Genomic DNA, 455235 nt, shown 5'->3' with positions numbered 1-455235 from the left:
TATCATTTCATGGGGTGTGCCGTCCTCGCGCCGGATATCGAGAATCAACCGGCCTTCCTCAACGCTTAGGTTCAGCGCATAGGGTCCGGCATAACCATCCTCCACAGGCCGCAGGGGCTTGAACATATTATCTTCGATCAAATCGAAAATCGCCACGCGCCGTTCCTGCTCAATATCGGCATTGCGCCACAATATTGTGGCCTCGTCCAATTCGACTTTGATGATCCGCGGGTCGCCCATATCCTTTTGTTAGCCGTTCAAATATTTGGGACAAGAGTTTATCTGGATTTTGTCCACAGAACTGCCCCCAGTTTATTTGAGATGAAGCTTGCGCCGGTGCGTTGATATGGGTGATAAGAGTTCATGGCCGAACCAATAAGACTTGCCGCCGCGAATGAAGGCGAACCTGTAAAATTGCCCCGTAACGTAGAGGCTGAAGCCGCCTTTTTGGGGGCAATCATGATCGACAACCGGATTATCGAGGATATTTCGATCAAGCTGCAACCGGAACATTTTTTCGAACCGCTGCATGGCCGGATTTATGATCAGATATTGCGTTTGATTGATCGCAATATGCTTGTGTCGCCGGTTACGCTCAAACCATTTTTTGAAAATGATGAGACGATGCAGGAGCTGGGCGGGCCGAGCTATTTGGTGAAGTTGACCGCCGACGGCGCCGGATTGTTAGGCGCGCGTGATTTCGCGCAGCAGATTTACGACTTGGCGTTGCTGCGCGAGCTTGTCTCTGTTGGCCGGACCTTGGTGGAAAATGCGCTCGATACAAGCGAAGCGGTGGATCCCAAGGGTCAAATTGAACAAGCCGAATCAGCGCTTTATAAAGTTGCCGAAGGCGAAGGGGAGAGCGGCGGCACCAAAAGCTTCCTCACTGCCTCTGCCGAAGCCATACGTAATGTTGAAAAAGCGTTGCAGTCGGGCGGGCATTTATCGGGCGTTACCACCGGTTTGAATAGTGTGAATAGCAAGGTTGGCGGCCTACATAACAGCGATCTTGTTATATTGGCCGGACGCCCGGGCATGGGCAAAACCTCATTGGTAACCAACATAGCTTTTAACGCGGCGCAGCGCTGGGTGCGTGAGGAGCAGGATCAAATACCCGAGGATAAACGCGTCGGAGCAAAGGTTGCTTTTTTCAGTCTGGAAATGTCCGCCGATCAGCTCGCTACCCGTATTTTGGCCGAGCAATCGGGGATCAGCAGCGAATTGCTGCGCATGGGTAAAATAAGCCGGGAGGATTTTCGCGAACTAAGCCGCGCCAGCCGGGAATTGCAGGAATTGCCGTTGTTCATCGACGATACGCCTGCGCTGTCGATCGCCGCATTACGGACCCGCGCCCGCCGGTTGCAACGCCAACGCGGCATCGGCCTTATCATCGTCGATTATCTGCAGCTATTGCAAGGCTCGGCGCGGGCCAATGATAACCGCGTGAACGAAATTTCGGAGATTAGCCGGGGTTTGAAAACACTGGCAAAAGAATTGGCCGTGCCGGTGATCGCGCTGTCGCAATTGTCGCGCGCGGTGGAGCAGCGCGATGACAAGCGGCCGATGTTATCGGATTTGCGCGAATCTGGATCGATCGAGCAGGATGCCGATATGGTTTGGTTCATTTATCGCGGCGATTATTATGAAGCGGCCAAAGAACCTGATCATAATGATGAAGCCGCCTATGCCGCTTGGCAGGAAACCATGTCGCGCATTCACGGTATATCGGAGCTGATCGTGGCCAAGCAGCGCCACGGTTCAACGGGTAAAGTCCGAATGAAATTCGAAGCAAAAATCACGCGGTTCAGTGACTTGGCAGAGGATCAATATTCCGATTATGAAGATTAAGGGCTGCCCCTAGGTCAGAACCAATCGTTGCGCGGTTACATAATATTGACACACGCGGCTTATAGACACTGGTAAATTTTCTCATTTACACCTATGTAAGTGACTAACCCCCGGTGATTATAGATTATGACAAACGCGCTTCCCCATTTCCATACGATCGGTATCAAGGCCGACGACATCGATTTTATGGGTCATGTCAACAATGCCCGCTATCTGACCTGGGTGCAGGAAGCGGTGTTGGCGCATTGGAATAAGCTCGCCCCGCCGGAGACTGCGGCCAAATATCTGTGGGTCGCGTTGAAGCATGAGATCACTTACCGCAAACCGGCGTTTCTCGATGATGATGTGATCGCCACCGTGGTGCTCGAAAAAGTGCAAGGCGCGCGCTCTTTCTATGAAACGGTTATCAAACGCGGCGAAGAAGTGCTCGCCGAGGTAAAGTCCAGCTGGTGCTGCATTGATGCAGAGACACTGCGCCCGGCACGCATTGCCAAAGATGTGCAGGATTATTTTTTCGGCAAATCGTCCTAAGCGCTTAACCCTAAAACACCGGATCGTTCGCGCCATTGTCGTCGGCGTCTGGCACTGATGTGTGGATACCGCATTCGGTTTTGTCCCAACCTTTCCAGCGGCCTGAACGCGGATCTTCGCCCGGTGCAACTTTGCTGGTGCACGGGCTGCAGCCGATGGAGGGAAAGCCCTCTACAACTAACGGATGGGGCGGCAGGTTATGTTCGGCGATATAGGCCTCAATATCGTCCTTACTCCAATCGATCAGCGGATTGACCTTTAACCGGCCTTCGGCAATTTCAAAGCGCGGCAGGTTGGACCGTGTTTCCGCCTGAAACGCCTTTCGTCCGCTAAATTGAGCATCAAAGGGTGCAAGCGCTGTTTTGAGCGGCAATACCTTGCGGATATCGCAGCAGCCATCGGGGTCATAGGACCAGCGTAGACCGCTTTCATCCTTTTCGGCCAATAACGCCGGGTCAGGCCGGATATTGCGCATATCGGTCAAGCCAATGCGTTCGACCAGCAAATCACGATAGGCCAGCGTTTCGGGAAAATGTTTTCCGGTATCCAAAAATATCACAGGAATAGACGGATTGATGCTGCCGATCAGGTGCAGCAATACCGCACTCTCGGCGCCAAAGCTGGATACAATGGCGCTATCGCCCAGCATATCATCGGCAAAAAGCGCGGCCAGCATCTCGGACGTATCACGCCCGCGAAACATATGGTTCAGCCGCACGGCATCGGACGGCACATAGCGAGGGCCGGTATCAATCCGGTCTTTTGCCCGCAATGCTTCACCCATGCCGCAATTTCCAGATTGCGGTGACATCATCGGCTGCGCCTTGATACGCATGGTCATAATTGGCCAGCGCCCGTTCGACGGCGGCAGGGTCCAGCGATCCTTCGGGCGCGAAACTGTCAAAGCCGCAGCGGCGCATGAATGCGATTTGATCGACCAGCACGTCGCCTTGCGCGCGTAGCTCGCCTGTATATCCTGCCTCTCGCAATATCCGTCCGCTGCTATAACCGCGCCCGTCGCGGAAACTGGGGAAAGCGACTTCGATAAGCGACAGCCGTTCCAAATGCGGAATCAACTTGCGGGCATCATCATCGGGTTCAAGTCGCACCGCGGTCGCATTGCTTTGATCCAGAAAGGCATCAAGCGTGACCGATGGCTGTTCGGTGACTTCATCATCGCGGTAACGAAACTCAACCATAAATTGCCTCCTTAAATGGATCGAGGCCCACGCGGCGATAGGTATCGAGGAAGCGTTCATCGCCTTCTCGCAGGGCCCGGTATACTTCGGTAGCTTTTTCAACAGCATCGACAATGCCGTCTTCGTCAAATCCGGGGCCAATGATCTTACCAATCGACACGTCTTCTGCGCCTGACCCGCCAAATGTCAGCTGATAATTTTCCACGCCTTTGCGGTCGACGCCCAATATCCCGATATGTCCGGCATGATGGTGTCCGCACGCGTTGATACAGCCAGAAATTTTCAGCTTCAATTCACCAAGGTCACGTTGCCGGTCCATATCGGCAAAGCGAGTGGCGATTTTCTGAGCCACAGGGATCGAACGGGCGTTGGCCAAGCTGCAATAATCGAGGCCCGGGCAGGCGATAATGTCGCTGATTAAATCCAAATTGGCATCGGCCAATTCTGCATCGCGCAAAGCAGTCCACACCGCATATAGGTCGCGTTTGGCGACATGGGGCAGGACGATATTCTGGGCGTGCGTCACGCGCAGCTCGTCAAAGCTATATTGCTTGGCCAATTGTGCCATCACATCAATCTGGTCCGCGCTGGCATCACCCGGAATGCCGCCAATCGGCTTCAAGCTGATATTGACGATCGCATAGCCAGCTTGTTTGTGCGGCTTTACATTCTGATCGAGCCAGAGGGCAAAATCAGGATCGCTGCGGTCTAGCTCAGCACCGGCATCACCTGCATAAGGCGGCGGCGCGAAATAGGCGCTAATCCGGTCAAATTCTGCAAGCGGCGGGTCAATGCCCAAAGTTTTAACATGAGCAAATTCCTCTTCCACCTGCGCGCGATAGGCATCTTCGCCAATTTCATGGACCAGGATTTTGATGCGGGCTTTGTACATATTGTCGCGGCGGCCATAGCGGTTATAGACGCGCAAGCAGGCCTCAATATAGCTCAGCAGGTCTTCGGCTTTCACAAAGGGATTGATCTCTGGCGCGATCATCGGTGTGCGGCCCATGCCGCCGCCCACGAATACGCGCGCGCCCAATTCGCCGTCCTTTTTGACCAGTTCCAATCCAATATCATGCAACCGCATAGCGGCGCGGTCCTCGGGGCTGGCGATCACCGCGATTTTGAACTTGCGCGGCAGATAGCTGAATTCCGGATGGAATGTGGACCATTGCCGCAATAGCTCCGCCCATGGACGCGGGTCGGCCACTTCATCGGCAGCAGCGCCTGCATATTGGTCGGACGAAATATTACGGATGCAATTGCCGCTGGTCTGGATGGCGTGCATTTCGACGCTGGCCAATTCTTCCAAAAGGTCCGGGCATTCTTCCAGTTTTATCCAGTTATATTGGATATTCTGCCGCGTTGTAAAATGGCCATAGCCGCGGTCATATTTGCGCGCGATATGCGCCAGCATATGCATTTGGCGGCTGTCCATCGTGCCATAAGGAATGGCAACGCGCAGCATATAGGCGTGCAGTTGCAGATATAAGCCATTCATAAGTCGTAGCGGCTTAAACTGATCTTCGGTGATTTCGCCGGCCAAGCGCCGTTTCACCTGATCGCGAAACTCGGTGACGCGGGCATCAACCATCGCTTGGTCATAATTATCATATTTATACATATTATATCACCCAGTCTCCGGCGAGCGGATCGGCCGGTTTTAATGTAAGGTCGGGACGCACCGTGGGACCAAGGGCGCGAACGCGGTCCTTGATATGGGCGGGGCGGGGGCCCTCATCTGTTTCAACGGCATCGATGATATAGGGGGCATTAACGCGGCGCGCGCCCTCCTCGGCATGTAAAACAGCCTCGCCATGTTCGCCGACATCGACGGCATCCTCGACATGGACCGACCAACCATTACCGGTCCACCATGTCACAGCGCCCGATTTCAAATCATTTCCGGTCAGCAGCTTCATTGCATCAACTCCGTTTCCTGGGCGAGCGCGAATAATCTGTCTTGCGCGTCCGATTTCAATACGACATCGCCGACAATGATAATCGCCGGGCTGCCCACTTTTTCCCTTACAATCATGTCGCCAAGGTCGGTAAGAAGGGTGCGGATCGCCCTTGCGCCCTGACGCGTGCCGCGCTCCAGTACGGCGACCGGCATATCGGGGGAAACTCCATCAGCGATCAATTTTTCGGTAATATCAGTTGCAGTCGCGACCCCCATGTAAATAACCAGCGTGCGGCCTTTTCCAGCAAGCCCGGACCAGTCCTGATCGGTCAGGCCTTTGCACTGGCCCGCGACAAAGCTCACTGCGCTAGCGGCATCACGGTGGGTAAGCGGCAGCATGGCTTCAGCGGCGCAGCCAAGCGCGGCTGACACGCCTGGAATGACTTCGACGGCAATATAAGCTTCGCGGCAGGCCTCTGCCTCTTCACCGCCACGGCCAAAGATGAACGGATCGCCGCCTTTTAAGCGAACGACAATGTTGCCCGCTTTTGCCTCTCGCACCAAAATGTCATTAATTCCCTCTTGCGGGACACTATGCTTGCTGCGTTGTTTGGCGACCGAGATAAAACGCGCGTCGGCATTGCACATGGCAATAACCGCATCATCGACCAGCCCATCATGCACAATGACGTCGGCGGCGGCGATTAACCTAGCGGCTTTTAATGTCAGCAATTCGGGATCACCGGGGCCAGCGCCCACTAAATAAACTTTACCCTTTTCCATCACCGGTATATGCACCAGCCCGCACGTTTGCTCAATTCAGGAATATTTGGGCAAGGGCAAGAATTGCTTTATCGCTGCGGTGTAACCATGCGAAACGGTAAGGTTCGTGACCCTAGTTATAGTCCACGGTTACGGAAAATGTGCCCGTGTAAATCCCGCCCGGTTGATTGGCGCCGACGCTCAAACGTCCGCCCACCACAAAGCCGAATGTCCGATCTGGCCGAGTGAGGCGGATATTTTGGCTATTCCCATTTTGGATGATGGTCGTGCCGAGCGTGGTATCCGGTCCAAACGTAAAGTTATTCAGCCGCATTTGCGGCCCCGGTCCGGTCAAGAAAATTTGATTGGGCAGGGTGATGCGCGCGCGGCCAAACCCGCCCGTCGCCGGACCGTTGGGATCACCTTCACCAGCAAAGCGGGCCGGGTGGTAATCGGTCCCCACCAGCACGACCGGCCCCGTCGAGCTGCGCGTTCCGTTAACATTGATCGTAACTGTCCCAGCGGTCGGGCCCGGTAATATCCGTCCCAAGTCTAAATCAGCCAGCTTCACCAATGTCAAAGGACGGACAATCGCGGTTTTGGTGGTTCCAGGCGCATTTGCAGCAATAGCATTTGCCGGGCATAGCAATAGCACGCCAGCAATCATGCTGGCCGCTATGCCGTTTCGGCGAAACCGGGCTGGATCAAATATGTGCACCAAACAGCCATGCACCCGCAGCCATAAAGGAGGCGTGAATGCGCGTGGTTAACAGATATTAGAATATCCGCCCGAAAGGTGGCTACAGATAGTCGGCGGTGACGGTAAATGTGCCGCTATAAGTGCCGCCCGGCTGACCAGCGCCCACCGCCAAATCAGCACCGACGACAAAGCCGTATACGCCGCTGGGATCCAGCAAAACGATATTGCCGCCGACGCCCAATGGCAAATAGGTCCCCGGGACGCTATTATCGGGCCCAAATTGGAAATTGTTCATCAACATATTGGGGCCAGGCCCGGTTAAATTGGTGCTGGGATCAATGCTGATTATAACCAGCTGTCCCAGGCTCCCTTGACCAGCAAAACGTGCGACCTGATGATTGGCACCGATCAGGCTGACATTGCCCCCGCTTGACCGGGAACCGTTTACATTCAAGGTAACAACATCTGCCGACACACCGGGAATAATCGTACCCATGTTCAGATCATCACGCTTAATCAGCGTCAATGGTTGCACTATGGCAGCTTCGCCATTGGCAGATTCGGTTGCAGCATAGGCTGCATTGGTTGGTCCGAGCATGGCGGCGTAAGCGGCGATGCTTGCGATAGCGAGCTTTGAGCTCTTTAAGTTTATTGTCCCCATAACGGAGCAAATGAAGTTAAACTTGTAACTTCATGTGAACGGCAATGGTTAAATACGCATTTGCCATATTTGCCCCTCTACCGTTACTTGCCTGATTGCGCACCGCTGTATGCTTCGCTATCGCGGTGGGATGACCGAACAGCACGCTATATCCATCCAAAATGTTTCCAAAATCTATCAAGGCGGTAAGCAAGCTTTGGATGATGTGAGCTTTGATGTTCCACAAGGGTCGATATTTGGCCTGCTTGGTCCCAATGGCGCGGGCAAATCAACCTTGATCAATATATTGTCGGGCATGGTGATGAAAAGCAGCGGCAGCGCCAGCATTTGGGGCTTTGACCTTGATGCCGATATCCGCAACGCAAAGGCAAATATCGGCATTGTCCCGCAGGAAATTATGTTCGATCCGTTTTTCACCCCTTTTGAAGCGTTGGAATTGCAAGCGGGATTATACGGCGTGCCAAAATCGAAAAGGCGGTCAATGGAGTTGCTGCGCGCGATGCGTTTGGAGGATAAGGCGGATGCTTATGCGCGGACACTATCGGGGGGTATGAAGCGGCGGCTCCTGATTGCAAAAGCGATGGTCCATTCACCGCCGGTTATTGTTCTCGATGAACCCACGGCTGGCGTCGATATTGAATTGCGTCAGCAGCTTTGGGAATATGTGGTTCAGTTGAACAAGAACGGCACCACGGTCGTGTTGACCACCCATTATCTGGAGGAGGCGGAGCAGCTTTGTGATGAGATTGCGATTATCAATCATGGCAAGTTGATCGCGAAAAAGCCCACAAAAGAGCTGATCGGCATGGCACGGGAAAAAGCAGTGGTGCTCACGGTTGATAAGGAATTGACCGCCGCGCCAATGCATGAAGCCTTTGAAAAATCGGAACTGATTTCTGATCATGTCGTGGCGATCACTTATAACAAAGACCGGATGAATGCGGGCGAAGTGCTCGCCGCCGTGCAGGCCATGGGCCTTGCGATTGTCGATGTCACGACGAAAGAGGCTGATTTGGAAGATGTGTTCCTGACCTTAACGAGTGGAGCGTCGGAATGATTTATGACGTCATCATCGTCGGCTCCGGCGCGGCAGGGCTGACCGCAGCAATTAGCCTTGCCGAAAAGCATAAGGTGCTGGTGCTGGCTAAGGGCGATTTGCGCTCCGGCTCCACCGCTTGGGCGCAGGGCGGCATTGCGGCCGTACTCGATGCCGGTGACACATTCGACAACCATATTGATGATACGATGGTCGCAGGCGCAGGGTTGAACCGGCGCGAGACGGTGGAGTTTGTGGTTGAGAATGCCCCCGCCGCGATTGAACGGCTGGTGAAAATGGGTGTGCCCTTCAACAAGGATAAGGACGCGCTGCACCTGACGCGCGAAGGCGGGCATAGCCACCGGCGCATCGTCCATGTCGACGATGCCACAGGATGGGCGGTGCAGGCCGCGCTGCTCAAAACGGCGGAGGAAAACCCGAACATCACGCTGATGCCGCGCCGCGCCGCGGTTGACCTGATAACGGGACGGCATGAGCAGCGTTTTTCGGGGTCAGGCCGCGTTTGGGGCGTATATGCTCTTGATGAAGATAGCGGCAAGGTGGAGGCCTATACCGGCCGCGCGACGATCCTAGCCACCGGCGGTGCCGGGCGGGTTTACCTGTTCAGCACCGCGCCGCGCGGGGCGACCGGCGACGGCATTGCCATGGCATGGCGGGCAGGCGCGCGGGTTTCCAATATGGAAATGATGCAGTTTCATCCCACTTGCCTGTATAATCTGGAAGTCAAAAATTTCCTGATTACCGAAGCGGTGCGCGGAGAGGGCGGCCATTTGAAGCTGCCGCCGGGGGTGCCGGGCGGCGGAGAGCGGTATATGCCCCGCTTTGACCCGCGAGAGGAACTTGCCCCGCGTGATATTGTCGCCCGCGCCAATGACCATGAGATTAAGCGGCTTGGCCTGGATTATGTCCATCTGGATATCAGCCACAAAGACCCCGATTTTGTGAAGGGGCATTTCCCCAACATTTACGAAAAGCTGATGGGCTTAGGCATCGACATGACCAAAGAGCCCATTCCGGTTGTCCCGGCGCAGCATTATACCTGCGGCGGGGTGCTGATTGACTTGGCGGGGCGCACCGACCTTCCCGGGCTATATGCGGCGGGCGAAGTGAGCGAAAGCGGCCTGCATGGCGCGAACCGGCTGGCATCGAACAGCTTGCTGGAATGTTTTGTGTTCGGCGATGCGGCTGCGCGCGACATCATGGCGCGCTGGGATGAATTTGACGCGCCGCCCGCCATCCGCCCGTGGGATGAAAGCCGCGTGACCGACAGCGATGAAGAGGTGGTGATTAAGCAAAATTGGACGGAAATCCGCCGCTTCATGTGGAATTATGTTGGTATTGTTCGCACGACGAAAAGGTTGGAACGGGCCGCCCACCGCATTCGGTTGCTGAATGAAGAGGTCGCCGATTATTACGGCCATTTCCGCGTCACTACTGATTTAATTGAGCTGCGCAACTTGCTGCAAACATCGGAGCTGATCGTGCGCAGCGCGCTTGCTCGTCATGAAAGCCGAGGATTGCATTATAATACTGACTATCCGGATTTGGCCGCAGAAGCGGTAGATACCGTGTTGGTGCCCTAGTTACCCTAATTCCAGCCGTCCAATATCTGATCTGGCGGGCGATGCCCATCGGCCCAGATGCGGATATTTGCAATGACCCGTTCCCCCGACGCCTCGCGCCCTTCAAATGTTGCGCTGCCCATATGCGGCAGCAGGATGACATTGCTGAGTTCCAACAGGCGGGGGTCGACGGCTGGTTCATGGGTATAGACGTCCAGCCCCGCTCCCGCAATGCGCCCGTGCTGCAATGCTGCGATCAATGCCGCTTCATCGACCAATTCGCCGCGCGAGCTGTTGATCAAATAGGCTTCTGGTTTCATCATCGCGATCCGCTCTGCGCTGATCAATCCATCGGTTTCGGCGGTTAGCGGACAGTGGAGCGACAAAAAGTCGCATTTTGCCACAAGCCGGTCCAGATCGGGTTCGAATACGACGCCAAGCTGATCCTCAACGCTTTGCGGTAGGCGCTTTCGTTTGGTGTAGATAATATCCATGCCGAATGCGCGTGCCCGCGCCGCCACAGCCTCCCCAATCCTGCCAAAGCCGACAATGCCCAATGTCTTGCCGCCGATCCGGTGGCCCAGCATCCCCGATGGCTTCCATCCATCCCATTGGCCGCTGCGCATTAACTTCTCACCTTCGCCCAAACGGCGCGGGACCGATAGGATCAGCGCCATGGTCAAATCGGCGGTGTCGTCGGTGAAGACCCCGGGCGTATTGGTCACCATGATGCCCTTTGCCTTCGCCGCATGCAGGTCGATATGATTCACGCCCGCACCATAATTGGCGATCAGTTTCAGCCTGTCGGGCGCGGCGGCGATCAATGCTGCATCGATCTGATCGGTAACGGTAGGGACCAGAACATCACAATCCGCCATCGCTGCCAATAATTGCGCGCGGTCCATTGGGCGGTCATCAACATTCAGCCGCGCATCAAATAATTCCGTCATGCGCTTTTCCACGGCAGGCAACAGTTTTCGCGTGACAATAATATGCGGGCGTTCAATGCGGTGATTTGGGCTCATACCCATGGGTTAAGGCGCTTCCCACTGCGCCGTCAAGTCATGACACTTGAACTGTCGGTAAAGCTTACACTATAAGAAGGCGGAACGGGGTAAAAATGGCTTTCAATATGATGAAAAACAATGTGAAATTGTCGGTATATTTGGCGGCATTTTGCGCTGCGGCAATGTCGCCTTTATCGGCGCAATCCAATAATAAGCTTCCTTACTGGGCGTCGCTCGACGAACCGGAGGCGCGGATGCGAACCGGGCCTAGCACCGAATTTCCCGTCAAATGGGTCTATAAGCGTAAGGATTTGCCGCTTAAGGTGGTAGACCGTCACAGCGTTTGGCGCAAAGTAGAGGATCCCGACGGCGATCAAGGCTGGATGCATGTCCGCTTATTAAGCCCGACCCGGACAGCGATTGTGATCGGCAGCAGTAATGGCGCTCTGCGTGATGCCCCGTCGCCCACTGCGCGTATTGCATGGCGCGTTGAACCCGGCGTGGTGGGCCGGATTGATGATTGCCAAAAAGGATGGTGCCGCTTTGATACTTCTGGACGGGCAGGCTATATTGAGGCCGAACAAATTTATGGCGACGAAACACCATAAACCGCCATTTTGTAAAAAATCACCTGTGCACAGATGCTTACGGATTGATCGGTAAAATCGATCATTGATACCATGGTAAGTCATTGGGCGCTTTCGTTTCGCTAAGCTATCCATCGCGATGTCGCTGGAGCGGCGTTGACTATCCCTATCCCCCGATAAAGGCCTGCTCCGGCGATATAGGCAAAACCCCATCTTTTTCGGGGATAATGCAAATTGTAACCTTCACATTTGTTCGGCCGAATGATCATATGATCGGCAAAGCGCAAAATGCGCTGCGGCCGGCAGAGCCCGTGAGTGGGTCGCGGGTGGGCCGCGAGGTGTTTGCGCCTCGCGGCCTTTCCTGTATTCCCCAATAATGTCAGAAGCCGGACCGATCATTATTACCGCCGCCATGGGCGATGCCGATCAAGGCTGGGCCAACGGTCTGCGCAAAAAATATTTCCCCCCGGAACGCAATTTTTTGGATGCACATATTACGCTTTTCCATCATTTGCCGCCCGGACATTTGCGCGAGATAAAGTCGCGCCTGTCAGTTATGGCGGCGCATTATCCGCCGCCAACGTCTTGGTTGTCGGATGTGATGCTTCTTGGCCGCGGCGTCGCTTACCGGGTGGAAAGCGATGAATTAATGGCGATGCGTGAGGAGCTTGCCGACGGATTTCGCGGGCTGTTAATCCCTCAGGATCAGGGCAGGCCGCGGTTTCATATTACCGTGCAAAATAAGGTGGAGCCCGCAGAGGCAAAGCGGCTACACCAACAATTGCTGCACGAATTTGAACCGAGACAAATATATATAAAGGGCCTTTCGGCATTTCATTATCGCGGCGGACCATGGGAAGCGATTGGCAGTTGGTCTTTTCGCGGATGATGCTCTTGACCGCAGCATAAGGGCCGCTTATAGGCCCGCTTGCTTCGGGGCATTGTTCTCGATTCCGATTTGGTATGGCGAAGTAGCTCAGCTGGTTAGAGCGGTGGAATCATAATCCATAGGTCGGGGGTTCAAGTCCCTCCTTCGCTACCAATTTCTTCCAATATTTTCGATAATAGCAATTTTTTGTCGGCATCGCTCGCAAAGCTGTGTGACGTGCTGTCGGTGGCGGACAGGCGGATATTTTCTTTCCCGCGCGCGGCGTTGAACACATCGCTGTTCCATGCGCCCATAAATGCCATGGCGGTTGTATCGCGTTTGGCGATCAACAGGTGCACTGGCACATCGCTTTGCGAAAATTGCGCCGCAATCTGTATAGCTAGGCCGGTTGGCTGATCCTTTTTCGCCGCCTTCATCAGGCCGCCAACCAATTTTTTCAGGTCTATTTTTCCGGTGAACAGGTCAATCAGGCTGCGCGGATTTTTGATCCTGTCCCAATAACGCGCGCGGATTGCAGCGGCGCTGGGTTTGGTCGGCGTGTCGGCCGCTTCGCCATCGTCTTGTTGTTCTTCTTCGATCACCCATGGATTTGCTAGGATTAATCCGTCTAGCTGGCCGTCATGGAATAGCGCCAATGCGCTGGCTGCGTCGCAATTGCCAAAGGCGATGATCCGGTCCAGTGCGGGCGCTTCGCGGCGAAAGGCGGCGATGGCGGCGGCGATATCGGCCCTGCTGTCCATGAACCCACTATTGCTGCCTTCGCTATCGCCAATGCCGCGCCGGTCATAGCGCAGCACCGGATGGCCCAATGCCGCGACTTGTGCCGCCAACTGCGCCTGTCCGCCATGCGCGCCGCAGCGTATTTCATTGCCGCCGCTGACGATCAGCAGCCCAATATCGCCGGGGGCCTCGTCCAGCGTGCCGGTCAGCAGATGACCTTCACACATAAAGCCGATCATCCGGCGCATGATGCGCTCCATAAATTCAGATTTTGGGCCAGTGATTCTGCCATTTGCGGATCATCCTGCGGCTCCGCGCGCAGCCAAAGCGCGCTTCCGGTAACGCCGCCGCCGCCTAAATTACACAATGCCAGATGGGGCAGGGCTCTGGCCTCTGCCGCCTCCAATGACTGCAGCATGGCCGCGCCAAACCGGTGCCCAGCCAGCTCAATCGGCGCCCCGCGTGCCGCCGCCAATAATTGCTCAGCGCTGGTCACGATCCCCGCTTCTTTATCGCCGGCGATGCGCGCACGGATCATGGTTTTCAGCAGCGATGCACCTTTGGCCGGGGATAGCCGCCAATGGGGCAAGTCTTGTGCGCCATCGTCGATCAAGCATCCACCGCGCAGCGATGCGATATGGGTAATGGCAAGCTGTTCGGCAGCGGACAGCATCGCGCGGCGCCATGTGGACAGGTCTTGATTCGATAGATCAGCCTGACTTTCATTACATCCCGGCAGATCGGGCAGAAAAACCTGTAAGTCGTCATTGCCAAGGCGGCGCATTGCCGACACGATAACGCGCCGCATACGGTTCATTTCGTCAAACAATGGCGGGATGATCAATATGCGGCGGGCTGCATCCTGATCGCCTATCGCAAGGCAATATTCGCCGCAGCCGCCGAAGTCATAGCTGATATGGCGCAGCGTTGCCGTCAAGCCGCCCGCTTTGCCTCGGCAAATTGGGTCAAGCTGCCAAAGGTTTCAAATAGCTCGGCATCGACATCTTCGTCAGCAATCAAGATACCCAGCCGGTCTTCCATTTCGGTAAGCAAGCCCGCGACGGCCATCGAATCGAGCTCCGGCAATGCACCGAACAATTCGGTTTCAGCGGTCATCTCGCCCACTTGTTCAGCAGACAGCCCGAGCAGGTCAGACAATATGGACCGTAATATCTGATCGGTTGACTGATCACCTACGCCCGCCTCATCGGCGCCGGTAATGCCGATAGGATCACCTTGTTCGGTTACGGCCTTTGTCATGTTCATCCCTGATTCGTTATTCTTTGCGCAGCTTATGGCGGATGATATGCGGCCAATTCAATATATGATTGGGCCAAAAAATTTCTAAAGCATAACGGGAACGCATTTCTTCCATCCATTCCTGCTTATACGGATCGGTGCCTGTGCCGAAATCAATTTCGGAAACATGATCGATATCAATGCTATATTGAAACAATGCCGCCGACAATAATGTCCCCGGCGATGCAGATAGATAGCGTTCGTCATGCGCAAGCTTATGAATCAATGCAGTGCCATTTTCGCTCGTCCAAAATTGCGCAGCGGCAGGTTTGCCGTCAATGTAAGCAAGACCAAGCCGCAAACAGCCCGCCGCCGCCTCTTGCCGTGCTAACGCGCGCAGGAAATCGGGACTGCCTTCACTCGGTTTCCAGCTGCGCGCATAAACTTTTTCATAATCGGCCCAGCTTTGTTCGTCGAAATCTTTCTCAATGCGAATGGAAACTACGCCCTTATTTCCCTTGCGCTTGACGGTGCTGCGCAATTGTCCGGGGCGGCCCTGCCAATATTCATCAAAACTGCGGCCCTTGATTTGCAGATAGTGATTTTCATCACATTGGCGCTTTGCAACGATCCATCCGGCCTGTTCAAACGCCGTGGCGAGCAAGCTGGCCGACCCATCCTCATCCGGCATGGGGGAAAGGGTGATACGCCGCGCATGGCTTTGCGCGAGCATCGCTATTTGGCGCAGCAGAGCAAGTTTTGTCACCTCATCATACGGGCCCGCAAATATCGGGCGGAACGTAAAATTATACCAGTTGGCAAGTGCGTCATAGCGCCCCGGTGCCGATTGCATCAGGGGCAGCCATAGATCATGCTCCCCATCATGTGCGCGCAGGAGCAATGGCTTGTGGTCCCGCAATGCCATACGGTGCAAGGCATCAAGCCAGTCGAGCCGGTCAAATAATGATTTTTGCCGGTCGCGGTCCAAATTTCCGCGCGCAGCGGCTTGCGCATCGAGGAAATTATCGTGATATTCACCTTTAACTGGCAATTGAAAATGTCCTGCTACGCCCATGTTAACGCCCAAAAAAGATATGCCCCAATGACAGATAATGTGCCAGACTTTCCGCTCGACCATTTGGCCCTAATGGGTCAAGCGGATGCGGCTGCGCTCATTATCCAGAAACAGGTATATAGTTTTAAGGAGTTAAATCTCCGTATCGGCCGGCTCGCTTTTTTGCTGAAGGCGGCGGGGCTGCAAAAAGGCGACAGGGTAGCAGCTTGGACAGCCAAGGGGTTAATCGCCTGCATCATGCCCTTGGCGGCGGTGCGTGCAGGTTATATCTATGTGCCCATAAACCCGTTGTTAAAAACGCCGCAGCTGGCTCATATCATGGCCGATAGCGGGGCCAAGCTGCTCATTACCAACGCCGCCCGCGCCAAATCCTTGGGCGAAGGCGATCTGAGCGCAGATGTCAGGATATGGGATGAAGCGAACATAACGGCGCAGCTCGATCCCGATGATGCGCCTTATTTGGACCCGTTGGACACAGATTTCGATACGCAGCAGCTTGCCGCTATCCTCTATACATCGGGCAGCACGGGCCGTCCCAAGGGCGTTATGCTGTCGCACCGGAACCTAACGCTCGGTGCGGTGAGCGTTGCCAGCTATTTGAAGCTGCAGCCTGATGACCGTTTGCTCGCTGTGTTGCCGTTGTCTTTTGACTATGGGCAAAATCAATTGCTTTCGGCCTGGCGCGCTGGTGCCTGCGCGGTCCCGCTTGATTATCTGACGCCGCGCGACGTGATAAAGGCCTGTGCCCGGCATCAGATTACAACCTTGGCTGCCGTGCCGCCTTTATGGGTGCAATTGACCGAAATGGTTTGGCCATCCGAAGCAACCGCGGCTATGCGCCGCCTGACCAATAGCGGCGGGGCGTTGACGCCTGTTTTGGTGCGTGAGCTGCGCCGCATCTTTGGAGGCAAGACAGATATTTACGCCATGTACGGCCTGACCGAGGCATTTCGTTCGACTTATCTTGATCCCGCATTGATTGACGATAATCCGGTCAGCATGGGCCGCGCGATCCCCTTTGCAGAGATAATGGTGGTGCGCGCCGATGGCAGTGCGGCTGGACCGGATGAACAGGGCGAGCTCGTTCATGCCGGCCCTTTGGTTGCGCAGGGTTACTGGCAAGATGCCGAACGGACGGCGGAGCGGTTCAAACCAGCCCCTGATTTTAGTGTCCATGGCGGCATGGCCGTTTATAGCGGCGATACCGTGCGGCGCGACCGCGACGGTCTGCTCTATTTCGTCGGCCGCGATGATGCGATGATTAAAACGAGCGGTAACCGCGTGTCCCCGACGGAGATTGAGGAGGCCGCAGTGCAAAGCGGCATTATTGCAGAAGCCTGTGCGCTTGGCCGTAAGGATGTTCGGCTCGGCGAAGCAATCATCCTATTCGTGCGCGCTGTGAATGGACAAGCGGGCGAAGCGGCGCTGCGTAGCCATATGAAGGCTGTCCTGCCAAATTTTATGCAGCCTGCCGAAATTATCTGGCTGGACGTATTTCCAAAAAATGCCAATGGCAAATTGGACCGCACAGCGTTGCAGTCGCGTCTTTAACCAATCGCTGCTAAAGGCCGTAGGATGAGCGACGACACAAGTATGAAAGCAAAACCCTTCGGCCCCATTCCCGCGGGCTATGAGGCGCAGCACGGACAGCTTGTTATCGGCGGGCTGACAGCCGAAGAGCTTGCGACGAAAGCTGGTGACACGCCGGTATTTGTATATTCTCGGGCCCATCTGACTGCGCGGGTGGCGGCTTTGCGTGCCGCGATGCCGGACAGGCTGGCCATCCATTATGCGATGAAGGGCAATCCCTTTCCGCCGTTGCTGACCTTTATGAATGACCTTGTGGATGGATTTGATCTGGCATCCGGCGGGGAAATGGCGTTGGCACTCGCCGCTGGCGTGGCGGCGGATCGGATGAGCTTTGCTGGACCGGGCAAGCGCGACCGCGAATTGGAAGCGGCGATAACGCAGGGCGTGACGATCAACCTGGAAAGCGAAGGCGAGGCAGCTCGTGCGATCTCTATCGCCGATAGGCTGGGGATCAGGCCAAAGCTCGCCGTCCGGGTCAATCCCAGTTTTGACCTGAAAGGTTCCGGCATGAAAATGGGCGGCGGCGCAAAGCAATTTGGCGTCGATGCCGAGCGGGTGCCCGCACTGGTCAAGCATATCATCGCAGCCGGGGCCGATTGGCGGGGCTTTCATATTTATGCCGGATCACAGGCGCTGAATGCAGAAGCGATTATTGAAATGCAGGCGGCAACATTGGCGCTGGTGTCGGAATTAACCGCGATAATCGGGACAGCGCCGCCGCATGTCAATTTGGGCGGCGGATATGGTATTCCCTATTTTGCAGGGGATGCGCCGCTTGATATCTGCGCGGTGGGTGCGGCCCTCGGTAAGGCGCTAGACAGCTTACCTGAGGACATGGCCGAAACAGAGTATAACATCGAACTTGGCCGCTATTTGGTGGGCGAAGCGGGGGTGTATCTGACCCGCGTTGTTGACCGTAAAGTCAGCCACGGCGAGACATTCCTGATCACTGATGGCGGGCTGCATCATCAACTTGCGGCGAGCGGTAATTTTGGCACGGTCATCCGCCGCAACTATCCGATTGCCATTGCGTCACGCTTTGACGCGGGTGCAGAAGAAGTGGTGTCAGTGACGGGCTGCTTGTGCACACCGCTCGATATGCTAGGGAACCAAGTTCATTTACCGCGCGCTGACGTCGGAGATTTGATCGCTATATTCTGCGCTGGTGCCTATGGCGCGTCCGCCAGCCCCGCGAATTTCTTAGGACAAGGCGCGGCGGAGGAAATTTTGGTCTAAAGATTGGTGAAATGCTCGATTTGGCGCTCCCGCATCTGATGATCTCGATCACCTTGCCGAATGGCGACCGGTTACCGACAAAAGCGGGTTAGCAAAAAGGTTAGGCTACTTTGGCTTCTTCACCCAGAATCAGCGGATCATTTTTGCCAATGTCGATAGTGGATTTACCGATATTCGGCGACTTTGCCGTGCGTTGTTTGAATTTGCCATCCACCTGCGCGCCTGGGGCAATGGACAGATTTTGGTAGGTAACGTCGCCCATGATCCGCGCACTGGCTTCAATCACCAATTCCAATGCTTCAATGGAACCTTCGACTTTACCGGACAGGCGCGCATTTTCGGCGCTCACCTTACCCTTGATCACGCTGCTTTCGCCTTGGACGAGCGAACCGCAGGACACATCACCCTGCACCGCGCCATCAATATGAAGGTCAACCTTTGCTGTCAGGTTGCCGGTAATTTCAACATCCGATGCAATCATCGAAAATGTATGTCCTGAACCGCTCATGCTGCTACGACTTCTTGCCTGAGGCGCGCTGGGCGCGGGTGCTTCCGGCGAGGGCTTGGACTTCGAGAACATCGTTATTGGCCTCCAAAAATTTAAGCGGGTTGACGGCTTGACCATTAAGCCGGACCTCAAAATGTAAATGTGAACCAGTTGACCGGCCCGTGCTACCCATTTTTCCCACCTGTACACCACGGGCGACCTTTTGGCCATGTGTAACTGTGAAACCCGACAAGTGAGCGTAGCGAGTGACTAAACCGTTGGCATGGGTGATTTCTATCGTGTTGCCATAGCCCGATTGCTGTCCGGCAAAGCTGATCACTCCGTCGGCCGCAGCAAGAATAGGCGTTCCAATGGGGCCTTTGAAATCAAGGCCGCTATGCATTGCGCCCGCGCCGGTAAAGGGATCGCGGCGGTAGCCATAGCTGCTGGATACCATACCAACCCGGGCGGGCATTGCTGTCGGAACGCTCGCCAACGCACCTTCCATCGCAGCCATACGCTCCACAGCCGCAGCTAATTTGTCGAAACGAGGGTCGCCAAAAGATTGTTTTTTATCATTGCCGAAAAACGGGATAAACGGACCGCCTTGTGCGCTATTGATTTGTGATTTGGCCATTGCCTCTGGGTTGAGGCCGAATTGGCGAATTGCATTTGCCGCACGCTGTGCCCGCAGCTGTGCCACTTTCGTCATTTTTTCCGCAAAGCGGACTTGCCGTGCTTCGAGCTGGGCCAGACCAGCTGCCTCAGGAATAGCAGCGCTAATTTTCTTAAATGCTTCATTTTGTTTCACTGGCACGTCAGCGTCTGTCGGTGCGCTTACTTCGCCTGCCAGCGGGGCCGTCATCGTCTCCAGCATATCCTGACGCTTTTCGATGTCTTTTGTCGCATCGCTAATAAACTTGCGATAATTTGCGACGCTTTCTGATTTCGATTGTACCGCAGCAGCTTTTTCGACGAGCGACATGCGTTCATAGGATATGCTCGCCTGATTGATCGCCATGCCCAATGTGATCAGAGTCCATAAGCCGACCACGGCGGCAACGCTGCCCGCGACGCGCTTTTGCAATTTTGCTGAAATTTTTACAAACCGGACCTGCCCATTTGATCGCATAAAAAACTCACGATCAACGAACCAACCCGCAATCCGGTTTTTCCAACCGGCTGCTTTTACAGAAAGTGACACGACCCACCCCTTTTTTTATTTGCCGGGCGCTTAACAGATGGGCGTTGCCGTGGCGAATCGTGAAAAGGGGAGTCGTGACGAGTCGAGCGAGGGGCAGGATGAATTGCATGAAATCGGTAATTTCGGTCAATTGGCATTTGCAAAATTGCGTAACCGAATCGCTATATATCATCTCGCTGATCATATTTTCTGGTCCGAAAAGTCGAATAAATCATCAGGCCCCTTTTCCTATCGTGCGATAGACCCTAACAGGGGATAATGAGTGAAATTGATAAATTGGTGGCGGAGCTTACCGCCCGGGCAAAGACTGCTTCGCGTCAATTGGCGCAAGCCAGTGATACGGATAAATCAGCAGCGTTAAAGGCCGCGGCTTCGGCGCTTTTGTCGGCCAAAGACGAAATATTAGCCGCCAATGATCAGGATATGGCAAATGGCGCAGAGCGGGGGCTTTCCGCTGCTATGCTCGACCGGTTGAAGCTGGACGCGGACCGATTGGCTTCGATAGCCGCCGCAATCGAACAGGTCGCCATTTTGGAAGATCCAGTGGGGCAAGTGATTGATAGCAACACGCAGCCCAATGGTTTGGTGATGAAGCGGGTTCGGGTGCCGATCGGCGTGCTCGGGATAATATACGAAAGCCGCCCCAACGTGACTGCCGACGCGGCGGCGCTAGGCCTGCGATCGGGTAACGCCGTCATCTTGCGCGGCGGGAGTGAGGCGGTGCATAGCAACCAAGCTATCCACAAGGCCATGGTGGCAGGCGTAGAGGCGGCCGGACTGCCCGGAGACGCGATCATCCTGATGCCAACGCAGGACCGTGCTGCTGTAGGGGCGATGCTGCGGGCGCAGGGGCAGATTGATATGATTATTCCGCGCGGCGGAAAGTCACTGGTGGCCCGGGTGCAGGATGAGGCGCGGGTGCCGGTCCTCGCCCATCTGGATGGCATATGTCATGTTTATGTCCATGCAGACGCCGATCCCGATATGGCAAAGGCAATCGTGGTCAATGCTAAAATGCGGCGCACCGGCATTTGCGGTGCAATGGAAAGCCTTCTGATCGATCAGGATTATCCCGCAGCATCCGAATTGGTCGGCGCGCTGATCGACGCTGGTTGTGAGGTGCGCGCCGATGATGTGTTGATGGAGCTGGATGCGCGCACGGTATCGGCCAATGCAGAGGATTGGGACACAGAATATCTGGAGCCCGTCGTTTCGGCCCGTGCAGTGCGCGGTGTGGATGAAGCCGTGGCGCACATCGCCCGCCATAGTTCGGGGCATACCGAATCGATCATCACCAACGATCAATCCGTGGCGGATCAATTTCAGATGCAGGTGGATAGCGCGATTGTGATGCATAATGCCTCCACCCAATTTGCCGATGGCGGCGAATTTGGCTTAGGCGCAGAAATCGGTATCGCAACGGGCCGCCTTCACGCGCGCGGCCCCGTCGCGCTCGAAGGGCTAACCACCTATAAATGGCTTGTGCATGGGCAGGGGCAAGTGCGTCCTTGAGGCAAGGTCGGGGATCGCCGCAGGGGAAGCCTACTGGGCTGCTGGGCGGATCGTTTAACCCGGCACATGGCGGGCACCGGTCGATCAGCTTATTTGCCATTGATGCGCTGGAGCTGGACGAATTATGGTGGCTGGTATCACCCGGCAATCCGTTAAAGCCCAACAAGGATATGGCGCCGCTGCCCGCACGATTGGCCTCTGCGCGCTTTTCGGCACGGCGCAGCCGGATCAGGCCGACGGCCATTGAGCGCGAATTGGGCACGCGTTACACGGTCGATACGCTCCGCCGGATCAAGATGCGCTATCCCAAACGGCAATTTATCTGGATCATGGGTGCGGATAATCTGGCGCAATTTGTCAAATGGAGGCGCTGGCGCGACATAGCGGCGATGATGCCGATTGCAGTTATTGCTAGACCGGGCTATGATGCAGATGCAATGGCGGGTCCCGCTATGGCTTGGTTCAGGCGTTTTGTCCGCCGCTCGGATCAACGGAAAAACTGGACAAAATGGAGTACGCCAGCGCTTGTATATTTGCGCTTTCGTCCTGACCCCCGTTCGGCAACCGCTGTTCGCAGCGCCGATCCCCATTGGTTCAAGCGATATGAAGGACGCGGCATTCGCGATGCCGTCACCCGAACGCTTGTTTATTAAGGAACAAACTTGATCGATCCCGTACACGCCCCGGCCAGCAAAAAGGCCAAACCCCATCCCGACGATGAATCGGTAAAGGCGCTTTATGCGCTGGTCATGCAGTCGCTTGATGATGATCAGGCGCAGGAAGTCGTTAGCATCCCGTTGGAAGGGAAAAGCAACATTGCCGATTATATGGTCGTCGCCAGTGGCCGGTCGAGCCGTCAGGTCGCCTCGATGGCGCAAAAAATGGCCGAACGTATCAAAAAGTCTGGCCGCAACGCGCGGATCGAAGGCTTGCCTGCCGCCGATTGGGTGTTGATTGATGCCGAAGACGTGATTGTCCACCTTTTCCGTCCCGAAGTGCGCAGCTTCTATAATCTGGAACGCATGTGGGCTTTTGGCGATGAAGGCGAAGCTTAACCGCTGATTGTTGTGACAGTCAGGCCACGGGACAGATAAGCGGGACAGATACTATGCGGCTTCATATCATTGCCCGCGGCAAGATAGGCCGCAGCGCCGAAGCGGATTTGGTCGACCGCTATATGAAGCGAATTAAATGGGACACCCATATCACCGAACTGCCCGATAGCGGCGGTGAGGTGCCGCCCGCTAAATGGACGCCCGTCCGCACCGTGATGCTGGATGAAAAAGGCAAACAGATGGCCAGCGTCGAATTTGCCAAAATGCTGGAAAAATGGCGCGATGCGGGTGTCCGCGAAACCCGTTTCTTGATCGGCGCAGCAGATGGCTTTGGTGATGACGAACGCAGCGGCGCGGATCAGCTTATCGCTTTTGGTAAGGCAACCTGGCCGCATATGATGGCGCGGGCCATGCTTGCCGAGCAATTATTTCGGGCAACATCTATACTTGCCAACCACCCCTATCATAGAGAAGGATAGGGTTATGCGTTTCTGGCTCTCTCTTATCCTTATGGCTTCTATCCCCTTGATATTCGCTGCCGCCTTGTCCGCGCAAAGCAGCGAGGATCAGCGTCAGGCGCTGCGCGATGCAAAGGCAAAGGCAGCGATGGCCGAACAGCGCAGCGAAACCCTACGCCAAGAAGCGGCAAATGCAGAACGGGCGGCCGACCGGTTGGTGGCACAGCGCGCGGTGCTATCGGCGGATATCGATACCGCACAAGCACAAATAGAAGCGGCCAATGCGCGGATCGCCATTATCAGCCGCAAGCAGCTTGAGCAGCGGTCGAGTCTCGGGAAGGCAAGCGAACCCATGTTGCGGCTGAACGCGGCGCTTCAGCAAATGACTGGACGGCCCACCGTGCTGATGATGGCGCAGCCGGGGCAGCGCAGTGATTATGTCCATCTGCGCGCGGTCATGGCGACAGTGGAGCCGCAAATACGGCGGCGCACTGCCGCATTGCGTCAACAAATCGTTATCCAAAAGGATTTGAAATCGCAGGAGCTTGTCGCGCTTAAATCCTTGGGCGATGCGAAGCAACGCTTGGCGGTGCAGAGGGAGGCTTTAGCGCGGTTAGAAGGCAGCAGCCGGAACCGCGCCGATAGCTTGTCCGCCGATGCCGCCGTGGAATTTGAACAAGCGATTGCGCAGGGCGAACGGGCTCGCGATCTGGTGGAAAATATTGATACATTGCGGCTTGGCACGGAAAAAGCGTCGGAACTGGCGGCGCTTGCCGGGCCAGTCATGCGGACGAAGGACGCGCAGCCGATCGGTAAAAATACAGCGCCGGTTTACGTTCTTCCCAAAAATGCGAAGCTGATATCGGGATTTTACGAGTTGAACGATACGGGATACCGGGAACGCGGTATCCGCCTCGCGCTGCCTCCCACATCGGCAATTGGTGCACCGGCGGCGGGCAAGGTTAGTTTTGCGGGTAATTATCGCAGTTATGGCAGGATCGTCATTATCGAACATGGCAGCGGATGGAGCACGTTAATCACCAATTTTGACAGCCTATCCGTAAGCGAGGGCATGACCGTCGAACAGGGGCAGGAGCTCGGTTTTGCACCGGCCGAAAAGGCGCAAATCACGATCGAGTTGCGCCGCAACGGTCGGACCATGGACATTGCCGCATTGGTCAGTTGACCGCAGATAATCACTCACTATGGCTGCGGCGTTAAGCGCCGATACAGGCTTATTATCGCAACACTGCGCTTTCGTGGTAAACGTGCTTTCACCATAGACTTGGCTGGCCTATAAGCTTGAGTCGATAACTGTCAGCGGAAACGGAAGATTATGTTCAAAACCAAATGGATCGCAACATCGCTTATTTTGAGCGCAATGACCGGGACCTTGCTCATGCAATCTGCGGTCAGCTCTGCACAAACTGCGGAGCAGGAGGACCGTTTCCGTGAAATGGAAGAATTTCTAGCTGTCTATCAACGGGTAAAGGCCCGCTATGTCGACAAGGTTGATGATAAGCAGCTGATGGAAGGCGCGATCCAGGGGATGCTGCAAAGCCTTGATCCGCACAGCGCCTTTTTGGACAAAAGTGATTTTGAAAATCTCAATACACAGATTGAAGGTGAATATGGCGGCCTTGGCCTTTCGGTTACGATGGAACAGGGTGCGGTCAAAGTAATTGCGCCGACCGCCGATACACCCGCCGATAAGGCTGGGATTAAAGCGGGCGATTATATAACCCATCTGGATGACAAGTTGATCGTCGGTGGTACTTTGGATGAGGCGGTTGATGCGATGCGCGGCACACCCGGCACATCGATCAAGCTGCGCGTCGTGCGGCTGGGCCGGGATGAGCCGTTTGACGTAACGGTCACCCGGGCCGTGATCGACCTGCAACCGGTCAAGTGGAAGGTTGATAAAGATATCGGCCTGATCACCATTTCGGGCTTTTCACAGGATACCGGCAAAGATGTGGTTGATGCCATTCGCGGCGTGGAACGCTCGCTTGGCAAAAAACCTTTGGGTTATATTGTTGATCTGCGGTCAAATCCGGGCGGGCTTCTGGATGAAGCGGTGGCTGTGTCTGACGCCTTTTTGGATAGCGGAGAAATTGTGTCGGAACGCGGCCGCGAGCGCGGCGATGTGCAACGCTGGTTTGCCGAACGCAATTTCCCGGGCGATGCAACGCAGGGCGCCCCTGTGATCGTGCTTGTTGACGCAGGATCAGCCTCGGCATCCGAAATCGTTGCCGGCGCGTTGCAGGATCATCACCGCGCATTGGTGATGGGTGAGCAAAGCTTTGGCAAGGGATCGGTGCAGACCGTCCTGCCGCTGTCGCGCGACACGGGCCTGCGCCTGACCATCGCGCGGTATCATTTGCCGTCAGGACGCAGCGTGCAAGAAGGCGGGATCAAACCCGATATCCAAGTGCCGCAGCTGTCCGACCCCGACTATGCCAAACGGATTTCGGTGCGCGAAACCGATTTACGCCGTCATTTGGTCAACGAACTTGCCGCCACGGACAAGGAATTGGAAGAGGATGTCAGCAAGGATCCCCGCTTCGCCAAAAGCGCCGAGGAATTAAAGGCAGAAGGCATTGAAGATTTTCAGCTTTATTATGCCATGGAGACACTGCAGCGTTTGGGTAAAAACACCATGCGGCTGGCCAAGAAAGATGATAAGACGCCCGCTCGTAATTAACTTGGGGCGTTTATCATGAATTTCCGTGCGATACGCATCGCAAGCTTAGCCCTGCCGCTGTTCCTGCTCGGCGGGGCTTATGTGTCGCAATATATCGGCGGCCTCTATCCATGCGAAATGTGTTGGTGGCAACGTTATCCGCATATGGCGGCGATACCGATCGCACTGCTCGCTTTTTTTGTCGCTAACCCGTTGGCGCAGCGCGTGTCTGTTGCTTTGGCGGCATTTGCCGTTTTTACCAGTGGTGTCATTGGCGGTTTTCACGCCGGGGTGGAATATGGATGGTGGCAGGGGATGACCGGCTGCACCAGCGCGATAACCGGCAGTGGTGAGGATTATATGAAGGCAATATTGAATGCGCCCCTGCTGCGCTGCGACGTTGCGCCGTGGCAGATGTTCGGTATTTCGCTTGCCGGATATAATTTCCTCTTGTCCTGCGGCGGTGCAGTCGCCATCTTATGGGCATTATGGAAAAACCCGAAATAGCTCAAAACCGCCGTGAACGGCCCGCCCCGATCAGCAAGGCAGACATCGCGCGCATGATCCGGGTCAATCAAGCGGGGGAATATGGGGCGAAACGTATCTATGCCGGGCAATTGGCGGTGATGGGAGATCGTACCGCCGCGTCACGTTCAATCGCGCATATGGCCGAACAAGAACAACGGCATTTGTCGGCATTTGACCAAATGATTGCAGAGCGCGGAGTGCGGCCCACTGCGCTGCAGCCGATATGGGACGTTGCCGGATTTGCGCTGGGCGCTGTGACCGCTGCCATTGGGCCAGAGGCGGCTATGGCCTGCACCGTAGCCGTGGAAACCGAAATTGACAAACATTATGCCGAACAGCTGGAGCAATTGGGCGACAGTGAACCCGAATTATCCGCAATGATAGCGGAATTTCAAGCCGAAGAATTGGAACATAAAGCAACTGCTTTGGCCGAAGGCGCAGAACGCGCACCTGCTTATCCAGTGATGAGCGCGGTAATCCGGGCCGGTTGCCGGGCGGCTATTTCTCTTTCTAAACGAATTTGAGCGTTTAGCGTTTAAGCTTGGGTTCACCTGCGTCAGTGGATAAAGTCGCAAAGACTTTTGGAGATTAAAAGTGAAAAAAAATGCAGCCCTGATCATTTCTATTTTCGCCATGGCGGCGGCAACCCCCGCTTTTGCTCAAACGGAAAACAATAATCTTGCAGGGCCGCAGGATGAGGATGTCAAAGTCAATCAATTGATTGTTTACGGCGATGACCCTTGCCCCGAAAGCACGGACAGTGAAATCGTTGTATGCGTTCGGCAGGCGGAACCTTATCGTATTCCAAAAAATTTGCGCAGCGACCCCAATGATCGGAGCAAGGAGGCGTGGACCAACAGGGTTCTGGCCTATGAATATGTCGCGGCCAACGGCATCGGCAGCTGTTCAAGCATTGGAGCGGGCGGGTTCACCGGTTGCGGTATCAAGGCGATTGATCAGGCCTATGCCGAACGCGCCGAGGATCCGGCGCTCACATTCGGGTTGCTGATCGCCGAGGCACGCCGCAACCGGCTGGCCGGGATTGATGCAGAGGCCGAGGATATTGAACAGACTGTGCTGGCCGAAGAACGCGCCGCTGCGCTCAAAAAACTACAGGCGCAGGCCGATAATGTTGAAGCCGATCCCGAATCCGTTGGTGAAGATGATACGCCCGGTGCGCAGCCATTGCCCGACCCGCGGTAAAGCTTATTTCTTCTGGCTTGCGACCCAATCCTTTACTTGCGTCTCTAATACGTCCAGCGGGACAGCACCCTGACCCAAAACTATGTCGTGAAACGCCGCCAATTTGAATTGGGCGCCCAGTTCCTTGCTGGCAAATTCGCGTAGTTCCCGGATTTTAAGCTCACCCAATTTATAGGCCAGCGCTTGGCCCGGCCAGCTGATATATCGGTTCACTTCGGCTTCGATATTCGCCGCAGATAAGGCGGTATTATCGGTCATGAAATCGATGGCCTTTTGCTTGCTCCAGCCTTTGGAATGAATTCCGGTATCGACAACCAGCCTGCATGCGCGCCACATTTCATAGGATAACCGCCCCATATCCTTTGCAGGGGTATCATATAGCCCCATCTCGATGCCCAACCGTTCCGAATATAGCCCCCATCCTTCGACAAATGCGGTAAAAAAAGCGCCATTTTTGCGAAAGTCGGATAACGGCAATTCCTGTTGCAGCGCAATTTGGTGATGATGGCCGGGCACGCCTTCATGGACGCTGAGCGCAGGTATTTCCCACAAGGGGCGCTGATCCAGCTTGGACGTGTTGACAAAATAATATCCCGCAATGCCAATTTCGGGCGAGCCTGGATTGTAATAGGCCGTGGTAGTACCCTCGGCTATTTCGGACGGAATTTCCTTTATGCCATACGGTAGCCGCGGCATTTTGCCAAAGAGCGAGGGCATTTGCCCGTCGATAATCTTTGTCACCCGCGCGACTTTTTCCATCAACTCCTCAGGCGTTTTGGCATAATATTGGGGGTCGGTGCGCAAATGGTCTATGAATGCCTCGCGGCTGTCATAACCAGCTTTCTTTGCAACCTCGACCATTTCCGCGCGGATGCGGGCGACCTCGTTCAGGCCGATTGAGTGAATTTCATCAGCGGTCAGGTTGGTCGTTGTTTGATTGCGGATCCGGTAATCATAATAAACCGCGCCGCCGGGCTGGGCCGACACGCCAGGGCCTTTGGCACAAGCGGGCTTATATTGCTGCACATACCAGTCATAATGTTTCTGCACCGCAGGGTTAATGAGCGCCGTGATTGTCGTCGCCGCTTGCAGGGCCAAGGCCTCAAATTCTTCGGCATCCATATTATCCGGTTTTTTGCGCGTATAAGGCGCATAGAAACGAGACTGTTTCACATCTTCGGCAATCAGGCCGGATATCGTTTTTTCATAACCGTCAAGCGCATCGCAGGGCAGGGTATATTTGCCCTTTATCGCGACATTGGCAACCGCGATGCTTTCATCATTCACCCGGGCATATTGTTTCAACCGGTTATTATAGCTTTGATAATCGGCGGCGCTGCGAAAGGGTAAGTTATCTGCCATGCCCGCAACCGTTTGATGCCATCCGGACCGGTTGGTGAAGTTGATCGCCCGTTGCCCCATGCCATTGGCTTCAATTGTCTCGCTCAGTGTGCGTTCCAAGATCGCATAGTCAACCTGGGCAGCGGCGCTTAACCCATCTTTGCCGATTGCACGTAACTTTGCGAGGACGGTCGCCGCCGATTTTGCCTGCCGGTCCAGTCCCGCTAAACTATAGTCGCCAAGCTCATTGGCATAATCATCAACGCCAAGCGAGCTTGCAAAAACCGGCGATTCCTTGAGGGCATCAGCCCAATATTCTTCAACCAATTGCGCCAGCGCGGTGTCGGCGGAGGATGCCTGCGCGGCCTGTTCAGCTTGGACTGGCGCTGGCGTAACAATCGAAATAATCGCGAGTGCGGCGGCGGCAGTCAAAAACGAGTTACGCATTTTTAGGTTCTCCCGAGAATATTGTTATTCTATGGTCTATGCAAAGGGGAAGCATATGGCCAGCAAGATTGAAGATTTTTTGGCAAATAACCGAAAACCCTATAGGAAATCTCTGAAACCTGACGCGATAGAAAAAGGCATGGCCGGTTTATCGATCCTGCTGATTTTGGCGGCGGGAACCGCGCTCGCAAAGGGATATAACCAATGGCATTCACTGCCGTGGCAGGTTTGGGCACATTTAGGCACAATATTGACAGCGCTGCTGATTACACCTGTGATGATGCTGCGCAAACGGGGAGACAAACTGCACCGAATTTTGGGTTGGATATGGTCGGTTGCTATGTTCGCGACTGCGTTGATCAGCTTTGACATTCGCCTTATTGGGCGCGGCGAGTTCAGTTACATTCACCTGTTATCGGCGCTGACGATAGTGACTGTGCCGTTGCTGATTTTGTCTGCGCGCAAACATAACGTAGGATCGCATCGCAGACAGGTTCGAATACTTGTGTTCGGCGCTTTGTTGATTGCGGGATTTTTTACCTTTCCCTTTGGCCGGTTGATGGGGAATTGGTTATTCGGTTAACGATTTCGTTCGCTTCATTGTAATCCAGATGACATTTTTTGGGTGCAACACGCCTACGTCAGTTAACAGCCAAAAGGACTTAGGATGCGGCAGAAGATTGTTTGGGTGCTTGCGCTTTCGATGCTGTCCCTATCGGGATGCGCGACATATATCGGATCCACAGGCAGCGCCGCTGCGCCCACAGTTTCTAAGGCATCCGCTCCGCAAACTGCATTGGAGGCGTTGCGGCCATATTATGCGGGGCTGAATGAAGCCCTGCCAGTTGCGCCTGCTGGCGTGTCCTTGCCCTTGGACAGCGTCATAACGCGGTTTGCCTTTGGTTCTTGCGTGAATGAGAATCGCGACATGGATTTTTGGAATGTTATCGCCGCTGAAAAACCGCAGGCATTTTTTCTGATTGGCGATAATGTCTACGGTGACACAGAAACCAATCACGCAGCAACCATTCCGTCGCTTCAGGCGAGTTATCGCAAACTTTCCAGTCGGCAACAATTTGCCGATTTCCGAAAAAATGTGCCGATGATGGCCACTTGGGACGACCATGATTACGGGGCCAATGATGCCGGCGGTAGTTTCACGTTTAAGGAATATGCCGAAAAGATATTTGAAAACTATTGGGGTTCTGCTGACCAGGTTCGCTCGCGCCCCGGCGTATATGAAAGCCGGATCGTTGGACCAGAGGGCAAACGGGTTCAGTTCATCCTGCTGGATACGCGATTTTTCCGGTCGGACCTGGCCCGTATGCGCTATCAAAAGGAACGCCCGCCGCTGGGTCCATACATCCCGAATGTGGACCCTGCTGCCACGATGCTGGGCGATGCGCAGTGGCAATGGTTGGAGGCGGAGCTGGCGCGGCCGGCGGACCTGCGGTTCATTATTTCGTCGGTGCAGGTAATCACCAGCGCGCATGGGTATGAAAGCTGGTATAATTTCCCAAAACAGCGGGAAAAACTATATGCGCTGTTGGCGGCGAAAAATGTCAATAACGCGGTATTATTGAGCGGCGACCGCCATGCAGCTGCGATGTACCGCGAAAATGTGCCCGGCCTATCGCGGCCATTATATGAATTCACTTCAAGCTCGCTTAACTTTGCTTTTGGTGACGGTGACAATGGCGCACGCGAACCCGATCCTGCACGGCTGGGCGGCTTTTGGGCGAGTGAAAATTTTGGTCAGGTGGATATTGACTGGACCGCACGCACGGTGACCATGACCCTGAAAAAAAGCGATGGCAGCCGGATAGAGCAGCAAAAGATAGGGACATTTTAGGGGCTAGACCCTGATATTGCGGCTGGAAACTAATTTCTGTTGTAACTTGTTTGACCCGCGCTTTTTTGGCAGGGCAAGGCGCTATTATCGCTAGCTGAAGCATTTTTGCGTGTGCCCGACCCCGATACCGCCGACTTGTTGATTAGTGACAAGCTGACCGGTGCCGATTGGCGCGCGCATAAGAGTAATCGGCGAGCATATTGGTGAACAGCGCCACATGGGGCCTTGTCCTTGGCAAAGCGATGCTGGGCGACAGCGAAGGCACGAAGCTGCTATTCGCCCCTGCACGCATAAATAGCTGCGGGGGTCAGTGGATAGTGCCCAGAGTGGTTTCGACCGACAGCATGATGATTAGCCGTTCAATCTGCCGCCAGCGGCAAAATTGGATATGATTGCCGACATTGCGGCTTGCTTCTGCCCGTTCGGCGGCTTCCAATCCAGCTTGTTTGCCGTAATCGGAAATCAGCGTCTCCGCCTCTGCCACATCATGCGGTTGAACATATAAAGGCAGATACATGGGCGGTTGCGACCTATTTATTGTTATTCGAGGGTGCAGGCAGCGCCGGGGTGCGACGTGCCTGCTGAACCCCATATGCCAAACAGGCATGGATTAACCGTCAAAGCGCTTGGTTACCCGGATATTTACTATTCACCCGAATAAGGCGCTTGCCAGTTTCGGGGCAAAGGTGGCAAAGAGAAAACATGAATGAAATGAAACCAAAAGATAATAAAATGGCTGGCGGGATTTTTGTTGCTGCGGGGTTAATGGGCGGCGCGATTATCGGCATTGCTTATGGTCAGCCGTCGATTGGTATGGTCGCAGGACTTGCCGTAGGTGCGGCCGCCGCGCTGCTGGTCTGGTTTTGGGACGTGGCGAGAAAATAAGGGGCGCAACAACCATGGCACATCATGTTCGTAATATTTCAATCCTATGCGCTATTGCCGCTGCGGGCGGTATATATTGGGCGACACGACCCGATGTCGCGCAGGTGCCGATTGAGCAGCTGACGGGACCGAATGTTCAATTAAAGTCGGTGGAAACGCGGGTTCAGAAAATTCCGACGGTTAACGTTGCGGACGTCAAACGCTGGTCCAAAGATGGAAAGCCCAATGCAGCGGAAGGTTTGCAAGTTGCCGCCTTTGCCGAAGGGCTCGATCATCCGCGCAACATGTATGTTTTGCCCAATGGCGATGTTCTGGTTGCCGAAGCCAATAAACAGCCAAGCAAAGGCGGCGGCATTACCGATTGGGTTGCCGGATGGTTGATGGATAAAGCAGGTGCGGGCGTGCCCTCTGCCGACCGTATCACCTTACTGCGCGACGCCGATGGCGATGGTAAGGCGGAGATGAAGACGGTGTTTCTGGAGGGGTTAACCTCTCCCTTTGGTATGGCATTGGTGGACGGGCGCCTGTTCATTGCCAATACGACCGGCATTGTCGCCGTGCCCTATAAGGATGGAGATACCAAGGCGGCCGAGAAACCGGCCAATATCTTCAATATGAATGCCAAAGCGCCCAATATGCATTGGACCAAAAACCTGATCGCCAGCGCCGATGGCAAAAAGCTTTATGTGGCCGTCGGATCGAACAGCAATATCGGCGAAGGCGGGATGGAGATTGAACGCGGGCGTGCGATGATTATCGAATTTGACCTGCAAACGCGGAAGGGCGTGCCATGGGGTGTGGGGCTGCGCAATCCGGTTGGTATGGATTTTGACGATCAGGGGCAGCTGTGGACCGTAGTGAATGAACGCGATATGCTGGGTTCTGATATGGTTCCCGATTATCTGACCATGGTTCCCGAAGGATCCGATTTCGGCTGGCCCTATCATTATTGGGGCGGCTTTACCGACGAACGGATTGAAGACGTCCGGCCCGAAATGCGGCAATATGAACGCCGCCCGGACTATGGTTTAGGCCCGCATACCGCGCCGCTCGGCCTCGTATTTTCGCGGGGGACAAAGCTAGGCGACAAATATGCGTCGGGTGCTTTTATCGCTCGGCACGGTTCATGGAACCGCGTGCCCGCTTCGGGCTATGACGTTATTTTCGTCAAATTCCGCAATGGCCGCCCGGTGGAACAACCCTTGCCTGTGCTCGACGGGTTTTTGGACAAAGACGGAAATGCGCAAGGCCGCCCGACTATGGTCGCGGTTGATAAGGCGGGCGGATTGCTGGTCAGCGACGATGTTGGCAACCGTATCTGGCGGGTGACAGCGGGATAGTATCCAGCGTCAGCCCGCCATCTCTTCGGCGCTTAACGCATAGAGCAAATCCGCCCCTGCCATCGCACTGTTTTTCAGCGATAATGCCTCTGCCACCATTACATCCAGATAATAGCGGCAAGTCACAGTCTTTGCTTTCAGGAATGCATTATCTGGATCACCATCCAGTCCCGCCTGCGCTGCTCGCAATTGCGTAGCCATTAACCAGCCGCAGGTTGCAACAGATACCATGGTGGTAAAGGCGTAGCTGCCGCTCAACCGGTCATCAATCGACGCTTGGTTCAGCATCCAGCTGGCAACCTCGGTGCAGGCCCCCGCCAACTCTTTGAGTGTGGGTGCATCGCCTGCCTCAGCGCCAATTCGCGCTAGGTGGTCCATCAGCACCGATCCGCCGCCTATGCCCAATTTGCGGCCAACAAGGTCAGCGGCTTGGATACCGTTTGTGCCCTCGTAAATTTGTGCGATCCGGGCGTCGCGGTAATATTGCGCAGCGCCAGTTTCCTCAACATAGCCCATGCCGCCATGCACCTGTATGCCAAGCGAGGCAATTTCGCTGCCCATGTCGGTGCCATAAAGCTTTGCCAGCGGGGTCATCAAATCGGCCATCTCGCGCGCGCCGTCAATATCGAGCGCAGCGCGGTCCACCTGTCCGGCGGCATAATAAAGCAAAGCGCGAATGGCCTGCGTTCCGGCTTTCATGCGCAGCAGCATCCGGCGCACATCGGGATGTTCGATAATCGCGACAGGATCGCGGCTATCACCGCCAGCGCGGGCCGATTGGGTGCGTTCTTGTGCAAACCATATCGCCTTTTGCGTTGCCGCCTCGCCAATTTGTACGCCCTGTAGCCCGACATTGATCCGTGCATTATTCATCATCGTGAACATCGCCCGCATGCCGCCAAATTCCGGCCCAATCAGCTCGCCAACACATTCGCCCTCTTCCCCATAGGCAAGCACGCAGGTTGGTGACGCATTGATCCCCATTTTATGTTCGATTGAAACGACTTTAATGTCATTTTGCGCGCCGATACTGCCGTCCGACCCGACCTGATATTTGGGCACCAGAAATAACGATATACCCTTGGTTCCAGCGGGAGCATCCGGCGTGCGCGCAAGCACCAGGTGGACGATATTGTCGGCCATGTCATGGTCGCCAAAGCTGATATAGATTTTCTGCCCGCGAATTTGATATTTGCCATCACCCAGCGGCGTTGCAGTTGCTTTTAACGCGCCCACGTCGCTGCCCGCTTGTGGTTCGGTCAGGTTCATCGTGCCGGTCCATTCGCCGGTCGATAATTTCGGCAAGAACAGAGCTTTCTGCGCGTCGCTGCCATGGTGATAGATGGATTCAATCGAACCCACCGACAATATCGGGCATAATGCAAAGGCCATATTCGCCGCGCCCAAACTGTCGAGCGCCATTAAGGCGAGCGAGAAGGGCAGGCCCTGTCCGCCAAATTCGGCAGGGGCGTTGATCGACCCCCAGCCATTGGCAACATAATTTTTATACGCCTGCACATATCCATCGGGCATGACGACCCGGCCATCCTGAACCCGCGCACCCACGGTATCGCCAATGCGGTTAAGCGGGGCAAATTCGTTCGCCGCAAATTCGCCCACGCCTTCGACAATAGCCTGCACCATATCAGGAGTCGCATCGGCGAACCTTTCATGCGCGGCCAATTCCTCAATGCCGGTTATATGATTGAGAACAAATATCTGCTCAGTTGTGGGCGCGGTGAAGCTCATGGATAAAATTTTTCCTGTGTTGATATATTTTGCACGTTATAGCGTGTCCTTATGCCAGCCCCAAACACCCTAGGGAATAGCGGGATTTTCCCCGTAACCGATTCGGCCATTCTCGCCGCATCCGACCTGCTGCGCGCTGGCGCTATTGTCGCTGTACCGACTGAAACCGTCTACGGGCTTGCTGCCGATGCCAGCAATGCAGACGCGGTTGCGGCGATATATCGGACCAAGGGACGACCCGATTTTAACCCCTTGATTGTTCACGTTCCCGATATGGCGGCGGCCCAATCATTGGCGCAGTTTGACGATCGCGCCAAAGCGCTGGCCTCGGCATTTTGGCCGGGACCATTGACGTTGGTACTGCCACTGGCGCAGCAAGCAAATGTTGCCGCAGCGGTGACCGCAGGGCTGCCGACGATTGCGCTGCGCTGTCCGGCCCATGCGGCGATGCAGCAATTGCTGCGCGTTAGCGGCCTGTGCCTTGCCGCACCATCGGCCAATCGCAGCGGCGGGATCAGCCCGACCAGAGCCGCCCATGTTGCCGCCAGTTTGGGCGGCGCTGCGCCTATGATATTGGACGGCGGTCCGTGCAGTGCGGGCCTCGAATCCACGATCATCGCGCTGCGCCCAAGTGGCTGGCAAATGCTGCGCCAGGGACCGGTGACCGAAATGGAGGCGCAGCGAATCTTGGGATGTCCGTCGATGCCGGTGACCAGCGCAAAAATCGAAGCGCCGGGTCAATTGGCCGGCCATTATGCGCCGAATAAACCGCTCAGGCTGAATGCAGAAACGGCGCAGGCGGGGGAATGGCATATTGGCTTTGGCGCGATAGAGGGCGACGATAATTTATCGGCGCCCGGCGATTTAGCGCAGGCGGCAGCGCGGCTTTTTGACGCTTTGCATATTGCCGATGCATCGTCATCTGAACGGATCGCTGTTGCGCCCATTCCGCAATCGGGCATAGGCGCTGCAATTCACGACCGGTTAAAACGGGCTGCATCAAGTTAAGGCTATGGTGCGTTTTTTATTCCTTTTTTTGGTGTTGCTCTTACCCGCTGCGGCCGGTGCCGTGCCGCAGCAGCCCGATATTGACGCCTATCGCGCTCTTGTTGCTCTTGATAAACGGATCATCACGACAGGCTACCGGCTGGCCGGTGCCAATGCGCCTTTTTGTAAGAATAGACAGCATAATCCCGGATGGGCACTCCATAGTTACCGCCAATATCCCGACCGGGATACTGCACGGGCCGCCTTTGCCTTTCCGATGCCCGTGGCGATTGCCGCGCTGGTCGATGGCGGGCCAGCAGATAAAGCCGGTTTGCGTGAAGGCGACAGCTTCACCGATTTGCCCGGCGGCATTTGGTGGGGGGGAGAGCTGATTAAACATGAACCCAGCTTTGAACTGACCGATATGATCGGCACTCGCCTTGCGGAATTATTGGACGGCGGGGAGGCGGTGAACTTACCGATCAAAACTGCGGCGGATAATCGGGAGCGCACGGTGGCGCTTCGTCCGCCCGCCATTTGCGCCTCGACATTTATCATTTCCTCCGATGGGAAGGATGATGCAGGGGCGGACGGCCAATATGTGCGGATCAGCGCTGCCCTTGCCGAATATACTCCCGATCCGGAAGAATTTGCCGCAATCGTCGCGCATGAGCTTGCCCATAATATATTGGAACATCGCAAGCGGCTGGACGGAATGAAGGTGAAGCGCGGCATTGGCAGGATGTTCGGCAAAAGCAAAAAGGCGATTTTGCAAACGGAGGTAGAGGCCGACCAGTTATCGGTCTGGTTGATGGTAAATGCGGGCTACGACCCCAGCGCAGCCGTCCGTTTTTGGCAGCGGCGCGGCCCGGAAAAAGGCCTTGGCCTATTGAGTGATGGCACGCATCCGGGCTGGCGTGACCGAGTGAAAATGTTGGAAGCAGAAATCAAACTTATCGAAGCATTGGACCGGCGCAGCTTACCGTATCAACCACCATTATTGGCCAAAATGTAACAATCGTTGGAAAAACGGCTATTGCTCCTCATTTCTTTGTTATCGGCTGTTCCCAATGCCGTTTTCTTCGAATAGAAGACGAAACAACGGTCGGAGGGGCAGTGCGTACATATAAATATCACAAATTATCAGTGGCATTGGCGCTTGCGCCTGCGCTCTTGCTCGGTGCCTGCAATGATAAAAAGGCGGCGGCACCGACCGCAAATGCGCAGGCGGATGAAATCCTGCCGGTGAAGGTTGCGATTGTGCAGCCATCCAATTTGCTGCGGACAATAGAAGCGGCCGGGTCCGTTCGGCATCGCCGCGAAACGCCGCTTGGTTTCACAACCGCCGGCAAGGTTTCTGTGGTGCGATATGATGTCGGCGACTATATTAAACGCGGGGCATTGGTCGCGGCGCTTGATACCACCAATGTAGAGGGTGATTTGAACGTCGCCCGCGCCGAACAGGAACGAGCCAACGCCGAATTTGGCCGGGTCGCGCAGCTATATAAGGACGGATGGATCACCAAAGGCAGATATGAAGCCGCCGATGCCACGCGCAAAGCCGCCGAAGCCCGCGTCGCACAGGCTGGTTTTGCGACCGGAACATCGCGCATTTATGCCCCCTCCAGCGGCGTTGTGCTATCCCGCTTTGCGCAGCCGGGACAAGTGATCGCAGCAGGCAGCCCGGCAATTTTAATGGGGCAGGATGATGAGGGTTTTGACTTTCGGGTGGCAGTTGTAAATAGCGACGCCGCCAAATTGCGCCCCGGCATAGCGGCCATGATCAGCTTGGACGGGCAAGATGCCGATCCGTTTCAAGCGACGATTAGCGAGATTGAAGGCCGCGCCGATGCGGCCACTGGCGCTTTTATCATTCACTTTCGCTTGCCTGCAAAATCCGGGATCAGATCGGGCCAAATTGGCAAGGCAGCGATTAAATTGCCTGCCGCCGATGATGGTTCCCTGCAAATCCCGGCGAGCGCATTATTCGCGGTGCGGACGGGTGAGGGGCTGGTCTATGTGGTCGATCCCAAAAGCAATATTGTGCAAACCCGTAATGTCACCATTGGCGCATTAACGGACGGCTTTGTAATGGTGAAAGGCGGTATATCAGCGGGCGAAATGATCGTGGTGTCTGGCGGTGAGAAATTGTCACGCGGGATGAAAGTCCAACCGGTTCGGACAGCCGGATAAAAATGGGCCAATCTTAATGCATCTGGCCGAATTCGCTATCCGCCGCTGGCAGCTGACTTTGGTGCTGTTCATGTTGTTATGCGGCCTTGGCATATCGGCATTTCTGTCGATCCCGCGTGCGGTCGATCCGCATTTTTCCATGCCAGTTGTGTCGATTGTCGCCACCCTGCCAGGCGCAGATGCAGCAGAAATTGAACAAACTGTGGCGAAGCCCATTGAGGAGTTGGTGCAAGGATTGGAGGATGTCAAACAGGTGGCATCGACCAGCAATGACGGCAGCGCAGTCATCCGCGCCGAATTTGATTGGTCGGGTGATCCGGATGAATATTTCAATGATACGGTGCGTGAAGTATCCGCGCTGCGCAGTCAATTGCCCGCTGGTTTGGCGCGGCTCAGCTTTGAAAAAATTCGAACCACCAACACGTCCGTTTTGCAAATTGCGTTGGTGAGCGAAACCGCAAGCTGGTACCGGATGGAAAAATATGGCCGCGATGTTAGCGAGGCTTTGGGCCGTTATGCGGAGGTTCGTCAGGCCGAAATTCATGGTCTGCCTCAACCCGAAATTACGATAGCGATTAAGCCCGGAAAACTGGCCGAGTTGCAGCTTCCAGCCAGTGTTGTGGCCGATGCCGTAAAGCTTGCGGGCGCAGATGTGCCGAGCGGCTCTGTGGTCAGCGGCCAGCGCCGGTTTAATGTGGAGGCGGGCGGCGCATTTCGTGATTTAGATACGATCCGCGCTCTTCCGCTGCGCACCAACGACGGTGCGGCGCTGCGCCTGTCCGATATCGCCGATGTCAGCTTTGGCGCAGAGGAGCAGCGGGTTCGCGTGTCGCATAATGGCAAGCGGGCGATTTTTATCACCGCGAATCAGAAACAGGGAACCGACGCTACAAAGCTGCGCGATGTTTTGGTTGCGGAGCTGGAAAGGCAGAAAGAATTTTTGCCGCCCGATATTGAAGCGGTGGTGCAATTTGATCAAAGCAAGGACATTAAAAAACGCTTGCGCGAACTTGCCCGTGATTTTGCAATCGCGCTGTTCCTTGTCATCTTCACTCTGCTGCCTCTTGGGTTTCGGGCATCGGCGATTGTGATGATATCGATACCGTTATCCATCGCCTGCGGATTGCTTGCCGTATATGGCAATGGCTATAATCTAAGTCAGCTCGTGGTGGCGGGTTTCATATTGTCGCTCGGCCTGCTGGTGGATGACAGCATCGTCGTGGTCGAAAATATCGCGCGCCATCTGCGCATGGGTAAAGACCGGGCATTGGCTGCGATTGAAGGCACCAAAGAAATTACCAAGGCAGTATTGGGATCGACCGGCGTATTGATATTCGCCTTTCTCCCCTTGCTATTCTTGCCCGAGGGCGCGGGCAAATTCACCCAAAGTTTCATCCGCACCATCATCTATACCGTTGGTGCGTCGATGATCGTATCGCTCACCATTGTGCCTTTTTTAACCAGCCGGATGCTGCGCCGCGACGATGATCCGGAGGGCAACGCCGTTATGAAATGGATGATGCGCAACATTGACCGTTTCTATAAACCATTGCTCACCCGCGCGCTCGCCATGCCGCGCCGCTTTGTATGGGGGGCGCTTGCGATTACTTGCTCGGCATTTCTGCTGGTTCCGGTTATGGGTTTCAGCCTGTTTCCCAATGCCGACACATCCTATTTCCGCGTTCAGATAGAGGCCGAGCAAGGGGCGAGCCTCGATCAAACCGGCGATCTGGTCAAAGAAGCGTCGGCAATATTGGCCGCAGAACCAGCGATAAAATTGCGTGCCGAAACGGTGGGCGGGTTTAATCCATCGGTATTTTACAATGTGTTTGAGCGCGGCGAGAAAAATAACCAAGGCGAAATCCTGGCCGTCATGGATGAATGGGAGGGGCAGAAAAGCATCGATATGGTCAGCCGCCTGCGTGAAAAGCTGGATAAAATTGTCGGTGCGCGGGTGAAGGTCGTGTTGTTTCAAAATGGCGCGCCGCTCAATGCACCGGTGGAGTATAGAATAATCGGGCCGGATCAGGATGTGTTAAAACAATGGGCGGGCAAGGTTGCGGAGATAATCAAAAAAACGCCTGGTACGCGCGATGTTGTCAACCCTTTGGCGGTGGACCGGGTCGATTTGGATATTGGGCTTGATGACGCGAAAGCCGCGCTTCTTGATATTCCCTCAGGCGCACCGCGCCGCGCCATCCGGCTCGCACTCAGCGGAGAGCGGGCGGGCACATACAGGGATAGCGAGGGGGACAGCTATCCGGTAACCGTGCGCCTGCCGATCAATAATGCGCAGCCCATTTCGGCATTGGATCAAGTCTATGTCGCGACGCGCAGCGGACAGCCGGTGCAGCTGCGCGAAATCAGCAATCCGCAACTGGTATCGTCGCCTTCGTCGATCCGCCGGTATAATCTGGAACGGTTTGTCGCGGTTACCGCACAGGTGCGTCCGGGAACCGTGCTGTCAAAGGTAAACGGCAATGTCGAACGCGAATTGGCAAAGCTGCAACTGCCCAATGGATATTCGATCAGCGTCGGCGGGGAGGCCGAGAAAATCAACCAAACATTTGGCGGCTTTGGTCCGATTATCCTCACCGCCATTTTCTGTATCTTTGCCATATTGGTCGCGGAATTTGGACGGTTTAGGGAGGCGTTGGTGGTGGCGGGCGTCATACCGCTGGGCACGTTTGGCGGTTTAATTGCGTTATTGGTGACGGGCAATACACTCTCCTTCCTCGCGGTCATCGGCTTTGTCGCCTTGATCGGGATAGAGATTAAAAACTCCATCCTGCTCGTCGATTTCACCAGCCAGCTGCGGGCAGGGGGAATGAAGCTGATCCAGGCGATCGAAAAAGCAGGAGAGGTGCGCTTCCTTCCCGTCCTGCTGACATCGGTGACCGCGATCGGTGGATTGATGCCGCTCGCCCTATTTGGGGGCAGCCTATATGGGCCGTTGGCGATTGTGCTGATCGGCGGGTTAATCTCTTCCACCTTATTATCGCGTATCGTTACTCCGGCCATGTATTTACTCGTCGTGCGTAGCACGGTGAAGCATGAGGAGGAAACCGCCCCTGACGCCGTGCCTGCCTTGTAAGGCGGCAATCACGCCTTATGTAAGAAGCATCACAACAGGAGTTTGAAATGGCGCAGCAGCAGGCAATTTTGGCAGGCGGATGTTTTTGGTGCACAGAGGCCGTGTTCGGCCAATTGGCGGGCGTGACCCGCGTCCAAAGCGGATATATCGGCGGGCATCTGGCCGATCCCACCTATAAACAGGTATGCAGCGGATCAACCGGCCATGCAGAGGCCATTCGGATTGATTTCGACCCGGACGTCATCAGCTATGGCGATTTATTGGAAATATTCTTCGCAACACACGACCCCACGCAGCTGAACCGCCAAGGCAATGACATTGGCACCCAATATCGCAGCGCGATTTTCCCTGTCAGCGAGGAGCAGCGCGCTGCGGCCAAGGCAGGCATTGAAAAAGCGCAGGCCGATTGGCCAGCGCCGATTGTGACGACTATCGAAGAGGCCGATATCTGGTATCCGGCCGAAGATTATCATCAGGAATATTGGGATGGCGAAGGGCAACGCAACCCATATTGCCTTGCGGTGATCCCGCCCAAGTTGGCGAAGCTGAAAAAGGGTTACGCGGACCGGCTGGTAAAAGGCGAAAATTAACCTTACTGGGTTAGGCATTCTGACGTCAGAAAAAAGTAAGGCCGCATATATGACCCACAAACCCATCCGTAAGGCTGTGTTTCCCGTTGCCGGACTGGGAACTCGTTTCCTACCCGCGACAAAGGCTATTCCCAAAGAGATGTTGCCAGTGGTTGACCGCCCGCTGATCCAATATGCCGTCGATGAGGCGCGGGAGGCTGGTATCGAGCAGATGATATTTGTCACCGGGCGCGGCAAAAGCGCGATTGAGGATCATTTCGACATCGCTTTTGAACTGGAACGCACCATGGCGGAACGCGGCAAAAGCCTCGCGGTGCTTGAACCCACGCGGCTCGGCCCGGGCAATTGCGCCTATGTGCGGCAGCAGGAGCCGATGGGGCTGGGTCATGCCATTTGGTGTGCGCGGGACATTGTCGGCGATGAACCCTTTGCGATATTCCTGCCCGATGAATTTATGCACGGATCGCCCGGATGTATGGCGCAAATGGTGAAGGCGTATAATGAAGTCGGCGGCAATTTGATCAGCGTGCTGGAAGTACCGCAAGATAAGGTGTCGAGCTATGGCGTTATTGATCCTGGTGCCTCCCATGGAGCCCTTACCGAGGTTAAAGGCCTGGTTGAAAAGCCCGCTATTGCCGATGCACCTTCCAACTTAATCATCTCGGGCCGTTATATTTTACAGCCAGAAGTGATGCGGACTTTGGAAAATCAGGAAAAGGGTGCGGGCGGCGAAATTCAATTGACCGACGCAATGGCACGGATGATCGGTAATCAGCCTTTTCACGCTGTCACCTTTGACGGCAAACGCTATGATTGCGGATCAAAAGTCGGCTATATAGAAGCGAATTTGGCGATTGCGCTGCAACGGGACGATATGGCTGACGAAGTGCGGGCCATCGCACAGGCGTTGCTGGCATAGCTACCGTTCATCGCGGCGTAATCGGCAGCCGAATATTAAGCGCGAGTAAGGGAGAAATAATATGCGAATTCTTCTTCTATTATCTGCGCCTTTCCTGCTGTCCGGCTGTGTAACGTCGATTGTCAAAGATGTCGTCACCGCGCCCGTTAAGGTCGTTTCCAAAACCGCCGATGTCCTGACCACCAGCCAATCGGAGTCAGACGAAAAAAGAGGGCGGGCGCTGCGCCAAAAAGAAGAGAATTTGGGCAAATTGGCGCGAAAGAGAGATAAAGCGCAGGATAAATGCGAGAATGGCGACCAAGGCGCATGCGACGATCTGCGCGATATAGAGCGGGAAATTGATGCGGAGCAGGATCGTTCGATTTAGGGTCCGGACCCTAACTTAATCGTGCCGCGTTATTCGCTGCGCAATGCCTCAATAGGCGACAAGCGCGATGCACGGATGGCCGGGTAGCCGCCAAATGCCAGACCGATGAGCGCAGAGAAGATGATAGCGCCGATGGCAACCACGACACTGATCGGCGCAGGAAAGTCGGCATAGGCCTGAAATGCCATTGCCGCGCCCTTGGCAAGGATTAAGCCAATGCCGCCGCCAATGATGCACAACACTGCCGCTTCCACCAGAAACTGATTGCGGATATCGGTGCGCTTTGCCCCCAATGCCATGCGCAGGCCAATTTCGCGGGTGCGTTCGGTGACGCTGACCAGCATGATATTCATAATGCCGATCCCGCCAACCAATAGCGATATGGACGCGATGGCAACAAGGACGGCCTGAAATATGCCAGTGACCTCGCCTGTTACTTCCGCAATTTCGGTCGTGGTGCGGACCGTGAAGGGGCTAATCTTACCTTCAGGGATACGGTAGCGGTCGCGCAGCAGGCTCTTAATTTCCTTCTGCCCGGCGGTTAGCGCTTCTTCATCGTCAAAGCCAACGAAGGCCAGATGAATGTCATCGGGACCTTGCTGCGTATTTTCAATCAACCGTTGCCGCATGGTTTTCAATGGGACGAGTATCGTGTCGTCATTGTCATTGCCAAAGCTGCTGCCCTTGCTTTCCAGTAGGCCGATGATGGTGAAGGGCACGTTGTTGACGCGCACGGTTTCGCCGACCGGATCAAAACTGCCGAATAATTTTGTCGCCACGGTCTGGCCGATGACCATGACGCGTGAACCCGAATTGACGTCGCCATCATTGATGAAGCGGCCATCATCGACATTCAGGTTGGAAACGACCGCATAAGCCGGCGTCACACCGCTCGCCAATGTGGTCGCGTTACGCCCGCTGGCCACCAATTGCACGCTGGTGCGCAGCTGCGGCGCGGCGGCGATGATGCCAGGCACTTGTTTTTGGATCGCGCGAATATCTCTTTCGGTCAGGCGGCCCCGGTCGGTTTGCCGCCTTGGTCCGTCACTATCGGGTTCCGGCACAATAATCGCCATGTTGGAGCCCAGCGCGCTGATGGAATCGGTGACCGACACCTGCGCTCCTGCGCCGACGGCGACGGCCAGTATCACGGAGAACACACCTATCATCACGCCCAAAGTGGTCAGCACAGACCGCATTAAATTGGTGCCAAGCGCAGTGAAGGCAATCGCGACATTCACGCCCCAGCCCGCCAGATTTTGCCGAAGCTTAGCCATTGGCCAACGTCCTCTTGCGGTTTTTGACCAGCGCATCGTCGATGACTTTGCCATCGCGGAACAGGACGCGGCGCTGCGCATATTCGGCAATATCCGGCTCATGCGTGACCAATATCACGGTGATACCTTTTTCGTTGAGCGATTGAAACACCGCCATAATGTCGAGCGATGTTTGCGTGTCTAGCGCCCCGGTTGGCTCATCCGCGAGCAGCATGAGCGGTTTTGTCACGAGCGCCCGCGCGATCGCCACGCGCTGCTGCTGTCCGCCGGATAATTTGGCAGGGCTATTGAGCAGCCGGTCGCCAAGGCCCATCTCGACGAGCTTTTCTTCGGCCAGTCGGAGCCGTTCGGCGCGCGGCACACCGGCGTAAATCAGCGGCACAGCCACATTGTCCAATGCGCTGGTGCGGGCGAGCAGATTGAATTGTTGAAAAACGAAACCGATTTTCTGATTCCGGATTTCGGCGAGCTGGTCATTCGACAATGTCTTGGTATCCACACCGTCCAGCATCAATGTGCCCGATGTCGGAATATCAAGACATCCGATCATATTCATAAAGGTTGATTTGCCCGATCCGCTGGTTCCCATGATCGCGACAAATTCACCATTTTCGATGGTCAGGCTGACCCCGTTGACGGCGTGAACGATTTCGCCGCCAATGGTAAAGTCTTTGACCAGATCACGGGTTTCAAGAAGCGGAGTCATCTTCCCCCGTATCCGCATCAGCCTCAGCCTCGGTTTTTGGTTTCAATGATTTGGTGCGGGTCAGAACTTTTTCGCCTGGTTTCAAGCCGCTAATGACTTCGGTATATTCATCACCTTCGACGCCGATGGTAACGATCCGCGCTTTGGGTTTATAGGGATCATTGGTCGCAACATAGACGAGCGCCTGCCGTTTTTGCTTGTCGGGCTTTTTCTCGCCGCCATTGTCCTGTGTTTCGCGGTCGGCGGCGCGAGGACGAAACCGCAGGGCAGGGCTAGGCACGCGTGTCACATTGCTTTTCGACCCAGTGATGATTTCAATATTGGCGGTCATTCCGGGCAGCAGCTTACCCTCCAGATTATCGACGTCGATGATGACAAGATAGCTGACGACATTCTGACTTTCGACCGGCGCTTGGCGTACTTGGCGGACCTTGGCTTTGAATATATCGTCGGGGTAACTATCGACGGTGAAGGTAACATTCTGACCTTCTTTCACTTGCCCGATATCGGCTTCATCCACCGATGCTTCTACCTGCATTTTGGTGATGTCGGCCGCGATTTCAAACAGATTGGGGGTTTGGAAACTCGCCGCCACGGTGGTTCCCGGCTCTACCAGCTTGTTGATAATGACACCGCTGGCCGGCGCGACAATATTGGTCCGATTAAGATCGAGCCGAGATGACGATAGCTGCGCGCCTGCCTGACGGATTTGGGCCCGGCTGCTGTTAATCTGAGTCTGCGTGACCTGCACAGCATTGCGGGCGGCGATCAGCTGCGTTTCGGCCAAATCAAGATCGGCCTTGGACAGAAAACCTTTATCGGCCAGCGCCTTGCGCCGCGCAAAATTGCGCTGTTGCAGGGCAAGGTCGCTGCGGGCTTTTTCGGCATTGGCTTGCGCCTGTTGTAGTCCGGCCTGTGCCAATGCAACCTGTGCCTCACCCTGATTGACTTGGGCCCCGACGCGGGTGGGATCAATCACCGCTAGCACCTGTCCTTTAGTTACGGGCGAGTTATAATCGACATAGACTTTGGTGATTTGCCCCGAAACCTCTGCACCCACATTGATGGTGTTTAGCGCTCTCAGCTTACCGCTCGCCGATACATTGCGGACAATATCGCCCTTCACGACGGTGTCGGTCAGATATTCGTATTCTGGCTGTGCCGGCTTTAATATGTTGTACGCGATGAACACAGTAACCAGTCCAATGATTGCCGACCATATTGGATGCCGTTTAATCCAAGCCCCGATTTTCTTGATCATTCCATTACCCGCTGTTCATTCGCCATAGGTGACTTATACAGGCAACACACATAAAGGCCAGATATAATTGATTGCCGCCAGTCAAAAATCAAAAGCGGCTATTCACGGCGACCATGATGATTGCCGCACCGATCAGCACCGATCCGGCAATTTTATCAAAAGGAAATGCGACAAACCGGCGCGCGGCGGCCTTGCGGGCGGACGCGGTCAGGCCTGCATAGGTGAATAGGCCGATGCTTTCGGTGATGACCGTTATGCCAGCGAAAACCAATATTTGCTGTGTGACTGGCAATTTCGGATCAATGAATTGCGGTAAAAAGCTGGCGTAGAAAAGCAGCGCCTTTGGGTTCGACATATGGACGGCAAGCCCGCTGCCAAAGCCGGGCCAAAATCGCGTGTTGCGGGCTTTTGCTCCCGGGATGAACGGGTTGGAGCTATGCGCGATCATCCGGTAACCCATCCATAATAAATAGGCCGCCCCGCCCCATCTTAACGCGGTATATATATCAGGAGCCGAAGTGATAAGAGCGGTGAGGCCAAAAGCCGACAGGGTATACCATATGAAGTTGCCAACGTGGATGCCCGCTATTGGGCCCAATGCGCCTCTTATCCCGCCGCTCGCCGCATGACCGGCCGTGACGATGGTCGCAGGCCCCGGGGTCAGGCAGATTGCAAGGTCGGCAAAGAAGAATAGCAATATAGTTTCAAGGGGCGGCATGAACCCTTTAACGCCAAAAATGCCCAAAGAAAAACCCCGTTTAAGACACGCTTAAACGGGGTTTCAATTTTGTCAGATGATAGAGCGCTTATTCGGCGCTATCGCTCGTAGCGGCTTCCTCGGCAGGAGCTTCGGCAACGGCCACATCGGCGGCGGCTTCGGCCTTGGCAGCCAATTTGGCTGCTTGCTTTGCTGCCTCTTCTTCCATCATGCTGTCCTGCAGCTTTTTATAGCTGGCCCGCAATGCGGCATCGCGGCTAGTCGCTGCGATACGCACGCGGTTCATGGCAGCGCCCGTACCGGCTGGGATTAACCGGCCGACAATGACGTTTTCTTTCAAGCCGGTCAGGATATCCTTCTTACCTTCAACCGACGCCTGCGTAAGCACGCGGGTGGTTTCCTGGAAGGATGCCGCCGAAATGAAGCTGCGGGTTTGCAAAGATGCTTTCGTAATACCGAGCAATATCGGCTTGCCTTCTGCCTTTGCCTTACCCTTGGGCAGTTTCGCGTTATATTCGTCCATCTCTTCGCGGTCGACCTGCTCTGCGGGAAGCAATGTCGTGTCACCGCCATTGGTGATTTCCACTTTCTGCAGCATTTGACGGACGATCGTTTCGATATGCTTATCGTTGATCTTCACGCCCTGCAGACGGTACACTTCCTGAATTTCGGCAACCAGATATTCGGCCAGAGCTTCAATGCCCATAACTTCGAGAATATCATGCGGATCGGGCGAACCGGAAATCAAATTATCGCCTTTACGCACGAAATCGCCTTCCTGAACGTCCAATACCTTTACCTTAGGAATCAGATATTCGACGCGATCGCCTTCTTCTGGAACGATGGCGATTTTGCGTTTCGCCTTATAGTCGCGGACAAATTCGATACGGCCAGAAATCTTGGCGATAACCGCGCAATCTTTTGGCTTGCGTGCTTCGAACAATTCGGCAACGCGCGGCAAACCACCGGTAATGTCGCGGGTTTTCGCTGACTCGCGGGTCACACGGGCGATGACATCGCCTGCTTCAACCTCTTGCCCATCCTCAACCGACAGCATCGTTCCGATACCCAGCATATATTTCGCGGCTTCCCCGCTGTCGCCATCGAGCAAGGTCAGGCGCGGGCGAAGGTCTTGTGCTTTGGCTTTGCCTACCGCACGATCTTCGGTGACCACGCGCTGCGAAATGCCGGTGGCTTCGTCGGTTTGTTCGGCGAGCGTGCGTCCGTCGATCAAATCCTGGAACTTAACCACGCCGGGCTTTTCGGTGATCAGCGGCAAGGTGAATGGATCCCATTCGGCCATCCGCTCACCTGCTTTCACGCTATCGCCCTCGGCAAAGTGGATCAGCGCACCGTAAGGCAGACGGTGAATCTCAAGCTCACGCCCTTCCTTATCGAGGATGATGATCTCACCGCTGCGGGCCATCGCAAGGCGGCGACCGCGCTTGTCAACGATGACAGGCAAGTCGCGATATTTGATTTTACCGTCGGACGATGCTTCCAAATTGGATTGTTCATTCAGCGTCGCTGCGCCGCCAATGTGGAATGTACGCATGGTCAGCTGTGTACCCGGTTCACCGATCGACTGTGCCGCGATAACGCCAACAGCCTCCCCGATATTCACTGGCGTACCGCGTGCAAGGTCACGGCCATAGCAAGTGCCGCAAACGCCAACTTTGGATTCGCACACCAGTGGCGAGCGGATTTTCAAAGCCTGCAGACCGGTTTCTTCCATGGCGGCAACCATGGCTTCATCCAGCAGCGTGCCCGCTTTGAACATCACCTTGCCGTCATTGTCCATAATATCCTCGGCAGTGGTGCGGCCAAGGACACGTTCGGCGAGCGACGCAATGGTGCTGCCGCCCTGAACAATGGAGCGCATTTCAAGCGCCCGTTCGGTTTTGCAGTCTTCTTCAACGATCGTGCAATCCTGCGACACGTCAACCAGACGGCGGGTCAAATAACCGGAGTTCGCAGTCTTCAACGCCGTATCCGCAAGGCCCTTACGCGCCCCGTGGGTGGAGTTGAAATATTCCAAAACGGTCAAACCTTCTTTAAAGTTTGAGATGATCGGCGTTTCAATGATCTCACCCGACGGTTTCGCCATCAGACCGCGCATACCGGCCAGCTGCTTCATCTGCGCTGGGCTACCACGAGCGCCCGAATGGCTCATCATATAGATTGAGTTGGGCTGTGCCTGACGACCATTTTCATCAATCGGCGCAGCTTTAATCTTATCCATCATGGCCGCCGCAACGCGGTCACCACAACCCGACCAGGCGTCGATAACCTTGTTATATTTTTCCTGCTGCGTGATCAGGCCGTCCTGATATTGCTGTTCAAAATCGGCAACAACTGCCTTTGTCGCAGCAACCATGCCTTCTTTTTCTTCGGGGATAATCATATCATCCTTACCGAAGGAAATACCTGCTTTGAATGCATGGCGGAAACCAAGGCTCATGATCGCGTCGGCGAACAGGACGGTGTCCTTCTGGCCGGTGTGACGATAGACCTGGTCAATCACATCGCCGACTTCTTTCTTGGTCAGCAACCGGTTGACGACATCAAATGGTACCTTGAAGGATTTCGGCAGGCATTCCCCGATAAGCATCCGGCCCGGTGTGGTTTCGAACCGCACCATATGTTCATTGCCTTTGTCATCGGTTTGCGGCACGCGGGCGATAACTTTCGAATGCAGCGTTACGGCGCCTACTTCCAACGCCTGATGCACTTCGGCCATATCGGTCAGCATCATGCCTTCGCCCGGTTCACCCTGACGGTCCATCGACAGATAATAGAGGCCCAAAATCATATCCTGTGAAGGAACGATGATCGGCTTACCATTGGCCGGCGACAATATGTTGTTGGTGGACATCATCAATACGCGCGCTTCAAGCTGTGCTTCGAGCGAGAGCGGGACGTGGACAGCCATTTGGTCACCGTCAAAGTCGGCGTTAAAGGCCGAGCAAACCAGCGGGTGAAGCTGAATCGCTTTGCCTTCGATCAACACAGGCTCAAATGCCTGAATGCCCAAACGGTGCAGCGTGGGCGCACGGTTGAGCATTACGGGATGTTCGCGGATAACCTCATCCAGAATATCCCACACTTCCTTACGCTCTTTTTCGACCCATTTTTTCGCTTGCTTCAAGGTCATGGAAAGACCCTTTGCGTCGAGGCGGGAATAGATGAAGGGCTTAAACAGTTCGAGCGCCATTTTCTTTGGCAGGCCGCATTGATGCAGTTTCAATTCAGGACCGGTCACAATCACCGAACGACCCGAATAGTCAACGCGCTTACCGAGCAAGTTTTGACGGAAACGGCCCTGCTTACCCTTCAGCATGTCGGACAAAGATTTCAGCGGGCGTTTATTTGCGCCGGTAATCGTGCGGCCGCGGCGGCCATTGTCGAACAGTGCATCGACCGATTCCTGCAACATCCGCTTTTCATTGCGCACGATAATGTCGGGCGCACGCAGTTCGATCAGGCGCTTCAAACGGTTGTTCCGGTTGATCACGCGGCGATACAGATCGTTCAAGTCCGAGGTCGCAAAACGGCCACCGTCGAGCGGCACGAGCGGACGCAATTCTGGCGGAATGACGGGAATGACGTCAAGGATCATCCATTCGGGTTTGTTGCCGGAATCGATGAAGCTTTCGACGACTTTCAATCGCTTAATAATCTTCTTGGGCTTCAACGCCGATTTGGTTTCGGCAAGTTCGGTCAGCAGGTCATCACGCTCTTGTTCGAGGTCCAGGTCCATGAGCATTTGCTTGACCGCTTCTGCACCAATCGCAGCGGTGAACGCATCTTCGCCATACTCATCCTGCGCATCCAGCAATTCATCTTCGGTGAGCAGCTGGAATTTTTCCAGCGCGGTGAGGCCGGGTTCCGTGACGATGTAATTTTCGAAATAGAGCACGCGCTCCAGCTGCTTCAATTGCATATCAAGCAGCAGGCCGATACGCGAAGGCAGCGATTTCAGAAACCAGATATGCGCAACCGGCGCGGCCAGTTCAATATGACCCATCCGTTCGCGGCGGACTTTGGTTACGGTGACTTCAACGCCGCATTTTTCGCATACGACGCCTTTATATTTCATCCGCTTATATTTGCCGCACAGGCATTCATAATCCTTCACCGGACCAAAAATGCGCGCGCAGAACAGGCCGTCACGTTCCGGCTTAAAAGTACGGTAGTTGATGGTTTCTGGCTTTTTAATCTCACCGAAGGACCAGCTGCGGATTTTTTCCGGGCTCGCGATACCAATTTGAATCTGGTCGAAGGTTTCAATCTTGGCGACGGGATTGCTGAATTTTGAAAGTTCGTTCATTTTTATTTCCTCTTTCCCTTTTTCCTCTCCCGTTTGCGGAAGGGGTTAGGGGTGGGCTGTGTCAACTTTGGGCAGGTATCTCCCACCCCCGGCCCCTCCCGCAGGCGGGAGGGGTGAAGTAGATTTATTCCGCTGCCTCCGGCAATGCGTCGGGCTCGTCACCTTCTTCGTCATCAAATGACTTCAGGCCGATATTGAGGCCGAGTGACCGCATTTCCTTGACCAACACGTTAAAGCTTTCGGGAATGCCGGTTTCGAAGCTGTCATCGCCTTTGACGATGCTTTCATAAACCTTGGTCCGGCCAATAACGTCATCGGATTTGACCGTGAGCATTTCCTGAAGCGTGTAAGCCGCACCATAGGCTTGCAATGCCCAGACTTCCATTTCCCCGAAACGCTGTCCGCCAAATTGCGCCTTACCGCCCAGCGGCTGCTGCGTAACGAGGCTATAGGGACCGATCGACCGAGCGTGGATCTTGTCATCCACAAGGTGATGGAGTTTCAGCATATAGATATAACCGACGGTCACCTTGCGGTCGAACTGTTCACCGGTGCGGCCATCGAACAGGTCGCTTTGTCCCGATTTGTCGAGGCCCGCAAGCTCCAGCATGTCGGTCACATCGGCTTCGCGTGCGCCGTCAAACACTGGCGTGCCCATCGGAACACCATCGGTAAGATGCTGCGCCATTTCGATGATTTCCGCGTCGCTGCGCGCTTTCACATCTGCGGCATAGGCATCGCCATAAGCGCGGGTCATTTGTTCCCGGACGGCTTCGGGCGGTGCGCCTGCTTCGGGGTTCGGGTTGGCATGATGCCAATCTTCCAACGCTGCTTGGATATTCTTACCCAAACCGCGCGCGGCCCAGCCCAAATGGGTTTCGAAAATCTGACCGACATTCATACGGCTTGGCACGCCCAGTGGGTTGAGCACGATGTCAACCGGCGTACCATCCGCAAGGAAGGGCATATCTTCGGCGGGCAGGATGCGCGAAATCACACCCTTGTTACCGTGACGACCGGCCATCTTGTCCCCCGGTTGCAGCTTGCGCTTCACCGCCACGAATACCTTGACCATTTTCAGAACACCCGGTGCCATTTCGTCACCACGTTCCAGCTTTTCACGCCGATCTTCGAATTTCTCAACGATCAGCTTCACAGCATCATCATATTGCGTTTTGACGGCTTCCAAATCGCCTTGGACCTTGTCGTCAGCAACGGCGATTTTCCACCATTCATAGCGGTCAAGCTGCTCCAGGCTCTCTTCGGTGATGACATCACCTTTTTTCAGGGGCTTGGGAGCAGACGCAATGGTTTGACCCACGGCCATATCGCGCAGACGGTTGAAGGTTGCCCGGTTCAAAATGGCCCGTTCATCTTCACGGTCCTTGGCGAGCCGTTCGATCTCTTCGCGTTCAATCGCCATCGCACGTTCGTCTTTGTCGATGCCGTGACGGTTAAACACGCGGACCTCAACAACTGTACCTGCAACGCCCGGCGGCAAACGCAGCGAGGTGTCGCGCACGTCAGATGCCTTCTCACCGAAAATGGCACGCAGAAGCTTTTCTTCCGGTGTCATCGGGCTTTCGCCCTTTGGTGTGATCTTGCCGACGAGAATGTCACCAGGATGCACTTCTGCGCCGATATAGACAATGCCTGCCTCGTCAAGGCTACGAAGCGCTTCTTCGCCCACATTGGGAATGTCGCGAGTGATGTCTTCTGGGCCCAGCTTGGTATCGCGGGCCATCACTTCGAATTCTTCGATATGGATCGAGGTAAAGACGTCATCCTTCACGATCCGCTCGCTGATCAAGATGGAGTCTTCATAGTTGTAGCCATTCCAAGGCATAAAAGCGACGAGGCTGTTTTTACCCAGTGCCAATTCGCCCAGCTGTGTCGATGGGCCGTCGGCGATAATGTCGCCAGCAACCACTTCTTCGCCCACCTTCACCAACGGTTTTTGGTTGATGCAGGTATTCTGGTTCGACCGTTGGAATTTTTGCAGCGTATAAATATCGACGCCCGACTGACCGGCTTCAACTTCGCCAGTGACACGGACCACGATACGCGTTGCGTCCACTTGGTCGACGATACCGCTGCGGCGGGCCGCAATGGCTGCACCGGAATCGCGGGCAACGGTTTCTTCCATACCGGTGCCGACAAACGGTGCCTCTGCACGCAGCAAAGGTACAGCCTGGCGTTGCATGTTCGATCCCATAAGCGCGCGGTTTGCGTCATCATTTTCCAGGAAGGGAATGAGCGACGCGGCAACCGACACCAGCTGTTTCGGGCTGACGTCCATCAAGGTGATCTGTTCGCGCGGCGCCATCAGGAATTCGCCGGCTTCGCGCGCCGAGATCAAATCTTCGGTCAACATGCCATTTTCGTCGATTTCGGCATTGGCCTGCGCAACCGTATGCTTCTGCTCTTCCATCGCGGACAGATAGAGCACTTCATCGGTGACCTTGCTGTCTTTGACGACGCGGTAAGGCGTTTCGATAAAGCCATATTTGTTGACGCGGCTGAATGACGACAGCGAGTTGATCAGGCCGATATTCGGACCTTCCGGTGTTTCAATCGGACAGATGCGGCCATAATGGGTCGGGTGAACGTCGCGGACTTCGAAACCAGCGCGTTCACGGGTCAAACCGCCTGGGCCAAGCGCCGAAACGCGGCGTTTATGGGTGACTTCCGACAGGGGATTGGTCTGATCCATAAATTGCGATAGCTGTGACGAGCCGAAAAATTCGCGGACCGCAGCTACCGCTGGCTTCGCGTTGATCAGGTCGTTGGGCATCACAGTCGATACGTCCACGCTCGACATCCGCTCTTTAACCGCACGCTCCATCCGCAGCAGGCCAACACGATATTGGTTTTCCAGCAATTCGCCGACCGAACGCACGCGGCGGTTACCGAGATTGTCGATATCGTCAATCTCACCCTTACCGTCTTTTAGGTTCACCAGCTCTTTGACAACCGCAAGGATGTCTTCGTTGCGCAACGTGGTCTTGTCATCGGGCGCGTCCAGTTCGAGGCGCATATTCAACTTCACTCGGCCAACAGCCGACAGATCATAACGCTCTGGATCGAAGAACAAGCCTTCAAACAAAGCCTCAGCGGTTTCGCGGGTTGGCGGCTCACCGGGGCGCATGACGCGGTAAATGGCATCAAGGCCCATATCGCGGTTTTCGGCTTTATCCGCTTTCAATGTGTTGCGCATCCATGCGCCTGTAATGACATGATCGATATCGAGCAGCTCTAAGCTGTCAATTCCGGCCTTATCCAGCATTTCCAGATTTTCGGCGGTAACTTCATCACCGGCTTCGATATAAATCTGACCGGTTTTTTCGTTGATCAGATCAAACGCGGAATAGCGGCCAAAAATCTCTTCGGTCGGGATCAGCAATTCGGTCAAGCCATCCTTGACGGCTTTATTTGCGCCGCGCGGCGTGATTTTCTGACCTGCGGGAAATACAACCTCGCCTGATTTCGCATCGACCAGATCAAATAGCGGTTTGGATGCACGCCATTGTTCGGCATTGAACGGAATTTTCCACCCGTCCTTCGCCCGTTCAAATGTCACGCGGTTATAAAATTGCGCCAAAATCTCTTCGCTGTTCAACCCAAGGGCATAGAGCAACGTCGTGACCGGCAATTTGCGCTTACGGTCGATGCGAACATTGACGATGTCCTTGGCGTCAAATTCGAAATCGAGCCAGCTGCCACGATAGGGAATAACGCGAGCGGCAAAAAGGAATTTGCCCGAAGCATGGGTTTTACCGCGATCATGGTCGAACAAAACGCCCGGCGAACGGTGCATTTGCGATACGATAACACGCTCGGTCCCGTTGATGAAGAACGTGCCGTTATGCGTCATCAAGGGCATATCGCCCATGTAAACGTCTTGCTCTTTAATATCGAGAACGCTGCGTGCTTCGGTGTCGGGGTCAACCTCAAACACGATCAGGCGCAAAGTTACTTTCATCTGCGCCGCATACGTGATCCCGCGCTGACGGCATTCCTCAACGTCATATTTGGGCTCTTCCAGCTCATAATGGACAAAGTCCAGTTCCGACGTGCCGGCAAAATCGCGCACAGGAAAAACGCTGCGCAGCGTTTTTTCAAGGCCGGACACATATCCGCGTGACGGATCGGAGCGCAGAAATTCATCATAGCTTTCGCGCTGAACCTCGATCAGGTTCGGCATATCGATTACTTCATGGATATTGCCGAAGATTTTACGGATGCGGCGCTTGCGCGCTGTAGGGGCGGTGTTTTTGGGAGCCACTTTGGATGCCATGGAAAATTTCTAAGCCTCGCTTACATTAAGTCGTTTGTTGAAACGCAAAATACCGACAGAAAAAGGCCGCATAACATCGGGCCCCAAAAAAGGGTCGAGTCATACAGCCTATCGCGTCGGTGAAACCATTCAAATTCAATGCGTAAACCCCGCTGCGCGACGGCAGGACTTGTTCCGAAAATGTCTGGTGTTGTTTGGGTATATAAGACCAGGCGGGCCGCTTGTCAACGCGCAGCGGTCTGCAACCCATCACGAAAAAAGGGGCCGTCATCGCGGACAGCCCCTTTCTTAATTTTTGCAATATTGGCGGAATTAAACGCCTTCTACATCACCCAAGTCAATTTTCAAACCGGGGCCCATGGAGCTGCTGACCGAGATTTTACGGACATATTTGCCCTTTGATCCCGACGGCTTGCTTTTGATTACGGCATTTACCAGAGCATCAAAATTCTTGCGCAGATCGGCGTCGGAAAAGCTTTTCTTACCGATACCGCTGTGGATGATGCCCATTTTTTCAACGCGATATTCCACCTGACCGGATTTCGCATCCTTAACGGCCTGCTCCACATTCGGAGTTACGGTGCCCAGCTTTGGATTTGGCATCAGGCCTTTTGGACCCAATACTTTACCCAAACGGCCCACAATACCCATCATGTCGGGGGTTGCGATAACGCGGTCATAATTCAGGTTACCGGCCTGCATATCTTCCATCAGGTCTTCGGCGCCAACCTTGTCTGCACCCGCAGCAGTGGCTTTGTCGGCATTGTCACCGCGTGCGAAAACCGCAACGCGCATATCTTTACCGGTTCCAGCAGGCAGCGAAACCATACCGCGCACCATTTGGTCGGCATGACGGGGATCAACGCCCAAATTCATCGCCACTTCGATTGTTTCATCGAATTTCGCGGATGCGAATTCTTTCAACGTCTTGATGGCTTCATCAACGCCGTATAATTTTTCGGCGTCCAATTTTTCAGCAATCATTTTTGCTTTTTTTGATGGTTTTGCCATAAGATCAATCCTCCACCGTCAGGCCCATGGCCACAGCCGAACCTGCAATAATTTTTACCGCTGCATCCATGTCATTGGCATTCAGGTCAGCCATTTTGATGGTCGCGATTTCTTCCAGCTGCTGACGGGTGATTTTACCCGCGCTGATTTTACCCGGCTCTTTCGAACCCGATTTCAGCTTCAGCGTTTTTTTGATCAAATAGCTGGCAGGCGGGGTTTTGGTGATGAAGGTAAAGCTTTTATCCGCAAAAACAGTGATCTTTGTTGGAATGGGCGCACCCTTTTCCAAGTCGCTGGTTGCTGCGTTAAACGCTTTACAAAATTCCATGATATTCACGCCGCGCTGACCCAATGCTGGGCCGATAGGGGGTGATGGTGTTGCAGATCCCGCAGGGACTTGCAGGCTGATATAGCCGTCAATCTTCTTGGCCATTATGGCCTCCTTTCATTCTGTTTCCGCGGCGATGATGTCATCACAGCGGATCAAATTAAGCGGTCAGACGGCTGATTATCGGTCAACCTCCCGCATGATGTATCCGATTCTGTTGAATGGGAAGCGCGGCCCTTAAGCGAAAATGGCAGCTAAGGGAAGCCATAAGTTTCCAAATGCGCTTCGCAAATATCCCCTTGGCATGATGCCGCGCCTGCTGATACAAGCAGCCGCAGAAAAATATCGGATCGCACCGGCCGGACTATCGGCACCCAAACTCGTTCCCAGGGGAAGATGATGCGCAATCCGTTTGACCAAATCCAATGCCGTTTTCTGGAAGCATTTGCCGAGGCGCTGTTTGACGGCGTGGACATGGCAATCACGCCCGCGCAGGTCGTGGACAATCTGCAAACGCAAATGCGCCTGATCGGCGGGACCAAGGAAAAAGAAATCAGCCTATCGGTCACCGCCGCGAGCCTTGCGCTGGCGCCTTTTTTCAACCAATCTTCGGTGGAAACGCGGCGTGAACGGATCAAAGACCGTCTGCAAAATTCGCAAATCGACATATTGCAGGACATCGCCCGGCTGCGCGGTTTGATCTACGCCGCCTATTTCGGCCATTGGCAGGGCGCGAGCGAGGAGGATAACGAGGATAACCCCGTGCTAAAGCAAATCGGCTTCACCTTGCCGAAATTCCGGCAGCGGGCCGGCGGCGAAATGCCCATCACCTTAATCGAGGGGCGTGATTTGACGCATCAGCATTTCGTCCATGAAGGCAACATCCCGGATGATATCGACATCATCATTGTGGGATCGGGATCAGGCGGCGGGGTGTCGGCAGCGAATATGGCGGCGCGCGGATATAAAGTGCTGGTGATAGAGGCGGGCCCGCATTTGCCATCGGCGCAAATCACCCATGAAGAACGGCAAATGGCCGCGCGGCTGTATAAGCATGGTTCGCTGCAAACCAGCAAGGATAACGACTTTGTCGTGTTTCAGGGGCGCAATGTCGGCGGGTCGTCCACGGTCAATAATGGCATTTGCCTGCGTATCAAAGACCCCGATATCCGGCATCCCATGGCAAAAGATGTGCTGGCGCAGTGGCACAGCCTGGGCGCGCCAATTGATGAAGGCGCCTTGACCCAAGCCTATGACACGGTGCAGCAGCGGCTGGGCATACGCAAGATCGAAGAGCGCAGCGGCCGGCGCAACGGCCCGCATCTGCTGCAGGCATGGGCGAAATATGCGGCGTCGTCGGATGATCCCATGGTGAAGGCCGCGGCCAAGGGTTGGTTCAACAAAAATTACGGACCGCCCGGCACCGATCAAGCCTGCGCCTATTGCGGATATTGCAACACCGGATGCCCCTATGGCCGGAAATTGGGCACAGGGCAAAGCTACCTTTTGGATGCCTGCCAATTGCATGACGCGCGGATATTGGCGGACACAAAGGTGGAATCGATCCTCTGGCATGATCAGCCGGGCGGCGGCAAACGCCGTGCCATCGGGGTGAAGGCAATATTGGAGGACGGATATGAACGGGACATTATGGCGCGGGTCGGCGTCATCGTTGCCGCCGGAACCATCGCGTCCAGCAAGCTTTTGCATCGCAGTCAGATTGGCGGCACGGGAACCGGCATATCGCTTAACGTCGCCTCACCGATTATCGCGTTGATGGGGGAGGGCGGAACGCCCTGCTGGGATGAAGATCAAATGGCCACCGTTGTCGATTGCGGCGAATATCTGCTGGAATCGCATTTCCAACCGCCCATGTCGATGGCGGCGATGATGCCGGGTTGGTTTGACGAACATCACCGCCGGATGCGCAATTATAATAATGTCGTATCGGCAGGCGTCCTGTTCCCCGCCGACCGGCGCGGGCGGATAGAGGATGGCAAGCTGCATTTCAAATTGGACAAGGACACCGACCTGCCGCTGCTGCGGCGGGCGATGGCAACGCTTGCCAAAGTGCATTTTGCCCATGGCGCAAAAGAGCTATACCCCGCCTTGCTGCGCGGTCAGACGCTGACCCCGGATATGGATGTGGACGCTTTTTTTGCCGAGGCGATACGCGAATCCGATGACGTAACCCTATCGAGCAGCCACCCGCAAGGCGGCAACCCGATCCATACCGACCCGGCCCAAGGCGTCGTCGATGAAAATCTGCGCGTCCACGGCACCGAAAATGTAATGGTCACCGACGCCAGCGTCTTCCCCAGCTGCATCCGCGTAAACGCCCATTTCACAACGATGGCAATAGCGGAATACGCGACGGGAAGGGGCGACCCGTTTGCGGTGGGGTGAGGGTGAGGGGGGGGGGGGGGGGTTAGTTGGGGTAGGAGGCGAGCAATTTGCCTATAGCAGCTTTGTTTGGGGGAGCTGACTGTCCGGATTTAACAAATGATTGGCGGTAAGCCGACATTCGGGCGTTCCGACAGAATCTCTAGAGCCATTTGGACCGACTATGTGAGCGTTTTGAGGCCGAGAAAGTGTTTTGCCGCGCTCATATTTGAAGCGAACTGCAGGTCAAGTTTACCAAAGTCGTCAACAATATCGCCTTTAAGTATACTGCCCTGCGTGCAATAATCCTTCGTATTTGATGAAAGAAACACCATTGGGGCGGCGCAATCTGCTGCGCGAATCGCGCATGCCTTTTCCAAAATGGTCTCATAAATAAGACAGTCTTTTGTCGATTCTTTGCCCTGAGTCGCTGGGGCTCTCTTTGCATTGACGCGTAAAAATGCCCTGCGGTGTACATCTTGACTTGGGATTATTGTTTGAAGCTTAGTTAGCCAGCGTTCAACGACGGACCGTGCTTGATCGACATAATCATCAAGATGGGTTAGGTCCACATTACTTGTCACGCCGAAAACGGTCGCCAGCTTGTTGGCTCGCTCAATCTGATCTCGGGCCATTTTCAATTTTTCTATTGTTTCTTTTTGTACCCGCAAATCGTGCTCTGTAAATTCTGTCTTAACCTGTTCCGCCATGAAGCAGTGAATGGTGCCCATCTCTGCCGCACGCACGACGTCAACGGCGGCCTGCATCTCATGTGGCTTTGCCGTTTTGCGAGTGGGATCCCGAAAGATATCCAGAATGGAGCATGTGTCGACGAACAACACTGGCAAATCAGCCAACAGTAATGCGTCGGTGATCAACTTCTGGCTCAGTTTTCGTCATAGTGAGTAAGCAGAGTGAGGGCGTTCTCGAAGTCACCCGCAAGATCGTGAGCTGTTTCTTCATCCCATCCTTCAATTTCGTGAAGCCAGCGCGCCAAGCGGTCGCTACCCAAATCTTCCCCGTTGCGATGAACGGCGATAATGAAGTCAAACCAACGACGTTTATCCATTGGGTGACTTGCACCAGTTGATTTATTGGCTGCACCTGAAAAGCGTCGCAGTTTGGTCGCAGCGTTTAACGATAGCCAGTCGTCGATATCCTGACTGGGCTTGGTGATGCTAACTTCAAAGCCAAATTTTTCCACGATAGGCTGAACCACACAAACCAAAAAGCTTTGCAAAACGGCATTATACTGAGAAAACGAAAGGCTGCCATTTTGCATCGGAACTATATTGGGAACATAATAACCTTCAGGGATGCCCCACAGCGTTAGCCCTGCCGCCGGGTGATTAGTACTAGCCTCACAACGAAACAGAAGCACGTCTTCTGAGGTTCCAGCATTGCGCGCAACTTGGTCTGACTTCTCTAGGTCAAATCGCCAAGGAGCGATCGCTGCTGCTATTAACGCCAAACGCAAATCAGACCGTTTTTCGAGTGGCCCTTGAATTCTCATATCTTGAAAAACTTCGATTTTTTTCGCCATCCCAAACTCTCAGCAGATTTCAAACCAAGTTAGCCTGAAACTTCGAAGTTAGCTATCATAAATTCCGACACAGCAGTGCGCCAAAAAATTATACAATTGATAAAAATTCAGTGCCGTCGGAACGGCAGCTATCATCGTATAATTATTGCTCCCCTAATGTCGCAAATGTCGTCGACAGCCGACAATCTCAATTTGCCACAATCTTCACTCATCGCACCCCATACCCAACCCCCGCCGCAAACTTCGCCATCTCCGCTTGCGCTTTGCGGCTTTCGGGGAAGAAGAAGATGGGCCAGTCATGCATCATATTGTCTAGCTCAATATAGCGGATATCGGGCAATTTCGCCTTTAACGCGCGGGCGTCGGTTAGGAGTATGTCCGCGCCGCCGGCGTAGCATAATATCGGCGGTAATCCGGTCCAGTTGCCGTGGATCGGGCTGACGCGCGGGTCGCTGGGCGCGGCGGGGCGGGCGTAGGCTTCGCCGGCTTGGCGGATGCCGCCGATGGTCAGGATGCAGTCGCGCCGCTCCAGCTGCGCCTGATCGGGATGGGAGGCCGACGCATCGAGCCAGGGGCAGATCAGCAATAGGCCCGATGCGCTGCGCAAGGCTTGATCGCGGGCTGCCTGCGCCACCATCGCCGTCATCCCCGCGCCCGCGCTATCCCCGCCCATGATGAAGGGGCCGTCATGGCTATCCAAAAACGCGCGGTAGGCATCAAGCGCAAAGGCGGCAATTTCATCCACATGATGATCGGGCGCGAGCGGATATAACGGCGCGGTGATCGCCATGCCATGCGTATGCGCCATATGGGCAAGGAAGCTCCAGTGAAAGGCGCTGGGCGGCATCACATAACCGCCGCCATGGAAAAACAGCATATGCGCGGTGGGCGCTTGGTCCTTTGGCGCAAAATGCCACACCGAACGGCCGGACAGCGTCGTCTCGCGAATATCCACGCGCCGCCGGTCCCGCGCACTCGGCAGGTCAGGCGGTCGGCGTTGCAGGGCGCGCAAGCGGTCCTCCATATCGGGTCCGCCGGTGAAATTCTTTTTCGCAAAGCCGGTGGTGTTTAACGCAAATGCGGTCAGCCTTGCCGAAATGCTTACCATGATATTCTCCCCCTTCTGGTAACCTGCCGCGATGCTGCCCGTTATTGCGCGGGGGTGCAATGGTTACGTTGCGGGGGAGCTGAATCTGCTTGGGGCTGGGTTAGGGGATGGAGTTTGTGCCAGCGATTTCGGTCCGGCGTTTGCGGACAAGGACAGAAGGGCAGAAGGACGGCATATTGGCCTGACGATGCGCTGCTACCCGGCTTCATGCACACCGTCATTCCCGCGCAGGCGGGAATCTATCTCCCGCGCTGTAATTTTCAGCAAGCTGGCTAACAATAGCCTGAGCAACAACGCGGCCTTGTTATCGATACAAGACCGGCCCAAAAAAACTGACCTTACTTAACCAGTTCAACTTCTTCAAAGTCGAGTTCAACCGGCGTCGCGCGGCCAAAGATGGACACCGAAACCTTGACGCGGTTTTTGTCGAAATCGAGTTCTTCGACTGCGCCGTTAAAGCTGGCAAACGGTCCGCCCAGCACTTTAACCTGATCGCCAATTTCATAATCGACGCTGACCCGTTTTTTGGGTGCCGATTCCAGCTCTTCCTTGGTATTCAGGATGCGAGCGGCTTCGGCTTCGCTGATCGCTTGCGGTTTGCCATTGTTGCCCAAAAAGCCTGTGACTTTGCCGGTATTTTTGACAAGGTGATAGACATCATCGGTCATGGTCAATTTCGCCAGCACATAACCGGGGAAAAATTTGCGTTCCGACTTTACTTTTTTACCGCGGCGCACTTCGGTAATTTCTTCGGTGGGCACTTCGACCGCTTCAACCAGCGGGGTCAGGTCCAAACGCTCTGCCTCGGCAAGGATCTGGTCACGGACCTTATTCTCAAATCCGGAATAGGCGTGAATGATGTACCAACGTGCCATTGTAAAAATTTCCCTATGCGTCTGTTTAGCGCGGATTAATTTGCGAGTGCGAGCAATTGTTTGACGACCCAAGCGAAAATGCCATCCACGCTTAGGAAGAAAAATGCCAATATGATCGTCATAATAAGCACCATGATGGCAGTCTGCACGGTTTCCTGACGCGTGGGCCAAACGACCTTATTCACTTCGTCCTTCACTTGACGCATGAAATTGCCGGGACTGACTTTTGCCATAATGATATTCCTCAAAATTCGATATTCCCATACCGGACCTGATTTGCAGATAAGCCTGCTCGCTCCGGCTTTAGGGGCCGAGAGCTATATAGGTTCCGATTTTGGAATGACCATCCCTCTAATCGCGGATTCGGGATATGGCAAGAATTATTGCCAACGCCCTTGCCGCGATTGGAACAGGCTTTGATGATAAAATGGCAGGAGTTGAGGGACTCGAACCCACGGCCCTCGGTTTTGGAGACCGATGCTCTACCAACTGAGCTAAACTCCTGCAGCCCGGCTCTTACGATGCCGAACGATAGGCCCCTTAACGCGACTTTTCAGGTGGAGCAAGGGGCAAAGCGGCGGGGAGGGATTTTAACCCGCCCCGCGCCTTATAACAAAATCAGCTTAAAATTTAAAGCCAGCCTCAACGCCCCATATGCGCGGTTCATTGACGAAGCCGGTTAGGTTGTTGAAATCAATACCGCCGACGGCTTCTTCTGCGTCGGTAATGTTGCGGACGTAGGCGGCAATGTCAAAAGCATCGGTGCGATAGCCGAGCCGCAATCCGCCTTCGAGTAAATTGTCGCTGCTAAATTCGGTGGATTCATACAGGAAGAATTGGATTTTCGACCGGTAAGCCCAATCGGTATAAGCATATAGCTCACCGCCGCCCACAGGCGCTGAATAGCCAGCGGTCCAGTTGGCGCTGAATTTTGGCGATTGCGGCAATTGGTTGCCATTGATTGAGAAAATACCCGGGCTGCCCGTACGTTGCGGATCAAGCACGGTACACGCCGATGCGCATCCCGCGACAAAGGCGTTGGGGTCCTTAATCTCATTTTTATTATAGGAAGCACCAACGGTAAATTCGAGGCCAGCGGCAGGGCGCAGCTCAAATTCGGCTTCCACGCCATAACCGGTTACCTTGTCCGCGTTCAGCAAGGTGGTGAAGTTGGATGCGCCGCCGACGGCGGTTAGCTGCAAATCTTCGGTGTCGGAATAATATCCAGTCAGGTTGAGCCGGGCGATGCCGCCAAATTCGCTTTTGACGCCCGCTTCATAAGACATGGTTTTTTCTTCACGTGCGACCGAGTTGGACCGGCCAAAGGCGAGCCGCCCTTGGATCGACGGCGCGCGGTAACCACGGGCCACACGGGCGAAGAGATTCACATCGTCATTGACAGGGTAAAGCGCGCTCACATCCCAAGTCAAAACTTGGCTATCCACCTTGCTAAACTGATTTGCAACGGGTCCGCCAAAGCCCAAAAAGCCGGGGCGAGTGTCGACGGGGCGCGATGCCACAAAGTCGCGTTTGTCGTCATTATACCGCGCACCTGCTTGCAGCGTCAGGCCGTTTTCGGTTTTATAATTCACCGATCCGAACAGTGCCCACGCTTTGCTGCGTTGATCCTGCAGCGCGATCGCATCGGCGCTCACATCCTGCGGTGAACCATAATCCAACGTTTCGATGCGCAGTTTTTCGTCAAAATAGAAAAATCCAGCCTGATAACCCAGGCCGCCATCATTATTGGATGCAATACGCAGTTCCTGAGTCAATTGACGCAGCGACGGAACGCGGTCTTCGGTTTGCGCGGAAAAGGGAATGAAGCCTGGGCCTTGTGACGGCGCGAACTGATTACCAAAGCCGCCGTCAATATCGCCGCGGCTGGCATAACGGCCGCCCCAATAAGAGGATACCGAGGTCAAGGTGACGGCGCCCAAATCCCATTCAATATTATTGGTCGCATTGTAGGTTTTCAATCGTTGAAAATTAATTCCATCTGCGCGGGTGACAAAGCGGTCAAAGTCGGTTGTCGCGCCGCCCAATCCGACCAGGTCGTTGCTGCCCGTTGCAAATAGATTCGCCCGGAAGACGCGTGCTGAGCCGTTGTAATCGCGAAACTGTCCGCTGAGCCGCCAAGACAGATTCTCGGTAGGGGTCGCCAGAAATTGAACGCGCAGCGCAAAGTCGCGATAGCCTTCCAAATCCTTGTCATCGGGTGTGTCGATATTGTCGACCCAATCATCACGGCGTTGATAAAGGCCGGATACGCGCACGGCAAATTGATCACCCATGTCGATGGTGGCCGCGCCTTCGCTATTGAACGAATTGAACCGGCCATAGCCGACTTTCAGATATCCGCCCTTTTTCTCCGGCGTGGCGCTGTCGAATTTGACAATGCCTGCAGGGGTGTTGCGGCCGAACAAGGTGCCTTGCGGTCCGCGCAATACCTCAACCCGTTCGACGTCGAAAACCGGAAAGCCTTTCAAGATGGGGTTTTCCAGAACGACATCATCATAAACCAGGCTCACCGGCTGTGATGCGTTCAAATCGAAATCGGTGTTGCCAAGACCGCGGATATAGAAACGCGGAAATGTGCGTCCAAAAGAGCTTTCGATATTCAGGCTGGGCACGCGGCCTGCAAGCGCGCGAATGTCGCCGCCGCCCGAATTGATCGCGCTCAGCTTATCGCCCGACACCACGTCAATCGACAAGGGCACATCTTGAAGGTTTTCGCTGCGACGCTGCGCTGTGACAACAATCTCATCAAGGCCTTCGGCATCGGCCGCCGCAGTATCGTCCTGCGCCTGAACCGCTGGCGCGATGGTCAACGTGGCCGCGATGGCAATGGCGGATGCAAAATAGGATATTGGTCTGCGCATAAGATATTCCTTGAAGCAGTTATTTTAGAGGAAAATTTCGAAGCTTAACGCTGTTCGAACGCGAATTGATACAAAGCCTGCCTTGCGTCAAGCAAAGCCAGCCTGCAGCAGAGCGATTCAGCAGATTTGTGGCGAATTTGTTACAGTGTGGCTGACCCGCAATCCGAGGCGTTAGAAACTCATCTCGTCATAAACTTTACTCACGTCGCCTTGCCATTTGCCATGATAATTTGCGAGCAACCGGTCGGCCATGGTCATTTTGCTGGTCACAATTTCGCGTAAAGGATCGAGAAAGCCGGTTTCATTATCGCCGCTTTTATTCAGGCGTGCCCGTGCCGCGAGGCCGGATGCGGATATGTCGAGTATCCGTCCGGCTATATCCTGAAGCGTCCTGCCGCCCGGAATAGGCGTCTTTAGTCCCAGCTTTGGCACCGCATTGCGCAGCGCCTCACGTTCTTCCATCGTCCACTGTTTGACCTCATCCCACGCGGCATCAAGCGCCGATTGATCATACAGCAAGCCGACCCAAAAGGCGGGCAGAGCGCATATCCGGTTCCATGGTCCGCCATCGGCCCCGCGCATTTCCAAAAAGCTTTTGAGCCGGACCTCTGGAAAGGCGGTCGACATATGATCTTCCCAATCGGAAACCATCGGCTTTTCACCGGGTAAGACCGACAATTCACCGTTTAGAAAATCCCGGAAGCTATGGCCCGCCGCATCAATATATTTGCCATCGCGATACACAAAATACATTGGCACATCGAGCATATAATCAGCATAGCGTTCATAGCCAAACCCGTCCTCAAACACGAAGGGCAACATACCGGTGCGGTGCGGATCGGTATCGGACCAGATATGGCTGCGATAAGACAGAAAACCGTTTGGCTTGCCCTCCAAAAAGGGCGAATTGGCAAATAACGCTGTCGCGAGCGGTTGCAATGCGAGGCTGGTCCTAAATTTCTTCACCATATCAGCTTCGCTGCTATAGTCGAGATTGACTTGGATGGTGCAGGTGCGCAGCATCATGTCGAGCCCCATGCTGCCCACGCGGGGCATATGGTTCAGCATGATCGCATAACGGCCCTTTGGCATGATCGGCAGGTCGCTACGCTTTTTATCCGGCCACAGTCCCAGCCCCAAAAAGCCTTTGCCGGTTAACGCGCCGATTTTTTTGACTTGTTCCAGATGCCGTCCGGTTTCCGCGCAGGTTTCATGGAGATTGTCGAGTGGCGCGCCGGATAATTCGAGCTGCCCGGCGGGCTCGAGACTAACTGTGCCGTCATCACCCTTCATCGCGATGACTTTGTCATTTTCGATGATCGGTTCCCACCCAAATTCGGTGAGTGCCATCAACAGATCACGTATTCCGCCTTTTTCGTCATAGGACGGCGCATGAAAATCTTTTGTGCAATAGACAAATTTTTCATGTTCCGTGCCAATGCGCCAACGCTCTTTGGGTTTTTCACCCTGCTGCATCGGCAAGATTAACTGGTCGCGACTTTCGATCACAGGATCGTTGCGATTTGATACGGTTCGCGTGCTCATGGCCCCCGCTTTAGGCAGCAATTTTGCCGCTGCATAGACCTTAATTGACGGTGACGTTAAAGGTCAGCGCCATGCTGGCTCCGGATGCCAGCGTCGTATTTGTCGCGGTAATTGCCGATCCGCTGAACGAAGCGCCAATGGGATCGCTTTCGTCAGTACCGGTGGCATTATCATCTTCCGCTGTGCTTGCCGCGCCGCAACTTGCGCCGCTGGCCATGGACCCCGCCACATACGTCAGATTCGCAGGAATGGCGTCGGTTAAGCTGATACTGGTTGCGGCTGATGGGCCGCTATTGAAAATGGTGATGCAATAACGCACCAATGCGCCCGGTACAGCTTTCGGGTTGGCGGCGCTCACGCCGTCGGACAGCACTTGGCTGATTTTCGTGGTCGATAGGCTGGCCCCTGCCACATCGAAATTGCGGTCGTCGATATTCCAGTAATTGGCCTCAGTCTGAGCTGTTGGCGCGCCATTGCGGCGGACCAGCCCGTTATTTGCGGCGCCCGATGTGCTGCTGCTCGCGTCCTTGGCAAATATTCGCAAGGTCCAACCGCTGCTGGCCGGCGTGGCGAGGGGGATCGTATAAGTGGGATTGGCCGGATCGGTGCCATTATTGGTCCATATGGCATCTCCCGCAACCGCATCACCATGCGTCCCGTCATTATACAAGCGAATGCCGGAGGCGACGACTGCGCCGCTATTGTTCAAAATGCTGGCGGTAACCGGCAATGTTGCCGCCGTGGGATTGGCATCGACACTGGCGCTGACCGACAATATTTCCCCCGGTGCAACCGAGGCTGCGATAGTTCCTGCCACGCCATAGGCTTCGGCGATGCCGAGCGTGCCGTTGACGACCGACCATTCAATATCGTCGACCAAAAACCAGCTGCGAAAAGTCGCAACATGCGTGGTGCGAAAACGAAGCGTCACCGTCTGCCCTTCAAATCCTGCCAAGGATTGGGAGTAGGTCCACCAAGGCTCGCTGCCTTGTGCAACCGTCATCCCCTGTGTGTGGGTTCCTGTGCTGGTATTGTCCCAGCCATTATAGGGGCCATAGCCAGATTGCGTTGCTGACTGCGCGCCTACCCGGAAATTGGGCGAAAAAGGCCGGGTCGCATAGTTGCCCGCCGTTGGGCCGACAAGCTCGCTGGTGGATGTGCCGACAATATCAATGCGGATGAAATCATATTGTGTGGCGCCATTGGCGGCGCTGTCCCACCCCTGCGGTTTCCAGCGGACGGTGATGTTGCCGGGGTTGGTTGCTGGCACGGTAAATGTGCGGGTCAATGTGGCGCGGTCCGCGCCGTTGCCATCCACAGCGGAACGCGCACCCAGCAGATAGGAAAAACTGCCGCTGTTCGCATTTCCATTTGTGGCCACCGTTGTCTGATCTGAGACTGTGACGGTTTCATTGGGCCGTGCCTGAGCATCATAGCCTGCCACCGCGCTCCCGGTCCATCCGGTCGGGCTTGCCTGACCAGTGGTAGCGCGTTCAAAGTTGGCGTTAATCGGGCTTTGCGGATTGACAGGCTTGGCACCATTTTGGGTGATGTCGAAATAGATATAATAGGTTTGCGCGCCGCCATCCTGAACGATCCACTTCACTTCGCCGCGATTATTGCCGGTGGCATCGGTAGCATCGTTGAACAGCGTATCGGTATATTCCTGCACCGTGACCAAGCTGCCCCCGGGGCGGACGACGCGCACGGAATTTACATCAAAGCTGCCCGATATGCCAAGCTGGGTCATCAACGATGCAAAATCGACATTTACCTTTGCCGTGCTGTTAACGGAGGCGTTAGCGGGCAGCGTAACGGGAACGCGGTAATGCCAATCGCTACCAGCCGCGATACCATCGGGATCCCACCATCCAGGCGCACGCAAATCGGCGCTTGCCGGAACGAAGGGCAAGGCAAAAAGCACGGTCAGCAATAAAACACAGACGGCCCGAAGGGGATGTCTCCTCAACATACCGTTCTACATATGGCATATAATAATTAACATGAATTGTTGAATTGACTGGTTTTTACATCTGATGCAATCGCTGGCGGCTGCTATCGATCCCAATTGGATTAATTAACCGTAGCATTGAAAACCAATGCGATAGTTCCATTGGGAGCGATCGAAGCCGTACGTCCAGTGACGATCGCGCCGCTAACGGACATCCCGATTGGGTCACTTTCATCCGCCCCGATATTATTGTCATCCTCGACAATATTGGCCGCCGCGCAGCTGGTGCCGCTACGCATCGTTCCGCTGATGAAGGAGAGGTTGGAAGGCACATTGTCGGTGGCCACAACATTCGTCGCCGTGCCGCTGCCGCTGTTGGTGACCAATATACAATACCGAACAGATGAATTCGGAATAGCCTTCGGATTTGCGGCGCTGATCCCGTCACTGACGATGCTGGATGTTTTAGTCGTTATCAGGTTGGTGGTGGGCATACACATGGTAATGTCGTGCAATGCCATACTCTGCGTACCTGGATTTAAAGGAGCGCCAGGACCGCTGCCATAGCGAATGGTTATACTATCCACCGGACTGCTGAACGTCACGGTCAGCGTGCCTAATGCCGTAGTATCGCCAGCAGCCGCAGACCCCGTGCCGACATTACCCGATACCGTATTGCTCGGCCCATTGGTCAGCGTGGGTAGCACTGTTGCGCCGTTAAACGTGCCGGTAACCGTAATTTGGTCTTCAAAAGTTGGCGATTTGTCGATGTCGAATAGGCTAAACTGCATCGCCGGCACGGCGGTCGGCAACGTCATAACGATGGTCGAAAAATCTGGTATCGTATCGTTATCCATGCGCAAGAACAGCCCCAGCTCCGCCGGTGTCAGACCGCCCGATGCGGCGGTGCTCAATTGCGGCGTGCCCGCCTGTAAGGGATCAGTCGAGGTTACCGTAAAGCTGTAACTACCCAGCCCAGACAAAGTGTAAGAATTGGACAACGCACCTGATACCCATGCCGGCGTTGCGGTGTCCCAGTCATGTTTCACAGTTGTTGAACAGGGCAGTGCTGGCGAACCAGGCGCTGTTTGAGCAAAGGATTGTGCAGGGATCATCATCGCTGGAAGCAGCACCAAAGCGATACGCAGCAAAGATTGGAATACGCACGTTGGCATAAATTATTCTGTCATGGATGATATCTTATGGTCCATTATGGACTGAATAAGTTTATTTTCGGTGAAGCGATGCGTTCAATTCACCGTCGCGTTGAACACCAGCGCCATATTTGTTGCCGGTGCCAAAGATGGCGCAACGCCGGTTAACGTCGATCCGCTGATGGACATACCCACCGCATCGGTATCGTCCGGGCCAGTGTTATTTTCATCCTCTACGGTCGTGGCTGATGCACAATTGCCGCCTGATCGCATGGAGCCTGTGACATAGGTAAGTGTGGCGGGAATATTGTCCGTAGCGGCAACATTGGTTGCGGTGGCTGTGCCTGCATTGGTGACGAGGATGCAATATTGCACCAGCGCCCCGGGAATAGCTTTCGGATTGCTCCCACTGACACCATCGCTCAAGACGCTGGAAATTTTCGTCACGCTCAAATTCGCAACCGGCCGGCAAAATGTAAAATCATGGATCGAAATGGCTTGGCCATCCGGGTCGGCGGGCGCGGTGGTGTGGTTGCCATAAACTAACGTGATGGTATCCACTGGCGTTGAAAAAGTAACCGTGACATTGCCGTCATTGCTCGTCCCGCCAGCGCCGCCGTCCCCTATCGCCGCATTGCCGGATATGAAATTCACCGCTCCGTTGGTGAGCGTCGCGTTCGATGGCAGGCCCCCGTTATAGCTGCCGGTTACGGTTAATTTGTCGGCAAAGTCATTGGCGGCAAAATCGACGTCGAAAACCGTGAATTGAACTCCGGGTACTGCGGTGGGCAAGGTGATGACGGTGGTCGTAACCTCATTGATGTTGGTATATTGGATAGACTGGAATAGCGATAATCCTGCGCTTCCAAGCCCGCCGGTATTATCAAGGGTGAGCGCGAGAGGTGCATCAAAGGTGCCTTGCGTTGTGATATTGAAATTCACCGTACCGATATTGGCAACATTGGCGCTGCCAGTGGTGCTACCCGGCGTCCAGCTTTGTGTATTCCAGTCCAGTATCGTGGTGCCGGGTGCACCCGCGAGGGAACAGATGCTGTTTATATTGGGCGCAATGCCCGGCAAACGCCCGCCAACGGTGAATGTGTTGCTGGCATAATCATCTTCACTCGTCACCCCGTTGCCGGGTGTGGAATCGGGGTCGGCGGTCGCTGAGGTCAATATCTCTGCAACATTGGTGATGCTGGTGCCCGATGCCGCCGTGATGTTAACGGATAAGTTGATCGACACGGTTTGCCCCGGCGCGATGCTGGTACCGATGGTCCAAATTCCCGTCCCGCTATTGTAGCTGCCGGTTCCCGAAGCGCTTGCGAAAGTGACTCCGGCTGGCAGGATATCGCGGACGGTAACGCCGCTGGTGCTTAGCTGGGATGAACTGGAATTGGTAACCGACAACGTATAAATAGCGCTGCTGGGCGAGCTGGAGGCGACGGTTTTCACCAGTGATAAATCGGCGCTGGGCGGCGGAGATGTCAGGAATAAATCGGCTTGGTAAAAAGTGCCGTTCACCCCGTTATTTTGGAAATCGCAAATGAATAATGTCCATGTTCCCAATGAATCCTGCCCCAAAAATGTCGCGTTTAATCCGTTCGTTGGTTGGAAACTGCGTTGATAAGGAGGAACCGTGGTCGTCGCTGTTGCGGTATCATTTGCCGTGTGAGTGCTGACATTGGCGGCCGCTTGATCGTCCAACAAAACATTAAAGTTATCGGCTGTCCCGCCGGAGGTACCCTTAACGGTAGCGATTGTTCCCGATGGCGAGCGTAAAAATAGGGCGAATTCTGACCGAGTATTGTGCGCCATCAAAACGCCGATATTCACGTCCGTGACAACAAAATCATTCGTGACCACAAAATCCCGGCGGAACGCAGTTCCAACGTTGCAAGCCACTGCTCCGCTAATCTCGCCAACGGCGCTATCGGTGGTGTTGGTATAACGTGTTGTCGACTGCGCATTTGCCGCGCTGGTCATCAAACATAGAAAAACAAACGCAAAAAATGCGGTCCAAAGCCATAGCCCCCTGTGCGGCTGGCGCGGAAGGTGTTTAGTCCAGATCAAAACCTACATCCAATTCGGATGCGTTATGGTCCAATTTGGTTGATTAAATATAAACGAAGGCGGATTTCCCGCGATAGCCAGGATAAAATGACGCTGGAAAAGTGAAAAATTAACCCCAGTCGCTGCCCGGCGCCTGCGCCATCCACGCGCTTATGGCGGTGACCGCTGCGGTATCGGCGCGCAGGATGCGCGGGCCAAGCGATACGGCGCGGGCATTGGGATGGGCGCGGATGGCGGCATTTTCCTGATCGGTAAAGCCGCCTTCGGGACCGATGATCAGGGCGGCTGGCCCCGCATTATCTTTCACCGATGCTGCAAAATTATCGCCGCCCCGTTCATCGCAGAAAAACAATATCCGTTCCGGCGGCCATGACGCCAGCAGCGCGTCCAGCTTGGTCAGCTGCGCAATTTCGGGCAGCGCGGTGCGTTCGCATTGCTCCGACGCCTCTATCATCTGACTGCGCAGCCGGTCATCTTTGGCTTTATCCACAACGCAGCGGTTGGTTAGCACCGGCACGAATCTCGCAATGCCGAGCTCGCATGATTTTTCTGCTATCCAATCCAGCCGGTCCTTTTTCACCAGCGCCTGCACCAGCCATAGGTCGGGCACCGCCTCTCGCTCTCGCAATTTTTCGGTAATGGCCAATGACACCTTGCGCTTTGCCGCAGATATGACGTGGGCGAGATATTCGCCGCTGCGATCATCGAACAGCTTGACCGGCGCGCCTTCTTTTAACCGCATCACATTGGCCAGATAATGGGCCGCATTGCCGTCAATTTCCGCCATCTGATCACACGACAAAGGCTGATCCACGAACAAGCGCGGTGTGGATTTAGGCGGGCCATTTTTGGATAAGCTGGCGGGCGTTGCGGGCATAATAAAGTCTCACGGCCGTCATGCTGAACTTGTTTCAACATCCATTTCACGGCAAGGAACAGTGTATGCGGTTTAATGCACCTTGAAACAAGTTTAGGGTGCGGAAAAAAATTCAGGATTGGCATGAAACAACCCGGCACCATCACCCCCGACAGCGAATATCGCGGCCTGATCGCCATGCTACCGCCAAAGCTGCGCGGTTTTGCCTTGTTGGCCCGATTTGACCGGCCGATTGGATGGTGGCTGCTATTCTGGCCGTGTGCTTTCGGCTTGCTGCTCTCGGGCGGTTTAGCGGCGCATTGGGATTTGCTGCTCTGGTTCCTGATCGGATCGATTGCGATGCGCGGGGCGGGCTGTGTCTATAATGATATTATCGACCGCGACCTCGATGCAAAGGTAGCACGCACCGCATCGCGTCCCTTACCAGCGGGGGTGGTGACCCTGCGCGCGGCGTGGATATGGCTTATCCTCCTATGCCTGACGGGCTTGGTCGTATTACTGCAATTGCGGTGGGAAGCGCAGCTATTAGCCTTGGGCAGCCTGGCCCTTGTTGCCGCCTATCCCTTTATGAAACGGATCACATGGTGGCCGCAGGCTTGGCTCGGCATGGTATTTAGCTGGGGCGCTTTGGTTGGCTGGATCGCGGTGCAGGGCGGGTGGGATCCGGCGATGGCGTGGCTTTATGCAGGCTCGATATTCTGGGTCATTGGTTATGACACCATTTACGCCATGCAGGATAGAGAGGATGATGCGCTGGTCGGTATCCGGTCCAGCGCGCTGCGCCTGGGCGGGCATTTGCGCACAGGAGTGGCGGTCTGTTACCTGCTTACGCTGACGGCATGGGGCATGGCGCTGTGGTCCGTGCGGCCACAGGCGATGGCGCTGATCGCCCTTGTTCCTGCGGCGTTGCACTTGATGTGGCAGGCGGGAAGTTTGAAAGCGGATGGCGATGACGCGCTTGCCAAATTCCGCTCGAACCGTTTTGCGGGCTTGCTAATGGCGCTCGCCTGCTTGACAATAGGTAGCTCAGCTTAAGGAGAGAGATTTTGCAGCACCGGCAATTGGGAAAAAGCGCTGTCCATGTATCGGACATCTGCATGGGCACGATGACATTTGGATCACAAACGGACGAAGCCGAGGCGTTCCGTATTCTTGACCGATGTTTGGAGGTTGGCATCAATTTCTTCGATACAGCCGAAGGTTATCCGGTGCCGCCGGATGTCAAATGGGTGGGCCGGACAGAGGAGATTGTCGGGCGCTGGATGAAAACGCAAAACCGCGATGCGATCATCATGGCGACGAAGGTTTCAGGGCCAAGCCATCACTGGTTCAAATCGCCCTGCCGCAGCGGCATGACGGCGCTGGACCGACATAATATTGTCACCGCAGTCGAAGGCAGTTTGCGGCGGTTGCAGACCGATTATATCGACTTATACCAAACCCACTGGCCCGACCATGGTACCGCTTATGACGAGACGATGGAGGTGCTGGACGAATTGGTCCGTGCGGGCAAATTGCGCGTCCTCGGTTGCTCCAACGAAACCAGCTATGGCCTGATGAAAAGCATCGCGGCGGCGGAAAAATTGGGCACGGCGCGCTATCATACGATCCAGAATAACTATTCGATCAACAACCGCCGGTTTGAAGATGAACTGAAACAAGTATGCCGGTTAGAGGGCGTGTCCTTGCTGCCCTATTCGCCGCTGGCAGGCGGGGTTTTGTCGGGCAAATATCAGGATGGAGCCCGCCCCGAAGGCGCGCGTTTCAGCAAATATATGGGCATGGAAGGACGCCAAGCGGCGATGGTGCAGCGTTTCGCAGGGGAACGGGCCTTGGCCTCGACCGCCCGCGTGCTCGACATTGCGAAGGAGGCAGGAATGTCGCCCGTCACGCTTGCGACCGCATGGTCCAAACAACATGATTTTGTCGCCTCAACGATTGTCGGCGTCAGCGCAGAAAACCAGCTGGATGAGATTTTCGCGGCGATTGATCTAACCTTATCCGATGAGGTGATGACCGCCATCCACAATGTGACCAAAGAGATATTATACCCAATGGGCTAACCCAGCCCTATCCCCCAATATATGGAGAGAAACATGACCCAATTCCCCGATGCAAAGCAATTATTCACCACCGTCACCGATGACGGCAAGCTGATCCTGTCGGTCGAACCCTATGCCGTGCCGGAACCGGGCGAACATGACATTGTTGTGGCGATGGAGGCGGTGCCAATCAATCCGTCCGATCTCGGCCTGCTCACCGCGCCTGCCAATATGGGGAGCGTGCGGCATGAAGTCATTGACGGCAATCCGGCGCTGGTCGCCGATGTCGATCCCATGATGCAGCGGGTATTTGCCGGGCGTAAGGGCAAGAAAATGCCCGCCGGTAACGAAGGCGCAGGCACCGTCGTCGCCGCAGGCAGCGACCCCGCGGCGCAGGCATTGATGGGCAAGAAAGTCAGCATCGTCGGCGGTGAAATGTACCGCACCCACCGCGTTATGAAAGCGATGATGGCCGTGCCGCTACCCGATGGCGCAGCAGCAAAGGAAGGCGCGTCGCTTTTCGTCAACCCGATGACCGCGCAAGGATTTGTCAACACCATGCGCGCCGAAGGGCATAGCGCGATGGTGCATACCGCCGCAGCCTCCAACCTGGGGCAGATGCTAGCGAAACTGTGCCTCAAAGAGGGCATTCCCCTCGTTGCCATTGTGCGCAGCGAGGAACAGGCCAAAATCCTGCGCGATATTGGCCTGACCCATGTGCTCGACAGCAGCATGGACAGCTTCTTTGCTGATCTCGTCACGGCGCTCGCCGAAACCGGCGCGACATTGGGCTTTGACGCGATTGGCGGCGGCAAAATGGCCAATTATATCCTGACCGCGATGGAACAGGCGGCGGCGCGGCGCGGCGCGGAATTCAGCGTCTATGGCTCGACGGTCAATAAACAGGTTTATATTTACGGCCGCCTCGACACGGGCGAGACGATATTGACCAGCGGCTATGGCCTCTATTGGGGGCTGGGCGGCTGGTTGCTCACCCCGCATCTCGAAAAGGTGGGGATGCAGCGTATGTTGGAAATGCGCGCCTATTCGGTCGAGGAGCGGAACGGCATTTTCGCCAGCGACTATACACGCGAAATTTCCCTCACCGACATGACCGACCCGGACATCGCCAAAGCTTATGAGAAAAAAGCAACCGGCGAAAAGTTTTTGGTCAACCCCGCTTTGGGATAATCGCGCTTAAGCTTCATCACCTGATACTGTGACCCGGGCGGTTTCGCGGCCGCTCCGGTCCTTTGCCTCTTGCGCTGCCAATTCGGCGGCTTCATCGGCGTCGGTATAGCTCCATGCCATATTCATCTGATAATATAGCACCAGAAAATGGATGAAAGCAGGGATGATATAAGCGATCAGGATGGAGCTGGCGGTGAGCGCGGCAATGCCCATTCCCAGCATATAATAAGCGAAAAACCCGGCAATCCCGACGCAAAAAAACCAGCTGGCAAGCGCGGTCAACGCCGCGCGGGGCAGGGGCCGAAACTCCCGAAAAGCGATCCCCTTTAGGAAAAAGCCCACCAGAAAATTCATCACAAAACCAAAAGCCAAGCTATAAAGCCAACTCATAAACACCCCCCCCATTTTTCACCATCTGCAATGCAGATAAGCGCTAAGCAGCGCCTGTGTCTAGGGCAAATAGCGGAAGCGGCGGGGCGGAATATTTCACGCGAAGGCGCAAAACGCGAAAGCATCTGGCGTAATGGGGTGAGAGAAGTTAAATCAAGATATTATCTTTGATGGTGTTCAACCGGAGCGCCCCTCATTTCAAAAGGACGGGAAAATTTGAAGCAAAGCCATCATATCCCGCATTTCGCACTCGCCTGTGCCGCGATATGTGCCGCTGCGTCCATTGACCATGCTAACGCGAAAGATAGGGGAGCCGCAAATCCATATTTTGAGGATTTATCGGAACAACCTGCGTCAAAATCGGTCGGTGATGCCGATGTCAATGCAAAGTCTGTTATCCGATGTACGGCGGATAAGCGATGGTGTGCTGAGCTATTAACCAACGCTGATACCATTGGCTTCACAATGAATCTTTTCGATGGCCGCAGCCGCGATGACGCGGATAGCATCAGGAAAAATATCGCCAGTTATACGGTTTCTGAAGATAGCGGCGATTCCGCATATGATCGTTCCTCGACCGAAATATGGCCGCAAATTATACGGCAGCCTGTGGGCGATCCGGTCGATGAAGGGACGGAACCGCGCGAGACGATTATAATCGGCCTGCTGTCTGGACAAAGCAGCATGTATTCCGGAGGCGGTGCACAAGTTACCACGCTCAATTTATACCGGGTTAACGGTGACCCATTCACAAATGCAGGATTGGAAAATGTGCTGAATGTGCCGTGGAACGGTTCGATTATGATCCGGGCCTGTTTCAGCGAAGAGGATTTGACATTGCGAAAGGGCGTCTGCCATGATCTTTACGACTTTACCGCCGAATTAACTCTGGCCAAATCCCACAATTCACCCCTCCTTCCGCAATTAATCTATCAAACCAAAGCAGTGGCAACGCCCGGAACCAGCCGCCGATCGAACGACAATAGCACAGGCGTTCAATTAACCGATAAAGACATATTACCGCAAACCGACCTTCGATGCAGCTACCGCCGGCTACTGACCTATAACCCGACGACACAGCGCTATGAATTCGACCGCCCCGGCCCGGATTGTTCAGATTATACAATGCCATGATGCGTTATTTTCGCAGAAAAATTGCGGCGACATAATAGGAGATAGTGAGCGCCCTGACCGATCTTGGATGTTACATTGGGGCGGGCCTGCCCTTCAAAATAAAGGCGATGTTGATATTTGAACGCCGTGAGGGATGGTAATGCAAGTTGCGGTTAGGATCTACTATTGCGCGCCGGAATTCGCTCTGTTCCGAGAATTCTACGACTGGGCTGGCGCGGCGGGGCAGAATATTTCACGCGAAGGCGCAAAGATTTTGAAGATGGCGGTGCAGAGCGGTGCCGGCGCGGGAAAACCGACCCCTTGATAATCTTCGCGCTCTTTGCGTGAAATTATGGGCGGGTAATGGAGCTATTCAGGAATTTGTCGCCGGAATATCCTCCCGCGATACATTGCCGTCGCTATCTTTTGCGGACAAATTCGGCGCGCAGCACCAATCCTTTGATGCCGGGATATTTGCAGTCAATTTCCTGCGCGTCGCCGGTTAAGCGGATGGACGGAATGACGGTGCCTTGTTTTAACGTTTGGCCCGCGCCTTTGACGGTCAAATCCTTGATTAACGTCACTGCGTCGCCGTCGGATAACAGGTTGCCCACCGCGTCGCGCACGGTAACCTGATTTTCGGCAGCCTGTTTTGCGGCTAGGTCCGATGCGGACATCCATTCGCCGCTATCTTCATCATAAACATAATCTTCGTCGCTGCTGTTCATACCTATACCCCTTTTGCGAGCGGTGTATCAGGCAAATGGGCGATATGGCAAGCGGGGAGGCAGGGCGGAGGTTAGCTTTGTTTCCGGCCAAATCCGGCGCTGGATGAAGGGTGCTCTGACGGCGCTCCCTGTTGCGCCTTAAATTGGCGGAGGTCTCTGCAATTAAGGCTGCTCATTGCTTTTCGGCTTTACAGATTGGGGCGTTCATTTGATCGGCCGGCATCACGGTCAAAAATGTCGTCGACTGCAAATTCCGCTTTTGAAGGCATTAACCCGATTACAAAAGCAAATGACGGCTGCGACCAAAGAAATAGTCCAAATATCCCCCAATCACTGTCCCAAAAATCTTGCCTGACGATTGAAAAAATTGCCGCTAAGGATGCCAACGATACCGCCAACGAAACCCAAGGTAACAATATCGGCCATCCAATATCACGGCACCGCAGCATCATGACAATATGGAAAGCTAAACCAAAGATTATGATCGCGGTCATACCGACGACCGCGACTTGAGAAGGGCCAATAATTGCACTTACACCCGCTCCGAACAGGATCACTGCTTGCAACATTATGCAAGCAAGTAAGGTCATCCAATAAGCAGTTCTGCTGATACGGGTATTACTCAATCCAAAAATTGACATGATGGGTTCGAGGGACAGCCACGATAATTTGTCAGCCCACTTCATCCTTGTTTCCGGCCAAATCCGGCGGATCGGGGGGGCGCTGATGCTGGCGAAGGTCCGGCAGATGGTGCGGAGTTGTCCGCCGATGCGCCGGCATTTTGCGCTTGATAGGCGGCGAGCGCTTCGGCAATTGCGGCGTCGTAGCGGGCGTTGCTTTCCGATGGCATATTATCCAGAGCATTGTCCCGCGCTTGTTGTTCCGCACGGATCCGGCGCAGCATCTCTGCCTCTTCGCTGGCCGATAAACTGGGACCTTGGCGAAAATCGGGGCCGGGGCCTGCGCCTGCGGATGGGCCATGATCAAAAGCGCCGCCGCCGGGAGTGGGGCCGCTATTGGGCGCAGGGACATAGCTTGGCCCCATCCCTTGCTGCGACGGAAGGATGCCGATCACAATCATCAGCAACAGGTCGAGCAGCACGACATAGTTGGCGATTCCAATTCCACTGCCGACAAAATTACCGCGGATTGCGGCGCCGAATGACGAAAAAGATAGCAATATGTTGAGGCCGAAAGATGCCCATGGCAGCCATGCGGGCCAACCAATATCGCGGCACCGGCGCATCATGATGACCCGGAAATATAACGACACCGACACGATCATCAAGAACAGGATAGGGCTCATGCCCCAACTGCCGGTAAATATCGCTGCCACTGCGCCCGCGATCAGGGCAATTATCGCACCAATACACATGATGAAAGAGAGCCAATATTGGCCAATGCCGACCCGCCCGCTTTGTACAACGCCAAATGACATATATTATCCCCAAAATATAGTATCTTGGGTATAGGCGCATTTGATTAAAATCGGGTTATCGGGCGCTGACGAGCTATGGTAACAGCTTCGTATTTACCGGCACCTTTCCGTTATCGGTCGAATATCCGCAAAAAGGGTGTCGCAGGCCGAGGCGCTAAAAAACGCTTTCCCACAGGCCCATTTTCATGCTTTTTGCGGCGGATGATCATTGACCGCCGTCCTGAAACCCTGGCCGTTTACCAGATAAGCCGGTGCCATGGTGCGCCGCCATTATGACCGCGCATTACCGGCTTGATGTCGATGCGCGGCAGGTGGCGGATATGTTCGGTGCGGATGCCGGGCGCGATCCGTGGGCGGGCGGTTACGTGACGCCGGGCAGGCCCGCCCCTTTGGTGCTGCGCGGTAAGGATGGTGGGCGCTATCTTGCCCCGCGCATCTGGGGCGTTCCGCCGCATCAAAGCTTTTCCAGCGGGATAACAGATAGCGGCCGGTATCGTCCCGTCACCACGGTGCGCAACACGCAAAGCCCGTTTTGGATCGGCAATTTGCGTCATACCGAATTTCGCTGTTTGGTGCCGGCCACTGCCTTTCAAATATGGTCAGCGGCGGCGGACCCGCGCACGGGGCGAAAACGGCCCTATTGGTTCTATGCGCCAGCACAGCCGGTAATGGCCTTTGCCGGTATATGGCGCGACAGCGAGGTTGCAAGCTTTGCGCTGCTCACCACCGAGCCGAATGACCGCATCGCAGCGATTAACCCAGCTGCGATGCCGGTTATCCTTGCACCGGAGGACCAAGAGCTATGGCTCACCGCCGATTGGAATAGCGCGGAGTCTTTGGTTCGGCCTTACCCCGCTTCGATGATGGAATGCCTAGACCAAGGCGGCGGATAAGCGCTGGTTAGTATCCCGTCGCAACCGAAATACCGGGATCAGGGGGCGTGCCGTAAAGCGCAAAACCCATCCAGCTTGCCGACAATATACCGATTGCCAGAAACAGCGATACCGCGAGTACATAACGCACACCGTGATTTTTGGTGCCGCCGCTGGCTTCGTCCTCGGTTAACTCGTCGTGATCGTCATAATGTATCATAGCCTTCTCTCCTCAACTATGGTTTACAAGATACTCCAACAGCATGGGCGGTGATAGACGGGCGGAATCCTAATAGCCGTTTTTATCCTCGGTTGAGCGCTACATCGAGCGACAAGCGGTCTTCATCCCGGAAAGCCCAAATGACCAAAGTCGCCGCCGCCATCCCGAGCGAAGGGAAAAACAGCACATTGCGGGTTTCCTCGGTCAGCAAATATAGGCCAAATGGATCAAGCAGATATTTCCAAATGGCCGCCGCGCCAAGGCAGAGGATAAACGCCTGCACCGGATAGACAAAGCGGCGCAGCAGGCCCAATATCGTGAGCAAGCCGATAGCCACTTGGAATAGTCCCCACGGCGTCTGGATCATCGCGACCGAAACAATGCCGCCGTAATATGTGTTGGATACGCCGATTGCGGCATCCGGGCTCATAATTTTGATTAGCCCCCAAATGACGATCAACAAGCCTGTTGATAGGCGCAGGAATAATAAGCTGGCAGCTTTCATTGGTGATCTCCCTTTCACTATTCTTCGTAAGGTCCAGCGTAAAGGTTACGCGCGAAAGCTATTTTTTCGGCGGCCAGGGGAAAAATGCGGAGGTCCGCTGGACATAATCCTGATATTTGGGGCGGGTTTTATGCAGGCCGCGTTCCAGCAGCGGTCCGCCCGACCATTTCATCAAGGTGAAGCTGAGAAATAACGGGCCAATAATAGTGATCAGCGCTGTGGTCAGGCCGCTATCGGCAGCGACCAGCCATATGCCCCACCATGTGGTGAAATCACCGAAATAATTGGGGTGACGGGTATAGCGCCACAGGCCGGTGTCGAGCACCTTGCCCTTATTTTCGGGATTTTCCTTAAATGCTTTTAACTGCGCATCGCCGATGGTTTCAAACGCGATACCGGCAATGGCGATAGCCGCGCCGATCCATGCCAGCGCGCCGATGCCCGTGTCGTCATGGCTGACAATAATTCCCATTTGCGCTGGCAGGCTGGTGATGAACAACAGCGGCATTTGCATCAACCAAGCCATAATCAGCGCCGCGACCGGCCAGCTCCAGCCGCGTTTTTCCATCGCATGGCCCAATATCTTTTTATACCGGTTATCCTCACCCTCTTTGCGCCAGCGGGTGAATAGATGGATCGACAGACGCAGCCCCCAGATGGTGGTCAGCGCCAGCAACAACGTCCCGCGCGGCGATTCTCCGGCATGGATCCAGCTTGCCCAAGCGAGGATGACCATGCCAAATGCCCAAAATGCATCAATGAAGGATACGTCGCGTATCCGCACCGATATGGCCCAGAGGATCAGGATCATCGCGAGTAATATGGCGAAATTCAGCGCCAACAAATATGCGGTCATCATTATAGCCCTTCTTTCCCGGTGATGCTTTTCACGGCGCGCTCTGGATGGCGAGGGACAATGTCGCGGTAAAATTCGATCACTTTGGCCATATCCGCTTCATAATCGCCGCTAGGGTAAATGGCGGGGCCAAGACCGCCGGTTTTTTTCCCATAATCCATCATGCCAATTACAAAAGGCACTTTGGCGGCGAGTGCGATTTGATAAAATCCGGTTTTCCATTTGCTATTGTTGCTGCGGCTGCCCTCTGGCGCAATGGTCAGCATAAATTCGTCGCGCTTCGCAAATTCGTCGGCCATTTGCTGCACATAATTTTGCGGGCTTTTCCGGTCGATGGATACTCCGCCCATATCAAACAGGAAATTGCGCACCGGCCATTTGAACAAACTGTCCTTGGCCATGAAATGCGGCATAATTCCAAGTTCTTCGGTCAGGCCGATAAAATAGATAAAATCCCAATTGCTGGTATGCGGCGCCGCGACAAGCACGAATTTGCGCGGCTGCGGAACGACACCGACCGCTATCCAGCCATTGCGTTTATAAATCCAGTAAATCGCCCGCCGTAACAGGCGGGACAGCAGGCTGGGTTTACGGTTGGTAACCGGCATGAATATAAAGGTCCTCTCTCTTTTGAAGCTTTAGCAGCAAGGGCCATGCTTGCAAATGACTTGTCACGTCATGGCCCTAGCGTTAATCGGTGGCTTCAAGCAAATCATAAACGCGGGAAAATAATGTCCATATCAGCGATACCGGTAATCTCCTCTACGGGTCTTTATACGCCGCCCGAAAGCATTAGTAATGCCGAGCTAGTCGCCAGCTATAATAGCTATGCTGACAGGTATAATGCCGCGCATCCCGATGCCGAGCCGCTGACCCATAGTTCGGTGGAGTTTATCGAGAAAGCCAGCGGGATCAAATCCCGGCACGTTATCGATAAAGCCAGCATATTGGACCCGGACATCATGTGCCCGCGTATGGAGGAACGTCCCAATGATCAAATTTCGGTTATGGCCGAAATTGGCGTTGCGGCGTGCAAAGATGCGCTGCAACGGGCGGGGCGGGATATTAAGGATGTCGATGCGATTTTATGCGCTGCATCCAATTTGCAGCGCGCCTATCCCGCAATGGCAATCGAGATCCAGATGGAATTGGGCATGGAGCATGGCTTTGCCTTTGACCTGAATGTCGCTTGTTCCTCTGCGACCTTTGGCATCCAAACTGCCGCCGATTATATTCGCAGCGGCAACGCGCGGTCGGTGCTGGTGGTGAATCCTGAAATAACCAGCGGCCATTTGAATTGGCGCGACCGTGACAGCCATTTCATCTTTGGCGATGTGGCAACCGCCATTTTGGTTGAAGCGAAAGATATAGCGCCAGCGCAGCATTGGGAGATTTTGGGCACGCGGCTCAAAACCCAATTTTCCAATAATATCCGCAATAATTTCGGCTTCCTCAATCGCGCCCATGGCGGGATCGAGCAGGATGGACCGAAATCGGACAAGCTGTTCATTCAAGAAGGGCGCAAGGTGTTTAAGGAAGTGGTTCCCATGGTGGCCGAAATGATCGTCGATCATGCGAGCACGTTGGGCTTAAACGGTGCCGACCTGCGGCGGCTTTGGCTGCATCAGGCCAATGCCGGCATGAACCGCCTGATTGCGCAGCGGGTGTTGGGGCATGAGGCGAATGCGGATGAAAGCCCAACGGTGCTCGACGTCTATGGCAATACATCGAGTGCAGGCTCAATCATCGCGTTTCATTTAAATAGCGATGATCTGACGGCTGGTGATACCGGCCTGATCTGCTCCTTTGGCGCGGGCTATTCGGCGGGCACGGTGTTTGTGCGCAAGGTAGGTTGAGCGCCGCGACCAGCGGCCTGACTAACCCTCATCCCCCATGCGAAGCGCCGCAATAAACGCTTCTTGCGGGATACTCACGCTGCCATATTCGCGCATCTTGGCCTTGCCCTTTTTCTGCTTTTCGAGCAGCTTTTTCTTCCGGCTAATGTCGCCGCCATAGCATTTGGCGGTCACGTCTTTGCGCATCGCGCTGATAGTTTCGCGGGCAATAACCTTCCCGCCAATCGCCGCTTGAATGGGGATTTTGAATAAATGGCGGGGGATCAAGTCTTTTAACCGTTCACACATATGGCGGCCCCGGCTTTCGGCCGCTTGCCGGTGGACGATCATCGACAAGGCATCGACGGGCTCTGCATTCACCATGATATTCATTTTGACCAGGTCGCCGGGGCGAAGGCCGATTTGTTCATAGTCAAAACTGGCATAGCCGCGTGAGATGCTTTTCAGCCGGTCGTAAAAATCAAACACCACTTCATTGAGCGGCAGTTCATATGTCACCTGCGCACGGTCACCGACATAGGTCAGATTTTTCTGAATCCCGCGCCGGTCCTGACATAGTTTCAATATGCCGCCCAGATATTCGTCCGGGCAATAGATCACGGCCTGTATCCACGGCTCTTCCATATCTTTGATCTTGACGACATCGGGCATATCGGCGGGATTGTGCAGAAATTGTTCGTCGCCATTGGTCATCACGACCTTATACACAACCGACGGCGCGGTGGTGATCAGGTCCAGATCATATTCACGGGTCAGGCGTTCCTGGATAATTTCCAGATGCAGCAACCCCAAAAAGCCGCAGCGAAAACCCTGTCCCAACGCCGCGCTGCTCTCCATTTCAAAGGTGAAGCTGGCATCGTTGAGGCGCAGTTTGGAAATGCTTTCCCGCAGCTTTTCAAAATCCGCTGCATCCACGGGGAATAATCCGCAGAAGACCACCGATTGCACTTCCTTAAATCCGGGCAGCGCCTCGGTCGCGCCATTTTTGACGGTGGTGATGGTGTCGCCCACGGCGGTCTGGCTGACCTCTTTAATCTGCGCCGTGATGAAGCCGATTTCGCCTGCGGCAAGCTGCTCCAGCTGTTCGATCTTTGGCCGCATACAACCAACGCGGTCGATCAAATGCTCGGTGCCCTGCGCCATAAACTTCACCCGCTGACCTTTTTTCAAGGTGCCGGAAATGACGCGGACGAGGATAACCACGCCCAGATATGGATCATACCAGCTATCGACCAGCATGGCTTTCAACGGAGCATCGCGGTCGCCTTGCGGCGGCGGAATGCGGGCAACAACGGCTTCCAATACCTCTTCGATACCGATCCCTGATTTCGCGCTGGTCAAAACCGCTTCATCGGCGGGCAGGCCGATAATGTCTTCAATTTCCATCTTCACCTTGTCAACATCGGCAGCGGGCAGGTCGATTTTGTTGAGCACGGGCACGATTTCATGATTATGTTCAATCGACTGATACACGTTGGCCAGCGTCTGTGCCTCTACGCCTTGCGCCGCATCGACAACCAGTAGCGCGCCTTCGCAGGCGGCAAGGCTGCGCGACACTTCATAGGCAAAGTCAACATGGCCGGGCGTGTCCATCAAATTCAGCTCATAGGTTTCGCCATTTTTGGCCGTATAATTCAGGCGGACGGTCTGCGCTTTGATGGTAATGCCGCGCTCTTTTTCAATATCCATATTGTCGAGCACTTGCTCGCTCATTTCGCGCTCAGTCAGCCCGCCGGTCACTTGGATCAACCGGTCGGCTAATGTCGATTTACCATGGTCGATATGGGCGATGATGGAAAAATTGCGGATATGGGAGAGAGGAGTAGACATGGCCGCGCCTGTATCAGCAGATGCCTCTTCACAAAAGAGAAAAACGCTTATCTGCCCGCTATTGCTGCGCTTCGGGATTACCGGCCGAGCGTTATAATCTGACCCAATGTCGTGCCATAATGGCGAAGGGGCGGCTGGCCAGTGATCCGGTCGTATAAAATATCGACCATGGCAAAATCAAAATCCAGAATATAGTCGCTATCTTCGCCGGGCCCGGCGGGCCGAATGAGGCAAGGGCGTTTGGCGTGAAACGTGCGGGCCAGATGCTTGGCGCGGTTGACCTGCCAGGAAAAGCGCGGATCGCGCAGCCGTACCGCTTCGCCTTCCAGTAACGCCAGATCGGCGGCGAGCGTGAAAATAATATCCTCCCCTGCGCGGTCGCTTTTTTGATAGTGGTAAAATGCTTCGGTCCCTTGCGCCGCGGGCAATATTTGGGCGAGCGATCCGCTTTCCTGCTTTAACCAGTCATCGATCCGGCCAGCTGCGGTAATAACAGCTGACACTGCTGCTTTAGGGTCAAGCATCGCCGCTGCGTCCACGCCATTGTGTTCCAGCAAGTCGGTGATAAGCCGCAAGCGTTCCTTTCGGCTGTCCAGCAGATGGGTCAAATTGGCGTCCTGTTTGGCAGGCGTCAGCGCGGATTGCGCACAAGCAAAAGGCGGTATATTGGGCGGATAGTTGCGCAATTGTTCGGCAAGCGGCGGCATGGGCGTCTTCGCTGGAGCCGCGCCTTCATTGCCGCTGAATAGATTTTTAAGCCAGCTCATATCCTGATGATAATCAACCCGGAGCGATTATGCTAGAGGCTGACCCCACCCCCAGCCTCATCTCCGGCCTCAACCGAACCAGCTGCTGACGGTATTGAAAACGCTTTTGCCGATCTCGCTGCCCGCGATGCCGCCAATCACCCCGCCGACGACGCCGCCAATAACTGTGCCGACGCCCGGAACCACGGAGCCAAGCGCGGCCCCTGTCGCAGCGCCAGCCCATGCACCGCCCGCACCGGCAACGATGCCCGATGCGGCGCGTCCGGTATTTTCGCCAATGCGTCCGCCATCGGCCTGCCATGCTGAACGCAATTCTAAACCGTCCATAACGAGACCAACGGGTTTTGCGACGCGGCCCAAAGTGCGCAGCGCCCGGCCGCTATTGCTCAGCGCCTCGCCGCTAGCCTCCAATGCTGCACCCGATGCGCGTGCGGCCCGGTTGTCGGCGACGCGGGCGATGTCATGGGTCGCCTCGCGTGCGGCTCTGCCGCTATCACGGGTGAAGCCAACCTTTGATTCCACCTCAAGCCTTTCGGCCATGCGCGGGTCGGCACCCGGGCGTTCTGCCACCACGTCAATCACCCGCGCGCCGCCTTGCACCACGTTATTGGGGTGCGATGCGCCGACAAACCTGTTGGCGCCTTGGGTGACGTTATAGCCTTGGTTGCGATAATTTTGTGCAATCATATTTTCCGCAAGGGCGCCGTTCGTGTTGTTGGCGCTTCCCACGCTGATGCCGGTTCCCTTGGCCACGCTGCCCGCGGGCGGGGCATGGATAGTGGATGCAACCTCAATGCCGCCAGCGCGAAGCCGGTTTGCCAGATCGCTGTGGAAACCGCCCAAATTGGTCCATGCGCTCGTGGTTGCCTCCCAGCGTACGGTTAAAATGGGATTTTGCGTCAATATCCGGGCGCCAGCGGTCGTCTGTTCTAGGCCGCGTGCAATGCGTTCTGCCCCGGCGTTGCTGACCACCGAACCGGCGGCGTAAATACCCATGCCTTGACCGGCGCTTGTGTTGGATGCTGGCGTGTTGGATGCTGGACTATTTGATGACGGCTGAATTGCGGCGGAGAAATCGCGGTCAAAGCGGCTAAGGTCGCCAATATTGCGTGCGGCCAGTTCGCTGCGGATGGCGGCATAGGCGCTGCTGGCGGCAGCGGGGTTGGTGCGGGCGGCATCGGCAACCATGGCCGCGAGCGCCCGGGTATCGACAGGACCCGTTGCACCCATGCGCGTGCTGTCGATTAAACCGCGCGCGGTCTGGGAATCACCTACGCGAAAATTGTCATTGCCGATGGGCGGCGCGGTCCGGTTATTATTTTGCACATTGTTGGCAGCAGCGGTGACACCCATTGATCGTCTCCAAAAAAATAATAGCCCCGCAAACGCTATGCCAGATTCGCTCACAACCGAAAATCAACGAAACGTTTAGGAACAAATCAGGATCATTCGATAAATGCTTGGCACGTATGAACAAGCCGATTGACCAATAACCTTTGTCTGTGCATTCTGAATATGAGAGGTTCAGGAGAGAGAAATGGCAAAAAACAAAAATATGTTCGGCGGATTTGAAGCGGCCAATGATGCAACCATGGCGCTGGGACCGCTGGCGGGAATAGCAAGAGAAGATTTTGCAGGTGCGGTCGCCCTGTTGCTGCGCGAAACAGCGGCCAACCCGCAAAAGGTTTTTAAGGCCACTGCCGATTTTAACGAAGATGTGGTGAAGATTATGACGGGGCAATCTGACTTGGCCCCCGACCGCCGCGACAAACGCTTCATGGATCCGGCATGGCAATTCAACCCGTTTTTTAAGGCGGGGGCGCAATATTATCTGGCGATCCAAAAAGGCATCAAAAGCTATATTGAGGATTTGGAGCTGGACGCATTGGAACGCGACCGGGCGAATTTTATCTCGCAAATTATTATCGACGCTTTGGCCCCTACCAACAGCTTAATTGGCAATCCCAGCGCGCAAAAACGGTTGGTCGACAGCGGCGGCTTGTCGCTGATTAAAGGTTTGAAAAACGCCTATAACGATATGGTCAACAATGACTTCATGGTCAGTCAGGTCAACAAAGAACCCTTCAAAATCGGTGAAAATCTGGCGACGTCCAAAGGATCGGTGGTGTTCCGGAACGAGATGATGGAATTGATCCAATATGCACCGACGACGGATCAGGTCTATGAAATCCCGATGCTGACCATCCCGCCGCAGATCAACAAAATGTATATTAACGATCTGACCCCTGAAAAAAGCGTGGTCAAATGGCAGCTCGACAACGGCATACAGCCTTTCATGATCAGCTGGCGCAATCCGGAGCATGAGCACGGCATTTGGGGGATGGCCGAATATATCGAATGCTGCCGAGAGGCGATTGATGTCGTCTGCGAAATAACTGGCAGCGACAAGATAAACGTGTCGGGCGGCTGTTCAGGGGGTCAGACGATGTCCGTCCTGCTGTCTAAATTGGCGTCGGAGGGCGACAAACGGGTCAATGCGACAACCATGATGGTCTGCGTATTGGAACCGCGGCAAGGCGATACAGAGGCAAGTTCCATGGTGTCGGAAAATGGCATCGCACTCGCCCGCCAACGCGCCGCAAAAAAAGGCGTGATAGAGGGCAGCTCGCTCGCAAGGGGCTTTGCATGGTTGCGGCCCAATGACCTGATCTGGAATTATGTGATCAACAATTATTTGATGGGCGATGATCCGCCCGCATTTGATATCTTATTCTGGAATGCCGACGCAACCAACCTGTCCTCCACATTGATGGGTGATTTTCTGGAGCTGTTTGAGGCCAATGCCTATGCCGATCCCGGTAAATATGAAATTGCCGGGCATAAGGTGGATTTGAAAAAGGTTGACACCGACCTGTTCATATTGGGCGGGACCACTGATCATATTACGCCTTGGCGTGCCTGCTACCGTTCGACCCAGCTGTTCGGCAGCAAAAATGTCGAATTTATCTTAAGCCAAGCGGGGCATATGCAGGCGATATTAAACCCGCCAGGCAACCCCAAAGCGAAATATTACAAACATAAAAAAGACCAGACACCCGCCGATGTGGATGAATGGATGGCGGGCGCGGAAGAGGTCGCTGGAAGCTGGTGGCCCTATTGGATGGAATGGTTGCATAAACGGTCGGGTAAAAAGATATCGGCGGCCAAAAGCACCGGCAGCAAAAAACACCCCGCGATGGAAGATGCGCCGGGGCTGTATGTGTTCGATTGACCTTTTGAACAGGGTGAGCTGAACGCCGGGAAAGGCTGGTTTTTGCGGTAACTGTCTGGGGTGATGTGAATGTCGTTCCGGCAAAATTCGGGATAGTATCTTGGACAGACGTAATTTTATCAAAACCGGCTCGATCCTCGGCGGTATCGGGGCATTGGGCGCCGCACCAGCAGCATTGGCAAAGCCGCAACGGTTTCGCTTTCCCAAGGATTTCCGCTGGGGATGCGCCACAGCCGCGTATCAGATTGAGGGCGGAGTGAACGAAGATGGGCGCGGCAAAAGCATATGGGACGTATTTTCCCACACGCCGGGCAAAGTCGCCAATGGCGATACCGGCGATGTCGCTTGCGATAGCTACCACCGTTATGAGGAAGACATTGCGCTGCTCAAAAACCTAGGGGTCAGCTGTTATCGTTTCTCGGTCGCCTGGCCCCGGATTTTCCCCGATGGCAAAGGTAAGCCCAATCAAAAAGGCGTGGATTATTATAACCGTTTAGTCGACGGACTTCTTGCCGCTGGGATCGAACCTTATGCCACGATGTTTCATTGGGATTTGCCCGCCGCAATCAAAGGCGGATGGCAAAACCGCGATGCCGCCCTGCAATTTGCCGATTATGCGGGCTATATGGCGGGGCAATTGTCGGACCGCGTGAAGAAATTTATGACCGTCAACGAAATGCGCACTTTCATTGATGTGGGTTACCGCGCGGGCGTTCATGCGCCTGGGTTAAAATTACCGCCGGATCAACTTAATCAGGCGCGGCATCATGCCGTGTTGGCTCATGGTTTGGGCGCACAGGCCATGCGCGCAGCTGCGCGTAAAGGAACGCAGATCGGTCTTGCCGAAAATCTTGATACACAGGTTCCAGTGATTGAAACAGCGGAGCATATAGAGGCTGCGCGGCGGGCAACGCGGATAGAAAATGCGATGTATTTAACCGCCGTGATGGAGGGCAAATATATTGACGAATATTTGGAAATAGAAGGCGCCAATGCCCCCAAACCACAGGCGGGCGACATGGAAGCCATCGGCACTCCGCTCGATTTCGTTGCGATCAATGTGTATCAACCGCAATGGGCGCGGGCCGATGATAGCAAATATGGCTATGCCAAAGTTCCGCATAATCCCAACGCGCCGCATATGGCTTCGCCTTGGCTCTATGTCGGGCCAGAGGTTGCCTATTGGGCGGTGCGCTATGCCAGCGAATTGTGGAAGCCGAAGAAAATCTACATTGCCGAAAATGGGGCGTCCGCCGACGATCCTGTGACAGACGGCAAAGTATATGATGCCGAGCGCGTCATGTTTTTGCGCAATTACCTGAAAAACTTTCAGCGTGCGGTGAATGAAGGCTATCCGCTCAAAGGCTATTTTTTGTGGAGCTTGATGGATAACTTCGAATGGGCGGATGGCTATACAAAGCGGTTTGGCGTGCATCATGTCGATTTTGAAACATTGAAACGCACGCCAAAGTTAAGCGCCGTTTGGTATAAAGAAGTCATCCGGCGAAATACCATCGTTTGACGGTTCTAAGCCGTTGCGACTTTTCCCTTGCAAAGCCGCAATGTGGCTATAGGTTGCGAATTGCGACCGGATAACAGGGACGATATATGACTAAGGGCAGCAAACAACCGCGTAAGGCGGAATTTTCGATGGAAAATTTTGACGGACGCACATTGCGCGTAGCGCGCTGGACTACGAAGAAAACGGGCGCCGCAGGGCCTTTACCCATTCTGTTTTTCAATGGCATTGGCGCGAATATAGAGGCAATGTCGCCATTGGCCGACCTTATGGATGACCGCGATATCATCACCTTTGATATGCCGGGTGTTGGCGGTTCGCCTGAACCTGTTATCCCCTATAATGCGATTATGATGGCCCGGATCGCGGCGCTGCTCCTCGATAAATTTGATATGCCTATGGTCGATGTCATGGGGGTCAGCTGGGGCGGGGCCATGGCGCAGCAATTTGCGCTGCAAAATCCGTCAAGGGTGGGCCGGCTAGTGCTCAAGGCAACCAGCGCAGGGATGCTGATGGTGCCGGGCAATCCCGCCGCCCTGATTAAGATGGCCGATCCGCGCCGCTATATCGATCCCAACTATATGGAAAAGCATTTTAAGACGCTGTATGGCGGCGATGACAGCGGTAAAGGCGGCCATATCGGCCGGATCACACCGCCGACCAAAACGGGTTATTTTTATCAGCTATTGGCGATGCTCGGTTGGACCAGCGCGCCATTCCTGCCCTTTATGAAAAAAGAGACGCTGATCATGATGGGTAGCGACGACCAAATCGTCCCGCTGGCCAATGGCAAATTCCTCAATATGCTGATCCCCAATAGCGAGCTGTATGTTGTGGAAGGCGGGGGGCATTTATTCATGCTGAGCCATGTCGATCAAGCGGTGGGTAAAATCCGGTCCTTCTTGGACGGCGGTTTGGAAGAGATCCGCGAGGCGGCCTGACCGTGTTTCGGCGCGGCGCCGCATGTATTTTTGCAGCAGCAGTGGTTTTGACCGCAGCATTATCGGCGCAGGATAACGCGGCCAACCCTCCGCAACGCCCAAAATCGTCCTCCATATCCACCAAAGCTCCCACCAAAACTCAGAGTATGCTTTTGGTGGGTAATAAGGGTGAAGACAGCGTTAGCTTCATCGATTTGGACACTGGCCGCGAGGTAAGGCGGGTTGGAACCAACGGTCCTGCACCCCATGAAATTGCTATCTCTCCCGACGGCAAACAAGCCGCTATAGTGCATTATGGCGCCAACGGAATTGAGCTGTTTGATATAGCCAGCCGCCAATCAGTGATGGTAATTGAGCTTCCCGAAAATGCGCGTCCGCACGGATTGGTTTGGTTACGGGACGGGCGGTTGATTGCGTCTGCCGAAGGGATTGATGCCATTGCCATTGCAAATGTCTGCAGCCCCAATGAAGACTGCGTGCAATCGGGCTATTATGTGAATATGATTTCGACCGGACAAAAAGGTAGCCACATGGTCGCCGTATCGCCCGATGCCGCGCGTGCTTATACCGCAAACCTGACCGATGGCAGCGTCACGATGATCGACCTAGCGGCGGGCAGAGCAATCCGTTCGGTTGCAGCAGGTGCGGGAGCAGAAGGCATTGCGATCACGGCGGATGGCACAGAAATTTGGGCATCGGCGCGCGAAACCAACAAGGCCTATGTCTACGACGCCGAAACGCTGGACAAAAAAGCGGAAGTGGATGTGGGTAAATTTCCGCTGCGAATTATCGCCAGCCCGGACGGCAAATATATGGTCACGTCCAATCTGGTTGATGGCAACCTGAGCGTTATTGATATTGCCGAACGCAAGGTCGTGCGTACGATCAAAGTCACAGGCGACGCCGGTGCGCGGCAGGTGACGATATTGTTCAATGCAGATGGCAGCCGCATCTATGCCGCGTTAACGGGCATGAATAAAATTGCGGAAATTGATTTTGCGAGCGGCGAATTGCTCGGCATGCTTTCGGGCGGTCAGGATGGCGACGGCCTCGCAATTGTGACGGCGGCTCCATAATCTTGCCCTTTCTGCGCTTTTCTTTTTGAGACAAGCCGCTAGCATCTCGAATCAAGGGAATAGGGTAGGGAGAGACGAAATGCACCATATCGCCATTGTGGGTTCGGGTCCCGCCGGATATTATACAGCCGAAGCGGCTCAGAAAAAATATGGCGATGATGTGCGCGTTGATATTATCGACCGTTTGCCGGTGCCATTTGGCCTGATCCGGTTTGGCGTTGCCCCTGACCATCAATCGATTAAGGCCGTGTCGAAACGGTATGAGAAGGTCGCATTGTCGGACAATGTGCGCTTTGTCGGCAACGTGACCGTGGGGCAGCATATATCGGTGGATGAACTGCGCGATTTATATGATGCGGTGGTGCTCGCCACCGGCGCGCCAAGGGACCGGGCGCTCGATATAACGGGCGCAGACTTGCCCGGTGTTTACGGCAGCGCCGCCTTTGTCGGCTGGTATAATGGCCATCCCGACTTTGCCGATCTGGATCCGCAATTGGACGGCGGCCACGTTGCGATTATCGGCAATGGGAATGTCGCGCTCGACGTGGCGCGCATATTGTCCAAAACGAAAGCGGAATTTGCGGGCAGCGATATTGTCGCCCACGCGCTGGACCGGTTGATGACAGCGAAAACGGAGCAGATCACGATATTGGGACGGCGCGGACCGCATCAAATTGCAATGACGCCCAAGGAATTGGGCGAACTTGGCCGGCTGGAAAAGGCGGCGCCGTATGTTGACCGTGATGATTTGCCAGAGGAAGGGGCCGACGCGCTGCTCGAACCCGGGATACGCAAATCGGTGACCCATTTGCGCGAATTTGCGGCCATTCCCGAAAGTTTTCGCGGCGATAAAGATGTCCGGATCGAGTTTGATTTTTATGCTTCCCCGGTTGCCGTTGAAGGCGACGGGAAAGCCGAACGGTTGGTTGTTGAGCGCACGATATTGGACAAGGACCTGCGCAGTCAGGGCACCGGCGAAACGTATACCATCGCGGCCAATATGGTGATCAGCTGCATCGGCTATCAAACCCCGCCCATCGAAGGCGTGCCGTTTGAACATGGCCGCGGACGCTTTGCCAATGATGAAGGGCGGATATTGCCGGGCCTATATTGCGCCGGTTGGGCGCGGCGCGGGCCCAGCGGAACCATTGGCACCAACCGGCCCGATGGTTATGCGATCGTGGACTTGATTGCGGAAGATATTGGCAGCGGCTCCGGCGGATCGGGCAAAGGCGGCCGGCCTGCGCTTGATGCTTTATTAGCAGGGCGCGGCGCGGACCCTGTTACCTTCAACGATTGGAAAAAGATCGAAGAAGCCGAAAAAGCGCGCGCCCGCGACGGCGCACCGCATGAGAAATTCGTGACAATCGAAGAAATGATCGGGGCCCGGGGTTAGGGCGCCGGTGTAGAGCGGGGGTAGGGGCGCTTATGCCGCCTTATCCCCACGCATTGATGTTCAGAGGGATGCTGGCCAATGTATCGCTGGCGGTTAAATAGAGCGTCCGGCCATCATCACCAAAACAGCAATTGGCACAGGCTTTACCCGGGTTGATCCGGCCCAGCAATTTGCCCTGTGGCGACAGGATCAGGACGCCGCCCGGTCCGGTTGCAAAAATATGCCCGCTTTGCGCTACGCACATGCCGTCGGGCAAGCCGGGCGCATCTGCGCCAGCCAATGGCTGTGCATCAAAGAACAGACCATTGTCACTCACGCTGCCATTTGCGCCAATGTTATAGCTTTTCAAAATCTGTTTGTCGGGGTCCGATTGGGCAACATAAAGTGTTTTTTGATCGGGAGACAAAGCCACACCGTTGGGACGGGTCAAGGACGCATCGATCAGGGTCACCGCGCCGTCCTTGGCAAGCCGGTAGACACCGTTATGCGCCTGTTCCTTATCGGGTGAGCTATCCTGCCCTTTCAGGCCATAGGGCGGGTCGGTGAAATAGATGCTGCCATCGGCGGCCTCAACCAAGTCATTGGGGCTGTTGTATTTTTTGCCGCTATATGCGCCGGTCAGGATTGTTTCGGCTTTGCGGTCAATGTCAATTTTGGTCACTGCGCGTTTGCCATGGCTGGCGGCGAGCAAGCTGCCATCGGCCATGATCCACATGCCGTTGATGCCTGCACTGTCAAAGGGCGCGGGGTCGGCCCCGTCGGGCAGGCCAGACGGTTTCAGCCATGTTTGTAGGCCGTCCCTTTTGTTCCAGGAAAAGACGGTGTTTTGCGGCACATCGGAAAAATACAGCCGCTGACGCACTCGGTCCCAAACCGGACCTTCGGACCACCAGAAACCATCAGCCAATTTCGCCAATTTTGAACGGGTATCGACAATTTGCGACAGGGCCGGATCAAATTGTTCGACCTTACCAAATAGAGGATAGTCGGTGGCAGGCGGCGCCATGGTTTTTTTGCCATCGGTGCAACCGTTGAGCATGGCCGATCCCATTGCGCCCAATGCGGTGATGACGGTGCGGCGGTTCATATTCATTTTCAGTCCCTATTATATTGTCAACATCGCCCGGCCAAAGGCGCTTAAAAACGGATCATCACTTTCCGGGCCAAAGCTGGCGAGATGGAATAAACCAACCGCAATATTTTCACCATGCCGATATTGGCTTCCGCCTTATTCGCGGCGATGGCATGCACAATTTCCGCTGCGCAGTCCTTAGCGGTCATTTTGCCGCCGTCACGATCAGCGGTCATCGCGGTTTCCACGACCGGGGGCAGGGCCTCGATCACATGAATATTGGTTTTGGCGAGATTATGGCGCAGCGCCTGAGTAAAGCTGCGCAGGCCCGCTTTACTGGCGCAATATACTGGGCCGCCCGCGCGCGGTGCCAGCGCCAGTCCCGATGTGACATTGACGATGGCCGCTTCGCTGCGTTCCAATAATCCGGGTAACATGCGTGCAATCAAATGCATCGGCGCGTTCAGGTTCAGGAATAGGGCCCGGTCGGTCAGGTCAAGGTCAACCGGTTCACCTGGGCCGAAATTTCCGCCCATCCCGGCATTGTTGATCAATATATCAATCGTCCTGCCTGACAGCTTCGCGGCAAATTCTTCGCATCCTTTGGCGTTCGACAGATCGGCGGATATCGCCTCGATACCCTGCGCTGCGGCTGCCTCCAGATAATCGGCGCGGCGGCCGCAGACGATAACCGAAGCACCCTTCGCCTGTAACTGCCGCGCTATTTCAATGCCGATACCATCTGTCCCGCCGGTGACTACCGCGCATTTCCCCGAAATTTCCATATGCCGCTCCCTTAACCCCAAATCAGTTTCGTTAACCTTCGTCATGCCCGCTGTCGCATTATGACACAGGGGGCACCGGCTTTATTGCTTAACCATCTTTCGCTCTGGCCATTATCCCTAACAAAAGATTAACAAGCGTCTATGGAAAAGAGAAAATTGGTCAGCCTCAACGAATCCGCCCGTCATCCGCTTCGCCGGATGCTGCCGCCGCCAACCGGCGGTCTGCTCGTGGTGCAGCCCGAACCATCCAGCTGGTGGAAAAAAGAAGATACGCATCTATTTCTGCTCAGCTTCACCGCATTTTTCATTACATTTTACAGCTTCATCGCCTAAATCGCTGTATCATTATCGGCTGGCAACAGGCTCAATCGCATCGCTCGCTTTATGCAGCAAATAGGCAAGCCATGCCGACACGATGCAGGCCGCTGCGATCATGAATAATGTGTCGGCGATGCTGACACCCCAATGCACCAACAACGCATAGAATAGAGCGCCTGCGACCATCGCGCCGCTGTTAACGATATTATTGGCGGCGATAGTGCGCGATGTTTCGGACTTCGCGACGGTTGTGGTCAAAAATGCGTATAGCGGCACGACGAACATTCCGCCCGCTATGGCAATGCCCAGCAGCGAGCCGAGGATGAAATCCCCCTGCGCAAGGCTTAAAAATGCCTTATAGTCCATCAACGTCGATGTGTCATGCGGCCATACCCGGACGTTCCACCATAGCAAAAGCACAAACAAGCCCATGGCAATGACGGAGGCCGGGGAATAACGCGCGGATACTTCGCCCTTTAGCAAGCGATTGACCGCCACCGACCCGATCGCCACGCCGACCGAAAATATGGCGGTGAACAAGGTCGCAACCGTATTGTCGCCGCCCAGCGCATTTTTGACCATCGGCGGGAATTGCGAAGCCAAAACCGCGCCAATCGCCCAGAAAAAACTGATGCAGATAATCGCCAGCCGCAGCCGCCGCCGCCGCAGCGTTTCTTTCAGCAAACGGTAGCTGCCCTTAAAAATATTCCATTCGAGCTTCACCGATTTGCCATTTTCTTCGGCAGGGGCGCTGGGCACATATTGCGCGCTGACCCGTCCGATGATGGCGCAGGCAATCACGCCGATTGCCGACCATTCATGCGGGATGATACCGCCTGCAATCGTGCCGCCCAAAATGGCCATATAGGTGCCAGCCTCCACAAGGCCGGTTCCGCCCAAAACCTCATTCTCTTCCAAATGTTGCGGCAAAATGCCATATTTGATCGGACCGAAAAATGTCGAATGCACACCCATCGCAAATAATGCGAGCAGCATCATCGGCACATTTTCCAGCATCATACCAGCAGCGCCGACAATCATTATCCCGATTTCCGCCGTTTTGATGGTGCGGATCACGTTAATCTTGTTAACGCTGTCGGCCAATTGTCCGGCCAGCGCAGAAAATAGGAAAAAGGGTAGGATAAAAATGGCCCCTGCCAAGGCATTGAAATTCGCCTCTACCTTAGGATCAGAATAGATTGCATAGGTGACCAATATCACCATCGCCATTTTGAAGAAATTGTCGTTAAACGCGTTCAAGAACTGCGTGACAAATAGGGGCAAAAAGCGGCGCTTGTTGAGCAAAGCCAATGACGACTGCATAAATTTGGATAATCCCTTGATTCCGTTGCGCCCGCTGTAGCGATTGCTGTCATTATCGCAAACAGCTTTATCATGCGGCAAAGTTACGGAAAGATGACGCGGCGAAAAATAGATGCGTGATTTCGCAATCAAATGCCGCTATCGCAGCGGTCTATGTTAAGTGTTCCCAATATCCTTACTTTGTCGCGCATATTGGCCGTGCCGATCCTCGTATTCCTGCTATGGCCTAGCATGACAGAGGCCGGGACGCAGCCGACGGTGATCGACTATGCGCTCGCCTTTGGCCTCTATGCGCTGATGGCGATAACCGATTATTTTGACGGCTATTTGGCCCGCACCCAAGGGACGGTGTCGAAACTCGGCATCTTTTTGGATCCGATTGCCGATAAAATCATGATCGCGGCGGTGATATTGTTGCTTGTCTTCACCAAGGATGTGGATGGATGGCACGTGATTGCGGCGCTCATCATCCTCCTGCGCGAAATAACCGTATCGGGCCTGCGCGAATTTTTGGCTGGGCTGCAGGTTTCTGTTCCCGTGTCTCAGCTGGCAAAATGGAAAACAACGGCGCAGCTTTTGGCCTTTGGCGGGATTATCTTGGCTGGCGCGGTTCCGGCTTGGGAATGGATCAAATTCACCTCGCTTGGCCTATTGTGGGTCGCCGCCATTTTGACTTTAATTACCGGATGGGATTATCTGCGCGTCGGTATCAAGCATATGGATTGACGGGCGATGCGGCTGGTATATTTTGCATCGGTGCGCGAAGCAATGGGCCGCGATGGTGAGGATTTTGACCCGCCTGCGCATGTGAATAGCATCGACGATTGCCTGACCTTTTTGGCGCAGCAAGGCGCCGAATATGCAGCCGCCTTTGCGCAGCGGGAAAAACTGCGCTTTGCCCTGGATCAACAAATGGCGAAACATGATGCCCCCATTGGCACGGCAACGGAATTGGCGATATTCCCGCCTGTCACCGGCGGATGATACAGGTTCATATTCAAACAGAACGCTTTGATACAGGGGCGCTGCTGAGGCCGCTACACCAATTGGGCGGCGGAGCGGTGGCAAGCTTTACCGGCATTGCGCGCAGCGACCATAACGAAGGCAGGCAGGTCAGCGCGATCCTATTGGAGCATTATCCAGCGATGACACAGGCCGCGCTCGAGGATTTGGCAACCGAAGCGCAGGCCCGTTGGTCCTTGCTGGGCGGGATAATCGTCCACCGCGTGGGCCGGATAATTGTGGGCGAGGAAATCGTCCTCACCGCCGCCGCCGCCCCCCACCGCGCCGCCGCATTGGAAGCCTGCGCCTTCCTGATCGACCGGTTGAAAACCGATGCGCCATTTTGGAAAAAGGAAATTTACAGCGACGGCACCGCCGCCTGGGTCAAGGCAAAAGACAGCGACACCGCCCGCGCCGACAAATGGGTTTAGGCCAACGGATTATGTCACGCAAAGGCGCAAAGATTTTTAAGAGGGAAGTGTATGCAGGATTTGGAGGATATAGCCTCAACCGTGATTGATACGGCAATGTCGATTCATGTGGATGTTGGACCGGGGCTTTTGGAATCTGTTTATGAGCAGCTTTTAGTAAACCGGCTGCGCTCAAGAGGACTACAATGCGACCGGCAATTGCCGGTCGGAGCAAAGATTGACGGTCTGGATTTCCCCGATGCATTCAGAGTAGATATTCTTGTCGACCAAAAGCTCTTGATTGAAGTAAAATCCGTCACCCTATTAGCGCCCATTCATGCGAAGCAAACGCTGACCTATCTCCGCCTCATGAAACTGCCGCTTGGGCTGCTAATCAATTTTGGCGGTATCACTTTACGTGAAGGATTGAAACGAGTGGCTAATAACTATCGTCAAGGTCACTGATAAGCTCTTAAAAATCTTTGCGCCTTTGCGTGAAACCATTACTCACTCCGCCTGTAACTCTCGCATCGCCGCGGCCAGCATTTCAAATTCCTCTCGGCGCGGGCTGTTGGTTCGCCAGATCAGGGCGATTTGGCGGCTCGCATGGTCGGCATTCAGCGGCCGTGCCACAACCTCGGTTCCTTTTAATAGGCCAGCATCGACCGCCATTTGCGGGATCAGCGTCAGGCCCAGTCCATTGTCCACCATTTGGATCAGCGTATAGAGCGACGTGCCCATCATGCTGGCATTGGCGCGCAGTTCGGGGCGGTTGCAGGCGGCGAGCGCATGGTCCTTCAGGCAATGACCATCAACCAACAGCAATAGCCGCGATTCGTCGATCAAATCTGGCGATATCGTGGCCGGCGGATTATCCGGCTCGCCCTTGGGCATGGCAACATATAGGCCATCTTCGCATATCGCCGCGCTTTCCACATCGCCCGCCGCAAAGGGCAGGGCCAGCAGCACACAGTCAACCTGCCCATGATGCAATGCCTCCACCGCTACTGCGCTGGTTTCTTCGCGCAGATAGAGTTTCAAATCGGGATATAGTTTGCGCAGCCGGGGCAGCAATTTGGGCAGCAAAAACGGCGCAATTGTGGGGATGACGCTCATGCGCAGATCATCGGCAAGCGGCGTGCCAGCCGAGCGCGCCATTTCGGCAAGCTCTTCGGCTTCGCGTAATATCCGGTGCGCTTTTTCGACAATCCTGTCGCCAAGCGCGGTAAAGCGAACGACCCGGCGCGTGCGTTCAACCAGCGTCAGGCCGAGCAGGGTCTCCAATTCGCGCACGCCCGCCGAAAGGGTGGATTGCGTAACGAAACTGGCTTCTGCTGCTTTGCCAAAATGGCCATGTTCTTTCAGCGCGACGAGATATTGCAATTGTTTCAAGGTGGGGAGATAGGTGCTCATTGATCGATTATTCCTTATATACCGACGAAAGTAATCGTTTCATGCGTTTAATGCGAGCTTTTTTGCCGCTATCTCTGGAATATTTTCACCGAAGCGCTTAACTGGAGGCAAGTTTGTTACGAATAGAGTCCCGGCACCATATCCATCATCCGCCGGGAGGAGATAATTTATGCTGTCCAGGCTGATCGAATATCTGGATTCCATCATCGCCCGCGACCCCGCGCCGCGATCGCGGTGGGAGGTGCTGCTTTATCCCGGCGTATGGGCGCTGGGCTATCACCGCATTGCCCATTGGCTGTTCGAAGGCGGGCTGTATTTCTTGGCGCGGCTGGTCAATCATTTTTCGCGGTCATTGACGGCGATTGATATCCATCCCGGCGCGAAAATTGGCAGGCATTTTTTCATCGATCATGGCTTTACGGTGATTGGCGAAACCGCGATTATTGGGGATAATGTCACAATTTACCAATGCGTTACACTGGGCGGAACCAATCCCACCAATGGCGAGGGCGGGAAAAGGCATCCGACCATCGCCGACAATGTGATCATTGGCGCAGGCGCGCAGGTTCTGGGACCGATTGTGGTTGGCGAACGCGCGCGGATCGGTGCCAATGCCGTCGTGACCAGCGACGTTCCAGCGGGCGCGACGATGATCGGGCCCAAATCGCGGCCCACCTTGGTCAAGGTCGAAACCTACGAACAGGAATTCATTCCCTACGGCACGCCTTGCAGCGAGAAATTTGACCCAGCAACGCAAGGTATGGAATTGCTCCGATGCGAGGTTGAGACGTTACAGCGTCAGGTTGCGGCCTTGCTCGCCGAAAGGGGCGAGAAGCCAGAGGTTAAGGCAAAAGCGCGCGTGTCTAAATTGAAACAGCCGCAAAAGGACGATGCGGCCCATTCGGATGATAAAGTAAAAGGGGCCAGCGAGGGTTGAGCGCCACCATCACTCCTTTCCCCATGCCGCCGTCCAAAGGCGGACAGGTCGGGTTTGAACGCGATGAATTGCAGCAGATACTCAACCTATATGGCCGGATGGTCGCGGCGGGCAAATGGAAAGACTATGCCATTGACATGGACAAGGACGCCGCCTGTTTCAGCGCCTTTCGCAGGGCCGCCGAACGCCCCGAATATCGCATCGAAAAACGCCCCGCGTTGCGCAGCAAGCAGGGCATGTGGGTCCTGATCGGCGAAGGCGGCGCGGTGCTGAAACGCGGCCATGAACTCGGCCCATTGCTCGCGCCCGTCGAACGCAAGCTTATGAAACTGGTCGGGGGGTGAAGCGGTTTATTGCTTATTTATTGCGATTAACATCCAACCGAAATTCTTGCCAAAGCGGCGTCCAATTCGTCATAATGATCGATCACGCTGTCCGCGCCCAATGCCCGCGCGCTGTCGGGGCGGAAGCCGAAGGTGACGGCGATGGATGGGATTTGTGCGGCCCGTGCGGCGTCAATATCGGGGGAGGCGTCGCCGACAAACGCCGCGCGTCCTCCGCCGCAGCGTTGTATCATTTCGTGGATGGGCATGGGCGATGGTTTGCATTCCGCAAGACTATCGCCGCCTATCACTGTTTCGAACTGGTCAAGCAGGCCAATATTGCGCAGCAGCTTCACCGCCAGATGTTCAAATTTATTGGTCACCACCGCAAGCGTTACGCCGTATAATTGCAATTTATCCAAAGCAGGCAGCAGGCCGGGAAATAGCGGACAATCGCTGCCCAAATTGGCTTCATAATGATCGACCAGGACGGTGGTCAGATGCTTGACCAAATCGCGGTCATGGCCGCCCGATTGGTCCAGCGCCATTTCCAGCATCGCCGGCGCACCCATACCAACCAGCGATTTGACCCGCGCCGGCGCAATCTCCGGTCGCCCCGCGCTGCGCAAGGCATGGTTGAGCGAGGCGGATAGTTCCAAGCTGCTGTCGACCAAAGTGCCGTCAAGGTCAAAGCCGATAATGTCAAACGCGAAGGCGGCGGCCATTATGGCGCGTTCTTGGGAAGTATGGATTTGAGATTTTCCTGACCTTGTTTTGCCCTTTGCTGGCTTTCGGCGATAATTTGATCCTGTTCGTCCAATAAACGGTTTATGGTTGCCGAGTGCCGGATGAATTCATTCATATCACGGTCATTGCTGAACAGGAAATCAGGGCCCTTTGCCTGCCAATTCCGGCGCGCCAGAGTGCGGCAGTTGTCGTATAAGGGCTGGGCCATTTCGGCATGAATATCCCATTTGCGCGAAATATCCCTGACACTGCGTTCTTTGGTGGATAATATGCCTTGGCGAAGGCCATCCTTCATTGCGGGGGATGTATCCAGCGTATCAATACCATCTATATATTCGTCCAGCATTTCCAATTGCCGCTGTTTGTAAAAAAGGGCGCTGTCTCTCAATTTCCGAATATCGGCGCATTTGCGCAATATGCCGGGATGCGCCGTCAACTGGTCTGCGGTCATCATTTTATCCAAACCCATTTTGACCAATTCTGCGTCATAATCGTCGGCAATTTGATTGGCTTTGGTTATCATATTGTTGGTGTGGGCTGAAATCGGCCCGGCATTGGCCATTTCATCACTGGGAATCGGTGCGCCATTTTGATCAAATTTATATTCGCTAATCGCGGTCAGATCCTCGTTCAATTTCTGGCTTTCCGATCCATATTTGGACATGCCAAATAGTATGCCAAAGACCAAAGTCGCGGCGAGCGTTGACCCCATCACCACCGGCGTTTGGTCACGCAGCCAGAATAGGTAGAGCGGCCCCCAAACCATGATGACGGTGATCATCGTCATGCCAAAGACCGAGCCAAGCATATAAGCCCCGCTAGTGCCGCCCAAGGAGGGAACCGTAGCGCTGCCGAGCACGCCGAGTAGCATTACAAACGGAAAAACACAGCCGCAGCCAAATTTCAAAGCCGGATTATCCAGCACCCCTTTGGGTTTATCTTCGCGCGCCATTTGCTGTTCGTAAACCGCGTCCCAATCGGTTTCGGGCGCTCCGCCGCTTTCGCTGCCCCCGCCGATAATCTTCACGGTCGTCCTATTTTCGTCTTCGGCCATGCTATCCCTGTTTTACGTGCGCCCAAACTGTCCCATCTTTATTGCCTATTCTATATGGAAACGGCAAGCATTTGGTGGCATGGCGTTTTCATGACACAGAATAGCGATATTGCCGCCATTATCCTTGCCGCTGGAAAAGGTACGCGGATGAAATCTGATCTGCATAAAGTGCTGCATCCCATTGCCGGGCGGCCGATGCTGTTTCACCTGATGGACGCGATCAACCGGTTAAAACCAGCGCATAAAATTGTGGTGGCGGGCGACCGGCGTGAACAATTGGAACAATCGCTATCGGGTTCGGGTACCACCATTGCCTTGCAAGAGGAACAATTGGGTACGGCCCATGCCGCGTTGCAGGCGAAATCCGCGCTATCCGCTTTTACTGGCAATATCCTCATTTGCTTTGGCGATGTGCCCTTTTTGCGGACCGAAACGGTGCAGCGTTTATGTGATTTGCTGCGCGATGCGGAAACCAAGGTCGCCGTGCTCGCATTCCGCCCCGCCGACGCCGGAGCCTATGGCCGGATCGTTACCGATGGCCGCGACCGGGTGATCAAAATGGTCGAATATAAAGATGCCGATGATGCCGAACGAAAACTCACGCTTTGCAATTCGGGCGTGATGGTGGTGCATAGCGATGATTTGTGGCGTTTGTTGGAATCGGTTGGCAATGACAATGCCGCCGGTGAATATTATCTGCCCGATGTCGTTACCAATGCGCTGGGCGAGGGTCATGTGGCGCGGATACTTGAAACCAGCGAAGAGGAAGTGGCCGGGGTCAACAGCCGCTTTGAACTCGCCGCGATGGAGGCCGCCTGGCAACAACGCCGCCGCAAATTGGCGATGGAAAGCGGCGTGTCGATGACAGCGCCGGAAACGGTATTCTTCTCCTACGATACATCCATTGGCCGCGATGTGATGATCGAACCGAATGTATTTTTCGGCCCCGGCGTATCCATCGCCAGCCATGTTTCGATCCACGCTTTTTCGCATATTGAGGGCGCAACCATCTGCGCAGGGGCAAGCGTCGGCCCCTTCGCCCGGCTGCGCCCCGGCGCGTTGCTGGAGGAAGACAGCAAGGTCGGTAACTTTGTTGAGATGAAAAAAGCAACGCTGGGCAAAGGGGCAAAGGCCAATCACCTGACCTATCTGGGCGATGCGATGGTGGGCGCAGGCGCGAATATTGGCGCGGGCACGATTACCTGCAACTATGACGGCTATTTCAAATATCAAACGGTGATTGGCGAAGGTGCATTTATCGGCAGCAACAGCGCATTGGTCGCGCCAGTGAAGATCGGCAAAGGCGCCATCGTCGGCGCAGGCAGCACCGTGACCAAAGATGTCGCAGCAGGCGACCTAGCCCTAACCCGCGCCGAGCAAAGCGCCAAAACCGGCTGGGCCGACAGGTTCAACGAGGCAAGCGCGAAGAAGAAGGCGGGTCGGTAGGTGTCTATTTTAATTGACATGCGCAATCTAGCTTTGTAACATAATGAAGTCGCCATATCGTATCGCCCGGACCGAAATTTTCGGAAAATGGCTGGACGGATTGAAAGACCGAAAGGGGCAAACGATCATTGCCCGGCGGATTGAGCGCGTGGCAGTCGGCAATCTGGGCGATGTTAAGGCGCTGGGCCAAGGCTTGCATGAATTGCGGATTGCATTTGGTCCCGGCTACCAGGTCTATTTCACCTTTGAAGGTGATAGGCTGATTATCCTGCTATCGGGCGGGGACAAGGGTAGCCAGAGCCGCGATATTGCCGCCGCTCGAAAAATGCTGGTTGAGGATGAATGACATGACAAAGGTAAAAGTGGAAACCAAGCGCTTCGATCCTGCGGACTATGTGCGCAGTGATGAGGAGGCAGCTTTGTATATCAGCGATGCGCTGGCGGGCGGTGATCCGTCGGAAGTGGCGGCGGCTATCGGCACGGTGGCGCGCGCGCGCGGGGCAAGCGGCCTTGCCCGCGCAACCGGCATCAGCCGAGCTGCGCTCTACAAAGGGTTATCGGCAGAGGGAAATCCGACATTGGCGACCGTTCTCGCGGTGCTGAAAGAACTGGGCATGACGCTTAAGGTTGAGCCGGAAGGTAGGGCGGCGTGATGGATTGGGGCCACGGGTTTGGTGAGGCTGGCGGGACGAAGAAGGGTGGCCGGTAGGTCGCTGAATAAACTATGGGGAAACGCAAAATCCTTTACGTTAAAGAAGGTTGGACGCCTAATTCTGGTTTCCAAGATGTGAACTTGCTACTAATCGAACAAGCTGAGGGCAGTTTTCGCAAGGCCAATGGGAATGAATTAGCAGTTATTATTGAGGATTACCCCCATTTGATCAACCATATCGAAGCGCGATATGGTGAAGATGAAGAATGGTAGCCGACAAACATTGTCGCATGGCACCATGCCCAAACACCCTCAAACCGCCCCGTCGCCCTCCAGCGTCCGTCTCGCGATATAGCCTGAGCGGGTTTCGCCGACTGCTTGCGCCAGGGCATCAAGCCGTTTCAGCACGCGGCGGGGCAGGGTGATATTCACGCGTTCGCTTGCGTCATCCAGCAGCGCAGGGTCAACCGTTATCACGCCAAAACTCCATCCGGCATAATCGGGATTATCGCGCAGCGCCGAAAGGCTGGAAGGCGCAGGCACAGCGCCGCCTGCATCCAGCGTTGCATCAATCCACGCCGCCGCTGCTTCCTCCGCATTGGTCAGTGCCTCATCCAGCGTATCACCTGCCGAAAAGCACCCGGGTAAATCGGGCACGACCACGCCGAATGCCGTGTCTGTATCTCCTATTTCAATCGCCACGGGATAACGCATAATCAAATTCCTATAATCCGGCCTGTTTGCGAATGGCGGCGATCAGCCCTTTGCCCAAATCCTTTTTAGGATGCGGCACGGTGACATGCCCGCCACGTTCCGGATGCTTGAACACATGATGCGAACCGCGTATCCGGTCGAGCGTCCATCCGGCTTTTTGCAGCTCCCGGATAAGATCGACGCTTTTCATTATGTGTATAATACACAGTTCTCCCTTAATGTCAAGAAAATGAATAAATCTGTTGACATGATATCATGATATGATATCAATATATCATTATGACCCGAATCCTTGCCGACCTGCCCGATGAAGACATCAAATGGCTCGACCAGCTCGCTGCAGAGCAGGGCAAGTCGCGGGCATCAGTGCTGCGAGAGGCTGTATCGGCCTATCGGGCGGAAGTGCCTGCCGCAGGTAATAAAGATTGGCTCGATATCGGCTTCGGTGCCTGGAAGGATCGCACGGATATTGGCGACTCTGTCGAATGGCAGCGCCGAGAGCGCGCGTCATGGACCCGGTACTGGGATGATGATTATGAAGAGGTGAAGGCTGAATATCCTGATCTGTTTGACGAAGAAGATGATCGTCAGCGGAAAATCTATCTCGATATGTTGAAGGGTAAATATCCCGAACCGAAAAGACCGAACACAAAGTGAGCGGTTTTACTTTCGATTCCAACATCATCATTGATGCACTGTCCGGGTTTCATCAAGCGCGTGCTGAAATTGACCGGGCTACGGATTTCGGCTCCCGTGCATGGATCAGCCGAGCCGTCTGGATTGAAGTTATGTCAAAGGGCGAAGGCGAGGGGCTGCGTCGCTCGGAAATCCTGCTGTCCGGCTTTAGCGTCGATGAAATCGATGCCGAGATTGGTGAGCGTGCAGCGGCTTTACGACGTGAGCGGGGCGGCCTTAAGGCTATGGACGCCATCATCCTCGCAACCGCTCAAACACGCGGGCGCGTACTTATTACACGAAATACAAAGGATTTCCCTGCTAACATGCCGGGGATTCGCGTTCCCTATATTTTATAACGAAAGCAAAAATCCATGTGCGGAATTATCGGAATTGTTGGCAAGGAAGCCGTTGCAGATCGCCTCGTCGATGGGCTGAAACGGATGGAATATCGCGGCTATGATTCGGCTGGCGTGTGCACGCTGCATGATGGGCAGATGGTCCGGCGGCGGGCGCAGGGTAAGCTTGCGAATCTTGTGACCGAGCTTGCCAGTAATCCCGCGCCCGGCAATATCGGTATCGCGCATACTCGCTGGGCCACCCACGGCGCGCCGACCACTAGCAACGCGCATCCGCACGCCACGCCGCATGTCGCGCTGGTGCATAATGGCATTATCGAAAATTTTAAGCAGCTGCGCGATGAGCTAACCGCGCGGGGGCGGAGTTTTGAAAGCGAAACCGATACGGAGGTCGTCGCCCATCTGGTCAGCGAACAGGTGGAGGCGGGGCACTCCCCCGCCGACGCGGTCAAAGCCGTGCTTCCCATTTTGCGCGGCGCATTTGCGCTGGCGATTGCCTTCCGTGAATTTCCCGACTTCCTGATTGGCGCCCGTCTCGGCTCGCCTTTGGTGGTGGGTTACGGCGATGGCGAAACCTATCTGGGCAGCGACGCGCTCGCGCTTGCCCCGCTGACGCAAAAAATTGCCTATCTGGAGGAAGGCGACTGGGTCGTCGTTGCTGCCGAAGGGGCGCAGATTTTCGACAAGGATAACCACCCCGTCACCCGCGAAGTGACGACATCGGGCGTATCGGCGGCGGCGATCGAAAAGGGCAATTACCGCCATTATATGCAAAAGGAAATTTTTGAGCAGCCCACCGTGGTCGCGCAAACCTTGTCCAGCTATATCCGCCCGCTGGAGCAGCAGGTGGCGCTGCCGCAGATGGATTTTGACCTCGCCGACGTAAAACGGATCACCATCGTCGCTTGCGGGACCAGCTTTTACGCGGGGCTGGTCGCCAAATATTGGTTCGAACAATTCGCCCGCGTGCCCGTTGACATCGATGTGGCGAGCGAATTCCGCTACCGCGACCCCGTATTGGAGGCGGGCGGGCTCGCCCTGTTTATCAGCCAGTCCGGCGAAACCGCCGACACGCTCGCCGCGCTGCGCCATGCCAAGGCAGAGGGGCAGAAAATTGCCGTGGTGGTCAATGTCCCCACATCGTCCATGGCGCGCGAGGCCGACCTGCTGCTCCCCACCCATGCCGGGCCGGAAATCGGCGTTGCCTCGACCAAAGCCTTCACCTGTCAGCTTGCCGTGCTCGCCGCCTTTGCCGCCAATCTGGCGGTGAAGAAGGGGCGCATGACCCGCGCGGAGGAGCAAGAGGTCGTTCAACATCTGACCGAAGCCCCCGCCGCGCTCAACGCCGCGCTCGCCCATGATGACGATATTGCCGCAATGGCGCATTTAATCGCGCCCGCGCGCGACGTGCTGTATCTGGGCCGCGGGCCCGATTTCCCGCTGGCCTTGGAAGGCGCGCTGAAGCTGAAAGAAATCAGCTATATCCATGCGGAGGGCTATGCCAGCGGCGAAATGAAGCACGGCCCGATCGCGCTGATCGATGAGGCCGTTCCCGTGATCGTCATCGCGCCATCGGGGCCATTGTTCGAAAAAACCGTCAGCAATATGCACGAAGTCATGGCGCGCGGCGGCAAAGTCGTGCTGATCTCCGACGCAGACGGCATCGCGGAGGCGGGCGAAGGCTGCATGGCGACCATCGAAATGCCCAAAGTGCATCCCCTGATCGCGCCTTTGGTCTATGCCGTGCCGGTACAGCTCCTCGCCTATCACGTCGCCTGCGCGAAGGGGACGGATGTGGACCAGCCGCGCAATCTGGCGAAGAGTGTGACGGTGGAGTGAGGGGGTTGGGGGTTATGGGCCTTCCAGCGGAGTTCAAAGATAGGACAGGCGGAGAAGGAAGGCATGGGTTTAGTATTGGGTCTTCGGAATTCGGAAGCACGATTGATACTAATTGTATTGACTCGAAATATATTTATCGGTTCTGGTTCTAAGCCTTGAATAACCGCCTTTGAGCTATATATTACACTCAGAAATATATTTTGGGGATAAATATTATGCAGATAATAGACCGAGTCGAGATAAATTATTTTCGGTCTGTTTACAGTATTTCTGTGAAAAAATTGAAAGAGCTTAATGTTTTTATAGGGCCAAATGATGCAGGAAAGTCAAACATTCTGCGCGCTTTGAATCTATTTTTCAATAATCAATCTGGATATGATGAAGACCTGCAATTTTTAATGGATGTGACTCATTTAAGGCAAGACGAGGCGAGGGATGCAAAAGGCAGGCTAACAATATGGATAAAAGTTCATTTCAATAACGTCGAAAAATGGAAAACACTTCCAGAAAAGTTTTTTATTAAAAAGACTTGGAATAGATACACAGATGATCCAGAAGTCACATCTGACGTTAAAAATAAGCAATCTCTAACACGCTTTCAGAATAAGTTAAATTTTCATTATATTCCAGCTGTCAAAGAAAGAGACATATTTTCAGATTATCTGAATTTGTTGTATGAAACTCTTTCGGAAAGAGATGATATAGGGTTTTCTGGTCCGGCTGATGCGCTTTCTGCTGCCGTCAATTCATCAATTCTGGATTTAACCGATAGAATTCAAGTTGCCCTTGCTGTCAAAAGTAATATTCAAATTCCGAACGACTTAGAGAGCATTTTTGAACGACTTGAGTTTTTTACCGATCAGGATTCCTTCCGAGTTCCGCTATCTCGCCGTGGTGATGGTCTACAGGTTCGTCATATTCCACACATTCTCCAATATATCAGTAATCACAACAAAAAATTGAACATATGGGCATATGAAGAACCAGAGAATTCTTTGGAACTTAGTAACGCTTATTTACTTGCTAACGAGTTTGAAAATGAATTTTCAACATCAAATCAAGTTTTTATTACAAGTCATTCTCCCGCATTCTATTCCCTTTCATCGCAAAGAACAAAGCACTTTCTTGTAAGAAAGGCTGTGACACAATCGGGTGACAGAGACAATTGGATCACAAGTTTGGAGGACTTAGAGAATTCCGAAGTAGCAGATGCCGAACTTGGCGTTGCACAATTAATTGCGGATAGAAGCAAAGAGGCATTCGCGGAGATCAAACGATTAAAACAAAAAAATGCAGAGTTGGCTAAAATAACTGCGCCTGTCGTTCTAACTGAAGGAAAAACGGATGCGTCTCTATTTTCCGCTGCATGGGACAAATTGTATCCAAACACCGCAATGCCTTTTCAAATAAAGTCATGTAGCTTAGGTGGATCGGAACATGGCTCCGAAAATGCCGGAGCTGATGAACTGAAAAAGATACTTGAATCTACAACGAAGGATCAAAATCCAACGCGGATTGGAATTTTTGACAGAGATGACAAGGGGCTGTTATGCTTCGATAACCTAAGAAAACACAATAGCTTTGGTGTAGAAAACGACGCGAAACTCAATCAAAACTTTCGTTCCGGCGCAGTGAGATTGCCGGAGCTAACGTGGGGCAGCCCTTACGACAAATTTGTCAAGGATTCGATGTGCATTGAAATGATGTTCCCTTATGATGTCTTTCCGAAGAAGCATCTTGAATTCGTTTTCATAATGGGTGGCAAGAAACTAGCCAAAGAAAAGGGGGAGACGTGGGTTGCAAAACTAACGGAATCACCGGACTTGTTCGATGATGTTCCTTTCCGAGTGGTGCCAAAATTCGGAGATAAAATAGCGTTGGCGAGCAGTCTCGCAAGCCTTGATAGAACGGCGTTCACGGAATTTAAGCCCGTTTTTGGGCTGATCACAAAGTTATTTCAGCAGATGTCTTGAGTACTCAGAGAATTCCGACGAGTTCCTAGGACACAATGCTAATTAGCGCGCGGGCGGCTGGCGGAGTGCCATTTATTTCGTAAAAAAGGAAAAAGGGAAAGAAGGCATGAAGAGGTTGCGCCCGGATGCGGCCGCCGCGTGCTTGCGCATCGCCGCAAATGACAATAGCAACAACGCATGGCGCGCAGCGCCATTATGCAAATGTGGATGGGGAGATGGCGGCGTGAGGATGGTTGTGGGTTTATGTGCTGCGGTTTTGGGGCTTTCGGCATGTGGAGAGAGGGAGGCATCGCCAGAAATCCCCGAGGCAATAGAAAGGATGATGTCTGCATCGTTTCCCGCGGACGGTCAGATTTATGTGCAAAGTCAAGAGCGGTTTTTGATAAACTCTTTTACAAATCTGTGCTTGCATCAAAGCTCTGGAGAATTGAAAGGCCAATATTATTCAACGCCATTTAATGATTATTTTCGGCAGGTTATGAATAAAGAGAGAAGCATAGACAGTAAGGGTCGGTTCTCAGATAGCAACTTAGATTGCAAAAAAGAGCGTAGTGTTTTCTTATTTTCAAAATCCTGGCCCAACCGCCAAGGCAAGCCTTACAAGCTGGTGCTAGCGGTGTGGCAAGGACCGATTGATGCGCAAGGTCAGCCAGAGGCCTATTGGGTCGGCGGGGTGGAGCGGGGAGAGGGCAATATGCCGCCTGTTATGATTACATCGCCTTTCGATATACCGGGAACCGGGCCTACAGATGAACAAAGCAAGAAACTGTCTCAAATGAGATTGAAGGAGCAGAAAGGTTTTGATGGCAGCAGATTATCTGAAAAATTTGCGTGGAGCGTTCAGGGGGACGAAGAATGAGTAAAGCAGCGATTGAGCGCTCGACAATAATAGCGAGGCAGAGCGGTTATAGGAAGCATAGTGAGCAGTCTCTATCTTTTTTAATTCCGGGGACATTGCGTAATTTAATTCCGGGGGCACAATACTAATTAGTGCTTGGCTCTCCGCGCAGCTGCCAGTTGTAAAAGTGGCGGGGAGGGAAAGAGGGGGCGGCGCTTGCCCCAACCTGCTTTTTCCTCTTCTGTCTTTTTTCTTCGATGAAACCACTGGCACTGCGCCAGCCGCCCGCGCTGCATTCTGGTTCGTGCAGAGACCGCCTTGTCCCCAAACCTTACCATAAATCGTCATGCTGAACTTGTTTCAGCATACATAGAGGGCAGGCCCATAGTTATCCCGAAACGAGTTCGGGATGACGCGTATGGTTGGGGGATTTGATAATGCCGCGAACACAATATCAAACAGGCCGCTGCCTTACCCGCCAATCGCTTCGACGATCCGTGCGCGGGCATCGGGGAAGTTGCGTTCGACTTCGGGTAGGTCGTTGATGCATAGGAATTTGATGTTGCGCCGTTCGGCTCCGGCCAGATAGGCGTTGACGTCTTCGGCGGTCCAGCTGTTAAATGCGCCGACGGCAACGTGGAGATAATCGCGCATCCCCAATATTGCCGCATTGCCCGCCGACAGGCAGGCGTGGTTATGCAACGCCTGCGCCAAAAATTGCTGCGTATCGCGGAAGCGGTGCCCGGCATTGCGGATAAATTCGGCGCGGTAGGAATCGAATAAACGCGCCATCACACGGCGCAGCATCGGGTGGACGACATGGGCGCTGCTGAAAACCTGATCGGCGCTATACCCGATCATCGCGGCGGCGTTTATCTGATTATAATGGTTCAGCAAACTGGGGTCGCTGCGGCTTTCATCGCTGACCTCCAGATGCGAATAATCGGCCCATCCGCCGCGCAGCACGGCGGCGTCGCCGTCAAAAAAATCGGCCGGCTCCACCGGCGCGGTCAGGAAAACGTCATCGTTGAAATACAGGAAATGGTCGGCCAAGCCAGGGATGCGCCACAGCATTGTTTCGATGGACAGCGAATTGAATGTCGGCAGCGCATCTTCATATCCTGCAAAAATTTCGCGGTGATCGACGACCGCGATCTTTGCGGCAAATGCGGGCGGCAAGGGTGCATATTGCGGGATTTGATTGTCGGTCACGATCCACACCCGCCGCACCCATGGTGCATTATTGGCAATCGAGCGCAGGCAGAAATTCAGCTCATCACTGCAAATCCACCGGTGCGGATTGGTGCCATTGCCATGCAGCGGCGCAGTCGCATGGGCGAGATGATGTTCTCGCTTTGCCCGCAGCGCGGGATCATCGCCATCAACCCAGGTAATCACTGCATCTATATCAAACATATTTTGTTCATATCAGATCAGTGGGTTAAGTATACTCCACAGATTGCAGCCATTTTTTGCCGCGTTACCCAAAAACTGCTTCCTTACACCTATGAGTTTCGCATAGATCATGGTGGTTCCTATAAGGACGACACAGGCGGGCGGATTATATGAAAATTGCGATCATTGGGGCAGGTATTGGCGGGCTGACCGCGGCAATTGCGCTGCGACGCGCAGGGCACGAGGTTGAGATTTTCGAACAAGCGGGTGAAATTGCGCCCATGGGAGCCGCGCTCAGCATTTGGCCCAATGCGTTGGCAGCATTGGATGAAATTGGTCTTGGCGAACCCCTTCGCGAAATCGCACAACCTTTTAATGATGCTGGCGTGGCCGATTGGCGTGGACGTGATATCAACCGCTTTGCGGTCAGCGACGTGGCCGATGGTCAACGTGCCTGTTTGCCCACCCGCACGCAGTTGCAGAAATTGCTGTTGGATCATTTGGGCGACATCCCGCTGCATCTGGGCTGTCATTTGGTGCGGCAGGTTGAGAGCAATGACGCCGTCACGCTCGTCTTTGAAAACCGAACAGAGGCCAGTTTCGATATGCTTGTGGCAGCAGATGGCATATGGTCAAAGACGGCGCTTTGCGTGGAAGATAACAAACCTGCCTATGCGGGCTATGGCGGTATTTTGGCCATAAGCGGCTCGGTCCCGGGTCATCCATCCGCCATGCGCTGCACCGAATATTGGGGAAAAGGGGAACGGATCGGGATATTTGATCTGAACGATGACCGGAAATATTGGTTCTATATGAAAACCGGTTGCCGGGACGAAGAGGCCCGGTCGCTGACAACCGCGATTCTGGCAAAGAATATACAGGGTTGGCCAAAAGAAATTGCTGCTACAGTGCAAGCGACGGATGATGCGGATCTTATCCCGTTTGTCATTCATGCAAAGCGGAAACCAAGCAGGCTTGCACAGGGACGCATTTTGCTGGTTGGCGATGCGGGTCATGCGATGGAACCCAATATGGGGCAGGGCGCGTGCCAAGCGATTGAGGATGGTGTGACATTGGGCGCGCTAAGCCGGCGGACCGAGGATGCGATCGCGCTGGGCGAAGCCTATCAGCAGCAAAGGCTGAGCCGGGTTCGCGAATTTGTGGCTATGTCCGCGCAAGGCAGCATCGCGGCGCATAAATTGCCGCATATGCTGATCACGCCGACCCATGCGGTGATGCGAGCCATTTTTCCCGCATTGGCGAAGCGGCAAATTGGTAAACTGTTTCAATGGCATAGTCCGGCTTAAAAAGGGATACCGCCGTTTTGACCGTTACATATCGGCATCGCGTAAAAAACACTTTCCTACAGATAGAGGCTTGGCTTAGGCATTGGTCGTCATTCGGGCGGGCGGTTCATGAACGCTGGCTGGAGTGGCGGGGATGCGGCGGGCGAAAAAGGCCTGCTCGCACGGTCGGCGCGAAAGGGAGGGCAGTGAACGCAGCCCATAGAGCCTGTTCGATCAAGCTCAAACCCAGCGCGCACATGGCCGGATGTGATGGACAGGCGGCGGCGCATTTGGCCGCTATATGCCCATCCCGCTTTTGCAGCGGCGTCTATGCGGGTTACGAACCGTTACCGCATAGCATGGCAGTCCGGCCCCTTATCAACGGCGGCTGCGGGACCGGAAGTCTGGTGACGCCCGGCAGCCTTAAACGACAATAGACGCCAGCCGGCACGCCCTCCATGCGCTTGCCGCGCCGACCGCCCCCTTTTTTAATGCTGATGAACCGCGCGCCGCATTTGTTGGAAATTTTACTGCAAATGTTGGAAATTTGGTTATGCTCCCTGGCAAAGGAGCCGCAATGACACTTACCAAAGCTTTGTTGATATTCGCGCTGCTGGTCATCGCGTTTAATCTGTTTTTCTATGCCCGGTTCAAACGGTTAATGGCGGAAGTGAGAGTCCGGGCAGAGCAGCAAGAGGCCGCAGCAAAGGCCGATAGAGAGCGCAGCGATATACCCGAAGGAGAGCAATAATGGCAGGCCAAGGCAACCCATCGGCGGTGGTGCAGAGTGATGACGGCACCTATGCCCAGGCCGCATCGGCGCGCACGCATATATGGAGCGCAGGCGAGCCAGCGGATATGGGCGGCACAGATAATGGCCCCACGCCCTATGAATTGCTGCTATCCGCGCTGGGCGCTTGCACCGCGATCACGCTGGAAATGTATGCCGCGCGGAAAGGTTGGCCGCTGACCAAGGTTCACGTGACGCTGGAACATAGTAAGGAAAAACGGGATGGCGAAAATAATGGGCAGCCCGTCGATATGATCGACCGCATCGTCCATCTGGAAGGCGAACTGGATGATGAACAGCGCGCGCGGTTGATTGAGATAGCCGAAAAATGCCCGGTGCACCGCACGCTCACCAATCAGATTATGATCTCGACATTGCCCGGATAGCGCGCGCCCTAATTTGAACGATTACAGCCATTGATTTGGGTAAAGCGTGGCGGTATATGATTGCCATGTTATAGCGGCCTTTTTTGGGGCCGCTTTCTTGCTTTTGGCGAAATGAAAAGGAACTATGCCATGACGATTACCCCGCTGATGCCCGTTTATCCCCGGTGCGGATTTCGTCCGGTGCGCGGTGAAGGATCGTGGCTGATTGCCGAAGATGGTGCGCGTGCGCTTGATTTTGCCAGCGGCATTGCGGTCAATCTTCTGGGTCATGGCCACCCGCATTTGACACAGGCGATTGCAGAGCAAGCCGCGACGTTGATGCATGTATCGAATCTCTATGGCAGCCCGCAGGGTGAGAAATTCGCCAAACGCCTGACCGACAGCACCTTTGCCGATACGGTATTCTTCACCAATAGCGGCGCAGAGGCCGTCGAATGCGCGATCAAAGCCGCGCGCGCCTATCATCAAAATGCGCCCGAAGAAAGCGAGCGAAGCGACCGGTTTGAAATCATCACTTTCAAAAATGCCTTTCATGGCCGGACCATGGCGACGATTAGCGCGAGCAATCAGGAAAAAATGCACCATGGCTTTGCGCCGTTATTGCCCGGGTTCAAATATGTCGAATTTGACGATCTGGACGGGGCAAAGGCCGCGATCACCGATAAGACTGCGGGCTTTTTGGTGGAGCCGGTGCAGGGCGAGGGCGGCATCCGCCCGGCGAGCGAGGCGTTTATGCACGGCCTGCGCGCGCTGGCCGATGAACATGATTTGATGCTGGTACTGGATGAGGTGCAATGCGGCGTGGCACGTACGGGCAAACTGTATGCCTATGAACATTATGGCATCATCCCCGATATTATGGCGAGCGCAAAAGGCATCGGCGGCGGTTTCCCATTCGGGGCCTGCCTCGCCACCGAAAAAGCCGCGCGGGGTATGACCTTTGGCACGCATGGCAGCACCTATGGCGGCAATCCGCTCGCCATGGCGGCGGGCAATGCGGTGTGGGACGTAGTCGCCAATGACGAATTTTTGGAACAAGTGCGCAGCACCGGTGAGAAATTGCGCAGCGCGATTGAACAATTTATCGGCAATTATCCCGAAATGTTCGACTTGGTACGGGGCAAAGGGCTGATGCTTGGGCTGCGGTTAAACGATCAAGTCGTCGCCCGCGATTTTGTGAGCCATTTGCGCGACAATCACGGTCTGCTGACGGTTGCGGCGGGGGATAACACGCTGCGTATTTTGCCGCCGCTCAATATTGGCGACGCCGAAATTTCGACATTCATCGAAAAACTATCCGCCGGTTCTGCTGATTTTGCGAAGCCGGAAGCGGCGTAGGCGGGGTAGGTGATAAGGCATTTCCTAAACCTTTCCGATGCCGGCGGCGATGCGATTGCCGCGATGATTGCGGATGCGATTGACCGCAAAGCGGCGCGGGCAGGCTGGCCCAAGGGCAGGGTGGATAGCGACGCGCCGCTGGCGGGCCACACGCTTGCCATGATTTTCGAAAAAAACTCGACCCGCACGCGCACGTCGTTTGAAATGGCGATGAAGCAATTGGGCGGCGACAGCATTTTCATGGCGGGAGACCAGATGCAGCTGGGCCGGGGCGAGAGCATCGCCGATACCGCCCGTGTGCTGTCGGGTTATGTCGATGCGATTATGATCCGCACCGATGACCATGCAAAGATTGAGGAAATGGCCCGCCATGCCGGTGTGCCGGTGATCAACGGCCTCACCGACCTGTCGCATCCGTGTCAGATTGCCGCTGACCTGCTGACCATCATCGAACATGGGAAAGCGTTGCCGGGGCTGGAACTGGCCTGGCTGGGCGATGGCAATAACGTGCTCAACTCGATCATTGAGGCGGCGGGTTTGATGAAATTCAACGTCCGCATGGCCGTGCCCGAGGGCTATGATCAGGATATCGCCTTTGTGGAGCAGGCCCGCGCGGCGGGAGCCACAATCACCTTGACCCGCGATGCAGCCGAAGCGGCGGCTGGCGCGGATATTGTCGTCACCGACACATGGGTCAGCATGGGGCAGGACCATGCCCATAATAAACTCGCCGCGATGATGCCCTATCAGGTGAATGACCGGTTGATGGCACAGGCAAAGGCGGATGCGAAATTCCTCCACTGCCTGCCTGCGCACCGGGGGGAGGAAGCAACCGACAGCGTCCTTGACGGGGCACAATCGCTGATCTGGGACGAGGCCGAAAACCGGCTTCATGCGCAAAAATCCATTTTGCTATGGTGCTTTGGAAAGCTGGGATAATGGCGGAGCAATCCGAAACCCTGTCCGATTTGCCGCTCGCATTTTCCATTCCGGCCCGCCATGCACGGGGACGGATCGTGCGGCTTGACGGGGTGCTGAATGAAATATTGTCGGCGCATAAATATCCGCCCTTGATCGAAAAGACTTTGGCCGAGGCATTGGTGCTGGCCGCGCTGCTCGGTTCGGCGATCAAAGATGATGAAGGGCAGCTGACCATTCAGGCGCAGACCGAAGAGGGCGCAATCGACCTTTTGGTATGCGATTATAAGGACGGCGCGTTGCGCGGTTATGTGAAGCATGACCCGGAAAAGCTCGCTGTGCTTCCCGCCAATGCGACATTATTCGGCCTGTTTGGGAAAGGCTATCTCGCGATCACTTTCGACCGCAAAGTGCCAGAGGAAAAAGGCAGCGGCCGGTATCAGGGCATCGTCCCATTGGAAGGCGACAGCCTGTGTAGCGCGGCAGAGCATTATTTTGTGCAATCGGAACAGATACCGACATTGATCCGCGTCGCCATCGACCATGTGGATGGCCCGGACGGGCCGCGCACCGTCGCGGGCGGCATCATGCTGCAGCATCTGGCCGATGGTGAGGAAGGACGCGAGCGGCTTCATGTGCGGCTCGATCATCCCGAATGGGAGCATGTGTCAATATTGGCGGGCAGCATAAAGCCGCAGGAGTTGACCGACAGCGCGCTCCCTCTTGAGGAAATAGTCTGGCGGTTATTTCACGAAGAAGATCAAGTGCGGATCAGCACGGCCAGCCGGATTAGCAAAGGGTGCCGATGTGATCCGGTGCATATTCGCGATGTCATCGCCCGTTTTGCCGCCGACGAACGGACGGAAATGGCGGAGGATGACGGCAACATCACCGTCAATTGCGAATTTTGTTCCCGCCAGTTTCCGATCAGCTTGGCCAGCTTTGATAACTAACCGCTGGCCGCATCGGCGGTTTGTCCATTTATCGAAAATAGATAGCGAATATGCCGTTCATCCTTCATAAACCACAAATTGTCGTAAATAATGTCATAATATCGCCTACATGCGGCGGTAAAAGAAGGACATGTTTCGGTGGGTCGCTGCTTTTATAATTGATGAGTGGCATAGGATTTTATGAAAAAAATCAACAAATACCTGATATTATCTGGGGTAATTTCATGCGGCGCGGCAAGCGCGGCTGCGGCTTTCGTACAGGGCGGCGGCTCCAACCTGCTTGGCACATTGGAACCGGGATTGTGGCAATTTAAGGCAGTGGGCGGCGGTGCTCCGGCAACGCCGGTGCGGCAGATGTGTGTTAAAAATCAGGAGCGGCTGGTGCAAATTCAGCATGGAGCGCGCGATTGTGAGCATTATGTTGTGCGCGGCAATGCCGCAACGATGACGGTCAGTTACAGCTGCAACGGAGCGGGGCAAGGGCTAACCTCTATCCGCAAGGAATCGGCGCGGCTGATCCATATTGATTCGCAAGGTATCCATAATAACGCGCCTTTTTCCTTTACGGTCGAAGCGCGCAGAGTCGCGGCTTGTTAGCCGCCTCGGCCTAGGGTCAGGACCTAGCATATAATTTTTCTCAAATCTGCTTAACGCAAAATTAACCATGACGCCGTAAACAGGTGTCAGTCTTTATGAAACTCTCTCTTCATCAAGGCTTTCCTCCCTTTGGGCCGAAACGCCCTAAAACTGGGCCGCCCGTCACTGACGAGCGGCCCGATTGTTTTTGGGGATGGCTTAGGGGCAGGACCCTAAAAGCCGATTTTCAACCCAAGCCGGTAAATACGGCCCAGCGGGTTGCCGATGAAAGGGTTATAGCCCAGCGGCAGACGTGCCTGCGATGCCTCTTCATTGGTGAAATTTTCAACGCCGAATTGCAATTGCGCGTCCAATGCCTTTATCGGCAGGTCATAAGCTGCCTGAAAATCATGTTGGATATAGCTTTCAATATCGCGGCCAAAATTGGTGGGTCCAAAATTGGTGGTGGCGCAAGGGGCAGGCAGATCGGGGCAGCGTTCATCGCGGACCCCGTCAATATATTTGACGCCGTAACGCAGGTTCAGTCCGGCAATATTGAAATTGGCAAAGGCGTTGCCCCGCCACGGCGAAATGGTGCCGGGAAGCCTGTCCAGATTGGCGAGGCCCACCGCATCAAAACCGCTGCGCAATAGCGCCCCATTGAGCATGAAGTCGCCTACCTTGTAAGTCAGGATATGCGCGGCATTTGCGCCCAGCGTCAATGTGCCAGAGCCGATGTCGGTTTTGAAATTAATCTCAAAATCAAGGCCGGTGGTCTTCGTCTTTGGACCATTGACCCATTGCGTAAATATCCGCGAAATATTCAACCCGGTTGTCGTCCCCTGCACACAGGCACCGCCGTCAAACGTGATTAGCGAGGCAAAGGGATTGGAACAATCGGCGAGGCCGCCCGCGACCGGCACAACATTGCTGGCGATCGCCTGTGCATCGGTGGTGGTGATTTCATCCTTGAAATCAAAGCTCCAATAATCGACCGAGAAAGTGAAGCCGCCAAATTTGGCAATCGCGCCGACATTATAGGTGAAGGCAGTTTCGGGGCCCAAATTATTGGGGTTGCCCGCAATATCGACGGCTTTGAAATTGGCCGATGCCGCGTTGATCGCGGCCAATGTGGTCACCGCGTTGCTGGAAACCTGGCTTGCCAAAGGTGCCCGGAATGTGGTGCCAACGGATCCCCGGAATACGAGAAAATCGGTGAGCTCCCAACGAATTGACGCTTTGGGGTTGAATGTCGATCCGATCGACCCACCATAGCTTTCGAAGCGGGCGGCGCCCGATATTTCCAATGTATCAGCGATGGGGACATTGACCTCGGCAAATGCGGCCCAAACATCCTGCTGCAATGCTTCTGGCCGCGTTCCGCCTAGGAAGATGAAGGAACCCGCCCCCTCGAGTGGTCCGCCGACACAGCTTCGGTCGCCCAATATAACACATGGGTTGATATCCAGATTTGATTCAGCGCGCAGCGGACGTGACAGTAGATCAGTCTTTCGATATTGTGCGCCCGCAGCCCAGCCAACCGGTCCGCCGCCCAAATCAAAACCGAGCTCGCCGGAAAAAACCAAGTCAGCGACGAAGGTTTCCTCGGTTTCTTCGACGCCATTTGCGACTTGTAGATATTCCACCAGTTCAACCGAATTTTCATTGCCCCGAACATAAAATGGGTTGGTCAAGCCGAGCGCCGGATTGCCAGGCCCCGCATTGATAAAGGGGTTGAACCACAAACATCCGCCGACCCCTGGAGTACCCGTTGCGGGATCGCAATTGGGTCCGCCGAGACCATTGAGAGCATCTTGCAAACGGCTGCCAACGATGCCGGGCGAGCTGCGCCGCCGTTCATAATTGGCCCATGTCAGATATAGCTGACCGCGCAATGTATCGGAAAATTCATTCTCAAACCCGCCGGACAGCCGGTAGGCCTTGTTATTCGCAGTTTGGCGCCCCGACCCGCGTTCGTCGCGCGGATTGCCCAAATTGCCAAAGGGCCGCCATAAAAAGATACCAATGGGCCCTGATGGCGGGGCCAGGCCAAGCTGATTGGCAAATACCAACGCACCGGGGTTATTGGGCGCAACGGTGAAACCACCGCCCAATCGCGCACCGCCCGGCCCTTGCAATGGCGGATAGCCGGGCGAAGTGCCAATGGCATCCAGATCAGTCTGAGCGTAAGTGGCCTCTCCGTGGAATTTCAAACTATCGCTCAGCTGCACATCACCTTGCAGATAACCTTGGTAAATATCGGTTTCTTCGATCAAATTGTCGAAGGGAATGAAGCTGAACCGGCATACTGCGCCATCGGGAGTTCCGCCTGTCTCTGCGCATCCACGGTCGGGTCGTGCGCCTACGCCGGGGATGATAAACAAGCCAGGGGTGGCAAGCGCGGACCATGCCGACGGGTTCACCGCATAGGGTTGGAAGCCATAATCACGTTCTGTCGTCGGTAATTCGGATCGGTGCTGCCACCCAAAACCAGCCATGATATTGGCATCGCCAAATTGGCCGCCTGCCAAAATGGATGCGGTATAATTTCCATCCGAACCATTGATAAATTCATAATCTGCTTTTGCTTCGACGCCTTCAAAGCCAGATTTGGTGACGAAGTTCGCCACGCCCGCGATCGCGTCCGACCCATAGGTCGCAGCGGCGCCGTCCTTCAATATTTCTATCCGGTCCAGCGCGAAGAGCGGAATGGAGTTGGTATCGCCAAATCCGCCGCCCACTGCGCCCGGCGCGGTCAGCGTTCGGCGGCCATTGAACAGCACCAGCGTCCGGGTAGGCCCAAGGCCGCGAAGGTTGATCGAACCCAAGCCCTGATTGGCCTGTGCATTGGTTGCAAATTGGTTGCTGTCGCCAAGGACGCTGCCCACTTGCGGCAGGTCTTTAATGAACTCCAGCGGCGATGACACGCCCGCTACGTCAAGGTCTTCCGACCGGAATGTATCAACCGGCTGCGCTGCATCTTCGGGGGTTCCCCGAATGAATGAACCAGTCACAACGATGATTTTTTCGTTTTGGGGCGTTTCCTCTGTGTCCTGAGCATGTGCCCAATTCGGGGTCAGGATCAGCCCAAGCGCCAAAGCGCCTAGGGCACAATTATTGCGTAAAATATGATGTTTCACAGCGTCTTCCTCCCAATTTTGTCCGCATGTTTTTGTCGGACATTCCAGTCCCGGATTATTTCCGGAATTCCTGATTTTGATTGTAATGTGCTACCGTTTGCACCGGTGAGTCAAGGGGGCGCCACAATCGCGGCCATCATTGCTACCTTATCAGCGACCGTATTTCCGCCGCTTAAAAGGCCGAAATCCCCGTCACCGCCCGGCCCAATATCAGCGCATGGACATCATGCGTGCCTTCATAGGTATTGACGGTTTCCAGATTGGCCGCATGGCGGATCACTTGATATTCCTCGCTGATCCCGTTGCCGCCATGCATATCGCGGGCGGCGCGGGCAATGTCGAGCGCTTTGCCGACATTATTGCGTTTGATGATCGAGATCATATCGGGTGCAAATTGCCCGTCATCCATTAACCGGCCAACGCGCAAGCTGGCTTGCAGGCCAAGCGCAATGTCGGTCATCATATCGGCCAGCTTTTTCTGAAACAGCTGCGTTGCCGCCAAAGGCCGCCCAAACTGATGCCGGTCGAGCCCATATTGCCGCGCGGCATGGAGGCAGAATTCCGCCGCGCCCATCGCCCCCCAACTGATCCCATATCGCGCCCGGTTTAAGCATCCAAACGGGCCTTTCAAACCCTGCACATCGGGCAGCAACGCGTCTTCACCAACCTCAACGCCGTCCATCATAATCATGCCGGTGGTCGATGCGCGCAGCGACAGTTTGCCCGCAATTTTCGGCGCAGATAGGCCCTTCATTCCTTTTTCCAAAATGAAGCCGCGAATGCCGCCGCCATGCGCCTCGCTTTTGGCCCAAACGACAAAAACATCGGCAAAGGGGGCGTTGGAAATCCATGTCTTGCTGCCGCTGATGACATAGCCGCCATCCACTTTTTTGGCGGTGGTTTTCATGCCCGCAGGGTCGCTGCCCGCGTCAGGTTCGGTCAGGCCAAAACAGCCAATCAGCGTCCCTGCCGCCAATCCGGGAAGATATTTGCGCCGCTGCTCCTCGCTGCCATAAGCGTGGATAGGATACATGACGAGCGAGCTTTGCACCGATGCCATGGACCGGTATCCCGAATCCACTCGCTCAATCTCCCGCGCGATCAGGCCATAGGCGACGTAGCTTGCGCCCGCGCCGCCATATTCTTCGGGGACCGTTGCACCCAGCAATCCCGCTTGACCCATCAGGGGGAATAGCTCCGGCGCGTCAATTTCTTCGCGGTAGGCATCAATGACGCGGGGTTGTAATTCGCCTTGTGCAAATCCATGTGCGGCATCGCGAATCATCCGCTCCTCTTCGGTCAGCTGCCCCTCCAGATTGAACGGGTCCGCCCAGTCAAATGATGCCATGCCAGCCATTGCACTATCCTTACACGCGTGTGGTAGAAATGAGAAAAACCGGTTAGGCTTTTCCGCGAGTGCGGGCAAGCTTAACCGGTTGCATTTCTGTCTGGCGCTATTGCGGGCAGGATTAACCCAGCGCTTGCAATGCTTTCATCACTGCCATGGATTGTTCGGCGCCCGATTGCGGCACGGTTTCACCAGCACGGTCGATAATCTGCGCAAATGCGGCGGCGACGCCTTCGGGATTGCGTTGATCTTCGGGCAGGGCAACGCCGGGTGTCATGGTGACATAGGCGGCATGATAAGCGCCTGCGCCTGCGCCAATGATCATATTGGTCGGCGCATCTTCGCTGACCAAATAAAGCGCGGCAGGGGCGACATTTTCGGGGGTGAATTTGTCAAACAATTCTGCAGGGAAAATATCTTCGGTCATCCGCGTACCGGCGACGGGCGCAATAGTATTGCATTTGATGTTATATTTCGCGCCTTCCAGATACAGCGTCTTGGTCAGTCCAGCGAGCCCCAGCTTTGCCGCGCCATAATTGGCCTGACCAAAATTGCCATATAGGCCGGTCGATGATGCGGTCATCAGGATGCGGCCATAGGCTTGTTCGCGCATGGTGTCCCAAACCGCCTTGGTGCAATTGGCCGATCCATTCAGATGCACGTCGACGACCAGTTTGAAATCCTCTGGCTCCATTTTCGCGAAGCTTTTGTCGCGCAAAATACCGGCATTGTTGATCAGGATGTGAACGCCGCCCCATTCTTCCTTTGCCTTTGCGACCATTTCGACCATTTGGTCATATTCGGTGACGCTGCCGCCGTTGGACATGGCCGTGCCGCCCGCGCTTTTTATCTCTTCAACGACTTTTAACGCAGCATCGGAGTGACCCGTCCCATCGCGGGCACCGCCCAAATCATTGACCACGACTTTTGCGCCGCGGCGTGCCAATTCTAATGCGTAAGCGCGGCCTAGGCCCCCGCCTGCGCCGGTAACGATAGCGACTCTGTCTTTGAAACTGATTGTCATGGGAGATCTCCTGCGATTGTCATGCGGGTACGAAACGCCCGCTATTTATAAGCTAACTATGTTTTGGCATGTAGTTTACGTTTACGCAAGCGTAAAGCATATATTGCGGCTCTACCGCATCGTCACAAAACAGAAATTTTTTGGTCATTAACGAGTCACAAAATTGCTCTCTAGGCGTCACCATCTACAAACAAATCGGGTTGGGAAGCCAAAATGAAGTTCAAAAAATCATTGTTAATCTGTTCGGCGCTGATCGCCATTCCTCACGCAGCACAGGCGCAGGATAGCGCCAGTGAAGTTGACGCCCTGCGCGCCGAGGTCGCCGCGCTCAAGGAACAACTTGCCGCTGTCGCAGCCAAGGTTGATGAAGCTGCCAAAGCGAAAGAGAAAAAAAGTTCCGCGCCAGAGGTCAAATGGAAAGGCGCGCCTGAATTGGAAGGCGAAGGCGGCTGGAGCTTTAAACCGCGCGGCCGTTTGCTGTATGATGTCGCCAACGTATCAGCACCATCGGCGATCAATGACCGGGGCCTTGGATTTTCAAACGAATTGCGCCGTGCCCGTCTGGGCGTGCAAGGCACCATCCCCGGCGGCTTTGGCTATAAATTCGAAGCTGACATTGCGACGGGCGATGCCGAAATTACCGATGCCTATCTGGATTACAACCACAAAGGCCTGACGGTCACCGTGGGTCAGCATAATAATTTCCAATCGCTGGAAGAATTATCGAGCAGTAACGACACCAGCTTTTTGGAACGCGCCGCTTTTACCGATGCATTTGGTTTTGAACGCCGCGTGGGTGTGTCGGTGCAATATGGCACGGGCGCATTTTTGGCAGAAGGCGGAGTTTTCACCGATAATATCAGCGATTTGGGCAGCGACGAAAATAACAGCATCGGGGTAGATGGCCGCCTGGTCTTCATGCCGAAACTGGGCAAGACGCAGCTGCATTTTGGCGGCAGTGTCCATCTGCGTGAATTAAACGACGCGGCGACCTCGGTGCGCTACCGCCAGCGGCCATTGGTCCATTCGACCGATACCCGCTTCATCGACACCGGTAGCGTTACCGCAACGTCGGAAACCAGCTATGGCCTCGAAACCGCGATCATTGCGGGCCGCTTCCATGCCGCAGCCGAAGGTCATTGGGTAAATGTGGCGCGTCCCGGCGTAAATGTGCAGGATGCCAATTTCTTTGGCGGATCATTGGAAGGCGGCGTTTTCCTGACCAACGACACGCGCGGATATAAGGCGGGTATGTTCCGCGGCGTGAAGGTGAAAAACCCGGTTGGCCAAGGCGGATTTGGCGCGTTGCAATTCAACGTTCGTTATGACTATCTCGACCTGAATGACGGTCCGATCGTGGGCGGTAAACAGGATAGCTATCAGGCGTCGTTGATTTGGACCCCGATTGATTATCTTCGATTTATGATCAACTATGCCAAGATGGATTATAGCGATGCCGCGATTGCCGCCGGCACCGACCGCGATTATTCGGTCGATGTCGTGGGCGCCCGCGCGCAGGTTACATTCTAACAACAGCAGGTATATGATCCACAAAAAAGGGCCGGAGTTTTATGCTCTGGCCCTTTTTTAATGTGGTATGTGACCGGGCGTCAGGCGCTGTCTTGGTCGAGCGAATAACCGGCGGACCGAACGGTGCGGATAATGTCCCGGCCGCTTTGCGATCCTTCGTTCAGCGCTTTACGCAGGCGCCGGATATGCACATCGACAGTGCGGATTTCGATATCGCTATCATGGCCCCATACCGCATCAAGCAGGCGCTCGCGTGAAAAGACGTGACTGGGATATTCGAGGAAATGTTTCAGCAAACGGTATTCGGTGGGCCCGAGTATAACGGTTTTGCCCTCGCGCTTTACCTTATGCGCCACGGTATCCATTTCGACATCGGCAAAGCGCAAGGTTTCTCCGACCAGCGCCGGACGCACACGGCGCAGAACGGCATTGGCGCGCGCCACCAATTCGCGCGGAGAAAAGGGCTTTGTTACATAATCATCGGCCCCAATTTCCAATCCTCGGATACGGTCATCTTCCTCACCGCGCGCGGTCAGCATGATGATCGGCACATTCGCGGTGGTGTCGGCTTTGCGCAATTGGCGGCAAACCTCGATGCCGGAAAGATTCTCAATCATCCAATCGAGCAGGACAATATCAGGTGTCCGTTCGCGAGCGAGCAGGAGAGCTTCTTCGCCGTCGCTCGTCTGGCGAACGTCAAATCCCTCACGCTCAAAATGCCATTGGACCAGCTCGGCCAGTGCCGCATCATCCTCGACTAGCAATAATTGCGCGTTGGGCATGGGTTTTCCTTGTTAGGCGTCGGGCAGATTTTGCCCGGTTTCTGTGAAAAATATCATTTGAGCACAATTGGTGCTGTGATCGCCAATCCGTTCCAGATTTTTGGAAATGAACAGTAGATGCGCTATTTCCGTGGCGGATGACGGATTTTTTGCAACAAAGCCAATAAAGTCGACGAAGAGATCCTTGTATAGTTGATCCACTGCATCGTCGCGGGCTGTCACGGCCCGGGCCAGATCAATGTCGCGCTTGGCATAGGCGTCCATCGCGCTGCGCACCATTTCGGCGGCGATTTCGCCCATTGTTTCCAACTGTTTGTTGCTGTTCAGAAAATCCTTACTTTCCAGCTGCCCCACCCGTTTGGCGATATTTTTGGCATAATCGCCAATGCGTTCAATAACCGCCGATAATTTCAACGCCGCGACCAATTCGCGCAAGTCATCGGCCAACGGCGCACGAAGCGCGATGGTTTGGACCACCAGTTTTTCGACTTCGGTCTCCAGCCTGTCGATAATCTTGTCATCGGCATGGGTGGATTTTGCCAAATCCTGATCATTACCAATCAACGCCTTCATCGAATTGGTAACGGCGGCTTCCGCGCGGGCTCCCATTTCCGCGATCAGTCCGCGAATCTGGTCCATATCCTGATCAAATGCCTTGGCAGTATGCGGTGTGCCTGTGCTCATTATCTTATCCTTTAACCGTATCGGCCGGTAATATAGTCTTTGGTGCGGTCGGCCTTTGGATTGGTGAAGATATCCGAAGTCTGTCCAAATTCGACCAGCTCGCCCAAATGGAAGAATGCCGTACGCTGCGACACGCGCGCGGCCTGCTGCATATTATGGGTCACGATGATGATAGCATATTTTCCGCGCAGATCGTGAATTAACTCTTCGATCCGCGCCGTGGCGATCGGATCGAGCGCGGAGCAGGGTTCGTCCATCAATATCACTTCGGGATCAACCGCAATGGCACGGGCGATACATAGGCGCTGCTGCTGACCGCCCGACAGCGCAGTGCCGCTGTCGGCTAGGCGGTCCTTCACCTCGGTCCATAGGCCCGCACGGGTCAATGACGTTTCGACAATCTGGTCGAGCTCCGCCTTACCCTTTGCAAGCCCGTGAATACGCGGGCCATAGGCGACATTGTCATAAATGGATTTGGGAAAGGGATTGGGTTTTTGAAACACCATACCGACCCGCGCACGCAATTGCACCACATCCATTTTGGGATCGTAAATATCCTGCCCATCCAGCTCAATCCGGCCTTCGACCCGGGCGCCGATGATGGTGTCATTCATCCGGTTCAGTGAGCGCAAAAATGTGGATTTGCCGCAACCGGACGGGCCGATAAAGGCGGTCACATTTTCCATGTCGACGTCAATCGATACATTTTTGATCGCTTGATTATCGCCATAAAAAACATCGACATTGCGCGTAGACATTTTCGGGGTTGTTACCGGCGTCTCTGATACTGTTGCTGCCTCGGTCAAACCGAAACTCCTCTTTTTCTAAATAGCGTTTACCAGCGGGTTTCAAATTTATTGCGCAGGTAAATGGCGAGTGCGTTCATTCCCAACAGGAATATCAGCAAGATGATAATGGCGGCGCTGGTTTTTTCAACAAATCCCCGGTTGACTTCATCCGACCATAGGAAAATCTGTACCGGTAAAGCGGTCGCGGCATCGCCAAATCCGCCGGGCGGGGAGGAGATGAAGGCGACCATGCCGATCATCAATAACGGCGCTGTTTCGCCCAATGCGCGGGCCATGCCAATGATGGTGCCGGTCAGGATACCGGGCAAAGCGAGCGGCAGGACATGGTGAAACACCACCTGCACCGGGGATGCGCCAATACCCATTGCGGCCTCACGGATCGATGGTGGAACCGACTTAATCGCGTTACGCCCGGCAATGACAATCACCGGCATGGTCATCAGCGCGAGGGTCAACCCGCCAACCAGCGAGGAGGATCGCGGCATCCCAAACCAGGTCAGGAATACCACGAGGCCAAGCAAGCCGAATATGATCGATGGAACCGCGGCCAAATTGTTAATCGACACCTCAATCAAATCGGTGAATTTGTTTTTGGGCGCATATTCTTCGAGATATAGCGCCGCCAATACGCCGACCGGGAAAGCCATCGAAAGCGTCACGATCAGCGTCAGCAACGATCCTTTCAGCGCCCCCCATATCCCGACATCAGCAGGATCGGTGGCGTCCGACGCGGATAAGAAATTCCAGTTAAAGCCGGATTTCAAATTGCCCTGTGCGCTCAACTCCCGAGCCGCTTTTTCCATCTCCGCGCTGCCCGTTCCCTTATAAGCAATGTCAAGCGGCGATGCGGCAGGTAGCCAGATTTTGGTCTTTTGCGTAATCAGATCAGGATTATCGAGCAATTGTTCACGCAAAGTCACCGCCGCATTGGCGGAGACATAATTGATACCTTTTTCGCCATAACCCCGGGTCACGGCCAGATTGACTATCCCGGGCAAATCCATCGATTGCAGCGTGGCATTTGCATTGGGACCACGCAGCGATTCTGGGTTGGCCCCTGCGCTCAGTGCGGGCAGGTCAACCGACAGGGCTATCTGTGTTTGCCGAAAGCCATTCAGCCCTTTGCCGACCATGGTGAACAGGAGGAATGCAAGAAATAATACCGACAGGCCGATGGCAAAATAACCCATAAATTTGAAACGGGTTTCGGCGGCATAGCGTTTGGCGATCCGCCGCTGCATTTCATCGCTTTGCCAATTGGTGGGCGCTTTTTTGGGGGCGGCGGCTGTATCAGTCATAAGCTTCACGATATTTCTTCACAACGCGCAGCGCCATGATGTTGAGCAGGAACGTGACCAGAAACAGCGTCAGGCCAAGGGCAAACGCGGCCAGCACTTGCGGTCCGTTGAAGTTAATATCTCCGGTGAGCAGCGCTTTAATCTGCACCGTGATGGTTGAGATGCTGGCAAACGGATTTGCGGTCAGGTTGGCGGTATAACCCGCCGCCATGACCACGATCATCGTTTCGCCAATCGCTCGGCTGACGGCCAGCAATATGCCGCCAACCACGCCCGGCAATGCAGCGGGCAGCAGGACTTTTTTGATCGTTTCGCTTTTCGTTGCGCCCATGGCGAGCGACCCGTCGCGCATTGCGCTGGGCACGGCGGCGATGCTGTCATCGGCCATCGACGATACGAGCGGGATGATCATAATGCCCATCACCACGCCAGCGGCCAGCGCATTGTCCGACGCCGCATTGCTGAACCCGATCAACACCGCAAAGTCGCGCACCGCAGGCGCCACGGTCAATGCGGCGAAATAGCCATAAACAACGGTGGGCACGCCAGCCAAAATCTCCAATATCGGTTTCATCCAACTGCGCATCCGGGCGCTGGCATATTGGGTCAGGTAAATTGCGCTCATCAGGCCCAATGGTATGGCGACAATCATGGCAATGACCGCGCCGACAAATATTGTGCCCCAAAATAACGGTATCGCGCCATAGCCATTGTCATAGCCTTCACCAACGGTCGCGCGTGGGCTCCAGCTTGTGCCGAAAAGAAATTCGATTGGCGAGACCATTTGGAAAAACCGGACGGTTTCAAAAATCAACGAGGCGAAAATGCCGATGGTGGTGATGGTCGCGATCAAGGATGCGATCAGCAGCAACGCCATGACGAGCCGCTCCACCTTCGTGCGGGCGCGCAAATCAGGTTTCAACCGCGTATAGGCGAATAAAGCGCCCACGAGAAAAAGCGCCATTGCTACGGCAAAACCGATCCAGCGATAATGCGACAATGCCTCTTTATAGGCCGGAACCAATGCTTCGGATTGCGCTTGAAACGCGCTATCTTGCAGGCCCTGAGCAATCGCGCGCGCTTCGGATAATATTGCCGCCCGGCCAAAATCACCGGCTGGCAAATCGGCGGCGGCAGGTGACAGCAAGACCATATTGGTCACCAGCCCGGGGGAAATGAAATCCCACGTAATTGAAAAAATAATCGCAGGGATAACCGCCCACAGCGCCAGATACCAGCCATGATAGGACGGCAGGCTGTTGACATAGCCGCGTTGTTTGCCCGCACCATCGCGCACAAACATGGCGGCCCGGGTCCGGCCAGTGATCCAGGCGATTAAGCCAAGACCCAAAATTAGGAACAATAAAGCGGTTCCAGCCATGATGTTCCATTAACCCCTGTTATAACCGGATGCGCCCAAAAAAAGGGCACGGAAGCGATTCTTATACCCGAATCTTTCCGTGCCCATAGACGCTATCATTGTTGCAGTTTTATTTCAGCTTTGAACCATCAAGGGTGGTCAGGTTTGTCGCCGCATCGGTTGCCGCTTTGCGAACATCATCGGGAGCCGCGATCAGGCCCAGTTTCGCAAGATAGCTGCCCTTAACGCCAGCTGACACAAATTCAGCCAAAAATTCTTTGATGCCGGGAATTTTGTCGACATGGGCTTTTTTGACATAGATGAACAAGGGGCGGGCGCCGGGATAGCTGCCGTCCGCAATCGCATCAAAGGTTGGCGTTACGCCGTCGATCGCAATACCGCGAACCGTTGCGGCATTTTCTTCCATATAGCTATAGCCAAATACGCCGAGCATATTCGGGTTGGCGGCCAGCTTCTGAACGATCAAATTGTCGTTTTCGCCTTGCTCTTTATACATTCCGTCGGTGCGGATGTCATGGCAGATGGCTTCATATTTGTCTTTGTCGGTGTCTTTCAACGCCTTGGTCGGAGCGTCGGTTTTGCAGCCTGCTTCCAAAATCAGCTCAGCAAACGCATCGCGTGTACCAGAGGTTTTGGGTGGGCCAAAAACAGCGATTGGCAAATTGGGGAGCGACGGATTGACATCCGACCAGTTTTTGCTGGTGTTCGGCTTGCCAAAAGGATTTGCGGCCAACGCTTTATAAACATCGACAGCGGTTAACTTCATTTCAGGGCCTTTGACCGATTCCGCAATTGCGATACCATCGATACCAACTTGGATTTCGACAATGTCGGTAACGCCATTTTTCGTGCAAGTTTCAAACTCGCTTTTTTTCATGCGGCGCGAAGCGTTTGCGATGTCAGGCGTTTGTGCGCCTACGCCGGCACAAAATGCTTCGATCCCGCCGCCGGTTCCGGTCGATTCAACAACCGGATTTTTGCGCGAAGGATCGGCTTTCTGGAAAGCTTCGGCAACAGCTTTCGAAAAAGGAAATACAGTTGACGAACCGACAATACGGATTTCCTGACGAGCACCAGCCGAGCCGCCGGAGCTGGCTTGGTCATTACAGGCGGCCAGCGCCAGAGTGCTGATGGCAATAAGCGATAATTTTTTTAACATTGAAATTTTATCCCCATAAAAATAAAATCGGAGCTGGCCGGGAGAGGCTTTTGTTGCTCCGCTGGGGACGCCATTAGGCGGGTTAGATGGCGCGAATGTGACTCTTATATTTCAAATAAATGACAGCGGTAATCGCCGCCGAGATGAGGCTACTCCGGCTTATCCTCACTGCTTACCCGCAATGGGTATCAACACGCGGATTGTCGTGCCTTTGCCTTGTTCGCTTTTGATTTCCAAATGCCCGCGGTGGCCATCGACAATATGTTTGACCAGCGACAGTCCCAGCCCAGTGCCGCCAATGGCGCGGCTTCGCCCCGAATCGACGCGGTAAAATCTCTCGGTCAATCGCGGCAGATGTTCGGGCGCTATGCCTTCCCCTTCATCCGCAACCGATAGCGCCAACATTGATCCTGACCGGGACTGTTCCAATGCGACGATAATGGGCGTAGCTGCCCGGCCATATTTCATGGCATTGGCCACGATATTGCTGACCAATTGGCGCAGCCGTCCCTCATCACCCATAACAGGCGGCAAATCAGCGGCCAGATTCAACACAATATCATGTCCGCGCGGATCCGCGCCCTCAATCAATGGCTGTACCGTGTCGGTGATTATCCGGTCCATATGCAGGACGGCGGAGGGCAAGTGATATTTTTCCGCCTCAATGCGTGAAAGCGACATTAAGTCGCGGATCAGCGCCTGCATCCGGCTGGCTTCATCTTCCATGATCTTGAGAAATCTTTTTCGGGTTTTCTTCTCCGCCCCGGCTTCGGTCTCGGTCAGCGCTTCGATAAAGCCTTTTATTGCGGCCAGCGGCGTCAGCAATTCGTGGCTGGCATTGGCGACAAAATCTACACGCATTTTTTCGGCGGCTTGCGGTCCGGTTTTATCGGACAGATGGACCAGCTTTTCATTATCGCCCAATGCCGCGATCCGCATTTCCCAAATCTGGTCGCGAAGACCGATACCTATCAACCGTATCGGCCGGCCATCATGCTTGACATCGGGATCGGACAGCCGTTCGATCGCGCCTGCATGGCGAAAGGCTATTTGCACGGATTTCCCGATTATTTCTCCGCCTAACAGCTGTAGCGCCAATTTGTTGGCATGGGTAACGCGGGCGTTTTTGACAACGACCACGGCGTCTGCGCTGGCATCGAGCAGCAATTGAAATTGTTCATGACTGCTAATTTGGGGACTATGCTGCTGTTCGCGGAGCCTGCGTTCTTCGGCCTCTTTTCGGTCATCATAATCCGTGCCGATGAATAACGCGATCAAGGCGGCGATAAACATGATCACCATGCGTTCAAATTGGCCGTTATCAAGGCTGGCCATATATGCACCGACCAGGATAATCAGCACTGCAAACGCCGTCTTGACTGATATTAACGTCCGCAACATGGTTAATAACTCCCAAGCCTCGCATTAGGCTTTTGTCGATATTTGTCCCACATATAGACGCCGCAGAACAAGACAAGAGCCGCCTATGGCTTTTCCGCGATTTTATGATAGGCCACCGTCCGACGATAGGATTGATCAACGATGACCGATAAACCGAATGATACACAGCACAGCAAGGGCGAGGGTGCAGCAAGCGTGGACCCGGCAGATGCAGCGGGCCGTGACTGGCAGCCCACACGCCGCCGGGCATTGATGCTGGGTGCGGTGGGTGCAGCGGCAGTGGTTTCGGTTCGTCCGGCCTTGGCACAGGCGGCAGGTTCGGTGCTCAACTGCGAAATTCCGGTTACAGGCCCCCATGCTGCGGGTCAGAATATCGCCGCCGATGGGCGTTTGGTTACCCCCGATACGCCGGGTTCCTTTGCACCGACGGGGCGTAAATTTACGGGCGAGCAGGTAAAAGCCGCGCTGCGCGGGCGCAGCTTGCCGGGCACGAGCTATGAAGAAAGCCAGGCCTATGTGAATTATATCCGCCGCCTGCAACATGGGCAGAGCGGATTTACCTGTTACGCCTCGCTGCAAATGCCGCGATGAGGCGCTTCATCACTATTATTGATTATTAAGGGGTTTTTGATAGGCCGTCTGCATGACTGGCCCAACGCCTCTTGACCAAAAATATCGCGCCGAAAAAAGCGAGGATATTATTATCCATCCGCTCGACGTGATGACGCTTATCTATCAACGGCGCAGCGGCATCACGCATATTGTCGCCGACCCTGTGCCGCAAATATTGGAAGCGATGGCAGGCGAGGCGATGACCGCGTCTGAACTCATGGCAAAGCTGTCAGGCAGTTTCGATATGGACGGCGGCGATGACGTGCAGATAATACTGTCGGAAAGGCTGGAAGAACTGGCCTCTCTGGGCCTGGTGGAGCCTGTCCATGCGCCATGAATTTCGCGTCCGTGTCGGGCCAGCCGCTTTTCGTATTGGCAGCGACTGGCCCGCGCCGGTGGAGCAGATGCGCTCGCTCTATGCCGATTATCCCGCCGCTGATTTCACCGACTTCACCGTCCGGTTGGAGGCGACCAGCGCGCTGCGCCGTTTCATTCGGCCATCGGTTGCGATCAATGGCGACTATATGCTGCCCGATGCTGCGCCCTTACCCCTGGACCAAGGATTATTGGCCGCAGAAATGGGTATGAATTTGCAAATGGCGCTGGGTTGGCGGCGGCAATTGATTTTGCACGCGAGCGCAGTCGAGCGGGGCGGCAAGGCATTGATTATGACAGGCGCGTCGGGGTCGGGCAAATCAACCTTGTCGGCAATGCTGGGGCATAAGGGATGGCGCTTCATGGGCGATGAATTTGCGCTGATCGATCCGGTCACCGGCAACGCCATACCCTATCCGCGTATGATCAGCCTGAAAAATGAAGCGATAGCCGCGATGCAGGCGGCAGCGGCAAGTGCCCGTTTCGGGCCGTTGATGCGCGGGACGCCAAAAGGTGACATATGCCATATGGCCCCGCCAGCGGGTGCGATTGAGCGCATGGGCGAAGCGGCCAAGCCTGCTTTGCTGCTATTTCCGCGATTTGGCTATGCTCCTGCGATCCGCGACATGGGCGCGGGCGAGGTGTTCATGCGTTTGACGCAGGCATCGACCAATTATGTCGCGCTGAGCGAGGCAGGCTTTACCGCGCTGACCCGTTTTGTAGAGGAGGTCCCCGCCCGCGCCATCGACTATCAAAGCGGCGAGGAAGCCGAAGCTTTGGTCGAGCAATTATGGGCTGAACTGGCATGAGCAGTGCAAGGCAACTTGTCGCCGCGCTGCGCGATCCGGCGTCCGTGCAATCGCTCAGCGGTGAGGGCTGGACCGCGCTGATTACCATCGCGCGGGCCGAACAGCTTTTGGGCACGCTGGCCTGCAAGCTTCAGGGCATGGATATGCCGCCGCCTATTGCCGCAGCGCTGGCCGACGCGCGGCTGAATGTGGAATATCAGCATCGCAGCGCACTGTGGGAGGCCGATTGTGCGCGGCGGGCGCTCTCCGAATATCCGGGGGCGGTGGTGCTCCTGAAAGGAACCGCTTATGTTGCCGCCGGTCTGCGCGCGGGCGAGGGGCGGCATATTGGCGATCTCGACATATTGGTCGCGGCAGATGGCCTGCCCGAGGCGGAAGCGGCGCTGACCGGTAATGGCGGATGGGAATGGGTGAAGGAAGATGCCTATGACGATGCCTATTACCGCGACCATATGCACGAATTGCCGCCGCTGATCCATAAAGAGCGCGACCGGATGATCGATGTGCATCATACGATTTTGCCGCTCACCGCAAGGCCAAAGCCTGATGCGGCGGCTATGTTGCAGGATGCTATCCCCCTCCCGCCCGCAGGAGGGGTTAGGGTTGGGCAGGCTTACACTGCCGATAAAAACCCACCCCCGGCCCCTCCCGCAACCGGGAGGGGAGAGTTGTTTGTATTCACCCCAGAAGACATGGCGTGCCACTGCGCCGCGCATTTGATGGCCGATGGCGATTTAACTGGCGGGCTTCGCAACCTTTGGGATTATCACTGTTTGACGCAGGAATTTGCAGAACAAACCACAGATTTTTGGGCGCAGTTGGAGCGGCGGGCCAGCCATCATCAGCTTTTGCCCGCCGTGCAGCGTGCGGCGCGGGTTTCGGCGCACCTATTTGGCACCGAAATTCCGCCTGCATGGCGCAAAGCCCATTGGCAGGACGGATATTATAGTCGCCGCCTGCTCGCCCGCGATGAATGGGGGCGCGGCACGCATAAATTCACACGGCTGCTCTTCTATATCCGCTCGCATTGGCTGCGGATGCCGCCCGCCATGTTGGCGCGGCATTTATGGACCAAATGGCGCAAGGGGTAGCGGCGTCATCCTTGGCAATTTCAGCGGTTGACCGTCCCCAGCTTCACGCCTAGGGGCAATGGCGATGTCCGGTCCTGTGTAACAACGGGATAATAGGGAAGCCGGTGCGTGCGGAAACGCGCAAATCCGGGACTGTCCTCGCAACTGTAATCGGCGAGCGATGGCTTTATCATGCCACTGGAGCAATCCGGGAAGGCGAAGCCAGAGCATTGACCCGAAAGTCAGGAGACCTGCCGGTGCATCGTCGTTCATCACGCGGTCGAGGGTTGCCGGGTGAGTGGAAGGCCGCAGCGATGCGCCCGCTCCTGTGACGACAAAAATCATGTCGTTACAAAAGGAGCAAGTTTGAATGTTGAAATCATTGTTGAAATGCGGCGCTGCCTGTGCGGTGCTGGGGGGCTATAGCTGTTCTGTCTGGGCGCAGGACAGCCAAAATACGGATCAAGTGTCAACCGACGGGGAATCGTTTGATCATGAAACGATCCTTCCGCCACGCCTTAGACCCATTATTGTTACCGCCAATGGCGCGCCATCCTATCCCGAACAGGTCGGCCAATCGATTACCGAGATAAATCTGCCCCTGATCGAACAGCGGCAGGCAGCAACCATCTCCGACCTGATTGACAGCACGCCGGGCGTGACCGTGTCGCGCAATGGCGGCATTGGAAAGACTACCGCCTTGCGTATTCGCGGCGCGGAGGGGGATCAAACGCTGACCCTGATCGACGGGGTGCGGGTGAATGATCCATCGTCGCCCGGCGGCGGATTTGACTTTGGCAATTTGTTGATTGGCAATATCGAACGGGTCGAAATTTTACGCGGTCCCAATAGCGTGCCATGGGGCAGCCAAGCGATTGGCGGCGTTGTTAACATCGTCACCTCCGCGCCGCAGGGGCTAAACGCGCGCGCCGAATATGGCAGCAATGACCGAAGCAGCGTGGCTGCCAATGCCGGTATTGAAAGCGGCATATTATCCGCATCATTGGGCGGCGGATATTTTCGCGACGATGCCATCTCCGCCTTTCGCGGCGGCACCGAAGCCGATGGATACCGCCAATATGCCGCCAATGGGAAAATTGGACTTAGGCTATCGGATGATATTGATGTCGATCTGCGCGGTTATTTTGCCGATAGCAAAACCGATATAGACGGTTTCCCGCCGCCACTGTTCAGCTTTGCCGATACGACCGATTTTTCCACCGCGCAGGAAATATTTGGCTATGCTGGCGTGAATTTCCGGTTATTTGACGGCGCGCTGAAAAACCGGGCGGCCTTCACCATTGCCGATATTAACCGCGATAATTTCAGCATAGCGGGACAGGCTGTGCCCGATTTTCTGGCGCGCGGGCGGACCGAGCGGTTTGAATATGTCGGCGATGCGCAATTGAGCGGCGCGCTGCGCAGCGTGTTTGGCATTGAGCATGAAAATTCGCGCTTCAACGATGGCTTCACTTTTGCCAAAACCAACGTATCGAGCGCCTTTGGCCAGATCATCGCCGATCCCAGCGATAGCGTGACGTTCACCGGCGGTGCGCGCTTTGACGATCACCGCGATTATGGCAGCCAAGTGACATTCAGCGCAAATGGGTCATGGCGTCCCTCATATGACACTGTTATCCGTGCGGCCTATGGCGAGGGGTTTAAGGCCCCGACCTTGTTCCAACTGCGCAGCGATTTTGGCAATGTGACGCTGAAACCCGAACAGTCGCGCAGTTATGAAGTCAGCATCGAACAAAAGCTGCTGGACGACCGGCTGACACTGGGCGCGGCGCTATTTTTGCGCAACAGCCGGGATCAGATCGACTTTGCCTCCTGCTTTGGTCAGACCACCGGGATATGCACAAACCGGCCCTTTGGCACCTATGACAATATCGACCGCACCCGCGCCAAGGGATTGGAGCTGCAAATGAATATCCGCCCGGCGGATAATGTCACCATTGATGCCAATTACAGCTATACCGATAGCGAAGATCGGACCAGCGGGCTCGCGCTGCTTCGGCGGCCAAAACATGACGCCAATATCAACGCCGATTGGCAACCCGTTGACGGCGTAAATCTAGGCGCGTCATTGCAAATGGTTGGCGATAGTTTTGATACGGATTTTCAAACATTCACGCGCACGCAGCTCGATGGCTATGCGTTAGTCGCGCTGCGGGCTTCTTATCAAGTGACCGGTGCTGTTACGCTATATGGGCGGGTCGATAATCTGGGCGATGAAAATTACGAAACGGTCAGCGGCTATGGCAATTATGGCCGCACCGCGCATATCGGCATCAGGGCCAATTTCTGATGCGGTGGGTCTGGCCCTTGTTTCTGGCTTTGGCCGGTTGCAGCGGCCAGACCGAGATTGCGCCGGGCGGCATTGTGTCGAACAACCCTTGCATCGACGCGGTGCTTTCCGAAATCGCCGCGCCCGGGCAGGTGGCGGCGGTCAGCATTTACAGCCATGATCCGGCGAGCGCGTCGGCGCCTGTCCAATGGGCGCGGCAATATCCGGCATTGGGAATCAGCGCGGAGGAAGTTATCGCGGCGCGGCCCCGCCTGCTGCTGACCGGCAATTTGGCGAGCAGCGGAACCAACGCGGCGCTTGCCAAAGCCGCCATAAGGCATGAAGCTTTCGGCGTTCCAGCCAATGTGCCGGAAAATTTGGAGCAGGTGAAAGCCGTGGGCAAGGCAATCGGCAGAATGCAAGCCGCAGAGCATCTGATGCAGCGCATCATGTCAGCCACCACGCCCGCGCCCGCGACAGGCCGCCGGGCGATTATCTGGCAAACGGGCGGCTTTGTTCCGGGCAAAGGCACGCTGCAGGATGAGCTTTTATCGCGGGCGGGCTTTACCAATGCCAGCGCTACCTATGGCCTTAGCCAATGGAGCCAGCTGCCGCTGGAGCCGCTTGTTCGCAATCCGCCCGATGTCATTTTTATGCCGGTGACAGGCGATGGCGAGGCGGGACGCGAACTTGCGATGCGGCGCAAATTACTGCGCTATTTTCCTGAAACAAAGATCGTCACTTTCCCCGACAGGCTGCTATTTTGCGGCGGGCCGACGATCATTGAAGCGATGAAGGTGATGCGCGCGGCATGAAACGTATTATCCTCCTGATCTTGCTTCTCGCGGCATTTATATTGTCCCTGTCGGCGGGCAAAATCTGGATATCGCCGGCCCATTGGTTTGCGGGCGGAGCAGATGGATGGATTATGGCGGAGCTGCGGCTGCCCCGCGCGATATTGGGCGCTGCCATCGGCGCAGTGCTTGGCCTTTCGGGCGCAGTCTTACAGGGGTGTTTGCGCAATCCATTGGCCGATCCCACGGTGGTCGGTGTCTCGTCGAGCGCCGCATTTGGCGGAGTCGCCGCGATATTTTTCGGATTGGCGGCCTGGCCCTATGGCATTTTTATCTGCGCGATGATCGGCGCGGGCGGCGCAGCGGCGCTGCTCGCGATCATGGCGGGGCGGGGATCGGGTCCGTTGGGTTTCCTGCTGGGCGGCATGGTCCTTTCGACACTGGCTGGGTCGTTGACTGCATTTTTGATCAGCATATCGGCCAACCCCTACGCCACGAGCGAGATCGTCAGTTGGCTGATGGGCGCGCTTACCGATCGGAGCATGGATGATGTCTGGCGCGCTACTCCTTTTATGCTGGTGGGCGCATTGCTGCTGCTGATCACAGGGCGCAGCCTCGACGCGCTGACATTGGGCGAAATGGGGGCGCGCAGCATTGGCGCGGATTTACACCGGCTGCGCTGGATGGTGATTGCGGGAGTCGCGTTCACCGTTGGCGCGGCGGTTGCGGTATCAGGAGTGGTGGGATTTGTCGGTTTAATCGTGCCCCATGTCATGCGCTATTGGTTTGGGGAGCGGCCATCGGCGATATTGCTGCCCAGCGCGGTGGGCGGAGCGATATTGACCATGACCGCTGATGCTCTGGTGCGGCTCGCCCCGGGCGCAGGAGAGATTAGGCTCGGGATTGTCATGGCGGTGCTGGGCACGCCCTTTTTCCTCGCCATTTTGCTGCGGCAACGCGCGGCGCATAGCATTGGGGGAGGCTTTCGCGATGTTTGAAGCCAGCGGCCTGACCGTCCGCGCAGGCGGGGCCATATTGCTGAATGATGTTTCCGTGCAATTACCGGCGGGCCAGATCAGCGTCATATTGGGACCCAATGGCGCGGGCAAATCGACGTTATTTGGATGCCTGTCGGGGCTGCTGACCCCTGACGAAGGCGCGGCTCTATGGGACGGGCAGAATGTGGCGGCGATGGACGCAAAATCGCGGGCGCAGCGCATTGGATTGCTGCCCCAAAGCGCCGCCATATATTGGGACATCAATGTCCGCGAACTGGTCGCTTTGGGCCGCTATCCTTTTTCAGGGGTCAGCAGCAAGCAAGAGGATGATGCCTGCATCGATGCCGCGATGGCGGCAACCGACTGCGCCCAATTTTCAGGTCGCCGCGTGCGCAGCCTATCGGGCGGGGAGCGGGCGCGGGTCTTGCTCGCCCGCGTGCTTGCAGGGCGGCCGCAATGGCTGCTCGCCGACGAACCATTGGCGGGGCTCGACCCGCGCTATCAAATGCAAATATTGCGGCAGATACGCAGCTTGGCCGCAACAGGGACGGGCGTTGCATTGGTGCTGCATGACCTAACCCAAGCGGCGCGGGTGGCGGATCATATTGTACTGCTGCATCAGGGGCGGGTGTTTGCCAACGGTTTGGCGCGCGATGTATTGACCGCCGCGAATATGAAAGCGGTCTATGATATTGCTTGCGCAATTTATGATGATGAAGCCGGACAAATAGCGATCATTCCGCGCGGCTGAGGGGCGCAGCGGGCAATAAAATTGCCTATCAATAATGATGGCGCAGCAGTGCTTGCAATCCGGCGACTTCCGGCCCATTTCAGTGGCAGAGGAGGAAGCAATTATGCGTCAGATTGATCATTTCATGGTGGGCGGAGCAGCGACATCAGCGCGGCATGGGGAGGTTTTTGACCCCAATAATGGCGTGGTGCAGGCACAGGTTGCGCTGGGCGATGCTGCGGTTCTCGATAGGGCCGTTGATGCCGCATTGGCGGCGCAGCCCGCTTGGGCGGCCACAAATCCGCAGCGCCGCGCGCGGGTGATGTTCCGGTTTAAGGAACTGGTCGAGGCGCATATGGACGAACTCGCGCACATGCTGTCGTCCGAACATGGCAAGGTGATTGCCGACAGCAAGGGCGACGTGCAACGCGGGCTAGAGGTCATCGAATTTTGCTGCGGTATCCCCCATGTGTTGAAGGGCGAATATACACAGGGTGCAGGGCCGGGCATTGATGTTTATTCGATGCGGCAGCCGATTGGCATTGGGGCAGGCATCACGCCGTTTAATTTTCCCGCGATGATCCCGATGTGGATGTTCGGCCCGGCGATTGCGACGGGCAATGCCTTTATCCTGAAACCATCTGAGCGCGATCCATCCGTTCCCGTGCGCCTTGTTGAGCTGATGCTGGAGGCGGGGCTTCCCGAAGGCATTTTGCAATGCGTGCATGGCGACAAGGAAATGGTCGATGCGATCCTTGATCATCCGGCGATCGGCGGGGTCAGCTTTGTCGGCTCATCCGACATTGCCCATTATGTATACCAACGCGGCGTCGCAGCAGGCAAGCGGGTGCAGGCGATGGGCGGCGCGAAAAATCACGGGATCGTCATGCCCGATGCCGATCTGGATCAGGTGGTGAATGACCTGTCCGGCGCGGCCTTCGGCTCGGCAGGTGAGCGCTGCATGGCGCTGCCCGTCGTGGTGCCGGTGGGCGAGGATACAGCGGATAGGCTGCGCGAAAAGCTGATCCCTGCGATCCATGCGCTGCGCGTGGGCATATCCACCGATGAAGAGGCGCATTATGGCCCGGTGGTCAATGCCGCGCATAAGGCGCGGGTCGAAGGCTGGATACAGAAGGGCGTCGATGAAGGCGCAGAGCTGGTCATCGATGGCCGGGGCTTTAGCCTGCAAGGGCATGAAGATGGCTATTTCATTGGTCCGTCGCTGTTCGACCGGGTCACGACCGACATGGAAAGCTATAAGGAAGAAATTTTCGGCCCCGTGCTGCAAATGGTGCGGGCGCAGAATTTCGAAGAGGCGCTGGCGCTGCCCAGCCAGCATCAATATGGCAACGGCGTGGCGATCTTCACAAGGAACGGCCATGCCGCGCGCGAATTTGCCGCGCGCGTCAATGTTGGCATGGTCGGCATCAATGTGCCGATTCCCGTGCCTGTTGCCTATCACAGCTTCGGCGGGTGGAAGCGCAGCGCCTTTGGTGACACCAATCAGCATGGCATGGAAGGCGTCAAATTCTGGACGAAGGTAAAGACGATAACACAGCGCTGGCCCGATGGCTCACCAGACGGCGGCAATGCCTTTGTTATCCCGACTATGGGGTGAGGGGCGCTGACAATATACTGTGTCATTCCCGCGCAGGCGGGAATCCAGCTCCTGTTCCTGCGTCCAAATAGCAACGGTCCGAAAAGACACTGACAGTTCCGGTGTTGGATTCCCGCCTGCGCGGGAATGACGAATGCAATTTGATACAATCGTCCCACCCTAGGCCGTGTTGAACGCCGCTCTGGCGGAATCGCCGAATATGTGAATAATCATGGGCTTCGCCATACCGGTGAGGGAGTGATTCTGCGTGCAAATGGTGCTTCGCAAAATATCCAGACTATCGTGGACGGATATCGTCGCATTTAACGTGGCGGCATTCGGCGCGCTGGCCGCATTCGTGTTTTTCCTGTCACAGCAAAGTCCCGCAGCCAGCATGGCACCGGCGAAGGAATCGGCGAAAGAATCGGCGCCGGGCGCCAGCCGCAAACGTATCGCGATCAGCTTTGATGATGCGCCGCGCGGCGCGGGCGCGTTTCTTGATATTCAAAAAAGGCCTGAAATGCTGATAAAAGCATTGAAGAAGGGCGGGATTACGCAGGCGGTATTTTTCGTCAATCCAGGGCGCGTTACACCGGCTGCGGCGGAGCAGGGCGAGCTTGTCAACTATGCCGCCCATGGTCATTTGCTGGCCAACCATACCGCCACGCATAAACCGCTGTCGCAAGTGTCTGCTGCGATATTTTTGGCCGATATAGATGCGGCGGAAAAATGGCTGAAACCCTTGCCAGGATACCGGCCATGGTTCCGTTTCCCGCGCCTCGACGAAGGACGCCGCGACAAGGCAAAGCGGGACGCAGTGCGCGCTGGATTGAAGGCGCGGGGCCTGCGCAACGGCTATGTCACCGCGGACGGGTGGGATTGGTATATGGAGGCACAAACGGTTCAGGCGAAAAAGGCTGGCCGCAAAATGAATATGACCGCGCTGCGCAAATTATATATCGAAACCCACGTTGCATCGGCGAATTTTTCCGACCGGTTGGCGCAGCGTTTGTTGAAGCGCCGTCCGGTGCAGATGCTGTTGCTGCACGAAACCGACTTGGCGGCGCTATATGTTGATGATCTTGCCGCCGCGCTGCGCGCCGATGGCTGGGAGATTGTGCCTGCTGATGCGGTTTATGCCGATCCGATGGCACAAATGACGCCTGATCCCGAATTTGCCGACGGAACGCTGCTCGAAATGCTGGCGTGGGAGCGGGGGTTGAGCGGCGGGCGCTGGTTTCCGCGAAATAACATCGAAAGTGCAAAGAAGCTATTTGCCAGCCGCGTTTTGGGCGAGTAGCCCACAGCGAGGATACATTAGGAGAGGAGCAGCGGCCAATGGACATTATCCGATGGGGCAAGCGTATTTCGTTATGGGCTATTCTATCAAGTCTGTTGGCGATTTCTCCGGCCTATGCTGATACTCAATCATCGGCGCGCCGTGTTGCGCTCAGCTTTGATGATATTCCGCGCGGTGAAGGTGCATTTATGACCATGGATGACCGCACCGATAAAATCATTGCTGCGCTGAAAGGCTCGGGGGCCGCGCAAGTCGTGTTTTTTCTAAACCCGTGCAAGTTGAGCGAAGCACAGGGAGCGGGCGGAGAGGCGCGGATTGCCGCATATGTGGCGGCAGGACATGTGATCGCCAATCATAGCTGCACCCATCCACAATTAAGCAATAGCGACACCGAAAGCTATTTGGCGGACATCGACAAGGCAGAGGCTTGGTTGAAAGGACGGCCAGGGTATCGGCCCTGGTTTCGTTTCCCCTATCTGGACGAGGGCGGCGCGGATAAGGTGAAGCGCGATGCCATTCGCAGCGGGCTGGCGCAGCGCGGCTTGACCAATGGATATGTCACAGCAGATGGATCCGACTGGAATTTGGAACAGCTCACCCTCGACGCCCGCGCAGCTGGCAAAGATATGGATATGAAAGCGCTGCGTAAATTATATGTCGCAAGTCAAATGAGCGCGCTCGATTATCATGACGAGTTGGCGCAATTGACCCTTGGCCGTTCGCCTGCGCATGTGCTGTTGCTGCATGAAACCGATCTGGCGGCATTATTTCTGCCTGATTTGATTGCAGAAATGAAGCGGCGCGGCTGGGCGATTATCAGCGCGGATGAAGCCTTTGCTGATCCTATCAATAAAGCGATGCCCGATGTGCCCTTTGCCGCTGGCACTTTGACCGGATCAATGGCATGGGAAAGGGATATCGCCCCGCCTTTGTCGCCGCTTTGGATGACTGTGGGGGTTCAAAAATATCTTTTTGAAAAACAAGTTTTGAAGGACGCTGTCACCCAATGATTAAATATCCCGCCCTGATGATGATAGTGCTGACGGCCTGCAGCGTGAACGCTGAGCAGCCGGTCGCCGTGCCGCATTGTGGCAGTGCATTTTCGATTGATTTACGCCCGGGCGAGAAATTATTGAGTTATGACGACAGGCCCTATGGTTTTCAGGTCTACAGCTTCGAAACGGGTTCAAAAGCCCTGAGCATTTATGAAGGGAATGAGCCACGGGGGGACGGAAAGGTTGTTGAAACCGGCCTAAAAAATCCATCCAAGATCACATTGTTCGGCGACCTTGACCTTGCCGACCGTGTAAAGATCATGACAAAATTACCCGAAAATTGTGCGGGCGCAACGCCGGAAAGAGATCAATGACCAACCAATTTGCCCTGACCGAAGATCAGCTTGCCATTCAGGAAATGGCGCAGCGTTTTACCGCCGATGCGATCACGCCCTTCGCCGCCGAATGGGACGAGAAAAAACATTTCCCCATCGATGTCATCAAACGTAGCGCGGAGCTCGGCTTTGGCGGAATATATGTCAGCGAGGAAGGCGGCGGTATTGGGCTGGGCCGATTGGAGGCAGCGATTATCATGGAGGCGATGGCTTATGGCTGTCCCGCAACATCCGCCTTTATTTCCATCCATAATATGGCGGCATGGATGATCGACAGCTTTGGCTCGGATGATTTGAAGTCACGCTATTTGCCCAGCCTTATCAGCATGGAAAGAATCGCCAGCTATTGCCTCACCGAACCGGGCAGCGGCAGCGACGCCGCCGCGCTTAAAACCAGCGCCAAGCTGGACGGTGACCATTATATCGTAAGCGGTAGCAAACAGTTTATTTCGGGCGCGGGCGTGAATGACGTCTATGTCGTCATGGTCCGCACCAGCGAAGATGGCCCGCGCGGCATCACCTGCCTTGTGGTGGACAAGGATATGGAGGGGCTCAGCTTCGGTGCGCCGGAGAAAAAACTGGGCTGGAACGCATCGCCAACGGCGCAGGTCCATTTTGACAATGTCCGCGTGCCCGTGGCAAACCGCGTGGGCAGCGAAGGTGAAGGTTTCCGCTTTGCCATGGCGGGGCTGGATGGCGGGCGGCTGAATATCGGCGCGTGTAGCCTTGGCGGGGCGCAGCGCTGCCTCGATGAAGCGATTGCCTATACCAAGGAGCGGCAGCAATTTGGCCAAGCCATTGCCGATTTCCAAAATACGCAGTTTATGCTGGCGGACATGGCCACCGATTTGGAAGCCGCCCGTGCGCTGCTCTATATGGCGGCGTGTAAGGTGACCGATAACGCACCCGATAAATCTCGATTTTCCGCCATGGCCAAACGGTTATCCACCGACAGCGGCAGCGAGGTGGTGAATAAAGCGCTGCAGCTATTTGGCGGCTATGGCTATTTGCAGGATTATCCGATCGAACGGTTCTGGCGCGACCTGCGGGTGCATTCGATCTTGGAGGGCACCAATCAAGTGATGCGGATGATTGTCGGCCGTGATTTGTTGCGGCAGTGACCGATATGACCAGCGATATATTGACCAAAATAGACGGCCGCATTGGCCATATCAGCCTGAACCGGCCGGCGGCTATCCATGCGCTGGACCTCTCCATGTGCCGCGAGATGATTGCCGCGTTGCAAGGCTGGGCCAGTGACGATGCGGTCGATGCGATTATTATCGACCATGCCGAAGGACGCGGCTTTTGCGCGGGCGGTGATATTCGGATGCTGGCCGAAAGCGGAGCGAAGGACGGTACGGAAGCACGGCAGTTTTTCTTCACCGAATATCAACTGAACCATTTATTGTTTGAATATCCCAAACCGGTTGCTGCTTTCATGGACGGGATCACCATGGGCGGCGGCGTGGGCATATCGCAGCCAGCTGCGTTCCGAATTGCCACCGAAAATACCCGCTTTGCCATGCCCGAAACCGGCATTGGCCTGTTCCCCGATGTGGGCGGCGGATGGTATCTGCCCCGGCTGGAGGGCAGGGTTGGGCAATATCTGGCGCTGACCGGTGCGCGGCTCGACGGCGCGGAATGCCTTGCCCTTGGCCTTGCCACCCATTATCTTCCGTCGTCCAATCTCGATGAAGCAAAAGAACGTATTGCCAAAGGGCCCGGGCGCATTTCGGGGATCTTAGGCGACCTTTCCAGCTCGGCCCCGCTGGCCAATATCACCGACCATATTGACAAAATCAACCGCCATTTTGCCAGCGATGATTATGAGGACATATTGGCGTCGCTGGAATCGGATGATGGCGAATGGGCGGCGGCAACCCGCGACACGCTGGGAACCAAAAGCCCGCAAACCTGTAAAGTGGCGCTGCGCCAATTGAAAGAAGGTGCCGCGATGGCGAGCTTTGCCGAGCAGATGAAGCAGGAATATGCCATCGGCTATCATGTGGTGGTGAAGCATGATTTTATCGAAGGTGTCCGTGCGCTGATTATCGACAAGGATAATGCACCGCAATGGAATCCGGCCACACCCGCCGACATGACGGACGCTATGCTGGATGAAATTTTTGCGCCCCTGCCAAAATCAGAAGAATGGCATCCGCTGTGATCCAAGGAGAGAATAATGCCGCAATATGAAACCATATTGACCGAACAAAATGGCGCAGTGACCGTCATCACCCTCAACCGTCCGCAATCGCTGAATGCTCTGTCGAGCGTGGTGCTGGAAGAGTTGATTTCGGCCTTTGCCGCTTATCAAGCCGACGACAGCCAATTATGCGCGGTTCTGACCGGCAGCGGGGAAAAAGCTTTTGCGGCGGGCGCGGATATTAAAGAAATGGCGGACAAGCCCGCAGCAGATTTTTACAATCAGGATTTCTTCTCGCGCTGGACCAGCCATTTGGTGAAAGCGACGCGCAAGCCATGGATTGCGGCGGTCAACGGCTTTGCGCTGGGCGGCGGCTGCGAACTTGCGATGATGGCCGATTTTATCATTGCATCGGAAAATGCCAAATTTGGTCAGCCGGAAATTAAGCTGGGCGTTGCGCCGGGTATGGGCGGATCACAGCGCCTGACCCGCGCCATTGGCAAATCAAAAGCGATGGAAATGTGTCTGACAGGCCGGATGATGGACGCCGCCGAGGCGGAGCGTAGCGGGCTGGTTGCGCGGACCGTGCCGCTGGCGGATTTGATGGCAGAGGCGATGAAAACCGCCGAAACCATCGCCGCCATGCCGCCGATGGCCGCGATGGTGAATAAGGAAATGGTCAATGCCGCTTATGAAATGACGCTGGATCAGGGCCTGCTCCACGAACGGCGCTTGTTCCAAATACTCACCGCGACCGAGGACAAGGCCGAGGGCATGGCCGCCTTTATCGAAAAACGCGACGGCAAATGGAAAGGGCGGTAACATCCCGCCGCTCCCCGATAGATGAGAGACTTGGAGGAGAGTAGCATGAAAATAGCCTTTATCGGCCTGGGCAATATGGGCGGCGGAATGGCGGCCAATCTCGTGAAGGCGGGGCATGATGTGCACGCGTTTGACCTGTCGGCCGATGCGCTGACGCGGGCCACGGACAACGGCTGCACCGCGTTTACAGAAGCCAAAGCGGCGGTTGCGGGCGTCGATGCTGTTGTCGCTATGCTGCCCAATGGGAAAATCGTGGACAGTGTGTTCGGCGCAGATGTCATCGGCCATGCGCCGGCAGGTTCGCTTTTGCTCGATTGCTCCACCATCGATGTGGACACCGCACGGGCCGTGACAGCAGCAGCCGAAGCCGCAGGCTATGATATGGTCGACGCGCCGGTATCCGGCGGGATCGCGGCGGCCAATGGCGGCACGCTGACCTTCATGGTAGGCGGTAGCGATGCGGCATTTGCCCGCGCAGAAGCGATTTTGTCCGCGATGGGTAAAGCGGTCATCCATGCCGGTGCATCGGGCGCGGGGCAGGCGGCGAAAATCTGCAACAATATGCTGCTGGGCGCGTCGATGATCGCCACCGCTGAAACCTTCAAACTGGCCGAGAAATTGGGTCTGGACCTGCAAACCTTCTACGATATTTCATCCAAGGCGTCGGGGCAGAATTGGTCCATGACCAGCTATTGCCCCGTGCCCGGCGTTGGACCCCAAAGCCCGGCGGACAACGGCTACACTGGCGGTTTTGCGGCCGCATTGATGCTGAAAGATTTGAAGCTGGCGATGGAGGCCGCTGCATCTGCGGGCGCCGATGTGCCGATGGGTCAGCGCGCGGCGGAGCTGTATGACGCGTTTGCCGCCGCCGGATCTGGCGGGCTGGATTTCTCCGCCATTATCCGTACGCTGGATTGACATATGGCACGGCGGGCAGGCCGCTCGGCGTCCGCGTCAATACCGCGTTTAACCGTCCGCCCTTGCCTTTTCTATTTGCTGAAATTTCCCAAGCCCGCATGCTTCGCCTTGCTCAATTCGTCCGCCGAAATTTTGGAGCACGCGGATGATGTCGATATTGCATAGCTGCCCGGTGGATACGCGGTAGGAAAATGCCTCCTCAAACCGCAAAGATGAGCAGCTGTTCGGCAAGATATTGCGATAGATTTTGCCATTGGTCATTTTGAAATCAATGGTATTTTTATCGACCACATCGGTTGACCGGATTTGCCGGATATTTAGGCAATTTTGGGGTTTGCCAACGGTCTTTATTTCGGTATCGGCGGGTGCATCGGGGGCAGCAATCGCGGCGGCCATACCACCGCCGGCCATCGCGGCGGTTAAGATCAGTAATAATGGTTTTTTCATAACGCTCTCCATTAACGCCCCACCTTTGCCTTAGCACGCTTTGCCTTAACCCGTGATGACTTTTTTGCTTTTGCTGCCTTCGCCTCTGCGCTCGCCGGATCGAGCGTTTTCGGCTTGAAGCGGCAGAGATCAGCGACCGGACAGCGCCAGCATTCGGGCGTCCGCGCCTTGCAGACATAGCGGCCATGCAGGATCAGCCAATGATGCGCGCCTACCCGAAACGGATGCGGCGTTTTTTTGTCGAGCGCCCGTTCCACCGCATCAACATTTTTGCCGGGCGCAAGGCCGGTGCGGTTACCGACACGGAAAATATGCGTATCGACCGCAAAAGTCTCCGCGCCAAAGGCACAATTCATAACGACATTCGCCGTTTTGCGGCCCACGCCCGGCAGCGTGGTCAGCGCGTCGCGGTCGGCGGGAACCTCCCCGCCATAATCGCGGACCAAAATTTCGGACAGCGCGATCACATTCTTCGCTTTGTTATTATACAGCCCGATCGTTTTGATATGCGATTTCAGCCCATTAAGGCCCAGCGCGACCATTTCGCCGGGGGTCTTCACTTGCTCAAACAGCGCCTTGGTCGCTTTATTCACGCCAACATCGGTTGATTGCGCGCTACAGGTGACCGCAACGAGTAGCTGAAACACATTGCCATAAGCAAGCTCAGTTTCCGGCGCCGGATTGGCTTCCGCGAGCCGCCGGTAAAATTCGAATATGTCGTCTTTTTTCAATGCTTGTTATCCCATGATGACGGGTGTTTTATATCACGGATAACCAATGCCTCAGCTACCGGGAATTTACCATGCCCTTATCGCCTCATTCATTGCTGCCGAAGTGCAAGAGCGAAACGAGCTGGAGGGGAATGACGCAATTGACGGTTATCGCTTGCGCCGCGCGGTGAGAGGCGGCAAGAAAGGGCCAAGGAAGGCGGGCGATGACCAACATATTATATTATGGCGATAATCTACATGTGCTGCGTGAGCATGTGAGGGATGAAAGTGTCGATCTGATCTATCTTGACCCGCCGTTCAATTCGAACGCCAATTACAATATTTTGTTCAAAAGCCCGGAGGGGCAGGATAGCGATGCGCAGATAGAGGCGTTTGAGGATACCTGGCATTGGAATGATACCGCAGAGAGCGCCTTTGACGAGGTGATGAAGAGCGGGAATAACGACGCCTTCACGCTCCTTCGGGCGATGCGGGAATTTCTGGGCGATAATGACATGATGGCCTATCTCGCCATGATGGCGGTGCGGCTGATCGAATTGCACCGCGTGCTAAAGCCCACCGGCTCGCTCTATCTCCACTGCGACCCGACCGCGAGCCATTATTTGAAGCTGTTGCTGGATGGGGTGTTTGGGGCGGATAGGTTCGAAAATGAAATAGTCTGGAACAGGACAAACGCAAAGAGCCACGCGCACACCCGTTTCCCTTCCTCTCACGATGTCCTTTTACATTATCGTCAGTCCGATAATGCTACATGGAACCCGCAATATGCCCCTCATTCTGAGAGCTACATCAAGAGCCACTATTCTAATATCGAAGAGGGAACAGGAAGACGCTACACGCTTGGCGATCTCCTAAATCCAAATACCAATAGACCTAATCTGACCTATGAGTTTCTGGGAATGACCAAGGTTTGGCGCTGGACAAAAGAACGAATGCAAAAAGCATACGAGGACGGTCTTGTAGTCCAAAGCGCGCCGGGGAAAGTCCCTCGATACAAGCGTTATCTCGATGAAATGAAGGGCACACCATTCACCGACGTTTGGACGGACATCCCGCCGCTCAACTCTCAAGCCCAAGAACGCCTCGGCTACCCCACGCAAAAACCGCTTGCGCTGCTCGAGCGTATTATCGCTGCGTCGTCCAATGAAGGCGATGTGGTGCTCGATCCCTTCTGCGGCTGCGGCACCGCCGTTCATGCCGCGCAGAAACTGGGGCGGCAATGGCTGGGGATCGATGTGACGCATCTGGCCATCGGCCTGATTGAAAAACGCATGAGCGAGGCCTTCCCCGACATCAGCTTTCATGTCGAGGGGCGTCCGCAGGATCTGCAATCCGCGATGGACCTTGCCGCGCGTGATAAGCATCAGTTTGAGCTGTGGGCGCTATCGGTGGTCGAAGCCGTGCCATGGAAAGGCGGGCGCAAGGGCGCAGATGGCGGGATCGACGGAATCATCTGGTTCAAACCCGATGGCAAGAAAACCGAGAAAGCGATTGTCGAGGTGAAGGGCGGCGGCACCGGCGTGAAAGACATTGGCCGCCTTGCCCAAGTGATGCAGCGCGAAGGCGCACCGCTCGGCGTTTTTATCACCGCCCAAGCCCCGACCCGCGCAATGGAGCGCGATGCGGCGGCGGTTGGCGTGTGGGACAATGAGCTGACGGGCCGCAAACATCCGCGCTTGCAAATCCTGACGCTCGCGGAATTGTTTCAGAATAAGCGGCCCGATATTCCGTGGGTCGATGCCAGCGCGGCGAAAAAAGCGAAACGGGAGGATACCGGCAAACAGGGCAAGCTGTTATAGCTCGCTTTTCGCCCTACCCATGATGCTTGCCAATGCTCGCCTTGATCGCGGCCAAGGTTTCTTTGCGCATCGCGCGTTTGTTGTAGGCGTAGGCGCTGCCGGGAAGCTGGCTTAGCTGGCCTGCGATGCCGGTTGCCGTATCGACGACCTTATCCGCATCGGTCAGCATATCGAGATAGCCTGCCTCAACCGCGCCCTTGGGATCATAGATGAACGCTTGCACCATCGCGCGGGTATAATGGACGGGATTGAGCCGGGCCTTGGCCAGTTCAATCGCGAATATCGGCAGGTTCATCCCGGTGATCGTTTCATTTGCGCCCAGCTTAAATTCGCCCGCCGCGCCGATCCGCGTATCGCAGGCGTGCAGGATGAACGTGCCCATTGCAATCGCATGGCCCGTGCAGGCGGCGACAACGGGCAGCGGCCCGCCATATAGCCGCAGCAGAAACTCCGCCCCAGCATCGAGCAGCTTATACACGCCCTCTGGTCCCAGTGACGCAAAGGCATTCAGGTCAAATCCGCCCGAAAAACGGTTTTCGCGGCCCGCAAGGACGATGGCCTTGGCATCGGCCTCTGCCTTATCCACCGCTTCGTTGAGCGCGGCGAGCATATCGAAATTGATCGCGTTGGCCTTGCCATCATCCATCGTGATCAGGGCGATGTTATTTTGAATGTCGATGGTGGCGGTCATTTCGGCTTCCTCTTCCTGTGTCCATATAAGCCGCAGTAAAGGCCGCTTTGCGGTGGGCCGTCAAGCGGGAATTGGGCCGTCATCATCCCGCATCGCGCCGAACGCCGCACGCCGTAGCGGCAGGGCATTGTCATTTTTTACAGCCCCAAAACGCCTTTCATATCATAGCGGCCTTTATCCTGATGCAGCAGCCAAATCGCTGCCTTTACCGCACCATTGGCGAAAATACTGCGGTCCTGCGCATGATGCGCGAGCGTCATGGTTTCGCCTTCGCCCGCGAATAGCACGCTATGATCGCCGGCGATGCTGCCACCGCGCAAAGATGCAAAGCCGATGGCCCCTTCGGCCCGCGCGCCGGTAATCCCGTCCCGGCCGCGCTCGCTATGGCTGGCAAGGTCGATATTGCGTCCCTTTGCCGCCGCAGCGCCGAGCAGGAGCGCAGTGCCCGACGGCGCGTCAACCTTGTGCCGGTGGTGGCTTTCGGCAATTTCTATATCCCAATCGGGCCCAAGCCGCCGCGCCGCCTCTTCAACCAGAAAGCTGAGCATATTGACGCCCAGCGAGGTGTTGCCAGTTTGCAGCACGGCGATGTCGGCGGCGGCATCATCGATCAGCCAATGATGCCGCTCCTCCAATCCCGTGGTGCCAATGACAATCGGCTTACCCGCCGTAACGCAGGCATCCAGCGTAGCCTCCAAAGCGGCGGGCGCAGAAAAGTCAACCAGCACATCCGATTTCGCGATGAGCGGGCGGACATCATCGCCCTTATCCGCGCCGCCCGAAAGTTCGCATCCGGCCTGCATCACGGCCTCTGCCAATGCCGCGCCCATGCGGCCCTTGCTCCCGATAATTCCTATTTTGGTCATCTTGTCTGCCTTGTTGTTTCGTGCTTCATGCGTCAGATGGAAAATATTCGCAACATAGTCATCCTAACAGGCGCAGGAATTAGCGCGGAAAGCGGCATCGATACATTTCGCAGCGAGGGCGGATTGTGGGAAAAACACCGGATAGAGGATGTCGCCACGCCGGAAGCCTTCGTTCGCGACCCTGACCTTGTCCTGCGCTTTTACGATATGCGGCGCGAGGCGATCCAGAAGGCACAGCCCAACGCCGCGCATTTTGCGCTCGGCCGGTTGGAACGCGAATGGCACGAACACGGCCGGGGCACGGTGACGATTGTGACGCAAAATGTCGACGACTTGCACGAACGCGGCGGTGCGGCCAACCTGATCCATATGCATGGCACGCATTTAACCGCATGGTGCCTCGCCTGTGACGGACGGCCCCAATGGAGGGAGCCGCTGATCCACCGCCCCGCCTGTCCGCTCTGCGATAGCGCAGGGACATTGCGCCCGGATATCGTATGGTTCGGCGAAATGCCTTACCGGCTGGACGAAATAGATTTCGCCCTGCGCCGCTCCGACCTGTTTGTCAGCATCGGCACATCGGGCGCGGTGTATCCTGCGGGAGGTTATGTGCGGCGGGCGCGGGCAGACGGCATCCGCACGCTGGAACTCAACCTGGAACCCAGCAAAGGCAGCAATTGGTTTGACGAAGCCAGATACGGCCCGGCGACCGAGGTTGTGACGCAATGGGTGGAGGAGATTTTGGGGTAGATATTCACCTTTGTTTAAGTGAAACGGAATAACCCACATCTCGGAGAAGGGGGCCTTATGCGATTATTTTCAATCATCATTTCAGTAATTTTTTCAGGGTTTTTGCTGACGCCCGGTGGCCACGCGACGGAATTCGTTTCTGAACCGAACATTGGCGCAGAACAGACGCAGCCCCAATCTATCGATATACCGAGCCAGCGGCGACAAAATATCCGCATAAGCGTTGAAAAATCACAGATTGCCACCGTCATTGAAAAACACCGGCTTGCTTGCACTAGATTGGGCGCGAACATCTGCCGGATTGAGGAGGTCAGTTTTCCTAACGCGAATGTTTACCGCCCTACCGGAATGTTGAAATTACGTTTCGCCAATGGTCGGTCGGAACCTTTTGTGCAAAGCATAATATCATCAAGAAAATCCGGCATCGTCGATAGGCAAGACTCAGGTTATGGCGGACGGCAAGAGGTTAATGTGCCGCAATTGCTTCTGGAAAAAGAATTGTTGCTTGCCGAGCGGAAACAAATGGAAGCCAAAAAAGAAGGGATAGATGCCGAACTCGATTCTTTTTTGAAGCGGAAGCTAAATGACGTCGATAGGGAGTTGGAGCGTATTGAGGAGCAGTTGAAGGAAAAAGAACAAAAATTCGGCAGCGAAGAATTGGAAATCTCATATGATGAGATGCGAAATAACTCTTCTAACGGTTATGACAGGATGAGAGAGGAACTGTGGATCGTGCTGCTATATGGTTTTTTTGGTTCGCTCGGAATCGCGCTTATTACCGTTGTATATCTCGGCATACTGGCCTTCGCCTTTTTGGGGCTACGCAAATTGGCACAAAAATGGGGACTTATTAAAGGTAAGAAAGTGACGTTGCCACAATCCTAACCACAACTGCTGCATTCCGGGTCTTTCGGCAACGTAATCGTCCGCATCGCCGGTTTCAGGCCGTCGAAAATATGCAGCTTTCCGACCGCGTCATCGCCAAAGCCGGTGAGCGCGCGGATGGCCTCCATCGCGGCGAAGCTGCCCATGATACCGCACATCGCGCCCAAGACGCCCTGTGTCGCACAATCGTCGCAGTCATCGGGGTCATGCGCGTCGCCTACGAAACAGCGGTAGCAGGGCGCGTCATCCTGCCATCCGGTGAAGGTCGCTATCTGCCCGTGAAATTGCCCAATCGCGGCGCTGATTAACGGCACGCGCGCGGCAAGGCATAGGTCATTGACAATCAGCCGCGTGGCGAAATTATCGCTGCCATCGATGACCGCGTCCACGCCGCCGAGCAAGCTGACCGGCGTATCGGCGGTGATCCGCTGCGACATGGCATGAAAGGTGACGTCGGGGTTAAGCTGCTGGACAGCCATCTCGGCAATATGGACTTTGGGACTACCGATCGTGTTGGCGGTATACAGCACCTGCCGCTGTAGATTGGACAGGCTGACGGTATCGTCATCGATTACGGTGATGGTGCCGACCCCTGCAGCCGCCAGATATTGCAAGGCCGGACATCCAATGCCGCCCGCCCCGATCAAGAGGACGTGGCTGCTCAGCAGCTTTGCCTGACCCGCACCGCCAATATCGCGCAAAACGATATGGCGGGCATAGCGGTCCAATTGACGGTCGGTTAGCGTCACACCCCGGTCGAGCCAAATCCGCCGGTGCCGCGTGCGGTATCATTGAGGGAATCGACTTCAACCATTGCCGCCTGGATGACCGGCGTCACCACAATTTGTGCAATCCGGTCACCGGTTTTAACGGCGAAATCCTCTTCCCCCAAATTGGCAAGGATAACCTTAACTTCGCCGCGATAGTCGCTGTCGATTGTGCCGGGTGTGTTCAGCACGCTGATCCCATTTTTAAGCGCAAGTCCCGAACGCGGGCGCACTTGGACTTCAAATCCCGCAGGAATGGCAAAGGCAAAGCCTGTGGCAATAGCGGCGCGGCGCCCCGGACGCAGGGTCACATTTTCGGCGGCGCAAATATCCATGCCCGCTGCGCCCGCAGTTTCATAGGATGGCAGCGGCAGGTTGGCCCCATTATTCAGCCGTTTTACCTGAACGGTGACAGGCGCCATGGCCGGATTGTTATTTCCATCCATGTCCTGATTAACCTCCAATGACATTGGCAATTTTCTCCATCAATTTGCGCGCGACAACTTCCTTATGCGCCTTGGGCCAGCTTTCGGTGCCATCTTTGGTCACGATATGAACGCTATTTTCGCTTCCGCCCATCACGTCCCCGGACACGTCATTGGCGACGATCCAGTCACAGCCTTTTTTGGCAAGTTTCTGCGCTGCATGTTCGGCCACATTCTCCGTTTCCGCTGCAAATCCGATCAGCAATTTGGGGCGTTGCGCATGCCGGGCGAGCATAGCCAATATGTCGGGATTTTCCGTCAGCGGCAACGGCGCGGGCGGCGCGCCTTTTTTCTTTATCTTCTGATCTGCAATGTCAGCAGCGCGGTAATCGGCAACGGCGGCAACCATGATCGCCGCATCGGCGGGCAGGGCCTTTTCCACCTCCGCCTGCATTTCCCGGGCGCTTTCCACGTCCCAGCGGATGACGCCGGGCGGCGTGGCCAGGTTAACCGGGCCTGCGATCAGGATAACCTCGGCGCCCATTTCGGCTGCGGCCTGCGCAATGGCAAAACCCTGACGCCCCGATGACCGATTGGCGATATAGCGGACCGGGTCAATGGCTTCATGCGTGGGGCCTGCGGTCACCACTATTTTCTTGCCATAAAGCGGGCGATGTTCGACCGGCGCGAAATCCGGCTGCGCCGATAGCACGGCGTCGCCGTGATGCTGCGCCAAAATTTTCTCTATTTCTGCCATGATCGCCGCCGGTTCGGGCAGGCGCCCCGCGCCATATTCGCCGCAGGCCATTTCGCCTTCATCAGGCTCCATCACGATTACCGCGTCGCTGCGCAATTGCTGCACATTGCGGCGCGTGGCGGCATGGTTCCACATCCGGACATTCATTGCCGGGACCGCCAGCACCCTTTTGTCCGTGGCCAGCAGCAATGTCGTTGCCAGATCATCGGCAATTCCAGCATGCATCTTGGCGAGCAGGTCGGCGCTTGCCGGACATACCACCACCAGATCGGCCTCCCGGCTCAGTTGGATATGCCCCATCTCGCTTTCGTCTTTCAGGTCGAACAGATCGGTAAATACCTGATTTTCGCTCAGCGCTGCGAGTGTCATGGGCGTCACAAATTGCTGCCCGCCTTTGGTCACGACGCAGCGCACGGTCATCCCCGCCTTGCGGATCAACCGGACCAGTTCGCACGCTTTATAGGCCGCAATCCCGCCGCCCACGATCAGCAATATATGTTTCGCATCTCTCATTCCGCCTCATTGCCAGCTTATGCGTCAAAATGAAAGCATCAGAATAGCGGTGTGATCCTAACTTGCCGCGCAAAGCACCCGTCTTGCAATTTGCAAAAATGACCATAGGTAGAAAGCGGGTAAGAGCAACTTGGGTTTAGCAAGGTAAGGAGACATATATATGAAAAAGTCCAATCTATTCAAAAGCGCCGCATTGCCGGTGGTCGCCATTTTGGCCTTGTCCGCTTGTAAGCAAGCGGATGCGCCGGCAGGTGAAGGCAATCGCGTTTCCGCAGAAAGCGAAGCCGCTCCTGAAAAAGCGGCATGGGGCTACGGCGAAGCCGATGGTCCGGCAAAATGGGGCGATCTTTCCGCCGATTACGCCACTTGCAAAACCGGTAAGGAACAATCTCCGATTGACCTGCCTGCTGCAACCGCTGCGAAAACCATCGATGTAGCCACCAACTATGCGCCGACAGAGGCAGAGGTCCTGAATAACGGCCATGCGATCGAAGCGAAATTTGGCGAAGGATTTACCCTGACGTCGGGTGATAAGACCTACAAGCTGCTGCAATTCCATTTCCACACACCTTCGGAAAATACCATCCAGGGCAAGGCATCACCCGCCGACGTGCATTTCGTCCATGCCGATGATGCGGGCAATCTCGCCGTGCTGGGCATTATGATTAACGAAGGCGCGGCCAATCCGCAGTTTCAGGCCGTTCTAGACAGCGTGGGCAAGAAAACACCGCTGGATATAAAAGCGATGCTGCCCGCGTCGATGACCGCCTATAATTTCAAAGGCTCGCTGACCACCCCGCCATGCAGCGAGGGCGTCAATTGGCATGTGCTAACCACGCCGATTACGGCAAGCAAAGAACAAATCGCCGCACTCAATAAACTGACCGGTAGTAACGCTCGCCCGGTTCAGCCAATGAATGACCGCGCGATTTAAGCTGGCTATTTAAGGCATAGCAAAAGGGCTGGCGAGGCACAGGCTTTGCTGGCCCTTTTTTGTTATTTGCAAAAATACATAGGTAGTGGCTATCATGTGGCCTGTGTCAGACAGAATGCGGCGAAAAATGCTCAAGACCAAAATCAGGATTCCGGCGATGATTGCGGCCATTTTGATGGTGGGAAGCTGCTCGCCGCCGCTGGGCATCGTGTTTGCGGTGATGGAAAAGGATCAGCTGGTTTTTCATGTGCGCGAGGGCGGTATGTTCCGCACGCTGTTCGGTTGGGATGACGAACGATTCCTGGTTGACCGGTTCGAAGTCTATTCGAAAGAGAAGCTCTATTGGCGTGTGCGTCCAACCGATACCGCAGGCGACCAATTGGATGGAGCGGCTACCCGGTCTGCATCATGCAAGGACAGCACGGTGATGCCGGTTACTTATTTGGAACAGCGATGCCATTGGCAGCAGGATGTCCGCCAAAATTTGGACGTGGGCCGCGTCTATGCGGTGTCGCTTGATGGAGCCGAGGGCGCGTTTCGGTTAGATGCGGGCGGCGCCGTCACCAACATGGAGTTTGTCAATTTTGAAGCACCGGGCGGCCAGCGCGCAAAATAGCCCAAACATTGCGCCGTTCAGCATAATCGCGCCTTTCCAACCGGTGCCAAGGCCGAGCAGCCATGCAAAGCCGAACATGGATAGCGCGCCGATACTGATGCCAGCCAATATCCAACTTGGCCATGATCGGATGGCGGGAATGCGGTTATGGGCCCATTCTTCCAATGTCAGGATAACCGCGCAAAATGGCCATAGGCACAGGCAACCAAATAGCAGGGCGGGAATAACGCCGATAAGCGCGGTGATGATTGTTTGTGCAAAGCCATTCTGGCTTCCATCTACCGACTCCACCGCCAAACTGCCGAAATATAGATCGAAGGAAAAACAAATGGCCGCAAGCGCAGAGGTTAGCAAAGCGGGCAGGATGCTGCCCATGGACAGCCATTGGTTCACAAATCGCACGGATAGCCTCCCGCATTTACTGTAAGCCGCTGAGTATAAACAGCGCTGCTTGCACGGCAAGTGGGCAAAGCAGCCGAGTGTTCGGGCGCGCGCAACTTTGAAGCTCAATGGCCAATCGTGCTGAAATTCCGAAATGGCTCTTCATGCTCGCCATATTTGTCCACGATGTCGGCGCTCGCCTCATTCAGGCCGATAATCTCTACCGTCTTGCCTTCGGCCTGAAAACGCTGCGTGATCTTGTCGAGCATTCCGGTGGCGCTAATGTCCCAGAAATGGGCGTCGTGGACGTCGATGATAATTGTGTCGATGCCGTCCTCGTTAAACTCCATCGCGTCATACATCATATCGACCGAGCCAAAGAATATCTGCCCGCCAAAAATATAACGCTGCGTGCGGCCCTCGGCAGCTGTGTCGATGGTGACCAGCTGCCGCACTTTCCATGCGAAAAATATGCCCGACAGCAACACGCCGGTTAGCACCCCGATGGATAAATCATGCGTTGCAACAACCATTACCACCGTCGCGAGCATCACGATGTTGGATGGCCACGGATGATGCGTGATCTCCGTAAAGCTCTGCCAGCGAAATGTGCTGATTGAAACGAATATCATCACCGCGACTAAAGCAGGCATCGGGATTTGCGCAACCCAGTCGCCCAACGCAACAATCAGCACCAGCAGCATCACGCCCGCCACAAAAGTCGATAGCCGCCGCCGTCCGCCCGATTTGATGTTAATCACCGATTGCCCGATCATGGCACAGCCGCCCATGCCGCCAATGAAACCAGTGACGAAATTGGCAATGCCCTGACCATAAGTTTCGCGTTTCTTGTCGCTGCGCGTTTCGGTCATATCGTCGACGATTGAGGCGGTCAGCAGGCTTTCGAGCAAACCTACGGCCGCCATTGCGAGCGAATAAGGCGCGATGATGCGCAGCGTTTCCCAAGTGACCGGGATCTGCGGTATGTGGAACCAAGGCAAGCTATCGGGTAATTTGCCGGTATCGCCCACGGTGGTGACATCCATTTTATAATATACCGATATGGCCGCGATCAGGATGATGGCCACCAACGGAGCGGGGACAGCCTTTGTAATACGCGGCAGGCCGTAAATGATGGCAAGACCCGCCGCGACCATCGCATAGGTCGTCACGGTGAAATTCTCACCCGTCAGCATCGGCAGCTGCGCCATGAAAATCAGGATGGCGAGCGCATTGACAAAGCCGCTAATCACCGAGGTTGAGACAAAGCGCATGAGCAGGTCAAGCCGCAGCAACGCGGCGATACATTGGAATATGCCCATCAATATCGTCGCCGCGAACAGATATTCGACGCCATGATTGCGCACCAGCGGCACGACCAGCACCGCGACCGCAGCGGTCGCCGCGCTGATCATACCGGGCCGCCCGCCGATCAGGGAGATGATGACCGCAATGGAGAAGCTCGCATACAGACCCACGCGCGGATCAACACCAGCAATGATGGAAAAGCCAATCGCTTCAGGAATAAGCGCCAACGCCACAACCAGACCAGCGAGAAATTCATTTTTCGGATTGGACAGCCAGTCGCGTTTAAGATTGCTGTGAATCGCCATGGGGTAAAGCCTTTGAAACGGGAAAAGGGACGCAAGAATTTGTGCGCCGCAACATGATTTATGCCCGCTTAAGACGCTTTGCGCTGGAAATCAACCGCAGCGCCGCCTATATGCGCGATCATCATGCAAATACCCGGAAACATAGACCCTGTTGTTACGCCCCGCGTCATCACGCCGCGCAAGGATGGCCGCGTTGACCTGCTGGGCCTAACTCATTTGCAGATTCAGCAGACCTTGGCGGAATCGCAGATGGATGCAAAGGCGGCAAAGCTGCGTTCCAAACAGATATTCCATTGGATATATCATCGCGGCGTCACCGAATTTGCGGATATGACGGATATTAAAAAGGATATGCGTCCTTGGCTGGAGCAGCGCTTTGTGGTCGGGCGGCCCCATGTTGTTCAGGAACAGGTGTCGAATGACGGCACGCGCAAATGGCTGTTGCGCAGTGATGATGATCAGGAATATGAAATGGTCTTCATCCCCGATGCAGATCGCGGCACGCTATGTATCAGCAGTCAGGTGGGCTGCACGCTCAATTGCCGTTTTTGCCATACCGGCACCATGCGGCTGGTGCGCAATTTGACGCCCGGCGAAATTGTGGGGCAGGTGATGCTGGCGCGCGATAGCCTTGGCGAATGGCCAAAGGGCAATATGGCGGCGGCGGGCGCGGACGAAGAAGATGATGAAATTGGTCATTATACTTCGGATGGCCGGATGCTGACCAATATCGTGCTGATGGGTATGGGCGAGCCGTTGTATAATTTTGATAATGTGCGTGATGCGATGAAAATCGTGATGCATGGCGACGGGCTGGGCCTGTCACGGCGGCGGATAACGCTGTCAACGTCGGGCGTTGTGCCGATGATGGAGCGGTTGGCCGATGAGATTAACGTCAATCTGGCGGTATCGCTCCACGCGGTGAATAAAGAAGTGCGCGACGAAATCGTGCCGTTAAACCGTAAATATGGCATCGATGAATTGTTGCAGGCCTGCGCCGATTATCCCGGCATATCGAATGCGCGCCGTTTGACCTTCGAATATGTGATGTTGAAGGACAAGAATGACAGCGACGAAGACGCCTATGAGCTGATCCGCCTGATCCGCAAATATAATTTGCCAGCCAAAGTGAACCTGATCCCGTTCAATCCATGGCCAGGATCACCCTATGAATGTTCGACGCCGGAACGGATTAAGCGTTTTTCCAGCATCATATTTGAGGCCGGGATCAGCGGCCCTGTGCGCACCCCGCGTGGGCGTGATATTATGGCGGCCTGCGGGCAGCTGAAATCAAGCAGCGAAAAGAAAAGTCGTGCAGAGCTCGACCGGCAAGCCGAAGAAAAGCTGGCCGCGCTGGGATAAGAAGGCTTATAGAGATTTTGGGGGCTAACCAAAACTATCGAATGGGACCATATGGCACTTATCGAACGGCTTTTGTCAGGACGCATCACCAAGGGAACACTTACCATCCACCGGCCCGATGGCAGCGCATCGACGCTGGGCACATCAACACCAAATTGGCCGGATATCCATTTGCGGATAATAGCATCAAATGCCGAACGGCGGATTTTGACCAATCCGTCACTTGGTCTTGGCGAATGTTATATGGACGGCAGTGTCAGCGTTGATCATGATGATATCATGGGCCTCGTGGCGCTGGTTCGCGGCAATAACCCATGGGAGAGCGGCGGTAAGTTGAAACCGGAATCGCCGTTGAAACAGGCTGTGTCGATGGCCCTGCGCCCGTTGCGGCAATTGAACAACCTTGCCAATTCACGCTCCAATGTTGCGCATCATTATGATCTATCGAATGACTTTTATCGTCAGTGGCTGGACAGTGATATGCAATATAGCTGCGCCTATTGGCCGGACGGTGTGGATACATTGGAACAGGCGCAGATTGCCAAAAAAGCCCATATAGCGGCGAAGCTGCATTTGCGCGCGAGGCAACGCGTGCTTGATATTGGCTGCGGTTGGGGCGGCATGGCGCTGTATTTGAACCGTGTGGCCGATGTCGATGTGCTGGGCATCACATTATCGAGCGAGCAGTTGAAGCTGGCACAGGAGCGGGCGGAAAAATCGGGCGTTTCGGACCGGGTGAAGTTCGAATTGATTGATTATCGCGACCTTGCGATCCGCGAACCGCAAGGCTTTGACCGGATTGTGTCGGTCGGCATGTTCGAACATGTCGGCGTTCCGCAATTTGACGCATTTTTCCGCGCGGTTACCAATTTGATGACCGATGACGGCGTGATGTTGCTGCACACGATTGGCCGCATGGGTAGCCCCAGCACCACCGATGCTTTTACCCGCAAATATATCTTCCCCGGCGGCTATATCCCTGCGCTGTCCGAAACGCTGGCGGCCAGCGAAAAGGTGAAGTTGATCCACAGCGATGTCGAAAATCTGCGCATTCACTATGCAAAAACTCTTCGTGAATGGTATCAACGGGTGCAGACCATTCGCGCCGCAGTGATCAGCCAATATGATGAGAAATTCTATCGTATGTGGCTATTCTATCTTGCCGGTGCCACAGCTGCATTTGAAAGCGGCGGCATGTGTAACTATCAAATCCAATATATCCGCAGCCGCCATAACCTGCCGCTGACCCGCGACTATATGGCGGAGGTGGAAAAGGAATATTTAGCGAAAGGTTAGCGGGCGGGCGACTTCGGCAAGCGTCGCGAAAGCTCCGGGCGGTTAGATTAAGAGGCCGGCCGAATGAATAATCAGGCCCACCATACCGCCCACCAGCGTGCCGTTGATGCGGATAAATTGCAGATCGCTGCCCACAGCATTTTCGACGCGGTCGGTGATGGTGCTGGCGTCCCAACCTTCGATGGTGTCGGACACCAAGGTTACGATGTTGTCGCCATAATTTTCGGTGGTGCCGACAATCGCGCGGCGGGCAAAACGGTTAATTTGCCGTTTCAGCCGTTCATCCTTTTGCAGCGAGCCACCCAAATTGGTCAGCGCCTTGCCCAATTGTCCGGCCATGGTGGCATCGGGGTTGCGCGCTGCCTTTAACAATCCCTCCCGCCCTTGTTGCCATAGCCCGTCAATCCATTTGCCAATGGCGGGGTTGTCGAGCAGCTGCAATTTCCATTCATTGACGCGTTTTTTCGTCGCTTTGTCATGGATCAGGTCATCGGCAAATTTCTCCAGCCCTTCTTCGCCCTTTTCACGCAAGGGATGATCAGGATCAGCCGCCATTTCAGCGATGAGTTTATTCAGCCCCTTTACAATCGCGTCGGCCAGCCTGGTGTCCAGTCCGGTCCATTTCATGATCCCGCTGGCGCGTTCCTCCACCATGTCCCGTATGACTTGTTCATTGGCCTCCAGTGTCTTGGCGCTCCAACCGATGATACCGTCGAGCACGGCCATATGCCGCCGCTCCTTAATTGCGGCTTTTAACATTTGTCCTAAAAGCGGCGCGATGTCGAGTTTCTGAAGCTGTGTTTTTAATGCCTTTTTCGCTTCGGCGCCCAACCGTTCGTCATCCAGCGACGATAGCATATCGCCCAAGAGGCGCGATGCACCCGACCGCATCCGGCCTTCGCCGCCCGACGGATTGGCGAGAAACCGTCCCACCGCACCCGCAACATCCATATTGCGCACTCGTTTTGCGACGACTTTTGTGGTCAGGAAATTCCCGCGCAGGAAATTGGCGAGCGTTACGCCGATCCGCGTCTTATTGTTTGGAATGATGGCAGTATGAGGGATGCGAATGCCCAGCGGATAGCGGAACAGGGCGGTCACCGCGAACCAGTCGGCAAGCCCGCCAATCATCCCAGCCTCGGCAAATGCCCTTAAAAACCCCCAATGTTCATGAACCCGGGTTTCGAGATATTTGGCACCGACAAAAATAATTGCCATGACCACGAGCAGCGATGTTGCGACAATGCGCATTTGTCGCAGTTCATCCTGACGCTTCAAATAGCGTTCGGCTTCGGGCTTACCAAGTTGGGATATTGACTTCACGGATAATGCCTTAGCCGACAATGGCCCGCATTGCCAATGGGCAAGCGATGCCGGCTATTCGGCAGGTTGCAAGCCGCCAGTATCGGGGCCAGTATCGGGACCAGCGGGCTGTTGCCTGCCGGGTGCCGCTTTGGGCCGGCGCTTATCCTCATCGCCCCCATCACCAGGACGATAGGTCAGCAGGTTATTGCGCAGCCAGGGGCCCACGCGCTTTTCAAATCCGTCGGCCAGGCTAAAACCAGCGGGCACGATTAACAAGGTCAGCACGGTGGATACGATCAAGCCGCCGATCACCACTGTGCCCATCGGTGCCCGCCATGCTCCGTCACCTGACAGCGAAATGGCGGTGGGAACCATGCCCGCGGTCATCGCCACGGTTGTCATCACAATGGGCTGCGCACGTTTATGCCCCGCATCCATAATCGCCTGAAATTTCGGGACGCCTCTTTCCATTTCCTCAATCGCAAAATCGATGAGCAGGATGGAGTTTTTGGACACAATGCCCAGCAGCATCAAGACACCTATCAACACGGGCATCGACACAGGTTGCCCCACAAACCAGACGAGAAAGATTCCGCCCAATGGCGCAAGCGCAAGCGAACCCATATTTACGAGCGGCGACATGACCCGTTTATACAGGAGAATGAGCGTCGCAAGAACAAGCAGCACGCCCGCCACCAACGCAATGATGAAGTTGACGAACAATTCCGCTTGCCATTCCTCTTCGCCAAAGGGCGCATTGGATACGCCGGTTGGCAGGTTTTTCATGATGGGCAAATCATAAATGGCGGTATTGGCCTCTCCTGTCACCACATTGGGGGCAAGGTCGGCGCCGACGAAAATCCGGCGGCTTTGATTATAGCGCTGAATTGCGGTTGGACCGGAACCAAAACTGATATCCGCGACCCTACCCAGCGGAACCGTGCCGCCGGATGCGGTGGGTACGGGCAGATTGCGGATGGTTTCAATCGATTCCCGCGAATTTTCATTCAACATGACGCGGATTGGGATCTGCCGGTCGGAGAGCGAAAATTTCGCTGCATTTTGGTCAATTTCACCCAATGTGGCAATGCGGATCGTCTGGCTGAGCGACGCGGTGGTTATGCCCAATTGGGCGGCCAGATTGGAATGGGGACGGATGACGATTTCCGGACGGCTGAGATCGGCGGCGATGCGCGGCGCGACCACTAGCTTGTTCAGCGACTTCATCTGATCAACCAGCTTGGCCGCTGTTTCTTCCAGCAATTCGGGGTCTGATCCGGTTAGCATAACCGAAATATCGCGCCCCGTGCCGCCACCACCGCTTTGTGAGCGGAAAGTGACGCGGGCATCGGCTATCTTCTGCAGCTCTGGCGTCAAAGCGCGTTCAAATTCTATCGATGTTTTTTCACGGTCAGGCTTTAACGTGACGAAAACCGTCGAATTGCCTTCGCGCACCCGGGTCAATGCCCGCTCTACCTCCGGCTGGGCATACATAAGATCGGAAACCTGATCGGCAATTTTTTCCGATTGTTCCAATGTAGTGCCCGGCACGGTTTCAATTTCCACTCGGCTATTGTCGACATTGATTGTGGGCTGAAATTGTCCTGGCGTGCTGGCAAATAACAAGGCCGTGAACAAAAATGCGAAATAGCCAATGACGAGCATCCATACGCGCCGGTCATAATAGCGGGCCGCGAGATATTGATAGGATTGATAGATACGCTTGCCCAATAAACGGGACAGCAATCCGACCAGTTTCAACAGGCCAAATGCAGCAACGAACCCGATAATCAACAGGATGATAAATTGCACCAATTCCAATGGCTTTTCGATCAAATACCATAGGGTTGAATCCTGATTGGCGGTAACCGCGTTCGCAATATCCTTTGGTATCTCTAGCTCGGCGAGCATTTGATGCAGACCGACGACCAAAACAGCCGGGCCGATCAGCAGCAGCAAGCCCACGATAATGGCGCTTAAACTATATAAGAAACGGTTGCGGATACCCGGCAGAGCGTTACGCCGTTCCTGCATTTTTGACCGGTCCAACGTCCGGCCCAATATTTTCATATAACGGTCCATCATCGGGCCTTCGCCATGTTCGGCATGCCCTTTTGATTTCAGAAAATAGGCTGCCATCATCGGCGTTATCATCCGCGCGACCGCGAGGCTCATCAACACCGCCAGCACAACGGTGATGCCGAAATTTTTGAAAAATTGCCCCGATATTCCGGGCATCAACCCAACAGGCAGGAACACCGCGACAATACAGAAGGATGTCGCAACCACCGCTAAGCCAATTTCATCGGCAGCGTCGATCGACGCCTGATAGGCGCTTTTGCCCATGCGCATATGCCGCACGATATTTTCAATTTCCACAATGGCATCGTCAACAAGCACCCCGGCCACCAAACCCAGCGCAAGCAAGGACAGGAAATTCAGGTTGAACCCCATCAAATCCATGAACCAGAATGTAGGTATCGCCGACAGCGGAATGGCAACCGCGGAAATCATCGTCGCGCGCCAGTCGCGCAGGAACAGGAAAACAACAACAACCGCCAGCAATGCGCCTTCGATCATCGCCGCCATCGAGCTTTTATATTGACCGCGCGTATATTCAACGCTGCTGCCCAATTTGATAAATTCAACGCCGGGATTTTCCTTGGCGATTTGATCCATGACTTCAATGGATTCATCATAGACGGCGACATCGGACGCGCCGCGTGAGCGCGACATGGCAAAATTGACGACCTCGCGGCCCTTCACCTTGCTGATCGATGTGCGTTCGCCAACCGAATCTTGCACCGTTGCAATATCGGACAATTTAATCGACCGGCCCATGCCCAGCGAGATTTCAATCTGTGACAGCGCATAAGCGGTGTCGGCATTGCCCAGCACCCGGACCGATTGCCGCGTGCCGCCCACTTCTGCCCGTCCGCCGGCTGCATTGACATTTACCTGACGAAGTGCGCCGTTAATTTGTGCGGCGGTTACGCCCAAGGCCTGAATTTTCTCGGGGCGCAAGATGACGCGAATTTCCCGGTCTACGCCGCCAAATCGGTCTACTTCTGCCATCCCGTCAATCGACAATAACCGCTTGGCGACGCTATCATCCACGAACCAGCTTAGCTGTTCGATGGTCATATCGTCGGCCTTCACCGCGAAATAGCCGATCGGTTCGCCGACAATATCGACCTTTGTTACCTGCGGTTCCAATATCCCGTCGGGCAATGATCCGCGGACCTGATCAACCGCATTTTTGACTTCATTCACGGCCTCATTGACATCTGTGCCGATCTCAAACTCAACAAAGGTGTTGCTGTTGCTTTCGCCTGCTGTGGAGCTAATATTCTTAACACCATTAATGCTGCGGACGGCAGATTCCACTTGCTGCGTGATCTGATTCTCGATTTCCGTCGGTGCCGCTCCTGGCTGCGATATACTGACATTCACGGCCGGGAATTCGACATCGGGATTATTGACAATATCCATGCGGTAAAAACTGATGATACCGGCCAATGTAAGCGCGGCAAAAAGCACCAACGGCACAACCGGATTGCGCGTCGACCAAGCGGAAATATTACGAAGGCTCATATTATTTTCCCTTTTGTTGCCGCATCACGCATTAGTTTTTCAACAGCTTCGGAACCACGGTTTCCCCCGGTTGCAGGAAGCCAGCGGCCCGCAGGACAACGCGCTCGGTCCCATTTAACCCTTCGATAATGGCAATGCCGGATGGGGTGACGTCACCCAGCTTAATCGGACGCCGGACCGCTTTATTCTCTTTATCGACGATATAGACATAGGCACCGTCACGGTCGTTTTGAATGGCGGATTCGGGCAGCACGGGGGCTGTGATCGCGCCTGCTTTAATCACCACATTGGCAAAGCCGCCCGGGCGCAGGCTATTGTCAAACGGCAATGCGATGCGGGCAATACCCTGGCGAGAGTCTTGATTGATAAGAGGCGCAATTTGCCAAATCCGGCCAATAAATTCGCGCTCCCCGCCCACAGGTGTCACCGTGGCCTGCACGCCAACCGACATAGCGGCAAGGTCAACCTCGCCCAATTGCGCTTGCAATTCCATCTCTCCATTTTGCGCGATGCGGAATAATGTACCGCTGCCGCCGCTAACCGTTTGGCCTGTTTGCACGTTGCGTTCCAGAATATAGCCGCCGACAGGGGCGCGGATATTCAGCCGCGCATTGCGGGCTTGAGCTGCGTTTAATTGGGCAACAGCGACGTTGACGCGGGCCCGTGCGCTGTCCCTTGTGGCGGTGCGCCGGTCAACATCAGCCTTTGAAATGAAACCGCGGTCAATAAGCTGCAACGCCCGCTTCAATTCATTTTCGGCGAGTTGCAGGTCGGCCCGGGCTACCCCTATTTGCGCTTGTAATGATGCGGCCTCTTGCGATTGGACCGAACGGTCGATGCTGACCAAAATCTGTCCCTGTTTCACCCAGTCACCGGCGTCAGCATAAATGCGCACCACTTGTCCGCCTTCACCAACCACGCCAACCGGTACATCCCGCCGCGCGGCCAAAGTGCCGGTCGCATTGATCGCCCTGACCACCGTGCCGTTGCCCGGCGATACAACCGTCACCGATTGCCCCGCATCCTTTTTATCGTCAGCAGCAGCGGTTTTGGCCGCATCGCTTTGACCCTTCATCACCGCATAACCGATTGCGGCGGCAATGATCAAAAGCAATATGACGCCTGCCGCAATCATCCAACCCCGTTTGGTGGGGGTCTGCGGTTCATTGTCGCTGGCAAAACCGATATCGGTTTGATCTGCGTTAAGGCTGGTTTCGTAATTCATTTCATTCTCGCGCGGGAGTGGGTCATCATCTATGCCGACTGTATTATATCAATATATCACCGGCTGCAAGAGTCGCGCTGGAGATATAGGAATTGGTATCGGTCTAGTGCCTAGGATAGCTGACATTGTGGTAGGTAACAATATGGACAGGCGGCATTTGTTTTCGACAAACGACATAGGTTTTAACCCTGAACATCCGCCATGCACAAAAAAAGGGGCCAGATCATCATGTGACGGCCCCTTTTTTATGAGATGATATTTGTCTTACTGCGGCAAAACTGCGCTTTTACCGAACAGAACCGCGTTTAATGAGGTTAACGACGCCGAGTAAAATAACCGCGCCAAAAAAGGCAACTATCAACCCGATGAGCGAAAATTCTTTAACCGAGCCGACTATTCCGAATTGATTGGCCACCAAATTGCCGATGACCGAACCGACGCAACCAACAACGACATTTAGAAAAATACCCATATCGGCATCACGGTTCATCACCTTACTGGCCAACCATCCGGCAATTCCGCCAACAATAATTGCTATAATCCAACCCATATCGTCTCCTCCTGCTATTCGTATATTTCATAACATCCGCACTGTATTATGGGACTAACACCAGCATAGCTGGTTTATCCGCAGTTGCCAAATCGCATTGTGTTTTTCCGCGTTGATCACGCAAAAACCCCCGCAGGCTCTCGCCTACGGGGGTCTTTCATCCGGTTAATGAGATTGACTTAACGGATCAATATTTCTGCTGCCGTTCATATAGGTCGCGGTAATGCTGGATTCGCGTCACGCGCAATCCGGGCATGCCCGAGCGGTCAACCGCACGCTGCCATGACGCAAATTCCTCCAAAGTCAGATCATACCGCTCACACGCATCATTGATGGTCAGCAAGCCGCCATTGACAGCCGCAACCACTTCCGCTTTGCGGCGGACGACCCAGCGCGTTGTGCCAGGGGGCGGAAGGCTATCCAAGGTTAAGGCTTCGCCAAGCGGGCCAATAACCTTTGCCGGGCGGATTTTTTGGTTCTCTATCATATTATCCTCAATTTTCTTGCCCCGGAAAAATCGCCTGTTCTTCAGACAACCCCGTTTCTAATGGACCGCCTTTGCCATTGCCTAAACCGTCTTGGTAAACAGCTTGGTCATAAATGGCGGGGCCCATGTTTTCCGTCTGATCATGCGGAAAAAATGCGCCATACGGCCCTGTGGCTGCGTTATTTGGATGCAGCGCCGCTGCGAAATAACGGATCCGCTGTGTCATATCATCGCAGTTGTTAACGGGCTGTGCCGATCGATCACGTGACTTCGCAAACATCATCACCGCGGTAGGGCTGGTCCCCTGCCGCGATATCGCCTTTGAAATCAGCGCACGAAAATCCTGACGCGCCGATGGCATGTCATTATTTTCTTTCAAATGGGGAAAGTTCATTTCCATGACCTCACCCCTACATCGCATCCTATAATGATGGGTAAAGGCGTCCTTCACCCGATGTTAGGTCAGGTTAACGCCGGTTATCATTTGGAACCGGCTTTTGTTCCATTATGAGAATGGGCAACGCAAAACTGGCATTTCCCAGATTTAATCCCTATGTGATAGCCCGATATGAACCATCAAAATTCTTTAGGAAGCTTCCAATTGGGGGCGGATTTATCCGGCAAACGAATCGTTGTTGCCATGTCTGGCGGTGTCGATTCGTCGGTGGTTGCGGCATTGGCGGCGCGCACCGGCGCGGAAACCATTGGCGTGACTTTGCAGCTTTACGACCATGGCAGCGCGGTGAAACGCGCCGGTGCCTGCTGCGCTGGGCAGGATATTCGCGACGCCCGCGCGGTCGCGGACAAGCTTGGCATTGCCCATTATGTATTCGACCATGAAAGCCAGTTTCGCGAATCTGTGATCGATCATTTTGCCGATGAATATATGGCTGGCCGAACGCCCATCCCATGCGTGCGGTGTAATATGGGGGTAAAGTTTACTGATTTGTTCCGGCTGGCAAAGGAGCTTGGCGCAGATTGTTTGGCCACGGGCCATTATGTCCGCCGCGTTGAAGGGGCAGGGGGCGCGGAGCTTCACCGCGCGTTTGATCCGGCGCGCGACCAAAGCTATTTCCTGTTTGCAACGACACAGGATCAACTGGATTATCTGCGTTTCCCATTGGGTGATTTGCCAAAGCCGCAAGTGCGCGAAATAGCGGCGGAGCTTGGCCTGATTGTCGCCAATAAACCCGATAGTCAGGATATTTGCTTCGTTCCCGACGGCGATTATGCCAGCGTTGTGCGTAAAATTCGGCCCGATGCGGATACCGGCGGAGACATTGTGCATATCGATGGCCGCGTGCTGGGCGAGCATAAGGGCTTGATCCATTATACCGTCGGACAGCGCAAGGGGCTGGAGCTGGGCGGTCAACCCGTACCGCTCTACGTCGTGCGTCTTGATGCCGCAAAACAGCAAGTGATTGTCGGCCCGCGCGCCGCGCTCGCGGTTCAGGCAGCGCGCATTGTTGATGGCAATTGGCTGGCCGATGTTCAGGGGCAGCCATTAATGGCCAAGGTCCGCTCCATGGCGAAACCCGTCCCTGCGCAGATGGATGGCGAATGGCTGCGCTTTGATACGCCCGAACATGGCGTGGCACCGGGACAAGCCGCTGTTTTTTACGCCGGTGACCGGGTATTGGGCGGCGGATGGATTGAAGAGACCGAAGCGGTTGAGCTTAATTTGGCGGCTGCTTAGGTGCTGACCCTGGGACTATGCGCTACTCCAACGCAGCCACTTCATCATCGTTTAGGATCAGGCATCCATAATTGCCGCGTTTTTCCGCGACTGCTTCGGCTAGAAACGGAACGCTGGCGGTGATGCGCTGGCTCTTTGTATCGTCTGCCGTGCTGATCATTTCCATGCCCGCTTCCAAATCCTTTGCGCAATCGTCCAAACTACGCCCCTCTATATAGCGGCAGGAACAGGTGATATGGGCTGCATAGGCGGTGCCCACGCGGGCATTGCCCTTCAAATCGGCAAAGTTGAATATCAACCAGATGACAGCAATCGCTCCAATGGCCCCCAGAGCATAAGCCGCGATCCGCCGTTTGCTGAGCGGTGTTTTTGCGGGACGAGGTGAAGTTGCAGTTGCCATAGGGACCTTATCTGGTGCATCGAGTGCGCCATGCCTACGAACAAACATGCCCTATCTGCAACCGCTTTTTCACTTGGCGCTGCGCTCATCCTGTCCTCTTGCGGAAATAGCGATGCTCCTGCCGCGCAGCAGGCTTCCGAAAAATCCAGCGCATTTATTGCGAGTTATGCCGATGATGCCGCCGTCAGCCAGCAGGCTCTTGCCGACGCGATTGCGCCGTTTTTTGAAAATCCCGAAATGTCCGAAACCCGCGCCGTTGTTATCATGCACGGCGGTCAGGTCGTCGCAGAACGCTATGCGCCCGGATATGGTCCCGATAGCAAATTGATCAGCTGGTCGATGGCGAAAACGGTTACGGCCACATTGATGGGATTGATGATTGCCGATGGCCGCCTGGCTTTGGATGAACCTGCGCCCGTGTCTGAATGGCGTCAGGCGAATGACCCTCGAAACAAAATAACCATTCGCCATTTGCTGCATATGTCATCGGGCCTCGACCATACAGAGGGGGTGGAACCGGGTAATCCCAATCCGATTTATGAGGCGGATACGCCGCGTATGCTATTTCTAGATGGCCGCGAAAATGTCGCGCGCTATGCCGAAACCCGCCCCATGGAGGCGAAGGCCGGGGAGAAGTTTGAATATAGCAGCGCGACATCCAACATATTGGCGGATATCATGACGCGGTCATTGACCGATAGTAAGGACCCGGCGGTGCGGCGTGATGCGATGCTGGAATATGCCAAGGGCCGTTTGTTCGAACCGCTGGGTATGAATAGCATGACGCCGGAATTTGACCGATCAGGAACAATGCTTGGCGGCAGCATGATGCACGCCACTGCGCGCGATTGGGCCAAGCTCGGCGAATTTCTGCGCAACAACGGCTCAGTGCGAGGCGCGCAGCTATTGCCGACCAGCTGGACGCGGTTCATGCGGACATCCAGCCCCAATGATGCGGCCTATGGCGGGCATTTATGGTTGAATAAGAAACGGCCTGATGGACGAAATCAAGTCCTGTTTCCGGACCGTGCACCATCGGATGTCTTTGCTTTGCTGGGTCATTTGGGACAGCAAGTGGTGGTATCACCGCAGCAAAAGCTGACCATTGTCCGGCTGGGTAAAACGCCGGATGACAAGCTTGATCCGGTCAACGATCAAATCGCGCGAGTGATAAATCTGTTCCCGAAAAAATAACGCTTGGGCCTGGGGCGAATATCAATCGGCCTTTGCCACCGGGGCATCGTCACCCAAATCTTCATACCAAGCCTCAACCGGGCCTTTGAGCGTCAGCAGCATAGGGCGGCCGCGCCGGTCGAGTGATTTTCCGGCCTGCACCTTTATCCAACCTTCGGAAATGCAATATTCTTCGACTGTGGTGCGCCGTTCGCCCTTGAAACGGATACCAATTCCCCGAGCCAGTGCGTCGGGGTTATAGTCATCGCTATAGGGATGGATGGACAGGCGGTCGGGCGGGGTGTCATGTGCTTCAGTCATAAATGCGCCTCTGCCGGAAAGTTTTGATGCTGGCAATAGGGTAAGCGCGGTGGCATGGCGATGGGATGCAAATGAATGACTATGACGCGATAATATTGGGTGCAGGCGGGGCAGGTTTGCTCTGCGCCGCCACCGCCGGGCAACGCGGGCGGCGGGTGCTGGTAATCGACCATGCCGATGCGCCGGGTAAGAAGATATTGATATCGGGCGGCGGGCGGTGCAATTTTACCAACGTCAATGCGCACGGTGCCTTTGTGACCGAACGCTACATTTCCGCCAATGCGCATTTTGCCCGTTCCGCCATGGACCGATTTACCCCCCGCGATTTTATTGCTTTGGTTGAGGCGCATGGCATTGCCTATCATGAAAAAACACTGGGGCAGCTTTTTTGCGACGGCAGCGCGCGGCAGATTGTCGCCATGCTGTTGAGCGAATGTGACAAGGCGATAAGCCATGGCGGCCATGTCGATATTGCCCTGTCTTGCGCCATTGGTGAGGTTCGGCATAGCGATGGGCGCTACCATGTGCGTTATGGCAATAAGCAGGCCAGCGCGCCTTCGCTGGTAATTGCGACAGGCGGGCCGAGCATCCCGAAAATGGGCGCGTCCGGTTTTGCCTATGACCTGGCGCGGCAATTTGGTTTGAAAATCGCCGAGCCGCGCCCCGCGCTCGTGCCGCTCACCTTGGGCGGAGAGGATGTGATGCTGCGCGAATTGTCGGGCGTTTCTGCCGATGTCGCTGTGCGCTGCGGTAAGGCGAATTTTCGGGAGGCGGCGCTGCTGACGCATAAAGGCCTATCGGGTCCCGCAATATTGCAAGTGTCAAGCTATTGGCGGCATGGGCAACCGATTGGCATCAATTTCCTGCCCGATGAAGAGCCGGGCTGGCTATGCCGGATGAAACGGGAAAAACCGCGCAGCAACGTGAAAGCTGCTCTGGGCGGGCATTTATCGGCGCGGCTTGCCGAAACATTGGCGGATAAAATTGGCCTTGCCGGAAACCTCGCCGATGCGCCCGACCGCCGGTTGCAGGAGGCCGAGGCGCAAATTTCCGACTGGCGCTTCTTGCCCAATGGCACCGAAGGCTATGCCAAGGCTGAGGTCACGGCGGGCGGCATTGCCACGGACGGCCTGTCGCAAAAGACAATGGAGGCGCGCAAAATGCCCGGCCTGTTCGCGATTGGCGAAGCGGTGGATGTCACGGGCTGGCTCGGCGGGTATAATTTCCAATGGGCTTGGGCGAGCGGCGTCGCCGCCGGGCAAGCGGTATAGCGGCGGCTCTATTTCAACGATGCGGGATCGATAAATACCGGCGCCGACGGCCCCAAAGGCAGATCCGCCGCAACCCAGCCAACGACCAGCAATATTCCCGCCGCCAACATCCATAGGGAATAAGGGATCATCATCGCGGTCAGTGAACCAATGCCGAAATCTTTCACCCATCGTTGGCAAAATACCAGGATCAGCGGGAAATAAACCATCAAGGGCGTGATGATATTGGTCGCGCTATCCCCGACGCGGTAGGCCGCCGTGGTCATTTCCGCGCTAACACCCAATAGCATCAACATGGGCACGAGCACGGGCGCGAGCAACGCCCATTTGGCGCTGGCCGATCCGACAAACAAATTCATCGCCGCCGTGAACAGCACCACAATGGCCAGCAATATCGGATAAGGCAGGTCCAATGTGCGCAGCGCTTCCGCCCCGTGCACCGCCGAAACAAGGCCGAGGTTGGACCAGCTAAACATGGCCACAAAATGCGAAACGACAAAGGCAAGGACAAGGAAATAGGCCATATCGCCCATCGAATCCGCCATCATTTTGACCAGATCACGGTGGTTTTTAATATTGCCCACCGCCCGGCCATAGGCCCAGCCGGCGAGCACAAATAGGATGAAAAAGGCCGCCACGAGCGAACGGTAAAATGGCGTCATCTGAGCCTCCGGTGCCGCTGCTTCGTCAATCAACGGCGTGCCCGGGCCAAAAGTCATGAATAGCCAAAGCCCGGTGACCGCCAATAAAGCAAGCCCCGCATGGCGCAGCCCGCGCCGTTCGTCGGGCTTCAACGGGCCTTCGACCGTCTCATCCCCCGCTTCGTGCATCGTGCCTGCTGCCTTATCATAAGCGCCAAGGCGCGGTTCAATAACGCGGTCGGTGACATACCAGATCACGGGCAGGAAAATCACCGTCATGCCGATGATGAAATACCAGTTTCCAGCGATATTGGCTTGCCAGCTTGGGAAAACCGTGTTGGCCGATGCCTGCGTTATGCCGAATAATAAAGCATCCAATTGCCCGGGAAACAGGTTGGCGGAAAAGCCGCCGGATACCGCAGCAAAGGCGGCGGCGATGCCCGCAATCGGGTGCCGTCCGGCGGCGGCATAAATGACCCCTGCCAATGGGATCAGCACGACATAAGCCGCATCCGCCGCCAAATTGCCCAGCATCGCCACCAATGCAACAATCGGCGTCAGCAGGAATGTCGGCGCATTGGCAACCCCCGCCCGCATCGCCGTGCCAAACAAGCCCGTGCGCTCCGCCACGCCCGCGCCCAACATGACAACCAACACATAACCAAGTGGGTGGAAATGGGTGAATGTCGTGGGCATTTCGACCCATAATTTCTGGATATTCTCTGGCGACAACAGGCTGGTCGCGGCGATAACCGTTTTTGCGCCTGTATCGGGGTCAACCTCGGTCGGATGAACCGCCGACCAACCCAGCATCGCTGCCACCACCGACAACGCAATGATCGCCCCGATCAGATAGAGGAACAGAAACACCGGATCGGGCAGCTTATTTCCCGTGCGTTCAATCCATCCGAGTATCCGGCCCTGTTTGGGCGGCATCGCGGTGCTGTTCATCCGGTTTTGTCCTTTTGGTTTTGAAAGCGTAAAAGAAGCCATCAGCCTACCCATCCTCTGCGCCGGGTCAACCATTTACCGCCCACATGGCGCAGCGCTGTTTAGGGTCCGGACCAAAAACACGACGCAAAGCCACGAAACCACAAAACGTAAATCGTCATGCTGAACTTGTTTCAGCATAGATTGGGCGCGGCCATAGCTATCCCGAAACGAGTTTGGGACGACACGTGTGGGAGTAGGTTCGGGATGGCAGTTTTGGCTTTGGCGGCTGCGGCGAAGATTTAGTTATGGCCGTACGACAATTCCCACCGATGGATCGGCGGTGTTTTTGTAAATCGCCTGAAACGCATTGATAGCCTCAAGCAGCCCGCTGCGTTCTTCCATTGTGACGCCGCCTTCCACCGCGCTCAGGAAGGTGTGCCAGCTTTTTGCGACCGCTTCGCCAAATGCCTTTGGTCCCAATTCCTTGATCGCGGCGACGGCGTGGTCGGGGGCGAAGAATAATATCGGGGCAGGGTTGGTTATGTCCCTTGTTCCGCCGCCCGCGCCTCCCCGCGCATCCACATGCGTGGCGCCCACAAGGCAGCTATATTTCAGATGATCGCCCAGCGTGCGATGGATATTCGCCAACAGCGCGCTATTGCCCGCAAAATCCACCGAGATGCTCTCGGTTTGGGGCAACGCGGCGACATCGTCATAGGCCATAACCGCGTCATATAGGCCCGTCGCCTTCACAAATTCGACATTACCCGATGAGGTCATACCGATGCGGCGGATATGAGGAGAGCTTTGCGCGGCGCAACTCGCCAGGCCCATGCTGGTTTTCGAAGATGCGCTGGTCATCACCAGATTTTGCGCACCAAACCAGTCATTGCTGCGCAGCATATATTCGATCAACCAGCCGGTTTTGAACAAAGGCGCAAAAATCATCCGTTCCTTTTCCTTGGCCGGATCATGTTCAGGATCGGCGGCCAAGCGGCTATATTGGTTATAGATCGGTGACATAGGTTGCCGGTGGGCGGCGGCGTCGATAAATCCGCCGGGCGTGACTTTGCCCGGCATGATATCAAGATGCGTACCCATGGGTAAATATCCATAGACGCGCTCGCCTATCGCCAGTTCGGGATGATTGCTTGCCTCCACGGTCGCATGGCCCCACATGGGCACGACGCCATATCCTTCGCCAGCGGGGAAGAAATTCCAATAGCCAAAACCATCGCCCGCCACCGCATAGGTGACGTTATTCGCGGTCACCGAAAAACTGTCGATGCGCAGGCGCACGGCATTTTCGGGTAAAAGCGCCGAGGCCTCTTCATTGACCATCATATCGGTCAGGTCGCTGCGGTTGATCCATACGGTTTCGGACATTTGGCTCTCTCCTTCCCCCATGGGATAGCATGAGCGTAAAGAAAGGGAAGGGGTAGGTGACGGGCGGGATCAATTTGTTTCTGGGTTGTGGTCACAATTTTAGGCTTAGCTCGTGATTCTCAGACCCAACGACGTCATCCCGAACTTGTTTCGGGATACATATGGCCCTGCCTCGGCGTTTGGAGATATGCATCCTGAAACAAGTTCAGGATGACGATAAGGTTGTGATGTAGCGGTGCGGCAAGTTCAGGATGACGAGAGGGCCGTGATGTAACGGTGGAGCATGGCCCCGAAGCAATCCAGCGCCGCGTAACCATGGGCCGCCCAATTAGAGAAATAGGCTGTCCTACAAGGGGTAATAGCGGCTAGGCGGGTGTGATGGACCAGATCGCATCCCTCGCCATCGCCCGCCACTGGATCAGCAGCGGATTGCAACAGGCGGGAAGATGTTCCTTTTTTTCTTATACAGGCTGTTGCTTTTGTAGCTTTTGGAAAGAGTGCAAATCGCGGCTATCGCGCCGCAATGTGATTTTTCATTTGACCTTCACATTTCAATGTGAAAAATGGGGGCATTATTCACATTCCAACGATGATTGCTGGCCCGGTACCTCAGCGGTGTGCAGCTGTTCAGGAGGCCTATGTCCACCCAATTGATTGAAAAGCTCCGCAAGCTGGTCACCGAAGGCGGTTTGTCGAAATCCGGCCTTGCCCGCGCGGCGGGGCTGCATGCCAACACCCTGCGCGATTTGGAGGAAGCCGATTGGAACCCAACGGCGGAAACGCTGCGCAAGCTGGAAAGCTATCTCTTCGAAAATGACGACACTCCGGCCTTGGTGCCGATTGAGGAAATCATCGAAGAAGCCCGCAACGGCAGGATGTATATTCTGGTCGATGACGAAGACCGCGAAAATGAAGGCGATCTGGTTATCCCTGCGCAAATGGCGACGCCCGATGCGATCAATTTTATGGCGACGCATGGCCGGGGCCTGATCTGTCTCACGCTGACCAAAAAGCGGGTGGATGAGCTGGGGCTAGAATTGATGAGCAGAGCCAATGGCACGCGGCACGAAACGGCCTTTACCACTAGCATCGAGGCACGCGAAGGGGTGACCACGGGGATCAGCGCCGCCGACCGGGCGCGCACGGTGTCAGTTGCGATTGATACCTCCAAAAGCCGCGACGACATTACCACGCCGGGCCATGTGTTCCCGCTGATCGCCCGCGATGGCGGGGTGCTGGTCCGCGCTGGCCATACTGAGGCCGGCGTCGATATCAGCCGTCTGGCCGGGCTTAATCCTTCCAGTGTCATTTGTGAGATTATGAAGGACGATGGCACCATGGCGCGGATGGATGATCTGGTCGCTTTTGCCCGCCATCACGGTTTGAAAATGGGCACAATCCGGGATTTGATCGAATATCGGATGAAGCATGACCATCTGGTCGAAAAAGCCAGCGAGAGCAGTTTTACCAGCGATTATGGCGGTGAATGGCGGGCCATGACATATCGCAACAAGATTGACGGATCGACAAATGTTGTCCTGCAAAAAGGCCATGTCATTGACGGCGAACCGACGCTGGTGCGGATGCATGCCATATCCATTTTTGACGATGTGCTGGGCCAAACCGGTCCGCGCAAACGGACGTTGCAGCGGGCCATGGCCGAAATCGGCCGCAAGGGCAGCGGCCTGATCGTCGTGTTGATGCCGAATAATGCGCAGCGGCTGCAAAGCGAAATTGCCCGTGAAAAACTGCCCGTGGGCGAGCTGCGCGATTATGGTATCGGCGCACAGATACTCGTCGATTTGGGGGTGAGTGATATGACATTATTGACCAATTCGCGCCAAAATCCGGTTGGCCTCGAAGGTTATGGCCTGCGCGTTGTGGGCGAGCAGGCGATCCCGGAATAATCAGTTTAGGAGACATGACATGGCAAAATTTTTAATAGTGGAAGCGCGATTTTACGATCATCTCAATGATATGCTGATTGCCGGGGCAAAGGCCGCGCTGCAGGCGGCGGGGCATGAGGCGGAGGTTATCACCGTTCCCGGCGCGCTCGAAATTCCGGGCACATTGGCGATGGCGGCGGAAAGCGGCAACTATGACGGCTTTGTGGCTATTGGCGTGGTTATTCGCGGTGAAACCTATCATTTTGAAATTGTCGCAGGGGAAAGTGCGCGGGGGATCATGGCGCTGACCATGGATGGTATTGCGATAGGCAACGGCATTTTGACAGTGGAAAATGAAGCGCAGGCGCTCGTCCGCGCTGACCCGTCCCAAAAGGATAAGGGCGGCGAGGCGGCGCTCGCGGCGATCCGCTTGTTGGAGCTGCAGGCAAAATTCGCGTAATATTATTGCGCATTCCCTTTGCCAAATTGCGCGTTATAAAGGAGTATGACTGCACCGATATTGACCACGGCCGTTAACAAAGACAGCGATAATTTCCGCAAAAATGCTGCGCACAATATTGCATTGAAAGAGGCGCTTTGGGCGGCGGTAGCTCAGGCGGCCGAGGGCGGAAATGAAAAGTCGCGGGAACGCCATGTCGCGCGCGGCAAGCTGCTTCCCCGTGACCGCGTCGAACGCTTGCTCGATCCGGGATCACCGCTGCTTGAAATTGGGCAGCTTGCGGCGGGCGGCATGTATGATGATGAAGTGCCCGGCGCAGGCATCATCACTGCCATTGGCCGGGTGTCGGGGCGGCAATGCATGATCGTCTGCAACGATGCAACGGTGAAGGGCGGGACTTACTACCCGATGACCGTGAAGAAGCACCTCCGCGCGCAGGAGATTGCGCTGGAGAACCGGCTGCCCTGCATCTACCTAGTCGATAGCGGCGGCGCAAATCTGCCGCATCAGGACGAAGTCTTCCCCGACCGCGACCATTTCGGGCGGATATTCTTCAACCAAGCGAATATGAGCGCGAAGGGCATTCCGCAAATCGCCGCCGTGATGGGCAGCTGCACCGCGGGTGGCGCTTATGTGCCCGCCATGTCTGACGAGACGGTGATCGTGCGCGGGCAGGGGACTATCTTTCTTGCCGGTCCGCCGCTGGTGAAGGCCGCAACAGGCGAGGAGATCAGCGCCGAGGATTTGGGCGGCGGCGATCTGCATGCGAAGAAGAGCGGCGTGGTCGATCATCTGGCCGAAAATGACGAACATGCGCTGACCATCGTGCGCGATATCGTCAGCCACATTCCCCTCCCGCTTGCGGGAGGGGCTAGGGGTGGGCTCGACGCATCCTATCTGCCCACCCCCGACCCCTCCCGCCTGCGGGAGGGGAGCATAAGCCCGCCGAAATATGACGCGGAGGAGCTGTACGGCATCATCCCGCAAGATGTCCGCGCGCCCTATGACGTCCACGAAGTGATCGCCCGCCTCGTCGACGGCAGCGAGTTCCATGAGTTCAAGGCGCTTTATGGCAGCACACTCGTCTGCGGCTTTGCGCATATTTGGGGCATGCCCGTCGCGATCCTCGCCAACAACGGCGTACTGTTCAGCGAGAGCGCGCAAAAGGGCGCGCATTTCATCGAACTCGCCTGCCAGCGGCGGATACCCCTGCTGTTCCTCCAGAATATCAGCGGCTTCATGGTCGGCGGCAAATATGAGGCGGAGGGGATCGCCAAGCATGGTGCAAAGCTGGTGACGGCGGTTGCGACGGCGCAAGTGCCCAAGATCACCGTGCTGATCGGCGGCAGCTTTGGCGCGGGTAATTATGGCATGTGCGGGCGGGCCTATGGCCCACGCTTCCTCTTCACCTGGCCCAATGCGCGGATCAGCGTGATGGGCGGCGAACAGGCGGCGAGCGTGCTGGCGACTGTCCACAGCGATGCGGACAAATGGACGCCGGAGGAGGCCGAAACCTTCAAGGCCCCGATCCGCCAGAAATACGAAGATGAAGGCAACCCCTATTACGCCACCGCGCGGCTGTGGGATGACGGGATTATCGACCCGGCGCAGACTAGGCATGTGCTGGGGCTGGCGTTGGGGGCGGCGTTGAATGCGCCGGTCGAGGAGGCGCCTCGGTTTGGGGTGTTTCGGATGTGAGGGGGAACTTATGACAAGAGACTATTCTTCGGTGATGAACGCCGCTGCGGCGTTGGAAGCCTTTTCTGGCTTTCTTACTTTTGAAGACAAGAAAGAAATGCTTCAGGCCAAAGGAGCTTTCAAAGCCGCACGTAACGCCTTCGTTTACGAGGCACTAAGTGCTGGGGAAAATTCGGAGAAATTGAAAGAAGAAGTTGTAGCGGAATTGGCGCAAATGGAGGCTTTACAGCCGGGGTATGCTTCAACGTGTGGTTTTGTTCGAGACGAACTATGTCAGCGAATCGACCAAGAGGGCAAAAAGAGCCCGCTGCTCCGTAGGACAATCAAATGGACGCCTGCTGTGCTCGGCCTAACCGCGTTTCTGGCATACATATCTTGGGGCATTTTGGGCCAAGTAGAAATTACGCAATCAATCGATACAGCGGTTGGTATTCAACAGCGCGCTGCTGCGTTTGAGCGAGCTGTCGATTATGATCGAGCCATCCGTAATCCGTTTGGAGGTACATCTGCCATCCGTGAAATGATTGCTTGGCCAATCAAGCCTTCGGAAACTGAGCTTGTAGGTGCTGGAGAATTCGTTTCTTTAGCCTTGTCAGGATATGAAAAATTATCTCAAGAAAAACAGGTTTGTGGCGATATTTTCGCAACACGCACCGACACATTATCAAAACAAGACATCGATCTCGTTCAGCGAGTTGCTGAATATGTCAATCAAGAAGATGTTAAGTGGCAGAGCCCACCAGTTATGACGATACTCGAACCAATTAGGCAGGCATTTCCTTGCGCATGATGAAAAGCATATGATCCAATCCCTCCTCATCGCCAACCGGGGCGAGATCGCCTGCCGCATCATCCGCACCCCATTCCTCCCCCGGCGGGGGAGGGGGACCAGCGTAGCTGGTGGAGGGGCACGGGAGGCAGAGCGCTTCGGTGCCAAGATCGCGCAGCGGTTCGCTGAGACTTTGGTTTGGGGCTTGAGTGCAGATACGGCGGGAGAACCGGCCTGTGCCCCTCCACCATCCTGCGGATGGTCCCCCTCCCCGTGCCGGGGAGGACTGCGGTGATTACTGGCTCGGCTCGCACGGTGAAACTGGCGCGGAAATTGCGAAGTGAGATGTCGCTTACCGAGGCTATGCTTTGGCGGGAGTTGCGGACGCGGCCCAGCGGATTGAAGTTTCGGCGGCAACATCCGGCGGGCGCTTATGTGCTCGATTTCTATTGTGCGGCGGCGCGGTTGGCGATTGAGGTGGATGGCTGTGCACATGACAGCATCAGAGCGGCACAGGCCGATGCGGCAAGGTCGCATTTCTTGCGGTCGCAGCACGTCGCGACTTTACGGGTTCCGGCGAAGGCTGTTCTTGAGGATTTGGAGGCGGTGGTGGTTCGAATTGTGGATGTTTGTTTGGACAGGGTGGAGAAAATCAACAAGCGTCGGGAGAACTCTTGCGTGCCCCTCCACCATCCTGCGGATGGTCCCCCTCCCCGTGACGGGGAGGAATTATGATAGCTTCCTTGTTAATCGCCAACCGCGGCGAGATCGCTTGCCGCATCATCCGCACGGCTCGCGCCATGGGCATCCGCACCGTTGCGGTTTATTCGGATGCCGATGCCAAGGCGCTGCATGTGCGGCAGGCGGATGAGGCGGTGCATATCGGGGCGTCTCCGGCGCGGGAGAGCTATTTGGTGGGGGAGAAGATCATCGCCGCTGCAAAGGCCACGGGCGCGGAGGCTATCCATCCCGGCTATGGCTTCCTTTCCGAAAATGCCGAGTTCGCACAGGCCGTGATTGACGCTGGGCTGATCTGGGTTGGGCCTGCGCCTGCCAGCATCACTGCGATGGGGCTGAAGGATGCGGCGAAGACATTGATGGCGGAGGCGGGCGTGCCTGTTACCCCCGGCTATATGGGCGAGAACCAGGAGCCGGCGTTTCTGGCCGGACGTGCCGCCGAGATTGGCTATCCCGTGCTGATCAAGGCGGTCGCGGGCGGCGGCGGCAAGGGGATGCGCAAGGTCGACGACGCAGCCGACTTCGCCGACGCGTTCGCCTCTTGCCAGCGAGAGGCCGCCGCGTCGTTCGGCAACGCGCATGTCCTCATTGAAAAATATATCCAGCGTCCGCGCCATATCGAGGTGCAGGTGTTCGGCGACACGCACGGCAATATCGTCCACCTGTTCGAACGCGATTGCTCGCTCCAGCGGCGCCATCAGAAGGTCATCGAGGAAGCCCCCGCGCCGGGGATGGACGAGGTGACCCGGCAGCAGCTATGCGCCGCCGCCGTCCGCGCGGCCAAGGCGGTGGACTATGTCGGCGCAGGCACGATCGAGTTCATCGCTGATGCGTCGGAAGGCCTTCGCGCCGACCGCATCTGGTTCATGGAAATGAACACGCGGCTTCAGGTGGAGCATCCGGTGACGGAGGAGATTACTGGGGTCGATCTGGTGGAATGGCAGTTGCACGTTGCCTCCGGGGAGCCGCTTCCAAAAAAGCAGGAGGAGTTGAGCATCAACGGTTGGGCAATGGAGGCACGGCTGTATGCGGAGGATCCGGCGACTGGCTTCCTGCCCAGCATCGGGCCGCTGACGGAGTTCGAACAGCCGTCCTATTGCCGCTGGGAATCGGGCGTCGAACAAGGCGATGAGGTGACGTCGTTCTATGATCCGATGATCGCCAAGATCGTGTTGCGCGGTGAGGATCGTGAAGAGGCGCGGATCGATTTGATCCAGGCTTGCCACCAGGTAAGATGCGCTCCCGTTCGGACCAATGCGTGGTTCCTCATCCGTGCGCTTGAGCATCCTGATTTCGAAAAGGGTGAAGTCACCACCGGATTGATCGCCGACAATGCCGACGGTCTGCTCACGCCGCCGGTTCCAAGCGACGCTTGTCTTCAGGCGGCTGCGGAACATGTGATCTACGGCAATGGCTGGACTGTGGAAACAGTCTCCGGTCTTTCGGTGCCTGATCAGCCGTTAACCGGGTTCCGGCTCAACGCGCCACCGCGATCCGTCGTTGCTTTGGAGATGAACGGCATCCGGCGCGATATCGCCTATGATCTGGCAACCTATGGGCTGCTGTTTGCGCCTGATGGTCAGTTCAATGAGGGCGGCGCTGGCTGGTTTTACGAAAGCGGAGCAAGATTTGATTTTCGTCCGTTCCGGGCCGAAGGGAGCGCAATGGGTGCGGCTGGCGATGGCACCATTCTTTCCCCCATGCCGGGCCGCATTATCGCCGTGGAGGTTGCCGAGGGCCAAGCCGTGACCAAAGGCCAGAAACTCCTCACGCTCGAAGCGATGAAGATGGAGCACAGCCTCACCGCGCCCTTTGACGGTGTCGTGGTGGAGTTGAATGCGGAAGAGGGCGCACAGGTTGAGGTTGAGGCGCTGTTGGTTAGGATTGAGGCTATAAAGTGATGATGAGCAGCATAAAAATCCTCCCCGAAACGGGGAGGGGGACCACCGCAGGCGAGACGGAGGGGCACGTGCCGCCTCTCCTGCCCTCGACCGGGGGTGCCCCTCCACCACCTGCGGTGGTACCCCTCCCCGTGCCGGGGAGGATTTGATGGCCGGACGCTTTTTCGACCAATGGCACGTCGGCGATAGCATCGCGCATGAAATCCGCCGCACGGTGACCGAGACCGACAATCTGCTCTTCACCACCATGACGCATAATCCGCAGCCGCTGCATCTCGACGCGGAGGCGGCGAAGGCGTCTGAGTTTGGGCAAATCCTGGTCAACGGCACCTTCACCTTCAGCCTGATGGTCGGGTTGTCGGTGGGGGATACCACGCTCGGCACGCTTGTGGCCAATCTGGGCTATGACAAGCTGACGATGCCGAAACCGGTGTTCCTTGGCGATACTTTGCGCGCCGAAACAGAGGTGATCGCTGTGAAGGAGAGCAAATCGCGCCCCGATGCGGGTATCGTTACATTTCTGCACCGCTGTATCAATCAACGCGGTGAGGTGGTATGCCAATGCGAACGCGCTGCACTTTTGAAAAAGGCACCGAGATGAAAATGCGCTCGCTTCTTTTTGTCCCGGGTGACCGGCCCGAACGCTTTGCCAAGGCAGCGGCGTCGGGGGCAGATGCGATTATCATCGATCTCGAAGATTCGGTGACGCTGGATAACAAAGAACGCGCGCGTGACCATGCCGCCGAATGGCTATCTGGGGACCGCGCCGTGCCAACATTGGTGCGGGTCAATCCGCAGGACAGCCATATGACGCAGGCGGATTTGAATGCCGTGCTCCCCTATTTGCCGGACGCCATCATGCTCCCCAAAGCGGAAGGGGCTCGTTCGGTGGCTTGGCTATGCGGGCTTGCGGCGGCGACCGCAGATGTGCCGGGTGGAGACGCGCCGCCGATCCTTCCTATCGCCACGGAGACGCCCGGCGGCGTGTTTGAATTGGGCAGCTTGCGCGATGTGTCCGATCACCTTCTGGGAGTTAGCTGGGGCGCGGAGGATTTGTCGGCGGCCATTGGAGCGGTAACAGCGCGCGAGGCGGGGGGCGGTTATACAGCGCCCTATGAAATGGTGCGCAGCCTGACCCTATTTGCGGCCCATGCGGCGGGTGTTGCCGCAATTGATACCGTGTTTCCGGCGGTTAAGGATGACAGCGGGCTTTCCGCTTATGCCGCCCGGGCCGCACGGGACGGCTTTTCCGGTATGTTGGCCATTCACCCGGCACAGATTAGGGTCATCAACGCAGCATTCACGCCGACGGCGGAACAGGTTGCCCGAGCGCAGTCGATTGTCGATGCCTTTGCGGATAACCCGGGCGCAGGCGTGCTGCAGGTGGACGGACATATGGTCGATGCGCCGCATTTGAAAGCCGCTTTGGCGTTATTGGCGCGGGGTTAAAGCTTAGGCCTAATTCGCTGCCGCCGCCTCATCAGGGGCGAGCCAGCGGACGGTGACCATGCCGGTGCGGCGGGGGATAGAGGCGCGGCGCACGGCGCGGATATTTTTCTCCTGTAACAGCGCCAATATCGCATCAACATCTTTGCCATCACCGGCCAAGCCAATCGGTGCATCCACCCGTGCCGCCGCCCAAATGATAAGAGCGAGAGCGTTCTGGCCTGTTTCACTCGGCGCATTATCGAGCATCCCAATATCGGGCAGGGCAAGCGCGGGTGGTTCGACGAGCAGCGTCCAACCAGGTTCCAACGCAGCGACACGACCCTCCAATTCATAATAGGTGGCGAGCGTTGCTCCTGCCAACGGTTTGGCTTTCACTACGGCGCGTTTGCGCGATCGGTCGATCAGAACATCCTGCGCTTTCACGCCCGCGATAAGCGCGAGCCTCTCACCAAGCTGCGCCATTTTGCGTTCATCGGCAATGGCTTGTTCCTGCGCCTTTGCTGCTGCGATTTGAGCGGCATCGACATCGCCAGCGCCCGTGCCAACGCGAAATTGATCAATATTCACCGCAATCGGGAAATCCAGCGAACGGCTCAGCATTTTGCTACTCTTTGCTTCGGCATCGGAGACGAATTCAGGGGTTAAAACGGATGCGTTGACCTTGATTGGATTGCTGCCGAAATTGATGTCGAGTGCCGAGATGCGGGCCTTTTCGTCAAATTGGTCTTTAATGACATTGCTGATTTGCCGCTGCGCATTGGTTTCCCACGCAATGCTTTTCAGGGAAAATCCAAGTGGTACGGCGAGCGCAACAAAACAGATAAAGATGAATATACTTTGCATCATACTCTGCGTAGCAGACAGCGATGTGCGGAAACCATAAAGCCGCGCCATCACTGCAGCCGATAGCGCGATGGTCATCAAGTTGGTTACAAACAACAACAATGAGCCGCCGAAAACGGTCCAATTGGCGGTTGCCAAACCAAAGCCCACCACCGCAAGCGGCGGCATTAACGCGGTGGCGATGGCCACACCGACGATCGTGCCCTCTCGTCCGCGGATCATTGCGTAGGAACCGGCTAGGGCCGAAAATAACGCGACCGCAAGGTCAAATAGATTTGGGCGGGTGCGTGACGCTATCTCGCTGGTCACGGTTTGCAGCGGCGACAATAAAACGATGAGGGCGCAGAAGAGTATGGCGAAAATTGTTCCGGCGGCCAGCGCCTTTCCGCTCTCTTTGAGCCATTGAGCATCGCCCGTGGCAAGCGCAAAACCGGCACCCAATATCGGCCCCATTAACGGGCTGAGCAGCATGGCCCCAATAACCACGGCTGGCGATGAGAGGATCAGACCCAATATCGCAATCCCCGCCGACATGCAGGTCATGAAGATATAGCGGGGGGTTAAGCCGCTTTCGTCCTTAATCTTTCGGACGACCGCAAGCTGGTCAATATCCTGAATAACAATGTTGAGCCACCAACCACGCAGGGCCGACCACATTTGATTTAACGGGTCACTATGCGCCTGAGCAATGGTCAGGGGTTCTTGTTCAGCAACGCTGCCCATCGCCCCCGACTTGCTTGTTTCCGACATTTAGGCAGCCAGTTTGCGCAGCACATAGTGCAAAATGCCGCCGTTCAGGAAATATTCCATTTCATTGGCGGTATCTATCCGGCACTGAGTTTTGAACGTCGCGGTGGTGCCGTCGGTGCGGGTCATTTCAACCTCTACCTCTTGCAGCGGTTTCAGAGTCGCGACGCCCTTGATGGTGAAGCTTTCGCTGCCATCAAGGTTCAAGGTGTTGCGGTTCACACCCTCAGCAAATTGCAGCGGCAAAACGCCCATGCCGACTAAGTTTGAACGGTGGATCCGTTCAAAGCTCTCCACGATCACGGCTTTCACACCCAGCAAATTCGTGCCCTTCGCCGCCCAGTCGCGGCTGGAGCCGGTGCCATATTGTTCGCCGCCGATGACGACGAGGTCATTTCCGTCGGCTTTGTGGCGCATGGCGGCGTCGTAGATGGGCATGATTTCGCCGTTATATTTGGTGTAGCCGCCTTCTTTTCCGTCGGCCATTTGGTTTTTGATGCGGATGTTGGCGAAGGTGCCGCGCATCATGACTTCGTGATTGCCCCGGCGCGAGCCGTAGCTGTTAAAGTCGGCTTTGCTAACCTGATGATTTTTAAGGTATTCTCCGGCTGGGCTATCCTCTTTGATCGATCCAGCGGGGGAAATATGGTCGGTCGTGATGCTATCGCCCAAAACCGCCAAAGTCTTTGCATCGATAATGTCGCCCACCGGCGCAGGTGTCATTTCCATGCCGTCAAAATAGGGCGGATTGGCGACGTAAGTGGACCCCGCCCGCCATTGATAGGTATCGCCGCCGGTCACATCGATCGCGCGCCATGCTTCATCGCCGTTGTAAACGTTGGCATAGCGGCTCATAAACATATCGCGGTTCACCGCGCCGGCCATGGCCACATTCACCTCTTCATTGGTGGGCCAGATATCGCGCAGAAACACATCTTCGCCGTCCGATCCCACACCAATCGGCGTTTCATACATATCCTCCCGCACCGTGCCCTTAATCGCATAAGCAACGACCAGCGGCGGAGAGGCGAGATAGTTTGCTTTCACATCCTGGCTCACCCGGCCTTCAAAATTGCGGTTGCCCGACAAAACCGATGTTGCCACCAGGCCATTGTCGTTAATCGCCCGCGAAATTGCAGGGGCCAGCGGACCTGAGTTACCGATGCAAGTGGTGCAGCCATAACCGACAAGGTTAAAGCCCAGCGCATCCAGATCATCCTGAAGCCCCGCTTTGATCAGATAATCGGTCACCACCTGGCTTCCTGGTGCCAGCGAGCTTTTCACCCATGGTTTGCGCGAAAGCCCGCGTTCCCGCGCCTTTTTCGCGACCAGACCCGCGGCGATCAAGACGCTGGGGTTCGATGTGTTGGTGCAGCTGGTAATCGCGGCAATGGTGACATCGCCGTGGCCCAAATCGAAATCTTCGCCCTCCACCGCAACGCGTTTATGCGCGTCATCGGCCTTAAACACTTCGATAATGTCGCGGTTAAACCCTTCGTCCAGATCGGCCATAGACACGCGCTGCTGCGGCAATTTTGGCCCCGATAGCGACGGCACGACGCTGTTCATATCCAGCTCCAGCGTCTTGGTATAAATCATTTCGGGCGCATCATCATGGCGCCAGAAACCTTGCGCCTTGGCATAGGCTTCGGTCAACGCCACCGTCTCATCACTGCGGCCGGTCAGGCGCAGATAGTCGAGCGTTTTGTCATCAATTGGGAAATAGCCGCAGGTCGCGCCATATTCGGGCGCCATATTGGCAATCGTTGCGCGGTCGGCAAGGCTAAGCGCCGCAACGCCGGGGCCGTAAAATTCCACAAAGCGGCCCACAACGCCCACTTCGCGCAGCATTTGGACGCAGGTTAAAACGAGGTCGGTCGCGGTAATGCCCTCGGCCAATTCGCCGGTTAATTTGAAACCGACAACTTCGGGGATCAACATCGATACCGGTTGACCCAGCATCGCGGCCTCCGCCTCAATCCCGCCCACGCCCCAGCCCAGCACGCCCAGACCGTTAATCATCGTCGTGTGGCTGTCGGTGCCAACACAGGTATCGGGATAGGCAACCTCGGCGCCATTTTCATCCTGCGACGACCAAACCGCGCGGGCGATATTTTCCAGATTCACCTGATGACAAATGCCGGTGCCGGGGGGCACAACGGCGAAATTGTCAAACGCTTTCGATCCCCATTTCAGGAATTCATAGCGTTCCATATTGCGTTCATATTCGAGCGCGACGTTATTTTCGAACGCTTTGGGTGTGCCAAATTCATCGACCATGACGCTATGGTCAATCACCAGATGCACCGGCACCTGCGGATTGATTTTCTGCGCATCTCCGCCCAGAGCTTTAATCCCGTCGCGCATCGCGGCAAGGTCAACAACCGCGGGAACGCCGGTGAAATCCTGCATCAACACGCGCGCCGGACGATATTGAATTTCGGCCGCGCTTTTCGCCTCTTTCTGCCAATCGACAACCGCCTGCGCATCGGCGGCGGCAACGGTAAAGCCGCCATCTTCAAACCGCAGCATATTTTCGAGCAAGACTTTGAGCGTATAGGGAAGCCGCGAAATATCCCCCAGCTTCGCCGCGGCTTTATCCAGCGAATAATAGGCATATTCCTTGCCATTCACATTCAGCATGTCGCGGGTGGAAAGCGTGTCTTGGCCAGTGGTCGTCATAATATGCCTCATCAAAAAGTGATGCTTTCTGCCGGTTGGTGATGACAGCGCGCTCGGTCCGTTATTCAGACCGCAAGACGAGTATCAAACCGGCATGAAAGCGGGAGATTCGTAATGTGTCAGCGCTTTAGCGCAGGCGTGCGGTGTGCGCAATGGGCGGAGGGTGCGTTTTGAGAGTTTAAGCAGATGCGTCAATCATTCCATATCATTGTAAAATAGAACACAGAAATTAACATAATATAGTTGATGGATATTCTGTCCCGAAGACAATTATTTATCGTCCATGACATATAAGATTAAAGACCGGTGGAATCATAGCAAAGCAGCGGAAGAGCATATCAATGTGATATTTGATTATCCTGAAAAGCCCGGCTGGGATATCGCATTTCCAATCCGGTGTCGGCGTGCGGGATTAGAGCTTGAGAAACAGCATGAAGTCGAAGCTTATGTAAAATCAATGTACGAAATGTTGAATCCAGAAAATTGGCCTGAATGGCAAGAAAAAGCGAAAAAGCATTGGGCCAAATCACGATCAACTGTAACAAAACCTATATTCGACAAGATGGCCATGAGTTTTGCTTGGTTCACTTATAATGAGCTTCCTACCACATCAAATCCAGCAAGAAGGTTGCAGGATCTCAAAGAAGCTGGATTCACAATCGGTACACGCCGACGTTCAGGCAGTGATTTGGAATTCATATTACTGCCAAAGCCAATCGGGGAAGCTACCGGCTATGAATATTGGTCTGGTGCTTTGCGAAACCGAATTGTTAAAACTTTAAAAAATTATGACGCTTATGAAGGTAAGGTCGGCAATCCAAAGCATCTGCTACCCGATCATAAATTTCCTGAAATCCGGTGGGATAGAAATACTAAACGAGATTCTCTGGAAGACTTAACTGATGCAGAAATTCACAGTGATTTTCAACTGATCACCAATCAGCGTAATCAGCAAAAGCGCGAAGTTTGCCGTAAATGTTTGCAAACAGGCAAGCGCGGCCATCCATTTGGCATTCAATATTTTTATAAAGGTGATATCGACTGGCCTATCGATGTTCAAACAACAGGTAAAGGGGCAGAAGCAGGGTGTCATGGATGCGGCTGGTATGATCTCGAAAAATGGCGGCAGTCATTACAAAAATTAGTTTGAGCTGGTTAAGCCCGCCCTGATCGCCAAACCAATTTTTTCAGCTAGCAAGCATGGGACAGCATTACCGATTTGCCAGTAAGCTTTCTTCATTCCGCCTTTGAAGAAAAAATCATCAGGGAATGTTTGCAGTCTGGCCAGCTCTCTAGCCGAAAGAACACGATTTTTTTCGTAATGTATATGTGTGCCTCCATGATTTTCTTTTGCAGCCATACTAGGTACGCCTGAATATTGACGCTTGAATGCGTCACGAAAGGTTTCATACAACGACCCACCTGCGGGTACTTTGGAAATTCTAGCTTCATAAGCAGCCGAGTGATTGGTCCATTCATGGTTGGTTGCGGGATCGCGCGGTAAGTTTTTTAAATCGTCCATTGCATCATTAATCGAGATATAGTTGTCCCTAGAATGCGTTGGCTTGGGATAGGGATTTTTTACGTTGAGCCTATTTCCTACGAAGATAGCGCGAGTACGTAACTGTGGCACGCCATATTCTGCCGCCTCCAAAATTCGCACAGATGTTTCGGGATAGCCAATATCCTCGAACTTCTGCAGGATGGCATTTGTCACGGCACCTTTTTGCATTGTTAATATGCCGGGAACATTTTCCATGACAAAAAATTCTGGCTGGCAAATTTCAACCAGCCTGCAAAACTCTAGAAACAATTCATTCCGAGGATCATCAATCTGTCTTTTTCCTGCGACTGAAAAACCTTGGCATGGCGGTCCGCCGACAAGAACATCTAGTTTTCGGCCTTCCAGAACTGATTTGATTTTTGTTTCGGACAAATCGGCTACATCACCTTCAAAATGATAACTTTCTGGAAAATTATGACGCAGTGTCTCTGATGCGTGTTTGTTAATCTCTGCTGAAAAAGCTTTGCGAAATCCCGCGCTTCTAAATCCTACGGATAGGCCGCCTGCGCCGGAAAAAATATCGCCAAACAGTGGCGTTCCATTCATTGAAACTTTATCGGTATCTACCTCGCGCCAGTTGGAATTGAATATCGACATATCCAAATCCTCACGAATGCGCGAATATCTGCTGGTTGCGGTTGCTGCCCCTGCCAATCAAGCCTCCTGAAAATATAGTTTATAGTACGAATACACGCAATACGAATACAAGCATATAGTGTCTACACACTATAGTTGATATTTAGTCAAGGTAATTTGTGCCATCCCAGCACAATGGATATGAGAAATCTGATCGCCAAAAATGTAAAGGCTGCACGTGTTTCACGCGGTGTAACGCAGGCTGCGTTCGCTGAATTATGTGGTTTTAGCCAGCAATATCTCAGCGACTTGGAAAATGGCAAGCGCAACCCCACGGTGATAACTTTATATGAAATATCGCGTGCATTAAAGGTTGAGGTGCATTTACTTATAATGCAGCACGAGGATGAGAGTTGGTTACTATCCTGAAATACCCCCTTTCCTACAAATAACCAAATAGGTTAGACCTGATTCACCCTATAACCATTGGAGTGAATCAATATGTCTCTTTCTTCTCTCTCGGTCCCGGCTCGGCAGGGCAGGGCTGCGGATGTGCTGGCGCGGCGGTTTGTTCGGTTGTCGCGCTCGGTTTCGGTTTTTGACCATGATGCGTTGGAGGATTATTTTGCGCTGCAACGCGGCGATCTGCGGCCCTCGCCCGATGAACAGGAATGCGCGCGGCCCGCGATCTGCTTTGACCTGATAGGACAGATTCGATGAGCGGCGGGCCGGATAAGGCGGCGGCCAAGGCGGGCGCTGATGCTGTTGCTGCTGTGGATACTAACGCGCTCATGCCCAACCCGCTTATGCCCGGCCTGCGCATACGGCAGGATGGGTGGACGCCGGCGCGCACGCGGTTATTCCTCGCCGTGCTTGGCCAAAGCGGCTGTATCCGCGATGCGGCGCGGGTGGCGGGTATATCCAAATCCGCCGCTTACCGGGCAAAGGAGCGCTTTCCGCTGTTCTCTGATGCATGGGACAAGGCGATGGCCGGGGCGCAGCGCGGATTGCAGGCGATTGCCTGGCAACGCGCGGTTGAGGGCAAGGAAACCGTCATCATCCGCAAAGGCGAAGAGGTCGAGCGGCGGATCACCCCCGATAGCAGCATCCTCGCGCTGCTGCTGAAACAAGGGCGGCTGACCAAAGAGGATGAGGCAGAGCAGATCAGCTATGCCGAATGGGAGCAGGGATACCGCTTTGACGGGTGGGGCCGCAAATATAAGGGCATGTCGGGGGAGGAGACCAAGGCCGCGTTGCTCGCCAAGCTGGCGCAGATGCGCGAACGGATGAACGGTCCTTAAATGGGAGGGGGGCGGCGGGGAGGGGCATATTATGCGGCCGATCTTTACCGCTTGTTAACCAAAATTGCGCGATAACGGGGTGCGACCTTCAATTTTGGGTGAAATAGCAGGATAACGCACGGGAAATGCAATGATATACGCAATGAATTTTAAGACGAGTGGAATCAAAAAGCTGCCGCTGCGCACCGCTTATGCGGCGGCGTTGATGTTGGCGGCGGCGTCGGGATCGGTGATCGCCTTTGCTAGCTCCGCATTTGCGCAAACCGCACCGGCGCAGGCTCAGGCCGCGCCTGTCACCCTGTCGAGCAAAGCGATGATCGAACGCAGCGAGACGGGCGCCGACGGCGTGCAGAAAACCGTGCTGAAGGACCCGTCCGAGGTCATCGTCGTCCCCGGCGACCGCGTGGTGTTCACGCTGACTTATGAAAATAGAGGCAGCGAGCCTGCCGTCTCCTTTCGCGCCACCAACCCGATGCCCGGCCCGATTCAGTTTATCTCCGCTGCCGAAGAATGGGCGGAAATGTCGGTCGATGGCGGCGTCACCTGGGGCCGTTTGGAGCAGCTGAGCGTGACCGATACTCCCGCAGCTGCTGGCGAAGGTGAGGCTGAAGGCGGGGGCGAAGGCCAGCAGGGGCAATCGCCCGCGGCCCCGATCACCCGCTCCGCCGATGCGAAGGATGTCACGCATGTCCGCTGGGTCTTTACCGACCCAATTCCTGCGGGCGCGAAGGGCAGCATATCCTATCGCGGCGTGGTGAAGTAACCCCGCCAAACCCTAACGCCCATGGTTAATCCGGTCGCAGTGATTCGGCTTTCTCGCGGGTTTTGCCGGGTCTCGGCTTGGGCTCATCCGGCTTTTGTTAACTTTTACCTTAACCTATTCTCTCGCCCTGTCCCATGTTGATACATTGGCGGCATGGCGGGGGGCATTGTTGCGACAAAGCGCCGCGTTAACCACTATTTAAGGTGGTATTATGCCCCGTCTCCCCGCACCTTGTGTCCATAAACACAGGAGCAAACGCGATGCGTGCCAGTAAAAATCCGATGAAAACCCTATTGATCAGCGCCGCCGCGCTGTCGATGCCCTTCGCGCTCGCCGCATGCGGTAGCAAAGACGGCAATGAAGAGGCCGTGGCGCAGCTGGATGAGAAGCTGGTGGGGCAGGGCAGCGATCCTGCGATGAACACCGCGCTCGACGACCGCATATTGGTCGATCCCAATTTAACCGATAGCGCCAATGTCACCACCGTCAGCGAGGCAGCACAGCCGCTGAACGGCGAACGCCCCGCCGATACCGGCGTTGAAGGCGCGGTCGCATCGGCGGCGGAGCTGGACGGCGGCAAGTTAATGCGGGCGCCCACGCCCACCGTGGTTGGCGCAGAAGATTGCCAAAGCTGCGGCGAAAATCGTGCTGTCACGCTGGGCGGCCTTGCCCGCGACCAAGAAATGCAGCGCGGCAAAGGCACCTGCGATGCCAAATTGCAATATGGCGCCGCATGGGCAAGCCGTATGCCCACCGAATTCCCCGTCTATCCGAAAGGCCGAGTGAAAGAAGCCGGCGGCGTTGACGGCGGCATTTGCGACATTCGCGTGGTCAGCTTCGTCACATCATCGGCGATGCAGGATGTCGTGGATTACTACTACACCCGTGCCAGGCGCAGCGGATTCACCGCCGAATATCAAATCCGCGCCGGTGAACATACGCTGGGCGGCGTGCGGGACAATGACGGCGGCGCCTATGTCGTCACCTTCAACAAAACAGCGGGCGGGACGGCGGTCGATATCGTCGCCAATAACGGCCGCTAGGCTTACCCCAATTATGGTGCCAGTTTACCAGGGTCCGGATCCTAGATTCATCAACCCGCAGGAAAGCTACAGTTGAGACATACAATTGTAAGCGGCCGCAGGAATGGGCGAGGATCAATTACTACTGATCACCCGCCCTATTCTTCAATCAAAAACGGAAAGTTGCCTCCACGCCGTAGGTGCGCGGTGCGCCTCTGGCGAAATAATCTTGATAAAAGGCATTTAGATTCAGACCATAGCCATAGTAGAATTTGTCGGTGAGATTTTTTCCCCATAGGCTGATGGACATGCTTTCATCAAAAGTATAGGTCGCCCTTGCATTGACTAGCACATAGCCTGGATTTCCGCAGGCAATTTCCGGCGTGGCCAGTAACACAAGCGATCCGGCCGCAGGCTGATCACAGGGATCTTGCCCGTAATTGCCGAAAGGATCGAAGAAATAGCGTCCGGTATATTGCACGTCGCCGCGTATCTGGAATTTATGCTTCCCGGTATCCAGCAACGTCAGGTCGACGCCCGCAGACGCTGTGAATTCGGGTGCGTTTGGAAAGCGGTTGCCATTGATGTTGAGCGTTAGGCTGGTGGGGTCCGTTGGATCAATATTGTTGCCCTTATATTTGGTGTTAAGGTAGCCGAGTGCGGCGTCAAACCGAAGAGTGTCGATTGCCTGAAATGCCAACTCTGCTTCCGCCCCGAACACCCGGCCATTGGCCGCCCGCAGAAATGACGTAGCGCCGATAATTTGGGCAATTTGCTGATTCTTATAATCATAGTAGAAGCCGGCAAGGTTTAGCTGCACCCGATTATCCAAAAAGCGCGATTTTAAACCAACTTCGAAAGCATCAACCTGTTCCGGCTCAAGGAAATATACCTGGCTGATATCCTGATAGGCAAGGCCGTTGTAAGTCCCGGACCGATAGCCGCGGCTATAGCTCGCATATGCCAACACATCTTCGGCCAGTTTGTAATCGACAACGATGCGGCCGGTGAATTCGCCCGAGCTTTCCTGTTCATTCACAGCGGGTAAGGCCGGGTCGAAGGGAAAACTGAAAGGCACTAGACTAGCCGCTGGAGTAACACCGTCGAGCGCAAATAGCGTAGTGCGCGCATCGCTATATTTCACTTTATCCCATGTGTAGCGCAGACCGAGCGTAATGGTGAGACTGTCGGTTGCTTCCCAAGCAGCCTCGCCGTAGATCGCGGTTGACGGCCGGGTTAGGGTAAATTGCTGGTCCGCCAAAATGGGCCCAAACGGCGGCGCACCAGCAGCGGCGCAGGCCGCCTGAAATGTTGTACCACCGGCGGTGTTGGTTGCGGCCACATCTGCATTGAAAGCAATCAAGCTGCGGGCATCAAAATACCCATTGGGATTTACGACAACCGGCGCGCAAAAGCCCGGACTGGCGGGCGTCAAGGTGGGGTCTAAAGCAAATGCGGGCAGGATGCTGAGCGAATTTCCGACCGCAATTGGAATATTGTTGAACCCTCCGGGCACGCCTGCACCCAGCAGCAGCGGCCGCAGAAACCCGAAGAAATCAGGTTCATTTTGCGTGTCGATACTGTCACGGCCATAATAAAATCCAGCAATCAGCTTGAACCTGTCGCCATCATACGCAAGGCGCAGATCTTGATTGAAATTCTCGCTCTGCGAATTGTAACGGATCGCGCAGATATCGATGGGCGAACCGTCACAATCGAACGGTGACAAGCGATATTCACCTTTATCATAGCCGGTGATCGAGGTGAAGGTGATGTCATCGGAAAGCTCTGCCTCAATCGTCAGGGACACACCGCGCGACGCAGTAAAATATTCACCCGCTGTGTCAGATTGAATTTCGTTTTCGCGCAGCACACGTCCGCCCAGCTCGGGACGGGGGTCGAAACGCGAATAGCCCGCCGCATTCGTGCGGCCTTGCAAATATCCAATGCCATATGGGATATCCTGACGCGGGTCGTTCTTGGCAAAATACCCCTTCATTGTAATATCGAGCCCATCGGCCGGTTGGAACCGGAAGGTCAAGCGGCCTGCATAGGAATCGCTGTTGGCATAGTCTTGGCCGTCCACAGGGTTGAAGGTGTAGCCATCACCTTTTGTGCGAGTAAACGCCGCGCGCAGGCCCGCTTTATCCTCTGCGAGAGTTAGTTCCAATGCGCCCTCGGCTCTGATGGTATTGTAGTTTCCATAGCCGAGCGTAGCGTAGCCCGTTGTCCCGGACAGGCTTGGCTTGCGAGTAATAAAATTGATCGCACCGCCTGTGGTGTTGCGGCCATAAAGTGTGCCTTGCGGTCCGCGCAGGACCTCAACGCGTTCTAGGTCATACAGCTGTTGTCCATGCGCCGCACGGAAACTTTGATACACCTCATCAACATACACGCCCACAGGAGAGGCCGTACTGGCGGAAAATTCATTCGCGACCGAAATACCGCGCAGCGAAAAGTTTGGCTGTGTATCGGAATAGGCGGATGTCACCTGTAAGTTGGGCAGGCTGCCCATCAGATCGCTGGTTTCAGAAATGCCTCGCTGGGCTAGGTCGTCTGCGGAAAATGCCGAAATCGCAGCTGGCACTTCCTGCAAATCTTCCGCACGCTTCTGCGCTGTAACGACGATTACGCTCAGACCTTCCTCATTATTTTCGCTCGCCGCTTCCTGAGCAAAGGCAGTTGCAGGAACAACGACACATGCTGCGCTGAGCAAAAGCCGGGTTAAAATATTCGATCCTATTTTTTTCATGACTAATTTCCTTCCTATTTTCAACTCTCTCTGACTTATTCATAAACTCACATTGCGGGCTGCTTTCCGTCTGATTTTGGAACCGCAAGCCAATGGTGGATATCCGCAAAGCGTTCCTTCAACGCTTGTTTGGCGATCTTCCCCGTTTCGCTTCGTCCCACTGCATCAAAGCGAATAAAACGCGGTAATTTATGGGCGGAAATTCGTGCCCTTGCATCACCAACTATGTGCTGTGCTAAACTGGCGCCTTCGCCCGCAGAATTGGTTTCAATTATCGCTGCAACGGCTTCGCCCAGATCGGTATCGGGAATGCCGAATACAGCGCAGTCCGCGACGGCAGGATGCGCCATAAGCGCGGCCTCCACTTCAGAAGGATAAATATTGACGCCGCCCGATATAACGGTGAAGTTTTTGCGATCGGTGAGGAAGAGATATCCATCTGCATCAACATATCCGATGTCCCCCATTGTGGCCCAGCCTTGCGCGTTATGCGCCAACAGGGTCTTCGCCGTGTCACCATGATAGGAAAGGCGGGCCTTACCTTCGAAATACACATTGCCTATTTCTCCCGGACCCACTTCGGCGCCGGTATCGTCAACTATGTGAACTTTGCATCCATGGGGTCGCCCGACGCTTCCCGGGCGTTCAAGCCATTCAGGTGAATTGATATGAGTAAAGCCAACGCTCTCGGTTCCTGAGTAATATTCGTGAAGTATAGGCCCCCACCATGTAATCATGTCTCGTTTTACAGCGGGCGGACATGGCGCGCCGGCGTGGATAGCTACCTGATGGCTTGTTAAGCGTTGCTTGTCGCGGACATCGCTGGGCAAAGCCAGTAGGCGGCTGAACATCGTCGGCACCCATTGGCTATGGGTAATATGTTCTTGGTCAATGATGGACAAAGTGGCTTCGGCATCAAAACGCTGCATCGCCACAATCTTTGCACCGCATCGCAGAAGGTTCATCGCAAAGCGCAGCGGTGCCGCATGATACAGCGGCGCGGGTGAGAGAAATATGGTGTCCTGCGAAAATCCAAACAGTTTCTCACCGCGCTCTACCCGCCGGCTATCGCTGCCCAACGGCTCGAAAGAAAGCTGCCTGCGCACCCCTTTGGGTTTGCCGGTCGTGCCGGAGGTATAGAGCATATCGCCGCCTTCAACGGCGGGCGGAGCAGCATAATTACCAAACTGCTCTTCGATCCCGTCAAGGGGCAGTGTCAACAGATCGAGGCCTGCAGCTGCTTCCTCACTAACTTTGATAAACGCACCATCAACTACTAATGCTTTCGCCCCGCTATCTGATAGAATATAGCGTATTTCGCTCGCTGTCAGCCGCGTAGGAATGGGTAGATAATAGAGCCCTGATCGCTGCGCGGCCCAAGCAGCCCCCAAAAATTCGGCGCGATTGGAAATGAGCAGGGCAAGCACATCGCCTTGCTTAAATCCGTTATGAAACAGCAAAGCTGCCAACGCGGCGCTCCAGTTATTCAGCTTGCTATAGGTCCAGCGTTGCTCGCCAAACACCAATGCCTCTCGGTCGGGTGCCTGCGCTGCGATGGTGCCGGGATGCAGGCTCACAGCTTTTCCTTCGCCAGATGGTCGGACAGATGAGCGGTTTCATTGATGCTGACGACGGTTAACTTGTCGAGCGCGCTTCCCGTCAATCGCGTGATCGAACAATAATCGGGGACGAAGTTGGCAATCCCGTCCAGCCCTAGTGCATGGGTCAACAGAATGTTGATTGGAAATCCATGGGTGAAAATCGCCAGCGTCTTTCGCCTTTGATTTTGGAAGAGGCTGGCAAATCCCGCGAGTGTTTCTTGAATAAATTGCTGTTCATCAACATCGAAATAGCCAAGCGGATCGCGTAGAAAATTCTGCCATTCATGCTCGCCTTGGGCGCGTATACTTTCGACATTGGCATAACGGCCACCATAGCGGTCAATTTCGCCCAGCGCGGTCAGGCTGGCCATTTCTGCACTCAAAAGTTTCGCCAAAGGCGCGGCGGTGTCGCGCGCCCGGTCCATGCCGGAATGGATTACAGCGTCAATACCCTCATGGCGCAGATATTGGGCGGTATAATCTGCTTGCTGCCTGCCGATATCGGATAGTGGCGGATTGGCAAGAGTGGCAGCGCCATTCGTTTCGGGTTTTCCGTGACGGACCAAGATCAACCGCATATCAGTCCCCGCCCCGGACTGGTCCTAGGCGCTTTGCATGATATCCGCCGTCAACTTTCAGATCGGTTCCATTTACCCAGCTGGCCGCATCCGAAAGCAGAAAGGCAACCGATGCAGCAATTTCATCCGGGCGGCCATGTCGTCCCGCAATGCGGGCGGCAGCAGCAATCTTCTCGGTACCAATAGACGCTTCAAAGTCGGCGAGGATCGGGGTTTCGACAGGTCCCGGGCTAACCGTATTTATCCGAATATGTTTATCTGAAAGCTCAAAGGTCTGAAGCGTTGCCCACCGATTTAGCAGCGCCTTTGACAGCTCATAGGCAGCCTTGCCGTCTCTGTTCTGACATGCCGCAGCCAATTGATCCGGCGCGAATGACAGCATACGGTCCAATTCTTCAGCCGAGGCATCGCATCGCAGCGCCGTAATGCTGGACACCGCGACAATCGCTGCGCCTTTCCGCAATTTGGGGAGCAGCGCTTCGGTCAACAGCCGAGGCGCATGGATGTTTACGGCCAAGATTGTTGCAATGGGGGCGGTGCCCGGAACACCGGCAACCAGCGCCAGCCCAGCGAGCGGCGCGTCTAATTTTTCCACCGTTGCTGCAATCGCGGCGGCATCGGTGAGGTCACATACAAGGTCGCAGCCTTCGCCCTGCTGCCGGTCCAGACCAATCGGAATATCACCTGCTGCTTTTACCTGCCGGTAAAGCGCAAGGCCGATACCGCTTGCTGCGCCCGTTATGACGATGCGGCGGCTCATGAAAAGCGCACCATCATTTTTGTCCAGCCAGTGAACCAGTTAGACGGCAGGCGCTCGGGCGCTTCACAAAGCTCAATTTGCTGAACCTGCCGCGCTAGAGCTTCAAAAAACAGCTTAGTTTCAAACCGGGCTAGATGGGTACCCAAACAAAAATGCGCGCCGATGCCAAAGCCCATATGCGGGTTGGGGCTGCGGTCCAATACCAGCTTATCCGGGTCAGCAAATACGGCTTCATCCCGGTTGGCGCTTGCAAACCAGAGCACTAGTTTGTCGCCTTTACAGATTTTCTGGCCGGCAAGCTCGGTGTCTTGCGATGCTGTGCGCCGCATATGTGTAACAGGTGAGACAAACCGGCACATTTCTTCAATCGCAGAAGGGATCAGGCCCGGCGTATCGCGCAATTTCGGCCAGTCATCTTGCCGCACAAGCTGGGCAAGCCCGCCGGTCATCAGGAACCGGGTCGTTTCATTACCCGCGACGGTCAACAGCATGAAATAGGCGTCAAGCATCTGCTGCTCGAGCGGCGCGTCATTCAGCTTGGCCTGTACCAGCAGGCTGGCGATATCATCGGCATTCGCATTGCGTTTCTGGTCGGCCAGACCTCGGAAATACTCAAATAAATGCGCGCGTGCTTCTGCCTGCTCTTCATTGGTGGCGCGCACATCGGACATCAGATTTGCCCAATCGACAAGCAACGGCGCCTCATCATCAGGAACACCTAGCATGGCGGCAATGACCAGCATTGGCAGGCGAATGGCGATTTTTTCAACATAGTCAGAAACTTCGCCTCGTGGCACGTCCGCCAAAAGCGCATCAACGATATCGGCAAACTGTTCCGACCTTTTTTCAACCGCGCTGCGCGATAATCCAGGCATGACGATGGCGCGCAATTTGCCGTGTATTGGAAGGTCGCTGTTATGCACGCTGGGCGCACCGTGACCTTCGGCCCGCCTGTTTTTAATTTGCGTTCCTTCACCGGAAATGAATATCGTATGCTGGCGCGCAGCTTGCTCCACGTCACAATAACGCACCGCTGACCAGAAACCCGCCCCGTCTGGTTCCGGATTAAAATACAGCCCAGAGGAACCGCGCAATTCGCGAAAAAGATCGTGTTCAGCGGACGCTGTAAATGCTGCAAGGTCGAGAAGATTGACCGCACTCATTCGGCGCCGCCAAATATAGTCCGGTACCAGATCAGGCCGCAGCTTTTACCAAGCCGCTCAACAAAGGCATCGTCAGGATCTTCTGCTGCAAGTCCTATTTGGACATAGGCAAGCTGTTCAGTAAGCGCGCTTAGCCCTTCGGCGACCATTTCGGTATCGGGTATCGCAGCGATATCGCCGCTTTGTATCAACTGGTCGAGAAGCCGCTGGGTCCTCAGTGTGAAACGCCCGCGTATCTTCAACCACATTTCGCGAAAGCCGCTATCTTCGTTACGCGCGGCCGCTTCACGAGCTACACGCAAAAGAAGCCGGTTTTCTCGATATTCCCGGAAAAATAGGATGTTTCGTTTTTCGAGCAATTCGAGGGTTATGCCTCGTTTATCGCCGTCCGCTGAACCAGCTGCTTTGCCCGATGTATGCCGTAATCCGTCATTCAGCCGTTCCAAAACGGCGAGCAAAATGGCGTCTTTATCGGCGAAATGGCGGTAGAAAAGGCCATGACTGATTCCTGCTTTTTTGACGATGTCGGAAATACGGGCAGCATCGTAGCCCAACTTGCCGAAGATCACGGCCGCCGCGGCCAATAGCTTTTCTCTTGTCGCCTTGCCCTTGCGAGTAGGCGGCAGATGGTCCTCTACCACATTGGCGATCAACTGATCCATCAACTCTCCCTTTTCCAAGCCGGCCCCTGTCCACGCTCAGGCCAGCGTCCCGTTTACCCTACAAAAGGACTTGCTCTTATAGTGCATTTTTGCAAAAGTGATGTCAATGTCACTTTTTAATCGTTTCATTAAATCGGTAATAAATTGTGATACTATTATGAAAAGCAGTCTTTTTTTGAGGAGAGAGAGATGGGCAGACTAGCGAATAAGACAGCTATTATTACAGGTGCTACCGGCGGAATCGGATCGGCAACGGCGGCAAAATTCCTGGCGGACGGCGCAAATGTAATGCTTGCCGGACGCGATTTGGCCCGGCTTCAGGCCACAAAAGAAAAGCTAGGCGGCGGCGATATGATCGCTTGCTGCGCTGGACAGCCCGCAGAGGAAAAAGACGTCGAAGCGTTAATCAAAGCGACCGTCGCCGCCTTTGGCGGTGTCGATATTATGGTCGCCAACGCAGGCAGCGAGGGCAAGGTTTGCCCGCTCACCCTGACCAGCGTTGAGGATTTCGATGCTGTGCAGATTGCGAATATTCGAGGCACATTTTTGGCTATCAAACACGGTGCATTGGCGATGATGGAAAAAGGCGGCTCGATCATTGCGATGTCATCGGTAACGGGAACTGTCGGCGTTGCGGGAATTGGTCCATATACAGCCAGCAAGCATGGCATTGTGGGTTTAGTAAAAGCAGCAGCAGCAGAGCTGGCGGCTGCACATATCCGGGTAAATGCCGTTGCTCCCGCACCGATTGATAATGCGATGATGGCGTCCATTGAGGGGCAGGCATCTCCCGATGATCCATCTGCTGCGCGTGCCGGTTTTTCCGCGCTTATTCCAATGGGCCGATATGGAACCAATGAAGAAGTGGCCAATATTGTTACCTTCTTAGCCAGCGATGAAGCCAGCTTCTGCACCGGCGGTAACTATCCCGTCGATGGCGGCTTCTTAGCATTGTGAAGGGGTTGCAAAATGATTGACACCGAACCGTATCTCGCCGCGTTGCTTGAAAAACGGAAACAGCGGCGAACAATGCCGCCGTATCTGCCGCAAAATGACGCGGGTGTGGCCGCAATGTTGCAAGACTTTTTTTCCAAAGAGCGTCCGGGTGCAAGCGTCAGTGATGTCGCGCGCATGGGCGGCGGTGCATCTAAGGAGCAATTTGTTTTTACGCTCTCCGGCTCCGATGGCGAAGCCGAAAAATTCGTGCTGCGGATGGACCCATTGGAAGGCATAACGGAAACCAGCCGGGCGCGCGAATATGAGATTTTGATGGCGTTCCAAGGTGTCGTTCCGGTTCCCAAACCAATATGGCTGGACGCCGATGGCGCTCATTTTGGGCAGCCCGCTGTCATCATGGAATTTGTTGGCGGCGTCACCAAACCGGCCAGTGACGGCGTTACCGTCACCGGCCTTGGCACTGTACTTGGCGATCCTTTGCGGGGCAAAATTCTCCCTCAATTTACCGCCATGCTGGCGAAGATACATAATTTTGATTGGCAATTGGCGCATCTGCCCAGCTTCACCGCTCCGCTAGCCGATCCGAAACAGCCGACTCGTTGGCTCATCAATTTCTGGAAAGAGCTATTGGAGCAGGATGCGATAACAAAGGAGCCCGCCTTGCGGCTAGCCACACAGTGGTTGGAAGATAATATTCCCGACTGTCCGAAGGTCGGCGTGGTTCACGGCGACTACCGAACCGGCAATTATCTTTTCGACGAAGCCAGCGGTGAAATTACCGCCATGCTTGATTGGGAAATGTGCTATCTTGGCGATTATCACGATGATCTTGCATGGTTGTTGCAGCCCGTTTTCGGGAGCAAAATCGATGGTATTTTCCGCGCCAGTGATCTGTTGCCGCCCCGTGAGATGATCGCCGCCTATGAGGCCGCGAGCGGTAACATAGTGAACCCCAAATCTTTGCATTATTTTACCGTCTTTAATGCATGGAAAAGCTACATTCTTGTCGCCGCATTAGGAATGAGATCGGCGCGCCACGCACATAATCATCAGGATGTTTTGCTCACGCTGCTCGCAGGAACGGGACCGCTTTTCGTGCATGATCTGGCCCGGCTTTTGCAAATGGAGGAAAGTCAATGAACCCCTCAATCAACGACCGCCTCAGCAGCGTATTGCGCGCATTGGAAACTGTCATTCTGCCTGCGCTACCTGCGTCTGCCAGCCTTGCACAAGAGCAAGTGATGATGGCCATGGGACAGCTTCAAATCATTCAGGGCACATTGGATCATGTTCCGGCCTATGAAGCAGAGGAGCTGGCCGATATCACCGCAATGGGAGAGGCCATACTTGCTGCGGGCTGCCCTGCTGATGCTGCGCAGCTATTGCGTGCCGCTCTTGGTAATCCGGAAGGGCATCCGCGCGAGCAAACGGAAGCCATCAAATCCGCAATCGACGTGGTGCTGAATGCTATAAAAAACGATCGCGACGCCCATGCTGTAATAGCGTCCGTGATACTTCCGCTAGCTGAAAAACGGGCGATGAAAGACCGGGAATGGTTCAAGATTATGGGCTTCGACATTGAATTAAGCGCAGGCTGACGCCCCAGCGGTCTGCGTGTTCGATGGCTGGCGATAAGTGGAGCGGCGTTTAAGTGCCAGGCAAGTCGTAACGGAGGATGATAATTTCAGAAGACCCATTTTTTCGGTTTGTTTAGGCGCTCTTAAGTAATAGCATCTAAAAATTCAGTAAGAGTATTACGTGAAAAAGGGGGTTAGTATGGGGAAGCATATTTTTTTGTTGCCGGTTTTGATGGCGTCGCCTGCTGCGGCGCAGGTTGTTACCGATCAAACAGCTTCTCCCGCGCAAGGTGACGTGAGCGTCACCATCTATTCGGAAATGGCGTTGGTTGAGGATGTGAGAAATGTGTCGCTGCCCGCCGGGACAAGTCGTCAGGAATTTCCCGATGTGTCGGCCTCGATCCGGCCGGAAACCGTTACCCTGACCGGCGATGGAATCGAGATTGCCGAACAGAATTTTGATTACGACCTGCTATCCCCCGAAAAGCTGATGCAGAAAGCGGAAGGGCAATCGATCACCATCATTCGGAAAGACCCCGTCACTGGTGTTACCGAACCGGAACAGGTTAAGGTGCTGGCCGTCAACGGCGGCGTCGTTATTGAATCAGGTGGTAAGGTTGAGGTGCTGCGTGATGATGGAACGCCGACTCGCGTTATCTTTGACCGTATCCCCCCAAATCTGCGCGCACGGCCAACATTGTCGGTTACGCTTGATTCCGCCAAGTCAGGCACTCGTCCGTTGACCCTGTCTTATCTGAGCAGTGGGCTGGGATGGAAAGCCGATTATGTTGGGCTGTTCGATGAAGCCAAAAATAGCATGGATTTGCAGGGTTGGGTAACGTTGACCAATAGCAGTGGCACTGCTTATCGTGATGCAAAGCTGACACTGGCTGCGGGCGACGTTCTGAAACTCAGCCAGGGTAACCGGTATCGCCGCTACGGCTATGGCTATGGCAATAACAACAATGCCGACAGCTACAACCGTTCAGCGGGTAACGAGGCGAGCGACGAAGAAAAAGTCGGTGATCTTTACCTCTATAATATCGATGGCCGTACCACCATTTCTACTAATCAGAAAAAGCAAGTCAGCTTTCTCGATGTGGCCGGTGTCAGCGCGCAACGTGGTTACCGATTTGAATGCTATTGGGGCTGCCGTCATGAAGAACCCGTGAGCGCGGTTAGCGTGTTAAAATTTAACACCGGCAAGAAAGGCGGACTGGGCAATGCTCTACCTGCAGGCGTCGTGCGCGTATATATGCGCGATGATAAAGGCAAAGCGCGCTTTGTCGGAGAGAGCAATATCGATCACACCCCGACCGGTTCTGACATGGAAATGGCAACCGGCTATGCTTTTGATGTAAAAATATTCCCAATATTGGAGAAGCGGGAAAAAATTCCATGGAAGCGATGGGAAGACACCGTTGAATATCGCATTTACACCGCTGGCGGATTGGCAACAGTACGATCCACTCAGATTACATCGACGTCAACATTCTGGGAAAATACGATCCGCTATAATATTACCAATGCCCGTTCAGTGCCTGTGACTGTCGACATTTGGCAAAATGAGTTGCGAGGATGGTACGAAGAAACTCGGATTACCGACGAGAGTATCAAGGGCGTTCAGGTTGATGCTGACCGGCGCAAATGGCAGGTTCCCGTTCCTGCAAATGGTAAGACCGATCTGGTCGTCACCTTTTTGACGACTTATTGAGGAAAACCGCAATGCGGTGCCTTATCTTCCTTCTGTGTAGTTTATATGTGGCTTTCGGCAGCGCAGCGGGCCTGAAAGCCCAAACTGTGCCAAGCAAGCATATTGTCGTGGCACCAGAGCCGACGGCGCGGACAGTTACAATCTATCGTTCGGCGCGTACCAGGGAGAATGATTTTCTGGAGTTTGATCCAGAGAATGAAGAGCCCTTAAAAGGCTTTGCGATGATTACCGAAACGCGGACGATCAATTTGCCGCCAGGGCAGGTCACCGTCCGTTTTGAAGGTGTAGCCAGCGGCATTATTCCGCAAAGCGCCATATTGATGAAAGCAGATTCTTGGAAAGAGAAAAATTTCGATAGCCGCTTATTGTCGCAGCGTGGGTTGCTGGACGCCTATACAGGGCAGCTTGTTTCCATCAGGGTTACCGATGACAAAACGGGAGAGATTAGAGAAGAGCAAGCAACAATCCTGTCACAGCCCGACCGGTTAATCCTGAAAACCGGTCGCGGTTATGAGGCGGTGAATTGCAGCGATGGTGTTGGCACCATCCTTTTCCCCGGAGTGCCCGTGGACCTAACCGCCAAGCCGACTTTGTCAATGACCACTCGGCCCGATAACAAGGGCGGCAAGATGACGGTTACGCTTGCTTATTTGGCCAATAATTTTGATTGGCAGGCCGATTATGTGGCCACCTTTTCGCCTGACGGTCAATCGCTGCGCCTCTTTGGCTGGATGACAATAGCCAGCAAGGATAGAACCAGTTTTCCGAAAGTAGAATTGAGTGCGGTCGCTGGAACTACCGCCCGTGCGGAATTGAGCGACCACGACGCAGATGCGTTGGAGCGTGAGAAAGAAAATGATCCTTACAGTAGCGATAATATCGACATTAGCTTTGAATGTTGGCCGCAAGGCACAACGGGCCGCGCGCCCTATCTTGCCAATTTGGCATCGCCCTCCATCGCCGATACCAACGAAATTTTTAACATTCAACGGCGCGGCGATGATGGATACGGCGGGGGGGATGATGAAGTTATTGTTGTCACTGGCACAAGGCGAGTGGAGCGCACAGACCTGGGTGATTTGAAACTCTATACCATTCCTTTTTCAACCGATGTTCTGGCCCAGAGTATGAAGCAGGTCCGCTTTTTGGAACCGCGGCAGTTGAAGGGCGAGACCCTGTTCAAAATTCCGCATTACGGCAATGGCGCTGACAATCCGCAGCTTATATTCCGTTTTGAAAATCGCAGAGCCAATGGCGGCGGCGAATCGCTGCCACAGGGCCAAGTGGGGCTTTTCCAACTTGGTTCGCAAGGACGGCAATTACTGGGACAATCGGTCCTTCAAGACAAATCTATCGGAGAAGATGTTGAAATAAAACTGCCCAGTGGTGACGATTATAAAATCGGCTCTGATACCGATACGATAACCACCGGACATGGTTGGGCTGACAAAGAAATGACTGTTAAAAATAACGGGTCCGACAGCGTCTTGATTGAGGTGGAATTTGAAGTGCGAAATTACAATTATGCTCGCTTTTCTAACTCGGTCTTCAAACGCAAAGGAAAACACATCTGGCGCGTGAAACTGGAACCGAACTCATCGGCTCAGCTGCGCTATCGCCTTACCGACAAGCCCGAAGAGGAGGAGGCAGAAGTTTGGTGAAAAAGCAAATGCCGCCCATTGTGATAATTATGGTTAGCACGCGGTTTGTGAACGCTTCCAACCGGTTCTTCTCGCTTAATCCTGTTTGGAAGATGGCTGGGCGTTTTGCCATAATATTGCGCTCCGTTGACCGCTATTCGCTGACAAAACCGGCGCGCGCGTGCGAACCATCGCAAAACGGTTTATTTTCGGAATGCCCGCAGCGGCACAGGCGGGTTGCTTGAGTACGGGCAACCACGCGGCCTGTTCCGGAACAGATTTCCAGCGGTCCTGTAACCGCCAGCGGGCCGTTGCGTTGCGGGCGAATGTCAAGTGCGCCGCCGCGCGTCTGCAGGGCATCCGTTTTGCCCGTCTCTGGTTCGCCCGTCGCGGCAAAGCCGGCGTCATGGTGGCTGCCGTCGCAATAGGGCTTGTTCTTTGACTGCCCGCACCGGCATAATGTCGCGCGGTATCCGTCCAGTTTACTATCGATTATCAAGGTTGCGCGGATGGCCAGCGGACCGCTCTCGCGGATGTGGCAGGTATTGACTTCGGGCGGCTGCTCGGCCGGGTTGCCATCCTTCCGGTCAATCTGAATGGCGCCGGAAGGGCACATACGCGCAATGCTATCAAGCGTATCGATATCGGTTTAATCCGGATTGAGCCAAGGCCCTTCAACATTCGCCAAAAAAGTACGCGGCGCGCCGGTGAGACAGTGGCGCGCATGGATGCAGCGCTTGCCGTTCGGTTCCACCAACGAAAATGCAATCTTCGCCGTCACGTTCGCATAAGTGAGCAAGCCCTTGGGCGACGGCATGATACAGCTCACCAACGGTTTCATAGTCCTGCCCGCTAGGCATAAGCCGCTGTGCTGAGCCCAGTTCACAGTGATAGGCTAGCGCCGAGGCGAAGCCGTCACCATCCACTTCATCGGAACCTTCGGGCCGTTCGAGATACACAAAATGCTGCAGAGTATCGGCGTTAAACGGCGCAAGATCAACTTGTACACCGGCGGGGTGGTAGCCCGGAGTGATTGGAAAATTGGGCCGTCCGAAATGCGGCGCACCGCCAATGGCGACCATCAGGTTCGAAACGAGCGCCAAATGCGTCATCTCATCCACCGCCACATGAACGATTGACTGGCGCCAGCGTTTGACCGCTTCGGATTGCTCCGCGTTCAGCCCTTCGTCTTCGCCAGTCTTCATGCTGAACGCGGCATAAAGATAGCAGCACATGAGGTTATGCTCAATCTCCGCCGCTTCGGTCAGCGTGTAAAGCAGCTGTTCGCGGGTCTCAATTCGGATAGTCGGGTTAGCCATTTCTTTTTCAGCCACGACCCAAGGCCTCAATGACTTTGCGCGCGGCGGCCGCGCTTGATACCTGCTGCTGCCCGGTAATCAGATTGCCGTCCCGCACAGCAAATTCGGCGAGCAGTCCGCCCGTGATGAAGTTAGTGTCCGCAATCTTGATGGCTTCATCCTCAATCCAGAAAGGCTGTATCTTCATGCCAGCTGCCGTTTCGGCGTAACGCTCTTCGCTGTTGGCAAAGCCAGTCCATGTCCTGCCCGTCACCAACAGATCGCCGTTCGACAATTTGGTTTTGAGCAGAACGCAGGTCCCGTGGCAGACAGCGGAAGTAATCCGGCCCGATTCATAGAAATCGGCAATTATTTTATGCAATGGTTCGTTGTCCACCATCGTCACCATAGGGCCCTGTCCGCCGACAAGGAATATCGCATCGAATGTGCCGAGATCGAGTGAAGATAACTTTGGCGTATCCTTAATCAGCGCGGAGGTCAGAGGTGACTTCTTAAAACCGAGCGAGATGATATCCTGCGCCGCATACCCGCTTTCATGCTCGGGATCGCTCCAGCCATCGGCTTCCACATCACCGCCATCGGGCGAGGCGATGGTCACCTCATATCCGGCATGGGTGAACTCGGCCCAAGCATGGCTAAGCTCTGCCCACCAAAAACCGATGGGCCACTGCGTCACAGGAGATACCGCTGGGTTCGACACAATCATGACGATTTTTTTGGGGGAAGCTTGGACTGACATTTGCAACTCCTCTCTCAGATAATGCAAAAATTAAATATCTAATAAAAATGTGACAGATAAATGACTTGCTATCCGGTTTAAGGGGTGATGCACCGAACATAGCATGATTAACCATCCACGAATGTGCAAATGATAGAAAAAAGCCGCTTTGTATCCTCAAGCTCAGCAAAATGCCCAAGGTCATTGAACGCAACATAAGTAACATTGCTGGAAAAGTTCATTGGACTTTTTGCATTGACGGGCGGATGTGATCGGTCGGCCAAGCCCCATGTGGCGAGGATTGGCTGTTTGGGCGCGGGCAGGGCAACGCTTGGGTCCATATAAACCTGATAGGCGCTGGCGAGCGACCATAAGGCGCCATGATCAAATGATTCCTGCGCGCAGCTGCAAAAATGGTCAATCTTGTCGCGGTTACCAACAGAAAGCCTGTACCAATCCGGCATCCGTTTTGGGGCCAAACGTTTCATAATCCATTGCCCGATTATCGGCCGCGCCAATATGCCTTTGGGGTCGCGTGCCGTTTTCCAACGCGCGAAAGCCTCACCGTCTCCGGTCTGCATAAGGACAAGCTTAGACACCAGTTTTGATCTGCGCACGGCAAGGTCAACGGCCGCCAATCCAGCGACGCAGGAAAACGCCAAAATCGCTCCTTCGCCAGCAACGTCCTTAAGGAACAACGCAAGATCATCGTTGGTCTCCCGAAAGCCAAAAGTATAATCTTTGTCCGCCGCCGAAAATCCCATGGCGGGCAGCTCAACAACGATCAGACGAAATCGCGCGCTGAATATCGCGAGTAACTCATCGTATAATTCCAGCGTCACCGGCGGATCCGCCGTAAACACAATGACGGGTCCTTCGCCTTGCTCTCGGTAACGATATTGCACCAATGGACTCCGGTAGAATTTGATGTCCGGCGAACTTTGCGCAGGCCAGCCATTTTTATATTGGGCCATACGGTTGCGCGCGCCCTTGGTATCAAGGCGAAGACCCAACCGGCTTAAAAAACTCAATCTGCTCATCACTGGCCGCCCGGCTGCGTGATTTGAACAGGGGCATCAAACATTTCGACTGCCGCTGGCTTTCCGTATTTCTGCTTGATGGCCGCGTGCCAATCTGCATTGTAAAATGCATCCGCGCTCGCCCGGTCAGTCCACAGATATATTCCGCCGACCAGCTTTTTATTGGCAATCGTGAAATATTTGAAATCAAGCCCCGGCTGCTTGGCAAAAACCGGCACCGCTTCTGCCATACGCTTATTAATTGTGCTGCGCGGCGCATACCAAGGTGCGGGGACTTTAACGATCGCCACGACAGCATCGCTGCCCGCTTCACCGCCAGAGCCGCCTGCGGTCGTAACCGGCACATCAAACCAGGTCAGTTTTGCGGGCGCCCCATATGTTTTTGCGATCCGTTCAGACCATGCTGCGCTGTAGAATGCATCCGCGCTGGCGCGGTCCGCCCACAGATAGACACCGCCAAAGCTGACCTGCGAACGTACAAAATATTTGCGCAGCAGTCCGGGTACTTTTTCGTAGATGGGTATTGCCTGGCGAAATCCAGTATCCAGCTCGGTATCGCTGAGCCCGTTAGGACGCGGGACTTCCACCAAAACGGCTTGGTATCCAGAATGAGGCGGGGATGTGCACGCGGCCAGACCCAATAGCAAGGAAGCGGGGATCTTTCGCGATAGTCTGTGCGTCATGTAACTCTCCATTATGTGAAGGCATGCTGGCGGTTTTGGACAAATGCCGCTATGTGCATAAATGCAAATTAGATATTCAGGATTGAAAATATGCAGGAGCCAAGCTGGGACGCCATAAGATGCTTTACCGTGATTGCGGACAAAGGATCTTTTACTGACGCAAGCGGGAGCCTTGGATTATCAGTGGCGACATTGGGCCGCCGTATAGACAGCCTGGAAGCGGCAGTTGGTTTCAAGTTACTGCGAAGAGGCCCCAGCGGCACCAGCCTAACCGATCAGGGGCGCTCGATACTGAACTTGGCAAAATCCGGCGCGCTTCATCTTGACCAAATTTCACGGGCTGCGCGGGCCATAAATCTGGGGCTCACGCAAACTCCCGTTCGCATATCCTCAACCGAATCCATGATTGCGGATGTGCTCGCTCCCAATTTGCCCAAGCTTTATCAAGCAGTGCCCGGGATATCGGTCGAGCTGGAAACCTCCAACGAACCAGCAAATCTGAATGCGGGAAATACCGATATTGCAGTGCGCCTCGCCCGACCGCGCGCAGACACACTCATAACCAGACAGCTGCAAACAATTGAGCTGGGTCTCTATACATCTCATGCTTATTTGAACGGGCGTGATCCGGCGGCCTTGCAATTGGGCAATGAATATCTGCTCTGGTATGATTCCGCCTTCGGAGAAATCCCCGAAAACATCTGGCTAAAGGATGCCGGACTGGAGCAGATGGTGCGGCTGCGCGCAGGCAGCGTTCGCGCGCTAACCCACGCAGCAACAAACGGCCTCGGCATTGCGCCGCTTCCCGCATTTCTGGCAAATGCGGCAAAACTTGTTCGTATTCCTTCCGCTCCTTTGCCGGACAGAAAGCCTTTTTTGGTGTTCCACCGCGACACCCGAAACAACAAAATCATGAAGCGCGTCCGCCAATGGATTATCGAATGCTGCGAAGCGACGTTTCAGTAGCGTATTGGGTTTAGGAAAATGCGCAAGCGCAGCGCCTGACCAATAGCGATAACTGGGCCAGATATATTGCTCGTTGCTGGCCGCTGCGCAGCAAGTATCGGACGCGTCTGAAGATTGCTGCACGTCATTCCTACGCCGTCCTATTTCGGTTTGACGCGCATGGAGACTGCAATATTCCGACAACCGGTGAATATATATATTTTGGCTAGATGGTTATCAGCGCCGCTACAGGGGCATGGGATAGCGTCCATCGATGAGCGGCAAGGGTAATTGTTATGATAACGCCTCCGCCGAGACATTCTTCAAAAGTCTGAAAGCGGAGCTGATCTGGCGGTAGAAATGGCCAAAATGGCGACACGCGGAGGCTGCCATCTTCCAGTACATCAAAGGGTTCTACAACACCCGGAGACGCCATTCTTATCTGGGCGGCATCAGCCCGCTCGCATTCGAAGCCAAGGCGGCATAATGAGTTTAGTGACCGGAATGAAACCGTTACAAGTCCAGTCTAACCTAACTGGAGACACCTAAAAATGCTAAAAAATTTTAATATAATGGTGAGCCCTGCTGGGTTCGAACCAGCGACCTACTGATTAAAAGTCAGTTGCTCTACCGACTGAGCTAAGGGCCCCCTAGCGTGCCGAGCATATTCGGAACGCGATCGAGAGCGCTTCCCCTAATTGGCTGCGCTTCGTGGGTCAACCCGCTTTGGACGTTTTATTCGGTGAAAAAGATGTTTTATTTGCAATCCGCCGATGGGATCACGCCAATTTCCGGCAATTTGTGCAGCGGGTTGCAAAACAAAGCAGCGCGATTGCATATGGTGGTGGGGTATATGTAGCGCTGGATTCGCGCCGCTCCAAACTCCGCCAGACCAAAGGATGATATCAATATCGAGGATCCGCGCACGCCATTTCTGACCATATTGCCGTCGTCCAAAATGGGCTTCCAATGATTTGAGCTGGAGCAGCAGCTCTGGCGGGGATAAGGGGCTGATGATAATTGCCGCCGCATTGGCATATTGCCGTTGGGACGGGCCCACCGGTGCGCTGCTGATAATCGAGGAGCAATCAAACAGGCTGATGTCGGCCGTTTCCAGCGCATCAAACGCATGGGCAATGATCCGCCGCGGCCCGCCCATATTTGGGTGTCGTTGGTTGGAGCCAAGGGCGATGAGATATACATATTCTGATGTTGAGGTCACCGCGCAGACTTATGCCAAATTGGGGCATATATAAATGGCTTTGACCCGATAAATTTGCGGGCGGCTGAACCGTTGTTATTTACCGCGATAGGCGTCGGGCATCCAGTTGCGGGTCACGACCACTTTATCGCCAACGCGGACATTGTTGAATAATGTGCGGGCAAATTCCAACGGCACGCCGATGCAGCCATGCGTAGCCGATTCGTCGTCAACATCTGCGCCATGAATGGCAACTCCCTTCCATGTCAGCCGCAGATTATATGGCATGGGCGCGTTATCATAGGTGCTGCTATAGTGATCAGCGTCTTTCTCCAATATCGGGAAGGTGCCTGTTGGCGTTTCATAATTTTCCCAGCCTCGGGTTATGACCGCGCGGCCAATTTCCACGCCGCCGCGATAGACGTAGATTTGTTCCTCTTTTAAATCGACAACGATCTCTGCCCGCGCCCGCGGTGCCCCGCTTTCATCCCAGAAATATTCTCCATAATAAAGCGGAGCATCCAGTTCGGCGACCGTATGGACACGCGGCGTAGCGGCCAGCGACGCCGGTAAACAGACAGCGGACAACAGCAAAAAACACCGCGCGATAGGATTGGAAATAATAGATTTTGTCATGACCTTCATCCTTTCCTTCTGATCGCACGCAGCTTTGCAAAATCATCAGGTAAAAACCAGCGGCCATAGTGGTCCGCCCCAAAGCGAGACAGAGTGTAACATATTATTAACGCTGTTTGCAGAGGGGTTGTTAACGTTGAGGTAAGCAGTCTTGACCCTAATAATCGTTCGTCAGGCGGCTATACAATTCGGGCCTGCGGTCACGGAAAAACCCCATGCTGGCCCGGTGTTTGGCGGCAAGGTCCAAATCAAATGTCGCGGTCAATATACCCGTTTCACGGTCATCCAGATCGCACACCACGTCGCCTTTTTCATTGGCAATGAAGCTGGTTCCATAGAATGTCTGCGCAGGGCCGCCATGTTCATTTTCGCTTCCCGTCCGGTTGGCGGCAATCACTGGCATAGCGTTGCTGACGGCATGGCCGACCATGGCCCGCCGCCACATATCGCGGGTATCCAGATCGGGTTCTTCAGGCTCGGTGCCGATGGCGGTGGGATAAAATAGCAATTCCGCGCCCATCAATGCCATTGCGCGTGCACATTCGGGATACCATTGGTCCCAGCAAATACCGATACCGATACGCGCCCCAAATAGGTCCCAGACTTTAAACCCGCTATTGCCTGGCCGGAAATAATATTTCTCCTCATATCCTGGTCCATCGGGAATATGACTTTTGCGATAAACGCCCATGATGTCCCCCGACGCGTCAATCATCGCCAGTGAGTTATAATAATGCGGCCCATCACGTTCAAAAAAGCTTGTGGGGATTGCGACTTCCAATTGCTTTGCCAACTTGGCCATAGCTTTTACAGATGGATGTTCGGCAGTCGGGCGGGCGAGGGCAAATAACTCCTCATTCTCGCATTTGCAAAAATAGGGTGAGGAAAATAGTTCAGGGGGCAGGATAATCTGCCCGCCATGGGAAGCGGCCTGCGATATCAGATCGCTCACCGCATCAATATTTTCTCTTTCCCCGCCGCTTAACGGTAATTGCAGCGCGGCGACAGTTATGTTACGGGTCATTTGGGCTCCAGTGCGAAATCAACCGAAACAGATACCACGTTGATGTCGGTGCCGACGCTGACCGCGGCGGATACGCCGATCATCTGGCGCAGAACAGGCCGGCAAAAGCAGCGACAGGGCACCGGCCAATGGTAGCGATTTAGCGGCGAATTTGGCAGAGCCCATTAGGGCCGCTTTCGGAACAATAATGTCATGCGATCAGATTCGCCAATCGCTAGATATTTTGCTTCATTTTCCTTATCCGCCCCAAGCACCGGCGGCAAAGTCCACACGCCATCTGGATAATCTTTCGTATCCTTGGGATTGGCGTTCACTTCGGAGCTATCCACCAAATCAAAGCCGTGCATGGTGAACAAGGCCACCACGTCGGACTGGCGCAAATATCCTTTTGACCCATTGGTCCATTCATAACCGGCATCTTCATTCGCACGGTGCTGCACGACCCCGATCATGCCGTCATCGGCGAGCATGGCGCGCAAATTTTTGACCTCGCTATCGGCGCGGTTGCCGTTCATCATACCATGCAGAGAGCGGAATATCAGGATCCGGTCAACGGTGCCTTTGACATCGTCCGGCACTTCGTCGCTTTCAAATGCCATGATTTTGGCGGCATCAACCCCCGCTTCTTTCGCAGCCGTAGCGGGAAATTGTTGTGGCCATGCTTTGGCACGCTGTTCCCGTTCGGGATCGCTAAAAGTCACGCTGCTCGTATCTGTATTAACGCCGATATAACGGCCTTTTTCTTGCACATAAGGGGCAAGAATGCGGGTATACCAACCGCCGCCGGGGGAATATTCCACGACCGTTTGGTCAGGTTTAACTTGGAAAAAAGTCAGCGTTTCTGCCGGATGCCGATATTTGTCACGGGCCATATCATCTTTGCGAATATCCGCATTGATGACGGCAACCAATGCTGCATCAGCGGCGGGCATTGGCGCTTCTGTGCCGGCATGATGGTTGGCAAAAGCCGTTGCGGGCGCGCATAGGGCGATAGCCGATACGGCCAGCGCAGTTTTAAGAATGGTTTTCATCGGGGAATTCTCCTCATCTTCTATAGCCTTTATATGAAGCGCTGCTGCGATAATGCCAAGCCTAAACCAATGGAATTTGCTGGCTGGAACAATGGAAACTGCCACCGCCGGTCAATATCGCATCCGCTGGCAGGCCGATAACGCGTCGTCCGGGGAATAAGGGGGCAAGCGCCGACAATGCGTCATCATCATATTTGCTGCCATACACGGGTACCACCACCACGCGGTTTCCGATGTAGAAATTCATATAGCTCGCGGGAACAATTTCGCCGTCCTGTTCATATTTGCCGACCGACGGGATTAAGCTAACCTGGCATCCAAATTCTTCGGCGCGACGCCTTGCATCGTCGTAAACTGCTTCATTGGGATCATCTGTACCACTTGCCGACGGCATGACCAAATGACCGGGGGCGACAAAGCGGGCGAGGTTGTCGATATGCCCATCTGTATGGTCATTGCCCAATCCATCACCCAGCCATAACAGACGATCTATACCCAAATCTCGCTCAAGCCGGGCTTCAATATCTGTCTTGGTCAAATCTGGATTGCGGTTTGGATTCAGCAAGCAGTCGGTTGTCGTCACTGCCAAACCTTCGCCATCTACATCGATTGATCCGCCCTCTAATATCCAGTCGCACTGAGTAACTTCAAATCCGTGTGCTTTGGCCAATTCTGCGCCGATGCTTTGGTCACCGGGATAATGGTAACGGTCACCCCAACCGTTAAAGCCAAAATTGCGGGCGAGCTGCCGATCCCCATCGGACACGATGATGCAGGCAGTATCGCGCAGCCACACATCGCCGATGCTATATTGTTCAACATGGACGCCGGGCACCGTCATTTCACTGGCAAAAAAAGCCGCTTCGCTGCTGCCTGCGATTAAATAGACAGTTTCGCCAGCGCCGCCATCATGCACGGCATTGGCAAAGGCAGCCATTTGCCGCTGCGCCTCCGCAAGAGGCGGTCCCCAGGCATTTTCATGACTGGGAAATCCGATCCACACCTTTTCATGCGCTGCCCATTCGGCGGGCATACGATATGTCATTATATTCAGCCCTTATCGGCGATTATTTTTCCGCGCGGCTTTTGTCTCTGGTCGCACGGAATTCGTCACCTTCATTCCAATTCGGCCAAGTGTCGGTCATGGCGAGCATCCGGCCGACCTGGTAATAAAGGCGAAGGTCAGCCATCACCCCGGACCAATCCCAATTTGGATTATATTCATCTTTGGGACCATGATACCGGTTTTCAGTATAATCTTTTGCTGCTGCCTCGCCCGCGCTCTTGCCGCCATTGACCAGATCATCGCCCCCTTCGAAATAGACCATGGGCACGCCAAGTTTGGCGAAGCTGAAATGGTCGGAGCGATAGTAAAATCCTTTTTCAGGAGTAGGCTCAGCATCGGGCGTGCGCCCTTCAATTTTGGCCGCCGCTGCGACATAGGCATCCAGCTGCGATTTGCCCTTACCGATAACGGTCAGGTTTTTCGCTAAACCCGTCATTGAAAACGCGTCCATATTTACCCCGCCCGCTGTTTTTGACAGCGGATAGACCGGATTTTCCGCATAATATTTTGACCCCAATAATCCGCTTTCCTCCGCCGTAACGGCCAAGAAGATGACGGACCGGTCAGGCGCGCCCTGCTTTTTAAAAGCTTCGGCTAATGCGACGAGAGCAGCGGTGCCCGTGGCATTGTCAACCGCGCCGTTGCAAATATCGTCGCCATCGGGGGCAGCTGTGCAGCGTCCAAGATGATCCCAATGCGCGGTATATAGCACATATTCGTCGGGCCGCTTTGCCCCCTTCAAAATGCCAATGACATTTTTGCTGTCCTTTTTGGCAAATTCATTTTCGAAGCTGAGTGACGCTTTCATCCCCAAATCAACGGCTTTAAATCCTTTAGTTTTGGCGGCTGCCATTGCCTTGTTCAAATCCTGACCTGCGGCTGAAAATAGTTTTTCTGCTACTGCCTTTTGGATCCAGCCATTCACTTTTGTTTGATCCGCGCCGCCGTTTGCGGTCTGCGCATAAAATTGCGGTCCGGTCCAGCTCGATTCCACCACATTCCAACCATAAGCCGCAGGTGCCTCGTCATGGATGATTAGCGCGGCTGCTGCGCCCTGCCGTGCGGCTTCTTCAAATTTATAGGTCCAGCGTCCATAATAAGTCATGGCGCGGCCCCCAAATTCGCCCTCCAAACTTTCCGTGCCAAAATCCGCATCATTGACCAGGATTATGACAGTTTTACCCTTTACGTCGACGCCTTCATAGTCATTCCAGCCTTTTTCAGGGGCGTTGATGCCATAGCCAACAAAAACGACATCGCTGTCCTTCACATCGATTTTTGGCTGTTCTTGATAGGTGACTGCGACAAAATCTTTGCGCTCAGCAAAGCTCATGCTGGCGCCATCTTTGCCGGTAAAGGTAAGCGGAGAGGTGTTTTTCGCGCTGATTTCAACCAGCGGAACATTTTGAAACCAGCTATCGCCATTGCCGGGTTCCAGTCCGGCACCCTTAAACTTGTCGACAAGGTATGTGATTGTTTTCTCTTCACCCGGAGTTCCAGGAGCGCGGCCTTCAAATTCATCCGACGATAACTTCTCGGTAATTTCCTTCATTGTCGCATCGCTCATCTCGGGTACCGATACTTCGGGTAATGATGAGCTATCGACTTCGCTGTCGACTTTCTTACATGCGCCGAGCGCGAGAGCTGGAATCAGGGCCAAATAGATTAAACGCATTCATACTCTCCAATTTGATATTGGATTGTTTTTGGCAGAGCGCGCGCGGCCTTGCAAGCGCACAAAAAAAAGGCGGCCGTTGCAGGCCGCCTTTTCTTGTTTGCTATAGCGGCGATTAAAACGCGACGCCTACGCCAACACCGGCAAAGTTTACGTCGGTACCGTCAAGCAATACTCGGCGATACTCGACCTTACCGTAAATGCTGTCGGTCAGTTTTTGCTGATAGCCAGCGCCCAAATAGGCTTCTTCAAAACCGTCAGAGAAACCAACGCCGCCCAATGCGTAAAGCTTGCCTTTTTCGCTAACTTTAACACCGCCGCGAACGCCAACGCTCCACAATACTTCTGCGCCGCCGGCCAAAACTTTGTCAGCGCCCAGGTCAACGCCGACGAAAGCAGATTCGCCCAAATCAAAATCATATCCCGCGCCTACACCAGCAAACGCTTCCTCGGCTCCGCCGCCGAACGCGATACCACCGCGAGCTTCAACACGGCCTTCGTTTGCCATCGCGGGAGAGGCGGCAATTGCGGATACTGCACAAGCAGCAATAAGCAGTTTTTTCATTTTATATCCTTCTTGTTTTCCACTGTTCTATGACAGCGACACGCCTCTAAGCCGAAAAAGATTAATCGCAAATTTACATGATGTTCAGAAACTAAAATCCTCTATCTATGTTGCAATTCGGCAACAAAAAAGCGGCCCGAAAGGCCGCTTTTCATGTTCATTATTTGAATGTCTATTAGCGTGAATAAAATTCGACCACCAAATTTGGTTCCATTTTCACAGGGTAGGGTACTTCGTCGAGCGTTGGTACCCGAACAAAAGTAACTTTGTCGTTCCCGTCGGTGACAACATATTCAGGAATATCCCGCTCGGCCAAGCTTTGCGCTTCGATGACGAGAGCCATTTCCTTGGCTTTGCTACCCAGGCTGATTTCGTCATTCACGTCAATTTGACGGCTGGCAATATTACATTTCTGTCCATTCACTCGGATATGGCCGTGGCTTACCAGCTGACGTGCGGCGAAAATCGTGGGCGCGAATTTGGCGCGATAAACCACCATATCCAACCGGCGCTCCAGCAAGCCGATCAAATTCTGGCCCGTATCGCCCTTCATCCGCGATGCTTCAAAATAGGCGCGCTTAAATTGCTTCTCGGTCACATCGCCATAATAGCCTTTCAGCTTCTGCTTGGCGCGCAGCTGAATACCAAAGTCGGAAAGCTTGCCTTTGCGGCGCTGTCCGTGTTGTCCGGGGCCATATTCGCGTTTGTTAACGGGCGATTTTGGACGACCCCAAATATTTTCGCCCATACGGCGGTCGAGTTTATATTTTGATGCTGTACGCTTCGACATAGTCAAAGTTCCTTTTCATTTGCGTTTTTACCATCCCTAGGACCGCACCACCGATGGGTTTCCGGTGCGACTGCCGCTTCACTAGGGGTGCGGAGTCAATTGCGAAGTGACGCCAATGGCCGCTGACTGCATAAAAGTCAACAGAAACTGTGCAACTTCATCTCGACAGATGGGCCGGCAGTTAATAGAGGCTCATGGCATGACCGATAAACAGCCTGTAGCGCCTGAAAATTGCCAGACTATGGCGGATGTCCGCACCGGTGTCGACGCGGTCGACAGGGAACTGATCGCTTTGCTCGCCCGCCGGTTTGGCTATATGGATGCGGCGGCGCGGATCAAGGCGGAAAGGGACGCCGTGCGCGATGAGCCTCGCAAAGCCCAAGTTCTCGCTAATGTCAGACGCGCTGCGGACGATGCAGGCATTTCGGCCGACTTGGCGGCGCAGCTATGGGAAATATTGGTCGAAGATTCTATCGCTTATGAACTCGTCCAATGGGACGGGCTACGGGGTTAATCAGGCGTTCTTGCATCGCCTTTGCCCTTTTTCAGGACGCTCAGCATCCCGCGTACGGTGCGCACTTCACCGCTATTCCATCCCGGTTTTGTTAACAAATTGCGCAAGGTTCCTTGCGTGACCTCGGTCCGGTCGGGCGGGTAAAAATAGCCTTTTTCATTCAGCATGGAAAATAACTGTTCGATCATCCCATCCAATTCCGCTTGCGGAGCGGGGGGCGCGATTTCGGTAGCAGGCGGGCTAACCAGCTGCTGCCGCTTTGACCATTCATAGGCACATAATATCACTGCTTGCGCTAGGTTTAACGAGCCGAAATCGGGGTTTATCGGCACGGTGATGATTTTTCGCGCCATGCCTACTTCGCTGCTATCAAGGCCCGACCGTTCTGCACCGAATAGGATCGCACTTTTCCCCGGCGCTGCGCATATTTCATCAGCTGCTGTCTCTGGCGTAACCACTGGTTTGGTGACGCCGCGTTTGCGAACGGTTGTGGCATAGACATGATGAATATCGGCCACGGCCTCGCCCAGCGTTTCAAAAACTTGCGCGTTGGCCAGCACAATATCTGCGCCGGATGCGGCAGGACCAGCGGATGGATTGGGCCACCCATCACGCGGCGCCACGAGGCGCATTTCGGTCAAACCAAAATTGAGCATAGCGCGCGCCGCCTTGCCGATATTCTCGCCCAGCTGCGGCCGGACCAATATGATGATGGGGGCATGACCGTTTTGCATCATTGCAGACGGCTCATTTATTTGCGGCATCGATGACCGAACCTGCAAAATCCTCAAAATCTTTTGCTTCGGTAAAATCCTTATACACGCTGGCAAAACGGATATAGGCTACGCTGTCTAGCTGTTTCAGGCCATCCATAACCATTTCGCCAATGCGACCGGATGCAATTTCCGTATCGCCCGATGTTTCAACCTGCCGCTGGATACTGGACACCAATTGCTCCAGGCGGTCTTGATCAACCGACCGCTTTCGGCAGGCTAGGCCAATGGAGCGCTCCAGCTTCGCCCGGTCGAATATCTCGCGCCGGTTCTCGCTTTTAACCACCATTATTTCGCGCAGCTGTATGCGTTCGAATGTCGTAAACCTTGCGCCGCAGCTTTCGCATTGCCGCCGCCGCCGCGTAGCCGCTCCGTCTTCAGTCGGGCGGCTGTCCTTAACCTGGCTATTTTCATGGGCGCAAAAAGGGCAGCGCATCAGTCGTCTTTTTTCTTCTCATTCTTTTTATTCAGATGGCGATAGGCAACGATCCCCGCACCAATGGCCGCGCCAGCCGCAATGCTGATCGGGGCGACCAGAGCGGCTGCTGCTCCGATTGTTGCACCGCCCGCCATTTTCTTCGCTGCATCTTTATTGGCCAAATCCTTGCCCGTCCATGCGGCGTCTTTGGCGGCGCCCCATAATTCTTCGGCCGCTTGCCCAACATAATGTTTTGCCTGTTCTGGAAAGCTCTCCGCCGCCCGCTGCTCCGGTGTTTTTTCCCCGCATTCAGGACAAAATTTCGTCCCTTCTTCGTAAACATGGTCACATTTGGTGCAATTTAACGCCATGATGCCGTTCCACTTCAGCTTAAAACAATATCTAACATGCCCCCAATATAGGAGGGTCGCACTGTGTTAGCAAGCTATACCACCTTTTCGAGTGGTTTATAGTTCCGGATAAATCGGGAAACGGTCGCAAAGCGCTTCAACCCGTTTGCGGACATCTGCTTCAACTGCGGGATCGCCGGCTTCGCCTTTGGTGCGAAGTCCTTCCAAAACATCGGCAATCATGTTGCCAATTTCGCGGAACTCGGCAGGGCCAAAGCCGCGCGTGGTGCCAGCCGGTGAACCTACCCGAATGCCGCTGGTTTTGGTGGGGGGCAGCGGGTCATTGGGAATACCATTTTTGTTGCAAGTTATCGCCGCGCGTTCCAGCGCTTCATCGGCATCTTTTCCGGTAACGCCCAGCGGCGTCAGGTCAATCAGCGCCAAATGCGTATCGGTTCCGCCCGACACCAAATTTGCGCCGCGTTCATTCAGCGTCGCGGCCAAAATCTTGGCATTTTCGATGACGGCGGCGGAATAGCTTTTGAATTCAGGGCGCAGCGCTTCGCCAAAAGCCACCGCTTTGGCAGCGATCACATGCATCAACGGCCCGCCTTGCAATCCGGGGAACACGGCACTGTTGAACTTTTTGCCGAGATCTTCGTCATTCGACAGGATCATGCCGCCGCGCGGTCCGCGAAGCGTTTTATGCGTGGTGGTTGTTACCACATGAGCATGGGGCAGGGGCGATGGGTGTAATCCTGCTGCCACCAAACCTGCAAAATGCGCCATATCGACGTGCAGATATGCGCCAACCTTGTCGGCAATCTCACGGAAGCGTTTGAAATCGATAATGCGCGGATAAGCTGAACCGCCTGCGATGATGATGCGTGGTTTATTCTCGATCGCCAGCCGTTCGACTTCATCATAATCAATCAGATGATCGTCAGGACGGACACCATATTGGACGGCATTGAACCATTTGCCGGACATTGCAGGGCGCGCGCCATGGGTCAAATGACCGCCAGCATCAAGGCTCATCCCCAGCACGGTCTCACCCGGCTTTACCAATGCCAGCATCACTGCGCCATTCGCTTGAGCGCCGCTGTGCGGCTGCACATTTGCGTATGCGCAGCCGAATAATTGTTTCGCGCGTTCTATGGCCAATGTTTCAACATCATCCGACGGCGCACAACCTTGGTAATAGCGCTTACCGGGATAGCCCTCTGCATATTTATTGGTGAAAACCGAACCTTGTGCTTCCAAAACGGCTTTTGAAACGATGTTTTCTGACGCGATCAGCTCAATCTGCTTTTTTTCGCGGTTAATCTCTTTGGTCAGCGCGGCTTGCACTGCGGGATCAGCGGCAGCGAGGGTGTCGCTAAAAAAACCGTTTTGGGCTAGATTTTCATTGGAGGAAGCTTGGGACATTTCGATCCTTTCAAATATCAGGATTTGATAATTTATCTACGCGGCGTTGGTGGCGATCTCCGCCAAATTCAGTATTCAAAAATGCGTCGAGGCAGGCTTTCGCCATTTCTATGCCGATAAGGCGCGCACCCATTGCAATCACGTTGGCATCATTATGTTCGCGGGCAAGCGACGCCGAAAGTGGTTCCGATAGCAGAGCGGCCCGGCAAGCGGGATTGCGATTTACGGCGATTGAAATGCCAATACCGGAACCGCACAGAGCCACGCCTTTATCCGCCGAACCGCCCGCAATAGCCTGTGCCAATTTATAGCCATAATCGGGATAATCAACCGAATCGCCGCTATTTGGGCCAAGGTCATCGACCTGATGCCCGGCACCGCGTAAATATTCGGCCAGCGCTGCTTTCATTTCAAGCGCTGCATGGTCGGAGGCAATGGCAATCCGCATAATTGTTCCTCATTCGCTCCGCAGCAAAGCCAGCGGGGTTCAGCCGGTGAATCGGGATAGCGGCGCTTTAGAACAGGGGCCGGAAAAAGGCCATGGCATTGGCAAAAAAAAGGTGGATAAATTCGCGGATTGAAACCGCCCGCGCCGACCGCTAGGAGCAAGGCATGACCAACTTCATTCTGTCATTGGCTACCTTTACCGCAATATTGCTGCTTTACGGCGCATGGCGGGTCAGGCAGCGGGGCGGTCCGGCAAAGCAAAGCTGGTTGATGGTGGCCGCGTCTGCGGTGATATTTATGAATATCGCCATATGGGTCACGCCGGTTGACAATGGCAAATCCCTTGTCAACCAGAGCGAAGAAAATAACCGCTGAAACAGCCGCTATTCTGCCCCGTTATTTAATAGGGCAATCCGGATCGAGCCGCATATCCAAATAGGTATTCACCGAATCCATCAGCATATCCATTTCATTTTCAAAGAAATGATTGGCTCGGGGGATCTCATCATGGTGAATGGTAATATGCTTTTGTGTGCGAAGCTTATCGACCAGCTTCTGCACAGCTTGCGGATTGACGATCTCATCACCTGCACCCTGGATCAAAATCCCCGATGATGGGCAAGGGGCCAGAAAGCTGAAATCATACATATTTGCGGGCGGTGCGATGGAGATAAAACCGCGCACTTCCGGGCGGCGCATCAACAACTGCATCCCGATCCACGCGCCAAAGCTGAAACCTGCGACCCATGTCGTCGATGCTTCGGGATGGAAGCTTTGCACCCAATCAAGGGCAGCAGCAGCATCGGACAACTCGCCAATGCCATTGTCAAATTCGCCTTCGCTGCGGCCGACGCTGCGGAAGTTGAAACGCAGCACGCCAAAGCCGCGGGCCACGAAGGTTTTGTAAAGCTCCTGCGTAATCCGGTCATTCATCGTCCCGCCGGCCTGCGGATGCGGGTGCAAGATCATCGCAATGGGCGCACGGTCGCGCGGCGGCGGAGAAAAACGGGCTTCAAGGCGGCCTTCGGGGCCGGGGATAGCAATTGCTGGCATAATAATGATCAATCTATGTAAAAAGCGCTGCCCCATTTGCATCCGGCGGGATAATGGCTGGATTGGGGCTTTGCAGGATGTATGGGGTCTATATAGAAGTAAGCATCATTTTCGCAACTATGTTCGCATGACAGACGGAGAATAACGCCAAAAATGTCCTCTAAACCGCGCCTTTACCTGGATCATGCCGCAACAACGCCGATGGTTGCAGCAGCGCGAGCGGCGATGGCAGAAGGCATGCAGCGATGGGCCAATCCATCCTCTCCGCATAGCGAGGGTAGGGCTGCCCGCGCTGCTTTGGAACATGCAAGGCAGCGGATAGCGGCAAGTCTAGGCTGGGACGGCGAGGTTATTTTTACCAGCGGGGCGAGCGAGGCAATTGCGATCGCGCTGCGCGGGAAGCATCAGGTTACGGTCTCTGCGGCCGAACATGATGCGGTGCTCAGCGCTGCAAAAGAGGCGCATATCCTACCCGTCGACGCCGGTGGTTTGGTTGATCCTGCGGTGATCACCGGAAAAGGCCTATTCGCTGTTCAGTCGGTGAATAATGAAACCGGCGTCATCCAACCGCTGGCGGCCATTGCGGCGGCGGTCCGGGCGAGCGGCGGGTTGTTCTTTGCCGATTGTTCGCAAAGCGCGGGTAAGCTGCCGCTACCGGATGCCGATATGATTGCCGTTTCCGCGCATAAGCTTGGCGGACCGCCGGGGATTGGCGCGCTGCTGACCCGCAATCTAGGCTGGCTCAGCCCATCGGGCGGGCAGGAGCAGGGATACCGGCGGGGCACAGAGAATTTGCCCGCGATATTGGCCTTTGCCGCGGCTTTGGAGCAGGGCTTTGACTGGATCGAGCGGGCCAGCGAATTGCGCGCTATGCTGGACCTTGCCATTACCGAGGCCGACGGGGTGGTGGTGGCGCGGGATAGTGAGCGGCTGCCGACTATCGCTAGCTATCATATGCCGGGGGTTTCGGCTTCGAGTCAGTTGATTGGCTTTGATATGGAAGGTGCCGCGGTTTCGGCAGGGAGCGCTTGTTCCTCCGGTACGTTGAAAATGAGTCATGTTTTGAGCGCAATGGGATGGAAAGTTAAGGAGGCGAGTGAAGTTATCCGGGTCAGCTTTGGCCCCGATACCAGCGCCGCCGACATCACCCATTTTGCCGAAATCTGGCGCCGCATAGCCAGCCGCGCAGCCGCCGCATGATCTACCTCGACTATCAATCGACAACGCCGATCGCGCCCGAAGCTTTTGCCGCCATGGAGCCATGGCTGACCACCCATTTTGCCAATCCGCACAGCTCACATAAAGCCGGGAGAGCCGCCGCTGCTGCGGTGGAGAGCGCCCGGGCCGACATCGCCGCACTGCTCCCGCCCGGCGGAAAAATCATCTTCACCAGCGGCGCAACCGAAGCCATTAACTTGGCGATAAAGGGCTATATTTCGGCGGCCAGCCGCGCCCCAAATAGCCGCCCTGCCATCGCCTATAGCGCCGCCGAACATGCGGCGATAATCGACAGCGCAGCGGCAATGGCCCCATCGGCGGAAGTTGCCATTTTGGGGGTCAAAGGGGACGGCCATGTCAGCGGGCTGTCCCAAAGCGCCGATATAGGCCCCGGAACGCTGGTCTGCATCATGCAAGTCAACAATGAAATCGGCACGATACAGCGGCTTTCGGGCGCAGACGGCCTGATCGCGCAGGTCCATGAGAGGGGGGGGCACTTTCTGTGCGATGCGGTGCAAAGTTTTGGCCGGATGCCGGTGCCAGCCGAAGCCGATATGATAGCGATCAGCGCGCATAAAATCCACGGCCCAAAGGGCATTGGTGCCTTATGGCTGCGCGATGGCATCCCGCTTTTGCCGCAGCAGCATGGCGGCGGGCAGGAACAAGGCCTGCGTTCCGGCACATTGTCGCCCGCCTTATGCGCCGGATTTGGCGCAGCGGCCCGATTGGCGGCGGCGCAGATGGCGGCGGACAGCGCCCATGTCGCGGCATTATGGGACCGCGCATCCCGCCTGCTGCCCGGTTGGACCGTCAATGGCGACTGCGACGCGCGTTACAAAGGCAATCTCAACATTCGTAAATCGGGACTCTATGCTGCCCGGCTGATTTCCGAATGCCGCGATATATTATTCAGCGCCGGTTCCGCCTGCGCCAGCGGTTCGGGCCGCCCTAGCCATGTGTTGAGCGCCATCGGGCTGACCGATGCGGAGGCCAAATCATCTATCCGGCTCGGTTTCGGGCGTTATACGACGATGGCAGAGATTGAGCAGGCCGCAATGGCGATAAACGCGGCGGCAGATGCACAATTATCGTCTTGAGTTTAACTGACAGCGGCTTAGGAACGTGACATGACCGTAAAAATCACCTTCATCAGCGCCGATGGCGATCAGGAACAACAGGTAACGGCGCAGCCCGGCGACAATTTATTGACGGTGGCACAGGCCGCTGGACAACCGCTGGAGGGAACCTGCGAAGGGCAAATGGCCTGCTCCACTTGCCATGTGATTATTGAAAAAGACTGGTTCCCCAAATTGCCGAGCGCCAGTGACGATGAAGAAGATATGCTCGACCTGGCCAGCGGCGCCCGCCGCACCAGCCGCCTGTCCTGCCAAATTGACTTGACCGCCGAAATGGACGGTATGATCGTCCACATCCCCGCCGAAAGCCGCAACATGCAGGGGGTTTGAGCGGGGGATGTAGGCAGGGGAGTAAGCAGGGGTTTGGGCGGGGGATCGCAGAAGATTGCTCTTATCCCGCGCCGTCATCCCGAACTTGTTTCGGGATACATACTGCCTTGTCATCGCAGAAACGACCGGAGGGAGCCTATTGATCCTACAATAAGTTGGTATATATCATTTTTGGTCATTTTTTATTGGGGCCCACCTTAAAATCGTTCGTAATATGGAGCCAGAATGCGCCACCCTAAGACTTTCAATTTTCTTAAATGGGCTGGGCGCGCTTTTTATGGGTGTGTGATTGGTTTAGGTGGCTTATTATTTGTGGCCGCCCAGATTTGGGATGGCGTTAAAATTTGGACTGAACAGTGGTTTTATTACCTGATACCATACGTAATGACACCCTGGTTTCTTGTCTGCAGCCTAATCATTTTATTGAGCTACGTTGGCGCATTACTTTATACTTGGAGCGAACCAAAGCCCGAAATCGGATCTACCTCGTTAAAAGATGAGGATACGCCTGATCCGGTTCTTGATCCCCCCGTGGAAAGACCAATAATACCATCACAACCGAGCGTAAATGCGGACAACGCGGCCACCATGGAGCCAACATTGTCATCACTGGAGCCGAGAGAGGTTGACCCCCCGGTGACCTCGCCTCGAGCAGATAGTATCTACCATTACGAAGCCGAATTGGGCGTCATTAAAGATATAATAGAATCGATTAGCTCGCTCGAAAGTTTCGAACCTCGGCGTCACCAGTTCGCTGGCTCAGATGATTCAGAAATGATCTCGTCGCGCAACCAGATTGGTTGGGGCTATCGATATGATGAGGTTTTTTATAAAATTAAGGAAAGATTCCCTGACGGTTTTGAAAATGTAGAAAGTCAACAAGCGGATGTTGAGCGTGATATCAAGGGTGATGCCAAATATTTGATTCTGGAAGAAGAGGATCGGCCTTTTTATTCCTCTGGAGAACAAAAACGCGAACATTTGATCGCAATTGCGAAGTTGAGGCCGCTCAGGTCACATCTTGAGGCTACGGCGAGGGAATATCAGTCCAATATTGATCGACTACGCAGGGAAATCAGACAAAGTATGACATATAAACAGACCAGCTCGATGAACTCTAGCTAATCACTCCATCTCTATATGTTGCGGGATACATACTGCCTGTCATTGCAGAAACGACCGGATGGAGCCTATGTATCCTGAAACAAGTTCAGGATGACGTGGCGGGGGTAACCGGCGCTTTTTGACTGCCGGATGGCTTGGCTGCCGGATGGTAGCAGCGAACCCTAACCGCCCGCCGCCAATTTTTGCAAATTCATCATCGCGCCCATCGCATTGTTGCGAAATTTTAGCAGCAACGCTTGTTTTTCGGTATCATCGGGGGTGACGGCAGCGATGACTTTGCCGAAACCGTCTAGGCGGCTGGCGCGGATCCATTGGCCTAGTTTTTTATCCTGCATCCATTGAAACTGATTCGCCATATTGGCCATGTTGCACGGAATATAGCCCTCTATCTGATGCGGGAAGGGGACGGTTTGGCATAGCTTATTCTTTTCGGCGTCGCTGTCATAATTGGCCTCAACATAGGCGATGAGGGCCGCGCTAAAGGCGGGCTGCGGCGCGCGGACCAGCTGCGGGATGATGGTATCGCCCTGAAAAATCGGAACGGCTGGCCGGTGTTCGACCGCCGATGCGGTGCAGTCAATATAAAGCGTGTCGCCATCCATCGGCACATGGCCGCCATCCATCGTAATGCCTGCATCATCAATTGCTTGCACGCGGCCCATGCGAATGACCTGCGTAATGTGGCGCAGCAAATCAACCTCGCCTTGTGATATGGTGGCATAATGGAACATTTCGGGCTTTTGATCGGAATAAATGCGCAGCATCACGCCCGCTTGTTCAAGCCGTTCAAAAATTTCATCCAGCGACGATGCTGTGGCGAAAATTTCCATCATCGCGGCTTGGCCGCCAATAGTGGCGTCGAAAAATTCCATGCCTGGCTGCGTGCGCAAACGGTTCAACAGCCAGCTGTCACGCGGCATGATCCAGTGAATATCCTCTGGCCTAGCGCCGCTTGATAACAGCCACACGCCCACATCCATTGCGGTTTTGCCCGCACCGACAATAACAAATTTGGAAGGGATTTCATCCGGCCTCATCCACAAATGGGGCAGGGCATTGGGCGGGACCAGACGGGTGCCATCCGCCACGTCAAAACGCGGTTTATGTGTGGACGGAACCGTGGTGCCATAATAGGTGGCATCGACGGTTTTGCGGTTCACGGCGATGCTGCTCTCCTCCCCCGATAGCAGCGACACGAATTTGCCGCCGCCTTTATAATCGCTCATCGGGAAATAGCTGACGCGCCCGCTCGGCAATAGTTTTTGCCGCATGACGGCATCGAAATAGCCGCTGACTTCGGGGCCAGAGGCAAGTTCATACAGGCCCTTATTCACGCCATGCGTGTCTTTTTGCCCGGTGCCCAGCGGCATGCTGTTTACCCCGTAAAAGGCCGAAGGCTGATGCAGCGCAACGAAGCTGTAGGCGTCATTCCAATGGCCGCCGGGTTTGCCGTGCCGGTCAATGATGGTGATGGTCGCGCTGGTTTGATCCAGCAATGTGTCGGCAAAGGCAAGGCCCACCGCGCCTGCGCCAATGATCAGATAGTCGGTTTCATAATCGGTCATCATCGAGTCCTTCGTTTATTGTTAACGGCGTTAACATAGGTTATTCAATCTGACAAGGGTGCAAATTTTTTTGCGCGCTTCACTTCCTATTCACGCAAATCAGCCTATATGGGTTTTGTCCGTTTCGGCGGACTATGGTGATAAATGATGATGTGTAATAGATGCAGCGGACCCGGGGGCGGTACCCGGCAGCTCCACCACATCCCTTGAATGTTCAGGGGTTTTGACGGGGCTGAACTAGGATCGACGTGTGTTCAAAGACATTGTTTTTGCCCGGCATGAATAAGCCGATAAATGGTTCAAAACCAATAGGTGCAAACGATAACGAAGCACTTGCTCTCGCAGCATAATCCATGGGCCTCACGGTCCTAAATTAAGCTAACAGAACGCGGCCGGGCTGGCCGGGCAACAGAACAGATTCCAGCGGCCTCCGCAGGTGCCGGGCAACAGAAACCTGCGGACTTTCCCCGGCGTTTTAATGTATGAATGGTGTTGGCCGGGTGGAAAGAACCTGTTCCGTGCGGTCAATCGACGCCCAGCAATTGATGATATTCAACAGCTTCCAACATCTTTGCCGATGCCAGGAAAACGGACCCTGTGCATAAGCAGAAAAACACCTTGCCGATATTGCCCGGATATTGCTGCATATAAATCAGCCCCCGCTCAACCGCGCCCAATCCGAGCGCATAGGTGATAAGGAAAACCTCAGTTTTGGTTTTGATCTGGAACAGGCGTTTTAGCTTTTTCATCTTAACCTTTTACACAGCAAAGGCCGTGCCAGATCAGCATCTCTGCGGGTGACGATGGTTAACGCAATAGCCGATTGTAAAATATTCCGGCAGTTATAGCGCCCCGTCCAGTCCGCAGCATTTGAGCAGCGCCGCGCGGGCCGATTGCACCTGCTGAATCAACGCCGGATCGCTCAATTGATCGGGCGCAATATGTTCGGGCCAATATTCGCCGATGACTGCCGCCATCGCATCCAGCTTTGCCTCATCGGCGATGAAACGCGGATCGACATAAGCTGGATCGCATACGACACGCAGGCGCAGGCACGCCGGACCGCCGCCATTGGCCATGCTTTGCCGCACGTCAACCGGCACCAAATGCCGGATGGGGCCATTGCCCGCGACCATTTCCGACAGCCACGACCAAACCGCTTCGTTTTCCTGCGACTCTGTGGGCAGGATCAACGCCATGCCTTGTCCATTCGGCATGGTGACGAGCTGCGCATTGAACAAATAGCTCTGCACGGCGTCGGCCAAAGTGACGCGCGATGCCGGAACCTCAACAATTTGCACCGAAGGCATCAACCGGCGGATATCGGCATAGGCTTCGGATGGATATTCAAAGGCGAGTTCGTGGCAGAAAAGCACATCTTCATTGGCCACGGCGACAACGTCATTATGAAACGCACCGCCCGCAATTGCCGCCTCCGCCTGCTGTATAAACAGGGTTTTGGCTGGATCGAGCAGGTGGGCGCGGGCAACGGCCTTTGATGCCTCAATATGTTGGCGCGCGGGAAACGGCCCGCCGCTTTTGCCATAGACAAAAACCTCAATGCCTGCCTCGCCATGGGCGGCACACAGCCGCATATGGTTGGCCGCGCCTTCATCGCCATAGGGCGCAGGCACGGGCGGATGCACGGCAAAATGCGCTTCATTGGCAAAGGCGAGCTGTAACTGCGCATGGGTGCCGGTCCATTCGTGGCTGCGATGCGCCATGGTCAGCAGGTTTGCTGCCGACAAATGGCACCGCCCATCGGCGGTATCGGGGGCAGGGGACACGGTGGCCGCATTGGCCGCCCACATGGCGGAGGCAGAGAAAGCGGCGGCGCGAATATGCGGCTCGGCGCTTGCCATATCGGCCGACAGCCCCGCCAGCCAAGCAGCATTGGGACGGTCCAGCGGCATGAAAAACCCCTGCGCCAAGCCAGCGCGCAGGTTAGTGCGCATTTTTTCAAGCCCTTGCAATGCGGCGGCGCGCGGGGCGGATATGGCACCGGCATTATTCGCCGATGCGATATTGCCAGGCGACAGGCCTGCATAATTATGGCTCGGCCCGATAATGCCGTCAAAGTTGATTTCGGTAATCGCCATTAGGATGCATTCCTTTCAATTGCACAAATCACATCGCCCGCGCCAATGCCCAGCGCCTCGGCAGCAACGGCGTCGAGCGTGACGCGGCCTTCCTCTTCGATGATCCAGCCATAGGTTGCCTTAAAATCATTCAACCGGCCGTGCGCGACCAGCATCTTGCTCGCTTTTTCGCGGTCCAGCGGTGCGTCGATCACGTCGATCTTTATCTCCCGCGCGTTGCGCACGCTTGTGATCCGGTCGGTTTGCACCGTCATCGTGGGGCCGGCGTCAAAAATATCGACATATTTTTCCCATGAGAAACCCTCATTTTCCAGCATCCGCATCGCTGCCCGCCCCGATACATGGGGCACGCCAATCACGGCCCGCGCCTGTTCCGAAAGCATGGCGATATAGACGGGATGTTTGGGCATTAAATCGGCGATGAATTGATTGCCATGTTTGGCGTTAAATTCGTCGGCATCCTGAAAACTCATGCCAAAAAAGCGCCCCGCGACGCTGTCCCAAAATGGCGAGCCGCCCGCATCGTCAATAACGCCGCGCAATTCCGCTATCGTTTTGTCGGCGAACCGGGCGCGGTGCATGCGGATGAAGAGATAGCGGCTGCGCGCGATCAACATACCCAGCCCGCCCGACCGTTCGCCGGGATGCAGGAACAGCCCGCCAACCTCGGTCGCGCCTTCCAAATCGGTCGATAGATTCAGAATATCGGCGCGAAATGTCCGCTGTAATTCCTCACTATGCTGCGTCAACGCGCCGATGCGGTAGCTATAGAAGGGCCATTTCTGTCCCACCTTTGCAAAAATCTGACAGGTTCCGCGCACTTGTTTTGTCGCGGTATTTTCCAGCGCGAACATGAACCGGTCATCGTCCAGCTGATCATCATCGCGTTCAAATGCCTCGGCCGATCGTTCCAATTTCGTCAGCAGCGACGGCCGGTCCGGCGGCAAATTGGTAAACCCGCCGCCCGTCCGTTTCGCCATTTCGTAAATTTGCTGCACATCGCCGGGGCGGGCAGGGCGAATGATAAAAGTCATAAACTTCCTTTTTGAGCCAACCGCATAATGGTGAGCGCGGATAGGCGCGCTCTTTCAGGCAGGCTGTCGGTAATTAAATATTCGTCGCTACTGTGAATAGCGCCTCCGCGAACGCCCATAGTGTCAACCACCGGCACTCCGCAAGCGGCAATATTATTGCCATCACATACCCCGCCTGTGCTTTTCCAACCGATCGAAAGGCCCAAATCCTCCCCGCATTTTTTGACCAGGCCAAACAGCGCCGCCGCGCTGTTGCTGATCGGTTTGGGCGGGCGGCCAAATCCGCCGTGTAAATGCGCCGAAACGTCATGCTCGGCCTCGATTGCGGCAATAAGCTGCTTGATTTCATTTTCGGCAAAGCTTTGCAATTCGGGCGTATGCGGGCGCAGGTTAACGCGCAAAATCGCATGGTCGGGCACGACATTATTCGGCCCGCCGCCATCAATCCGCGCCGGATTAACCGATAGGCCCTCGCGGGTCAGCGCCTTCATCCGCAGCGCAAGATCGGCCGCCGCGAGCAGCGCATTGCGGCCCTCATCCGGATTGCGTCCGGCATGGGCGCTTTTGCCGGAAAAAATGACCGAGAAATTGCCGCTGCCCGCCCGTGCGCCCGCCAATGTGCCATCGGGCAAGGCCGCCGGTTCATAGGTCAGCGCAGCCATTTTATCCTTGGCCAGCCGCGCGATAATCGGCGCGGAGGAGGGCGAGCCTACTTCCTCGTCACTATTGATCAAAATCTGATAGCCAAAATCGGGCTGGTCTTTCGCCCCCTCTATGGCGAGCAGCGCGTGCAGCATGACCGCAATCCCGCCCTTCATATCGGCAACGCCCGGCCCGTTCAAAATGCCGTCTTCGCGCCAGGTCAGCTGCTGAAAAGCATGGCCGGCGGGAAACACCGTGTCCATATGACCGGTGAACAGCATCTGCACCGGCGCATCCGGGCGCACGGTGACGATCAAATGCTTGCCATATTCGGTCATCTGCACGCTGCCGTCATTGCGGATCAGCTCGGACGGCGCGCCCTCCACTTGCTCCACCGTGCCGGGCAGCGCCGATAAAGCATCGGACAACATCGCCGCCGTTTGCGCAAGCCCCGCCAGATTGCCCGTCCCGCTATTCACCGCGCACCACATTTCCACTTGGCTAAGCATCGGTGCCGCTTCAATAAAATCCAGCGCGGCCTGTTCCTGAGATGTAATCGTCTGCATGCACACAGGTCTAGCGCGAGCGCAGCGGGAAAGCCAGTGCTTGTGATGGGGGGGGATAAGATTAGGCGTAAGCGGCGATCACTAAACAAACGCAATTCATTCAGTTAACAAAGAGCTTAAGCCGAAGCAAACCACCCCTTGGCTTGAAGTGTATCGAACGCGATGGCCACCTGGCGCGGCGTAAAAGCCTTTTTGCGTTCATTCCAATTACGCACTCGTTCAACCGCTGCCTGATGGGACTTAGCCCCTTCACGAGTGGCAACCCAGTGAACCGTTGCCAGTAATTCCAGACCGTAAGGTGTTTCAAATCCATCAACCAGATCGGCAACGCGCTTGAAGTTTTCGTGCGTATGCGGCTCTTGCGCCAAAGCCTTCTCTGCCTCTTCAATCGCGCCGGGAACGATTGTGAGCTCTTTGTCTGGTTGATCGCCGCCATCCTGATAGCCTGAGACAAAGTAGCCTTCGATCCGGTGCAGCACGTGCGCCAAATTGTTCGCATACGGACCGTAGTGATGTTTGACATAATTTAGGCGAAGCGGTTGCCCAGCTTCTTGCATAAAATACATCAGTTTCTGAACTTCGATTAAAGTGACAAACGGATCCATCAGCCCTCGCAAATACCGATGCATCAGCGTGACCAGCGAGGCGCGGCCCGTAGTCATGTTTGGCACCGATGATGCCCGAACTGAATCCGGCGCCCCCTTGGGTTCAAAAATGATCACATCCACATCGGGAATGTCCTGCAACGCCGATTTGATCCGGGGCAGCACATCATCCCAATCCAGCCCGCCAAGGCCAGCGCCTAGCGGGGGAATGGCAACCGATTTAATGCCACGGGATACAACCTCGTCTGCAAGTGCGATCAGCCCTGCCTCGATGTCCTCGATCCGGCTCTTGCCCTTCCAATGCCTTTTTGTAGGAAAGTTGATGACAAAGCGCGGTGTGAATTTGCCGGTTTCAAATACAAACATCCGCCCTGGCTGGACCTGTTCCGCGTCGCAAGCGGTTTTGTAAGCCTTGAAATTTGAAGGATATGCATTCTTGAATTGCAACGCGATGCCGCGTCCCATGATGCCGACACAGTTGACGGTATTGACGATTGCGTCTGCATCCGTCTTGAAAATATCTCCGGTTCTGAGTTCAATGTTTGCCATGATTACCCTTCAATAATACCATGCTGGTCGTATTTGAATAGCCGGTCTATGAGCTGTGCCAGCGATAGCTTTCACCGCTTCCTGACCTGTCAGTCTATTCATTACTGCAATTTCCTCAACCAAATGCCAAGGGAAATGCTGCTCGATCAAAAATTCCGCCTGTTTTGCTTCACGAAATGCCCGCCAATACTTTGCTGTCACGGCATCCCAATTGATATCATTCAACTCCGTAAGGTTGGTACGATCCTCAAAATAATATGATCCAGCGTTGGATAATGTGAAGGCCCAGCGATGGCCATTGGCATTTGCCCAATCGACCGTATTATTCAAGTCAGATACTAAGTGTACAATTGGTTCTTGCCCGCCTTTGTAAGCCAGTTCAGGACTCTTGATCTTCATCATGTACAGCATCACGGATCGCGGACAGAAGTAGAACGGAACGCATTGGCCGACATAAAGGTCGGGATAGCTGGTGAGCCGCAGCTCGTTCATCCTTCGCGCCTTAATGCTGTTCATCCCGATCACCGTGCCGGTTACGGGACGCTGCGCCAGCTCAGCATCGGACCAAAGATACCCGTCCGCCGCTATCGAAGCCAGCTTGTCCACATGAACAATGTGGTAGATTTTGGGGTTGGCTGGCAGCGGCATAGATCGGACTTGGAACTCCAAAAATTACTGAGATGAGCTATCGTCTTCTCCGGCGTTTTTGTCCATCGTTTCGTTATACTGAAGAGTTTCTGGAACGGCCCATTTTGCAACGTTGTAATGATCGCTTTCCTAGAAGGTTTTCTGATCACCACCCCCCCTAAACCCCCCGCGCGACTTCCACCCATTCGGCGACGCTCACGGTTTCGGCGCGGCGGTCGCCTTCTATTCCGGCGGCGGTGAGGGCTTCCATGGCTCCGGGGACGCTTTTCAAACTTTGGCGCAGCATTTTGCGGCGTTGGCCAAAGGCGGCGGCGGTTAGTTTTTCTAATGTCGCCATCTCTGCGCCCTCGGGCTGCTCGCCCGGGGTGATGTGGACGACCGCCGACATGACTTTGGGCGGCGGGGTAAAGGCGCTGCGGTGCACCGGCATCGCGATCCGCGCATTGCATCGCCACTGCGCCAATATCGCCAAGCGGCCATAGGCGCTATCGCCGCCCGCCGACACAATGCGGTTGGCAACCTCACGCTGAAACATCAATGTCATCGACAGCCATGATGGCGGCCAATTTTTGCTGGTCAACCACCCCACGGCCAGCGCGGTGCCGACATTATAGGGCAGGTTGGACGCGATATGATAAGGGCCGGAAATTTCCCGCGCCGGATCAATTTGCATCGCGTCACCTTCGATCACGCGCAGCTGTCCGGGAAATGCCTCTGCCAATTCGGCGAGTGCGGGTAAGCAGCGCTGATCGCGCTCCACCGCCGTGACATGGGCGCCCGCGCGCAGCAAGGCGCGGGTCAGGCCGCCGGGGCCCGGTCCCACTTCATAGACTTGCGCGCCGTTCAAATCGCCGGGTATGGCCGCGATGCGGTCCAATAGCTGTTCATCCAGCAGGAAATTCTGCCCCAGCGCCTTACTCGCCGCCAAACGGTGCCGTTTGATAACATCGCGCAGCGGCGGCAAATCCGGCCGCAGATTAGATTGGGCCATGTAGCCCAGCGCTTTCCATTTTCGCCTCTGCCGCCGCTGTGGCTACTTTTTTTGCGGCAAATGCCTTGCGATGCTTCACGCTGTCGCGGGCCATTTTGATGGCGGCGATCATCGATCCGGGGTTGGCGATATTGCGCCCCGCAATGCCAAATGCGGTGCCATGGTCGGGAGATGTCCGCACGATGGGCAGGCCGAGCGTCATATTCACCGCCTCATGGAAATAGAGCGTTTTGAGTGGGATCAACGCTTGATCGTGATAGCCGCATACCGCCGCGTCATATTCGGCCCGCGCCTCGGTATGGAACATCGTGTCGGCGGGCAACGGATCGGTCACGTTGAAACCTTCGCCGCGCAATTGTTCGATCGCGGGGAGGAACAGCTCCATCTCTTCGTGCCCCATGGCGCCATTTTCGCCCGCATGGGGGTTCAATCCGGCCACGGCAATGCGCGGATTTTCCATTCCGAAATCGCGCATTAATCCTTTGGCGGTGGCGCGAATACGCTGCCGTATCAGGCGGCTGTCGAGATGGCTGCCTATGTCGGATAAGGCGATATGCGTTGTCATTGGCACGACGCGCAAATCGGGACCAGCGAGCATCATGATCGCGTTATTTTTGGCCACGCCGCAGCGTTCGGCGATAAATTCGGTTTGCCCCGGATGCGTGAAGCCAACCGAGTAAAGCTGCGTCTTCGATACAGGGCCGGTCACCATCGCCGCGGCGCTGCCCGCGCGGGCAAAACCAACGGCAAGCTCCAACGATTGAAAAGCGCAGCGTGCGCCCTCGGCAGTGGGAGTGCCGGGCGTTACCGCTCCGCAATCATGCATATGGAATATGGGTAAAGCCTCATCAAAATGCTGCGCAGCATCGGCCGGATCGTCAATCCGCCGCACCGGGCCATCCCAATGGGCGGCAAAACTATTGCTATCGCCCACAGCAAAAAATACAGGCAGCGCCTGCGCCTTACGCTGTAACCATGCCTTTGCGATGATTTCTGGACCAATGCCTGCCGGATCGCCAGCGGATATGGCAATCGGCATTTGGGGCAGGACAGTTATCATAGCGCTACACTCTGTTGGGATAATTCCCGGTTACTCGCTTTAGCTGATGATCGCATCACGGCGCAGGTCGCGCAGATACAGGCGCGCCCGTTTGTTGACCCGGTCATCCTCGATATTGCGCATAATCTGTTCAAAGCTGGGTGCGTTGGCGTCGGGCGGCGCATCGCGGCCGCACATTACGAAAACGCGCACGCCATCTTCCAGCGAGCCATAAGGCGGCGTCGACTGCCCAACCTGCAGGTCCAGCATCACTTGCTGCAATGGTCCGGGAAGGTCGCGAACCCGCACATTGTCGCGGTTCACCACTTCGGCATTCAGGTTTTTCGCCATTTCGTCAGCAGCGCCACAGCCGCTGATTTTTTGCGTTTCGGTTTGGAAGCGTTCAACCAAAGGCCGCGCTTGCTCTGCGCTGGTGCCAGGCGCGAAATTTAGCGCGATTTGTTTCAAGCTGAGCAAGGAGTCGCGGACATCGGCGGTTGCGACTTGCCGTTTATCTTTGAGCACCATGATCGAAATGCCGCCTGGTGTTGGCACCGCGCGAATCTCCCCGCTGGCCATTTCGGCTGCGGCCTGCGCCATGCTGGTCGGCAATTGGCCCAGATTGACCCAGCCTAAATCACCGCCCACAACGGCGGTCGATGCTTCGGAAAATTGCCGAGCGTAGGCGACGAAAGATCCGCCCTGACGCAATTGGTCAAAAATCTGTTTAACGGTCTCGGCCACTTGCTGCTCATTTTCGGGTGTGGCCGACAGATAGATTTCGCTGATGTTGTATTCCGGTTGCCCCTTATTAGCATTGATCCGTTCGATGATCGCGTTGACTTCATCGTCACTGACGCTGACGCCGGGTTCGACATTGCGCCGGATCAGGCGGCTCCAGGCGAGTTCGCCCTTAATCTGACGCCGCAGGCTGGCCCCGGACGATCCGATTGAGACCAAATAGGCATCATTATCCTTGACCGATCGTTTGAAATTTTGCTGCGTGATACGCGCATAATATTCCTCGACCTCAGCATCGGTCACTTCAATTTCATTGGCCTTTGCTTCCTGAATTTGCAGAGTTTCATCGACCAGATTCTGCAATATTTGCGCGCGGATACGTTCTACTTCGGACGCCGGTATTTCGGTTTCATTGGCCGCGAGTGTCAACGCCAGCCGGTGGTCAATATCCGTGCCGGTGATAATCTCACCATTTACAATTGCGGTTGCGCGGCGGACGTTGGGATCGTTTTTGCCAAATAGCTGCCCACCGCCCGGAATGTTGAGCGAAGCTTCGGGGCTATCATCATCGCTAACCGTTTGGGCGGTTAGGGGGGAAAAAATGGCGGCTGCCGAAAGGAAGAGAACAGCAGGAAATCGCGTCATTAATTTCATGTATACATCCAAAATTGGTTTCTATTTGCAGGAATGTTAGCAATTTGTGGCTGAACCACAGATGAGCAAAATAATATGTTTGCCATGCCAATGTCCCCCTTTGGCAACCGCCTTACACGCCCAAATTTCGAAACGCTAGCCGGAACAGAAAACTGTTGCCCCGTCGCGCATCGCCGGTTTCTTGATAATCGCGGCGCCAGGTAAAACCAACCGACAAGCAGTCATCATCATAGGAAATACCGAGCCGGTGGCGGATAGGTTCGAAACCGTCGCTAACCGACAAAGGATCGTCACGCGGGCTGGTCAAATCGACAATGGCCGATCCAAATACCGACCAATAGCGAGCGATTTTTGCGCGTCCGCCCAAACGGATTTCTTCCCGGTCTTGCAAATCTTCGATCTCCGGGCCGATATTGCGGTTCAGCCGTAAATAACCAGCCTGCAAATATGTGCCTCTGGTACCCAGCGTTGCGTCAATCTCGTTACGCCTTACTGCAAAATTATCTTTATCAAGCCGGTACCGGTGGGTCAGCTTCACCAAATCCTTGAACCGGATTTCGGTTCGGCCCACAACATCAGATACTTTTTCTGAAAGCCCGGTGCCATCGGGAAAGATAGTCGCCCGGTTCGACAAACGATAGCTTTGCCCGATATTCGTATCAATTTGCACATCTTTGCCCGAAAAATTCCAGTCAAAGCCGAATGTCACGCGGGCGCTGTCATCGAACCTGTCATAGCCGGAAATACGGTTCAGCGCGAACAGGTTGCTGCTTTCCAAATCCACCGCACGCGAATCTTCATTGGGAATGGTTAGGTTGGAAATGGTAGGCGCGGCCACAAATTGAACGCGCGGCGTGAATATCTGCGTCCCGCCGAAAATTTCCCCGGCAAAGGGCCATTTTACATCAGCCGCCGCCGCGAATATTCCGCGTGTCTGCCAACCGCTTTGCCCGCGATAAATTTCGGTCAGCGTATCTTCATTCTCATCGCTATGATAGACATCACCTCGGCCCAGCAAAGTGAAGGTCACGTCCTGACCCAGCCCGGTGATCGTCCGCAAATCCCACCGTGCAGAGGCAAAGGCGCGCTGTGTATCCTGGCCCTCAATCCGGCCGATGGCGAGGCTGTTGGCTTGCAATTGCACTTGACCACCCAAAACCGGATCGCTCAGCCGCAGGCGATAATCGATTTCGGGCAAAGCGATGGGTGTCGCTTTTTGGCTGTCACCCACGCGCAGTGTTTGCACCGACCAACCAGAAAATGAAAAATAACTTTTTTCATCAATCCGTTCGACCGCAAAAGTGGAGCGCAGACGGTCATCGCGGCTGATATCGTAGCGGCGCAAGAAAGTCCGGTCAGTGGCGAGGCGAATAGACGAACTGACCGACCATTTGTCGTCCAATTGGAATTTGCCGACAGCGTCGAAATAGCCGCGCAATTGCCGGTTGGAATCAGGCGTGACCGTATCTGTTGACACAGCGGTACCGTAGGTCAGATATCCGCCAACTTTCAAAGCGCCTTTTTCCTCCAAAGTCCGAAATTCTGCGCGGAGCAAGGGGGCGACTTTGGAGAATGCGGTCCCGGATACCAACAGGTCACGATTTTCGGAAAAGCGCAGATAATAGGGTATTTCCACTTCCAATCCGTTATTTTGCGTCAATCGCAAATCGGGGACCAGAAACCCGCTGCCTGCCTTGGTCTCGGCTGGATGAGACAGCCCCGGAAGTGGTAGCAAGGGCAATCCAAATAATTCCAGCCTAGCCCCTTGATAACGCACCCGCTTGCTTGCGGGGTCATAGGTGACTTTTACGGCTTTCACTTGCCAGCTTGGACGCTTCGGACAGCCATCGGTATCTTCGACGGCGCAGGGGCTATAGGCGGCATAATCGAGCGATAATCGCCCATCCTGCCGTTCACCGCGCTGCGCCGCCAATCGGCCGCCGTCATTCATGACCAGCAACAGATTTTCGACAACGCCATCTTTCAACGAGTCGGTCAGTATAATGGAATCGCCATAGGCAATATCGCCATTGGGGCCGATCGAGCGGATGTTACCCTGCGCCGTAACCTCGCCGGTTTTCCGGTTCCATATCACCGTATCAGCACGCAGCCGGTACCCATCGCGGTTTAATATTACATCACCAATGGCTGTGACGATTTCGGCCTGCGAATCATAGTCAATTTTTTCGGCGGAAAAGGCGATGACGGGATCAGCCGCCTTTTTCTCCTCTACCGTTTGTTCGGGCGGATTGCCCAAATCCGCCGCCACCGGGTCAATCGGCGAATTTTGTGCATGCAAATAGGCAGGCTGCGCCAAAAGATATAGGCCGACCGCGCATAGGAATGGCCGGTGGTGCAGGCAAAAGGCGGCGGGGGCAGTCATAGATTGCATCGTCCTTTATCGCCCCATATGCGCCGGGTCCAGCCCGCATTACAGCGGCGGCCCTGCTTTCGCCCTCTATTGTCCGAAATGACGGCAAAGGCAAATATGATAATGATGTTTTGCTTTAATTTCTGCCGATAATCGGCCAATAGACGGGCATATCAAAAACAGAATTGCATATCGAAAGGCTGAAACCAGCATGAAAATCGAATTTACCGCTTCGCGCCCCGAAAATATGGATGTGATCGCCTTTGCCGTTACCAAAGCAAATTTTGAAGGCTTTGATTTCCCCGTCGACCATCCCGAACAGCTGACCGAAACCGCAAAGCTGGCGCGTTTTGATGGCAGCGCCGGTCAATCCTTCCTGCTCATCGCGCCCGTGGATGGCCGCATGGTTCGGATTGTCTTGGTCGGATTGGGCAGCAGTGCGATCGAAGCGCAAAAAGCGGGCGGCATTATCTTAACCAAGGTGCATACATCCGGCGCGAAAAGCATCGCGATTCATGCAGCAGGCATGGAAGGCATGATCGCCGCAGAGGTGGCCTATGGTGCGCTGCTGAAAAATTGGCGGATGGATAAATATTTTACGAAGAAAAAAGCCAGCGAATTGCCGAGTGTGGAATCGCTTTCCATTGTTGGTGCATCCGACTCCGCAATAGCCGCATGGCCGCGTTACGAAGCGATTGCGCGCGGGGTTGAGTTTACCAAGGAGCTGGTCAGCGAACCTGCCAACATCATCTATCCCGAAAGCTTCGTCGAACGCTGCCAGCATCTGAGCGAGCTGGGCGTGAAGATTAAAGTGTTGGATGAGGCCGAGATGACAAAGCTGGGCATGGGGGCGTTGCTGGGCGTGGGGCAGGGGTCACGCCGCGAATCCCGCCTGCTTGTCATGGAATGGGACGGCACCGGCGGCGCGCAGGAACGGCCGGTTTGCTTGGTCGGTAAAGGCGTCACATTCGACACTGGCGGCATTTCGATCAAGCCTGCCGCCGGGATGGAAGATATGAAATGGGACATGGGCGGCGCAGGTGCCGTGGCAGGAACCATGAAGGCACTGGCCGGGCGCAAGGCGAAGGCCCATGTGATCGGCATTTGCGGGCTGGTTGAAAATATGCCCGACGGCAATGCGCAGCGCCCGGGTGATGTCGTAACCTCTATGTCCGGCCAAACGATCGAAGTTATCAACACCGATGCCGAAGGGCGGCTGGTGCTATGCGATGCGCTGCATTGGGCGCAGGAAACCTATAACCCCGAATATGTCATCGACCTTGCCACATTGACAGGCGCGATCATCATCAGCCTGGCCCATGAATATGCGGGGATGTTTACCAATAGCGATGAATTGGCGGGCAAATTGAATGCTGCGGCGGATAAATCCGGCGATCCGTTATGGCGGATGCCCATTGGTCCGGCCTATGACAAGATGATCAACAGCGACATTGCCGACATGAAAAATGTCGGTCCGCGCGGCGGTGGTTCGATCACGGCGGCACAGTTCCTGAACCGTTTTATCAAGGATGGGGTCAAATGGGCGCATCTTGATATTGCCGGCACGGTATGGACCGATAAGCCGGGCGATACATGGAACAAGGGCGCATCGGGTTACGGCGTGAAGCTGCTCGACCGGTTCATCGCCGATAATTTTGAAGCCTAAGCGCCGCCGCGATGCAAATCGCCAAGGCCAGCCTGCCGCCGCATATCCGCGCGATTATAGCGTTCGATATGCTGGCCTGCGGTCTGTTCGCGCTGCCGCAGCTGTCGGCGCTGGTGATCGCTGTCTTGAATGATGTGAATGGCGCTTTGGGCTTTGCTGGACAGCCGGTGATTTTGGCACCAGCGGCGTTTTTCTTCGTCAATTTTGCCGGGCTTTTGGGGGTGGCGTTGAATGCGATGCTATTGAAAACCAGCGATGCTGCGCTCCACCGCGTGAATGTCGCGGCGCGGGCGGGCGTGGTCATATTGCTCGGTTATTATATCTTAGCGCATGACCTACCGGCGATATTCGCGGCCTTTATCCTGAGCGAGATTGTGGGCGGGGCGCTCACATGGCGCTGGTTGGCCAGCCGGAGCGGTGATGCAAGTTGATTTCTACCAGCTGACCCGCGATCCGGCCGAAAAAATCCTGACCGCTTTGGCGCAAAAAACGCTGTCGGATAAAGCGCGCTTGTTGGTGGTCAGCGGGACAGCCGCGCAGTTGGAGGCGATATCAAAGGCGCTGTGGAGCGTTCCGGGGGCCGCATTCCTCGCCCATGCCATTTCGGATGGCGGCGCGGCCGATGCGCTGCAACCCATTTTGCTATCCGATCAGGTGAAAGCCCCCAATGACGCCAAATTTATTGCCATAGCTGATGGGATATGGCGAGAGGAGGCTTTGACCTTTGACCGGGTATTCTACCTGTTCCCGCCCGAACGAACCGACAATGCGCGCGCGGCATGGCGGGCGCTGGGCGAGGCGGAAAATGTGACGCGCAATTATTGGCGGCAAGATGGCGGCAAATGGATAAAAGGCCCTTGATCAAACCGCATAATCGGTTAGTTTTGGCAATAACAACCGGGGTCGCACCTATTCAACCCGGAGAATTTTTATGAAAAAGACCTTGATATTGCTGTTGCCAATTGCGGCTTTGGCGGCCTGTAGCAATGAAAAATCGTCAACCATCACAACGCCCGACGGTGAAACTGTAACCGCGACCAGTGATGGTGACGGCGACAGCGGCACGTATAAGGTGGAAACCGATAAAGGCACCACGACCGTGACAACCGGGTCAAAGGCAACCAGCGATCTGCCCTATGGCCTGACGATATATCCCGGCGGTAAAGTGCTGAGCAATATTTCGTCCAGCGGAGAGGGCGGTTCGGGCACAATGCTGTCATATGCCAGCAATGCAAGCCCCGCCGACATTGTGGCGCATTATAAAAAATTCGCGGCTGATAATGGCTTCAAAATAGAGGGCGAGGCGAGCGTGAATGAAATGATGACATTCGGCGCCAAAAAGGGCGAGGACGTGTTTCAAATCACGGCTCAACCCGATGCAGCCGGGAGCGATGGCAAAACCAGCGTGATGGTGATTGCGGGTATGTCGGGATAATATCGAGCCGCGCGGCCCTAAGGTCAGGACCCTCAACCAATTTTGCGGTATTAGGTGGGCCTGCATGGAAATCCTTGCAAAACAAATGGTGCGCGGTTAATGGCGCGGCCAACCAATCACATTATAAAAAGCGAGGAACCCTCCCATGGCCATTACGCGCACATTTTCGATCATCAAACCCGACGCAACCCGCCGCAATATCACTGGCGCAGTGACCAAAATGCTGGAAGATGCCGGCCTGCGCGTTGTCGCGTCAAAGCGTATTCATATGACCAAAGAACAAGCCGAGGGCTTTTACGCCGTGCATAAAGAGCGCCCGTTCTTTGGCGAGCTGGTGGAATTTATGATCAGCGGCCCTGTCGTGGTGCAAGTGCTTGAGGGCGAAAACGCCATGCAAGCCAACCGCGATATCATGGGCGCGACCAACCCCGCCGACGCCGCCCCCGGCACGATCCGCAAAGAGCTGGCCGAAAGCCTGGAAGCCAATACCGTCCATGGCAGCGACAGCGAAGAAAATGCAGCGATTGAGATCGCCTATTTCTTCAAACCCGAAGAGATTGTCGGATAAGCCGGCAACGAAAGTCATCCGAGAAAAGGCCGCCGGGAGCAATTCCGGCGGCCTTTTTTGTGGCAGTAGTGCCCCACGGAGCGGACCTTAATATCCGAGGCTCAAATCCACCTGCGGCGCGAGCGGCTCACCCGCCTTATAGCGTGCCAAGTTGGTCAGGAACCGCTCGGCACTGCGCGCGAACATCAATGTCTGCGCCCGGCCCGATAGATGCATGCTGATATGCGCATTCGGTGTTTCCCATAACGGGTGTCCGGCGGGCAGGGGTTCGGGCGTAGTGACATCCAGCCAAGCCGCAGCGATGCTTTTGGCGCCGAGCGCCGCGATTAACGCGTCCTGATCCACGACGCTGCCCCGCGCAATGTTAATCAGGCTCGCGGTTGGCTTCATCGCCGACAGCTCCGCCTCGCCGATCATGCCGTCGGTTTCGGGCGTTGCCGGAACCGCCAATATCACCCAATCAAATTCACTCAGCCGCCCGCGCCACTCATTCGGGGTCAGGCAACCCTCGGCGGGTGTGCGGCGAACCTTGGTGACATCCACATTGAATGCGCTCAACCGCTCCTCAATCAACTTACCGATTGCGCCATAGCCAAGCAGCAACGCCTTGCTGCCGTAAAGCTCGACCTTGCCCGGACTATCGAGCAACCACTCCTGCCGCTGCGCCGCTTCCATCACATTCCGGTAACCCTTGGCGATATTGAGCATTGCCATGACGACATATTCGGCGATGGTGATGGCATTGATACCGGTGCCGTTGGTCACCACGGTTCCCTGCCGCGCTAGCTGTTCCAGCGGCATACCGTCCACGCCGGCATAGATGCTGTTCAGCCATTTCAGCTGCGTCGCAGCGGAGATGACCTGAAACATTTCGGCCTTGTCATACATATCAAACCAGCCGATTTCCGCCTGCGGAGCGACCAGCAGCGCTTCTTCCTTGGACATGAACCATAATGGCTCAACCCAATCGGGTAGGCGGGTTTCGATCATCGGGCGGATGAGCGACGCGGCGGCGAATTTGGTTTTCTGCATTTGTTATTCCTCTCCATCGACTTGGGATGGGGAGGTTGCATCGTGCCGCAATGACGCAGGGGCCTTCCCAAATTCTGTCAGCCGATCTTCAACAGTTGCGATTATCGAAGTCGCAACTTCGGTTGTATCGCGCAAAACGTCAACGGCGGGGACGCGCAATGTATCGATCCGATATGCGGCCAACCATGCGTCACGCTTTGCGTCCCTTTCTGGGTTACCGCCCATATCATGCGCCATGCCATCAACCTCTATGGCCAGATTGGCACGGGCGCAGAAGAAGTCGAGGATGAATGGTCCAGCGGGATGCTGTTTGCGGAATTTATGACCGCCCGGAGACTGGCGCAATATCTGCCACAGCATGAATTCCGGTTTGGTGAGTTCCCGGCGGAGTTTTTTGGCGCGTTTAATGGAAGCAGATGGTTTATTAGGCCGCATGATATTCCCCTCCGTCACACCTTCGCTAACGCTACGGTGCGCCACCTCCCCATCGCAAGTCGATGGGGAGGAGAGTAGCACCAAAGGTCCGGTTTACGTTCTCCACATCGACTTGCGATGGGGAGGTGGCGCACGATGCTTTAGCATCGGGTGACGGAGCGGACTTCTGAACTTTCAGTTCAAACATCCAGCTTCCAATCCCAGCCCAGCGGGTCGCCGTCCATAACCTCAACGCCCTTGGCGATCAGGTCGTCGCGGATGCGGTCTGACGTGGCGAAGTCCTTGGCGGCGCGGGCGGCCTTGCGTTCGTCCAATGCGGCTTCGATTTCGGCTTCGGTGATGGTCGCGGATTTGGGGCGGATGCGGAGGTCTTGGCGAGTGAGTGTGAGGAGGTTGAGGCCGAGGATTTGATCCATTGCTTCGGCAACCGCCAGCTGTTTTGTAATATCGATTTTTTTGGTAGCCAGCACGCCCTCCAAATGAGTCAGCGCGATTGCAGTGTTCAGGTCATCGATTATGGCATCGTTAAAGGCTTCTACTACAGACTTTAATTTTCCCCATTCGTCACCCTGAACTTGTTTCAGGTTCCATTTCTCCGCCTCGACCGGTGGGTCTTTGGGCGCGATAGATGCTGAAACAAGTTCAGCATGACGGGCTTTGAGTGCGGTGACCCCCATCACCATCCGCTTTAGCCTAACAAAAGCCGACTGCAGCCCCTCCCAGCTAAACTCCAGCTCGCTCCTATAATGCGCCTGCAAGCACATCAGGCGGTAGGCGAGGGGGTGGAAGCCTTTGTCGATCAGCAGTTGCAGGCGCAGGAACTCGCCTGATGATTTGCTCATCTTGCCTGAACGCTCGACAAGGAAATTATTGTGCATCCAGATGCGTGCGCCGGTATCCGCGCAGCCTTCATGCGCTTGGTTCTGTGCGATCTCATTGGGATGGTGGATCTCGCGGTGGTCGATGCCGCCGGTATGGATGTCAAACGGCATGCCGAGCAAAGCTTTTGACATGACCGAGCATTCGAGATGCCATCCCGGCGCGCCGCGTCCCCACGGGGAATCCCATTCCATCTGCCGCGTTTCCCCCGCCGGGGTTTTGCGCCAGATCGCAAAATCCGCCTTATTGCGCTTGCCATCTACGTCCTCGATCCGGCCTTCACCGTCCTCAGTCACCGCGCGGGCCAACCGCCCATAATCGGGCACAGTCGAAATGTCGAAATAGAGCCCGCTCTCCAGCTCATAGCAATGTTTGTCCGCTATGCTTTTGGCATAGTCAATCATCGCCGGAACATAATCGGTGGCGATGGTCCATTCGGCGGGTTGACGGCAATTCAGCGCCTTAAAATCCGCCCAATAGGCCTCCGTATAATGCTTGGCGATGTCCCAGATGGATTGCGCCCTTTCCGCCGCCATCTTCTCCATCTTATCCTCGCCTGCGTCGGCATCATCGGTCAAATGGCCGACATCGGTGATATTGATGACATGTTTGAGGGTGTAGCCCTTATAGCTCAGCACCCGGCCGAGCGTATCGGCAAAGACATAGGCGCGCATATTGCCGATATGCGGGTAATTATACACTGTCGGCCCGCAGCTATAGACCCGCGCCTCGCCCTGATGGATAGGAGTGAATGTTTCGAGTTGCCGCGTTAGGCTGTTAAAGAGTTTCAGGTCGGTCATGATCAGGGGCGATGGCGTAACCAGCCAAGCAGGTCAAGAGGTTGGCGTTATCCTCCCCAATGACTCGCATTGGGGAGGTGGCAGTTGCGTAGCAACTGACGGACGGGAATTTCGAGGGTTGTTGGGCAAGCGGCCCCTCCGTCTCGCCTGCGGCGATCCACCTCCCCATCGCTAGTCGATGGGGAGGATTGTTTACCAGCCCTCCCAGCGGATCACCTCATCCATCGCGGCACGCGGGACTTCGAAATTGTTGATCGGCGCATCGGCGTCGCGGTATCCGATTGCCATGCCGCAAAAGAAGATATGATCGTCATCGATATTCAGCAATTCGCGCATATAGGTGCCATACATTGCCCAGATTTCCTGAGCGCAGCTATCAAGCCCCTCTTCGCGCAGCAGCAGCATGACGGTTTGCAGCCACATGCCCATATCGCTCCATTGCGGCGGGCCCATATATTTGGGGCAATAGGTAAATAGCTGCACCGGCGCGCCGAAACTGTCCCAGTTTTTCATCATCTGCGCAATGCGGCCCGCCGCGTCATTGCGTTGCAGGCCAACGGCGTCAAACATCGCTTTGCCCACGGCGCGGCGTTGGTCTTCATGACGGCCCGACAGGCCTTTGGGATAAATATCATATTCGCCGCCTTCGCCCATCGGCGCGGCCTTTGCCTTTTCCTTAATCGCCGCCGTTATTCGGGCCAGTTCGTCGCCGGTAACGATCACCGCATACCAAGGCTGCGTATTGCCACCCGAAGGGCTGCGCTGCGCCTTTTCCAGCACGCGGCGAAGCGTCGCCTGATCAACAGGCTTGTCGATAAACTGCCGGATAGACCGGCGGGTGGCGATGGCTTCAGTTACTTTCATGTAGTATTATATCCTATTTCTTAGTGATACCGTTTGATTTCTTCTTCGCCATCACGTCGGTAGTCATCTAGAGTTGTCCCATTCGCCGGACGTATATAGGGTGGAACTGGCTCACTGCCCACTTCACAACGCCGAACAGATGAAGGCTCCGCGCGAATTAAATTAAAAGTTCCAGCTGTGTTACGGCGAAGCAACATCGTTAGAGTTTTCTCTCTAAATTTAGTATGTAGTAAAGCTAGAATAGTAATTTTTCGTTCAGGCACTTCACCTTCGATGACCTGTTTGATTTTGAGATCAAGAAACCACGGCCAAAGCATTATTATGTCTTCACCGTTGTCTCCCAGAACCACGGGAATCTGGGCAATAGGTTTCGCTCGAATTTTTGCATCGTAGCATTCAATGTCCGCGGCTATTGCTGTGCTGCAAGTCGCAAATGCTGCCAGTGCAGTCACTAATTTTAGGTTTGCTTTCATCACTCCTCGTCAAACAAGCCAGCCAGCTGCTCAATCATAGTGCCGCCCAATTGCTCCGCGTCCATGATCGTCACGGCGCGTTTATAGTATCGCGTCACATCATGGCCGATGCCAATGGCGATCAGCTGCACCGGGCTGCGCGTTTCGATCATCTCGATCACTTTGCGCAGATGTTGTTCCAGATAGCCGCCATGGTTTACCGACAGCGTGCTGTCATCCACGGGCGCGCCGTCACTGATGACCATCAATATGCGGCGGTCCTCGCTCCGCCCGATCAGGCGGTTATGCGCCCATAATAGCGCCTCTCCGTCGATATTTTCTTTCAGCAATCCCTCGCGCATCATCAGGCCCAAATTGCGGCGGGCATGGCGCCAGGGTTCATCCGCCTTTTTATAGATAATATGGCGCAGGTCGTTGAGCCGCCCGGGCATCGGTTTGCGCCCGGCATTTAACCAGTCTTCGCGCGCCTGTCCGCCTTTCCATGCGCGGGTGGTGAAGCCCAATATCTCCGTCTTCACGCCGCAGCGTTCGAGCGTCCGGGCCATAATATCCGCGCTGATCGCGGCGATGCTGATCGGGCGGCCACGCATCGATCCCGAATTGTCGATCAGCATGGTGACGACCGTATCCTTAAAATCGGTATCGCGTTCAACCTTGTAAGACAGCGAGCTACCCGGTGACACCACGATTCGCGCCAGCCGCGCCGCGTCCAGCATTCCTTCTTCCTGATCAAAATCCCAGCTGCGGTTCTGCTGCGCCATCAAACGGCGTTGCAAGCGGTTGGCGAGTTTTGTGACCACCGACTGCAAATTTGCAAGCTGTGTATCCAGATAAGCACGCAGCCGGTTCAGCTCTTCTTCGTCGGCCAGTTCCAGCGCGGTGACCGTTTCGTCATATTTATCGGTCCACACCCGGTAATCGGATTGCGGCAGATGGTCCCAATTGCGGCGCTGCGGATTGACGGGCTGCATACCTTCATCGCCCATATCGCCTTCCGCGCCCTCGCTATCGTCCATCTGACTTTCGTCATATTCGCCCTCTTGTTCCTCGCCTTCGCCGTCTTGCGGCTGTGCGCGGGCTTCGGATTGACCAGCCTCACCGTCGGTCTCATCGGGTTCGTCGGTCTGGTCTTCTTCCTGCTCATTATCGTCATCTTCGCCCGCCTTATCCTCATCGCTGGGGTCCATTTCACCCTCGGTAAGGTTGAGGTGAGCAAGCATGGACTGAGTAACGGCGGCAAAAGCAGACTGATCGTCGAGCGCCAGTGACAGCGCGTCCAGATCGCTACCGGCATTTTCTTCGATCCAGTCGCGTAGCATGGCGACGCCATCTTGGGCCGTTTGCGGGACCGGCTGTCCTGTAAGCCGTTCCCGCACGATCAGCGACAGCGCGGTCGATATCGGCACTTCATCGGCGGCCTGAGCGCGGCTGATCGGGTCGGTGCGTAATTTGAGTTCGAGCGCGTGGGTCAAATTGCCCGCAACCCCGGCCATCGCCCGCGAGCCAAGCGCCTCCACCCGCGCATTTTCCACCGCGTCAAAGGCGGCAGCCGCAATCGCTTCGGCAGGGCGCAGCGCCGCGTGTCGGAGCGGGCTATGATGTTTGAGCTTTAACGAAAAGCTATCGGCAAAGCCGCGCGCCTCGGCCACTTGATCGGCGGGAAGGGTGCGGCCGGGCATCGGGACTTTGAAATTTTTACCGGCCTGAGCCGGGACATCGGCGGTAAAGGCAAGCTCAACCTCTGGCTCACGCGCCATTGCACGGGCGGTGCCGGTTAAAACAGACTTGAAGGCGTCAAGGGGATTTTTATCGGACATAGTTGCACGGTCTTAAGACCAACCGCGCGCCGATAATAGTCCCCAATTGAGTCCGGACCCTAAGATAAAATAGGCTTGGGCCGTGACCCTACCCCCCGACGGTCACTTGTCCAGGCCGGATATAGCCGCGCTCTGCCATTTCTTTGGTATAGTCATGCCGCGCATCTTTTATTTCGCGGTTATATTCTTCCCATGCCTCGCGCCGGTCCTGCGTCGTTTTGGCGCGGCGCAGGTCTTTGCGCAGTTCGTTTTCTGCCTCCAACACGTCGGACTGATAATCATACCAATAATTATTGCGGACCCCGGCCAGCGGCGCTTTCAAAATATGGGCATGGCGTTGGTGGCCGGGATGCGCCTGCACCGGGGTCGACGCGCCAAAGGCAATGGCGAGGCCCAGTATCGGTGCGATGGCGATGGTTTTGCGGCCTATCGCATTGGCGATCAATGTGGATTTCCGGTATATACGCATGGATCAAAATCCTCCCTTTCGAGTCGCCCCCGACCGCGATTAACGACCGCCAAGCTGTCGGTAGGATGAATAGGCAGGCCGCCGCACGGACGAAGCGTTGCTGCACCGCGACCGGACGCGATTAAGCCTTACATATGGGGACGTTATCGCTGCTTATCCGCAGGCTCACGCTGCCGCACATCAATCCCCTGTTTATCGAGCGTCAGGTCAATTGGAATACCTTCTATTTCGGTAGATACCGACACGCCTTTTTCGCGGTTTATGCGCACTTCTGTTCCCTCTATTCCAATTGGAAGGTCGGGAATATCGGGCAGGTCGAGCGGTTCAACCGGACCTTCTGGATCGGGGTCCTCGGCCGGTTTGGGTGCGGGCTTCGGCGCGGCGGCAGGGGCGGCGCCTTTGACCGCTCGGCTCATGAAATCGGCCCAGATACGCGCAGGCGTTCCGCCGCCATTAACGCCTTTTAATGGGCTATTGTCATCATTTCCAACCCACACGCCGACAACGAGATCGCCCGCATAGCCGATGAACAATGCATCACGGTTATTTTGACTGGTTCCGGTTTTGCCAAAGCTGGCGATACGCAGCCGCGCATTGCGTGCCGTGCCGTCCTTCACCGCTGCCGACAGCATATCCTCCATCATCGCATGGTGCCCGCTGCCCAGGCTGCGCTGCGGATTGGTGATATAGTCGAACCAGCCGGGCTTTTCCGCAGCAAAGGCGGTTGGCGTGATCGGCCGGTTGTTGGCGGCCACCGCCGCATAGGCGCTGGTCAGCTCCAGCAGCGTTACCCCCGATGTGCCGAGTGCAAGGCTGGGGTCGTCGCGGGCAAGCGGGCTTTCTATGCCCAAATCCCGCGCCGCGCGCAGCACTGCGGCGCTGCCCACTTGATTATATAACCGGACCGCCGCGACATTGGACGAACGGGCAAACGCTTCGCGTAAGGTGATTTCGCCGCGATAGCTGTCCCCGCTGTTTTTCGGCTGATATAGGCCGGTTTCAATCGGGCTATCGTCAATGATGCTGTCGGGTGTCATTCCGGCGCGCAATGCGGCGAGATAGACGAATAGTTTGAAGGTCGAGCCGGGCTGCCGCTTGGCCTGTGTTGCACGGTTGAACGAGCTGTCCTTATAACTGCGCCCACCAATCATCGCGACGACTTCGCCATTGGTGCGCATGGCGACCAGCGCCACTTGCGCCTTGCCCAGCGGTGCGCGGCCCACGGCGCGGCGGGCCGCCTCTTGCAGCTTGCTATCCAGCGTTGTGGCAATAGTCTGTTTGGCATAGCTTTGTTCGGTGAGCTCGCGGGCCTGCGGCATGGCCCAATCGGCGAAATAGGTTCCGCTGGGCAGATCATTTTTCAACCGCACATCGGTGCGCGGCATTCGCACTGCGGCGGCTTTTTCCTCGGTCAAATAGCCAGCGGCAACCATTGCATTCAGCACCATCTTTGCGCGTTTCGCTGCATTTTTGGGGTGGCGTGTTGGGGCAAGCCGCGACGGGGACTGCACCACGCCCGCCAGCATCGCCGCCTGCGCGAGTGTCAGATTTTCGGGCTTGCGATAAAAATAATACATTGATGCAGCGCGCAGGCCGTAAATATTTTCACCAAAATAGGCGTTCGACAGATAGCGTTCGAGGATGTCATCTTTTGACAATCGCGCTTCCAGCCAAAATGCAATCAGCAATTCACGCGCCTTTCGCGTCATGCTGCGTTCCGGGGTCAGGAAGGTGAATTTCGCCAGTTGCTGCGTAATCGTGCTGCCGCCCTGTGTCCCGCCGCCGGTCGCATTATTCCATGCGGCGCGGGCAAGTCCGCGTGGATCAACGCCCCAATGCGAATAAAAGCGCCGATCCTCAATCGCCATGAATGCCTGCGCCACATGCGGGGGAAGGGTGTCCATATCCACCGGCAAATCAACGATCGCACCGTTGCGGGCGATGGGCACGCCGTCGCTGGTCGTCAATGTCAATTGCGGCGGAACAATTGGCTGCAGGCTTTTTGACAGCGGCGCGGTCAGCGCCAGCCATAGGATGAGCAGCGCGAATAACAGAAACGCGCCTGCTATCGCGCGGCGGATCCAATACCATTTGCGCGATGGCGCGGGCGGCGGCGCGATATCATTGCCGATGGGATCGCCCACGGGATAGGATGCCCCCTGACGGTCGGCGCGGTAATGCGCAAACTCATCCGCATCCCAGCCGATTTGCTCATGCAAAGGCGCTTGCTTGACACGCCAAAACGCCCACCAAGGACGGCGTTTTACTGATTGCGAAGGCGGCGGCAAATCGTGCATAGTCTACTGTATTGGCGATATAAGACGGATAGGGTAAATGTGCCAATGAAAAATTGGGCGAGTAGTTGTGACGTTCCCATGGCATGATATCCAAGATGAATTTCGCAAGCGAAGCAAAAACGCAACAATCATCCGGCATATCGCGATAGAGCTATTGTTGATATTGCTGACCGTGCTGCCACATTGCGGCATGTAAGAGGGGAATGCGCATGACATGGAAATTGGATCGCCGCGCTTTGTTGGTCACGGCTGGATTTGGAATTGGTGGATTATTGTTGCCCGCAGGGGCATTTGCAAGCGAGATATTAAGCAGCCTGACCGGTTTTACGCATAATGTCGCCAGCGGGGAACCGGGTTCCGAATCGATGCTGCTATGGACGCGGTTTGTGCCCGCCGATGGCGGTGCAGCGAAGCTCCGCGCAGAGTTGTCCGTTGACCCCGAATTTTCCGTTATCGCAGCGGGCGGACAAATGGTCACTGGGCCATGGCGTGACCATACGGCGAAAATCACTGTTGATGGCTTAACCCCCGACACCCGCTATTATTATCGGTTCATCGCTCCAGACGGCAGTTTCTCGCCGGTTGGCCGAACCAAAACCTTGCCCGTGGGAAAGGTGGACCGGTTCAACATCGCGGTATTTTCCTGTTCCAATTTGGGCTTTGGCTATTTTAACGCATATGGCCATGCGGCCGCGCGTGACGATCTTGATATGACCTTGCATATGGGGGATTATCTCTATGAATATGCGCCCGGCGGCTATGATGCGGGGCCAGCATTTTCGAAGCGTATTGATCCCAAATCAGAGATTATCAGTCTTGCCGATTACCGGCTTCGTTATGCCAGTTATCGCGCCGACCCTGACCTTCAGGCACTGCACGCTGCGGCGCCAATGATTGTGATTCAGGACGACCATGAAAGCACCAACGATAGCTGGGAGGGTGGAGCGCAAAATCATCAGGATAATGAAGGCGATTGGTCAGTGCGCCGTAATGCGGCGATGCAGGCTTGGCGCGAATGGATGCCCATTGGAGAACAGCCTTGGCAGGCCTATGCCATTGGCGATCTTGCAACCTATTTTCGGACCGACACAAGGACAATCGCTCGGTCCCGTCCGCCGGAATTAGGCCCAGCGCTCAGCAGCGCGGAAAGGGAAAAAGCGCTGGCCGAATTTCGCGACGGTGAATGGATGAATGACAGCGCGACAATGCTGGGCAGCGAACAGGAAAGCTGGCTTTATCGCAGCTTCGCCCGGAATAAGGCGGTGTGGACCATGGTCGGCGTCGGAACGAATATGGGCTATGGTTATACGCCGGAAAATGCGACCGATTGGCTTGCCAAAGATGCCGATCCGCGTGCGCTCAGCTATGTAAAATCGGGCATCGCTGCGGCAAAGGCTGGATTGCCATTTAACATGGACAATTGGGGCGGTTATCCCAAGGCGCGATCCCGTTTTCTCTCGGCGGCGCAGCGCGCGGGCAGCAATTTGATCGTTATCACCGGCGATAGCCATAATGGCTGGGCATTCGACCTTCCGGAAGGTGGAAAAGCAGCGGGCGTGGAATTTGGCGGGCATAGCGTAAGCTCCCCGGGCTTTGAACAGGCGACTGGCAAAACCGATCCAAAAATTGTGGCGCGCGACATGATTGCGGCCTCTCCCAACGAATTGCGCTGGATGGACAGTAGCAACCGCGGCTATATGATGTTGTCGCTGACGCCGCAGGATGCGACCAACGAATGGGTATTCATGCAAACGGTGCGAACAAAATCACTCGCGGTGAAAGCGGGGCATAAAATGCGCGTGCGCGCAGGCTATAACCGGCTGGATGTATAAGCCGGGGTAAGGAACCAGCCGCGAAGTGGCGTTTCAATTGCTCTGTTGGGCCTGTTCCTGTTTATCAAGCAGCCTATCGCGTTTTTTTAGGACCTGACTGCTGGCATTAAAATCGGGGATGGTGACCTTGCTGCTCTCCATGACTGCGGCAATTGTTTCCAGGCTTTCAATAGCGGTTTTGTAATCACCGGATTTCTCCGCCATCGCGCCGCGCATGGTATGGGCCAAGGTAAGGCTGATATCTTGGCCAGGATAGGTGCGGTCTTTTGACAAGTTGATGATCTTGTCGGCCTCCGCCAATATTTCGGCCAATAGGGCATCTGGCTGTGCGGGCGGCGGGCCGCTGCGCATCATAAACCGCATTTTATCCTTTATCGTCTGATAGGCGAGCAGAGGCTCCTGCACCGGCCAACAGGTCCGAAACGCGTGATACAGCTGATGCCCGCCGGCCGCGTCGCAGGTTGATAAATCAGCGCGTTTATACTGCGGGATCACATTATTTTTCAGGTCCATTGCCAATATATCCCGCATTGAAATTTCGGGCACGGCTGGCGCTCCATCGGTTTCGACTGCGGCTGATGTTTGCGGCTCGCCGCCTGACTGCGTTTGGGCAAATAGCGGTGCGGGGGCAGTGAGAATAAGAGCGGTCAGCGTCAAATATCGGATCATATCGCTTGAATCTTCTTTGTATCTATGGGCAGGCAAAGCGGTGCCGTGGGGGTAACAAGCGTTGGTTGAACGCTCGATGACCAAAGGGGCGTAACATGATTTTTTTCTATCACATACCGGATTAAGCGGTAAATTTAACTGCACGGTTAAATCGCCTCTTGATTTCAGGCCGTAAGCTGCGCAACGTGTTTGGCGAGAGAAAAGTGAGGGCGGCGCATATGGAATTTGCGAATTTGGGATATAGCGAAGAGCAGATCGAACTGCTCGACGTCGCGGTTAATTTTTGCCGGGAAAAATCCCCGATCGATAAAGTCCGTGCATTGATGGACAGCGAAACCGGCTATGACGCGGCGGTCTGGGCAGAGATTGCCGCGTTGGGCTGGACGGCGATTGCGATTCCGGAGGAATTGGGCGGCGTCGGCCTGTCTATGGCGGAGGTGGTTCCGGTGGCGGAACAAATGGGCCGCCGGTTGATGGCCTCCCCCTTTGCTGCATCCACTATCGCTGCGCAGGCGCTGATCGCGGGCGGCAGGGACGAGCAAAAGGCGCATTGGCTGCCGAAAATCGCCGAAGGTATGGCGGCGAGCATGGCATTGTACGAACCGCATGGTGATTGGGACCTGAGCCATGTTACTGCATCTGCCGCGAGCGATGGCGATCAGCTCCGCTTGTCAGGGACCAAGCAATTCGTGCAATGGGCGCAGGCCGCGCAGTTGATTATCGCCAGCGTGTCGTTGAATGGAAAGCCAGCGCTCGTCCTCTTAGCGCAAGATGACATACCGGCGGGCGCGTTACGGAGCGAATCGATCGTCGATGAAACAAGGCGAAGCTGCGCGCTGACGCTGGATGGGATAGTGGTTCCCGTATCGCAGCTTTTGGACAGCGACAAAGCCGCCATGACGCTGGCGCATATCGATATGACTGCGGCTTTGTTACAATCGGCGGAAATGTGCGGCGGCGCACAGAGCGTGATTGACTATACCGTCGATTACATGAAAACTCGGACGCAATTTGGTAAGGTCATCGGCAGTTACCAAGCGCTGAAACACCCGATCGTCAACGCCTATGTCGAATATGAAAAGGCACGCTCGCATCTCTATAGCGCCGCACATAGTTTCGCCGATCAGGGCGAGGGTGAAATTGCGGTGCGCATGGCAAAGGCCGCCGCCGACAAGACATATAGCCACGCCGCCGACCGGGCGGTGCAATTTCATGGCGGCTTTGGCTTTACCCACGACTGCGACGCCGGCCTCCACCGTAGAGCCTCGATCTTCGCCGCGTCACAGCATGGCGACGCGGCCTGGCACCGGGCAAAGCTGGCGGATTTACTGCTGGGGTGAGAGGTAAATTGGTGCGCCCGGCAGGACTCGAACCTGCTGCCTCAAGATTAGAAGTCTCGCGCTCTATCCAGATGAGCTACGGGCGCCTACCGATGATGCCAATAACCGCTTTACGCGTTGAAGCAAAGCCGGTTATGTCACAAAAATGACTGACCCGGTAACCCGCCCGACAATCGCGAATGAAACCGCAGACCGGCGGTTCCTCTATTATGATTTTATCATGGCCGCTTTTGTGGCGATATTGTTGCTGTCCAACATCATCGGTGCGTCGAAACGGTCGGAGGTGGTTTTGCCCGTCATAGGCGAATGGTCCTTTGGCGCAGGCGTGCTGTTTTTCCCGATCAGTTATATTATCGGCGATGTGTTGACCGAAGTATACGGCTATGCCCGCGCACGGCGCGTGATCTGGACGGGTTTTGCCGCGCTGATCTTCATGGCTTTTATGAGCTGGGCAGTTGTGTCGTTGCCGCCGGCACAAGGGTGGCCGTTTCAGGAAGATTATGAAAATGTTTTTGGCAATAGCTGGCGGATCGTGCTGGCGTCGATTGTCGCTTTTTGGGCAGGCGAGTTTGCCAACAGCTTCGTCATGGCGCGGATGAAGATATGGACCAAGGGCAAAGCGCTATGGACGCGAACCATCGGATCGACGATCGTCGGGCAGGGGCTGGATAGCCTGATATTCTATCCGCTCGCTTTTTGGGGACTTGCCGGTTGGCCGGTGGAACAGATTTGGCAAGTGGTTGTGTCGCAATTTTTGATCAAGACATTGTGGGAGGCGTTGCTGACGCCCGTCACCTATGCGGTGATCGGATTTTTGAAACGGCGGGAGGGCGTCGATATATTTGACGAAGGCACCGATTTTTCCCCGTTCAAGGCGAAGCTTTAATGTCCGATATTTTGGTTTGAAGGCCGCAATCAAGCGATTTGACGGATCAGACCTTCAAAAAGTCGCCGTCCATCTGATCCGCCCTGAACCGGTTCGATCATCCGTTCGGGGTGCGGCATCATGCCAAGGACATTGCCTGCATCATTCAGCAATCCGGCAATGTCACGCGCCGATCCATTCACTTGCTCCTGATACCGAAGGGCAACCCGGCCTTCCCCCTCCAACCGGTCGAGCGTTGCGTCATCGGCGAAATAATTGCCATCATGATGCGCGACAGGGATGTGAATAACTTCCCCTTGTTCGTAGCCATTGGTGAACAGAGATTGGTTGTTTTCGACCTTCAGCGCGACTGAACGGCATACAAATCGAATGCCGCTATTGCGCATCAACGCGCCGGGAAGCAATCCGGCCTCGGTTAAAATTTGAAATCCGTTGCATACGCCCAATACGGGCACGCCGCGTCCAGCGGCTTCAACAACCGCTTTCATGATGGGCGAACGCGCCGCCATCGCGCCGGAGCGCAGATAATCGCCATACGAAAAACCGCCCGGAATCGCGATCAGGTCAAGCCCGCTGGGCAGCTCGCTATCGCCATGCCAAACGACATCGGTATCTGCGCCGGTAATCTCCCGTATCGCTACCGCCATATCGCGGTCACAGTTGGAGCCGGGAAACTGGATAACGGCGGCGCGCATCAATTTTCCTCAATCTCAAAATTTTCGATCACGGTATTGGCGAGTAGTTTTTGGCACATTGCCTCCATCTCAGCCCGCGTAACCCCGTCATCATGTTCCAATTCAATCAGGCGCCCTGCGCGTACATCGCGAAGGCCATCGAAGCCGAGCCCTTCAAGCGCATGGTGTATGGCCTTGCCCTGAGGATCGAGGACGCCGTTTTTTAAGGTAACAAAGATTCTGGTTTTCATCGGGACACAGCCTTCACGAATTTGACTTTGCCCTCCCTATAGAATGCCGCGTGGATGACGCAAGGGGGCGTTTTGCCCCTGCCCAATAGTAAATTTGAAATTAACTATAATCCCTCACCGGATTTTGACGATCAAAGGTATATAGAAATTCATTGTAAAAAGGTGTGACGGTTAACGCCGAAAGGAAGCTACTATGGTTGGATTGGCAGCAGCAATGTTTGTAGGCCTATTTGCCTTTGGTCAGGAACTAATGGGATGGAACAGAGGTTCAAATGAAGAGGTTCAGTTGGCGCTGTTCATCACCTTCATCCTGGGCATTATATGTGGTTATAAAACAAAGGGTTGATTAAAGCCCGGCCATTTCAACGCGCGATTTTTTGAGGGATCAAAAATAACGAGCCAGCTTAAAATTCACCCGGTGCCGCGTGGACTCATAGAGCAGATAATTGCTGTCGATCTGCGAAAAATTATATTCGATCGATGGTGAAAACCCAAACATTTTGAACGCACGAATGCCAGCATAGGCACGGCCAAACAGCCGCAGATCCTTGCGCGCGTCGCTCGAATAAATAAATTGCGGCGCATCAAATAGGGCCTGCGATACGCTGGCCGATAGGCCGGCATTTATGCCGAGTGGCAATTCCCCGCCGATGCCAAGGCTGCCGCCATAGCTGACATTTGAAAATGACTGGCTGTCGAGGATATCTTTACGGCCGAAAAGGCTGGCCGAGGCAATGAAGGCGCGGCCGATAACCCGTTCATAGGTCAGGTTGCTGCCAATTTGCCAACCGGAATAAGCCGGAGAAAAGCCCGAATCGGTGTTGCGCCCGTCGATAGATAATCCAATGCGCTGGCCTTCATTAAGGATTTTTTGGAAGCCGATACGTGCGCCAAAGTCGGTGTTTGCCCGCTCCCCCCCGCGCCAGCGTTGTTCGCCCAGCGCTTGGAAAGACAGGCTGCTACTTTCCCCGATACGAAGTTCCGGCCCTATAGCGATCTGGGTCTGCAGGTCGTCTGCGACTTTCCCTTTATAGTTGACCAGACGCGCATCGCCATCAATCAGCAACGCAAGCTTTTCATTGGCGCGCAGACGCAGGCCTGCACTCAATCCTGCTGTTTGTCCAATACCCGATTGTTTGCGGGCATTTTCATCGAGGGTCAGCGGCAATTGGAACGGACCGAAATTGATGTTGACCGTTTCAGCAGATGTCGCGCTGTTAATGTTGGTATCAGGCGCGATGCCAAGGTCCAGATTTACGCTCCAGCTGCGTTGATTGCGCAATATGCCGCGAATGCCGCGGACCGTTTGTTTTATATCTTCGGGTAAATCCTTATCCTGCTGTGCCAAGCGGAAATGATAGCTGGCCGAACCTTCCTTGCCCCGTAACATCATGACTCGGGCAAGTTCGAGCCTTACTCTTGTTTGCTTTGGATCGTCGTCCAAAATTTTGCGGAACATTGTTTCCGCACCCTCCAAGTCACCCGTTTCAACCGCCAAAAATCCCTTTAGAAAGCGGTGCTGAAATTGATATTCCGGGGCGAGGCCAAGGGCATCAACCAGCGGCTTTGCATTCACAAAGTCTTTGTTTTGGATAAGCTGTTCCGCCGCTGCCAGCATTTGCGGGCCGGTCAATTTGACGCTGCAAGGGGCTGCGGCGCAACCGGGCACTGTGCTCGGTATTGAACTGGGCGCTGTGTCCGCATTCGCTGCTGCTGTATCTGCGTTGGCTGCACTGGGGGCAGCCGCCATCAGGGCTGCGAATCCAGCAGCGAGGAAAAGCCGATTTTTCATGTGGGTTTACTTCTTTGAACCGGTGAAGACGCCCAATATGTCGATCCGTTCATCGGGCGTTCCGCCCACAATCCGGTAGCTGCCTCCTACTTCCTGAGCCTGAGGACCGTAAAAGGCCCCGTCGATGCTCGAACCAGCGATAAGCAGGTCGAACCGGCTCGTGTCTGGATTGACAAACCAAGCCTGTTGGAATTGGCCCAGGAAGCCGCCGGCCGCAATTAAGTCAATTCGTCCGCTGCCACGGGCATTGAATATCGCACCTTCAGCGATTGAGTGGAACCCGTTAGTGCCAATATCAACTTGGGGGGCATGAGTGGTGCCTGTTAAACTCAGGGCAAAGCTGTTCGAACCGAAATTGACATCGACATTCGCCGTGCCTTCGATCCATTGGAAATAAGTCGGTGCGTCAGTCAAGCCAATATTATCAGGTTGATCGTTAAACACAGCCGTAGCCAACATATCCCCAGAAAAAGAACCGGTTCCGCCGGTTGGAACATTGGAGTTGACGGAATTCTGCCCAAAAACAAATGCACCGCGTTCCAAGCTAAATGTTGTTGTCGTAACAGAGGTTGCTGGCTGACCGGGAACAGCTGGCGTCGTTGGGGTCGCTGCTACCGGCGCGACTGCCGCAGTATTTGCGATAGAAGCGCTCAACTGATTTCGTAAAAAACCGCCATACGTCACATATTGAGTTGTAGTTCCGGGGCGCTGATAGAAAAATGTTGCAACATTGTAGCTACCGCTTGTTTCATCGGCATCCAAGCCCAACGCTAAACGTGTCCCCGATAAACTAGCTGTGCCTGATCCAGATTCGAGATATTGAATGCCGCGCAATGCTAGCTCCGGCGTCCCATATTGAGGTTCTAAAACGCCGCCAAAGGCGGTTCTATGCAAGGGATCTTGAAAACGGGTGGCAGTGGATGTCCCGGAAAGGCTATCGCTAAAACTGACATCGAAAATAGCATCGCGCGGATTATATGTTATCGATAGGCCGCTGTTTCGAACAGTGGTCGCGTTACCAGCATATTCCTGATTGCCTTGCCCACCATTCGTTCTGGCAATATTGTTGTAGGTAGTTTGATAATCGAAACTATGCGTTGCGCCGTTTGCTTGATAGGTTTTGAGCACGGTGGGGTTCACAAACGTGTGCTGATCGGCAGTGCCGACGCCCGATGTGCCAACCGGTGACCCAGCCGTGCTGATGGTGCTGCCGCCACCGCCGCCGCAAGCGGCAAGCATCGAAGTTCCAACCAAAAGAGCAACCAATCGCATAATGAAAATCCCCTAGAAATCTAGGGAAGAGAATTACTGGCTGATGGTTAATTTTTGGTAACCGCTAAATGCCTTTTGCGATTATTTTCCTTTTTTCGCACGATGTTCACCAAGATCAAGCACGGCGCTATCACCTTCTTCGGGTAGAAGCCCCAATCGGCGGGCCACTTCCTGATAGGCCTCGACTTCACCGCCTAGGTCTCGGCGGAAGCGGTCTTTATCCAGTTTTTCGCCCGAATCCATATCCCAAAGGCGGCATCCATCGGGGCTAATTTCATCGGCCAATATGATCCGCGAAAAATCGCCATCGAACAATCGGCCAAATTCCAACTTGAAATCTATCAGGCGAATATTGATCGCGGCGAACATACCCGACATAAAATCATTGATACGGATCGCCATCGCGGAAATATCCTGCATTTCTTCCTGACTGGCCCAGCCAAAACAGGCAATATGCTCTTCGGCAATTAACGGATCGCCCAGCGCATCATCCTTATAGCAATATTCGAGCAATGTGTGGGGCAGGGGTGTGCCTTCCTCGATACCCAGCCGTTTGGTCAGCGATCCAGCCGCAACATTGCGCACCACAACTTCGATCGGAACAATTTCAACCTGTTTCACCAATTGTTCGCGCATATTCAAACGGCGGACAAAATGCGTAGGAATGCCGATATGCGACAGGCGCGTGAATACATATTCCGATATGCGGTTGTTGATCACGCCTTTACCAGAAATTGTGCCTTTTTTCTGGGCATTAAATGCGGTTGCGTCATCTTTGAAATATTGGATGATGGTGCCAGGTTCGGGACCTTCATAAAGGATTTTGGCCTTGCCTTCATAGATTTTGCGGCGGCGTGTCATGCGGTGGTCCTTTATGAATTACACTGAAAAATACTCGGCCCCGGCCCAATGGACCTGTTGCAAGATGCACATTGAACGGGAATCTGTGCGGCAGCCTATAAACAATTGCAATGGGCAGCGCAATTCGAGATAGCAAGGCCATGGGAAAGAAGCCTTTATGACGATTGATCTCAACCTGCTGCTGCGTGCTTATGCGGCGGGATATTTTCCCATGTCGGACGCGCGCGATGACCCGGATATTTATTGGGTTGAGCCCAAAAAGCGGGCGATATTTCCGCTCGATGGCATTCACATTTCCAAATCGCTTGCCAAGGTTATCCGCCAGGACCGGTTCCGGGTAACCACCGATACAGCTTTTACCGAGGTGATCGCGCTATGTGCCGAGGAGGCTGAGGACCGAACCGGCACCTGGATAAACGCGCAAATCGAACAGGCGTTTATCAGCCTGCATCAACTTGGCCATGCGCATAGCGTAGAATGTTGGCGCGACGGTGATGACGGAGCCCGGCTGGTCGGCGGACTATATGGGCTATCGCTCGGCGGCGCATTTTTCGGCGAAAGCATGTTTTCGCGCGCCACCGATGCGTCAAAAGTTGCATTGATATGGCTGGCCGCGCGGCTGCGGATGGGCGGCTATAGCCTGCTGGATTGCCAGTTTATGACCGATCATCTGCGCACGCTTGGCGCGGTGGAGATGGATCAGGCGGAATATCTGAAAAAACTGGCTGCCGCATTGGCACCGCCCCTTGCGCCGGGCAATGGCTTGGTGATCAACGGATCGGAGAAGAATAGGCCAGAATCAAACGACGATGGTCAGGTTTCCGTTGTAGCTTCTTCTTCGGCAGGTGGCTCTGCATCCTCCTCGCCTGCCGCCCCTTGCTGGTCCGCGCTTGACGGTTTTTTGGGCGCGGCACTGCTCGGATCATCTGATTTAGGGGCTACCGTTTCTTCCTCGCCGGGGAAGCTCATCTTACATTCTTTTATCCAGACATCATAAATCTGATGCTGCACCACGTTGGCGGCCGGATTTTCCTTAAACAGCCAGCCGGAAAATACCTGACGCCACCGTTCCTTTTGATTGGTGCCGGGCGGGCGTTCATTGACAATCAATTGCACAAACGCGCCTTGATCGGGATAATTTTCCCATGGTGCCGTTTTTTCGCAGGCACGAAGGCGGATTACCACCTTTCCAATGCGAATATCTTGTCCAGGTTTCAGCTCAATATCGCGGGTACTGCCGTTGCGTTTGTTCAGCAGGCCCAAAATTGCAACACGTTCGGCCATCGGCGTCCCGATTGATTCTTCGGCGGGCTTAACCAATTGATCTGCGCTCGGCTTGGCTTTTTCAGTCGCTTTGGCGGCGGCTTTCTTACCCGCCTCCTCGGCCCCATCGCCGCCGCTGCTGCATGCTGAAAGCGCGCCGATCAGCGCCGCCGAGACAAAGGCTTTACGCCAAATCATTATTCACTCGGGCTCCATGCCTCATAATCGCCCGTTGCTCTGGCCCGCTTGCCGGATGATTCCAACGCGCCTGCGGGACGATAAGCGGCAGCTGTGCCAGTCAAATTGCCGTCGCTGCCATGCTCCCACCCACGCGCCGGGGGCAAATAATCTTCGGGATTGCCGTCATGTGTGCCATGCAACCAGCCATGCCAGTCCGGCGATACCCGGCTTGCATCATTGGCGCCATTATATATCACCCAGCGGCGCAAGCCGTCTTTTGATTGATAATAGACATTACCCGTTTCGTCCGTGCCGACTTTCAGGCCCTTACGAGCGCTAAACAACAAGGTGCCAATTGTGGCGCCATCCCACCATGTAAATATTTTTGCCAATATACCCATGGGTGCCGATTAAGCGTTCCTGTGTGCCCGCGCAATGAAAAAGGTCAAATTTTTGCAGCACCCTTATGCAATTACTGCGTTGGTGCCCAAGATACAGTATCGCCTGCCTTAATCCCCAATTTGGCGGCTAATCCGCCACGCACTTCCAATACCGCTTGCACTGCGCCCTGCGAATTGACCGTCTCCAGCGAGTAAGGCACGGCATTTGCACCGATGCTTTCAATCTTCCCATCGGTTCCGATAAAAATAATATCGAGCGGGATGACGGTGTTTTTCATCCAGAAACTAGCTGGCCGCGGCTGAGGGAAGGGGAATATCATCCCTTCATCATCGGCCATCGACTGCCGAAACATCATGCCTTGCGCCTGTTGCCGGGGTGTTGCGGCGACTTCGGTTTTGAAACTGTGGGTTTTTCCGTGGCTGATGACGCATAATTGGCGCAGTTCCAGCCCGGCCTCTGATTGTCCCAGGCTGGTGCCTGCTGTACAGCTGCTCTTTGCGTCGGCGGTGTTTCCGGCCGTAGCGCTGCCCTGCATATTGCAGGCCGAGATTGCTAAGGTGAGTGCGGGTAAAAGGAGTAAACGCATAAATCAGGCTTTCATAACGCATGGTCTAACACAGATCGGATAGGAGTTTAATCCTCTTTCGGGCATCTGATAACAGCATTGCCTGCCCGGCGGATCAGGCATTCGGCGGTTCCGGTCACAGTGATATTGCTGGACCCCTCGCTATTGATTGTCGCGGATTCTGCCGCTTGAACCGCTATTTTGGCATTGCCGTTTACTTGCAGGCTTATTTTGCGGTTTTGGAAATTGGCGATGTCGACTTGCGGCGAACCGTCTATTTGCAAGGTCGTTTCACGGGCTTTGCCGCTGTCAACAGTAATGGCGCCCGTGCCAAAAATGTTAACCTGCAATTGGTCCACTTTCATCCGCTCAACCTGAATATTGCCGCCGCCATTCACATACAGGCGCGCATTGCCGGGGCGGTCAATGGCGCTGACTTTAATGCTGCCATTGCCGGTTAAGGTAATATTGCGCAGTTGCTGCGTAGTTAGTGTAACGACTAGCGGTTCCGAAATGCGCTGTTCGATGTCGTTATTGGGCGGCCTTTGCACGCGGACGGTTAAGGTATCCGACACGCGGTCTAGTTTCAATAAATCCAATATCCGCCGGTCGCCGCTGGCCCGGCCAGATGATCCTTTTCCAGTCGTAATGATTACGCGGATATCGCCATCGACGATGATATCCTGAAATCCGCCGATCAATAATTTGCGGCTTTCGGCATGTGCAGGCTGCGCTAAGGCCGCGGTGAACAGCAATGCTGCTGATAATGTCCGATAAATCATCTTGTATGCCACCCCCATTGCGATCTGCCGGCTCCCTTTAATTGCACGATGAGACCGGATAAGGAAAGATGTAAAGCATAGCCGGTGTGAATGATAGCTTTACCAGCGGTACGCCGTATGTCAGGCAAAAAAAGAGCGCCTCAAAAGCGCTCTTTTCCGTATCTTGTTAGCTCGGTGACTATTCCGCTTTATCGTAATATTGCGGCGCCGCTTCGTTCAGCACGTCCAATATTTTTTGCAAAGCAGCAGGTTCATCGGTTTTTTCCATCGCCGCCAATTCGCGGGCGAGACGGCTTGATGCTGCTTCAAAAATTTGCCGCTCGGAATAGCTTTGCTCAGGCTGATCATCCGGACGAAATAGGTCGCGTGTCACTTCGGCGATCGAAACAAGGTCGCCCGAATTGATCTTCGCTTCATATTCTTGCGCCCGGCGCGACCACATGGTGCGCTTCACCTTTGGCTTGCCGGTCAGTGTTGTCATGGCTTCTTTCAACGTCTTGTCGGACGATAATTTCCGCATGCCGACGCCTTCGGCCTTGTTAAACGGCACGCGCAACGTCATTTTTTCTTTTTCAAAACGCAGGACATAGAGTTCAAGCTGCATTCCGGCGATTTCGCTATTTTGCAGCTCAATCACTCGGCCTACGCCGTGCTTGGGATAGACGACATAATCGCCGACTTCGAAGGACACCGCTGTGGACGTCATAAATATGGACCCTTTCTGGAAAAATACTTCTTTGGAGAATGATAGTGGCGCTTCTCATTAAATTGGCGCTCGATGATCTGAAATTCTCCTGTCTGCATCATGGCCAAAAATGGCGCATGATGAGGAGGCCTAAAACTAAGCCGGTGCGAAGCTTATAGCAGATTCGCGGACAAAACTCAAACTTACTTTCTAACCTGTAAATAGGGGTAAGATGATGTTTTATTTCAGTATGTTATGATATATTCACATGGTGCCGATTTTGCGCACATTGTTTGGCGCAGCATCATGACCGGTATATCCGATTTCTTTAATTTCGCTCGCGTCAAGCCAGCATAAATCCTTTGGTCCCAAAACTTTATCGTCATGGCTTCTGATGGTAACGGGTAAGATTGGTTGCTGATCTTTTTCGTCCACCAATACCGGATTGGAAACGATACCAGTGCCCCATTTTTCGCCCCATTGGCGCAATGCGATCATCGCCGGAAGTAAATCAAGCCCCTTTTCGGTAAGGCGATATTCCACCTTACGGCGATCATTGGGGCAGGGCGTGCGGTGTAATATGCCTGCCTCTGTTAACTTGGTGAGACGGTTCGCCAAAATGTTTCGGGCAATGCCAATTTCGGACAGAAATTCCTCAAAATGATACACGCCGTTGAATGATGCACGCAGGATCATGAATGACCAGCGTTCCCCCATTGCCTCCAACGCATTGGGCAGACCGCAATCATCAATGTCACGCAGCGATTCTCTCAATTTGCCCATAAAATCTCCTTGCCCATCATTGTAGGGCGATAGCGGGTATAAAATCAAAATTTATATCAGTTTTAAGTTGCAACCTAATTCGAGGTTATTTAAGTAGCGATTCGCAACTTAAAAGCGAATCATAAATTTGAAAAGGAATAAACGATGACCCTCTCCCGGTTTTCATCTCGTTTGGGCGCTCTGCTATGCGCCCTGTTTGTCAGCTTCACTCTCTTATTTGTCGCGCCGCAAGCTCATGCGGTCAAGCCCGGTGTCAATTTTTATACCATTGAATTGACGCAAAACAGCGTGACTACGAAGCAGCGTATCAAGGGCGTGTTTGTGACATGCACCGATGGACAATGTGCTGCTCCGTTGGCCTCTACGGCGCATAAGAATATGTGCATCGCGGTGGTCAAAGAATTGGGCGCGGTAAAATCGTTTCAAGCGGGTGGCCGTGAATTTGACGCACAAGATATCGCCAGCTGCAATAACAAAGGCGGTGCAGGAGCGCCGTCAGCCGTTGCCGCTGCAAAATAATTTGTCACTTTCTTTCCGTTTCTGCTCTCCTCACCCCCTCAGGGCTTCGGCCCGCGGCATAACGGCTTTTTGCCCCGCATGTCGCCGGTAGAATCGGAAAATAGACTGCGCCGGTCCGCCTGCCTGCATTATATCCTGCATTGGATGATGCAAAAACAGCGGATCTGGCGCATTTTTTTGTTGCAACACAGCGCATTTGCCCCAAGCTAGCATAATATGATGCGGCAATATGAATTGGTGGACCGGGTGCGTGCTTATGCCCCCGATGTGGATGAGGACCGGCTGAACCGGGCCTATGTTTACACTGTGCAGATGCATGGCAGCCAAAAACGCGCAAGCGGCGATCCGTATTTCAGCCATCCAGTTGAGGTGGCAGGATTAATGACCGACTTGAAGATGGATGAGGAAACCATCATCACCGCGCTGCTCCATGACACGGTTGAAGATACGCTGACCACTATCGAAGATGTCGAAGCCAAATTTGGAAGCGAAGTGGCGCAGCTGGTCGACGGCGTGACGAAGCTGTCGAAGATAGAGGCACAGACAGAGGATGAACGCGCGGCTGAAAATTTGCGCAAATTCCTGCTGGCCATCTCCAATGATATCCGCGTGCTGTTGGTTAAGCTCGCCGACCGGCTGCATAATATGCGGACCTTGCATTATATAAAAAGCGAGGAAAAGCGCCGCCGCATCGCCAAAGAAACTATGGATATTTATGCCCCGCTGGCGGAACGCATTGGCATGTATGAATATATGCGGGAGATGCAGCTGCTCGCCTTTGAACAGCTGGAGCCCGAGGCATATGAGACGATTACCCGACGGCTGAAACATATCCGGGAAAATGCGGATATCAGCTTGGATTCGATCAATGATGGGATCAGTAAAGAGATGCACCGTCACGGGTTGAAAGTCACGGTATCGGGACGCGAAAAACACCCTTATTCGATCTGGCGCAAGATGCAGGAACGCCATGTTGCCTTTGATCAGCTGTCCGATATTAACGCCTTTCGCATCATTACCGAAAATCCGGAAGATTGCTACTGGGCGCTGGGCGTGCTGCACCGCAAATGGCAAATGGTCCCGGGGCGGTTTAAGGATTTTATTTCCACCCCCAAACGCAATGGGTACCGGTCGATCCACACGACGATACTATTCGCACAAAATATGCGGGTGGAAGTCCAAATTCGCAGCAAGGCAATGCATGAAGCGTCAGAATTCGGCTTTGCCGCTCATTGGGCCTATAAACAACATGGCGCATCCGACGGGCAGGCGGGCTGGATTCGCGATTTGATCGAGATTTTAGATACCAGCCACGATGCCGAAGAGCTGCTCGAAAATGCGCGGATGGCCATGTATCAAGACCGCATCTTTGCTTTTAGCCCGAAAGGCGCGTTGCACCAATTACCCAAGGGCGCAACTGCGGTTGACTTTGCCTACGCCGTGCATACTGACCTCGGCGATAAAACCGTTGGGGCCAAGATTAACGGACGCCACGTCCCGCTGCGCACCCAATTGGCCAACGGCGATATGGTTGAGATATTGAAAAGCGCAGCGCAAGAGCCGCAGGCCAATTGGCTCAATTTTGTTGTGACAGGCAAGGCCCGTGCCGCGATCCGGCGACATGTTCGTTTTCAGGAACGCGATGAGCTTATCGCCATTGGACGGGAGCTGTATGACGAAGTCGTGCAACGCGCGCCCATGAAGATTGGCAAAAAAGCGCTGATTGCTGCGACCGAACGGCTCGGCTATGACAGCGAAGATGATTTGATGCACGCGGTTGGCACTGGTAAAATCAATGACAAGCAATTGATTCAGGCGCTCGTCCCGGGTTTCGATACCGATGAAATAGATGCAGAATGGGCCAGTCAGGAACGGGCGATATCGATACGCGGATTGACGCCCGGAATGGGTTACCATCTGGGTGATTGCTGTCACCCGGTGCCCGGCGACCGAATTGTAGGTCTGCGCATCCCCGATCAGCCTGTTGAAGTTCACACGATTGAATGCGACCGGCTTGCCAGCGGAATGGATATCGACTGGGTGGATTTAAGCTGGGGCCAAGATAGCGACGGTGCTGCGGCCCGGGTGCGTGCGATCATCCATAACAGGCCCGGCACATTGGGGGAAATTGCCGGGATATTTGGTTTTCAAAAAGCGAATATCCTGAACCTGCGCCTGACCGCGCGAGATCAACAATTCCATACTTTTGAAATCGATCTGGAGGTGCATGATCTGCATCATTTGATGCGGATCATTTCCGCCTTGCGTGCATCCGAGGCCGTGGCACAGGCCGACCGAGTTTATGACTAAGGCAATAACCATTTGGGTTATACCTGATGGGGTAAGCGTCCTAAATTTTGATATGTTTCCAGGTGCCCGGATCAATACCATCCAAAGTCCATTCGCCAATCGCACAGCGTATCAACCGCAATGTTGGTAAGCCAGCGGCGGCGGTCATGCGCCGGACTTGCCGGTTGCGTCCTTCTCGGATAGTAAGGCTAATCCAGCAATCAGGCACGGTTTTACGAAAGCGCACTGGCGGATCGCGTTCCCATAAATCGGGCGGATCAATCCGCTGGGCCTTAGCCGGTGCGGTCATGCCATCTTTCAGCAGAATCCCCTGTTCCAGCTTTGCGAGAGCGGTATCGGTGGCCTCGCCCTCCACTTGAACCAAATAGGTTTTTGGCAACTTGTATTTGGGATCAGATATGCGCGATTGCAGCCGCCCGTCATCGGTGAGGAGCAGCAAGCCTTCGCTGTCGCGGTCAAGCCGCCCTGCGGGATATATACCGGGCATAGCGATATAATCGGACAGCGTTTCGCGCACGGTTTCGCTGCCCCGGTCGGTAAATTGCGACAGCACACCATACGGTTTGTTAAACAGGATAAGTTTGGCCATGAACCTCCTTTGGCACCATGGCAGGATTTTGGCAAACACGCCCGGTTGGCAATACCGAGCGGGAGTTTTGCAACCAAAGTATAAATTTACCGCTGCCCCTGCGCGCAAATCCGTGTAGCAGAAGTCTATGCAACTCACCCATTTTGATCCCGATGTGTTTCTGCGCGATTATTGGCAGAAAAAACCAATGCTGATCCGGGGCGCGTTTGATAATTGGCAAAACCCGCTCACGCCCGACGAATTGGCGGGGCTGGCCTGCGAAGCGGAGGTGGAGTCGCGGCTGGTGGTTCAAGACGCGGACGGTCCAAGGGCCGAGTTTGGCCCCTTTTCAGATAGCCGCTTTGCCGAAATGGGCTTGGCACCATGGACGTTGTTGGTGCAGGCGGTTGATCATTTTTCTCCAGAGGTTGCCGCGTTGATCGCGCCTTTCCGTTTCATTCCCGATTGGCGGATTGATGATGTGATGGTCAGCTATGCCACCGATGGCGGAGGGGTGGGCGCGCATTTTGATCAATATGATGTATTCTTGATACAGGGCTTGGGGCGGCGGCGCTGGCAAGTTGGCGGCGCTTGTAATGGCGATAGCCCTCTCGTCCCGCATGATGACCTGCGTTTGCTCGCTGACTTTGAAGTGCAGGAAGAATGGCTGCTCGAACCCGGCGATATGCTTTATGTTCCGCCCGGCATTTCGCATAATGGCATTGCGGTTGGTGATGATTGCATGACCTATTCGGTAGGTTTTCGGGCCCCATCTGCGGGCGAAATGCTGGGCGATTATTGTGACCATATCATTGAAACGATGGCGGCTGATCCGCGCTACACCGACCCCGATTTGACTATGCAAGGAAATGCCGGAGAAATCAGCCCTGACGCGATTGCCAGATTACACGATATGGTGATCCGGGCGCTGTCCGACCGAGCGGAATTTGCTCGCTGGTTTGGGCGGTATAGCAGTTTAGCCAAATATCCTGAAATAGACTGGGCAGCGGAAGAAAAATTCACAGAGAATAGCCTGATCACCGCTGCCGCGAACGGCGCTGTGCTGCTGCGTAATCCGGCGGCAAGACTGGCCTTTATTGAGCAGGAGGGCGGAAACGTCATGTTGTTTGCCGATGGGCAAGAATTTGCCTGCACCGATGCGTTTGCCGATTTTGCTCGTCTGCTCTGTGCCAATATGCAGGCAGATATTGATACGGAGTTGTTGAACTTACCGGGTGCAGCACCGACGCTCGTTACGCTGTTAAATCAGGGAATTATCGCTTTTTCCGATGCTTAAACTAGGTTTGATCGAAAAACCCTATATGTCTATGTCATAAAATCTGTTGGTAGATGGCCTTATAAAATTGATAGTTTATAGTGATATCTAATAAATCATAATCCCCCGATGAAATGGAGAGTCATAATGAATGAGATGAGCAAATGCCCAGTAATGCATGAGGGTGAACAGCGCTCGCTACTGGGCCGCACAAATAAGGATTGGTGGCCGGATTCGCTGCAACTGGAAATCCTGACCCAAGGCGGGAAAAGCGCAAACCCGCTGGGTGAAGATTTCAACTATGCGGAAGCATTTAGCAAAGTAGACTATCAGGGTTTGAAAAACGATCTCACCGCTTTGATGACGGATAGCCAGGAGTGGTGGCCCGCTGATTATGGTCATTATGGTCCCTTCTTCATCCGCATGGCATGGCATGCAGCTGGCACCTATCGCACCGGCGATGGCCGCGGCGGTGCGGGCAGCGGGCAGCAGCGTTTCGCCCCGCTCAACAGCTGGCCAGACAACGGCAACCTTGACAAGGCGCGCCGCCTGCTTTGGCCGATCAAACAAAAATACGGCAATCAAGTAAGCTGGGCCGACCTTTTCATCCTGGCCGGTAACGTGGCGATTGAAAGCATGGGCGGACCAGTGTTCGGTTTCGGCGGCGGCCGCGCCGATGTATACGAACCCGAAATGACCTATTGGGGCACCGAAGAGCTATGGGTGGATCAGGGCGTTGAAACCCGCATCATCGAAGACAAAGGCACGATGATCGAAAATCCGCTGGCGGCGATCCAGATGGGCCTGATCTACGTCAATCCGGAAGGTCCGGGCGGTATTGCTGAACCCTTGTTGTCGGCACGCGATATGCGCGAAACATTCGCGCGCATGGCGATGAATGACGAAGAAACCGTCGCGCTAACCGCGGGCGGTCACGCCTTTGGTAAAGCGCACGGCGCAAAACCTGCGGACACATTTGGCGGATCACCCGAAGGCGAGCACCTGCATCTGCAAGGCTTCGGCTGGCTGCATAATGAAGATGAAATTGCGGCGGGCAACATTACCACTTCGGGCATCGAAGGATCATGGTCGAACAACCCAACAAGCTGGAGCCATGATTATTTCCGGCTGCTGTTCAAATATGACTATAAGCTGGTGCATAGCCCCGCAGGTGCGCAGCAATGGACACCGATCGACCCCGAACCCGAAGATATGGCGCCCGATGCGCGCGATCCTTCGAAGAAGGTTCCCACGATCATGACCACGGCGGACATGGCGCTGAAAATGGATCCTGATTACCGCAAGATTTCGGAGCGCTTCTTGGCGCATCCTGAGCAGTTGGACGACGCATTCGCGCGCGCATGGTTTAAACTATGCCACCGCGATATGGGACCCAAAATCCGCTATAAAGGACCGGACGTTCCTGCCGAAGACCTGATTTGGCAGGATCCCGTGCCCGCTGGCGCCATGCCATCGGACAGCGCGGTTTCCGATTTCAAAGCAAAAATCCTCAGCAGCGGGCTGAGCGTGAGCGAGCTTGTGAAGGCCGCGTGGGCTTCAGCATCCTCATACCGCAATTCGGATCACCGCGGCGGCGCGAACGGCGCACGTGTGCGGCTGGCTCCGCAAAAGGATTGGGAAGCCAACGATCCGGCAGAGCTTGCTAAAGTATTGGCCAAGATCGAAGAGCTGAAAGGCGATTTGTCGATGGCTGATGCCATTGTTCTTGCCGGAACGGCCGCGGTTGAGAAGGCGGCGCATGACGCAGGTTACAAGGTTTCTGTTCCTTTCACCGGTGGACGCGGAGATGCAGGTGACGAACATACCGACGCCGAAAGCTTTGAACCGCTGGAGCCGTTTGCCGATGGTTTCCGCAACTATCTGAAAACGAAAGCCGGTGTGAAGACCGAAGAGATGTTGATCGATAAAGCGCAGCTTCTTGGCCTGTCGATCCCCGAAATGACGGCATTGGTCGGCGGGCTTCGCGTGCTTGGCGCCAATAGCGGAGGCCGCGAACATGGCGTATTTACAGACCGTGTGGGCCATCTGACCAATGATTTCTTCGTCAACTTGCTGGACATGGGTACCAAATGGACGCCTGTGGATGGTAGCAGCGAAGAGGAATATACAGGTCACGACCGCAAGAGCGGTGCGCCGAAATATAAGGCAAGCCGCGTTGACCTGGTCTTCGGTTCCAATTCGCAGCTGCGCGCGGTTTCCGAAGCCTATGCGCAGAGCGACAATGGCGAGAAATTCGTGAACGATTTTGTCGCTGCATGGACAAAGGTTATGAATAACGACCGCTTCGATCTCGCCTGATTGAGCGGCAACATTATCTACAAAAGGCGGTCCGGCACTATACCGGGCCGCCTTTTTTTATGCCCCGTTTAGCTTAGCCGCAAATACGCGTGCCGCCGTGCACAATTCCTTTCACCAGCTTGCCCGATGCGGTCAGGTCGCGGTCGGTCCATGGGCCGGTTTGAGGCGTGCTGCTTTTGAAAATGGATGCGCCTTCCTTCTTTGTGCTGACTGCCCAATTGGCGCTGGATAGGCAGTTTTTGTCGAGGAATTGGAACCATTCTGCGACCGATGCTGCATCGACATCTCCGTCGCCATTGGCATTGATCGCCCCCCATTCTGTGACAAATATCGCAAGGCCCGCATCAAGCGCTGCTTGAGTCTTTTTGCGCAATTCCTCGCGGTGCGTGCCGGCATAAAAATGCATGGTATAGGCGATATTGTTATATCCCTGGATCGGGTCTTTCGCTGCTACATCCACATCTTGCGACCAATTGGGCGTGCCCACGATAATCAAATTGTCGGGATCGACCTTGCGGATCGCTGCGATCACTTTTTCGGAATAGGGCTTCAGCGTGTCAGACCAGCTGATATTGAGCGGCTCGTTATATATCTCATAAATCACATTGGGCTTGTCGCCGTAAATTTCGGCCATGCGGGTAAAAAATTTAACCGCTTCATCCGGATGATCCTCGGCATGATGCGAGTGCCAATCGATCAAGACATAAGCGCCTTTCTCTATGGCTGCGTCAATTACCTTGCGGGTGCGGACCTCATTGGCTTTATCCTCCAAATAGCCGCCACCGGCATCCACGCCCATCGCCGCGCGGAACAGCGAGGCATCCCATTCATCGGCAAAATAATCAACCGCCTCTGCGGTATATAACCCCTCCTGACCCCAATTGCTGTTCGACCAGAAATGGCTGACCCCTGACAATGCAATAGCACGTCCCGATGCATCGGTGATCCGGTTTCCGGTGACCGACAGTGCGCCAAATTGTTCAACAGGCGTTTGCTCACTCGGCGTGGTTTTCGCGGACGACGAATGCGGTGCATCGGCCGATGCAACGGCTGCCTCGCCGATGGTCCCCATTGCGGCGAAGGCCGTGACAATGGCGATAGCTTTTGCGTAGTTCATAACGATGCTTTCTCTCTCAATATTCAATTATGTCGCCGGCCATGTACATCGTTGTCATATGCAAAGGCAAGCTTGTCGACCACTGAGGTGATGAAATCTGGTCCTGTGAACGGCTTTCTATCCAGAGCTTGGACAACACCAAAACCACTTAAGTTTTTACGCAAAATTTACGCATGATCGGTAATTTTCGCTCGGTAGGAGGGGCTAATGTTCAAATCAGTAACCGATTTATTCAGGATGAGGTCCGGCGGGAAAAGCTACCTTATCGGGGCCGTCATTATCTTGCCGTTCTTTTTGGCATTTAACGGTTTTATGATGGTGCTGACTGGCGGCCTGTTTATGGCCATAGTCGCTGCGCGCCTCAATGATATAGGCTGGAATCGCTGGCATTCGATATGGCTAACAATCTGGGCATTTTTGTTGAAATTATTGTTGGCCGCTACTCTGGCTAGTGGCGGAAACCTGAACCAAGGGGAGCGCATTTTAGTAGGCTTAGTTGAACTACCGCTGTTCCTAATCCTTTTGTTATTGGCGTTCATCCTTGGGCAGAAATGGACAAATAAATTTGGGCCAGTCCCGATTGGTTTGCGCGAATATTGGCGGATTGGGTCTGAAAAGCGTGTTCTGGCCCAAGTTTACGTCAGGAATAAATTGAAAGCTGACAAAATTGCCAAGAAACTTGCCACTGCCGAAAAACAGTATGCAAAGCTGCAAGGCAAATTTGGGATCGACCCCAAAATGCTTGGGATTACCGATGGTAACCAACATCCCAAACTAATAGCGGCTACCGAAGAGGTGGCGCAACTGCGCACGGAATTTGAAGACATACAAGCGATGTGGGACGCGGAAATTAGCGCCGTTGAACCACCGTGCCCCCGCATCCAAGAAATATTCGAATATCGGTGGCGAAATTATCCAGCATTTAGCAACAAATCTGCTGCTATATAAGAAGGTTATTTTAGACTTATGATGTTTGCTCTCAACCCGTTTGCCGGACGGATAAATAGAGGTGATTGGTGGCTTTTACAGCTGTTGATCTGGGTTTTTGCTTTTGCCGCCATGGCCATGACGATCATGTTTGCATCGGATACCGCTGCGCCAGTAAATCAGCGCAATGGCGCCGAAAAAATGCTGTTGGTGCTGATCATATTATCAGTGATATACATGAATTTTGCCAGCTGTTTGAACCGGTTGCGCGATACCGGGCGTAGTGGCTGGTTATATCTTTGTTTTCTGCTGCCAACGGTTGGCACAGGATTGATGATATATTTTTACGGGATAGAGCAATAAAGTTGTCTAACAGCTCGTAGACACATGCTGTCACGCACCATCGTCGCCGTCTATGGTTGTTCCGGGGTCGGCAAATACAAATTTGCGGGCGATGTCAAAGTCATGGCCGGCGCGGATGAAGGCGGCCAGTTGTTTTTGCCTCTTTTCGGGCGGGGCGCTTTCGGCGGCATAGGGGCCGATACGCTTGCGCCGAGCAAAAGCATGAGCGCTGTCCCATAATTGGGCTGCGCTTTCGCTGCGGGCGTCGGCGGCGTCGGCGTCGCTAATTCCCGCCGCATAAATGTCCTGCTCCAACCGTCTTTGGCCATAGCCGCGCCGTGCAAAACTGCGGGCGCGCGAAGCGGCATAAGCGGCATCGTCAATATAACCCAAATTGGCGAATTCCTGTGTCAATGCCTCCAGATCAGGGCGTTTTTCATCCGCGGTCCAGCCGCGTTCGCGTATCTTGCGCTGTAAATAGCTGGCAAGTTTAGCTTTTGTGGTTGCATAACGGCCCACATAATGAAGCGCCAAATCGCGCAGGCGGCGGTTGTCGAGCGGCGGGGCGGGCCTTTTTTGAGTCGAACGGTCTTTCACGCCCCATTGTTGCCACAGTCATACCCAATTTTAAACTCGCATCGCCGTCTATAAGATCGCGATCATAGGAAATATGGGTTAAGTTTCGGGAACGGGCACATGTTTACCAAAAATATGGTCGCTACGAATAAGGAATGGGAAATATATGAGTGAACTCGTACCAACGCCGACGCTGGATCAATTGCCGCGCCGTTTGTCCGACTTTGCAACATTGGGGGAAGCATTGGATTATGCCGCCAGCGGGAAACGCGGGCTGAATTTCCATGACATGCGCGGCAATCTCGCGCGGCCATATCCTTATGCGGAGATGCAAAAAGATGCAATGGATGTCGCCTATCGCCTGATCAGCCACGGAGTGCAGAAGGAAGACCGCATCGCGCTGATCGCCGAAACGGGGCCGGACTTTGCGGCCTTATTCTTTGGCTGCGTCTATGCGGGCGCATGGCCGGTGCCGCTACCCTTGCCAACCAGCTTTGGCGGCAAGGAAAGCTATATTGACCAATTGTCGGTGCAGCTGAAAAGCAGCGACCCGTCGATATTATTCTTCCCGCCGGAACTATCTGAAATGGCGGGCGCAGCGGCGCAGAATTGCGGCGTCGAAGGCCTTGACTGGGCCGAATTTACTGACCGGATCGCGCTGCAATGCGAATTGCCAAAAGCGCATACGGATGAGATTTGCTATCTCCAATATTCCAGTGGATCGACCCGTTTCCCGCATGGCGTGGCAGTCACGCATAAGGCGTTGCTGAATAATCTGTCTGCCCATTCGCACGGTATGGAAGTGATTGAGGGCGACCGCTGTGTATCGTGGCTGCCCTGGTATCATGATATGGGCCTCGTGGGATGCTTCCTGTCGCCGGTCGCTAATCAAGTTTCGACGGACTATATGAAGACCGAGGATTTCGCCCGCCGGCCATTGGCTTGGCTTGATATGATCAGCAAAGCCGACGGCACGGTGATCAGCTATTCCCCGACCTTTGGCTACGACATATGCGCGCGCCGTATTTCCAGCCAAAGCCATGTGGGCGAACGGTTTGATCTATCCAAATGGCGGCTCGCGGGCAACGGCGCCGATATGATCCGCCCAGACGTGATGCAGAGCTTTGTCGACGCTTTTGGCGACGCTGGTTTCAGCGCGCGGGCCTTTGCGCCGAGCTATGGCCTGGCCGAAGCCACTTTGGCGGTATCCATCATGCCAATGGGTGAGGGGATTAAGGTTGAGCTGGTTGAGGAAACGGAACTGAGCGGTCAAAGCGGCAGCCAAGACCGGCCTACACGCTACAGGGCGATCGTTAATTGCGGCAAAGCCGTGAAGGATATGACGATTGAGATACGCGACGAAGACGGCAACATCCTGCCTGATCAAGCGATTGGCAAAGTATGGTGCAGCGGGCCCAGCCTGATGAAGGAATATTTCCGCGATCCCGAATCGACCGCCGCCTGTTTGGTTGATGGCTGGCTGGATACTGGCGATATGGGATATATGTCGGATGGATATATTTTCATCGTCGGCAGGGCCAAAGACATGATCATCATCAACGGCAAGAATCACTGGCCGCAGGATATTGAATGGGCCGTGGAGCAATTACCGGGTTTCAAATCGGGCGATATTGCTGCTTTTTCTATAACAACACCGGGCGGCGAAGAAACGCCTGCTGTGTTGGTTCAATGCCGCACGTCGGACGATAGCGAACGGGCAAAACTGCATGAACAGATTAAGGATAAGGTTCGGTCGGTTACCGGTATGAATTGCGTCGTTGAGCTGGTTCCGCCGCGCACATTGCCCCGCACCAGCTCTGGCAAGTTGAGCCGGGCAAAGGCGAGGAACCTGTATCTGTCCGGAGAGATTCAACCCTATCAGGTGGCGGCGTAAGGTATCTAAACACACTACCACCGCGGCCTTTTCGTGGTAAATATCTGGTAAATATTATAAATATATGTAATATATAGATAATAAATATCCATTTCGTCCCGCTTCTGGGCCTTTGCTTACCAATCGGTAAGGTTCGCAAGCTAGAAGCGATGGTGTGACGGAAATTGACCAAAATGCAGATTTACCAGCGGATATTTCGTTCCGGGCTCTTTTGGGCCTGGCCGATCCCGTTGGTATGGACAGCGAATTTGTGCGCTCGATTCAAACGCGGTCCTTGCGCGACAGATCATTCTTGCGTGTCGCCATCAACCTGTTTTTCGCGGTGGTCGCGCTGGCTCTTTACCGCGATACCGCCCCTGTCTGGGCAACGGTAGGCTGGCTCGTCCTATTTGTGGGTTTCCACGCATATTCATTCCACCAATTTGATGCCGGACCAGCAAGCTTGCGTCAGCATTTTGGCAAGGCCGATCTGCGCCAGTTTCAATTCCATGCCGGTTTGACGGGGATCGTTTGGGGATCCGCATTTTTCCTATTGGGGCTGCATGGCGATGTCATGCAAATGCTGGGCCTATGGTCCATTGCCCTTGCGATGATGGTCTATGCGTCTTTGCTGTTACCAACGGCGCCCATGTCGGCAACGATTTTCATCACCGTGACGAGCCTTTGTGCGTCGGCCATATTTATCTATCACGAAGGCTATTATCTGGCGCTGGCGGCGCTTGCTATTGGCGGTTTGCTCATCGCCGCGACACTGCGCTCTGCCCGTGCACAAATATTGTTCGAAGTCGCTGGAAAGGTGCTGCAGGACAAATCAGAAACCGTCAGCCTGCTGTTACGCGAGTTTGAGGATAGCGGTGCCGATTGGTTGTGGCAAACCGACACATCGCGCTGTGTCACGCATGTCAGCCCGCGTTTTGCCTATGCGCTGGGCCAAGAAGCGAAAGAGATTGAAGGTCAGCCGTTGTTGAAGCTCATTGCCGGAGACGCATGGGAAAATGGCAAATATGACCAAGCTTTGCATGATGTTGCCGATCGTTTGAAAAAGCGGGAGGCATTTAGCAACCTGATCGTTCCCGTTGTCATTAACGGCAAAAACCGCTGGTGGGAATTATCCGCATCACCGCGCTATGGCGAGAATGGCAGTTTTTTAGGGTTTCGAGGCGTAGGATCCAATGTGACCGAGCAGCGGGAATCCGCCGATAAAATCTCGCATTTGGCCCGCTTCGATACGCTAACCGGATTGCCAAACCGGCTGCAGCTAACCGAAACCTTGGGTGCGGCGTTGCAGGATTCTGATAAATGGCGGCGCCGCTGCGCCTTTATGATGATCGACCTCGACCGGTTTAAGGCGGTTAATGATACGCTCGGCCATCCTGTTGGCGACCGGTTATTGGCGCAAGTGGCCAAAAGGCTGCAGCTTATCATGTCCGACAATGAATTATGCGGGCGTTTGGGCGGCGACGAATTTGCGGTTGTGGTCAAGGATGCGTCGAGCGCTCAATATGTGGCCGACCTAGCCAAGAAAATAATCGGAACTCTCTCGCGTCCTTATGAGGTGGATCAAAACACCTTATTCATCGGTGCGAGTATCGGTAGCGCCTTTGGCCCCGCCGATGGCCGCACGGTGGAACTGCTGATGCGCAGTGCTGATCTGGCGCTATACCGGTCCAAAGAAGTCGGCGGTAACAGCCACAATAGCTATCAGCATAAACTGCACGCCAGCGCGGAGGAGCGCCGGTTGATGGAGGTCGAGCTGCGCGATGCCGTCAATAAAAATCAGCTGCATGTTGAATATCAACCGGTGGTAAACGCCGCCAGCGATCATACTCTTGTCGGCTTTGAAGCGCTTGTGCGCTGGAATAATCCGAAATTTGGCAATGTATCCCCCGGCAAATTCATTCCCGTTGCCGAAGATGCGCGTTTGATCGTGCCGATTGGCGAATGGGTGCTGCGTCAAGCGTGCCGCGACGCGATGCAGTGGCCGGAAACCACCAAAGTTGCAGTCAATATCTCGGTTGATCAACTGACCTCACCTGCTTTCATGGAAACGGTGATATCCGCGCTGCATGATAGCGGACTTCCGGCCTGGCGTTTGGAATTGGAGGTGACGGAAAGCATCTTCCTGCGCGATGGCGGGCTGGCAATCAAAATATTGGAGCGGATACGCGGGCTCGGCATCAAATTGTCGCTGGATGATTTCGGCACGGGGTATAGCTCGCTCGGCTATCTGTCGAATGTCCGGTTCGACACCATCAAGGTGGACCGCAGCTTTGTTCAAGGAGCAGCGAAGAAAAAGGCAGAAAGCCTAGCGATTATCCGCGCGGTCGTCGCGATGGCCGATGCGCTTGACCTATCAACAACCGCAGAAGGCGTCGAAACAGAAGCAGAGTTGCAACTGATTCAAGAGCTGGGATGTAAAAAAATCCAAGGCTATTATTTTGGCCGGCCGATGCGCTTTGCCGATAGCCTTGACCTGTTCAAAGCCGCTCAGCGCCGGAATGTTGCGTAGGATTAGGCCCTGTTAAAGCCGCGCGGCGTGCCAGCGCAGATGTTCGGCCATGAAGGTCGAAATAAAATAATAGCTATGGTCATATCCATCCCGCATATTCAGCGTTAAGTCGATGCCCGCATCGCGGCAGGCAGCGGTTAGCAATTCGGGTTTCAGTTGATCGGCAAGGAAATTGTCGGCTGTCCCCTGATCCACCAACAATGCGCCGGTGCGCGCGCCGTCGGCGATGAGCGCGCAGGCATCATATTCGCGCCAAAGAACCGGATCGTCACCAATATAGCCGCTCAACGCCTTCTGCCCCCAAGGGCAATTGATCGGGCTGACAATTGGGGCAAAGGCGGAGATGCTTTTGTAAGTATCCGGATGGCGTAGTCCAATGGTCAGGGCCCCGTGCCCGCCCATGCTATGCCCCATAATGCCTTGACGCGACATGTCCGCGGGGAAATGCGCCGCGATGATTTGGGGCAATTCTTGTTCAATATAGCTGCGCATTCGAAAATTCGCGGCCCATGGATGGCGAATAGCATCGACATAAAACCCCGCGCCTTGACCAAAATCATAACCGTCATCATCGGGCACATTGTCGCCGCGAGGTGACGTGTCGGGCGCGACAAAGATCAGCCCCAATTCAGCGCAGGCCCGCCGATATTCCCCCTTTTCCATGACATTGGCATGGGTGCAGGTGAGGCCCGACAGATACCAGATAACCGGAAGTTTCACGCCTTCTTCATGCGGCGGGACAAAGACGGCGAAGCTCATGTCCGTCTTTGTCTCTGCCGATAGATGCCGGTAAACGCCCTGCGATCCGCCAAAGGCCATTATCGTGGATTGCGTTTCCAGCGTCATGGGAAGGGTCAACCCATGCGCAACAATGTGCAGATTTTATTGCCCGATGGATCGCGTAAATAGGCGAGATGCATTTTCATACCGCCGCCTTCGCGGATGCCGGGCGGATCTTCGATGGCGGTGCCGCCATTGGCGAGGCCCGCTGCGTGCCATGCTTCGGCTTGCTCTGCGCTTTCAACGGTAAAGCCGATAGTGCTTCCATTTCCGCAAGTCGCAGGGTTACCATCAATCGGGATAGACAGTCCAAAAGTGCCGCGCTTGTCAAAATAGAATAGCCGGCCCTTGGGGTCGATAATGCCTTCCTTATATCCGAGCACGCCCATGGTCGCGTCGTAAAATTTCTTCGCCTCGTCAATATCGCGGGCGCCCAGCATGATGTGGCTGAACATAGACATAATTCTCTCCTTTTAGTATTAAAATACAACAACGCTGCGGATGCTCTCGCCCTTATGCATCAGGTCAAAAGCGGTGTTAATTTCTTCCAGCTTCAGCACATGGGTGATCATCGGATCAATCTGAATTTTTCCGTCCATATACCAGTCGACAATTTTGGGGACATCGGTGCGCCCCTTTGCCCCGCCAAAGGCTGTGCCGCGCCAGTTGCGGCCGGTCACTAGCTGGAACGGGCGGGTGACGATTTCCTTGCCCGCCTCTGCGACGCCGATAATGATGCTGGTTCCCCATCCCCGGTGGCAGCATTCCAGCGCTTGACGCATCACATCGGTGTTGCCAGTGCAATCAAAGCTATAATCGGCGCCGCCGTCCAGCATTTCGACCAAATGCGCGACCACATCGGCGATTTGTTTTGGATTGACGAAATCAGTCATTCCGAATTTGCGCCCCCATTCTTCTTTAGCTGGGTTAACGTCCACGCCGACAATGCGGTCTGCGCCCGCCATTTTTGCGCCTTGGATTACGTTCAGCCCAATGCCGCCGAGGCCAAAGACAACGACATTGTCGCCGGGCCGAACCTGCGCTGTATTCACCACTGCGCCTACGCCCGTGGTCACGCCGCAGCCTATGTAACAGCTTGTCTGAAACGGTGCGTCTTGCCGAATTTTCGCCAGCGCGATTTCCGGCAAAACGGTGAAATTGGAAAAGGTCGAGCAACCCATATAATGATAAACCGTTTGCCCCTTATAGCTGAAACGCGATGTGCCGTCGGGCATAACCCCCTTGCCCTGCGTCGCGCGGATGGCGGTGCATAAATTGGTCTTGCCCGATAAACAGCTTTTACACTGACGGCATTCGGGGGTGTAAAGCGGGATGACATGATCCCCCGGCTTGACGCTGGTAACGCCCGCGCCAACTTCGCGCACTATGCCTGCGCCCTCATGCCCCAAAATGGAGGGGAACAGCCCTTCACTATCGAGGCCGTCCAGCGTATAGGCATCGGTGTGGCAAATGCCGGTGGCCATAATTTCAACCAAAACCTCGCCCGCCTGTGGTCCTTCCAGGTCAAGCTCGACAATTTCGAGCGGCCTTTTGGCTTCAAAGGCGACAGCGGCGCGGGTTTTCATTCGGCGTTCCTTTATGAATCTCTTTTTTTATCATTCCCTTTGTGCAACAGGATAGCCGCTATGTCATCACACAAGTTCGTTATGTCGCTGTCCTGTGAAGATCAACCCGGCCTCGTCGCAGCTGTCACCACCATGCTGGCGCAGCTGGGCGGCAATGTCCTTGAATCGCAGCAATATGACGATCTGGAGCAGAAACGCTTCTTCATGCGCATCGGTTTTGATTTTCCCGATAGCAATATGGATGTGGCGGCCGTGCGTTCCGCCTTTGCGCCCTTGGTCAAAAAATATGCGATGGAATGGAAACTATGCGATAACAGCACGCCGCGCAAAGTGGTGATCCTGGTGTCGAAATTCGACCATTGCCTCGTGGACCTACTCTACCGGTTGAGCACGGGGGAGCTGAATATGGAAGTGACCGCCATCATCTCCAACCATCCCAAAGAGGCGATTAACAATGCGCTGATCGGCGATATCCCTTTCCACCATTTGCCTGTGACCAAAGAGACCAAGGCGGCGCAGGAGGCGCAGATTAAAGCGCTCATCGAACAATCAGGCGCAGAGCTCGTGATATTGGCCCGGTATATGCAGATATTATCGGATGATCTGGCGGCCTATCTGTCGGGACGCTGCATCAACATCCACCATAGTTTTTTGCCCGGATTTAAGGGGGCAAAACCGTATCATCAGGCGTACGACCGGGGCGTCAAGATGATCGGTGCGACCGCGCATTATGTCACCGCCGACCTCGACGAAGGCCCGATCATCCATCAAAATGCCGAAAGCATAACGCACGCCGACACGCCCGATGATTTGGTGCGCAAAGGCCGCGATATTGAACGCCGCGTGCTCGCCGCTGCGGTCCACCTTCATCTGAATGACCGAGTGTTTTTGAACGGATCAAAAACGGTGGTGTTCAAGGATTAGGGTCGGGCGTTTTTAGCGCTCATGCCTTAAAAGCCGGATATTCCGCTGCCGCCGCATAGTCGGCCTTTACCGCTTCGTTTCGTTTTTGGATGAAAGGCGCAAATTCGGGATGGGTGAAGATATACAGCCTGTCATCCTCAATAGATTGCACGGTCCAGTTTGCGACATCGCCCGCATCGATGCCTGCATTGATGACGCTGTTCATTTTCTGGAACAGCGGATCATCTTCACCCACATGGCCAGTTGGTTTATCAAGCGCGCTGCGGTGAATATTGGTTTTGACCCAAGCAGGGCACAGGACGCTGACCCCAATATTGGCCGGCGCCAGCTCCTGTTGCAGGGACTCGGAATAGCCGACAACGGCAAATTTTGTCGCATGGTAAGGCCCCATGCCCGGGCTTGCGACATGGCCTGCCATGGATGCGGTGTTAACGAAATGGCCGCCTTCGCCGTGCGATTGGATGAGCGGCGCGAAAATTTCCACGCCATGCACGACGCCCATAAGATTGATATCAACAATCCAGCGCCAATCTTTGATCGCAATGTCACCCGCACGTCCGCCAAGGGCAACGCCCGCATTGTTGACGACAATGTGGACCTTGCCAAAGCGTTCGGTGGTTGCGGCAGCCGCGCTGCGCATTTGCGCCTCGTCTGAGACGTCGCACACGACAGTCGCAACTTCCGCGCCCTTGGCCAATAATGCCGCCGCAGCTTCATCCAACTTGGCTTGGCTCAGGTCAGCGAGCATTAGCTTCGCGCCGCGCTCTGCTAATGTCTCCGCAATGGCATAACCAATGCCGGACGCGCCGCCGGTGATGAACGCAACGGTATCGTTAGTGATTTTCATAAGATTCTTTCTCCCTGCGCAGAATGGACACTAGCGGGGAGGCCGGGTCAACAGTGATTTTGCAATTTCCACCCTTGGTTCAGGTACGGCGGTACAGGCCGCGCGTGTCGAGCAGCATTTTTCCGTCAAACTGGCTGGGGTCTACCTTTTTGAACCGATTGTGATCGACCAGGACGATTATGATGTCGCATTGGTTAAGCGCGCTTTCCAATTCCATATGCACAGCTCCGCTCCTGTCAAATTGCGGGGGTAGGGAGGTGCAATAAGGTTCGACAATTTGCACGCGCTCACCATATTTTTTGGCCAATTCGGCGGCGATGTGGAGGGCAGGGCTTTCGCGGAAATCGTCGATATTGGCTTTGAAGCTGAGGCCAAGGCAGGCGATTTTTGCATCGGGATTGGCGGTGATCAATTTTTCGGCCTGCGCGATTACATAGCCCGGCTTACCGTCATTTACCCCGCGAGCGGTAGCAATGAGCGGGGTTTGTTCCGGCGCACTATGCACCAAAAACCAGGGGTCGACCGCGATGCAATGACCACCTACGCCGGGACCGGGCTGCAGGATGTTGACCCGTGGGTGACGGTTGGCGAGCGAGATCACTTCCCAAACATCGGTGCCAACATGATCCGCGATCAACGATAATTCATTGGCAAAAGCGATCGACACGTCGCGCGATGCATTTTCGACCAGCTTTACCATTTCCGCAGTAGCCGCTGTGGTTTCGACACATTCGCCTTCGACAAATGTCTCGTAAAATTCCCGTGCCTTGGCCGCGCAATGGGGCGTCATGCCGCCGATGCTTCGGTCATTGGATACCAGCTCTGCGATAATTTGTCCGGGCAGCACGCGTTCCGGGCAATAGGCCAGATGAATATCGCAAGGGGATTCGGATTGTCCCGCAATGTTCAAATCTGGCCGCATTTCGGCCAGCACCTGACCGATATTGGCAGTGGTCCCAATGGGGGAGGTGGATTCCAATATGATGACATTGCCTTTTTGTAAAACAGGCGCGATCCATTTGGCTGCCTGCAACACGCAGCTGATATCCGGCGCGTTATTCTCGCGAACAGGTGTCGGAACAGCGATGACAAATATATCGCTCGATTGCGGGTGAATAGCAGCCGACAGCCTCCCACAAGCCACCATGTCATGCACCAATATGTCAAGATCATGTTCTTCAATATGGATGCGGCCTTCGTTGATGGTATCAACCACATGTTGCTTTACATCCAGCCCCAATACGGTGAATCCGGCGCGCGCCATGACTGCGGCGGTTGGTAAGCCGATATAACCAAGGCCGACCATGGTGACATGCGGCATTTTTTTGGGAGGCATGAATTGATCTCCAGCACTAGCTAAAATTATTTTGCGACTGACCAATATACTGCAATTATTAAAAAAACGGTTTCAACCTCGTCGATTTTCAAGTCGGCGGCTGGGGCGAAGCATTGGAAAATGGAAGCTGTTGGGAAACATTATTTTTTGTAAACATATGGAAAATATATGATAAATTGGGGATGCTACCGAGGGAGCTTCCCGGCCCTGAGCAAAATGGTTTCAGATCTCGTTATTGTTTCTATTGAATCGCGACCCTAAATTTATTCGACACCGCAGTTTGATATCATCTGAAATTCGGCTACCGCGCGATCGAGGATCTGCGGTTATAAGGCAGATATGATGCTGTTCAGGAATTGGGTGAAGATGGATTGGATACAATTAAAAATTTGGATACAAGATGTCACGGGACTGGAGCGTGATGCACTGCATATATACGCTGCCATCGCGATCCAATTATGCGGTGTGGTGTTGTTTCGTAAATCGGTTGCCAGTGCCCTGCCGTGGATTTTAGTCCTTATTTTCGCCGTCGGAAATGAATGGCTGGATAACGGTCAAACAGTGCATGTAAGCGACTTATCTCACCGTGAGTTTGACGAAAGTTATAAGGACCTGTGGAACACCATGCTTTTACCAACAATATTGTTTGCCTTAAGCAATCTGTTCCCGCATTTTCTGGTAGGTAAGCAAAGGTTGAGCGAGAACATGACCAACGAAATTCTTGCGGTTGATGACGAGAATGTGAAACTCTAAATTCCTACGGTATCACCACGAAAGTGATAATGTTCCGAAGACGCGTGCTGCAATATGTGTGAACGCCAAAACCCATTCGTAAATGGGCAATGCACCTGCAACCGACGGCATTTGCATCCAAAATGATATCTATGCTTGGGGGCTGTTATTTTTGGTTGAGATCAAATAAGAACCAACCCGATCCCAACATGAAATCGAGTTCGGTAAAAGATTGCGGATCACGCAGATAATTGAATAATTCGTCGAAATCCGACCTATGATCGCCCAACATAGCAAAGATGCAATAATTGTCGGAGATAGTCGCTTTCCTCAATTGCTTGCTGTCATTCGTGCCTCGATCAAGCGATAGATAATCTCTTTCATCGTTGATTTTCAGCTCGACTAATCGTCTGATAATTTCGTCGATGTCTTCGGTCGGCCTATTTGACTCCCATATGACCGTAATACCTGATTCTCTTAAGGGCAAAAGCGTGACCGCTAAATCGTTAAGGGTCGCGGGACTGGCATCTAATAGAGAAGTGCTACCGTTTAATGCGGCCGTGTTTGCATCGATATCGACCGTGACAGCGAGCGGCCGGCCTGCGCAATCTGCAAACTTGGGACGGCCGGTGCTATAATTCGGTTTTAACATGGCAGATTTGATCTGACCGCCTTCAATGTAACTATTCGCGCTACTAAGTCCGTAATCGAGCAGCTTTTGGAATTGGTTTGACTTAGAAGTCACAGGGTAACGGGATAGAATCTCGCCCAATTCCTTGGACTTAGGCATCGATACAATCTTCACCCCATTCTTGGTGTCAGCTCTATTGCCAAAAATGGAAGCGCCAAGCTCGTTTGGATCCTCCGTCCCTTTCACCGCCGAACGACCGGTGGTCGCCGTCACAATATCGGTTTGCGACGTTGCCGGACTGTAACGAGCAGATTGAAGGGCTGGCCGGTCAAACACTTTATGACCGATCACTGCGGTAGATGCGATCGGGATTAAAGCTGCGGCACATCCCGACAGTAAAAACACAGGTGAGACCGTCAGCAGCAGTTTCAGGGCATAATTCATAGGGCAATTTCAGATGATCAGTTATTACCCCTTGTTATATGGCGGCTTGCCTACCGCGCAATAGGCTTTAGCAGAATGCCCATAGGTGTGGCGCTATGATTATATATCGGATATGGACCATTATTGACCTAGACAACATTTTACGTCTATGCCGCTCATACCAAAATTCTCGACATAAATGCCTTAAAGGTTTTCTCGAATGTTTGATACGTTCATCGCGCTTTTGCGCAAAGCGCTAGGGCTAAAACGCAGATATAAGCGGTTGCTCGTAGTTTTGTTAGACGCATTTCTGTGCACTATTGCCGTTTGGGTGGCATTTTCCCTTCGCTTAGGAGAATGGGATTTATGGTCTAAACCAGTTGCCATTTTTGGCGGTGCGGCTTTGTTGCTTTGGCTACCAGTCTTCTATTTGAGCGGCGTTTATCAAACAATTTTCCGCTTTGCAGGTACCGGCACGATCATAAATTTGGGCAAAGCTGTGATCGGCTTGGCGTTACCGCTGGCGGCAATTTTCGGCTTTTCGTCGATATACGGTATTCCAAGGACCGTGGTGTTATTGCATCCCATATTGTTTTTTGGGGGGCTGGCCATTAGCCGGATTGTGTTCCGATACCTACTCGTAGATATCTTAAACTCGCATCGGCATAATGGCGAGCAGCGCAACGTATTAATCTATGGAGCGGGCAGTTCGGGTCAACAACTGGCGCTTTCCATGCGCAGCGAGCCGTCAATGAATTTGATGGGCTTTATCGACGATAATCCGAATTTGGCGGGTCAGCGGCTGAATGAAAAACCCGTGTTTTTAGGGGCAAAGCTAGAACAAGTGGTTGCTGAGCAGTTAGTCAGTGACGTCCTGCTCGCAATTCCAAATGCATCGCGCTTGGTCCAACAAGCAATCATCGAACGGCTCAGCAAATTGCCCGTCAAAGTGAAAACTTTGCCGAGCCTCAGTGAAATGATCAATGGCAATATCAGCATGAATGACTTGCGTGCGATTTCTGTGGAAGATTTGCTCGGCCGCATGACCATCAAGCCTGATGATACCCTTATGGAGCAGGCAGTTGCTGGTAAAACTGTTGTCGTAACGGGCGCGGGCGGCTCGATCGGAAGCGAGTTATGTGTGCAGATATTGAAACACAAACCGCTGCGGATCATATTGGCAGAAATATCCGAAGTTGCATTATACAGCATCGACCAAAAATTACGCGACGCTCTAATTTTTGACGAAACAGCGGCCGTTGAAATCGTGGCCGAGTTGGTCAATGTCGCTGACCGCGAGCAAATAGCTAGGTTGTTCCGAAAATGGAGGCCTCAGATTGTTTTCCATTCTGCGGCCTATAAACATGTTCCGTTAATCGAGGCTAATCCGTTATCAGGAATCCGAAACAACATTTATGGGACATTACACACCGCTGTTGAAGCTGAAGCTGCGGGCGTTGAAAAGTTCATTCTGATCAGCACAGACAAGGCGGTACGCCCAACCAACATTATGGGAACGACTAAGCGTTGTTGTGAGCTCATTTTGCAGGCGATGGCAGCGCGGGGTAGCGACACTAAATTTTCAATGGTTCGCTTTGGCAATGTGCTCGGTTCAAGTGGTTCTGTTGTGCCCCGCTTCTTGCAGCAGATTGAAGCGGGCGGTCCGGTGACTTTGACCGATCGGAAAATAACACGATATTTTATGACAATACCTGAAGCGTCGCAGTTGGTCATACAGGCAGCCGGAATGGCTGATGGTGGAGAAGTTTTTTTGCTTGATATGGGCGAACCTGTCCGTATCGCCGATCTTGCCGAGAGTATGATACACTTGTCGGGCCGGACGCTTCGAACTGCGTCTCATCCAGACGGCGATATTGAGATTATTGAAGTTGGGTTGAGGCCGGGGGAAAAATTATACGAAGAATTGCTGATAGGAGATAATCCCAAGCCAAGCGGGCATCCCAAAATAATGATGGCGAGCGAGCATTATCTGAAATGGGACGAACTCAAAAAACATATAGATGAACTTGACACCCACCTAATTTCTGGGTTGGCCGAACCGGCGCTAATTATATTGAAAAAATTGGTTCCCGAATTCAATCATATGATTCATGAGCGGGTATCCGAAAATTAGGTTGAAGATGTTTCTTTATACCAGAAAGCATCGTTGCTGAATTATCTGAAAATATAATCTAGACGGTGCTGGATTTGAGATTACGAAAATGAACATCACCAAGATAACTGCCAAATTGCGACAGTCGCTTGCAAGCCCAAGGGCGCGATTTTATGCCTTTTGCTCATTTGTTGCGCTGGTTTTTCTGACCGGGGGCAGTTCCCGGGACGATATCCAGTCGCTTGTCATACTGCGCCCGTTATCGGTGCTATTCGCAGCCTATGCTCTATCGGTCGCAGATTATTCGAGTTGGAAGGGACGGCTTTTCCCTGTCTATCTAATTTTGGCTTTAGTCGCTCTTATGATTTTGCAACTTGTGCCGCTTCCACCATCGGTTTGGGCACAGTTTCCGGGGCGAAAAATTTTCGCAGACATAGCTGATCTGGCGGGGATGGCACAACCATGGCGGCCGCTGACCTTGTCACCCTCTCGGACCGTGAACAGTTTAATGTCGTTATTTGTGCCGCTCGCCTCGGTTTTTTTATATTTAAATTTGCCAACACATATGCGTAAGCGAGCCATCATTGTAATCATCATTATGATATCGCTGAGCGTGCTTCTGGCGATTGCGCAGATTACCGGGCCTGCTCGCAGTTCCCTCTATCTCTATCGCATTACTAACTACGGTTCTGCTGTTGGTTTTTTTGCGAATCGCAATCATCAGGCCGTTTTGTTGGCAATGCTAATCTTGTTATTGGGTTGGTATGCTGGTTCGACCAACAAATCGAAGGAAAGCGCCAGTTTCAAAATTTTTGCGGCATTCGGGGGTGTCGTCGCGGTCATACCATTGGTTTTAGTAACAGGTTCCCGCGCGGGGTTGATTTTGTCTGTTGCCGCGATCCCAATCGCATTTTGGCTTTTTTCTAGCCCTGATAATGTAACTAAAACAGTTCGTACGCACCCGAGATCAGGCCGCTTTGTCAGCCGCCGCAATCTGACTATCGTGCTATCTGTAACGGGTATTTTGGCGGTTGCGAGTATGAGCCTGCTATTTTCACGCTCCTTGGCGTTGGATCGCTTATTCGCGGATGGAGATATTACTGAACTTAGAAGCGAGCTTTTGCCGATATTAATATCCATGGCGCGAGAATATTTTCCGTTCGGGATCGGATTTGGGGCTTTTCAGCATGTGTATCCAATCCACGAACCTTTGGACTTGCTCGCTCCGGCTTATCTCAACCGGGCCCATAATGATTGGTTAGAGTTCGTTATAGAGGCTGGACTGCCGGGATTGTTCATTTTGGTATTCGCAATAGGTTGGATAAGCCGGCGAACGATTATTATTTTGAGAGATTGGAAAACCCTCTCAAATGACCGATATGTAGCAATCCTGTCGCTATGTTCGTTGCTTTTTGTGGCTGCGGGAAGTGTTGGCGATTATCCAGCAAGAGTGCCGTCGATCATGTTGGTTTGTGCCATCATGCTGGCCATTTTTGCGGATTGTTCGAGAAAAGCTCCCGCTCCTGACCCTGATTGACAATCGCAATCGCTGGGCAAATGGGTGAGCGTGTCGCGCAGCCGCCTTGTTGGCGTGAATTTTTGGCTGAAGGAGCTTTGCCGGCGGCGCGGCGATTGGCGATGGCAGCCAATGCTGACCTCTGCGCCGCAGTCGTAGGTTTCGTCAGGGTTTTTAACGCTCAACTCGTCGGCGGCAAAACCGGCGCAAGTCCAACCTATCAGTTGCTGGCAGATGACGCCGAGACTAGCTCAATCTTGTTTATCACAGCATCTAAATCAGTGGTGCCCGAGGCGCCTTTTAGTTTCACCCAATAATAGGTGCATAAATTGGCCGGAGCTACGAAATCTTGGCGATTCATGCCTGAGCCAAGTTTCATTTTCCATTCTTTAGCCCCATTTTGTTTTGTTTCTGCACACGAGATATGCATATTTAACAAAGCATCTTGATCATTAAAATTTTCTATCCCTGTTACGACATCATATCTGCCTGGAGAAATCTCCATTAAGCGCTTGGCAAACTCGCCTCCGGAATTGGCTGTAGCGCTTATTTCCAGCTTCCCATTTACTATTTGCGCTCCATATTGCCCGTTGGAGTTCAGTTGCCAGTCGATCGGAGCATAGGGACCCGATCCGCCAGAACCGGAAGAAAAAACATCAACGCCTATCTTCGCGTCTTTGTTTAATTGCCGATAGAGTTGGTAGGCTGTGTCAAAATGATAATTCGTGACGAGGGCGGCGATCAAATCCACATCAGAATTGCGAGCTGTTGTGGCGGCAGGGCCCGTTAGCGCCCGGCGCAACAGCACAGCGTTTTTAAGGGAGGATTTAGTCCCTACTAAAGTGCGCCAAAATGCATCTGCCCAATTGGGATTTCGTTCCAATGCAGTTGCCAAAGGCGGGATAAACCGATCATTTGCGACCAACTTTGCGATCTCTGGCAATAATATCGATTGCGAGGCTCCATTAGTTCGCATGGTCACGTCATAATATTTGAGCAATTTTGCTAAATCATTCTTTTCGGCAGCATCAGCGATCATCCATGCTGATAACATGGAATCTCTGCGCGTTAAGACACTGGCCTTGGTCATTAAGCTGTCTCGATTACTCGCAGTTGAGGCTCCTACAGCGAGAGCCACAATGGCCGAAATGCTGAATGGTTCCGACTTAAATGCTCGTTGAGCTAATGATTGTTCTTGGCTGGAAATTGAGACGGGGAATTTGCCGTTACTCTTTCCAATTTCATTGACAAGCTGGACGCGGCTCATTGTGTCAAGTGCAAAGCCATTCACCGGCTGTAGCATCACAGCAAGCTGTGGAGCTTTTTTCTTGGATACGCTCCCAATGGCAGTGATGCCCGCTACCAATGATAGGGCAATAGCGGACACCCAAATGACCAAGGCACGAAACATACTACTGTCCAATCACAGGTCGCTGTTACTTTTCGCATCCTTGCCATAGCTATACTCATAAGCATAGCCATAGCCGTAGCCCGAGCCCTGCTGGCTAACCTTCGTAACGATTGCGCCAAATATAGGCGCACCCGACTCTTGAATCCGCGCCATAGACGACTGGATGGTCCTCAATTTTGCACCGCCGGCTTCTATAGTGTAAACCACTCCTTCTACCGATCCAGCAAGCAAAGGTATGTCTGCCAATCCTAGGACGGGCGGGCCATCAACGATGACGACGTCGTATACTTGTCTAAGCCGTTCCACGAATTCCGTCATACGTTTACCGGCGAGCAATTCAGCTGAATTTGGTGGAATTGGTCCTGACGTCATTATGTCGAAGCCATGCGTCTCGCTCTTACTAATCAGGGTATTGATATCATCGTTACCTGTCAGGTAATTGCTGAGCCCAGCCTTATTTATCATACCTTCAAACTGATGAAGCGATGGATTCCGCATATCACCATCAATGAGCAATATACGTTTGCCTGAGCTTGCCAGAACAGCGGCCAATGCGATCGAAGACGTACTCTTACCTTCATTCGGCCTGGTACTGGACAATAAAAATGATCTTGGAACGCCGTGCTCCGTTAAGAAAGATAGGCTGGTGCTGATGGACAAATAGGCTTCCCACGCGGGAGACTTTTTATCCTGCAGCATTTCAATAACGTCGCCTTTTTCAAACGCGGGTATGGCTCCCAATGGGGAAACGCCAAGCCTCGTCCTAACATCGGCGGGATCGCGGATCGTTTGATCCATCTGCTCCCGAAGAAACACATACAACGCCGCAACACCAAGCCCGGCCAAAAGCGATAACGCAATATTCAATAACAGAACTGGGCTTGATGGTTTGGTTGGTGGCTCCGCCCTATCAACAATCGAAATATTGTTGCTACCCACACCAGCTACGCCTATTTCTTTGTAACGCTGCAGCAATCCATCATAAAGCTGCCTGTTGGTATCCACTTCTCGCTGGAAAATCCCAAACTGTATCGCGTCTCTTCGTTCCCCGCCGAATTCGGCTTTCAGCTTATTGACCTCAGCGCGCAGTTGCTGCTCTCGTCCGAGGGCTTCGTTATAGCGGGCATTGGTGCCGGTTCTTGAACGAGACTCTTCGGCTGCAATGCTTCGGGTCAGTGATGATATTTTTGAGGCAATCGCACGTGCTGCCGGATAACCGGGTTCGAACTGAACCATAAGCTTATCATATTCCGCCTGAGCAGCGGCTCGCTCTTCCCGCAAGTTGTTGAGCGCTGAGTTCGACAGAGCGTTTTTATCTCCTGCTCTTTGCCGCGCCTCATTTTGAGCAGCAATACGTTCAGCAACCGCATTAGCCAGAGCTTCGTTCAGAGCCTCCAAACTGGAAGAGGACAATGTTTTTTGAGATATCGTTCGGCCTTCTGCATTCTGTTCGGACGTCAGCGTCACAATTTGCTTTTCGTCTGCATAAGACGCCAGTTCGCGTTCTGAGTCCTCCAGCCGCTGCTTCAGGATCGCCAATTGCTTCTCCAGAAACTGCCGCGCTTCCGCGCTTGAGCCAAAGCGCCGATCCATATTTGATGCAATAAATTCATCAACCCAGCGATTTGCAATTCTCGCAGAAAGACCGGGACTTGGGCTGTTAAATTTAATATCGACCAAACTGGAACCGCGAATTGGCGCGATATTGATATTTTGTAATAAGATATCCGCAGCTAGCTTGGTTCGCCTATTTCTCTCAGCAGCTGATGGACTTGCTCCTGTGGTTTTTTGTCCGCCTGTGATTATACCAGATTGCTCAACATCAATCCCAAACACATCAAAAAACTTAGTGTCAGAAGCTAATCGCTCCGAACGGACTACGCGATCAGCGAGCGAACGTGCTTCCAGCAAAGAATATTGCGTTTGATAAAACTCAAGATTCTGACCAACCCCTTCTGATTGTAACCCTTCAACATTGGTTACTTTATCTTGTTCCCTGTTAATTTCGATTCGCGATCCCGCCGTGTAATAAGGCGTCGTGAGCAACGTCACGATTACACCAGCCGCTAGGCACAGTGTAATAATCGCCAACATCGCAAATTTATGACGAAGCAACGCCTGCCAATATTGAAAGATTAACGGTGTTTCGTCCAAAGACGCATACGGTTGCGAGTCATATGGGATTTGGGGACTTTTTTGAGTCATGTCGGTAATGGTATTTTCTTTCACAATCCGTTTACCGGAATAAAATGATAAGGGGCGTAGTTAATAGCGGTGAGGCTGTGATCAAATCTTTGAAAAGCCTTCGAGCGCTGGAATCGCCGACGATAATAACATCATTGGCAAACACGTTCGGATCTTCATAATTGCCACGCCTTATGGCTTTAAGGTTATACAGCCCGGCGAGTTGCTGCCCATTCACTTTCCGAAAGATGACGACATCATCCAATTTTGCAAATTCAGCGGTTCCCCCCGCGTTAGCAACGGCCCGCATCAAAGTCATCCGCCCGATGACGGGATAAGAACCGGGTTTTTGAACTTGGCCATCTACGGTGACTACCTGACTAACAGTCTCATCCAAATTCACCGTGACATCCGGATTACGGACATACTGCCCACGAAGGCGGTCTTCAATTTTATCAGCAAGCTCTCCAGGTGTCAGTCCGGATGCATCGACCACACCAACAAGGGGGAATGAAAGACGCCCACTCGCGTCTATCTGCACTTCTCGTGTCAACTCTTCAATTCCGAAAACATCAATCTTAAGCTTGTCAAACGGTCCAATTAAATAGGGACGCGTATCGGTCAGCATGTCGGAGCGGCTGGGTTCAGGCAGCGCATCCGCCGCAACCACATTCACGTTTGGACTTAGCCCGATCTCGGCATTGCCCCCGCATGCCGACAAAAGAGCGACTGCAAAAAACAAGAATATTGCAGATCTCATTAACTATCACCTTCAAAGCTTTTCACGACCGGTTAGACGAACTTAATGACAAGGTAAACCTGTAATCCGTCAAACGACCGACCGGAAAGCTGCACCCAATTCCTCAGTTTTTTGCTTTGTCGTATAAGCATATGCCCATGGTTTTGTGGGAACCTTTCGATTACCGGGCCAACTATCCGATGGTATTGCGATGCGGGATGACATGCCCGTAAAATAGCAAATTGGCTTGTCTTCGATCTGCGATCTAACTAGAGGCTAGCGCTCTGGATAGCGGAATCAAAAAATTGGGCGTCGCGACACTGTTTCCGACAGCCGCAAAAATCATGTTAAAGGACCGTGCATTTATGTCAAAGTCAGGCCACCGAATAACAAAGGTTGGAATTTTGGGCCTTGGTTATGTTGGGATACCTCTTGCCCTGAGAGTTTGCGAAGCTGGTCTGGAAGTTTTAGGATTCGATATCGACGAAGCTCGCGTGGACAATTTGAACGCGGGGCGCAGTCCAATAAAGCATTTTGATGACACATCTATCGCCGATGCTTTAAACTCTGGTTTTGCCGCAACCACAGACTTTGCAAGGAGCAAAGAGTGTGATGCGTTGATAATCTGTGTTCCGACGCCGCTTGGTAAGACGCGAGAGCCTGATTTGAGTTTTGTGACCGCTACTATGGAATCCATCGCTCCCTATTTTAGGGAAGGTCAACTCCTCTCACTTGAGAGTACCACCTGGCCGGGCACCACAAGGGAAATACTCGCGCCATTTGTGGAGCGAGCAGGTTTACATATCGGAGAGAATTTTTTCCTAGCCTATTCACCTGAGCGTGAAGACCCAGGCAATGCAGATTTTACCACGCGAACAATTCCGAAAGTAGTCGGTGGGATGACCGAAAATTGTTTGCAGGCAGCGTTGAAGCTTTATTCGCATTTTATCGACACCGTGGTGCCGGTGAGCAGTGCTGATACCGCAGAAATGGTGAAGCTTTTGGAAAATATCCACCGGTCAGTGAATATTGGCTTGGTCAATGAACTCAAAATAGTCGCTCACGAAATGGGACTTGATATATTCGAGGTCATTGCCGCCGCTGCAACAAAGCCATTTGGGTTTCAAGCCTATTATCCCGGTCCAGGAATTGGAGGGCATTGTATTCCCATCGATCCATTCTATCTGACCTGGAAAGCGCGCGAATTTGGGGTGCATACACGCTTCATAGAGCTGGCCGGAGAAATCAATGCTGGGATGCCGCAATATGTCGTCACTCGCTTGATGGAAGCGCTTAACGATAAGCAGAAATCGTTGCGAGGTTCGCGGGTGTTAGCTTTGGGTATTGCTTACAAACCAGATATTGATGACATGAGAGAAAGCCCCTCCGTTTTTGTAATGGAGCGGCTTCGTGAGCTAGGCGCTGATATTTCCTACTCAGATCCAAATGTTCCCAAATTTCCAAAAATGCGCGAGCATAGTTTTGATTTATCTTCGGTTGAGCTTACTCCTGACACATTAAAAAGTTTTGATGCAGTCCTTTTGCTTACCAATCACAGTGATTTTGATTATGAGATGATATTGGAAAATGCAGAGCTTATCGTTGACTGTCGGGGCAAATATCGTGGCATCACAAATAATCGGGTTTGGCGAGCATAATGATTAAAATAGCGCAAGTTGGCTGCGGTTACTGGGGCAAAAATCTTGCTCGAAATTTTTTTGAAATCGGAAATTTAGCTGCGGTTGTTGATGATAACCCGGCTGTGGCGGCTGACATGGCTGCCAAATTTGGCGTTGAGGCTCGCGGATTTGACGAAATACTGGCCGATGAGTCAATTGATGGCATTGCCTTGGCCACTCCGGCTGAGCTGCATGGCGCGCAAGCCGCGCGGATTATGGAAGCGGGTAAGCATTGTTATGTTGAAAAACCCCTCGCACTGAGTGTTGCTGACGCAGAGCAGTTGATATCGCTGGCGCGCAAGCATGATCGAACGCTGATGGTTGGGCATTTGTTGCAATATCATCCGGTATTTTTGAAATGTCTTCAAATGGTTCGTGAAGGCGCAGTTGGCGCGTTAAGATATATTTATTCGAATAGGATGAGTCTTGGAAAATTCCGGGTTGAAGAAAATGTGCTGTGGTCGTTTGCGCCTCATGACATTTCGATGATACTCGCCATTGCCGCCGAAGAACCAGTCGCAGTCACGGCGCAGGGAATGGATTATGTAACTCCTGGAGTTGCCGATTGGTGTACCGCTCAGATGTCGTTTGCTTCCGGGCTGAAAGCTCATGTGCAAGTGTCTTGGTTGCATCCGTTTAAGGAACAGCGACTGGTCATAATTGGCGAAAAAGGTTCGCTCGTTTTCGAAGATTCGCAGCCGGATTGGCATATGAAACTTGCATTCTATCCGCATCAGATACAAGAGACAGAAATATCGGGTCAGTCTGTTCCCATCAAGGGCGAGTTATCTTACGAAATAGTTCCGCATAGCGAACCGCTGAAAAATGAATGTCAGCATTTCGTCGACGCCATTGCAGGAAAATGTAGTCCGCGAACGAGTGGCGAAGAGGGTTTGGCGGTCTTGCGTGTTCTTGCTGCAGCGGAAGTTTGTTTGACGGAGAATATCTTGAAGCAGAAAGAATCTTAGATCCAGATGTTTACGAAAAAAACTATAACGCTCTCGACTGTAGTTTCAGACCGGGCGGACCTTGGCGCCGACCTAGAGATAGTTCGAGATTTCGCCTTTGCCTATGTTGGTAAATTGCCGTCCAGACTTGATCGCCGCCTTGTCAGTGTTAGCAGTGAGCGGCATCTGCAAGAGCTGGAAAATGCTGAAGGCGTAGAAGGTGTAATTGCAACCCCAGAAGTTGCTGCGAAAATCCCAAATCATTTCGGTTTGGCGATTTGCTCGGATCCCTACGCCAGGATTATGGACATCCATGAATATCTAATCGAAATCCCTGAATTTCAGTGGGCTAACTTTCCATCACAGATAGACGCTTCGGCGAAAATACATCCTTCCGCGGTAGTGGCAGAGAATAATGTAAAGATCGCCGAGGGATGCGTGATTGGCCCAAATGCAGTGATTTGCGAGAGGACAATTATCGGCGCGAACAGTTCTATTGGGCCGGGCACGGTAGTGGGCTGTGAGGCTTATGATATGAAACCTGGCCCGGGGCCGCAGCGTCTTTTGAAACAAAGTGGCGGCGTATTGATTGGGAAAGATGTTGTGATTTTGTCATCTACCACAATCGTTCGGGCAACATTCGGCGGCTTCACAGTCATTGAGGACGAAGCAGCTATTGATAACTTGGTGCATTTAGCGCACGATTGCCATGTCGGGCGGCGCGCGAAAATAGTTGCCTGTGCCACCGTTTGCGGCCGCGTTGTCATTGGTGAAGGCAGCTATATTGGACCAAATGCGACGGTCAGCAATGGCATCACCCTTGGCGAGAGATCGACAGTCACGCTTGGCGCCGTTACGGTGAAGGATGTGGCTGAAGATAGCCGAGTAACAGGTAACTTTGCACTTCCACATACCAAGTGGATCAATTTCATTAAATCAATTCGTTAGAGGCCAATATGCAATTTATAGATCTTGCCGCACAACAGCAATATATTCGCAAAGGACTGGATAAACGGATTGCCGATGTCCTTTCTCACGGCGGATATATAATGGGGCCTGAGGTCGGTGAATTGGAAATGCGTCTTGCGGAATTTTGCGGCGTAAAACACGCTCTTGGTTGTGCAAACGGGACGGACGCATTGCAGCTGGCAATGATGGCGATGGGGGTTATGCCCGGTGATGCCATATTCTGCCCAAGTTTTACTTTTGCCTCTACAGCGGAAATCGTTCCAATGATGGGTGCTACTCCAATATTTGTAGACATTGTACCAGACACTTTTAATATCTGCGTCAAAAGTCTCGAGCGAGCTATCGCGGCAGCAAAAGAGCTTGGGCTTCGGCCAACAGGTGTTGTTGCTGTCGATCTTTTTGGACTGCCTGCTGATTATGACGCGATAGAAGCTATTGCGTCCGCCGAAGGCCTCTGGGTTTTAGCCGACAGTGCTCAGGGTTTTGGAGCCGACTATAAAGGGCGCAAAACCGGTTCTATTGGTAAGATGGCAACAACGTCATTCTTCCCGGCCAAGCCGCTGGGATGTTATGGTGACGGCGGCGCTATTTTTACCAATGACGACGACCTTGCTGATCTCGTGAAAAGTTATCGGGTTCATGGCAAGGGATCGCACAAATACGATAATGAGCGGGTGGGTATAAATTCCCGCCTAGATACACTGCAAGCTGCCATATTGCTAGAGAAGCTGTCAGTGTATGCCGAAGAGATTGAAAAGCGACAAGTGGTCGCAAACAGATATCAGGCGGCTTTAGCTGATATTATTAAAACGCCATCGGTTCCCGATAATATGGTTTCTGTCTGGGCACAATATACTGTGACTTGTGGGGAAGGGCAGGACCGTGAAACGATCATGTCTCGTTTGAAGGACGACGGTATCCCGACGGCCGTCTATTATCCGCGCCCTCTCCACCAGCAGACCGCTTATTCGGCTTATCCATCCGACCCTGAGGGACTTCCTCATAGTGAATCCTTGAGCAACCGTGTTTTTAGCTTGCCGATGCACCCCTATATGCAGAGTGATGATCAAAACCGAGTTATTGATGCCGTAATCAAAGCAATTCCGCGCTGATGTTATAGGCTGGAGCCTTGTGGTGATGAACAGCATACCTCTAATGCTCAGCGGGCGCGCGGTCTCCATCGGTCAACGATTAGCCGTGTGCCTAGTCAACTCGGCAGCTCGATGATTAGGCGCAATGCACGCAAGCTGAGCCGAGCCGATTCATGGGTTGCATTATTGTGCGTGTTATTTGCCCTCATCATTGTATTCTCGCTGCTATATCCGCCGCTCAATTGGCCAGATGAGATATATAAAATATCGACACTGCACAGCTCGGACAATTTGTATCTGCGAACCCTCAATTGGCTGCAAGGAACAGACTGCGGCTTTAGTTATACCTCTTTGCCGAGCGGAATTTTCGGCACGAATAAATTTCAGTATCAAATTTTATCAGGCATTGATTGCTATCGAGAACTTAAGTTCAAAAATGCGATAATGATATTTGCCGTCATAGCTATTTGCCTCGCTATTACCAGAAAAGATAAATGGCAAATTTTCATACTGTCTTTAATGTGGCCCTCTAGCTTATTTTTTCTTACCTCTGTTAACAATCAAGTTGTATTTCACGTTATTTCGATAGCATTGGGCGTATATGCTTTGAGCTATAAGAAGCTTTTCCTGCCGATTATTTTATCTTTATTTCTTATTTTTGTTGATCGTAGCTTTATCACCACTTTAATATTTTTCAGCTTGGTTCAAGGTTTTAGAGTAAATGTGAAGGTGACCGCCGCATTATTGTTCGCATTTTTCGTATTTAGTCAAGCCACAGGTGGTTTATTGGAAGAGTTTTACGGAGCCATTGTTGGGGTAGAAGGATCTACTCTATCTTCTATTCAGGATTCCAATGAGGTATACAGAGACTCATTGGTGATTAGCTTTGGAATTTTAGGTGTTTCTTTTGTTTATTTAGGTGGAACAGCGGCAGTATTTGGCATAATTATCGATTATATTTTTGTATATACTTATATTATGAGAAATTTTTTGAATTTAGGTGAAAAGAAAGAAATATATAATTACTTTTTTTCTTTTATAATTACATTCATACTTGTTATACAATTTGTGCCGTCAATCCAATCTTTTAGATATTATGTTTTTTTGATGCCTATTTTATTAAATTATTTGTTACCCGGAGACCATAGGAAATACTATATTTATTACTGCATGATCATGAGCTTCGCTTATATTTTAATAGGGTATTTATTCCAAGGGGCGACCATTTGATCATGGCGCAAGAGTTTCCGAAAAACACAGAATTACCATCCATTGCCGTTTTGATGGCGACGTATAATGGCGACCGTTGGTTAAACGAGCAGTTGGATAGCATTTTTGCGCAATCTGATTGTGACGTACAGATATTCGCAAATGACGACGGGTCTAGTGATACTACGCTCAGCATCCTGCAGCGGCATCGCAATGCATCTCGAATTCATATCACAGAAGATCGGCAGGGTGGGGCTGGACAGAATTTTCTTCACTTGCTCCGAACCGCAAATTTGGGCGACTTTGACTATGTTGCCTTAAGCGATCAGGACGATATCTGGATGGCGAGTAAATTTGCACGCGCGATATCCCGGCTTAATGATAGCTCTGCCGATGCTTACTCTTCAAACGTTACTGCGTTCTGGCCGGATGGTGAACGAAAGTTGATCGAAAAAGCACAGCCGCTGCGGAAGTATGACTATATGTTCGAATCTGCAGGCCCGGGTTGTACATTTGTATTCACGCGGGAAACTGCGTTAGCATTCCAAAAGTTTTTAAAGAATTGTCCGAGCGACAAGTTGAAGAAAGTCACCTTGCACGATTGGATCGCCTATGGGTGGGTCCGTGGCACGGGTAGGACCTGGTTCATAGACAATTTTTCTGGTCTGGATTATCGCCAACATGATAGCAACGTTTTGGGGGCATCTCGGAGCGCGGGTGCGCTGGCCAATCGGTGGAAAATGGTTTCTGATGGCTGGTATTTTGAGCAGGCGTTGAACAATGCGTTGCTCATAGGGCATAGCAATGTTGCAGCCACATTCTTGGAAAAACGCAAATTTGCGGATTTGGTCAGAACTTTGCTGCAGATGACCCAATTACGTCGACGCAAGTCAGAGGCATTGTTTGTTGGATTTGTTCTCGCTTACGAATATCTGCGCTCTAAAACTGGGTATAGATGATGAAAGTTCTTTTTGTAAGTTGGGGCGAAGTGCCACGTCTTTCCAGCGTCTATGGCGGTCAACTCGTCAATATTGCAAAAGCTGTGGGGGAAAATCCGGAGGTTGACAGCGCCAGTCTGATTGCCGGCATGCCTTTGATACATAGCGGTTTGGTGCGCGAGAAATGGCGATACCGTAAACAAGTAAAAGCCATCAGCGATCTTTTAGGTAAAGAGCATTTTGTCCGCCGATTTTTGCTTGTCCCGCCCGTGGGTATTTATCCGACCAAAGCGCAACTGCCGCTGTTCAAATTTGGCCAGATGGGGACGATGGTCTCGTTGTTACGAAATGCGAGGCCAGATATTTTGCATTGCCGCTCTTATCTCGCAACATACATGGCGCATGAATGGCGAATGGCGTCCGGTTTAGATTATAAAATCGTCTTCGATTCAAGAAGCTATATGGCCGATGAGGCAATACAACGTGGGCGCTGGACCGAAGGATCGGCTGACCATCTATTTTGGCGACAAACAGAAGCCCAGATGTTGCAGCAAAGCGATGCTGTTACGGTGGTATCGGAGCCGATGCGGCAACGGTTTATTGGCATGGGCGCACATCCCGATAAGGTGCATTTGATACATCTAAATGTTGATCCACCAAAAGCTGTGCCGAGCGTTAATGAGGTGCAATCGGTTGAGGATCGCGGTCCTCTATTTTGCTATTGTGGTTATTTAGACTACAAGACCTGGCATCATCCGAACAATATCTGGCGGATTTTTAACCAAATTGCAAAGCTCAGAGCGGATGCAAGGTTGTTGGTTATAACGAAAAGCTCTCATGCGATGCTAAAGGCCGATCTTATCGCAAAGGGGTATGAAAAATTGATGGATCGGATTGAATTTACCAGCGCCGAAACATCGTCGGATTGTGTCCGTATTATGCAGAATTGCGACGCAGGCTTGTTGGCATATCTAACCCCGCAGACACCGTTGGAATTTGAAATGGCAAAGGGCGTTTTTGCCACAAAAACTGCGGAATATTTATATGCTGGGATTCCGGTTTTGGTTAGCGGTGTTTGTGGTGGCGCAGCGGATTTTGTCACAACGCATGATGTCGGCATAGCGTATGACGCGGAAGATCAATTGAAATTAGCAGATATTGCACGATTGCTGACTATGAAATCTGAAACGGCACGGCTGACCGGCCTTGCCAACGAGAAGTTTAACGTTAAGCGTAACGCAGAGCGTCTGGTAAGCATATATAACAAGGTTTTGGCCTAAATAACTGGTGGATTTTCAAAATGGACGATAACAAATTACGCGGGGCAGAGCGTGAAACCTCGCTAGGAAAAGACGGGTATTTTAGCGATCATTATTTTTCGGTTTTAATGATGGCCACCTTTGGACATCAAATTAATGACATCTATAATCTTAAGCCCCGGAATATCGTTGAAATTGGGATTGGCAACGGTTTGATCACATGACTATAGATTGAACCGGTATCGCAGCGCTGTTATTTCTAAAAAAATGAAGAGCCCATGATGTGTTCTGAAAAAATATTTGAAAATTGTGAAATTTATTACCAATAATAATCTATTTAAGTCGTTGTTTTCCGGACGTTTGTCTTTGGGAGCGTCTACGGTTTTTTTTCAAATTGCGATGCTGTTTTTTATTCTCATTTTGAAATTAAAGATGACGGACTCTGTGTTTGCCCTCTTTTTGGTGTCTTTGGGCGTTGCCTCCATATTTGGTGCGATTGCAAGCTTGCGCTCCGAAGTTTTGATTACGCAGGCTGATCGTTCTTGTAACGTAAGAGCCTTGGTTTGGCCAATCCTGATCGCGGTTGGCACCATCGGTATAATGTGCGCTATTCGGCCGGCAATAAATTGGATTTTTTCGATTGATGTTCCGCTTTATACAGCGGCACTGGCATTCGGTTTTTCACTTCAGGCAATTTGCCAATTTGTGATGATTCAAGAAGCGCAATTTGGACGGTTGCTTATTATAAGAGCGGTTCAAGCTGCCATGCTCGCAATTACCGGGCTTGCCTTGGTATTTGAAGCTTCATTCATGTGGGGTGTGTTCGGGTTTACGCTCTCTCTTGTCGTTCCGTTTGCGGTATGGATCGCGCTGTGGATGATAGAAAATCGGCATATTACACCGCCTGCATTTGTTTTTTCATGGCGACAAATCCGCCGGAGCTTAATTCTCTCTCTGACGCTTTTGATAAATACGACCGCGGTGAATATTCCAATCATCCTATGCGTCGCAACGCAAAGCGCATCATATGCCGCTGACTTTGGATTTTTGATTAAGGTTTTCACTGCACCTGTGACGCTTGCTAACGCCATGTTCGGTCAGTTATTCCTTGCGGATAATATCCGGTTGAACTCTGCGATCCCCGCAGAAGCCAAGAAAATTCAGATGGCTATGCGCCGGACTTCCACAATAGCGGTTCTTTTTGTCTTATCGATCGCTGCAATCACGATAATCGGTGTGCTTATGTTAGCGCATTTTGTACCGGCGATGCTCACCTATCCGATGCTGTCGATTTCAATTGCACTCGCCATAACGGCTCAGGCCGCATTCAGTCCTGTTTCGGCAATTGGTGACATTGCAAAGCTCGAAACACCTTTCCTATTATTTTATATCATGCGGATTGCGCTATTATACGGGATGTTATCAAACGTATCTCTGATTGACTTTTCTGCCTTATTTGCGTCGATCAACATATTAGCTTATTCTTTCTTTTGGCTATATGCAGATCACCGGATGCGTATTTTTGCACGCGGTGCTTAGCGCTATACGACGGTGAGATATTCGAGACCGTCAGGTATCTTTTCCTTCAAAAACCATCCAAAATCAGACATACGGATGGAGTTGTCATTGGCTTACAGCCCGAAAATCTGACGGAATCCTGAATCGTCCCACAGTCTGGCCTTCTAAAATAGATCCAGAAATTTAGGCCAATATTGGCGCACCCAAGAGGATTCGAACCTCTGGCCTCTGCCTTCGGAGGGCAGCGCTCTATCCAGCTGAGCTATGGGTGCGTGGCCGATTTTCATCGGGACGAACGCCCGTTAGCAAATGGGAGTGCTGGATGCTAGCGGCTTTTTTGCTTTATCCATGTGTCTATATCGACATTACCAAGATAATCGGTTAGATCAGCGCGTTCTTCCTCGGTCATTTTCAGGCCGAGTTTTGATCGCCGCCATAATATATCTTCGGCGCAAGTCGCAAATTCATGAGCGATTAAATAGCGGATTTCCGCGTCATATAATCCAGCGCCATATTCTTTACCCAAATCCCGCACCGACTTTGCATCGCCCAGCAGCAGCACGGCGCGCGTTCCGTAAGCCTGCACCAACCGGTTGCGCAGCGCGATGGGGATCCAAGGATATTGCGCCGTTACTCGTTGACGCAGGGCCTCCACGCCATCAATGGGAAAATCGCCGCCGGGCAACGCGGCATCCTGTGTCCAGTCGCCTTTCATCTGCGGAAAAAATGGACGCAGTTTATCCATAGCATGACCGGCAAGCTTCCGATAAGTCGTGAGCTTTCCGCCAAAGACAGACAATATCGGTGCCGCCTGTCCATCGCCGCCCTCCAGATCGAAAACATAGTCGCGGGTGACCACACTCGCCGAAGCAGCTTGGTCATCATAAAGCGGGCGGACACCGGCATAGCTCCAGATTATGTCATCGCGGGTTACGGGCGTTTTGAAATAATCATTGGCGGCGGCGCATAGATAATCGATTTCCTCACTGGAAATCTCGACATGGCCGGGGTCTTTGTCCCACTCGGTATCGGTGGTGCCGATTAACGTATAGTCATCTTCATAAGGCATGGCAAAGATGATCCGGCCATCGGCGGACTGGAATATGTAACCATGCTTGCCTTCATACAGCTGCTTTGTGACGATATGGCTGCCCTTCACCAGCCGCACGGCGGCATGGTTGTTGAGCCGCCCAAATTTGCCTAATATGCGCTCGACCCAAGGCCCAGCGGCATTGATGACCATTTTGGCTTTGACCTGTTTTTCCTCGCCATGGCTGTCTTTCAAGGTGGCAGTCCAATGGTCGGCGGCTCGGTTCAGTGCCGTGCATTCGGTGCGAGTGTATATATCGGCGCCACGCTCCGCTGCGTCGATGGCATTTGCCACAACCAGCCGCGCGTCATCGGCCCAGCAATCGGAATATTCAAATCCGGTTTTCAATTCTTCCTTCAACGCCGCGCCTTGCAAGCTGTTGCGCAGGTTGAGCGTTTTGGTGCCCGGCAAAACCGCTCTCTTGGCCAGATGATCGTAAAGAAACAGGCCAATACGCAGCATCCATTTGGGCCGCATCCCTTTAAGCACTGGCAAAACAATCCGCATCGGCCAGATGATATGGGGCGCGGCGCGGAGCAAAATTTCTCGCTCGCCAAGCGATTCGCGGACCAACCGGAATTCATAATTTTCGAGATAACGCAGCCCGCCGTGAATCAGCTTTGAACTGGCCGAAGAAGTATGGCTGGCGAGATCATCTTTTTCGCATAAGGCAACGGACAGGCCGCGGCCTGCCGCATCGCGGGCGATACCAACGCCATTTATGCCGCCGCCAATGACCAATATATCATACATGGAGATGTAACCTCATTTCTCATATCATCTAATACGAACATATAATGTTCGCAAACGAAAAATATGATTCATCGCTTAGACCGGTTATATTGCCGCCGAGACATGTGCTGACACATCATTTTCGATCAGCAGCTTTGCATAATGGGGCGGCGGTGGCTGATCCGTGAATAGCCGGTCAATCTCAGATAAATGGCCAAAACGGGTCATCGCGCGGCGTCCGAATTTGCTATGATCGCATGCCAAAATGGTTTCGCGAGAATGGGCGATAATCGCCTGCGCGTTCCGGGTTTCCTGATAATCAAAATCGAGCAGCGACCCGTCTTCGTCAATGCCGCTGACCCCAATGATGCCATAGTCGAGGCGAAATTGGCTGATAAAGTCCGTGGTTGCTGGACCAGTGATGCCGCCATCGATTTTGCGCAATTGGCCGCCCGCTATCATCACGTCAAAACTGTCATTCTTCGACAGGATGGCCGCGACGTGAAGATTATTGGTCACGATCCGCAAGTCGCGGTGCCCTGTCAGCGCCTGCGCAACCATTTCCGTGGTAGTACCGATGTTGAGGAATAACGAGCTGCCATTGGGGATGTGAGCGGCAACGGCTTGCGCTATCCGGTGTTTCGCCTCGCTAAAACTATGCAGGCGGTGATCATAGGGTTGGTTGCTGATGCTGGTCGGTTTGCCAGCGCCGCCGTGAAAGCGTTCCAACAGTTTTTTGTCACATAACAGGTTGATGTCACGCCGGATCGTTTGCGGGGTGACTTTGAAATGCTCAACCAATTGTTCGGTCGCCACAAAGCCTTGATTATCGACCAACGCCAAAATTGCCTCCTGACGCTGGCTTAGGTCTCTTGCCTGGTTCATGCTGCACGATCCGTACAGGTGTGGGCGGCAGCCAAATGGAATAACAGCACGGTTTCGGGAAACGATAGCGGCAATTGCATACCGGCGCCCATCAATGCTTCACCACTAATTTCGTTGCCTTCACCGGTTAAATCCAGATGGTCCGTGATTGCCGGCGGGCGCACAGCTTGCCAACCCACCGGCCATATCAACCGGACGCGATATTTTTGCGCAGGATCCAACCCGTCAAATTGCAGCTTTCCGGGCAGGGTGGCCTTATGCCCCGTTAGATACGCGATTGAAAACAGCGCCTCGGCCTTATCCGCCGCGACAACGCCCACCGCGTTGATGTGCGCTTCGGTATCGAGCCGGTAAAGGTCGCCATCATGTAGCAATTGCCGGTGCGTTTTATAGAGGGTGATCGCCTGTTTCATTATGGCAAGGTCGCTTTCCGCTTCGGTCAGCAGGTTAAGCTCGGTTCCCATATGGCCCATCAATGCAGTGGCGCAGCGCATTTCGATGGAGAGCGTGCGTCCGGTAATATGGCAATGACGCGGACCAACATGGCTGCCCAGCACACAAAGAGGGAGGAAATAGCTGGCTCCGCGCTGAATATCTTGCCGGTCGAGCGCGTCGTTACTGTCGGACGTCCAGATGCGGTCACTATGCGCCAATATTCCCATATCCGCCCGCCCGCCGCCCGAACAGCAGCTTTCTATCTCAACCTTGGGATGTGCGGCGCGCACGCGGTCCATTAGCCTATAGAGCGCCTCTACTTGTGCATGAGCGCGGGCATGGCCGCTGCGTCCGCCCGGATGATTGAGATCGCGGTTCATATCCCACTTGATATAGCCGATGTTATATTCGGACAGGATCGCGTCGATACAGTCAAACAGATAATCGGAAACCTCTGGGCGGGAGATGTCCAGCACATATTGGTTGCGAAAGGGGACTTGCTCCACGCCGTCAATTTGCAACACCCAATCGGGATGGGCCCTGAACAGATCGCTGTCTGGGTTGACCATTTCCGGTTCAAACCACAATCCCATCTCCATGCCTAACGCAGTGACATGGTCGATAAGGGGTTTTAGCCCGCCGGGATATACCGCATCCGATACCGTCCAATCGCCCAGCCCAGCCGTATCGTTGCGGCGCGATCCGAACCAGCCATCGTCCAGAACAAAACGCTCGACGCCCAAATTCGCGGCCTTATCCGCTATCGCCTTTAACTGGTCGATATTGTGGAAGAAATACACCGCTTCCCAACTGTTATAATGCACCGGGCGAGGGCGCGCTCGCGTCTCTGGACGGAGCAGATTTTGGCGGACATGATCGTGGAATTGGCGGCTAAGCGCGGACAGACCGCTGCTGCTATAGGCGGCGATGATGGCCGGGCTGTGATAGCTTTCGCCAGGTGCGAGCTGCATTTCACCGGGAAAGAATAGCGCGCCTGCCGATGCGAATAGCTGCCCATCATTCAGGCTATCGACGCGCAGGCGGTGATTACCGCTCCACGCAAGGTGCAGGCCATAGGCTTCGCCCGCTTGTTCGCGGGTGGTGTCAGCGCATAACATAACGGCCGGAAAGCTATCATGCGATGTTTTCCCGCGCCGGTTTTCGCGCAAATAACATCCGGAAAAACGTTTGAGCCGCTCGCGCTGAAATTCATTTGCCCAGCGTCCGGAAAAACCAATAATGTCGGTCATATGGCTGGGTATCGGCAAGCAGGCGGTGGCCATATGGTCAATGGTCAGCGGCGCGTCACCGTTATTGGTCAGCTGGCTGGTCAATTCAATCAGGCCAGTTTTCGGGTCGCAGTTGATCGTATAGGTCAGGGTCAGCTTGGTGCGCGGGTCGTTGGTTTCGATCACCGCCGATCCGCCATTCTTTTTGACGTTCACGACGCCAAACAGGCTGCCCCAATCGCGCCCGCCCCGATGCGCGGCAAATCCGTGAAGGCCCAGTAGGCCAAGCCCCGGCTCCATCGCGATGGAGGGTGCAATAGGAACAGCTTCGCATCCATGGGCTGCTTGGCGTTGTCCTATTGATGCGACATCATCAGCGGTGACAGCGCCGGATAATCTTTTTCCCCAATAGACAAAATGTGGCGGCTGCCCGGCTACGCAGGCGATGATCAGGGTCATTTCCCCTGCGTCAAACCGGATATGTTCCATGAAGCTCTCCCAGCGCGAATCCTGCCCACAGCCAATGTATCAGCCGCGATGTTCGAATTCGATACTTGTGTTTTCGGAAAAGGAAAGTAGCTTCGACTCTGCTTGCGACACCACCATTAAAAATGCGGGGATTGCGGGCTTTCGGGACGGAGGAATATTTATGTTTCAAAACAGCGTATCGGGCGTGCAGGTTACGGTATTTTTTGCCATCATGGTCGCGGTTGCGCTGCTTGTTGGTTGGAAAGTGCGTCAAGACCGGCTGCGTGCCGGGCAGGGTTCGGGGACCGAAAAAGAAATCTTTTTGGCCGGCGGCGGATTAACCTGGTTTTTTGTTGCTGGTGCGATCACGCTGACCAACCTGTCGACCGATCAATTGGTCGGGATGAACGGTGCGCAGATGTTGCTGGTGGCTTGGTGGGAGATTGCCGGATTTATCGGGCTGCTCATGCTGGCTTATATTTTTGTTCCAATTTATTATCGGAACAACTGCACCACTGTCACCGAATTGCTGGAAAAACGGTACAAAGGCGGCAGCATCCGTAATGTTATTTCCGCGTTTTTTCTGCTCGGAAATATATTCATTTACCTTCCCGCCGTGATTTATTCTGGTTCGCTGTTTATGCAGTCGCTGTTTGGGGTTGATGTGTCAGTTATGGCGATTGCTGCGATTTTTGCCATTGTCGGTGCGGCTTATGCGATATTGGGCGGGCTGCGGGCGGTTGCTGTGCTCGACACTTATAGCGGTGTTGGCATTTTGGCGCTGGCCCTTGTGGTTGTGTTTCTTGCGCTAAAAGCGGTTGGGTTTGACCTGTCCGGCGTTCCCGCTGAACGGATCAGTATGGTGGGCGGCAACGACAGCCAGATCCCGTTCCATACGCTGTTTACCGGTATGATCTTCATTCAGATTTTCTATTGGTCCACCAATCAGAATATAACGCAAAAAGCATTGGCAGCCCCCACAGTAAAAGAGGCACAAAAGGGTGTTATTGCCGCGGCGTTGATCCGCGTTTTGATCGTCCCCCCGATTGTCGTTATTCCGGGGGTGGTCGCCTATAAGCTATTCGGCGGGGTAGGGGACAAAGCCTATGGAATGTTAGTGGCTCAGGTGCTTCCCGAATGGACCAGCGGGCTCTTCGCAGCGATGATAGCCGCGGCGGTGCTGACCACCTATTCCGCCGTGATGAATGCCACGATCACGTTATGGTCGGTTGATTTTCACAAGAAATTTATCAATCCCAACGTGGATCTAGCGCGGCTGAACCGGACTGTCGGTATTTTGGCGATGATATTATCGATCATGCTGGTGCCGATTTATGCTGGGGCGAAAAGCATCATTGATTTGTTGCAGCAGTTAAACGGCCTTCTGTCGATGCCAATCCTCTCGGCCTTTGCAGCGGCTTTGCTATTCCGCAATATGGACGCGCGGGCGGCGGTTGCCGGATTACTATTCGGCGTAGCGATGTATGCCTTTCACAGCTTCTTCCTCTATGTGCCCAATCCGATCTGGGGAGGGGAGACCTATTATCGCTATATCGGTCTTGATTGGTTGCATTATATTGATGTCATGGTGGTGGTTCTGTTCTCCTCTATCGCAGTGGCGCTGTCCACAAACCGGCTTGTCTTCGGCAATCAGGCGGTGTTTATCTTTACCACTGAGGGCCGTAAAATCAGGGAAAGTGAGGCATGAGCGGCGGGCATATACTGGTCATTGATGAAGGCACGACATCAACGCGCGCCATGCTGTTTGCCGTCAATGGCACGCTGATCGCGAGCGCGCAAAAACCCCTGACGCAGCATTATCCGGCACCCGGGCTCGTCGAACATGATGCCGCCGAAATTTGGGAACATAGCCTATCCTGCGCGCGGCAAATGGTGGATCAGGCGGACGGCGCAGGCCAAATCGTCGCCATCGGCATCACCAATCAACGTGAGACGGTCGTATTCTGGGACCGGCGCACAGGGGAACCAGTGGCCCCGGCGATTGTCTGGCAGGACCGGCGCACGGCCGACGACTGCGCCGCGCTGAAACGTGCGGGTCAGGAATCGGTGGTGCAGGCAAAGACCGGGTTGCTGCTCGATCCCTATTTTTCGGGCAGCAAAATTGGCTGGGCGCTAAAAAACTGGCCACAATTGTCTGCGCTTGGTGAGCATTTGGCGGTGGGGACGGTGGAGAGCTATCTCATTTACCGGCTGACCGGCGGCCTGCATATTAGCGATGCGACCAATGCGTCTCGCACTGCATTGATGGCGATTGGGCCAGATAGCGGGCAATGGGATGACGACCTGCTATCTCTATTCGGTGTTCCGCGCCAGATATTGCCGCAGGTTACCGATTGCGCAGGCGAGTTTGGCAACACCAAGGCCGAACTGTTCGGCGCTCCCATACCGATTATGGGTATGGCGGGGGATCAACAAGCCGCAACGATTGGTCAGGCCTGTTTGCTGCCCGGACAGACGAAAGCCACATTCGGCACCGGCGCATTTATCCTCACCCAAACAGGCATGATCATGCCGCGTTCGGGGCATAAGCTGCTTTCCACCATTGCATGGCAATTGGATGGGCAGCGGCATTACGCGCTGGAGGGATCAGTATTTGTGGCAGGATCGCTGGTGCAATGGCTGCGCGATGATCTGGGTTTGATTGCGCGGGCCGACGAAACAGAGGAATTGGCCCGCAGCGTTGCCGACAATGGCGGCGTGTATCTGGTCCCGGCACTGTCAGGATTGGGCGCACCCCATTGGCGGCCCGATGCGCGCGGCTTGATAAGCGGGCTGAGCTTTTCTGCAAAAAAAGCGCATCTCGCCCGCGCCGCGTTGGAGGCCATGGCGTATCAGGCCCATGATTTGAAAAGCGCTTACGCCGCCGATAAAAGTGACTGGGCCGAATTGCGCATTGACGGCGGTATGGTTGCCAATGACTGGATGGCTCAGGATCTGGCCGATATCCTGAATATCCCCGTCGAACGTCCGGCCTTTATTGAAACAACCGCGCTAGGTGCAGCCATGTTGGCGGCGGTTGGTGCCGGAATATATGGTAATTTGTCCGAAGCCGCCGTGATGCGCGGTCAGGTTGAGCGGTTTGAACCGAATATGGATGCGAATATACGCAAGAACCGGCTAAGCGGTTGGGCCAATGCGGTGGGCAAGGTTGTTGGCCATGCGCGTTCATAACAGCCTGTCAAACAGCCAGAAACTTGCGGTAATACCGATTGCATAAGTGGCCACAGTAATCGCTGGCCGCATGAATGCTATCGCATATCGGCGCAGCAGCCATAATATCCCAAGGCAGGCAGCAACGATCAACAACTGCCCCGCCTCAACGCCCAGATTAAAGGTCAATAGCGCCATCGGCACGTCGCCCTCTGGCAAGCCAATTTCACTCAACGCACCTGCAAAGCCAAAGCCGTGGAGCAGGCCGAAAACAAAGGCCACAATCCAGGGCAGCCGTTCCGACAGGCGCGGTTTTTCGGGGTCGCGTTTGATGATTTCGACGGCCAGGAACAAAATGGAAAGCGCGATAATGGCTTCAACGGGGCGTTGCGGCAGGCCCATATATCCCAATATGCTGCCGACCAGCGTGATCGAATGGGCGAGCGTGAAAGCCGTCACCGCCTTTACTACGCGCCACCCGCCGCCGATGAGCAGCAGCAACGCGATCACAAATAGCAAATGGTCAAAGCCAAAAAGAATATGTTCAACACCAATCACAAAATAGGTTTTGGCGACATTTACGCTGCTTGCCTTTGCGGCAATTTGCGCGGTTGGCTGTGACGCAGTGAGGCGCATTGTCTGAACCGGTTTATTCAACGGGGCCACGCGAACCAATATATCGGTCTGCGCAATATCCATATTGGACAGGCCGATGGTTTTGCCAGCCACGCTATCGGCGCAGCTAATGGCATGTACCGATAAGACCGCGCCAGCGGACAGGTTGCGCCGGGGTTTATATCTGTCGGTGCATCCTGCAGGCAATATTGGCTGCGTTTGCGGCGTTAACCCGCCTTTGATCGGGGCTTTCCAGATGAGTGACCAATTGCTTTCATCCTTTTGCGTAAATTCCAAATAGCCAGGGCGCAGCTCGTCGGCATGGACAGGTGAAGCAGTCGTCCACAACACCATCAAAAAGGCGGCGATCCAGCGGAACATTATTTTTTAATCTCAATATCATAAGCGGATAGAAGAACGTTATAGGCTTCCTCCTCTCGTTTCTCCATCGTTTCGGCGCGCCAGTCATTTTCGACCGCTTGACGGACATCGGCCAGCTTCGGCTTGGATGCAGCGGCTGCGCTGCGGATGCGGAGCAGGTGGATGCCAAAGCCAGAGCCAATGGGTCCGACCCAGCTATTCTTTGGAGCATCAGCTAAGCTCGATAGGCCTTTGGTAAACTCCTCCCCAAATTGCCGCTCGATCTCGCTTCGCGGTATATCGTCCATGCTTTTGGGAACCGACAGATTGTCGCCGAGACTTTGCCAGTCAGCACCCGATTTCAGCTTGCTAAGCAGCGCTTCTGCTTTCGATCCAGCGATTTCGGGGTCAAAGGCATTCAGATAAATCTGATCAAAACTGTAACGCGCATCGGCCGCATATTTTTGCGGATTGGCATCGATCATCTTTTGCAAGGCGGCGTCGGTAGGCCGGACGCTGTCTAGCTTAGCCTGCGCTAGAAACTCCATCTTGCTGCGCAGGCGGCGGCGGATGACCGGGTCCTCGCTATCGAGGCCAAGGCGCAGGGCTTCGCGATAATATATTTCTTCTTTGATATATTCTCGGATCAATCCATCGACTTCCTTCGGCGATGGCTCGCGCTGGAATGTTTGTTCAAAACTTTTGCCAAGCCGGCTCACCTGTGCTTCGTCGATAATGATGGTCCGGCTGGCGGGATCAACGCCATAACCGCGCCAGGCAAAGAGCAGGAATATCACAAGCCCAGCGATCAGGAAATGTATCAAAGGCTCGCGCAGGGCGCCCTTGATCCGGTCTTTCATTGTCATAAATTCATGCCTTGGGGTTATACCAAATGGGCGATGTATAGGCTCTTTCCTGCGCTTTCAATTCTACATTTTCGCCGAGCTTCGCACCGTAGCGCAGCGCATCGAACAAGACCCAGCGCGGCGTCGGTATTTCCAACACGCGGACATAATAAAAAGCTTTCAAATCAGGGTTGAATTCCGGGTCGCGCCAAATGGTTTTGAGCTCCGGCGCGCCGATGCTGTTGCTGTATGTCGCCTTGGCAATATCCACCGTATCTCCGACCGCAGGCACTTTTCCATCGCGGCCTTTTTTACGCGCGTTCATATCGCTCCATACGACGTCAAAGACTTTCTCCTGCGTGCGGCCATTTCGGTCGGTCCAACCCTTCACAATTTGCACCCGGTCCAAATTGGCTCCTATCGGGTCTTTCAAAGCAGACACGATGAAGGTCGGTGCGCCTTTCGCGGTTTCATTTAGGTTGCCGCCCATCGGCACTCCGCGCTCATAACCGGCCTTTACAAAATCACCGTTCAGGTCAGCCTCGGCAAAATCCCAGCCGCCAAATAATCGGACCTGCATACGCGGTCCGGTTGTGGCATACACCTCTCTCCGCATCATCGCGTCAAATATCGCTTCGCGGGTATTGGCAGTCGCCCAAACGGCGGCATATCCGCCCGCGAGATATTGCCAGCCAAAGCGCCCCTCACGCGTGCCCAGATTTTGCGGTTCCATCGCGCGTTTGCCATTGGGTTCGTTACCGCTATGTTTGCCAAAGAAATTATTTTCGTCTGCCGTGGCAAGCGACGTGTGACTGTCGGTCGATCCGATCATACCCAGCTTATAGGGATTGACCCCGGTTTTGGCTTCGATTGTGAGCCCTCTTTTCAAGGCCTCACGGACATATTCCCCGGCTTGATCCCCGTCTTTTTTGTCGATTGCCATGGTTAAATTGCCCAAATCCCATCCCGCATCGCCAAAGCTGGCAAATTCGTCATTCCGCGACAGGAACGGGTGGCTCTCGCTATCGCCCTTTATCTGCGTAACCTCCACAATCGGTTCATGCTTCGCGCGTTTGCGGGCATATTCGGCCGTCATTGGCCCGCCATCTGGGCCTGTCAGTTCAAACATCAAGCCATTGGACAGGTTGCTATTATGCGGGATGGCCAGCATTTTTCCGCCCGTTTTCTTCTCATAGGCGTCCATATAATCCCATAGCTGCTCCACTTTGGCATCCGGGGTGTTCAATGTCGCAAAGGGGATGACCTGATCGGCGCGGTCTTTGCCATCACGGAACATGACGACGCGGTGCAAGTTATTGCCGCCGGGCATCAACGTATATTCAAAACCCATGAAAGCGGTAAATTTGCCCGGCTGATTATAGCGTTCGACGATGGCGCTATGATCGGTCCATATCTTGCGGCTGTTTTCCGCCTGATTTTCGGCGTCACGCATGGCTTCGGGTAATGTTCCTTTGGCCGCTCGGTCGATCAGCTCAGCGGTAACAGCTTGCGATCCTTCCGGTCCTTCATGCATCATATCATGCCAACGGCGCAGATCGGGATCGCGGATTAACAGCCGCGGAGCTTCATAAATGCGGCGCGTCACGCCCAGCCCGTCGCTATGGTCTGCAATGACAAGAAAATCGAGCGGCCTGTCAAGCTTGGCAACGGTGCCGGTCGTTGATTTGACCTCCTCTCCCTTTGCAAAACGCAGCGCCGCTTCGGGGCCAAGCCGCACGCCAAAGCCGAAGGCATCGACCGAATTTGAGGTATGCAGATGTGTGTCGCCCCAATAAACCTGCTTCGGATAGGCTGAAGCGGCCACCTCATTTTTCTGGCTAGCACTGCTGCCGCGCCCATCATCGCCGCTATTTTTGCTACAGCCTGCCGCTGCTAGCGCCAATATGCTGATCGCCAGATATTTATGCGTTTGTGTCATGCTATGATGCTCCAATCCAAATTGGCGAGCTCCAGGCCCGTTCCTGTATCGTCAGCGGAAGGCCGGGGCGTGGCCGTTTGCCGAGCCGGTTTGCTTCCCAAGTGGACCAGCGGCAAGTCGGGCGTTCGATAACCCTTACATAATAAAAAGCGCGGCGTTTCGAGCTAAAATCCGGATCGCGCCAATTAACCTTTAACTCTGCTGCGCCGTCCGATTTGTCGATCAGGCAGTTGCTGGCGTCGATGGATGCTTTGGTGGTTTGACAGCGGTTGTTTTTTGGTCCTGGCGCACCGGCTGCGCAGGCAATGTCAAAAACGCGTTCTTTTAACACACCATTTTCAACCCATCCGCGGATAATCTGCAATCGTTCAACCCCGGCGCTGTTGGGATCTTTTATCGCTTGCGCCAGAAAGGTTGGCGCGCCTTTATCTGATAATTTCAGATCGCCGCCCATCGGTACACCATTTTTATACGCGAGCGCCGCAAAATCGGGCCGACCAAAAATGTCATTTGGATAGCCATAGCCTGCAAATAGCCGGACTTTGATGCGCGGCCCGGATGTTGCAAATGTCTCTTTCCGGCGGAAAGCGGCATAAATATCTTCCCGGTTGTTGCGTTCGGCCCAAACGCCAGTAAGTCCGGCGGCGCTCCATTCATAAAAAGGCGTGGCGGCTGGTCCTTTTAACGTGGCATCATTTGCCGATTCATAAACGCGCCGCGTTTCAGGCGAGCCATCGATCAGTCCAGTCTTGCCGAAATATTCGTCTTCTTCAACCGGGCCCCCGGCATTATGCGTGTCCGACGATCCGATCAGGCCGAATTTATAAGGGTTAACGCCAGTTTTCTGTTCGATTTCAAGCCCGCGTTGCAATGCTTGACGGACATAGCTTCCGCTAGTTTTGCCGGTTATGGCCGTGCCTAAAAGCGTTTCATAAAGCTCGAAATTGGCCCATTCATCATTTGGCGATAATGCCGGATGCGTATCGGACGTGCCTTTCACTTGGCTCATTTCGACAATCGGTTCATTGCGCATCCGTGTCATCGCATATTCCGCCGTGATCGGATCGCCCGCATAATTGGTGGTTTCAAACATCCGGCCATCGGACACATTGCTGTTATGCGGGATAGCAAGCCCCTCAATCCCATTGCCGCGATTATCATCGAGCCATGCCCACAGCTTTTCTGGATTAGGCGAGTTAAAGGTGGAAAACGGCAGGTCAGGCACCCGCTTTCCCCGGAACAGAACCACCCGGTGAAGATTGGCGTTATTGGGCGCGGATGTATATTCAAAACCGATAAATGTAGTGAATTGTCCTGGCCGATAATATCGGTCGGCAGCGGCCTGTATCTCTTGCCAGCTCGATTTCATTATGCCTTCATTATTCAACTCAGCTGCCGGTTCGCTGCTCCACATGCTGCGCGTGACGCGGCTGAAGGCGGCCAGGATTTTATCCGCCGAATTGGAAAACATATCCGCTGCATAGGGAAGTTTTGACATCGGGCTCGCCGGGTCATTCATTGCCGGTAATATACCGATATATTCGGCGTGATCGGTTACCGCATAAAAATCAAGCGGGCCGCCTTTCAGCTGGATATCATAACCGCCCGCATGGCGCAGCTTTTCGCCCAGCGCATAGCGATAGGCATCGTCTGGCGTGCGCCGGACCCCAAAGATATAGGCGTCAAAACTATATTGAGTATGCACATGCAGGTCGCCGAATAAAGCTTGCCGTCTGTCGGCTTCATCTGCTTCGGCCACCTGCGGCAGGACCGCCCAGATGGCGGTGCAACCCAATAGTGTTCGTTTTAAATAATCCCTCATGTCTCCTTCTCCCCAAGACAGTCTGCACAGATAGGTTGTCTTATGCAACCCTGAACCAGAGCAATGTTGGGAAAATGCCTGCGAGCAACAAGGGCGCTTGAATTTGATCGCGGCGCGATATATGCGCTATCCGCATCGTGCACCAAGCCGATATGCCGCCTTAGCTCAGTTGGTAGAGCATCGCATTCGTAATGCGGGGGCCGTAGGTTCGAATCCTATAGGCGGCACCATCATTTTCATCATCAGCCCGTTTGGCCAGCATTCGTCCGGGTCATCAAGCGGGAGCGGCGGTTCGTTCTTGGCCTTGCCCTTGGGTGATGCGCATCGTCGCCAATGCGCCCAGCAGCATCAATATGCCCGCCAACATGAGCGCGTTGGTTGGTGATCCGCCGAGAAGCGGCCGGTAGATTAGCGGCATGGTAAGGGTTTCAATGAACATTGGAATCACAATGAACATGTTGAATATGCCCATATATATCCCATTGCGTTCGGGCGGGATGGATTTGGCTAGCATCACATAGGTGTTGCCCATCATCCCGGCCCACCCTAGGCCAATCCCCACCATGGGCAGGAATATCAACCAAGGATCGGATATATTGGCAATGGAGAGCATGGCGACACCCGATGCAGTCAGGCAGATCGCGTGCATATATTTTGCCCCGAACCGGCGAACCAGCGGGATCAACATTAAAGCACCGATAAATGCCACTGCATTGTATAACACGCCCATTTGCTGCGACAACAGGGTCGCGTCGATATAGGATGGCGACGACGCCTCGGTGGTGCCAAATACCGACTGCGACACGGACAGCGATATATATTGCCAATATACGAACATTGCATACCATTGACACAGCATCGCCAAGGCAAGCTGTTTCATGGCAACCGGCATATCGCGAATAGCCTCAAATATGTCGGTGAACACACCAGTGGTGCTGAGCGGTTTTGCCATTATTTTGGCCCGCTCTTCTTCGGTCAGGGGCAGTTCTGGTACGCGCAGCACGGACCAGACTATCGTCGAGATCGACAGAATCGCTCCAATAACGAAGGCGATTTTCACAATGTCGGGAATGGCGTTTTCCGCGCTTTCAATCTTCGAAAAACCGAATGCGACCAATATCGATGGCGCCGCATAGGATAGGCATTGCGCCAGACCGGTAAATGCACTTTGCGTTAGAAAGCCGACAGGTTGTTGATCCTGTTCCAACCGGTCCGCAACATAGGCGCGATACGGTTCCATGGTGATATTATTGCCAGCATCAAGCAGCCATAATAAAGATGCCGCAACCCATAATGCGGGGGAATAAGGCATGAGGAACAGGCAGATGGTGCAAATGATGGCCCCGATCAGGAAATAGGGAGTGCGCCTGCCAAACCGCGAAATGGTCCGGTCGCTGATTGCCCCGATGACCGGTTGAACCAATAAGCCCGTCACTGGACCGGCAAGCCATAATAGCGGCATGGTCGCTTCGTCTGCGCCGAGGAACCGGTAAATGGGCGTCATATTGGCTTGCTGTAGGCCGAAGCTGAACTGCAAACCGAAAAAACCGATATTCATTTCGATGATGCGCCACAGACTAAGGCGCGGTTTGATGCTCTCTCCCATCAAATTACCCTTTTTCATTATATTACAGTCGGTAAACGTCCGACATCCGATGAATTGCGACATTCTTACAACAGGATTCAAATTTATGCAAACGATTGCAGCAAAATTGAATTTTAATATTGCAATCGTTTGCATAACGCCATAACCAAAACACCGAAGTCGAGAGAGCGTGTTTCACAAAGCGCAAAAATTGGAGGAAATTAATCATGAAACTGGTTCGTAATTTTATGCTGGCATCTGTGTCTGTGCTCGCAACATCGCAAGTTGCGATAGCTCAAGATGCACCGTCCGAAGAAACGGCCGACACCCAAGAGGTTACTGAAATCATCGTCACCGGCGTGGCGCGTGGGCAAAATAGTCTGGACACATCGGTGTCGGTCAGTTCGCTGGGCACAGAAGAAATCGCCAATGCCTCGCCGCGGTCGGTTGCGGAGCTGTTCCGCAACTTGCCCGGTGTGCGGTCCGAGTCATCGGGCGGTGAGGGTAATGCGAATATTCAAGTTCGCGGTTTGCCCGTGGCATCGGGCGGCGCGAAATTTTTGCAGCTGCATGAAGATGGCATTCCCGTTTTGGAATTTGGTGACATCACTTTTGGTAATGCGGACATTTTTCTGCGTTCCGACTTTAATGTCGCGCGGGTCGAATCGATCCGGGGTGGCTCCGCTTCAACATTTGCGTCCAACTCACCGGGCGGGATCATCAACCTGATCTCAAAAACAGGCGAGCGTGAAGGCGGTTCGCTGCAGCTTTTGACCGGACTCGGTTATGGCGAATACCGCTTGGATGCCGATTATGGCGGGCAACTTGCCGAAGATTTATATTTCCATGTGGGCGGTTTCTATCGTCAGGGCGAAGGCCCACGCGACATTGGATATGATGGCAATAAAGGCGGTCAGATTAAGCTAAACATCACCAAGAAATTTGATGCTGGTTATATCCGTTTCTTCGGAAAATATTTGAATGACAATGCGGTCGGTTATTTGCCGAACCCGGTTTTGGTAACCGGCACAAATGCAAATCCGGATTATGTCAATGTGCCCAATTTTGACATTAACGAAGACAGCCTGCATTCGCGCAATTTCTTAAGTGCGACTTCGTTAAATGCCGGGAATAACCCCGAACGCTTCGACATTCGTGAAGGGCAGCATCCGGTTGTGAAATCATTCGGTTTTGAAGCCAACTTTGATGTCGCAGAAGGATTAAATTTAACCAACCGTTTCCGCTATTCGGATGTGTCCGGAAGCTTTGTGTCGCCATTCCCCGGATCGATTGATACTGCAACGAACGTCGCCGGTGATTTCGGCGCCGGGACAGTTCTGCGTTTTGCCAATGGAGCCAATGCGGGCGATTTGGTTGGTCCGGCTTCCCTTGTTGCGCGAATTGTCCTGTTCAACACACGGTTGAATAGTTTGGATAACATCACCAACGACCTGCGTCTGTCGAAGACCGTTGATTTGGGTGAGTCCACTTTGGATCTGACGGCTGGCTTTTATAAATCACGCCAAGATATCAGCACAGAGTGGCTATGGACTTCCCATTTGCTTGAAGTTCGCGGCGGCGGAGATGCAGCTTTGATTGATGCATTTGATGCTGGCGGAACTGCGCTTACCGACAACGGGACTGTTGCCTATGGGGCCAGCTTCTTCGGAAATTGCTGCCGCCGCGTTTATGACGTGACTTATGACACCAATGCGCCATTTTTATCCGCCAATTTCAACACGGGCGGTTTGACCCTCGATGGTTCGATCCGCTTTGATTTTGGATCAGCAGAAGGAGAGGTTTTCGGTGCTGATCTTGGTGGCGGACGTGTTGGCGTCGCGGCAGTTGACGTGAATGGCGATGGCACGATATCTGCTGCAGAAAATAGCACCAGTATCGTGCCGTTGAATCAGCCGGGCTTGGTCAATTATAAATATGACTATGTCAGCTATTCTTTAGGGGCAAATTACCGGTTTACCGACGATCTCTCGGCATTTGCCCGCTATAGCCGCGGCGGACGGGCCAATGCTGACCGTATTTTGTTCAACGGCAATAATATCGACAATGCCAGCGGTGCGTTGCTGAATAGCGATGTCGCCATTGATTTTACGCGTCAGCTCGAAATTGGCGCGAAATATAAATCAAGCGGTGTGCAGCTTTACGGGACGATATTCCGCGCCACGACCGAAGAGGAAAATTTTGAGGCCAGCACGCAAACCGTTTTCAGCCGCAGTTACCGCGCAACTGGTATTGAATTGGAAGGCTCGGTCTCCGTCGGCGATTTTTCGCTATCGGCGGGTGCGACTTACACGGATGCAAAAATCACCCGCGATTTGATTTCACCAGGAAATGAAGGCAATCGCCCGCGCCGCCAAGCTGACCTGATTTATCAAATCACGCCGCAATATTCGACAGACCTTTTCACTATCGGTGCGAATATCGTCGGGACAACGGAGAGCTTTGCGCAGGATAATGAAGGGTTGGTCTTGCCTGCCTTTACTCAGGTTAATGCGTTTCTGTCCGTTCGGCCAACCCAGCGGGTGCAATTGTCGCTGAATGCCAACAATCTGTTCAACACCACTGGCTTCACCGAAGCAGAAGAAGGCAGCATTCCTGCCAATGGTATTGTTCGGGCACGTTCGATCAATGGACGCACGATATCGGCGGCGATTAAATTCGATTTCTGATCGACACTATACGGGCTATGCTGCTTTGTTATGTGGCATAGCCCCTTCTTTTATAGGTATAATCTAGGGCATAGAAACGTATGACATCTGTGTGGACCAAGGATCACATATCGACGATCACGGAGCAGCCCTATACCGCCGTTCCGGTGATAACGGCGGATAATGTGAAGCCGCTCGCTGAAGGTCTTGTGTTTTGGGATATGTGGCCCGTACAGCTCAGCGATGGTTCCATTGCGCAGATTAATGACGGTGCGCTGTGGATGCTGCTGTCCGCGCCTGATCGCGGCGATCCGGCATTGCGCCATTTTGAGGCCAAAGTCCGGTTGATGCATTATGCCGGCGGTGTGTGGCGTGATTTGGGGCCTGCATTGCCCGAAATGATGGTCAGTTATGAGCGCGAATGGGCCGGCACTGCGTTGCTGCAAGGCGATGTTGTAACATTATTTTTTACCGCAGCCGGTAGGGCCGATATACCGGGCGGATATCAACAGCAGCTTTTTGAAACTCACGGACGTCTTCAGGATGATGGACGGATTACCGATTGGACTTTCCCGGTAATCTCGGTTGAAAATGATGGCGCTCATTATCCTGTAGCAGATCAGCAAAGCGGGGAGCCGGGAAAAATTACCGCATTTCGCGATCCGGCCTATTTCTGTGATCCTGCCGATGGGCAGGAATATCTGATATTTTCGGCCTCGGTTGTCGGCTCCGCCTCTGCTTATCGCGGTGCCATGGGTATTGCCCGCAAAACGGCTTCTTCCAAATGGGAATTATTGCCTGCGCTCATTCATGCCGACGGTGTCAATAACGAATTGGAACGAGCGCATGTCGTGGCGCATGAAGGGCGCTATTATGCGTTCTGGTCAACACAGGCATCGACGTTTAATCCGGACGGCCCGATTGGGCCTACTGGATTATACGGCATGGTCGCTAACAGTTTATTTGGCCAATATGAACCACTGAACGAAACAGGATTGGTATTGGCAAATCCGAAAGAAGAGCCATCGCAAACTTATAGCTGGCACGTGACCAAGGAATTGCTGGTGAGCAGCTTTATCGATCACTGGGGGTTAAAGGGGCGATCGCTAACTGGCAATCCATCCCTTGTAGCAGACAGTTTTGGCGGGACTGCCGCCCCATTTTTGCGTATCGCCCTGACTGGCAATCAGTCTCAGCTAGCGGTGACATGCGATAATGACAAATTGGCCCATGGATAAATTGCCACATATTGGTGCTGTGGAACTTGGCGGGACAAAATGTATCGCTATGGTTTCCGATGGTGAGAAGATTTTGGCTGAGCGGCGTTTTGAGACACGCGATCCTGATGACACATTGGCCAAATTGGCTGCGGCGCTGAACGGTTGGAATGAAGAGCGGCGCTTTGACGCGATCGGCGTTGCGAGCTTTGGTCCCATTTGTCTGGATCCCGCTGATGCCGATTATGGCCATATCTTGAAAACGCCTAAGCCCGGATGGACCGGGGCGAATGTGCTCGGATCATTGCAGCGCGCTTTCAATTGTCCCATTTCCATCGAAACCGATGTTACCGCCGCCGCACTGGCGGAATATAAATGGGGTGCAGGCAAAGGGGCGCCAAATGTTGTTTATATAACAATCGGAACCGGGCTTGGCGGCGGTATCGTGATTGACGGTGTTCCGGTGCGCGGGCGTATGCATCCAGAAATCGGACATATTTTAACGCGCCGGTTACCGGGTGATGATTTTCCGGGGATATGCCCGTTTCACGGCGATTGTGTGGAAGGTTTAATCTCCGGACCTGCGCTAGAGGCGCGCTTTGGCGCCAGTGCAGATCAAATCGGCCCAAATGACATACGCTGGGACGCACCAGCGCACGATTTAGCGCAGCTGCTCACATCGCTTATCCTTACAGTTTCACCGCATAAAATACTGGTCGGTGGCGGCGTTGGGATGGGGGCACCGCATCTATTGCAAGGGGCGTTGAAACAGCTACCGGAATTAATCGCCGGATATTTGCCAAATATGGATGCGGCTGCGGTGCAGGATATGATCATGCACCCCAAACTGGGCGATCAGGCCGGCCCCATGGGTGCCGTTGCGGTCGGGTTGCAGTCTCTGAGTTGATTCCTGCCCGCTAAAATACTTGTATGCCGCCTGTTCATCACGCTAAGAGATTGGGGGTGAACATTCCTAATCGTACGATAAATATGGCCGATCTAGCCAAGATTGCTGGTGTATCGGTATCCACTGTGTCCCGCGCGCTTGCCGGGAATGAGGCGATTACCAGCGATACGCGCGAGCGGATTTCCCGGCTGGCGCAGGAGCATGGATACCGGCCCAATATGCAGGCCCGCAACCTGCGGTTACGCCGCAGCCAGTCGATTGGTGTCGTCTTGCCACTCGGCCATCAAAAAGATCAGCATCTTACCGATCCATTTTTTCTGATGATGCTGGGCCATCTGGCCGATGCAATTTCGGACAAAGGATATGACATGCTGCTGTCCAAAGTTATCCCTACGGATGAACTTTGGCTCGACCGTTTGATCGACAGCGGACGGATAGATGGGCTGATCATTGTTGGACAATCGAACCAAACCGAAACAATAGAACGCGTCTCAAAAAGATTTGCCCCGATGGTGGTGTGGGGCGCGTGTATGCCTGGCCAAAATCATATCAGTGTTGGCACCGACAACCGCTTGGGCGCTCGCCTTATTACCGAACATCTAATCGGCCAGGGACGCCGCAGGCTGATGTTCCTTGGCGATCCCAGTGCACCTGAAATCAAACAGCGCGAAATTGGTTTTCATGATGCCTGCGCCGCAGCAGGTGATGACGTTTTTGTGACCACGATGGCCATCGATCTTGTTGCAGAAAACGCTTATACCGAACTGAGCAAATTTTTTGACGAACCGGCGGAAATTGACGGCATTGTGGCCGCAACCGATGTTATTGCCATGTCTGCCATCCGTGCTTTATCGGATCATGGATTAAATGTTCCAAGCGACGTTGCGGTTACAGGGTTTGATGATGTGGCCTTGGCCTCCCATACAATTCCGCCGTTGACTACGGTGAAACAGGATTTGGAGGCAGGGGCGAGAATAATGATCGAAAAACTATTCGGATTGTTAGATGGAAAAACGACCGGTTCGCTGGAAATGAAACCGAAAATTATTATGCGCGGTTCGGCTTAATCGGCAGGGATTATCGGCCGGCTTGAGGGTCCGGACCCTAGTTGAGCACCCGATTACTCGCTGGACATAAACTCTATTGCTTCGGCCTCGCTGATGACCTCAGCATATTTGGCCTGCAAATCAAACAGGTTTGCTTCATGGGGTGCAGGGTGGCGGTCGCCGCACGCCTCACGCACGACGAACGGGGCAAAGCCATTTTGTAGCGCATCCAGCGCGGTTGCGCGGACACAGCCAGAGGTCGATAGGCCGGTTATGATCAGCGTATCGATATCCATCTGACGCAGCCGCCGCGTCAAATCGGTACCGAAAAAGGCGCTGGCATATTGTTTGGTAATGACCGTTTCCCCGTTGCGGGGAGCGAGTTGGGGCGGAAAAGCACCTAATGGCGATCCCTTTTCGAAAACACGTAGCGCTGGGATTTTCTGATAGAATAGGCCGCCATTACCGCCGCCATGTTCATATTCGACATTGGTGAAAAACACCGGCATCGCAGCCATCCTTGCTGCTGCCAGCAATCGGACATTGCTACCCAATGCATCTTCGACGCCCGCATAAAATGGCGACTGTGGGTCCAGATAAGCCATCACAAAATCTACAATCAACAGGGCAGGGCGACTGCCAAATTCCAATCGGCCGCCAAAAGCGTCGGTATAGCTTTGCGTTAAGCCATCATGGCGGGGCATCAGATTATTCCGGCTTGTGCCATTTGTACCAACTCCGCAGCATCAAGGCCAAGCAGCGCGCCGTAAACGGCTTCGTTATGCTGCCCCACTATGGATGGCGCAGGGGAGCGCACGCCGCTGGGCGTTGCCGATAGATAGGGGAAAGCATTTTGCATTTTGATCTGGCCGAACCGTTCCGTTTCCACATCGATAATTGCGCCGCGTGCTTGGAAATGCGGATCCGCGATCATTTCAGGCGCGCGGTAGACACGGCCAGCGGGGATGGAATGTTGGATCATCAACTGGTCCACTTCCTCCACGCTGCGGCTTTTCGTCCAATCATTGATCAATTCGTCAAGCTCGGCCTGATTTTTGCCGCGCGCAATGTGGGTCGCATATTTTGGGTCGCTCCCCAATTCTGGTTGCCCCATCACGGCGGCTAAACGCTGCCACAGTTCGTCTTTATTCGCCCCGATCATATATTCACCGTCGGCGCAGCTATACACATTGGAGGGCGCAATTCCTTTTAACACAGAACCAGACCGTTCTCGGATCACCCCGCCATGGTCATATTCGGGAACCAATCCCTCCATGACTTGCAACACGCTTTCATATAAAGCCGCATCGACGACCTGACCCTCACCCGTCCGGCTGCGGTGATGGAGCGCGGCGAGCACGCCCATACAGCCATATGTCGCGGTCAACGTGTCGCCGATGGAAATACCCATACGGCTTGGCGGGCGGTCTGGTTCGCCGACAATATAACGCCAGCCACCCATGGCTTCACCAATGCCGCCAAAACCGGCGCGCGATGAATAAGGACCGGTTTGGCCATAGCCGGACATGCGGGCGATAATCAGTCCGGGATTATCTCCGTGCAATATTTCCGGCGACAACCCCCATTTTTCAATGGTGCCGGGCTTAAAATTTTCGATCAATATATCGGCAGTGCCAATCAGCTTGCGCGCCAGATTCTGCCCTTCGGCAACGCGCAAATTGATCGATACGGATTTTTTATTGCGAGCAATAACTTCCCATTGCACCTTTTCCTCACCCTGACCCCATAGCCGCATGGGGTCGCCGGTTCCAGGCGGTTCGACCTTGATCACCTCAGCGCCCATATCACCCAGCAGTTGCCCGCAAAATGGTCCAGCAAGAAGCTGCCCCATTTCAATCACGCGCAAACCGTTTAGGGCGCCATGGTTAGTTTTATCGCCCATTATTCAGCGGCCTCTGAGATGTTCCAAACGGGCTGCCTTGGTGCAGGCAGTCCGGTTTCGGCCTCACAATTGGCGCGCAGCTCTTCAATGGATGGACCATAGTCAAACAGTTTGAGTTCACCTCTGACCGCCTTCATTTCGCCGCGCAGTTTTTCGGTTGCCGCAGTGTCGACCTCAGCATCACTGCTGACCACGACGCCATAATCCAGCGCGCCTGTGGGCGTCACCAGTCCTTGGGTTATCTCCTTTACAACCAATGCCGGATCACGTTCCAGCGGGTCGCCCCAGCCGCCGCCACCCCAAGTGATATAATGCAACTCATCACCTGTTCTGACCTCAATATCCTCTTGCTTGTTGCCAACGATTTGCTCGCTGCCATCGGTTCGGACGAGCAGTTTTCTGGCCCTTTTTCCGGGCAGACCGCCGTTGACGCCCCAAGGCGGAACGAACCAGCGGTCGTCATGGATGGACACGGTTCCATCGGCGAGGAAGTGATATGTCATATGAATGCCATTGCCGCCCCTATGTAGGCCCGCACCACCCGAATCCGGTTCGGTTTCATATCGTTCGATGCGCAGCGGGAAATAGCGTTCCAAAAACTCATTGGGCACATTTGTAAAACCGGGCCACAGCGAATGACCGTCGGGGCCATCGCCCAATGGGCGTCCCGGTATGCCGCCAAAGCCGATTTGGAATAGCTGGAACCATTCGCCGCCTTTGCCAGCGCGATTGTCATTGCCCGAATAGAATAGATGGGGGCTGGAACTAAACCCTGCGGCGTTCAGGAATTCGGGCGTCTTCTGTCCCAAAAGGCCGCCCAATATGTCGAATATCCGGCCGAGTGCATGGGTACGCCCCGACAGTGCGGCGGGGAATTTTGGTTTCAGCAAACTGCCTTCGGGAATACGGACATCGATCAGGTCGTAAAACCCGTCATTGAATAATATCTGCGGATCGAAAACCATGATCATGTAAATGCCGAAAAACATTTTGAACATATTTTCGTTCAGGTAGAAATTGATCGATGCCGCGCTTTGCGGGTCAGTACCATCGAAATCCAGGATGACTTTGTCACCGTCGCGCCACATGGTGCATTTGATTTTATAGGGCCCATAACCAAGGCCGTCATCGCAAACATAATCTTCAAAACTGACCGGGGCTTCGGCAATTGCCATGGCAATCAATGCCTTCATCGCGCGGTGGTTGCGTTGCAGTAGCATTTGTGTGGCCGATACATAGATATCGTCGCCAAAACGGTCGGCCATTTCAATCACCCGGCGCGCGGCGACCCGGCAAGAGGCAATGAGCGCGTTTAGATCGGCCTGGCACCAATCGGGTTTGCGTGTCTGGTGCATGACCAGCTTCATCAGGTCATCGTTATATTCGCCCTTGCGCCAGATTTTTACCGGCGGAATACGCACGCCCTCTTCAAAGATGGATTTGGCATCGATCGGCATAGAACCCACGACTTTGCCGCCGATATCCGATTGATGCCCAAACATTGCGGTATAGGCCAGCAGGCGGCCGTCCTTAAACACGGGCAGCAGCACCAGCCAGTCGTTATTATGACTGATCGCGCCTTCACAGCTATACGGATCGGACAGGAAAATCATGTCGCCATCCTCCAATGTCCCATCAAACTGCCTCAGAAAGCCGTCAATAAAACTGCCAAACTGCCCCACGATCATTTTGCCATTATGGTCGGCGATCAAGGGGAAGGCGTCGCCCTGTTCCCGAATGCCCGGTGACATGGCGGTGCGCACCAATGTCGCGTCCATTTCGATGCGGGCATTGCGCAAGGCATTTTCGATAATGTCGAGCGTGACCGGATCAAGCTCAACCGATTTGAAGGGCGTTTTGTTGGTTTCGACGATGGTTGCTGGCATGGTCTTGTTCCTTACGCCGGGTTGATGAGGATGTTGCCGACTGCATCTACGGTGGCGATACAATCACTTTCGATCAGGGTGGTCGAATCCATTTCGACAATGATGGCGGGGCCAGCGATGATATCGCCCTGTTTCAACTTGTTGCGATCATAAATAACCGCATCTTGTTCCCGCCCGTTCATCCATAATTTATGGTCACGCATTTTGGCGGAGGTCGGATCGCCATTACCCTTCGCCAATTCAGCGGCTGGCAGGTTCAGCGCCTGACCCATTGCAACGGCACGCAGGTTGACGATTTCATGCGGGGTATCCATCGTAAAGGTGAATAGCCGCTCATGCTCTTCGTCGAACCGCTGGATCAGCGCGCCTAGGCCGTCTTTTTCCAGCATAGCAATGGTGACGGGCATTGGCACCTCAAATGCTTGCCCCGAATAGCGCACGTCCACTTCGAATTGGCTCTCAATCTTGTCCTGTGCGACGCCGTCCGCCAATAGCTCGCCCCGCACTTGCGCTTCCATTTCGGTCAGCAACGCAATCAAATCCGGCACGCTGGTTTGCGTCTCCAGCTTTGAATAGCTGCGCGCTGTTTCGGTTCTCATCCTGGTGGTGGCATCACCCAAAGCGCATAATACACCAGGGGAAACAGGCGACACCGCGGGCCAGCTGCCCATCAGCTTTGCAACCGCATTTACGTGCAGCGGGCCAGCGCCGCCAAATCCCATCAGCGCGAAATGCCGCGGATCATATCCTTGTTGCACGCTTATCATCCGCAGCGCGCCGAACATATTTTCATTCACAATATCGATGATCCCGCGCGCGGCCGCCATCAAATCAACGCCCAGCGCATCGGCAATTTTCTGCACAGATTTCTTCGCGCCCTCCCGGTCGAGGTTGAACGAGCCGCCGAGCAGATTTTCCGGCAGATAACCCAGAACAACATTGGCGTCCGTGACGGTAGGTTCCGTGCCGCCTTTGCCATAAGCCACCGGGCCGGGAACTGCACCTGCGCTTTGCGGCCCAACCCGCAGGGCCCCGGTTAGCTCCGGGACATAGGCAATCGAACCACCGCCTGCGCCCACCGTTTTTACATCAAGCGCGGAGGCGCGGACCGATAAATGTCCGACTTCGGTCGTGCGCTGCCGTCTCGGCTCCAGATTTTCGATCAGGGCGACGTCGGTGGACGTGCCGCCAACATCAAGGGTAAGGATGTTTTTAAGTCCCGCATTTTTCGCAACCCATAATGCACCCGTCACTCCGCCTGCTGGACCTGACATCAGGATATTGACCGGATGTTCCTCCGCTTTTTGAGACGACATAAGGCCGCCATCAGAGCGGAGCAGGCTTAACTTGCCGGTCAGCCCGCCTTGTTCCAGCTGACCGCGAAGATTGCTGACATAACGGCTCACAACCGGGCGCACCGACGCGTTGGCAACGGTCGATAATGTGCGTTCATATTCCTGCATTTCCGGTAATACTTCGTGGCTTAGTGACACTGGGACGCCGGGCATCACTTCAGCTGCGATCTCACCAATTCGTTTTTCATGCGCGCCGCTGACATATGCGTTGATTAGCGATACGGTGATCGCCTCCACCCCTTGCAATTTCAACTGCTCCAACGCTGCCCGAATTTCATCCTCATCGATTGGCCGCACTTCATTGCCATCGGCATCCATCCGGCCTTTGACCGCTATGGTATCCTCAAGCGCCGCAAGTGGCTGTGGTTTGGGCCATATGATCCAGGCGGCCAGACCACCAGGCACAAAGCTGCGTGCAATTTGCATGATGTCGCGGTAGCCCTCTGTCACTATCAAACCGACGCGTGCGCCTTTGCCCTCCAGCACGGCGTTGGTGGCAACTGTTGTTCCGTGGAGGAAATAATCAACCTCGGATAAGGAAACACCTGCCTCGCGGCAAACAACCTCTACGCCGTTCAAAATGCCCAGCGAGCTATCCTGCGGCGTTGACGGTGTTTTATGCCGCCAGAACGCCCCGCTTTCCTCGTTGAACAGCAACAGATCGGTAAATGTCCCGCCAACATCAACACCCAAACGATAGCTCAATGTATGTCTCCTTCGATAATAGGCCCGCTAAGCTGCTTTGGCTGGCTTCGCTTTGGGAAATCCGCCCGCTTTGCTTAGCATCGAGGGCATGTTCTTGCCCATTTTTGCCGACAGCCAGCCTGCGGTTTCAATCAGTTTATCCAGATCAAGTCCGGTAGCGATTCCCGCCCGTTCGAGCATATAGATGACATCCTCGGTCGCGACATTACCCGCTGCGCCCGGCGCAAAAGGACATCCGCCAAGACCGCCAATCGACCCGTCAATGATATGCGCTCCTGCACCAATTGCCGCCCATACATTGGCAAGGCCGGTGCCGCGCGTATTGTGGAAATGAACCCGCACAGGCAGCGGCGCAATGGCTACACTGACTGCGGATACCAGCCGGGCGACATGCGCGGGGTTGGCCACGCCGATCGTGTCGGCCAGCGCAATTTCGCAGGGGCCGGCCTGTGCCAGGTTTGCTGCCATATCAATTACCCGCCGTTCATCAACTTCGCCTTCAAACGGGCAGCCAAAGCTCGCGGCGATAGTAACCTGCGCTGTTTTTCCACTTTGCCGAGCCGACGTGATAATTTCTTTGGCAATTGCGACAGAATCATCGCTGCTTTGACCCTGATTGGCCATCGCGAAACTGTCGGTTGCGACGCAGACCGCGCCGAGTTGGTTGACCCCTTGCGCGGCCAACGCCCGCTCGGCTCCGCGCTGGTTCAGGACCAACCCGATATAGGTCACATCTGTATAGGGGGTTAGGCCGCCACACACGGCCTCCGCATCTGCCATTTGCGGGACTTTTTTTGGATTAACGAAGCTGGCGACTTCTATCCTTTTGATGCCCGCAGCGATAGCCCGTTCGATGAGATCCAATTTATCGACCGTCTTTATCAAAACAGGTTCATTTTGCAGGCCATCGCGCGGTCCAACTTCGACGAATTCAATGGCAGAAATATCAGTCATAATCTCAATATTGTATACAAAAAGAACAAAAATCAAGCTGCATCACGATTTTCCTGCCGATCGCGGTCATGCGCGTCGCTATAGGCGTGAAAGGCACGGCGAATATGGCCGGTCATTATCGACGCCGCCCAATCCCCATCGCGCCGATCAAAGGCCGCGAGCAGCTCTGCATGTTCATGATGGGAACGCTGCAGGTTCTCGAGATCGTAATGCAGCGCAGTGCGCAAAACCACGGGTTGCTCTACAATTTGCGGCAGCATGGCCGATAATGCAGGGGAATCGGCGGCCGCCAGAATAATTTCGTGCAGCATCCGATTATGCTCCAAAAAGGTTGGAACATCCGGCGGTGTTTGCTGGATTGCAGCTTCAATTTTCCGGTTATGGTACCGCAATTTATTCAGTTTTTCTTCGGTCAGCCGCGTTGCTGCTCTTTTGGCCGCATAAGCCTCCAGCATCGAACGCAATTCAAAAGCATCCTCGACATCTTCGACCGTCCATTGCGATACATAGCTGCGTTTTGAATCGCTACGATATATAAATTTTTCTGACTCGAGACGGCGCAACGCCTCACGCACCGGCGTCCGCGATACGCCGCAAATTTCGGCGAGTTGTTCTTCGATAATTTGATCGCCCGGCTTTAACTCGCCCGACAGAACCATCGTGCGAATATGGCCATAGGCACGTTCCGAAGCCTTAGTCATGCCGTCTCTATATCCCTATTGACCTTTTCTAAATTGTATACAATAATTATGAGAAAGCGCAATAGATGCTTGGATAAAATTGACGAAAAACATTGGTTGATACCGCGATAGTCCCGGTGCTGCCCAATGAAAAAGCGAGAGGAACGGGAAGCGGGAAGGCGATGAGATACCGTTGGCGCTTTTTATGCTGAGAAATATACATAGGGAGAGTTTTCATGCGCATGACCAAATATATATTGTTGACCGGCATCGCAGCGGCATCGCTGTCACCAAGCATGGCATGGGCGCGGTCCGAGGCCGAAACCACCGCAGATGAGGGTCAGAGCGACGTTATCGTGGTCACCGCGCGGCGGCAGAATGAACTGCTGGCCGAGGTTCCGGCATCAGTAACGGTATTTAGCGCAGCGGATTTAGAGCGCACCGGCGTGACAAAAGCCGATGAATTTGTGCAGTTAACGCCCGGCGTCACTATCGTAACCGGCACCGCAGAGGCAGGTGACACGCAAATCAATATTCGCGGCATAAACGGCGCGCGCGATGCGGAAAGTTCGGTCGCATTGGTGGTCGACGGTATTTTGAAAACCAACACGGCGCAGCTGAACCAAGATCAGGGAACTTTGCGGCAGGTGGAAATATTAAAAGGCCCGCAAGGCGCGTTATATGGCCGAAACGCCGCCGCTGGTGCAATCGTGATTCAGACATTGAAACCCGGCAACGATTTCGAAGGCGGAGCGCAGTTTAGCGCGGCGCAGGATAATACCTATCGCGGCTCTGCTTATGTGTCCGCCCCGGTTGGAGAAAATGCGGGCATCGTTCTTTCGGGCGCCTACAGCACGAGCGACGGGTTTTTTCGCAACATTTTCCTTGGTAATCGGAAAGTCGTTGATGATCAGGAAACATGGTCGGTTGACGGCCGGTTTGTTGCGCGGTTGGGTGACGATACGGAGCTGGATCTGAAGGCGCGTTATGCCGACCTGACCGGTGCATCCATCAACTTTAATGCCGCGTTCCACCTGCCGAATTTTGCCGGCGTGAATCCAGCCTTTTTCGAAGATGTGAACGATCATCCGTTTCGCTATTATTCCAATATCCGGCCGACCAATGATCAGCAGACGTTCGAAGCATCGGCAAAGATCACCCATGATTTCGAAAATATGACGCTTACCGCTTGGGCGCTGTATAGCGACGTGGATCAGGCTTTAACCGCCGATGGTACATCCGCCGATTTTGCCCGCTTCACTTTCCCCGGCACAACCCCCGCATCGGTGGCAGTGTCAAATAGCTGTTTTACAACCACCGCAGCGCTAACGGGTTTTCCGGTGAACCAGCCGGGTTTTGTGGGCGCAACGCCTGTGCCATTCTTATTTGATCCGGCAAATGGTTCGACCTTTGGCCCTTATAGTCCGACAACTTGTGACGGCACACAGCTGCAAATCCGGCAGCAACGCGACATTAGCGGGGAAATTCGGCTGGCATCCAATGGCGATGGTCCGCTTGATTGGCAAATTGGCGGCTATTTCCTAAATATAGACCGCAATGTCGGCGTCAGCATCGGTGCAGATCTGGGGCAGGGCGTTAGCAGGCAATTATTCAACGATGCCAGCAGTAGCAACCCCACATCGCAGCTGTTTTCGGATAATTTCAACACCAATGTCTATGCGGTTTTCGGTTCGATCGATTATGAGGTTGGCGATCGTTTCGATATCGGCGTCGCGCTGCGTTATGATATTGAGGACCGATCGGTGACCAATTTGGTGCCCACCGCGAACGATCCGTTCAGCGGAGGCCCAATCAATCCCGGTCAAGCCTTTGGCCCAATTGCCGATCAAAATCAGACTTTCAAACAATTGCAGCCAAAAATATCGGCGCGTTATGAAGTGGCAGATGACATAAATCTTTACGCCAACTGGGGCATTGGTTTCAAATCGGGCGGTTTCAACAATCAGGGTTCAGCCGCAATCATTGATCAGAATTTCAACCAATTCATTGGCACCAATGTCCTGATCGAGGATAATTTCCGCAAAGAGAGGTCCAGCGCATTTGAAGCGGGCGTGAAAGGCGCGCTGCTCGACAACCGCATAACATTCGACTTGGCCGGATATTATACCAAGGTTGACGATATGCAATTTTTCGAATTTTTCGTCGGCAGCTTTGGCTTGCTCCGCGTGGTATCCAATATTGATGATGTAGAGCTTTATGGCTTGGAGATGAACGCCAATGCCAAAATCGTCGATGGCTGGACCATTTTCGGTTCAGTCAATGTGACCGAAAGCGAGATTAAAGCAAATTCATCCCGCCCGCAGACTGTGGGGAATAAATCGCCTTACACCGCCGACTATACGATCAATTTGGGCACACAGATTGTCGCCCCGATTGCCAGCAGCTTTGACCTGGTGATGCGCGCCGATTACCGCATAACCGGGCCCACTTGGTTCCACACGGTTCAAAATAATACGTCACCCACTTTGTTCAGCGGACTATTGCCCATTTCCGCTTTGCCCGGCCCGCCCCCCGCCTTTGTTGGCGATGCCGATTTTTCGATAACGAGGCGTGAGGCATTTGGCGTTCTGGACCTGCGCTTCGGGCTCGAAAGTGAACGTTGGTCGATCACGGCCTTTGCCGATAATCTCCTCGACCGGAAATATTTGAATGAGGTGATCCCAGCGATAGAATTTGGCGGATCATTCATCTCCCCGGGCGCGCGGCAGCGATTGGGTTTGGAAGTGGGCATGAAGTTTTAGGGTCTAATCCTAAATCAACGACATTCATTCCCAAAATAATTCGCCATTTAGATAGAGATAGCGGTCCCCGCCTTCGTTTTTCTTGGCGATGAAACTGGCGCTGATATTACCCTCATCATCTTGTATCGCAATGATGTAACCGTCGAGATAATAGCGGCCAGAAATTTGGCCTTGGCTTCCAGCATAGCCGGAATAATTGCCGCCGCTGAGTGATGTTCCTGACCAATCGGATAATCTGATTTGCCCGTCGCGGGTTAGCTTTAGGCCGCTGCCACTTGTCTGGCTATAACCAGCCCCGCCATTGCCCGAAATATTGCCATAATCATAAGAAACGCGCTCGCCCGCAGAGAAGGGTTCAAACAAATTGGTTTCAGACATGCTGCCGCCAATCCGCACCATCCCGCGTCCTGCCGCGGTGTAACGGACCACTGAACAATCCGTTTGCCGTGCCGGAGGTAGAATTGGGTTCCAGCCTTTGCATGTCGAATTAATCGCATATCCGCCGGGAAAGAGCAGGTAATTATCGAAGGTGATAGAGGCGTTATAGCTGTCATATTCGCCTTCGACCGATGCCATACCAATGGGCCGATTTGCGGCAGGGATACGGTCTATGGACGCCTTTAAGCTGCTGTCGCCGCTGGTTGCGGGCGCGGCAGGAATAGTTTGTTTTGGTGGCTGTGCTTGTGCTGTTTGGCGGGCCTGATCCGCTATGCCTACGCCATTGGAAGCTATTTTCGCGGGCAGCTGTTCGCGCATTGCAATTTGTAATGCGCCGTCGGCTACCTCAATTACATCGACGATTTCCTGTCCGACAACAAAGGCCATGACCAAACCGGCTTTGTCACCATACCGGCTATACATGAAAACGCAGGTCCTGCGGCCGTTGGTCACCAAAAGGTGACTATTGCTTTCTGGCAAAGTGTCATACTCACCCGTGCCGCAACCGGGAATTGTTTGCGCCAGTTGCGCCAAGCTTTTTTCCGGATTAGTGGCAAAGCTTTGTTCAAGAGGATAGGTCGTGATGACGATAGAATCACCGTCCGAATGGCGAATATTTTTGATGTTGCCGCTATCAACATTCTCGTCCGAAACAATTTGCCACCCGGGCTGACTTTGCGCCTTTCCCAATTGAGCAGATAGCAATAATGCCGGCGCCGCAGCGCATATGACGACCGAACGCAGTAATAATTTACGCGGCATATTTTTCTCCCCCTGCCTCCGGCTTTTTTTCAGATACCGATCAGCGCTATCTGACACAACATTCTGCCTTTGTCCGGTTTGTTCAACAAAAATATGCCTGCAAGTGCAATCGCAGCAGTTTCAAGCCGCCTTGCCCACGACACTTTCCGGCAAATCTGTGCCAAACACACGCTGATAATATTCGGCGACCAAAGTCCGCTCTTCTTCATCGCATTTGTTGAGGAAAGACAAGCGGAAGGCAAAGCCGACATCCTTAAAGATCGCGGTATTTTGTGCCCAGGTTATAACGGTGCGCGGGCTCATAACCGTGCTGATATCGCCGCCAATGAAGCCTTGCCGTGTCAGCTCGGCGACTTTCACCATATTTTTTACGGTTTGTTCGTCGGTGCCGGATTCTTTGGCCAGCACAATACGGCTTTCGACCTCTGCGGGCAGATAGTTGAGACCGACAACAATGTTCCAACGGTCCATCTGACCTTGGTTGATGGCTTGCGTCCCATGATATAGCCCGCTGGTATCGCCAAGGCCAACAGTGTTGGCGGTCGCAAATAGGCGGAACCATGGGTTCGGGCGGATGACCCGGTTCTGGTCGAGCAGAGTCAGTTTCCCTTCGGTTTCCAGAACCCGCTGAATCACGAACATCACGTCGGGCCGTCCGGCATCATATTCATCAAATACCAATGCAGTCGGTGTCTGCAGCGCCCAAGGAAGCAAGCCTTCGCGAAATTCGGTTACCTGCTGCCCATCGCGCAGGACAATCGCGTCGCGTCCGATAAGGTCGATACGGCTGATATGCGCGTCGAGGTTAATCCGAATGCAGGGCCATTTGAGCCGCGCCGCCACTTGTTCGATATGCGTCGATTTTCCTGTGCCATGGTAACCTTGCACCATCACCCGGCGGTTATGTGCAAATCCCGCCAATATGGCGAGCGTGGTATCACCGTCAAAAACATAGCTGGGGTCCAAATCGGGCACCCGCTCGTCGGCCTCGCTAAAGGCCGGACATTCCATGTCAATGTCGATGCCGAATATGTCACGCACGCTGACCTTCGTATCGGGTGCGTCCAAAAGGGTGGTGCCGCTGGTTCCGGCGGAGATATTGGGAATGTCTGTCATGCGAATGCTCGTTTCATTAATAGTCGGTTGATGCCATAATCATGAAAGGGGGTCAGAGTCGATAGGGAGATATGCTTATGAGCTATATTGACGGTTTTGTAATCGCTGTGCCGAAAGCGAATAAACAGAAATTTATTGAGCATGCCGAAATGGCGGACGGCATGTTCATTGAAATGGGCGCGCTACGGGTAGTGGAATGTTGGGGCGATGATGTGCCCGATGGCAAGACCACCGATTTCCGAATGGCGGTGAAGGCCAAGGAAGATGAAGATGTGATTTTCAGCTGGATCGAATGGCCGGATAAGGCAACGCGCGATGCAGCTATGGCGCAAATGATGGACCCCGGCAACACAGACCCCCGAATGGATCAGGAAAAGCACCCAATGCCTTTTGACGGCGCACGGATGATTTTTGGCGGATTTGTGCCTGTGGTTGATATGAAGGAGTAAGCCACGATGCCGAATAAACATGGCGATTTCATCTGGTATGAACTGATCACCAGCGATGCGGGTGCAGCGCAAACATTTTACGGCCCGCTACTTGGTTGGGATTTTAAGGATAGCGGCACGCCAGGCATGGATTACCGGATTTTCTCTTCGGCGATTAGCGAGGTTGGCGGGATCATGGCGTTGACTCCGGAAATGAAGGACGGCGGCGCACGGCCATTCTGGGTGGGCTATATCGCGGTGGATGATGTTGATGCTGCGGCAGCAAAGATGAAAGCAGCAGGTGCGGCCAAACATATGGAGCCATGGGACATTCCGGGCGTCGGGCGCATCGCATTTATGGCCGATCCGCAAGGCGCGATGTTTTACATAATGAAGCCGCTATCCGCGCCGGACAGCCCCGATGCAGCGAGCCAAAGCTTCGCTGCGACCGAGCCATCAGAGGGACATTGTGCATGGAATGAACTAAACAGCAGCGACCCTGAGGCAGCCAAAGCCTTCTATGGCGATCTGTTTGGATGGCAAAAAGAGGGCGAGATGGATATGGGCCCGATGGGAAAATATGAATTCCTGAAAGTCGGCGATGATCGCGGCTTCATGCTGGGCGCGGTCATGCCGAAACCGCCGCAAATGCCTTTTTCCGCTTGGATCTATTATTTCCGCGTGGCCGATATCGATAAGGCCGCACAGCAGATTATGGCAGGCGGCGGCAGCATGATCCAGGAACCGGTGGAAATACCCGGCGGCGAATTTTCACTGGTCGCACGCGATCCGCAAGGTGCAGGCTTTGGCTTGGTGGGCATGCGGAAATGACAATTGCCAAAAACACCATCTGCCTTTGGTACGACAAAGACGCCGAAGAGGCCGCTCATTTCTATGCCAGCATTTTCCCGGACAGCTGCGTTGGGGCCGTTGAGCGCGCGCCGCTTGATTTCCCCGGAGGCCAGCAAGGCGATGTGCTTGTCGTCCACTTCACGGTCTGCGGCGTCCCCTGCGTCGGTTTGAACGGCGGCCCGATCTTCCCGCACAGCGAGGCTTTTTCCTTCATGATAGCCACCGACAGTCAGGAAGAAACCGACCGCTATTGGACCGCCATTGTCAGTAATGGCGGTGCGGAAAGCGCCTGCGGCTGGTGCAAGGACAAATGGGGCCTCAATTGGCAAATCACCCCGCGTATCCTGACCGATGCCATGGCGCAGGGCGGCGATGTTGCCAAACGCGCCTTTGAAGCGATGATGACGATGGGCAAGATCGACCACGCGGCGATTGAGGCGGCGGTTCGGGGATGACCATGATCCTGCACGGCCATCCCTTTTCGTCTTACACATGGAAGGCCATGATCGCGCTTTACGAGAAGGGCTTGCCGTTTGAATTGCGGAATGTTGAGGATGACCATAGCGCTAATCCTGAAAAGCCCGGGCGGCTGCGTCAATTATGGCCGCCGGGCCAGTTTCCGGTGCTGGAGGATGGCGGCAGGGTGCTTATCGAGAGTACCATCCTGATCGAACATCTTGACCTTGCCTATCCCGATACGCGGCGGCTTATCCCATCCGATCCCGAGGCGGCGCTTGAGGTGCGGTTTATGGACCGGGTGTTTGATAATCATGTCATGGCCAATATGCAGGCGATTGTCGGCGAGCATTTGCCCTTCATCACAGAAACGCCCGATCCGATGCGGATCGCGCGGGCAAAAGCCGCGCTGTTGGTGATTTACGAGTGGCTCGAACAGAAGCTGCCAGAAGATGGCTGGGCGTGCGGTGAGGAATTCAGCCTTGCCGATTGCGCCGGAGCGCCCGCGTTATTCTACGCCGATTGGGTGCACGATATCCCCCAAGAATTAACGCGGCTAAAAGCCTACCGCGCCCGCGCACTCGCCCGGCCATCGGTGGCGCGCTGCGTTGAAGACGCGCGGCCTTACCGGCATTATTGGACGCTGGGCGGGGCGGATCGGGATTGAAAAGGGAGAAGTGAAATGACCAAATATGGTCTTAATCAAACGCTTTCGACTCTCGCAAAATTGCCCATGCTTCCAATGTCGCTTGCAATTCCCGTTCATGGCTGCGGTCGCCGCCATTGCGGTCGGGATGATAGGTGCGCAATTTTTCGGAATAGGCCTTGCGGATAGCTTTTTTGTCGGCGGCGCTAGTCAGTCCCAGCAATTTTAGCGCATTGTGCTCCGCACTAGATAGCGGGGCAGCGTTCATTTCGGCGCTGCGCTCGTCCCTTTGGCGGCGAAACCTTGCCCCAATGGCGTCGAGGGGATCGTGAAAATCCTGCCATTTCGGCGGAGAATCTACGCTGGCGGCGGCGCTGAAGGCGCGGGTTTCATTGGGCCAGACATAGGTGGGGCTTTGCGCGGCGGCAATTTCCTGAGCGGTCATGCCTTCGAACCAGTCATAACCAGCGTTAAATTCGCGGACATGGTCGAGGCATAACAGCTGATAATCTCCCGGCCCATCCGCGCCCGATAGCCGCCCGTTAAAAGCAGGCGCGCGAAATTCGCCCAGCTCTGCGCAATCCGGGTGCGCGCATAGAGTATCACCCCCGCCCATGCGCCCGCCATAGCGGTCAGGACGATTTTGCCGGGAATGGGTCATCAGAGGGCTTTGCAATTTGTCATTGGCCCTCCATATAAGCGTCATGACCACAGAAATAAAAGGGGCCCTGGCCCGCGAAATCGAAGAAATTTTGACCGCCGCCTTTGCGCCTGTGCATCTGGCGGTCCTGAACGACAGCGCGAAACATAGCGGCCATAGCGGCGATGACGGATCAGGTGAGAGCCATTTTACCGTCGAAATTACCAGCGCGGCCTTTGACGGCGTGTCGCGAGTGATGCGGCAACGGATGGTGAACAAGGCGCTCGGCGATATTCCGGGGCAGCGGGTGCATGCACTGGCGATCAAGGCGCGGGCGCCAAGTGAAGCAATCGCCAAAAATTAGCAATGCCGACCTTGCTTCGAATTGGCGGTTTTCGCTTCTATTTTTTCAGTCATGAGCCGAATGAGCCGCCGCATGTGCATATCGATAGGGGCGATGCCACGATCAAAATATGGCTGATGGATTTGACCGTCGCCAAAAGTCGCGGCTTTCGCGCACATGAAATTTCTGGCATAGTGAAACTGACAGCTGGGCATAAAGAAATGCTCACGGAGAAATGGAATGAATATTTCGGCGAAGATAACCGATGAACGCGTGCTGGATGTGCGCTGCGATGATGATCATCTTATTGTCGATATGATGGATGGCCGTACGATTTCTGTCCCTTTGGCTTGGTTCCCGCGTTTGGCGAATGCCACAGCGCAAGAGCGTCAAAACTGGGAAAAATGTGCGGGCGGTTATGGTATTCATTGGCCGCAGTTGGATGAAGATTTGAGCACAGAAGGCCTGCTGCGCGGCGCGCCTGCCGTTCGGTAACCTATGCTCACCATCACCCCCACTACTCACGACCTTGGTGATTTCAAGGTTCGCCGCACGCTCCCATCAAAGCCGCGCACGATGGTGGGGCCGTTTATTTTTGTCGATCAATTTGGCCCAGCGCAGTTTGACATTGGCGCTGGCATGGATGTGCGCCCGCATCCGCATATCAATCTGGCGACTGTCACCTATCTGTTCGAAGGGGCGATTGACCACCGCGACAGTTTGGGCAGCTTTGCGACCATTCGCCCTGGCGCAGTCAACCTGATGACCGCAGGGTCAGGGATTGTGCATAGCGAGCGCACCCCGCCATTGGAGCGCGGTGTCGTCTCGCCGATATCGGGGATGCAAACGTGGCTCGCGCTGCCCGATGGCAAGGAGGAGATTGACCCTGCCTTTGAAAGCCGCCCGGCGGATGCGCTGCCTTTGGTCGAAAGCGATGGCTTCTCCGCGCGGGTCATTATGGGCAGCCTGTGGGGGGAAACCGCGCCGACAACGCAGCATTCGGGCACGATCTATGCCGATATTTTGATGAATGCAGGCGCGTCGATCCCCATTGAAGCGGAAGCAGATGAGAGGGCGGTATTGATCGCGCTGGGCGATGCTGAGCTGGATGGGCAGGCGCTGGAACGGCACAGCCTCTATGTGCTTGCGCCGGGGCAGGCGATGACGCTTAGGGCTACATCCGACGCGCGCGTGATGTTGCTCGGCGGGGAAGCGTTTAAGACGCAGCGCCATGTCTGGTGGAATTTTGTATCGTCGGACCGCGAGCGGATCAATCAGGCCAAGGCCGATTGGAAAGCGGGCAAATTTCCGCTGGTTCCGGGTGACGACAAGGAATCTATACCCATTCCCGAAGTGCCTTTGACCCGGAGTGATACCTAAAAAAATGCGCTACCCAGCGGCGGCCACCGCGGCGAGGATAGTAGCGGAAGTTTCCTCGATCGAGCCAGTGACAAGCAGAGGCGCGCCGCCAACAATGCCGATCTGCGTCTGGTTATTTTCAAAGGTCCTGAGCCAAGCGACATTGGATGCGACGACCAAATAGTTGCCGCCGCGAGAGTGAAGTTCAACGAATTTCATATAATTTTTCCTGACGACGTTCGAAATAGAGCTCAATCATTCGATTCGGGTTAACGCACGGACGTTCATCGGTGCATCGCTGCCCGAGCAGCAGCTTCGCCAAAGGAGCCGCTTGCGGCAAATGCCTCCGATGATTAGGGTCTTTGGATGACCCCATTTTCGCATCAATCCATCAGCCTGCCCACCCACGTTACTCTTGGGGTATGGACAGCGGGCGATCCGGCAGGCCTGCCGGTCATTTTCCTGCATGGTTTTCCCGAAAGCCACCGGACATGGCGGCATCAGATGACGGCGCTGTCGGCGGCGGGATATTATTGCATCGCGCCCGATCAGCGCGGCTTTGCCGGATCGTCCAAGCCGCCGGAGGTCAGCGATTATACGCCCGATAAGCCGGTAGCTGACCTGTTCGCGCTCGCCGATGCGCTCGGTTTGCCGACCTTCACGCTTGCCGCGCATGATTGGGGCGGGGCGATTGCGTGGATGGCGGCGCTGAAACGGCCTGAGCGGATAGAGCGGCTGATCATGTGCAACAGCGCCCATCCACTGGTGTTTCAACGGACACTCTATGACGATATGGGCCAACGCGCCGCGTCGCAATATATGAACGTGTTTAAGGGCGACCGGATCGACAAAAGCATCGCGGAAAAAGGCCTTGAATGGTTTTATGACCATAGCTTCATGCGCCACTTGACGCCTGAACAAATGGACCCGCAGGAGCGCGAAATTTACCTGAGCGAATGGCGCACCGATAACGCGATCACCTCCATGTTGAAATGGTATAAAGCGACTAATATGGTGGTGCCGCCGATGGAGGGCGCGGTGGAGCGCCCCGCATTTTTGGACAAGCGCTTTCCGGTGATCGATATACCAACGCTGGTGGTATGGGGGATGGACGACCCGGCGCTGCTGCCATGTCAGCTGGAATTGGACGGGCTGGTGTCGGATTTGACGATTATTCGCATATCTGATTGCGGCCATTTCGTGACCTGGGAAGCGCCCGATAAGGTCAATACGGCCATGTTGGAATGGTTGGCTGAGCATTTAGGAGGCTGCGCTTGATTGGTTTCGCGCGAAGAGGCCAAGGCGCGAAGGGGTTGTATCAACAATATTCTCACCCACATTGCACACCAAAAATAGCATCAATTATTCGAAGCAACCTTTGAGCATCTTGGTGCAAAAAGCTGATGCCTTCTTTCAAAACCACTCCACCCATAGGCCATGGGCCTGTGCTTGGCCGAGCAAATGAACCTCGCCATTTTGATTGCCGCCATCCCAGACGCGAACGGTCAGCTCATGCCGGAATGTCGCGCGGTTGGTTTCGAGCATAATCCACGCGAGCGGCTTGTCCGCTGTGGCTCTTGCACCCGCTGCGGCCATTGCTGCGCTAATGCGGTCGCGCCGGTCTTTGGGAATATATTGCCAGACGATGCTGTGATGGACGACGCGGCTTATGCCAGCCGCCTGCGGATCGGATAGGCGCATATCGGTCCAGTCGGCTGCATCCGCCTTGACCACATCGGGCGCGCGGGCAGCGGCAAGCGTGATGGCCGCGTCCATCCGGGCGATCCGGTCTTTATTCTCCGGCCACACATAGCTTTTGACGCGCAGCGCGGCATCGGCGTCCGATAAATCCACCGGATTTTGGTCGCACCCTTGAATGGAAACGATCTCCACTGGTGCTTGCGGCGGTGCAGGCCCGCGCCATTCGGGCTTGATATGCATGGGCGAGTCCGTCGGCCCTGCGGTCACACCGCAAAGGTCATAATGATAACGGTCCATCATCGTGTTGATGCCTGCGCTTGCGCCTAATTCATTCATTTCAAAATGCGGCGGCAAACCTTGCGATGACAGCCATTTTAGCGCTGCCATAAAACTCGCCGAACGGCCCGCTTCGTTGGTTTGCGGCGGGCCATCAAACCAGGGGAGTAAGGCGGCGTCGTGATCGGCAACTATATCTGCAACAATTGCATCTATCTGCTGCTGATCGGTTATTTCCTCCCGATATATCGGGAGCAGCCGGTCTTCTGCGCCGGTAAGATGCAGATAATGCAGCCCGCCCGCAAGCCGCAGCGGCACCGCGTCGGCCAGCAGCTTTCCCGGCCAATTCCTTAACCTTTCAGCGGTCCGGCTGTCCCCGTTTAATAGGGCCAATTGCGCCTCACATATCCGCGCGGTGGCGGGGGCATTATTATGCCGTATGTGCTTCGCTTGCTCGATTAAGCCCGTTCGCACATCATCAATATCGAATATGTCCATATTGCCCTTTCGCGCTCACACCCCTATGTCGCCTGCAATATGACCGATACCATTATCTTTGCCATCCCCAAAGGGCGTATATTGGACGAAGCCTTGCCGTTGATGCAAGCGGCGGGAATTGAGCCTGCCGCTGATTTCTTCAACGATGACAGCCGCGCCTTGATGTTTGCGACCAACGACCCTTTGGTCAGCATCATTCGTGTGCGTGCTTTTGACGTTGCGACCTTTGTGGCGCACGGTGCGGCGCATATCGGTATTGTCGGCAGCGATGTTATTGACGAATTTGATTATTCGGAACTTTATGCACCGGTTGATCTCGGCATAGGCAAATGCCGGATTTCGGTTGCCGTGCCAGAAGGAACGCAGGATCGCAAAAGCGATGGTCATTTGCGCGTTGCTACCAAATATCCTGCGCTCACGCGGCGGCATTTTGAATCAAAGGGCGTGCAGGCCGAATGTATCAAATTGAACGGAGCGATGGAGCTTGCGCCGTTATTGGGCCTGTCGGGCCGGATCGTTGACTTGGTGTCCACTGGCCGGACGCTGAAAGAAAATGGCCTTGTGGAAACCGATATATTGGCGCAGGTTTCGGCGCGGCTGATCGTCAACCGGGCGGCCTATAAAATGACCGATGGACGGATTGCGGAGATGGTCGAACGGTTCCGGCAATTGGCAATGAAGAGCAGCAAAGGAGCGGCAAGTCATGTTGCGGCTTAACACAACAGATACTGGCTTTGCCGAGGCGTTCGACATTCTGGTTGGCGCGCGCAGGGAAAGCGACGCTGGCGTCGCCGCCGATGTCTCCCGGATATTGGCAGATGTAAAAGCGGGTGGCGATGCGGTGCTGCGAGAACTGACTCAGAAATTTGACCGCTTTGATCTCGACAGCAACGGCTGGCAAATTAGCGCAGCTCAATGCGCAGCGGCCTATGCCGCGCTAGAGCCTGATCTGCGCGATGCGCTTGATCTGGCGGCACAACGGATCACCTCCTATCACCAGGCGCAATTGCCCGAAAACCGTGACTATAGGGATGACCAAGGTGTGCGCTTGGGCGCAAAGTGGAACGGAGTGGACGCGGCGGGGCTTTATGTGCCGGGCGGACGCGCGGCTTATCCTTCGTCAGTGCTGATGAATGCGATTCCAGCCAAGGTTGCGGGCGTGGGACGGCTGGTCATGGTGACGCCTACGCCGGATGGAGAGGTCAATCAAACAGTGCTAGCCGCCGCGCATATCGCAGGGGTAGACGAAATTTGGCGCGTTGGCGGGGCGCAGGCTGTGGCAGCACTGGCCTATGGCACTGAAAAAATTGCGCCGGTCGATGTTATCACCGGACCCGGTAATGCGTGGGTTGCCGAAGCAAAGCGGCAGCTTTACGGCGTGGTCGGCATTGATATGGTGGCCGGGCCAAGCGAGATTGTTGTGGTCGCCGATGGGCAAAATGACCCCGAATGGACCGCAGCCGACCTGCTGTCTCAGGCCGAACATGATCTCACTAGTCAGTCGATTTTATTCACCGATGATGCGGCGTTTGCCGATGCCGTGACGAAGTCCGTCGACGTTCAGATTGCGGCACTTTCAACCGGCAAAGTCGCAGGCGCAAGCTGGCGTGATCATGGCGCGGTCATTGTGACGGACAGCTTGGAAAGCGCAATGCCGCTGGTCAACCTCTTGGCGGCGGAGCATGTGGAGCTAGCCACTGATATGAACAGAGCAGAGGCGCTATTTGCCGCCATCCGCCATGCAGGATCGGTCTTTCTGGGCCGCCACACACCCGAAGCCATTGGCGATTATGTCGCGGGCCCCAATCACGTATTGCCGACTGGACGGCGGGCACGATTTGCATCGGGCCTGTCGGTGCTCGATTTTATGAAACGGACCAGCTTCATTGCTCTGGATGAAGACAGCGTGCGCAAAATTGGACCTGCGGCGGCGCGGCTTGCCGATGCCGAAGGATTGCCCGCCCATGCGGCGAGCGTAAGGAAGAGACTAAAATGACGAAAAGATCAAAAACACGCTCGGCGGCGCGGCTCGCAGCTGTGCAGGCTTTGTATCAGCTCGATATGGAAAAGCCCGCATTGGCGCGTTTGCTCAACGAATTTCACGATCACCGTCTGGGCGCTGAAATTGAAGATGCGCAATATGAAGAGGCTGAGGTGCCGTTTTTCGACGATTTGGTCAGCGGAGTGGATGCGCGCCGCGAAGAGATTGACGCCTTGGTGGAAAGCAAGCTTGGCGAGCAATGGAAATTGTCACGGCTCGATAAAACCATGCTGCAGATTCTGCGCTGCGGTGTGTATGAATTAATCGCCCGCGCCGATGTCCCAACAAAGAGCGTGATTACCGAATATGTGGACGTCGCCCATGCTTTTTTTGACGATAAGGACGCGAAATTCGTCAACGGCTTGCTTGATGCGGTTGCAAAAGAGAAGCGCGGTTAGTCCGCGTCTATTATGACCGTGCGGAGCCGCCCATGAGCCGCGAATCCGCCTTTATCGCGATGATGCGCGCCATCGCATCCGGCCCGGCTGCGCGCGGGCTCCTTGATGATGCCGCCGTGATCGAATTGGGCGGGGAAGCGCTGATACTCACCCATGATATGATGGCAGAGGGAATTCATTGGCTGCCCCATGCCAGCCCCGCCGATGTGGCATGGAAATTGGTGGCCGCAAATCTGTCTGATCTTGCGGCTAAAGGCGCAGAGCCATTGGGGTTGTTGCTAGGATACAGCTTGTCTGACGCACAGTGGGATATGGGTTTCGCCGCCGGGCTGCATGATGCGGTGGGGCATTTCGATGTGCCATTGCTGGGCGGAGACAGTGTCGGCGATGCCGGTGGCCGGATATTGGGGATGACCGCAATTGGCCGTGCTTCCTATCGCCCCGTGCCCGCCCGTTCAGGCGCGCAGGCCGGGGATATCCTCTATGTCACCGGATGGTTGGGCGATGCGAAAGCTGGCTTTGACCTCGAAAATGGGGCGGATGAGGGGGGATGCAGCGATGCAGGCCGACTGCGCCGTGCGTTCAAGCGGCCTGCACCTAGGCTATCAGATGGCCGGGCTTTGGCACCGCTGGTAACAGCGATGATGGACGTGTCCGACGGCTTGTTGATTGACGCGCAGCGTATGGCAGCGGCCAGCAATCTTCAGCTGACGATTGACCTAGCCCACGTCCCGCTATCGCCGGATTATGTTTCGCTTTATGGCGACAACACAGACAGCAGGATAGAGGCCGCGAGCTGGGGCGATGATTATCAATTGCTGTTCGCGCTCCCCAATAGTGTGGAACCCCCGGTTGCCGCAGTGAAGCTTGGGCAGTTTGACTCAGGGCAGGGGCTAAAATTGACCGACAATGGCACAGCGACCGCATTGCCCGCACGTCTTGGCTTCGAACATGGCTGATCATTGAGATAGAGCGCGGTTTATGGCTTGCGCTTTTCGATCAAGCCCCCCTATACGTTAAGCATCAGTGGCTGTTGGAGAGCGGCCCGGTATTGAAACCAAAATCAGGGGAGGACATTTAATGTCGTTGACTATAATCGCCATGATCTGTGGCGTTATCGCTGTATTATACGGCGTGATAACCGGCCGGCAGGTGCTTAGCGCATCGCCTGGCAATGAAAAAATGCAGGAAATTGCTGGTGCAATCCAAGAAGGCGCACAGGCCTATCTGGGACGCCAATATCGTACGATTGCCATCGTGGGTGTCGTTGTGGCGTTGCTGGTTTTTGTGTTTTTGGATATGCCTCGCGGCGGTGTTCCAGTGACCAGCATCGGCTTCGTTATCGGGGCGGTGTTATCCGGTGTGACTGGATATGTCGGTATGAATATCTCGGTTCGGGCAAATGTCCGCACGGCGCAGGCCGCGAGTGAGGGGCTGCAGCAAGGGCTGACCGTCGCGTTTCGTGCGGGCGCGGTTACCGGTATGCTGGTTGCTGGCCTCGCGCTGCTGGCGATTGCCGGTTTCTATTATGTTTTGACCGGCCCGATGGCTTTGGACTTGATGCAAACGGATCAGAAACGCGAAATTATTGACGGCCTCGTTGGTTTGGCATTTGGTGCCTCGCTGATTTCGATCTTTGCGCGCTTGGGCGGCGGTATTTTTACCAAAGCGGCCGATGTTGGTGCCGATCTGGTCGGTAAGGTTGAGGCTGGCATTCCCGAGGATGACCCCCGTAACCCAGCAACGATTGCCGACAATGTGGGCGACAATGTGGGCGATTGCGCCGGTATGGCCGCCGACTTGTTCGAAACCTATGTTGTAACCGTGGGCGCAACCATGGTGTTAACCGCTTTGCTGGTTACCGGCTTGACGGCTCAGGGCTTAAGCGGATTGATGGCATTGCCGCTGCTTGTTGGCGGTGTCTGCATCATCACATCCATCATCGGAACTTACATGGTTCGTTTGGGTTCATCCAACAATATCATGGGCGCGCTGTATAAAGGTTTTATCACCACTGCCGTGCTATCTATTCCGGCGATTTATTTTGCCTCCGATGCGGCGCTTGGCGGTATGGACAATAGCTACACCGTCGGCGACACCACCTTTACCGGAATGTCGCTTTTCTGGTCGATGATGGTCGGCCTTGTCGTAACTGGCTTAATCATTTGGATTACCGAATATTATACTGGCACAAATTACCGGCCGGTCCGATCCATTGCGAAAGCTTCGGAAACTGGCCACGGCACCAATGTGATTCAAGGCTTGGCGATCAGCCTGGAAGCAACTGCTCTACCAACTCTCGTCATCGTAGTCGGCATCATCGTCACGTATCAGCTGGCTGGCCTTATCGGGATCGCCTTTGCGGCGACATCCATGTTGGCATTGGCGGGTATGGTCGTGGCGTTGGACGCATATGGTCCGGTCACCGACAATGCGGGCGGTATCGCTGAAATGGCTGAGCTGGATCAAAGTGTAAGGGACAAAACCGATGCGCTCGATGCAGTGGGCAACACCACCAAAGCAGTGACAAAGGGTTATGCCATTGGTTCAGCTGGATTGGCAGCGCTGGTATTATTCAGCGCCTATACGGCGGACTTAAACGCATTCTTCCCAGAATTGGATGTCAGTTTCAGTTTGGAAAATCCCTATGTGATTGTCGGCCTACTGCTGGGTGCATTGCTGCCCTATCTATTCGGAGCCATGGGCATGACCGCCGTTGGCCGCGCCGCAGGTGACGTGGTCATCGATGTCCGCGATCAATTCGCCAAGGATAAAGGCATCATGGCGGGCACATCGCGTCCCGATTATGCCCGGACCGTGGATTTGGTGACCAAGGCTGCGATTAAGGAGATGATTATCCCCTCTTTGCTGCCCGTGCTGGCCCCGATCGTGGTGTATTTCGTGATCACTTGGGTGGCAGGACAAGCCAATGGCTTTGCGGCGCTGGGCGCGTTGTTGCTTGGTGTTATCATCTCCGGCATATTCGTTGCTCTGTCGATGACGGCAGGCGGCGGCGCTTGGGACAATGCCAAAAAATATATTGAGGACGGCAATCATGGCGGCAAAGGCAGCGAAGCCCATAAAGCCGCTGTGACCGGTGACACGGTGGGTGACCCCTATAAGGACACCGCCGGACCAGCGGTCAACCCGATGATTAAAATCACCAATATCGTTGCGTTGCTCCTACTGGCGGCATTGGCCGCTGGGTAAGGACCAGCTGAAACACATTCGTCGGAGCGTTCAATGCCCTGACCACAAACCCCGTCAGAGCAATTTGGCGGGGTTTTTTGTGGTGGCACAGGGCTGCGTTAGCAATATCTTTGCTTATTTTGCCTATTATATTGGCGTGCCGGTAGTTCGGGTGCGTCAGGGGGCAATTGGTGAGGCAACAGGTTCAACAGCGACAGCGTAAATTGGCGGACATTTATCCGCCCAGCCTTGCGCTGCGCCTGATGGATACGAAGGATATTGACCAGGCAGATTTCCGGTCAGCTTGGAATGTACTTGCCGAAAATGCCAGCGAACCCAACCCATTTTGCGAATATTGGTTCCTGCGCCCCGCCTTCCGTGCCTTTGATACGCATGATCATGTCAGCTTATTCACTCTTTGGGACAATGAATCTGGGCCAAAGCCAAAGTTAGTCGGGCTAGTGCCCATCGGGCGGGAAGTGCAATATGGCCGGTGGCCTTTACCTCATCTGCAGAATTGGCTGCATCCCAATGCTTTTTTGGGGGTGCCGCTGATCCACCGCGCATATGAGCGATTATTTTGGGAGGGATTGCTCGCCCATCTGGACCGGCATGGTGGACATAATATATTCTTCCATATCAACGGCGTACCGATTGGCGGTCCTGTGCAGAGCGCATTGGCAGACGTCTGTGCCGCGCAGGGCCGAAAAATGGAACTGGTCCACAGCCAAGAAAGGGCGATGTTGCAAAGCGCGCTGTCGCCATCACAATATTATGAAGCTGCGATGCGGTCCAAGAAGCGCAAAGAATTGCGGCGTCAGAAAAACCGGTTGAGCGAGCATGGCGAGCTGACTTTTCGGCGGTCCTCCGACGATGTTGCGCTTGATCAATGGGTGGAAGAATTCTTGGCGCTCGAAAAGCGCGGGTGGAAGGGTGAAGAGGGCTCAGCGCTTGATTGCGCCGAAGAGACACGGTTGCTGTTTCAGCAATCATTGGCCGGGGCTGCGGCATATGGGAGGTTGGAGCGGCTGGATTTGCGATTAAATGGTGAGCCAATTGCCATGCTCGTCAATTTCCTATGTCCACCAGGCAGCTTCTCCTTCAAAACGGCTTTTGACGAAAAATATGCCCGTTATTCGCCGGGCGTATTGTTACAAATTGAAAATCTAGATTTGCTGCTGCTCAGCGACGTGGATTGGTGCGATAGCTGCGCCGCCGAAGGGCATCCGATGATTGACAGCGTATGGACCGAACGCCGCGCCATTGGCCGCTATTCTGTCGCGATTGGAGGCATGGCCCGCCGCGCCATATTTGGACTTTTACTACAGGCTGAAACCGCAAAAATGGAAAGAAAGGGGCAGATGTGACGGCTATTTTCGATTCTAAAAACCGAATATATTTCAGCGAAAATTACCCCGAAATGCCGCACCGGATGCAGCATCATCTGCATGATCATCCGTTATTGGCATTGGAGGCGCTGGCGTTGCTGGGTGAGATATTGCCGGATAAGTCGGTTGAATATAATCGCGGCGATTTACCCATTGGTATTGCACCTGAAGATGTTCCCGCCAATGGACTGTCAATCGGCGATACAATCCGCCGGGTCGACGAAAGCGGCAGCTGGGCTGTGCTGAAAAATATTGAGCAGGTTCCGGAATATCGCGCATTGTTGCTGGGCTTATTAGGTGAGTTGAAGCCGCATATAGAGGCAAAAACCGGAGAAATGCTGAGGCCTCAGGGTTTTATCTTCATATCTTCACCCGCTGCAGTCACGCCGTATCATTTTGACCCGGAGCATAATATCCTGCTGCAATTGCGCGGGTCCAAGGTGATGACACAATTTCCTGCGGGCGATCCCCGTTTTGCGCCCGATGAAACACATGAAGCCTATCATACTGGCGGGCCGCGCAATCTTATTTGGGACGATAGCATGGCAGAGGCGGGCACCGAATGGCCGCTATTCCCGGGCGACGCGCTATTCGTTCCCGTTATGGCGCCGCATTTTGTCAAAAATGGACCGGAGCCGTCAATTTCTCTCTCCATAACATGGCGATCGGACTGGAGCTTTGCGGAGGCCGATGCCCGGGCGTTGAACGCGATGATCCGGAAAATCGGGTTCAGCCCAAAAGCGCCGGGCCGTTATCCGGTAAGCAATAAAGGCAAAGCCTACACATGGCGCGCCCTGACCAAATTGAAGCTTGCCCGCTATGGGTAAACTGATCCAGACGCCGGTGCAGGCCGTTTAGAAAATTTTGCGGAAGCTGATTTCAAAATAGCGGCCATTCGGATCGAGTATGGCGGGCTGGTAACTTAGCGGAATCAATCCATTTTCGTCGCGCACGTCGACCACATCGTTCAAGATATTATCGATTCGAAATGCGATGCGGCTGCCCTTCAAGAATTTCAAATTCTTGGTTAAATTACCGCGCTCGTCAAGATTGACAAAAAAGCGCAGGTCGATCGACGCAAGGTCACTAAAGCGCAGATCGCTGCTGCCCCGCAGGCCCGTCCCATCCGCGCGGGTTGGCCCACGGTAATTTCCGCTGACCCGCATCCCGAGGCCCTTGTTAAACAGGCCGCCAGACAATTCCACCCGGTGCCGCGGCGTTCCCCCTAGGCTGCTGGTGGCTGATCCATTGAGCAAATCCAGCTTTGGGATGCCGGACGCGACCAAAATCTCATCCTCAAGCTGATAAGTGTGGAATAGCGACAATTGCCAGCGGCCGGGCCGTCTGCCGGGGCCAGCGCCGCGTCCGCCACTGGGCGGGCCGCCTGCCGCCCTAGGACGGTCGGATCCGGCATTTTGTGTCTGGCCGCCGCTGCCGCCCTGTCCATTTTGTGCGGGTGCCTCAGGGGCGCTATCACGATTGCCCGCACCGCCGCCCGGCGGTCCTCCCTCTGGCGCTCCACTGGGTCTTCCGCCGCCCGGTCCGCCGCCACGACGCTGTTCACCAATGGCACCCGAAAAGTTAAAGCCCCAACGGATGCTTTGCGCGTTTTCTTCGGCATAATTGACCGGACGCCGATCAACGCTAACCAGACGGCCATCGGTTCCGCGTACGACGCGGTCTGCAAATGCAGCCTCAATTTCTGGGGTCAACAGCGGAAATGCATTGCTGGTATTGCGGCTGCGGTTGCGGAAATATTCTGCCTGCAAATTTAACCCGTCCGTGGAAACACCTAATATCCGCTGCGGTTCCCAACTGAGTGAGAGTTTCAGGTCCCGGCGTTTTTCCGCAATTAGGGCAGGATTGCCGCCCGAAATGATATTTACCAACGTCGTTTCGCCGCGCGTGAAATCGAAGATGCTGACATTGGGTAATATCTGGACCGGGCTGCCCAATTGCGCAATATTCGGGGCATTTTCATCACCGATCAACGAAGCGGAAAAGGTCAGCGCCTTGGCTGGCGACCAACGGATGCCGGCGGTATATTCGGACAAGCGGCCAAAATCGGACAGGTCGCTAATCCCGTAATTGCCGTTCAGCGCAATCTCACCCAAAAATCCGAGCGCGCCGATGTCGCGTTCGACCAATGGCAGGTCGATGTTGACCGCGCCATTTATATTGTCGCGGCGCAGCGATGCATTGACCGCCGAAAGTGTGGTTTCAGACAAGCTGTCGAGCATTTGACGGGTAAAGCCAGTTTTGAAGGTCAGCTGCACCGGACCTGCGGGCAAGTCGAACAGCGCGCCGGTGAAACTGTTCAGCAGATTTATATTTTGACTCAGGCTATCGGCACGATCGGCGGGCAAAAAAGCGAGATCGTCGCCGAAGTCGGTAGCAAAAGGATTGACTGTGCCGGCCAGCAACCCGGCCTGAAGCGTGGTGAAGTCTGCATTGCGGATGGTCAATATGCTTTGATCGGCGCGCGAATAATCACCGCTTAACGCCCATCGCCACCCGGCCAAAAGGGAATTGAACGAAAAGCCGAAATTGGCGGTGTGCGTGACCGATTCCCGTTCCAATGGACGCGGGGAGTTAAAGGCCTGATTTATGATGAGATCAGCGCCGGTGGGAGAAAATGGGCTGCTGCCCGGCAAAATAAGGCTGGCCGAAGGAAGGCCGAGCAAACTGACGCTGCCATCCAGCCGGTAATTGGCGTTGAGCGAAAAATTCGTCTGCGGTGCAATCGCGCGGCTGTAAGAGCCATTAACGTCAAAACTCTCGCTGGCGGGAAGCAGCGAACGAAACTGATTTAGGTCACCGTCAAATTCGAAAATATTGGCATCACTATCTTCAACAATACCGCGTTCCGCTTCGGTCAATCCATCCTGGCGTTCAAATTCAGCATTCAGGTTGAACCGTGATGATTTGCCGATGGTGGTGAATGTGCTTTCAAACTCATTTTTGACATAACCGCCGCGCTGCGGACTGCCGCCTTCAATTTCACCGTTGAAGGAGGCAAAATTGTCTTTCAGTATGAAGTTTATGACCCGTTGATCGGGGCGATAACCATATTGCAGCGACAATTCTTCCGGAAAAATCTGGACCTGCCTTATGGCTTCTGGCGGGATGTCACGCAATTCTCGAAAACCCGATACACGTTGACCGTTGATAAGGACGACTGGTTCGCCCGATCCGCGTCCCCGGCCAGAGCTGGTTTGGGGGGCAATGGCGGCGAGTAGATCGGTGATTGATGAAGCGCCCACCGCAGCAATATCGCCTTCATTCAATTGTTCCAATGGCGCGATATCGGTTTCAACCGCGCCGCGAAGCCGCTGCGCAGTCACAACAATCTCGCTTTCGCCATCATCAGCTATTTCAATATTGCCCTGACCTTGGGCATAAACAATGGGCGCCGTGCAAATTGACGTCAGGCTTGCAATAGCGATGAAACGCGCATAGCTGCCAGCGCGGCGAGAGGGAGGGGAGGGTATCATTGTCACCTACTATGTTATAATTTTATGTAAGACTATGCTGTGAATGTGCTTTTGCAATGTCGGCCCTGTATCAAATTGTCGCAACCGGACAATTACCGACATAACCCCTAACAGCCGCAAAGGTTGCACGGTTGTGCAAAAGCTTCCCTTTTCAAAAAATAGCGGCTAAGGGCCGTGTCCAACAGTTATTATTTAAGAATCAGGGGCCGAATGGCAAAAGAAGAACTCCTCGAAATGCGCGGTACAATTCGTGAATTGTTGCCCAATGCGATGTTTCGTGTCGAATTGGAAAATGGTCATGAAGTTTTGGGCCATACCGCTGGAAAGATGCGCAAAAATCGCATCCGCGTGCTGGTCGGCGATGAGGTGCTGGTGGAGCTGACCCCTTATGATCTGACCAAAGGCCGGATCACATATCGTTTCAAATAAGGCCCGCCCCTATATGGGTGACGCAGTGACATTATTATTGGCATCATCCAGTCCCCGGCGGCGCGACCTTTTGGCGCGTATTGGCGTGGTGCCGGACATTACCCATTCGCCCGACATTGACGAAAGCCCGATGAAGGGCGAGCTTCCCCGGGTTTATGCGCTACGCATGGCGCACGAAAAAGCTGCCGCGGTGCCGCATAGTCCTGGGCAGGTTATTCTGGCCGGTGATACCACTGTCGCCGTTGGCCGCCGCATTTTGCAGCAAGCGGCAGATAAGGAAATGCAGCGCGAATTCCTGAATCTGCTCAGCGGCCGCCGCCATCATGTGCTGAGCGCCGTTTGCGTCATTGATGCGGACGGCAAAGCGCGCAGCCGGATCAGCGATAGTATCGTCCGTTTCAAACAGCTGAGCGATGCGGAAATTGACGCTTACATCGCCAGCGGCGAAGGTCTGGGCAAGGCGGGCGGCTATGCGATACAGGGCAGGGCAGAGGCGCTCGTTAACTGGATGTCTGGCAGCCATAGCGGAGTGATCGGTCTACCTCTATATGAGACACGCAGCTTACTGAGCGCCGCTGGCTATCCTGTTGATTGAACGCTGACCATGGCTATTTGGCTTTATGAGGACGGTATTGGCGAAGAGCGGGCGTTGCTGACGGACAAAGGCCGGATATCAGAAGCCCGGATAGCCCGGCATGGCGAGGTAAAGGCAGGGCTGGTCGCATCAGCGACGTTGGTCAAGCAATTGATACCGAATAAACGCGCCATCGGACAATTGGCTGGCGGCCAAGAGATAATGATCGCCCCTTTACCACAAGGAGTGAGCGAGGGGGGCTCAATGACGGTCGAGATACGCCGCGCGGCGATATCCGAGGCCAATCGTTTTAAGCTTCCTCTTGCCCGGCCCGCGCCAGACCGCAAAGAAGCCGCCGCACCGACATTATTGCAGCAGATAACTGCGCAAGGGATCGAACTGCGTGTTTGCCGCGCCCATGAAGAGGATCATTTTGCGCAGGCCGGTTGGTATGAGGTTATCGAAGAAGCGCAGATCGGAATAGTTGCGTTTGACGGCGGCACATTGCAATTGTCGGTTACTCCAGCGATGACATTAATCGACGTGGATGGCGAATTGCCGCCCTTTCCATTGGCATTGGCGGCGGCGGCGGCATCGGCGGATGCAGTGCGCCGATTTGACTTGCAAGGATCGGTTGGGATCGATTTTCCCGGGGTTCAGTCCAAGGCGGAACGACAATCGATAGCAGAAGCGTTTGACGCGGCGATGTGCGGCGATTTTGAACGAACGGGCGTCAATGGTTTCGGCTTTCTGCAAATGGTGAAGCGCCGCATAGGGCCATCGCTATTGGAAATCCTGCAACATCGGCGCGTTATGGGCCATGCGCTCGATTTGCTGCGGCGGGCCGAAAGGAGCAGGGGCAGCGGAGAGATGGAACTAACATGCCACCCGGCGCTCATGCGGATATTCGAAACACATGATGATTGGATCGCGCAATTGGAGCGCCGCAGCGGTAGGGCCGTAACCTTGCGCAGCGACCCCAAATTGGCCATAGGAAGCGGCTATGCCGAATAAGTCCCTTGCCAAATGCCCCGTGTGTAAAAAGCCTGCTTCTGCAGAATCAAAACCCTTTTGCGGGCAGGGGTGTAAGGACCGTGATCTGCTGCAATGGCTGGGTGAAGGATACCGCGTGCCGGGTCCACCAGCCGATTATGCAGATAGTCTGGGTTTAGACGAAAAAGACTGATATTTGCGCTTGCCAAGGGGCGCTTTGGCTCTCTATAGGCATCGCTTCCGAAGAACGATATTGTCGTTTTTCTCATTGGTGGCCCGAGTAGCTCAGGGGTAGAGCAGCGGATTGAAAATCCGCGTGTCGGTGGTTCAAATCCGCCCTCGGGCACCATTTTCCTAAATCGTTAGAGATGTTGACTGTGAGCGATCGAGACAGATGATAGCGCGCACCGCTTGCGCTTACAAATAACCATCGTAACCCAGATTTAGGGCGAAGGTGATAGGCGCTCGCACCGTTCATCGGTGCCCATCGCTCGGCCGCAGTTTCAGAACCGATATAGCATCCAATTTTCGAATAAAGAAAAAGGCCGGATCCCGCGATGGAAACCGGCCTTTTTTATATTGGCTAAGGGCGTGACCTTAGAATTTATATTTTGCCGATACTCCGTAAGTGCGCGGCTGGCTCGGGTAGCCAGAGAAGCTACCAGCTTGGCCAACCGATGGGAATGCGGTGGTGATATATTCAGCGCCCGTCAAATTCCGGCCCCAGACGCTGACTTGTAAACCATTGTCGAGGAACAGCGTGGTTGATGCGCTAAGCGCATTAACCGAGCGGGAGAAATTGGCCTTTGCAAAAGCATCTGCCGCTGGATTGTTCACATTATCATCGAACAGGAACACTTTTGATTCATAGTAATAATCAGCATGCAGATTGAGTTTATTGTCGCCGCCGATTGGAATATCATAATCGACACCCAGCGATGTTGACAGCGCTGGGATACCCGATGGCCGTGTGCCCGTCAGATCGCCCGTTGTCGAATTGGGGTAGCTGTCATATTTGGGGTTCAGATATACCATCGCGGCCGAAAATGTTAAATTGTCGGTTGGTGATACGGTGCCGTCAAATTCGATACCATCGGTGCTTTGCTCACCCGCATTGGCCAGCGCAAAGCCGGTGCCGGTGAAGATATTGGTTTGGAAGCCCTTAATCGACTGTTTGAATAAGGTCAGGTTGAACGCAGCAACATCCCACGCACCTTTAATACCAATTTCAAATACTTCCGCATTTTCCGGACCCGCAAAACGTGTGCCGAAACTTTGGTTAGGCTGCAACAGTCCAGCCGATCCTAGTGCAGCAGCGTCAGATAAGAATGGACGGCTGTCCCGCGACAGGTTGACTGAGCTTGCCTTAAAACCAGTTGCATAGCTGGCATATAGATTCAGGCTGTCGGTCGCTTCAAATGCGAGGCGGGCCGAATAAGTGAATTTGCCATCCCGTGTTTCGCCATCTTCGACTGAGTTGGGGAAGTTGACCAGCCGCGGCTGGAATTGGAACGCGCGTAGTCCGGCTAGCGGGTTGGCATTTGCAATACCAATGCTGGACAATGGTGTAACTCCATCTGGCAAGGTCGTTGTTGTCGGATTGGCGCCCAAGAATGTTGCGAGACCAAACGGTGCGCCGCCACCAATTAGCAAGTTGCGGCGGAATGTCGCATATTGCGGAGCATTGAAATCGATAGCAGAAAAGGCATCGGTTGCCGTCACATTGCTGGAGAAATCCTTGCTATCCTTCGTATAGTTAAACCCGCCAGTTAGCGTCAGACGGTCGGTAATATCAAAATCGACGGTGCCGAAAATCGAATAGGCTTGGTTATCCAATGTGTATATTTCACTCGGATAGCCGGTGCCAGCGGCGAAAAACTGACCTGCATAGGCCGTTGGCGACGAAACTAGGCCCGCGGCAAAGTCACTCGCTCCGAATGCGCCCTCCAAAATGCTGAAATTCAACGCGCCGCCGGTTGCCGCGCCTAAAAGCGCATTGCCGAAAGCCCGGAAATCTTCACCATATTCGATGTCATTATTAACGTCGATTTTCTCGTTGAAATAATATCCGCCGAGCAAGAAGTTAAAGGGACCGTCAAAGTCTGACGATACGCGAAATTCTTGTGTAAAGGTGCGGATTTGCGTGTCGTTGATATTCCGTTGGAGCAAATCAGCAGCCGTGAAGTCGGAATCCTGGTTGCTAAAGCTGTCGACACCGCGATAGGCGGTGATAGACGTTAAGCTGAGTGCGCCGGCTTCATAATCAATCTGCGCAGAACCACCATAATTCTTAATCCGGTTTTCGGAAGGCAGGTTGGTGTATACATTGTAAGAAAACGGATTTTCCGCATCCAGCCCAATACCGCCGGCCAGTGCGTTTACGATCGCTCCTGTCGGGCCGTTGAACAAGTTGGCGGCAACGCAGCAATCTTCGTTGATATTGTCATAATCGCCAATCAAACGTATTTTGAAAACATCCGATGGTTCGATCAGCAATTGGCCACGGAAACCATAACGGTTGCGCTCATTCACCTTTGTGCCCAAGTTCAGGTCATTGGCATAACCGTCGCGCTTGTTATAATTGGCAGCAAGGCTGAAGGCGATATTGTCGGCAATAGGTCCGGTAATATCTGCTTTGCCGATAATCGCGTTGAAATTGCCGTAGCTCGCCTCAACCGAACCGCCAAACACATATTGTGGTTCGCGGGTAACGATCGAGATAACACCAGCGGAGGCGTTCTTGCCGAACAATGTCGACTGCGGACCACGCAATACTTCGACCCGTTGCAGGTTGGGCAGATCGCCAATTTGCGCAGCTGAACGTGAACGGTAAACGCCGTCGATGAACACGCCAACCGACGGTTCAATACCAGCATTGTTGGCACCGTTACCAAAACCGCGAATAATAAAGTTAGTGTTGGCCGAGCTTTGCAGCTGTCCGACGCGCAATGTCGGCGCAATCGTCTGCAAGTCGGCGAGGTCGCGTACTTGTGCTTTTTCAATGCTCTCCGCACTGGTCACGGTAACTGCAACCGGAATTTCCTGCAGCGTTTGTTCCCGCTTGGTCGCAGTCACAACGATGTCATTTTCGCCAAATCCGCTATTATCATCCGCCTGATCTTCTGCATTTTCGTCGGCAGGGGCGTTATTTTGCGCATAGGCAATATTGCCCGCGCCTAAGGCGGCGATGCTGATGGTGGAGAGCATTGCGCCCTTCAATACTCGATGTGCGATTTTCATATATTCTTCTCCTGCGAAACATTCCGTTATTATTGCGCCATTTTTTTGGCTTTTCATGGGGGGAATCTTTTGCCTCTCCAAGCAATGTTATACCCTTAATCGGGCGTTCCATCGCCTTAGCTATAGCTGCATTGCCGTGCAAACATATAGTCAGCTTATCATGCAAAAAGACGTATATGTTACATATTTGTCACGCCTGAAAAAAGCGGCTATAAAGGCGGAGCTTTGGCACCATACAGCAATGATATGCTCTCCAAATCAATCGCTTGCCGGGCCGGACGTTCCGCCATGACGGCGAACATTTCATCGCCGCGGTCGGTTCGTTCGACATTCATAGATGCAAAAATTGCCATGATCAAACCGGAAAAAGCGTATAGGCGGTAATCCTGCCACCCCCGTTCCCGGTCGGCGGCTATGCCCCGTTCGAGCAGCTGTGCGAGGTAATGATCGAATAATGCAGCTTCTTCGGCGCGGCGGATTTCGGGGTCGGCAATGGAAGTTCCGATAAAATAAGCAAGATCGGTAAACGGGCAACCGGCGCTTACAGTTTGCCAATCAACGACTGTCACATTTCCATTGTTTGCAAACAGCAGATTATCGAGCCGAAAGTCCCCATGAACAACGCTTTGCGCCGATGGCTCCTTGTCAAGATAAATGCCGATATGAGCCGATAGCTGTTGCCCTATATCCAAAATCCGTTCATCGAGCCGCCCGACATAACGGTCCCGAAATCCGGTATAAAGCGCGGGCAGCATCGTGCGCACAAGTTCCTTATTCGCGGTGCCATATTGCAACCAATGATAGGCGGATAATGACGGACTGTTCCAATGTGCGGCATGCAAATTTGCAAGCTGCGTTATCGCGGCCGACAGCTGCGCATGGTCCGCGCCGCCCAGTTGGTCACCCTGCTGCGCCGGGCTGCAATCCTGTAACAGCAGCGCGAAATCAACGCCATTATCGTCCAATTCAGCATGATAACAGCCGGGACATTGCACCGGCGTCTGGCGGGCCAGGTCGCGATACCAACTGATCTCCAATTCATAATTACGGACCAATTTGGCGATATGCCTGCTGGCGTCGTCCATGGCGGGGCATTTGGCAATGATGGTTGACGGCAGGCCCACCTCCGGCACGGCCTCATCCCAATTCAGCGTCAGCCGAAAACTATCGCACATTTGCCCTGTACCAATGGCGGCATAATGGAAATTCTCCAGACTGTCGGCTGGTGCATTCAACTTATCGGCGATCCATGCCGCATCCATTTGATCGGGGTGTAGCGGGATCATGGTGCACCGCCGATCATGGGACGCAGTGGGAGGGGACTATGCCGTACCCGATCGATACACCGGCTACGAGCGCTATTTGCCATGCCCATTTGCGGGAGAACTTCCATTGCTCGCGCAAAAAATATGGAACCATTAGTGACATATCCATCGCGAAAATCAGTCTCGTAAAAATTCCTATCGGTCCCGGCGAATGCGATCGGTTCGGGGCTTGGATGGATGGAGTAATCATCCTTCTTGGTAATCATATCCCGCTCTCCTCGATAGAAGAGATTAACGAGGTTTTTCTGTGGTGCAAGCCTGTGTCTCACCCGCCGACAGTCTCCATTCCATGAATATTAATCGTTTGATTAAAGTGGTTTGACGCGAGTTTCCATTACGGATTCTAACTTTTCCATGTTATTGTCTGATCATGGAGTCGAGAGTGAGGAGAGTGACAATGCGTAAATTTGCTTTTCATATAATGGGTGCTGCATCATTGGGTCTATGCTTGGCGGCCCTGGTACCGGCGAGCCCTGCCGTGGCGCAAGATAGTCAGGAAGACGAAGCTGCAGAGAATAACATCATCGTTACCGGCACGAGAGTGCGTCAGGGCGGCGCGCAGGATATAAAGCATTTTCGCTCCCTGGCGCTGAGTGCGCAAACTTTGCCGCGGCCGGAGTCGCTCACCTTGGAAGGGCTATTGGGCGAGCATGATCTGGACTTGCCCGCTGACCGGCAATGTGCACAGCTATTTTGCCTTTCCGGGCATGCCATGACCGCCAATTTGCCAACGCGTCCTGATGACAAATTGTTCGTTGGCCTTGGCTTTGCCACCAATATTGATGCTGACAGCTGGCGCCGGGAACCGATTAGTCTGATGGCTGTCGTGGACCGGTCGGGATCGATGAGCGGGCAGCCGATTGAAACGGTGAAAGCCGCACTGAAGCAAATTGTTGAAGAGCTGGGCGATGACGACCGGATGGGCATTGCGATTTACGGCACCCAATCGCTCGTCCACCAACAACCGATAGCAGTGAAGGGGAATAAAGCACAGCTACTGGCCGCGATCGACGCCATAGATATTAACGGTTCGACCAATATGGAGGCCGGTCTGAAAATTGGTTATGATGCAGCATTTCGGGAAGCGGCGCAGTTTGCTGGCAAAACGCGGATGATGCTATTCACCGATGAACAGCCCAATACCGGCAATACCGACAGCGGCAGTTTCATGGGTTTGGCGCGGGACGCCTCGCTGCGGGGCATCGGCCTGACGACTATTGGTGTTGGTGTTCAATATGATGGCGCACTGGCGACCAAGATTTCTAGCGTACGGGGCGGCAATGTCTTTTTCCTGACAGGGCAGGATGATGCGAGGCAGGTGATAACCAAAGAATTCCGGAATATGGTGAGCGAAGTTGCGCATGACATAATTATCACCATGACCCCGCGCGGCGGCTACAGCGTATCGGGCGTGTTTGGTGTGCCGGACGGGTTAATGCAATCTGGTAAAGATGGGTCGGTCAGCATCACGGTTCCAACGGCCTTTTTGTCGTCCAATGGCGGTGGCATTTTTGCGTCATTGGGCAAGAATGACAAAAGCAAATATCTGCCCTCGGCACGAATTGATGACGGGTTGCCGCTAATGACAGTGGCGCTCAGTTATGTGAGCGCGGTTGATGGAAAACAAGGCAATGATGAGATTGCAATCACGGCACCTGATGCGAAGCCTGCCGAAAAATTGCGGCTCGCGCATATGCTGGTCGATCAATATTTTGTGTTTGATGGCGCGACCCGCGCCTATCATCAAAATGGCGATGCAAAAACGGCTTACCGTCTGCTCGACGGGTTGAAAGGGCGCGTGAATAGTTCTGATTTGTCCGGCTTGGACGATGAAAAGAAATTGATCGAAACTATGCACGGAAAGGCTGCATTATTTGCAGGCTATGCCGGAGAACAGCCAAAGGAGCTGCGCCCGCTTGCGGTGATCGGCAAATGGCAGGTGGTCAGCCATAATGGCGTAAAAGACCTTCGCCGCGGCGATGTTGTCGAATTCACCGATGACGAAGAGTTTGTCACTTACTTTAAGACACCATATCGCGGCGAAAATGAGATGTGGCAAAGTTTCCAAATTAACGAAAAGCAGATTTCTGTTCCCGACGGCGACTTGTTGGTCGATTACCGAGTGACCGGCAATGTCCTGCGGATGGAGTCGCCCGACGGATTTGTCAAAATCATCCTGCGCCGGGCGGGAGATGCCGATACGGAGATTTGAGAATTCGGAGAAATGGTGCCGGCTGCAGGATTCGAACCCGCGGCCCTCTGATTACAAATCAGATGCTCTACCAACTGAGCTAAGCCGGCGCTGTTTTCTGGTTCTTTGTTCAAACCTGACGCGCCCATAGCCTCAAATGACCCCAAAGGTCCAGCCCTCAGTTGCGGCTATATGCATATTTAGTTTTTCTGGATGCCAAAATGCCTCATTTCCGGCATTTTTGCGGAGCCATGCTGCGGTAATCATCGCATCGGTGCTATGGTCATCATAGCGGGAAAGCGCCACGGGGGCAGGGGAATCGAGCGCCGCCAAAGCCGAAAGCAAAGTTGCCCGGTCGCGAATCTTGCTGCGTCCGGCGGGCATACCGGCGGCCCGTGCCGCCATTGTGGTGTAAATTTCGGCCAACATGGGACCGCGTTTCGGCACCGGGTCAAATGGCCAGATAGGAATATAGCGGCCAATTTGGTGCAGCATCCGCATTCCGGTCAGTGAGCTTTTGCCGACTTGTCCGGCACCGACCAGATTGAAGCAGCTCCAGCTATTGGCTTGCCGGGTTGCGCGTTGATGCGCCTCGACCAGGCGAAGCCGTCCGGTTCCGCCGATGAACAAATCGCCGACATGATCCTTGCTATGGCGGAAATGCCGCTGGCCTTCCGGATGCGACAAGAAACTGCCAGCGGTTAGATGCGGATCGGCCGCGCATATCCGGTCGATAAATGCCCATAATGATTTCGCGTCGGCCGGACTGTCATCCCACTCTGGGAAAAAACATCCTTCATCCGCGAAGGGGAAGCCAAAGGACAGGTCCAAGCCCACCAAAATATCCGCGTCATCCCCTGCCAGTTGCAACAGCCATTCCCCCACATCGGCGCGCGACCAGCGGGGTTGAGGTGATAAAAGGGCGGGCGGACCATCTGGGCCTATATGCGCAACGGCAATGCCCGGTGGACGCTCTGCCGCAGCGCCGGACCAATCAACACAGGCAAAGTTGGAAAAGCGGCGCATGGGCTGTTATTGGCCATTTCTATCAATATTAAAAAGCGGAAAAAGAAAAAGGGCGGTAAACCGAGAGGCCCCGCCCTTTTCCGTTCAAATTTATGTCTGCTTATTTTTTAGCAGGTGCCGTGCTTGCCACTGGTTTTTTGGCCACTGGCTTTTTGACTACTGGTTTTGCGGCTGGTGAGGCCGCTGATTTTCCAGATTGGACATCATTCAAAACCTTCGCCGCTGCATCGCGTCCGCCAAGGCCAAAGGCCAAAGCGAAAGCAACCGCGCTGCCGATCATCAACGCGCCAAAGGCATATTCAACGATCGGGCTGCCAATACCCATTTGTTGCAAGCCGATGAAGATAAACAGGCCGACCGTCACATAATAGACGACTTTCTGCGCAATGCCTTCACCCGACGCGGCGCTGATCAAATTGCTTAAGATGCGGGCGATGACTACGCCAAAAGCGATGAGTACTGCACCAAAGACCACGCTACCTGCTTTTTCCAATACGGTTTCAAGCATGCCGGTCAACTGCGGGAAGCCCAGCATATTGGTAGCCGCAATCGCAAAGAAGATCATGATCGCAATCGAAGTGATGGCCGCGATCAAACCCGATGCGCTGCGGCCTTCCGGCAATACGCCCAATTCGGCAATCGCACGGTCCGCACCCAAACCTGGCAATACCTCTTGCAACAGGCCCGATACCCAGCGGGCGATGACAAAGCCAAGGCCCAGGATCAACGAAGCGCCGATAATGAGCGGCACTGCGCCCAACACCATCGCGAGCATGGATTTAGCAGGGTCGGTAATTGCCGGAATTTTAAGCACATCGAGCGCGGCAATAGCGACCGGTATAATAATCAGGACAAAGACGATGGTAGCCAAAGTCTTGCTGATCGTTGCATTGCCGGTCACTTTATCGGCGCCGCCCAAATTGGCCCATTTGTCAAAATCAATTGTCGACAGTGATGTTTCCACCAACTCCCGCACGATTTTGGCAACCATGGTGCCGACAAAGAATATTACTGCCGCGCCCAAGAAATTGGGGACATAGCCGATGACATTGTCGAGCAAGCCCTGAATAGGTTCAATCGCGCTGGTAAAGCCCAGCCGCTGCAATATCATGATAAGACCAATCAGCCAGACCAACAAAGACACGATTTTGCCCAAAGACATACCAATGCTTTCACCATCGCCGCCCGCACGCTGTAACAGCGGCACCGCATCGACCAATTTGGCGAAAGACCATTTCGCGGCTTTGGCAAGCACCCATGTCAGCACCAATATAACCGCCACGATTGCGAGTTTTTCCGCCCAGACCATTGCTAGTTGTTGGTCAAAGGCATAGCCCATAAATTCCATATTGAAGTCCCCTTTTGCAAAGCCCCTGCGGCTTTGTTCTCCTGTGTGAGAGCATTAACACAATATGAACGATTTGACCAGCGAGGCATCCCAATAAGATGCAAAAACTTGTCACCTAATTTTCAACACCGCCCGTCCAACAACTTCCTTCCGTTCAAGCGTACGCAATGCTTCGGTCAAATCATCCAGCGAAAACCGGTGCGAAATATGCGGACGCATAACGCCGTTACGGGCAAGCTGTGCCAGCGCTGATCTCGTTCGCTGGCCCAGGTCGGGGTCGCGCCTGCTGCTTTCACCGGCGCGCATTCCGATCAAGCTATATTCCTTGATCAAGGCGTGATTTGCGGGAAAGTTGGGGACCACTCCGCTGGCAAATCCGACGATCAAATAACGCCCACCGACGGCAATGGCACGGGTCGCAGTAATAGCAAGGTCGCCGCCTACTGGATCGAAAATCACCGCTGCGCCTTTGCCGGCGGTCAGTGCCTTCACCTGTTTGGCAAGATCGGGATCGGCGGGATCAAGCGCATGGTCCGCGCCTGCCGCCAATACGGCATCGCGTTTTTCCGGCGTAGACGCCACTGCGATCACGGCCGCGCCCATATGTTTGGCCAGCTTAACCGCCGCCATACCAACACCGCCTGATGCGCCCAGCACCAGCAGGCTTTCCCCAGCCTGTATATCGGCACGGTCATGCAATCCGTGCCAAGCGGTGATCGCGGCGCTATACCAACAGGCTCCCTCTTCAAAGGACAGCGCGCTGGGCAGGGGGGTCAGAGCGGCGGCGGGCACAGCAATTTGTTCGGCAAAGCACCCGCCCTTATGTCCGCCCATCACTCGGTCGCCCAGGGCGAAATCAGTGACCCCCTCGGCCAATTCAATGACTTCGCCGGCAAATTCACTGCCGGGAACGAAGGGCGGGTCGGGGCGGAATTGATATTCGCCCTTTGTCATCAACAGGTCGGGAAAGCTTATCCCAGCGGCACGCACGGCTACGCGCGCTTGCCCTGGTGCCAGCGGTGTAACCGTCTGAGGCCTTATTTCGATGGCATCCGGCCCGGTTAAAGCGGTGCAGACGGCGGCGCGGTAAGTGCCCGTCATTGCACAGCCGCCACTATATCGCGGGTGAAGGCTTCGATATCAAAGTGGCTGCCCTCGCTGTCATATCCGCGCCGGACAATAACCATATTCAGCGACGGAATAATCACCAGATACTGCCCGCGATTGCCAAATGCGGCAAATGTGTCCGCAGGAATGCCGTCCGATTTATTCATCAACCAGAATTGCGCACCATAACCGAATTTTCCATCCGGCTGCGGGCCTGATGGTTTGCTGACATAATCGCGCCAATTTTCCGGCAGCAAGCGTTCCGGTCTCTCACCATAAGGCCACCGACCATCATTCAGATAAAGTTGCCCCAGCCGCGCCAGATCGCGGGGCGTGGTCCATACCTGACTGGACAGAATATATCGATATCTCCAGTCGCGCTCTGCCACTGTCCGCGTCATGCCAATTTTTCTGAAAAGCTCGCTCAGGCTGAGAAACGGTTTTTTCTGCCGTGAAATATTCTCTGATTTCAGCACTGCAAGCAGCGTATCGTTATTGGCATAGCGAAACACCGTTCCGGGTTTGTGTACAACCGGCCAGATGGTCGCATATTCCTCAACAGCGCCGCCACCCATGTATATCGCATCGGTGCGGTTGCCAGGGCTGTCAGAAACAAACCCGCTGCTCATGCGCAGCATATGATCAATACTAACGCTATTTCGCGGGTCTCTCAAAATGTGTGATGAATACAGATTGAGGGCATCACCTGACGCATGTTTCATATATCCCACATAAGTGGCAGCAATGGATTTCGCAACAGACCAGGTGCGCTGGCTCGTGTGCATATCATGGCCAAGCGCATATTTTTCATAGTAGATATTGCCGCCTTTGGTAATCAAAATCGCGCTGGTTTTGCCGTTGCCAAATTCGGGATTATCAAAGCCGCTGTCCGCGACCTTAGCGATTTTCTGAAAAGTAGGCTCGGCAGTAAACGGGTTTGTTTTATCTCCCATTGGCCAATACGCATTGTCGAGATGTCCCGGCGGATAGGCAGACTGTACATTCGGTGTAGGCAAGTTATTGAAGCCCTCTTCTGTCTTTAGCTGCCAACCAATGGGAAGCGATACGCATCCGTCGTCATGGCTTTGAAATTTGGCAATTCGCGGTGGGGTATTCTCTGAAAAGGCAACGGTGACCATTTTTCTCTCTTGGTCAATCTCCGCTTTTAATGTTGGCACAATATCGGCGATTTCGGGATAGATACCGGTCAGTTCATCGCGCTCAATCTGCTCAACCGTCTTGCCGCCGTTCCACAATCCGCTGCACAGAAACTGCGCTTTATAACCCGCCGCATAAGCGCGGTTCAGGGCTTGCTGCTCATCACTTTGTGCTTTCACGTAGGCAGGAAGAGCCAGCAATATCAATGCGACCAGTTTAATCCTTGCGTTCATTTCTCAACCTCTCCCAATGTTCCAACCGCGCTCTCAGCTTCACCTCAAACCCGCGTTCGACCGGCGCGTAAAATTCCTGCGGGCTCATTTCATCGGGCCAATAATTATCGCCCGAAAATCCTTCATCCCTATCATGGTCATAGGCATAGCCTTTGCCATAGCCTAGGTCTTTCATCAAATTGGTCGGCGCGTTCAATATATTGGCGGGCGGCATCAAGCTGCCCGTATCCATCGCCGATTTCCACGCTGACTTTTGTGCTTTATAGACCGCATTGGATTTGGGTGCGGTGGCGCAATAGATGCAGGCTTGCACAATGGCGAGCTCACCCTCGGGGCTGCCCAAAAACTGATAGGCTTCTTTGGCCGCGATACATTGGGCAAGCGCCTGCGGGTCGGCAAGGCCGATATCTTCGCTCGCAAAACGGGTGATGCGGCGCAGGACATAAAGCGGTTCTTCGCCCGCTACCAGCATGCGTGCCAGCCAATAGAGCGCGGCTTGCGGGTCGCTGCCGCGCATGGATTTATGCAGCGCGCTGATCAAGTTATAATGGCCATCCGCACCCTTGTCATAAACCGGCATCCGGCGGTGGAGCAGGGCAGCCATGGCGGCGGGGTCAAGCGGGCTACCCATAGCAATGGAAAAAAGCGTTTCTGCCTGATTCAGCAGGAAACGGCCATCACCATCGGCGCTGGCGATCAGTGCGCGGCGCGCGTCATCGGTAACGGGTAATGCTTTGCCTTCGGCTGCCTCTGCGCGGGTAAGCAGCGCATCGAGCGCAGGCCCATCCAACCGGTTGAGCACCAGCACCTGCGCCCGGCTGAGCAACGCGGCGTTGAGTTCAAAGGAGGGGTTTTCGGTGGTCGCTCCGACTAATGTGACGACCCCGCGTTCGACATAGGGGAGGAAGCCGTCCTGCTGCGCTTTGTTAAACCGGTGGATTTCGTCCACAAATAACAATGTCTTCTTGCCCATTGCGGAGACTTTTTCTGCCTCGGCAAAGGCTTTTTTCAGGTCCGCTACGCCGGAAAATACTGCGCTGACCGCCATATAATGCATGCCAACACTATCCGCTAAGAGTCTCGCGATGCTGGTCTTTCCTGTCCCGGGCGGCCCCCATAGGATCAGTGACGATAGCTTACCTGCCGCCACCATCCGGCCAATCGCGCCTTCGCGGCCCGTGATATGATCCTGCCCGATAATTTCGCTCAGGCTCGCTGGACGGATCCGGTCTGCGAGCGGCGCATCTGCAGGCGCTGTATCATGCGGGGCTTGCGGGGAATCATCGGCGAACAAATCGGTCATTGCGGGACAATAAGGGTATTTTGCCCGCCATGTCAGCCTGTTGTATCAGGCAATGTCAAAATAAACGGCTTAAGCGGCCTCGCGCAAAGACCGCACGCCGCGCTGCCGGATCAAGCGGATATAGGTATCAGCCACCACTTGGTTAATCGCGTCCCAGCTATAATTCAGCGACCGCGCTTCCCCGGCAGCGCCATGTTCGGCGCGGATTTCGGGATGTTCGCAATATAGCTGCAGCGCGTCGGCATACTGATTGATTGCGCCCGGTGTAATCAAACGGCCCGATTGCTTGTCCTCAACGAGGCTTTGGCTGCCGGTCGCCTTTGCCGCAACCACCGGCACGCCGCAGGCCATCGCCTCCAGCGTCACATTGCCGAAAGTTTCGGTGACCGATGGGTTGAATAAGATATCCATGCTGGCCACTGCCCGGCCCAAATCGGCGCCGCCCTGAAAACCCACAAAGGCCGCATCGGGCAGGCGCGATTCAAACCAGCTTTTTGCCGGTCCTTCGCCAATCACCATCACTTTATGCGCTATTTTGCGGCGGTTAAGCTGATCAATGGCGTCGGAAAATACGTCCAGCCCCTTTTCCATCACCAACCGCCCCAAAAAGCCAATCACCGGCACATCTTCGGCGATCCCCTGAGCGTTGCGCCATTTCAGATCGCGGCGGCCACTGTTAAAAATATCGCGGTCCACGCCGCGCGACCAGATGTCGATATCATAATTCATCCGCTGTTCGCGCAGCACCTGCGCAAAACTTTCCGATGGGGCAACCAGCGCGTCGCATTTGCGATACAGCTTACGCAGCCATGCCACCATCAGCGGTTCGACAAAGGCGAGATTATAATAACGGAAATAGGTTTCAAACCGGGTATGCACCGAACATAGCACCGGCAAGTTGCGCCGCCGGGCCCATTTCGCCGCCTGACGCGATACACGGTCGGGTGAGGAAATGTGGATTATATTCGGATTAAACGTCTCCATATCCCGCTTCACCCGGCCCGATAGATGCAGCGGCAGGCGGTATTCAGGCCGGTTCGGAATGGCCATGGACGGCACACTGACCAAATCGCCGGTGGGCGCAAATGCCGGATTGTCCACGGTGGGCGAATAGACCCGCACCTCAGCACCCTGAGCCAATAAATAGCCGACAAGGCGGTTCAGCGCCTTATTCGCGCCGTCCGTTGTCATATTATAATTGCCGCTGAACAGCGCAATGCGAAGGTCGCTTGTTTTCATCGCCGCGCTTTTATCGGGGCAAATGGAAAAAGCCAATGGGCAAGGGCAATTATTGCCGATAGATTGGCGGGGTTATGATTAGCAGCTATATCGACACCCTGCTTATCGGCGGGCCAAAACCGTTTCGCGCCGACGGGACGCAAAGCGCCATGGCACGCGAGGCAGTGAGCGCACCTGTCATGCTGCGCCGCCACGGATTTGATGGGGATCAGGTTGCCGATCCATCGGTACACGGCGGCGCGGATAAAGCAGTGCATCTTTATCCGACCGAACATTATCCTTGTTGGACGGCAAAGCTGGACGGGCATCGGTTATTGCAGGCTGCGGGCGCTTTCGGTGAGAATATCAGCGCGTCTGGCTTTACCGAATCCCGCGTCAAAATCGGCGACCGTTTCCACATTGGCGCTGCACTGGTGGAGGTGGCGCAGGGGCGTCAACCCTGCTGGAAAATCGACCATCATTTTGGACTGCACGGCCTGTCGCGAGAGATTATCCGAACGGGCCGCTGCGGCCTATATTTCCGCGTTATCGAAGAAGGCTTCGTCGCGCCGGGTGATACGATGCAACAGGCTGAGGCGGCCCCGCATGACTGGACCATTGCCCGGACCTTCAAACTGCTCGTCGCCGGCGGCCACCGCGCAGCTGGCGCAGCGGACGAACTGCGTCAATTAGCAAAGCTTGAGACGCTGGCGGAAGTATGGAGAAAAAGAGCAGCGGCGCTGGCAGGCGAGCGGTGAGGTGAGTGAGTTTGGTGGGGTATCCTTGGAATTTAAGGCCGGAGTTGCGCACGGAATTACTTGCCAATAAATGCAATGCCGATCAATCTATGGCGTGAATATATAGGGGGTTTTGTGGGTCGCAACATTTACGGGAATTACGGATATTACCAAATACGGATTTGCGCGCCTGTCTCATGGAGCTTTATGACATGGAACGGCCGCACAGCAGAAGTGGTCGCCGTGGGTTTCCGGACCGACCAAACCAACACCCGCTTCATCATCCCCGACGACTTTGAATATGACACCGACGTGTTCAGCCTGCCCAATTTGAGGGGGTATGGCGAGCTGTGGGAAGTGGCGAATGATAACCGTGATATAGCACACAAAGGCTCTACGCTAAGTCAGAGTGGGTGGATAGATAGCAAGGGAAAAGCTGCGTGAATCATTGGGCAATGCGATTAGGAGCAATATTAATGCTGTTTGGTTTATTTGGATGCAATGAAGAACTGCAGGATAAATTGGCCATTGTAAAAGGGCAAAGTTATCTGATCCCTTGGCAAGATCGCCCAGTCATAAATAATAGAACTAGGGGTACGTATGTTCGTATTTCACAAAAAGAAATCACCGGTGGTACAAAAATACAATTGAAGGTGGATCCTCGCTGGTACGAATTTCAGGTGAATAATAATTATCCTAGCTTATTTGGATATGGAGGAAAAAATATTTCAGTAAATGGAGATTTTGTAAAAATAGATACTATAATTGGTCGAGTTTTATGTGAAAAGCCGTATAATGAATACACCAAATACGTATCATGCGGTTTTCGTTTGTTAGATGAAGAAGTGAGCTGGTCGGTTAATTTCAGTTCCAAGGATATTGATCAAGTTGAGCACATAAAATCTGAGGCAGAGAAAATATTAAAATCATACAGGGAAGCCGCCAATGTTAAGTAGAGCTGCTAAAATAGCAAACGTTCAAGATTTTTTGGATAGAGGCGATTACCCAGGTGGCTATCGTTACATTGCCGAACAAATACGTAATGACTCCCGATATAATCCGAAACTGGCTGGATGGTTCGAGGCAGCTGCCGAGATAAATGGTGATCCAGATAGCTTCCTGCGCGATTATGTCTTCACAAGCAACGCCTTCGCTGCTGATCTTAATCCCGGCGATCCGGCCGTGCTTGCCGAAAATCAGCGTGTGTCTGATATTCTCGCGCGTGACGTTTTGCGCGACTACATTGAGGCGGAGCGCGAGGGATTGGTCCTTACACCGCAGGACATTTATGAGGCAGACGTTTCGTCTGCAGTCGAAGAATTTGGGCAGCGTATTGGCGCTCCCAACCGAATAAAGCCCCATGAGTGGGCGGGTGGTTGGCCTGGCGCGGTTCTTTATGATTTCTCCGTGGCGGCAGACTACCAACCTAATGTTTATGAGAATATAGTGAATTGGGATATCAATGCTCTAAAAACTCTCGCCTATCTTTCGCGTGACTTTGCCGAAGATGTTTTAGAAGAGCTGCAAAAGCTAAGTGATTTTTTCTCAGAGCAGTTTTGGAATAGCCTTCCTAATGCTTTCTCTCGGTATCCAAGCCTTTGGCTTCCAGCTATCTTCGGCACCTACTTCTTCAACCGCGACCCTCTTGTGCTCGATCTCAACACAGGTGACGTATCGCTGACGTCGCTGTTTAATTCCGCGACCTTCTTTGATCTGGATAGCAATGGCTTTGCCGAACGGACGGGCTGGGTGCGTCCGGGCGAGGGGCTGCTCGCGCTGGATGTGAATGGCAATGGCCGCATTGATAATGGCGCGGAGTTATTTGGTACGCCGACGACCGACGGATTTACGATATTGCGGCAATACGACAGCAATGGCGATAACCGGATTACGTCCGATGATGCGATATGGAATAGCCTGCTGATTTGGCGCGATGGGAATGGCGACGGGATCAGCACGCCCGACGAGCTGACCAGTATAAATGACAATGATATCCGATCGATCAGTTTGAATGATCGCGCGCCGATTGGCGCCGAAGCGAACCGCCTTGGCAATTCTATTTTGGGCATAAGCAGTTTTGTGACACAGGACGGCCGCACAGCAGAAGTGGTCGCCGTGGGTTTCCGCACCGACCAAACCAACACCCGCTTCATCATCCCCGACGACTTTGAATATGACACCTACGTGTTCAGCCTGCCCAATTTGAGTTCGGCAAATGATAATCAGTTTTTTGGGAATAAGGGGCTAGCAGTATGTTCAGATTTTTAATTATCAGCTTCCTGCTTTTTCTTTTTGGATGTGGGGATAGTGGAGTAAACAAGAGATTTGATGAAAATTCCGGAGATATTGTTAACCCTGTTATGGAGTTATTGAAAACAAAAGATGGCCAGCGACTAAATTTAGACTATATAGAGAAATATCACCCCAATTCTCTCGTTTGTTTTTTTTCTTATTATTCAACAACCGATGTACATAAATTAAATATACCTTCAAAACTAAGAGATAAATATAAAATTGTATATAACATGAAGCAGTTGCCAAGTGAGAGGTTTATCGAAGGCGGTCAATCTGGTCTAACTGTTATTTCAAATAAAACACAATATAACTATGTCTTACGATACTCAACTCCTGTCAATATTACAACAGGTGCGTCAAATTTTTGTGTAGAAGCAAAAAAATCATTTATTTTGAATATCGAAAATCCTGCAGACTGGAATAATATAAAAGCGTCAGGCTTATATGTATTTGGAGATCAATGACTTCCGGTGACATAACACTAAACTCATGATTCTATTTCCAGCGGCTTGAACCTTATTTTGGCCATTAGGATGCATAGGAAAAAAAGGCGGTGGAATTGTTTCTTATTTGATATTGTACTCCGGAATGCTTTGAGCTGGTTGCTGCGGTGTCGGCAGAATATTTCGCGCGAAGGCGCAAAGATTTTGAAGATGGCGGCGTAGAGCGGTTAGGGCTCGTGGGAGGCCTGCCCCTTTGATAATCTTTGCGCTCTTTGCGCTCTTTGCGCGAAATAAATGGCTCTGCGCCGCCCGGTATACGCTCGGCCTGTGCGGTGCGAAGAAGGTGTAGGCCTAACCCGCCGCCCCTCTGCAAAACATCTGTCACCCTTTTGTCACCTTGGGACAAATGGCGCCGGTTCAGCCTTCTTGGTCATCTGCCGCGTGTAGCCTGATCCGGGTCACGCGTTTTTCGTCGCCGTCCAATATCTCCAGGCTCCAGCCGCTGGCGTCGTGGGTTAATATGTCGCCGGTGGCAGGCACTTGTCCGGCAATGACGAAGGCGAGGCCGCCTAATGTGTCGACATCCTCCGCGACATCGGCGAGCCGAGGGTCAATCGCGGCGGCCAGGTCGTCCAATTCGGCGCGGGCGTCGCATTCCCAAATGCCCGGTGCGGTTTCGAGGAACAAAGCTTCGGGCTCGTCATCATGTTCATCCTCAATCTCGCCAACGATTTCTTCGACGAGGTCTTCGATCGTGACCAGCCCTTCGGTGCCCGAATATTCATCGACGATGATCGCCAAATGCGTGCGTGTGGTGCGCATTTCGCTGAGCAGTTCGAGAACGCCCATGCTTTCGGGCACATAGCGCGGTTGACGGATGAAGGCTTCGAGGCTGCTGGGTTGCCCCTCGCCTGCGGCAAGGACGGCGAAGACGTCTTTGATATGGATCATGCCGATGATATTATCGAGCGTATCGTGGTAGACCGGCAAGCGGCTATGGCCATGTTCGGCGAAACTGGCGGTGACGTCGGCAAAGCTGGCTTTATCTTCAACCGCGATGATTTCGCTGCGCGGGACCATGACATCATCCACGCGGTGTTCCGAAAAATGCAGCAAATTGCGCAGCATAAGCCGCTCTGTTGCGGATAAATCTCCGCCGTTGCCGGATGGCGGGTCTTCTCCGCTTTCCTCTTCATGTTCGGCGATTGCTTCTTCAAGCTGTTCGCGCAGAGTCGGTTCGTGGTCGCGGCCAAAGAACATTGTCTTTAACCGCTGCCATAATCGCCCTTCATTCTCGCTATCTGCGCCGCTACGGCTTAGGCTCGTGCTGCTTAAACTGTCACCCTCTGGCATAATAGGGGTATTTTGGCCTCTTCGTTGTTGGTCAATATTCAATATATGGATTGGGCAGGCCCAATGATGCAAGCGCTTTTATTTCCATCGCCTCCATCGCTTCGGCCTCATGGTCCGTCATATGGTCAAATCCGAGCAGGTGAAGAGTACCATGGACGATCAAATGGCTGATATGCTGGGGCAGGGGAATATTCTTTTCCGCTGCCTCCGTCCCGCATATTTCATGGGCCAAAATCATATCGCCCAGCAGGATTTCGCCATCGTCGGTATTGGCCAAGCTCTCGAGCAGCACCGCGTCAAGCATGGGGAAGGACAAGATATTGGTCGGTTTATCCTTTTGCCGATAATCGCGGTTGAGGGCATGCACTTCTGCGTTATCCGCAAATCTTACGCTGACCGACAAGGTTGCAGCGGTTTCGGTTAGGCGCGCAAAAGGTGCGACAGCAATGGCGGCCGCGACCGCCTTTTCACAAAGGGATTGCCAGTCGCTGCCATCATCCCACCGGCCTTGGGCAGATAGATCGATTTCAATCATCGCCGCCTTCATAAGCATCGACGATCCGCCCAACCAATGGGTGGCGGACGACATCGGCGCTATTAAAGCGGATGGTGCTAATGCCCTCTATCCCCTCCAGCCTGTTGACCGCATCATTCAGGCCGGATTTATGGACGCCGCCGGGAATATCCACCTGCTTAGGGTCGCCGCAAATTACCATGCGGCTGTTCATGCCAAACCGGGTGAGCATCATCTTCATCTGCGCCGCTGTGGTATTTTGCGCTTCGTCCAAAATGATAAAGCTATCGGCCAATGTCCGCCCGCGCATAAAAGCAAGCGGGGCAATTTCAATTTCGCCATTCGCGATGCGCCGCTCAACCTGTTCAGCCGGAAGGCAATCATAGAGCGCGTCGTAAATCGGGCGCAGATAGGGATCGACCTTTTCCTTCATATCGCCGGGAAGGAAGCCAAGATGCTCGCCCGCCTCCACCGCTGGACGCGATAGGATGAGCCGGTCAACGGCCCCGGTGATCAGCATCGCCACCGCCTGCGCCACCGCCAAATAGGTTTTGCCGGTACCTGCAGGGCCGAGAGCAAAGATAATGTCATCGCGGGCAAGCGCCTGCATATAGGGGATTTGCGTTGCGCTGCGCGGGACGAGTGTTTTCTTGCGCGTTCGGATCATTACCTGCGGCGCGTCGGCGCTTTTGCGGACGATGCCGTCCAGCGTCGGTTCGCTCGACATGGCGATGACCGCTTGCACGGTTTCGAGATCGATTTGCTCCCCGCGAAGGACGCGCGAATAAATATCATTTAGCACGTCGCGGGCGCGGGCGGTGACGCTGGCTTCGCCTTCGATCTGAACCTTATTGCCGCGGGCAGAGATATAGACGCCCAGCCGATTTTCTATCGCAACCAGATTCTGGTCAAATTCGCCGAAAACCCCCGTTATCAAATGGGGTTTGTCAAAGCTGATTTCGAGGCGGGACATATCGCCGGGCCTGGCTGCTGCTTTTTTTGCCATTCAGGCTGCTGCCTGCATAAGAACGTCTCCTGTTACGCTGCTATAACCAGCTTCGTTAATCTGTACCCGGACCATATCACCGATTTTCAGTCCGGGCATATCGACATGCGTGGATTGCAGCCATGGCGATTTGCCAATCAGCTGCCCTTCATACTTGCCCTTTCGCTCCAACAATATGTCGCAGCTTTGGCCAATGACCGACCGGTTAAATTCATATTGTTGTTGGCCCAATAGCTGTTGCAGCCTTTGTAGGCGTTCATCCATGATCTGGGGCGCGACCTGATCTGCCATCGTCGCAGCCGGCGTGCCGGGGCGCGGCGAATATTTGAAGCTATAGGCCGATGCATAGTTGATATACTCGACAAGCCGCATGGTATCTTCAAAATCACCATCGCTTTCGCCGGGAAAGCCAACGATAAAGTCGCCCGAAATGGCGATGTCAGGGCGGATTTTGCGCACGGCGTCGATGATCCGGCGGTAGCTGTCGGCACTATGGCTGCGGTTCATCGCTTTTAATATCCGGTCGCTTCCGGCCTGCACTGGCAAATGCAAGTAGGGCATCAGTTTTTCAACATCGCCATGCGCCGCGATCAGGCCATCTGTCATATCATTGGGGTGGCTGGTGACATAGCGGATGCGGGCCAGCCCCGAAATCCGGTCCAATGCGCGGATTAAATCCTCAAGTCCAACCGCATTGCCGCTATCATCTTCGCCGGTCCAGGCATTCACATTTTGGCCGAGCAGCGTGATTTCCTTGGCGCCGCCATCGACCAGCGCCTTGGCTTCGTCGATCAACGCGGACCAGCTGCGCGAAATCTCTGCGCCTCTGGTATAGGGGACGACGCAATAGGTGCAAAATTTGTCGCATCCTTCTTGCACCGTCAAAAACGCGGTTGGTCCCGATTTGCGCTTTTTGGGTAGCACGTCAAATTTGTCGAGGCCGGGCAAGTCTAAATCAAGCCCGCGTTTGCCAGCGGCCACGCCAGCAATCATTTCGGGCAGTTTATGATATGCTTGTGGTCCCACAACAATATCGACGCTGGGTGAACGGCGGCTAATTTCTGCCCCTTCGGCCTGCGCCACGCATCCGGCAACGGCGATCATTGGCTGGGCGCCGTTTGCCTGTTTGCGCTTTTTCCCAACACGGCCGATTTCGGAATAGACCTTCTCCGCCGCTTTTTCCCGAATGTGGCAGGTATTCAGCACAATCAGGTCAGCGTCATCCTTAGACGATGACGTCATTCCCTGCGCCGCAAATTGGTCGGCCATCCGTTCGCCATCATACACATTCATCTGGCATCCATAATTTTGCACAAAGAATGTTTTTGGGGCTTTTTTGGGCGAATCTACTGTCGTGCCTTTGGTCATAGTCTGCCCTATATACGTCTTGGCAAATGACCGCCAGCGTCAACCATCGCGCTGATCCGAGAGCGGACCTCTCCGGCGATTTCTTTGCGATTGGCATAATCGGACGGGTCAAACGGTTCGAGATAGTAAACCCGTGCCGCCATTGGCTTTAACCGCGACAGCAGCCGCCACGCATTGGCAGGCGCCGTTTCTTCGCCCACCCAAGCAATCTCATCGGTATCCTTGCCATAGCTGATAAAAACAGGCTGCACCATCATGCCCGGCGGGGGCGGCGACAATACGGCAAATAAAGCGGGCTTAAATGGGTTCAGGAAGGTGCCATCATTGGTTGTACCTTCTGGGAAAATTGTCACTGGCTGTTTGCCATCAATAGCCGCTTTTAGGTTGGCGACCTGTTTATCCACGCTCATCCGATCCTCGCGTGAGACAAAGATGGTTCGATTGAGTTTGCACAGCCAGCCAACTATCGGCCAGCTTTTAATCCCATCCTGAGCCACGAAGGTACATCCGGTGAATCCAGCAATCAGGGGTATGTCCATCCAGCTGATATGATTGGCGGCGTAAAACACATTTCGTTTCAACCGCTTTCCGTAGAAACGCGGAATGACTCCGCATATCCAGTTAATAGAATGCAAAAACATTTGCGGCCAAGGGGATGGCAAACGGAATAAGCGCCAAAGCCCATGACCGGCAATGCATATGAGCATCGACCCTATGATACCCAATGTCCGCGCGACGAACAATATCTGCCCCAATGCCAGGGCCAGCGGTTTCCTGTGCTCAATCCTTGCGGTCGATAGCAACGCCATATAGCTCCATTCGGTGATCGACGAGGCGATAACCTAATTTTTCGGCTATTACCTTTTGCAATGCTTCCAATTCAGGGTCGACAAATTCCACAACCTTACCGGTTTCAACATCGATCAAATGATCATGATGTGCTTCGGGTGCGGCTTCATACCGGGCGCGGCCATCGCCAAAATCATGGCGGTCCAAAATACCGGCCTCTTCAAACAGGCGAACGGTGCGATATACAGTGGCGATCGAGATTTTCGGGTCAACCGCAGAGGCGCGTTTATACATTTCCTCGACATCGGGATGGTCAGTCGCATCGGATATGACCCGCGCAATAACCCGTCGTTGCTCGGTAATCCGCAGACCGCGTTCGGCGCAAAGCGCTTCTATATCAATACGTGTTTCCATTGACCTACTTAAATCTCGATTTTGTTGACCTCAATGTAAGGCGTAGGGACGATTCGTCAATCAAAAGGGGGCGAAAAGCAAATGGGCCGCCCAAAAAGGACGGCCCAAGCAAAAGTGGAACCGAAATTCCTATAAAGATTATCTAATTTCTTACGCTTTTTTCTTGCGACCTGCGCCCGGTGCCCGGCCAAGGCCGATTTTCTTCGCCAATGTGCGCCGCACCTCGGCATAATCAGGGGCGACCATCGGGTAATCGGCGGGAAGGCCCCATTTTGTGCGATATTCTTCGGGGGTCATGCCGTAGTGAGTCATCAAATGCCGTTTCAGCATTTTCAATTTCTTACCGTCCTCTAGGCATACAATATGATCTTTTTTGACCGAGTTGCGAATGGGCACTGCCGGCGTCAAATCTTCGGGTTTGGTTTCAATTGAGGCTAAACCCGACAAGGCGCCATGCACATTGCCGATCAGCAATGCGATATCAGACACCGCTACACTGTTATTGCTGACATGCGCGGCGACGATATCTGCGGTCAGGGTAACCAACAATTCGGTTGTTTCATTCATTTCTTGGGTCATCATTATTTCCTTAAATCCAGCGACCAGCGCGGATTTGTTTACACTCCAGTATGGACGGCCCGATTAACATCATTGTCAGTAATCGTCAATTGATTAGTAACGCCATTGTCCAAATCGAAAAATTATGAGTATTGATTATCACTGAATAGACAAGTTCATAGTTATGGCATCGAAAGTCATACCGTTTGCGCCGGTATAATAATTTCGTCTCCGGCCTATTTCATTAAACCCCTTATTCTTATAGAAAATATGTGCTGGATTACCATCTCGTACCTCTAGGAACAGGGTCTTTCTTTCATTATTTACCATTTCTGCGATGATTTGCTTTAGTAAGATGGAGGCGATACCTTTGCGCTGCTGATCGGGGGCAACCGCGATCATCAGCAACTCTTCCTCCTCCAGCACCCAGCGGCTGATGGCAAAACCGATGACTGTATTGTCTTTGGCAATCGCGAGCCGGCTATTTGGTAGACTCAACGCCGCCAGCGTTTGAGCCGCTGTCCATGCTTCACCGAAAGCAGGGTCAAAGGCTTTTTGCATCACTGGCATTATTTCGGCGACATTATGAGCATCGCCATATTCTACCGCAATCATACCAGTATACCGGACGGCGATCCTTTCGCCGGCTTGGCATCTGGCGCACGGCCGTAAAAAGGACGCGGCGCAAGTTCATCGCTGGCCGCAATAAGGGGCCACATGGCGGCACTGGGAAGATGCTCATATGCTGCTGCGTTGCCGCGCGCTTCGGCAAATTGTTCGGCAACATCGCCGGCGATAACGGGTGCGGTAGAGATAGCCAAAGCAGCATCGGGTTTCATAGAAGCCGGATTACCGACCGGCTTTCCATCGGCAGCAAAGCTTTGGAAAAAATATTCCCCATGTCCGCCCGCCATAACGGCATCCACGGGCGTGCCACTGTTTGCCATGGCGGCAATCAATGCCAAGCAGTTATAACCAAAACAATCGGCCTGCCAGGCAAGCGCAAGCGCCTTTGCCGCTGAAATCCCGACGCGAATTCCGGTAAAACTGCCGGGGCCGATATTAACTGCGATCCGGTCTGCTCGCCCATTTTCCGGCAAAGATTGTATAAACGGAATCAGCTTTTCGGCATGGCCGCGGCCGATAACCTCATGGCGTGCGGCAACTGGTTCGTCGCCGTAAAACAGCGCGACGGAACAGGCTTTCGTTGCGGTATCAATAACCAATATGCGCGGCGGTGCAGTCATAGGGATACCGCGCTTACCGGATCACAGGATATTGTTAAAGCGTTCAAATGCGGGCCGAGGGCTGCGCTCAAAAATGCTTTCTGGATCGCCATAGCCAAGCGTAGTGATGAAATTGGCTTTGACGTTGGAGCCGGCAAAAAACCCTTCATTAACCGCCTCGGCGTTAAATCCTGACATTGGACCTGTATCAAGCCCGAGCGCCCGAGCTGCTAGGATCAGATAAGCGCCCTGCAGCGAGCTGTTTCGAAACGCGGTGGATTCAGCAAGCTCCTTATTTCCGGTGAACCAGCTTTTTGCGTCGGTATGCGGGAATAATTCGGGAAGCTCTTCATAAAAATCATAATCCATGCCGATAATCGCGGTAACCGGTGCTTTGCGAATTTTTTCCGCATTGCTGTCCATTGCCATGGAGGCAATTTTCTCTTTTGCGTCATCGCTAACACACCAGATAATCCGCGCAGGCAAACAGTTGGCCGATGTCGGCCCCATTTTCATCAACTCCCAAATTGCCTCCAACTGCTCCTGGCTTACCGCCTTGTCCAGATAGCCATTATAGGTTCGCGCTTCGCGGAATAGCTGATCTAGCGCTTTATCATCGAGAGGCGTATTTGCGGGCATTTTATATGTCCTTTATTATATTAATAGGGAGACGAGGGTGCCGCTCAGTCTAAGCCTGGCGGACTTCGGTTACTTCGGGAACATAATGTTTGAGCAGGCTCTCAATACCCTGTTTCAACGTCGCCGACGAAGACGGGCAACCCGAACAAGCACCTTGTAACTGCAGAAAGACGACCCCGCGCTGAAAGCCGCGATAAACAATATCGCCGCCATCATTCGCGACCGCTGGGCGGACGCGGGTTTCGATCAGGTCTTTTATCTGGTCAACAATTTCTGCATCGGCAGGATCATCCAAAGGCAAGTCATCATCGGCATCACCGGGAACCGCAATTGCGCCTGCGCTGCCGGGAGAAAATAGAGGCATATTGGCGGTGAAATGATCGAGTAATATGCCCAGTATATCGGGCTTCAAATAGGACCATTCGACACCGGGCGCGGCAGTCACAGAAATAAAGTCGCGCCCGAAAAATACGCCGGTCACATCGCCCAGGTCAAATAAGGCTTTGGCCAAAGGAGATATTTCTGCTTCTTCGGGGCTCGCAAAATCGCGCGTTCCGCTATCCATAACGGGCCGCCCGGGCAAAAATTTGACAGTGGCGGGATTTGGCGTGTTTTCGGTTTCTATCAACATGCTTTCCATGTGGTGAGTGACGCCGCAAAGTGCAAGAGCGTTTTACTTGACAGATTAGGGCGCGCAGCGGACGGTGTTTGCGACAGGAGAAACTGATGGCAATATTTGACGGCAAAACTGCATGGATAACGGGCGCTTCATCGGGAATAGGCGAGGCGCTGGCCAAGGCATTTGTGGCGACCGGGGGAAGCGTCATTTTGTCAGGGCGCAACATGACCGAATTGCAGCGCGTAGCCGTGGAAACAGGTGCGCCGGAGAAATGCCTTGTTCTTCGTTTCGATACAACGGCATATGACAAGCTGCCCGAATATGCCCAAAAAGCGATAGATTTTAAGGGGCGCATCGATGTGCTGGTCAACAATGCCGGTATATCGCAACGGTCGCTCGCCATTGATACCGATGCCAGTGTATATGACCGGATCATCGACGTAGATCTGCGCGCGCCTATTGCCTTGACCCAAGTGATGCTGCCTCATTTGTTGGAAAATGGCGCAGGGCATGTGGTCATGATTTCCAGCGTTGCGGGAAAAGTCGGTGTGCCCATGCGCACCGCTTATTGTGCCGCAAAACACGGTTTGATCGGTTATAGTGATGCGCTGCGCAGCGAAGTTGCGGGGCAGGGGGTCCATGTTCTCGTGGTAACGCCCGGATCGGTGCGCACCAATGTGTCGCGCAATGCGCTGAACGCGGATGGCAAGGCGCGCGGCATGAGTGATAAGGCGATCGATAATGGTATTGATCCCGATGAAGTCGCGCGGTTGATTTGGGACGGCGTAAGCAGCGGAAAGCGGGAGCTGTTAATTGCAGAAGGTGTTGAGGCGACGTTGCCGCAGCTGCGCGCGCAAGACGCTGAAAAATTGTTCGATATGATCGAAGCGATGGTCGCGCAGGGATATGTGGAAAAAATGCAGGCTGAATAGCTGCTGGTGAGCTGCTAGGCAGTGTTGCTCAACCCTATCCGCGTGCCGCTCGTAGCGCGGCCCCTGCCGCAAAAGGGGATAATGCGGTCATAGCCAGCGATGTTGCCGCCAATAATTGTATCGCATTGCCCGGCGTTTCACCCAAAGTTCCAGCGCCAAATATCAATACAGGCACTGCCATCGGCACAAGCAGCAAACCGCCCAGCGCACTCGCGCCCTGAAGCCCGGCGGTCAGCGCGGCTATCGTTACGCCCAGCCCGGACAAAGCGGGCAGAGCAAAGGCGAGCGCGAGAAGCAGCATCGGCAATTTCCCCTCTGGCAATCCGATCAATGCGGATGCGACGATGGTGGCCAACAGCAAGGGCAGACCAAAGGCCATAATTTGCCCCGCGATTTTGGCGCTTGCGATCATTTCATCGGACCAGCCGCGAAGCGACAGTTGATCCAATATCCCTGCTTCGCGGTCCGGCAGGATGAGACGTTCAATCGGCAGCAAGCTGGATAGCAATGCAGCGACCCATAAAATGCCCCCACCAGTTTTAGCCAGCAGCAGCTTGTCAGGACCAGTCACAAAGGGGAATAAGGTTGCAACCGCCAGATAAAAAATGATCGGCAGCCACAGTCCGCCGCCCGTCCAGGCAAGGCGCATTTCGCGCAGCACAAGGTTAAGAAATCCGCTCATGCTGCTTTCCGCCCGGTGCCGAGGGTGATGCTGTCAGTTACATTGATGCTCGGTGATTGATGCGCCGCAACCAAAGCTATTCCGCCGCTGCCTGCATGACGCAGCAACGCCTGATCCAGCCGGGCGCAATTGGCGCTGTCGAGGCCATTATAGGGTTCGTCGAGCAACCAAATATCCGCGCCGCTGGCAATGACCCGGGCGAGGCTGGCGCGGCGGCGCTGCCCGGATGACAAATATCTTACGGGTACATCGGTTAGCGCGGTCAGGTCCATGGCGGCCAGTGCGTTATATTGATTATCCGCATTTGCCCCATCCATATTCGCCCAAAATGCGAGCGCTTTTTCCAATGGCAAGTTGCTATCCAGACCAAGATTCTCGTCAGATAGCGCCATATTGCCTTCCACCGAGACCTTGCCAGACACATTGGGTAACAGCTGCGCGACTATGCGTAGCAGCGTCGACTTTCCGCTGCCATTTGCACCCCGGACCCAGATAATGTCATTGGCCTGCGCCGACAAAGAAAAGCCTTGAAATATGATGCGGTTGCCGCGGATGACTGCGACATTTTCCATTTTTATATATGGTGATGATGCTTGACGTGACCGCATGGCACGACATAGGCATAAAGCGGCTTTGCGGTCCAGAGGCTTAACTATATCCGCTACCCCAATCACCGATAAAGGAATAGAATATGGCCATTACCAAATTGAATGAAACAGAGCGCGAAGCGGCTTTGGCACAGCTGCCGTTATGGAGCTATGATGCGGATGCCGATGCGATTTGCCGTAATGTGAAATTTGCCGATTTTGCAGAAGCCTTTGGCTTTATGGCGCGGGTGGCAATTTATGCGGAGAAAGCGGACCACCATCCCGAATGGTTCAATGTATATAACCGGGTGGAAATCAAATTGACCACGCATGACGCAGGCGGTGTGTCGCAGCGCGATATTGACCTTGCAAAGCAGATTGATAGCTGCCGCTAACCCTTGGGTTGTTCCGAACCGGCCAATATATGCGCTAGATCGCCAGTCAAGCTGACTTTCTGCTTGCGCAGGCGGCCGGGCATCCACCGCGCGGCAAAGGCCATTTGCTTGGCCATTTTATTGACCGGCGTATGCACTTTATCACCGTGAACAGCAGCCCATGCAGCCGGACCTATGATCGACACAGGGCTAACCATGACGCCTGAGGATTCCAGCATTTCCTTGCCCGACATATTGCTGCCTTCGGCAACGGCGGAGATGATATTCGTGTCGATAAAGCCTGGCATCAAGCAGCGCGATTTAATCCCGTGCCGCTGAAATTCAATATCGTGGGATTCGGCAAGTCCGCGGACGGCGAATTTTGTTGCGCTATAAACGCTCAAATCGGCAATGCCATATATGCCGGCTGCTGAAGCAGTGTATAAAATGCAGCTGCCCGGAGTGGCTTTTAACAGGTCAAAGCAGGCGCGCGTACCGCTGATCACACCGGTTAGGTTGACGGCGATCATCGCGTCGATATCGGCATCGGCCATTTCTTCAATCGGTCCGCCTTTGCCAATGCCGGCATTGTTAAAAAATACATCCATCCGCCCGCCCGACGCGGCGGCAAATTCGGCAACAGCATTCTTCCATTGCGCACGGTCGGTGACGTTGAGCATATGGACCGAGCTTTGCCCTTCAGGCAGCATTGCCGATGTTTCGGCCAAACCCTGGGCGTCGATGTCAGCCATGCCGATAAACCAGCCGCGCTCTGCAAAATAACGAGCAACTTCGCGGCCTAAGCCCGATGCGGCACCTGTTATGAAAATGCTTTTGCGGTTTTCGGCCATTGCGACTCTCCCTGTTAAATTACTCTTCCTACTATCACGCGACAGCAATTTGGGGTTGCGGTCAAGCGCTTCTTGATGTTGTCGCTCGCCCGCGTTAGGCCTTTGTGATCAAGGAGACATGTGATGCACCGTATTTTTGCGCTAGCACTATTTGCCGCATTTTGCCTTTTGGCTCAGCCAGCAAAAGCAGATGTTGCGATGACATTTTACAGCCATGATTTTGGCAGCAAATTCCCGCACGCCTTTTTCACGGTAAAGGGCAAACTCGACAGCAATGGGAAAGCGGTCGATGGCAGTTACGGTTTCACCGCCACCAGCGTTTCTCCAGCGATTTTAATGGGCAGCGTGAAAGGTGCGGTGCAAACGCCAAAGCCCAGCTATATTGCCAAAAGCAACGCGCATTTTACGGTGCGATTGTCCGATGCCGAATATGCCAAGGTGATGGCAATGGTTGGCCGCTGGCAGGCATTACCGGGTAAAAGCTATAATTTGGGCAAGCGAAATTGCGTTCATTTCATAATGGATGCGATCAGTATCGCCGGATTGAAATTAAATCGTCAAACCAAATATAAGAAAAAGCCGAAATCATTTTTGAATGAGGTGATGTCGCTTAATCCCGGCCTATCACTTTAGGAGGCGATGATATTTATGAGTTTACGGCCTAAATCGCTTTGAAGTCTTTTGCATAAATATGCCAAGTGAATATCGCCGCTGCGCCGCGGTGCGGACGCCAATCATCAGCGATTGCCCTCGTTTCCTTCTCGGATGGGCGGGCTGGTAAGGCGAGCAGGCGTCCCACACCCTCTTGCACGGCCAAATCCCCCGCAGGCCAAATGTCGCTTCGTCCTTCGGCAAATAGAAGGTAAATTTCCGCCGACCAACGGCCAATTCCTCTCACCCGGGTCAAATAGGCGATCGCCTCTTCATCATCATCGGGCAGGGCGTCTAGCGGCAAGCCGCCGGACAAAATCAACTCTGCAAGCGAACGCGCATAGCCTTGTTTTTGACGGCTAAGGCCGCAAGCCCGCAGCGTGTCAAAATCCTGCGCAATAAGTTTTTCTGCAGGACAATTTTCGCCGAGCAGCGCTTCCAGTTTTTTCCAAACGGATGCTGCCGCGGCGACGCTGACCTGTTGCCCCACAATGGTGCGTAGCAATGTTTGATAACCGCGCGGGCGGATGCGCGGTTCAGGATATCCGGCAAAAGCTACGGCGTCGGCAAAACGAGGTTCCACAGATGCCAGATGCGTCAGTGATTGCTCAATCTGTTTTGCCGAAAGTCCCATTATTTCAATTTCAACAAGGCCATCGGCGGACCGAAAATATCCGGGCTAACTTCCCATGACAGCTTTTTCATCCCACCCTGATCGGCGGGGCCTTCTTCGGTATTATTTGCCAGTATTTCGGCGTCGGTGGTCAGCGTGAATGTGCCTTTGACTGCAACAGGTTGTACTTTTGGTTCCTGACCCCGCATCATGCCCGTCATGGCACTGCCGCCCATCATCGCCAGTAGCGAAAAATCCGGGTCGCTGTGAAAAGCCGGAGCCTCGACCCGCAACCGGCCATCGTCCCATCGCGTAATGTGGATCATCGGTTGGCCAATGGCGTAGCGCGGGATGACCGGGAAAGCAAAATCATCGGCCAACTGGCCCTTAGTGGTGTAATCGACCATAAATAGCCCGTCACCGAGATGCTCGACCTTATTCCATCCTGCGAGCCGCTCCACCTCTTTGGTGAACCGCTCAATCGTTTTGGGGTCTTTGGGGTCAATACCGCCGAGCAGCATCGCAAATATCTTTTTCTGTTCTTCTTCGCGTTTTTTGCGGGCGGCCTGTGCTTCATCCCATTCTGCCCTTTGTTCCTCCACCTCAGCTGCGGTGCATTCACGTTCAGAAAAATCAGAATCCTCTACTTCTTCCCTGACAGCTTCGACTGCCGCCGCTGCTGCTTCTGCCGCGGTTTCATCGCTCTCATTTGTATCACTATCATCTTCATCCGGTTTGGCCGGTGCATCCTCTTGCACCAGCTCATAATCTTCCTGCGCCGTCGCGCTGGCCGCAGTGCCCGTCTTGCCCAATTTGATTTTTGCTAAAGCCGCTTCATTCCTGTGGCTTTTCTCATAGGCAGTCAGCTTTTTCTGAGCCTTTTTTTCTTCTTCTTTTTTCGCTTCTTCGGTTTTGGGATCAGGCGCTGGGCCCCAGCAGCTGGCCTCAAATTCACCTACCGCACCTTCGTCGCTCAATGATTCGCCGAGCATATTGGCAAGGCCCAGCAACTGGATCTGCCCTTTATAGGAAAAGCTGAATTCCCCGGATTTCATCACGGTCATTTCCGAGGTAAATTCGCCCGGCAGGATCAAACATCCGCTCAATCCGAGCGGCGCGATGATAGCGAGGCCCAATGCTGCGTATTTACGTAACTTCATTTTATACCCCCAGCTAATTCTTGGACCGTGTTGCCGCGGCGTAAAGTGATATCGCCGCAGCATTGGAGACATTGAGGCTTTCCATCGCGTCGCTAATCGGCAGCTTGGCGATTTGATCGCAATGTTCAAGCACATTATGCCTGATCCCGTCGCCTTCTGCGCCCAGTATCAAGGCATTGCGGCCGGGAACCAATGCATTTGACAGCGTTTCTTCGGCTTCTCCGTCAAGCGCGATGCGCCAATAGCCCGCCTCGGCAATTTCCTCCAACGCCCGGGCAAGATTTACGACGCGGATCCATGGCACCATCTCCAGCGCACCTGAAGCGGCCTTTGCTAGCACGCCAGTTTCAGCGGGCGCATGCCGATCCTGCGTGACAATGGCAACGGCGTCAAATGCGGCAGCGCTGCGGAATATTGCGCCGACATTATGGGGATCGGTCACCTGGTCGAGCACCAGTAAGGGCCGAATATCATCGCTATCATACGGCAACACGTCGGCCAGCCATTGATCCTCCAGCGGAGCGACCTCTGCAACGATGCCTTGATGCGGCGCTTCCTTGGGCACGAAGCGGGCAAGATCGGTCACTTCGGCAAATTGAATGGGCAGGCCAGACGGCAGGTCTAACTGGTTCAATGTATCGCGTGTCGCCCATATTTTATGAATGACCCGCTCTGGATTTTCAATTGCGGCGAGCACCGCATGGCGGCCCCAAAATTTAGGATTGCCATTGATGGAAGCTTTGCCGCGGCGGCGCTGGCTTTTATGTGATGCCATGAAAAAGGGTACCTGAAAAAATATGGAAGAAAAAATGCCTTATTGCGCTTTCTTTCTCATCTCAAGCATTGACAGGCAAGCGCCGTTTCGCCATTGGGCTGCTTCGCCTTTCGGTTGCGCCTAACCAGCGCTTGAAAAAACCTTGGGCAACGTGGACAGGTGGCCGAGTGGTTAAAGGCAGCAGACTGTAAATCTGCCCGGTTTTCCGTACACTGGTTCGAATCCAGTCCTGTCCACCACTTACCCCTACATTGCCAGTCGCCACAGTCCGCTGAAAGCCGCATTTAAGCTAGGCTTTATTGCCCTATGCTGTCCGCATCTATCCGCTTGCATTTGCCCTTAACCGGCTTACAGTGTGGGGCAAATGTGGGGCAGGATTTGGTTTGCCCCACATTTTGCAATTCGGAATTTGGCCTGAAAACTGTGGGGCAAGATTTATGGGGAAATTGACAGCTAAGTCTTTTCAAGCTGCGCTGGCGACGCCGGGAACCTATCAGGACGGGGATGGTCTATACCTGAAAGTGCGCGCTGGTAAGCAAGGCAAGGCAGCAAGCGCGCAATGGACGGTGCGTATCCAGCATGACGGAAAGCGCCGCGATATTGGGCTGGGCAGTGCCCGGCTTGTGAGCTTGGCCGATGCAAGGGATAAGGCCCGCGAGGCGCGGCTTGCGATGAAAGTGCAGGGGCGCGATATAGTGACCGAACGCCGGGACGCCGCCGCTGCGCAGATTACGTTCTGAGAGGCGGCAATCCAATATCATGGCGAAAATGAAGGCGGGTGGAAAAGCGATGTCTATCCCCGGCAATGGCTGGCTTCATTGGAAAATTATGCCTTCCCCAAGCTGGGCAGCATGGCGACCGGCACAATAACGGCGGCGGATATTATCGGCGCGCTTACCCCCATATGGCAGGATATTCCCGAAACGGCGCGGCAAGTGCGCAACCGGATTTGTGCCGTGCTCGATTATGCCCATGCAAAGGGCTGGCGTTCCAGCGAAGCGCCTTCGGGAAATGGCAGCCTGAAAGCAGGGCGCGGCCTGCCAAGGCAGGTAAAGGAACGCAGCAACCGCAAGGCGATGCCCTATGTCGCTGTCCCTGCCTTCCTGTCCAGTTTGCGCGCCAAGCCTTCCTATGGCCGCTTGGCGCCGCACAACCTATCTGGGGACAGCAGATAAGCCGGGCGAGCGGGCGGGCCTTATGCAGGCATGGGGGCTATACTGTGGGGCAAAGGGGCAGGCGGGGGAGATTGTGCCTTTTGCAGGGCAAAGCAAATGAAAAATAGTAATTAAGGGCAGGGGATAGGCAGGCCAGCCGAGATAGTATGTGCCGCTTTTCCGCTTCATTCCGCGGGTTCGGCGATGGACCAGATCAAGTATCCATTGCAGGAATAGCGCCATATTGGCCGATTACCTTGCTGGCGAGCGCTTGCCCCTTAGCGATTGCGTCTTGGGCGGTCATGCCTGCCACGCGCCCGCCCAGATAGCCCGCGTTGAAGGCGTCGCCGGCACCGCTGCTGTCAATGACGGTGACGAGATTCGCGTCGAAATGTACGGGCGCTTCACCGGCGCGAGACAGCAAACATCCTTTTTCTCCGGCTTTCACGACCACTTCGCTGCATCCTGAATCGGTCCAGCGGGCGGCAATTTCGGCTTCTGACAATTGCTGCTCATGCAATTGACATTCATCGACATTGGTCGGCAGGCCGATATCGGTCACGGCCATTGCGCGTTGTGACCACATGCGTGCTTCGGCAAAGTTTGCCCATAAATTGGGACGAAAATTGCTATCATAAGCAACTTGGCCGCCATTTTGGCGCAGGGTAGCGGCCAGATCGAGCAGTTTCCTGCGGCCATCGTCGGGCAGGATAGCCAATGTAATCAAGCTAAAATAAAGCAGATTGGCTTTTTGCGCCGCAGTAATGACGGCATCCATTTCAGGCAGGGAAAACATGTCCCGTGCCGCGCTGTGGTCGCGCCAATATAAGAAGCTTCGCTCACCTTTATCGTCCAAATGAATGGCATACATCCCCGGACTGCGCTGCGGGTGGCGCAGAATGTGATTTGTGTTCAAACCTTCTGCGGCCCATGCGGCGATCAACGCGTCACTAACCGGATCCGCGCCAACCGCTGTTGCATAGGCAACATCATGTCCCATGCGGGAAAGGTGAATGGCGGTGTTCAAGGTATCACCGCCATATTGAACCCCATGTGCGCCGCCACGCGTATGATATTCAAGCATGGCTTCGCCGAAGATAAATATTGTCAATGGATACTGCCCTAGGAGAAAAATGTCCCGCCGTTGATATCGACGTTCGTGCCGGTGATAAACGACGCTTCGTCTGAGAGCAAGTAGGCAGCCGCATCGGCCGGTTCATGGGCAATGCCTTGACGGCGCAGCGGCGTTGCATTGGCGACATTTTGCCGCACCTCATCCTTGGTAAATTTGTCGTGGAATGTGGTGGCAATCATCCCGGGGCATAGCGAATTTACGCGTATGCCCTTTGGCCCCAATTCCTTCGCCATGCTGCGCGTAAAGGTCATCACTGCGCCTTTGGAGGTTGCATAGGCGCTGGCCCCGGGGCCGCCGCCATCGCGACCGGCCTGTGATGCGAAATTCACAATAGCGCTGCCTTCGGGCATATGGGGGACGACGGCTTTGGTAAGCAGGAATGTCGACGTCATATTCAGCCGCATCACATGTTCGAAAAAGTCATAATCCATTGCATCCAATGGCCGCCGCTCCACCATGCCGCCTGCAACATTAACAAGCAGATGAATGTCGTTGCCAAAAGCTTTGACCGCAGCATCGACTAGAGCAGTTACCTCTTCGGGCTTGGTAACGTCGGCTTTGGCGATAATGGCTTTTCCGCCCGCTTTTTCAATTTCCGCCAATGTATCTTCTGCTTGCGCGGCATTGCTGTGATAGTTGATGACGACATTGGCGCCTTCGCGTGCCAGTTTAACACAAACGGCGCGGCCAATGTCACGGCTACCACCTGAAACAATTGCTGTTTTGCCTGCAAATCTGCTCATATTTTTAATCCTGTTCTTTCTATAGGGAGGTGACCTGTTACGGGTCGTTGCTCAGTTTATGGTTTTTGGTTTCAACGGTTTAATTTCGGGGCAGAATATCAGCACCGAAAGCACAGTCATAATGGCTAGCCCTGCGCCAATGGCGAAGGCCGGGGCATAGCTTGTCTCTGTCAATTGCGGGATAAAATAGGTTGATCCTGCCACCGCCAGTTTCGCCGCCATGCCGGAAAAACCGGCTAAGGTCGCGACTGATTTGCCGCTGTAAAAATCGCTGGGTAATGTTTGAATATTACCAACGGCGACTTGAAAGCCAAATAGGATGATCGCCATCAATGCCACAGCAATTAACGGTGAGGATGCCTGCATCGTTGACAGCAGGGATATGAGCATGATCAGGCCGCCCAAAGCGATAACCGATTTACGGGTTTTATTTGTCGACCATCCTTTTCCAAGCAAACGGCCTGCCAAAATGCCGCCAAACCAAGCGCCTAGCATCGCGCCGACATAAGGGATCCATGCGTAAGTAGCGATTTCCTCCACCCCAAAACCATAAGTTTCGTTGAGGTAAAGCGGCAACCATGTGATGAATAACCACCAGATTGGGTCCAGAAAAAAGGAGGCCATGATGACGCCCCAGCTCTCTTTGCGCCATAATATCTCGCGCGTATCGGGCGCATAATCAGCAGTTTCATTGGTTTCGACATTACGCTGTCCGGTCAGAATATATTCGCGTTCCTCGGCGCTGATCCATGGATGTGCATCGGGGCCGGATTTATAGATGATGAGCCAAGGCACCAACCACAGGAACCCGAGCGCACCGATCGCGATAAATGTCGCTTGCCAGCTTTCCAGAAAGACAAATAAAAACCCAACCACCGGGGCAGAGACAATGCCGCCGATGGCCGCTCCTGAATTGAAAATACCTTGCGCCAATGCCCGCTCGTTGATTGGGAACCATTCGGCGTTGGCCTTCGTCGCGCCTGGCCAGTTGCCAGCTTCTGCCAAGCCCAAAATCCCTCGGAAGATAGAGAAGGTCAGCAAGCTATGAGAAAAAGCATGCAGCATTGTGGCAATGGACCAGACGACGATAGACAGCACGAAACCGAGCCTGGTCCCGATCCAGTCGAAAATTTTGCCAAAAAGCGCTTGCCCAATGGCGTACGTGAAGGTGAAGACAATAGCGATATTCGCATAATCTTGTTTGGTCAGGTCCAGTTCTTTGGAAATTTCGGGCCACAATACACTGAGCGCACCGCGATCAATGTAATTTATAATGGTTGCGATCGCGACAAGGCAGACAATGGCCCAGCGCAATTTTCCTGTTTTTGCCTTGATGCTCATTCATTCCCCCTCATCATTCATGGTGATAGGTGCGGCAAAGCCTTTCCATGATACGGTTTTGCCGTTGACGTCTATTTGATGCTGTTTTTTCGGGTCGGGGTCATAGGAAACGGCAAAAGCCAGCTGCTGTCCCGACAATGTATCGATTAAAATCACATCTTTGCCATCTTGCTGATGGGCCGACATGGATTTGATTTGACTGTCGCTGGCCACGGTCAGTTCTGCTGCATCGTCAAACAGGCCATGTGGTTCGAGCAATGACGCAAATACCGTATCAGATATTCCTTCTCTCCGTGCGATCACCACTGGCTCGCGGCGCAGGTTAAAGTCGGGATCATTGGCGCCGCTTTCGCCCAATATGATTTGCGTGCCGTCCACATCTGCCATTCGCCAGGTATAGAAACGGTCGTTTAGTTTCCAAGTTAGAAACGCCTTTCCTGCCGCTGGGGTGCCGGTGGCATCGGTCCAAATATGTTGATACCCATTATCCGTGCCTAGCACCGGGCGGCGATCAACATTTGATTTCACGTCAAAACCGAGCCGCATAATATGCCCATTATAATGCAGCGGCAGGTCATATTGATGGGCTTTATCCGCGCTGACCCGCATAATATCGACCACTATCGGTTGATCCAGCCCCGATATTTGAATCAGACCCATTGTGCGCAGCATGGTCACACCCGGATATGCGGTGCCGATTTTTGCGCTGCTTATCTGCGCGCCTTTTGTATCCTGATAGAAAAGCTGCTGCGGTGCGGTTTTTTCTGCAACTTTCAAATTTCCGTCAAAATGGCTTTTCCCGTCGACGACGAGAACATTATGCGCAACCGACTGTTTGGCCCAGCTTTCGTTTTCAGGCAGGTATCTGCCTCCTTGCTTGGCTTCGATATTCAGGAAACGGGCCGCACCATAATCCTGTATGATTTCGTGCCCATTGTCATACAGCTGCCAACTCAATTTGTCGAAATGGCCATGCCCCATGCCCTGCGACGCATTTTTGATGACAAGCGCGGTGTGCTTGGGTCCGCTGCCCTCGCGCAATATCGCGACTGCGCCTTCATCACCGGACGGACCATCGCGTAGCAAGCGGGAGGTAAAAACGAAGGGCTGCGCCTTCCCTGCGGCCAGTGCGTCCGAAACTTCTTTTCCCGGCAACGTCAGGACAGTTTTGCCTTGCGCCTGTGCGATGGATAGCAAGGAAGGGTCTCGGGTTTGCGCATAAGCGATGGCTACTCCGTGATATAGCTCCTCTGTATCGAGGCTTTTTTCACGAATAGCATCGTTAAACGGGAAGAAATAACCGCCATAGGTCAAATCAATTGTCGTGCGCAGCGCTTTCAGCAATATGCCGTCACGGTGCTCAAATATCTTGCGTTTCGGTTCGTATTTTTCGATGGCGTCGGCAAATACGATGAAGGGCATCATCGCATAGCGTTGATAGTAGGGGCCCTCGCTATAATAACCATCGGGCGAGAATAAGAGATCGCTTTGCCGCAAAAAGCCGCTTTTGCCGTCCTTTGCCGAGCCAAGTAACGCACGTTCAGTCATGTCGGGGTCATTTAGGACATAACCGGTTATGCCGACTCCGGCCGTTGCCCAGGTGGCGTGATTATGGATACGATTGAAAGTTGCTTTTGAGTCTATTGATAAAAAATGAGCTGCTTTACGGAACAGTTGGTCGTCAATTTTCTTTCGGTCAGATGCGATTAAATCGCCGCGAACCTGTTCATAGGCTTGGATTGAATAAACCAGCCATACCGCATCATTGAGCACCTGCCAAAATAGCCGCCCGCTATATTGATTACTCCGCGCTGGATGGTCGCCCAATGTTGGATACAGATCGGCATAAGCCAGCAGCATTTTACGCACATATTCGCGATATTTAATGTCACCGGTTATGCGATATAGCTGCCCTGCTTGATACATGGCTTTGTAATTGCGCTTATGCTGTTCATGGGTATACCCACCGCCCGGATCTTTCGGGACGGGAACGGCAATGCCATCGGCCATCATTTCTGCAACAAATTTTTCAGCCCGATTTTGTTCACAGGAAAACAGTGTGTTGCAAGCATTCTTCTCGTTACTTGCCGCCAAAGCCGCCTCATCGGGCGATGCAGCTACCAATGGCGAAACTGGTAATAAGGATATAAGGGCAAGGCCTGAGCGGAGCATATACTTGCCGGCGTTCATTATTCGCCGCCATCGCTAAAGCTGTTATTTTCCAAAATTGCGCGTTGTTCGCCGCTTTTATCCTCCAACTCCTCTACCTGAATAGCAGGCGTCGCCGTGAAGCGGTTTTTGGCAATGCGGGTGCTTGGTTTGCCGACTGTGTGGACGACCCGGACCGGCGCGCTATTGCTGACATCATTTTCGCTAATCTCTGTAACCTGAACGCCGTGCAGCAATAGAGCGGATTTGGTCAGGTTATTTCCGTCTCGCCCAATATTTTCCAATTGAGATTTGATCAGGGTGAAATGCGGGCCAAAGGTGCTTTCATCCCTGCCGCCGCGATATAGCTGGACCACTGGACCGCCGATATTGCGAAAATAGCTGCGCGATATGTCCACATATTCGGCATTATATTGGCCGTAATCTTCGGTTTCTGCGGCCGCCATTAATACCGATCCGCTTATATCGGTAAAGCTACTATCCCGGATCAGAACGCGATCAGCAAAAGCGCTTTTGCCCAATTTGATGACGTCGAAATATTTGTTCACGGTCAGGTTTGATACTTTTACATTTTCAAGCTCAATCATGAAATTGGACTGCATCGGAAATGCCGATGTGCGGATTACCGAATTGCCCACTGCATCGGGGGCCAATGTGCCATCAATGCTCAGCGATTCCAGACGCAGACTGCCGCCTTCGGCAATTTCAAACAGGGCAGGGCGGTCAAATAATATAACACTATTGCCGGTGCCTTTGATCGTAAGAGCCTTCGAAATGGTCAAGGTTTTTGAGACCATATAGCTGCCATCGCCTAGCGAGATAATGCCGCCATCGGGTGCCGATGAAATTGCACTTTCCAATGCATTTTCATCCGGTGCAATATTCTGCATTGCTCCAACCCCAAAACGGCTCCCCACCATTGGCTTTGGATACCAAGCCGCACCAACTTCATCTCGGCCGACCGGTTTAAGATCACGCGGGGCTCCAATTCCGGTATATTTGGGATTATCGGGATAAAGCAGGCCATTCTCGGCACGCGTCAATCCGACGGGCGCTTCTATTATTCCTCTTGGGTGGCTGTCTTGCTTTGACCCGATCAACGCGTTGTTGGCGATTTTAATACCGCTAATATCATCCTGCACCACAAATTTCGGTCCAGCATCGCCGCCGGTGAAAAGATTATCGGCCATGATGCTATCAATTGGCGGCGCGCTGCGCTCTGCATCGGCGCCGCCTGCTAACGTAACGTAGCTGCTGTTCACTATACTATTTTTTTCGATGACAGCTCCGGAAACCTGAACATAGCGGTTCACGGGTGAATTGGGGACACCATTCATGATGGTCAGCGCGCTGGAAAAGCCGCTGCCGCGAAGCCCTTCAAGATAATTGCCGCGCACGACTTGATCTTTGTTAATTACGCGGATGCCGCCGCTATGATCTTTACCATTGCCTAGAAAAACATTGCGTTCGACGACATTGCCATCGCCGTGGCGCAGCGTCAGAGTGCCGCTGCTTTCCACAAAAACATTGCGGCGGATAATATTACGCCCGGACTTGACGGATATGATCTCCACCTCTCCATCGCACCGGTCAAAATAATTATCTTCAACCACTGTGTTGGAATCAAACATGGAATAAGTGCTGGTTCCGATGCGTAACGTTTCCCCGCCGTTGGAACCGAGCACGGGCCGCGGGCCAAAATAATTATGATCGATGCGGTGGCTGTTTTGGCGGCTTTCCTCGCTATCCAGCCGAACAGCGACGGTTACGCCTTTATTCGTTTTTCCGGTAAAATGATTATGGTCGAGCCGGTTGCGCTTGCCATAAACACTGACCCAATAATCATCGTCAAAACGGTCCGGCTTGCTGAAATGGTCGATAACGACTTCAGTGACGCGGCTGTCATAGGCAAGGTCGCTTTTGCTGCTGCGAAATGAAATGACGTCTCCGGTGGGGCTATAGCCATCTTTGAAGACTAAGCCCGTCACGATGATGTTGCTGCCCCCGATACGCAAATTGGATTTACCCGATATGATAACTTTGCCGGGCGTCTCAGGGCGGATCAGAATTGGGTTTTTGGCGGTGCCTTTGGCGCTGACCACCATTTCAAAATCGCGCCATGTTCCATTGGTCAGCGTGATAATATCGCCTGGAGCCAGTTTTTCTGCGGCGCTAAAAAATTCCGCTTGAGTTGAAACAAGGTAATCCTCGGCGGCCAATGGCGACCCGCTCGCAATGACGGCAAATGAAAAAACGGCTCTTCGCAGCATAGCTCAATAATCTCCCTCTGAAAAAAGACGTATCAGCCGGGAGAGGGCAGGTCAATAATTTTGGCATACCAATTTAAAAAAATGTCAGTCCAATTGGAATGATACTATTACACTGGAGCGCGCCCGTATTTCAATTTAACTGGGCTGTTGCGAGAAACCGTTCCCGGCTTGCATTGGCGCGTTGTTGCACTTCAAACAATGCTTGTTTTTCGGTTACATCGAGCATTGCTTCGATCAAGCGGAAGAAATGCGCCTTCATTGCTGAACGAGCCGCCTCTGGATTATGAGCGATCAGCGCGTCCAATATGAGCTTATGCTCCGCCTTACGAGATTCGGCATCGTCGTGGCATACTGCAGCATACGCGCTGCGAACTTCGGGCAACTCCTCGCGCATTCGCCACAAAGTTTCGACCGAATGGATCATTGCTTTATTACCAGACGCTTCGGCGATTTTCGCATGGAATAAACGGTCGGCTTTATTCGCGGTCTCTTCATCAGCATCGGCCATTTTATCGAGCAGCATAGACAGCTCTTTAAGTTGACTATCATCCACCACTTTGGCTGCCAATGCAGCGGCTTCTGACTCTATTAATGACCGCGCCTCGGTCAGTTCAAACGCGCTGACATTGGGTAGGGAACCTTCCGCTTTGGGCTGTTTTGCGCACACATATACGCCAGAGCCAGTTTTGATTTCCAAATGACCAATGGCCTGCAATGCGATTTCCGCCTCCCGGATTGTGACGCGGCTGACGTCAAAGCGTTCCGCCAATTCGCGTTCGCCGGGCAATCTAGTACCCACCGGAAAAACGCCATCATTGATGAGGGCAACTATTTTATCCGCGATATCGTGATAAAGCCGTTTCATCGTCATTGCTCAATGTTCCTATTATGCCGAGGAGTGGATCATTACCACCAATTCACCTTCTTGTCCTACCTTATTGCTATACCAGCTTCAGGCAAATTGTCGACTGGGCGAACCATTTCTTTGTCTGGGCATTAAGATGCTCACCATTGTTGATCTGAAATTCGTTGGTATCAAAATTTAACATCCTTGCAATTCGCTTGATCCGAAGCATTTGGTTCACCTCGACCCAATCTATGGAGGTTGGACTACCACATTCATCGGTAAATTGCCGTTATATGAATAATCATCATATCAATTTATTCACTGAAAGTTATGACTAATAGCCTTTGTTCGCAGCATAAGGTTACGTCTTAACCACCTGCTATCGCGGATAATTGCAAATGAAGAAGGGGCTGGAACAGCGAAAGTCGAAGCTATCAGTTGTAAAATATCCCGTTGCAGATAATTACTTTCCAACCGATAGGAGAAGGAGCGGGAATATGCGTGATGGTGCGATTGAAATTTCAAAGGGTCGTTACCGGGAGAGCTTTGGCCGCTATTATGAACAGTTTGAAGTTGGTGATGTTTATGAACATCGTCCGGGCCGCACTATCAGCGAGGCCGACAATACATGGTTCACGTTGCTGACCATGAACCAGCATCCATTGCATTTTGATGTCGAATTTGCCGCACAGACCGAGTTCAAAAAACCGTTAATCGCATCACCGCTGACCGTAGCGATCATGACCGGGCAAAGCGTGTCGGATGTCAGTCAAAAAGCCGTAGCCAATTTGGGTTGGACCGACATTCGAATGCTAAAACCGTTGTTTGCCGGTGATACCCTTTATTCAGAGAGTGAAGTTTTGGAAAAGCGAGAGTCGCAAAAACGACCCAACCAAGGGATCGTGACTATAAAAACCACCGGCAAAAACCAGCATGGCGAGGTTGTATGCGATTTTGTGCGCACTATGCTGATCTGGAAAAAGGGCCACGGCCCTGCCGAAAGCTAAGGATTAGATATGGCGACCCTGCCCAATTTGCCCGGCGCAATAATGAGTGCGGATGAGGAAGCAGCGCTGATCGACGCGATCCAGAAGTGGGTAGATAAAGAAGTGCGCCCGGTGGTCCAAAAATATGACCATGATGATGTCTGGCCAGCGGAAATTGTTGCGCAAATGACCGACATGGGATTGTTCGGCGCAACGATAGGGCGCGAATATGGCGGGCTGGGGCTTTCGGCGGTGACCTATGCCAAAATCGTCGCGTTGATTTCATCCTATTGGATGGCAATAACGGGGATATTCAATTCTCACCTCATCATGGCCTGCGCCGTTGAGCGGTTTGGAACGCAGGCGCAAAAGGCGCATTGGCTGCCCCGATTTGCCAGTGGGGAGATACGCGGCGGGCTGGCGCTGACCGAACCCAATGCCGGGACCGATTTACAGGCCATCCGAATGACAGCTCGGCGGGACGGTGATGACTATATTATCAATGGCACCAAAACCTGGATCTCCAACGGGATCAATGGCGGCTGTTTTGCGCTGTTGGTGAAAACAGACACAAAGGCTGATCCCCGGTATAAGGGCATGAGCCTTTTTATCGCGCCCAAACAAGAGGGACTGACCACTGGTAAGAAATTCAAAAAGCTGGGCTATAACAGCATCGATAGCGCAGAATTGATTTTCGACAATTACCGTATTGGTGCGGATCATTTGATCGGTGAGGCCGAAGGCCAAGGCTTCTTTCAGGCGACCGGCGGGTTGGAGTTGGGCCGGATCAATGTCGCGGCAAGAGGCGTCGGTGTTGCCGAGGGGGCGTTACGGCTGGCCGGTGAATATGCGCAGCAGCGCGAAACAATGGGCAAAGCGATATGCGAGCATCAGGCAATTCAGTTAAAAATCGGGGAGATGGTCACCCGCGCCCGTGCCGCCCGATTGCTCACCATGGATGCGGCAAAAGCTTATGACCGGGGTGAACGCTGCGACATGGAAGCGGGCATGGCGAAATATTTTGCGTCAGAGGCAGCGGCCGAAAACGCGCAGGAGGCTATGCGGATTTTTGGCGGCTATAGCTATTCCAAGGAATATGACATCGAACGGCTTTACCGCGACGCTTTATTCATGTGCATCGCAGAAGGGACAAACGAAATGCAGCGCATGATTATTTCGAAACAGTGGGTGAAACGGAATCCAGCATGAGCGTGAAACAACCGCTGCGCGGATATCGGATATTGTCCGCCGAACAATATGGTGCTGGTCCTTATGGTACCATGTTTCTGGCGCAGTTGGGGGCGGAGGTAATTAAGATTGAACCACCAAACGGCGGCGATACTGCGCGGCAAGTGGGGCCCCATTGGCTGCGCGAACAAGAGAGCTTATATTTTCAAAGCTTCAACCTGAATAAAAAATCGCTGACGTTGGATTTGGGCAGCGATCAGGGGCAGGCGATTTTGCACCGGCTCGTTGAAGGTGCAGATGCCGTGGTCAACAATTTGCGCGGTGATGTTCCGGCGAAAATTGGACTGGATTTTGCGGCGCTGAAAAAAGTGAAGCCCGCGATTATCTGTGCCCATATAAGCGCCTATGGCCGCGATAATGACCGTGCGGCGTGGCCGGGTTATGACTATTTAATGCAGGCAGAAGCAGGTTTTTGCTCTCTGACCGGAGAGCCGGGCGGTCCGCCGGTTCGGTTTGGTTTGTCGATGGTTGATTTCATGTCAGGGACGCAAATGATCGTTGGCTTGCTCGCCGCATTGCTGGATGCGCAGCGCAGCGGCGAAGGGTGCGATGTTGATGTCGACCTTTTCAGTGCGGCCATTCATCAGACAAGCTATCCGGCCATATGGTATATGAATGAAGGCGATGTGACTGGCCGGGTACCTCGCGGTGGGCACCCCTCCGCAACGCCCAGTCAGATGTTTAAAGCAGCCGACGGATGGATGTTTGTCATGGCGCAGATTCCCAAATTCTGGCCGTTGTTGATGGATAAAATTGGCCATCGCGCGTTGGCGGAGGACGCCCGTTTCGCCACGCCGGCCAAGCGATTAGAAAACCGAGACATTTTGACCGGCATATTAGACGATATTTTTGGGAAACATACGGTCGCGCATTGGTTGAAATTATTGCAGGGCCATGTGCCTGTTGCGCCCATTTACGATCTGGATCAGGCGCTTGATAATCCGTGGCTGGAAAAAATTAAGATGCGGGAGCGGATTGACCATCCAGACCGTGGATCGCTGGATGTGCTATCGAGCCCGATCAAGCTGGATGGGCAGCGGTTGCCCAATCATGCAGGGCCGTATCTGGGCGCTGATAGCGACGCCATACTGACGAATGCGGGATATAGCGCAGACGATATTGCCGCTTTCCGCGCGGCGGGGGTCGTTTGATGGGGCAGGGCAAATTATCAGGGGTAAAGGTCGTGGACCTCACCTTGTTCCTGCCCGGACCGATGCTGACGATGATGATGGCGGATCAGGGCGCAGAGGTGGTAAAAGTCGAACCGCCCGGCGGTGATCCGGCCCGCAATATGGAACCGTTTGAGGCGAGCCATTCAGTATGGTTTACCAATGCGAACCGCGGCAAAAAAAGCATAGTCTGTGACCTGAAAACTGATGCGGGAAAATCGGCCCTATGGGAGTTGATTGAGGGTGCCGATGTGTTTGTCGAAGGGTTCAGGCCCGGAGTGATGCAGCGGCTGGGATTTGACTATGCAGCGGTGGCCGCGCGCAACCCCGCTATCATCTATTGTTCATTGACGGCTTTTGGTCAGCATGGGGCGCTGGCGGACCATCCCGCGCATGATATGGCGGTGCAGGCGCTTTCTGGATTTTTATCGGTGAATGATGGGCAAGACGGGGTACCTGTTGTGCCGGGCGTCGCATCGGCGGATATGGCGGGCGGATTAACTGCATTATCGGCGATCTTAATGGCCTTGATCGGCCGGGCAAGCAGCGGCAGGGGCGATTATATCGACATCGCTATGTTTGATGCGATCTTGCCATGGTGCGTCCACACCGCAAGCAGCGCAATCGTAGGGGGTGACAGTCCCCGATCACACGAGCAGCGTTCATTGGGCGGGGCGGCTTTTTATCAAGTCTATGAAACCGCAGATAATCGACATATCGTCCTTGGCGCGCGCGAGGAAAAATTTGTCCGCAATTTACTGGGCGCGCTGGGCCATGCAGACCGAGTTGAAGAAGCGCTACGCCCCGCAGGACAGCAAGGCGATCTCATCGAATTGTTGCGCAGCATTTTTGCACAAAAGACGCAAGGAGACTGGACGCATTGGTTTGCGGATAAGGATGTAGCCTTTGCCCCCGTGCTCAATTTTCGGGAGGCATTTGACTCCGCCCATCTGCAGGACCGCGCCTTGATTGTTGAGGCCAAAGGCAGGCATCATATTGCGCCAGCAATTCGTTACGCGAGCGAGGATGCATGGCTGCCCGGCAAGGTGCCCGACCTGGGGGCCTGACGCTAATCCATCATTAAGCCATTTTGCGCAAAAGCGGCATTTACCTGATCGCTATAGTCACCATAGCGTTTCCACCGCGCCACCGATCCACTGTGAATGGGTGAGCGAACCTGCACCGAACTTGCGGTCGCAACGGGGCTTTTATTTTTGTGAAATTGGAGGCATTGTTGTTGCCAATCAAGGCCAAGAAAAGCAATGAGCCGCCTGCTTTCGCCTTCTTGGTCGGCGATCATATCTTCATAGCATATTTGTTGATAACGCTCCGGTGGCAGGACCGATTGCCAGTGGTCGGCCAGTGCATTGAAATGAGAAACAAAATGCACACAGTCATCAAGATCATAAGCGTAATTATAATAGCCAAAATCGGTTGCGAATAGCTGACGGAAATTGGCGAAGACGGTGTCGCGCGGATCGCGGCGGACCATGATGATCCGGGCATTGGGGAGGCTTTCGATAATATGCCGGACGAAAAAGAAATTGAATGGCATTTTGTCGATCATATACACCGAGCGCCCCGCCAGCTGCTTTGTGCGGCGCAGATATTGCCGCCCGACCTCGCGCGGATCATACGGTGCGGATAACGTGTCAGCAGACAAGATATGGCGGCCGCCAGATGCCCCGCTTTGTTTAATCAGCAAGCCAAGATCGGGCAGCTCACCGGCTGAACAGACATCGTCATGGCTCGACAAAATCCGCTCGATCAAAGTGGTTCCACTGCGCGGCATACCGACGATGAACAGGGGCGCAGAGCTGCTTTGGTGCTGGCTGGGAGCAGTTGATTGTTCTGGGCTGCCGTGCTTTGCCGCTGCAAAAATGCCCTCCACCCAATGCCGGTCATGATGGATATTTTGCGATTTCAGCTTTTTGGCTTTTAACAACCAATCAAGCGAGCGAATATGGTCGCCGCGATCTTCCCAAATGCGCGCGGCGGCATGGCCCAATAATAGCGCGGCGTCCATATCGCTGGCATAATCAGAAAAAAGCGTCTCAATCTGCGCCAATGCGCCATCATCGTGAGGTTCGAGCTGTACCAGCGCAAGCCGGGAGCGGTGGTGCGATGGATCAATGTTTAGCACGGATTTATATTGCGATGCTGCGGCCCGCAATTGGCCTGTAAATTGCAGCGATGTCGCGAGATTATACCGATATTGGGCATATGTGCCGTCCCCCGCCACTGCGCGTTCAAAAAAAGGAACGGCTTTTTCATGCAGGCCCGTGCGGGCGAGGACAACGCCGATTGTGTCAGCTTCCAACGGGCTTGCGCAATCATTAACATTGGTCGCTGCGGCCAAATCGCGTGCCTCATCATGCCGTCCAAGCGACAATAGGGACCGGGCATATCCGGTACGAAGCCACATCGCGCGGCAGCCAAAGGCCATGGCTTTTTCGCTCAGCTCTGCTGCTTTTTCTGCGTTGCCGCCCTCTAACGCGACCAAAGCCATAATACCCCAAGCATCGCCATCCGACTTGTCCGCCGAAAGCTGCCCCAATGCTAGGTCATATGCCGCTGCAAGGTTATTTGCACCTAGTTGCTTTTTTGCCTCACTCAACCAGTTTTTTTGCATCGCAGCAATTTTCCATTTGTCATTATTACAGCTCGGTTACATAGTTTTCACAGACGGTTGCAATACTAGCAGAACCAACAATGATGAGGTCAACGATAATGAAACAAAACCGATATTCGCTTCGCACTATGCTTTTCCTAGCGGCTAGCATGGCTCCATTCACTGCGCATGCGCAAGATAACAGTCAAGAGGCAGCTGAAAACCAAGAAGACGATGTGATCGTGGTTACTGCAACACGCCGCGAAGGCACCGTACAGGATGTCCCGATCAATATCTCGGCCGTGGGTGCCAAGGAATTGGAATTGCGCGGCCTTGATAATCTACGCGAAGTTTCTGCAACCGTCCCCGGTGTTTATATTTTGGACCAAGGCAACCGGTCCAGCACACCCGTTGTTTTCCGCGGTCTAAACGCGACGGGCCTCGGGTCTTTTGACGGCAACAATGACGGCGGCGGCGCGGTGTCGACTTATGTAGGCGATATCCCGCTTTTCGTTGACTTGCGGTTGAATGACATTGAACGGGTTGAGTTTCTGCTCGGGCCGCAAGGCACATTATACGGCGCAGGGACGCTGGGCGGCGCGATACGGTATATTCCTGTAAAGCCGAAGCTGGGGGAAATTGGCGGCGAGCTGCGCGGTGATGCGTATACCTATAAATCGGGTAAGGGCATCAGCACCGATACCGGAATGACGATCAATATTCCGCTGGGCAACAGCATTGCATTTCGGGGGTCAGTTGACTTTACCAATGACCGCGGCTTCATTGATTATCCCTATATTGTGAATACGGTTGGCGTATCCAACGCGAATGACATTGCCGATGCGAGTAATTTTAACCCACAAAAAGATTTGAATACGGATGAGACATTTTCGGCGCGTGCCGCTCTCCGGTTCAATCCATCGGATGTTTTTGATGCGACGCTGACTTATTATTACCAGGACGCTCGCACAGAAGGACGGCAATTTTCGCAAAGCCGGTTGACCAATTTCCCTGTTGCAATAGGCCGGTATGAAAATGCCCTGCGCGTACGCGAACCCAATCGCCGTGAAACGCAATTGGTTGCATTGGAAGCGGAATTGGACCTTGGTTTTGCCAAGCTTGTGTCGGCAACCGGATATAGCGAACACCGCGAAAATGGGAACCGCGATCAAACCGATTTGCTCATCAGTTTGGAATATAGCTATGAACAATTCCCAACCTTCACCGCATTCACCGAGGAAAGGGACAAGACAAAAATCTTCACCCAAGAAGTGCGTTTGGTTTCCAGTTTCGACGGGCCATTCAGCTTCATTCTTGGCGGTTTTTATAATAAAGACAAAACCAATTCGATCAGCACCGAGTTCACACCATTTTATGATGCATTTTTGGGCGGTAGCCGTCCCGATGCGATCGAATATATCGCGCCTGCCAACTCCAATCTACGCGAAGCTGCGGTATTTGGGGAGCTAAGCTATCAGCTCACCGATGCGTGGCAGGTGACCGTCGGTGGCCGCTATTATGACTATGATTTGAAAACCGAATCAGCGGTCGATTTACCGCTATTGGAAACAGTGTTAAATGGCCGCACGCCGGATGACTTGATCGTTTTCAATTTCACTCCGGCGAACCAAAAAGACAATGGATTTTTGTTCAAAGTGAACACATCCTATGAGTTTACGTCCGATGCGTTGCTTTATGCGACGGTTAGCCAAGGTTTCCGTATCGGCAATAGCAATGGCCTAGACCCTTGCGAGCCCGGTAACACGCAGCAGAATATCTGCGGCTTGCCCAATGAGTTGGAATTTACGCCTGATACCACAACCAATTATGAAATTGGTTTTAAGACCCAATGGTTTGACCGGGCGCTGACGCTGAATGGTGCTGTCTATTATATTGACTGGGCCGATCCGCAGGTTGCGTCCGCGACGATCAATGGATCATCGCCAATCACCATTAATGGCGCGGGCGCGAAATCGCAGGGTTTTGAGCTTTTCGGCGCATGGGATGCAACCGACGCGCTCAGCTTCCGGGGTACTTTCAGCTATACGGACGCCACATTGACGGCGGAATCGCCGTTCTTGTTGAACGAGCTAACGCCTCCAGGTTTTGGAACCATTCCCGTCGCTGGGCAGGATGGTGACCGGTTGCCCGGTTCACCCAAATATCAGGGCAGCTTCTTTGCGGATTATGAAATTCCGCTCAGCAGCGATTATGACCTGACACTCAGTTATGGCATGACCGCGCATACCAATGTGTTGACTCGCACCGGCAGCCGCGCGGGCGGGCTGATCCTGCCGGGATTTTCGACCCATAATTTGCAGGCCAATGTCGCGGGTAACGGTTGGTCAGCGTCTCTATATGTCAACAACCTGTTTAACAAATTTGGCGAAACCGGCGTACGGGGTACCCCCGATGCGGATCAATCAGTGACCGACGCCAACGGCGATCCTGTCTATGTGCGGACTTTCGGCACATTCGTCGCCCCGCCGCGCAGCATCGGGTTCAGTTTGAAGAAGACATTCTAAGCGGGCAAGCTGCCAATTGGTTTAATGAAAAAAGGGAGCGGGTGATCGTCCTGCTCCCTTTTTTATTTCAAATCTCGCGGTCGGGTTTATCAGCCCTAATGTCATTCGGTCTTAAATATTTGACCAGATTTCATGACAAAATCGACTTTTTCTAAAATTGATATGTCCGTCAAAGGATCGCCGTCGACTGCGATAATATCCGCCGATGCACCCACGGTGATTTCGCCAAACTTGCCCTTTTGCCCCAGCGCATCTGCGCCATTATAGGTTGCCGCGCGCAGCGCCTCCGCTGGGGTCATGCCAAAACGAACCATCCGTGATAATTGTTTCGCATTGTCACCATGCGGATAGACGCCAGCGTCGGTGCCCATCACCATTTTGACCCCGGCGGCGTGGGCGCGGCGAAAGCTTTCCCGCTGCGTGGCACCAGTCATGCGTTCCTTTTCCAAGCTTTCGGGGAGGAACCCGGCTTTTTCACCCTCGCTCAAGATATATTCGGTATTATAAATATCCATCGACAAATATGTGCCCTGCTTTTTCGCAAGCGCAATGCCTTCGTCAGATATGAAGCTTGCATGTTCAATTGTGTCCACGCCCGCTTTCAATGCGTTTAGGATACCTTCGGCGCCATGGGCATGCGATGCGACTTTTCGGCCATGGCTATGCGCTTCTTCGGTAAGCGCGGTCAATTCCTCAACCGTATATTGCGGCGCGCCCACCTGCGTTCCTTTGGATAGCACGCCGCCTGTCGAACAGGTTTTGATTAAGTCGACGCCATATTTAACATTGCGGCGTACCATGGACCGCGCAGCCCACGGTCCATCGGCGACGCCCTCTCCCACAACCCCATATTCGGAAGGGAGCAGGTTATTGTCGCTGCAATGGCCGCCGGTAATGCCAATCGGCGGGCCAGAAACGAACAGCCGCGGCCCTTCCACATCACCGTCATTTATCGCATCGCGCAGGGCAACGTCGGAAAAGCTTGGCGCGCCAACATTGCGCGCCGTCGTCACGCCGGCCATCAGTGTTTTCTTGGCATTTAATACGCCCGTAATGGCTGCGCGTTCGTCGGATATTTGCAAACGCCGATATCCCTGATCGGTTGCTTTACCAGTCAAATGTACGTGCATATCTATTAAGCCGGGCAATATTGTTTTGGTGCCTAGGTCAATGATGGTGGCATCGCCGGAAATAGAAGCATCGCCGCGTTCGACCTTCACGATAATGCCGTTGGTGATTGTGATAACCGGATCGGTGACGAGGCTACCTTGGACGACATCGACCATCGCGCCAGCTTTTAAGATCACGGTTTCTGCCGAAGCGGCGGATAAGGCAAAAAAGCTGGTCGCGGCAAATGCCAATATTTTAAGGCGCAAATCGGGTCTCCTAAACGGCCATCGTGGGAATGTAATCGTCAGGCTAACAGTTTTCGAGCCACTGGCAAATGGTCTATTCCTTCGCGATCAATTTAACGCCTCTAGTGGGCCGACAAAGTCCAAATTCAAACTGCTGGCGACAGCTTCGCTGGTCACTTTACCGTCATAGATATTGAGCCCGGCTAATAAACCTCGACCGATTTCCGTATCGGTGTTCAGTGCGCCTAGGCCTTTTTCGGCAAGCGCCAATCCATAGGGTAATGTGGCGTTATTGAGCGCAGCCGCACTGGTTTGGGGAACTGCGCCCGGCATATTGGCCACGCAATAATGGATGATGCCATCGACAACGAAGGTCGGGTGGTCATGCGTCGTTGGCTTGCTGGTTTCAAAACAGCCGCCCTGATCTATCGCCACATCGACCAAAACCGAACCTGGCTTCATTATTTTCAGCATTTCGCGCGTAACCAGTTTGGGCGCGCTCGCCCCAGCAACAAGCACCGCGCCAATCACGGCATCGGCAATCGCAACCTCATGTTCGATGGTATCCAGTGTCGAATAGCGTGTGCGTATCCGGCCGCTGAACATCTCATCCAATTGGCGCAAACGGGGAATGGAGCGATCGACGATGGTTACCTCTGCGCCCAGACCAACGGCCATTCGCGCCGCATGGGTGCCCACGACCCCGCCGCCCAAAACAGTAACCCGGCCCGCCGCTACTCCTGGTACACCGCCCAATAATATGCCCGCGCCGCCTTCGCTGCGTCGCATTGCTTCGGCCGCAGCTTCAATCGACAGCCGCCCGGCCACTTCGCTCATTGGCGCCAGCAGGGGCAGGGACCCGCGATCATCGGTCACCGTTTCATAGGCGATGGCGGCGCATCCACTTTCCAACAAACCCTTCGCTTGATCGGGATCAGGCGCAAGGTGTAGATAGGTAAATAATAGCTGGCCTGTCCGCAGCATAGGCCATTCGCTCGCCTGTGGTTCTTTCACCTTTACGATCATGTCGGCGCTGGCAAATATTTCGGCGGCGCTGGCGGCGATTTTTGCACCCGCCGCGATATAGGCTTCATCCGTGCATAATATGCCTTCGCCTGCGCCCGATTGCACGGTGACTTGATGCCCGCGTGCAATATATTCGCGCACCGATGGCGGGGTTAGGCCCACGCGGTACTCATGGACTTTTATTTCTTTGGGAACACCAATATGCATTGCCACTCTCCTGACTTAGCACCCTTACGCTATAAATAGCGATTTGGGGGCATCAGGTCGAGCGAATCTCAGGCAGCAGGGGCAGTTTGAGAGATTATTTTAAGACAGTTTCGCTGCGCGCAATAAACCAATTGGTGAATGACGTTGCCGCAAATGAATAAGGGCCGCACCCGACAAAGGAGCAGCCCTTATTTTTACTAACCGGTATGTTTCAAATTAGAATGAAACGCTCAAAGTCGCGAGGATCGATGAATCGGTAAAGTCCTTTTGCGCGGGCGCATCATCGGTGTCGGTATATTTGACGCCGAAGGTTAGCTTGTCGGTAATCGCATAATCGAGGCCGACTGACCAATCGAGATAATTATTATCGGTGCCCTGCAATGTGCTTAGGAAGCTGTCGCCATCAGAATAACCCAAATGCGCTGTGGCGGTCAGCGGGGTTCCCGGGATTGCGGTGCTCAAATCGCCTGATACATAAACATTGCTTTCGTCGGCCAAAGCGCTTTGACCGCCCCAAGCGTAAGCGACGCCGAACACACCTTCAACAGGACCAATAGTGGTTGAAATTTTGGCATAAGGTTCGAAAAAGTCGGTGGGGCCGGTCGCAACGCCCGCATCTGGATAGATATAGTAGGTCATGCCAACATCGACGGTCAGGCCGCTTGCAACTTCCTTTGACCAGCCACCATAGACGTCAATTTCGGTGCCGCCGGCGAAGTTAATTGATGAACCCCAGGTTCCGACATAAAAACCGCTTTCATGAGACGCACCAATGCTGCCTTGAATGGCAAAGTCACCGCCAGATTGTGCGACACCGCGAAAGCGATAGTCAGATGTGACGGCGGCGGAACCGGAAATGGTGATGCTGCTGGCCGATTCTTCGGATGCTGCTTCGTCTTGCGCCATTGCGGGAACAGCGGCCGAAGCCATGAGTAGCGCCGACAGGCCCAATAAAGTTTTCTTTGGAAGAGAGTTGCGCATAGAGATACCTTTCACGTTAAATATATAACGTTCCCCCCGCAAATCTCGTCTGGTTGTCATTTTATTACGCCAAATGCTCTGGCGAGAGACAATCTCAAAACTATGTGAGGAGTTCGCTGCATTATTTTTCTGCACGGCACAACAGATAATGTCAGCATTGATGACGTATCTGCCAAACTGTGGCATTTAGGGCACATAGAAACTGACCCCTAATATTTGGTTAGCGCAGCTCGGAACTCTTTTTTACGTCCACCAAGTCAATGTGGAAATTTACGGGCGGAGGCGGCGTTCCATCTTCTTTTGGTGGCTGCCCCAGCATCGCACCGGGAATGCAAAAGCGATAGGATGAGCCAATAGTCATAAGCTTTAACGCTTCACCAATCGCTGTCGATGCTTGAGCCAGTGGAATTTGCAGCCAATCGCTGGCGTCCATCACTTGGCCAGTATCCGGGCGGTAGACTCTGTAGTTGACCAAAGCCACATCTTCATCGGTTGGCGCATTACCAAGCCCGCTGTTCAATTCCTTATATCCCATGCCCGACGCCGTGGTCATTTCGCATTGGCGTTCGGTTTCGGGAATAATCTGTACAACAGGAGCGGCGGCTTTATTTACTTCGATCAAATCCACCTCAAAGACCAAATCGGAAGCCGGCGGGATTGTTCCTTTATCCTGATCGCCATAGCCAAGCGCGGCGGGAATGCAGAACCGAAATTTGGCGCCGGGCTGCATGAGCTGCAAGCCCTCGGCAAAGCCCGCGATAACGCCGGAGACCGGGAAATTGGCGCCCTGACCAGCGTCAAATTGCGTGCCGTCCTTGGCCAAACGGCCTCTATAGTTAACCTTGACGCTGTCATCCGCGCCCGGCGCATCGCCAGCGCCTGCTTTCAATATGGTGTAGCTCAACCCGGAGGCAGTTGTGGTATCACAGCGCAGATCCGCCGTTTTCGTCGCGGCTTTTTTTCCAGCAGATTGCTGCGCATAAGCTGCAACAGGGGCCGCAATAGGTGAAAGGACAAGTGCAGCGGCCGAAGCCCAAAAAGCTATTTTCATGAAATTCCTATGTATAAATTCTTGATTCAATGTGCAGATTTGCGCGTGAACAGTTGATGAATTGCAACAACGATACCGCCCAATATCACGCCAAAAACGCCTGCTCCGGCGGCGTTTACCGTCCATTCAGCAAGGCCGCCGACAAAGGGTATAGCGCCACCAATATTATGGGCGAGATCATGCAGTGCATGGGGAACGGTTTTGAAGCCAAATTCTTCTATTCCGTGCATCACAATTTGCCCGCCAACCCATAGCATAGCAGCCGTTCCTATCACCGACAATGCGCCCAATATTTTTGGCATGGCGAGGACAAGGCCGCGTCCAAATTTCGCAACGAGGCTATATTTCCTTTTGGCCAAATTTAATCCGATATCATCCATTTTTACGATGACAGCGACCACCCCGTAGACTGCCACCGTTATCGCGAGAGCGACAACGATCAGCGCGACGGCCTGCATATAAATAGATTGGTTTGCAACCTCACCGAGCGCGATTGCCATAATTTCGGCCGATAAAATGAAATCAGTCCGGATCGCGCCGCTTGCCATTTGTTCTTCATGTTCTTCGCTCGTTAGCTCGGTTGCCTTTTCATCCAAGCTTTCGTCATGCGGTTTTATGGCGTGAAGCAGCTTTTCTGCGCCTTCATAACAAAGATAGGTGCCGCCAATCATCAATATTGGGGTAATCAGCCAAGGCAGAAAAGCGCTGAGCAGCAATGCAACGGGGAGAATGAACAGGAGCTTATTCTTCAAAGAGCCCTTTGCGATCCGCCAGATGATCGGCAATTCTCGGCTCGGATGAAACCCAACCAGATATCGCGGGGTAACCGCCGTATCATCAACAACCACGCCAGCGGCCTTTGTCCCGGCTTTGGCTGCAGCAGCGCCGATATCATCTATCGATGCGGCGGCCATTTTGGTGATGGTTGCCACATCGTCGAGCAGCGCAAATAATCCGGATGGCATAAATTGTCCCTGTTTGTCGTTACGAAGCCGCGCCGATCAATTCCCGCCCGATCAGCATTCGGCGGATTTCGTTGGTGCCCGCACCAATGTCAAGCAGCTTGGCATCGCGGGCAAAGCGTTCCACCGGCCAATCTTTCGTATAGCCCGCACCGCCCAGCGCTTGAATTGCCTCCATCGCGACTTTTACGGCATTTTCAGACGCCAGCAATATGGCGCCTGCCGCATCGAAACGAGTGGTTTGCCCCGCATCGCAGGATCGAGCGACTGCATATGTATAGGCACGCGCGCTATTGAGCGCGACATACATATCGGCGACCTTCGCCTGCATCAGTTGAAACGCGCCTATCGGCTTACCAAATTGTTTGCGTTCGCGGATATAAGGCAGCACGACATCAAGGCAGGCCTGCATGATGCCATGCTGTATACCCGCCAGGACAACGCGTTCATAATCAAGGCCGCTCATTAAAACACCGACACCGCCATGCAGCGGACCCATGATCCGCTCTTCGCTCACAAAACAATCGTTGAACACAAGTTCCGCCGTGGGCGACCCGCGCATACCCATTTTGTCAATCTTCTGACCAATCGAGAAACCTTCATCGTTTTTTTCGATCAGGAAGGCGGTAATACCGCGCGACCCAGCTTCTGGATTGGTTTTGGCATAGACGACTAATGTATCGGCATATGATGCGTTGGTGATCCAGTATTTTGTGCCGTTCAGCACATAGCCGCCTTGCACCGCATCGGCTTTTAACTTCATGGAAACCACATCGCTGCCTGCACCTGCCTCTGACATGGCGAGGCTGCCGACATGGTCGCCGGAAATTAGGCCCGGTAGATATTTCGTCTTTTGCTCTGTCGAGCCCCAGCGGCGGATTTGGTTGACGCATAGGTTGCTATGCGCGCCATAGGACAGTCCAATGGAGGCGGATGCACGGCTAACTTCTTCAACCGCGACAATATGCTCCAAATAACCCATGCCAAGCCCGCCATCGGCTTCTTCGACCGTAATGCCATGTAGCCCCAATGCGCCCATCGCAGGCCATAATTCGTCACGCGGGAACCAGTCTTCTGCGTCGATTTTGGCGGCCAGAGGTGCGATCTGTTCGCTGGCAAAACGGTGAACGGTTTCTCGGATCATGTCGGCGTTATCGCCCAAAGCAAAGTCTAGCGGGCCGAAATTTGAGGTTGCGATATCTGTCATAGCCACGGTGTTTGCCATTTAATGTCTGGCCCGGCAAGCAGGCATAGCGGGACATAGGGCAAAATCAGGGGTAGAAAGATTGGCGACATTTGCCTAACGCCCCAAATATATGACAATCTTAAATGACGATCGGCCGGATGCGGCCAATGAAAAGGCGCAGCTCGCGGCAGATATGCTGCAGGGCCTGCGCCGCTTTGCAAAATCGGTCATGGTTATCAGCTGCGAATGCGACGGGCGGCGCTATGCGATGTCGGCCACTGCGGTCAGCGAAGTGAGTCTGAACCCGCCGATAATGTTGATCTGCGTCAACCGGGACGCGACGCTACATACACCGCTATTGGCGGGGGCGGATTTTGCGATCAATATGCTGCACGGCGGGCAAGAAGAAATCGCCCGACATTGCGGTGGCGAACGGCAAGGTGAAGCGCGGTTTGACACTGGCGATTGGCAGATAAGCGATTTTGGGCCGCCGATATTGGCCGATGCACAGGCCTATTTTATTTGCCGCCAAGAACAGCGGGTAGAGCATGGAACGCATAGTATTTTCATCGGAGAAGTTGTTGCCGCCTACGCAGGACCAGATATAGATCCGCTGGTTTATGTGGATGGCAAATATCTGGCCCCTGTGAATGGCAGCCGCAGCGAGCAGTGATGGAGCAGTGATTATGGCAGCGTTTGATGTATTGATAATCGGCGGCGGCCATGGCGGAGCGCAAGCAGCCATTGCCCTGCGCCAACAAAAATTTGAAGGCAGCATTGCCATTATCAACGGCGAAAACGAACTGCCCTATGAACGCCCGCCTTTGTCGAAAGAATATTTTTCCGGCGAAAAGCCATTTGAACGCATGCTCATCCGTCCCTCATCTTTTTGGCAGGAACGCCGGGTGGATATGCTTCTGGGGCAATATGTGGATACCGTCGATGCCAGTGCAAAACAGGTTAAGCTGAATGACGGACGGGAAATAGGCTATGGTCATTTGATCTGGGCGGGCGGCGGTTTGCCCCGCCCGTTAATGTGCGACGGCGCAAATTTGCACGGCGTCCATCAGGTGCGCAGCAAAGCCGATGTCGATGCGATGATGGCCGAGCTGTCCCATGTGAATGATGTGGCCGTTGTTGGGGGCGGCTATATCGGGCTGGAGGCGGCAGCAGTGCTTCGCAAATTGGGCAAAAATGTCACGGTGCTGGAGGCGCAGGAACGTGTCTTCGCCCGGGTTGCCGGTCCTGACTTATCGGCATTTTATGAAAATGAGCATCGTGCAAAGGGCGTTGCCCTGCGCACCGGTGTCGCTGTGGAACGCCTGATCGGTGACGAAGTTCAGGTGAGCGGTATCCTGCTTGGCAACGGCGAGACCGTTCCTGCTCAAATGGTGATTGTCGGCATCGGCATTATTCCATCGGTAGGGCCATTGCTAAAGGCAGGTGCAGCTGGCGGCAACGGTGTTGATGTTGACGAATATTGCCGGACATCATTGGATGATATTTTCGCGATTGGTGACTGCGCTGCCCATGCCAATAGTTTCGCCGCAGGAGAGGTGATGCGGGTGGAATCGGTGCAAAATGCCAATGATATGGGAAGCGCGGTTGCAAAAACGATTATGGGGGACCTTACGCGGTATCATGCTGTTCCTTGGTTCTGGTCCAACCAATATGATTTGCGGTTGCAGACGGTGGGCATTTCGGCGGGTTATGATGAAACGGTGCTGCGCGGCGATATGGCAGCGCGCAGCTTTTCTATCGTATATTTGCGCGACGGGCGGGTCATTGCGCTCGATTGCGTCAACGCGACGAAGGATTATGCGCAAGGACGCAAATTAGTGGAGCAGAGCGCAGCGATCCCCGCCGAGTTGCTGGCGGATAGCAGCCAAACATTGAAAGATTTATTGGCCGGAAGTGGCGAGGGGTAGGGCGGGCCAAAGCGCCTTTTAATCATGGCCCATCAAAACGCATTTCTAACCGCCGTTCTTGGCCCTACCAATACCGGCAAGACCCATTTGGCGGTTGAGCGAATGTGCGGTCATTCCAGCGGTATGATGGGTTTTCCGCTGCGCCTGCTGGCACGCGAAATATATGACCGTGTTGTCAAAATAAAGGGCGAGGGCCAGGTAGCCTTAATTACGGGTGAGGAAAAGATAGAGCCGCCCGGCGCGCGTTACTATTGCTGCACCGTCGAATCGATGCCGATTGAGCGCGAATTTGCGTTTGTTGCTGTGGATGAAGCGCAACTGGCCGCCGACCCCGAGCGGGGGCATATCTTCACCGACCGGATGCTGCACGCGCGCGGATTTGCCGAAACGATGATATTGGGTTCGGAAAGTCTGGCACCGCTCATCCGAAAATTGTTGCCTGATGCAGAGATTATATCGCGGCCCCGTTTTTCAACCTTAAGCTATGGCGGCGCAAAGAAACTGTCGCGCCTTCCCAAAAGGTCGGCGGTTGTCGCATTTTCGGTAGAGCAAGTTTACGCCATGGCCGAAACCTTGCGGCGGCTGCGCGGCGGCTGCGCTGTGGTCATGGGGGCACTGTCCCCCCGTACCCGCAACGCGCAGGTGGCCATGTTTCAATCGGGCGAGGTCGACTATATCGTGGCCACCGATGCGATTGGAATGGGATTGAACCTGGACGTACGCCATGTTGCTTTTGCGGCGCTTGGCAAATTTGACGGCGTGCGCCGCCGCCGTTTGACCGTAGCTGAAATGGCCCAGATTGCTGGACGCGCTGGGCGGCACCAAACCGATGGCACTTTCGGGACATTGTCAGGCGAAGCCCCGGAAATGACGGCGGAAGAAATTTTGGCGATAGAGGATCACCGCTTTGCGCCGCTCGAATGGCTCTATTGGCGGGAAGCGCAGCCGCGTTTCGATAATGTGCAGACATTGATCGCCGATTTGGAGCTGCGGCCAGAACGGCCCGAATTGCGCGCCGCTCCCCAAGCAATTGACCTTGACGTGCTCAAACGCCTTTCAGGCATGCCCGCTGTGACCGATTTACTGCGCGGTCCGCGAACCGTCGAACGGTTATGGGAAGCAGCTTGTTTGCCCGATTTCCGGCAATTGGGCGCCGAACCGCATAGCCGGTTCATTGCCTCACTGTGGCCGCATCTGGCGACGGGATATGGCCATTTGCCCCATGCTTACGCCGCGCAGGAGTTGGCGAGGCTGGATAATCTGCAGGGCGACATTGCAACCTTGTCGCAGCGTATCGCGGCGGTGCGGACCTGGACTTATATTTGCCATCGCAGCGATTGGCTCAGCGATCCGCCAGCGATGGCCGATAGAGCAAAGCAGCTAGAAGCGAAGTTATCCGATGCACTGCATGATGCGCTGCGTCAGCGTTTTGTCGACAAACGGTTGAGCAAGTTGATGCGCGGCGCGGCAAAAGACAGTGCGCTCTTGCCGGTGGTGATAGACGAGGCTAACCGCGTTCTGGTTGATGGCGAGGATATTGGCAGGCTTGACGGATTCGCGTTCAAAGTTGACGCAAGCGCGAAGGCAGCGGATCATAAATTATTTCTGGCAGCGGCGCAGCGGCATTTGGCTCTGCTGCTGCGGCAAAAGGCAAGGGAAGTGAAAATGGCAGGTGATAGTGATTTTGAACTGGGGGCAGACGCAGAACGTCAGCCTGCAGTCTATTTTCAGGGTGATTTGATCGGCCATTTGATCAAAGGACGCAGCTTGATGACCCCGTCATTCCGCCCGGTTAAATCGGTTGGCGCATTGGACGCCGCCGCCTTGCAAGACGTGCAAAGCCGCGCAGAGGCCTGGATAAATGCGCAATTGGAAAAACATTTGGGCGGAATTGTTGCCCTACATAACGTGTCACAGGATGCCGCGACTGACGCCAGTGTGCGGGCTTTGGCGGTCCAGCTTGCCGAAGAGGGCGGGATTGCGGGTCGGGCATTCTTGTCCGACGCGTTGCGTGCGTTGCCCAAGGAGGCACGCGGAACAGCGCGTAAAAGCGGAATTGTTTTCGGCGCGCTCGATGTATTCCACCATGCTGCGTTAAAACCAGCAGCGGCGAAATGGCGGGCCGCATTATTTGCGGCGCGGGACGAACGGTCCATGCCTGAAATGCCGCCTGAAAGCGCGGTGCATTTGAAAGACTGGAATTTTGCCAACATCGCGGATGCCCGGAATGCCGGATACCGGAAATTGGCGGGCGAATATCTGCGCATCGACCTTGCCGAGCGCGTGATCAAAAAAGCGCATGAAGCGCGTGGCGATCAAGCGGTGTTCGGGTTGGATATGACCTTTGCAACCTCATTGGGGCTCAGCGATGCGGGCCTGAATGCTTTGATGGCGGATGCTGGTTTTCGGAAGGCAGACGCACCTGCCGAGACAGGAGTAGACAGCGAACCAGCGGCGCCTGCAGGGTTGCCTGATCCTGCACCCGAAGAGACGGACAGCGGCGGCCAGAAAGGTGAGAGCAATGTGCCGGGGAATGAGGCCGAGCCGATTTCGGTTACCACCGAAGGCAGCAACACGTCCGAAATCGTAGATCAAGCCCAAGCCGCTGACCAAACCGGCGATACGTCAATAGATCAACTGTCCTTGCCGGCCACCGATTCTGCTCCGCCGCTTACCTATTGGCGCTGGGCCGGTATGCGCAAACCGCAGCCGCGCGGACAAAAACTGGCGCAGGACGCGAAACGGGGTCATATAAAGCGCAAAAAGTCAGGGCCGAAAACCAATCGCGGAAAAGACAGCAGAGCAGCGCCGCAACCCGCCAAGCCCGCGGCTCCGCCGTCGTCGCTTGCGCTGCAGCTGGCGGCCCTTCAAGAGTTGCATTCGCCCAAAAAGCAGAAATAACGCGAATTGTCTGGAGCTGGCCTTCGTATTGATAAGCTGCTTTGGTATTTGCGGTTCAGCAAAAGCCGGACGTTGGCGCAGCATTGGGTTGAGCAAGGGCATATTCGGGTCAATGGCAACCGAATAACCCGGCCCAGCTTTGCGATCCATTTGGGCGATGTGATTACTTTGCCGCGCGGAGAGGGAATATTGGTTATTCGTATGGAAATTTTACCCCATCGGCGCGGGCCAGCCGAAGAGGCGAAAAGCCATTATCTTTGTTTATGATAATCACTCGCAAAGAAAAATGTGTTTTTGCGATAACAGATTGTTGACTTGACCATATTATCCACAATAGGCGTATATCTGAAACGGCGACAAAACCGCCTGTAATATCTTAGGAGAGTTTACCCGATGACCTATGTCGTGACCGATGCCTGCATCAAATGCAAATATATGGACTGCGTCGAAGTGTGCCCGGTGGACTGCTTCTATGAAGGCGAAAATATGCTGGTCATCAACCCCAGCGAATGTATCGATTGCGGCGTGTGCGAACCCGAATGCCCGGCAGAAGCAATTTTGCCCGATACCGAAAGCGGTTTGGAGCAATGGCTGGAGCTGAATACGAAATATAGCGCCGAATGGCCGAATATCACGACCAGCCGCGAACCACCAAAAGATGCGGATGATTTTAAAGGCGTTGAAAACAAGTTCGAAGAATATTTCTCACCTGAACCCGGTGATGGCGATTAACCGAAAATCTTATCATCTGAGCTTACAGGGCTCTGTAACAAAAAAGGCGCGGCATCCCCGGATGCGGCGCTTTTTTTCAACCGGCCTAAATCAATCCAGCGCTGCGCATCGATGAAAAGCCGTCTTTGCCAACGATAATATGGTCGTGAACGGTGATACCCAATTTCTTGCCCGCATCGATAATTTCGCGGGTCAAGGCGATATCCTGACGACTGGGGCTGCTGTTACCGCTCGGATGGTTGTGCACCAATATGATAGCAGCTGCGCCTAAATCTAAAGAGCGGCGTACCACTTCACGGACATAGATGGCGGCCTGATCAATGCTGCCTTCGCTGGTCAGCTCGTCACGGATCAGCATATTTTTGCTGTTGAGATAGAGTATGCGCACGCGCTCCGTCGTCAAATGCGCCATATCGGCGCGCAGATAATCAAGCAGCGCTTGCCAGCTCGCCAAGATCGGCATTTCGCGAACGGGCTCGCTAATCATCCGCAGCGCCGCGGCCTGCACAATTTTGAAAGCAGCGGCGCTGGTGCTGCCCATGCCGGGTTGACCTGCGATATTTTCCGCATCGGCGGTAATCAGCGCTGCCACGCTGCCATAATGGGCCAGCAACTGCTTTGCGATCGGTTTGGTATCTTTGCGCGGGATGACAAGCATTAGGAGATATTCAATCAGTTCATGGTCGAGCAGCGTATCTCCGCCCTGTTGCAGCAAACGGTTCCGCAACCGCTCCCTATGACCTTTATTATCGGCTGAACCGCCATCCGGCATAATCATTTTCCCCTGCACAAACATAGTCTTGTCATCGATTTCTAACGGATAATCAAGGCATTTGGCATATTCGACATTGCAACCGCTTTCGCTTTGCCGCATTTGTCACTTATGGCCAATTTGTCCACAGAAGACGAAGTAGCGCAGTCCGATCCCCCGCCATCAAAAGCGGCGGGTAAGCGGCGAATGTGGGTAAGGTGGATATTCGGCCTGGCCGCGCTGCTGCTCATTCTGCTGCTCACCATCGGTTATTGGCAGCGGGTGAATATTGCCGGAAGATTCGCTGAGGATCAGATCAAAAAATATAATATCCGCGCCAGTTATCAGATTAAGGATATTGGCCTGCGGACGCAGCGCATTGAAAATATTGTGGTCGGCGACCCGGCAAATCCTGACTTTACCGCAAAATGGGTGGAAATTGATGTGGCGCTCAATTTTTCAGGGGTCACAGTACGCGACGTTCGCGCGAATGGCGTAAAAATTAATGGAAGATATGATGGCAAAAAGCTGAGCTTTGGCGAATTGGATAAATTCACCGACCCCGACAGCAAAGAGCCTTTTGAAATTCCCGATATTGGCGTGGACCTGTCCGATGCGCAAATGAGCCTTGATACACCTTGGGGACGGATAGGCGCTGGCTTGGACGGTGAAGGCCTTTTACGGCAGCGGTTTGAAGGTAATTTAGCCTTGCGTGCGCCCTTGCTGCAATATCAGGATTGCCGGTTTGATGCTGCAGCATTTGATGGTCGCTACCTGCTAGATTTCCGGCGGCCCAATTTAATCGGTCCATGGACAGCGCAAAGCGTAAGCTGCAATGACAGCGAAATATTGGCGAAAGCGCCAACCATTGATGGTGATTTGCGGCTTAATGCAAAATTCGACCGGTGGTTTGGCGATGTGAATTACAGTCTATCGGCATTGTCGGTTGGCGAACAGAATTTCATCCGTCCCCGGGGCGCATTGTCATTCGCAGGCGGCGGTGACAGGACAAATTTCGACGTCAGGCTTGCCGATGGGGGATATGAGAGCGCACAACTAAATGCTCAGAGTCTTGGCTTTGATGCAAAAGGCCATTTGGATTTTGGAGATGGCGGCTTTGCTGTAACGGCGCGCGGTGATGCGAATATCGGCGGCGGCAAGGTTGCGGCTTCTTATCTGACGGGCATGGACGCACTTGCGCAGAATAGCAAAGCGACGCCAGCCGGGCCATTGGTGGCGCAGCTGATCCCTGCGGTAAAAAGCGGTGTCAATAATTTTGATGCCCGCCTGAGGTTTGATGCGGATGTTCGGCGCGGTGGTAGTTCTAGCGCGCTAATCGACGGGATAAACATCCGGTCGCGTTCTGGTATTCGCCTGACGCAATCGGGTGCCACGCAATTAACTCAACGCGGAGATATATGGCGCGTGATTTCGCCCCTGCGATTATCATTATCGGGCGGCAATATGCCTGTGACGCGCATCGCATTGCGGCAGGGGGCTGGGGACAGCTGGTCCGGAGATATCGCCGTAGACCCTTATGCAGCGGGCAGAGCCAGCCTGTCGATACCGGCGTTGGCATTCAACGGCAGGCCGGGCGGAGCATGGACATTTGACGGGCGAGCCAAATTGAGCGGACCCCTACCACAGGGATTTGTTAACGGCGTAAACTTCGCCTTAAACGGCCGCTATGATGCCGGACGCCTGTCACTCTATAATAGCTGCCAATCGGTTTCATTTGACCGCATACAATATAATCTGCTTGTCCTGTCCAAACAGAATCTGCGTATTTGCCCCGATGGCGGTTATATCGTGCAAACCGGAACGGGGACGCAAGTAAAGGCGACATTGCCGTCAATGCAGGCGTCGGGCAGCTATGGCGGATCGCGGTTCGATATTCGCACTGGACAGGCGCGATTTGATCTTGCGAGAGGCTTCACTGCCGCAGACCTGCGTGCTGCCTATGGCGACAATCCCATCCGTATCGCCGCGCCGGTGCTTCGTTTCAATTTTGACACAGGTTTTGATACCAAAAATGTTCGGGTCGAGGCGGGCTCAATGGACGCGCTCACTTATTTTGAAATTGCGGCGCTCAACGGTTCATTTGCATCCGGCGGCATGCGCGGCCGTTTATCAGGCGCGAACGGCAAAATTGCCAATGTGCCGGTGATGATGACAGACGCATCGGGCGATTGGACATTGGTGGACGGCGATGTCGCATTGCAGGCGCGGCTCGATATTACCGATAGCGAAGCCAATTATGAGGATTCGCTACTTGATCAACGCTTTGAGAAGCTGAATATCCCGAATGCGCTGATCACCTTTGAGGGCGGGATTATCAATGGATTGGCAGAAATTTATGAACCAACTACCGCTACGAAAATTGCAGACCTTGATTTGAGGCATGATTTGAACGGCGGCGAAGGCCGTGCTTTGCTGGCGGTTGATAACCTGGTTTTTAATGAACGGCTGACGCCTGAATTGTTGACGCCGGTGACACGCGGATTGGTGCAGAATGTGGCCGGACCGGTTTTTGGAGACGCGCGTATCGAATGGGATACGAATGAAGATGGCATTATCAGCACAGGCCGGTTCGGTACCACCGGGATTGATTTGGCCGCTGCTTTCGGTCCGGTACGGGGGCTGAAAACTGAATTGCTGTTTACTGACCTGCTCGCGTTGGAAACGGCACCGGGGCAAATTGCCCGGATCGATACAATTAACCCGGGTGTGGCTGCATTGGACGGTATAGTCCGCTACCGGTTGCTTGCCGGACGGAAAGTGCAGATTGAGGGTGGGAGCTGGCCCTTCGCAGGCGGCGAGCTTAGCATTGAGCCGACCGTTTGGGATATGAGCGTGGATAAACCGCGCTATTTGGTGCTTGATGTGAAAGGCGTTGAGGTTGGGCAGTTTATTGAACAGTTTGATTTCGATAACCTTGCGGCGACGGGTGTTTTTGATGGCAAATTGCCCATGGTTTTTGACTTTAATGGCGGCAAAATTGTTGGCGGCGAATTGATCGCGCGAAGTGGCGGTGGGAATATCTCCTATATTGGCGATCTTACCTATATGGACCTGAATGCCTATGCTAATTTCGCATTCGATGCGCTGCGGTCCATAGACTATACCGGACTGCGGATCGAAATGGGCGGCGATTTGGGCGGAGAGATTATCACCAATATCAATTTTGACGGCATTAAACAGGGCGCAGGGGCGAAGCGCAATTTCATTACGCGGCAATTGGCGGATATTCCAATCCGTTTCAATATTCGGATCGAGGCATCCTTTTTCGAATTAATGGGGTTGGTTCGGTCCACCTATGATCCGCAATTTTTGGCACAGAAAAATATCGACCAGATCCGCGCTGAGCAGGAAAAGCTATTGCGGGGCGATGATGGCAAACCGGAATGACTGGCCCTTTCTAGCGTATAAACGCAGCAAACCATTGAATGAACAAGCGGTTCAGCCTTTAGAAAGCAGGGGAATGGCATGACAGAAGAAAGATTGACGCGATGCGTAAAAATTGCGAATCGCGATGTTATGAAAAGGAATGTTTGCATCATCATGGCGACCCCTGCTTTTTTGGCATTTGGTGGCTGCGTTCAAGTCGCGGCTCCGGACAAGCCAATTGAGATCAATCTCAACATTAAAATAGAACAAAAAGTTTTGTTACGCATTCAAGGGGCGGTTAAAGATGCAATCGCTGAAAATTCGGAGATATTCTGATGAGTAAAAATTGGATTGAAGTGACAGCTGCAGCCGCCTTGCTGGCGGTATCAGTTGTGCCGGGAGTGTCGGTGGCCCAAACGCTTGTCGACCAGTATAAAGGCGCGAAATCAAGCGGCCTGGTGGGCGAAAAAATGGATGGCTATATCGGTGCAGTGTCAACGCCATCGGCGTCGATTGAAGCGCTGATCTCCGCAATCAACATCAAACGTAAGGACGTTTATTTTAAGGTTGCGGAAACCACGCGCGCTCGGCCTGACGAGGCTGCTTTTACGGGTGGATGCACCAACATTAAAAATACAAAGCCCGGCGAATATTATCAGGCGCCAAATGGTTCTTGGGTGCAACGCACTGATGGTCCGCCGCAGCTAGATAGCAAATGCCCGCAATAAGCATGTGGCATATTCGCATTTCAAAAAGCCCCCGAGCGATCTAGCTCAGGGGCTTTTTTCATGCGCTATTGGCGAGATCATACAGAAATGGCGGGGTTACGCTCTCTACAAATCGGGTGGAGGGTGGTAGCGTTAATATTCGACGCCAACATATTTTTACTGCGGCGCAACATATTCGCCGTTTAATGCAATTTGCGGCCATTGACTTGGAACCCAGCCTCTCCTAAAGCGCCCGTGCCTAGGCGGGGTTTCCCGAATTCATGGCCGCTGCTTTCGTAACAAAAAGGACGGTTTCTCATGGCTTCAGACGATCCCGCGCAGGACGGCAAAAACGGCAAAGACCCTCGGCTCGATTCGTTAGACATGCAGCTGAAAAAGGTCCGCGCCGCCGAAGACGTCCGTTCCGGTAAAGCCAACCAGCCCGTCTCCAAGGGGATGAAGCAGGGAAATAGGGTTTTGACGGAATTGATAGCTGGTCCTGCGGGTGGTGCGATAGTTGGCGGTTTTCTAGACCGTTGGCTGGCGACAACCCCGTGGATCCTGCTCGCCGGTCTCTTTATGGGGATCATCGTGGCGTTCAGGAACATCATAAAGATTTCAGCAGAGCGTCCGGAATAGTTCGGACGCTTTACGCGCATCTAACAGGGTAGTGAAAAGTGGCATCTGAAAGCGGCAAAATCGATCCGATGTATCAATTCGAGATTCACCCTCTCGTTGATTTCAAATTATTCGGTTACGACATCAGCTTCACCAACAGCTCGCTGTTCATGCTATTGGTTCTGGGCGTAATCTGGATTTTCATGGCAGGCGGCATGAAACGGCAAATCGTGCCGGGCCGCTGGCAAATGGCGGTTGAGGGCGTCGCGGGCTTCGTCAATAATATGATGTCGTCGAGCATCGGCCCCGAAGGCAAAAAATATGTGCCTTTCGTATTTTCGCTCTTCATGTTCATCCTTATTGCAAACTTCATGGGCATGATGCCCTTTGGGATCGTTCCCGGCGTCCATACCTTTACCGTCACCAGCCACTTCACCATAACCGGTATATTGGCTTTGATGAGCTTTTCGATCGTGTTGATTGTCGGTTTTTGGAAGCATGGCCTGCATTTCTTCTCACTGTTCGTTCCGCATGGCACACCATGGTGGCTGCTGTGGTTGATCCCGCTGATTGAGCTTTTTTCTTTCATGGTCCGGCCGTTCAGTTTGGCGCTGCGTTTGTTCGTTGCAATGATGGCAGGTCACGTTTTGATGAAGGTGCTAGCGGGCTTCGTAATCAACGGCCTCAATGCGGAGGCGCTTTGGGTGACGCCGGTTGTGGCCTTGCCAAGCTTTATCCTGATGATCGGCATCACTATGCTTGAACTGCTGGTCTGTGCCATTCAGGCTTATGTTTTCGCTTTATTGACGTCGCTCTACATTAACGACGCGGTTAATTTGCACTAAGTTTTTCAACCTATTACCATTTATTTTTAACAGGAGTTTTTATCATGGACGCAGAAGCAGCAAAATTGATCGGTGCCGGTCTCGCAGCAATTGGTGCAGGCCTTGCCGCCGGCGGTGTGGGTAACGTTTTCGGTTCCTTCCTTCAGGGTGCATTGCGCAATCCAGCCGCAGCTGACAGTCAACAGGGCCGTTTGTTCATCGGCTTTGCGGCGGCAGAACTTTTGGGTCTGTTGTCCTTCGTTGTTGCAATGATCCTGATCTTCGTTGCCTAATATCCAAACGGCCCCGGCTCCATTGCCGGGGCATGTTTTCTCATATTAAGTTTAGAGAGCCATCATGCCTCAAATCGCTCAACTTCTTGAAACCTATGCGTCGCAGATTTTCTGGCTGCTGATCACATTTGGTATCATTTATTTCGGCATTGCCCGAATGATGCTGCCTAAGGTGGAAGCAACCGTTGACGAACGGAACAAGAAAATTGCCGACGACCTTGCGACTGCGGAAGCCGCGCGGGCGGAGGCCGAGCAGTTGGAGGAAGGCGGAGATAAAGAATTAAACGCTGCCCGTGCCGAAGCACAAGCCAAGGCGAATGCAGCCAAGGCAAAGGCCGCCGCAGCAACCGAAAAAACGCTGGCCGCTGCTGACGCGGATATTGCTGCCAAAATGGCGGCAGCAGAGGCCGAGTTGGCCAAAGCGACGGCAGCAGCGATGGCGAGCGTAGAAAATGTTGCAAGCGAAGCCGCAGCGGACATCGTGGCGAAGGTTTCGGGCATATCGGTTACGCCAGCGGCGGCATCGAAAGCAGTAAAGGCGGTAATGGCGAATGGCTGATTTTATCCAAATGGCAGCACTAGTTGCGGTATCGGCGTCGACCGATGCTGCTGCAACCGATCCCCATTCGGCGGAAAATCATGCGGCAACCGAAGCCGCTGGCCATGGCGGCACGGAGGCTCATGTGTCCCCATCGGCACTGGGCTTCGATGCGTCAATGCTCGTGGCTCTGGCCATGGTGGTGGTAATCGGCATCGCATTATGGGCCAAGGTCCCCGCCATGATTGCCGCTGCGCTTGATAAACAAATTGATGGCATCAAGGAACAGCTTGACGCCGCGACAAAGCTGCGGGCTGAGGCAGAGGCGATCAAGGCTGAATATGTCGCCAAATCGAAGCAGGCCGCCTATGACGCCGAGCAGATGAAATTGCACGCCGAAGAAGAAGCGAAGCAAATTATTGCCAATGCCAAAAATGATGCTGCCGCCATGATCGCGCGCCGCACCAAAATGGCAGAAGAGAAAATCGCTGCCGCAGAAACCGCTGCGATTGCCGGTGTTCGTGCAAAAGCTGCCGCCGTATCGGCCGCCGCCGCCGAGCAAATCATTGCAAGCAGCGCTGATGCAAAGGCTGACGCGGCCCTGATCGATCAGGCGATTGCAGCGCTAAACTAATAACTTGCAACATATAAGATTGTCGCAACAATAAAGGCTCCCCTTCATAGGAGCCTTTTTTGATGCCATTTCTTAAATCCAGCTTTGCCTTATCTATATTTTCCTTTGCAGCGTTTGCGCCAAATGCGTTTGCGCAAAGTGATCTGAGCCTCAGCGATGGTGGCGATTATCGGGTCCTGACGCTCTCCATAACCGGCACGGCGCAGGCACAGCCAGACCGCGCTATATTATCCTCTGGCGTTAGCGCAATAGAGCCAACCGCACGCGAAGCCATTGCAGCGAATGCGAAAAAAATGAATGCGTTGTTTGATGCTCTCAAAAAAATTGGTGTTGAGCGCCGTTTTGTGCAGACATCCAGAGTGATGCTGACCCAGCAATTTTCCTATAATTCGGGTACGGGACAGCCAAGAGTGCCGACGGGATATGAAGCGCGGAACGATATTTCGATTCGACTTACCGATATTCAGGACAGTGGCGGCGTTATTGACGCGCTGGTTACGGCAGGAGCCGATCGGATTAATGGTCCAACATTCACGATTAATGACGATAGTGACCTGGTACAGGAGGCTCGCAAAGATGCTATGGAGCAGGCAATGAAGCTGTCGCAATTCTATGCCGTGTCGACAGGGCACAAGCGCGCAGATATTATTGCCATTGATGAAAGCAGCGGTTTTCGCGTCGATATACCGCTTTCAAATGTAATCACGGCCGGCGGTCGTCCGGGCTTCGCCGCGGAGACCCCTGTCGAGGCCGGAGACGTGCAGCGCAGTGTTAGTGTTACGGTGAGATATAGGCTTGTTCCGTAACAACCAAATTGGGCCATTGTCTACTCAACGGTGATTGCCTAGATCAGGACTATGTCCAAAGCCGATCGTCCAGACACACCCAACGCCGCGTCGCGTTTTAACGAAGAGGCGGCGACTTATGCGGTGCGCGGGGCAGGGGTGCCTGATCTGGATGCCGGGGTCGCTGCAATCCGCAATGTTTGGCAGACTTTACCGACGCGGCCTGGCGTATACCGGATGCACGATGCCCGAGGCGATGTTCTCTATGTCGGTAAGGCAAGGGCACTTAAAAACCGCGTGAGCAATTATACGCAGGTTGACCGATTGCCCAACCGCCTGCGCCGCATGGTGGCGCAAACGCGCAGCATGACGATCGTCACCACGGGCAGCGAGGCGGAGGCTTTGTTGCTGGAGGCGCAGCTGATTAAGCGATACCGCCCGCCCTATAATGTCCTGCTGCGCGACGACAAAAGCTTTCCCTTCATCCTGCTGCGCGCGGACCATGATTTTCCCCGTATTCAGAAACATCGCGGCGCGCGGCGGCATAAGGGGCAATATTACGGCCCCTTTGCCAGCGCGGGCAGCGTGAACCAGACCATCAATGCGCTGCAAAAACTATTCCTGCTGCGCAATTGTACCGACAGTTTTTTCAACAATCGTGATCGGCCGTGCCTGCTCTATCAGATTAAGCGCTGCTCAGCGCCCTGCGTCGACCGGATTAGCAAGACCGATTATGAAGGATTGGTCAAGGACGCGACTGCATTTCTATCGGGTAAATCCACCGCAGTGCAGGGCAAATTGGCCGCTCAAATGGAGGCGGCGGCAGAAGCGTTAGATTTCGAAACGGCGGCAACGCTGCGTGATCGGCTGAAGGCGCTGACTTTCATCCAAGGGTCGCAAGCTATCAATGCCGAGGGCGTCGGTGATGCCGATATATTCGCTCTGGCGGCAAAAAATGGCGCAATGTGTATCCAAGCCTTTTTTATTCGCGGCGGCCAGAATTGGGGGCATCGCAGCTTTTTTCCGGTGCATACCACTGACGTGCCAGAGGATCAGGTGCTCGCTAGCTTCCTGATGCAATTTTATGAAGATGTCCCGCCGCCCAAAACGATATTGACCGACCGCGCGCCAGCCGAAGAGGCGCTGCTGTCCGATGCGCTGACCGAACAGGCTGGGCATAGGGTAGCAATTGTGGTGCCACAGCGCGGGGATAGGGCGAAGCTCATCAAGCAAGCCGTGCGCAATGCCGTCGAGGCACTCGACCGGCGGCAAGCGGAATCGGCGACGCAGAACAAGTTGCTGCAAGAAGTGGCGGAGCTGTTCGAATTGCCCAAACCGCCGGGACGGATAGAAGTTTACGATAATAGCCATATTCAAGGCAGCAATGCGCTCGGCGCGATGATCGTCGCCGGACCGGAAGGATTTGTAAAAGGGCAATATCGCAAATGGAATATCAAGGATAAAGACTCAGTCCCCGGTGATGATTTCGCCATGATGCGCGAAGTAATGCGCCGCCGTTTTGGCCGTGCATTGGAGGAGGACCCCGACCGCGAAGCCGGCGCATGGCCGGACCTGTTGCTGATTGACGGGGGCAAGGGGCAAGTTAGTGCGGTGAAGTCGGTACTCGACGACCTCGATATCGATGATGTGGCGTTTATCGGGATTAGTAAGGGACCAGATCGCAATGCCGGGCGAGAGACATTCCATTTCCCTGATGGCCGGGAATTTACCTTGGCGGTGAACGCGCCGGTGATGTTTTATCTGCAACGGCTGCGTGATGAGGTGCACCGCTTCGCAATCGGCGCTCACCGTAAAAAACGCAGTAAGGCTATTGCGTCCAGCCCTTTAGATGAAGTTCCGGGTATCGGACCCGCTCGCAAAAAAGCGTTGCTGTTGCATTTTGGGACTGCGCGAGCGGTGCGGGATGCGAGTTTAGAGGACATTATGCGCGCACCGGGAGTCAGTGCGGCGGTGGCGCAAACAGTCTATGATTTTTATCACTCAACCTAGGGTCAGGATAAGAGACATTGCTATACCCTTAGGAACCATTTCCGATTGGGCTTGTCGATAGGCGATTTTGGCGTAGATTAACGGCGCGGGATATTACTCCCACGGAGTCTCAAACTATGCAGATAAAGGATCGTCCAGAATTTAATCGTAAAGGTACCGTATTAACTTTCAGCCCCGAACAAGATGTGTTTACCGCCGTTCAAGCGATGAGCGAAAAAAATTATGGCGCTGCGGTTGTTGTATCGCCGGATAATAAGCCGCTTGGTATCGTAACCGAGCGGGACTTTATGCGGCGGCTCATCAACAAGGGGCTGGATCCCAAAAAAACCGCGCTGAGTGCTATAATGACATCGGATTTGCGGCTCGCACGGGGCGATGATGATTTGCTCGACTGGCTGCGCCAAATGTCAAATGACCGTTTTCGCCATTTGCCCGTGGTCGATGATGACGGAACCTTGATCGGGATTATGAGCCAGGGCGATTTTGTCAGCTATACTTGGCCCGAATTGCTCAACCGGGTAAAAGAACAGGCGCGCGCAACCTTTGACATTAACCCGTCCATTTTTATTGGCCTTGCGGTTTTTGTGTTGATTGCGTTGACCGGCATCTTTGCATTGCTGCTAACAAGATAGATTAAGGCAAAATTGCTATTGCGAGCTACTCTCAATTTCGCTATTGAGAGTGCATCGCAATAGGAGTTTGAGTCGCTGTGATCATTTGCCATTGTAATGCCCTGAAAGAAGGCGAAGTTCGTGAAGCTGTGCGCTCTGGCGCGCGCAGCCCGGCGAAGGCCTATCGCAAATTGGGCTGCAAATTTCAGTGCGGTCAATGTCTGCCGCTGGCGAAACGCATTATCAGCAGCGAACCCGCTATTGCTTGCTAGTCTCAATAGCTGAAAAAGCCCAGAAAACTGCCATTTTTTGCCTTTACACCATGGGCGTATGCCTGTTAGCTTATGCTCGAAAAAATAAGCTAACAGAAAGGGCATTAAGCCATGAAGGGCGACAAAAAAGTCATCGAATATCTCAACATCGTGCTCAAAAATGAATTGACCGCGATCAATCAATATTTCCTGCATTACCGGATGTTGGACAGTTGGGGCATGAGCAAGCTCGCCAAATTTGAATATGGCGAATCTATCGATGAGATGAAGCATGCCGATAAGCTGGCGGAACGTATCTTGTTCCTGAACGGGTTGCCGAATTTTCAGGCGCTGGGCACCTTGCGCATCGGCGAGAATGTTGAGGAATTGCTGAAATGCGATCTGGAACTTGAGTTGGAAGCGCTCCCGCCCTTGCAAGATGCAATGGAACATTGCGAAAAAGTCCGTGACTATGTCAGCCGCGATCTGTTCGCATATATCCTGAAAAGCGAAGAAGATCATGTTGATATGCTGGAGACGCAAATTGAGTTGATCGAGAAAATGGGGCTGCAAAACTATATTCAATTGCAGTGTGCCCCACCCGAAGAAGACTAAAGTCTGTTTGGCCGATAAGATTGGTTAGGGTCTGGACCCTATACCCAAAAATGTGGGCATTTACCCTATAACAAGATTTTACAGCTAATGCCCTTTGGAACTACCATGTTCCAGGGGCATTTTACATGACACATCCATTGCAAACCAAATGGTTCGACGAAGCGGCGGAGGCCGAATATCTAAGTCAGGTGGAGGCATTTGTTCATGCCGGTGATCTGGATATCGCGGCGCAGCGCATATTGGACGACCTGGAAGATATGGACACGCCGCTGGCGGCTCTGTGCCGCGAATTGGATGAAGATGCGGTCGAATTGTCCGGATGGGCGGAAATTGGCGATGCCATTGCCCAATATGAAGGTGAAGAGCCGATTACCGCCGTTCATATTGTCATGTCGAATGAAGAGGATCTGGTATTTGAAGATAAAAGCACGGTTCATCATCCCGATGCCGAGGTTGTATTATACACCGATGAACATTTTGCTTTTTCCGCCAAGTCCCGCGCCGAATTGCTAGCGGCCGCATTAAACCCCAGCGCTGATTGGTATGGTAAGTCAGAGGATTTGGAGGTCTATCTGGAGATGAATGGCCTCAGCGAGCTTAACACTGCATTGCTGCGCCACAAACGCCAATATCATTTCCGCGATCAACAGCATGTGTTGGACGCAGCAGAAGGATTGGCGGCGGATATCATCCCGCTGCCCTATATTGAATTTCGCCTATGTGCGATGCTGCGCGCTATTCGGTTTCATCAGGCGGTCAAAAGCCTGCTCGACGGTTTTGGTTTGTCTGGCAAAATCCCGGTGATCGTCGGGATGCACAATATGAAGATTGAATTTACGTCGGTTTATGTGCCGCGTGAGGCAAAAGTGGTGGAAGCGGCAAAAATGCCAAAGCTGGCCGTTAAGATCGAACGCAATATGGAAGAGGATACGCAGGAGCTCACCGGAACTTTGCTGCGCCAAAAACTAAAAGAAGAAGAGCCTGAAGTTGAAGAAAAGGTCGGTTTTTTCCGCCGCCTTTTTCAGCGCAAAGCCGCCTAGGCGCGGATCCTGCGCGCTTAAAATATAGGGAAATAGGCGCCGCTGCCAACCCACTTCCCCGCAGCATATTTATCCGTCATAAGCGCGGCTTATGGAAATAACCGCAACCGCCACTATCTGTGCCGTCCGCCCGCATGGTGAAGCCGGAGCAGTGGTGCGGGCAATGACGGCGGATCATGGCCTGCTTGCAGGCTATGTCCAGGGCGCACGAGGGCGGCATTTGCGCCCAGTCCTGATCCCCGGCAATGTGATAAAAGGCGAATGGCGCGCCCGGATATTGGGGCAGCTACCCTCCTTAACCGCTGAGCCTGAACATAGCAGGGCGCATTTGTTGGGCGAGCCGTTGGCGGTTTCAGCCATGGATTGGGTCACCGCGCTAACCGCAGCGACGTTGGCCGAGGGGGTGCCATTCCCAAGACTACATAGTGCATTGGACGGAGTTTTATCCGCCATCGAGCTGGCTCCCGCAGCGCGGCGATGGGCTGGTTCAGTGGCGCGTTACGAAGAATTATTGTTGAGTGAGCTGGGCTATGGCGACGAAATGCCGAAAAATGGCGATACGCCCGTCGCGATGATGGCGCAGAACCGCGCGCGTTTGGTGGAACATGTGCTTGGCGAAAGGCGTGCTGACGTTATGGCGGCGCGGGAGAGATTGGTTGAGCGGCTGAAAAAGGCAATTGAATAAGACATTCATCGCAATGGGCGGTTGCAAAAATCCGATGTTATTGGCAGGGGGATGGCAGTTCAGCCATATCGTCATGCTGAGCTTGGTTCAGCGCCCATCTATCCGTCTTAACCGGCGTGCCGCGAGGCGAAATGGTCTGTGAAACAAGGTCAGGGCGGCGGCTTTTTATTAAAGAGATTATTATGCTTATCGCCCTGTTGCCCGGAGATGGGATCGGACCCGAAGTTATCACACAGGCCAAACGGGTTTTAGACGCGGTCGGCCTGGATGGGCTGATTTATGAAGAGGCTCCTGTTGGCGGTGCGGCTTACAAGGCCAGCGGTCATCCGCTACCATCCGAAACGCTGGATCTGGCAAAGCGTGCCGACGCGATATTGTTCGGTGCGGTGGGTGACCCCGACTGCGACGCGCTCGAACGCCATTTGCGTCCCGAACAGGCGATCTTGGGTTTGCGTAAGGAACTGGAACTTTTCGCCAATCTGCGCCCCGCAACCCTATTTCCTGAGCTGGCTGGCGCATCTGCATTGCGCCCCGAAATCGCGACGCAGATCGACCTGATGATCGTTCGTGAATTGAACGGCGATGTCTATTTCGGGGAAAAAGGTATGCGCAAGACGGCGGACGGTAAGCGCGAAGGATATGACATCATGTCCTATAATGAGGATGAGGTGCGCCGCATTGCCCATGTCGGTTTCAAGACCGCGATGGCGCGGGACCAAAGATTGTGCAGTGTGGACAAGGCCAACGTCCTCGAAACCTCTCAGCTATGGCGCGACGTGGTGATTGAAGTTGCGAGCGAATATCCCGATATTCAGCTTAGCCATATGTATGTCGATAATTGCGCGATGCAGCTGGTGCGCAATCCTGGCCAATTTGACGTGATTGTAACCGGCAACCTGTTTGGTGACATATTGTCGGATCAGGCCAGCATGTGCGCTGGTTCCATCGGTATGTTGCCCAGCGCATCGCTCGATAGCGGCGGCAAAGGCCTCTATGAACCCATACATGGCAGCGCGCCCGATATTGCCGGGCAGGGTAAGGCGAACCCGCTGGCCACTATATTATCTGCGGCGATGATGCTCCGCTATTCGCTGAGCATGGCAGAGGCGGCGGATCAGATTGAGGCTGCAGTGGCGTCCGCACTTGCTGCAGGTGCCCGATCCGCCGACCTTGGCGGCACAATGAGCACAAGCGACATGGGCGACGCGGTAATTGCTGCTTTGGCCTCAGCGGGCTAGAGACGGTCATATGAAAAAAGATACCGGCCTTGACCGTACAATCACATCAAAATGGCGTCCAGCGACACAGGCGGTGCGCGGCGGCACTTGGCGCAGCGAGCATGGCGAAACGAGCGAGGCGTTGTTCCTGACCTCTGGCTATACGTATGATGATGCTGAAACGGTCGCAGCACGTTTTGCAGGCGATGAGCCGGGCATGACCTATAGCCGCCTGCAAAATCCGACCGTCGCAATGTTGGAGGAACGCGTTGCATTAATGGAGGGCGCCGAGGCGTGCCGTGTGCAGGCAACGGGTATGGCGGCGATGACGGCTGCTTTACTATGCCAGCTATCGGCGGGGGACCATGTTGTTGCCGCCCGCGCTGCCTTTGGCTCCTGCCGCTGGCTGACCGATCATTTACTGCCACGTTTTGGCATAGAAACAACGACAATCGATAGCCGCGACAATGCTGCGTGGGAAGCTGTCATCCGGCCCAATACCAAAGTCTTCTTCTTCGAAACGCCCGCCAATCCAACGATGGACATTGTCGATATGCACCATGTTTGCGGCCTCGCCCGCGCGCATGGAATTACCACGGTGGTCGATAATGCTTTTGCGACTGCCGCGCTGCAACGCCCACTTGATTTCGGCGCCGATGTAGTTGCGTATAGCGCGACTAAGCTGATGGAAGGGCAGGGGCGCGTGCTCGCCGGGGCCATATGCGGCAGCGCCGAATTCATCAATGACAAGCTGTTACCGTTTCAGCGCAATACCGGACCCAATCTGTCGCCATTTAATGCGTGGGTCGTGCATAAGGGATTGGAAACGCTTGATCTTCGGGCACAGCGCCAATCGGAAAATGCGATGCAGGTAGCCCGTTTCTTGGAACAGCGTGTGCCGACCATGCTATATCCCGGCCTCGCCAGCCACCCGCAACATGAATTGGCGGCGAAGCAGATGAAGGCTTTCGGCCCAATTTTCAGCTTCCTTGTCGCTGACCGCACACAAGCATTTTCTTTGCTCAACGCATTGGAATTAATTGATATTTCAAATAATATTGGGGATAGCCGTAGCCTGATGACTCATCCTGCATCCACCACCCATGCCGCTATGGGCGAAGAGATGCGCGGCGAAATGGGCGTGACGGAAGGGATGCTGCGCGTCAACATCGGGCTAGAAGATCCGCAAGATTTGATTGACGATCTGGATAATGCCCTCACAATAGCTGGATTATGATCCTCGATTCTTTCTTTGCCGAAAGCGCCAACAGCAATGCCATCACCGTTCGTGTGGCACCTAATTTCCTGCACGACCAATCGGAACCTTCGAAGGGCCGCTGGTTTTGGTCGTATCATATCCGCATTGAAAATCATGGTGACGAACCGGTGCAGCTATTGACCCGTCATTGGCGGATTACCGATGGCCGCGGCATGGTCAACCATGTTGATGGCGACGGAGTGGTCGGTGAACAACCCGTGCTGCAACCTGGCGGGGCGCATGATTATGTATCGGGCTGCCCTCTGCCGACATCCAGCGGTTTTATGGAGGGCAAATTCCGTTTCATTCGCGCAGATGGCAATACATTTTTGGCCGATATTCCGCGATTTGAACTTGTGGCCCCTGCCACCGCCCAATGAAACGCACCCATTTGCCCTTGAACGGCCTGCGCGTGCTGGACGCGGCGGCGCGCCATTTAAGCTTTACTAAGGCCGCTGATGAGCTTGCCGTAACGCCGGCTGCGGTGGGGCAGCAGATACGGGCGCTTGAAGATATGCTGGGCGTTGTTCTGTTCCGCCGGACGCCCAAGGGGCTGGAGCTAACCGGCGAAGGCGCGGCGGGGCTCGATGCTTTGCGCAGCGGATTTCTGCAATTTGAAGAGGCGGTTCGCGCGATGCAGGCGGGCCAATCCTCCAATTCGCTAACCATCGCTGCGCCGCGTGACTTTACCGCCAAATGGCTGGCAAAGCGGCTTGCGAGCTATGGTAAAGACAATCCCGAAACCCGCTTTACATTGGTTGCTGCGGACGAAGATGTGGATTTTACCGAGGCCAATTTGGATATGGCGATCCGCCTAACGCGGGGGCCAGGTGATTATGAAGGGGTCAGGCTGGCACCCGGCGCTTTCGTTAAAGTTGGGGCGGTACAGGACGGTGCGGCAACGCCGATTAGCTGGCCCGGATGCCCCGTCGGTGAAGGCGAAGCTGCGCTTCGGCTCAGCGATGCTGGTCTGGCTATCGACAGCGCAGCGATCGGCCTTGGCCATGCCACCGTACCGCATTTGCTGGCGGAGGATGATTTGGCGCACGGGCGTGTGCGGGCTTTGGACAATGCCGTGGACAGCGATCTTGCTTATTGGCTGATCGCGCCGTTACCGCAATGGCGACAGAAAAAAGTCAGATCGCTGGTCGAAGCGCTCAGCCAAAGTTAACGCAGTTTTTGGCGTCCCTGCATCGGCGTCAGCCAAAAGCTTTTATATGCGCCGCATTCACACCTATGAGGTTGGCAAGTTTCAACCGGCGTTAACCTGTCACCGCTTGCAGCAACCGGGTCATCAGCAGGACAAATTGCGTGTCGTTGACCTCCTTGGCTGGGTTATTCCAACTGCCGCTGACAGCGTACCAATCACCCGCTTTGGACTGCACCAGAAAGCTCATGGATATGACGCCGGGCTCGCTGCCGCCCTTATAACCCAAATAATTCCATTTGGCCGCTTCTGCTGGCCCGATTCCGCTGTTCACTTGCATGATTTCCAGCATTTTGGGATCACCTGCCCGCCGGATATGATTCAATAGCGCCGACATATCGATGGGCGATGCAAACCATTCGATGGTGTCAATATGAACAGGGCCGCCGTTGAAAGTGCTGTCGTCAACTTGGGCAAAGCCCAGCCGCGCGGTCTGTGTATTGATAATCTGCCTCTGCTGCACCTCATTTGCTTTTATGTAGCGAGCATATAGGTCGGCATTGGCGGGCGCTTTGAGTGCAAATGCCTCGACGGTGGATAAAAAAGGCAGCGTCCTGTCAGGAGCGCTGTGACCAATCTGCGCCAATTTACGCTCCACATTCTCACGGCCCAGCGCGTGGAGCAGTGTGTCGGTCGCGCTATTATCGCTGACGGAAATCATCTGCAGCGCCAATGTCTCTAATGTCACTGGACTATTTTCTGGCCAACGGTTCGTGGCGCTGGAGGAAAAAGAACGGTGCGCCAGTGGCACAACATCCGACCATTTGCGTGCGCCCGCTTTTACCTGAGCCGACAGCTCGGCGAGAATATACAGTTTGAAAGTTGATCCGATCGCAAATTGCCTATCCGCATTGCGCGCAGCAATAATCTCTCCGGGATCATTTTCATCCAGTTTTTCAACAAGAAAAGCCGACTGTCCGGGCAGCGCGTCAAAATCGGCACTGATCTTTTCAAAGTTATCGTCCTTACTCGCAAAGCTGGTCGCCAGCAGTCCGCGGACTTTATAAGGTTTATTGACGTCCACATTGATGTTGAAAGTGGCAATCGCCTTTTCAAATTCGAGTTGCAGGGTCGCTGCATCGGGCGCGGTCTTTTTGACTTCGATCACTGTCAACGGTTGTCCATATTGGGCGATGATGCTTGCGGATAATTGCGCCAACTGAGCTTGGGGCACTGCGGCCAGAAATTGCTCGGTGAAATAATCTTCGGGTTTATATTCGCCCTTTAATACCGATGAAAGCTGCGGGATGCGGATATCGAGCGCGGCGCTTTCCGTCTTTCCAGCAGCTGTGCTTTCGCTTTTTGGGGCGGCTTTATTGTCCACACTCGCACTCGCATTTGCCGGCGGTGTAGCTGTCGCGCAAGCCGATAGACACAGCATCGCTCCTGCCAGAACCAGTTTTTTCATTGAAGCACTCCCTTGTTGCCGACCCAATTGCCGCAGCTTAGGCATCGATGGCGTCTTCATCAAGCTGCGCTGCGTTATCCTGTATGAAATTGAACCTATGTTCCGGATTTTTCCCCATCAACCGGTCAACCAGGTCATTTACGCTCGCCCGCTCTTCATATTCGCGGGGCAGGGTGATGCGGATAAGCGACCGAGTAGCGGGATCCATCGTGGTTTCGCGCAGCTGTGACGGGTTCATTTCGCCGAGACCCTTAAACCGGCCAACATCGACATTTTTCCCTTTGAAAATAGTCGATTCCAATTCGGCCCGGTGGGCATCGTCATTGGCATATACGCTTTTCGACCCGTGCGTGAGCCGATAAAGCGGCGGCCGTGCCAGATAAAGATGTCCTTCCTTTACGATGTCGGGCATTTCCTGAAAGAAAAATGTCATCAGCAACGTCGCAATGTGGGCGCCGTCGACATCGGCATCGGTCATAATGATCACGCGGTCATAGCGTAAAGCTTCAGGGTTACATTCTTTACCGCTTCCGCAACCCAGCGCGAGCAGCAGGTCAGCAATTTCGCTGTTGGCCCGTATTTTATCACGAGTGGCGGAGGCGACGTTGAGGATCTTCCCGCGGATCGGCAATATTGCCTGTGTTTTGCGGTCACGGGCCTGTTTGGCGCTGCCGCCTGCGCTATCGCCTTCCACGATGAACAACTCGGTGCCTTCGCTGCTGTCACCTGAACAGTCGGTCAATTTACCTGGCAAGCGCAGTTTGCGGGCGCTCGTTGCCGTTTTGCGTTTGACCTCGCGTTCGGCCTTGCGGCGGAGCCGGTCGTCGACCTTTTCCAATATAAAGCCGATCAATGCTTTGCCGCGCTCCATATTATCGGCAAGGAAATGATCAAAATGATCGCGGATGGCATTTTCAACATAACGAGCGGCCTCCGGCGAGGTCAGCCGATCCTTTGTCTGGCTTTGGAACTGCGGGTTGCGGATGAATACCGACAGCATCAATTCGGATTCATTGAAAATATCATCGGCCGTAATTTGCGCCGCTTTTTTATTGCCGACCAATTCTCCAAAAGCACGCAGCCCTTTGGTTAGGGCAGCGCGAACACCCGCTTCATGCGTGCCGCCCGCAGGTGTCGGAATTGTGTTACAATACCAGCTATAGATTCCATCCGAATATAAGGGCCAACTGATCGCCCATTCGACGCGGCCTTGGTCATCGGGAAATTCCTGCGTTCCGCTGAAAAAATCGGCGGTGGCACAGGCGCGGCCCGAAAGCTGTTCTTTCAAATGATCTGACAGTCCGCCGGGAAATTGAAACACTGCCTCTTGCGGAACGTCTTCGCTCGCGAGTTCAGCATCGCAGCGCCAACGGATTTCGACGCCGGCATATAAATAAGCCTTGGACCGGGCCAATTTGAACAAACGAGCCGGTTTGAATTTTGCGGTCTCGCCAAAAATTTCGGCGTCGGGGGTAAAGGAGATGGTTGTGCCGCGCCGGTTGGGGGTTGGTCCCAAATCCTCCAGCGCGGTGACCGCATGGCCCTTTGAAAAGCATTGCCGGTAAAGCTGCTTTCCGCGCGCTACTTCAACCACCGTTTCGTCGGATAACGCATTGACGACCGATACGCCCACGCCATGCAGGCCGCCCGATGTAGCATAAGCCTTGCCTTCAAATTTACCGCCCGAATGCAACGTGGTCAAAATGACTTCTAATGCAGATTTCCCGGGATATTTGGGATGCGGGTCTACCGGAATTCCTCGGCCGTTATCGGTGATCGTCAACCGGTTTCCAGCGGCCAGATAAACCTCAATCCGGTTGGCATGCCCCGCGACCGCTTCGTCCATGCTGTTGTCGAGCACTTCGGACGCGAGATGGTGGAGCGCGCGCTCGTCGGTGCCGCCAATATACATGCCGGGTCTGCGCCGGACCGGCTCCAGTCCCTCCAAAACCTCAATTTGGGAGGCGTCATATTCCTTGGAAGCCGCAGTCGCCGCAGCGCCGCCGCCAAAAAGATCATCGCTCATGCTTTAGCTATAGAGGCCGGAGACTCGCCGATGCAAGCGACGATCCCCACTTATCCACGAATAATTGGTGGGACCGTTAATTGCTGCTGCTGTGATGGGATAGTCTTTGGCCTATCACAGGTTTGTTATCTCACGCGCGGCCCGCCGAATGGCATGGGCGGCGGAGGGCGGCGGACACCGCGCGGTAATTGCGCCTGATAGGCGCGGCCGCAATGTTCGACGCAATAGGGAAATCCTGGGTTAACTGCTTCGCCGCAAAAATGGAAATCGGCTTCACCCGGATGATTGATGGGCCAGCGGCAGATCCGTTCATTCAGATCGAGCAGCGACGTTTTATCGGCCATTTCAGGGCTTGGCTTGGCAGGAACAAGCCGGCGCGGCGGCGCAGGTGGTATGGGGGCTTGCTGATCACCTGGACCTTGGCGCATGAACCCGCCGGGGCCAATTGATACGACCTTGGGCAGATCAGATGATGGCTGAGCAGGTGCGGATGCGATCGACGACGGGATCGATGTGGTCGATGTTTTTGGACGCGGCGCAGCGGCTGCAGGTGCTTCGGCTGCCATCATCTTCGGTTTGGGAGGCGCTTTGGGTGCGGCTTTTTTGACCGCCGCCGCCTTCTTTTTCGAATCACCCGATTTAACCGGAGACGGCCGGGACTTCAGGCCCAAACGGTGCGCTTTTCCAATCACAGCATTGCGCGATACCCCGCCCAATTCTTCGGCAATCTGGCTTGCAGTAAGCCCTTTTTCCCAAAGATTTTTGAGTTGGTCGATCCGTTCGTCGGTCCAAGCCATGAATTGCTCCATTTGAATAATTTGATACAGCCGCAAATGCGCCTTGCGATATGATAGCCAAGCCGATAGTCGATATTGCGATGACTATCCACCCAAAAACCGAAACCGACGCGCCTGTTACTCACCAAAATGGGAATATGAGCAGCAAAATTCAACTCCCCGCCTATGGCCAGCCCGCGATGGGGATGAATTGGATCGGGTTGCGCACGCTTTATTTGAAGGAAGTGCGCCGGTTTATGAAGGTGCAGCTGCAGACGGTCTGGGGCCCGGCGTTGACGACTTTATTATTTCTTGCGATTTTTTCGCTGGCATTGGGCAGAGGCGACCGAACAGAACTCGGCGTTCCGTTTGCCGATTTTCTGGCACCGGGATTGATCGTAATGGGCATGATCCAGAATAGCTTTGCCAATAGCAGCTTTTCGCTGCTGGTCGGTAAGGTTCAAGGAACGATCGTTGATTATCTCATGCCGCCGCTTTCCAATGCAGAATTGATGCTGGCAATGGTTGGCGCAGCCGTCACTCGTGCCTTTTTGGTCGGCGGTGCGGTGTGGCTGGCAATGGTATTATGGCCCGGCGTTTCGGTAATGCCAAAAGCGCTTCCGGTTGCGCTGCTGTTCGGATTACTGGGATCGGCCTTAGTGGCGCAGGTCGGGATTTTAACCTCAATCTGGGCCGAAAAATTCGACCACGCGGCGGCCGTGACCAATTTCGTCATCGCGCCGCTCGCATTATTGTCGGGGACCTTTTACGCCATTGACCGGCTCGCTCCAACATTTCAAGCAATCAGCCATGCCAATCCGTTTTTCTACATCATTTCTGGCTTCAGATATGGCTTTTTGGGTCAGACTGATTCCAACATTTTCCTCGGCATGTCGATATTGGCGGTGCTTAATTTGATATTTGGCTTTATTGTGTATCGCCTGCTGTGCAGTGGCTGGAAATTGCGCGCTTAAATTACCGCGGCGTCCAGGTTTGCGATTGGCAAAATGGACCAATGCACCCCTTTACAATCAAATTGCCGCTTTTGCCTTTATACATAACCGACCGGTAAGTTTTCCCGGTTTTAGGATCATAAATCGTGCCGCGCCATTGGGTTCCATCGGCCTTAAAACCTGTCAGAAAAGCCGTGCCAAGCAGCTTGCGGCTGCGCAGGCTCTTATTTGGATTATTTACGTCCTTTTGACCTACTCCGTTCGGCGGAGTCACAAGATATTGCGACAGTTTTCCGCATATGGTTGCACCGCATGGGCCAATTGATACCACAGCGTCTTTATCTTGCGTAACCCATTGGCCATTAACCGACGCAGGCGCTGCATATGCCGCGCTGGCCGTGGTTAAAGCGATTGCGCCGAGCGTTGCATTACGTAAAAAGCTTTGCTGCATTGTATTCTCCTTAACCCGTCATTCGCTGGGTCCATCGCATAAGTTACACAATCGTCCAACGATTTAAACGGCCTTTGCTTAATCGCCCCGGCATGGCTAGAACATGAATAATGAACGACACCATCCTCTATGACTATTTCCGATCGTCGGCCAGCTACCGCGTCCGTATCGCGCTAAATCTGAAAAAAGTGAAATATCGGCGGGTGGATACCAGTCTTGTGACCGGCGAAAATAAGGCGCCCGATTATGTCGCACGCAATCCGCAAGCTTTTGTGCCGATGCTGTCGATTGACGGGCATGATTTGACGCAAAGCCTTGCCATTATTGATTATCTTGATGCCCATTATCCCGACCCGCCAATGGTATCTGCAAACCCTGCTTTGCGCGCGCAGACATTGGCGCAGGCTTTGGTCATTGGAGCGGATATCCACCCGCTTAACAATCTGCGTATCCTCAAATATCTGAAAAATGAGCTCGGGCAGGAACAGGACGCGGTGGACGGTTGGTATCGGCACTGGATCACCGAAGGATTTGGCGCGCTCGAAATAATGGCGCCAGACACAGGCCTTTTTGGCGGCGATCAGCCTAATCTGGCCGATGTCTGTCTGGTCCCCCAAATCTATAATGCGCAGCGTTTTGATACGCCATTAGGCGCTTATCCAAAATTGATGCGGGTCAATGCGGCGCTCCTGAACATGGATGCGTTTCAAGCCGCTCATCCCGATGCAGTAAACCCCGACGGTTAAAGGAGGAATTATGAAAGTCGAAGGAGGATGCTATTGCCGTGCGGTTCGTTACCAGGCGGAGGGCGAACCGATGATCAAGGCAGAATGCTTTTGCCGCGAATGCCAATATATCACCGGCGGGGGTAATTTGCTGGTCATGGCGATGCCAGCGCAGGGATTCGCCCTGACCAAAGGGCAGGTGAAGGATTATACTCGCAGCGATATTGAGCACGCCGTGACACGGCAATTCTGCGAAAATTGCGGCACACATTTATTTACGCGCGCACCGGGGTTTGACGCGGTAATTATCAAGGTCGGTAGCCTTGATGATCCTTCGGTATTTGGCAAAGCGGATAGCGCAAATTTTATCTGCGACGCGCAGCCTTATCATCGTTTGCCCAGTGCAGATGAAATGCCGTCTTTCAACAAATGGATGCGTGATTGAAAAATGTTTGGTTAGCGGTAGCTAGCTCAT

At 54.2% G+C, this 455235-nt stretch carries 438 protein-coding genes, 9 tRNA genes, 1 other RNA gene, 3 pseudogenes and 1 riboswitch (1 of these 452 only partly in view); of the genes and pseudogenes, 226 read left to right on the top strand and 225 right to left on the bottom strand.

Features of this window, described 5'->3' with window-relative positions; translation table 11 throughout:
• A protein-coding gene (locus tag ACFOWX_RS10195; protein ID WP_381423756.1) for a UPF0262 family protein crosses the window boundary here: on the bottom strand, nucleotides 1-240 show its 5' portion. It extends 243 nt beyond the left edge of the window; the window shows 240 of its 483 coding nt (coding positions 1-240); the start codon lies at nucleotides 238-240; its stop codon lies beyond the left edge, outside the window.
• Between the two features lie 123 nt (nucleotides 241-363).
• Here ACFOWX_RS10195 and ACFOWX_RS10190 point away from each other — a divergent pair, with 123 nt between their 5' ends.
• Nucleotides 364-1848, top strand: coding sequence for a replicative DNA helicase (locus ACFOWX_RS10190; RefSeq protein ID WP_381423754.1), 1485 nt, complete (start codon nucleotides 364-366; stop codon nucleotides 1846-1848).
• Between the two features lie 126 nt (nucleotides 1849-1974).
• Nucleotides 1975-2379: an acyl-CoA thioesterase gene (locus ACFOWX_RS10185; RefSeq protein WP_381423752.1), complete on the top strand. Its 405-nt coding sequence runs from the start codon at nucleotides 1975-1977 to the stop codon at nucleotides 2377-2379.
• A 10-nt stretch (nucleotides 2380-2389) separates the two neighbouring features.
• Here ACFOWX_RS10185 and ACFOWX_RS10180 read toward each other — a convergent pair whose 3' ends face one another.
• The 7 genes from ACFOWX_RS10180 to ACFOWX_RS10150 form a co-directional block, all read right to left on the bottom strand.
• A complete protein-coding gene (locus tag ACFOWX_RS10180) occupies nucleotides 2390-3163 on the bottom strand; it encodes a phosphoadenylyl-sulfate reductase (protein ID WP_381425003.1) in 774 nt (257 codons plus the stop codon).
• Nucleotides 3156-3578 (bottom strand): DUF934 domain-containing protein, encoded by a 423-nt coding sequence (locus ACFOWX_RS10175; RefSeq protein WP_381423750.1) that lies wholly within the window; start codon nucleotides 3576-3578, stop codon nucleotides 3156-3158. Before ACFOWX_RS10175 ends, ACFOWX_RS10180 begins: the two co-directional genes overlap by 8 nt.
• Complete coding sequence (locus tag ACFOWX_RS10170; protein ID WP_381423749.1) at nucleotides 3571-5202, bottom strand: nitrite/sulfite reductase; 1632 nt, start codon at nucleotides 5200-5202, stop codon at nucleotides 3571-3573. The genes ACFOWX_RS10175 and ACFOWX_RS10170 overlap by 8 nt, the downstream gene beginning before the upstream one ends.
• A gap of 1 nt (nucleotide 5203) precedes the next feature.
• Nucleotides 5204-5500, bottom strand: a complete 297-nt coding sequence (locus tag ACFOWX_RS10165; protein WP_381423747.1) for a DUF2849 domain-containing protein — start codon at nucleotides 5498-5500, stop codon at nucleotides 5204-5206.
• A complete protein-coding gene (gene cobA / locus ACFOWX_RS10160) occupies nucleotides 5497-6264 on the bottom strand; it encodes a uroporphyrinogen-III C-methyltransferase (RefSeq protein WP_381423745.1) in 768 nt (255 codons plus the stop codon). Before cobA ends, ACFOWX_RS10165 begins: the two co-directional genes overlap by 4 nt.
• A 112-nt stretch (nucleotides 6265-6376) precedes the next feature.
• Complete coding sequence (locus ACFOWX_RS10155; RefSeq protein ID WP_381423743.1) at nucleotides 6377-6910, bottom strand: DUF4402 domain-containing protein; 534 nt, start codon at nucleotides 6908-6910, stop codon at nucleotides 6377-6379.
• A 133-nt stretch (nucleotides 6911-7043) separates the two neighbouring features.
• Complete coding sequence (locus ACFOWX_RS10150; RefSeq protein WP_381423741.1) at nucleotides 7044-7604, bottom strand: DUF4402 domain-containing protein; 561 nt, start codon at nucleotides 7602-7604, stop codon at nucleotides 7044-7046.
• 130 nt (nucleotides 7605-7734) lie between these two features.
• Between ACFOWX_RS10150 and ACFOWX_RS10145 the strand changes: the two genes are divergently transcribed.
• Both ACFOWX_RS10145 and nadB read left to right on the top strand, forming a co-directional pair.
• Nucleotides 7735-8661, top strand: coding sequence for an ABC transporter ATP-binding protein (locus tag ACFOWX_RS10145; protein ID WP_381423739.1), 927 nt, complete (start codon nucleotides 7735-7737; stop codon nucleotides 8659-8661).
• A complete protein-coding gene (nadB, locus tag ACFOWX_RS10140; RefSeq protein ID WP_381423738.1) occupies nucleotides 8658-10244 on the top strand; it encodes an L-aspartate oxidase in 1587 nt (528 codons plus the stop codon). The genes ACFOWX_RS10145 and nadB overlap by 4 nt, the downstream gene beginning before the upstream one ends.
• 5 nt (nucleotides 10245-10249) lie before the next feature.
• Here nadB and ACFOWX_RS10135 read toward each other — a convergent pair whose 3' ends face one another.
• Complete coding sequence (locus tag ACFOWX_RS10135; protein ID WP_381423736.1) at nucleotides 10250-11173, bottom strand: 2-hydroxyacid dehydrogenase; 924 nt, start codon at nucleotides 11171-11173, stop codon at nucleotides 10250-10252.
• A 182-nt stretch (nucleotides 11174-11355) separates the two neighbouring features.
• On the opposite strand from ACFOWX_RS10135, the gene ACFOWX_RS10130 reads away from it, so the two are divergent.
• The 3 genes from ACFOWX_RS10130 (at nucleotide 11356) to ACFOWX_RS10120 (ending at nucleotide 12859) form a co-directional block, all read left to right on the top strand.
• On the top strand, nucleotides 11356-11838 hold the full coding sequence (locus ACFOWX_RS10130; RefSeq protein WP_381423734.1) for an SH3 domain-containing protein: 483 nt from the start codon (nucleotides 11356-11358) through the stop codon (nucleotides 11836-11838).
• A gap of 355 nt (nucleotides 11839-12193) precedes the next feature.
• Nucleotides 12194-12706: a 2'-5' RNA ligase family protein gene (locus tag ACFOWX_RS10125; RefSeq protein ID WP_381423732.1), complete on the top strand. Its 513-nt coding sequence runs from the start codon at nucleotides 12194-12196 to the stop codon at nucleotides 12704-12706.
• Nucleotides 12707-12782: 76 nt separating this feature from the next.
• A tRNA-Met gene (locus ACFOWX_RS10120) sits at nucleotides 12783-12859 on the top strand.
• Here the strand turns inward: ACFOWX_RS10120 and ACFOWX_RS10115 are convergent.
• Genes ACFOWX_RS10115 through ACFOWX_RS10100 form a run of 4 tightly spaced genes read right to left on the bottom strand, consistent with a single transcriptional unit; the run spans nucleotide 12838 to nucleotide 15740 of the window.
• Nucleotides 12838-13674 (bottom strand): hydrolase 1, exosortase A system-associated, encoded by an 837-nt coding sequence (locus ACFOWX_RS10115; RefSeq protein WP_381423730.1) that lies wholly within the window; start codon nucleotides 13672-13674, stop codon nucleotides 12838-12840. The genes ACFOWX_RS10120 and ACFOWX_RS10115 overlap by 22 nt on opposite strands.
• Nucleotides 13662-14363 (bottom strand): hypothetical protein, encoded by a 702-nt coding sequence (locus tag ACFOWX_RS10110; protein WP_381423728.1) that lies wholly within the window; start codon nucleotides 14361-14363, stop codon nucleotides 13662-13664. The genes ACFOWX_RS10115 and ACFOWX_RS10110 overlap by 13 nt, the downstream gene beginning before the upstream one ends.
• Nucleotides 14360-14686 carry an acyl carrier protein gene (locus ACFOWX_RS10105; protein WP_381423726.1) on the bottom strand — a complete coding sequence of 109 codons (327 nt, stop codon included), beginning with the start codon at nucleotides 14684-14686 and terminating at the stop codon, nucleotides 14360-14362. The genes ACFOWX_RS10110 and ACFOWX_RS10105 overlap by 4 nt, the downstream gene beginning before the upstream one ends.
• A 16-nt stretch (nucleotides 14687-14702) precedes the next feature.
• Nucleotides 14703-15740, bottom strand: coding sequence for a GNAT family N-acetyltransferase (locus ACFOWX_RS10100; protein ID WP_381423724.1), 1038 nt, complete (start codon nucleotides 15738-15740; stop codon nucleotides 14703-14705).
• 27 nt (nucleotides 15741-15767) lie between these two features.
• Between ACFOWX_RS10100 and ACFOWX_RS10095 the strand changes: the two genes are divergently transcribed.
• Entirely contained in the window at nucleotides 15768-17291 is a 1524-nt protein-coding gene (locus ACFOWX_RS10095) for an acyl-CoA ligase (AMP-forming), exosortase A system-associated (RefSeq protein ID WP_381423722.1), read from the top strand.
• Nucleotides 17292-17315: 24 nt separating this feature from the next.
• Nucleotides 17316-18566 carry a pyridoxal-dependent decarboxylase, exosortase A system-associated gene (locus ACFOWX_RS10090; RefSeq protein ID WP_381423720.1) on the top strand — a complete coding sequence of 417 codons (1251 nt, stop codon included), beginning with the start codon at nucleotides 17316-17318 and terminating at the stop codon, nucleotides 18564-18566.
• A 100-nt stretch (nucleotides 18567-18666) separates the two neighbouring features.
• Here the strand turns inward: ACFOWX_RS10090 and ACFOWX_RS10085 are convergent, their stop codons facing one another.
• Together ACFOWX_RS10085 and ACFOWX_RS10080 are read right to left on the bottom strand one after the other, a co-directional pair.
• Nucleotides 18667-19074, bottom strand: coding sequence for a bactofilin family protein (locus ACFOWX_RS10085; RefSeq protein ID WP_381423718.1), 408 nt, complete (start codon nucleotides 19072-19074; stop codon nucleotides 18667-18669).
• Nucleotides 19075-19078: 4 nt separating this feature from the next.
• Entirely contained in the window at nucleotides 19079-20257 is a 1179-nt protein-coding gene (locus ACFOWX_RS10080) for a M23 family metallopeptidase (protein WP_381423716.1), read from the bottom strand.
• A gap of 258 nt (nucleotides 20258-20515) precedes the next feature.
• On the opposite strand from ACFOWX_RS10080, the gene ACFOWX_RS10075 reads away from it, so the two are divergent.
• The 9 genes from ACFOWX_RS10075 (at nucleotide 20516) to ACFOWX_RS10035 (ending at nucleotide 27696) form a co-directional block, all read left to right on the top strand.
• Nucleotides 20516-21769: a glutamate-5-semialdehyde dehydrogenase gene (locus ACFOWX_RS10075; protein ID WP_381423714.1), complete on the top strand. Its 1254-nt coding sequence runs from the start codon at nucleotides 20516-20518 to the stop codon at nucleotides 21767-21769.
• Nucleotides 21766-22422 (top strand): nicotinate-nucleotide adenylyltransferase, encoded by a 657-nt coding sequence (locus ACFOWX_RS10070; protein WP_381423712.1) that lies wholly within the window; start codon nucleotides 21766-21768, stop codon nucleotides 22420-22422. Before ACFOWX_RS10075 ends, ACFOWX_RS10070 begins: the two co-directional genes overlap by 4 nt.
• Nucleotides 22423-22518: 96 nt before the next feature.
• Nucleotides 22519-22824 (top strand): ribosome silencing factor, encoded by a 306-nt coding sequence (gene rsfS, locus ACFOWX_RS10065; RefSeq protein WP_381425001.1) that lies wholly within the window; start codon nucleotides 22519-22521, stop codon nucleotides 22822-22824.
• A 53-nt stretch (nucleotides 22825-22877) separates the two neighbouring features.
• On the top strand, nucleotides 22878-23303 hold the full coding sequence (locus ACFOWX_RS10060) for a 23S rRNA (pseudouridine(1915)-N(3))-methyltransferase RlmH (protein ID WP_381423710.1): 426 nt from the start codon (nucleotides 22878-22880) through the stop codon (nucleotides 23301-23303).
• A 4-nt stretch (nucleotides 23304-23307) separates the two neighbouring features.
• Nucleotides 23308-24468 carry a murein hydrolase activator EnvC family protein gene (locus ACFOWX_RS10055; protein ID WP_381423708.1) on the top strand — a complete coding sequence of 387 codons (1161 nt, stop codon included), beginning with the start codon at nucleotides 23308-23310 and terminating at the stop codon, nucleotides 24466-24468.
• A gap of 150 nt (nucleotides 24469-24618) precedes the next feature.
• On the top strand, nucleotides 24619-25986 hold the full coding sequence (locus tag ACFOWX_RS10050; protein ID WP_381423706.1) for a S41 family peptidase: 1368 nt from the start codon (nucleotides 24619-24621) through the stop codon (nucleotides 25984-25986).
• Between the two features lie 15 nt (nucleotides 25987-26001).
• Nucleotides 26002-26472, top strand: coding sequence for a disulfide bond formation protein B (locus ACFOWX_RS10045; RefSeq protein WP_381423703.1), 471 nt, complete (start codon nucleotides 26002-26004; stop codon nucleotides 26470-26472).
• A 53-nt stretch (nucleotides 26473-26525) separates the two neighbouring features.
• Nucleotides 26526-27017, top strand: a complete 492-nt coding sequence (locus ACFOWX_RS10040; RefSeq protein WP_381424999.1) for a demethoxyubiquinone hydroxylase family protein — start codon at nucleotides 26526-26528, stop codon at nucleotides 27015-27017.
• 70 nt (nucleotides 27018-27087) lie between these two features.
• Entirely contained in the window at nucleotides 27088-27696 is a 609-nt protein-coding gene (locus ACFOWX_RS10035; protein ID WP_381423702.1) for a hypothetical protein, read from the top strand.
• A 3-nt stretch (nucleotides 27697-27699) separates the two neighbouring features.
• Here the strand turns inward: ACFOWX_RS10035 and ACFOWX_RS10030 are convergent, their stop codons facing one another.
• Nucleotides 27700-29484 carry a DUF885 domain-containing protein gene (locus ACFOWX_RS10030; protein ID WP_381423700.1) on the bottom strand — a complete coding sequence of 595 codons (1785 nt, stop codon included), beginning with the start codon at nucleotides 29482-29484 and terminating at the stop codon, nucleotides 27700-27702.
• Nucleotides 29485-29539: 55 nt separating this feature from the next.
• On the opposite strand from ACFOWX_RS10030, the gene ACFOWX_RS10025 reads away from it, so the two are divergent.
• The 3 genes from ACFOWX_RS10025 to ACFOWX_RS10015 all read left to right on the top strand — a co-directional run bounded on the left by ACFOWX_RS10025 (nucleotide 29540) and on the right by ACFOWX_RS10015 (nucleotide 31543).
• Nucleotides 29540-30067 carry a DUF2306 domain-containing protein gene (locus tag ACFOWX_RS10025; RefSeq protein WP_381423698.1) on the top strand — a complete coding sequence of 176 codons (528 nt, stop codon included), beginning with the start codon at nucleotides 29540-29542 and terminating at the stop codon, nucleotides 30065-30067.
• 84 nt (nucleotides 30068-30151) lie between these two features.
• The gene (locus tag ACFOWX_RS10020; protein WP_381423696.1) at nucleotides 30152-31336 is read left to right on the top strand and encodes an alkaline phosphatase D family protein; all 1185 of its coding nucleotides are present in this window, start codon (nucleotides 30152-30154) and stop codon (nucleotides 31334-31336) included.
• A 111-nt stretch (nucleotides 31337-31447) separates the two neighbouring features.
• Nucleotides 31448-31543 carry a hypothetical protein gene (locus ACFOWX_RS10015; protein ID WP_381423695.1) on the top strand — a complete coding sequence of 32 codons (96 nt, stop codon included), beginning with the start codon at nucleotides 31448-31450 and terminating at the stop codon, nucleotides 31541-31543.
• Between the two features lie 100 nt (nucleotides 31544-31643).
• On the opposite strand, the gene ACFOWX_RS10010 is transcribed toward ACFOWX_RS10015, so the two are convergent.
• A complete protein-coding gene (locus ACFOWX_RS10010; RefSeq protein ID WP_381423693.1) occupies nucleotides 31644-31853 on the bottom strand; it encodes a hypothetical protein in 210 nt (69 codons plus the stop codon).
• A 185-nt stretch (nucleotides 31854-32038) separates the two neighbouring features.
• Here ACFOWX_RS10010 and ACFOWX_RS10005 point away from each other — a divergent pair, with 185 nt between their 5' ends.
• Together ACFOWX_RS10005 and ACFOWX_RS10000 are read left to right on the top strand one after the other, a co-directional pair.
• A complete protein-coding gene (locus ACFOWX_RS10005; RefSeq protein WP_381423691.1) occupies nucleotides 32039-32221 on the top strand; it encodes a hypothetical protein in 183 nt (60 codons plus the stop codon).
• Nucleotides 32222-32235: 14 nt separating this feature from the next.
• Nucleotides 32236-33561 (top strand): PQQ-dependent sugar dehydrogenase, encoded by a 1326-nt coding sequence (locus ACFOWX_RS10000; RefSeq protein ID WP_381423690.1) that lies wholly within the window; start codon nucleotides 32236-32238, stop codon nucleotides 33559-33561.
• 9 nt (nucleotides 33562-33570) lie between these two features.
• Here the strand turns inward: ACFOWX_RS10000 and ACFOWX_RS09995 are convergent, their stop codons facing one another.
• Nucleotides 33571-35310 (bottom strand): acyl-CoA dehydrogenase, encoded by a 1740-nt coding sequence (locus tag ACFOWX_RS09995; RefSeq protein WP_381423688.1) that lies wholly within the window; start codon nucleotides 35308-35310, stop codon nucleotides 33571-33573.
• Between the two features lie 51 nt (nucleotides 35311-35361).
• On the opposite strand from ACFOWX_RS09995, the gene ACFOWX_RS09990 reads away from it, so the two are divergent.
• The 7 genes from ACFOWX_RS09990 to ACFOWX_RS09960 all read left to right on the top strand — a co-directional run bounded on the left by ACFOWX_RS09990 (nucleotide 35362) and on the right by ACFOWX_RS09960 (nucleotide 43460).
• Nucleotides 35362-36318, top strand: a complete 957-nt coding sequence (locus ACFOWX_RS09990) for an L-threonylcarbamoyladenylate synthase (RefSeq protein ID WP_381423686.1) — start codon at nucleotides 35362-35364, stop codon at nucleotides 36316-36318.
• Between the two features lie 4 nt (nucleotides 36319-36322).
• Nucleotides 36323-37312 carry a peptidase M48, Ste24p gene (locus ACFOWX_RS09985; protein WP_381423684.1) on the top strand — a complete coding sequence of 330 codons (990 nt, stop codon included), beginning with the start codon at nucleotides 36323-36325 and terminating at the stop codon, nucleotides 37310-37312.
• 101 nt (nucleotides 37313-37413) lie between these two features.
• A complete protein-coding gene (locus ACFOWX_RS09980; protein ID WP_381423682.1) occupies nucleotides 37414-38490 on the top strand; it encodes an efflux RND transporter periplasmic adaptor subunit in 1077 nt (358 codons plus the stop codon).
• Between the two features lie 16 nt (nucleotides 38491-38506).
• Nucleotides 38507-41584 carry an efflux RND transporter permease subunit gene (locus ACFOWX_RS09975; protein ID WP_381423680.1) on the top strand — a complete coding sequence of 1026 codons (3078 nt, stop codon included), beginning with the start codon at nucleotides 38507-38509 and terminating at the stop codon, nucleotides 41582-41584.
• 47 nt (nucleotides 41585-41631) lie between these two features.
• Complete coding sequence (msrA, locus tag ACFOWX_RS09970; protein ID WP_381423679.1) at nucleotides 41632-42174, top strand: peptide-methionine (S)-S-oxide reductase MsrA; 543 nt, start codon at nucleotides 41632-41634, stop codon at nucleotides 42172-42174.
• 49 nt (nucleotides 42175-42223) lie between these two features.
• Nucleotides 42224-43093, top strand: a complete 870-nt coding sequence (gene galU / locus ACFOWX_RS09965) for a UTP--glucose-1-phosphate uridylyltransferase GalU (protein ID WP_381423677.1) — start codon at nucleotides 42224-42226, stop codon at nucleotides 43091-43093.
• A 61-nt stretch (nucleotides 43094-43154) separates the two neighbouring features.
• Nucleotides 43155-43460, top strand: coding sequence for a hypothetical protein (locus ACFOWX_RS09960; protein ID WP_381423675.1), 306 nt, complete (start codon nucleotides 43155-43157; stop codon nucleotides 43458-43460).
• Nucleotides 43461-43489: 29 nt separating this feature from the next.
• On the opposite strand, the gene ACFOWX_RS09955 is transcribed toward ACFOWX_RS09960, so the two are convergent.
• The 8 genes from ACFOWX_RS09955 to rplK all read right to left on the bottom strand — a co-directional run bounded on the left by ACFOWX_RS09955 (nucleotide 43490) and on the right by rplK (nucleotide 57493).
• Nucleotides 43490-44737, bottom strand: coding sequence for an ABC transporter permease (locus tag ACFOWX_RS09955; protein ID WP_381423673.1), 1248 nt, complete (start codon nucleotides 44735-44737; stop codon nucleotides 43490-43492).
• Nucleotides 44730-45443: an ABC transporter ATP-binding protein gene (locus tag ACFOWX_RS09950; protein WP_381423671.1), complete on the bottom strand. Its 714-nt coding sequence runs from the start codon at nucleotides 45441-45443 to the stop codon at nucleotides 44730-44732. The genes ACFOWX_RS09955 and ACFOWX_RS09950 overlap by 8 nt, the downstream gene beginning before the upstream one ends.
• A complete protein-coding gene (locus ACFOWX_RS09945) occupies nucleotides 45427-46704 on the bottom strand; it encodes an efflux RND transporter periplasmic adaptor subunit (RefSeq protein ID WP_381423669.1) in 1278 nt (425 codons plus the stop codon). Before ACFOWX_RS09945 ends, ACFOWX_RS09950 begins: the two co-directional genes overlap by 17 nt.
• Before the next feature lie 88 nt (nucleotides 46705-46792).
• Nucleotides 46793-47422 carry a LysE family translocator gene (locus ACFOWX_RS09940; RefSeq protein ID WP_381423667.1) on the bottom strand — a complete coding sequence of 210 codons (630 nt, stop codon included), beginning with the start codon at nucleotides 47420-47422 and terminating at the stop codon, nucleotides 46793-46795.
• 88 nt (nucleotides 47423-47510) lie between these two features.
• A complete protein-coding gene (gene rpoC, locus ACFOWX_RS09935; RefSeq protein WP_381423665.1) occupies nucleotides 47511-51752 on the bottom strand; it encodes a DNA-directed RNA polymerase subunit beta' in 4242 nt (1413 codons plus the stop codon).
• A 124-nt stretch (nucleotides 51753-51876) separates the two neighbouring features.
• On the bottom strand, nucleotides 51877-56049 hold the full coding sequence (gene rpoB, locus ACFOWX_RS09930; RefSeq protein ID WP_381423663.1) for a DNA-directed RNA polymerase subunit beta: 4173 nt from the start codon (nucleotides 56047-56049) through the stop codon (nucleotides 51877-51879).
• Nucleotides 56050-56361: 312 nt separating this feature from the next.
• Nucleotides 56362-57060: a 50S ribosomal protein L1 gene (gene rplA, locus ACFOWX_RS09925; protein WP_381423661.1), complete on the bottom strand. Its 699-nt coding sequence runs from the start codon at nucleotides 57058-57060 to the stop codon at nucleotides 56362-56364.
• A gap of 4 nt (nucleotides 57061-57064) precedes the next feature.
• On the bottom strand, nucleotides 57065-57493 hold the full coding sequence (gene rplK, locus ACFOWX_RS09920) for a 50S ribosomal protein L11 (RefSeq protein ID WP_381423659.1): 429 nt from the start codon (nucleotides 57491-57493) through the stop codon (nucleotides 57065-57067).
• Between the two features lie 291 nt (nucleotides 57494-57784).
• On the opposite strand from rplK, the gene ACFOWX_RS09915 reads away from it, so the two are divergent.
• On the top strand, nucleotides 57785-59794 hold the full coding sequence (locus tag ACFOWX_RS09915) for a GMC family oxidoreductase N-terminal domain-containing protein (RefSeq protein WP_381423657.1): 2010 nt from the start codon (nucleotides 57785-57787) through the stop codon (nucleotides 59792-59794).
• Between the two features lie 158 nt (nucleotides 59795-59952).
• On the opposite strand, the gene ACFOWX_RS09910 is transcribed toward ACFOWX_RS09915, so the two are convergent.
• The 12 genes from ACFOWX_RS09910 to ACFOWX_RS09855 all read right to left on the bottom strand — a co-directional run bounded on the left by ACFOWX_RS09910 (nucleotide 59953) and on the right by ACFOWX_RS09855 (nucleotide 73778).
• Complete coding sequence (locus tag ACFOWX_RS09910) at nucleotides 59953-60648, bottom strand: PIN domain-containing protein (RefSeq protein WP_381423655.1); 696 nt, start codon at nucleotides 60646-60648, stop codon at nucleotides 59953-59955.
• A gap of 8 nt (nucleotides 60649-60656) precedes the next feature.
• Nucleotides 60657-61313 carry a hypothetical protein gene (locus tag ACFOWX_RS09905; RefSeq protein ID WP_381423653.1) on the bottom strand — a complete coding sequence of 219 codons (657 nt, stop codon included), beginning with the start codon at nucleotides 61311-61313 and terminating at the stop codon, nucleotides 60657-60659.
• Between the two features lie 208 nt (nucleotides 61314-61521).
• Nucleotides 61522-62421, bottom strand: a complete 900-nt coding sequence (locus ACFOWX_RS09900) for an alpha/beta hydrolase fold domain-containing protein (protein ID WP_381423651.1) — start codon at nucleotides 62419-62421, stop codon at nucleotides 61522-61524.
• A gap of 338 nt (nucleotides 62422-62759) precedes the next feature.
• Complete coding sequence (nusG, locus tag ACFOWX_RS09895) at nucleotides 62760-63296, bottom strand: transcription termination/antitermination protein NusG (RefSeq protein WP_381423648.1); 537 nt, start codon at nucleotides 63294-63296, stop codon at nucleotides 62760-62762.
• A gap of 35 nt (nucleotides 63297-63331) precedes the next feature.
• Nucleotides 63332-63529 (bottom strand): preprotein translocase subunit SecE, encoded by a 198-nt coding sequence (secE, locus tag ACFOWX_RS09890; protein ID WP_381423645.1) that lies wholly within the window; start codon nucleotides 63527-63529, stop codon nucleotides 63332-63334.
• 195 nt (nucleotides 63530-63724) lie between these two features.
• Nucleotides 63725-63800, bottom strand: a tRNA-Trp gene (locus tag ACFOWX_RS09885).
• A 119-nt stretch (nucleotides 63801-63919) separates the two neighbouring features.
• Nucleotides 63920-66178, bottom strand: coding sequence for a TonB-dependent receptor (locus tag ACFOWX_RS09880; RefSeq protein WP_381423643.1), 2259 nt, complete (start codon nucleotides 66176-66178; stop codon nucleotides 63920-63922).
• A 171-nt stretch (nucleotides 66179-66349) separates the two neighbouring features.
• Nucleotides 66350-67723, bottom strand: a complete 1374-nt coding sequence (locus ACFOWX_RS09875) for a glutamate--cysteine ligase (RefSeq protein ID WP_381423641.1) — start codon at nucleotides 67721-67723, stop codon at nucleotides 66350-66352.
• A gap of 40 nt (nucleotides 67724-67763) precedes the next feature.
• The gene (locus ACFOWX_RS09870) at nucleotides 67764-69695 is read right to left on the bottom strand and encodes a hypothetical protein (RefSeq protein ID WP_381423639.1); all 1932 of its coding nucleotides are present in this window, start codon (nucleotides 69693-69695) and stop codon (nucleotides 67764-67766) included.
• Between the two features lie 101 nt (nucleotides 69696-69796).
• Nucleotides 69797-70849, bottom strand: a complete 1053-nt coding sequence (locus ACFOWX_RS09865) for a hypothetical protein (RefSeq protein WP_381423638.1) — start codon at nucleotides 70847-70849, stop codon at nucleotides 69797-69799.
• A 75-nt stretch (nucleotides 70850-70924) separates the two neighbouring features.
• The gene (locus tag ACFOWX_RS09860) at nucleotides 70925-72814 is read right to left on the bottom strand and encodes a DUF11 domain-containing protein (protein ID WP_381423636.1); all 1890 of its coding nucleotides are present in this window, start codon (nucleotides 72812-72814) and stop codon (nucleotides 70925-70927) included.
• A gap of 196 nt (nucleotides 72815-73010) precedes the next feature.
• Nucleotides 73011-73778: a 16S rRNA (uracil(1498)-N(3))-methyltransferase gene (locus ACFOWX_RS09855; protein WP_381423634.1), complete on the bottom strand. Its 768-nt coding sequence runs from the start codon at nucleotides 73776-73778 to the stop codon at nucleotides 73011-73013.
• Nucleotides 73779-73901: 123 nt separating this feature from the next.
• Here ACFOWX_RS09855 and ubiA point away from each other — a divergent pair, with 123 nt between their 5' ends.
• Genes ubiA through ACFOWX_RS09840 form a run of 3 tightly spaced genes read left to right on the top strand, consistent with a single transcriptional unit; the run spans nucleotide 73902 to nucleotide 77011 of the window.
• Complete coding sequence (ubiA, locus tag ACFOWX_RS09850; RefSeq protein ID WP_381423632.1) at nucleotides 73902-74813, top strand: 4-hydroxybenzoate octaprenyltransferase; 912 nt, start codon at nucleotides 73902-73904, stop codon at nucleotides 74811-74813.
• Nucleotides 74814-74824: 11 nt separating this feature from the next.
• Nucleotides 74825-75841, top strand: a complete 1017-nt coding sequence (locus ACFOWX_RS09845; RefSeq protein WP_381423630.1) for an aldo/keto reductase — start codon at nucleotides 74825-74827, stop codon at nucleotides 75839-75841.
• 33 nt (nucleotides 75842-75874) lie between these two features.
• The gene (locus ACFOWX_RS09840; protein WP_381423628.1) at nucleotides 75875-77011 is read left to right on the top strand and encodes an NADH oxidase; all 1137 of its coding nucleotides are present in this window, start codon (nucleotides 75875-75877) and stop codon (nucleotides 77009-77011) included.
• 6 nt (nucleotides 77012-77017) lie between these two features.
• Here the strand turns inward: ACFOWX_RS09840 and ACFOWX_RS09835 are convergent, their stop codons facing one another.
• On the bottom strand, nucleotides 77018-77401 hold the full coding sequence (locus ACFOWX_RS09835) for a hypothetical protein (protein ID WP_381423626.1): 384 nt from the start codon (nucleotides 77399-77401) through the stop codon (nucleotides 77018-77020).
• A 216-nt stretch (nucleotides 77402-77617) separates the two neighbouring features.
• Between ACFOWX_RS09835 and ACFOWX_RS09830 the strand changes: the two genes are divergently transcribed.
• A complete protein-coding gene (locus ACFOWX_RS09830; RefSeq protein ID WP_381423625.1) occupies nucleotides 77618-78535 on the top strand; it encodes a hypothetical protein in 918 nt (305 codons plus the stop codon).
• Between the two features lie 398 nt (nucleotides 78536-78933).
• Here the strand turns inward: ACFOWX_RS09830 and ACFOWX_RS09825 are convergent, their stop codons facing one another.
• The 3 genes from ACFOWX_RS09825 to ACFOWX_RS09815 form a co-directional block, all read right to left on the bottom strand.
• Entirely contained in the window at nucleotides 78934-79242 is a 309-nt protein-coding gene (locus ACFOWX_RS09825) for an alkylphosphonate utilization protein (RefSeq protein WP_381423623.1), read from the bottom strand.
• A 188-nt stretch (nucleotides 79243-79430) separates the two neighbouring features.
• On the bottom strand, nucleotides 79431-79928 hold the full coding sequence (locus ACFOWX_RS09820; protein ID WP_381423621.1) for a hypothetical protein: 498 nt from the start codon (nucleotides 79926-79928) through the stop codon (nucleotides 79431-79433).
• Nucleotides 79925-80680, bottom strand: a complete 756-nt coding sequence (locus ACFOWX_RS09815) for a DUF805 domain-containing protein (RefSeq protein WP_381423619.1) — start codon at nucleotides 80678-80680, stop codon at nucleotides 79925-79927. Before ACFOWX_RS09815 ends, ACFOWX_RS09820 begins: the two co-directional genes overlap by 4 nt.
• A 272-nt stretch (nucleotides 80681-80952) precedes the next feature.
• On the opposite strand from ACFOWX_RS09815, the gene ACFOWX_RS09810 reads away from it, so the two are divergent.
• Nucleotides 80953-81573: an SOS response-associated peptidase gene (locus ACFOWX_RS09810; RefSeq protein ID WP_381423617.1), complete on the top strand. Its 621-nt coding sequence runs from the start codon at nucleotides 80953-80955 to the stop codon at nucleotides 81571-81573.
• A gap of 7 nt (nucleotides 81574-81580) precedes the next feature.
• On the opposite strand, the gene ACFOWX_RS09805 is transcribed toward ACFOWX_RS09810, so the two are convergent.
• The 4 genes from ACFOWX_RS09805 to ACFOWX_RS09790 form a co-directional block, all read right to left on the bottom strand.
• Nucleotides 81581-81772: a hypothetical protein gene (locus ACFOWX_RS09805; protein ID WP_381423615.1), complete on the bottom strand. Its 192-nt coding sequence runs from the start codon at nucleotides 81770-81772 to the stop codon at nucleotides 81581-81583.
• A gap of 82 nt (nucleotides 81773-81854) precedes the next feature.
• Nucleotides 81855-82277 (bottom strand): hypothetical protein, encoded by a 423-nt coding sequence (locus ACFOWX_RS09800; RefSeq protein WP_381423613.1) that lies wholly within the window; start codon nucleotides 82275-82277, stop codon nucleotides 81855-81857.
• A gap of 58 nt (nucleotides 82278-82335) precedes the next feature.
• On the bottom strand, nucleotides 82336-83136 hold the full coding sequence (locus ACFOWX_RS09795; protein WP_381423612.1) for a DUF1295 domain-containing protein: 801 nt from the start codon (nucleotides 83134-83136) through the stop codon (nucleotides 82336-82338).
• Nucleotides 83136-83741, bottom strand: a complete 606-nt coding sequence (locus tag ACFOWX_RS09790; protein ID WP_381423610.1) for a lysophospholipid acyltransferase family protein — start codon at nucleotides 83739-83741, stop codon at nucleotides 83136-83138. The genes ACFOWX_RS09795 and ACFOWX_RS09790 overlap by 1 nt, the downstream gene beginning before the upstream one ends.
• A gap of 123 nt (nucleotides 83742-83864) precedes the next feature.
• Between ACFOWX_RS09790 and ACFOWX_RS09785 the strand changes: the two genes are divergently transcribed.
• Nucleotides 83865-84989 (top strand): beta-ketoacyl-ACP synthase III, encoded by a 1125-nt coding sequence (locus ACFOWX_RS09785; RefSeq protein ID WP_381423608.1) that lies wholly within the window; start codon nucleotides 83865-83867, stop codon nucleotides 84987-84989.
• Between the two features lie 21 nt (nucleotides 84990-85010).
• Here ACFOWX_RS09785 and lepA read toward each other — a convergent pair whose 3' ends face one another.
• The 3 genes from lepA to ACFOWX_RS09770 all read right to left on the bottom strand — a co-directional run bounded on the left by lepA (nucleotide 85011) and on the right by ACFOWX_RS09770 (nucleotide 88939).
• The gene (lepA, locus tag ACFOWX_RS09780; RefSeq protein ID WP_381423606.1) at nucleotides 85011-86819 is read right to left on the bottom strand and encodes a translation elongation factor 4; all 1809 of its coding nucleotides are present in this window, start codon (nucleotides 86817-86819) and stop codon (nucleotides 85011-85013) included.
• Between the two features lie 77 nt (nucleotides 86820-86896).
• A complete protein-coding gene (locus ACFOWX_RS09775) occupies nucleotides 86897-87586 on the bottom strand; it encodes a hypothetical protein (protein ID WP_381423604.1) in 690 nt (229 codons plus the stop codon).
• Nucleotides 87587-87655: 69 nt separating this feature from the next.
• Nucleotides 87656-88939 carry a glycine zipper domain-containing protein gene (locus tag ACFOWX_RS09770; protein WP_381423602.1) on the bottom strand — a complete coding sequence of 428 codons (1284 nt, stop codon included), beginning with the start codon at nucleotides 88937-88939 and terminating at the stop codon, nucleotides 87656-87658.
• A gap of 184 nt (nucleotides 88940-89123) precedes the next feature.
• Between ACFOWX_RS09770 and ACFOWX_RS09765 the strand changes: the two genes are divergently transcribed.
• The 5 genes from ACFOWX_RS09765 to ACFOWX_RS09745 all read left to right on the top strand — a co-directional run bounded on the left by ACFOWX_RS09765 (nucleotide 89124) and on the right by ACFOWX_RS09745 (nucleotide 95750).
• Entirely contained in the window at nucleotides 89124-90818 is a 1695-nt protein-coding gene (locus tag ACFOWX_RS09765) for a PHA/PHB synthase family protein (protein ID WP_381423601.1), read from the top strand.
• Nucleotides 90819-90918: 100 nt separating this feature from the next.
• Nucleotides 90919-92340 carry a GH1 family beta-glucosidase gene (locus ACFOWX_RS09760; protein ID WP_381423599.1) on the top strand — a complete coding sequence of 474 codons (1422 nt, stop codon included), beginning with the start codon at nucleotides 90919-90921 and terminating at the stop codon, nucleotides 92338-92340.
• An 86-nt stretch (nucleotides 92341-92426) separates the two neighbouring features.
• Nucleotides 92427-93278: an alpha/beta fold hydrolase gene (locus tag ACFOWX_RS09755; protein ID WP_381423597.1), complete on the top strand. Its 852-nt coding sequence runs from the start codon at nucleotides 92427-92429 to the stop codon at nucleotides 93276-93278.
• Nucleotides 93279-93325: 47 nt separating this feature from the next.
• Nucleotides 93326-94354 (top strand): YncE family protein, encoded by a 1029-nt coding sequence (locus ACFOWX_RS09750; protein ID WP_381423595.1) that lies wholly within the window; start codon nucleotides 93326-93328, stop codon nucleotides 94352-94354.
• A 79-nt stretch (nucleotides 94355-94433) separates the two neighbouring features.
• Nucleotides 94434-95750: an FAD-dependent oxidoreductase gene (locus ACFOWX_RS09745; RefSeq protein ID WP_381423593.1), complete on the top strand. Its 1317-nt coding sequence runs from the start codon at nucleotides 94434-94436 to the stop codon at nucleotides 95748-95750.
• Between the two features lie 40 nt (nucleotides 95751-95790).
• On the opposite strand, the gene ACFOWX_RS09740 is transcribed toward ACFOWX_RS09745, so the two are convergent.
• Together ACFOWX_RS09740 and ACFOWX_RS09735 are read right to left on the bottom strand one after the other, a co-directional pair.
• Nucleotides 95791-96843 carry an SMP-30/gluconolactonase/LRE family protein gene (locus ACFOWX_RS09740; protein ID WP_381423592.1) on the bottom strand — a complete coding sequence of 351 codons (1053 nt, stop codon included), beginning with the start codon at nucleotides 96841-96843 and terminating at the stop codon, nucleotides 95791-95793.
• Nucleotides 96844-96887: 44 nt separating this feature from the next.
• Nucleotides 96888-97652 (bottom strand): SDR family oxidoreductase, encoded by a 765-nt coding sequence (locus tag ACFOWX_RS09735; protein ID WP_381423590.1) that lies wholly within the window; start codon nucleotides 97650-97652, stop codon nucleotides 96888-96890.
• A gap of 96 nt (nucleotides 97653-97748) precedes the next feature.
• On the opposite strand from ACFOWX_RS09735, the gene ACFOWX_RS09730 reads away from it, so the two are divergent.
• Nucleotides 97749-97940: a hypothetical protein gene (locus tag ACFOWX_RS09730; protein WP_381423588.1), complete on the top strand. Its 192-nt coding sequence runs from the start codon at nucleotides 97749-97751 to the stop codon at nucleotides 97938-97940.
• Nucleotides 97941-97952: 12 nt separating this feature from the next.
• Here ACFOWX_RS09730 and ACFOWX_RS09725 read toward each other — a convergent pair whose 3' ends face one another.
• Nucleotides 97953-99248: an MFS transporter gene (locus tag ACFOWX_RS09725; protein ID WP_381423586.1), complete on the bottom strand. Its 1296-nt coding sequence runs from the start codon at nucleotides 99246-99248 to the stop codon at nucleotides 97953-97955.
• 153 nt (nucleotides 99249-99401) lie between these two features.
• Here ACFOWX_RS09725 and pgsA point away from each other — a divergent pair, with 153 nt between their 5' ends.
• From pgsA to ACFOWX_RS09705, 4 genes are read left to right on the top strand one after another with little or no spacing between them, the layout of a single operon-like run.
• Nucleotides 99402-99974: a CDP-diacylglycerol--glycerol-3-phosphate 3-phosphatidyltransferase gene (gene pgsA / locus ACFOWX_RS09720; RefSeq protein ID WP_381423584.1), complete on the top strand. Its 573-nt coding sequence runs from the start codon at nucleotides 99402-99404 to the stop codon at nucleotides 99972-99974.
• A gap of 6 nt (nucleotides 99975-99980) precedes the next feature.
• The gene (locus ACFOWX_RS09715) at nucleotides 99981-100232 is read left to right on the top strand and encodes a MoaD/ThiS family protein (protein ID WP_381423583.1); all 252 of its coding nucleotides are present in this window, start codon (nucleotides 99981-99983) and stop codon (nucleotides 100230-100232) included.
• Complete coding sequence (locus ACFOWX_RS09710) at nucleotides 100229-100681, top strand: molybdenum cofactor biosynthesis protein MoaE (RefSeq protein WP_381423581.1); 453 nt, start codon at nucleotides 100229-100231, stop codon at nucleotides 100679-100681. The genes ACFOWX_RS09715 and ACFOWX_RS09710 overlap by 4 nt, the downstream gene beginning before the upstream one ends.
• Nucleotides 100682-100732: 51 nt before the next feature.
• A complete protein-coding gene (locus tag ACFOWX_RS09705; protein WP_381423579.1) occupies nucleotides 100733-101125 on the top strand; it encodes a GxxExxY protein in 393 nt (130 codons plus the stop codon).
• Between the two features lie 42 nt (nucleotides 101126-101167).
• Here ACFOWX_RS09705 and ACFOWX_RS09700 read toward each other — a convergent pair whose 3' ends face one another.
• Nucleotides 101168-102073: a hydrogen peroxide-inducible genes activator gene (locus ACFOWX_RS09700; protein WP_381423577.1), complete on the bottom strand. Its 906-nt coding sequence runs from the start codon at nucleotides 102071-102073 to the stop codon at nucleotides 101168-101170.
• Nucleotides 102074-102242: 169 nt separating this feature from the next.
• Between ACFOWX_RS09700 and epsC the strand changes: the two genes are divergently transcribed.
• Nucleotides 102243-103010, top strand: coding sequence for a serine O-acetyltransferase EpsC (gene epsC, locus ACFOWX_RS09695; protein ID WP_381423576.1), 768 nt, complete (start codon nucleotides 102243-102245; stop codon nucleotides 103008-103010).
• A 23-nt stretch (nucleotides 103011-103033) separates the two neighbouring features.
• Nucleotides 103034-103354, top strand: a complete 321-nt coding sequence (locus ACFOWX_RS09690; protein WP_381424997.1) for a DUF2794 domain-containing protein — start codon at nucleotides 103034-103036, stop codon at nucleotides 103352-103354.
• 26 nt (nucleotides 103355-103380) lie between these two features.
• Here the strand turns inward: ACFOWX_RS09690 and ACFOWX_RS09685 are convergent, their stop codons facing one another.
• On the bottom strand, nucleotides 103381-104058 hold the full coding sequence (locus ACFOWX_RS09685) for an HAD-IA family hydrolase (RefSeq protein ID WP_381423574.1): 678 nt from the start codon (nucleotides 104056-104058) through the stop codon (nucleotides 103381-103383).
• Nucleotides 104058-105134, bottom strand: a complete 1077-nt coding sequence (locus tag ACFOWX_RS09680; RefSeq protein ID WP_381423572.1) for a hypothetical protein — start codon at nucleotides 105132-105134, stop codon at nucleotides 104058-104060. Before ACFOWX_RS09680 ends, ACFOWX_RS09685 begins: the two co-directional genes overlap by 1 nt.
• Before the next feature lie 90 nt (nucleotides 105135-105224).
• On the opposite strand from ACFOWX_RS09680, the gene glmU reads away from it, so the two are divergent.
• From glmU to ACFOWX_RS09660, 4 genes are all read left to right on the top strand, one after another.
• The gene (glmU, locus tag ACFOWX_RS09675; protein WP_381423570.1) at nucleotides 105225-106580 is read left to right on the top strand and encodes a bifunctional UDP-N-acetylglucosamine diphosphorylase/glucosamine-1-phosphate N-acetyltransferase GlmU; all 1356 of its coding nucleotides are present in this window, start codon (nucleotides 105225-105227) and stop codon (nucleotides 106578-106580) included.
• A gap of 43 nt (nucleotides 106581-106623) precedes the next feature.
• Nucleotides 106624-106926 (top strand): type II toxin-antitoxin system RelE/ParE family toxin, encoded by a 303-nt coding sequence (locus tag ACFOWX_RS09670; RefSeq protein WP_381423568.1) that lies wholly within the window; start codon nucleotides 106624-106626, stop codon nucleotides 106924-106926.
• A gap of 1 nt (nucleotide 106927) precedes the next feature.
• Nucleotides 106928-107233: an addiction module antidote protein gene (locus tag ACFOWX_RS09665; RefSeq protein ID WP_381423566.1), complete on the top strand. Its 306-nt coding sequence runs from the start codon at nucleotides 106928-106930 to the stop codon at nucleotides 107231-107233.
• 71 nt (nucleotides 107234-107304) lie between these two features.
• Nucleotides 107305-107505 carry a hypothetical protein gene (locus ACFOWX_RS09660; protein WP_381423565.1) on the top strand — a complete coding sequence of 67 codons (201 nt, stop codon included), beginning with the start codon at nucleotides 107305-107307 and terminating at the stop codon, nucleotides 107503-107505.
• A 39-nt stretch (nucleotides 107506-107544) separates the two neighbouring features.
• Here ACFOWX_RS09660 and ACFOWX_RS09655 read toward each other — a convergent pair whose 3' ends face one another.
• Complete coding sequence (locus tag ACFOWX_RS09655) at nucleotides 107545-107946, bottom strand: type II toxin-antitoxin system HicB family antitoxin (RefSeq protein ID WP_381423563.1); 402 nt, start codon at nucleotides 107944-107946, stop codon at nucleotides 107545-107547.
• Between the two features lie 10 nt (nucleotides 107947-107956).
• Complete coding sequence (locus tag ACFOWX_RS09650; RefSeq protein ID WP_381423561.1) at nucleotides 107957-108136, bottom strand: type II toxin-antitoxin system HicA family toxin; 180 nt, start codon at nucleotides 108134-108136, stop codon at nucleotides 107957-107959.
• A gap of 89 nt (nucleotides 108137-108225) precedes the next feature.
• Between ACFOWX_RS09650 and ACFOWX_RS09645 the strand changes: the two genes are divergently transcribed.
• The 5 genes from ACFOWX_RS09645 (at nucleotide 108226) to ACFOWX_RS09625 (ending at nucleotide 113651) form a co-directional block, all read left to right on the top strand.
• A complete protein-coding gene (locus tag ACFOWX_RS09645; protein WP_381423559.1) occupies nucleotides 108226-108603 on the top strand; it encodes a ribbon-helix-helix domain-containing protein in 378 nt (125 codons plus the stop codon).
• Nucleotides 108600-108980, top strand: coding sequence for a type II toxin-antitoxin system VapC family toxin (locus ACFOWX_RS09640; protein WP_381423557.1), 381 nt, complete (start codon nucleotides 108600-108602; stop codon nucleotides 108978-108980). Before ACFOWX_RS09645 ends, ACFOWX_RS09640 begins: the two co-directional genes overlap by 4 nt.
• 15 nt (nucleotides 108981-108995) lie before the next feature.
• Nucleotides 108996-110819, top strand: a complete 1824-nt coding sequence (gene glmS, locus ACFOWX_RS09635; protein WP_381423555.1) for a glutamine--fructose-6-phosphate transaminase (isomerizing) — start codon at nucleotides 108996-108998, stop codon at nucleotides 110817-110819.
• Nucleotides 110820-111034: 215 nt separating this feature from the next.
• Nucleotides 111035-112792 carry an ATP-dependent nuclease gene (locus ACFOWX_RS09630; RefSeq protein ID WP_381423553.1) on the top strand — a complete coding sequence of 586 codons (1758 nt, stop codon included), beginning with the start codon at nucleotides 111035-111037 and terminating at the stop codon, nucleotides 112790-112792.
• 106 nt (nucleotides 112793-112898) lie between these two features.
• Complete coding sequence (locus tag ACFOWX_RS09625; RefSeq protein ID WP_381423551.1) at nucleotides 112899-113651, top strand: hypothetical protein; 753 nt, start codon at nucleotides 112899-112901, stop codon at nucleotides 113649-113651.
• A 450-nt stretch (nucleotides 113652-114101) separates the two neighbouring features.
• Here ACFOWX_RS09625 and ACFOWX_RS09620 read toward each other — a convergent pair whose 3' ends face one another.
• Nucleotides 114102-115046: a stealth family protein gene (locus tag ACFOWX_RS09620; RefSeq protein WP_381423549.1), complete on the bottom strand. Its 945-nt coding sequence runs from the start codon at nucleotides 115044-115046 to the stop codon at nucleotides 114102-114104.
• A 149-nt stretch (nucleotides 115047-115195) separates the two neighbouring features.
• On the opposite strand from ACFOWX_RS09620, the gene ACFOWX_RS09615 reads away from it, so the two are divergent.
• From ACFOWX_RS09615 to ACFOWX_RS09585, 7 genes are all read left to right on the top strand, one after another.
• Entirely contained in the window at nucleotides 115196-116332 is a 1137-nt protein-coding gene (locus ACFOWX_RS09615; protein ID WP_381423547.1) for an FAD-dependent monooxygenase, read from the top strand.
• Between the two features lie 556 nt (nucleotides 116333-116888).
• Nucleotides 116889-117062, top strand: coding sequence for a hypothetical protein (locus tag ACFOWX_RS09610; RefSeq protein ID WP_381423545.1), 174 nt, complete (start codon nucleotides 116889-116891; stop codon nucleotides 117060-117062).
• On the top strand, nucleotides 117062-117487 hold the full coding sequence (locus tag ACFOWX_RS09605; RefSeq protein ID WP_381423543.1) for an OsmC family protein: 426 nt from the start codon (nucleotides 117062-117064) through the stop codon (nucleotides 117485-117487). Before ACFOWX_RS09610 ends, ACFOWX_RS09605 begins: the two co-directional genes overlap by 1 nt.
• A 129-nt stretch (nucleotides 117488-117616) precedes the next feature.
• Nucleotides 117617-118825: an aspartate aminotransferase family protein gene (locus tag ACFOWX_RS09600; RefSeq protein WP_381423542.1), complete on the top strand. Its 1209-nt coding sequence runs from the start codon at nucleotides 117617-117619 to the stop codon at nucleotides 118823-118825.
• A 9-nt stretch (nucleotides 118826-118834) separates the two neighbouring features.
• Nucleotides 118835-119764, top strand: coding sequence for an ornithine carbamoyltransferase (gene argF, locus ACFOWX_RS09595; protein ID WP_381423540.1), 930 nt, complete (start codon nucleotides 118835-118837; stop codon nucleotides 119762-119764).
• Nucleotides 119764-120696 carry an Hsp33 family molecular chaperone HslO gene (hslO, locus tag ACFOWX_RS09590; protein ID WP_381423538.1) on the top strand — a complete coding sequence of 311 codons (933 nt, stop codon included), beginning with the start codon at nucleotides 119764-119766 and terminating at the stop codon, nucleotides 120694-120696. Before argF ends, hslO begins: the two co-directional genes overlap by 1 nt.
• A 180-nt stretch (nucleotides 120697-120876) precedes the next feature.
• Entirely contained in the window at nucleotides 120877-121293 is a 417-nt protein-coding gene (locus tag ACFOWX_RS09585; RefSeq protein WP_381423536.1) for a DUF3617 domain-containing protein, read from the top strand.
• A gap of 212 nt (nucleotides 121294-121505) precedes the next feature.
• Here the strand turns inward: ACFOWX_RS09585 and ACFOWX_RS09580 are convergent, their stop codons facing one another.
• The 3 genes from ACFOWX_RS09580 to ACFOWX_RS09570 form a co-directional block, all read right to left on the bottom strand.
• Nucleotides 121506-124412 (bottom strand): TonB-dependent receptor domain-containing protein, encoded by a 2907-nt coding sequence (locus ACFOWX_RS09580; RefSeq protein WP_381423534.1) that lies wholly within the window; start codon nucleotides 124410-124412, stop codon nucleotides 121506-121508.
• A gap of 172 nt (nucleotides 124413-124584) precedes the next feature.
• Nucleotides 124585-125769 (bottom strand): acyl-CoA dehydrogenase, encoded by a 1185-nt coding sequence (locus ACFOWX_RS09575; RefSeq protein WP_381423533.1) that lies wholly within the window; start codon nucleotides 125767-125769, stop codon nucleotides 124585-124587.
• A 112-nt stretch (nucleotides 125770-125881) separates the two neighbouring features.
• Nucleotides 125882-126784, bottom strand: a complete 903-nt coding sequence (locus ACFOWX_RS09570) for an SDR family oxidoreductase (RefSeq protein ID WP_381423532.1) — start codon at nucleotides 126782-126784, stop codon at nucleotides 125882-125884.
• Between the two features lie 213 nt (nucleotides 126785-126997).
• On the opposite strand from ACFOWX_RS09570, the gene ACFOWX_RS09565 reads away from it, so the two are divergent.
• Complete coding sequence (locus ACFOWX_RS09565) at nucleotides 126998-128314, top strand: OprO/OprP family phosphate-selective porin (RefSeq protein ID WP_381423530.1); 1317 nt, start codon at nucleotides 126998-127000, stop codon at nucleotides 128312-128314.
• Nucleotides 128315-128394: 80 nt separating this feature from the next.
• On the opposite strand, the gene phoB is transcribed toward ACFOWX_RS09565, so the two are convergent.
• The 7 genes from phoB to ACFOWX_RS09530 form a co-directional block, all read right to left on the bottom strand.
• Complete coding sequence (phoB, locus tag ACFOWX_RS09560; RefSeq protein WP_381423528.1) at nucleotides 128395-129096, bottom strand: phosphate regulon transcriptional regulator PhoB; 702 nt, start codon at nucleotides 129094-129096, stop codon at nucleotides 128395-128397.
• 12 nt (nucleotides 129097-129108) lie between these two features.
• Nucleotides 129109-129780, bottom strand: coding sequence for a phosphate signaling complex protein PhoU (phoU, locus tag ACFOWX_RS09555; RefSeq protein ID WP_381423526.1), 672 nt, complete (start codon nucleotides 129778-129780; stop codon nucleotides 129109-129111).
• 11 nt (nucleotides 129781-129791) lie between these two features.
• Nucleotides 129792-130538 carry a phosphate ABC transporter ATP-binding protein PstB gene (gene pstB, locus ACFOWX_RS09550; RefSeq protein ID WP_381424995.1) on the bottom strand — a complete coding sequence of 249 codons (747 nt, stop codon included), beginning with the start codon at nucleotides 130536-130538 and terminating at the stop codon, nucleotides 129792-129794.
• Between the two features lie 77 nt (nucleotides 130539-130615).
• Nucleotides 130616-131887: a phosphate ABC transporter permease PstA gene (gene pstA, locus ACFOWX_RS09545; RefSeq protein WP_381423524.1), complete on the bottom strand. Its 1272-nt coding sequence runs from the start codon at nucleotides 131885-131887 to the stop codon at nucleotides 130616-130618.
• Complete coding sequence (gene pstC, locus ACFOWX_RS09540) at nucleotides 131880-133268, bottom strand: phosphate ABC transporter permease subunit PstC (RefSeq protein WP_381423522.1); 1389 nt, start codon at nucleotides 133266-133268, stop codon at nucleotides 131880-131882. The genes pstA and pstC overlap by 8 nt, the downstream gene beginning before the upstream one ends.
• Before the next feature lie 109 nt (nucleotides 133269-133377).
• Nucleotides 133378-134427 (bottom strand): substrate-binding domain-containing protein, encoded by a 1050-nt coding sequence (locus ACFOWX_RS09535; RefSeq protein WP_381423520.1) that lies wholly within the window; start codon nucleotides 134425-134427, stop codon nucleotides 133378-133380.
• A 165-nt stretch (nucleotides 134428-134592) separates the two neighbouring features.
• Nucleotides 134593-135789 (bottom strand): ATP-binding protein, encoded by a 1197-nt coding sequence (locus ACFOWX_RS09530; protein ID WP_381423518.1) that lies wholly within the window; start codon nucleotides 135787-135789, stop codon nucleotides 134593-134595.
• A gap of 180 nt (nucleotides 135790-135969) precedes the next feature.
• On the opposite strand from ACFOWX_RS09530, the gene ACFOWX_RS09525 reads away from it, so the two are divergent.
• The 16 genes from ACFOWX_RS09525 (at nucleotide 135970) to mmsB (ending at nucleotide 151682) form a co-directional block, all read left to right on the top strand.
• A complete protein-coding gene (locus tag ACFOWX_RS09525) occupies nucleotides 135970-136419 on the top strand; it encodes a hypothetical protein (protein WP_381423516.1) in 450 nt (149 codons plus the stop codon).
• A gap of 52 nt (nucleotides 136420-136471) precedes the next feature.
• The gene (locus tag ACFOWX_RS09520; RefSeq protein ID WP_381423514.1) at nucleotides 136472-136777 is read left to right on the top strand and encodes an HPr-rel-A system PqqD family peptide chaperone; all 306 of its coding nucleotides are present in this window, start codon (nucleotides 136472-136474) and stop codon (nucleotides 136775-136777) included.
• Nucleotides 136767-137624: an HprK-related kinase A gene (locus tag ACFOWX_RS09515; protein WP_381423512.1), complete on the top strand. Its 858-nt coding sequence runs from the start codon at nucleotides 136767-136769 to the stop codon at nucleotides 137622-137624. The genes ACFOWX_RS09520 and ACFOWX_RS09515 overlap by 11 nt, the downstream gene beginning before the upstream one ends.
• Complete coding sequence (locus ACFOWX_RS09510; protein WP_381423510.1) at nucleotides 137621-138715, top strand: nucleotidyltransferase domain-containing protein; 1095 nt, start codon at nucleotides 137621-137623, stop codon at nucleotides 138713-138715. The genes ACFOWX_RS09515 and ACFOWX_RS09510 overlap by 4 nt, the downstream gene beginning before the upstream one ends.
• A gap of 52 nt (nucleotides 138716-138767) precedes the next feature.
• A riboswitch (cobalamin riboswitch) is annotated at nucleotides 138768-138968 on the top strand.
• Between the two features lie 96 nt (nucleotides 138969-139064).
• On the top strand, nucleotides 139065-141005 hold the full coding sequence (locus ACFOWX_RS09505) for a TonB-dependent receptor plug domain-containing protein (protein WP_381423509.1): 1941 nt from the start codon (nucleotides 139065-139067) through the stop codon (nucleotides 141003-141005).
• Complete coding sequence (locus ACFOWX_RS09500) at nucleotides 141005-141799, top strand: ABC transporter substrate-binding protein (protein ID WP_381423507.1); 795 nt, start codon at nucleotides 141005-141007, stop codon at nucleotides 141797-141799. The genes ACFOWX_RS09505 and ACFOWX_RS09500 overlap by 1 nt, the downstream gene beginning before the upstream one ends.
• A complete protein-coding gene (locus ACFOWX_RS09495; protein ID WP_381423505.1) occupies nucleotides 141796-142776 on the top strand; it encodes a FecCD family ABC transporter permease in 981 nt (326 codons plus the stop codon). The genes ACFOWX_RS09500 and ACFOWX_RS09495 overlap by 4 nt, the downstream gene beginning before the upstream one ends.
• Complete coding sequence (locus ACFOWX_RS09490) at nucleotides 142769-143527, top strand: ABC transporter ATP-binding protein (RefSeq protein WP_381423504.1); 759 nt, start codon at nucleotides 142769-142771, stop codon at nucleotides 143525-143527. Before ACFOWX_RS09495 ends, ACFOWX_RS09490 begins: the two co-directional genes overlap by 8 nt.
• 103 nt (nucleotides 143528-143630) lie before the next feature.
• Nucleotides 143631-145124, top strand: coding sequence for a CoA-acylating methylmalonate-semialdehyde dehydrogenase (locus tag ACFOWX_RS09485; protein WP_381423502.1), 1494 nt, complete (start codon nucleotides 143631-143633; stop codon nucleotides 145122-145124).
• Between the two features lie 253 nt (nucleotides 145125-145377).
• Nucleotides 145378-146403 carry a polysaccharide deacetylase family protein gene (locus tag ACFOWX_RS09480; RefSeq protein ID WP_381424993.1) on the top strand — a complete coding sequence of 342 codons (1026 nt, stop codon included), beginning with the start codon at nucleotides 145378-145380 and terminating at the stop codon, nucleotides 146401-146403.
• A 38-nt stretch (nucleotides 146404-146441) separates the two neighbouring features.
• Entirely contained in the window at nucleotides 146442-147413 is a 972-nt protein-coding gene (locus ACFOWX_RS09475) for a polysaccharide deacetylase family protein (protein WP_381423501.1), read from the top strand.
• On the top strand, nucleotides 147410-147772 hold the full coding sequence (locus ACFOWX_RS09470; protein ID WP_381423499.1) for a hypothetical protein: 363 nt from the start codon (nucleotides 147410-147412) through the stop codon (nucleotides 147770-147772). The genes ACFOWX_RS09475 and ACFOWX_RS09470 overlap by 4 nt, the downstream gene beginning before the upstream one ends.
• Nucleotides 147769-148914, top strand: coding sequence for an acyl-CoA dehydrogenase family protein (locus ACFOWX_RS09465; protein ID WP_381423497.1), 1146 nt, complete (start codon nucleotides 147769-147771; stop codon nucleotides 148912-148914). The genes ACFOWX_RS09470 and ACFOWX_RS09465 overlap by 4 nt, the downstream gene beginning before the upstream one ends.
• A 5-nt stretch (nucleotides 148915-148919) precedes the next feature.
• Nucleotides 148920-149963 carry an enoyl-CoA hydratase/isomerase family protein gene (locus ACFOWX_RS09460; RefSeq protein WP_381423496.1) on the top strand — a complete coding sequence of 348 codons (1044 nt, stop codon included), beginning with the start codon at nucleotides 148920-148922 and terminating at the stop codon, nucleotides 149961-149963.
• Between the two features lie 15 nt (nucleotides 149964-149978).
• On the top strand, nucleotides 149979-150764 hold the full coding sequence (locus ACFOWX_RS09455) for an enoyl-CoA hydratase-related protein (RefSeq protein WP_381423494.1): 786 nt from the start codon (nucleotides 149979-149981) through the stop codon (nucleotides 150762-150764).
• 45 nt (nucleotides 150765-150809) lie between these two features.
• Nucleotides 150810-151682, top strand: a complete 873-nt coding sequence (gene mmsB / locus ACFOWX_RS09450) for a 3-hydroxyisobutyrate dehydrogenase (protein ID WP_381423492.1) — start codon at nucleotides 150810-150812, stop codon at nucleotides 151680-151682.
• A 48-nt stretch (nucleotides 151683-151730) separates the two neighbouring features.
• Here the strand turns inward: mmsB and ACFOWX_RS09445 are convergent, their stop codons facing one another.
• Both ACFOWX_RS09445 and nth read right to left on the bottom strand, forming a co-directional pair.
• On the bottom strand, nucleotides 151731-152129 hold the full coding sequence (locus tag ACFOWX_RS09445; protein ID WP_381423491.1) for a hypothetical protein: 399 nt from the start codon (nucleotides 152127-152129) through the stop codon (nucleotides 151731-151733).
• A gap of 11 nt (nucleotides 152130-152140) precedes the next feature.
• Nucleotides 152141-152860 (bottom strand): endonuclease III, encoded by a 720-nt coding sequence (gene nth, locus ACFOWX_RS09440; RefSeq protein ID WP_381423489.1) that lies wholly within the window; start codon nucleotides 152858-152860, stop codon nucleotides 152141-152143.
• Between the two features lie 46 nt (nucleotides 152861-152906).
• Here nth and ACFOWX_RS09435 point away from each other — a divergent pair, with 46 nt between their 5' ends.
• Together ACFOWX_RS09435 and ACFOWX_RS09430 are read left to right on the top strand one after the other, a co-directional pair.
• Nucleotides 152907-153092: a hypothetical protein gene (locus tag ACFOWX_RS09435; RefSeq protein WP_381423487.1), complete on the top strand. Its 186-nt coding sequence runs from the start codon at nucleotides 152907-152909 to the stop codon at nucleotides 153090-153092.
• On the top strand, nucleotides 153064-154659 hold the full coding sequence (locus ACFOWX_RS09430; protein WP_381423485.1) for a DNA methyltransferase: 1596 nt from the start codon (nucleotides 153064-153066) through the stop codon (nucleotides 154657-154659). The genes ACFOWX_RS09435 and ACFOWX_RS09430 overlap by 29 nt, the downstream gene beginning before the upstream one ends.
• 13 nt (nucleotides 154660-154672) lie before the next feature.
• Here the strand turns inward: ACFOWX_RS09430 and ACFOWX_RS09425 are convergent, their stop codons facing one another.
• Both ACFOWX_RS09425 and dapB read right to left on the bottom strand, forming a co-directional pair.
• On the bottom strand, nucleotides 154673-155350 hold the full coding sequence (locus ACFOWX_RS09425) for a crotonase/enoyl-CoA hydratase family protein (RefSeq protein ID WP_381423484.1): 678 nt from the start codon (nucleotides 155348-155350) through the stop codon (nucleotides 154673-154675).
• A gap of 137 nt (nucleotides 155351-155487) precedes the next feature.
• Nucleotides 155488-156216 (bottom strand): 4-hydroxy-tetrahydrodipicolinate reductase, encoded by a 729-nt coding sequence (gene dapB, locus ACFOWX_RS09420; RefSeq protein WP_381423482.1) that lies wholly within the window; start codon nucleotides 156214-156216, stop codon nucleotides 155488-155490.
• Between the two features lie 36 nt (nucleotides 156217-156252).
• Here dapB and ACFOWX_RS09415 point away from each other — a divergent pair, with 36 nt between their 5' ends.
• Both ACFOWX_RS09415 and ACFOWX_RS09410 read left to right on the top strand, forming a co-directional pair.
• The gene (locus ACFOWX_RS09415; protein WP_381423480.1) at nucleotides 156253-156966 is read left to right on the top strand and encodes an NAD-dependent deacylase; all 714 of its coding nucleotides are present in this window, start codon (nucleotides 156253-156255) and stop codon (nucleotides 156964-156966) included.
• Nucleotides 156967-156984: 18 nt separating this feature from the next.
• Nucleotides 156985-157851, top strand: a complete 867-nt coding sequence (locus ACFOWX_RS09410; RefSeq protein ID WP_381423478.1) for a hypothetical protein — start codon at nucleotides 156985-156987, stop codon at nucleotides 157849-157851.
• Here ACFOWX_RS09410 and ACFOWX_RS09405 read toward each other — a convergent pair.
• Genes ACFOWX_RS09405 through coaBC form a run of 3 tightly spaced genes read right to left on the bottom strand, consistent with a single transcriptional unit; the run spans nucleotide 157848 to nucleotide 160313 of the window.
• On the bottom strand, nucleotides 157848-158600 hold the full coding sequence (locus ACFOWX_RS09405; protein WP_381423476.1) for a HesA/MoeB/ThiF family protein: 753 nt from the start codon (nucleotides 158598-158600) through the stop codon (nucleotides 157848-157850). The two genes, ACFOWX_RS09410 and ACFOWX_RS09405, sit on opposite strands and share 4 nt — an antisense overlap.
• Nucleotides 158597-159040: a dUTP diphosphatase gene (gene dut, locus ACFOWX_RS09400; protein ID WP_381424991.1), complete on the bottom strand. Its 444-nt coding sequence runs from the start codon at nucleotides 159038-159040 to the stop codon at nucleotides 158597-158599. Before dut ends, ACFOWX_RS09405 begins: the two co-directional genes overlap by 4 nt.
• Nucleotides 159041-159071: 31 nt before the next feature.
• Complete coding sequence (coaBC, locus tag ACFOWX_RS09395; RefSeq protein ID WP_381423474.1) at nucleotides 159072-160313, bottom strand: bifunctional phosphopantothenoylcysteine decarboxylase/phosphopantothenate--cysteine ligase CoaBC; 1242 nt, start codon at nucleotides 160311-160313, stop codon at nucleotides 159072-159074.
• A 160-nt stretch (nucleotides 160314-160473) separates the two neighbouring features.
• Here coaBC and ACFOWX_RS09390 point away from each other — a divergent pair, with 160 nt between their 5' ends.
• Both ACFOWX_RS09390 and ACFOWX_RS09385 read left to right on the top strand, forming a co-directional pair.
• Nucleotides 160474-161247 (top strand): carbonic anhydrase, encoded by a 774-nt coding sequence (locus ACFOWX_RS09390; RefSeq protein WP_381423472.1) that lies wholly within the window; start codon nucleotides 160474-160476, stop codon nucleotides 161245-161247.
• 127 nt (nucleotides 161248-161374) lie between these two features.
• Nucleotides 161375-161863 carry a hypothetical protein gene (locus ACFOWX_RS09385; RefSeq protein ID WP_381423470.1) on the top strand — a complete coding sequence of 163 codons (489 nt, stop codon included), beginning with the start codon at nucleotides 161375-161377 and terminating at the stop codon, nucleotides 161861-161863.
• Here the strand turns inward: ACFOWX_RS09385 and ACFOWX_RS09380 are convergent.
• Nucleotides 161789-162265, bottom strand: a complete 477-nt coding sequence (locus ACFOWX_RS09380; protein ID WP_381423468.1) for a hypothetical protein — start codon at nucleotides 162263-162265, stop codon at nucleotides 161789-161791. The genes ACFOWX_RS09385 and ACFOWX_RS09380 overlap by 75 nt on opposite strands.
• A 104-nt stretch (nucleotides 162266-162369) precedes the next feature.
• Complete coding sequence (locus ACFOWX_RS09375; protein ID WP_381423466.1) at nucleotides 162370-163857, bottom strand: SulP family inorganic anion transporter; 1488 nt, start codon at nucleotides 163855-163857, stop codon at nucleotides 162370-162372.
• A 123-nt stretch (nucleotides 163858-163980) separates the two neighbouring features.
• Between ACFOWX_RS09375 and rlmN the strand changes: the two genes are divergently transcribed.
• Nucleotides 163981-165219, top strand: coding sequence for a 23S rRNA (adenine(2503)-C(2))-methyltransferase RlmN (rlmN, locus tag ACFOWX_RS09370; RefSeq protein WP_381423464.1), 1239 nt, complete (start codon nucleotides 163981-163983; stop codon nucleotides 165217-165219).
• Nucleotides 165220-165270: 51 nt separating this feature from the next.
• Nucleotides 165271-166515: a class I SAM-dependent methyltransferase gene (locus ACFOWX_RS09365; RefSeq protein WP_381423462.1), complete on the top strand. Its 1245-nt coding sequence runs from the start codon at nucleotides 165271-165273 to the stop codon at nucleotides 166513-166515.
• Nucleotides 166516-166557: 42 nt separating this feature from the next.
• Here ACFOWX_RS09365 and ACFOWX_RS09360 read toward each other — a convergent pair whose 3' ends face one another.
• The 6 genes from ACFOWX_RS09360 to ACFOWX_RS09335 all read right to left on the bottom strand — a co-directional run bounded on the left by ACFOWX_RS09360 (nucleotide 166558) and on the right by ACFOWX_RS09335 (nucleotide 174076).
• Complete coding sequence (locus tag ACFOWX_RS09360; protein WP_381424989.1) at nucleotides 166558-167766, bottom strand: DUF445 domain-containing protein; 1209 nt, start codon at nucleotides 167764-167766, stop codon at nucleotides 166558-166560.
• A 126-nt stretch (nucleotides 167767-167892) separates the two neighbouring features.
• A complete protein-coding gene (locus ACFOWX_RS09355; protein WP_381423460.1) occupies nucleotides 167893-171414 on the bottom strand; it encodes an efflux RND transporter permease subunit in 3522 nt (1173 codons plus the stop codon).
• A 31-nt stretch (nucleotides 171415-171445) separates the two neighbouring features.
• Nucleotides 171446-172639 (bottom strand): efflux RND transporter periplasmic adaptor subunit, encoded by a 1194-nt coding sequence (locus ACFOWX_RS09350; RefSeq protein WP_381423458.1) that lies wholly within the window; start codon nucleotides 172637-172639, stop codon nucleotides 171446-171448.
• Between the two features lie 286 nt (nucleotides 172640-172925).
• Nucleotides 172926-173189, bottom strand: coding sequence for a GlsB/YeaQ/YmgE family stress response membrane protein (locus tag ACFOWX_RS09345; protein ID WP_381423456.1), 264 nt, complete (start codon nucleotides 173187-173189; stop codon nucleotides 172926-172928).
• A gap of 187 nt (nucleotides 173190-173376) precedes the next feature.
• Nucleotides 173377-173676 carry a CtrA inhibitor SciP gene (sciP, locus tag ACFOWX_RS09340; RefSeq protein WP_381423454.1) on the bottom strand — a complete coding sequence of 100 codons (300 nt, stop codon included), beginning with the start codon at nucleotides 173674-173676 and terminating at the stop codon, nucleotides 173377-173379.
• A gap of 7 nt (nucleotides 173677-173683) precedes the next feature.
• A complete protein-coding gene (locus ACFOWX_RS09335) occupies nucleotides 173684-174076 on the bottom strand; it encodes a hypothetical protein (protein ID WP_381423453.1) in 393 nt (130 codons plus the stop codon).
• A gap of 168 nt (nucleotides 174077-174244) precedes the next feature.
• Between ACFOWX_RS09335 and mnmA the strand changes: the two genes are divergently transcribed.
• A complete protein-coding gene (gene mnmA, locus ACFOWX_RS09330) occupies nucleotides 174245-175372 on the top strand; it encodes a tRNA 2-thiouridine(34) synthase MnmA (protein ID WP_381423450.1) in 1128 nt (375 codons plus the stop codon).
• A gap of 22 nt (nucleotides 175373-175394) precedes the next feature.
• Here the strand turns inward: mnmA and ACFOWX_RS09325 are convergent, their stop codons facing one another.
• Complete coding sequence (locus ACFOWX_RS09325; protein WP_381423448.1) at nucleotides 175395-175820, bottom strand: hypothetical protein; 426 nt, start codon at nucleotides 175818-175820, stop codon at nucleotides 175395-175397.
• Between ACFOWX_RS09325 and ACFOWX_RS09320 the strand changes: the two genes are divergently transcribed.
• Nucleotides 175803-176966: a serine hydrolase domain-containing protein gene (locus ACFOWX_RS09320; protein WP_381423446.1), complete on the top strand. Its 1164-nt coding sequence runs from the start codon at nucleotides 175803-175805 to the stop codon at nucleotides 176964-176966. The two genes, ACFOWX_RS09325 and ACFOWX_RS09320, sit on opposite strands and share 18 nt — an antisense overlap.
• A gap of 21 nt (nucleotides 176967-176987) precedes the next feature.
• Here ACFOWX_RS09320 and ACFOWX_RS09315 read toward each other — a convergent pair whose 3' ends face one another.
• Nucleotides 176988-177266, bottom strand: a complete 279-nt coding sequence (locus tag ACFOWX_RS09315; RefSeq protein ID WP_381423445.1) for a DUF3297 family protein — start codon at nucleotides 177264-177266, stop codon at nucleotides 176988-176990.
• 65 nt (nucleotides 177267-177331) lie between these two features.
• On the opposite strand from ACFOWX_RS09315, the gene ACFOWX_RS09310 reads away from it, so the two are divergent.
• Nucleotides 177332-178537: a BaiN/RdsA family NAD(P)/FAD-dependent oxidoreductase gene (locus ACFOWX_RS09310; protein WP_381423443.1), complete on the top strand. Its 1206-nt coding sequence runs from the start codon at nucleotides 177332-177334 to the stop codon at nucleotides 178535-178537.
• An 8-nt stretch (nucleotides 178538-178545) separates the two neighbouring features.
• Here ACFOWX_RS09310 and ACFOWX_RS09305 read toward each other — a convergent pair whose 3' ends face one another.
• Entirely contained in the window at nucleotides 178546-180129 is a 1584-nt protein-coding gene (locus tag ACFOWX_RS09305; RefSeq protein ID WP_381423441.1) for an AbgT family transporter, read from the bottom strand.
• Nucleotides 180130-180414: 285 nt separating this feature from the next.
• Nucleotides 180415-181497 carry a DUF2855 family protein gene (locus ACFOWX_RS09300; RefSeq protein WP_381423439.1) on the bottom strand — a complete coding sequence of 361 codons (1083 nt, stop codon included), beginning with the start codon at nucleotides 181495-181497 and terminating at the stop codon, nucleotides 180415-180417.
• A gap of 638 nt (nucleotides 181498-182135) precedes the next feature.
• Here ACFOWX_RS09300 and ribB point away from each other — a divergent pair.
• The 9 genes and pseudogenes from ribB to ACFOWX_RS09255 all read left to right on the top strand — a co-directional run bounded on the left by ribB (nucleotide 182136) and on the right by ACFOWX_RS09255 (nucleotide 190398).
• Nucleotides 182136-183404, top strand: coding sequence for a 3,4-dihydroxy-2-butanone-4-phosphate synthase (gene ribB / locus ACFOWX_RS09295; RefSeq protein ID WP_381423437.1), 1269 nt, complete (start codon nucleotides 182136-182138; stop codon nucleotides 183402-183404).
• A 19-nt stretch (nucleotides 183405-183423) separates the two neighbouring features.
• Nucleotides 183424-183843, top strand: coding sequence for a 6,7-dimethyl-8-ribityllumazine synthase (gene ribH / locus ACFOWX_RS09290; protein WP_381423435.1), 420 nt, complete (start codon nucleotides 183424-183426; stop codon nucleotides 183841-183843).
• Between the two features lie 45 nt (nucleotides 183844-183888).
• Nucleotides 183889-185541: a carboxyl transferase domain-containing protein gene (locus tag ACFOWX_RS09285; protein WP_381423433.1), complete on the top strand. Its 1653-nt coding sequence runs from the start codon at nucleotides 183889-183891 to the stop codon at nucleotides 185539-185541.
• Between the two features lie 10 nt (nucleotides 185542-185551).
• Nucleotides 185552-186331: a hypothetical protein gene (locus tag ACFOWX_RS09280; RefSeq protein WP_381423431.1), complete on the top strand. Its 780-nt coding sequence runs from the start codon at nucleotides 185552-185554 to the stop codon at nucleotides 186329-186331.
• Nucleotides 186332-186341: 10 nt separating this feature from the next.
• Nucleotides 186342-186401: pseudogene (locus ACFOWX_RS09275) on the top strand (biotin carboxylase N-terminal domain-containing protein); the annotation flags it as partial.
• 200 nt (nucleotides 186402-186601) lie between these two features.
• Nucleotides 186602-187045, top strand: coding sequence for an endonuclease domain-containing protein (locus tag ACFOWX_RS09270; RefSeq protein WP_381423429.1), 444 nt, complete (start codon nucleotides 186602-186604; stop codon nucleotides 187043-187045).
• The gene (locus ACFOWX_RS09265) at nucleotides 187042-188949 is read left to right on the top strand and encodes an acetyl/propionyl/methylcrotonyl-CoA carboxylase subunit alpha (RefSeq protein WP_381423427.1); all 1908 of its coding nucleotides are present in this window, start codon (nucleotides 187042-187044) and stop codon (nucleotides 188947-188949) included. The genes ACFOWX_RS09270 and ACFOWX_RS09265 overlap by 4 nt, the downstream gene beginning before the upstream one ends.
• Nucleotides 188950-189097: 148 nt before the next feature.
• Nucleotides 189098-189550 carry a MaoC family dehydratase gene (locus ACFOWX_RS09260; protein WP_381423425.1) on the top strand — a complete coding sequence of 151 codons (453 nt, stop codon included), beginning with the start codon at nucleotides 189098-189100 and terminating at the stop codon, nucleotides 189548-189550.
• Entirely contained in the window at nucleotides 189547-190398 is an 852-nt protein-coding gene (locus ACFOWX_RS09255; RefSeq protein WP_381423423.1) for an HpcH/HpaI aldolase/citrate lyase family protein, read from the top strand. Before ACFOWX_RS09260 ends, ACFOWX_RS09255 begins: the two co-directional genes overlap by 4 nt.
• Before the next feature lie 9 nt (nucleotides 190399-190407).
• Here ACFOWX_RS09255 and ACFOWX_RS09250 read toward each other — a convergent pair whose 3' ends face one another.
• A complete protein-coding gene (locus tag ACFOWX_RS09250) occupies nucleotides 190408-191991 on the bottom strand; it encodes a DUF389 domain-containing protein (protein WP_381423421.1) in 1584 nt (527 codons plus the stop codon).
• Nucleotides 191992-194670, bottom strand: a complete 2679-nt coding sequence (gene acnA, locus ACFOWX_RS09245; RefSeq protein ID WP_381423419.1) for an aconitate hydratase AcnA — start codon at nucleotides 194668-194670, stop codon at nucleotides 191992-191994. It abuts the gene before it with no gap.
• Between the two features lie 283 nt (nucleotides 194671-194953).
• Here acnA and ACFOWX_RS09240 point away from each other — a divergent pair, with 283 nt between their 5' ends.
• On the top strand, nucleotides 194954-195820 hold the full coding sequence (locus ACFOWX_RS09240; protein ID WP_381423417.1) for a hypothetical protein: 867 nt from the start codon (nucleotides 194954-194956) through the stop codon (nucleotides 195818-195820).
• Here the strand turns inward: ACFOWX_RS09240 and ACFOWX_RS09235 are convergent.
• A complete protein-coding gene (locus ACFOWX_RS09235) occupies nucleotides 195812-196888 on the bottom strand; it encodes a DNA cytosine methyltransferase (protein ID WP_381423415.1) in 1077 nt (358 codons plus the stop codon). The two genes, ACFOWX_RS09240 and ACFOWX_RS09235, sit on opposite strands and share 9 nt — an antisense overlap.
• A 123-nt stretch (nucleotides 196889-197011) precedes the next feature.
• Between ACFOWX_RS09235 and ACFOWX_RS09230 the strand changes: the two genes are divergently transcribed.
• The 5 genes from ACFOWX_RS09230 (at nucleotide 197012) to ACFOWX_RS09210 (ending at nucleotide 199917) form a co-directional block, all read left to right on the top strand.
• Complete coding sequence (locus ACFOWX_RS09230) at nucleotides 197012-197239, top strand: helix-turn-helix domain-containing protein (protein WP_381423413.1); 228 nt, start codon at nucleotides 197012-197014, stop codon at nucleotides 197237-197239.
• A 72-nt stretch (nucleotides 197240-197311) separates the two neighbouring features.
• Nucleotides 197312-197530, top strand: a complete 219-nt coding sequence (locus tag ACFOWX_RS09225) for a hypothetical protein (protein WP_381423411.1) — start codon at nucleotides 197312-197314, stop codon at nucleotides 197528-197530.
• Entirely contained in the window at nucleotides 197527-198111 is a 585-nt protein-coding gene (locus tag ACFOWX_RS09220; RefSeq protein WP_381423409.1) for a hypothetical protein, read from the top strand. Before ACFOWX_RS09225 ends, ACFOWX_RS09220 begins: the two co-directional genes overlap by 4 nt.
• A 142-nt stretch (nucleotides 198112-198253) precedes the next feature.
• Nucleotides 198254-198874: a hypothetical protein gene (locus ACFOWX_RS09215; protein WP_381423407.1), complete on the top strand. Its 621-nt coding sequence runs from the start codon at nucleotides 198254-198256 to the stop codon at nucleotides 198872-198874.
• A 260-nt stretch (nucleotides 198875-199134) separates the two neighbouring features.
• The gene (locus ACFOWX_RS09210) at nucleotides 199135-199917 is read left to right on the top strand and encodes a hypothetical protein (RefSeq protein WP_381423405.1); all 783 of its coding nucleotides are present in this window, start codon (nucleotides 199135-199137) and stop codon (nucleotides 199915-199917) included.
• A 148-nt stretch (nucleotides 199918-200065) separates the two neighbouring features.
• On the opposite strand, the gene ACFOWX_RS09205 is transcribed toward ACFOWX_RS09210, so the two are convergent.
• The 6 genes from ACFOWX_RS09205 to ACFOWX_RS09180 are packed head-to-tail and all read right to left on the bottom strand — an operon-like array spanning nucleotide 200066 to nucleotide 207412.
• Nucleotides 200066-202648, bottom strand: coding sequence for a TonB-dependent receptor (locus ACFOWX_RS09205; protein WP_381423403.1), 2583 nt, complete (start codon nucleotides 202646-202648; stop codon nucleotides 200066-200068).
• Between the two features lie 47 nt (nucleotides 202649-202695).
• Nucleotides 202696-204225 carry an AMP-binding protein gene (locus tag ACFOWX_RS09200; protein ID WP_381423401.1) on the bottom strand — a complete coding sequence of 510 codons (1530 nt, stop codon included), beginning with the start codon at nucleotides 204223-204225 and terminating at the stop codon, nucleotides 202696-202698.
• Nucleotides 204222-204827 (bottom strand): histidine phosphatase family protein, encoded by a 606-nt coding sequence (locus ACFOWX_RS09195; protein WP_381423399.1) that lies wholly within the window; start codon nucleotides 204825-204827, stop codon nucleotides 204222-204224. Before ACFOWX_RS09195 ends, ACFOWX_RS09200 begins: the two co-directional genes overlap by 4 nt.
• A gap of 1 nt (nucleotide 204828) precedes the next feature.
• Complete coding sequence (locus ACFOWX_RS09190; RefSeq protein ID WP_381423397.1) at nucleotides 204829-205587, bottom strand: SDR family oxidoreductase; 759 nt, start codon at nucleotides 205585-205587, stop codon at nucleotides 204829-204831.
• The gene (locus ACFOWX_RS09185; protein ID WP_381423395.1) at nucleotides 205584-206750 is read right to left on the bottom strand and encodes a cytochrome P450; all 1167 of its coding nucleotides are present in this window, start codon (nucleotides 206748-206750) and stop codon (nucleotides 205584-205586) included. Before ACFOWX_RS09185 ends, ACFOWX_RS09190 begins: the two co-directional genes overlap by 4 nt.
• Nucleotides 206747-207412 carry a TetR/AcrR family transcriptional regulator gene (locus ACFOWX_RS09180; RefSeq protein WP_381423393.1) on the bottom strand — a complete coding sequence of 222 codons (666 nt, stop codon included), beginning with the start codon at nucleotides 207410-207412 and terminating at the stop codon, nucleotides 206747-206749. The genes ACFOWX_RS09185 and ACFOWX_RS09180 overlap by 4 nt, the downstream gene beginning before the upstream one ends.
• A 189-nt stretch (nucleotides 207413-207601) precedes the next feature.
• Between ACFOWX_RS09180 and ACFOWX_RS09175 the strand changes: the two genes are divergently transcribed.
• From ACFOWX_RS09175 to ACFOWX_RS09155, 5 genes are all read left to right on the top strand, one after another.
• The gene (locus ACFOWX_RS09175) at nucleotides 207602-208369 is read left to right on the top strand and encodes an SDR family NAD(P)-dependent oxidoreductase (protein ID WP_381423391.1); all 768 of its coding nucleotides are present in this window, start codon (nucleotides 207602-207604) and stop codon (nucleotides 208367-208369) included.
• A gap of 12 nt (nucleotides 208370-208381) precedes the next feature.
• A complete protein-coding gene (locus ACFOWX_RS09170; protein WP_381423389.1) occupies nucleotides 208382-209509 on the top strand; it encodes a phosphotransferase family protein in 1128 nt (375 codons plus the stop codon).
• Complete coding sequence (locus ACFOWX_RS09165; protein ID WP_381423387.1) at nucleotides 209506-209967, top strand: hypothetical protein; 462 nt, start codon at nucleotides 209506-209508, stop codon at nucleotides 209965-209967. The genes ACFOWX_RS09170 and ACFOWX_RS09165 overlap by 4 nt, the downstream gene beginning before the upstream one ends.
• A 178-nt stretch (nucleotides 209968-210145) precedes the next feature.
• Complete coding sequence (locus tag ACFOWX_RS09160; RefSeq protein WP_381423386.1) at nucleotides 210146-211660, top strand: DUF4139 domain-containing protein; 1515 nt, start codon at nucleotides 210146-210148, stop codon at nucleotides 211658-211660.
• A gap of 11 nt (nucleotides 211661-211671) precedes the next feature.
• Nucleotides 211672-213321: a DUF4139 domain-containing protein gene (locus tag ACFOWX_RS09155; protein WP_381423384.1), complete on the top strand. Its 1650-nt coding sequence runs from the start codon at nucleotides 211672-211674 to the stop codon at nucleotides 213319-213321.
• A 133-nt stretch (nucleotides 213322-213454) separates the two neighbouring features.
• On the opposite strand, the gene ACFOWX_RS09150 is transcribed toward ACFOWX_RS09155, so the two are convergent.
• The 5 genes from ACFOWX_RS09150 to ACFOWX_RS09130 all read right to left on the bottom strand — a co-directional run bounded on the left by ACFOWX_RS09150 (nucleotide 213455) and on the right by ACFOWX_RS09130 (nucleotide 217060).
• On the bottom strand, nucleotides 213455-213916 hold the full coding sequence (locus ACFOWX_RS09150; protein ID WP_381423382.1) for a CDGSH iron-sulfur domain-containing protein: 462 nt from the start codon (nucleotides 213914-213916) through the stop codon (nucleotides 213455-213457).
• Nucleotides 213917-213974: 58 nt separating this feature from the next.
• Nucleotides 213975-214634 carry a ferritin-like domain-containing protein gene (locus ACFOWX_RS09145; RefSeq protein WP_381423380.1) on the bottom strand — a complete coding sequence of 220 codons (660 nt, stop codon included), beginning with the start codon at nucleotides 214632-214634 and terminating at the stop codon, nucleotides 213975-213977.
• Nucleotides 214627-215358 carry a type 1 glutamine amidotransferase domain-containing protein gene (locus tag ACFOWX_RS09140; protein ID WP_381423378.1) on the bottom strand — a complete coding sequence of 244 codons (732 nt, stop codon included), beginning with the start codon at nucleotides 215356-215358 and terminating at the stop codon, nucleotides 214627-214629. The genes ACFOWX_RS09145 and ACFOWX_RS09140 overlap by 8 nt, the downstream gene beginning before the upstream one ends.
• 107 nt (nucleotides 215359-215465) lie before the next feature.
• The gene (locus ACFOWX_RS09135; protein WP_381423377.1) at nucleotides 215466-216377 is read right to left on the bottom strand and encodes an alpha/beta fold hydrolase; all 912 of its coding nucleotides are present in this window, start codon (nucleotides 216375-216377) and stop codon (nucleotides 215466-215468) included.
• The gene (locus tag ACFOWX_RS09130) at nucleotides 216377-217060 is read right to left on the bottom strand and encodes a YdhR family protein (protein WP_381423375.1); all 684 of its coding nucleotides are present in this window, start codon (nucleotides 217058-217060) and stop codon (nucleotides 216377-216379) included. The genes ACFOWX_RS09135 and ACFOWX_RS09130 overlap by 1 nt, the downstream gene beginning before the upstream one ends.
• A 90-nt stretch (nucleotides 217061-217150) precedes the next feature.
• On the opposite strand from ACFOWX_RS09130, the gene ACFOWX_RS09125 reads away from it, so the two are divergent.
• Together ACFOWX_RS09125 and ACFOWX_RS09120 are read left to right on the top strand one after the other, a co-directional pair.
• Nucleotides 217151-218026, top strand: a complete 876-nt coding sequence (locus tag ACFOWX_RS09125; protein ID WP_381423373.1) for a LysR family transcriptional regulator — start codon at nucleotides 217151-217153, stop codon at nucleotides 218024-218026.
• Between the two features lie 250 nt (nucleotides 218027-218276).
• Nucleotides 218277-218492: pseudogene (locus tag ACFOWX_RS09120) on the top strand (IS3 family transposase); the annotation flags it as partial.
• A gap of 86 nt (nucleotides 218493-218578) precedes the next feature.
• Here the strand turns inward: ACFOWX_RS09120 and ACFOWX_RS09115 are convergent.
• The 9 genes from ACFOWX_RS09115 to rpsD form a co-directional block, all read right to left on the bottom strand.
• Nucleotides 218579-218654, bottom strand: a tRNA-Lys gene (locus tag ACFOWX_RS09115).
• Nucleotides 218655-218699: 45 nt separating this feature from the next.
• Complete coding sequence (folK, locus tag ACFOWX_RS09110; protein WP_381423371.1) at nucleotides 218700-219227, bottom strand: 2-amino-4-hydroxy-6-hydroxymethyldihydropteridine diphosphokinase; 528 nt, start codon at nucleotides 219225-219227, stop codon at nucleotides 218700-218702.
• Between the two features lie 75 nt (nucleotides 219228-219302).
• Nucleotides 219303-219842, bottom strand: coding sequence for a L,D-transpeptidase family protein (locus ACFOWX_RS09105; RefSeq protein ID WP_381423369.1), 540 nt, complete (start codon nucleotides 219840-219842; stop codon nucleotides 219303-219305).
• Nucleotides 219843-219999: 157 nt separating this feature from the next.
• Nucleotides 220000-220866: an N-carbamoylputrescine amidase gene (gene aguB / locus ACFOWX_RS09100; RefSeq protein WP_381423367.1), complete on the bottom strand. Its 867-nt coding sequence runs from the start codon at nucleotides 220864-220866 to the stop codon at nucleotides 220000-220002.
• 164 nt (nucleotides 220867-221030) lie between these two features.
• Nucleotides 221031-221897 carry a class I SAM-dependent methyltransferase gene (locus ACFOWX_RS09095; protein WP_381423365.1) on the bottom strand — a complete coding sequence of 289 codons (867 nt, stop codon included), beginning with the start codon at nucleotides 221895-221897 and terminating at the stop codon, nucleotides 221031-221033.
• A gap of 61 nt (nucleotides 221898-221958) precedes the next feature.
• Complete coding sequence (locus ACFOWX_RS09090) at nucleotides 221959-222942, bottom strand: agmatine deiminase family protein (protein ID WP_381423364.1); 984 nt, start codon at nucleotides 222940-222942, stop codon at nucleotides 221959-221961.
• A 22-nt stretch (nucleotides 222943-222964) separates the two neighbouring features.
• Entirely contained in the window at nucleotides 222965-224638 is a 1674-nt protein-coding gene (locus ACFOWX_RS09085; protein ID WP_381423362.1) for a M28 family metallopeptidase, read from the bottom strand.
• Between the two features lie 115 nt (nucleotides 224639-224753).
• Nucleotides 224754-225203, bottom strand: a complete 450-nt coding sequence (locus ACFOWX_RS09080) for an outer membrane protein (RefSeq protein WP_381423360.1) — start codon at nucleotides 225201-225203, stop codon at nucleotides 224754-224756.
• Between the two features lie 175 nt (nucleotides 225204-225378).
• On the bottom strand, nucleotides 225379-225993 hold the full coding sequence (rpsD, locus tag ACFOWX_RS09075; protein ID WP_381423358.1) for a 30S ribosomal protein S4: 615 nt from the start codon (nucleotides 225991-225993) through the stop codon (nucleotides 225379-225381).
• Between the two features lie 199 nt (nucleotides 225994-226192).
• Here rpsD and ACFOWX_RS09070 point away from each other — a divergent pair, with 199 nt between their 5' ends.
• A complete protein-coding gene (locus ACFOWX_RS09070) occupies nucleotides 226193-226507 on the top strand; it encodes a chorismate mutase (RefSeq protein ID WP_381423356.1) in 315 nt (104 codons plus the stop codon).
• Here ACFOWX_RS09070 and ACFOWX_RS09065 read toward each other — a convergent pair.
• From ACFOWX_RS09065 to rpiB, 5 genes are all read right to left on the bottom strand, one after another.
• Nucleotides 226504-227244: an RNA methyltransferase gene (locus ACFOWX_RS09065; protein WP_381423354.1), complete on the bottom strand. Its 741-nt coding sequence runs from the start codon at nucleotides 227242-227244 to the stop codon at nucleotides 226504-226506. The genes ACFOWX_RS09070 and ACFOWX_RS09065 overlap by 4 nt on opposite strands.
• A gap of 10 nt (nucleotides 227245-227254) precedes the next feature.
• Nucleotides 227255-227716: a transcriptional regulator NrdR gene (gene nrdR, locus ACFOWX_RS09060; RefSeq protein ID WP_381423352.1), complete on the bottom strand. Its 462-nt coding sequence runs from the start codon at nucleotides 227714-227716 to the stop codon at nucleotides 227255-227257.
• Nucleotides 227716-228069, bottom strand: coding sequence for a hypothetical protein (locus ACFOWX_RS09055; protein WP_381423350.1), 354 nt, complete (start codon nucleotides 228067-228069; stop codon nucleotides 227716-227718). The genes nrdR and ACFOWX_RS09055 overlap by 1 nt, the downstream gene beginning before the upstream one ends.
• 96 nt (nucleotides 228070-228165) lie before the next feature.
• On the bottom strand, nucleotides 228166-229476 hold the full coding sequence (gene glyA / locus ACFOWX_RS09050; protein ID WP_381423348.1) for a serine hydroxymethyltransferase: 1311 nt from the start codon (nucleotides 229474-229476) through the stop codon (nucleotides 228166-228168).
• Nucleotides 229477-229486: 10 nt separating this feature from the next.
• On the bottom strand, nucleotides 229487-229924 hold the full coding sequence (rpiB, locus tag ACFOWX_RS09045) for a ribose 5-phosphate isomerase B (RefSeq protein WP_381423346.1): 438 nt from the start codon (nucleotides 229922-229924) through the stop codon (nucleotides 229487-229489).
• Nucleotides 229925-230088: 164 nt separating this feature from the next.
• Between rpiB and ACFOWX_RS09040 the strand changes: the two genes are divergently transcribed.
• Complete coding sequence (locus ACFOWX_RS09040) at nucleotides 230089-230298, top strand: hypothetical protein (RefSeq protein WP_381423344.1); 210 nt, start codon at nucleotides 230089-230091, stop codon at nucleotides 230296-230298.
• 21 nt (nucleotides 230299-230319) lie between these two features.
• Here the strand turns inward: ACFOWX_RS09040 and ACFOWX_RS09035 are convergent, their stop codons facing one another.
• The gene (locus ACFOWX_RS09035; RefSeq protein WP_381423342.1) at nucleotides 230320-230976 is read right to left on the bottom strand and encodes an alpha/beta hydrolase; all 657 of its coding nucleotides are present in this window, start codon (nucleotides 230974-230976) and stop codon (nucleotides 230320-230322) included.
• Nucleotides 230977-231129: 153 nt separating this feature from the next.
• Between ACFOWX_RS09035 and ACFOWX_RS09030 the strand changes: the two genes are divergently transcribed.
• The 4 genes from ACFOWX_RS09030 (at nucleotide 231130) to ACFOWX_RS09015 (ending at nucleotide 234785) form a co-directional block, all read left to right on the top strand.
• A complete protein-coding gene (locus ACFOWX_RS09030) occupies nucleotides 231130-232176 on the top strand; it encodes a cysteine desulfurase family protein (RefSeq protein WP_381423340.1) in 1047 nt (348 codons plus the stop codon).
• Nucleotides 232173-233291: a cysteine desulfurase family protein gene (locus ACFOWX_RS09025; RefSeq protein WP_381423338.1), complete on the top strand. Its 1119-nt coding sequence runs from the start codon at nucleotides 232173-232175 to the stop codon at nucleotides 233289-233291. Before ACFOWX_RS09030 ends, ACFOWX_RS09025 begins: the two co-directional genes overlap by 4 nt.
• A 30-nt stretch (nucleotides 233292-233321) precedes the next feature.
• Nucleotides 233322-233660 carry a 2Fe-2S iron-sulfur cluster-binding protein gene (locus ACFOWX_RS09020; RefSeq protein WP_381423337.1) on the top strand — a complete coding sequence of 113 codons (339 nt, stop codon included), beginning with the start codon at nucleotides 233322-233324 and terminating at the stop codon, nucleotides 233658-233660.
• Nucleotides 233661-233885: 225 nt separating this feature from the next.
• The gene (locus ACFOWX_RS09015; RefSeq protein WP_381423335.1) at nucleotides 233886-234785 is read left to right on the top strand and encodes a hypothetical protein; all 900 of its coding nucleotides are present in this window, start codon (nucleotides 233886-233888) and stop codon (nucleotides 234783-234785) included.
• Between the two features lie 161 nt (nucleotides 234786-234946).
• Here the strand turns inward: ACFOWX_RS09015 and ACFOWX_RS09010 are convergent, their stop codons facing one another.
• A complete protein-coding gene (locus ACFOWX_RS09010) occupies nucleotides 234947-236353 on the bottom strand; it encodes an NAD(P)-binding protein (protein WP_381423333.1) in 1407 nt (468 codons plus the stop codon).
• 76 nt (nucleotides 236354-236429) lie between these two features.
• Between ACFOWX_RS09010 and ssrA the strand changes: the two genes are divergently transcribed.
• Nucleotides 236430-236773: a transfer-messenger RNA gene (ssrA, locus tag ACFOWX_RS09005) on the top strand.
• A 101-nt stretch (nucleotides 236774-236874) separates the two neighbouring features.
• Here the strand turns inward: ssrA and ACFOWX_RS09000 are convergent.
• The 10 genes from ACFOWX_RS09000 to ACFOWX_RS08955 form a co-directional block, all read right to left on the bottom strand.
• Nucleotides 236875-237099: a hypothetical protein gene (locus ACFOWX_RS09000; RefSeq protein WP_381423331.1), complete on the bottom strand. Its 225-nt coding sequence runs from the start codon at nucleotides 237097-237099 to the stop codon at nucleotides 236875-236877.
• A gap of 93 nt (nucleotides 237100-237192) precedes the next feature.
• Complete coding sequence (locus ACFOWX_RS08995) at nucleotides 237193-238449, bottom strand: N-succinylarginine dihydrolase (protein ID WP_381423329.1); 1257 nt, start codon at nucleotides 238447-238449, stop codon at nucleotides 237193-237195.
• Nucleotides 238449-239483 (bottom strand): arginine N-succinyltransferase, encoded by a 1035-nt coding sequence (locus ACFOWX_RS08990; RefSeq protein WP_381423328.1) that lies wholly within the window; start codon nucleotides 239481-239483, stop codon nucleotides 238449-238451. The genes ACFOWX_RS08995 and ACFOWX_RS08990 overlap by 1 nt, the downstream gene beginning before the upstream one ends.
• Nucleotides 239480-240691 carry a hydrolase gene (locus ACFOWX_RS08985; protein ID WP_381423326.1) on the bottom strand — a complete coding sequence of 404 codons (1212 nt, stop codon included), beginning with the start codon at nucleotides 240689-240691 and terminating at the stop codon, nucleotides 239480-239482. Before ACFOWX_RS08985 ends, ACFOWX_RS08990 begins: the two co-directional genes overlap by 4 nt.
• A 116-nt stretch (nucleotides 240692-240807) precedes the next feature.
• Nucleotides 240808-241845 carry a type II toxin-antitoxin system antitoxin DNA ADP-ribosyl glycohydrolase DarG gene (darG, locus tag ACFOWX_RS08980; RefSeq protein WP_381423325.1) on the bottom strand — a complete coding sequence of 346 codons (1038 nt, stop codon included), beginning with the start codon at nucleotides 241843-241845 and terminating at the stop codon, nucleotides 240808-240810.
• A 9-nt stretch (nucleotides 241846-241854) separates the two neighbouring features.
• Nucleotides 241855-242493: a type II toxin-antitoxin system toxin DNA ADP-ribosyl transferase DarT gene (gene darT, locus ACFOWX_RS08975; protein WP_381423323.1), complete on the bottom strand. Its 639-nt coding sequence runs from the start codon at nucleotides 242491-242493 to the stop codon at nucleotides 241855-241857.
• Nucleotides 242494-242650: 157 nt separating this feature from the next.
• Nucleotides 242651-243484 carry a 16S rRNA (adenine(1518)-N(6)/adenine(1519)-N(6))-dimethyltransferase RsmA gene (gene rsmA / locus ACFOWX_RS08970; protein WP_381423321.1) on the bottom strand — a complete coding sequence of 278 codons (834 nt, stop codon included), beginning with the start codon at nucleotides 243482-243484 and terminating at the stop codon, nucleotides 242651-242653.
• Nucleotides 243471-244544: a 4-hydroxythreonine-4-phosphate dehydrogenase PdxA gene (gene pdxA, locus ACFOWX_RS08965; protein ID WP_381423319.1), complete on the bottom strand. Its 1074-nt coding sequence runs from the start codon at nucleotides 244542-244544 to the stop codon at nucleotides 243471-243473. Before pdxA ends, rsmA begins: the two co-directional genes overlap by 14 nt.
• A 39-nt stretch (nucleotides 244545-244583) precedes the next feature.
• Complete coding sequence (locus ACFOWX_RS08960) at nucleotides 244584-245918, bottom strand: peptidylprolyl isomerase (protein ID WP_381423317.1); 1335 nt, start codon at nucleotides 245916-245918, stop codon at nucleotides 244584-244586.
• A 112-nt stretch (nucleotides 245919-246030) separates the two neighbouring features.
• Entirely contained in the window at nucleotides 246031-248301 is a 2271-nt protein-coding gene (locus ACFOWX_RS08955) for an LPS-assembly protein LptD (RefSeq protein ID WP_381423315.1), read from the bottom strand.
• 199 nt (nucleotides 248302-248500) lie between these two features.
• Here ACFOWX_RS08955 and ACFOWX_RS08950 point away from each other — a divergent pair, with 199 nt between their 5' ends.
• From ACFOWX_RS08950 to ndk, 5 genes are all read left to right on the top strand, one after another.
• Complete coding sequence (locus ACFOWX_RS08950) at nucleotides 248501-249955, top strand: leucyl aminopeptidase (protein WP_381423313.1); 1455 nt, start codon at nucleotides 248501-248503, stop codon at nucleotides 249953-249955.
• 11 nt (nucleotides 249956-249966) lie between these two features.
• Complete coding sequence (locus tag ACFOWX_RS08945) at nucleotides 249967-250386, top strand: hypothetical protein (protein ID WP_381423311.1); 420 nt, start codon at nucleotides 249967-249969, stop codon at nucleotides 250384-250386.
• Nucleotides 250376-250816 carry a DNA polymerase III subunit chi gene (locus ACFOWX_RS08940; RefSeq protein ID WP_381423309.1) on the top strand — a complete coding sequence of 147 codons (441 nt, stop codon included), beginning with the start codon at nucleotides 250376-250378 and terminating at the stop codon, nucleotides 250814-250816. The genes ACFOWX_RS08945 and ACFOWX_RS08940 overlap by 11 nt, the downstream gene beginning before the upstream one ends.
• 70 nt (nucleotides 250817-250886) lie before the next feature.
• Entirely contained in the window at nucleotides 250887-251390 is a 504-nt protein-coding gene (locus ACFOWX_RS08935; RefSeq protein WP_381423307.1) for a hypothetical protein, read from the top strand.
• Between the two features lie 145 nt (nucleotides 251391-251535).
• Nucleotides 251536-251958: a nucleoside-diphosphate kinase gene (gene ndk / locus ACFOWX_RS08930; RefSeq protein WP_381423305.1), complete on the top strand. Its 423-nt coding sequence runs from the start codon at nucleotides 251536-251538 to the stop codon at nucleotides 251956-251958.
• A gap of 87 nt (nucleotides 251959-252045) precedes the next feature.
• Here the strand turns inward: ndk and ACFOWX_RS08925 are convergent, their stop codons facing one another.
• The 8 genes from ACFOWX_RS08925 to ACFOWX_RS08890 all read right to left on the bottom strand — a co-directional run bounded on the left by ACFOWX_RS08925 (nucleotide 252046) and on the right by ACFOWX_RS08890 (nucleotide 260871).
• Nucleotides 252046-252990 (bottom strand): D-2-hydroxyacid dehydrogenase, encoded by a 945-nt coding sequence (locus ACFOWX_RS08925; protein ID WP_381423303.1) that lies wholly within the window; start codon nucleotides 252988-252990, stop codon nucleotides 252046-252048.
• 3 nt (nucleotides 252991-252993) lie between these two features.
• The gene (locus ACFOWX_RS08920) at nucleotides 252994-253425 is read right to left on the bottom strand and encodes an endonuclease domain-containing protein (RefSeq protein ID WP_381423301.1); all 432 of its coding nucleotides are present in this window, start codon (nucleotides 253423-253425) and stop codon (nucleotides 252994-252996) included.
• Between the two features lie 179 nt (nucleotides 253426-253604).
• A complete protein-coding gene (gene cysS, locus ACFOWX_RS08915; protein ID WP_381423299.1) occupies nucleotides 253605-255104 on the bottom strand; it encodes a cysteine--tRNA ligase in 1500 nt (499 codons plus the stop codon).
• Nucleotides 255105-255296: 192 nt separating this feature from the next.
• On the bottom strand, nucleotides 255297-255968 hold the full coding sequence (locus ACFOWX_RS08910; protein ID WP_381423297.1) for a nitroreductase: 672 nt from the start codon (nucleotides 255966-255968) through the stop codon (nucleotides 255297-255299).
• Between the two features lie 20 nt (nucleotides 255969-255988).
• Nucleotides 255989-256441, bottom strand: coding sequence for a hypothetical protein (locus tag ACFOWX_RS08905; RefSeq protein ID WP_381423295.1), 453 nt, complete (start codon nucleotides 256439-256441; stop codon nucleotides 255989-255991).
• The gene (cobT, locus tag ACFOWX_RS08900; protein ID WP_381423293.1) at nucleotides 256441-258258 is read right to left on the bottom strand and encodes a cobaltochelatase subunit CobT; all 1818 of its coding nucleotides are present in this window, start codon (nucleotides 258256-258258) and stop codon (nucleotides 256441-256443) included. The genes ACFOWX_RS08905 and cobT overlap by 1 nt, the downstream gene beginning before the upstream one ends.
• A gap of 88 nt (nucleotides 258259-258346) precedes the next feature.
• The gene (locus ACFOWX_RS08895; RefSeq protein ID WP_381423291.1) at nucleotides 258347-258727 is read right to left on the bottom strand and encodes a hypothetical protein; all 381 of its coding nucleotides are present in this window, start codon (nucleotides 258725-258727) and stop codon (nucleotides 258347-258349) included.
• Nucleotides 258728-258870: 143 nt separating this feature from the next.
• On the bottom strand, nucleotides 258871-260871 hold the full coding sequence (locus tag ACFOWX_RS08890) for a transglycosylase domain-containing protein (protein ID WP_381424987.1): 2001 nt from the start codon (nucleotides 260869-260871) through the stop codon (nucleotides 258871-258873).
• A 362-nt stretch (nucleotides 260872-261233) separates the two neighbouring features.
• Here ACFOWX_RS08890 and ACFOWX_RS08885 point away from each other — a divergent pair, with 362 nt between their 5' ends.
• Nucleotides 261234-262856, top strand: coding sequence for an alkaline phosphatase D family protein (locus tag ACFOWX_RS08885; RefSeq protein ID WP_381423289.1), 1623 nt, complete (start codon nucleotides 261234-261236; stop codon nucleotides 262854-262856).
• A 33-nt stretch (nucleotides 262857-262889) separates the two neighbouring features.
• Here ACFOWX_RS08885 and ACFOWX_RS08880 read toward each other — a convergent pair whose 3' ends face one another.
• Nucleotides 262890-263525: a hypothetical protein gene (locus ACFOWX_RS08880; protein ID WP_381423287.1), complete on the bottom strand. Its 636-nt coding sequence runs from the start codon at nucleotides 263523-263525 to the stop codon at nucleotides 262890-262892.
• 218 nt (nucleotides 263526-263743) lie between these two features.
• On the opposite strand from ACFOWX_RS08880, the gene ACFOWX_RS08875 reads away from it, so the two are divergent.
• Nucleotides 263744-264865, top strand: coding sequence for an acyl-CoA dehydrogenase family protein (locus ACFOWX_RS08875; RefSeq protein WP_381423285.1), 1122 nt, complete (start codon nucleotides 263744-263746; stop codon nucleotides 264863-264865).
• 9 nt (nucleotides 264866-264874) lie between these two features.
• Here ACFOWX_RS08875 and ACFOWX_RS08870 read toward each other — a convergent pair.
• Nucleotides 264875-264951 (bottom strand) — tRNA-Arg (locus ACFOWX_RS08870).
• 59 nt (nucleotides 264952-265010) lie between these two features.
• On the opposite strand from ACFOWX_RS08870, the gene ACFOWX_RS08865 reads away from it, so the two are divergent.
• Entirely contained in the window at nucleotides 265011-265751 is a 741-nt protein-coding gene (locus ACFOWX_RS08865; protein WP_381423283.1) for a queuosine precursor transporter, read from the top strand.
• 29 nt (nucleotides 265752-265780) lie between these two features.
• Here the strand turns inward: ACFOWX_RS08865 and purQ are convergent, their stop codons facing one another.
• The gene (purQ, locus tag ACFOWX_RS08860) at nucleotides 265781-266446 is read right to left on the bottom strand and encodes a phosphoribosylformylglycinamidine synthase subunit PurQ (protein WP_381423281.1); all 666 of its coding nucleotides are present in this window, start codon (nucleotides 266444-266446) and stop codon (nucleotides 265781-265783) included.
• Nucleotides 266446-266676, bottom strand: a complete 231-nt coding sequence (gene purS / locus ACFOWX_RS08855) for a phosphoribosylformylglycinamidine synthase subunit PurS (RefSeq protein WP_381423279.1) — start codon at nucleotides 266674-266676, stop codon at nucleotides 266446-266448. Before purS ends, purQ begins: the two co-directional genes overlap by 1 nt.
• A 193-nt stretch (nucleotides 266677-266869) precedes the next feature.
• On the opposite strand from purS, the gene ACFOWX_RS08850 reads away from it, so the two are divergent.
• Nucleotides 266870-267022: a hypothetical protein gene (locus ACFOWX_RS08850; protein WP_381423277.1), complete on the top strand. Its 153-nt coding sequence runs from the start codon at nucleotides 266870-266872 to the stop codon at nucleotides 267020-267022.
• A 39-nt stretch (nucleotides 267023-267061) separates the two neighbouring features.
• Here ACFOWX_RS08850 and ACFOWX_RS08845 read toward each other — a convergent pair whose 3' ends face one another.
• The 3 genes from ACFOWX_RS08845 to purC all read right to left on the bottom strand — a co-directional run bounded on the left by ACFOWX_RS08845 (nucleotide 267062) and on the right by purC (nucleotide 270601).
• On the bottom strand, nucleotides 267062-268468 hold the full coding sequence (locus ACFOWX_RS08845; protein WP_381423275.1) for a surface lipoprotein assembly modifier: 1407 nt from the start codon (nucleotides 268466-268468) through the stop codon (nucleotides 267062-267064).
• A gap of 6 nt (nucleotides 268469-268474) precedes the next feature.
• Nucleotides 268475-269740, bottom strand: coding sequence for a transferrin-binding protein-like solute binding protein (locus ACFOWX_RS08840; RefSeq protein ID WP_381423273.1), 1266 nt, complete (start codon nucleotides 269738-269740; stop codon nucleotides 268475-268477).
• A gap of 81 nt (nucleotides 269741-269821) precedes the next feature.
• The gene (gene purC / locus ACFOWX_RS08835; RefSeq protein ID WP_381423271.1) at nucleotides 269822-270601 is read right to left on the bottom strand and encodes a phosphoribosylaminoimidazolesuccinocarboxamide synthase; all 780 of its coding nucleotides are present in this window, start codon (nucleotides 270599-270601) and stop codon (nucleotides 269822-269824) included.
• A gap of 157 nt (nucleotides 270602-270758) precedes the next feature.
• Between purC and aat the strand changes: the two genes are divergently transcribed.
• Complete coding sequence (aat, locus tag ACFOWX_RS08830) at nucleotides 270759-271598, top strand: leucyl/phenylalanyl-tRNA--protein transferase (protein ID WP_381423270.1); 840 nt, start codon at nucleotides 270759-270761, stop codon at nucleotides 271596-271598.
• 35 nt (nucleotides 271599-271633) lie between these two features.
• Here aat and ACFOWX_RS08825 read toward each other — a convergent pair.
• The 6 genes and pseudogenes from ACFOWX_RS08825 to ACFOWX_RS08800 all read right to left on the bottom strand — a co-directional run.
• Nucleotides 271634-271885, bottom strand: a pseudogene (locus tag ACFOWX_RS08825) (DUF2155 domain-containing protein); the annotation flags it as partial.
• Nucleotides 271886-272061: 176 nt separating this feature from the next.
• Complete coding sequence (locus tag ACFOWX_RS08820; protein WP_381423268.1) at nucleotides 272062-272445, bottom strand: NADH:ubiquinone oxidoreductase subunit NDUFA12; 384 nt, start codon at nucleotides 272443-272445, stop codon at nucleotides 272062-272064.
• Between the two features lie 71 nt (nucleotides 272446-272516).
• Nucleotides 272517-273032 (bottom strand): DUF192 domain-containing protein, encoded by a 516-nt coding sequence (locus tag ACFOWX_RS08815; protein ID WP_381423266.1) that lies wholly within the window; start codon nucleotides 273030-273032, stop codon nucleotides 272517-272519.
• Between the two features lie 47 nt (nucleotides 273033-273079).
• Entirely contained in the window at nucleotides 273080-273793 is a 714-nt protein-coding gene (locus tag ACFOWX_RS08810) for a GIN domain-containing protein (RefSeq protein WP_381423264.1), read from the bottom strand.
• Nucleotides 273794-273971: 178 nt separating this feature from the next.
• Nucleotides 273972-274499: a CarD family transcriptional regulator gene (locus tag ACFOWX_RS08805; protein ID WP_381423262.1), complete on the bottom strand. Its 528-nt coding sequence runs from the start codon at nucleotides 274497-274499 to the stop codon at nucleotides 273972-273974.
• 243 nt (nucleotides 274500-274742) lie between these two features.
• On the bottom strand, nucleotides 274743-275261 hold the full coding sequence (locus tag ACFOWX_RS08800) for a winged helix-turn-helix transcriptional regulator (RefSeq protein WP_381423260.1): 519 nt from the start codon (nucleotides 275259-275261) through the stop codon (nucleotides 274743-274745).
• A 144-nt stretch (nucleotides 275262-275405) separates the two neighbouring features.
• Between ACFOWX_RS08800 and ACFOWX_RS08795 the strand changes: the two genes are divergently transcribed.
• Both ACFOWX_RS08795 and ACFOWX_RS08790 read left to right on the top strand, forming a co-directional pair.
• Complete coding sequence (locus ACFOWX_RS08795) at nucleotides 275406-275780, top strand: CC_3452 family protein (protein WP_381423258.1); 375 nt, start codon at nucleotides 275406-275408, stop codon at nucleotides 275778-275780.
• 216 nt (nucleotides 275781-275996) lie between these two features.
• Nucleotides 275997-278090 carry a RelA/SpoT family protein gene (locus ACFOWX_RS08790; protein WP_381423256.1) on the top strand — a complete coding sequence of 698 codons (2094 nt, stop codon included), beginning with the start codon at nucleotides 275997-275999 and terminating at the stop codon, nucleotides 278088-278090.
• A gap of 40 nt (nucleotides 278091-278130) precedes the next feature.
• Here ACFOWX_RS08790 and ACFOWX_RS08785 read toward each other — a convergent pair whose 3' ends face one another.
• Nucleotides 278131-278679 carry a pseudouridine synthase gene (locus tag ACFOWX_RS08785; RefSeq protein WP_381423254.1) on the bottom strand — a complete coding sequence of 183 codons (549 nt, stop codon included), beginning with the start codon at nucleotides 278677-278679 and terminating at the stop codon, nucleotides 278131-278133.
• A gap of 127 nt (nucleotides 278680-278806) precedes the next feature.
• Between ACFOWX_RS08785 and ACFOWX_RS08780 the strand changes: the two genes are divergently transcribed.
• Both ACFOWX_RS08780 and katG read left to right on the top strand, forming a co-directional pair.
• Nucleotides 278807-279955 (top strand): JmjC domain-containing protein, encoded by a 1149-nt coding sequence (locus ACFOWX_RS08780; RefSeq protein WP_381423252.1) that lies wholly within the window; start codon nucleotides 278807-278809, stop codon nucleotides 279953-279955.
• 126 nt (nucleotides 279956-280081) lie between these two features.
• Nucleotides 280082-282253 carry a catalase/peroxidase HPI gene (gene katG / locus ACFOWX_RS08775; RefSeq protein WP_381423250.1) on the top strand — a complete coding sequence of 724 codons (2172 nt, stop codon included), beginning with the start codon at nucleotides 280082-280084 and terminating at the stop codon, nucleotides 282251-282253.
• A gap of 73 nt (nucleotides 282254-282326) precedes the next feature.
• Here the strand turns inward: katG and ACFOWX_RS08770 are convergent, their stop codons facing one another.
• Complete coding sequence (locus ACFOWX_RS08770) at nucleotides 282327-283370, bottom strand: glycoside hydrolase family 5 protein (RefSeq protein ID WP_381423248.1); 1044 nt, start codon at nucleotides 283368-283370, stop codon at nucleotides 282327-282329.
• Between the two features lie 339 nt (nucleotides 283371-283709).
• Between ACFOWX_RS08770 and ACFOWX_RS08765 the strand changes: the two genes are divergently transcribed.
• Nucleotides 283710-284318, top strand: coding sequence for a hypothetical protein (locus ACFOWX_RS08765; protein ID WP_381423246.1), 609 nt, complete (start codon nucleotides 283710-283712; stop codon nucleotides 284316-284318).
• Nucleotides 284319-284336: 18 nt separating this feature from the next.
• A complete protein-coding gene (locus tag ACFOWX_RS08760) occupies nucleotides 284337-284660 on the top strand; it encodes a DUF805 domain-containing protein (protein ID WP_381423244.1) in 324 nt (107 codons plus the stop codon).
• Nucleotides 284661-284690: 30 nt separating this feature from the next.
• On the opposite strand, the gene ACFOWX_RS08755 is transcribed toward ACFOWX_RS08760, so the two are convergent.
• Entirely contained in the window at nucleotides 284691-285236 is a 546-nt protein-coding gene (locus tag ACFOWX_RS08755; RefSeq protein ID WP_381423242.1) for a regulatory protein RecX, read from the bottom strand.
• 145 nt (nucleotides 285237-285381) lie between these two features.
• On the opposite strand from ACFOWX_RS08755, the gene ACFOWX_RS08750 reads away from it, so the two are divergent.
• Nucleotides 285382-287109 (top strand): fatty acyl-AMP ligase, encoded by a 1728-nt coding sequence (locus ACFOWX_RS08750; RefSeq protein ID WP_381423240.1) that lies wholly within the window; start codon nucleotides 285382-285384, stop codon nucleotides 287107-287109.
• A 154-nt stretch (nucleotides 287110-287263) separates the two neighbouring features.
• Nucleotides 287264-289618: a putative bifunctional diguanylate cyclase/phosphodiesterase gene (locus ACFOWX_RS08745; RefSeq protein ID WP_381423238.1), complete on the top strand. Its 2355-nt coding sequence runs from the start codon at nucleotides 287264-287266 to the stop codon at nucleotides 289616-289618.
• A gap of 12 nt (nucleotides 289619-289630) precedes the next feature.
• On the opposite strand, the gene fghA is transcribed toward ACFOWX_RS08745, so the two are convergent.
• From fghA to ACFOWX_RS08730, 3 genes are read right to left on the bottom strand one after another with little or no spacing between them, the layout of a single operon-like run.
• The gene (fghA, locus tag ACFOWX_RS08740) at nucleotides 289631-290464 is read right to left on the bottom strand and encodes an S-formylglutathione hydrolase (protein WP_381423236.1); all 834 of its coding nucleotides are present in this window, start codon (nucleotides 290462-290464) and stop codon (nucleotides 289631-289633) included.
• Nucleotides 290465-290472: 8 nt separating this feature from the next.
• Complete coding sequence (locus tag ACFOWX_RS08735; protein WP_381424985.1) at nucleotides 290473-290853, bottom strand: VOC family protein; 381 nt, start codon at nucleotides 290851-290853, stop codon at nucleotides 290473-290475.
• 24 nt (nucleotides 290854-290877) lie between these two features.
• Complete coding sequence (locus ACFOWX_RS08730) at nucleotides 290878-291984, bottom strand: S-(hydroxymethyl)glutathione dehydrogenase/class III alcohol dehydrogenase (RefSeq protein WP_381423234.1); 1107 nt, start codon at nucleotides 291982-291984, stop codon at nucleotides 290878-290880.
• A gap of 60 nt (nucleotides 291985-292044) precedes the next feature.
• Between ACFOWX_RS08730 and purU the strand changes: the two genes are divergently transcribed.
• Nucleotides 292045-292908, top strand: coding sequence for a formyltetrahydrofolate deformylase (gene purU / locus ACFOWX_RS08725; protein ID WP_381423233.1), 864 nt, complete (start codon nucleotides 292045-292047; stop codon nucleotides 292906-292908).
• A 19-nt stretch (nucleotides 292909-292927) separates the two neighbouring features.
• Here the strand turns inward: purU and ACFOWX_RS08720 are convergent, their stop codons facing one another.
• Both ACFOWX_RS08720 and wecC read right to left on the bottom strand, forming a co-directional pair.
• Nucleotides 292928-293755, bottom strand: coding sequence for an SDR family NAD(P)-dependent oxidoreductase (locus ACFOWX_RS08720; protein ID WP_381423231.1), 828 nt, complete (start codon nucleotides 293753-293755; stop codon nucleotides 292928-292930).
• Between the two features lie 79 nt (nucleotides 293756-293834).
• Nucleotides 293835-295091, bottom strand: coding sequence for a UDP-N-acetyl-D-mannosamine dehydrogenase (gene wecC, locus ACFOWX_RS08715; protein WP_381423228.1), 1257 nt, complete (start codon nucleotides 295089-295091; stop codon nucleotides 293835-293837).
• Between the two features lie 339 nt (nucleotides 295092-295430).
• On the opposite strand from wecC, the gene ACFOWX_RS08710 reads away from it, so the two are divergent.
• Nucleotides 295431-295844 carry a hypothetical protein gene (locus ACFOWX_RS08710; protein ID WP_381423226.1) on the top strand — a complete coding sequence of 138 codons (414 nt, stop codon included), beginning with the start codon at nucleotides 295431-295433 and terminating at the stop codon, nucleotides 295842-295844.
• Between the two features lie 145 nt (nucleotides 295845-295989).
• Here the strand turns inward: ACFOWX_RS08710 and ACFOWX_RS08705 are convergent, their stop codons facing one another.
• Complete coding sequence (locus ACFOWX_RS08705; RefSeq protein ID WP_381423224.1) at nucleotides 295990-296898, bottom strand: hypothetical protein; 909 nt, start codon at nucleotides 296896-296898, stop codon at nucleotides 295990-295992.
• A 466-nt stretch (nucleotides 296899-297364) separates the two neighbouring features.
• Here ACFOWX_RS08705 and ACFOWX_RS08700 point away from each other — a divergent pair, with 466 nt between their 5' ends.
• Nucleotides 297365-299011 carry a polysaccharide biosynthesis protein gene (locus ACFOWX_RS08700; protein WP_381423222.1) on the top strand — a complete coding sequence of 549 codons (1647 nt, stop codon included), beginning with the start codon at nucleotides 297365-297367 and terminating at the stop codon, nucleotides 299009-299011.
• Nucleotides 299012-299099: 88 nt separating this feature from the next.
• Complete coding sequence (locus ACFOWX_RS08695) at nucleotides 299100-300527, top strand: O-antigen ligase family protein (RefSeq protein WP_381423221.1); 1428 nt, start codon at nucleotides 299100-299102, stop codon at nucleotides 300525-300527.
• A gap of 199 nt (nucleotides 300528-300726) precedes the next feature.
• Here ACFOWX_RS08695 and ACFOWX_RS08690 read toward each other — a convergent pair whose 3' ends face one another.
• The 3 genes from ACFOWX_RS08690 to ACFOWX_RS08680 are packed head-to-tail and all read right to left on the bottom strand — an operon-like array spanning nucleotide 300727 to nucleotide 304861.
• The gene (locus ACFOWX_RS08690) at nucleotides 300727-301917 is read right to left on the bottom strand and encodes a hypothetical protein (protein WP_381423220.1); all 1191 of its coding nucleotides are present in this window, start codon (nucleotides 301915-301917) and stop codon (nucleotides 300727-300729) included.
• A 12-nt stretch (nucleotides 301918-301929) separates the two neighbouring features.
• On the bottom strand, nucleotides 301930-304146 hold the full coding sequence (locus ACFOWX_RS08685) for a GumC family protein (RefSeq protein ID WP_381423218.1): 2217 nt from the start codon (nucleotides 304144-304146) through the stop codon (nucleotides 301930-301932).
• Between the two features lie 7 nt (nucleotides 304147-304153).
• A complete protein-coding gene (locus ACFOWX_RS08680; protein WP_381423216.1) occupies nucleotides 304154-304861 on the bottom strand; it encodes a polysaccharide biosynthesis/export family protein in 708 nt (235 codons plus the stop codon).
• 344 nt (nucleotides 304862-305205) lie between these two features.
• Here ACFOWX_RS08680 and ACFOWX_RS08675 point away from each other — a divergent pair, with 344 nt between their 5' ends.
• The 9 genes from ACFOWX_RS08675 (at nucleotide 305206) to ACFOWX_RS08635 (ending at nucleotide 314471) form a co-directional block, all read left to right on the top strand.
• Nucleotides 305206-306498, top strand: coding sequence for a nucleotide sugar dehydrogenase (locus tag ACFOWX_RS08675; RefSeq protein WP_381423214.1), 1293 nt, complete (start codon nucleotides 305206-305208; stop codon nucleotides 306496-306498).
• Complete coding sequence (locus ACFOWX_RS08670; RefSeq protein WP_381423212.1) at nucleotides 306498-307487, top strand: Gfo/Idh/MocA family protein; 990 nt, start codon at nucleotides 306498-306500, stop codon at nucleotides 307485-307487. Before ACFOWX_RS08675 ends, ACFOWX_RS08670 begins: the two co-directional genes overlap by 1 nt.
• 6 nt (nucleotides 307488-307493) lie before the next feature.
• Nucleotides 307494-308414: a hypothetical protein gene (locus tag ACFOWX_RS08665; protein ID WP_381423210.1), complete on the top strand. Its 921-nt coding sequence runs from the start codon at nucleotides 307494-307496 to the stop codon at nucleotides 308412-308414.
• An 8-nt stretch (nucleotides 308415-308422) separates the two neighbouring features.
• Nucleotides 308423-309547, top strand: a complete 1125-nt coding sequence (locus ACFOWX_RS08660; RefSeq protein ID WP_381423209.1) for a DegT/DnrJ/EryC1/StrS family aminotransferase — start codon at nucleotides 308423-308425, stop codon at nucleotides 309545-309547.
• A 111-nt stretch (nucleotides 309548-309658) separates the two neighbouring features.
• Nucleotides 309659-310756, top strand: coding sequence for a hypothetical protein (locus tag ACFOWX_RS08655; protein WP_381423207.1), 1098 nt, complete (start codon nucleotides 309659-309661; stop codon nucleotides 310754-310756).
• Nucleotides 310757-310758: 2 nt separating this feature from the next.
• Nucleotides 310759-311694 (top strand): glycosyltransferase, encoded by a 936-nt coding sequence (locus tag ACFOWX_RS08650; protein ID WP_381424983.1) that lies wholly within the window; start codon nucleotides 310759-310761, stop codon nucleotides 311692-311694.
• On the top strand, nucleotides 311691-312953 hold the full coding sequence (locus tag ACFOWX_RS08645) for a glycosyltransferase (protein ID WP_381423206.1): 1263 nt from the start codon (nucleotides 311691-311693) through the stop codon (nucleotides 312951-312953). Before ACFOWX_RS08650 ends, ACFOWX_RS08645 begins: the two co-directional genes overlap by 4 nt.
• 20 nt (nucleotides 312954-312973) lie before the next feature.
• On the top strand, nucleotides 312974-313156 hold the full coding sequence (locus tag ACFOWX_RS08640) for a hypothetical protein (protein WP_381423204.1): 183 nt from the start codon (nucleotides 312974-312976) through the stop codon (nucleotides 313154-313156).
• Between the two features lie 76 nt (nucleotides 313157-313232).
• The gene (locus tag ACFOWX_RS08635; RefSeq protein ID WP_381423202.1) at nucleotides 313233-314471 is read left to right on the top strand and encodes a hypothetical protein; all 1239 of its coding nucleotides are present in this window, start codon (nucleotides 313233-313235) and stop codon (nucleotides 314469-314471) included.
• A gap of 174 nt (nucleotides 314472-314645) precedes the next feature.
• Here the strand turns inward: ACFOWX_RS08635 and ACFOWX_RS08630 are convergent.
• The 4 genes from ACFOWX_RS08630 to ACFOWX_RS08615 all read right to left on the bottom strand — a co-directional run bounded on the left by ACFOWX_RS08630 (nucleotide 314646) and on the right by ACFOWX_RS08615 (nucleotide 319310).
• Nucleotides 314646-314722, bottom strand: a tRNA-Arg gene (locus tag ACFOWX_RS08630).
• A 53-nt stretch (nucleotides 314723-314775) separates the two neighbouring features.
• The gene (gene glpD, locus ACFOWX_RS08625; RefSeq protein ID WP_381423200.1) at nucleotides 314776-316293 is read right to left on the bottom strand and encodes a glycerol-3-phosphate dehydrogenase; all 1518 of its coding nucleotides are present in this window, start codon (nucleotides 316291-316293) and stop codon (nucleotides 314776-314778) included.
• A gap of 84 nt (nucleotides 316294-316377) precedes the next feature.
• Nucleotides 316378-317157 (bottom strand): DeoR family transcriptional regulator, encoded by a 780-nt coding sequence (locus tag ACFOWX_RS08620; RefSeq protein WP_381423198.1) that lies wholly within the window; start codon nucleotides 317155-317157, stop codon nucleotides 316378-316380.
• Entirely contained in the window at nucleotides 317154-319310 is a 2157-nt protein-coding gene (locus ACFOWX_RS08615; RefSeq protein ID WP_381423197.1) for an alpha-galactosidase, read from the bottom strand. The genes ACFOWX_RS08620 and ACFOWX_RS08615 overlap by 4 nt, the downstream gene beginning before the upstream one ends.
• Before the next feature lie 160 nt (nucleotides 319311-319470).
• Here ACFOWX_RS08615 and ACFOWX_RS08610 point away from each other — a divergent pair, with 160 nt between their 5' ends.
• Nucleotides 319471-320997: an SLC5 family protein gene (locus ACFOWX_RS08610; protein WP_381423195.1), complete on the top strand. Its 1527-nt coding sequence runs from the start codon at nucleotides 319471-319473 to the stop codon at nucleotides 320995-320997.
• Nucleotides 320994-322481: a glycerol kinase GlpK gene (glpK, locus tag ACFOWX_RS08605; RefSeq protein WP_381423193.1), complete on the top strand. Its 1488-nt coding sequence runs from the start codon at nucleotides 320994-320996 to the stop codon at nucleotides 322479-322481. The genes ACFOWX_RS08610 and glpK overlap by 4 nt, the downstream gene beginning before the upstream one ends.
• On the opposite strand, the gene ACFOWX_RS08600 is transcribed toward glpK, so the two are convergent.
• Genes ACFOWX_RS08600 through ACFOWX_RS08585 form a run of 4 tightly spaced genes read right to left on the bottom strand, consistent with a single transcriptional unit; the run spans nucleotide 322476 to nucleotide 328041 of the window.
• On the bottom strand, nucleotides 322476-323456 hold the full coding sequence (locus ACFOWX_RS08600; RefSeq protein ID WP_381423191.1) for a HupE/UreJ family protein: 981 nt from the start codon (nucleotides 323454-323456) through the stop codon (nucleotides 322476-322478). The genes glpK and ACFOWX_RS08600 overlap by 6 nt on opposite strands.
• Nucleotides 323456-324301: a peptidyl-prolyl cis-trans isomerase gene (locus ACFOWX_RS08595; protein WP_381423189.1), complete on the bottom strand. Its 846-nt coding sequence runs from the start codon at nucleotides 324299-324301 to the stop codon at nucleotides 323456-323458. Before ACFOWX_RS08595 ends, ACFOWX_RS08600 begins: the two co-directional genes overlap by 1 nt.
• 4 nt (nucleotides 324302-324305) lie before the next feature.
• Entirely contained in the window at nucleotides 324306-326219 is a 1914-nt protein-coding gene (locus ACFOWX_RS08590; RefSeq protein ID WP_381423187.1) for a DUF3604 domain-containing protein, read from the bottom strand.
• Between the two features lies 1 nt (nucleotide 326220).
• Nucleotides 326221-328041, bottom strand: coding sequence for a DUF3604 domain-containing protein (locus ACFOWX_RS08585; protein ID WP_381423185.1), 1821 nt, complete (start codon nucleotides 328039-328041; stop codon nucleotides 326221-326223).
• Between the two features lie 154 nt (nucleotides 328042-328195).
• Between ACFOWX_RS08585 and ACFOWX_RS08580 the strand changes: the two genes are divergently transcribed.
• Nucleotides 328196-328271, top strand: a tRNA-Thr gene (locus ACFOWX_RS08580).
• Nucleotides 328272-328315: 44 nt separating this feature from the next.
• Here ACFOWX_RS08580 and ACFOWX_RS08575 read toward each other — a convergent pair.
• Entirely contained in the window at nucleotides 328316-329665 is a 1350-nt protein-coding gene (locus tag ACFOWX_RS08575) for an MFS transporter (RefSeq protein WP_381423183.1), read from the bottom strand.
• Between the two features lie 188 nt (nucleotides 329666-329853).
• Between ACFOWX_RS08575 and ACFOWX_RS08570 the strand changes: the two genes are divergently transcribed.
• From ACFOWX_RS08570 to ACFOWX_RS08555, 4 genes are all read left to right on the top strand, one after another.
• Nucleotides 329854-332313, top strand: a complete 2460-nt coding sequence (locus ACFOWX_RS08570; protein ID WP_381423181.1) for a TonB-dependent receptor domain-containing protein — start codon at nucleotides 329854-329856, stop codon at nucleotides 332311-332313.
• An 80-nt stretch (nucleotides 332314-332393) separates the two neighbouring features.
• Nucleotides 332394-333530, top strand: coding sequence for a glycoside hydrolase family 68 protein (locus ACFOWX_RS08565; RefSeq protein ID WP_381423179.1), 1137 nt, complete (start codon nucleotides 332394-332396; stop codon nucleotides 333528-333530).
• Nucleotides 333523-334416: an ROK family protein gene (locus ACFOWX_RS08560; RefSeq protein WP_381423177.1), complete on the top strand. Its 894-nt coding sequence runs from the start codon at nucleotides 333523-333525 to the stop codon at nucleotides 334414-334416. The genes ACFOWX_RS08565 and ACFOWX_RS08560 overlap by 8 nt, the downstream gene beginning before the upstream one ends.
• 56 nt (nucleotides 334417-334472) lie before the next feature.
• On the top strand, nucleotides 334473-335483 hold the full coding sequence (locus ACFOWX_RS08555) for a LacI family DNA-binding transcriptional regulator (protein WP_381423175.1): 1011 nt from the start codon (nucleotides 334473-334475) through the stop codon (nucleotides 335481-335483).
• A gap of 53 nt (nucleotides 335484-335536) precedes the next feature.
• On the opposite strand, the gene ACFOWX_RS08550 is transcribed toward ACFOWX_RS08555, so the two are convergent.
• Genes ACFOWX_RS08550 through ACFOWX_RS08525 form a run of 6 tightly spaced genes read right to left on the bottom strand, consistent with a single transcriptional unit; the run spans nucleotide 335537 to nucleotide 342966 of the window.
• Nucleotides 335537-336166 carry an isochorismatase family protein gene (locus ACFOWX_RS08550; protein WP_381423173.1) on the bottom strand — a complete coding sequence of 210 codons (630 nt, stop codon included), beginning with the start codon at nucleotides 336164-336166 and terminating at the stop codon, nucleotides 335537-335539.
• The gene (locus ACFOWX_RS08545) at nucleotides 336166-337365 is read right to left on the bottom strand and encodes a CaiB/BaiF CoA transferase family protein (RefSeq protein WP_381423171.1); all 1200 of its coding nucleotides are present in this window, start codon (nucleotides 337363-337365) and stop codon (nucleotides 336166-336168) included. The genes ACFOWX_RS08550 and ACFOWX_RS08545 overlap by 1 nt, the downstream gene beginning before the upstream one ends.
• Nucleotides 337365-339251: a hydantoinase B/oxoprolinase family protein gene (locus ACFOWX_RS08540; RefSeq protein WP_381423169.1), complete on the bottom strand. Its 1887-nt coding sequence runs from the start codon at nucleotides 339249-339251 to the stop codon at nucleotides 337365-337367. The genes ACFOWX_RS08545 and ACFOWX_RS08540 overlap by 1 nt, the downstream gene beginning before the upstream one ends.
• A gap of 11 nt (nucleotides 339252-339262) precedes the next feature.
• Nucleotides 339263-341311 (bottom strand): hydantoinase/oxoprolinase family protein, encoded by a 2049-nt coding sequence (locus ACFOWX_RS08535; protein WP_381423167.1) that lies wholly within the window; start codon nucleotides 341309-341311, stop codon nucleotides 339263-339265.
• A gap of 27 nt (nucleotides 341312-341338) precedes the next feature.
• Entirely contained in the window at nucleotides 341339-342265 is a 927-nt protein-coding gene (locus ACFOWX_RS08530) for a hydroxymethylglutaryl-CoA lyase (protein WP_381423165.1), read from the bottom strand.
• Between the two features lie 32 nt (nucleotides 342266-342297).
• Entirely contained in the window at nucleotides 342298-342966 is a 669-nt protein-coding gene (locus ACFOWX_RS08525) for a GntR family transcriptional regulator (RefSeq protein WP_381423163.1), read from the bottom strand.
• 215 nt (nucleotides 342967-343181) lie between these two features.
• Between ACFOWX_RS08525 and ACFOWX_RS08520 the strand changes: the two genes are divergently transcribed.
• Nucleotides 343182-345707, top strand: a complete 2526-nt coding sequence (locus ACFOWX_RS08520) for a TonB-dependent receptor (protein ID WP_381423161.1) — start codon at nucleotides 343182-343184, stop codon at nucleotides 345705-345707.
• A gap of 24 nt (nucleotides 345708-345731) precedes the next feature.
• Here ACFOWX_RS08520 and ACFOWX_RS08515 read toward each other — a convergent pair whose 3' ends face one another.
• Together ACFOWX_RS08515 and cobS are read right to left on the bottom strand one after the other, a co-directional pair.
• Nucleotides 345732-346907, bottom strand: a complete 1176-nt coding sequence (locus tag ACFOWX_RS08515; RefSeq protein ID WP_381423159.1) for a hypothetical protein — start codon at nucleotides 346905-346907, stop codon at nucleotides 345732-345734.
• 120 nt (nucleotides 346908-347027) lie between these two features.
• Entirely contained in the window at nucleotides 347028-348023 is a 996-nt protein-coding gene (gene cobS, locus ACFOWX_RS08510) for a cobaltochelatase subunit CobS (RefSeq protein WP_381423157.1), read from the bottom strand.
• A 77-nt stretch (nucleotides 348024-348100) separates the two neighbouring features.
• On the opposite strand from cobS, the gene ACFOWX_RS08505 reads away from it, so the two are divergent.
• From ACFOWX_RS08505 to ACFOWX_RS08490, 4 genes are read left to right on the top strand one after another with little or no spacing between them, the layout of a single operon-like run.
• Entirely contained in the window at nucleotides 348101-348472 is a 372-nt protein-coding gene (locus ACFOWX_RS08505; RefSeq protein ID WP_381423155.1) for a DUF1428 domain-containing protein, read from the top strand.
• Nucleotides 348473-348478: 6 nt separating this feature from the next.
• Nucleotides 348479-349282 (top strand): VOC family protein, encoded by an 804-nt coding sequence (locus tag ACFOWX_RS08500; protein WP_381423153.1) that lies wholly within the window; start codon nucleotides 348479-348481, stop codon nucleotides 349280-349282.
• Complete coding sequence (locus ACFOWX_RS08495) at nucleotides 349279-349758, top strand: VOC family protein (protein WP_381423151.1); 480 nt, start codon at nucleotides 349279-349281, stop codon at nucleotides 349756-349758. The genes ACFOWX_RS08500 and ACFOWX_RS08495 overlap by 4 nt, the downstream gene beginning before the upstream one ends.
• Complete coding sequence (locus tag ACFOWX_RS08490) at nucleotides 349755-350426, top strand: glutathione S-transferase family protein (RefSeq protein ID WP_381423150.1); 672 nt, start codon at nucleotides 349755-349757, stop codon at nucleotides 350424-350426. Before ACFOWX_RS08495 ends, ACFOWX_RS08490 begins: the two co-directional genes overlap by 4 nt.
• Nucleotides 350427-350457: 31 nt before the next feature.
• Here the strand turns inward: ACFOWX_RS08490 and ACFOWX_RS08485 are convergent, their stop codons facing one another.
• Complete coding sequence (locus ACFOWX_RS08485; protein ID WP_381423149.1) at nucleotides 350458-351066, bottom strand: J domain-containing protein; 609 nt, start codon at nucleotides 351064-351066, stop codon at nucleotides 350458-350460.
• A 43-nt stretch (nucleotides 351067-351109) separates the two neighbouring features.
• Here ACFOWX_RS08485 and ACFOWX_RS08480 point away from each other — a divergent pair, with 43 nt between their 5' ends.
• From ACFOWX_RS08480 to ACFOWX_RS08465, 4 genes are all read left to right on the top strand, one after another.
• The gene (locus tag ACFOWX_RS08480) at nucleotides 351110-351409 is read left to right on the top strand and encodes a BolA family protein (protein ID WP_381423147.1); all 300 of its coding nucleotides are present in this window, start codon (nucleotides 351110-351112) and stop codon (nucleotides 351407-351409) included.
• A gap of 74 nt (nucleotides 351410-351483) precedes the next feature.
• Complete coding sequence (locus ACFOWX_RS08475; protein WP_381423145.1) at nucleotides 351484-351657, top strand: DUF4160 domain-containing protein; 174 nt, start codon at nucleotides 351484-351486, stop codon at nucleotides 351655-351657.
• Nucleotides 351629-351883, top strand: a complete 255-nt coding sequence (locus ACFOWX_RS08470; protein ID WP_381423143.1) for a DUF2442 domain-containing protein — start codon at nucleotides 351629-351631, stop codon at nucleotides 351881-351883. The genes ACFOWX_RS08475 and ACFOWX_RS08470 overlap by 29 nt, the downstream gene beginning before the upstream one ends.
• A gap of 3 nt (nucleotides 351884-351886) precedes the next feature.
• Complete coding sequence (locus tag ACFOWX_RS08465; RefSeq protein WP_381423141.1) at nucleotides 351887-352768, top strand: pirin family protein; 882 nt, start codon at nucleotides 351887-351889, stop codon at nucleotides 352766-352768.
• A gap of 9 nt (nucleotides 352769-352777) precedes the next feature.
• On the opposite strand, the gene ACFOWX_RS08460 is transcribed toward ACFOWX_RS08465, so the two are convergent.
• A complete protein-coding gene (locus tag ACFOWX_RS08460) occupies nucleotides 352778-352966 on the bottom strand; it encodes a hypothetical protein (RefSeq protein WP_381423139.1) in 189 nt (62 codons plus the stop codon).
• Between the two features lie 147 nt (nucleotides 352967-353113).
• On the opposite strand from ACFOWX_RS08460, the gene ACFOWX_RS08455 reads away from it, so the two are divergent.
• Nucleotides 353114-354025: an alpha/beta fold hydrolase gene (locus ACFOWX_RS08455; RefSeq protein ID WP_381423137.1), complete on the top strand. Its 912-nt coding sequence runs from the start codon at nucleotides 353114-353116 to the stop codon at nucleotides 354023-354025.
• A 135-nt stretch (nucleotides 354026-354160) separates the two neighbouring features.
• On the opposite strand, the gene ACFOWX_RS08450 is transcribed toward ACFOWX_RS08455, so the two are convergent.
• On the bottom strand, nucleotides 354161-355222 hold the full coding sequence (locus ACFOWX_RS08450) for a DUF2332 domain-containing protein (RefSeq protein WP_381423135.1): 1062 nt from the start codon (nucleotides 355220-355222) through the stop codon (nucleotides 354161-354163).
• Nucleotides 355223-355261: 39 nt separating this feature from the next.
• Here ACFOWX_RS08450 and hisG point away from each other — a divergent pair, with 39 nt between their 5' ends.
• From hisG to ACFOWX_RS08415, 7 genes are all read left to right on the top strand, one after another.
• On the top strand, nucleotides 355262-355939 hold the full coding sequence (gene hisG / locus ACFOWX_RS08445; RefSeq protein ID WP_381423133.1) for an ATP phosphoribosyltransferase: 678 nt from the start codon (nucleotides 355262-355264) through the stop codon (nucleotides 355937-355939).
• The gene (gene hisD, locus ACFOWX_RS08440) at nucleotides 355926-357218 is read left to right on the top strand and encodes a histidinol dehydrogenase (protein ID WP_381423131.1); all 1293 of its coding nucleotides are present in this window, start codon (nucleotides 355926-355928) and stop codon (nucleotides 357216-357218) included. Before hisG ends, hisD begins: the two co-directional genes overlap by 14 nt.
• Nucleotides 357215-357661 carry a transcription antitermination factor NusB gene (gene nusB / locus ACFOWX_RS08435; RefSeq protein ID WP_381423129.1) on the top strand — a complete coding sequence of 149 codons (447 nt, stop codon included), beginning with the start codon at nucleotides 357215-357217 and terminating at the stop codon, nucleotides 357659-357661. Before hisD ends, nusB begins: the two co-directional genes overlap by 4 nt.
• A gap of 32 nt (nucleotides 357662-357693) precedes the next feature.
• A complete protein-coding gene (thiL, locus tag ACFOWX_RS08430) occupies nucleotides 357694-358620 on the top strand; it encodes a thiamine-phosphate kinase (RefSeq protein WP_381423127.1) in 927 nt (308 codons plus the stop codon).
• Between the two features lie 121 nt (nucleotides 358621-358741).
• Entirely contained in the window at nucleotides 358742-360871 is a 2130-nt protein-coding gene (locus ACFOWX_RS08425; RefSeq protein ID WP_381423126.1) for a sodium-translocating pyrophosphatase, read from the top strand.
• A 170-nt stretch (nucleotides 360872-361041) separates the two neighbouring features.
• Entirely contained in the window at nucleotides 361042-362217 is a 1176-nt protein-coding gene (locus tag ACFOWX_RS08420; RefSeq protein ID WP_381423124.1) for a GNAT family N-acetyltransferase, read from the top strand.
• Nucleotides 362218-362270: 53 nt separating this feature from the next.
• Nucleotides 362271-363065 carry a transcriptional regulator gene (locus ACFOWX_RS08415; RefSeq protein WP_381424981.1) on the top strand — a complete coding sequence of 265 codons (795 nt, stop codon included), beginning with the start codon at nucleotides 362271-362273 and terminating at the stop codon, nucleotides 363063-363065.
• A 27-nt stretch (nucleotides 363066-363092) separates the two neighbouring features.
• On the opposite strand, the gene ACFOWX_RS08410 is transcribed toward ACFOWX_RS08415, so the two are convergent.
• Complete coding sequence (locus ACFOWX_RS08410) at nucleotides 363093-365732, bottom strand: TonB-dependent receptor (RefSeq protein WP_381423122.1); 2640 nt, start codon at nucleotides 365730-365732, stop codon at nucleotides 363093-363095.
• Between the two features lie 210 nt (nucleotides 365733-365942).
• On the opposite strand from ACFOWX_RS08410, the gene infA reads away from it, so the two are divergent.
• The 5 genes from infA (at nucleotide 365943) to ACFOWX_RS08385 (ending at nucleotide 368077) form a co-directional block, all read left to right on the top strand.
• Nucleotides 365943-366161: a translation initiation factor IF-1 gene (infA, locus tag ACFOWX_RS08405; RefSeq protein ID WP_381423120.1), complete on the top strand. Its 219-nt coding sequence runs from the start codon at nucleotides 365943-365945 to the stop codon at nucleotides 366159-366161.
• A gap of 25 nt (nucleotides 366162-366186) precedes the next feature.
• A complete protein-coding gene (locus tag ACFOWX_RS08400; RefSeq protein WP_381424979.1) occupies nucleotides 366187-366756 on the top strand; it encodes a Maf family protein in 570 nt (189 codons plus the stop codon).
• Nucleotides 366757-366765: 9 nt separating this feature from the next.
• Nucleotides 366766-367749 carry a ribonuclease gene (locus ACFOWX_RS08395; protein ID WP_381423119.1) on the top strand — a complete coding sequence of 328 codons (984 nt, stop codon included), beginning with the start codon at nucleotides 366766-366768 and terminating at the stop codon, nucleotides 367747-367749.
• Nucleotides 367739-367921 carry a DNA gyrase inhibitor YacG gene (locus ACFOWX_RS08390; RefSeq protein WP_381423117.1) on the top strand — a complete coding sequence of 61 codons (183 nt, stop codon included), beginning with the start codon at nucleotides 367739-367741 and terminating at the stop codon, nucleotides 367919-367921. Before ACFOWX_RS08395 ends, ACFOWX_RS08390 begins: the two co-directional genes overlap by 11 nt.
• An 81-nt stretch (nucleotides 367922-368002) precedes the next feature.
• Nucleotides 368003-368077, top strand: a tRNA-Phe gene (locus ACFOWX_RS08385).
• Nucleotides 368078-368325: 248 nt separating this feature from the next.
• On the opposite strand, the gene ACFOWX_RS08380 is transcribed toward ACFOWX_RS08385, so the two are convergent.
• Together ACFOWX_RS08380 and ACFOWX_RS08375 are read right to left on the bottom strand one after the other, a co-directional pair.
• Complete coding sequence (locus tag ACFOWX_RS08380; protein ID WP_381423115.1) at nucleotides 368326-370968, bottom strand: TonB-dependent receptor; 2643 nt, start codon at nucleotides 370966-370968, stop codon at nucleotides 368326-368328.
• 209 nt (nucleotides 370969-371177) lie between these two features.
• Entirely contained in the window at nucleotides 371178-372254 is a 1077-nt protein-coding gene (locus ACFOWX_RS08375) for a phosphotransferase (RefSeq protein WP_381423113.1), read from the bottom strand.
• Nucleotides 372255-372690: 436 nt separating this feature from the next.
• Here ACFOWX_RS08375 and ACFOWX_RS08370 point away from each other — a divergent pair, with 436 nt between their 5' ends.
• The gene (locus ACFOWX_RS08370) at nucleotides 372691-374505 is read left to right on the top strand and encodes a vWA domain-containing protein (RefSeq protein WP_381423111.1); all 1815 of its coding nucleotides are present in this window, start codon (nucleotides 372691-372693) and stop codon (nucleotides 374503-374505) included.
• Between the two features lie 13 nt (nucleotides 374506-374518).
• On the opposite strand, the gene ACFOWX_RS08365 is transcribed toward ACFOWX_RS08370, so the two are convergent.
• The 7 genes from ACFOWX_RS08365 to ACFOWX_RS08335 form a co-directional block, all read right to left on the bottom strand.
• Nucleotides 374519-374594: transfer RNA gene (locus tag ACFOWX_RS08365), tRNA-Thr, on the bottom strand.
• 43 nt (nucleotides 374595-374637) lie between these two features.
• Nucleotides 374638-375510 carry a hypothetical protein gene (locus ACFOWX_RS08360; RefSeq protein WP_381423109.1) on the bottom strand — a complete coding sequence of 291 codons (873 nt, stop codon included), beginning with the start codon at nucleotides 375508-375510 and terminating at the stop codon, nucleotides 374638-374640.
• Between the two features lie 100 nt (nucleotides 375511-375610).
• A complete protein-coding gene (locus ACFOWX_RS08355) occupies nucleotides 375611-376858 on the bottom strand; it encodes a mechanosensitive ion channel (protein WP_381423108.1) in 1248 nt (415 codons plus the stop codon).
• 111 nt (nucleotides 376859-376969) lie between these two features.
• Nucleotides 376970-377959 (bottom strand): NADPH:quinone oxidoreductase family protein, encoded by a 990-nt coding sequence (locus ACFOWX_RS08350; protein WP_381423107.1) that lies wholly within the window; start codon nucleotides 377957-377959, stop codon nucleotides 376970-376972.
• Nucleotides 377956-379356: a serine hydrolase domain-containing protein gene (locus ACFOWX_RS08345; protein ID WP_381423106.1), complete on the bottom strand. Its 1401-nt coding sequence runs from the start codon at nucleotides 379354-379356 to the stop codon at nucleotides 377956-377958. Before ACFOWX_RS08345 ends, ACFOWX_RS08350 begins: the two co-directional genes overlap by 4 nt.
• A complete protein-coding gene (locus ACFOWX_RS08340) occupies nucleotides 379340-380659 on the bottom strand; it encodes a replication-associated recombination protein A (RefSeq protein ID WP_381423104.1) in 1320 nt (439 codons plus the stop codon). The genes ACFOWX_RS08345 and ACFOWX_RS08340 overlap by 17 nt, the downstream gene beginning before the upstream one ends.
• Before the next feature lie 69 nt (nucleotides 380660-380728).
• The gene (locus ACFOWX_RS08335; protein WP_381423102.1) at nucleotides 380729-381898 is read right to left on the bottom strand and encodes a glycosyltransferase family 4 protein; all 1170 of its coding nucleotides are present in this window, start codon (nucleotides 381896-381898) and stop codon (nucleotides 380729-380731) included.
• A 74-nt stretch (nucleotides 381899-381972) separates the two neighbouring features.
• On the opposite strand from ACFOWX_RS08335, the gene ACFOWX_RS08330 reads away from it, so the two are divergent.
• From ACFOWX_RS08330 to ACFOWX_RS08310, 5 genes are all read left to right on the top strand, one after another.
• Nucleotides 381973-382635 carry an MOSC domain-containing protein gene (locus tag ACFOWX_RS08330; protein ID WP_381423100.1) on the top strand — a complete coding sequence of 221 codons (663 nt, stop codon included), beginning with the start codon at nucleotides 381973-381975 and terminating at the stop codon, nucleotides 382633-382635.
• 186 nt (nucleotides 382636-382821) lie between these two features.
• The gene (locus ACFOWX_RS08325) at nucleotides 382822-383058 is read left to right on the top strand and encodes a hypothetical protein (protein ID WP_381423098.1); all 237 of its coding nucleotides are present in this window, start codon (nucleotides 382822-382824) and stop codon (nucleotides 383056-383058) included.
• Nucleotides 383055-383570, top strand: coding sequence for a hypothetical protein (locus ACFOWX_RS08320; protein ID WP_381423096.1), 516 nt, complete (start codon nucleotides 383055-383057; stop codon nucleotides 383568-383570). The genes ACFOWX_RS08325 and ACFOWX_RS08320 overlap by 4 nt, the downstream gene beginning before the upstream one ends.
• A gap of 31 nt (nucleotides 383571-383601) precedes the next feature.
• Complete coding sequence (locus ACFOWX_RS08315; RefSeq protein ID WP_381423094.1) at nucleotides 383602-384882, top strand: hypothetical protein; 1281 nt, start codon at nucleotides 383602-383604, stop codon at nucleotides 384880-384882.
• The gene (locus tag ACFOWX_RS08310) at nucleotides 384867-385373 is read left to right on the top strand and encodes a hypothetical protein (protein WP_381423092.1); all 507 of its coding nucleotides are present in this window, start codon (nucleotides 384867-384869) and stop codon (nucleotides 385371-385373) included. Before ACFOWX_RS08315 ends, ACFOWX_RS08310 begins: the two co-directional genes overlap by 16 nt.
• Before the next feature lie 396 nt (nucleotides 385374-385769).
• Here the strand turns inward: ACFOWX_RS08310 and ACFOWX_RS08305 are convergent, their stop codons facing one another.
• From ACFOWX_RS08305 to ACFOWX_RS08255, 11 genes are all read right to left on the bottom strand, one after another.
• Nucleotides 385770-386705, bottom strand: coding sequence for a hemolysin family protein (locus ACFOWX_RS08305; RefSeq protein WP_381423090.1), 936 nt, complete (start codon nucleotides 386703-386705; stop codon nucleotides 385770-385772).
• Between the two features lie 31 nt (nucleotides 386706-386736).
• The gene (ybeY, locus tag ACFOWX_RS08300; RefSeq protein WP_381423088.1) at nucleotides 386737-387240 is read right to left on the bottom strand and encodes an rRNA maturation RNase YbeY; all 504 of its coding nucleotides are present in this window, start codon (nucleotides 387238-387240) and stop codon (nucleotides 386737-386739) included.
• Nucleotides 387233-388225: a PhoH family protein gene (locus ACFOWX_RS08295; RefSeq protein ID WP_381423086.1), complete on the bottom strand. Its 993-nt coding sequence runs from the start codon at nucleotides 388223-388225 to the stop codon at nucleotides 387233-387235. Before ACFOWX_RS08295 ends, ybeY begins: the two co-directional genes overlap by 8 nt.
• A complete protein-coding gene (gene miaB, locus ACFOWX_RS08290) occupies nucleotides 388226-389593 on the bottom strand; it encodes a tRNA (N6-isopentenyl adenosine(37)-C2)-methylthiotransferase MiaB (protein ID WP_381423084.1) in 1368 nt (455 codons plus the stop codon).
• An 8-nt stretch (nucleotides 389594-389601) separates the two neighbouring features.
• On the bottom strand, nucleotides 389602-390402 hold the full coding sequence (locus ACFOWX_RS08285) for a lysophospholipid acyltransferase family protein (RefSeq protein ID WP_381423083.1): 801 nt from the start codon (nucleotides 390400-390402) through the stop codon (nucleotides 389602-389604).
• On the bottom strand, nucleotides 390374-390796 hold the full coding sequence (locus ACFOWX_RS08280; RefSeq protein WP_381423081.1) for a Fur family transcriptional regulator: 423 nt from the start codon (nucleotides 390794-390796) through the stop codon (nucleotides 390374-390376). Before ACFOWX_RS08280 ends, ACFOWX_RS08285 begins: the two co-directional genes overlap by 29 nt.
• Nucleotides 390797-390946: 150 nt before the next feature.
• Nucleotides 390947-391375, bottom strand: a complete 429-nt coding sequence (locus ACFOWX_RS08275; RefSeq protein ID WP_381424977.1) for a MucR family transcriptional regulator — start codon at nucleotides 391373-391375, stop codon at nucleotides 390947-390949.
• A gap of 138 nt (nucleotides 391376-391513) precedes the next feature.
• On the bottom strand, nucleotides 391514-391969 hold the full coding sequence (rimI, locus tag ACFOWX_RS08270) for a ribosomal protein S18-alanine N-acetyltransferase (protein ID WP_381423079.1): 456 nt from the start codon (nucleotides 391967-391969) through the stop codon (nucleotides 391514-391516).
• Nucleotides 391966-392601: a tRNA (adenosine(37)-N6)-threonylcarbamoyltransferase complex dimerization subunit type 1 TsaB gene (gene tsaB, locus ACFOWX_RS08265; protein WP_381423077.1), complete on the bottom strand. Its 636-nt coding sequence runs from the start codon at nucleotides 392599-392601 to the stop codon at nucleotides 391966-391968. The genes rimI and tsaB overlap by 4 nt, the downstream gene beginning before the upstream one ends.
• 21 nt (nucleotides 392602-392622) lie before the next feature.
• Complete coding sequence (locus ACFOWX_RS08260) at nucleotides 392623-393219, bottom strand: malonic semialdehyde reductase (RefSeq protein ID WP_381423075.1); 597 nt, start codon at nucleotides 393217-393219, stop codon at nucleotides 392623-392625.
• Nucleotides 393220-393268: 49 nt separating this feature from the next.
• Entirely contained in the window at nucleotides 393269-393850 is a 582-nt protein-coding gene (locus ACFOWX_RS08255; protein WP_381423073.1) for a NifU family protein, read from the bottom strand.
• Between the two features lie 95 nt (nucleotides 393851-393945).
• Here ACFOWX_RS08255 and ACFOWX_RS08250 point away from each other — a divergent pair, with 95 nt between their 5' ends.
• The gene (locus ACFOWX_RS08250; protein WP_381423071.1) at nucleotides 393946-394770 is read left to right on the top strand and encodes an SDR family NAD(P)-dependent oxidoreductase; all 825 of its coding nucleotides are present in this window, start codon (nucleotides 393946-393948) and stop codon (nucleotides 394768-394770) included.
• Between the two features lie 34 nt (nucleotides 394771-394804).
• On the opposite strand, the gene ACFOWX_RS08245 is transcribed toward ACFOWX_RS08250, so the two are convergent.
• Both ACFOWX_RS08245 and ccmA read right to left on the bottom strand, forming a co-directional pair.
• Complete coding sequence (locus tag ACFOWX_RS08245; RefSeq protein ID WP_381423069.1) at nucleotides 394805-395452, bottom strand: heme exporter protein CcmB; 648 nt, start codon at nucleotides 395450-395452, stop codon at nucleotides 394805-394807.
• The gene (ccmA, locus tag ACFOWX_RS08240) at nucleotides 395449-396024 is read right to left on the bottom strand and encodes a heme ABC exporter ATP-binding protein CcmA (RefSeq protein WP_381423067.1); all 576 of its coding nucleotides are present in this window, start codon (nucleotides 396022-396024) and stop codon (nucleotides 395449-395451) included. Before ccmA ends, ACFOWX_RS08245 begins: the two co-directional genes overlap by 4 nt.
• Before the next feature lie 119 nt (nucleotides 396025-396143).
• On the opposite strand from ccmA, the gene ACFOWX_RS08235 reads away from it, so the two are divergent.
• The gene (locus ACFOWX_RS08235) at nucleotides 396144-396434 is read left to right on the top strand and encodes a 4a-hydroxytetrahydrobiopterin dehydratase (RefSeq protein WP_381423065.1); all 291 of its coding nucleotides are present in this window, start codon (nucleotides 396144-396146) and stop codon (nucleotides 396432-396434) included.
• Here the strand turns inward: ACFOWX_RS08235 and ACFOWX_RS08230 are convergent.
• On the bottom strand, nucleotides 396431-397264 hold the full coding sequence (locus ACFOWX_RS08230) for an SDR family oxidoreductase (RefSeq protein ID WP_381423063.1): 834 nt from the start codon (nucleotides 397262-397264) through the stop codon (nucleotides 396431-396433). The two genes, ACFOWX_RS08235 and ACFOWX_RS08230, sit on opposite strands and share 4 nt — an antisense overlap.
• 123 nt (nucleotides 397265-397387) lie before the next feature.
• On the opposite strand from ACFOWX_RS08230, the gene ACFOWX_RS08225 reads away from it, so the two are divergent.
• Nucleotides 397388-397897 carry a hypothetical protein gene (locus ACFOWX_RS08225; protein ID WP_381423061.1) on the top strand — a complete coding sequence of 170 codons (510 nt, stop codon included), beginning with the start codon at nucleotides 397388-397390 and terminating at the stop codon, nucleotides 397895-397897.
• Between the two features lie 28 nt (nucleotides 397898-397925).
• Here ACFOWX_RS08225 and ACFOWX_RS08220 read toward each other — a convergent pair whose 3' ends face one another.
• From ACFOWX_RS08220 to rlmB, 3 genes are read right to left on the bottom strand one after another with little or no spacing between them, the layout of a single operon-like run.
• Nucleotides 397926-398549 (bottom strand): DNA-3-methyladenine glycosylase family protein, encoded by a 624-nt coding sequence (locus tag ACFOWX_RS08220; RefSeq protein WP_381423059.1) that lies wholly within the window; start codon nucleotides 398547-398549, stop codon nucleotides 397926-397928.
• Nucleotides 398549-399688 (bottom strand): hypothetical protein, encoded by a 1140-nt coding sequence (locus ACFOWX_RS08215; protein ID WP_381423057.1) that lies wholly within the window; start codon nucleotides 399686-399688, stop codon nucleotides 398549-398551. Before ACFOWX_RS08215 ends, ACFOWX_RS08220 begins: the two co-directional genes overlap by 1 nt.
• A 13-nt stretch (nucleotides 399689-399701) precedes the next feature.
• Nucleotides 399702-400463: a 23S rRNA (guanosine(2251)-2'-O)-methyltransferase RlmB gene (rlmB, locus tag ACFOWX_RS08210; RefSeq protein ID WP_381423055.1), complete on the bottom strand. Its 762-nt coding sequence runs from the start codon at nucleotides 400461-400463 to the stop codon at nucleotides 399702-399704.
• 153 nt (nucleotides 400464-400616) lie between these two features.
• Here rlmB and ACFOWX_RS08205 point away from each other — a divergent pair.
• The 3 genes from ACFOWX_RS08205 (at nucleotide 400617) to ACFOWX_RS08195 (ending at nucleotide 401638) form a co-directional block, all read left to right on the top strand.
• Nucleotides 400617-400702: transfer RNA gene (locus ACFOWX_RS08205), tRNA-Tyr, on the top strand.
• Nucleotides 400703-400900: 198 nt separating this feature from the next.
• The gene (locus ACFOWX_RS08200) at nucleotides 400901-401203 is read left to right on the top strand and encodes an Arm DNA-binding domain-containing protein (RefSeq protein WP_381423053.1); all 303 of its coding nucleotides are present in this window, start codon (nucleotides 400901-400903) and stop codon (nucleotides 401201-401203) included.
• Between the two features lie 9 nt (nucleotides 401204-401212).
• The gene (locus tag ACFOWX_RS08195) at nucleotides 401213-401638 is read left to right on the top strand and encodes a phage integrase central domain-containing protein (protein ID WP_381424975.1); all 426 of its coding nucleotides are present in this window, start codon (nucleotides 401213-401215) and stop codon (nucleotides 401636-401638) included.
• Between the two features lie 193 nt (nucleotides 401639-401831).
• On the opposite strand, the gene ACFOWX_RS08190 is transcribed toward ACFOWX_RS08195, so the two are convergent.
• From ACFOWX_RS08190 to ACFOWX_RS08165, 6 genes are all read right to left on the bottom strand, one after another.
• Nucleotides 401832-402728, bottom strand: a complete 897-nt coding sequence (locus ACFOWX_RS08190) for a sugar kinase (protein WP_381423051.1) — start codon at nucleotides 402726-402728, stop codon at nucleotides 401832-401834.
• Between the two features lie 11 nt (nucleotides 402729-402739).
• Nucleotides 402740-403495, bottom strand: a complete 756-nt coding sequence (locus ACFOWX_RS08185) for an SDR family NAD(P)-dependent oxidoreductase (RefSeq protein ID WP_381423049.1) — start codon at nucleotides 403493-403495, stop codon at nucleotides 402740-402742.
• A 51-nt stretch (nucleotides 403496-403546) separates the two neighbouring features.
• On the bottom strand, nucleotides 403547-404836 hold the full coding sequence (locus tag ACFOWX_RS08180; protein ID WP_381423047.1) for an MFS transporter: 1290 nt from the start codon (nucleotides 404834-404836) through the stop codon (nucleotides 403547-403549).
• Complete coding sequence (locus tag ACFOWX_RS08175) at nucleotides 404837-407026, bottom strand: alginate lyase family protein (protein WP_381423046.1); 2190 nt, start codon at nucleotides 407024-407026, stop codon at nucleotides 404837-404839. It lies immediately after the preceding gene.
• On the bottom strand, nucleotides 407026-409275 hold the full coding sequence (locus tag ACFOWX_RS08170) for a polysaccharide lyase 6 family protein (RefSeq protein WP_381423044.1): 2250 nt from the start codon (nucleotides 409273-409275) through the stop codon (nucleotides 407026-407028). The genes ACFOWX_RS08175 and ACFOWX_RS08170 overlap by 1 nt, the downstream gene beginning before the upstream one ends.
• A 130-nt stretch (nucleotides 409276-409405) precedes the next feature.
• Complete coding sequence (locus ACFOWX_RS08165) at nucleotides 409406-410146, bottom strand: FadR/GntR family transcriptional regulator (protein WP_381423042.1); 741 nt, start codon at nucleotides 410144-410146, stop codon at nucleotides 409406-409408.
• A gap of 473 nt (nucleotides 410147-410619) precedes the next feature.
• Here ACFOWX_RS08165 and ACFOWX_RS08160 point away from each other — a divergent pair, with 473 nt between their 5' ends.
• From ACFOWX_RS08160 to ACFOWX_RS08145, 4 genes are read left to right on the top strand one after another with little or no spacing between them, the layout of a single operon-like run.
• Nucleotides 410620-411129 carry a MaoC family dehydratase gene (locus tag ACFOWX_RS08160; RefSeq protein WP_381423040.1) on the top strand — a complete coding sequence of 170 codons (510 nt, stop codon included), beginning with the start codon at nucleotides 410620-410622 and terminating at the stop codon, nucleotides 411127-411129.
• A 9-nt stretch (nucleotides 411130-411138) separates the two neighbouring features.
• Nucleotides 411139-412317: an acyl-CoA dehydrogenase family protein gene (locus ACFOWX_RS08155; RefSeq protein ID WP_381423038.1), complete on the top strand. Its 1179-nt coding sequence runs from the start codon at nucleotides 411139-411141 to the stop codon at nucleotides 412315-412317.
• Entirely contained in the window at nucleotides 412314-413507 is a 1194-nt protein-coding gene (locus tag ACFOWX_RS08150) for a CaiB/BaiF CoA transferase family protein (protein ID WP_381423036.1), read from the top strand. Before ACFOWX_RS08155 ends, ACFOWX_RS08150 begins: the two co-directional genes overlap by 4 nt.
• On the top strand, nucleotides 413507-414592 hold the full coding sequence (locus tag ACFOWX_RS08145; protein ID WP_381423034.1) for a CaiB/BaiF CoA transferase family protein: 1086 nt from the start codon (nucleotides 413507-413509) through the stop codon (nucleotides 414590-414592). The genes ACFOWX_RS08150 and ACFOWX_RS08145 overlap by 1 nt, the downstream gene beginning before the upstream one ends.
• A gap of 2 nt (nucleotides 414593-414594) precedes the next feature.
• On the opposite strand, the gene ACFOWX_RS08140 is transcribed toward ACFOWX_RS08145, so the two are convergent.
• Entirely contained in the window at nucleotides 414595-416157 is a 1563-nt protein-coding gene (locus tag ACFOWX_RS08140) for a tetratricopeptide repeat-containing sulfotransferase family protein (RefSeq protein WP_381423030.1), read from the bottom strand.
• A 149-nt stretch (nucleotides 416158-416306) separates the two neighbouring features.
• On the opposite strand from ACFOWX_RS08140, the gene ACFOWX_RS08135 reads away from it, so the two are divergent.
• Nucleotides 416307-418661 carry a TonB-dependent receptor gene (locus ACFOWX_RS08135; RefSeq protein ID WP_381423028.1) on the top strand — a complete coding sequence of 785 codons (2355 nt, stop codon included), beginning with the start codon at nucleotides 416307-416309 and terminating at the stop codon, nucleotides 418659-418661.
• Nucleotides 418662-418762: 101 nt separating this feature from the next.
• Here the strand turns inward: ACFOWX_RS08135 and ACFOWX_RS08130 are convergent, their stop codons facing one another.
• The 6 genes from ACFOWX_RS08130 to ACFOWX_RS08105 form a co-directional block, all read right to left on the bottom strand.
• A complete protein-coding gene (locus tag ACFOWX_RS08130) occupies nucleotides 418763-420037 on the bottom strand; it encodes a Xaa-Pro dipeptidase (RefSeq protein WP_381423026.1) in 1275 nt (424 codons plus the stop codon).
• Between the two features lie 87 nt (nucleotides 420038-420124).
• Nucleotides 420125-421249: an alanine dehydrogenase gene (gene ald / locus ACFOWX_RS08125; RefSeq protein ID WP_381423024.1), complete on the bottom strand. Its 1125-nt coding sequence runs from the start codon at nucleotides 421247-421249 to the stop codon at nucleotides 420125-420127.
• Between the two features lie 216 nt (nucleotides 421250-421465).
• Nucleotides 421466-422230: a TorF family putative porin gene (locus tag ACFOWX_RS08120; protein ID WP_381423022.1), complete on the bottom strand. Its 765-nt coding sequence runs from the start codon at nucleotides 422228-422230 to the stop codon at nucleotides 421466-421468.
• A gap of 220 nt (nucleotides 422231-422450) precedes the next feature.
• Nucleotides 422451-423281, bottom strand: coding sequence for an FKBP-type peptidyl-prolyl cis-trans isomerase (locus tag ACFOWX_RS08115; RefSeq protein WP_381423021.1), 831 nt, complete (start codon nucleotides 423279-423281; stop codon nucleotides 422451-422453).
• 26 nt (nucleotides 423282-423307) lie between these two features.
• Nucleotides 423308-424246 carry a DUF808 domain-containing protein gene (locus ACFOWX_RS08110; RefSeq protein WP_381423019.1) on the bottom strand — a complete coding sequence of 313 codons (939 nt, stop codon included), beginning with the start codon at nucleotides 424244-424246 and terminating at the stop codon, nucleotides 423308-423310.
• A 19-nt stretch (nucleotides 424247-424265) separates the two neighbouring features.
• The gene (locus tag ACFOWX_RS08105) at nucleotides 424266-425450 is read right to left on the bottom strand and encodes an acyl-CoA dehydrogenase family protein (RefSeq protein ID WP_381423017.1); all 1185 of its coding nucleotides are present in this window, start codon (nucleotides 425448-425450) and stop codon (nucleotides 424266-424268) included.
• Nucleotides 425451-425559: 109 nt separating this feature from the next.
• On the opposite strand from ACFOWX_RS08105, the gene ACFOWX_RS08100 reads away from it, so the two are divergent.
• The 5 genes from ACFOWX_RS08100 to fdxA all read left to right on the top strand — a co-directional run bounded on the left by ACFOWX_RS08100 (nucleotide 425560) and on the right by fdxA (nucleotide 430990).
• A complete protein-coding gene (locus ACFOWX_RS08100) occupies nucleotides 425560-426102 on the top strand; it encodes a flavin reductase family protein (RefSeq protein ID WP_381423015.1) in 543 nt (180 codons plus the stop codon).
• A 13-nt stretch (nucleotides 426103-426115) separates the two neighbouring features.
• Nucleotides 426116-427357, top strand: coding sequence for an NAD(P)/FAD-dependent oxidoreductase (locus ACFOWX_RS08095; protein ID WP_381423014.1), 1242 nt, complete (start codon nucleotides 426116-426118; stop codon nucleotides 427355-427357).
• A 24-nt stretch (nucleotides 427358-427381) separates the two neighbouring features.
• On the top strand, nucleotides 427382-430258 hold the full coding sequence (locus ACFOWX_RS08090) for a helicase-related protein (RefSeq protein ID WP_381423012.1): 2877 nt from the start codon (nucleotides 427382-427384) through the stop codon (nucleotides 430256-430258).
• 6 nt (nucleotides 430259-430264) lie between these two features.
• Nucleotides 430265-430525, top strand: a complete 261-nt coding sequence (locus ACFOWX_RS08085) for an RNA-binding S4 domain-containing protein (protein ID WP_381423010.1) — start codon at nucleotides 430265-430267, stop codon at nucleotides 430523-430525.
• 126 nt (nucleotides 430526-430651) lie between these two features.
• Complete coding sequence (gene fdxA / locus ACFOWX_RS08080) at nucleotides 430652-430990, top strand: ferredoxin FdxA (RefSeq protein WP_381423008.1); 339 nt, start codon at nucleotides 430652-430654, stop codon at nucleotides 430988-430990.
• Between the two features lie 85 nt (nucleotides 430991-431075).
• On the opposite strand, the gene radC is transcribed toward fdxA, so the two are convergent.
• Nucleotides 431076-431768 carry a RadC family protein gene (gene radC, locus ACFOWX_RS08075; RefSeq protein WP_381424973.1) on the bottom strand — a complete coding sequence of 231 codons (693 nt, stop codon included), beginning with the start codon at nucleotides 431766-431768 and terminating at the stop codon, nucleotides 431076-431078.
• A gap of 105 nt (nucleotides 431769-431873) precedes the next feature.
• Here radC and ACFOWX_RS08070 point away from each other — a divergent pair, with 105 nt between their 5' ends.
• From ACFOWX_RS08070 to ACFOWX_RS07980, 19 genes are all read left to right on the top strand, one after another.
• Complete coding sequence (locus ACFOWX_RS08070) at nucleotides 431874-435149, top strand: intermembrane phospholipid transport protein YdbH family protein (RefSeq protein ID WP_381423006.1); 3276 nt, start codon at nucleotides 431874-431876, stop codon at nucleotides 435147-435149.
• 78 nt (nucleotides 435150-435227) lie between these two features.
• On the top strand, nucleotides 435228-435464 hold the full coding sequence (locus ACFOWX_RS08065) for a YnbE family lipoprotein (protein WP_381423005.1): 237 nt from the start codon (nucleotides 435228-435230) through the stop codon (nucleotides 435462-435464).
• Complete coding sequence (locus ACFOWX_RS08060) at nucleotides 435464-435856, top strand: YdbL family protein (RefSeq protein ID WP_381423003.1); 393 nt, start codon at nucleotides 435464-435466, stop codon at nucleotides 435854-435856. Before ACFOWX_RS08065 ends, ACFOWX_RS08060 begins: the two co-directional genes overlap by 1 nt.
• Nucleotides 435857-436153: 297 nt before the next feature.
• Nucleotides 436154-436474, top strand: a complete 321-nt coding sequence (locus tag ACFOWX_RS08055; protein WP_381423001.1) for an AtpZ/AtpI family protein — start codon at nucleotides 436154-436156, stop codon at nucleotides 436472-436474.
• A 38-nt stretch (nucleotides 436475-436512) separates the two neighbouring features.
• Entirely contained in the window at nucleotides 436513-437298 is a 786-nt protein-coding gene (locus ACFOWX_RS08050; RefSeq protein ID WP_381422999.1) for a F0F1 ATP synthase subunit A, read from the top strand.
• Nucleotides 437299-437342: 44 nt separating this feature from the next.
• Nucleotides 437343-437570 (top strand): F0F1 ATP synthase subunit C, encoded by a 228-nt coding sequence (locus ACFOWX_RS08045; RefSeq protein WP_381422997.1) that lies wholly within the window; start codon nucleotides 437343-437345, stop codon nucleotides 437568-437570.
• Nucleotides 437571-437634: 64 nt separating this feature from the next.
• Nucleotides 437635-438129 (top strand): F0F1 ATP synthase subunit B family protein, encoded by a 495-nt coding sequence (locus ACFOWX_RS08040; RefSeq protein ID WP_381422995.1) that lies wholly within the window; start codon nucleotides 437635-437637, stop codon nucleotides 438127-438129.
• Nucleotides 438122-438742 carry a F0F1 ATP synthase subunit B family protein gene (locus tag ACFOWX_RS08035; RefSeq protein WP_381422993.1) on the top strand — a complete coding sequence of 207 codons (621 nt, stop codon included), beginning with the start codon at nucleotides 438122-438124 and terminating at the stop codon, nucleotides 438740-438742. Before ACFOWX_RS08040 ends, ACFOWX_RS08035 begins: the two co-directional genes overlap by 8 nt.
• A 62-nt stretch (nucleotides 438743-438804) precedes the next feature.
• Nucleotides 438805-439548 (top strand): SIMPL domain-containing protein, encoded by a 744-nt coding sequence (locus tag ACFOWX_RS08030; RefSeq protein ID WP_381422991.1) that lies wholly within the window; start codon nucleotides 438805-438807, stop codon nucleotides 439546-439548.
• Nucleotides 439549-439599: 51 nt separating this feature from the next.
• Entirely contained in the window at nucleotides 439600-441537 is a 1938-nt protein-coding gene (gene uvrC / locus ACFOWX_RS08025; RefSeq protein WP_381422989.1) for an excinuclease ABC subunit UvrC, read from the top strand.
• A gap of 116 nt (nucleotides 441538-441653) precedes the next feature.
• Nucleotides 441654-442169, top strand: coding sequence for a CBS domain-containing protein (locus ACFOWX_RS08020; protein ID WP_381422988.1), 516 nt, complete (start codon nucleotides 441654-441656; stop codon nucleotides 442167-442169).
• Between the two features lie 77 nt (nucleotides 442170-442246).
• Nucleotides 442247-442420 (top strand): (2Fe-2S)-binding protein, encoded by a 174-nt coding sequence (locus ACFOWX_RS08015; protein WP_381422986.1) that lies wholly within the window; start codon nucleotides 442247-442249, stop codon nucleotides 442418-442420.
• Between the two features lie 111 nt (nucleotides 442421-442531).
• Complete coding sequence (bfr, locus tag ACFOWX_RS08010) at nucleotides 442532-443014, top strand: bacterioferritin (RefSeq protein ID WP_381422984.1); 483 nt, start codon at nucleotides 442532-442534, stop codon at nucleotides 443012-443014.
• Nucleotides 443015-443139: 125 nt separating this feature from the next.
• Nucleotides 443140-444054 (top strand): hypothetical protein, encoded by a 915-nt coding sequence (locus ACFOWX_RS08005; RefSeq protein WP_381422982.1) that lies wholly within the window; start codon nucleotides 443140-443142, stop codon nucleotides 444052-444054.
• Nucleotides 444055-444145: 91 nt separating this feature from the next.
• A complete protein-coding gene (recO, locus tag ACFOWX_RS08000) occupies nucleotides 444146-444739 on the top strand; it encodes a DNA repair protein RecO (protein ID WP_381422980.1) in 594 nt (197 codons plus the stop codon).
• 182 nt (nucleotides 444740-444921) lie between these two features.
• Nucleotides 444922-445977 (top strand): 3-isopropylmalate dehydrogenase, encoded by a 1056-nt coding sequence (gene leuB / locus ACFOWX_RS07995; protein WP_381422978.1) that lies wholly within the window; start codon nucleotides 444922-444924, stop codon nucleotides 445975-445977.
• A 10-nt stretch (nucleotides 445978-445987) separates the two neighbouring features.
• Nucleotides 445988-447193, top strand: a complete 1206-nt coding sequence (locus ACFOWX_RS07990; RefSeq protein ID WP_381422976.1) for a trans-sulfuration enzyme family protein — start codon at nucleotides 445988-445990, stop codon at nucleotides 447191-447193.
• Nucleotides 447190-447594: a Co2+/Mg2+ efflux protein ApaG gene (gene apaG / locus ACFOWX_RS07985; RefSeq protein WP_381422974.1), complete on the top strand. Its 405-nt coding sequence runs from the start codon at nucleotides 447190-447192 to the stop codon at nucleotides 447592-447594. Before ACFOWX_RS07990 ends, apaG begins: the two co-directional genes overlap by 4 nt.
• Nucleotides 447591-448385, top strand: a complete 795-nt coding sequence (locus ACFOWX_RS07980) for a LysR family transcriptional regulator (protein ID WP_381422972.1) — start codon at nucleotides 447591-447593, stop codon at nucleotides 448383-448385. Before apaG ends, ACFOWX_RS07980 begins: the two co-directional genes overlap by 4 nt.
• Before the next feature lie 91 nt (nucleotides 448386-448476).
• Here the strand turns inward: ACFOWX_RS07980 and ACFOWX_RS07975 are convergent, their stop codons facing one another.
• From ACFOWX_RS07975 to ACFOWX_RS07965, 3 genes are all read right to left on the bottom strand, one after another.
• Entirely contained in the window at nucleotides 448477-449829 is a 1353-nt protein-coding gene (locus ACFOWX_RS07975; protein WP_381422970.1) for a serine hydrolase, read from the bottom strand.
• Between the two features lie 37 nt (nucleotides 449830-449866).
• A complete protein-coding gene (parE, locus tag ACFOWX_RS07970; RefSeq protein ID WP_381422968.1) occupies nucleotides 449867-451855 on the bottom strand; it encodes a DNA topoisomerase IV subunit B in 1989 nt (662 codons plus the stop codon).
• A gap of 125 nt (nucleotides 451856-451980) precedes the next feature.
• Complete coding sequence (locus ACFOWX_RS07965; protein ID WP_381422966.1) at nucleotides 451981-452652, bottom strand: GcrA family cell cycle regulator; 672 nt, start codon at nucleotides 452650-452652, stop codon at nucleotides 451981-451983.
• A gap of 137 nt (nucleotides 452653-452789) precedes the next feature.
• Here ACFOWX_RS07965 and ACFOWX_RS07960 point away from each other — a divergent pair, with 137 nt between their 5' ends.
• On the top strand, nucleotides 452790-453605 hold the full coding sequence (locus ACFOWX_RS07960; RefSeq protein WP_381424971.1) for an ABC transporter permease: 816 nt from the start codon (nucleotides 452790-452792) through the stop codon (nucleotides 453603-453605).
• A 1-nt stretch (nucleotide 453606) separates the two neighbouring features.
• On the opposite strand, the gene ACFOWX_RS07955 is transcribed toward ACFOWX_RS07960, so the two are convergent.
• Entirely contained in the window at nucleotides 453607-454035 is a 429-nt protein-coding gene (locus ACFOWX_RS07955; protein WP_381422964.1) for a DUF2147 domain-containing protein, read from the bottom strand.
• A gap of 110 nt (nucleotides 454036-454145) precedes the next feature.
• Between ACFOWX_RS07955 and maiA the strand changes: the two genes are divergently transcribed.
• Complete coding sequence (gene maiA, locus ACFOWX_RS07950) at nucleotides 454146-454781, top strand: maleylacetoacetate isomerase (RefSeq protein ID WP_381422962.1); 636 nt, start codon at nucleotides 454146-454148, stop codon at nucleotides 454779-454781.
• Between the two features lie 10 nt (nucleotides 454782-454791).
• Nucleotides 454792-455205 carry a GFA family protein gene (locus ACFOWX_RS07945; protein ID WP_381422960.1) on the top strand — a complete coding sequence of 138 codons (414 nt, stop codon included), beginning with the start codon at nucleotides 454792-454794 and terminating at the stop codon, nucleotides 455203-455205.
• The last annotated feature ends 30 nt before the right edge of the window (nucleotides 455206-455235 follow it).

The sequence above is a fragment of the Sphingorhabdus arenilitoris genome (assembly GCF_042651485.1).
Classification (GTDB): Bacteria; Pseudomonadota; Alphaproteobacteria; order Sphingomonadales; family Sphingomonadaceae; genus Sphingorhabdus_B; species Sphingorhabdus_B arenilitoris.
This window is presented reverse-complemented; position numbering and strand designations above follow the sequence as displayed.

What these genes read in the sequence shown, in the direction of transcription:
- ACFOWX_RS09465 (WP_381423497.1), top strand. Translation starts at nt 147,769, where the DNA reads ATGACCAACCAATTTGCCCTGACCGAAGATCAGCTTGCCATTCAGGAA.
- ACFOWX_RS09140 (WP_381423378.1), bottom strand. Translation starts at nt 215,358, where the DNA reads ATGTCAGTCCAAGCTTCCCCCAAAAAAATCGTCATGATTGTGTCGAAC.
- ACFOWX_RS08935 (WP_381423307.1), top strand. Translation starts at nt 250,887, where the DNA reads ATGAAAAAGACCTTGATATTGCTGTTGCCAATTGCGGCTTTGGCGGCC.
- ACFOWX_RS10105 (WP_381423726.1), bottom strand. Translation starts at nt 14,686, where the DNA reads ATGACAAAGGCCGTAACCGAACAAGGTGATCCTATCGGCATTACCGGC.
- rlmB (WP_381423055.1), bottom strand. Translation starts at nt 400,463, where the DNA reads ATGGCATCACATAAAAGCCAGCGCCGCCGCGGCAAAGCTTCCATCAAT.
- ACFOWX_RS08955 (WP_381423315.1), bottom strand. Translation starts at nt 248,301, where the DNA reads ATGACTGCCCCCGCCGCCTTTTGCCTGCACCACCGGCCATTCCTATGC.
- ACFOWX_RS10050 (WP_381423706.1), top strand. Translation starts at nt 24,619, where the DNA reads ATGTTCAAAACCAAATGGATCGCAACATCGCTTATTTTGAGCGCAATG.
- ACFOWX_RS08110 (WP_381423019.1), bottom strand. Translation starts at nt 424,246, where the DNA reads ATGCCATCCGGATTATTTGCGCTGCTCGACGATGTGGCAACCATCACC.
- ACFOWX_RS09630 (WP_381423553.1), top strand. Translation starts at nt 111,035, where the DNA reads ATGCAGATAATAGACCGAGTCGAGATAAATTATTTTCGGTCTGTTTAC.
- rsmA (WP_381423321.1), bottom strand. Translation starts at nt 243,484, where the DNA reads ATGGCCCAATCTAATCTGCGGCCGGATTTGCCGCCGCTGCGCGATGTT.
- pgsA (WP_381423584.1), top strand. Translation starts at nt 99,402, where the DNA reads ATGTTAAGTGTTCCCAATATCCTTACTTTGTCGCGCATATTGGCCGTG.
- parE (WP_381422968.1), bottom strand. Translation starts at nt 451,855, where the DNA reads ATGAGCGATGATCTTTTTGGCGGCGGCGCTGCGGCGACTGCGGCTTCC.
- ACFOWX_RS08105 (WP_381423017.1), bottom strand. Translation starts at nt 425,450, where the DNA reads ATGACAGATATCGCAACCTCAAATTTCGGCCCGCTAGACTTTGCTTTG.
- ACFOWX_RS09070 (WP_381423356.1), top strand. Translation starts at nt 226,193, where the DNA reads ATGACCGATAAACAGCCTGTAGCGCCTGAAAATTGCCAGACTATGGCG.
- ACFOWX_RS08225 (WP_381423061.1), top strand. Translation starts at nt 397,388, where the DNA reads ATGCACCGTATTTTTGCGCTAGCACTATTTGCCGCATTTTGCCTTTTG.
- ACFOWX_RS09495 (WP_381423505.1), top strand. Translation starts at nt 141,796, where the DNA reads ATGAAACGTATTATCCTCCTGATCTTGCTTCTCGCGGCATTTATATTG.
- phoU (WP_381423526.1), bottom strand. Translation starts at nt 129,780, where the DNA reads ATGAGCACAGGCACACCGCATACTGCCAAGGCATTTGATCAGGATATG.
- ACFOWX_RS09490 (WP_381423504.1), top strand. Translation starts at nt 142,769, where the DNA reads ATGTTTGAAGCCAGCGGCCTGACCGTCCGCGCAGGCGGGGCCATATTG.
- dapB (WP_381423482.1), bottom strand. Translation starts at nt 156,216, where the DNA reads ATGACCAAAATAGGAATTATCGGGAGCAAGGGCCGCATGGGCGCGGCA.
- ACFOWX_RS08145 (WP_381423034.1), top strand. Translation starts at nt 413,507, where the DNA reads ATGGGGCAGGGCAAATTATCAGGGGTAAAGGTCGTGGACCTCACCTTG.
- ACFOWX_RS09430 (WP_381423485.1), top strand. Translation starts at nt 153,064, where the DNA reads ATGACCAACATATTATATTATGGCGATAATCTACATGTGCTGCGTGAG.
- ACFOWX_RS09755 (WP_381423597.1), top strand. Translation starts at nt 92,427, where the DNA reads ATGACTAAGGGCAGCAAACAACCGCGTAAGGCGGAATTTTCGATGGAA.
- tsaB (WP_381423077.1), bottom strand. Translation starts at nt 392,601, where the DNA reads ATGACTGCACCGCCGCGCATATTGGTTATTGATACCGCAACGAAAGCC.
- uvrC (WP_381422989.1), top strand. Translation starts at nt 439,600, where the DNA reads ATGTCCAAAGCCGATCGTCCAGACACACCCAACGCCGCGTCGCGTTTT.
- ACFOWX_RS09460 (WP_381423496.1), top strand. Translation starts at nt 148,920, where the DNA reads ATGACCAGCGATATATTGACCAAAATAGACGGCCGCATTGGCCATATC.
- dut (WP_381424991.1), bottom strand. Translation starts at nt 159,040, where the DNA reads ATGGCGCCTGTCACCGTTCAGGTAAAACGGCTGAATAATGGGGCCAAC.
- ACFOWX_RS08250 (WP_381423071.1), top strand. Translation starts at nt 393,946, where the DNA reads ATGGCAATATTTGACGGCAAAACTGCATGGATAACGGGCGCTTCATCG.
- ACFOWX_RS08705 (WP_381423224.1), bottom strand. Translation starts at nt 296,898, where the DNA reads ATGAATTATGCCCTGAAACTGCTGCTGACGGTCTCACCTGTGTTTTTA.
- pstA (WP_381423524.1), bottom strand. Translation starts at nt 131,887, where the DNA reads ATGACTGATACAGCCGCCGCCCCCAAAAAAGCGCCCACCAATTGGCAA.
- cobT (WP_381423293.1), bottom strand. Translation starts at nt 258,258, where the DNA reads ATGTCCGATAAAAATCCCCTTGACGCCTTCAAGTCTGTTTTAACCGGC.
- rsfS (WP_381425001.1), top strand. Translation starts at nt 22,519, where the DNA reads ATGCAGTCGCTTGATGATGATCAGGCGCAGGAAGTCGTTAGCATCCCG.
- ACFOWX_RS08235 (WP_381423065.1), top strand. Translation starts at nt 396,144, where the DNA reads ATGGCCATTACCAAATTGAATGAAACAGAGCGCGAAGCGGCTTTGGCA.
- wecC (WP_381423228.1), bottom strand. Translation starts at nt 295,091, where the DNA reads ATGCCTCCCAAAAAAATGCCGCATGTCACCATGGTCGGCCTTGGTTAT.
- ACFOWX_RS09535 (WP_381423520.1), bottom strand. Translation starts at nt 134,427, where the DNA reads ATGTTAAAAAAATTATCGCTTATTGCCATCAGCACTCTGGCGCTGGCC.
- ACFOWX_RS08415 (WP_381424981.1), top strand. Translation starts at nt 362,271, where the DNA reads ATGCCGCACCGGATGCAGCATCATCTGCATGATCATCCGTTATTGGCA.
- ACFOWX_RS10145 (WP_381423739.1), top strand. Translation starts at nt 7,735, where the DNA reads ATGACCGAACAGCACGCTATATCCATCCAAAATGTTTCCAAAATCTAT.
- ACFOWX_RS10095 (WP_381423722.1), top strand. Translation starts at nt 15,768, where the DNA reads ATGACAGATAATGTGCCAGACTTTCCGCTCGACCATTTGGCCCTAATG.
- katG (WP_381423250.1), top strand. Translation starts at nt 280,082, where the DNA reads ATGAATGAGATGAGCAAATGCCCAGTAATGCATGAGGGTGAACAGCGC.
- ACFOWX_RS09280 (WP_381423431.1), top strand. Translation starts at nt 185,552, where the DNA reads ATGACAAGAGACTATTCTTCGGTGATGAACGCCGCTGCGGCGTTGGAA.
- ACFOWX_RS08770 (WP_381423248.1), bottom strand. Translation starts at nt 283,370, where the DNA reads ATGAACTACGCAAAAGCTATCGCCATTGTCACGGCCTTCGCCGCAATG.
- ACFOWX_RS08875 (WP_381423285.1), top strand. Translation starts at nt 263,744, where the DNA reads ATGGAATTTGCGAATTTGGGATATAGCGAAGAGCAGATCGAACTGCTC.
- ACFOWX_RS08395 (WP_381423119.1), top strand. Translation starts at nt 366,766, where the DNA reads ATGGCTATTTGGCTTTATGAGGACGGTATTGGCGAAGAGCGGGCGTTG.
- ACFOWX_RS09825 (WP_381423623.1), bottom strand. Translation starts at nt 79,242, where the DNA reads ATGAACAGCAGCGACGAAGATTATGTTTATGATGAAGATAGCGGCGAA.
- ACFOWX_RS09500 (WP_381423507.1), top strand. Translation starts at nt 141,005, where the DNA reads ATGCGGTGGGTCTGGCCCTTGTTTCTGGCTTTGGCCGGTTGCAGCGGC.
- ACFOWX_RS09985 (WP_381423684.1), top strand. Translation starts at nt 36,323, where the DNA reads ATGGTGCGTTTTTTATTCCTTTTTTTGGTGTTGCTCTTACCCGCTGCG.
- glmU (WP_381423570.1), top strand. Translation starts at nt 105,225, where the DNA reads ATGACACAGAATAGCGATATTGCCGCCATTATCCTTGCCGCTGGAAAA.
- ACFOWX_RS09080 (WP_381423360.1), bottom strand. Translation starts at nt 225,203, where the DNA reads ATGAAAAAACTGCTTATTGCTGCTTGTGCAGTATCCGCAATTGCCGCC.
- ACFOWX_RS09520 (WP_381423514.1), top strand. Translation starts at nt 136,472, where the DNA reads ATGACTGGCCCAACGCCTCTTGACCAAAAATATCGCGCCGAAAAAAGC.
- ACFOWX_RS08550 (WP_381423173.1), bottom strand. Translation starts at nt 336,166, where the DNA reads ATGCCCCGCCATGATGGCTTAACGCAAAGCTATACCGACGCTTTTGGC.
- ACFOWX_RS09250 (WP_381423421.1), bottom strand. Translation starts at nt 191,991, where the DNA reads ATGTCGGAAACAAGCAAGTCGGGGGCGATGGGCAGCGTTGCTGAACAA.
- ACFOWX_RS09055 (WP_381423350.1), bottom strand. Translation starts at nt 228,069, where the DNA reads ATGGCGTTAAATTGCACCAAATGTGACCATGTTTACGAAGAAGGGACG.
- aat (WP_381423270.1), top strand. Translation starts at nt 270,759, where the DNA reads ATGACGATTGATCTCAACCTGCTGCTGCGTGCTTATGCGGCGGGATAT.
- ACFOWX_RS10130 (WP_381423734.1), top strand. Translation starts at nt 11,356, where the DNA reads ATGATGAAAAACAATGTGAAATTGTCGGTATATTTGGCGGCATTTTGC.
- ACFOWX_RS08495 (WP_381423151.1), top strand. Translation starts at nt 349,279, where the DNA reads ATGACAATTGCCAAAAACACCATCTGCCTTTGGTACGACAAAGACGCC.
- aguB (WP_381423367.1), bottom strand. Translation starts at nt 220,866, where the DNA reads ATGACCCGTAACATAACTGTCGCCGCGCTGCAATTACCGTTAAGCGGC.
- ACFOWX_RS09615 (WP_381423547.1), top strand. Translation starts at nt 115,196, where the DNA reads ATGAAAATTGCGATCATTGGGGCAGGTATTGGCGGGCTGACCGCGGCA.
- ACFOWX_RS09840 (WP_381423628.1), top strand. Translation starts at nt 75,875, where the DNA reads ATGACCCAATTCCCCGATGCAAAGCAATTATTCACCACCGTCACCGAT.
- ACFOWX_RS08030 (WP_381422991.1), top strand. Translation starts at nt 438,805, where the DNA reads ATGCCATTTCTTAAATCCAGCTTTGCCTTATCTATATTTTCCTTTGCA.
- thiL (WP_381423127.1), top strand. Translation starts at nt 357,694, where the DNA reads ATGAGCCGCGAATCCGCCTTTATCGCGATGATGCGCGCCATCGCATCC.
- ACFOWX_RS08480 (WP_381423147.1), top strand. Translation starts at nt 351,110, where the DNA reads ATGACCACAGAAATAAAAGGGGCCCTGGCCCGCGAAATCGAAGAAATT.
- ACFOWX_RS09860 (WP_381423636.1), bottom strand. Translation starts at nt 72,814, where the DNA reads ATGACCAGCGCGGCAAATGCGCAGTCGACAACACGTTATACCAACACC.
- ACFOWX_RS08425 (WP_381423126.1), top strand. Translation starts at nt 358,742, where the DNA reads ATGTCGTTGACTATAATCGCCATGATCTGTGGCGTTATCGCTGTATTA.
- ACFOWX_RS10005 (WP_381423691.1), top strand. Translation starts at nt 32,039, where the DNA reads ATGAATGAAATGAAACCAAAAGATAATAAAATGGCTGGCGGGATTTTT.
- ACFOWX_RS08045 (WP_381422997.1), top strand. Translation starts at nt 437,343, where the DNA reads ATGGACGCAGAAGCAGCAAAATTGATCGGTGCCGGTCTCGCAGCAATT.
- ACFOWX_RS09790 (WP_381423610.1), bottom strand. Translation starts at nt 83,741, where the DNA reads ATGCCGGTTACCAACCGTAAACCCAGCCTGCTGTCCCGCCTGTTACGG.
- ACFOWX_RS08680 (WP_381423216.1), bottom strand. Translation starts at nt 304,861, where the DNA reads ATGAGATCTGCAATATTCTTGTTTTTTGCAGTCGCTCTTTTGTCGGCA.
- ACFOWX_RS09820 (WP_381423621.1), bottom strand. Translation starts at nt 79,928, where the DNA reads ATGAAGTGGGCTGACAAATTATCGTGGCTGTCCCTCGAACCCATCATG.
- ACFOWX_RS09745 (WP_381423593.1), top strand. Translation starts at nt 94,434, where the DNA reads ATGCACCATATCGCCATTGTGGGTTCGGGTCCCGCCGGATATTATACA.
- ACFOWX_RS09565 (WP_381423530.1), top strand. Translation starts at nt 126,998, where the DNA reads ATGAAGTTCAAAAAATCATTGTTAATCTGTTCGGCGCTGATCGCCATT.
- ACFOWX_RS09260 (WP_381423425.1), top strand. Translation starts at nt 189,098, where the DNA reads ATGGCCGGACGCTTTTTCGACCAATGGCACGTCGGCGATAGCATCGCG.
- ACFOWX_RS09710 (WP_381423581.1), top strand. Translation starts at nt 100,229, where the DNA reads ATGATACAGGTTCATATTCAAACAGAACGCTTTGATACAGGGGCGCTG.
- ACFOWX_RS08540 (WP_381423169.1), bottom strand. Translation starts at nt 339,251, where the DNA reads ATGCCAGCAACCATCGTCGAAACCAACAAAACGCCCTTCAAATCGGTT.
- ACFOWX_RS09025 (WP_381423338.1), top strand. Translation starts at nt 232,173, where the DNA reads ATGATCTACCTCGACTATCAATCGACAACGCCGATCGCGCCCGAAGCT.
- rpoC (WP_381423665.1), bottom strand. Translation starts at nt 51,752, where the DNA reads ATGAACGAACTTTCAAAATTCAGCAATCCCGTCGCCAAGATTGAAACC.
- ACFOWX_RS09190 (WP_381423397.1), bottom strand. Translation starts at nt 205,587, where the DNA reads ATGAGCCGCCGCATCGTCATAACGGGCGCAGCAAGCGGTATCGGCCTT.
- lepA (WP_381423606.1), bottom strand. Translation starts at nt 86,819, where the DNA reads ATGTCTACTCCTCTCTCCCATATCCGCAATTTTTCCATCATCGCCCAT.
- ACFOWX_RS08530 (WP_381423165.1), bottom strand. Translation starts at nt 342,265, where the DNA reads ATGACTGATATTTCTGCCATTGAATTCGTCGAAGTTGGACCGCGCGAT.
- ACFOWX_RS10040 (WP_381424999.1), top strand. Translation starts at nt 26,526, where the DNA reads ATGATCCGGGTCAATCAAGCGGGGGAATATGGGGCGAAACGTATCTAT.
- ACFOWX_RS08175 (WP_381423046.1), bottom strand. Translation starts at nt 407,026, where the DNA reads ATGAACGCCGGCAAGTATATGCTCCGCTCAGGCCTTGCCCTTATATCC.
- ACFOWX_RS08360 (WP_381423109.1), bottom strand. Translation starts at nt 375,510, where the DNA reads ATGCGCCGCTTTTCCAACTTTGCCTGTGTTGATTGGTCCGGCGCTGCG.
- ACFOWX_RS09470 (WP_381423499.1), top strand. Translation starts at nt 147,410, where the DNA reads ATGATTAAATATCCCGCCCTGATGATGATAGTGCTGACGGCCTGCAGC.
- ACFOWX_RS08390 (WP_381423117.1), top strand. Translation starts at nt 367,739, where the DNA reads ATGCCGAATAAGTCCCTTGCCAAATGCCCCGTGTGTAAAAAGCCTGCT.
- epsC (WP_381423576.1), top strand. Translation starts at nt 102,243, where the DNA reads ATGCTGTCCAGGCTGATCGAATATCTGGATTCCATCATCGCCCGCGAC.
- radC (WP_381424973.1), bottom strand. Translation starts at nt 431,768, where the DNA reads ATGATTATGCCGGATGGCGGTTCAGCCGATAATAAAGGTCATAGGGAG.
- ACFOWX_RS09915 (WP_381423657.1), top strand. Translation starts at nt 57,785, where the DNA reads ATGATGCGCAATCCGTTTGACCAAATCCAATGCCGTTTTCTGGAAGCA.
- ACFOWX_RS08990 (WP_381423328.1), bottom strand. Translation starts at nt 239,483, where the DNA reads ATGACTTTTATCATTCGCCCTGCCCGCCCCGGCGATGTGCAGCAAATT.
- ACFOWX_RS09655 (WP_381423563.1), bottom strand. Translation starts at nt 107,946, where the DNA reads ATGCGTTATCCCGTGGCGATTGAAATAGGAGATACAGACACGGCATTC.
- ACFOWX_RS09335 (WP_381423453.1), bottom strand. Translation starts at nt 174,076, where the DNA reads ATGGAAATGAACTTTCCCCATTTGAAAGAAAATAATGACATGCCATCG.
- coaBC (WP_381423474.1), bottom strand. Translation starts at nt 160,313, where the DNA reads ATGAGAGATGCGAAACATATATTGCTGATCGTGGGCGGCGGGATTGCG.
- ACFOWX_RS08785 (WP_381423254.1), bottom strand. Translation starts at nt 278,679, where the DNA reads ATGGCCAAACTTATCCTGTTTAACAAACCGTATGGTGTGCTGTCGCAA.
- ACFOWX_RS08505 (WP_381423155.1), top strand. Translation starts at nt 348,101, where the DNA reads ATGAGCTATATTGACGGTTTTGTAATCGCTGTGCCGAAAGCGAATAAA.
- ACFOWX_RS09225 (WP_381423411.1), top strand. Translation starts at nt 197,312, where the DNA reads ATGTCTCTTTCTTCTCTCTCGGTCCCGGCTCGGCAGGGCAGGGCTGCG.
- ACFOWX_RS09785 (WP_381423608.1), top strand. Translation starts at nt 83,865, where the DNA reads ATGTCCATATCAGCGATACCGGTAATCTCCTCTACGGGTCTTTATACG.
- ACFOWX_RS08810 (WP_381423264.1), bottom strand. Translation starts at nt 273,793, where the DNA reads ATGATTTATCGGACATTATCAGCAGCATTGCTGTTCACCGCGGCCTTA.
- ACFOWX_RS08180 (WP_381423047.1), bottom strand. Translation starts at nt 404,836, where the DNA reads ATGAGCATCAAGGCAAAAACAGGAAAATTGCGCTGGGCCATTGTCTGC.
- ACFOWX_RS08335 (WP_381423102.1), bottom strand. Translation starts at nt 381,898, where the DNA reads ATGAAAACAAGCGACCTTCGCATTGCGCTGTTCAGCGGCAATTATAAT.
- glyA (WP_381423348.1), bottom strand. Translation starts at nt 229,476, where the DNA reads ATGTCCCAAGCTTCCTCCAATGAAAATCTAGCCCAAAACGGTTTTTTT.
- ACFOWX_RS07955 (WP_381422964.1), bottom strand. Translation starts at nt 454,035, where the DNA reads ATGCAGCAAAGCTTTTTACGTAATGCAACGCTCGGCGCAATCGCTTTA.
- ACFOWX_RS08865 (WP_381423283.1), top strand. Translation starts at nt 265,011, where the DNA reads ATGACTGACCCGGTAACCCGCCCGACAATCGCGAATGAAACCGCAGAC.
- ACFOWX_RS08620 (WP_381423198.1), bottom strand. Translation starts at nt 317,157, where the DNA reads ATGAACCAGGCAAGAGACCTAAGCCAGCGTCAGGAGGCAATTTTGGCG.
- ACFOWX_RS08925 (WP_381423303.1), bottom strand. Translation starts at nt 252,990, where the DNA reads ATGCAGAAAACCAAATTCGCCGCCGCGTCGCTCATCCGCCCGATGATC.
- ACFOWX_RS08060 (WP_381423003.1), top strand. Translation starts at nt 435,464, where the DNA reads ATGAGTAAAAATTGGATTGAAGTGACAGCTGCAGCCGCCTTGCTGGCG.
- ACFOWX_RS09090 (WP_381423364.1), bottom strand. Translation starts at nt 222,942, where the DNA reads ATGACATATCGTATGCCCGCCGAATGGGCAGCGCATGAAAAGGTGTGG.
- purC (WP_381423271.1), bottom strand. Translation starts at nt 270,601, where the DNA reads ATGACACGCCGCCGCAAAATCTATGAAGGCAAGGCCAAAATCCTTTAT.
- ACFOWX_RS09180 (WP_381423393.1), bottom strand. Translation starts at nt 207,412, where the DNA reads ATGGATCAGTTGATCGCCAATGTGGTAGAGGACCATCTGCCGCCTACT.
- rimI (WP_381423079.1), bottom strand. Translation starts at nt 391,969, where the DNA reads ATGATTGCGGTAGAATATGGCGATGCTCATAATGTCGCCGAAATAATG.
- rpiB (WP_381423346.1), bottom strand. Translation starts at nt 229,924, where the DNA reads ATGCGGATTGCCATTGCCTCCGACCATGCAGCGCTTGAAATGAAAGCA.
- ACFOWX_RS08305 (WP_381423090.1), bottom strand. Translation starts at nt 386,705, where the DNA reads ATGCCAGAGGGTGACAGTTTAAGCAGCACGAGCCTAAGCCGTAGCGGC.
- ACFOWX_RS10090 (WP_381423720.1), top strand. Translation starts at nt 17,316, where the DNA reads ATGAGCGACGACACAAGTATGAAAGCAAAACCCTTCGGCCCCATTCCC.
- glmS (WP_381423555.1), top strand. Translation starts at nt 108,996, where the DNA reads ATGTGCGGAATTATCGGAATTGTTGGCAAGGAAGCCGTTGCAGATCGC.
- ACFOWX_RS08465 (WP_381423141.1), top strand. Translation starts at nt 351,887, where the DNA reads ATGCTCACCATCACCCCCACTACTCACGACCTTGGTGATTTCAAGGTT.
- ACFOWX_RS08710 (WP_381423226.1), top strand. Translation starts at nt 295,431, where the DNA reads ATGATGCTGTTCAGGAATTGGGTGAAGATGGATTGGATACAATTAAAA.
- nadB (WP_381423738.1), top strand. Translation starts at nt 8,658, where the DNA reads ATGATTTATGACGTCATCATCGTCGGCTCCGGCGCGGCAGGGCTGACC.
- ACFOWX_RS09085 (WP_381423362.1), bottom strand. Translation starts at nt 224,638, where the DNA reads ATGCGTTTAATCTATTTGGCCCTGATTCCAGCTCTCGCGCTCGGCGCA.
- ald (WP_381423024.1), bottom strand. Translation starts at nt 421,249, where the DNA reads ATGCATATTGGTGTTCCCAAAGAAATAAAAGTCCATGAGTACCGCGTG.
- ACFOWX_RS09660 (WP_381423565.1), top strand. Translation starts at nt 107,305, where the DNA reads ATGGGGAAACGCAAAATCCTTTACGTTAAAGAAGGTTGGACGCCTAAT.
- hisD (WP_381423131.1), top strand. Translation starts at nt 355,926, where the DNA reads ATGTTGCGGCTTAACACAACAGATACTGGCTTTGCCGAGGCGTTCGAC.
- ACFOWX_RS09945 (WP_381423669.1), bottom strand. Translation starts at nt 46,704, where the DNA reads ATGATCAAGAAAATCGGGGCTTGGATTAAACGGCATCCAATATGGTCG.
- cobA (WP_381423745.1), bottom strand. Translation starts at nt 6,264, where the DNA reads ATGGAAAAGGGTAAAGTTTATTTAGTGGGCGCTGGCCCCGGTGATCCC.
- ACFOWX_RS09320 (WP_381423446.1), top strand. Translation starts at nt 175,803, where the DNA reads ATGCCTACGAACAAACATGCCCTATCTGCAACCGCTTTTTCACTTGGC.
- ACFOWX_RS08665 (WP_381423210.1), top strand. Translation starts at nt 307,494, where the DNA reads ATGTTTACGAAAAAAACTATAACGCTCTCGACTGTAGTTTCAGACCGG.
- ACFOWX_RS09575 (WP_381423533.1), bottom strand. Translation starts at nt 125,769, where the DNA reads ATGGCTGGCATGGCATCATTTGACTGGGCGGACCCGTTCAATCTGGAG.
- ACFOWX_RS08650 (WP_381424983.1), top strand. Translation starts at nt 310,759, where the DNA reads ATGGCGCAAGAGTTTCCGAAAAACACAGAATTACCATCCATTGCCGTT.
- ACFOWX_RS08560 (WP_381423177.1), top strand. Translation starts at nt 333,523, where the DNA reads ATGGATAAATTGCCACATATTGGTGCTGTGGAACTTGGCGGGACAAAA.
- ACFOWX_RS08600 (WP_381423191.1), bottom strand. Translation starts at nt 323,456, where the DNA reads ATGTTCCGCTGGATCGCCGCCTTTTTGATGGTGTTGTGGACGACTGCT.
- ACFOWX_RS08945 (WP_381423311.1), top strand. Translation starts at nt 249,967, where the DNA reads ATGCAAATCGCCAAGGCCAGCCTGCCGCCGCATATCCGCGCGATTATA.
- ACFOWX_RS09485 (WP_381423502.1), top strand. Translation starts at nt 143,631, where the DNA reads ATGCGTCAGATTGATCATTTCATGGTGGGCGGAGCAGCGACATCAGCG.
- ACFOWX_RS08545 (WP_381423171.1), bottom strand. Translation starts at nt 337,365, where the DNA reads ATGGGCGATAAAACTAACCATGGCGCCCTAAACGGTTTGCGCGTGATT.
- ACFOWX_RS09095 (WP_381423365.1), bottom strand. Translation starts at nt 221,897, where the DNA reads ATGAAAACCATTCTTAAAACTGCGCTGGCCGTATCGGCTATCGCCCTA.
- ACFOWX_RS09130 (WP_381423375.1), bottom strand. Translation starts at nt 217,060, where the DNA reads ATGACGCACAGACTATCGCGAAAGATCCCCGCTTCCTTGCTATTGGGT.
- ACFOWX_RS09585 (WP_381423536.1), top strand. Translation starts at nt 120,877, where the DNA reads ATGAAAAAAATCAACAAATACCTGATATTATCTGGGGTAATTTCATGC.
- ACFOWX_RS09940 (WP_381423667.1), bottom strand. Translation starts at nt 47,422, where the DNA reads ATGCCGCCCCTTGAAACTATATTGCTATTCTTCTTTGCCGACCTTGCA.
- ACFOWX_RS10125 (WP_381423732.1), top strand. Translation starts at nt 12,194, where the DNA reads ATGTCAGAAGCCGGACCGATCATTATTACCGCCGCCATGGGCGATGCC.
- ACFOWX_RS08590 (WP_381423187.1), bottom strand. Translation starts at nt 326,219, where the DNA reads ATGACACAAACGCATAAATATCTGGCGATCAGCATATTGGCGCTAGCA.
- ACFOWX_RS09665 (WP_381423566.1), top strand. Translation starts at nt 106,928, where the DNA reads ATGACAAAGGTAAAAGTGGAAACCAAGCGCTTCGATCCTGCGGACTAT.
- ACFOWX_RS09350 (WP_381423458.1), bottom strand. Translation starts at nt 172,639, where the DNA reads ATGAATTACGAAACCAGCCTTAACGCAGATCAAACCGATATCGGTTTT.
- ACFOWX_RS08520 (WP_381423161.1), top strand. Translation starts at nt 343,182, where the DNA reads ATGCGCATGACCAAATATATATTGTTGACCGGCATCGCAGCGGCATCG.
- phoB (WP_381423528.1), bottom strand. Translation starts at nt 129,096, where the DNA reads ATGCCCAACGCGCAATTATTGCTAGTCGAGGATGATGCGGCACTGGCC.
- ACFOWX_RS09305 (WP_381423441.1), bottom strand. Translation starts at nt 180,129, where the DNA reads ATGAACAGCACCGCGATGCCGCCCAAACAGGGCCGGATACTCGGATGG.
- ACFOWX_RS09805 (WP_381423615.1), bottom strand. Translation starts at nt 81,772, where the DNA reads ATGATACATTATGACGATCACGACGAGTTAACCGAGGACGAAGCCAGC.
- pstC (WP_381423522.1), bottom strand. Translation starts at nt 133,268, where the DNA reads ATGGCTGGAACCGCTTTATTGTTCCTAATTTTGGGTCTTGGCTTAATC.
- ACFOWX_RS10180 (WP_381425003.1), bottom strand. Translation starts at nt 3,163, where the DNA reads ATGGGTGAAGCATTGCGGGCAAAAGACCGGATTGATACCGGCCCTCGC.
- ACFOWX_RS08490 (WP_381423150.1), top strand. Translation starts at nt 349,755, where the DNA reads ATGACCATGATCCTGCACGGCCATCCCTTTTCGTCTTACACATGGAAG.
- rlmN (WP_381423464.1), top strand. Translation starts at nt 163,981, where the DNA reads ATGCAAATACCCGGAAACATAGACCCTGTTGTTACGCCCCGCGTCATC.
- ACFOWX_RS08850 (WP_381423277.1), top strand. Translation starts at nt 266,870, where the DNA reads ATGGTTGGATTGGCAGCAGCAATGTTTGTAGGCCTATTTGCCTTTGGT.
- ACFOWX_RS09345 (WP_381423456.1), bottom strand. Translation starts at nt 173,189, where the DNA reads ATGGGTTGGATTATAGCAATTATTGTTGGCGGAATTGCCGGATGGTTG.
- ACFOWX_RS08450 (WP_381423135.1), bottom strand. Translation starts at nt 355,222, where the DNA reads ATGGACATATTCGATATTGATGATGTGCGAACGGGCTTAATCGAGCAA.
- ACFOWX_RS09315 (WP_381423445.1), bottom strand. Translation starts at nt 177,266, where the DNA reads ATGACTGAAGCACATGACACCCCGCCCGACCGCCTGTCCATCCATCCC.
- ACFOWX_RS09730 (WP_381423588.1), top strand. Translation starts at nt 97,749, where the DNA reads ATGGAAAAGAGAAAATTGGTCAGCCTCAACGAATCCGCCCGTCATCCG.
- ACFOWX_RS08280 (WP_381423081.1), bottom strand. Translation starts at nt 390,796, where the DNA reads ATGGAAACACGTATTGATATAGAAGCGCTTTGCGCCGAACGCGGTCTG.
- ACFOWX_RS08460 (WP_381423139.1), bottom strand. Translation starts at nt 352,966, where the DNA reads ATGAAATTCGTTGAACTTCACTCTCGCGGCGGCAACTATTTGGTCGTC.
- ACFOWX_RS09125 (WP_381423373.1), top strand. Translation starts at nt 217,151, where the DNA reads ATGCAGGAGCCAAGCTGGGACGCCATAAGATGCTTTACCGTGATTGCG.
- ACFOWX_RS08610 (WP_381423195.1), top strand. Translation starts at nt 319,471, where the DNA reads ATGTTTCAAAACAGCGTATCGGGCGTGCAGGTTACGGTATTTTTTGCC.
- ACFOWX_RS08695 (WP_381423221.1), top strand. Translation starts at nt 299,100, where the DNA reads ATGAACATCACCAAGATAACTGCCAAATTGCGACAGTCGCTTGCAAGC.
- ACFOWX_RS08575 (WP_381423183.1), bottom strand. Translation starts at nt 329,665, where the DNA reads ATGAAAAAGGGTAATTTGATGGGAGAGAGCATCAAACCGCGCCTTAGT.
- ACFOWX_RS08035 (WP_381422993.1), top strand. Translation starts at nt 438,122, where the DNA reads ATGGCTGATTTTATCCAAATGGCAGCACTAGTTGCGGTATCGGCGTCG.
- ACFOWX_RS09855 (WP_381423634.1), bottom strand. Translation starts at nt 73,778, where the DNA reads ATGCCCGCAACGCCCGCCAGCTTATCCAAAAATGGCCCGCCTAAATCC.
- infA (WP_381423120.1), top strand. Translation starts at nt 365,943, where the DNA reads ATGGCAAAAGAAGAACTCCTCGAAATGCGCGGTACAATTCGTGAATTG.
- ACFOWX_RS08845 (WP_381423275.1), bottom strand. Translation starts at nt 268,468, where the DNA reads ATGAAAAATCGGCTTTTCCTCGCTGCTGGATTCGCAGCCCTGATGGCG.
- ubiA (WP_381423632.1), top strand. Translation starts at nt 73,902, where the DNA reads ATGAAACAACCCGGCACCATCACCCCCGACAGCGAATATCGCGGCCTG.
- apaG (WP_381422974.1), top strand. Translation starts at nt 447,190, where the DNA reads ATGATCCTCGATTCTTTCTTTGCCGAAAGCGCCAACAGCAATGCCATC.
- cobS (WP_381423157.1), bottom strand. Translation starts at nt 348,023, where the DNA reads ATGACAGACATTCCCAATATCTCCGCCGGAACCAGCGGCACCACCCTT.
- ACFOWX_RS09735 (WP_381423590.1), bottom strand. Translation starts at nt 97,652, where the DNA reads ATGACGAAGGTTAACGAAACTGATTTGGGGTTAAGGGAGCGGCATATG.
- ACFOWX_RS09975 (WP_381423680.1), top strand. Translation starts at nt 38,507, where the DNA reads ATGCATCTGGCCGAATTCGCTATCCGCCGCTGGCAGCTGACTTTGGTG.
- ACFOWX_RS10055 (WP_381423708.1), top strand. Translation starts at nt 23,308, where the DNA reads ATGCGTTTCTGGCTCTCTCTTATCCTTATGGCTTCTATCCCCTTGATA.
- ribB (WP_381423437.1), top strand. Translation starts at nt 182,136, where the DNA reads ATGTCCACCCAATTGATTGAAAAGCTCCGCAAGCTGGTCACCGAAGGC.
- sciP (WP_381423454.1), bottom strand. Translation starts at nt 173,676, where the DNA reads ATGATAGAGAACCAAAAAATCCGCCCGGCAAAGGTTATTGGCCCGCTT.
- ACFOWX_RS08155 (WP_381423038.1), top strand. Translation starts at nt 411,139, where the DNA reads ATGGCGACCCTGCCCAATTTGCCCGGCGCAATAATGAGTGCGGATGAG.
- ACFOWX_RS07945 (WP_381422960.1), top strand. Translation starts at nt 454,792, where the DNA reads ATGAAAGTCGAAGGAGGATGCTATTGCCGTGCGGTTCGTTACCAGGCG.
- ACFOWX_RS09285 (WP_381423433.1), top strand. Translation starts at nt 183,889, where the DNA reads ATGACTGCACCGATATTGACCACGGCCGTTAACAAAGACAGCGATAAT.
- mmsB (WP_381423492.1), top strand. Translation starts at nt 150,810, where the DNA reads ATGAAAATAGCCTTTATCGGCCTGGGCAATATGGGCGGCGGAATGGCG.
- ACFOWX_RS08525 (WP_381423163.1), bottom strand. Translation starts at nt 342,966, where the DNA reads ATGACTAAGGCTTCGGAACGTGCCTATGGCCATATTCGCACGATGGTT.
- ACFOWX_RS09865 (WP_381423638.1), bottom strand. Translation starts at nt 70,849, where the DNA reads ATGCCAACGTGCGTATTCCAATCTTTGCTGCGTATCGCTTTGGTGCTG.
- ACFOWX_RS08095 (WP_381423014.1), top strand. Translation starts at nt 426,116, where the DNA reads ATGGCAGCGTTTGATGTATTGATAATCGGCGGCGGCCATGGCGGAGCG.
- ACFOWX_RS08275 (WP_381424977.1), bottom strand. Translation starts at nt 391,375, where the DNA reads ATGACCCAAGAAATGAATGAAACAACCGAATTGTTGGTTACCCTGACC.
- glpD (WP_381423200.1), bottom strand. Translation starts at nt 316,293, where the DNA reads ATGTATGATATATTGGTCATTGGCGGCGGCATAAATGGCGTTGGTATC.
- ACFOWX_RS09625 (WP_381423551.1), top strand. Translation starts at nt 112,899, where the DNA reads ATGAAGAGGTTGCGCCCGGATGCGGCCGCCGCGTGCTTGCGCATCGCC.
- ACFOWX_RS09195 (WP_381423399.1), bottom strand. Translation starts at nt 204,827, where the DNA reads ATGCGGTTGATCTTGGTCCGTCACGGAAAACCCGAAACGAATGGCGCT.
- pdxA (WP_381423319.1), bottom strand. Translation starts at nt 244,544, where the DNA reads ATGATAACTGTCCTGCCCCAAATGCCGATTGCCATATCCGCTGGCGAT.
- secE (WP_381423645.1), bottom strand. Translation starts at nt 63,529, where the DNA reads ATGGCAAAAGTCAGTCCCGGCAATTTCATGCGTCAAGTGAAGGACGAA.
- ACFOWX_RS09185 (WP_381423395.1), bottom strand. Translation starts at nt 206,750, where the DNA reads ATGAGTGCGGTCAATCTTCTCGACCTTGCAGCATTTACAGCGTCCGCT.
- ACFOWX_RS09715 (WP_381423583.1), top strand. Translation starts at nt 99,981, where the DNA reads ATGCGGCTGGTATATTTTGCATCGGTGCGCGAAGCAATGGGCCGCGAT.
- ACFOWX_RS09900 (WP_381423651.1), bottom strand. Translation starts at nt 62,421, where the DNA reads ATGGTAAGCATTTCGGCAAGGCTGACCGCATTTGCGTTAAACACCACC.
- ACFOWX_RS09385 (WP_381423470.1), top strand. Translation starts at nt 161,375, where the DNA reads ATGCTCAAGACCAAAATCAGGATTCCGGCGATGATTGCGGCCATTTTG.
- ACFOWX_RS08585 (WP_381423185.1), bottom strand. Translation starts at nt 328,041, where the DNA reads ATGAGGGATTATTTAAAACGAACACTATTGGGTTGCACCGCCATCTGG.
- ACFOWX_RS09015 (WP_381423335.1), top strand. Translation starts at nt 233,886, where the DNA reads ATGCGCCACCCTAAGACTTTCAATTTTCTTAAATGGGCTGGGCGCGCT.
- ACFOWX_RS07980 (WP_381422972.1), top strand. Translation starts at nt 447,591, where the DNA reads ATGAAACGCACCCATTTGCCCTTGAACGGCCTGCGCGTGCTGGACGCG.
- ACFOWX_RS09815 (WP_381423619.1), bottom strand. Translation starts at nt 80,680, where the DNA reads ATGTCATTTGGCGTTGTACAAAGCGGGCGGGTCGGCATTGGCCAATAT.
- ACFOWX_RS09610 (WP_381423545.1), top strand. Translation starts at nt 116,889, where the DNA reads ATGACACTTACCAAAGCTTTGTTGATATTCGCGCTGCTGGTCATCGCG.
- ACFOWX_RS08295 (WP_381423086.1), bottom strand. Translation starts at nt 388,225, where the DNA reads ATGGCAAAAAAAGCAGCAGCCAGGCCCGGCGATATGTCCCGCCTCGAA.
- miaB (WP_381423084.1), bottom strand. Translation starts at nt 389,593, where the DNA reads ATGACCAAAGGCACGACAGTAGATTCGCCCAAAAAAGCCCCAAAAACA.
- glpK (WP_381423193.1), top strand. Translation starts at nt 320,994, where the DNA reads ATGAGCGGCGGGCATATACTGGTCATTGATGAAGGCACGACATCAACG.
- ACFOWX_RS09620 (WP_381423549.1), bottom strand. Translation starts at nt 115,046, where the DNA reads ATGTTTGATATAGATGCAGTGATTACCTGGGTTGATGGCGATGATCCC.
- ACFOWX_RS09870 (WP_381423639.1), bottom strand. Translation starts at nt 69,695, where the DNA reads ATGTTGAGGAGACATCCCCTTCGGGCCGTCTGTGTTTTATTGCTGACC.
- ACFOWX_RS09510 (WP_381423510.1), top strand. Translation starts at nt 137,621, where the DNA reads ATGAGCAGTGCAAGGCAACTTGTCGCCGCGCTGCGCGATCCGGCGTCC.
- ACFOWX_RS08920 (WP_381423301.1), bottom strand. Translation starts at nt 253,425, where the DNA reads ATGCGGCCTAATAAACCATCTGCTTCCATTAAACGCGCCAAAAAACTC.
- ACFOWX_RS08570 (WP_381423181.1), top strand. Translation starts at nt 329,854, where the DNA reads ATGAAACTGGTTCGTAATTTTATGCTGGCATCTGTGTCTGTGCTCGCA.
- leuB (WP_381422978.1), top strand. Translation starts at nt 444,922, where the DNA reads ATGCTTATCGCCCTGTTGCCCGGAGATGGGATCGGACCCGAAGTTATC.
- acnA (WP_381423419.1), bottom strand. Translation starts at nt 194,670, where the DNA reads ATGACGACCACTGGCCAAGACACGCTTTCCACCCGCGACATGCTGAAT.
- ACFOWX_RS09880 (WP_381423643.1), bottom strand. Translation starts at nt 66,178, where the DNA reads ATGCGCAGACCAATATCCTATTTTGCATCCGCCATTGCCATCGCGGCC.
- ACFOWX_RS09800 (WP_381423613.1), bottom strand. Translation starts at nt 82,277, where the DNA reads ATGAAAGCTGCCAGCTTATTATTCCTGCGCCTATCAACAGGCTTGTTG.
- ACFOWX_RS09645 (WP_381423559.1), top strand. Translation starts at nt 108,226, where the DNA reads ATGACCCGAATCCTTGCCGACCTGCCCGATGAAGACATCAAATGGCTC.
- ACFOWX_RS09255 (WP_381423423.1), top strand. Translation starts at nt 189,547, where the DNA reads ATGAAAATGCGCTCGCTTCTTTTTGTCCCGGGTGACCGGCCCGAACGC.
- ACFOWX_RS08800 (WP_381423260.1), bottom strand. Translation starts at nt 275,261, where the DNA reads ATGGGCAAATTGAGAGAATCGCTGCGTGACATTGATGATTGCGGTCTG.
- ACFOWX_RS10175 (WP_381423750.1), bottom strand. Translation starts at nt 3,578, where the DNA reads ATGGTTGAGTTTCGTTACCGCGATGATGAAGTCACCGAACAGCCATCG.
- ACFOWX_RS09435 (WP_381423487.1), top strand. Translation starts at nt 152,907, where the DNA reads ATGCCTCAGCTACCGGGAATTTACCATGCCCTTATCGCCTCATTCATT.
- ACFOWX_RS09515 (WP_381423512.1), top strand. Translation starts at nt 136,767, where the DNA reads ATGCGCCATGAATTTCGCGTCCGTGTCGGGCCAGCCGCTTTTCGTATT.
- pstB (WP_381424995.1), bottom strand. Translation starts at nt 130,538, where the DNA reads ATGTCTACGCGCAATGTCGATGTTTTTTATGGCGATAATCAAGCGATC.
- ACFOWX_RS08500 (WP_381423153.1), top strand. Translation starts at nt 348,479, where the DNA reads ATGCCGAATAAACATGGCGATTTCATCTGGTATGAACTGATCACCAGC.
- ACFOWX_RS08595 (WP_381423189.1), bottom strand. Translation starts at nt 324,301, where the DNA reads ATGACAATGAAAGACCGGATCAAGGGCGCCCTGCGCGAGCCTTTGATA.
- ACFOWX_RS08805 (WP_381423262.1), bottom strand. Translation starts at nt 274,499, where the DNA reads ATGACGTCCACAGCGGTGTCCTTCGAAGTCGGCGATTATGTCGTCTAT.
- ACFOWX_RS09265 (WP_381423427.1), top strand. Translation starts at nt 187,042, where the DNA reads ATGATAGCTTCCTTGTTAATCGCCAACCGCGGCGAGATCGCTTGCCGC.
- darG (WP_381423325.1), bottom strand. Translation starts at nt 241,845, where the DNA reads ATGGCAAACATTGAACTCAGAACCGGAGATATTTTCAAGACGGATGCA.
- ACFOWX_RS09365 (WP_381423462.1), top strand. Translation starts at nt 165,271, where the DNA reads ATGGCACTTATCGAACGGCTTTTGTCAGGACGCATCACCAAGGGAACA.
- ACFOWX_RS08880 (WP_381423287.1), bottom strand. Translation starts at nt 263,525, where the DNA reads ATGATCCGATATTTGACGCTGACCGCTCTTATTCTCACTGCCCCCGCA.
- ACFOWX_RS08285 (WP_381423083.1), bottom strand. Translation starts at nt 390,402, where the DNA reads ATGGCGTTGCTATCGACCGCAAGGATTGAGCACAGGAAACCGCTGGCC.
- ACFOWX_RS08200 (WP_381423053.1), top strand. Translation starts at nt 400,901, where the DNA reads ATGGGGAAATTGACAGCTAAGTCTTTTCAAGCTGCGCTGGCGACGCCG.
- ACFOWX_RS07965 (WP_381422966.1), bottom strand. Translation starts at nt 452,652, where the DNA reads ATGGCTTGGACCGACGAACGGATCGACCAACTCAAAAATCTTTGGGAA.
- ACFOWX_RS09445 (WP_381423491.1), bottom strand. Translation starts at nt 152,129, where the DNA reads ATGAAAAAACCATTATTACTGATCTTAACCGCCGCGATGGCCGGCGGT.
- fghA (WP_381423236.1), bottom strand. Translation starts at nt 290,464, where the DNA reads ATGACGCTGGAAACGCAATCCACGATAATGGCCTTTGGCGGATCGCAG.
- ACFOWX_RS08065 (WP_381423005.1), top strand. Translation starts at nt 435,228, where the DNA reads ATGACAGAAGAAAGATTGACGCGATGCGTAAAAATTGCGAATCGCGAT.
- purS (WP_381423279.1), bottom strand. Translation starts at nt 266,676, where the DNA reads ATGAAAACCAGAATCTTTGTTACCTTAAAAAACGGCGTCCTCGATCCT.
- ACFOWX_RS09875 (WP_381423641.1), bottom strand. Translation starts at nt 67,723, where the DNA reads ATGAGCACGCGAACCGTATCAAATCGCAACGATCCTGTGATCGAAAGT.
- ACFOWX_RS08645 (WP_381423206.1), top strand. Translation starts at nt 311,691, where the DNA reads ATGATGAAAGTTCTTTTTGTAAGTTGGGGCGAAGTGCCACGTCTTTCC.
- rplK (WP_381423659.1), bottom strand. Translation starts at nt 57,493, where the DNA reads ATGGCCAAGAAGATTGACGGCTATATCAGCCTGCAAGTCCCTGCGGGA.
- ACFOWX_RS08615 (WP_381423197.1), bottom strand. Translation starts at nt 319,310, where the DNA reads ATGGAACATATCCGGTTTGACGCAGGGGAAATGACCCTGATCATCGCC.
- ndk (WP_381423305.1), top strand. Translation starts at nt 251,536, where the DNA reads ATGGCCATTACGCGCACATTTTCGATCATCAAACCCGACGCAACCCGC.
- ACFOWX_RS09105 (WP_381423369.1), bottom strand. Translation starts at nt 219,842, where the DNA reads ATGACAAAATCTATTATTTCCAATCCTATCGCGCGGTGTTTTTTGCTG.
- ACFOWX_RS09000 (WP_381423331.1), bottom strand. Translation starts at nt 237,099, where the DNA reads ATGAAAAAGCTAAAACGCCTGTTCCAGATCAAAACCAAAACTGAGGTT.
- ACFOWX_RS08515 (WP_381423159.1), bottom strand. Translation starts at nt 346,907, where the DNA reads ATGCCGCGTAAATTATTACTGCGTTCGGTCGTCATATGCGCTGCGGCG.
- ACFOWX_RS10115 (WP_381423730.1), bottom strand. Translation starts at nt 13,674, where the DNA reads ATGCGCCGGATGATCGGCTTTATGTGTGAAGGTCATCTGCTGACCGGC.
- ACFOWX_RS08340 (WP_381423104.1), bottom strand. Translation starts at nt 380,659, where the DNA reads ATGACCGATTTGTTCGCCGATGATTCCCCGCAAGCCCCGCATGATACA.
- ACFOWX_RS09765 (WP_381423601.1), top strand. Translation starts at nt 89,124, where the DNA reads ATGGCAAAAAACAAAAATATGTTCGGCGGATTTGAAGCGGCCAATGAT.
- ACFOWX_RS09360 (WP_381424989.1), bottom strand. Translation starts at nt 167,766, where the DNA reads ATGCGCATTGTCGCAACATCGCTGCTCGTGGTCATGGCAATTATTTTT.
- ACFOWX_RS10165 (WP_381423747.1), bottom strand. Translation starts at nt 5,500, where the DNA reads ATGAAGCTGCTGACCGGAAATGATTTGAAATCGGGCGCTGTGACATGG.
- ACFOWX_RS09905 (WP_381423653.1), bottom strand. Translation starts at nt 61,313, where the DNA reads ATGGCGAAAAAAATCGAAGTTTTTCAAGATATGAGAATTCAAGGGCCA.
- ACFOWX_RS08735 (WP_381424985.1), bottom strand. Translation starts at nt 290,853, where the DNA reads ATGTTCAGCCACATCATGCTGGGCGCCCGCGATATTGACGAGGCGAAG.
- ACFOWX_RS08380 (WP_381423115.1), bottom strand. Translation starts at nt 370,968, where the DNA reads ATGAAAATCGCACATCGAGTATTGAAGGGCGCAATGCTCTCCACCATC.
- bfr (WP_381422984.1), top strand. Translation starts at nt 442,532, where the DNA reads ATGAAGGGCGACAAAAAAGTCATCGAATATCTCAACATCGTGCTCAAA.
- ACFOWX_RS09690 (WP_381424997.1), top strand. Translation starts at nt 103,034, where the DNA reads ATGCCGCCGTCCAAAGGCGGACAGGTCGGGTTTGAACGCGATGAATTG.
- ACFOWX_RS08820 (WP_381423268.1), bottom strand. Translation starts at nt 272,445, where the DNA reads ATGGGTATATTGGCAAAAATATTTACATGGTGGGATGGCGCCACAATT.
- mnmA (WP_381423450.1), top strand. Translation starts at nt 174,245, where the DNA reads ATGAACCATCAAAATTCTTTAGGAAGCTTCCAATTGGGGGCGGATTTA.
- ACFOWX_RS09725 (WP_381423586.1), bottom strand. Translation starts at nt 99,248, where the DNA reads ATGCAGTCGTCATTGGCTTTGCTCAACAAGCGCCGCTTTTTGCCCCTA.
- ACFOWX_RS08255 (WP_381423073.1), bottom strand. Translation starts at nt 393,850, where the DNA reads ATGTTGATAGAAACCGAAAACACGCCAAATCCCGCCACTGTCAAATTT.
- ACFOWX_RS08795 (WP_381423258.1), top strand. Translation starts at nt 275,406, where the DNA reads ATGACCCTCTCCCGGTTTTCATCTCGTTTGGGCGCTCTGCTATGCGCC.
- ACFOWX_RS07975 (WP_381422970.1), bottom strand. Translation starts at nt 449,829, where the DNA reads ATGAAAAAACTGGTTCTGGCAGGAGCGATGCTGTGTCTATCGGCTTGC.
- ACFOWX_RS07990 (WP_381422976.1), top strand. Translation starts at nt 445,988, where the DNA reads ATGAAAAAAGATACCGGCCTTGACCGTACAATCACATCAAAATGGCGT.
- ACFOWX_RS10075 (WP_381423714.1), top strand. Translation starts at nt 20,516, where the DNA reads ATGAGTGAAATTGATAAATTGGTGGCGGAGCTTACCGCCCGGGCAAAG.
- ACFOWX_RS10185 (WP_381423752.1), top strand. Translation starts at nt 1,975, where the DNA reads ATGACAAACGCGCTTCCCCATTTCCATACGATCGGTATCAAGGCCGAC.
- ACFOWX_RS10085 (WP_381423718.1), bottom strand. Translation starts at nt 19,074, where the DNA reads ATGAGCGGTTCAGGACATACATTTTCGATGATTGCATCGGATGTTGAA.
- cysS (WP_381423299.1), bottom strand. Translation starts at nt 255,104, where the DNA reads ATGACCGACCTGAAACTCTTTAACAGCCTAACGCGGCAACTCGAAACA.
- ACFOWX_RS09740 (WP_381423592.1), bottom strand. Translation starts at nt 96,843, where the DNA reads ATGAATATGAACCGCCGCACCGTCATCACCGCATTGGGCGCAATGGGA.
- recO (WP_381422980.1), top strand. Translation starts at nt 444,146, where the DNA reads ATGGAAATAACCGCAACCGCCACTATCTGTGCCGTCCGCCCGCATGGT.
- ACFOWX_RS08245 (WP_381423069.1), bottom strand. Translation starts at nt 395,452, where the DNA reads ATGAGCGGATTTCTTAACCTTGTGCTGCGCGAAATGCGCCTTGCCTGG.
- ACFOWX_RS08140 (WP_381423030.1), bottom strand. Translation starts at nt 416,157, where the DNA reads ATGCAAAAAAACTGGTTGAGTGAGGCAAAAAAGCAACTAGGTGCAAAT.
- ACFOWX_RS09175 (WP_381423391.1), top strand. Translation starts at nt 207,602, where the DNA reads ATGGGCAGACTAGCGAATAAGACAGCTATTATTACAGGTGCTACCGGC.
- ACFOWX_RS08260 (WP_381423075.1), bottom strand. Translation starts at nt 393,219, where the DNA reads ATGCCCGCAAATACGCCTCTCGATGATAAAGCGCTAGATCAGCTATTC.
- ACFOWX_RS09480 (WP_381424993.1), top strand. Translation starts at nt 145,378, where the DNA reads ATGGTGCTTCGCAAAATATCCAGACTATCGTGGACGGATATCGTCGCA.
- ACFOWX_RS08985 (WP_381423326.1), bottom strand. Translation starts at nt 240,691, where the DNA reads ATGCAGACGATTACATCTCAGGAACAGGCCGCGCTGGATTTTATTGAA.
- ACFOWX_RS09415 (WP_381423480.1), top strand. Translation starts at nt 156,253, where the DNA reads ATGGAAAATATTCGCAACATAGTCATCCTAACAGGCGCAGGAATTAGC.
- ACFOWX_RS09770 (WP_381423602.1), bottom strand. Translation starts at nt 88,939, where the DNA reads ATGGGTGTCACCGCTGCTGCCAACAATGTGCAAAATAATAACCGGACC.
- msrA (WP_381423679.1), top strand. Translation starts at nt 41,632, where the DNA reads ATGGCGCAGCAGCAGGCAATTTTGGCAGGCGGATGTTTTTGGTGCACA.
- ACFOWX_RS08330 (WP_381423100.1), top strand. Translation starts at nt 381,973, where the DNA reads ATGATTAGCAGCTATATCGACACCCTGCTTATCGGCGGGCCAAAACCG.
- ACFOWX_RS08885 (WP_381423289.1), top strand. Translation starts at nt 261,234, where the DNA reads ATGACATGGAAATTGGATCGCCGCGCTTTGTTGGTCACGGCTGGATTT.
- ACFOWX_RS08790 (WP_381423256.1), top strand. Translation starts at nt 275,997, where the DNA reads ATGATGCGGCAATATGAATTGGTGGACCGGGTGCGTGCTTATGCCCCC.
- ACFOWX_RS08370 (WP_381423111.1), top strand. Translation starts at nt 372,691, where the DNA reads ATGCGTAAATTTGCTTTTCATATAATGGGTGCTGCATCATTGGGTCTA.
- ACFOWX_RS10170 (WP_381423749.1), bottom strand. Translation starts at nt 5,202, where the DNA reads ATGTATAAATATGATAATTATGACCAAGCGATGGTTGATGCCCGCGTC.
- ACFOWX_RS08135 (WP_381423028.1), top strand. Translation starts at nt 416,307, where the DNA reads ATGGCTCCATTCACTGCGCATGCGCAAGATAACAGTCAAGAGGCAGCT.
- ACFOWX_RS08905 (WP_381423295.1), bottom strand. Translation starts at nt 256,441, where the DNA reads ATGAAAGCAAACCTAAAATTAGTGACTGCACTGGCAGCATTTGCGACT.
- ACFOWX_RS09325 (WP_381423448.1), bottom strand. Translation starts at nt 175,820, where the DNA reads ATGTTTGTTCGTAGGCATGGCGCACTCGATGCACCAGATAAGGTCCCT.
- ACFOWX_RS09165 (WP_381423387.1), top strand. Translation starts at nt 209,506, where the DNA reads ATGAACCCCTCAATCAACGACCGCCTCAGCAGCGTATTGCGCGCATTG.
- ACFOWX_RS08040 (WP_381422995.1), top strand. Translation starts at nt 437,635, where the DNA reads ATGCCTCAAATCGCTCAACTTCTTGAAACCTATGCGTCGCAGATTTTC.
- ACFOWX_RS08670 (WP_381423212.1), top strand. Translation starts at nt 306,498, where the DNA reads ATGATTAAAATAGCGCAAGTTGGCTGCGGTTACTGGGGCAAAAATCTT.
- ACFOWX_RS08375 (WP_381423113.1), bottom strand. Translation starts at nt 372,254, where the DNA reads ATGATCCCGCTACACCCCGATCAAATGGATGCGGCATGGATCGCCGAT.
- ACFOWX_RS08160 (WP_381423040.1), top strand. Translation starts at nt 410,620, where the DNA reads ATGCGTGATGGTGCGATTGAAATTTCAAAGGGTCGTTACCGGGAGAGC.
- ACFOWX_RS09795 (WP_381423612.1), bottom strand. Translation starts at nt 83,136, where the DNA reads ATGATGACCGCATATTTGTTGGCGCTGAATTTCGCCATATTACTCGCG.
- ACFOWX_RS08090 (WP_381423012.1), top strand. Translation starts at nt 427,382, where the DNA reads ATGGCCCATCAAAACGCATTTCTAACCGCCGTTCTTGGCCCTACCAAT.
- nusG (WP_381423648.1), bottom strand. Translation starts at nt 63,296, where the DNA reads ATGGCACGTTGGTACATCATTCACGCCTATTCCGGATTTGAGAATAAG.
- ACFOWX_RS08750 (WP_381423240.1), top strand. Translation starts at nt 285,382, where the DNA reads ATGAGTGAACTCGTACCAACGCCGACGCTGGATCAATTGCCGCGCCGT.
- ACFOWX_RS08355 (WP_381423108.1), bottom strand. Translation starts at nt 376,858, where the DNA reads ATGGAATTTATGGGCTATGCCTTTGACCAACAACTAGCAATGGTCTGG.
- ACFOWX_RS08470 (WP_381423143.1), top strand. Translation starts at nt 351,629, where the DNA reads ATGAATATTTCGGCGAAGATAACCGATGAACGCGTGCTGGATGTGCGC.
- ACFOWX_RS10150 (WP_381423741.1), bottom strand. Translation starts at nt 7,604, where the DNA reads ATGGGGACAATAAACTTAAAGAGCTCAAAGCTCGCTATCGCAAGCATC.
- ACFOWX_RS08675 (WP_381423214.1), top strand. Translation starts at nt 305,206, where the DNA reads ATGTCAAAGTCAGGCCACCGAATAACAAAGGTTGGAATTTTGGGCCTT.
- ACFOWX_RS10025 (WP_381423698.1), top strand. Translation starts at nt 29,540, where the DNA reads ATGGCCAGCAAGATTGAAGATTTTTTGGCAAATAACCGAAAACCCTAT.
- ACFOWX_RS08660 (WP_381423209.1), top strand. Translation starts at nt 308,423, where the DNA reads ATGCAATTTATAGATCTTGCCGCACAACAGCAATATATTCGCAAAGGA.
- ACFOWX_RS09835 (WP_381423626.1), bottom strand. Translation starts at nt 77,401, where the DNA reads ATGAGTTGGCTTTATAGCTTGGCTTTTGGTTTTGTGATGAATTTTCTG.
- ACFOWX_RS08760 (WP_381423244.1), top strand. Translation starts at nt 284,337, where the DNA reads ATGATGTTTGCTCTCAACCCGTTTGCCGGACGGATAAATAGAGGTGAT.
- ACFOWX_RS08950 (WP_381423313.1), top strand. Translation starts at nt 248,501, where the DNA reads ATGAAAATCGAATTTACCGCTTCGCGCCCCGAAAATATGGATGTGATC.
- nusB (WP_381423129.1), top strand. Translation starts at nt 357,215, where the DNA reads ATGACGAAAAGATCAAAAACACGCTCGGCGGCGCGGCTCGCAGCTGTG.
- ACFOWX_RS08220 (WP_381423059.1), bottom strand. Translation starts at nt 398,549, where the DNA reads ATGGGACTTTCGGCAAAACAGATTGAGCAATCACTGACGCATCTGGCA.
- ACFOWX_RS09990 (WP_381423686.1), top strand. Translation starts at nt 35,362, where the DNA reads ATGCCAGCCCCAAACACCCTAGGGAATAGCGGGATTTTCCCCGTAACC.
- ACFOWX_RS10100 (WP_381423724.1), bottom strand. Translation starts at nt 15,740, where the DNA reads ATGGGCGTAGCAGGACATTTTCAATTGCCAGTTAAAGGTGAATATCAC.
- ACFOWX_RS07960 (WP_381424971.1), top strand. Translation starts at nt 452,790, where the DNA reads ATGAGCAGCAAAATTCAACTCCCCGCCTATGGCCAGCCCGCGATGGGG.
- ACFOWX_RS08690 (WP_381423220.1), bottom strand. Translation starts at nt 301,917, where the DNA reads ATGTTTCGTGCCTTGGTCATTTGGGTGTCCGCTATTGCCCTATCATTG.
- ACFOWX_RS09505 (WP_381423509.1), top strand. Translation starts at nt 139,065, where the DNA reads ATGTTGAAATCATTGTTGAAATGCGGCGCTGCCTGTGCGGTGCTGGGG.
- ACFOWX_RS09150 (WP_381423382.1), bottom strand. Translation starts at nt 213,916, where the DNA reads ATGTGCCCTTCCGGCGCCATTCAGATTGACCGGAAGGATGGCAACCCG.
- ACFOWX_RS09425 (WP_381423484.1), bottom strand. Translation starts at nt 155,350, where the DNA reads ATGACCGCCACCATCGACATTCAAAATAACATCGCCCTGATCACGATG.
- ACFOWX_RS08230 (WP_381423063.1), bottom strand. Translation starts at nt 397,264, where the DNA reads ATGGCCGAAAACCGCAAAAGCATTTTCATAACAGGTGCCGCATCGGGC.
- ACFOWX_RS08655 (WP_381423207.1), top strand. Translation starts at nt 309,659, where the DNA reads ATGATTAGGCGCAATGCACGCAAGCTGAGCCGAGCCGATTCATGGGTT.
- ACFOWX_RS09650 (WP_381423561.1), bottom strand. Translation starts at nt 108,136, where the DNA reads ATGAAAAGCGTCGATCTTATCCGGGAGCTGCAAAAAGCCGGATGGACG.
- ACFOWX_RS09035 (WP_381423342.1), bottom strand. Translation starts at nt 230,976, where the DNA reads ATGCCAGCAATTGCTATCCCCGGCCCCGAAGGCCGCCTTGAAGCCCGT.
- ACFOWX_RS08070 (WP_381423006.1), top strand. Translation starts at nt 431,874, where the DNA reads ATGGCCAATTTGTCCACAGAAGACGAAGTAGCGCAGTCCGATCCCCCG.
- ACFOWX_RS08150 (WP_381423036.1), top strand. Translation starts at nt 412,314, where the DNA reads ATGAGCGTGAAACAACCGCTGCGCGGATATCGGATATTGTCCGCCGAA.
- ACFOWX_RS08910 (WP_381423297.1), bottom strand. Translation starts at nt 255,968, where the DNA reads ATGAAAGTAACTGAAGCCATCGCCACCCGCCGGTCTATCCGGCAGTTT.
- ACFOWX_RS09810 (WP_381423617.1), top strand. Translation starts at nt 80,953, where the DNA reads ATGACCGCGCATTACCGGCTTGATGTCGATGCGCGGCAGGTGGCGGAT.
- hisG (WP_381423133.1), top strand. Translation starts at nt 355,262, where the DNA reads ATGACCGATACCATTATCTTTGCCATCCCCAAAGGGCGTATATTGGAC.
- ACFOWX_RS08215 (WP_381423057.1), bottom strand. Translation starts at nt 399,688, where the DNA reads ATGAAGTTACGTAAATACGCAGCATTGGGCCTCGCTATCATCGCGCCG.
- ACFOWX_RS08350 (WP_381423107.1), bottom strand. Translation starts at nt 377,959, where the DNA reads ATGACGGGCACTTACCGCGCCGCCGTCTGCACCGCTTTAACCGGGCCG.
- ACFOWX_RS10020 (WP_381423696.1), top strand. Translation starts at nt 30,152, where the DNA reads ATGCGGCAGAAGATTGTTTGGGTGCTTGCGCTTTCGATGCTGTCCCTA.
- ACFOWX_RS08765 (WP_381423246.1), top strand. Translation starts at nt 283,710, where the DNA reads ATGGCCATAGTCGCTGCGCGCCTCAATGATATAGGCTGGAATCGCTGG.
- purQ (WP_381423281.1), bottom strand. Translation starts at nt 266,446, where the DNA reads ATGCGCGCCGCCGTTATCCAGTTTCCCGGCTCCAACTGTGACCGCGAT.
- ACFOWX_RS09220 (WP_381423409.1), top strand. Translation starts at nt 197,527, where the DNA reads ATGAGCGGCGGGCCGGATAAGGCGGCGGCCAAGGCGGGCGCTGATGCT.
- ACFOWX_RS09605 (WP_381423543.1), top strand. Translation starts at nt 117,062, where the DNA reads ATGGCAGGCCAAGGCAACCCATCGGCGGTGGTGCAGAGTGATGACGGC.
- ACFOWX_RS08410 (WP_381423122.1), bottom strand. Translation starts at nt 365,732, where the DNA reads ATGATACCCTCCCCTCCCTCTCGCCGCGCTGGCAGCTATGCGCGTTTC.
- ACFOWX_RS09300 (WP_381423439.1), bottom strand. Translation starts at nt 181,497, where the DNA reads ATGTCCGAAACCGTATGGATCAACCGCAGCGACCTGACCGATATGATG.
- ACFOWX_RS08485 (WP_381423149.1), bottom strand. Translation starts at nt 351,066, where the DNA reads ATGACCCATTCCCGGCAAAATCGTCCTGACCGCTATGGCGGGCGCATG.
- ACFOWX_RS09700 (WP_381423577.1), bottom strand. Translation starts at nt 102,073, where the DNA reads ATGAGCACCTATCTCCCCACCTTGAAACAATTGCAATATCTCGTCGCG.
- ACFOWX_RS09310 (WP_381423443.1), top strand. Translation starts at nt 177,332, where the DNA reads ATGCAAATGAATGACTATGACGCGATAATATTGGGTGCAGGCGGGGCA.
- ACFOWX_RS08345 (WP_381423106.1), bottom strand. Translation starts at nt 379,356, where the DNA reads ATGAACGCAAGGATTAAACTGGTCGCATTGATATTGCTGGCTCTTCCT.
- ACFOWX_RS09210 (WP_381423405.1), top strand. Translation starts at nt 199,135, where the DNA reads ATGCGTGCCAGTAAAAATCCGATGAAAACCCTATTGATCAGCGCCGCC.
- ACFOWX_RS10135 (WP_381423736.1), bottom strand. Translation starts at nt 11,173, where the DNA reads ATGACGGAATTATTTGATGCGCGGCTGAATGTTGATGACCGCCCAATG.
- ACFOWX_RS09955 (WP_381423673.1), bottom strand. Translation starts at nt 44,737, where the DNA reads ATGGCTAAGCTTCGGCAAAATCTGGCGGGCTGGGGCGTGAATGTCGCG.
- ACFOWX_RS09455 (WP_381423494.1), top strand. Translation starts at nt 149,979, where the DNA reads ATGCCGCAATATGAAACCATATTGACCGAACAAAATGGCGCAGTGACC.
- ACFOWX_RS09475 (WP_381423501.1), top strand. Translation starts at nt 146,442, where the DNA reads ATGGACATTATCCGATGGGGCAAGCGTATTTCGTTATGGGCTATTCTA.
- ACFOWX_RS09170 (WP_381423389.1), top strand. Translation starts at nt 208,382, where the DNA reads ATGATTGACACCGAACCGTATCTCGCCGCGTTGCTTGAAAAACGGAAA.
- ACFOWX_RS09020 (WP_381423337.1), top strand. Translation starts at nt 233,322, where the DNA reads ATGACCGTAAAAATCACCTTCATCAGCGCCGATGGCGATCAGGAACAA.
- ACFOWX_RS10190 (WP_381423754.1), top strand. Translation starts at nt 364, where the DNA reads ATGGCCGAACCAATAAGACTTGCCGCCGCGAATGAAGGCGAACCTGTA.
- ACFOWX_RS08310 (WP_381423092.1), top strand. Translation starts at nt 384,867, where the DNA reads ATGTTCAGATTTTTAATTATCAGCTTCCTGCTTTTTCTTTTTGGATGT.
- ybeY (WP_381423088.1), bottom strand. Translation starts at nt 387,240, where the DNA reads ATGATTGAAATCGATCTATCTGCCCAAGGCCGGTGGGATGATGGCAGC.
- ACFOWX_RS10010 (WP_381423693.1), bottom strand. Translation starts at nt 31,853, where the DNA reads ATGTATCTGCCTTTATATGTTCAACCGCATGATGTGGCAGAGGCGGAG.
- ACFOWX_RS08005 (WP_381422982.1), top strand. Translation starts at nt 443,140, where the DNA reads ATGACACATCCATTGCAAACCAAATGGTTCGACGAAGCGGCGGAGGCC.
- ACFOWX_RS08940 (WP_381423309.1), top strand. Translation starts at nt 250,376, where the DNA reads ATGCAAGTTGATTTCTACCAGCTGACCCGCGATCCGGCCGAAAAAATC.
- ACFOWX_RS09680 (WP_381423572.1), bottom strand. Translation starts at nt 105,134, where the DNA reads ATGGCCGAAGACGAAAATAGGACGACCGTGAAGATTATCGGCGGGGGC.
- ACFOWX_RS08895 (WP_381423291.1), bottom strand. Translation starts at nt 258,727, where the DNA reads ATGCGTATATACCGGAAATCCACATTGATCGCCAATGCGATAGGCCGC.
- ACFOWX_RS08165 (WP_381423042.1), bottom strand. Translation starts at nt 410,146, where the DNA reads ATGACGATGAAACGGCTTTATCACGATATCGCGGATAAAATAGTTGCC.
- ACFOWX_RS08960 (WP_381423317.1), bottom strand. Translation starts at nt 245,918, where the DNA reads ATGAAATTAATGACGCGATTTCCTGCTGTTCTCTTCCTTTCGGCAGCC.
- ACFOWX_RS09775 (WP_381423604.1), bottom strand. Translation starts at nt 87,586, where the DNA reads ATGAGCTGGCTTAAAAATCTATTCAGCGGCAATGAAGGCGCGGCTCCA.
- ACFOWX_RS08020 (WP_381422988.1), top strand. Translation starts at nt 441,654, where the DNA reads ATGCAGATAAAGGATCGTCCAGAATTTAATCGTAAAGGTACCGTATTA.
- ACFOWX_RS09135 (WP_381423377.1), bottom strand. Translation starts at nt 216,377, where the DNA reads ATGAGCAGATTGAGTTTTTTAAGCCGGTTGGGTCTTCGCCTTGATACC.
- ACFOWX_RS08815 (WP_381423266.1), bottom strand. Translation starts at nt 273,032, where the DNA reads ATGCGTTTACTCCTTTTACCCGCACTCACCTTAGCAATCTCGGCCTGC.
- maiA (WP_381422962.1), top strand. Translation starts at nt 454,146, where the DNA reads ATGAACGACACCATCCTCTATGACTATTTCCGATCGTCGGCCAGCTAC.
- ACFOWX_RS09160 (WP_381423386.1), top strand. Translation starts at nt 210,146, where the DNA reads ATGGGGAAGCATATTTTTTTGTTGCCGGTTTTGATGGCGTCGCCTGCT.
- ACFOWX_RS08640 (WP_381423204.1), top strand. Translation starts at nt 312,974, where the DNA reads ATGGACGATAACAAATTACGCGGGGCAGAGCGTGAAACCTCGCTAGGA.
- ACFOWX_RS09065 (WP_381423354.1), bottom strand. Translation starts at nt 227,244, where the DNA reads ATGATGCAAAACGGTCATGCCCCCATCATCATATTGGTCCGGCCGCAG.
- hslO (WP_381423538.1), top strand. Translation starts at nt 119,764, where the DNA reads ATGGCGGAGCAATCCGAAACCCTGTCCGATTTGCCGCTCGCATTTTCC.
- ACFOWX_RS08185 (WP_381423049.1), bottom strand. Translation starts at nt 403,495, where the DNA reads ATGAGCAGATTTGCAGGCAAAACAGCAATTGTTTCAGGTGGTAGCCGT.
- ACFOWX_RS09960 (WP_381423675.1), top strand. Translation starts at nt 43,155, where the DNA reads ATGCGAATTCTTCTTCTATTATCTGCGCCTTTCCTGCTGTCCGGCTGT.
- ACFOWX_RS08840 (WP_381423273.1), bottom strand. Translation starts at nt 269,740, where the DNA reads ATGCGATTGGTTGCTCTTTTGGTTGGAACTTCGATGCTTGCCGCTTGC.
- ACFOWX_RS10060 (WP_381423710.1), top strand. Translation starts at nt 22,878, where the DNA reads ATGCGGCTTCATATCATTGCCCGCGGCAAGATAGGCCGCAGCGCCGAA.
- ACFOWX_RS08995 (WP_381423329.1), bottom strand. Translation starts at nt 238,449, where the DNA reads ATGGCGATTACCGAAATCAACTTTGACGGCATTATCGGGCCGAGCCAT.
- ACFOWX_RS09995 (WP_381423688.1), bottom strand. Translation starts at nt 35,310, where the DNA reads ATGAGCTTCACCGCGCCCACAACTGAGCAGATATTTGTTCTCAATCAT.
- ACFOWX_RS09670 (WP_381423568.1), top strand. Translation starts at nt 106,624, where the DNA reads ATGAAGTCGCCATATCGTATCGCCCGGACCGAAATTTTCGGAAAATGG.
- rplA (WP_381423661.1), bottom strand. Translation starts at nt 57,060, where the DNA reads ATGGCAAAACCATCAAAAAAAGCAAAAATGATTGCTGAAAAATTGGAC.
- darT (WP_381423323.1), bottom strand. Translation starts at nt 242,493, where the DNA reads ATGCCGCTGCCAGCCAACCCCAAAATCTACCACATTGTTCATGTGGAC.
- nrdR (WP_381423352.1), bottom strand. Translation starts at nt 227,716, where the DNA reads ATGCGCTGCCCTTTTTGCGCCCATGAAAATAGCCAGGTTAAGGACAGC.
- ACFOWX_RS08730 (WP_381423234.1), bottom strand. Translation starts at nt 291,984, where the DNA reads ATGAAAACCCGCGCCGCTGTCGCCTTTGAAGCCAAAAGGCCGCTCGAA.
- ACFOWX_RS09685 (WP_381423574.1), bottom strand. Translation starts at nt 104,058, where the DNA reads ATGGCCGCCGCCTTCGCGTTTGACATTATCGGCTTTGACCTTGACGGC.
- ACFOWX_RS08115 (WP_381423021.1), bottom strand. Translation starts at nt 423,281, where the DNA reads ATGAAAATAGCTTTTTGGGCTTCGGCCGCTGCACTTGTCCTTTCACCT.
- ACFOWX_RS09040 (WP_381423344.1), top strand. Translation starts at nt 230,089, where the DNA reads ATGACCAACTTCATTCTGTCATTGGCTACCTTTACCGCAATATTGCTG.
- ACFOWX_RS09390 (WP_381423472.1), top strand. Translation starts at nt 160,474, where the DNA reads ATGAAAAAGTCCAATCTATTCAAAAGCGCCGCATTGCCGGTGGTCGCC.
- ACFOWX_RS09205 (WP_381423403.1), bottom strand. Translation starts at nt 202,648, where the DNA reads ATGAAAAAAATAGGATCGAATATTTTAACCCGGCTTTTGCTCAGCGCA.
- ACFOWX_RS09215 (WP_381423407.1), top strand. Translation starts at nt 198,254, where the DNA reads ATGAATTTTAAGACGAGTGGAATCAAAAAGCTGCCGCTGCGCACCGCT.
- ACFOWX_RS10045 (WP_381423703.1), top strand. Translation starts at nt 26,002, where the DNA reads ATGAATTTCCGTGCGATACGCATCGCAAGCTTAGCCCTGCCGCTGTTC.
- ACFOWX_RS10155 (WP_381423743.1), bottom strand. Translation starts at nt 6,910, where the DNA reads ATGATTGCTGGCGTGCTATTGCTATGCCCGGCAAATGCTATTGCTGCA.
- ACFOWX_RS08170 (WP_381423044.1), bottom strand. Translation starts at nt 409,275, where the DNA reads ATGCTGCGAAGAGCCGTTTTTTCATTTGCCGTCATTGCGAGCGGGTCG.
- ACFOWX_RS09230 (WP_381423413.1), top strand. Translation starts at nt 197,012, where the DNA reads ATGAGAAATCTGATCGCCAAAAATGTAAAGGCTGCACGTGTTTCACGC.
- ACFOWX_RS10000 (WP_381423690.1), top strand. Translation starts at nt 32,236, where the DNA reads ATGGCACATCATGTTCGTAATATTTCAATCCTATGCGCTATTGCCGCT.
- ACFOWX_RS08565 (WP_381423179.1), top strand. Translation starts at nt 332,394, where the DNA reads ATGACATCTGTGTGGACCAAGGATCACATATCGACGATCACGGAGCAG.
- ACFOWX_RS09155 (WP_381423384.1), top strand. Translation starts at nt 211,672, where the DNA reads ATGCGGTGCCTTATCTTCCTTCTGTGTAGTTTATATGTGGCTTTCGGC.
- ACFOWX_RS09600 (WP_381423542.1), top strand. Translation starts at nt 117,617, where the DNA reads ATGACGATTACCCCGCTGATGCCCGTTTATCCCCGGTGCGGATTTCGT.
- ACFOWX_RS08120 (WP_381423022.1), bottom strand. Translation starts at nt 422,230, where the DNA reads ATGCGCAACTCTCTTCCAAAGAAAACTTTATTGGGCCTGTCGGCGCTA.
- ACFOWX_RS09570 (WP_381423532.1), bottom strand. Translation starts at nt 126,784, where the DNA reads ATGACAATCAGTTTCAAAGACAGAGTCGCTATCGTTACCGGCGCAGGC.
- rpsD (WP_381423358.1), bottom strand. Translation starts at nt 225,993, where the DNA reads ATGTCGAAGCGTACAGCATCAAAATATAAACTCGACCGCCGTATGGGC.
- ccmA (WP_381423067.1), bottom strand. Translation starts at nt 396,024, where the DNA reads ATGGAAAATGTCGCAGTCATCCGCGGCAACCGCATCATATTTCAAGGC.
- ACFOWX_RS08055 (WP_381423001.1), top strand. Translation starts at nt 436,154, where the DNA reads ATGGCTTCAGACGATCCCGCGCAGGACGGCAAAAACGGCAAAGACCCT.
- fdxA (WP_381423008.1), top strand. Translation starts at nt 430,652, where the DNA reads ATGACCTATGTCGTGACCGATGCCTGCATCAAATGCAAATATATGGAC.
- ACFOWX_RS09355 (WP_381423460.1), bottom strand. Translation starts at nt 171,414, where the DNA reads ATGAGCCTTCGTAATATTTCCGCTTGGTCGACGCGCAATCCGGTTGTG.
- ACFOWX_RS09010 (WP_381423333.1), bottom strand. Translation starts at nt 236,353, where the DNA reads ATGATGACCGATTATGAAACCGACTATCTGATCATTGGCGCAGGCGCG.
- ACFOWX_RS09375 (WP_381423466.1), bottom strand. Translation starts at nt 163,857, where the DNA reads ATGGCGATTCACAGCAATCTTAAACGCGACTGGCTGTCCAATCCGAAA.
- galU (WP_381423677.1), top strand. Translation starts at nt 42,224, where the DNA reads ATGACCCACAAACCCATCCGTAAGGCTGTGTTTCCCGTTGCCGGACTG.
- ACFOWX_RS09240 (WP_381423417.1), top strand. Translation starts at nt 194,954, where the DNA reads ATGACATATAAGATTAAAGACCGGTGGAATCATAGCAAAGCAGCGGAA.
- ACFOWX_RS09705 (WP_381423579.1), top strand. Translation starts at nt 100,733, where the DNA reads ATGCAGGATTTGGAGGATATAGCCTCAACCGTGATTGATACGGCAATG.
- ACFOWX_RS09950 (WP_381423671.1), bottom strand. Translation starts at nt 45,443, where the DNA reads ATGACTCCGCTTCTTGAAACCCGTGATCTGGTCAAAGACTTTACCATT.
- ACFOWX_RS10030 (WP_381423700.1), bottom strand. Translation starts at nt 29,484, where the DNA reads ATGCGTAACTCGTTTTTGACTGCCGCCGCCGCACTCGCGATTATTTCG.
- ACFOWX_RS08100 (WP_381423015.1), top strand. Translation starts at nt 425,560, where the DNA reads ATGACAATCTTAAATGACGATCGGCCGGATGCGGCCAATGAAAAGGCG.
- ACFOWX_RS08720 (WP_381423231.1), bottom strand. Translation starts at nt 293,755, where the DNA reads ATGAAAATCACTAACGATACCGTTGCGTTCATCACCGGCGGCGCGTCC.
- ACFOWX_RS08780 (WP_381423252.1), top strand. Translation starts at nt 278,807, where the DNA reads ATGCAACTCACCCATTTTGATCCCGATGTGTTTCTGCGCGATTATTGG.
- ACFOWX_RS08325 (WP_381423098.1), top strand. Translation starts at nt 382,822, where the DNA reads ATGACATGGAACGGCCGCACAGCAGAAGTGGTCGCCGTGGGTTTCCGG.
- ACFOWX_RS08455 (WP_381423137.1), top strand. Translation starts at nt 353,114, where the DNA reads ATGACCCCATTTTCGCATCAATCCATCAGCCTGCCCACCCACGTTACT.
- purU (WP_381423233.1), top strand. Translation starts at nt 292,045, where the DNA reads ATGTCATCACACAAGTTCGTTATGTCGCTGTCCTGTGAAGATCAACCC.
- ACFOWX_RS09525 (WP_381423516.1), top strand. Translation starts at nt 135,970, where the DNA reads ATGACCGATAAACCGAATGATACACAGCACAGCAAGGGCGAGGGTGCA.
- ribH (WP_381423435.1), top strand. Translation starts at nt 183,424, where the DNA reads ATGGCAAAATTTTTAATAGTGGAAGCGCGATTTTACGATCATCTCAAT.
- rpoB (WP_381423663.1), bottom strand. Translation starts at nt 56,049, where the DNA reads ATGGCATCCAAAGTGGCTCCCAAAAACACCGCCCCTACAGCGCGCAAG.
- ACFOWX_RS09030 (WP_381423340.1), top strand. Translation starts at nt 231,130, where the DNA reads ATGTCCTCTAAACCGCGCCTTTACCTGGATCATGCCGCAACAACGCCG.